The organism is Leifsonia sp. 115AMFTsu3.1 (genome assembly GCF_004362795.1).
In the GTDB taxonomy this organism is placed as follows: domain Bacteria; phylum Actinomycetota; class Actinomycetes; order Actinomycetales; family Microbacteriaceae; genus Leifsonia.
On sequence record NZ_SNYB01000001.1, the window covers coordinates 1,858,669 to 2,274,565 of the forward strand.

385 protein-coding genes, 9 tRNA genes, 3 pseudogenes and 1 riboswitch (1 of these 398 cut by a window edge) are annotated in these 415,897 nt (G+C 70.0%); of the genes and pseudogenes, 236 read left to right on the plus strand and 161 right to left on the minus strand.

From position 1 onward, the window contains the following. From pyrH to AXZ95_RS09030, 7 genes are all read left to right on the plus strand, one after another. Nucleotides 1-150, plus strand: partial view of a UMP kinase gene (gene pyrH, locus AXZ95_RS09000; RefSeq protein WP_018190705.1) — the 3' portion only. The gene continues 579 nt to the left of window position 1, outside the view; the window shows 150 of its 729 coding nt (coding positions 580-729); its start codon lies beyond the left edge, outside the window; it ends in the stop codon at nucleotides 148-150. A 101-nt stretch (nucleotides 151-251) separates the two neighbouring features. Beyond that, a complete protein-coding gene (gene frr, locus AXZ95_RS09005; protein ID WP_018190706.1) occupies nucleotides 252-806 on the plus strand; it encodes a ribosome recycling factor in 555 nt (184 codons plus the stop codon). A 3-nt stretch (nucleotides 807-809) separates the two neighbouring features. Then, nucleotides 810-1,850, plus strand: coding sequence for a phosphatidate cytidylyltransferase (locus AXZ95_RS09010; RefSeq protein WP_018190707.1), 1,041 nt, complete (start codon nucleotides 810-812; stop codon nucleotides 1,848-1,850). Between the two features lie 12 nt (nucleotides 1,851-1,862). Further along, nucleotides 1,863-2,408, plus strand: a complete 546-nt coding sequence (locus AXZ95_RS09015) for a DivIVA domain-containing protein (protein ID WP_018190708.1) — start codon at nucleotides 1,863-1,865, stop codon at nucleotides 2,406-2,408. Nucleotides 2,409-2,462: 54 nt separating this feature from the next. Beyond that, nucleotides 2,463-3,164, plus strand: a complete 702-nt coding sequence (locus AXZ95_RS09020; protein ID WP_231374394.1) for a lytic transglycosylase domain-containing protein — start codon at nucleotides 2,463-2,465, stop codon at nucleotides 3,162-3,164. A 34-nt stretch (nucleotides 3,165-3,198) separates the two neighbouring features. Next, nucleotides 3,199-3,498, plus strand: a complete 300-nt coding sequence (locus AXZ95_RS09025; protein WP_018190710.1) for a hypothetical protein — start codon at nucleotides 3,199-3,201, stop codon at nucleotides 3,496-3,498. Beyond that, complete coding sequence (locus tag AXZ95_RS09030) at nucleotides 3,495-4,259, plus strand: alpha/beta hydrolase (protein WP_018190711.1); 765 nt, start codon at nucleotides 3,495-3,497, stop codon at nucleotides 4,257-4,259. Before AXZ95_RS09025 ends, AXZ95_RS09030 begins: the two co-directional genes overlap by 4 nt. Before the next feature lie 13 nt (nucleotides 4,260-4,272). Here AXZ95_RS09030 and AXZ95_RS09035 read toward each other — a convergent pair whose 3' ends face one another. Both AXZ95_RS09035 and AXZ95_RS09040 read right to left on the minus strand, forming a co-directional pair. Then, the gene (locus tag AXZ95_RS09035) at nucleotides 4,273-5,310 is read right to left on the minus strand and encodes an AI-2E family transporter (RefSeq protein WP_018190712.1); all 1,038 of its coding nucleotides are present in this window, start codon (nucleotides 5,308-5,310) and stop codon (nucleotides 4,273-4,275) included. Between the two features lie 13 nt (nucleotides 5,311-5,323). Then, nucleotides 5,324-8,158 (minus strand): DivIVA domain-containing protein, encoded by a 2,835-nt coding sequence (locus AXZ95_RS09040; RefSeq protein WP_018190713.1) that lies wholly within the window; start codon nucleotides 8,156-8,158, stop codon nucleotides 5,324-5,326. A gap of 189 nt (nucleotides 8,159-8,347) precedes the next feature. On the opposite strand from AXZ95_RS09040, the gene AXZ95_RS09045 reads away from it, so the two are divergent. The 3 genes from AXZ95_RS09045 (at nucleotide 8,348) to AXZ95_RS09055 (ending at nucleotide 12,233) form a co-directional block, all read left to right on the plus strand. Beyond that, complete coding sequence (locus AXZ95_RS09045; RefSeq protein WP_018190714.1) at nucleotides 8,348-10,246, plus strand: hypothetical protein; 1,899 nt, start codon at nucleotides 8,348-8,350, stop codon at nucleotides 10,244-10,246. Nucleotides 10,247-10,402: 156 nt separating this feature from the next. After that, nucleotides 10,403-11,365 (plus strand): tetratricopeptide repeat protein, encoded by a 963-nt coding sequence (locus AXZ95_RS09050; protein ID WP_018190715.1) that lies wholly within the window; start codon nucleotides 10,403-10,405, stop codon nucleotides 11,363-11,365. Between the two features lie 82 nt (nucleotides 11,366-11,447). After that, nucleotides 11,448-12,233: an NAD(P)H-binding protein gene (locus AXZ95_RS09055; RefSeq protein ID WP_018190716.1), complete on the plus strand. Its 786-nt coding sequence runs from the start codon at nucleotides 11,448-11,450 to the stop codon at nucleotides 12,231-12,233. A gap of 22 nt (nucleotides 12,234-12,255) precedes the next feature. On the opposite strand, the gene glgB is transcribed toward AXZ95_RS09055, so the two are convergent. After that, nucleotides 12,256-14,463 (minus strand): 1,4-alpha-glucan branching protein GlgB, encoded by a 2,208-nt coding sequence (gene glgB, locus AXZ95_RS09060; protein WP_018190717.1) that lies wholly within the window; start codon nucleotides 14,461-14,463, stop codon nucleotides 12,256-12,258. Nucleotides 14,464-14,494: 31 nt separating this feature from the next. Next, entirely contained in the window at nucleotides 14,495-16,459 is a 1,965-nt protein-coding gene (locus tag AXZ95_RS09065; protein ID WP_081626607.1) for an alpha-1,4-glucan--maltose-1-phosphate maltosyltransferase, read from the minus strand. A gap of 160 nt (nucleotides 16,460-16,619) precedes the next feature. Here AXZ95_RS09065 and glgP point away from each other — a divergent pair, with 160 nt between their 5' ends. Further along, nucleotides 16,620-19,193, plus strand: coding sequence for an alpha-glucan family phosphorylase (gene glgP, locus AXZ95_RS09070; protein WP_018190719.1), 2,574 nt, complete (start codon nucleotides 16,620-16,622; stop codon nucleotides 19,191-19,193). A gap of 103 nt (nucleotides 19,194-19,296) precedes the next feature. Here the strand turns inward: glgP and AXZ95_RS09075 are convergent, their stop codons facing one another. The 3 genes from AXZ95_RS09075 to glgX are packed head-to-tail and all read right to left on the minus strand — an operon-like array spanning nucleotide 19,297 to nucleotide 22,345. Then, nucleotides 19,297-19,782 carry a GNAT family N-acetyltransferase gene (locus AXZ95_RS09075; protein WP_018190720.1) on the minus strand — a complete coding sequence of 162 codons (486 nt, stop codon included), beginning with the start codon at nucleotides 19,780-19,782 and terminating at the stop codon, nucleotides 19,297-19,299. Then, the gene (gene ybaK, locus AXZ95_RS09080; protein WP_018190721.1) at nucleotides 19,779-20,267 is read right to left on the minus strand and encodes a Cys-tRNA(Pro) deacylase; all 489 of its coding nucleotides are present in this window, start codon (nucleotides 20,265-20,267) and stop codon (nucleotides 19,779-19,781) included. Before ybaK ends, AXZ95_RS09075 begins: the two co-directional genes overlap by 4 nt. After that, nucleotides 20,267-22,345 carry a glycogen debranching protein GlgX gene (glgX, locus tag AXZ95_RS09085; protein WP_018190722.1) on the minus strand — a complete coding sequence of 693 codons (2,079 nt, stop codon included), beginning with the start codon at nucleotides 22,343-22,345 and terminating at the stop codon, nucleotides 20,267-20,269. The genes ybaK and glgX overlap by 1 nt, the downstream gene beginning before the upstream one ends. Nucleotides 22,346-22,390: 45 nt before the next feature. Between glgX and AXZ95_RS09090 the strand changes: the two genes are divergently transcribed. The 12 genes from AXZ95_RS09090 (at nucleotide 22,391) to AXZ95_RS09145 (ending at nucleotide 36,649) form a co-directional block, all read left to right on the plus strand. Beyond that, complete coding sequence (locus AXZ95_RS09090) at nucleotides 22,391-23,572, plus strand: cysteine desulfurase family protein (RefSeq protein WP_018190723.1); 1,182 nt, start codon at nucleotides 22,391-22,393, stop codon at nucleotides 23,570-23,572. A gap of 117 nt (nucleotides 23,573-23,689) precedes the next feature. After that, nucleotides 23,690-24,790: a tRNA 2-thiouridine(34) synthase MnmA gene (mnmA, locus tag AXZ95_RS09095; protein WP_026307143.1), complete on the plus strand. Its 1,101-nt coding sequence runs from the start codon at nucleotides 23,690-23,692 to the stop codon at nucleotides 24,788-24,790. A 147-nt stretch (nucleotides 24,791-24,937) separates the two neighbouring features. Next, nucleotides 24,938-27,196, plus strand: coding sequence for an NAD-dependent DNA ligase LigA (ligA, locus tag AXZ95_RS09100; RefSeq protein WP_018190725.1), 2,259 nt, complete (start codon nucleotides 24,938-24,940; stop codon nucleotides 27,194-27,196). Between the two features lie 235 nt (nucleotides 27,197-27,431). Next, on the plus strand, nucleotides 27,432-28,733 hold the full coding sequence (locus tag AXZ95_RS09105) for an alpha/beta hydrolase (protein ID WP_018190726.1): 1,302 nt from the start codon (nucleotides 27,432-27,434) through the stop codon (nucleotides 28,731-28,733). Nucleotides 28,734-28,786: 53 nt separating this feature from the next. Then, complete coding sequence (locus AXZ95_RS09110; RefSeq protein WP_018190727.1) at nucleotides 28,787-30,544, plus strand: alkaline phosphatase family protein; 1,758 nt, start codon at nucleotides 28,787-28,789, stop codon at nucleotides 30,542-30,544. An 89-nt stretch (nucleotides 30,545-30,633) separates the two neighbouring features. Beyond that, on the plus strand, nucleotides 30,634-30,921 hold the full coding sequence (gene gatC, locus AXZ95_RS09115; RefSeq protein WP_172823262.1) for an Asp-tRNA(Asn)/Glu-tRNA(Gln) amidotransferase subunit GatC: 288 nt from the start codon (nucleotides 30,634-30,636) through the stop codon (nucleotides 30,919-30,921). 6 nt (nucleotides 30,922-30,927) lie between these two features. Continuing rightward, on the plus strand, nucleotides 30,928-32,475 hold the full coding sequence (gatA, locus tag AXZ95_RS09120) for an Asp-tRNA(Asn)/Glu-tRNA(Gln) amidotransferase subunit GatA (RefSeq protein ID WP_018190729.1): 1,548 nt from the start codon (nucleotides 30,928-30,930) through the stop codon (nucleotides 32,473-32,475). After that, complete coding sequence (gene gatB, locus AXZ95_RS09125) at nucleotides 32,475-33,995, plus strand: Asp-tRNA(Asn)/Glu-tRNA(Gln) amidotransferase subunit GatB (protein WP_018190730.1); 1,521 nt, start codon at nucleotides 32,475-32,477, stop codon at nucleotides 33,993-33,995. Before gatA ends, gatB begins: the two co-directional genes overlap by 1 nt. A gap of 8 nt (nucleotides 33,996-34,003) precedes the next feature. After that, entirely contained in the window at nucleotides 34,004-34,576 is a 573-nt protein-coding gene (locus AXZ95_RS09130; RefSeq protein ID WP_018190731.1) for a GNAT family N-acetyltransferase, read from the plus strand. A gap of 4 nt (nucleotides 34,577-34,580) precedes the next feature. Next, nucleotides 34,581-35,135 (plus strand): YbaK/EbsC family protein, encoded by a 555-nt coding sequence (locus AXZ95_RS09135; RefSeq protein WP_018190732.1) that lies wholly within the window; start codon nucleotides 34,581-34,583, stop codon nucleotides 35,133-35,135. A 10-nt stretch (nucleotides 35,136-35,145) separates the two neighbouring features. Continuing rightward, nucleotides 35,146-36,066, plus strand: a complete 921-nt coding sequence (locus AXZ95_RS09140) for an oxygenase MpaB family protein (protein WP_018190733.1) — start codon at nucleotides 35,146-35,148, stop codon at nucleotides 36,064-36,066. A 46-nt stretch (nucleotides 36,067-36,112) separates the two neighbouring features. Continuing rightward, nucleotides 36,113-36,649: a PaaI family thioesterase gene (locus tag AXZ95_RS09145; protein ID WP_018190734.1), complete on the plus strand. Its 537-nt coding sequence runs from the start codon at nucleotides 36,113-36,115 to the stop codon at nucleotides 36,647-36,649. A 15-nt stretch (nucleotides 36,650-36,664) separates the two neighbouring features. Here AXZ95_RS09145 and AXZ95_RS09150 read toward each other — a convergent pair whose 3' ends face one another. Next, nucleotides 36,665-38,410 (minus strand): long-chain-fatty-acid--CoA ligase, encoded by a 1,746-nt coding sequence (locus tag AXZ95_RS09150; RefSeq protein ID WP_018190735.1) that lies wholly within the window; start codon nucleotides 38,408-38,410, stop codon nucleotides 36,665-36,667. A gap of 10 nt (nucleotides 38,411-38,420) precedes the next feature. Next, on the minus strand, nucleotides 38,421-39,083 hold the full coding sequence (locus tag AXZ95_RS09155; RefSeq protein ID WP_018190736.1) for an SDR family oxidoreductase: 663 nt from the start codon (nucleotides 39,081-39,083) through the stop codon (nucleotides 38,421-38,423). Nucleotides 39,084-39,181: 98 nt separating this feature from the next. Between AXZ95_RS09155 and AXZ95_RS09160 the strand changes: the two genes are divergently transcribed. The 4 genes from AXZ95_RS09160 to AXZ95_RS09175 all read left to right on the plus strand — a co-directional run bounded on the left by AXZ95_RS09160 (nucleotide 39,182) and on the right by AXZ95_RS09175 (nucleotide 41,534). Continuing rightward, nucleotides 39,182-39,484: a DUF6412 domain-containing protein gene (locus tag AXZ95_RS09160; protein ID WP_018190737.1), complete on the plus strand. Its 303-nt coding sequence runs from the start codon at nucleotides 39,182-39,184 to the stop codon at nucleotides 39,482-39,484. Between the two features lie 90 nt (nucleotides 39,485-39,574). Continuing rightward, on the plus strand, nucleotides 39,575-40,348 hold the full coding sequence (locus AXZ95_RS09165; protein ID WP_018190738.1) for a YidC/Oxa1 family membrane protein insertase: 774 nt from the start codon (nucleotides 39,575-39,577) through the stop codon (nucleotides 40,346-40,348). Between the two features lie 148 nt (nucleotides 40,349-40,496). Next, entirely contained in the window at nucleotides 40,497-40,727 is a 231-nt protein-coding gene (locus AXZ95_RS09170) for a hypothetical protein (RefSeq protein WP_231374395.1), read from the plus strand. Nucleotides 40,728-40,805: 78 nt separating this feature from the next. Continuing rightward, a complete protein-coding gene (locus tag AXZ95_RS09175; RefSeq protein WP_018190740.1) occupies nucleotides 40,806-41,534 on the plus strand; it encodes a hypothetical protein in 729 nt (242 codons plus the stop codon). A 15-nt stretch (nucleotides 41,535-41,549) separates the two neighbouring features. Here the strand turns inward: AXZ95_RS09175 and AXZ95_RS09180 are convergent, their stop codons facing one another. Then, nucleotides 41,550-42,554 carry an aldo/keto reductase family protein gene (locus AXZ95_RS09180; protein WP_018190741.1) on the minus strand — a complete coding sequence of 335 codons (1,005 nt, stop codon included), beginning with the start codon at nucleotides 42,552-42,554 and terminating at the stop codon, nucleotides 41,550-41,552. A 130-nt stretch (nucleotides 42,555-42,684) separates the two neighbouring features. On the opposite strand from AXZ95_RS09180, the gene AXZ95_RS09185 reads away from it, so the two are divergent. From AXZ95_RS09185 to AXZ95_RS09215, 7 genes are all read left to right on the plus strand, one after another. After that, nucleotides 42,685-43,959 (plus strand): DNA polymerase IV, encoded by a 1,275-nt coding sequence (locus AXZ95_RS09185; protein WP_231374396.1) that lies wholly within the window; start codon nucleotides 42,685-42,687, stop codon nucleotides 43,957-43,959. A 43-nt stretch (nucleotides 43,960-44,002) separates the two neighbouring features. Next, a complete protein-coding gene (locus AXZ95_RS09190) occupies nucleotides 44,003-44,335 on the plus strand; it encodes a spore germination protein GerW family protein (protein ID WP_018190743.1) in 333 nt (110 codons plus the stop codon). 26 nt (nucleotides 44,336-44,361) lie between these two features. Beyond that, nucleotides 44,362-44,472, plus strand: a riboswitch (TPP riboswitch). Between the two features lie 33 nt (nucleotides 44,473-44,505). Beyond that, nucleotides 44,506-45,135, plus strand: coding sequence for an ECF transporter S component (locus AXZ95_RS09195; RefSeq protein WP_018190744.1), 630 nt, complete (start codon nucleotides 44,506-44,508; stop codon nucleotides 45,133-45,135). Nucleotides 45,136-45,140: 5 nt separating this feature from the next. Next, on the plus strand, nucleotides 45,141-46,643 hold the full coding sequence (locus AXZ95_RS09200) for an ATP-binding cassette domain-containing protein (protein ID WP_196802424.1): 1,503 nt from the start codon (nucleotides 45,141-45,143) through the stop codon (nucleotides 46,641-46,643). Continuing rightward, nucleotides 46,640-47,419: an energy-coupling factor transporter transmembrane component T gene (locus AXZ95_RS09205; protein WP_018190746.1), complete on the plus strand. Its 780-nt coding sequence runs from the start codon at nucleotides 46,640-46,642 to the stop codon at nucleotides 47,417-47,419. The genes AXZ95_RS09200 and AXZ95_RS09205 overlap by 4 nt, the downstream gene beginning before the upstream one ends. Beyond that, on the plus strand, nucleotides 47,403-48,035 hold the full coding sequence (locus tag AXZ95_RS09210) for a hypothetical protein (RefSeq protein ID WP_018190747.1): 633 nt from the start codon (nucleotides 47,403-47,405) through the stop codon (nucleotides 48,033-48,035). The genes AXZ95_RS09205 and AXZ95_RS09210 overlap by 17 nt, the downstream gene beginning before the upstream one ends. Next, nucleotides 48,032-48,310 carry a hypothetical protein gene (locus AXZ95_RS09215; RefSeq protein ID WP_018190748.1) on the plus strand — a complete coding sequence of 93 codons (279 nt, stop codon included), beginning with the start codon at nucleotides 48,032-48,034 and terminating at the stop codon, nucleotides 48,308-48,310. Before AXZ95_RS09210 ends, AXZ95_RS09215 begins: the two co-directional genes overlap by 4 nt. A 56-nt stretch (nucleotides 48,311-48,366) precedes the next feature. Here AXZ95_RS09215 and AXZ95_RS09220 read toward each other — a convergent pair whose 3' ends face one another. From AXZ95_RS09220 to AXZ95_RS09235, 4 genes are all read right to left on the minus strand, one after another. Next, nucleotides 48,367-48,684 (minus strand): metallopeptidase family protein, encoded by a 318-nt coding sequence (locus AXZ95_RS09220; RefSeq protein ID WP_039731272.1) that lies wholly within the window; start codon nucleotides 48,682-48,684, stop codon nucleotides 48,367-48,369. A gap of 43 nt (nucleotides 48,685-48,727) precedes the next feature. Further along, nucleotides 48,728-49,795: a hypothetical protein gene (locus AXZ95_RS09225; protein ID WP_018190750.1), complete on the minus strand. Its 1,068-nt coding sequence runs from the start codon at nucleotides 49,793-49,795 to the stop codon at nucleotides 48,728-48,730. Between the two features lie 47 nt (nucleotides 49,796-49,842). Continuing rightward, nucleotides 49,843-50,622 (minus strand): hypothetical protein, encoded by a 780-nt coding sequence (locus AXZ95_RS09230; RefSeq protein ID WP_018190751.1) that lies wholly within the window; start codon nucleotides 50,620-50,622, stop codon nucleotides 49,843-49,845. A gap of 353 nt (nucleotides 50,623-50,975) precedes the next feature. Next, complete coding sequence (locus AXZ95_RS09235; protein ID WP_018190752.1) at nucleotides 50,976-52,244, minus strand: MFS transporter; 1,269 nt, start codon at nucleotides 52,242-52,244, stop codon at nucleotides 50,976-50,978. 73 nt (nucleotides 52,245-52,317) lie between these two features. On the opposite strand from AXZ95_RS09235, the gene AXZ95_RS09240 reads away from it, so the two are divergent. Further along, nucleotides 52,318-52,905, plus strand: coding sequence for a winged helix-turn-helix domain-containing protein (locus AXZ95_RS09240; protein ID WP_018190753.1), 588 nt, complete (start codon nucleotides 52,318-52,320; stop codon nucleotides 52,903-52,905). Here AXZ95_RS09240 and AXZ95_RS09245 read toward each other — a convergent pair. Continuing rightward, entirely contained in the window at nucleotides 52,902-53,204 is a 303-nt protein-coding gene (locus AXZ95_RS09245) for a thioredoxin family protein (protein WP_018190754.1), read from the minus strand. The genes AXZ95_RS09240 and AXZ95_RS09245 overlap by 4 nt on opposite strands. Before the next feature lie 95 nt (nucleotides 53,205-53,299). Between AXZ95_RS09245 and AXZ95_RS09250 the strand changes: the two genes are divergently transcribed. The 3 genes from AXZ95_RS09250 (at nucleotide 53,300) to AXZ95_RS09260 (ending at nucleotide 54,902) form a co-directional block, all read left to right on the plus strand. Beyond that, nucleotides 53,300-54,145: an SGNH/GDSL hydrolase family protein gene (locus tag AXZ95_RS09250; RefSeq protein ID WP_018190755.1), complete on the plus strand. Its 846-nt coding sequence runs from the start codon at nucleotides 53,300-53,302 to the stop codon at nucleotides 54,143-54,145. A 9-nt stretch (nucleotides 54,146-54,154) separates the two neighbouring features. Further along, nucleotides 54,155-54,778: an oligoribonuclease gene (gene orn, locus AXZ95_RS09255; RefSeq protein ID WP_026307148.1), complete on the plus strand. Its 624-nt coding sequence runs from the start codon at nucleotides 54,155-54,157 to the stop codon at nucleotides 54,776-54,778. 48 nt (nucleotides 54,779-54,826) lie between these two features. Then, nucleotides 54,827-54,902 (plus strand) — tRNA-His (locus AXZ95_RS09260). A gap of 143 nt (nucleotides 54,903-55,045) precedes the next feature. On the opposite strand, the gene AXZ95_RS09265 is transcribed toward AXZ95_RS09260, so the two are convergent. Further along, nucleotides 55,046-55,118 (minus strand) — tRNA-Arg (locus AXZ95_RS09265). A gap of 39 nt (nucleotides 55,119-55,157) precedes the next feature. Continuing rightward, on the minus strand, nucleotides 55,158-56,462 hold the full coding sequence (locus tag AXZ95_RS09270; RefSeq protein WP_018190757.1) for an MFS transporter: 1,305 nt from the start codon (nucleotides 56,460-56,462) through the stop codon (nucleotides 55,158-55,160). A gap of 162 nt (nucleotides 56,463-56,624) precedes the next feature. Between AXZ95_RS09270 and AXZ95_RS09275 the strand changes: the two genes are divergently transcribed. Continuing rightward, on the plus strand, nucleotides 56,625-57,479 hold the full coding sequence (locus AXZ95_RS09275) for a LysR substrate-binding domain-containing protein (protein ID WP_018190758.1): 855 nt from the start codon (nucleotides 56,625-56,627) through the stop codon (nucleotides 57,477-57,479). Between the two features lie 6 nt (nucleotides 57,480-57,485). Here AXZ95_RS09275 and AXZ95_RS09280 read toward each other — a convergent pair whose 3' ends face one another. Then, nucleotides 57,486-58,703, minus strand: a complete 1,218-nt coding sequence (locus tag AXZ95_RS09280; protein ID WP_018190759.1) for a cation:proton antiporter — start codon at nucleotides 58,701-58,703, stop codon at nucleotides 57,486-57,488. Nucleotides 58,704-58,802: 99 nt separating this feature from the next. On the opposite strand from AXZ95_RS09280, the gene nadE reads away from it, so the two are divergent. Then, nucleotides 58,803-59,642, plus strand: coding sequence for an ammonia-dependent NAD(+) synthetase (gene nadE, locus AXZ95_RS09285; protein ID WP_018190760.1), 840 nt, complete (start codon nucleotides 58,803-58,805; stop codon nucleotides 59,640-59,642). A gap of 86 nt (nucleotides 59,643-59,728) precedes the next feature. Here nadE and AXZ95_RS09290 read toward each other — a convergent pair whose 3' ends face one another. Continuing rightward, entirely contained in the window at nucleotides 59,729-60,439 is a 711-nt protein-coding gene (locus AXZ95_RS09290; protein WP_231374397.1) for a hypothetical protein, read from the minus strand. A gap of 133 nt (nucleotides 60,440-60,572) precedes the next feature. Between AXZ95_RS09290 and msrA the strand changes: the two genes are divergently transcribed. The 5 genes from msrA (at nucleotide 60,573) to AXZ95_RS09315 (ending at nucleotide 64,444) form a co-directional block, all read left to right on the plus strand. After that, nucleotides 60,573-61,097, plus strand: coding sequence for a peptide-methionine (S)-S-oxide reductase MsrA (msrA, locus tag AXZ95_RS09295; RefSeq protein WP_018190762.1), 525 nt, complete (start codon nucleotides 60,573-60,575; stop codon nucleotides 61,095-61,097). Between the two features lie 126 nt (nucleotides 61,098-61,223). After that, nucleotides 61,224-61,640: a single-stranded DNA-binding protein gene (locus tag AXZ95_RS09300; protein ID WP_018190763.1), complete on the plus strand. Its 417-nt coding sequence runs from the start codon at nucleotides 61,224-61,226 to the stop codon at nucleotides 61,638-61,640. 10 nt (nucleotides 61,641-61,650) lie between these two features. Further along, a complete protein-coding gene (locus AXZ95_RS09305) occupies nucleotides 61,651-62,157 on the plus strand; it encodes a hypothetical protein (RefSeq protein ID WP_331272602.1) in 507 nt (168 codons plus the stop codon). Nucleotides 62,158-62,240: 83 nt separating this feature from the next. Further along, nucleotides 62,241-63,923, plus strand: a complete 1,683-nt coding sequence (gene ettA, locus AXZ95_RS09310) for an energy-dependent translational throttle protein EttA (RefSeq protein ID WP_026307150.1) — start codon at nucleotides 62,241-62,243, stop codon at nucleotides 63,921-63,923. A gap of 11 nt (nucleotides 63,924-63,934) precedes the next feature. Next, nucleotides 63,935-64,444: a thioesterase family protein gene (locus AXZ95_RS09315; RefSeq protein WP_018190766.1), complete on the plus strand. Its 510-nt coding sequence runs from the start codon at nucleotides 63,935-63,937 to the stop codon at nucleotides 64,442-64,444. Between the two features lie 19 nt (nucleotides 64,445-64,463). On the opposite strand, the gene AXZ95_RS09320 is transcribed toward AXZ95_RS09315, so the two are convergent. Beyond that, nucleotides 64,464-64,985, minus strand: a complete 522-nt coding sequence (locus AXZ95_RS09320) for a hypothetical protein (RefSeq protein ID WP_018190767.1) — start codon at nucleotides 64,983-64,985, stop codon at nucleotides 64,464-64,466. Nucleotides 64,986-64,993: 8 nt separating this feature from the next. Further along, entirely contained in the window at nucleotides 64,994-65,446 is a 453-nt protein-coding gene (locus AXZ95_RS09325; RefSeq protein ID WP_018190768.1) for a Rieske (2Fe-2S) protein, read from the minus strand. Between the two features lie 77 nt (nucleotides 65,447-65,523). Between AXZ95_RS09325 and AXZ95_RS09330 the strand changes: the two genes are divergently transcribed. After that, complete coding sequence (locus AXZ95_RS09330) at nucleotides 65,524-66,081, plus strand: sigma-70 family RNA polymerase sigma factor (RefSeq protein ID WP_018190769.1); 558 nt, start codon at nucleotides 65,524-65,526, stop codon at nucleotides 66,079-66,081. Then, entirely contained in the window at nucleotides 66,078-66,797 is a 720-nt protein-coding gene (locus tag AXZ95_RS09335) for a zf-HC2 domain-containing protein (protein ID WP_018190770.1), read from the plus strand. Before AXZ95_RS09330 ends, AXZ95_RS09335 begins: the two co-directional genes overlap by 4 nt. Here AXZ95_RS09335 and AXZ95_RS09340 read toward each other — a convergent pair. Next, nucleotides 66,794-67,669: an acyl-CoA thioesterase II gene (locus AXZ95_RS09340; RefSeq protein ID WP_018190771.1), complete on the minus strand. Its 876-nt coding sequence runs from the start codon at nucleotides 67,667-67,669 to the stop codon at nucleotides 66,794-66,796. The two genes, AXZ95_RS09335 and AXZ95_RS09340, sit on opposite strands and share 4 nt — an antisense overlap. Nucleotides 67,670-67,711: 42 nt before the next feature. On the opposite strand from AXZ95_RS09340, the gene AXZ95_RS09345 reads away from it, so the two are divergent. Then, complete coding sequence (locus tag AXZ95_RS09345) at nucleotides 67,712-68,419, plus strand: hypothetical protein (RefSeq protein ID WP_018190772.1); 708 nt, start codon at nucleotides 67,712-67,714, stop codon at nucleotides 68,417-68,419. Between the two features lie 124 nt (nucleotides 68,420-68,543). Here the strand turns inward: AXZ95_RS09345 and AXZ95_RS09350 are convergent, their stop codons facing one another. From AXZ95_RS09350 to pepN, 8 genes are all read right to left on the minus strand, one after another. After that, on the minus strand, nucleotides 68,544-70,190 hold the full coding sequence (locus AXZ95_RS09350) for an FAD-binding dehydrogenase (RefSeq protein WP_018190773.1): 1,647 nt from the start codon (nucleotides 70,188-70,190) through the stop codon (nucleotides 68,544-68,546). 37 nt (nucleotides 70,191-70,227) lie between these two features. Beyond that, on the minus strand, nucleotides 70,228-70,626 hold the full coding sequence (locus AXZ95_RS09355; RefSeq protein ID WP_018190774.1) for a globin: 399 nt from the start codon (nucleotides 70,624-70,626) through the stop codon (nucleotides 70,228-70,230). Next, the gene (locus AXZ95_RS09360) at nucleotides 70,623-71,876 is read right to left on the minus strand and encodes a mechanosensitive ion channel domain-containing protein (RefSeq protein ID WP_018190775.1); all 1,254 of its coding nucleotides are present in this window, start codon (nucleotides 71,874-71,876) and stop codon (nucleotides 70,623-70,625) included. The genes AXZ95_RS09355 and AXZ95_RS09360 overlap by 4 nt, the downstream gene beginning before the upstream one ends. A 59-nt stretch (nucleotides 71,877-71,935) precedes the next feature. Next, the gene (locus AXZ95_RS09365) at nucleotides 71,936-72,610 is read right to left on the minus strand and encodes a response regulator transcription factor (protein WP_018190776.1); all 675 of its coding nucleotides are present in this window, start codon (nucleotides 72,608-72,610) and stop codon (nucleotides 71,936-71,938) included. Further along, nucleotides 72,607-73,974, minus strand: coding sequence for a histidine kinase (locus AXZ95_RS09370; RefSeq protein ID WP_018190777.1), 1,368 nt, complete (start codon nucleotides 73,972-73,974; stop codon nucleotides 72,607-72,609). The genes AXZ95_RS09365 and AXZ95_RS09370 overlap by 4 nt, the downstream gene beginning before the upstream one ends. Nucleotides 73,975-73,982: 8 nt before the next feature. Continuing rightward, a complete protein-coding gene (locus AXZ95_RS09375) occupies nucleotides 73,983-74,849 on the minus strand; it encodes an ABC transporter permease subunit (RefSeq protein ID WP_018190778.1) in 867 nt (288 codons plus the stop codon). Continuing rightward, nucleotides 74,846-75,757: an ATP-binding cassette domain-containing protein gene (locus AXZ95_RS09380; protein WP_018190779.1), complete on the minus strand. Its 912-nt coding sequence runs from the start codon at nucleotides 75,755-75,757 to the stop codon at nucleotides 74,846-74,848. Before AXZ95_RS09380 ends, AXZ95_RS09375 begins: the two co-directional genes overlap by 4 nt. A 132-nt stretch (nucleotides 75,758-75,889) precedes the next feature. Next, nucleotides 75,890-78,433: an aminopeptidase N gene (gene pepN, locus AXZ95_RS09385; RefSeq protein WP_018190780.1), complete on the minus strand. Its 2,544-nt coding sequence runs from the start codon at nucleotides 78,431-78,433 to the stop codon at nucleotides 75,890-75,892. A gap of 100 nt (nucleotides 78,434-78,533) precedes the next feature. Between pepN and AXZ95_RS09390 the strand changes: the two genes are divergently transcribed. The 4 genes from AXZ95_RS09390 to AXZ95_RS09405 are packed head-to-tail and all read left to right on the plus strand — an operon-like array spanning nucleotide 78,534 to nucleotide 82,134. After that, nucleotides 78,534-79,022 carry a ribose-5-phosphate isomerase gene (locus AXZ95_RS09390; protein WP_018190781.1) on the plus strand — a complete coding sequence of 163 codons (489 nt, stop codon included), beginning with the start codon at nucleotides 78,534-78,536 and terminating at the stop codon, nucleotides 79,020-79,022. After that, entirely contained in the window at nucleotides 79,022-80,008 is a 987-nt protein-coding gene (locus AXZ95_RS09395) for a DNA glycosylase (protein ID WP_018190782.1), read from the plus strand. The genes AXZ95_RS09390 and AXZ95_RS09395 overlap by 1 nt, the downstream gene beginning before the upstream one ends. A 9-nt stretch (nucleotides 80,009-80,017) precedes the next feature. Further along, nucleotides 80,018-80,656, plus strand: a complete 639-nt coding sequence (locus AXZ95_RS09400) for an FMN-binding negative transcriptional regulator (protein WP_018190783.1) — start codon at nucleotides 80,018-80,020, stop codon at nucleotides 80,654-80,656. Then, complete coding sequence (locus AXZ95_RS09405; protein ID WP_018190784.1) at nucleotides 80,653-82,134, plus strand: amidohydrolase family protein; 1,482 nt, start codon at nucleotides 80,653-80,655, stop codon at nucleotides 82,132-82,134. The genes AXZ95_RS09400 and AXZ95_RS09405 overlap by 4 nt, the downstream gene beginning before the upstream one ends. A 194-nt stretch (nucleotides 82,135-82,328) precedes the next feature. Here AXZ95_RS09405 and AXZ95_RS09410 read toward each other — a convergent pair whose 3' ends face one another. Further along, nucleotides 82,329-82,811 (minus strand): DNA starvation/stationary phase protection protein, encoded by a 483-nt coding sequence (locus AXZ95_RS09410; RefSeq protein WP_018190785.1) that lies wholly within the window; start codon nucleotides 82,809-82,811, stop codon nucleotides 82,329-82,331. Nucleotides 82,812-82,988: 177 nt separating this feature from the next. Between AXZ95_RS09410 and AXZ95_RS09415 the strand changes: the two genes are divergently transcribed. From AXZ95_RS09415 to AXZ95_RS09430, 4 genes are all read left to right on the plus strand, one after another. Next, nucleotides 82,989-84,557: a multicopper oxidase domain-containing protein gene (locus tag AXZ95_RS09415; protein ID WP_018190786.1), complete on the plus strand. Its 1,569-nt coding sequence runs from the start codon at nucleotides 82,989-82,991 to the stop codon at nucleotides 84,555-84,557. Then, a complete protein-coding gene (locus AXZ95_RS09420) occupies nucleotides 84,547-85,947 on the plus strand; it encodes a sensor domain-containing protein (RefSeq protein WP_231374398.1) in 1,401 nt (466 codons plus the stop codon). The genes AXZ95_RS09415 and AXZ95_RS09420 overlap by 11 nt, the downstream gene beginning before the upstream one ends. 112 nt (nucleotides 85,948-86,059) lie before the next feature. Continuing rightward, nucleotides 86,060-86,719 carry a response regulator transcription factor gene (locus AXZ95_RS09425; protein WP_018190788.1) on the plus strand — a complete coding sequence of 220 codons (660 nt, stop codon included), beginning with the start codon at nucleotides 86,060-86,062 and terminating at the stop codon, nucleotides 86,717-86,719. A 16-nt stretch (nucleotides 86,720-86,735) separates the two neighbouring features. Beyond that, the gene (locus tag AXZ95_RS09430) at nucleotides 86,736-86,948 is read left to right on the plus strand and encodes an Rv0909 family putative TA system antitoxin (protein ID WP_018190789.1); all 213 of its coding nucleotides are present in this window, start codon (nucleotides 86,736-86,738) and stop codon (nucleotides 86,946-86,948) included. Nucleotides 86,949-86,951: 3 nt separating this feature from the next. Here AXZ95_RS09430 and AXZ95_RS09435 read toward each other — a convergent pair whose 3' ends face one another. Beyond that, nucleotides 86,952-87,620, minus strand: a complete 669-nt coding sequence (locus AXZ95_RS09435) for a hypothetical protein (protein WP_043742280.1) — start codon at nucleotides 87,618-87,620, stop codon at nucleotides 86,952-86,954. Nucleotides 87,621-88,104: 484 nt separating this feature from the next. Then, nucleotides 88,105-88,178: transfer RNA gene (locus AXZ95_RS09440), tRNA-Gly, on the minus strand. A 122-nt stretch (nucleotides 88,179-88,300) separates the two neighbouring features. Between AXZ95_RS09440 and AXZ95_RS09445 the strand changes: the two genes are divergently transcribed. The 6 genes from AXZ95_RS09445 to clpX all read left to right on the plus strand — a co-directional run bounded on the left by AXZ95_RS09445 (nucleotide 88,301) and on the right by clpX (nucleotide 93,280). Next, nucleotides 88,301-88,375 (plus strand) — tRNA-Pro (locus tag AXZ95_RS09445). Nucleotides 88,376-88,435: 60 nt separating this feature from the next. Continuing rightward, nucleotides 88,436-89,851, plus strand: a complete 1,416-nt coding sequence (gene tig, locus AXZ95_RS09450) for a trigger factor (RefSeq protein WP_018190791.1) — start codon at nucleotides 88,436-88,438, stop codon at nucleotides 89,849-89,851. Nucleotides 89,852-89,935: 84 nt separating this feature from the next. After that, nucleotides 89,936-90,421 (plus strand): tetratricopeptide repeat protein, encoded by a 486-nt coding sequence (locus tag AXZ95_RS09455; protein WP_018190792.1) that lies wholly within the window; start codon nucleotides 89,936-89,938, stop codon nucleotides 90,419-90,421. Nucleotides 90,422-90,534: 113 nt separating this feature from the next. Next, nucleotides 90,535-91,128 (plus strand): ATP-dependent Clp protease proteolytic subunit, encoded by a 594-nt coding sequence (locus AXZ95_RS09460; RefSeq protein ID WP_026307152.1) that lies wholly within the window; start codon nucleotides 90,535-90,537, stop codon nucleotides 91,126-91,128. A 30-nt stretch (nucleotides 91,129-91,158) separates the two neighbouring features. Then, on the plus strand, nucleotides 91,159-91,827 hold the full coding sequence (locus tag AXZ95_RS09465) for an ATP-dependent Clp protease proteolytic subunit (RefSeq protein WP_018190794.1): 669 nt from the start codon (nucleotides 91,159-91,161) through the stop codon (nucleotides 91,825-91,827). Between the two features lie 178 nt (nucleotides 91,828-92,005). Continuing rightward, nucleotides 92,006-93,280, plus strand: a complete 1,275-nt coding sequence (gene clpX, locus AXZ95_RS09470; RefSeq protein ID WP_018190795.1) for an ATP-dependent Clp protease ATP-binding subunit ClpX — start codon at nucleotides 92,006-92,008, stop codon at nucleotides 93,278-93,280. Here clpX and AXZ95_RS09475 read toward each other — a convergent pair. Together AXZ95_RS09475 and AXZ95_RS09480 are read right to left on the minus strand one after the other, a co-directional pair. Then, nucleotides 93,237-94,538 carry an ion channel protein gene (locus AXZ95_RS09475; RefSeq protein WP_018190796.1) on the minus strand — a complete coding sequence of 434 codons (1,302 nt, stop codon included), beginning with the start codon at nucleotides 94,536-94,538 and terminating at the stop codon, nucleotides 93,237-93,239. The genes clpX and AXZ95_RS09475 overlap by 44 nt on opposite strands. 142 nt (nucleotides 94,539-94,680) lie before the next feature. Continuing rightward, a complete protein-coding gene (locus tag AXZ95_RS09480; RefSeq protein ID WP_018190797.1) occupies nucleotides 94,681-96,720 on the minus strand; it encodes a M3 family metallopeptidase in 2,040 nt (679 codons plus the stop codon). Nucleotides 96,721-96,839: 119 nt separating this feature from the next. Between AXZ95_RS09480 and AXZ95_RS09485 the strand changes: the two genes are divergently transcribed. From AXZ95_RS09485 to AXZ95_RS09495, 3 genes are read left to right on the plus strand one after another with little or no spacing between them, the layout of a single operon-like run. Continuing rightward, entirely contained in the window at nucleotides 96,840-97,505 is a 666-nt protein-coding gene (locus tag AXZ95_RS09485) for a helix-turn-helix domain-containing protein (RefSeq protein ID WP_018190798.1), read from the plus strand. After that, nucleotides 97,505-98,776 (plus strand): MFS transporter, encoded by a 1,272-nt coding sequence (locus AXZ95_RS09490; RefSeq protein ID WP_018190799.1) that lies wholly within the window; start codon nucleotides 97,505-97,507, stop codon nucleotides 98,774-98,776. The genes AXZ95_RS09485 and AXZ95_RS09490 overlap by 1 nt, the downstream gene beginning before the upstream one ends. Then, nucleotides 98,773-98,958 carry a hypothetical protein gene (locus AXZ95_RS09495; protein WP_018190800.1) on the plus strand — a complete coding sequence of 62 codons (186 nt, stop codon included), beginning with the start codon at nucleotides 98,773-98,775 and terminating at the stop codon, nucleotides 98,956-98,958. The genes AXZ95_RS09490 and AXZ95_RS09495 overlap by 4 nt, the downstream gene beginning before the upstream one ends. Nucleotides 98,959-98,979: 21 nt before the next feature. Here AXZ95_RS09495 and AXZ95_RS09500 read toward each other — a convergent pair whose 3' ends face one another. The 5 genes from AXZ95_RS09500 to AXZ95_RS09520 all read right to left on the minus strand — a co-directional run bounded on the left by AXZ95_RS09500 (nucleotide 98,980) and on the right by AXZ95_RS09520 (nucleotide 104,327). Next, nucleotides 98,980-99,246, minus strand: coding sequence for a hypothetical protein (locus AXZ95_RS09500; protein WP_018190801.1), 267 nt, complete (start codon nucleotides 99,244-99,246; stop codon nucleotides 98,980-98,982). Next, entirely contained in the window at nucleotides 99,246-99,776 is a 531-nt protein-coding gene (locus AXZ95_RS09505) for a GNAT family N-acetyltransferase (protein WP_018190802.1), read from the minus strand. The genes AXZ95_RS09500 and AXZ95_RS09505 overlap by 1 nt, the downstream gene beginning before the upstream one ends. A 13-nt stretch (nucleotides 99,777-99,789) precedes the next feature. Next, the gene (locus tag AXZ95_RS09510; protein ID WP_018190803.1) at nucleotides 99,790-100,236 is read right to left on the minus strand and encodes a GNAT family N-acetyltransferase; all 447 of its coding nucleotides are present in this window, start codon (nucleotides 100,234-100,236) and stop codon (nucleotides 99,790-99,792) included. Further along, nucleotides 100,233-102,851, minus strand: coding sequence for a valine--tRNA ligase (gene valS / locus AXZ95_RS09515; RefSeq protein ID WP_018190804.1), 2,619 nt, complete (start codon nucleotides 102,849-102,851; stop codon nucleotides 100,233-100,235). Before valS ends, AXZ95_RS09510 begins: the two co-directional genes overlap by 4 nt. Nucleotides 102,852-103,004: 153 nt before the next feature. After that, nucleotides 103,005-104,327, minus strand: a complete 1,323-nt coding sequence (locus AXZ95_RS09520; RefSeq protein ID WP_018190805.1) for an MFS transporter — start codon at nucleotides 104,325-104,327, stop codon at nucleotides 103,005-103,007. Between the two features lie 66 nt (nucleotides 104,328-104,393). On the opposite strand from AXZ95_RS09520, the gene AXZ95_RS09525 reads away from it, so the two are divergent. The 5 genes from AXZ95_RS09525 (at nucleotide 104,394) to ndk (ending at nucleotide 110,928) form a co-directional block, all read left to right on the plus strand. Further along, on the plus strand, nucleotides 104,394-105,011 hold the full coding sequence (locus AXZ95_RS09525) for a TetR/AcrR family transcriptional regulator (protein ID WP_018190806.1): 618 nt from the start codon (nucleotides 104,394-104,396) through the stop codon (nucleotides 105,009-105,011). A gap of 349 nt (nucleotides 105,012-105,360) precedes the next feature. Next, the gene (gene ileS, locus AXZ95_RS09530) at nucleotides 105,361-108,708 is read left to right on the plus strand and encodes an isoleucine--tRNA ligase (protein WP_018190807.1); all 3,348 of its coding nucleotides are present in this window, start codon (nucleotides 105,361-105,363) and stop codon (nucleotides 108,706-108,708) included. Beyond that, entirely contained in the window at nucleotides 108,705-110,072 is a 1,368-nt protein-coding gene (locus tag AXZ95_RS09535; protein ID WP_018190808.1) for a Mur ligase family protein, read from the plus strand. The genes ileS and AXZ95_RS09535 overlap by 4 nt, the downstream gene beginning before the upstream one ends. Continuing rightward, on the plus strand, nucleotides 110,069-110,509 hold the full coding sequence (locus AXZ95_RS09540) for a DUF4233 domain-containing protein (protein ID WP_018190809.1): 441 nt from the start codon (nucleotides 110,069-110,071) through the stop codon (nucleotides 110,507-110,509). Before AXZ95_RS09535 ends, AXZ95_RS09540 begins: the two co-directional genes overlap by 4 nt. Further along, nucleotides 110,506-110,928: a nucleoside-diphosphate kinase gene (gene ndk, locus AXZ95_RS09545; protein WP_018190810.1), complete on the plus strand. Its 423-nt coding sequence runs from the start codon at nucleotides 110,506-110,508 to the stop codon at nucleotides 110,926-110,928. Before AXZ95_RS09540 ends, ndk begins: the two co-directional genes overlap by 4 nt. Nucleotides 110,929-111,039: 111 nt before the next feature. On the opposite strand, the gene AXZ95_RS09550 is transcribed toward ndk, so the two are convergent. After that, complete coding sequence (locus AXZ95_RS09550; protein WP_018190811.1) at nucleotides 111,040-111,657, minus strand: vitamin K epoxide reductase family protein; 618 nt, start codon at nucleotides 111,655-111,657, stop codon at nucleotides 111,040-111,042. Nucleotides 111,658-111,966: 309 nt separating this feature from the next. On the opposite strand from AXZ95_RS09550, the gene AXZ95_RS09555 reads away from it, so the two are divergent. Next, complete coding sequence (locus AXZ95_RS09555; RefSeq protein WP_018190812.1) at nucleotides 111,967-114,570, plus strand: Rne/Rng family ribonuclease; 2,604 nt, start codon at nucleotides 111,967-111,969, stop codon at nucleotides 114,568-114,570. Nucleotides 114,571-114,604: 34 nt separating this feature from the next. Here AXZ95_RS09555 and AXZ95_RS09560 read toward each other — a convergent pair whose 3' ends face one another. Further along, nucleotides 114,605-114,883: a DUF4031 domain-containing protein gene (locus AXZ95_RS09560; protein ID WP_018190813.1), complete on the minus strand. Its 279-nt coding sequence runs from the start codon at nucleotides 114,881-114,883 to the stop codon at nucleotides 114,605-114,607. 288 nt (nucleotides 114,884-115,171) lie between these two features. Between AXZ95_RS09560 and rplU the strand changes: the two genes are divergently transcribed. The 11 genes from rplU (at nucleotide 115,172) to AXZ95_RS09615 (ending at nucleotide 122,947) form a co-directional block, all read left to right on the plus strand. Then, nucleotides 115,172-115,480 (plus strand): 50S ribosomal protein L21, encoded by a 309-nt coding sequence (gene rplU, locus AXZ95_RS09565; RefSeq protein WP_026307153.1) that lies wholly within the window; start codon nucleotides 115,172-115,174, stop codon nucleotides 115,478-115,480. A 26-nt stretch (nucleotides 115,481-115,506) separates the two neighbouring features. Next, nucleotides 115,507-115,764 (plus strand): 50S ribosomal protein L27, encoded by a 258-nt coding sequence (gene rpmA, locus AXZ95_RS09570; protein WP_018190815.1) that lies wholly within the window; start codon nucleotides 115,507-115,509, stop codon nucleotides 115,762-115,764. Nucleotides 115,765-115,852: 88 nt separating this feature from the next. Next, nucleotides 115,853-117,424, plus strand: coding sequence for a GTPase ObgE (gene obgE, locus AXZ95_RS09575; protein WP_018190816.1), 1,572 nt, complete (start codon nucleotides 115,853-115,855; stop codon nucleotides 117,422-117,424). Next, nucleotides 117,421-118,290 carry a glutamate 5-kinase gene (gene proB, locus AXZ95_RS09580; RefSeq protein ID WP_018190817.1) on the plus strand — a complete coding sequence of 290 codons (870 nt, stop codon included), beginning with the start codon at nucleotides 117,421-117,423 and terminating at the stop codon, nucleotides 118,288-118,290. The genes obgE and proB overlap by 4 nt, the downstream gene beginning before the upstream one ends. 9 nt (nucleotides 118,291-118,299) lie before the next feature. Beyond that, complete coding sequence (locus tag AXZ95_RS09585) at nucleotides 118,300-119,580, plus strand: glutamate-5-semialdehyde dehydrogenase (protein ID WP_018190818.1); 1,281 nt, start codon at nucleotides 118,300-118,302, stop codon at nucleotides 119,578-119,580. A 53-nt stretch (nucleotides 119,581-119,633) separates the two neighbouring features. Continuing rightward, nucleotides 119,634-119,870, plus strand: coding sequence for a hypothetical protein (locus AXZ95_RS09590; protein WP_018190819.1), 237 nt, complete (start codon nucleotides 119,634-119,636; stop codon nucleotides 119,868-119,870). Nucleotides 119,871-119,882: 12 nt separating this feature from the next. Beyond that, a complete protein-coding gene (nadD, locus tag AXZ95_RS09595) occupies nucleotides 119,883-120,485 on the plus strand; it encodes a nicotinate-nucleotide adenylyltransferase (protein ID WP_018190820.1) in 603 nt (200 codons plus the stop codon). Then, nucleotides 120,482-121,924: a hypothetical protein gene (locus tag AXZ95_RS09600; protein WP_231374399.1), complete on the plus strand. Its 1,443-nt coding sequence runs from the start codon at nucleotides 120,482-120,484 to the stop codon at nucleotides 121,922-121,924. Before nadD ends, AXZ95_RS09600 begins: the two co-directional genes overlap by 4 nt. Nucleotides 121,925-121,985: 61 nt before the next feature. Beyond that, the gene (rsfS, locus tag AXZ95_RS09605) at nucleotides 121,986-122,363 is read left to right on the plus strand and encodes a ribosome silencing factor (RefSeq protein WP_018190821.1); all 378 of its coding nucleotides are present in this window, start codon (nucleotides 121,986-121,988) and stop codon (nucleotides 122,361-122,363) included. A gap of 78 nt (nucleotides 122,364-122,441) precedes the next feature. Continuing rightward, the gene (locus tag AXZ95_RS09610) at nucleotides 122,442-122,777 is read left to right on the plus strand and encodes a zf-TFIIB domain-containing protein (RefSeq protein ID WP_018190822.1); all 336 of its coding nucleotides are present in this window, start codon (nucleotides 122,442-122,444) and stop codon (nucleotides 122,775-122,777) included. A 94-nt stretch (nucleotides 122,778-122,871) separates the two neighbouring features. Beyond that, a tRNA-Ala gene (locus AXZ95_RS09615) sits at nucleotides 122,872-122,947 on the plus strand. Nucleotides 122,948-123,018: 71 nt separating this feature from the next. On the opposite strand, the gene AXZ95_RS09620 is transcribed toward AXZ95_RS09615, so the two are convergent. Together AXZ95_RS09620 and AXZ95_RS19610 are read right to left on the minus strand one after the other, a co-directional pair. Continuing rightward, nucleotides 123,019-124,194 carry an RtcB family protein gene (locus AXZ95_RS09620; RefSeq protein WP_018190823.1) on the minus strand — a complete coding sequence of 392 codons (1,176 nt, stop codon included), beginning with the start codon at nucleotides 124,192-124,194 and terminating at the stop codon, nucleotides 123,019-123,021. A gap of 118 nt (nucleotides 124,195-124,312) precedes the next feature. Next, nucleotides 124,313-124,459, minus strand: coding sequence for a hypothetical protein (locus AXZ95_RS19610; RefSeq protein ID WP_018190824.1), 147 nt, complete (start codon nucleotides 124,457-124,459; stop codon nucleotides 124,313-124,315). Between the two features lie 34 nt (nucleotides 124,460-124,493). Between AXZ95_RS19610 and AXZ95_RS09625 the strand changes: the two genes are divergently transcribed. The 3 genes from AXZ95_RS09625 (at nucleotide 124,494) to AXZ95_RS09635 (ending at nucleotide 126,968) form a co-directional block, all read left to right on the plus strand. Further along, nucleotides 124,494-125,117 (plus strand): GNAT family N-acetyltransferase, encoded by a 624-nt coding sequence (locus AXZ95_RS09625; protein ID WP_018190825.1) that lies wholly within the window; start codon nucleotides 124,494-124,496, stop codon nucleotides 125,115-125,117. Nucleotides 125,118-125,326: 209 nt separating this feature from the next. Further along, on the plus strand, nucleotides 125,327-125,953 hold the full coding sequence (locus AXZ95_RS09630; RefSeq protein WP_018190827.1) for an MEDS domain-containing protein: 627 nt from the start codon (nucleotides 125,327-125,329) through the stop codon (nucleotides 125,951-125,953). Next, nucleotides 125,946-126,968, plus strand: a complete 1,023-nt coding sequence (locus AXZ95_RS09635; protein ID WP_018190828.1) for a response regulator transcription factor — start codon at nucleotides 125,946-125,948, stop codon at nucleotides 126,966-126,968. The genes AXZ95_RS09630 and AXZ95_RS09635 overlap by 8 nt, the downstream gene beginning before the upstream one ends. A 37-nt stretch (nucleotides 126,969-127,005) precedes the next feature. On the opposite strand, the gene AXZ95_RS09640 is transcribed toward AXZ95_RS09635, so the two are convergent. From AXZ95_RS09640 to AXZ95_RS09650, 3 genes are read right to left on the minus strand one after another with little or no spacing between them, the layout of a single operon-like run. Next, on the minus strand, nucleotides 127,006-128,049 hold the full coding sequence (locus AXZ95_RS09640) for a redoxin domain-containing protein (protein ID WP_018190829.1): 1,044 nt from the start codon (nucleotides 128,047-128,049) through the stop codon (nucleotides 127,006-127,008). Then, a complete protein-coding gene (locus AXZ95_RS09645; RefSeq protein WP_018190830.1) occupies nucleotides 128,039-129,010 on the minus strand; it encodes an alpha/beta hydrolase in 972 nt (323 codons plus the stop codon). The genes AXZ95_RS09640 and AXZ95_RS09645 overlap by 11 nt, the downstream gene beginning before the upstream one ends. A 44-nt stretch (nucleotides 129,011-129,054) precedes the next feature. Beyond that, the gene (locus AXZ95_RS09650) at nucleotides 129,055-130,272 is read right to left on the minus strand and encodes an epoxide hydrolase family protein (protein WP_018190831.1); all 1,218 of its coding nucleotides are present in this window, start codon (nucleotides 130,270-130,272) and stop codon (nucleotides 129,055-129,057) included. Between the two features lie 261 nt (nucleotides 130,273-130,533). Between AXZ95_RS09650 and AXZ95_RS09655 the strand changes: the two genes are divergently transcribed. Both AXZ95_RS09655 and AXZ95_RS09660 read left to right on the plus strand, forming a co-directional pair. After that, a complete protein-coding gene (locus AXZ95_RS09655) occupies nucleotides 130,534-131,850 on the plus strand; it encodes an LCP family protein (protein WP_231371039.1) in 1,317 nt (438 codons plus the stop codon). A 273-nt stretch (nucleotides 131,851-132,123) separates the two neighbouring features. Next, nucleotides 132,124-133,521, plus strand: coding sequence for an MFS transporter (locus AXZ95_RS09660; protein ID WP_018190833.1), 1,398 nt, complete (start codon nucleotides 132,124-132,126; stop codon nucleotides 133,519-133,521). Here the strand turns inward: AXZ95_RS09660 and AXZ95_RS09665 are convergent. Continuing rightward, the gene (locus tag AXZ95_RS09665) at nucleotides 133,503-134,336 is read right to left on the minus strand and encodes a UbiA family prenyltransferase (protein WP_018190834.1); all 834 of its coding nucleotides are present in this window, start codon (nucleotides 134,334-134,336) and stop codon (nucleotides 133,503-133,505) included. The two genes, AXZ95_RS09660 and AXZ95_RS09665, sit on opposite strands and share 19 nt — an antisense overlap. A gap of 73 nt (nucleotides 134,337-134,409) precedes the next feature. On the opposite strand from AXZ95_RS09665, the gene AXZ95_RS09670 reads away from it, so the two are divergent. From AXZ95_RS09670 to AXZ95_RS09700, 7 genes and pseudogenes are all read left to right on the plus strand, one after another. After that, complete coding sequence (locus AXZ95_RS09670) at nucleotides 134,410-135,423, plus strand: LacI family DNA-binding transcriptional regulator (RefSeq protein ID WP_018190835.1); 1,014 nt, start codon at nucleotides 134,410-134,412, stop codon at nucleotides 135,421-135,423. Between the two features lie 122 nt (nucleotides 135,424-135,545). Then, nucleotides 135,546-137,315 (plus strand): glycoside hydrolase family 13 protein, encoded by a 1,770-nt coding sequence (locus tag AXZ95_RS09675; RefSeq protein ID WP_018190836.1) that lies wholly within the window; start codon nucleotides 135,546-135,548, stop codon nucleotides 137,313-137,315. A gap of 61 nt (nucleotides 137,316-137,376) precedes the next feature. Continuing rightward, entirely contained in the window at nucleotides 137,377-138,753 is a 1,377-nt protein-coding gene (locus AXZ95_RS09680; protein WP_018190837.1) for an extracellular solute-binding protein, read from the plus strand. A gap of 30 nt (nucleotides 138,754-138,783) precedes the next feature. Beyond that, nucleotides 138,784-139,713, plus strand: a complete 930-nt coding sequence (locus AXZ95_RS09685; protein ID WP_231371038.1) for a sugar ABC transporter permease — start codon at nucleotides 138,784-138,786, stop codon at nucleotides 139,711-139,713. Further along, the gene (locus tag AXZ95_RS09690; RefSeq protein WP_018190839.1) at nucleotides 139,710-140,705 is read left to right on the plus strand and encodes a carbohydrate ABC transporter permease; all 996 of its coding nucleotides are present in this window, start codon (nucleotides 139,710-139,712) and stop codon (nucleotides 140,703-140,705) included. The genes AXZ95_RS09685 and AXZ95_RS09690 overlap by 4 nt, the downstream gene beginning before the upstream one ends. Nucleotides 140,706-140,965: 260 nt before the next feature. Beyond that, nucleotides 140,966-141,915: pseudogene (locus AXZ95_RS09695) on the plus strand (glycoside hydrolase family 3 N-terminal domain-containing protein). A 108-nt stretch (nucleotides 141,916-142,023) separates the two neighbouring features. Then, on the plus strand, nucleotides 142,024-142,572 hold the full coding sequence (locus AXZ95_RS09700) for a YceI family protein (RefSeq protein ID WP_018190841.1): 549 nt from the start codon (nucleotides 142,024-142,026) through the stop codon (nucleotides 142,570-142,572). Nucleotides 142,573-142,708: 136 nt separating this feature from the next. Here AXZ95_RS09700 and AXZ95_RS09705 read toward each other — a convergent pair whose 3' ends face one another. The 3 genes from AXZ95_RS09705 to AXZ95_RS09715 all read right to left on the minus strand — a co-directional run bounded on the left by AXZ95_RS09705 (nucleotide 142,709) and on the right by AXZ95_RS09715 (nucleotide 146,067). Continuing rightward, on the minus strand, nucleotides 142,709-144,097 hold the full coding sequence (locus tag AXZ95_RS09705) for an FAD-dependent oxidoreductase (protein WP_018190842.1): 1,389 nt from the start codon (nucleotides 144,095-144,097) through the stop codon (nucleotides 142,709-142,711). A gap of 69 nt (nucleotides 144,098-144,166) precedes the next feature. Continuing rightward, nucleotides 144,167-145,582 carry an aspartate aminotransferase family protein gene (locus tag AXZ95_RS09710; protein WP_018190843.1) on the minus strand — a complete coding sequence of 472 codons (1,416 nt, stop codon included), beginning with the start codon at nucleotides 145,580-145,582 and terminating at the stop codon, nucleotides 144,167-144,169. 2 nt (nucleotides 145,583-145,584) lie between these two features. Next, nucleotides 145,585-146,067: an Lrp/AsnC family transcriptional regulator gene (locus tag AXZ95_RS09715; RefSeq protein WP_018190844.1), complete on the minus strand. Its 483-nt coding sequence runs from the start codon at nucleotides 146,065-146,067 to the stop codon at nucleotides 145,585-145,587. Between the two features lie 89 nt (nucleotides 146,068-146,156). Here AXZ95_RS09715 and AXZ95_RS09720 point away from each other — a divergent pair, with 89 nt between their 5' ends. Next, nucleotides 146,157-147,623: a gamma-aminobutyraldehyde dehydrogenase gene (locus tag AXZ95_RS09720; RefSeq protein ID WP_018190845.1), complete on the plus strand. Its 1,467-nt coding sequence runs from the start codon at nucleotides 146,157-146,159 to the stop codon at nucleotides 147,621-147,623. Nucleotides 147,624-147,668: 45 nt separating this feature from the next. Then, on the plus strand, nucleotides 147,669-148,427 hold the full coding sequence (locus AXZ95_RS09725; protein WP_231374400.1) for a S1 family peptidase: 759 nt from the start codon (nucleotides 147,669-147,671) through the stop codon (nucleotides 148,425-148,427). A gap of 85 nt (nucleotides 148,428-148,512) precedes the next feature. Here the strand turns inward: AXZ95_RS09725 and AXZ95_RS09730 are convergent, their stop codons facing one another. The 3 genes from AXZ95_RS09730 to AXZ95_RS09740 form a co-directional block, all read right to left on the minus strand. Then, entirely contained in the window at nucleotides 148,513-149,925 is a 1,413-nt protein-coding gene (locus AXZ95_RS09730; protein ID WP_018190847.1) for an aldehyde dehydrogenase (NADP(+)), read from the minus strand. Continuing rightward, nucleotides 149,922-151,085 (minus strand): acyl-CoA dehydrogenase family protein, encoded by a 1,164-nt coding sequence (locus AXZ95_RS09735; protein ID WP_018190848.1) that lies wholly within the window; start codon nucleotides 151,083-151,085, stop codon nucleotides 149,922-149,924. Before AXZ95_RS09735 ends, AXZ95_RS09730 begins: the two co-directional genes overlap by 4 nt. A gap of 63 nt (nucleotides 151,086-151,148) precedes the next feature. Next, nucleotides 151,149-152,324 carry a CoA transferase gene (locus tag AXZ95_RS09740; protein ID WP_133638822.1) on the minus strand — a complete coding sequence of 392 codons (1,176 nt, stop codon included), beginning with the start codon at nucleotides 152,322-152,324 and terminating at the stop codon, nucleotides 151,149-151,151. Between the two features lie 66 nt (nucleotides 152,325-152,390). Here AXZ95_RS09740 and AXZ95_RS09745 point away from each other — a divergent pair, with 66 nt between their 5' ends. The 10 genes from AXZ95_RS09745 (at nucleotide 152,391) to AXZ95_RS09790 (ending at nucleotide 168,824) form a co-directional block, all read left to right on the plus strand. Next, the gene (locus tag AXZ95_RS09745) at nucleotides 152,391-153,176 is read left to right on the plus strand and encodes a GntR family transcriptional regulator (protein WP_018190850.1); all 786 of its coding nucleotides are present in this window, start codon (nucleotides 152,391-152,393) and stop codon (nucleotides 153,174-153,176) included. Beyond that, entirely contained in the window at nucleotides 153,169-153,885 is a 717-nt protein-coding gene (locus AXZ95_RS09750) for a cache domain-containing protein (protein WP_018190851.1), read from the plus strand. The genes AXZ95_RS09745 and AXZ95_RS09750 overlap by 8 nt, the downstream gene beginning before the upstream one ends. Before the next feature lie 91 nt (nucleotides 153,886-153,976). After that, a complete protein-coding gene (locus AXZ95_RS09755; protein WP_043742296.1) occupies nucleotides 153,977-155,185 on the plus strand; it encodes an FHA domain-containing protein in 1,209 nt (402 codons plus the stop codon). Then, the gene (locus AXZ95_RS09760) at nucleotides 155,182-156,018 is read left to right on the plus strand and encodes a protein phosphatase 2C domain-containing protein (protein ID WP_018190853.1); all 837 of its coding nucleotides are present in this window, start codon (nucleotides 155,182-155,184) and stop codon (nucleotides 156,016-156,018) included. Before AXZ95_RS09755 ends, AXZ95_RS09760 begins: the two co-directional genes overlap by 4 nt. A gap of 110 nt (nucleotides 156,019-156,128) precedes the next feature. Beyond that, nucleotides 156,129-157,580 carry a serine/threonine-protein kinase gene (locus AXZ95_RS09765; RefSeq protein ID WP_018190854.1) on the plus strand — a complete coding sequence of 484 codons (1,452 nt, stop codon included), beginning with the start codon at nucleotides 156,129-156,131 and terminating at the stop codon, nucleotides 157,578-157,580. Continuing rightward, on the plus strand, nucleotides 157,577-163,501 hold the full coding sequence (locus AXZ95_RS09770) for an Ig-like domain-containing protein (RefSeq protein WP_018190855.1): 5,925 nt from the start codon (nucleotides 157,577-157,579) through the stop codon (nucleotides 163,499-163,501). The genes AXZ95_RS09765 and AXZ95_RS09770 overlap by 4 nt, the downstream gene beginning before the upstream one ends. Before the next feature lie 100 nt (nucleotides 163,502-163,601). Next, nucleotides 163,602-164,573, plus strand: coding sequence for a MoxR family ATPase (locus AXZ95_RS09775; protein WP_018190856.1), 972 nt, complete (start codon nucleotides 163,602-163,604; stop codon nucleotides 164,571-164,573). Next, nucleotides 164,570-165,910: a DUF58 domain-containing protein gene (locus AXZ95_RS09780; protein ID WP_018190857.1), complete on the plus strand. Its 1,341-nt coding sequence runs from the start codon at nucleotides 164,570-164,572 to the stop codon at nucleotides 165,908-165,910. Before AXZ95_RS09775 ends, AXZ95_RS09780 begins: the two co-directional genes overlap by 4 nt. Continuing rightward, a complete protein-coding gene (locus tag AXZ95_RS09785; RefSeq protein ID WP_018190858.1) occupies nucleotides 165,910-168,219 on the plus strand; it encodes a transglutaminase-like domain-containing protein in 2,310 nt (769 codons plus the stop codon). Before AXZ95_RS09780 ends, AXZ95_RS09785 begins: the two co-directional genes overlap by 1 nt. Continuing rightward, nucleotides 168,216-168,824 carry a zinc-ribbon and FHA domain-containing protein gene (locus AXZ95_RS09790; RefSeq protein ID WP_026307157.1) on the plus strand — a complete coding sequence of 203 codons (609 nt, stop codon included), beginning with the start codon at nucleotides 168,216-168,218 and terminating at the stop codon, nucleotides 168,822-168,824. The genes AXZ95_RS09785 and AXZ95_RS09790 overlap by 4 nt, the downstream gene beginning before the upstream one ends. A 98-nt stretch (nucleotides 168,825-168,922) precedes the next feature. Here AXZ95_RS09790 and ald read toward each other — a convergent pair whose 3' ends face one another. Next, complete coding sequence (ald, locus tag AXZ95_RS09795; RefSeq protein WP_018190859.1) at nucleotides 168,923-170,038, minus strand: alanine dehydrogenase; 1,116 nt, start codon at nucleotides 170,036-170,038, stop codon at nucleotides 168,923-168,925. Between the two features lie 397 nt (nucleotides 170,039-170,435). Between ald and AXZ95_RS09800 the strand changes: the two genes are divergently transcribed. From AXZ95_RS09800 to AXZ95_RS09815, 4 genes are read left to right on the plus strand one after another with little or no spacing between them, the layout of a single operon-like run. Further along, entirely contained in the window at nucleotides 170,436-171,650 is a 1,215-nt protein-coding gene (locus AXZ95_RS09800) for a spermidine/putrescine ABC transporter substrate-binding protein (protein ID WP_018190860.1), read from the plus strand. Continuing rightward, the gene (locus AXZ95_RS09805; RefSeq protein WP_018190861.1) at nucleotides 171,650-172,849 is read left to right on the plus strand and encodes an ABC transporter ATP-binding protein; all 1,200 of its coding nucleotides are present in this window, start codon (nucleotides 171,650-171,652) and stop codon (nucleotides 172,847-172,849) included. Before AXZ95_RS09800 ends, AXZ95_RS09805 begins: the two co-directional genes overlap by 1 nt. After that, the gene (locus AXZ95_RS09810) at nucleotides 172,850-173,770 is read left to right on the plus strand and encodes an ABC transporter permease (RefSeq protein WP_018190862.1); all 921 of its coding nucleotides are present in this window, start codon (nucleotides 172,850-172,852) and stop codon (nucleotides 173,768-173,770) included. Continuing rightward, entirely contained in the window at nucleotides 173,767-174,618 is an 852-nt protein-coding gene (locus tag AXZ95_RS09815; RefSeq protein WP_018190863.1) for an ABC transporter permease, read from the plus strand. Before AXZ95_RS09810 ends, AXZ95_RS09815 begins: the two co-directional genes overlap by 4 nt. Before the next feature lie 82 nt (nucleotides 174,619-174,700). Here AXZ95_RS09815 and AXZ95_RS09820 read toward each other — a convergent pair whose 3' ends face one another. Then, complete coding sequence (locus tag AXZ95_RS09820) at nucleotides 174,701-175,720, minus strand: asparaginase (RefSeq protein WP_018190864.1); 1,020 nt, start codon at nucleotides 175,718-175,720, stop codon at nucleotides 174,701-174,703. Next, on the minus strand, nucleotides 175,717-177,084 hold the full coding sequence (gene gabT, locus AXZ95_RS09825) for a 4-aminobutyrate--2-oxoglutarate transaminase (RefSeq protein ID WP_081626601.1): 1,368 nt from the start codon (nucleotides 177,082-177,084) through the stop codon (nucleotides 175,717-175,719). Before gabT ends, AXZ95_RS09820 begins: the two co-directional genes overlap by 4 nt. 31 nt (nucleotides 177,085-177,115) lie before the next feature. On the opposite strand from gabT, the gene AXZ95_RS09830 reads away from it, so the two are divergent. Further along, nucleotides 177,116-177,589 carry an OsmC family protein gene (locus AXZ95_RS09830; RefSeq protein ID WP_018190866.1) on the plus strand — a complete coding sequence of 158 codons (474 nt, stop codon included), beginning with the start codon at nucleotides 177,116-177,118 and terminating at the stop codon, nucleotides 177,587-177,589. A gap of 138 nt (nucleotides 177,590-177,727) precedes the next feature. Here the strand turns inward: AXZ95_RS09830 and AXZ95_RS09835 are convergent, their stop codons facing one another. Further along, nucleotides 177,728-177,964 (minus strand): hypothetical protein, encoded by a 237-nt coding sequence (locus AXZ95_RS09835; RefSeq protein WP_018190867.1) that lies wholly within the window; start codon nucleotides 177,962-177,964, stop codon nucleotides 177,728-177,730. Between the two features lie 67 nt (nucleotides 177,965-178,031). Here AXZ95_RS09835 and AXZ95_RS09840 point away from each other — a divergent pair, with 67 nt between their 5' ends. Continuing rightward, nucleotides 178,032-178,511, plus strand: a complete 480-nt coding sequence (locus tag AXZ95_RS09840) for a CGNR zinc finger domain-containing protein (protein ID WP_026307158.1) — start codon at nucleotides 178,032-178,034, stop codon at nucleotides 178,509-178,511. 6 nt (nucleotides 178,512-178,517) lie between these two features. Here AXZ95_RS09840 and AXZ95_RS09845 read toward each other — a convergent pair whose 3' ends face one another. The 3 genes from AXZ95_RS09845 to AXZ95_RS09855 all read right to left on the minus strand — a co-directional run bounded on the left by AXZ95_RS09845 (nucleotide 178,518) and on the right by AXZ95_RS09855 (nucleotide 181,201). Further along, the gene (locus AXZ95_RS09845; protein WP_018190869.1) at nucleotides 178,518-179,276 is read right to left on the minus strand and encodes a lysophospholipid acyltransferase family protein; all 759 of its coding nucleotides are present in this window, start codon (nucleotides 179,274-179,276) and stop codon (nucleotides 178,518-178,520) included. A gap of 70 nt (nucleotides 179,277-179,346) precedes the next feature. Next, a complete protein-coding gene (locus tag AXZ95_RS09850) occupies nucleotides 179,347-180,204 on the minus strand; it encodes a hypothetical protein (RefSeq protein ID WP_018190870.1) in 858 nt (285 codons plus the stop codon). 7 nt (nucleotides 180,205-180,211) lie between these two features. Then, nucleotides 180,212-181,201 carry an FKBP-type peptidyl-prolyl cis-trans isomerase gene (locus tag AXZ95_RS09855; protein WP_018190871.1) on the minus strand — a complete coding sequence of 330 codons (990 nt, stop codon included), beginning with the start codon at nucleotides 181,199-181,201 and terminating at the stop codon, nucleotides 180,212-180,214. A gap of 75 nt (nucleotides 181,202-181,276) precedes the next feature. On the opposite strand from AXZ95_RS09855, the gene AXZ95_RS09860 reads away from it, so the two are divergent. The 4 genes from AXZ95_RS09860 (at nucleotide 181,277) to ispG (ending at nucleotide 186,682) form a co-directional block, all read left to right on the plus strand. Continuing rightward, nucleotides 181,277-182,623 (plus strand): aminotransferase class III-fold pyridoxal phosphate-dependent enzyme, encoded by a 1,347-nt coding sequence (locus AXZ95_RS09860; protein WP_018190872.1) that lies wholly within the window; start codon nucleotides 181,277-181,279, stop codon nucleotides 182,621-182,623. A gap of 348 nt (nucleotides 182,624-182,971) precedes the next feature. Then, on the plus strand, nucleotides 182,972-184,063 hold the full coding sequence (locus AXZ95_RS09865) for a 1-deoxy-D-xylulose-5-phosphate reductoisomerase (protein ID WP_018190873.1): 1,092 nt from the start codon (nucleotides 182,972-182,974) through the stop codon (nucleotides 184,061-184,063). A 101-nt stretch (nucleotides 184,064-184,164) separates the two neighbouring features. Next, entirely contained in the window at nucleotides 184,165-185,487 is a 1,323-nt protein-coding gene (locus tag AXZ95_RS09870) for a site-2 protease family protein (protein ID WP_018190874.1), read from the plus strand. A gap of 61 nt (nucleotides 185,488-185,548) precedes the next feature. Further along, nucleotides 185,549-186,682: a flavodoxin-dependent (E)-4-hydroxy-3-methylbut-2-enyl-diphosphate synthase gene (gene ispG, locus AXZ95_RS09875; RefSeq protein WP_018190875.1), complete on the plus strand. Its 1,134-nt coding sequence runs from the start codon at nucleotides 185,549-185,551 to the stop codon at nucleotides 186,680-186,682. 21 nt (nucleotides 186,683-186,703) lie between these two features. On the opposite strand, the gene AXZ95_RS09880 is transcribed toward ispG, so the two are convergent. Next, a complete protein-coding gene (locus tag AXZ95_RS09880; protein ID WP_018190876.1) occupies nucleotides 186,704-188,176 on the minus strand; it encodes an RNB domain-containing ribonuclease in 1,473 nt (490 codons plus the stop codon). Between the two features lie 58 nt (nucleotides 188,177-188,234). Here AXZ95_RS09880 and AXZ95_RS09885 point away from each other — a divergent pair, with 58 nt between their 5' ends. Continuing rightward, nucleotides 188,235-190,001 (plus strand): proline--tRNA ligase, encoded by a 1,767-nt coding sequence (locus AXZ95_RS09885; protein WP_026307162.1) that lies wholly within the window; start codon nucleotides 188,235-188,237, stop codon nucleotides 189,999-190,001. 21 nt (nucleotides 190,002-190,022) lie between these two features. Here the strand turns inward: AXZ95_RS09885 and AXZ95_RS09890 are convergent, their stop codons facing one another. From AXZ95_RS09890 to AXZ95_RS09900, 3 genes are all read right to left on the minus strand, one after another. Then, nucleotides 190,023-191,108, minus strand: a complete 1,086-nt coding sequence (locus AXZ95_RS09890) for an FUSC family protein (RefSeq protein ID WP_018190878.1) — start codon at nucleotides 191,106-191,108, stop codon at nucleotides 190,023-190,025. Nucleotides 191,109-191,117: 9 nt separating this feature from the next. After that, the gene (locus AXZ95_RS09895; protein WP_043742299.1) at nucleotides 191,118-192,209 is read right to left on the minus strand and encodes a winged helix DNA-binding domain-containing protein; all 1,092 of its coding nucleotides are present in this window, start codon (nucleotides 192,207-192,209) and stop codon (nucleotides 191,118-191,120) included. 73 nt (nucleotides 192,210-192,282) lie between these two features. Next, complete coding sequence (locus AXZ95_RS09900; RefSeq protein ID WP_018190880.1) at nucleotides 192,283-193,383, minus strand: phosphatase domain-containing protein; 1,101 nt, start codon at nucleotides 193,381-193,383, stop codon at nucleotides 192,283-192,285. A 201-nt stretch (nucleotides 193,384-193,584) separates the two neighbouring features. On the opposite strand from AXZ95_RS09900, the gene AXZ95_RS09905 reads away from it, so the two are divergent. The 5 genes from AXZ95_RS09905 to AXZ95_RS09925 all read left to right on the plus strand — a co-directional run bounded on the left by AXZ95_RS09905 (nucleotide 193,585) and on the right by AXZ95_RS09925 (nucleotide 197,833). Further along, complete coding sequence (locus tag AXZ95_RS09905) at nucleotides 193,585-194,241, plus strand: TetR/AcrR family transcriptional regulator (RefSeq protein WP_018190881.1); 657 nt, start codon at nucleotides 193,585-193,587, stop codon at nucleotides 194,239-194,241. Nucleotides 194,242-194,523: 282 nt separating this feature from the next. Then, complete coding sequence (locus AXZ95_RS09910) at nucleotides 194,524-195,423, plus strand: ATP-binding cassette domain-containing protein (RefSeq protein WP_018190882.1); 900 nt, start codon at nucleotides 194,524-194,526, stop codon at nucleotides 195,421-195,423. Next, on the plus strand, nucleotides 195,420-196,109 hold the full coding sequence (locus tag AXZ95_RS09915) for an ABC transporter permease (protein ID WP_018190883.1): 690 nt from the start codon (nucleotides 195,420-195,422) through the stop codon (nucleotides 196,107-196,109). Before AXZ95_RS09910 ends, AXZ95_RS09915 begins: the two co-directional genes overlap by 4 nt. Then, nucleotides 196,106-196,843 carry an ABC transporter permease gene (locus AXZ95_RS09920; protein WP_018190884.1) on the plus strand — a complete coding sequence of 246 codons (738 nt, stop codon included), beginning with the start codon at nucleotides 196,106-196,108 and terminating at the stop codon, nucleotides 196,841-196,843. The genes AXZ95_RS09915 and AXZ95_RS09920 overlap by 4 nt, the downstream gene beginning before the upstream one ends. A 63-nt stretch (nucleotides 196,844-196,906) precedes the next feature. Further along, nucleotides 196,907-197,833, plus strand: a complete 927-nt coding sequence (locus tag AXZ95_RS09925) for an ABC transporter substrate-binding protein (RefSeq protein WP_018190885.1) — start codon at nucleotides 196,907-196,909, stop codon at nucleotides 197,831-197,833. On the opposite strand, the gene AXZ95_RS09930 is transcribed toward AXZ95_RS09925, so the two are convergent. From AXZ95_RS09930 to AXZ95_RS09940, 3 genes are all read right to left on the minus strand, one after another. Then, the gene (locus AXZ95_RS09930) at nucleotides 197,826-198,515 is read right to left on the minus strand and encodes a DedA family protein (protein ID WP_018190886.1); all 690 of its coding nucleotides are present in this window, start codon (nucleotides 198,513-198,515) and stop codon (nucleotides 197,826-197,828) included. The genes AXZ95_RS09925 and AXZ95_RS09930 overlap by 8 nt on opposite strands. Before the next feature lie 86 nt (nucleotides 198,516-198,601). Next, entirely contained in the window at nucleotides 198,602-199,558 is a 957-nt protein-coding gene (locus tag AXZ95_RS09935; RefSeq protein WP_018190887.1) for a M56 family metallopeptidase, read from the minus strand. Then, complete coding sequence (locus AXZ95_RS09940) at nucleotides 199,555-199,923, minus strand: BlaI/MecI/CopY family transcriptional regulator (protein WP_018190888.1); 369 nt, start codon at nucleotides 199,921-199,923, stop codon at nucleotides 199,555-199,557. The genes AXZ95_RS09935 and AXZ95_RS09940 overlap by 4 nt, the downstream gene beginning before the upstream one ends. A 90-nt stretch (nucleotides 199,924-200,013) precedes the next feature. Between AXZ95_RS09940 and AXZ95_RS09945 the strand changes: the two genes are divergently transcribed. From AXZ95_RS09945 to cydC, 4 genes are read left to right on the plus strand one after another with little or no spacing between them, the layout of a single operon-like run. Beyond that, nucleotides 200,014-201,426, plus strand: a complete 1,413-nt coding sequence (locus AXZ95_RS09945; protein WP_018190889.1) for a cytochrome ubiquinol oxidase subunit I — start codon at nucleotides 200,014-200,016, stop codon at nucleotides 201,424-201,426. A gap of 13 nt (nucleotides 201,427-201,439) precedes the next feature. Next, nucleotides 201,440-202,486 carry a cytochrome d ubiquinol oxidase subunit II gene (gene cydB / locus AXZ95_RS09950; RefSeq protein ID WP_018190890.1) on the plus strand — a complete coding sequence of 349 codons (1,047 nt, stop codon included), beginning with the start codon at nucleotides 201,440-201,442 and terminating at the stop codon, nucleotides 202,484-202,486. Between the two features lies 1 nt (nucleotide 202,487). Then, a complete protein-coding gene (gene cydD / locus AXZ95_RS09955) occupies nucleotides 202,488-204,176 on the plus strand; it encodes a thiol reductant ABC exporter subunit CydD (RefSeq protein WP_018190891.1) in 1,689 nt (562 codons plus the stop codon). After that, complete coding sequence (cydC, locus tag AXZ95_RS09960; protein ID WP_018190892.1) at nucleotides 204,166-205,896, plus strand: thiol reductant ABC exporter subunit CydC; 1,731 nt, start codon at nucleotides 204,166-204,168, stop codon at nucleotides 205,894-205,896. Before cydD ends, cydC begins: the two co-directional genes overlap by 11 nt. 25 nt (nucleotides 205,897-205,921) lie before the next feature. Here the strand turns inward: cydC and AXZ95_RS09965 are convergent, their stop codons facing one another. Next, complete coding sequence (locus AXZ95_RS09965; RefSeq protein WP_018190893.1) at nucleotides 205,922-206,722, minus strand: aminotransferase class IV; 801 nt, start codon at nucleotides 206,720-206,722, stop codon at nucleotides 205,922-205,924. Between the two features lie 17 nt (nucleotides 206,723-206,739). Between AXZ95_RS09965 and pabB the strand changes: the two genes are divergently transcribed. The 3 genes from pabB to AXZ95_RS09980 all read left to right on the plus strand — a co-directional run bounded on the left by pabB (nucleotide 206,740) and on the right by AXZ95_RS09980 (nucleotide 211,792). Next, complete coding sequence (gene pabB, locus AXZ95_RS09970; protein ID WP_018190894.1) at nucleotides 206,740-208,140, plus strand: aminodeoxychorismate synthase component I; 1,401 nt, start codon at nucleotides 206,740-206,742, stop codon at nucleotides 208,138-208,140. Between the two features lie 129 nt (nucleotides 208,141-208,269). Next, nucleotides 208,270-210,894, plus strand: a complete 2,625-nt coding sequence (gene leuS, locus AXZ95_RS09975) for a leucine--tRNA ligase (protein WP_018190895.1) — start codon at nucleotides 208,270-208,272, stop codon at nucleotides 210,892-210,894. A gap of 130 nt (nucleotides 210,895-211,024) precedes the next feature. Beyond that, nucleotides 211,025-211,792, plus strand: coding sequence for a helix-hairpin-helix domain-containing protein (locus AXZ95_RS09980; protein WP_331272604.1), 768 nt, complete (start codon nucleotides 211,025-211,027; stop codon nucleotides 211,790-211,792). Between the two features lie 9 nt (nucleotides 211,793-211,801). Here AXZ95_RS09980 and AXZ95_RS09985 read toward each other — a convergent pair whose 3' ends face one another. Continuing rightward, nucleotides 211,802-212,695: a hypothetical protein gene (locus AXZ95_RS09985; RefSeq protein WP_243737914.1), complete on the minus strand. Its 894-nt coding sequence runs from the start codon at nucleotides 212,693-212,695 to the stop codon at nucleotides 211,802-211,804. 504 nt (nucleotides 212,696-213,199) lie between these two features. Here AXZ95_RS09985 and AXZ95_RS19865 point away from each other — a divergent pair. Both AXZ95_RS19865 and holA read left to right on the plus strand, forming a co-directional pair. Next, nucleotides 213,200-214,981 (plus strand): annotated as a pseudogene (locus tag AXZ95_RS19865) (ComEC/Rec2 family competence protein); the annotation flags it as partial. 614 nt (nucleotides 214,982-215,595) lie between these two features. After that, nucleotides 215,596-216,636 carry a DNA polymerase III subunit delta gene (holA, locus tag AXZ95_RS09995; RefSeq protein WP_026307166.1) on the plus strand — a complete coding sequence of 347 codons (1,041 nt, stop codon included), beginning with the start codon at nucleotides 215,596-215,598 and terminating at the stop codon, nucleotides 216,634-216,636. A 139-nt stretch (nucleotides 216,637-216,775) separates the two neighbouring features. On the opposite strand, the gene rpsT is transcribed toward holA, so the two are convergent. Beyond that, a complete protein-coding gene (gene rpsT, locus AXZ95_RS10000; protein WP_018190901.1) occupies nucleotides 216,776-217,036 on the minus strand; it encodes a 30S ribosomal protein S20 in 261 nt (86 codons plus the stop codon). 150 nt (nucleotides 217,037-217,186) lie between these two features. Continuing rightward, nucleotides 217,187-218,068, minus strand: a complete 882-nt coding sequence (locus AXZ95_RS10005; RefSeq protein WP_018190902.1) for an NAD-dependent epimerase/dehydratase family protein — start codon at nucleotides 218,066-218,068, stop codon at nucleotides 217,187-217,189. 87 nt (nucleotides 218,069-218,155) lie between these two features. On the opposite strand from AXZ95_RS10005, the gene AXZ95_RS10010 reads away from it, so the two are divergent. After that, a complete protein-coding gene (locus tag AXZ95_RS10010; RefSeq protein WP_018190903.1) occupies nucleotides 218,156-219,376 on the plus strand; it encodes an amidohydrolase in 1,221 nt (406 codons plus the stop codon). Between the two features lie 72 nt (nucleotides 219,377-219,448). Beyond that, complete coding sequence (lepA, locus tag AXZ95_RS10015) at nucleotides 219,449-221,299, plus strand: translation elongation factor 4 (RefSeq protein WP_018190904.1); 1,851 nt, start codon at nucleotides 219,449-219,451, stop codon at nucleotides 221,297-221,299. Nucleotides 221,300-221,433: 134 nt separating this feature from the next. Here the strand turns inward: lepA and AXZ95_RS10020 are convergent, their stop codons facing one another. Continuing rightward, nucleotides 221,434-223,815, minus strand: coding sequence for a P-loop NTPase fold protein (locus AXZ95_RS10020; RefSeq protein ID WP_166645318.1), 2,382 nt, complete (start codon nucleotides 223,813-223,815; stop codon nucleotides 221,434-221,436). Nucleotides 223,816-223,897: 82 nt separating this feature from the next. Between AXZ95_RS10020 and AXZ95_RS10025 the strand changes: the two genes are divergently transcribed. Then, entirely contained in the window at nucleotides 223,898-224,545 is a 648-nt protein-coding gene (locus AXZ95_RS10025; protein ID WP_018190905.1) for a DUF1990 domain-containing protein, read from the plus strand. Next, complete coding sequence (gene hemW, locus AXZ95_RS10030) at nucleotides 224,545-225,780, plus strand: radical SAM family heme chaperone HemW (protein WP_018190906.1); 1,236 nt, start codon at nucleotides 224,545-224,547, stop codon at nucleotides 225,778-225,780. The genes AXZ95_RS10025 and hemW overlap by 1 nt, the downstream gene beginning before the upstream one ends. 14 nt (nucleotides 225,781-225,794) lie before the next feature. Here the strand turns inward: hemW and AXZ95_RS10035 are convergent, their stop codons facing one another. Together AXZ95_RS10035 and AXZ95_RS10040 are read right to left on the minus strand one after the other, a co-directional pair. Next, on the minus strand, nucleotides 225,795-226,178 hold the full coding sequence (locus AXZ95_RS10035) for a DUF4870 domain-containing protein (protein ID WP_018190907.1): 384 nt from the start codon (nucleotides 226,176-226,178) through the stop codon (nucleotides 225,795-225,797). Nucleotides 226,179-226,305: 127 nt separating this feature from the next. Further along, nucleotides 226,306-226,818, minus strand: a complete 513-nt coding sequence (locus AXZ95_RS10040) for a DUF4870 domain-containing protein (protein WP_018190908.1) — start codon at nucleotides 226,816-226,818, stop codon at nucleotides 226,306-226,308. Between the two features lie 160 nt (nucleotides 226,819-226,978). Between AXZ95_RS10040 and hrcA the strand changes: the two genes are divergently transcribed. From hrcA to leuA, 15 genes are all read left to right on the plus strand, one after another. Then, nucleotides 226,979-228,001, plus strand: a complete 1,023-nt coding sequence (gene hrcA / locus AXZ95_RS10045) for a heat-inducible transcriptional repressor HrcA (RefSeq protein WP_018190909.1) — start codon at nucleotides 226,979-226,981, stop codon at nucleotides 227,999-228,001. A 57-nt stretch (nucleotides 228,002-228,058) separates the two neighbouring features. Further along, nucleotides 228,059-229,174 (plus strand): molecular chaperone DnaJ, encoded by a 1,116-nt coding sequence (gene dnaJ / locus AXZ95_RS10050; protein ID WP_018190910.1) that lies wholly within the window; start codon nucleotides 228,059-228,061, stop codon nucleotides 229,172-229,174. Nucleotides 229,175-229,180: 6 nt separating this feature from the next. Then, on the plus strand, nucleotides 229,181-229,909 hold the full coding sequence (locus tag AXZ95_RS10055) for a 16S rRNA (uracil(1498)-N(3))-methyltransferase (RefSeq protein ID WP_018190911.1): 729 nt from the start codon (nucleotides 229,181-229,183) through the stop codon (nucleotides 229,907-229,909). Between the two features lie 151 nt (nucleotides 229,910-230,060). Further along, complete coding sequence (locus AXZ95_RS10060) at nucleotides 230,061-230,429, plus strand: histidine triad nucleotide-binding protein (protein ID WP_018190912.1); 369 nt, start codon at nucleotides 230,061-230,063, stop codon at nucleotides 230,427-230,429. A gap of 70 nt (nucleotides 230,430-230,499) precedes the next feature. Continuing rightward, nucleotides 230,500-231,510, plus strand: a complete 1,011-nt coding sequence (locus AXZ95_RS10065; protein ID WP_231374423.1) for a PhoH family protein — start codon at nucleotides 230,500-230,502, stop codon at nucleotides 231,508-231,510. 7 nt (nucleotides 231,511-231,517) lie between these two features. Beyond that, entirely contained in the window at nucleotides 231,518-231,979 is a 462-nt protein-coding gene (gene ybeY, locus AXZ95_RS10070; RefSeq protein ID WP_018190914.1) for an rRNA maturation RNase YbeY, read from the plus strand. 8 nt (nucleotides 231,980-231,987) lie between these two features. Next, nucleotides 231,988-233,415 carry a hemolysin family protein gene (locus tag AXZ95_RS10075; RefSeq protein ID WP_018190915.1) on the plus strand — a complete coding sequence of 476 codons (1,428 nt, stop codon included), beginning with the start codon at nucleotides 231,988-231,990 and terminating at the stop codon, nucleotides 233,413-233,415. Beyond that, on the plus strand, nucleotides 233,412-234,305 hold the full coding sequence (gene era, locus AXZ95_RS10080) for a GTPase Era (protein WP_018190916.1): 894 nt from the start codon (nucleotides 233,412-233,414) through the stop codon (nucleotides 234,303-234,305). Before AXZ95_RS10075 ends, era begins: the two co-directional genes overlap by 4 nt. An 80-nt stretch (nucleotides 234,306-234,385) precedes the next feature. Next, a complete protein-coding gene (locus tag AXZ95_RS10085; protein ID WP_018190917.1) occupies nucleotides 234,386-236,254 on the plus strand; it encodes a histidine kinase in 1,869 nt (622 codons plus the stop codon). Beyond that, the gene (locus AXZ95_RS10090; protein WP_018190918.1) at nucleotides 236,251-236,943 is read left to right on the plus strand and encodes a response regulator transcription factor; all 693 of its coding nucleotides are present in this window, start codon (nucleotides 236,251-236,253) and stop codon (nucleotides 236,941-236,943) included. Before AXZ95_RS10085 ends, AXZ95_RS10090 begins: the two co-directional genes overlap by 4 nt. A 121-nt stretch (nucleotides 236,944-237,064) precedes the next feature. After that, a complete protein-coding gene (locus AXZ95_RS10095; protein ID WP_018190919.1) occupies nucleotides 237,065-237,820 on the plus strand; it encodes an ABC transporter ATP-binding protein in 756 nt (251 codons plus the stop codon). Beyond that, nucleotides 237,817-239,262 (plus strand): ABC transporter permease, encoded by a 1,446-nt coding sequence (locus AXZ95_RS10100; protein WP_018190920.1) that lies wholly within the window; start codon nucleotides 237,817-237,819, stop codon nucleotides 239,260-239,262. Before AXZ95_RS10095 ends, AXZ95_RS10100 begins: the two co-directional genes overlap by 4 nt. A 177-nt stretch (nucleotides 239,263-239,439) precedes the next feature. Then, nucleotides 239,440-240,681 carry an alpha/beta hydrolase-fold protein gene (locus tag AXZ95_RS10105; protein WP_018190921.1) on the plus strand — a complete coding sequence of 414 codons (1,242 nt, stop codon included), beginning with the start codon at nucleotides 239,440-239,442 and terminating at the stop codon, nucleotides 240,679-240,681. After that, entirely contained in the window at nucleotides 240,678-243,164 is a 2,487-nt protein-coding gene (locus AXZ95_RS10110; RefSeq protein ID WP_018190922.1) for a DUF2156 domain-containing protein, read from the plus strand. Before AXZ95_RS10105 ends, AXZ95_RS10110 begins: the two co-directional genes overlap by 4 nt. 138 nt (nucleotides 243,165-243,302) lie before the next feature. Then, nucleotides 243,303-245,075, plus strand: a complete 1,773-nt coding sequence (gene leuA / locus AXZ95_RS10115; protein WP_018190923.1) for a 2-isopropylmalate synthase — start codon at nucleotides 243,303-243,305, stop codon at nucleotides 245,073-245,075. A gap of 215 nt (nucleotides 245,076-245,290) precedes the next feature. Here leuA and AXZ95_RS10120 read toward each other — a convergent pair whose 3' ends face one another. After that, nucleotides 245,291-246,052 carry a TRIC cation channel family protein gene (locus AXZ95_RS10120; protein ID WP_018190924.1) on the minus strand — a complete coding sequence of 254 codons (762 nt, stop codon included), beginning with the start codon at nucleotides 246,050-246,052 and terminating at the stop codon, nucleotides 245,291-245,293. Between the two features lie 326 nt (nucleotides 246,053-246,378). Here AXZ95_RS10120 and recO point away from each other — a divergent pair, with 326 nt between their 5' ends. The 3 genes from recO to AXZ95_RS10135 are packed head-to-tail and all read left to right on the plus strand — an operon-like array spanning nucleotide 246,379 to nucleotide 248,641. Beyond that, nucleotides 246,379-247,119 (plus strand): DNA repair protein RecO, encoded by a 741-nt coding sequence (recO, locus tag AXZ95_RS10125; protein WP_020074824.1) that lies wholly within the window; start codon nucleotides 246,379-246,381, stop codon nucleotides 247,117-247,119. After that, a complete protein-coding gene (locus AXZ95_RS10130) occupies nucleotides 247,116-247,940 on the plus strand; it encodes an isoprenyl transferase (protein WP_018190926.1) in 825 nt (274 codons plus the stop codon). Before recO ends, AXZ95_RS10130 begins: the two co-directional genes overlap by 4 nt. Before the next feature lie 29 nt (nucleotides 247,941-247,969). Further along, a complete protein-coding gene (locus AXZ95_RS10135; RefSeq protein WP_018190927.1) occupies nucleotides 247,970-248,641 on the plus strand; it encodes a DsbA family oxidoreductase in 672 nt (223 codons plus the stop codon). Nucleotides 248,642-248,805: 164 nt separating this feature from the next. Here the strand turns inward: AXZ95_RS10135 and AXZ95_RS10140 are convergent, their stop codons facing one another. Further along, complete coding sequence (locus AXZ95_RS10140; RefSeq protein ID WP_018190929.1) at nucleotides 248,806-249,321, minus strand: hypothetical protein; 516 nt, start codon at nucleotides 249,319-249,321, stop codon at nucleotides 248,806-248,808. Nucleotides 249,322-249,824: 503 nt separating this feature from the next. Next, complete coding sequence (locus tag AXZ95_RS10145; protein WP_051087278.1) at nucleotides 249,825-250,343, minus strand: YbaK/EbsC family protein; 519 nt, start codon at nucleotides 250,341-250,343, stop codon at nucleotides 249,825-249,827. Between the two features lie 33 nt (nucleotides 250,344-250,376). Here AXZ95_RS10145 and dusB point away from each other — a divergent pair, with 33 nt between their 5' ends. The 11 genes from dusB (at nucleotide 250,377) to AXZ95_RS10205 (ending at nucleotide 264,193) form a co-directional block, all read left to right on the plus strand. Then, entirely contained in the window at nucleotides 250,377-251,567 is a 1,191-nt protein-coding gene (gene dusB, locus AXZ95_RS10150; protein WP_018190931.1) for a tRNA dihydrouridine synthase DusB, read from the plus strand. After that, nucleotides 251,557-252,867, plus strand: coding sequence for a deoxyguanosinetriphosphate triphosphohydrolase (locus AXZ95_RS10155; RefSeq protein ID WP_018190932.1), 1,311 nt, complete (start codon nucleotides 251,557-251,559; stop codon nucleotides 252,865-252,867). The genes dusB and AXZ95_RS10155 overlap by 11 nt, the downstream gene beginning before the upstream one ends. 121 nt (nucleotides 252,868-252,988) lie before the next feature. Continuing rightward, nucleotides 252,989-254,350, plus strand: coding sequence for a DUF4282 domain-containing protein (locus tag AXZ95_RS10165; RefSeq protein ID WP_155825390.1), 1,362 nt, complete (start codon nucleotides 252,989-252,991; stop codon nucleotides 254,348-254,350). Between the two features lie 72 nt (nucleotides 254,351-254,422). Beyond that, on the plus strand, nucleotides 254,423-256,306 hold the full coding sequence (gene dnaG, locus AXZ95_RS10170) for a DNA primase (protein ID WP_018190934.1): 1,884 nt from the start codon (nucleotides 254,423-254,425) through the stop codon (nucleotides 256,304-256,306). Between the two features lie 209 nt (nucleotides 256,307-256,515). After that, the gene (locus AXZ95_RS10175) at nucleotides 256,516-258,147 is read left to right on the plus strand and encodes an ABC transporter substrate-binding protein (protein ID WP_018190935.1); all 1,632 of its coding nucleotides are present in this window, start codon (nucleotides 256,516-256,518) and stop codon (nucleotides 258,145-258,147) included. 95 nt (nucleotides 258,148-258,242) lie between these two features. Next, the gene (locus AXZ95_RS10180) at nucleotides 258,243-259,340 is read left to right on the plus strand and encodes an ABC transporter permease (protein ID WP_018190936.1); all 1,098 of its coding nucleotides are present in this window, start codon (nucleotides 258,243-258,245) and stop codon (nucleotides 259,338-259,340) included. Nucleotide 259,341: 1 nt separating this feature from the next. Continuing rightward, nucleotides 259,342-260,412 carry an ABC transporter permease gene (locus tag AXZ95_RS10185; RefSeq protein WP_018190937.1) on the plus strand — a complete coding sequence of 357 codons (1,071 nt, stop codon included), beginning with the start codon at nucleotides 259,342-259,344 and terminating at the stop codon, nucleotides 260,410-260,412. Continuing rightward, a complete protein-coding gene (locus AXZ95_RS10190) occupies nucleotides 260,409-262,097 on the plus strand; it encodes an ABC transporter ATP-binding protein (protein WP_018190938.1) in 1,689 nt (562 codons plus the stop codon). The genes AXZ95_RS10185 and AXZ95_RS10190 overlap by 4 nt, the downstream gene beginning before the upstream one ends. 10 nt (nucleotides 262,098-262,107) lie before the next feature. Then, nucleotides 262,108-263,013: an ATP-binding cassette domain-containing protein gene (locus tag AXZ95_RS10195; protein WP_018190939.1), complete on the plus strand. Its 906-nt coding sequence runs from the start codon at nucleotides 262,108-262,110 to the stop codon at nucleotides 263,011-263,013. Further along, the gene (locus tag AXZ95_RS10200; RefSeq protein ID WP_231374402.1) at nucleotides 263,010-264,041 is read left to right on the plus strand and encodes a D-isomer specific 2-hydroxyacid dehydrogenase family protein; all 1,032 of its coding nucleotides are present in this window, start codon (nucleotides 263,010-263,012) and stop codon (nucleotides 264,039-264,041) included. Before AXZ95_RS10195 ends, AXZ95_RS10200 begins: the two co-directional genes overlap by 4 nt. A gap of 79 nt (nucleotides 264,042-264,120) precedes the next feature. After that, a tRNA-Asn gene (locus tag AXZ95_RS10205) sits at nucleotides 264,121-264,193 on the plus strand. Nucleotides 264,194-264,325: 132 nt separating this feature from the next. Here AXZ95_RS10205 and AXZ95_RS10210 read toward each other — a convergent pair. From AXZ95_RS10210 to AXZ95_RS10220, 3 genes are all read right to left on the minus strand, one after another. After that, complete coding sequence (locus tag AXZ95_RS10210) at nucleotides 264,326-264,988, minus strand: response regulator transcription factor (RefSeq protein ID WP_018190941.1); 663 nt, start codon at nucleotides 264,986-264,988, stop codon at nucleotides 264,326-264,328. Further along, entirely contained in the window at nucleotides 264,985-266,268 is a 1,284-nt protein-coding gene (locus AXZ95_RS10215; protein WP_018190942.1) for a histidine kinase, read from the minus strand. Before AXZ95_RS10215 ends, AXZ95_RS10210 begins: the two co-directional genes overlap by 4 nt. Before the next feature lie 93 nt (nucleotides 266,269-266,361). Beyond that, complete coding sequence (locus tag AXZ95_RS10220; protein WP_018190943.1) at nucleotides 266,362-266,562, minus strand: hypothetical protein; 201 nt, start codon at nucleotides 266,560-266,562, stop codon at nucleotides 266,362-266,364. Between the two features lie 238 nt (nucleotides 266,563-266,800). On the opposite strand from AXZ95_RS10220, the gene AXZ95_RS10225 reads away from it, so the two are divergent. Beyond that, the gene (locus tag AXZ95_RS10225; RefSeq protein WP_018190944.1) at nucleotides 266,801-267,112 is read left to right on the plus strand and encodes an SHOCT domain-containing protein; all 312 of its coding nucleotides are present in this window, start codon (nucleotides 266,801-266,803) and stop codon (nucleotides 267,110-267,112) included. A 125-nt stretch (nucleotides 267,113-267,237) separates the two neighbouring features. Then, the gene (locus AXZ95_RS10230) at nucleotides 267,238-268,113 is read left to right on the plus strand and encodes an ATP-binding protein (RefSeq protein ID WP_018190945.1); all 876 of its coding nucleotides are present in this window, start codon (nucleotides 267,238-267,240) and stop codon (nucleotides 268,111-268,113) included. 51 nt (nucleotides 268,114-268,164) lie between these two features. Here the strand turns inward: AXZ95_RS10230 and def are convergent, their stop codons facing one another. Further along, nucleotides 268,165-268,731 (minus strand): peptide deformylase, encoded by a 567-nt coding sequence (def, locus tag AXZ95_RS10235; protein WP_018190946.1) that lies wholly within the window; start codon nucleotides 268,729-268,731, stop codon nucleotides 268,165-268,167. Nucleotides 268,732-268,771: 40 nt separating this feature from the next. Between def and AXZ95_RS10240 the strand changes: the two genes are divergently transcribed. The 3 genes from AXZ95_RS10240 (at nucleotide 268,772) to AXZ95_RS10250 (ending at nucleotide 271,177) form a co-directional block, all read left to right on the plus strand. Continuing rightward, the gene (locus AXZ95_RS10240) at nucleotides 268,772-269,737 is read left to right on the plus strand and encodes an exporter DMT family membrane protein (RefSeq protein ID WP_018190947.1); all 966 of its coding nucleotides are present in this window, start codon (nucleotides 268,772-268,774) and stop codon (nucleotides 269,735-269,737) included. A gap of 93 nt (nucleotides 269,738-269,830) precedes the next feature. Continuing rightward, nucleotides 269,831-271,084 (plus strand): glycosyltransferase, encoded by a 1,254-nt coding sequence (locus tag AXZ95_RS10245; RefSeq protein ID WP_026307168.1) that lies wholly within the window; start codon nucleotides 269,831-269,833, stop codon nucleotides 271,082-271,084. A gap of 19 nt (nucleotides 271,085-271,103) precedes the next feature. After that, nucleotides 271,104-271,177, plus strand: a tRNA-Ile gene (locus AXZ95_RS10250). Between the two features lie 390 nt (nucleotides 271,178-271,567). Here AXZ95_RS10250 and AXZ95_RS10255 read toward each other — a convergent pair. Further along, on the minus strand, nucleotides 271,568-272,629 hold the full coding sequence (locus AXZ95_RS10255; protein WP_133638826.1) for a hypothetical protein: 1,062 nt from the start codon (nucleotides 272,627-272,629) through the stop codon (nucleotides 271,568-271,570). 210 nt (nucleotides 272,630-272,839) lie between these two features. Here AXZ95_RS10255 and AXZ95_RS10260 point away from each other — a divergent pair, with 210 nt between their 5' ends. Both AXZ95_RS10260 and AXZ95_RS10265 read left to right on the plus strand, forming a co-directional pair. After that, a complete protein-coding gene (locus AXZ95_RS10260; protein ID WP_018190950.1) occupies nucleotides 272,840-273,427 on the plus strand; it encodes a hypothetical protein in 588 nt (195 codons plus the stop codon). 112 nt (nucleotides 273,428-273,539) lie between these two features. Next, the gene (locus AXZ95_RS10265) at nucleotides 273,540-274,133 is read left to right on the plus strand and encodes a hypothetical protein (RefSeq protein ID WP_018190951.1); all 594 of its coding nucleotides are present in this window, start codon (nucleotides 273,540-273,542) and stop codon (nucleotides 274,131-274,133) included. Nucleotides 274,134-274,146: 13 nt separating this feature from the next. On the opposite strand, the gene AXZ95_RS10270 is transcribed toward AXZ95_RS10265, so the two are convergent. The 4 genes from AXZ95_RS10270 to AXZ95_RS10285 form a co-directional block, all read right to left on the minus strand. Then, entirely contained in the window at nucleotides 274,147-275,451 is a 1,305-nt protein-coding gene (locus AXZ95_RS10270) for a M1 family metallopeptidase (RefSeq protein ID WP_018190952.1), read from the minus strand. Then, on the minus strand, nucleotides 275,448-279,428 hold the full coding sequence (locus AXZ95_RS10275) for a Pls/PosA family non-ribosomal peptide synthetase (RefSeq protein ID WP_018190953.1): 3,981 nt from the start codon (nucleotides 279,426-279,428) through the stop codon (nucleotides 275,448-275,450). Before AXZ95_RS10275 ends, AXZ95_RS10270 begins: the two co-directional genes overlap by 4 nt. Nucleotides 279,429-279,478: 50 nt before the next feature. After that, nucleotides 279,479-279,841: a hypothetical protein gene (locus AXZ95_RS10280; RefSeq protein WP_018190954.1), complete on the minus strand. Its 363-nt coding sequence runs from the start codon at nucleotides 279,839-279,841 to the stop codon at nucleotides 279,479-279,481. Between the two features lie 62 nt (nucleotides 279,842-279,903). Next, entirely contained in the window at nucleotides 279,904-280,383 is a 480-nt protein-coding gene (locus AXZ95_RS10285; protein WP_018190955.1) for an NUDIX domain-containing protein, read from the minus strand. 76 nt (nucleotides 280,384-280,459) lie between these two features. Here AXZ95_RS10285 and AXZ95_RS10290 point away from each other — a divergent pair, with 76 nt between their 5' ends. Then, nucleotides 280,460-280,918: an NUDIX hydrolase gene (locus AXZ95_RS10290; RefSeq protein WP_018190956.1), complete on the plus strand. Its 459-nt coding sequence runs from the start codon at nucleotides 280,460-280,462 to the stop codon at nucleotides 280,916-280,918. A 120-nt stretch (nucleotides 280,919-281,038) separates the two neighbouring features. Here AXZ95_RS10290 and AXZ95_RS10295 read toward each other — a convergent pair whose 3' ends face one another. Then, nucleotides 281,039-281,374, minus strand: coding sequence for a hypothetical protein (locus AXZ95_RS10295; protein WP_018190957.1), 336 nt, complete (start codon nucleotides 281,372-281,374; stop codon nucleotides 281,039-281,041). A gap of 116 nt (nucleotides 281,375-281,490) precedes the next feature. Between AXZ95_RS10295 and AXZ95_RS10300 the strand changes: the two genes are divergently transcribed. Then, nucleotides 281,491-283,218: a bifunctional 3'-5' exonuclease/DNA polymerase gene (locus AXZ95_RS10300; RefSeq protein WP_018190958.1), complete on the plus strand. Its 1,728-nt coding sequence runs from the start codon at nucleotides 281,491-281,493 to the stop codon at nucleotides 283,216-283,218. A gap of 67 nt (nucleotides 283,219-283,285) precedes the next feature. Next, on the plus strand, nucleotides 283,286-284,134 hold the full coding sequence (locus AXZ95_RS10305) for a DUF1684 domain-containing protein (protein WP_018190959.1): 849 nt from the start codon (nucleotides 283,286-283,288) through the stop codon (nucleotides 284,132-284,134). On the opposite strand, the gene AXZ95_RS10310 is transcribed toward AXZ95_RS10305, so the two are convergent. Continuing rightward, nucleotides 284,131-284,742 carry a PadR family transcriptional regulator gene (locus AXZ95_RS10310; protein ID WP_018190960.1) on the minus strand — a complete coding sequence of 204 codons (612 nt, stop codon included), beginning with the start codon at nucleotides 284,740-284,742 and terminating at the stop codon, nucleotides 284,131-284,133. The genes AXZ95_RS10305 and AXZ95_RS10310 overlap by 4 nt on opposite strands. Before the next feature lie 187 nt (nucleotides 284,743-284,929). Between AXZ95_RS10310 and AXZ95_RS10315 the strand changes: the two genes are divergently transcribed. After that, entirely contained in the window at nucleotides 284,930-285,433 is a 504-nt protein-coding gene (locus AXZ95_RS10315) for a DUF3145 domain-containing protein (protein WP_026307170.1), read from the plus strand. A gap of 106 nt (nucleotides 285,434-285,539) precedes the next feature. On the opposite strand, the gene AXZ95_RS10320 is transcribed toward AXZ95_RS10315, so the two are convergent. From AXZ95_RS10320 to aceE, 6 genes are all read right to left on the minus strand, one after another. Then, complete coding sequence (locus AXZ95_RS10320; RefSeq protein ID WP_018190962.1) at nucleotides 285,540-286,775, minus strand: beta-ketoacyl-[acyl-carrier-protein] synthase family protein; 1,236 nt, start codon at nucleotides 286,773-286,775, stop codon at nucleotides 285,540-285,542. A 110-nt stretch (nucleotides 286,776-286,885) separates the two neighbouring features. Then, the gene (locus tag AXZ95_RS10325; RefSeq protein ID WP_018190963.1) at nucleotides 286,886-287,137 is read right to left on the minus strand and encodes an acyl carrier protein; all 252 of its coding nucleotides are present in this window, start codon (nucleotides 287,135-287,137) and stop codon (nucleotides 286,886-286,888) included. A 46-nt stretch (nucleotides 287,138-287,183) separates the two neighbouring features. Next, nucleotides 287,184-288,188: a beta-ketoacyl-ACP synthase III gene (locus AXZ95_RS10330; protein WP_018190964.1), complete on the minus strand. Its 1,005-nt coding sequence runs from the start codon at nucleotides 288,186-288,188 to the stop codon at nucleotides 287,184-287,186. Nucleotides 288,189-288,208: 20 nt separating this feature from the next. Next, nucleotides 288,209-289,129, minus strand: coding sequence for an ACP S-malonyltransferase (locus tag AXZ95_RS10335; RefSeq protein WP_018190965.1), 921 nt, complete (start codon nucleotides 289,127-289,129; stop codon nucleotides 288,209-288,211). Nucleotides 289,130-289,213: 84 nt separating this feature from the next. Further along, the gene (locus AXZ95_RS10340; protein WP_043742088.1) at nucleotides 289,214-290,428 is read right to left on the minus strand and encodes a helix-turn-helix domain-containing protein; all 1,215 of its coding nucleotides are present in this window, start codon (nucleotides 290,426-290,428) and stop codon (nucleotides 289,214-289,216) included. 8 nt (nucleotides 290,429-290,436) lie between these two features. Next, nucleotides 290,437-293,163 (minus strand): pyruvate dehydrogenase (acetyl-transferring), homodimeric type, encoded by a 2,727-nt coding sequence (gene aceE, locus AXZ95_RS10345; RefSeq protein ID WP_026307171.1) that lies wholly within the window; start codon nucleotides 293,161-293,163, stop codon nucleotides 290,437-290,439. Between the two features lie 156 nt (nucleotides 293,164-293,319). Between aceE and AXZ95_RS10350 the strand changes: the two genes are divergently transcribed. Further along, a complete protein-coding gene (locus AXZ95_RS10350; RefSeq protein WP_018190968.1) occupies nucleotides 293,320-293,790 on the plus strand; it encodes a peroxiredoxin in 471 nt (156 codons plus the stop codon). 118 nt (nucleotides 293,791-293,908) lie between these two features. Continuing rightward, nucleotides 293,909-293,981, plus strand: a tRNA-Val gene (locus AXZ95_RS10355). Here AXZ95_RS10355 and AXZ95_RS10360 read toward each other — a convergent pair. Continuing rightward, the gene (locus AXZ95_RS10360) at nucleotides 293,941-294,579 is read right to left on the minus strand and encodes a TetR/AcrR family transcriptional regulator (protein WP_166645322.1); all 639 of its coding nucleotides are present in this window, start codon (nucleotides 294,577-294,579) and stop codon (nucleotides 293,941-293,943) included. The two genes, AXZ95_RS10355 and AXZ95_RS10360, sit on opposite strands and share 41 nt — an antisense overlap. A 99-nt stretch (nucleotides 294,580-294,678) precedes the next feature. Between AXZ95_RS10360 and AXZ95_RS10365 the strand changes: the two genes are divergently transcribed. The 7 genes from AXZ95_RS10365 to AXZ95_RS10395 all read left to right on the plus strand — a co-directional run bounded on the left by AXZ95_RS10365 (nucleotide 294,679) and on the right by AXZ95_RS10395 (nucleotide 302,288). Then, a complete protein-coding gene (locus AXZ95_RS10365; protein ID WP_018190969.1) occupies nucleotides 294,679-295,995 on the plus strand; it encodes an MFS transporter in 1,317 nt (438 codons plus the stop codon). Nucleotides 295,996-296,056: 61 nt separating this feature from the next. Continuing rightward, nucleotides 296,057-298,345 carry a glycoside hydrolase family 3 C-terminal domain-containing protein gene (locus AXZ95_RS10370; protein WP_018190970.1) on the plus strand — a complete coding sequence of 763 codons (2,289 nt, stop codon included), beginning with the start codon at nucleotides 296,057-296,059 and terminating at the stop codon, nucleotides 298,343-298,345. 80 nt (nucleotides 298,346-298,425) lie between these two features. Beyond that, nucleotides 298,426-299,178, plus strand: coding sequence for a methyltransferase (locus AXZ95_RS10375; protein WP_018190971.1), 753 nt, complete (start codon nucleotides 298,426-298,428; stop codon nucleotides 299,176-299,178). A gap of 118 nt (nucleotides 299,179-299,296) precedes the next feature. Next, entirely contained in the window at nucleotides 299,297-300,364 is a 1,068-nt protein-coding gene (locus AXZ95_RS10380) for a zinc-ribbon domain-containing protein (protein WP_018190972.1), read from the plus strand. Nucleotides 300,365-300,480: 116 nt separating this feature from the next. Beyond that, nucleotides 300,481-300,909, plus strand: coding sequence for a VOC family protein (locus AXZ95_RS10385; protein WP_018190973.1), 429 nt, complete (start codon nucleotides 300,481-300,483; stop codon nucleotides 300,907-300,909). 27 nt (nucleotides 300,910-300,936) lie between these two features. Then, the gene (locus tag AXZ95_RS10390) at nucleotides 300,937-301,551 is read left to right on the plus strand and encodes a universal stress protein (protein WP_231374404.1); all 615 of its coding nucleotides are present in this window, start codon (nucleotides 300,937-300,939) and stop codon (nucleotides 301,549-301,551) included. 50 nt (nucleotides 301,552-301,601) lie between these two features. Then, nucleotides 301,602-302,288 carry a YrhK family protein gene (locus tag AXZ95_RS10395; protein WP_018190975.1) on the plus strand — a complete coding sequence of 229 codons (687 nt, stop codon included), beginning with the start codon at nucleotides 301,602-301,604 and terminating at the stop codon, nucleotides 302,286-302,288. Here AXZ95_RS10395 and AXZ95_RS10400 read toward each other — a convergent pair. Further along, a complete protein-coding gene (locus AXZ95_RS10400; protein WP_231374405.1) occupies nucleotides 302,253-302,477 on the minus strand; it encodes a hypothetical protein in 225 nt (74 codons plus the stop codon). The two genes, AXZ95_RS10395 and AXZ95_RS10400, sit on opposite strands and share 36 nt — an antisense overlap. 119 nt (nucleotides 302,478-302,596) lie before the next feature. On the opposite strand from AXZ95_RS10400, the gene AXZ95_RS10405 reads away from it, so the two are divergent. Beyond that, nucleotides 302,597-303,484: a class II glutamine amidotransferase gene (locus tag AXZ95_RS10405; protein ID WP_018190977.1), complete on the plus strand. Its 888-nt coding sequence runs from the start codon at nucleotides 302,597-302,599 to the stop codon at nucleotides 303,482-303,484. Between the two features lie 49 nt (nucleotides 303,485-303,533). Here the strand turns inward: AXZ95_RS10405 and AXZ95_RS10410 are convergent, their stop codons facing one another. Next, on the minus strand, nucleotides 303,534-304,019 hold the full coding sequence (locus AXZ95_RS10410) for an FBP domain-containing protein (RefSeq protein WP_018190978.1): 486 nt from the start codon (nucleotides 304,017-304,019) through the stop codon (nucleotides 303,534-303,536). Between the two features lie 270 nt (nucleotides 304,020-304,289). Further along, entirely contained in the window at nucleotides 304,290-304,685 is a 396-nt protein-coding gene (locus AXZ95_RS10415; protein ID WP_018190980.1) for a hypothetical protein, read from the minus strand. 189 nt (nucleotides 304,686-304,874) lie between these two features. Between AXZ95_RS10415 and AXZ95_RS10420 the strand changes: the two genes are divergently transcribed. Beyond that, nucleotides 304,875-305,264, plus strand: a complete 390-nt coding sequence (locus AXZ95_RS10420) for a RidA family protein (protein ID WP_018190981.1) — start codon at nucleotides 304,875-304,877, stop codon at nucleotides 305,262-305,264. An 18-nt stretch (nucleotides 305,265-305,282) separates the two neighbouring features. Here AXZ95_RS10420 and AXZ95_RS10425 read toward each other — a convergent pair whose 3' ends face one another. After that, on the minus strand, nucleotides 305,283-305,498 hold the full coding sequence (locus tag AXZ95_RS10425; protein ID WP_018190982.1) for a hypothetical protein: 216 nt from the start codon (nucleotides 305,496-305,498) through the stop codon (nucleotides 305,283-305,285). Nucleotides 305,499-305,819: 321 nt separating this feature from the next. On the opposite strand from AXZ95_RS10425, the gene AXZ95_RS10430 reads away from it, so the two are divergent. From AXZ95_RS10430 to AXZ95_RS10440, 3 genes are all read left to right on the plus strand, one after another. Continuing rightward, complete coding sequence (locus AXZ95_RS10430; protein ID WP_018190983.1) at nucleotides 305,820-307,685, plus strand: sensor domain-containing diguanylate cyclase; 1,866 nt, start codon at nucleotides 305,820-305,822, stop codon at nucleotides 307,683-307,685. A gap of 193 nt (nucleotides 307,686-307,878) precedes the next feature. Beyond that, entirely contained in the window at nucleotides 307,879-308,622 is a 744-nt protein-coding gene (locus tag AXZ95_RS10435; RefSeq protein WP_018190984.1) for a class I SAM-dependent methyltransferase, read from the plus strand. A 91-nt stretch (nucleotides 308,623-308,713) separates the two neighbouring features. Further along, the gene (locus AXZ95_RS10440) at nucleotides 308,714-309,076 is read left to right on the plus strand and encodes a YciI family protein (RefSeq protein ID WP_018190985.1); all 363 of its coding nucleotides are present in this window, start codon (nucleotides 308,714-308,716) and stop codon (nucleotides 309,074-309,076) included. A gap of 210 nt (nucleotides 309,077-309,286) precedes the next feature. On the opposite strand, the gene AXZ95_RS10445 is transcribed toward AXZ95_RS10440, so the two are convergent. The 3 genes from AXZ95_RS10445 to AXZ95_RS10455 form a co-directional block, all read right to left on the minus strand. Continuing rightward, nucleotides 309,287-309,994, minus strand: coding sequence for a hypothetical protein (locus AXZ95_RS10445; RefSeq protein ID WP_231374406.1), 708 nt, complete (start codon nucleotides 309,992-309,994; stop codon nucleotides 309,287-309,289). Nucleotides 309,995-310,140: 146 nt separating this feature from the next. After that, nucleotides 310,141-310,701 carry a hypothetical protein gene (locus tag AXZ95_RS10450; RefSeq protein ID WP_018190987.1) on the minus strand — a complete coding sequence of 187 codons (561 nt, stop codon included), beginning with the start codon at nucleotides 310,699-310,701 and terminating at the stop codon, nucleotides 310,141-310,143. Between the two features lie 149 nt (nucleotides 310,702-310,850). Next, nucleotides 310,851-312,779, minus strand: a complete 1,929-nt coding sequence (locus tag AXZ95_RS10455; RefSeq protein WP_231374407.1) for an alpha/beta hydrolase — start codon at nucleotides 312,777-312,779, stop codon at nucleotides 310,851-310,853. 523 nt (nucleotides 312,780-313,302) lie between these two features. On the opposite strand from AXZ95_RS10455, the gene AXZ95_RS10465 reads away from it, so the two are divergent. The 3 genes from AXZ95_RS10465 to AXZ95_RS10475 all read left to right on the plus strand — a co-directional run bounded on the left by AXZ95_RS10465 (nucleotide 313,303) and on the right by AXZ95_RS10475 (nucleotide 315,425). Beyond that, nucleotides 313,303-314,250, plus strand: a complete 948-nt coding sequence (locus tag AXZ95_RS10465; protein WP_018190990.1) for an RNA polymerase subunit sigma-70 — start codon at nucleotides 313,303-313,305, stop codon at nucleotides 314,248-314,250. Between the two features lie 175 nt (nucleotides 314,251-314,425). Further along, nucleotides 314,426-314,986 carry a dihydrofolate reductase family protein gene (locus AXZ95_RS10470; protein WP_018190991.1) on the plus strand — a complete coding sequence of 187 codons (561 nt, stop codon included), beginning with the start codon at nucleotides 314,426-314,428 and terminating at the stop codon, nucleotides 314,984-314,986. A gap of 67 nt (nucleotides 314,987-315,053) precedes the next feature. Beyond that, complete coding sequence (locus tag AXZ95_RS10475) at nucleotides 315,054-315,425, plus strand: VOC family protein (RefSeq protein WP_018190992.1); 372 nt, start codon at nucleotides 315,054-315,056, stop codon at nucleotides 315,423-315,425. 16 nt (nucleotides 315,426-315,441) lie between these two features. Here the strand turns inward: AXZ95_RS10475 and AXZ95_RS10480 are convergent, their stop codons facing one another. The 3 genes from AXZ95_RS10480 to AXZ95_RS10490 are packed head-to-tail and all read right to left on the minus strand — an operon-like array spanning nucleotide 315,442 to nucleotide 319,305. Next, complete coding sequence (locus AXZ95_RS10480; protein ID WP_018190993.1) at nucleotides 315,442-316,668, minus strand: acyl-CoA dehydrogenase family protein; 1,227 nt, start codon at nucleotides 316,666-316,668, stop codon at nucleotides 315,442-315,444. Nucleotides 316,669-316,678: 10 nt separating this feature from the next. Then, entirely contained in the window at nucleotides 316,679-317,887 is a 1,209-nt protein-coding gene (locus AXZ95_RS10485) for an acyl-CoA dehydrogenase family protein (RefSeq protein ID WP_018190994.1), read from the minus strand. Then, nucleotides 317,884-319,305, minus strand: a complete 1,422-nt coding sequence (locus tag AXZ95_RS10490; protein WP_018190995.1) for an LLM class flavin-dependent oxidoreductase — start codon at nucleotides 319,303-319,305, stop codon at nucleotides 317,884-317,886. Before AXZ95_RS10490 ends, AXZ95_RS10485 begins: the two co-directional genes overlap by 4 nt. Before the next feature lie 198 nt (nucleotides 319,306-319,503). Between AXZ95_RS10490 and AXZ95_RS10495 the strand changes: the two genes are divergently transcribed. From AXZ95_RS10495 to AXZ95_RS10505, 3 genes are read left to right on the plus strand one after another with little or no spacing between them, the layout of a single operon-like run. Further along, nucleotides 319,504-320,838, plus strand: coding sequence for a sugar ABC transporter substrate-binding protein (locus tag AXZ95_RS10495; protein WP_018190996.1), 1,335 nt, complete (start codon nucleotides 319,504-319,506; stop codon nucleotides 320,836-320,838). After that, a complete protein-coding gene (locus tag AXZ95_RS10500; RefSeq protein ID WP_018190997.1) occupies nucleotides 320,835-321,773 on the plus strand; it encodes a sugar ABC transporter permease in 939 nt (312 codons plus the stop codon). The genes AXZ95_RS10495 and AXZ95_RS10500 overlap by 4 nt, the downstream gene beginning before the upstream one ends. Continuing rightward, nucleotides 321,766-322,599, plus strand: a complete 834-nt coding sequence (locus AXZ95_RS10505) for a carbohydrate ABC transporter permease (RefSeq protein ID WP_018190998.1) — start codon at nucleotides 321,766-321,768, stop codon at nucleotides 322,597-322,599. Before AXZ95_RS10500 ends, AXZ95_RS10505 begins: the two co-directional genes overlap by 8 nt. A 1-nt stretch (nucleotide 322,600) precedes the next feature. On the opposite strand, the gene AXZ95_RS10510 is transcribed toward AXZ95_RS10505, so the two are convergent. Continuing rightward, nucleotides 322,601-323,407, minus strand: coding sequence for an SRPBCC domain-containing protein (locus AXZ95_RS10510; RefSeq protein ID WP_018190999.1), 807 nt, complete (start codon nucleotides 323,405-323,407; stop codon nucleotides 322,601-322,603). Nucleotides 323,408-323,483: 76 nt separating this feature from the next. Here AXZ95_RS10510 and AXZ95_RS10515 point away from each other — a divergent pair, with 76 nt between their 5' ends. Then, nucleotides 323,484-323,951 (plus strand): SRPBCC domain-containing protein, encoded by a 468-nt coding sequence (locus tag AXZ95_RS10515; protein WP_018191000.1) that lies wholly within the window; start codon nucleotides 323,484-323,486, stop codon nucleotides 323,949-323,951. A 27-nt stretch (nucleotides 323,952-323,978) separates the two neighbouring features. On the opposite strand, the gene AXZ95_RS10520 is transcribed toward AXZ95_RS10515, so the two are convergent. Continuing rightward, nucleotides 323,979-324,422: an ester cyclase gene (locus AXZ95_RS10520; protein ID WP_018191001.1), complete on the minus strand. Its 444-nt coding sequence runs from the start codon at nucleotides 324,420-324,422 to the stop codon at nucleotides 323,979-323,981. Between the two features lie 78 nt (nucleotides 324,423-324,500). Between AXZ95_RS10520 and AXZ95_RS10525 the strand changes: the two genes are divergently transcribed. Then, nucleotides 324,501-325,112, plus strand: a complete 612-nt coding sequence (locus AXZ95_RS10525) for a TetR/AcrR family transcriptional regulator (protein ID WP_018191002.1) — start codon at nucleotides 324,501-324,503, stop codon at nucleotides 325,110-325,112. A gap of 24 nt (nucleotides 325,113-325,136) precedes the next feature. On the opposite strand, the gene AXZ95_RS10530 is transcribed toward AXZ95_RS10525, so the two are convergent. The 10 genes from AXZ95_RS10530 to AXZ95_RS10575 all read right to left on the minus strand — a co-directional run bounded on the left by AXZ95_RS10530 (nucleotide 325,137) and on the right by AXZ95_RS10575 (nucleotide 333,521). Continuing rightward, entirely contained in the window at nucleotides 325,137-325,379 is a 243-nt protein-coding gene (locus AXZ95_RS10530) for a hypothetical protein (protein ID WP_018191003.1), read from the minus strand. Nucleotides 325,380-325,668: 289 nt separating this feature from the next. Continuing rightward, nucleotides 325,669-326,076, minus strand: a complete 408-nt coding sequence (locus AXZ95_RS10535; RefSeq protein ID WP_018191004.1) for an arsenate reductase ArsC — start codon at nucleotides 326,074-326,076, stop codon at nucleotides 325,669-325,671. A 29-nt stretch (nucleotides 326,077-326,105) separates the two neighbouring features. Beyond that, a complete protein-coding gene (locus AXZ95_RS10540; RefSeq protein WP_018191005.1) occupies nucleotides 326,106-326,915 on the minus strand; it encodes an NmrA family NAD(P)-binding protein in 810 nt (269 codons plus the stop codon). Between the two features lie 161 nt (nucleotides 326,916-327,076). After that, the gene (locus AXZ95_RS10545) at nucleotides 327,077-328,675 is read right to left on the minus strand and encodes an MFS transporter (RefSeq protein WP_018191006.1); all 1,599 of its coding nucleotides are present in this window, start codon (nucleotides 328,673-328,675) and stop codon (nucleotides 327,077-327,079) included. Beyond that, complete coding sequence (locus AXZ95_RS10550; RefSeq protein ID WP_231374408.1) at nucleotides 328,672-329,601, minus strand: DUF5996 family protein; 930 nt, start codon at nucleotides 329,599-329,601, stop codon at nucleotides 328,672-328,674. Before AXZ95_RS10550 ends, AXZ95_RS10545 begins: the two co-directional genes overlap by 4 nt. Before the next feature lie 23 nt (nucleotides 329,602-329,624). Then, nucleotides 329,625-330,119: a MaoC family dehydratase gene (locus AXZ95_RS10555; protein ID WP_018191008.1), complete on the minus strand. Its 495-nt coding sequence runs from the start codon at nucleotides 330,117-330,119 to the stop codon at nucleotides 329,625-329,627. Beyond that, the gene (locus AXZ95_RS10560; protein WP_018191009.1) at nucleotides 330,116-331,081 is read right to left on the minus strand and encodes an alpha/beta hydrolase; all 966 of its coding nucleotides are present in this window, start codon (nucleotides 331,079-331,081) and stop codon (nucleotides 330,116-330,118) included. The genes AXZ95_RS10555 and AXZ95_RS10560 overlap by 4 nt, the downstream gene beginning before the upstream one ends. 18 nt (nucleotides 331,082-331,099) lie before the next feature. Continuing rightward, nucleotides 331,100-331,813 (minus strand): alpha/beta hydrolase, encoded by a 714-nt coding sequence (locus tag AXZ95_RS10565; protein WP_018191010.1) that lies wholly within the window; start codon nucleotides 331,811-331,813, stop codon nucleotides 331,100-331,102. 75 nt (nucleotides 331,814-331,888) lie between these two features. Beyond that, a complete protein-coding gene (locus AXZ95_RS10570) occupies nucleotides 331,889-332,812 on the minus strand; it encodes a helix-turn-helix transcriptional regulator (protein ID WP_018191011.1) in 924 nt (307 codons plus the stop codon). Between the two features lie 124 nt (nucleotides 332,813-332,936). Then, the gene (locus AXZ95_RS10575; RefSeq protein ID WP_166645319.1) at nucleotides 332,937-333,521 is read right to left on the minus strand and encodes a TetR/AcrR family transcriptional regulator; all 585 of its coding nucleotides are present in this window, start codon (nucleotides 333,519-333,521) and stop codon (nucleotides 332,937-332,939) included. Between the two features lie 24 nt (nucleotides 333,522-333,545). Here AXZ95_RS10575 and AXZ95_RS10580 point away from each other — a divergent pair, with 24 nt between their 5' ends. Continuing rightward, on the plus strand, nucleotides 333,546-334,517 hold the full coding sequence (locus tag AXZ95_RS10580; RefSeq protein ID WP_231374409.1) for an AraC family transcriptional regulator: 972 nt from the start codon (nucleotides 333,546-333,548) through the stop codon (nucleotides 334,515-334,517). 12 nt (nucleotides 334,518-334,529) lie between these two features. On the opposite strand, the gene AXZ95_RS10585 is transcribed toward AXZ95_RS10580, so the two are convergent. Genes AXZ95_RS10585 through AXZ95_RS10595 form a run of 3 tightly spaced genes read right to left on the minus strand, consistent with a single transcriptional unit; the run spans nucleotide 334,530 to nucleotide 336,175 of the window. Further along, on the minus strand, nucleotides 334,530-335,525 hold the full coding sequence (locus tag AXZ95_RS10585; protein ID WP_018191014.1) for an NAD(P)-dependent alcohol dehydrogenase: 996 nt from the start codon (nucleotides 335,523-335,525) through the stop codon (nucleotides 334,530-334,532). Between the two features lie 27 nt (nucleotides 335,526-335,552). Next, the gene (locus AXZ95_RS10590) at nucleotides 335,553-335,771 is read right to left on the minus strand and encodes a helix-turn-helix transcriptional regulator (RefSeq protein WP_018191015.1); all 219 of its coding nucleotides are present in this window, start codon (nucleotides 335,769-335,771) and stop codon (nucleotides 335,553-335,555) included. Then, entirely contained in the window at nucleotides 335,765-336,175 is a 411-nt protein-coding gene (locus AXZ95_RS10595; RefSeq protein WP_018191016.1) for a hypothetical protein, read from the minus strand. Before AXZ95_RS10595 ends, AXZ95_RS10590 begins: the two co-directional genes overlap by 7 nt. 129 nt (nucleotides 336,176-336,304) lie before the next feature. Between AXZ95_RS10595 and panD the strand changes: the two genes are divergently transcribed. Continuing rightward, complete coding sequence (panD, locus tag AXZ95_RS10600; RefSeq protein WP_018191017.1) at nucleotides 336,305-336,715, plus strand: aspartate 1-decarboxylase; 411 nt, start codon at nucleotides 336,305-336,307, stop codon at nucleotides 336,713-336,715. Nucleotides 336,716-336,721: 6 nt separating this feature from the next. Here the strand turns inward: panD and AXZ95_RS10605 are convergent, their stop codons facing one another. Continuing rightward, the gene (locus tag AXZ95_RS10605; protein ID WP_018191018.1) at nucleotides 336,722-337,567 is read right to left on the minus strand and encodes an MBL fold metallo-hydrolase; all 846 of its coding nucleotides are present in this window, start codon (nucleotides 337,565-337,567) and stop codon (nucleotides 336,722-336,724) included. 44 nt (nucleotides 337,568-337,611) lie between these two features. Then, nucleotides 337,612-338,781, minus strand: a complete 1,170-nt coding sequence (locus AXZ95_RS10610) for an aldo/keto reductase (RefSeq protein WP_018191019.1) — start codon at nucleotides 338,779-338,781, stop codon at nucleotides 337,612-337,614. Between AXZ95_RS10610 and AXZ95_RS10615 the strand changes: the two genes are divergently transcribed. Beyond that, entirely contained in the window at nucleotides 338,780-339,709 is a 930-nt protein-coding gene (locus tag AXZ95_RS10615) for an AraC family transcriptional regulator (protein ID WP_018191020.1), read from the plus strand. The two genes, AXZ95_RS10610 and AXZ95_RS10615, sit on opposite strands and share 2 nt — an antisense overlap. On the opposite strand, the gene AXZ95_RS10620 is transcribed toward AXZ95_RS10615, so the two are convergent. The 4 genes from AXZ95_RS10620 to AXZ95_RS10635 are packed head-to-tail and all read right to left on the minus strand — an operon-like array spanning nucleotide 339,622 to nucleotide 342,923. After that, entirely contained in the window at nucleotides 339,622-340,131 is a 510-nt protein-coding gene (locus tag AXZ95_RS10620) for an ASCH domain-containing protein (protein WP_018191021.1), read from the minus strand. The genes AXZ95_RS10615 and AXZ95_RS10620 overlap by 88 nt on opposite strands. Beyond that, complete coding sequence (locus AXZ95_RS10625; protein ID WP_018191022.1) at nucleotides 340,131-340,373, minus strand: hypothetical protein; 243 nt, start codon at nucleotides 340,371-340,373, stop codon at nucleotides 340,131-340,133. Before AXZ95_RS10625 ends, AXZ95_RS10620 begins: the two co-directional genes overlap by 1 nt. Before the next feature lie 44 nt (nucleotides 340,374-340,417). After that, nucleotides 340,418-342,007, minus strand: a complete 1,590-nt coding sequence (locus AXZ95_RS10630; protein WP_231374410.1) for an alpha/beta hydrolase — start codon at nucleotides 342,005-342,007, stop codon at nucleotides 340,418-340,420. Nucleotides 342,008-342,023: 16 nt separating this feature from the next. Then, complete coding sequence (locus tag AXZ95_RS10635) at nucleotides 342,024-342,923, minus strand: LysR substrate-binding domain-containing protein (protein WP_018191024.1); 900 nt, start codon at nucleotides 342,921-342,923, stop codon at nucleotides 342,024-342,026. Between the two features lie 111 nt (nucleotides 342,924-343,034). Here AXZ95_RS10635 and AXZ95_RS10640 point away from each other — a divergent pair, with 111 nt between their 5' ends. Beyond that, nucleotides 343,035-343,751 (plus strand): SDR family oxidoreductase, encoded by a 717-nt coding sequence (locus AXZ95_RS10640; protein WP_018191025.1) that lies wholly within the window; start codon nucleotides 343,035-343,037, stop codon nucleotides 343,749-343,751. 19 nt (nucleotides 343,752-343,770) lie between these two features. On the opposite strand, the gene AXZ95_RS10645 is transcribed toward AXZ95_RS10640, so the two are convergent. Continuing rightward, nucleotides 343,771-345,030: a hypothetical protein gene (locus tag AXZ95_RS10645; protein ID WP_018191026.1), complete on the minus strand. Its 1,260-nt coding sequence runs from the start codon at nucleotides 345,028-345,030 to the stop codon at nucleotides 343,771-343,773. Nucleotides 345,031-345,253: 223 nt separating this feature from the next. Here AXZ95_RS10645 and AXZ95_RS10650 point away from each other — a divergent pair, with 223 nt between their 5' ends. Beyond that, a complete protein-coding gene (locus AXZ95_RS10650) occupies nucleotides 345,254-346,552 on the plus strand; it encodes an alpha/beta hydrolase-fold protein (protein WP_018191027.1) in 1,299 nt (432 codons plus the stop codon). A gap of 27 nt (nucleotides 346,553-346,579) precedes the next feature. Here the strand turns inward: AXZ95_RS10650 and AXZ95_RS10655 are convergent, their stop codons facing one another. Beyond that, entirely contained in the window at nucleotides 346,580-347,248 is a 669-nt protein-coding gene (locus AXZ95_RS10655; protein WP_018191028.1) for a GAP family protein, read from the minus strand. A gap of 119 nt (nucleotides 347,249-347,367) precedes the next feature. Here AXZ95_RS10655 and AXZ95_RS10660 point away from each other — a divergent pair, with 119 nt between their 5' ends. After that, nucleotides 347,368-348,000, plus strand: coding sequence for an MBL fold metallo-hydrolase (locus tag AXZ95_RS10660; RefSeq protein WP_018191029.1), 633 nt, complete (start codon nucleotides 347,368-347,370; stop codon nucleotides 347,998-348,000). Nucleotides 348,001-348,112: 112 nt separating this feature from the next. Here AXZ95_RS10660 and AXZ95_RS10665 read toward each other — a convergent pair whose 3' ends face one another. Continuing rightward, nucleotides 348,113-349,777 carry a SulP family inorganic anion transporter gene (locus AXZ95_RS10665; RefSeq protein ID WP_018191030.1) on the minus strand — a complete coding sequence of 555 codons (1,665 nt, stop codon included), beginning with the start codon at nucleotides 349,775-349,777 and terminating at the stop codon, nucleotides 348,113-348,115. Between the two features lie 69 nt (nucleotides 349,778-349,846). Here AXZ95_RS10665 and AXZ95_RS10670 point away from each other — a divergent pair, with 69 nt between their 5' ends. Together AXZ95_RS10670 and AXZ95_RS10675 are read left to right on the plus strand one after the other, a co-directional pair. Further along, nucleotides 349,847-350,410 carry a hypothetical protein gene (locus AXZ95_RS10670; protein WP_018191031.1) on the plus strand — a complete coding sequence of 188 codons (564 nt, stop codon included), beginning with the start codon at nucleotides 349,847-349,849 and terminating at the stop codon, nucleotides 350,408-350,410. Continuing rightward, complete coding sequence (locus AXZ95_RS10675; protein ID WP_018191032.1) at nucleotides 350,407-350,949, plus strand: ATP-binding protein; 543 nt, start codon at nucleotides 350,407-350,409, stop codon at nucleotides 350,947-350,949. Before AXZ95_RS10670 ends, AXZ95_RS10675 begins: the two co-directional genes overlap by 4 nt. 56 nt (nucleotides 350,950-351,005) lie before the next feature. On the opposite strand, the gene AXZ95_RS10680 is transcribed toward AXZ95_RS10675, so the two are convergent. Together AXZ95_RS10680 and AXZ95_RS10685 are read right to left on the minus strand one after the other, a co-directional pair. Next, nucleotides 351,006-351,677: a GAP family protein gene (locus AXZ95_RS10680; RefSeq protein ID WP_018191033.1), complete on the minus strand. Its 672-nt coding sequence runs from the start codon at nucleotides 351,675-351,677 to the stop codon at nucleotides 351,006-351,008. A 23-nt stretch (nucleotides 351,678-351,700) separates the two neighbouring features. Further along, nucleotides 351,701-353,347, minus strand: a complete 1,647-nt coding sequence (locus AXZ95_RS10685) for a SulP family inorganic anion transporter (RefSeq protein WP_018191034.1) — start codon at nucleotides 353,345-353,347, stop codon at nucleotides 351,701-351,703. Nucleotides 353,348-353,518: 171 nt separating this feature from the next. On the opposite strand from AXZ95_RS10685, the gene AXZ95_RS10690 reads away from it, so the two are divergent. From AXZ95_RS10690 to AXZ95_RS10750, 13 genes are all read left to right on the plus strand, one after another. Beyond that, the gene (locus AXZ95_RS10690) at nucleotides 353,519-354,910 is read left to right on the plus strand and encodes a DUF1254 domain-containing protein (protein WP_018191035.1); all 1,392 of its coding nucleotides are present in this window, start codon (nucleotides 353,519-353,521) and stop codon (nucleotides 354,908-354,910) included. A 96-nt stretch (nucleotides 354,911-355,006) separates the two neighbouring features. Next, a complete protein-coding gene (locus AXZ95_RS10695) occupies nucleotides 355,007-355,336 on the plus strand; it encodes a YciI family protein (RefSeq protein ID WP_018191036.1) in 330 nt (109 codons plus the stop codon). Next, entirely contained in the window at nucleotides 355,333-356,571 is a 1,239-nt protein-coding gene (locus AXZ95_RS10700; RefSeq protein ID WP_018191037.1) for a DUF6596 domain-containing protein, read from the plus strand. Before AXZ95_RS10695 ends, AXZ95_RS10700 begins: the two co-directional genes overlap by 4 nt. Before the next feature lie 53 nt (nucleotides 356,572-356,624). Then, complete coding sequence (locus tag AXZ95_RS10705) at nucleotides 356,625-357,068, plus strand: VOC family protein (protein ID WP_018191038.1); 444 nt, start codon at nucleotides 356,625-356,627, stop codon at nucleotides 357,066-357,068. 143 nt (nucleotides 357,069-357,211) lie between these two features. Further along, nucleotides 357,212-357,862, plus strand: coding sequence for a hypothetical protein (locus tag AXZ95_RS10710; RefSeq protein ID WP_018191039.1), 651 nt, complete (start codon nucleotides 357,212-357,214; stop codon nucleotides 357,860-357,862). A 29-nt stretch (nucleotides 357,863-357,891) separates the two neighbouring features. Then, nucleotides 357,892-358,080 carry a hypothetical protein gene (locus AXZ95_RS10715; protein ID WP_018191040.1) on the plus strand — a complete coding sequence of 63 codons (189 nt, stop codon included), beginning with the start codon at nucleotides 357,892-357,894 and terminating at the stop codon, nucleotides 358,078-358,080. Nucleotides 358,081-358,218: 138 nt separating this feature from the next. Then, nucleotides 358,219-358,815: an exosortase R gene (gene xrtR, locus AXZ95_RS10720; RefSeq protein WP_018191041.1), complete on the plus strand. Its 597-nt coding sequence runs from the start codon at nucleotides 358,219-358,221 to the stop codon at nucleotides 358,813-358,815. After that, nucleotides 358,815-360,185, plus strand: coding sequence for a glycosyltransferase family 2 protein (locus AXZ95_RS10725; RefSeq protein WP_018191042.1), 1,371 nt, complete (start codon nucleotides 358,815-358,817; stop codon nucleotides 360,183-360,185). The genes xrtR and AXZ95_RS10725 overlap by 1 nt, the downstream gene beginning before the upstream one ends. Before the next feature lie 14 nt (nucleotides 360,186-360,199). Further along, nucleotides 360,200-360,784: a hypothetical protein gene (locus AXZ95_RS10730; protein ID WP_018191043.1), complete on the plus strand. Its 585-nt coding sequence runs from the start codon at nucleotides 360,200-360,202 to the stop codon at nucleotides 360,782-360,784. Continuing rightward, nucleotides 360,781-362,682: an acyltransferase family protein gene (locus AXZ95_RS10735; RefSeq protein ID WP_018191044.1), complete on the plus strand. Its 1,902-nt coding sequence runs from the start codon at nucleotides 360,781-360,783 to the stop codon at nucleotides 362,680-362,682. The genes AXZ95_RS10730 and AXZ95_RS10735 overlap by 4 nt, the downstream gene beginning before the upstream one ends. Nucleotides 362,683-362,925: 243 nt before the next feature. Then, complete coding sequence (gene wecB, locus AXZ95_RS10740) at nucleotides 362,926-364,053, plus strand: UDP-N-acetylglucosamine 2-epimerase (non-hydrolyzing) (protein ID WP_018191045.1); 1,128 nt, start codon at nucleotides 362,926-362,928, stop codon at nucleotides 364,051-364,053. Between the two features lie 90 nt (nucleotides 364,054-364,143). After that, nucleotides 364,144-366,819 carry a LuxR C-terminal-related transcriptional regulator gene (locus AXZ95_RS10745; RefSeq protein ID WP_018191046.1) on the plus strand — a complete coding sequence of 892 codons (2,676 nt, stop codon included), beginning with the start codon at nucleotides 364,144-364,146 and terminating at the stop codon, nucleotides 366,817-366,819. 61 nt (nucleotides 366,820-366,880) lie between these two features. Next, on the plus strand, nucleotides 366,881-367,225 hold the full coding sequence (locus tag AXZ95_RS10750; protein WP_018191047.1) for a metalloregulator ArsR/SmtB family transcription factor: 345 nt from the start codon (nucleotides 366,881-366,883) through the stop codon (nucleotides 367,223-367,225). A gap of 6 nt (nucleotides 367,226-367,231) precedes the next feature. On the opposite strand, the gene AXZ95_RS10755 is transcribed toward AXZ95_RS10750, so the two are convergent. The 5 genes from AXZ95_RS10755 to AXZ95_RS10775 form a co-directional block, all read right to left on the minus strand. Then, nucleotides 367,232-367,873, minus strand: coding sequence for a GNAT family N-acetyltransferase (locus tag AXZ95_RS10755; protein WP_051087280.1), 642 nt, complete (start codon nucleotides 367,871-367,873; stop codon nucleotides 367,232-367,234). A gap of 191 nt (nucleotides 367,874-368,064) precedes the next feature. Then, complete coding sequence (locus AXZ95_RS10760) at nucleotides 368,065-368,838, minus strand: DUF4386 domain-containing protein (protein WP_018191048.1); 774 nt, start codon at nucleotides 368,836-368,838, stop codon at nucleotides 368,065-368,067. Between the two features lie 118 nt (nucleotides 368,839-368,956). Further along, a complete protein-coding gene (gene cls / locus AXZ95_RS10765) occupies nucleotides 368,957-370,429 on the minus strand; it encodes a cardiolipin synthase (protein ID WP_018191049.1) in 1,473 nt (490 codons plus the stop codon). A gap of 84 nt (nucleotides 370,430-370,513) precedes the next feature. After that, nucleotides 370,514-372,856 carry a hypothetical protein gene (locus tag AXZ95_RS10770; RefSeq protein WP_018191050.1) on the minus strand — a complete coding sequence of 781 codons (2,343 nt, stop codon included), beginning with the start codon at nucleotides 372,854-372,856 and terminating at the stop codon, nucleotides 370,514-370,516. 45 nt (nucleotides 372,857-372,901) lie between these two features. Further along, nucleotides 372,902-373,510 carry a dihydrofolate reductase family protein gene (locus AXZ95_RS10775; RefSeq protein ID WP_018191051.1) on the minus strand — a complete coding sequence of 203 codons (609 nt, stop codon included), beginning with the start codon at nucleotides 373,508-373,510 and terminating at the stop codon, nucleotides 372,902-372,904. A gap of 148 nt (nucleotides 373,511-373,658) precedes the next feature. Between AXZ95_RS10775 and AXZ95_RS10780 the strand changes: the two genes are divergently transcribed. Further along, the gene (locus tag AXZ95_RS10780) at nucleotides 373,659-374,273 is read left to right on the plus strand and encodes an N-acyl homoserine lactonase family protein (protein WP_018191052.1); all 615 of its coding nucleotides are present in this window, start codon (nucleotides 373,659-373,661) and stop codon (nucleotides 374,271-374,273) included. A gap of 59 nt (nucleotides 374,274-374,332) precedes the next feature. On the opposite strand, the gene AXZ95_RS10785 is transcribed toward AXZ95_RS10780, so the two are convergent. From AXZ95_RS10785 to AXZ95_RS10800, 4 genes are read right to left on the minus strand one after another with little or no spacing between them, the layout of a single operon-like run. Then, nucleotides 374,333-375,268 carry a trypsin-like peptidase domain-containing protein gene (locus AXZ95_RS10785; RefSeq protein WP_018191053.1) on the minus strand — a complete coding sequence of 312 codons (936 nt, stop codon included), beginning with the start codon at nucleotides 375,266-375,268 and terminating at the stop codon, nucleotides 374,333-374,335. 53 nt (nucleotides 375,269-375,321) lie between these two features. Further along, nucleotides 375,322-376,242 (minus strand): arginase family protein, encoded by a 921-nt coding sequence (locus tag AXZ95_RS10790; RefSeq protein WP_081626608.1) that lies wholly within the window; start codon nucleotides 376,240-376,242, stop codon nucleotides 375,322-375,324. A 35-nt stretch (nucleotides 376,243-376,277) separates the two neighbouring features. After that, on the minus strand, nucleotides 376,278-376,865 hold the full coding sequence (locus tag AXZ95_RS10795; RefSeq protein WP_081626603.1) for a TetR/AcrR family transcriptional regulator: 588 nt from the start codon (nucleotides 376,863-376,865) through the stop codon (nucleotides 376,278-376,280). A 17-nt stretch (nucleotides 376,866-376,882) separates the two neighbouring features. Continuing rightward, nucleotides 376,883-377,293: a VOC family protein gene (locus AXZ95_RS10800; protein WP_018191057.1), complete on the minus strand. Its 411-nt coding sequence runs from the start codon at nucleotides 377,291-377,293 to the stop codon at nucleotides 376,883-376,885. 209 nt (nucleotides 377,294-377,502) lie between these two features. Here AXZ95_RS10800 and AXZ95_RS10805 point away from each other — a divergent pair, with 209 nt between their 5' ends. Continuing rightward, nucleotides 377,503-377,844 carry an EthD family reductase gene (locus tag AXZ95_RS10805; RefSeq protein ID WP_018191058.1) on the plus strand — a complete coding sequence of 114 codons (342 nt, stop codon included), beginning with the start codon at nucleotides 377,503-377,505 and terminating at the stop codon, nucleotides 377,842-377,844. A 63-nt stretch (nucleotides 377,845-377,907) separates the two neighbouring features. Here AXZ95_RS10805 and AXZ95_RS10810 read toward each other — a convergent pair whose 3' ends face one another. Further along, a complete protein-coding gene (locus AXZ95_RS10810) occupies nucleotides 377,908-378,684 on the minus strand; it encodes an SDR family oxidoreductase (RefSeq protein ID WP_018191059.1) in 777 nt (258 codons plus the stop codon). 76 nt (nucleotides 378,685-378,760) lie between these two features. Between AXZ95_RS10810 and AXZ95_RS10815 the strand changes: the two genes are divergently transcribed. Further along, the gene (locus tag AXZ95_RS10815) at nucleotides 378,761-379,339 is read left to right on the plus strand and encodes a TetR/AcrR family transcriptional regulator (protein WP_018191060.1); all 579 of its coding nucleotides are present in this window, start codon (nucleotides 378,761-378,763) and stop codon (nucleotides 379,337-379,339) included. Nucleotides 379,340-379,368: 29 nt separating this feature from the next. On the opposite strand, the gene AXZ95_RS10820 is transcribed toward AXZ95_RS10815, so the two are convergent. After that, nucleotides 379,369-379,857 carry a nuclear transport factor 2 family protein gene (locus tag AXZ95_RS10820; protein WP_018191061.1) on the minus strand — a complete coding sequence of 163 codons (489 nt, stop codon included), beginning with the start codon at nucleotides 379,855-379,857 and terminating at the stop codon, nucleotides 379,369-379,371. Between the two features lie 13 nt (nucleotides 379,858-379,870). Beyond that, the gene (locus AXZ95_RS10825) at nucleotides 379,871-381,079 is read right to left on the minus strand and encodes an MFS transporter (RefSeq protein WP_018191062.1); all 1,209 of its coding nucleotides are present in this window, start codon (nucleotides 381,077-381,079) and stop codon (nucleotides 379,871-379,873) included. A gap of 87 nt (nucleotides 381,080-381,166) precedes the next feature. Between AXZ95_RS10825 and AXZ95_RS10830 the strand changes: the two genes are divergently transcribed. Next, entirely contained in the window at nucleotides 381,167-382,027 is an 861-nt protein-coding gene (locus tag AXZ95_RS10830; protein ID WP_081626604.1) for a helix-turn-helix transcriptional regulator, read from the plus strand. 28 nt (nucleotides 382,028-382,055) lie between these two features. Here the strand turns inward: AXZ95_RS10830 and AXZ95_RS10835 are convergent, their stop codons facing one another. After that, nucleotides 382,056-382,412 carry a VOC family protein gene (locus AXZ95_RS10835; RefSeq protein ID WP_018191064.1) on the minus strand — a complete coding sequence of 119 codons (357 nt, stop codon included), beginning with the start codon at nucleotides 382,410-382,412 and terminating at the stop codon, nucleotides 382,056-382,058. A 215-nt stretch (nucleotides 382,413-382,627) separates the two neighbouring features. On the opposite strand from AXZ95_RS10835, the gene AXZ95_RS10840 reads away from it, so the two are divergent. The 4 genes from AXZ95_RS10840 to AXZ95_RS10855 all read left to right on the plus strand — a co-directional run bounded on the left by AXZ95_RS10840 (nucleotide 382,628) and on the right by AXZ95_RS10855 (nucleotide 387,441). Beyond that, nucleotides 382,628-382,939 carry a hypothetical protein gene (locus AXZ95_RS10840; protein ID WP_018191065.1) on the plus strand — a complete coding sequence of 104 codons (312 nt, stop codon included), beginning with the start codon at nucleotides 382,628-382,630 and terminating at the stop codon, nucleotides 382,937-382,939. A 281-nt stretch (nucleotides 382,940-383,220) separates the two neighbouring features. Then, nucleotides 383,221-383,946, plus strand: a complete 726-nt coding sequence (locus AXZ95_RS10845; RefSeq protein ID WP_018191066.1) for an alpha/beta hydrolase — start codon at nucleotides 383,221-383,223, stop codon at nucleotides 383,944-383,946. A 163-nt stretch (nucleotides 383,947-384,109) separates the two neighbouring features. Continuing rightward, nucleotides 384,110-384,751: a DUF308 domain-containing protein gene (locus AXZ95_RS10850; RefSeq protein ID WP_018191067.1), complete on the plus strand. Its 642-nt coding sequence runs from the start codon at nucleotides 384,110-384,112 to the stop codon at nucleotides 384,749-384,751. 209 nt (nucleotides 384,752-384,960) lie between these two features. Further along, nucleotides 384,961-387,441 (plus strand): ricin-type beta-trefoil lectin domain protein, encoded by a 2,481-nt coding sequence (locus AXZ95_RS10855; protein WP_018191068.1) that lies wholly within the window; start codon nucleotides 384,961-384,963, stop codon nucleotides 387,439-387,441. A 50-nt stretch (nucleotides 387,442-387,491) separates the two neighbouring features. On the opposite strand, the gene AXZ95_RS10860 is transcribed toward AXZ95_RS10855, so the two are convergent. Continuing rightward, entirely contained in the window at nucleotides 387,492-389,486 is a 1,995-nt protein-coding gene (locus AXZ95_RS10860) for a S9 family peptidase (protein ID WP_018191069.1), read from the minus strand. Next, the gene (locus AXZ95_RS10865) at nucleotides 389,483-390,253 is read right to left on the minus strand and encodes an SDR family oxidoreductase (protein ID WP_018191070.1); all 771 of its coding nucleotides are present in this window, start codon (nucleotides 390,251-390,253) and stop codon (nucleotides 389,483-389,485) included. Before AXZ95_RS10865 ends, AXZ95_RS10860 begins: the two co-directional genes overlap by 4 nt. Nucleotides 390,254-390,359: 106 nt before the next feature. Between AXZ95_RS10865 and AXZ95_RS10870 the strand changes: the two genes are divergently transcribed. From AXZ95_RS10870 to AXZ95_RS10885, 4 genes are all read left to right on the plus strand, one after another. After that, nucleotides 390,360-390,869, plus strand: coding sequence for an NfeD family protein (locus AXZ95_RS10870; protein ID WP_018191071.1), 510 nt, complete (start codon nucleotides 390,360-390,362; stop codon nucleotides 390,867-390,869). After that, nucleotides 390,866-391,861 carry an SPFH domain-containing protein gene (locus AXZ95_RS10875; protein ID WP_018191072.1) on the plus strand — a complete coding sequence of 332 codons (996 nt, stop codon included), beginning with the start codon at nucleotides 390,866-390,868 and terminating at the stop codon, nucleotides 391,859-391,861. Before AXZ95_RS10870 ends, AXZ95_RS10875 begins: the two co-directional genes overlap by 4 nt. Next, on the plus strand, nucleotides 391,858-392,607 hold the full coding sequence (locus AXZ95_RS10880) for a glycerophosphodiester phosphodiesterase family protein (RefSeq protein ID WP_018191073.1): 750 nt from the start codon (nucleotides 391,858-391,860) through the stop codon (nucleotides 392,605-392,607). The genes AXZ95_RS10875 and AXZ95_RS10880 overlap by 4 nt, the downstream gene beginning before the upstream one ends. A 124-nt stretch (nucleotides 392,608-392,731) precedes the next feature. Further along, the gene (locus AXZ95_RS10885; protein ID WP_026307176.1) at nucleotides 392,732-393,103 is read left to right on the plus strand and encodes an RNA polymerase-binding protein RbpA; all 372 of its coding nucleotides are present in this window, start codon (nucleotides 392,732-392,734) and stop codon (nucleotides 393,101-393,103) included. A 24-nt stretch (nucleotides 393,104-393,127) separates the two neighbouring features. Here the strand turns inward: AXZ95_RS10885 and lnt are convergent, their stop codons facing one another. The 10 genes from lnt to AXZ95_RS10935 form a co-directional block, all read right to left on the minus strand. Further along, nucleotides 393,128-394,696: an apolipoprotein N-acyltransferase gene (gene lnt, locus AXZ95_RS10890; RefSeq protein ID WP_018191075.1), complete on the minus strand. Its 1,569-nt coding sequence runs from the start codon at nucleotides 394,694-394,696 to the stop codon at nucleotides 393,128-393,130. An 80-nt stretch (nucleotides 394,697-394,776) separates the two neighbouring features. Then, on the minus strand, nucleotides 394,777-397,209 hold the full coding sequence (locus tag AXZ95_RS10895) for a DEAD/DEAH box helicase (protein WP_018191076.1): 2,433 nt from the start codon (nucleotides 397,207-397,209) through the stop codon (nucleotides 394,777-394,779). Between the two features lie 23 nt (nucleotides 397,210-397,232). Next, nucleotides 397,233-397,985 carry a twin-arginine translocase subunit TatC gene (tatC, locus tag AXZ95_RS10900; protein ID WP_018191077.1) on the minus strand — a complete coding sequence of 251 codons (753 nt, stop codon included), beginning with the start codon at nucleotides 397,983-397,985 and terminating at the stop codon, nucleotides 397,233-397,235. A gap of 43 nt (nucleotides 397,986-398,028) precedes the next feature. Next, the gene (tatA, locus tag AXZ95_RS10905) at nucleotides 398,029-398,313 is read right to left on the minus strand and encodes a Sec-independent protein translocase subunit TatA (RefSeq protein ID WP_018191078.1); all 285 of its coding nucleotides are present in this window, start codon (nucleotides 398,311-398,313) and stop codon (nucleotides 398,029-398,031) included. Nucleotides 398,314-398,317: 4 nt separating this feature from the next. After that, nucleotides 398,318-398,677, minus strand: a complete 360-nt coding sequence (locus AXZ95_RS10910) for a hypothetical protein (protein WP_018191079.1) — start codon at nucleotides 398,675-398,677, stop codon at nucleotides 398,318-398,320. A gap of 29 nt (nucleotides 398,678-398,706) precedes the next feature. Further along, nucleotides 398,707-399,681 (minus strand): WYL domain-containing protein, encoded by a 975-nt coding sequence (locus AXZ95_RS10915; protein ID WP_018191080.1) that lies wholly within the window; start codon nucleotides 399,679-399,681, stop codon nucleotides 398,707-398,709. Beyond that, a complete protein-coding gene (locus tag AXZ95_RS10920) occupies nucleotides 399,674-400,750 on the minus strand; it encodes a WYL domain-containing protein (protein WP_018191081.1) in 1,077 nt (358 codons plus the stop codon). Before AXZ95_RS10920 ends, AXZ95_RS10915 begins: the two co-directional genes overlap by 8 nt. 21 nt (nucleotides 400,751-400,771) lie before the next feature. After that, on the minus strand, nucleotides 400,772-401,719 hold the full coding sequence (locus tag AXZ95_RS10925) for a hypothetical protein (protein ID WP_018191082.1): 948 nt from the start codon (nucleotides 401,717-401,719) through the stop codon (nucleotides 400,772-400,774). 70 nt (nucleotides 401,720-401,789) lie between these two features. Further along, complete coding sequence (locus AXZ95_RS10930) at nucleotides 401,790-402,800, minus strand: tRNA (adenine-N1)-methyltransferase (RefSeq protein ID WP_018191083.1); 1,011 nt, start codon at nucleotides 402,798-402,800, stop codon at nucleotides 401,790-401,792. Beyond that, nucleotides 402,797-403,522, minus strand: a complete 726-nt coding sequence (locus AXZ95_RS10935; protein WP_018191084.1) for an HAD family hydrolase — start codon at nucleotides 403,520-403,522, stop codon at nucleotides 402,797-402,799. Before AXZ95_RS10935 ends, AXZ95_RS10930 begins: the two co-directional genes overlap by 4 nt. A gap of 88 nt (nucleotides 403,523-403,610) precedes the next feature. Here AXZ95_RS10935 and AXZ95_RS10940 point away from each other — a divergent pair, with 88 nt between their 5' ends. Beyond that, nucleotides 403,611-404,546 carry a PAC2 family protein gene (locus AXZ95_RS10940; protein ID WP_018191085.1) on the plus strand — a complete coding sequence of 312 codons (936 nt, stop codon included), beginning with the start codon at nucleotides 403,611-403,613 and terminating at the stop codon, nucleotides 404,544-404,546. Between the two features lie 7 nt (nucleotides 404,547-404,553). Here the strand turns inward: AXZ95_RS10940 and mshC are convergent, their stop codons facing one another. Genes mshC through AXZ95_RS10955 form a run of 3 tightly spaced genes read right to left on the minus strand, consistent with a single transcriptional unit; the run spans nucleotide 404,554 to nucleotide 408,058 of the window. Next, nucleotides 404,554-405,822 (minus strand): cysteine--1-D-myo-inosityl 2-amino-2-deoxy-alpha-D-glucopyranoside ligase, encoded by a 1,269-nt coding sequence (gene mshC, locus AXZ95_RS10945; protein WP_018191086.1) that lies wholly within the window; start codon nucleotides 405,820-405,822, stop codon nucleotides 404,554-404,556. Nucleotides 405,823-405,853: 31 nt separating this feature from the next. Beyond that, nucleotides 405,854-406,717, minus strand: coding sequence for an undecaprenyl-diphosphate phosphatase (locus AXZ95_RS10950; RefSeq protein ID WP_018191087.1), 864 nt, complete (start codon nucleotides 406,715-406,717; stop codon nucleotides 405,854-405,856). A 21-nt stretch (nucleotides 406,718-406,738) separates the two neighbouring features. Continuing rightward, nucleotides 406,739-408,058: a M20/M25/M40 family metallo-hydrolase gene (locus tag AXZ95_RS10955; protein ID WP_018191088.1), complete on the minus strand. Its 1,320-nt coding sequence runs from the start codon at nucleotides 408,056-408,058 to the stop codon at nucleotides 406,739-406,741. A gap of 133 nt (nucleotides 408,059-408,191) precedes the next feature. Here AXZ95_RS10955 and AXZ95_RS10960 point away from each other — a divergent pair. The 4 genes from AXZ95_RS10960 (at nucleotide 408,192) to AXZ95_RS10975 (ending at nucleotide 411,481) form a co-directional block, all read left to right on the plus strand. Then, nucleotides 408,192-408,276 (plus strand) — tRNA-Leu (locus AXZ95_RS10960). An 87-nt stretch (nucleotides 408,277-408,363) separates the two neighbouring features. Beyond that, nucleotides 408,364-409,341, plus strand: coding sequence for a cation diffusion facilitator family transporter (locus AXZ95_RS10965; RefSeq protein ID WP_051087281.1), 978 nt, complete (start codon nucleotides 408,364-408,366; stop codon nucleotides 409,339-409,341). Between the two features lie 39 nt (nucleotides 409,342-409,380). After that, entirely contained in the window at nucleotides 409,381-410,382 is a 1,002-nt protein-coding gene (locus tag AXZ95_RS10970) for a YafY family protein (RefSeq protein WP_018191089.1), read from the plus strand. A 10-nt stretch (nucleotides 410,383-410,392) separates the two neighbouring features. After that, nucleotides 410,393-411,481 carry a VIT1/CCC1 transporter family protein gene (locus AXZ95_RS10975; RefSeq protein ID WP_026307177.1) on the plus strand — a complete coding sequence of 363 codons (1,089 nt, stop codon included), beginning with the start codon at nucleotides 410,393-410,395 and terminating at the stop codon, nucleotides 411,479-411,481. Nucleotides 411,482-411,504: 23 nt separating this feature from the next. Here the strand turns inward: AXZ95_RS10975 and AXZ95_RS10980 are convergent, their stop codons facing one another. Further along, nucleotides 411,505-411,942: a DUF1707 domain-containing protein gene (locus AXZ95_RS10980; RefSeq protein WP_018191091.1), complete on the minus strand. Its 438-nt coding sequence runs from the start codon at nucleotides 411,940-411,942 to the stop codon at nucleotides 411,505-411,507. Between the two features lie 215 nt (nucleotides 411,943-412,157). Here AXZ95_RS10980 and AXZ95_RS19870 point away from each other — a divergent pair. Continuing rightward, nucleotides 412,158-415,897, plus strand: a pseudogene (locus AXZ95_RS19870) (DUF11 domain-containing protein); the annotation flags it as partial.

Sequence of the window (415,897 nt, forward strand, 5' to 3'; positions counted from 1 at the left end):
GCCCTGCAGCAGAACCTGAAGGCGGTCGACTCGACGGCCCTCAGCCTCTGCATGGACAACGGGATGCCGATGCGCATCTTCGGGATCGAGCCGGCCGGCAATGTCACGGCTGCTCTGCTCGGCGCCGAGATCGGCACTCTCCTCGGCTGAACGGCCAGCGCTGGTCTTCAATGCCGCCGCCGGTCCGGCACCGGCGGCGGCGTGACCGCGCAATAGACTAGACAGCGACCCACCGATCTGAAGGAGAAACCGTGATCGCGGATGTGATTTCCGATGCCCGTCAGCGCATGAGCAAGACCGTGGACGCGGCGAGGGAGGACTTCGGCACCGTGAGCGCGGGCCGGGCCAACCCGGCACTGTTCCAGAAGGTGCTGGTCGACTACTACGGTTCGCCGACGCCGCTCGCCCAGCTGGCCGGGCTCCAGAACCCCGAGGCCCGCGTCCTGCTGGTCACGCCCTACGACAAGTCGGCGCTGAAGGACATCGAGAAGGCCATCGTCAACATGCCCAACCTCTCGGCCAACGTCGGCAACGACGGCGAGATCGTCCGGGTCACCCTGCCCGAGCTCACCGAGGACCGTCGCAAGGAGTTCGTCAAGATCGTCCGCGGCAAGGGCGAGGACGCCAAGGTCGCGCTGCGCAACATCCGCCGCCGGTCGAAGGACGACCTGGATGCGCTGAAGGGCGAGGTCGGCGACGACGAGCTTGCCCGCGCCGAGAAGGAGCTCGAGGCGATCACGCGCACTCACGTCGACGCGGTCGACGACGCCCTGAAGCGCAAGGAAGCCGAACTCCTCGAGGTCTAGCCGATGACCGACGAGAGCAGCCCCGGGGCGCCGACGCAGGGGGCGCCGACGCCGGGAGCACCGCTGCCTCCTGGCGGGCCCGAACTGCACGGTCGCAAGGGCAAGGCACGCTCGCGGGAGGAGTTCCGCGCCCAGGTGCAGGCCACCCGCGCCGACTTCGAGCGTCAGGTGCAAGCGCGGAAAGCGCAGCTCGATGCCACGAACGAGCGGATCGCCGAGCGCACGGGCCGCAACCTGATCCTCGCGATCGTGATCGGCCTCGCCGTGGGCGCGCTGGTCCTGGTGAGCCTGATCTTCATCAAGGAGCTTTTCCTGGTGTTCGGGATGGCGATGGCCGGATTCGCCAGTTTCGAGCTGGCGCAGGCGTTCCGCGGGTCCGGACGCCGTGTGCCCCGCATCCCGACCGTGATCGCCGCGGTCGGCATCGTCCCGGCCACGTTCTTCCTGCACGCGGGCGGCATGCTCGTCGCGCTCACAGCGGGCATCCTGCTCGTCGTCGTGTGGCGGCTGGTCGAGGAGCTGTTCGTGCCCGCTTCCCGGCGCGGCCCCGGCGCCCTCGGCCGGGACCTGCTGTGGTCGGTCTTCGCCCAGCTGTACGTGACCCTGCTGGCCAGCTTCGTCATCCTGCTCCTCGCGGAGCCGGGCGGCGAGTGGTGGGTGCTCGCGTTCCTCATCCTCGTCGTCTCGGTCGACACCGGCGCCTACGTGAGCGGCCTGTCGTGGGGCAAGCACCCGATGGCGCCGACCATCAGCCCGAAGAAGACGTGGGAGGGGTTCGCCGGCGCGGCCGCCGCGGCGATCATCGCGGGCGTCCTGCTGTCGGTGTTCATGCTGGGCGAGGTCTGGTGGTTCGGCATCGTCTTCGGCGTCGTCCTGCTGCTGACCGCGACGGCGGGCGACCTCGCCGAGTCGCTCATCAAGCGGGATCTGGGCATCAAGGACATGAGCTCGTGGCTGCCCGGTCACGGCGGTTTCCTCGACCGGCTCGACTCGATCCTGCCGTCAGCGGCGGCCACCTACGTCCTGTTCCTCATCTTCCGATGACAGAATGGGGGAGTGAGCACCTTCCCCCGCAGCCCCAAGTCCAAGCCGGGCTATGACGTCGAACAGGTGGATGAGTTCCTCAAGCTGGCGCGCCGGGCGTACGACGCCGACGAGGACGCTCCCTCGCTGACGGCCGCCGACATCCGCCACGCGGCGTTCTCGATGGCCAAGGGCGGATACTCCACGACGCACGTGGATGCCGCGCTGGAGCGTCTGGAGGACGCGTTCGCGGCCCGGGAGCGCGAGGCCATCCGCAGCCGCCAGGGCGATGCCTCGTGGTTCGAGGAGGCGCGCACGACCGCGCAGGTCGTCCTGAACCGCCTCGACCGTCCGCTCGGGCACCGGTTCGACAGGGTCAGCTTCCTCACGCTCGGCTACAACCGCAACGACGTCGACCGGTTCGCCAACCGGCTGGTCCGCTATTTCCAGGACGGCCGGCCGATGAGCGTCGAGGAGGTCCGGACGGTCACGTTCCGCGAGCAACGGGGCGGATACCGGGAGGTCCAGGTCGATCTGCTGCTCGACAGCGTCACCGATGTCATGCTGGCGGTTCGCTGAGTGCGGGCGTCGATTCTTGGTTCTGAGCCCGATGTCCGTTATCGTTCTGTGATCGTGGGTAGACGAGCAGCAGCAGCAGAGATCGTGCCGCTGACTCCGGCCAACCCGGTCGGCGTCGCGTTCAAGCGATCCCGGCGACCGCACATCCGGTCGCGAGCGACCCTTCTGGGCTTCGCGTTCACCGCCGCCGTGGGGTTCGCACTGGTCAATGTGGTCGATCCGTTCTCCGGCACGACCACGACGCCGGCGTACGCGGAGTCTCTGCAGGAGATCCCCACCACGCAGCGCTACGACGGCGCTCCCACCCAGAACCTGACGGCTCCGGATGCAGCCGGCCCGACCATCACGCGCGATGCGGTCACGGTCAAGGAGAAGCCGAAGCCCACTCCGACGCCGACACCCACCCCGAAGCCGTCCGCCAAGAAGTCGTCCGGCAGCAGTAACCCGACCGCTCCGATCCCCACGGCGGGCACGGCGCGTGACATGGGCTACCAAATGATGCAGGCCCGGGGCTGGGGCGACGACCAGTGGGGCTGCCTCGACTCGCTGTGGAGCCGGGAGTCCGGCTGGCGCGTGAACGCGGCCAATCCCAGCGGCGCGTACGGCATCCCGCAGGCGCTCCCCGGCAGCAAGATGGGTCCGGGCTGGGAGACGGACGCGTCGGTGCAGATCAACTGGGGTCTCGGCTACATCGCGGGCCGATACGGCACACCGTGCGGCGCGTGGGCGCACTCCGAGTCCTCCGGCTGGTACTGACCTGACGCTGAGGGCCGACGTTTAGACTGGACGTATGCCGCGCTCCAACCGTCCCCGCAGCCGCTCCGGCGGCCATCGGGAGGAGGAGCCGGACGGCCTCGACCGTCTGCTCGCCGGCTGGCGGCGAACGGAGATCCGTCGTGGCACCGAATGGAACGTGCAGCCGGTCTCGGCCGCCCAGGCGCAGAAGACGTACGTCTGCCCGGGATGCGGCCGCGACATCGTGCCGGGCACATCCCACCTCGTCGCGTGGCGCGCCGACGGCGTGCTGGGGGATGCGGCCGACCTGGCCGCACGACGGCACTGGCACGAGTCCTGCTGGAGGATCGCATGACGACCGAGAACGTGAGCACGCAGAACACTAGCGGCGAGCCCGTCGAGATCCGCGGAGGGGTCGAGCTTCCTGCCCGCCGCGAGGACATCGAGCTGCACACCGCCGACGGCCTCACGCTGGTCGGTGAGCTGGCGAGCCCGCTCGACCGCGAGCCGGTCGCGACCCTGGTCACGCTCCACCCGCTCCCGACCGGCGGCGGGTTCATGGACTCGCACATCCTGCGCAAGGCGGCCGGCCGGCTTCCTGCGCTGGCGGACATCGCCGTCTTGCGGTTCAACACCCGCGGCACCACCTCGCCGCGTGGACGCAGCCAGGGGTCCTTCGACCACGGTGTCGGCGAGCGGTTCGACCTGGAGGCGGCGATGGCGTTCGTCGCCCAGCGCGGCCTCCCGCATCCCTGGCTCCTCGGCTGGTCGTTCGGCACAGAGCTGGCTCTCATGTACGGACGCGAGTTCCCGGTCGACGGCGTCATCCTGCTGTCTCCGCCCCTGCACCGGGCGAAGCCGGAGCACCTGGCCGCCTGGGCCGGGGACCACCGCCCGATCGTCGCGCTGATCCCGGAACTGGACGACTATCTGCGTCCGGCGGAGGCGGCCGAGCGGTTCCGCCCGCTGCCGCAGATCGAGCTGGTCGATGTGGAGGGCGGGAAGCACCTGTGGGTGGGGGAGAACCAGACCCGCCGGGTGCTCAGTGAGATCGTTCAGCGGATCAACCCCGCCGCTCTGCCGCTGCCGACCGAGTGGCCGCCGCCCGCGTCCTAGAGCGTGAAGGTCGTCAGAGCTCGTTCTGACGCGGGATGACGACCTGCTTGACGATCAGCAGGATGGCGGCCGCGAACGGGATCGCCACGAGCGCTCCGAGAATGCCGAGCAGCGTGCCGCCGGCGAGAGCGGCGACGACGACGAGGGCGCCAGGAACGGAGACCGCGCGGTTCATGATGCGCGGGCTGAGCACGTACGCCTCCACCTGCATGTAGATCAGGTAGTAGATCGCCGCGGCGATTGCGGTCGGCGTTCCGGACAGGAAACAGACCGCGACGATGATCACGGAGCCGGTGATCGTTCCGACCAGCGGGATCAACGAGAAGAAGAACGCGATCGACGCGAGCAGGATGGGGAACTTCGCGCCGATCACCGTCAGGAAGATCGCGCTCAGGATGCCGTTGACGAGGGCCAGCAGGACCTGCCCCATGACGTACTTGCCGACGGAGTCCGTGATCTGGTCGCCCAGGTCGGCGAACCGCGCCCGGCGGGAAGCCGGCACGAGCTGGTAGGCGGAGCGCTTGATCGCCGGCAGCGAAGCCGTGAAGTAGATGGTCAGGATGACGACGATGATGACGCCGAACACGCCCTGGACGATGCCGACACCGGTCTGCAGCACCTTGGACGTGATGTCCGGCAGGTTCTTCTGCAGCCATTCGGTGACCGCGTCGATGTTCTGCTGGTTGACGATGCCGGGGAACTGATGCTGGAGACTGAGGAACCACTTCTCGGCGTCGCCGTTGTTCACCCAGGTGATGGTGTTCTGGACGAGCTGGGTTGCCTGGCTGATCGCGATCGGGACGATCGCCCAGATCAGGCCGATGAAGGCGCCGATGATCACCACGAGCGCGACGACGAGGGCCAGCCAGCGCGGGAACTTGCGGCGCTCGAGGAACGAGATCAGTGGCTCGATGCCGAGCGCCAGGAACAGCGCGGCACCGATGTACGTGATGATCGTCGCGAGACTCGTGATCGCGCTGAGGATGAGGATCCCGAGCCCGACTCCGAGGGCGCCGATGAGGCCGAGGCGGAACGGGTTCTGGATCTTCATGGTTCCCCCTGGGTCAGTCGCGGTCGGCAGTCACACTTTCGGCCTGCTGAAGGACGCCGCGCAGGTTCTCGAAGTACCCGGCCACAGCCTCGCGCTCAATCCTAATCTGGGCGAGGCGCTCTTCCGCGTCCGCCACGAGGCGTTGTGTACGCTCCTCCGTCTCCTCGAGCAGAGCCGCGGCCCGCTCCTCGGCGTCGTGGATGACCTGCGTGGCGGTCTCTTCGGCCTTCTTCCTCGCCTCGGTGACCGTGCGACGCGCCTCCGCCTCGAACGCCTCGGCTTCGGAACGCGCCTGGGCGGTGCGCTTGACGGCATCCGCCAGCTGCACGTTGGCCTCGTCGAGGTACTTCTGCGTCTGGGCGACCGCCTCCTGGTGCCGCGTGAGGTACTCCTTCTCGGCCTCGTCGCGGCGGGCCTTCAGCTCGACGTCCAGGTCGATGCGGGCCTGGGCGATCTCGCGCGTGCGCGCATCCAGTTCCTCCAGAGTGGAGGTGCGCAGCTGCGTGAGCTCGTTGTCGAGCGCGGCGCGGGCGTTCGCCGCCTCCTGCTCGAACTCGGCCGTGCGCTGAGCGATCTCCGCCTCGAGCGCCGTGCGGGCCTCGGCGGTCTCACGGGCGACCTCGGCGCGGGCCTCCGCGGTCTCCCTCTCGAGGGCGACCCTCGTCTGCTGGGCCTCGTCGGCGAGCGCGACGCGGGTGCGCTCCGCATCCCGTTCGAGCTCCAGCCGCTGCTGCTCACGCTGGTCGGCGAGCTCGTTCGCGGTCGCCTCGCGCTGGTCGGCGAGCTCGACCGTGGTCCGGCGCACGTCCTCCGCGAGCCGGCTGCGCGTCTCTTCGGACTCGGCGGCGAGCGCGGACTTCGTCTGCTCCACCTCGGCGGCGAGCGCATTCTTGGTCTGCTCGACCTCGGCGGCAAGCGCGGACTTCGTGGTGGTGACCTCGGTCTCCAGAGCGGACTTCGTCTGCTCCACCTCGGCGGCAAGCGCCTTCTTCGTCTGGTCGACCTCCGCGGCCAGCTCGGTCCGCGTCCGCTCCACCTCATCCGTCAGAGCGGACTTCGTGGTGGTGACCTCGGTTTCCAGAGCGGACGTGGTCTGCTCGACCTCCGCGGCGAGTGCGGCCTTGGTCGTGGTGACCTCGGTCTCGAGGGCGGACTTGGTCTGCTCGACCTCGGCGGCGAGAGCGGAGGTCGTCGACTCGACCTCCGCGGCCAGACGGGCGCGCTCGGCGGTGAGCTCGGCCTCGACGGCGCTCCGCTCGCGAGCGATCTCGTCGGCGAGCGAGGTGCGGGCGGCATCCACCTCGGAGGCGAGCTGTGCACGCAGTTCGGCGGCCTCGGCCTCCAGCTCGCGGCGCTGACGGTCGGCCTCCGCGGCCAGGCGGGCGCGCGTGCTGTCGACCTCGGCGGCCAGTTCGCTCGCCGTCTGCTCGCGGTCGGCGGCGAGCTGGGCCGCGGTCGCGGCGCGGTCGGCTTCCAGTCGTGCTCGCGTCTCCGTCGTCTCCTTCTCCAGGGTGGTGCGGGTCTGGAGGGTGTCGTCGGCGAGCTGCTTGCGAGTCCGCTCGACCTCTTCTGCGAGGGCGGATCGGGTCGTGGTGACCTCGTTCTCGAGCGCGGCGCGGGCGGAGGTCACCTCGTTCTCGAGCGCGGAGCGCGTCGTGGTGACCTCGGTCTCCAGCTCCGACTTGGTGCGCTCGACCTCCTCGGTGAGGGCGGAACGCGTGCGGGTGACCTCGTCGGCGAGCTCGGCCTTCGTGCGGTCGACTTCATCGGTCAGGGCGCTTCGGGCGCCGGTCACCTCGGCGTCGAGGGCCGAGCGGGTCTGCTCGACCTCGGCGGCCAGGGCGGCTTTGGTCTGCGCGACCTCGGCGGCGAGCGCCTTCTTCGTCTGCTCGACTTCGGTGGCCAGAGCGAGGCGGGTCGTCTTGTCCTCGTTCTCCAGGTCCGCGCGGGTCTGTGCGGCCTCGGCGGCGAGGGAGGAGCGCTGCTCCTCGACCTCTGCGGCGAGGTCTGCGCGCGCCTGGGCGGCCTCGGCGGCCAGCGCGTTGCGGGTCTCGGCCTCCTCGGCCGCGAGCCGGTCGGCGGTCTCGGCCACGCGCTTGTCGAGGTCGAGACGGATCTGCGCGGCCTCGCGCTCGAACGCGGCGCGGTCGTCGGCGAGGGCGTTCTCGAGCTCCGCCTTCCGGGCGGCGATCGTGCGGTCGAGCTCGGCCGCCTCGGCGCGGGCAGCCTCGGCCTCGCGCGACGCGACCGCTTTGAGCTCCGCCGCCTCGCGGTCGGCCTCGGCCCGGACGGCCGCCGCCTCGCGCTTGCTGGTGGCGCGCAGCTCGGCGGCCTCCGTCGCGACGGCGCCGCGGATGGCCGCGGCCTCGCGCATGGCGTCGTTGAGCAGGGTCTCCTTGTCCGAGCGCGTCTTGGCCAGCAGCTCGCCCGACTCGATCTGCGCATCCTCCAGCAGCGTGGTGGCGCGCGCCTGCGCGTCGGCCAGGATGCGCTCGGCCTGCGCGGCGGCCGCCTTCTTGACCTTCTCGATCTCGGCGGCGACGCCGGCGCGCAGCTTCTCGGCGTCGATGTCGGCCTGGGCGATCAGGCGGGTGGACTGCTCCTCCGCGACGCGCAGCGTGTTCTCGAGCTTGGTGCCGAGGCCCGAGTAGGTGGGGCTGCCGACCTCTTCGATCTCGGCGTTGAGGTCTTCGATGCGCGCCTGGAGCCGCTTGATCTCCTTCGCCGACTCCGCGGACTGCGTATTCGACTTGATGAGCTCGCGCCGCAACTCCTGCAGAGCCTTGTCGACCTCGTCCTTGTCGTAGCCGCGGAAGACCTGTGTGAAGTTGGATTCGTCGGTGGCCACTGTTGTTACTCCTGAGGGATTCGGGTCGACCCGCTGCGCGCGTGCCGGGTCGATCCTACAATTCGCGGGTCTACGCCCGCACGGGGGGCTGCGTGAGCGTCCAGACAAGGGTTAGCTGCCTTTCAGGCACGTCCGGTATCGTCGTGTGACTGTGCCCGCCCCCGAACTTCGGCACACGAGGAGTCCTGTTTGCGTTTCGTACTCGCCATCGTCGCGTTCGTCGTCGCCGCGGTCATGATCGTGGCCGGCATCGCGCAACGCACCGTCTTCGCTCCGCCGACCCACATCGAGGCCGGCACCTCCGTCTCCGGCGACCCTCGGTATGTGGTCGTCGACGGGTCGGTGCTGAACGCGCACCCGGGCCAGCAGACGCTGACCGTGACGGGCGCCCCCGACGGCGCGAAGCAGGTCGTGGCTTACGGCCGTACAGCGGACGTGAAGGCCTGGCTCGACGATCAGAAGTACGTCGAGGTCGGCTACCGCACCGCCACGGGCAAGCTGACGACCAAGAACGTGACGCCGAAGGCGGCCGACACGAAGGGCGACGGCACGAAGGATGACGAGGGCGCGGCATCCGGCTCGACCGCGACGCCGACTCCCGCTGCCACGCCGTCTCCGTCCGCCGGGGCCGCATCCGGGTCGACGAGCGGTGCCGCCGCGACGACCGCCGGACCCAACCCGGCCGGCTCCGACCTGTGGCTCGAGGAGTTCGACGGCCAGGCCGCCCAGGTCACCCGCATGAACATCCCCGACGACGTCAGCGTCATCGTCGCCTCCGACGGCACGAAGGCCGCACCGTCGCGCGTCACCGTCACCTGGCCCGTCGACTCCAGCACCCCGTGGGCGTTCCCGCTGATCATCGGCGGCATCGTCCTGCTCCTCATCGGCATCGCCCTCTACCTCTGGGGTCTCTACACGCACCGCCGCTCGCGCGGGCCCCGCCGCAAGAGCGGACCGAAGATGCCCAAGCTGCCCAAGGCCCCTAAGTACAAGCCCACCGCCATGATCGAGACCACCCCGCGCGGCCGCCGCTCGACCCGCCGTGCCCGCGTCATCATCCCCGTCGCCCTCGCCGGAGTCCTCGCGCTGACGGGCTGCACCACGGGTACCGACGCCGCGACGACGCCGACGAAGACCTCGACCCCTCTGGCCACGGAGGCGCCCGACGCCAAGGATCAGCTGCCTCCCGCCGTCACTGTGCCCCAGCTGGAGCGCATCGTGAAGCGCGTCTCCGAGTCCGCCGCGCAGGCCGACGCCAAGGCGAGCCCCGACCTCGCCAAGGAGCGCTTCACCGGTCCCGCCCTTCAGCTCCGCGAGGCGAACTACGCCATCCGCGCGAAGAAGGCCGACGAGCCGCCGCTGCCGGCCATCCCGGCGAGCCCGATCGTCCTGTCGCTCCCACAGGCCACCGACGCCTGGCCGCGCACGGTCGCCGCCGTCATCGAGACGCCGAAGGACGCGAAGGGCACCGCTCAGGCGCCGATCGCGATCACCATGGTGCAGGAGACGCCGCGTGACAACTATCAGGTCGAGTACGCCGTTTCGCTCGAGCCGAAGGCCAAGGTCCCGAACCTGGCGCCCGCGAGCATCGGCTCCGCGGTCGTGCCGCCCGACTCCAAGCTCCTCGCCCTGCCGCCGCAGAGGGTGGCCGCGGCCTACGGCGACATCCTGATGAACGGCGACAAGAGCCAGTACGCGAACCTGTTCAGCGCGGAGGGCGACACCCTGCGCACCCAGGTGGGAGCCGAGTGGAAGGCCAAGCAGAAGGCCGCCGTCCCCGCGACCGCATCGCTCGAGTTCACGAGCCAGCCCGGGGCAGGGACGGACGTGGCCATGGCCACCAACGACTCCGGTGCGATCGTCTGGACCGATCTGCAGGAATCGCAGGTGCTCAAGGTCGTCGAGGCCGGTGCCGAGGTGAGCGCGGGCGCGACCGCTGCGGCGCTGACCGGCGTCGCCTCGTCCAAGACCGGCATCGAGTCCACGTTCGGCTACCAGCTGGCGTTCTACGTGCCGCCCGCGGGCTCCGATGCGAAGATCACGCTGCTCGGTTTCTCCCAGGGCATGATCTCCGCCAAGCAGCTCTGATCCGTCCACCGTCGAGTACGCACAAACTGCACGCTTTCCCCCCGATGAGCGTGCAGTTTTTGCGTACTCGACGGGGGTGCGGAGGGTGCTGGGGCGCGCGCGGGCGGCAGGGACGCGAGTATCCTTGACTCTCGTGCGCACGCATCTGGAGGAACAATGAGCAACGTCCCGCCGCCGCCCACGAACCTGCGCGGAGCTGTCGATCTGAGCTCCCTCGTCAACCGTCCGCCCGCGGGCGAGGCGCCGGAGGGCCAGCCGCCAGCGGGGGCGCTGACCCTTCCGAGCCTCTACTTCGAGGGCACGGACGCGAACTTCAACGACTTCATCGACCTGTCCATGCGGGTGCCGGTGGTCGTCGACCTCGGCACCGAGCGGTCCGACCAGTGGAAGCAGTTCACCGCCCTCCTCGACCGCGTGGTCGCCGGCTTCGGCGGGCGTCTGGTGCTGGTGAAGGTGGATGTGGATGCCAACCCCCAGCTGGCACAGGCCTTCCAGGCGCAGTCCGTTCCTGCGGTCGCCGCGCTCGTGGCCGGGCGGCCCGTCCAGCTCTTCGTCGGCGCACTGCCGGAGTCGCAGATCACGGACGTGTTCGAGCAGCTCCTGCAGCTCGCCGCGCAGAACGGCGTGACCGACACTGTGACCGTCGAGGGCGGCGCGGCCCCCGATGCCGACGCAGCGGCGGCCGAGCCAGCGCCGGAGCCCCCGCTCCCTCCGCTTCACGCCGAGGCGTACGACGCCATCGAGCGCGGCGACTACGACGGAGCGATCCGCGCCTACAAGACCGCGATCGCACAGGATCCGCGCGACACCCTGGCGGTCGCCGGCCTCGCCCAGGTGAGCCTCCTGGCACGACTCAGCGGCCACACCGCCGACGAACTCCGCTCGGCCGCGGCGCAGGCGCCCGACGACGTGGATGCGCAGCTCGGCGTCGCCGACCTCGACATCTCGGGCGGCCACGTCGACGACGCCTTCGACCGCCTGCTCACGCTCTTCCCGAAGCTCGACGCGAGCGGCAAGGAGACCGTGCGCACGCGCATCCTCGACTATTTCGAGATCGTCGGCGTCGACGACCCGCGTGTGGGCAAGGCCAGGGCTAGGCTGGCTTCGCTGCTGTACTGAGCCCGTCCCCACCGGGCACCGGGCGGCGGCCCATCGTCGTGCCGGCGATCTCCGGCAGTCGAAGCTGAGGGAGTGACCCCGCATGTCCCGTGTGCTCGTCATCGGAGGCACCGGCCTGGCCGGACGCGCCGTGACCGCCGAAGCCGTCGAACGCGGCCACCAGGTGGTCGTCGCCGCCCGCCGCGTGCCGGACGACGACTCGGACCGGTTCGTTCTCGGCGCCACCTACGTCACGGCGGACATCGTGACCGGCGACGGGCTCGAGGAGGCGGTGGACGGCGTCGACGTCCTGATCGACGCCAGCAACGCGGTCGGCAAGCAGGCCGCCCACGTCTTCGCCACGGGAGCGCAGAACCTCCTGCACACCGCCGCCCGCTTCGGCGTGCAGCGTGCCGTGCTGCTCTCCGTGGTCGGCACCGACCGCTCGGCGTACGGCTACTACCGCGCGAAGGCGGCACAGGAGCGCGCCTATCTCGAGTCGCCGCTCGACACCCGGGTGGTGCGCGCGACGCAGTTCCATGACTTCGTCACCGCGATCTTCGACCGGGGGAGGCCGCTTGGCGCCATCCTGTCGCCGTCCGGTGTGCGGTTCCAGCCGATCGCGGTGACCGACGTCGCTCGCGTGCTCGTCGACGTCGCCGAGGGCGCAGGGGAGCCGGACAGCGTGATCAGCATCGGCGGACCCCGCGTGGAGTCGGCACGCGACCTGGCCGAGCAGCGCAAGCGGGCCAGCGGGAGCCGCCGCTACATCCTGCCCGTCCGGCTGGGCGGCGCCCTCGGGACGACATGGCGCGCCGGACGCAACCTGGCTCCGGAGCACGCCGTCGACGGCGTCGGCTACGGCACCTGGCTCGAGACCGGCACCTGATAGCCGCCGACCGGCGACCCGGCTAGCGGCGCGGCTTCAGCCAGAGGGCGCCGAGCGGCGGAAGCGTGAGCACCGCCGACGCGGGGCGACCCATCCACGGCTCGTCGAGCGCCGTCACAGAACCGAGGTTGCCGACCCCGGAGCCTCCGTAGGCCTCCGCATCGGTGTTGAGCAGCTCCTCCCACTCGCCGGCGAACGGCAGCCCGACGCGGTACCCACTGTGCGGCGCCCCGGAGAAGTTGAACAGCATCACGATCGGGTCGCCGTCGCGGTCCTTCCGGAGGAACGCGATGACGTTGCCCTGGGCGTCGGACCCGTCGATCCACTCGAAACCGGCCGGCTCGTTGTCCAGCGCCCACAGCTGCGGGTGCTCGCGGTAGAGGGCGTTCAGCTGCGAGACGAGGTTCCAGAGGCCCTGATGCGCCGGCTGGTCGAGGATCCACCAGTCCAGGCCGCGTTCCTCGCTCCACTCGGACGGCTGGCCGAACTCCTGACCCATGAACAGCAGCTGCTTGCCCGGGTGTCCCCACATGTACGCGAGGAATGCACGCACGTTCGCCAGCTGCTGCCAGTGGTCGCCGGGCATCTTGGTCAGCAGGGAGCCCTTGCCGTGCACGACCTCGTCGTGGCTGATCGGCAGCAGGAAGTTCTCGCTCCAGGCGTACACGAACGAGAAGGTGATCTCGCTGTGGTGGTAGCTGCGGTACATCGGGTCCTCGTGCATGTACTGCAGCGAGTCGTGCATCCAGCCCATGTTCCACTTCAGCCCGAAGCCGAGGCCGCCGGACGACGTCGGGGCGGTCACACCGGTGTAGCTGGTCGACTCCTCGGCGATCATCACGGTGCCCGGGTTGCGCTTGTAGGCGGTCGCGGTGACCTCCTGCAGGAAGCCGATCGCCTCCAGGTTCTCGCGGCCGCCGTGGATGTTGGGCACCCACTCGCCGTCGGCACGCGAGTAGTCGAGGTACAGCATGGAGGCGACGGCATCGACCCGCAGGCCGTCGATGTGGAACTCCTCCAGCCAGTACAGGGCGTTCGCGACCAGGAAGTTGCGCACCTGCGAGTTGCCGTAGTCGAAGATGTAGGTGCCCCAGTCCTTGTGCTCGCCGCGGCGCGGGTCGGCGTGCTCGTAGAGCGGCTGTCCGTCGAAGCGGGCGAGCGCCCAGTCGTCCTTGGGGAAGTGCCCGGGCACCCAGTCGAGGATGACGCCGATGCCCGCCTGGTGCAGCCGGTCGATGAGGTACTTGAGGTCGTCGGGGGAGCCGAACCGGCTCGTCGGCGCGTAGTAGCCGGTGACCTGGTAGCCCCACGACCCGCCGAAAGGATGCTCGGCGAGCGGAAGGAACTCCACGTGCGTGTAGCCGAGGGCTCCGACGTAGTCGATCAGCTGGTCGGCTGCGTCGCGGTAGCCGAGTCCCGGTCGCCACGACGCGAAGTGCAGCTCGTAGACGCTCATCGGGCCCGCATGCGGGTCCGTCTCGGCGCGGCCGCGCATCCACTCGTCGTCCGCCCATTCGTGGCGGCTGACGGTGATGCGGGAGGCGGTCGCGGGCGGTGTCTCGGCGAACTGGGCCATCGGGTCGACCTTGCGGACCCAGCGGCCGTCCTGCGCCAGCAGGTCGAACTTGTAGATCTCGCCCTCGCCGAGGCCCGGGACGAACAGCTCCCACACGCCGGAGGCGCCCATGTTGCGCATGGAGTGGAGCGTGCCGTCCCAGCCGTTGAAGTCGCCGACCACGCGGACGGCGCGGGCGTGCGGCGCCCAGACGGTGAACGCCGTCCCGACGACGCCGCCGAGGTCGCGCACGTGCGCTCCGAGCGCCGTCCACAGCGTCTCGTGCCGGCCCTCGCCGATCAGGTGCAGGTCGAGCTGGCCGATGGTCGGCAGGAAGCGGTACGGGTCGTCGGCGGTCCAGGTGCTCCCGTCGTCGTAGCGCGCCTCGATCAGGTACGCCCCGGGACCGACGATGTCGATTCCCTGCCAGATGCCGTGGCCGACATGCGCCAGTTCGATGTGGGCGCCGTTGGGCAGCACCGCGAAGACCTCGGTCGCAAGCGGGCGGAGCGCGCGGATGACCGTGATCGGGTCGGCCACCCCCGGCGCCGCGACCTGATGCTGGCCGAGGACCGTGTGCGGGTCGTGGTGGCTGCCCGTCGCGACGGCCGCGAGCAGCGCGTCGTCCAGGGTGGGCAGGTCGACGGCGGCGGCACCTTCGGGGATCGGGGACATGGCGGTACTCCTCAGGTTGTCTTCTGGTCGGTCAGAGCGGTCGGACGGCCAGGATGTGCACGGGCTCGGTGAATGCGTCCAGGCGCACGTAGTCGTCGGCGCCCCAGGTCCAGCGCTGGCCGGTCACCCGGTCCTTCACCTCGAACTGGGAGCCGAGCGGGAGGCCGAGCGCGGTCACGTCGAGGTGCACGATCGTCTCGCGCACCGAGTGCGGGTCGACGTTGGCGACCACGATCACCGCATCCGGCTTGCCCGTGCGGGTGAATTTCCCGTCGAGGTACTTCGAGTAGACGAGGATGCTGTCGTCCTCGCTGTAGTGGAGGTGCAGGTTGCGCAGCTGCCGCAGCGCCGGGTGCTCGCTGCGCGCCCGGTTCAGCATGGTCAGGTAGCCCGCGAGCGAGCGGCCCTGCGACTGCGCCCTGGCGTAGTCGCGCGGGCGGTACTCGTACTTCTCGTTGTCGATGTACTCCTCGGCGCCCGGGCGGGCGACGTTCTCGAACAGTTCGTAGCCGGAGTAGACGCCCCAGGTGGGCGCTGCGGTCGCGGCGATGGCGGCGCGCACCTTGAAGGCGGCCGGCCCGCCGAACTGCAGGTACTCGGTGAGGATGTCCGGCGTGTTCACGAACAGGTTCGGCCGCAGATAGTCAGCGGTCTCGTGCGCGAGCGAGTGGAGGAACTCCTCGAGCTCCTCCTTCGTGTTGCGCCACGTGAAATACGTGTACGACTGCTGGAATCCGGCCTTCGCCAGGGTGCGGAGGAGTGCAGGGCGGGTGAACGCCTCGGCGAGGAACACCACATCCGGGTCCGTCGCGTTGACCGTGTGGATGAGCCACTCCCAGAAGTGAAGCGGCTTGGTGTGCGGGTTGTCGACGCGGAAGATGCGGACGCCTAGCGACATCCAGTGCCGCACGATGCGCAGCACCTCCTGCCGGAGCCCCTCGTAGTCGTTGTCGAAGTTGATGGGGTAGATGTCCTGGTACTTCTTCGGCGGGTTCTCGGCGTAGGCGATGGTGCCGTCGGGGAGGGTCGTGAACCACTCGGGATGCTCGGTCACCCAGGGGTGGTCGGGGGAGGCCTGCAGGGCGAGGTCGAGGGCGACCTCGAGACCGGCCTGCTTGGCCTTGCCGAGGAAGAAGACGAAGTCCTTCTCGGTGCCGAGGTCCGGGTGGATGGCGTCGTGGCCGCCCTCGGCGCTGCCGATCGCCCAGGGCGAACCGGGGTCGTTCTCGCCGGCGTCGAGCGTGTTGTTGGGACCCTTGCGGAACGTGCGGCCGATGGGATGGATCGGCGGCAGGTACACGACGTCGAAGCCCATCGCGGCGACCTCGGGGAGGCGCTTCGCCGCGGTGCGGAAGGTGCCCGACTTCCAGGAGCCGTCGGGCAGCTGCTTCGCGCCCTCGGAGCGCGGGAAGAATTCGTACCAGCTGCCGACCCCCGCGCGGGTCCGCTCCACCTGGATGGCGCGCGTGGCCGAGAGGGTGGGCAGGCTGACGACCGGGCGCTCGGTGAGGACCTGCTGGATGCGCTCGTCGACGGCGGCGGCGAAGCGCTCATCCACCGGCCGCTTGGTGTCCGCGACGACCTTGGCCGCCTCGGAGAGGTGGCGACGCTCTGCGGTGCTGCGGCGCTTGTCCTTGGACGCGGTGACCAGGAGGTCGTGGCCCATCCGCAGCATCAGCTCGACGTCGATCCCGGCCGGGACCTTCACCTCGGCGTTGTGGTGCCAGGTGGCGTACTCGTCGGCGTATGCCTGAACGCGGTAGCGCCAGAGACCGGTCTGGTCGAGCTGCACCTCCACCTCCCACCGGTCGGTACCGGCGGTCAGCGGGTGCATGTGGTGCTCGGTCTGCTGCCCCGCGGGGTCGAGCAGGATGAGGTCCACCCCGATCTTGTCGTGCCCCTCGCGGAACGCGGTCGCGCGGAACGGGATGACCTCCCCGCTGAACGCGGTCGCCGCCCAGAGCCCCTCATCCACCTGGGGGGAGAGCTCGAGAATAGGGATGCGGCCGAGCAGGGGCTCGTACGGGCCCGGTTCCGGGGCGCTCGGGGCCGCCTCCGTCGCGGCGGCTGATGACCTGGTCGCTGCGTTCTTCACCACGCACCCGACCGTACACTCATTAACCCGCCCGTCATGAGGCTCGTTTACAGTGGACCGAGTGAAGGCCATCCGAAGATTCACCGTCCGCGCCGTCCTCCCCGAGAACCTCTCAGCATTGGAGGAGATTGCAGGCAACCTCCGCTGGTCCTGGCACGAGCCCACCAAGGAGCTGTTCGCCCGCATCTCACCCGAGCTGTGGCAGCAGGTGAGGCATGATCCCATCGCCCTCCTCGGCGCCGTCGAGCCGTCGCGGCTCGCCGAGCTCGCCGCCGATCAGGGCTACGTCGACTGGGCGAACCACATCCGCGACGACCTGCGCGCGTACATCCACGACCCGCGCTGGTACCAGTCGCTCGGGGATGCCGCGCCGCAGACCATCGCCTACTTCTCGCCCGAATTCGGCATCGCCGCGACCCTGCCGCAGTACTCCGGCGGCCTCGGCATCCTCGCCGGCGACCACCTGAAGGCGGCCAGCGACCTCGGCGTGCCGCTCGTCGCCGCCGGGCTGTTCTACCGCTCCGGGTACTTCTCGCAGGCGATCACGCCCGACGGCTGGCAGCTGGAGAGCTACCCCGTGCTCGACCCGGACGGGCTGCCGCTCAGCGTCCTCCGCAACCCCGACGGCACGCCCGTCCAGATCTCGCTGGCCCTGCCGGACGGCGTGCTGCACGCCCGGGTCTGGCAGGCGGCGGTCGGCCGGGTGAAGCTGCTCCTGCTCGACACCGACATCCCCGACAACGAGGAGCGCCTGCGCTCGGTCACCGACCGCCTGTACGGCGGCGGCGGTGAGCACCGGCTCCTGCAGGAGCTGCTGCTCGGCATCGGCGGCGTCCGCGCCGTGAAGGCGTGGACGGAGCTGACCGGCGCACCCGAGGCGGAGGTGTTCCACACCAACGAGGGGCACGCCGGCTTCCTCGGACTGGAGCGCATCTCCGACCTGATCGGCGAGGGGCTCACCTTCGACCAGGCGCTGCAGGTCGTGCGCGCCGGGACCGTGTTCACGACGCACACGCCCGTCCCGGCCGGCATCGACCGGTTCGACAGGGCGCTGGTCCAGCGGTACTTCTCCACGTCCCTCCTCCCGGGCGTGAGCGCCGACCAGGTGCTGCCGCTCGGCGCGGAGGACTACCCGGGCGGATCGCCCGACGTGTTCAACATGGCGGTCATGGGCCTGCGCCTCGGCCAGCACGCGAACGGCGTCTCGAAGCTCCACGGCGACGTCTCCCGCCACATGTTCAACGGCCTCTACCCGGGGTTCGACCCGCAGGAGGTGCCGATCGACTCGGTCACCAACGGCGTCCACGCGCCCACCTGGACCGACCCGATGCTGCGCGCCCTCGCGCTGGAGCGCCTGGGCACCGAGGACACGACGCACGCCGACTGGGGCAACGCGTCGGCCGTCGGCGACGCCGACCTGTGGGGCGTCCGGACCCGGATGCGCGAGCAGCTGGTGCAGGACGCGCGGCGCCGTCTCATGGCGGCGTGGGAGGACCAGAACCCGGGCGGCATCGCGCCGGCGTGGATGAGCGACCTGCTCGACCCGAACGTCCTCACCATCGGCTTCGCGCGGCGCGTCCCGACGTACAAGCGGCTCACCCTGATGCTGCACGACCCGGACCGGCTGCGCCGCATCCTCACCGACCCCGAGCGGCCCGTGCAGTTCGTGATCGCCGGCAAGTCGCATCCCGCCGACGACGAAGGCAAGCGCCTCATCCAGAAGCTCGTGCAGTTCGCGTCGGAGGCGGACATCCGCCAGCGCATGGTGTTCCTGCCCGACTACGACATCGGGATGGCGCAGCTGCTCTATCCCGGAACCGACGTCTGGCTGAACAACCCGCTGCGACCGCTGGAGGCGTGCGGGACGTCCGGCATGAAGGCGGCCCTCAACGGCGCGCTCAACCTGTCGATCCTCGACGGCTGGTGGAACGAGTTCTACGACGGCGAGAACGGCTGGGCCATCCCGTCCGCGGATGCGGCCGGAGACGGCGCCGAGCGCGACGCGCTCGAGGCCGAGGCGATGTACGACCTGATCGAGCACCAGATCGCGCCGCGCTTCTACGAGCGCGACGGCGACGGGGTCCCGACCGCGTGGGTCTCGCGCATCCGCCACACGCTCGCCACGCTGTCGTCGCCGCTCTCGGCCGAGCGCATGGTGCGCGAGTACGTCGAGCGGCTCTACCTCCCGGCCTCGAACTACGAGAACCGGCTGAGCGAGAACGACTACGCCGAGGCGCGGTCGCTCGCCGCCTGGAAGCAGCGGGTCGAGGGCGCGTGGCCCGGCGTCGCGGTGACGCACGTGGACGCGGGCGGAGTGGATGCGGTGCCGCAGGTGGGCGACGAGCTGCACGTGCGCGCCCTGGTCCAGCTGAACGGGCTCTCGCCGGACGACGTCGAGGTGCAGGTCGTCTACGGCCGCAGCCAGGAGGGCGACGAGCTCACCGACGTGCACCGGCAGGCGCTGACGGTCGACAACGGCGTGCCGGGTACGCACGACGCGTCGGTCGCGCACGAGTTCGTCGGCACGGTCCGCCTGGGCTGGGCGGGATCATTCGGCTACACGGTCCGCGTGGTGCCGGTGAACGACCTGCTGCTCACCCCCGCCGAGCTCGGTCTCGTGACCACCGCCTCCTGACCCTCCGCCTCGTCCCGTCCGCCCACCGTCGAGTACGCACAAATTGCACGCTCACGCCCCATCCGGCGTGCAAAGTTTGCGGACTCGACGGTGGGCGGACGGGTCAGCGGGTCATGCGGACGGCGAGGATGGTGGCGTCGCCGGCGGGATGCGTCATGGTCGCGCCGTCGCGGGTGAAGCCGTTGCGGCGGTAAAAGGACTCGGCGCGGCCGTTGCCGTCCATGACCCAGAGGTACGCGGGTGCGTCGCCGATCGCGGCGTCGAGCAGCCGCTGGCCGGCGCCGGAGCCGTAGGCGCTCGCGAGCAGGTAGATGCCCTCCAGCTCGCGGTCGCGCGGCGCGTCGTCGTCGCGTCCTGGGCCTGCGGTCGCCCAGCCCACGATCGTGCCGTCGCGCTCGGCGACGAAGGCGTCCGTCTCGCCGCGCTCCAGGATGCGGGACCAGCCGGCGGCGCGACGATCGACATCGAGGGAGGCGAGGAAGTCGGCGGGCATCCGTTCGGCATACGCCTCGCGCCACGCCGTGACGTGCACCTCCGCGATGCCGCGCGCGTCGTCGACGGTCGCCCGCCGCACCGTCACCCCGGTCATTTCGCGATCGCCCCGAAGGTCCCGTCGGTCGCCCGCAGCAGGTCGGCGGGGGAGAGCTCCACATCGAAGCCGCGCTTGCCGCCGGAGACGAAGACGGTGTCGAACAGCTGCGCCGTCTCATCCACCACCGTGGTGTGGCGCGTCTTCTGACCGATCGGGCTGATCCCGCCGACCACGTATCCGGTGCGGCGCTCGGCGACGGCCGGATCGGCCATGGTCGCCCGCTTGGCGCCGACCGCGGCCGCGAGCGCCTTGAGGTCGAGCATCCCGGTCACCGGGACGACGCCGACGACGAGCCCGAGGTCCGTGTCGGCCAACAGCGTCTTGAACACGCGGTCCGGCTCGACGCCCAGTGCTTCCGCCGCCTCCAGCCCGAACGACGGCGCGGCCGGGTCGTGCTCGTACGGATGCGCGGTGAAGGGGAGGCCCGCGGCGGTCAGCGCAACAGTCGCCGGAGTCCCCGCCGGCGCCTTCTGCCGGGCCATCAGACGCGCGGTCCGTTCGCCCGGTACAGCTGCATCGACGTGCCTCCGACGAGTCGCGTGTCGCCGGGGGCGAACTCGGTCGCGTCCTCGGGGATCGGGACCTCGGTCGCCGAGTCCCACAACAGTTGGTACGAGGTGACGCCGGGAGCCGGAGGGAGCGACACCTCCACGTCGTCCTCCACACCGTGCACGATGAGCAGGATGCGGTTGAACTCCTCCTTGTCGGGAGTCGACGCCGCGAGGTACTGCAGCGTGCGGTTCTCGGGGGAGTTCCAGTCCTCGTCGTCCATGCGCTGACCTGTCGCGTCATACCAGTCCATGTGGCTGGCGTTCGGCGTCGTCTGCCCGTCGACGGCGTACCGGCTCGGGCGGAGCGCCGGGTTCTCGCGCCGCAGCTGCAGCAGCCGTTTCGTGGTGTCGTACAGCTCTCGCTGCTCGCGTGTGCGCAGCCAGCTCAGCCAGGTGAGCTCGCTGTCCTGGCAGTACGCGTTGTTGTTGCCGCGCTGACTGCGTCCGTACTCGTCGCCCGCGGTGATCATCGGGACGCCGGCGGAGAGCAGCAGGGTGCCCAGCAGGTTCCTGATCGCCTTGCCGCGCATGAGCAGGATGGCCTCATCCGTCGTCGGGCCTTCCACGCCGTGGTTGAACGACCGGTTGTTGTCGGTTCCGTCCCGGTTGTTCTCGCCGTTGCCGAGGTTGTGCTTGACGTCGTAGGCGGTGAGGTCGGCCATGGTGAAGCCGTCGTGCGCGGTGACGAAGTTCACCGAGGCGAGCGGTCCGCGCTCGGGCGAGAAAGTGTTGGAGGAGCCGGCCAACCGGGTGGCGAACCCGCCGATGCCGACCGGCGCCTGCCCGTTGCGGCGGGCCTCGGCGATGTCGGCGAGCCAGAAGTTGCGAACGCGGTCGCGGTAGCGGTCGTTCCATTCGGACCAGCCGGCGTGTCCGTCGGACGGCCCGGGGAAGTTGCCGGTCTGCCATCCGCCGAGCCCCACATCCCACGGCTCGGCGATCAGCTTGACCCCCTGGAGCGCCGGATCGGCGGCCGCGGCGACGAGCAGTGGATGGTCGCGATGGAACGACGCGTCCGTGCCGCGCCCGAGCGTCGCTGCCAGGTCGAACCGGAAGCCGTCGATCTGCATCTCGTTCGCCCAGTAGCGGAGCGAGTCGAGAACGAGCCGCTGCGGGACGGGGTTGCCGAAGTCGACCGTGTTGCCGCATCCCGTCACATCGATGTACGCGCCTGTCTCGTCGTGCCGGTAGTAGGTCGCGTTGTCGATGCCGCGGAAGCTGGTGCGCGGACCGCCCATGCCCTCTTCGGCCGTGTGGTTGTAGACCACGTCGAGGATCACCTCGATGCCGGCCAGGTGCAGCAGCTTGACCATGCCCTTGAACTCGGCGAGGACGGCCTCCGGGCCGGCCGCCTGCGCCGCGCGCGACGCGTACGGGCCGTGCGGCGTGAAGAAGTTCAGGGTGTTGTAGCCCCAGTAGTTGGTGAGGCCCTCCTGCTGCAGGCGCTGCTCCGACACGAAGGCCTGAACGGGCAGGAGCTCGACCGCGGTGACGCCCAGATCCTTCAGGTAGGCGATGGTCGACTCGTGCGCGAGCCCGGCGTAGCTGCCGCGCAGTTCTTCCGGCACCGACGGATTCAGCCGGCTGATGCCCTTCACATGCGCCTCGTAGATCACCGTGTGGTCGAGCGGGGTGCCGGGCTTGCGTGCATCGCCCCAGTCGAAGCCGTCGGCCACGACGACGGAACGCCAGCCGTCCGAGCTCACGTGCAGGAGGCCGCGCGCGTACGGGTCGATGAGCAGGGCCTCCGGGTCGAACAGGTTGCCGGGCGCCTGTGGGCCGGAAACGCGGACGGCGTACCGGCTGCCGACGGTGAGCGAGCGCGAGCGGCCCACCCAGACGTTGTTCGCATCCCGGGTCATCGGCACGGTCTTGACCAGCCAATCCGGGTCGTGCTGGTCGAACAGGCACAGCTCCATGGCATCCGCGTTGGCCGAGAAGACCCTCAGCTCACCCCCGTGCGGCCCGACACGGACACCCAGGTTGCGCAGGGGATCGGTCGAGGTCATGCGATCTAGAGTAGTGACACACGCCTGGATACTTCGGAGGGCACCGTGCCGGTCTACCTCGACCACGCCGCCACCACGCCGATGCGCCCGGAGGCGATCGCCGCCTACACCGAGGCCATGGGCGTCGTCGGCAACCCGTCGAGCATCCACAGTCAGGGGCAGCAGGCCAGGCGGATGCTGGAGGAGGCCCGCGAGACAGTCGCAGCGAGCCTCGGCGCCGACCCGATCGAGGTGGTGTTCACCTCCGGCGGCACGGAGGCGATCAACCTCGCGATTAAGGGCATGTTCTGGGCACGCAACGACGGGGCGCGCCGGCCGCGCATCCTGGTCCCCGGAGGGGAGCACCACGCCACGGTCGACACCGTCGAGTGGCTGGAGCGCGCCGAGGGGGCTGAGATCTCGTGGCTGGCCCTCGACGGTGACGGACTCATCCTGGTGCCGGAGCGGATCGCCGGAGACGACGCGGCTCTACTGACGTTCTTGGCGGTCAACAACGAGGTCGGCACCATCCAGCCCGTCTCGGCGCTCGCCGCGGTCGCGCGGTCGGCGGGCGTCCCGGTGCATGTGGATGCGGTGGCCGCGTACGGGCACCTGCCCATCGACTTCGCCGAACTGGGTGTGGATGCGCTGAGCGTCTCGGCCCACAAGATCGGCGGACCGGTGGGGATCGGCGCGCTCGTGCTGAGCCGCGCATCCACCGTCGTCCCGCTGATCCACGGTGGCGGCCAGCAGCGGCAGGTTCGCAGCGGGACCCAGGACGTCGCCGCGGCCGTGTCGTTCGCAACCGCCGCCCGGCTGGCGGAGGCGGAGCGCGAAGCGGAGACGGCGCGGCTCTCCGCGCTGCGCGACCGTCTGATCACGGGCGTGCGCGCGGCGGTGCCGGAGGCGGTGCTCAGCGGGCCGGATCCGGTGTCTGGGGAGCGCGTCGCCTCGAATGCGCACTTCACCTTCCCCGGGGCGCAGGGCGACTCGCTGCTGTTCCTGCTCGATCTCGCGGGCGTGTCCGTGTCGACCGGTTCGGCGTGCCAGGCGGGCATCCCGGAGCCATCGCACGTGCTGCTCTCGATGGGACGCGGCGAGACGGAGGCGCGCAGCGCCTTGCGGTTCACGCTGGGGCGGGGGTCGACGGACGCCGACGTGGATGCGCTGCTCGCGGCCCTGCCGGGCGCGTACGCGCAGGCATCGCGCGCGGGGCTCGCGGAGCGGGCGCCGCGCCTCGGCCGCTAGCGTCCGCCGTTCTCGTCCGTGTGGACCGAGATTTGGCGCAAATCGTCGTTATGCGGCCGCGATAACCGAGATTTGGCGCAAATCTCTCGCGTGGTGGACGGCGGGTAGAATCGGCGGGTGAAAGTTCTGGCGGCGATGAGCGGTGGTGTCGACTCCGCAGTGGCGGCGGCGCGGGCCGTCGAAGCGGGGCACGACGTGGTCGGAGTGCACCTGGCGCTGAGCCGGATGCCCGGGACGCTGCGCACCGGAAGCCGCGGCTGCTGCACGATCGAGGACTCGATGGATGCGCAGCGCGCCGCGAACATCATCGGCATCCCGTACTACGTCTGGGACTTCTCCGAGCGCTTCAAGCTCGACGTGGTCGACGACTTCATAGCGGAGTACTCGGCGGGCCGGACGCCCAACCCCTGCATGCGCTGCAACGAGCGCATCAAATTCGCGGCGCTCCTCGAGAAGGCGCTCGACCTCGGCTTCGACGCGGTCTGCACTGGCCACTACGCGGCCATCGTCGCCGACGAGCACGGCAACCGCGAGCTTCACCGAGCGAGCGCGTGGGCGAAGGACCAGTCGTACGTGCTCGGCGTGCTGACCGCCGAGCAGCTGGCGCACGCGATGTTCCCCCTCGGCGCGACTCCGTCGAAGGCGGAGGTGCGGGCGGAGGCCGCCGCGCGCGGCCTGAGCGTCGCGAACAAGCCGGACTCGCACGACATCTGCTTCATCCCCGACGGCGACACCCGCGGCTGGCTGGCCGAGCGCGTCGGCACCGCGACGGGCGACATCGTCGACCGCGAGGGCAACCGGCTCGGCACGCACGAGGGTGCGCACGCCTACACGGTCGGTCAGCGGAAGGGCCTGAACGTCGGCTACCCGTCTCCGGACGGCCGCCCGCGGTTCGTCCTGGAGGTGCGGCCGAAGGAGAACACGGTCGTCGTCGGCCCGCGCGAGGCGCTCGACATCGCCGAGATCGCCGGCTCCCGCTTCACCTGGGCCGGGATGCCCCCAGCCGATCCGTCCACGCCGTTCGCCTGCGAGGTGCAGATCCGCGCGCACGCCGACCCGGTGCCCGCCGTCGCGTCCGTCACCGGCGGCGAGCTCCTCATCCGCCCGGATGTGCCCCTGAACGGCGTCGCCCCCGGCCAGACCGCCGTCGTCTACGTCGGCACCCGCGTCCTCGGCCAGACCACGATCGACCGCACCGTCTCCGCCGTCCCCGCCTGACCCTCCGCCCCGCCGTCGAGTCCGCGAACTTTGCACGCTGCGACGGCGTTTCGCGTGCAAAGTTCGCGGACTCGACCGTGGGCGGAGGCCGCTGGGGAGACGGAGGGCGGAGGCCGCGGCGTCGGAGGTCGCGAATAAGCTTGGGGGGTGGCGATCGAGACGACGACCGACGACCAGCTCGCGGAAGCGCGAGCCGAGGCGCAGCAGCTGACGACACGCATCCTGGAGCTCCGGGACGCGTACTACGAGCGCGACACGGTGCTCGTCAGCGACGAGGAGTACGACCGCATGATGCGGCGGCTCGAAGAGCTGGAGCGGCTGCATCCGGAGCTCCAGTCGCAGGACAGCCCGACGCAGACGGTCGGCGGCCGCGCCCAGACGACCCTGTTCGCGCCGGTGCAGCATGCCGAGCGGATGCTGAGCCTCGACAACGTCTTCTCGCTGGAGGAGTTCGAGGCGTGGGCTGCGAAGGTCGAGCGTGACGCCGGCCGGCGCGTCGACTACCTGTGCGAGCTCAAGATCGACGGCCTGGCGATCAACCTGCGTTACGAGAACGGCGTGCTCGTCACGGCGGCCACCCGCGGCGACGGCGTGGTCGGCGAAGACGTGACCGAGAACATCCGTTGGATCCCGGCGATCCCGGCTCGCCTCGCCACCGACGACCCGCCGGCGCTGGTGGAGGTGCGCGGCGAGGTGTTCTTCCCCGTCGCCGAGTTCGAGGAACTCAACGCGCATCAGCAGGAGGCCGGTGAACGTGTGTTCGCCAACGCCCGCAACGCGGCGAGCGGGTCGCTCCGGCAGAAGGCCGAGGGCAAGAACCCCGCGCAGCTGGAACTGATGCGCAACCGCCTGCGCCGCCTCCACATGCTCGTCCACGGCATCGGCGCCTGGCACAACCCGCCCGTCGATGCGCAGTCGAAGGTGTACGACCTGCTGAAGGGATGGGGCCTCCCGACCTCTACGCACTACCGGGTCGTCGACGAGGTGAAGAAGGTCGACGAGTTCATCGAGTACTACGGCCAGCACCGCGGCGCGGTCGAGCACGAGATCGACGGCATCGTCATCAAGGTGGATGAGCTGGCGCTGCACGACGAGCTGGGCGCCACCAGCCGTGCGCCTCGCTGGGCCATCGCGTACAAGTACCCGCCGGAGCAGGTGAATACCAAGCTGCTCGACATCGTCGTCAGCGTCGGTCGCACCGGCCGGGCGACGCCGTTCGCCGTCATGGAGAAGGTGCGCGTCGCCGGGTCCGAGGTGCGCCAGGCCACCCTGCACAACCAGGAGGTCGTCAAGGCGAAGGGCGTCCTCATCGGCGACACCGTCGTGCTGCGCAAGGCGGGGGATGTGATCCCCGAGGTCCTCGGCCCGGTGGTCGAGCTGCGCGACGGCACGGAGCGCGAGTTCGTCATGCCCGAGAACTGCCCCGAGTGCGGCACGCGTCTCGCGCCCGCCAAGGAGGGCGACATCGACCTCCGCTGCCCCAACGCCGAGTTCTGTCCGGCGCAGGTGCGCGGCCGTGTCGAGCACATCGGCTCGCGCGGCGCCCTCGACATCGAGGCGCTCGGGGAGGTCGCGGCCGCCGCACTGACCCAGCCGCGCTTCCCGGCGGAGCCGCCGCTCCCGACGGAGGCCGGGCTGTTCGGGCTGACCCTCGCCGACCTGTTCCCGATCGAGGTCGTGGTGCGGGATTCGGAGACCGGGCTGCCGAAATTGACCGACGCGGGGGAGGAGAAGGTAGACACTCCGTTCCGCCGTCGCCGCCAGAAGAAGGACGGCGAGTTCGACCCGGCCGCGGAGGAGTTCTTCGGCGACGAACTGTACGTCCCGTCCAAGAACGCGGTCGAGCTGCTCGCCAACCTCGCTGCGGCCCGCGAGAAGCCGCTCTGGCGCATCCTGGTCGCCCTGAACATCCGCCACGTCGGCCCGGTGGCGGCCCGCGCGCTCGCGAACCACTTCGGATCGCTCGACGCGATCCGGTCCGCCTCGCGCGATGAGCTGGCCGCGGTGGATGGCGTCGGCGGCATCATCGCGGACGCCGTCCTCGCCTGGTTCGAGGTCGACTGGCACCGCGAGATCGTGGAGAAATGGGCCGCGGACGGCGTGCAGTTCACCACGCCGGGGCACCCCGGTCCTGGCCGAGCGGATGACGCGGGCGGCGTGCTCGCCGGCCTCACGATCGTGGCGACCGGGTCGCTCGAGGGCTTCACCCGGGAGGGTGCCCAGGAGGCGATCATCGCCGCGGGAGGCAAGGCGGCATCCAGTGTCTCGAAGAAGACGGATTTCGTCGCTGCGGGGCCGGGCGCGGGGTCGAAACTCGCCAAGGCGGAGGAGCTCGGCGTGCGCATCATCGACGCCGCCCAATTCAAGACGCTGGTCGAAGAAGGGCCCGCAGCACTCGATTTGTGACGTATTCGGTCCTCCTTCTCGCGGACAGGAGAGAAATTCTCCCCCTGAATCGGGGGTAGAACGGCTCGCCGTCGGCCACCCGTTCATGGGTAGAGTCGATATGTGCGCTCCCCCCGGACGCACACGCAAAAGGGCTTAGCTCGCTCGCTCTCGGAGGGACCCGGACGGAGTGCTGGTCGGCTTTGCAGCTGTTCTCACTGTTACCTCGGCGGTCTCCGGACTGACTGGGGTTTCCGTGCTGCCCGCAGACACCCCGGCGGCACCCATCTCGGCGGTCTCGTACGCGTCCGTCCCGGCCCTGAACACCTCCGCTTCCGGCCCCGTCTCGGACGTTCCCGCCGGCCCTGCGGCCCGCTCCGCGTCGACCGCATTCCTCGGCGCCATCGCCAGCGTGGACGCCTCGGCTCTGCCGTCCTTCCTGGACGCCAACCGCGCGAAGCTCGACGCGCTCCTCCTCGACGCCCCGGCGGCGGTGGATGTGAGCCGCCTCTGGAACCTGATCGACCCCGACAAGCAGAAGGCACTGATCCAGGCCGCACCGCACGTCATCGGCAACCTGGAGGGCGTCCCGTACGACGTCCGGGGTCGCGCGAACACCGTCGACCTCAAGCAGACGATGGCGAGCATCACCAAGACCCTCAAGACGGAGCACGGGCGCGCCGAGCGGGTGGCCCTGCAGCGCCAGCTCGACACCCTGCACAACGTCTTGACCGCGCTCTCGAAGCACGACGGGGTCAAGCGGACGTTGGTGACCCTCGACCCGTCGGCCGACGCGAAGGCCGCGATCGTCGTCGGCGACATCCGCACGGCGAAGTACGTGAGCGTGCTGGTGCCCGGCATGTACATGTCCGTCGGCGAGCAGATCGAGTCGTGGGCGAAGGTCGCCCAGGAGCAGTACGACCTGCAGACCGGGTTCCTGCGGCGCGTCCTCGGTCCGCGCGGCAACGGGGGAGCGCCGGGCGTCGCCGTCGTCGCGTGGATCGGCTACCAGACGCCCGTGCTCACCAACATCGGCGGGACCGCCTTGGCGGAGCAGGGCGCCGACAGCCTGGAGCGCACGCTCGAGGGCATCCGGGCGCTCCGCGGCGCCGACCAGCCGTACCTGAGCGTCTTCGCCCACTCCTACGGCTCTACGGCCGCCCTCATGGCGCTCGAACGGCACACCGTCACGGTGGATGCGCTGGCGCTGATGGGATCGCCGGGGAGTGCCGCGCAGTCGGTCGCCGGACTCGCGGTGAGCAACGGGAACGTCTTCGTCGGCGAGGCCCCGATGGATCCGATCGTCAACAGCGCCTTCTTCGGCAGTGACCCCGGCTCGCCGGGGTACGGCGCGAAGCCGATGGGGGTGGGCGGCGCCGTCGACCCGCTGACGCATGCGTCGCTGGCCGGGTCGACCGGTCACAACGAGTACTTCACCGCGGGGACCGAGTGCATGCGCAACCTGTCCATGATCGGCATCGACCGCGGCGACCTGGTGATCAGCGGGACGACGTCGGGCGCCTCGGACCCGAAGGCCGTCGCGGCGTCCTCCCGCTGACCGCATCCCGAGCCTCCGCCCTGTTGTCGGCGGCGCAGCACATAATGGATGGGATGCGACCGGACGACGACCCTTCCCCCACCCAGCGGGGATCGAGCCGCCGCGCCTTCCTGAAGGGCGCCGGCCTGGTGGCCGCCGGTGCGGTCGCGGGCGGCGCGGCCGGCGGTGCAGCGGGCGCGAGTCTCGGCGCGGCAGCGGGCCGCACCTCTCCGACCGCGGACGAGTCCGGCGAGGAGTACCCGCCACTTCCTCCGCGCGGCGACGGGCCGGGGTTCGACCACCTGGTCGTGCTGATGTACGAGAACCGCTCCTTCGACAACCTGCTCGGCCATCTCTACGACGAGGAGACCCTGCCGAAGGGCAAGCGGTTCGAGGGGCTGGCGTTCGGCGACTACAGCAACCCGGACCCGGCGGGCGGGCCCGACATCCCCGCGCACATCTACCAGGGCACGACCGACTTCGTGATGCGCCAGCCGTCGCCCGACCCCGGCGAGGTCTACCCGCACGTCAACACGCAGCTGTACGACGTCATCGACCCGCCGTCGAACGCCGATGCGCGGGTGCGCGAGATGCAGCCGCCCTACAACGCACCGCCTCCAGGCGCGCGGCCGGGCATGCGCGGCTTCGTACGCGACTACATGGGCGTGCTCCGCAAGGACACCGGTCGCGAACCGGCGGTGGACGACTACCGTCGCGTGATGGGCGGATTCTCGCCCGACATGCTCCCGGTCTTCTCGACCCTGGCGCGCCAGTTCGCGGTCTACGACGACTGGCACTGCGCCGTTCCCTCGCAGACGTTCTGCAACCGGTCGTTCTTCAACGCGTCCACCTCGCACGGCTACGTCGACAACGGTGGCGTCGAGGGCCTGCGCAAGTGGTTCGACCCGAAGAACGATGCGCCGACGATCTTCAACCGGCTGGAGGAGGCGGGCCGCAGCTGGCGGGTCTACTTCGACGACCGTCAGCTGATCTCCCTGACCGGCTTCATCCACGCCCCTGCGCTGGAGCCCTACTGGAAGACGCACTTCCGGACGATGTCGCAGTTCTACGCGGATGTGGCCGAGGGAACCCTGCCGGACTACGCCTTCGTCGAGCCGCGGCTGCTCTACGACCACAACGACATGCATCCCCCGGGCGGCCCGATGACGGGGGAGGACGTGGCCGGCGAGGTCGTCGTCGGAGGCGCGATCTCGGACGTCCGTGCGGGCGACCTGCTGCTGCACAAGGTCTATTCGGCCATCCGCTCCGCGCGCAGCGCGAAGGGCTCCAACGCGCTCAACACCCTGCTGCTGGTGACGTTCGACGAGCACGGCGGCACCTACGACCACGTCCCGCCGGGTCCGGCTACGCCGCCGGACGACAGCGGCCCGGGCGAGAACGGCTTCGGCTTCGACCGCCTCGGTGTCCGGGTGCCCGCCATCGCGATCTCGGCGTACACGGCGCGCAACACGATCATCCACGACGAGATGCACCACTCGGCGGTCGTCGCGACACTGTGCAAGAAGTTCGGGATGAGGCACCTCACCGAGCGCGATCGCGGCGCCAGGACGATCGACAACGCGATCAACCGCACGACCCCGCGGCAGCCGGGCACCTGGCCGGACACGCATCCCCAGTACCTCCCGGCGAACCCGGAGTCCGACGCGCCGGCGCCGGAGGACGAGGACCGTCCGCTCAGCCCGCCGGGCATCGGCCTCGTCGGTCTGCTGATGGCACGCTACGGCGCGCCGGGCGCGGCGGTGCCGCGGACCTACAAAGAGGCGTACCAAGCGGTCAACGGGCTGGGGCGCGGGCTGTTCGGCGCGCCCTAGAATCGATAGGGCGGGCCGCGACGCGAGCTCCCGTCACCCCAACACCGAATCCACGGAGACGCACCTTGTCTGAAACCAGCGCAAGCGAGATCAGCGCAGAGCAGGTCGCGCACCTGGCGAACCTCGCCAGGATCGACCTCAGCCCGGAAGAGCTCGAGAGCCTCACGAAGGAGCTCGGCCAGATCGTCGAGTCCGTCGCGAAGGTCCAGGAGGTGGCCGGGCCCGACGTCCCGGCGACCAGCCACCCGCTCCCGCTCACCAATGTGTTCCGGAAGGACGAGGTCCGGCCGTCGCTGACCGTGGAGCAGGCGCTGTCCGGTGCTCCCGAGCGCGAGGGCGACCGCTTCAAGGTGCCCACCATCCTGGACGAGGAGTAGGACGACATGACCGACCTGATCAGGCTCTCCGCCTCCGCCCTCGCCGAGAAGCTCGCCGCGGGCGAGGTCTCCTCCGTCGAGGCCGTCCGCGCCCACCTCGACCGCATCGAGTCCGTCGACGCGGACGTGCACGCGTTCCTGCACGTCGCCGGCGAGAAGGCGATCCGCACGGCCGCCGAGATCGACGGCCGCCGCGCGGCGGGCGACCCGCTCGGCCCGCTCGCCGGTGTGCCGATCGCGATCAAGGACGTCCTGGCGACGGAGGACATGCCGTCGACCTCCGGCTCGAAGATCCTCGAGGGCTGGATCCCGCCCTACGACGCCACCGTCGTCCGGCGGCTGCGTGAGGCCGACCTCGTGCCGCTCGGCAAGACCAACATGGACGAGTTCGCCATGGGCTCCTCGACGGAGCACTCGGCGTACGGTCCGACCCGCAACCCGTGGGACCTGGAGCGCATCCCCGGTGGATCGGGTGGAGGCTCGGCCGCGGCCGTCTCCGCCTTCGAGGCCCCGCTCGCGCTCGGCTCCGACACCGGCGGCTCGATCCGCCAGCCCGCCGCCGTGACCGGCTCGGTCGGCGTGAAGCCGACGTACGGCGGCGTCAGCCGGTACGGCGCGATCGCCCTGGCGAGCTCGCTCGACCAGGTGGGCCCCGTGTCCCGCAGCGTGCTCGACGCCGGCCTGCTGCACGACGTGATCGCCGGTCACGACCCGCTCGACTCCACCTCGCTCGCCGACACCTGGCCGTCGATGGCCGACGCCGCCCGCGCCGGACACCGGGACGGGGCGCTGAAGGGCGTCCGTGTCGGCGTCATCCGCGAGATCGCCGGCGACGGCTTCCAGTCGGGCGTCAAGCAGCGCTTCGACGAGGCGCTCGCCCTGCTCGAGTCCGCCGGGGCCGAGATCGTCGAGGTCAGCGCTCCGAGCTTCGAATACGCGGTCTCGGCGTACTACCTGATCCTCCCGGCGGAGGCCTCGAGCAACCTGGCGCGCTTCGACTCGGTGCGCTTCGGTCTGCGCGTCAACCCGGCCGACCCGCCGGTGACCGTCGAGCGCGTGATGGCGGCGACCCGCGACGCCGGCTTCGGCCCGGAGGTCAAGCGGCGCATCATCCTGGGCACCTACGCCCTGAGCGCCGGCTACTACGACGCCTACTACGGCAGCGCGCAGAAGGTGCGCACGCTCATCCAGCGCGACTTCTCCGCCGCGTTCGAGAAGGTGGATGTGCTGGTCAGCCCGAGCGCGCCGACCACCGCCTTCAAGCTGGGCGAGAAGATCGACGACCCGATGGCGATGTACCTGAACGACATCACCACCATCCCGGCGAACCTCGCCGGCGTTCCGGGCATGGGCCTGCCGATCGGCCTCGCACCGGAGGACGGGCTGCCGGTCGGCATGCAGCTGATGGCGCCCGCCCGTGCGGATGCCCGCCTCTACACGTTCGGGGCGGCGCTCGAGCAGCTGCTCGAGCAGAAGTGGGGCGGCACGCTGCTCAGCCAGGCGCCGGATCTGAGCGCCACCGAGATGTTCGCGAGCGAAGAGGGAGCCGTCTGATGGCGAACGCCACTGCCCACACAGCGGAGCTGATGGACTACGAGAAGGCGCTCGAACTGTTCGAGCCCGTTCTCGGCTTCGAGGTCCACGTCGAGCTGAACACCAAGACCAAGATGTTCTGCGGCTGCGCCAACGAGTTCGGTTCTGGCGCCAACACGAACACCTGCCCGACCTGCCTCGGGCTCCCGGGCGGCATGCCGCAGGTGAACGAGAAGGCCATCGAGTCGAGCATCCGGCTCGGCCTCGCCCTCGGCTGCGACATCGCCGAGTCGAGCCGGTTCGCGCGGAAGAACTACTTCTACCCGGACCTGGCCAAGAACTTCCAGACCTCGCAGTACGACGAGCCGATCGCGCACGACGGGTCGATCACCATCGAGCTGGAGAACGGCCGCGAGCTGACGATCGAGATCGAGCGCGCGCACATGGAGGAGGACGCGGGCAAGCTGACCCACGTCGGCGGCGCCACCGGCCGCATCCAGGGCGCCGACTACTCGCTGGTCGACTTCAACCGCGGCGGTGTGCCGCTGGTCGAGATCGTCACCAAGATCATCGAGGGCGCCGAGGCGGACGCGCCGGAGGTCGGCCGCACGTATGTGCGCGCCATCCGCGACATCGTGAAGGCGCTCGGCGTCTCGAACGCCCGCATGGAGGAGGGGAACGTGCGCTGCGACGCCAACGTCTCCCTGCGCCGCCGTGGGTCGACGGAGCTCGGCACGCGCACCGAGACGAAGAACGTGAACTCGCTGCGCTCCATCGAGCGCGCGGTCCGCTACGAGATCCAGCGCCAGGCCGCGATCCTCGAGGCGGGCGGCACCATCGTGCAGGAGACGCGCCACTGGCACGAGGACTCCGGCACGACGAGCGCCGGCCGCCCCAAGTCGGACGCCGACGACTACCGCTACTTCCCGGAGCCCGACCTCGTGCCGGTCGCCCCGGCCCGCGAGTGGATCGAAGAGCTCCGTGGCACGCTCCCGGAGCAGCCGTCGCTGCGCCGCAAGCGCCTGACCGCCGAGTGGGGCTTCACGGCTCTCGAGTTCCAGGACGTCGCCAACGCCGACCTTCTGGACGAGGTCGAGGCCACGATCGCCGCCGGCGCCGACCCCGCCGCCGCCCGCAAGTGGTGGACCGGCGAGATCGCCCGCCTCGCGAACGCGCAGAACGTTCCGGCGGGAACGCTGGTCAGCCCGCAGAACGTCGCCGAACTTGCCGCACTGATCGAGGCGGGGACGCTCACCGACCGCCTGGCTCGCCAGGTGCTCGAGGGCGTCATCGCGGGGGAGGGACGGCCCCAGGAGGTCGTCGATGCCCGCGGCCTCGCGGTGGTCTCCGACGACGGCGCGCTGATCGCGGCCATCGACGAGGCGTTGGCGTCGCAGCCGGATGTGCTCGCGAAGATCCGCGACGGCAAGGTGCAGGCCGCCGGAGCCGTCATCGGCGCCGTCATGAAGGCCATGCGCGGCCAGGCGGATGCGGCACGCGTGCGCGAGCTGGTGCTCGAGCGCGCGAGCGCAACGGAGTAGCCAGGCCCGTGGGCGGCATCCTCGTCGAACGGGTGACGGCGGAGAGTGCGGAGGCCGACGCCTCCGCACTGTCCGCCGTGCTCGCCGAGACGGTGGAGGGCGGCGCGAGCGTCGGCTGGATCGTACCGCCGTCGCCCGAGGAGGCGACCGCCTGGTGGCGCGCGCTGTTCGCCGATGCGGGAGCCACGACCTGGGTCGCCCGCGAGCCGGACGGGCGCACCATCGGCACGATCACGCTGCTGCGTTCCCCGAAGCCGAACGGCCCTCACCGCGGGGAGGTCGTCAAGCTCATGGTGCATCCCGCCGCCCGCGGCCGCGGTGTCGCTCCGGCACTGATGGCGGCGCTCGAACGGCACGCGGAGCAGACCGGGCTGACCCTCCTCGTGCTCGACACGGAGACCGGCAGCCTGGCGGAGACGCTGTACCGCCGGTGGGGCTGGAGCGCGGTCGGCAGCATCCCGGACTTCGCCGTCAGCCCGTCCGGAGTGCTCGGCGGCACGACGATCATGTACAAGCGTCTGGGCCCGGCGGCCCCGGCACCGGAGCTGTTTGCGGACTCCCAGGCGGCGCGTGCAGAGTAGGCGCATGGGCGTCTTCACTCTCGGCGGTCTGACCTCCGCACCGGCCTCCTCCCGCACCGACCTCCTCGCTCCGGCCACCCTCGAGGCGCTCGAGGCGCTCGGCTGGCTGGATGAGGTGGGCATCGTCGAGATCGACCCCGACGTGTCCGACACGTCCGCGACGCGCGATCAGTTCGGTCTGGATGCCGCCGACCTCGCCAACTGCGTGGTGGTCGCGGGCAAGCGCGAGGGCGTGGAGCGGATCGCCGCGTGCGTCGTCCTGTCGACCACCCGGGCGGATGTCAACAACACCGTCAAGCGCTTCCTGGACGTGCGCAAGGCGTCCTTCCTGCCGATGGACCGCGCCGTGGAGCTGACCGGCATGGAGTACGGCGGGATCACCCCGATCGGCCTTCCCGCCGGCTGGCCGGTGCTCGTCGACGCGCGCGTGATCGACGACGGCGTGGTGATCATCGGGTCCGGCGTCCGCCGCTCCAAGATCCTTCTCCCCGGCCGCCTGCTCGGGCAGCTGCCCGACGCGCAGGTCATCGACGGTCTCGGCCTCGAGATCCCGGGATGAGCGTGGCCGCATGACCGGAGCCGCCGTCGAACGGGTGCTCGCACCCGTCCGCTCGCGTCTGATCGAGACCCTGGCCGGGCGATCGGATGAGGTGCCCGTCTGGATCCTGCGGCTGGAGGACGGCGAGGACGAGGGTTTCTTCGGTCCCGACAGCGCTGCCTGGGCGGTGCACGGCGGCATGCCGACGCTCGTCGCCGGGGTGCGCGCCCTGCTGCTTCAGGCCCTGCACCCGGGCGCGCTGGCCGGAGTGCGCGACTTTTCCCGCTACCGGGAGGACCCGCTCGGCCGGCTTGCGGGGACCATCCAATGGATCCACACCGTCACGTTCGGCAGCCGGGGACAGGCCGTCGCGGGGAGCGAGATGGTGCGGTCTCTGCACCGCCGGGTCACCGGCACGTACGTCGACGGGCACGGCGTCGAGCGGCCGTACTCGGCCAACGACCCCGACCTCGCCCGCTGGGTGCACCTCGCCTTCACCGACGCGTTCCTGACGGCGCACGAGCACTGGGGCGGTCCCATCCCGGGCGGAGCGGACGGTTACGTGGCCGAGTGGGCCAGGGCGGCGGAGCTCATGGGGGTGCCGGATGCTCCGCGATCCGCAGCGGCGTTGCGGGCCGAGATCGACGCGGTCACCGACGCGGGGGAGCTGCGCGGTGGTCCGGAGGTCGAGGAGATCGTGCGGTTCATCCGCCGGGCTCCGCTCCGCCGCACGCTGCGACCGTCGTACCGCATCGTGTTCCGTGCCGCCGTGTCCACGCTCGAACCACGGCACCGCGACCTCCTCGGGCTGCCGACCACGGCGGCCGAGCGGCTGCTCCCGCTCCACGGCGCGACCTCCGCGGTGCTCGCCGGGGCCCGCACCCTGCTCGGTCCGCAGCCGCAGGCGGAGCTGGCGGCACGGCGACGGCTCGCGCGGCTCGGCGCAGCCTGACCCGCGCAGCCTGACCTGCGGGCGCCGCGCGTGCGAGGATGACGGCATGAGCGACGCCGGCGCCGACCAGACCCAGACCCAGACCGAGACGCAGACCCGCACTCGCACCGTCCACTGGGAGGACCCGGCTCCGGGCGTCGCCCGGATGCCCAGCATGACCGGGCTGGAGTACCTCCGGTCGATGCTGCGCGGTGAGCTGCCGCCGCCTCCCATCACCGAGCTGATGCGCATGACGCTGGTGGCCGCCGACCCGGGGACGGCCACGTTCGTGTGCGAGCCGGACGAGTCGCACTACAACCCGATCGGGACGGTGCACGGCGGGTTCGTGTGCACCGTGCTCGATTCCGCGCTCGGGTGCGCGGTGCAGACGACGCTGCCGCAGGGTCAGGGGTACACATCCATCCAGATCACCGTCAACTACCTGCGCCCGGTGCACGCGGGGACCGGTCCACTGACCTGCACCGCGACCGTGACGAAGCCCGGCAACCGCGTCGCCTTCGCCGACGGAGTCATCACGGATGCTGCGGGCAAGACGGTCGCTACGGCGACCGGTTCGCTGCTGGTGTTCCCGATCGGCGGCTGACGCCCGACCGCGCGGCTATTTCGCCTGTGCGGCGAGCAGCTGGTCGCGCACTTTGCGGCGGATGACCTTGCCGACGATCGAGCGCGGCAGCTCGTCCACCTGCACGACGTGCTTCGGGACCTTGTACGGGGTGAGGCAGTCGCGGCCGAATGCGCGGATGGCCTCCTCGTCGAAGGATGCGCCGGGCTCCATCACGACGGCGGCGACCACGTCCTCGCCGCCGCGGCGGTGGGGGAGCCCGACCACGGCGATGTCGGCGACGCCCGGGAAGGAGCGCAGGGCGTCCTCCACCTCGGTCGGCGACACGTTGAAGCCACCGGTGACGATGAGCTCCTTGATGCGGTCGACGATGCGGACGAAGCCGTCCTCATCCATCGTGACGATGTCGCCGGTGCGGAACCAGCCGTCGTCGGAGAACACCTTGGCGGTCTCGTCGGGCTTCCGCCAGTAGCCCGAGAACACCTGCGGACCGCGCGCGAGCAGCTCGCCCTCTTCGCCGAACGGGCGGTCCACCGAGGGGTCGTCCGGGTCGGCCACGCGCAGCTCCGTGCTCGGCAGCGGGAGGCCGACCGTGCCCTCGCGGCGGGTGGCGCCGACCGGGTTCGCCATCAGCACCGGCGAGCACTCGGAGAGGCCGTAGCCCTCGACGAGGTAGCCTCCGGTCTCGTGCTCCCAGAGGTCGACGATACCCTGCGGCAAGCTCATGGCGCCCGAGATCGCGATCTGGATGCCCGACAGGGACACGTTCCGCTTCTCGGCCGCCTGCACCAGCCGTTCGTAGATCGGGGGGACCGCGGGCAGGAAGGTCGCCGGGTGCTTCTTCACCACATCCAGCACCAGGTCGGGGTCGAACTTCGGGAACAGCACCAGCCGCGCCCCCATGCTCATCGCGAAGGTGAGGCAGAGGGTGAGCCCGTACGCGTGGAACAGGGGGAGGACCGCGTAGACGACCGACGTGCCGCGCTCGATGGTCGGCACCCAGGCGCGGGACTGCGCGGCGTTCACGTTCAGGTTGCCGTGACTGAGCATGGCGCCCTTCGGCACGCCGGTGGTGCCGGAGGTGTACTGGATGAGGGCCAGGTCGTCACGCTCCGGCCGCGGGGAGGACTTCGCGATCCGGCGGGAGGCGACCAGCGAATCCCAGGAGATGGTTCCGGACACCTTCGCGGTCAGCTGCTCGCGGGCCTTGCGCGCCGCCGGGACGGGGAGCCGCAGCGCGAACCGCTTGGAGGCGGGCATCGCGCGGGTGAGGTCGACGGAGATGACCGTGGTGACGCCGAGGTCGGCGGGGAGGTCCTGCACGGTGGCGGCGACCTTGTCCCAGACGATGGCGACGGTCGCGCCGTGGTCCTCGAACTGGTGGCGGAGCTCGCGCGGCGTGTACAGCGGGTTGTGCTCGACGACCACGGCGCCGAGGCGCAGGACGGCGTAGAACGCCGCGACGTGCTGAGGACAGTTCGGCAGCACGAGCGCGACCCGGTCGCCCTTCGAGACGCCGAGTCTCCGCAGGCCCTCGGCGGCGCGCGCGATCTGGTCGCCCAGCTCGGCGTACGTCGTGGTCGCGCCGAAGAACTCCAGGGCGACGTGCTTGGGGTATGTCTTCACCGACTCGTCGATGAGGTGCGAGAGGGACCCGGCGGGCATCTCCACGTCGGCCGGGACGCCGGGCGCATAGCCGGCGATCCAGGGCTTCGTACTGTACGGGAGGTGCTCGGCGCCCGCGGTCGCGGCTCCGTCGCTCGTCGCGCTGTCGGTGGTCACGGCGGCAAGCCTACGCGGAGGCGACCTGCGCCCGCACGGCGTCCTCGATGGGGGTGTCGCCGCCGATGACCTCCCACTGCCGGCCGATCGCCGCGGGCTCGTCGAGCACGACGGCGATGAGGGTGGCGACATCCTCGCGGGCGATGCTGCCGCGCGGAACGCTGTCGCCGAGCGTGATCCTCCCGGTGCCCTCGTCGGTGGTGAGGCCGCCCGGGCGGAGGATGGTCCAGTCGAGCCCGGAGGCGCGGAGCGCCGTGTCGGCGTCGCGCTTGGCCTCGACGTACGCCTTCCAGACCGGGTCGGCGTCGTCGACCGGAGCGTCGACGCCCCAGGCCGAGACCTGCACGAACCGCCGGATGCCCGCCTTCGCGGCCGCCTCCTGCGACTTCACGGAGCCGCCGTAGTCGACGGTCCGTTTCCGTTCGATGCCCGAGCCGGCTCCGGCCCCGGCGGTGAACACGACCGCGTCGCAGCCGCGGATCGCCTCGGCGAGGGTGTCGGCATCCGCCTTCTCGATGTCGACGAGCGCGCCGAGGCCGCCGAGGCGGTATACATCCTCGGCGTGCTCGTCGCTGCGGACGACGCCGACGAAGTCGTCTCCGCGGTCGTAGAGCACCCGCATGAGCTGCTGGGCGACTTTTCCGTGGGCTCCGATGATCGCGACTCGAGTCATGACCCCATCCTTCCACCGAGCGTCGGCGGGAGGCGACACGCGTCCGCCTCGCGCGAACGCTCTCGGCGTTCCGGCCGGGCTCTGTTACCGTCGTCTGCATGACCGCCCTGCTCGAGCTCCTCGGACGCGCTTTCGCGTCCGCGCTCGGCATGCTCGGCGGCGGCAGCCCCGCCGGAGTCGTCGCGCTGGCCGGTGTGGCCGGCGCCCTCGGCCTGGTTGCGGTCGTCGCTGCGGCGGCACTCCGGTCGGTGGCGGCTCTCGCCGCCTCCCTGCGGGTGCGCTCCGCGTGGTCCCGGCCGATCCTCCCCGTCGCGGGATGGCTCGCCGAGAGCCAGTCGGCTCCGGACGCCGACGGGCGGCCGCGCCCCAGAGCGCCCGGCGTCTCCCTGCCGGCCGCGTAACCGCACCCCCTATCCCGCCACCGGGCGGACGGCGGCGCCTTCGCGACCAGACGCGTCCGCATCCGTCCGAATCGCAGGGATCACACACTTATGGACTTCTTCTCCTGGCCGCCCATCGCGGCCCTCCTCGACGGGGCATACAGCCTCGTCACCGCTCTCTCCACCGCCGTCGAACCGATCGCCGGAACCGCCGCCGGCCTCGTCGCCGTCGTCGTCCTGACGATGCTCGTCCGCGTCGTCCTCATCCCCGTCGGCGTCAGCCAGGTGCGCGCCGAGTACAGCCGCCGGCGGATCGCTCCCCGCCTCGCCGAGCTGCAGCGCCGGCACAAGGGCGACCGCGAGACGCTCGCCCAGAAGACGATGGAGCTGTACCGCGAGGAACAGGTGTCGCCGTTCGCCGGGATGCTGCCGCTGCTCGCGCAGATCCCCGTCGTGACGCTGCTGTACGCCGTGTTCACGCATCCCACCATCGCCGGGCACGCCAACACGCTGCTCGGGGAGCACGCCTTCGGGGCGCCCCTCGGAACCAGCTTCGTCGGGCTCACCGGCGCGGGGGCCGGGGTCTGGCCGGGGATCCTCGTCTACTTCGGCGTCCTCGCGTTGATCGCGATCGTGACCACGGTGTCCCGACGGGTGCTGACGCTGCCGCAGCCGGAAGGGTCGACGGCGCCGGTCGGGATGCTGCGTGCGCTGTCGTTCCTGCCCTATGTGACCGTGGTCTTCGCGGCGTTCGTCCCGCTGGCGGCCGCCGTCTACATCCTTACGTCGACGACGTGGACGGTGGCCGAGCGGTGGACGCTGCGCCGGCTTCTCGACCCGGCGCGCCGCGCAGGGGGTTCGACGCGGCCGACGACGTCGCACTGACCGCAAGCACTGAGCGGTCGCACAGCCCGGGGGTGGCACGATGGACGGCATGTGGAGACGCGCATCCGGTGATCGATCGGCGACGGGCGGGAGTCCGGAGACAACGGGCCGCCGCAGTCCCGGGCTCGGTGTCGGAGTGCAGGTCTACGTGCGTGAGCACGACCCGGCGTCGTCGGACGACTGGATCGGCGAGCCGACGGGCGTGATCATCGCGCCGGGCGACCGCGGGCTGCGCAACGTCTACGGGCCGCAGGACGGCCTGACGACGTGGACGGTGTCGTTCTTCGAGCCCCAGCACCGACGCGACGGACGCGGACCGTACGAGACGGCGATCATCCCGGCGTCGCTCCTCGTGGCCGAGGAACCGTACGACCGCTGAGGTCCCGCATCCTGCCGCTCCGCTGAACCGGTTCGGCACCCACTACCTCCCGGCGCGCCGCGAACCTACAATGTCGGCATGTTCGTCGAGGGCACCCTTCGATGGCAGGTCACGGAGGACTGCCCGTGGGACCTGCTCGTCGCCCTCGCCGTGCGCGAGCTCGCCGGTCTCCACGGCCGGGTGGAGCCCGCGCTTCCGCGACTCGAGCCGACGGTGCTCCCGGTGCTGCATTCCGGGCGGGCGGAGGCGGTGGACGGGCGTAGTGCATCCGCACCGGTGCCGCGCACCCGACCGGCTCCGTTCATCCATCCCGCTCGTCCCGCCGGACGACCGGCTGCGCCCGCCGCCGACCCGGATGCTGCGCGGGAGGAGGGCGCTGCCGCCCTCGCCCGGCAGTGGGAGGCGTGGTTCGAGGCGGCGGCCGACCGGCACCGCCGGCTCACGGCGCCACTGCTGCGGCCTCCGCATTTCGAGGCGTTCGACCGGGTGATCGAACTGCAGGATGCGGTGATCGCCCACTACGAGGCGGCCGCCGAGTGGGCGACAGCGCGGCACGCCGAGTATCTGGTGGACAGCGCCGAGCACCACGCCCGCCGCGCCGCCGACATCGTGGACGTGGTGCGCGAGCGCGAGCACGAGCTCCGCCGTCAGGCCGGGTACTTCCGGCTCGACATCGACGTGCTGCCGCTCGCCGAGAAAGGCACCTGGATCGTCGGCCCGCACACCGTCGTGGTCAGCGCGTCGCTGCGAAACGACTCCGTCGCCTTCCGCGACTGGCTGCGCCCGCTTGTCGCCGCCCTCGTCTGACGCCCGAGCGGCGGATCAGGCCGGGCGCTTGGCGGGGGAGACGGTGAGCGCCGGGTCGGTCTGGGCGACATCCCCGACGGCCTCGTCGATGCGCGCCATGACGTCGCCGGACAGACGCACACCGGCGGCCGCGGCGTTCGACCGCACCTGCTCCGGGCGCGACGCGCCGACGATCGCGCCCGACACGTTCTGGTTCTGCAGCACCCACGCCACGGCGAGCTGCGCCATGGTGATGCCGAGCTCGTCCGCGATCGGCTGGAGCCCCTGAACCGCGGTCAGCACCTCGTCGCGCATGAATCCGCGGATGGCGTCGGCGCCGCCCTTCTCGTCGGCCGCGCGGCTGCCCTCCGGCGCCTGCTGTCCCGGCTTGTACTTGCCGGTGAGCACGCCCTGGGCGACCGGCGACCAGACGATCTGCGAGATCCCGAGCTCGCCCGAGGTGGGCACCACCTGCTTCTCGATGACGCGCCACAGCATCGAGTACTGCGGCTGGTTCGAGATGAGTTGGATGTTGAGCTCCTTGGCGAGCGCGTGTCCCGCGCGCAGCTGGTCGGCCGTCCACTCGCTGACGCCGATGTAGAGGGCCTTGCCGGCGCGTACGACGTCGGCGAACGCCTGCATCGTCTCCTCGAGCGGGGTCTCGTGGTCATACCGGTGCGCCTGGTACAGGTCGACGTAGTCGGTGCCGAGGCGCTGCAGCGATCCGTCGATCGACTCGAGGATGTGCTTGCGCGAGAGCCCGACGTCGTTGTGGCCCTTGGGGCCTGTCGGCCAGTAGACCTTGGTGAAGATCTCGAGTGAGGCGCGGCGCTGGCTCTTCAGGGCGTCGCCGAGCACCTGCTCCGCGACCGTGTTGGCGTACGCGTCCGCGGTGTCGAAGGTCGTGATCCCCGCGTCGAGGGCGGCGTGCACGCACTCGGTCGCCGTGTCGTTCTCGACCTGGGAGCCGTGGGTGAGCCAGTTGCCGTAGATGATCTCCGAGATCTTGAGACCGCTGTTGCCGAGGTACCTGAATTCCATGCCCCCAAACGTACGTCGCCGAGTCCGCGAAGTGCACGTCGTGGTCGCTATTCGCCGGTTTTAGGCGCCACGACGTGCACTTCGGCGGAGGAGTGTCCCGCGTGTCGGCGGCGGGTGAGAAGCTGGAGTCGTGGGACGAGCGGATGGCAGCCAGCGGCAGGTGAGCGCGGCCGACGTCGACGACTCCGAGTCCGCCATCCTGCATGTCGACATGGATGCGTTCTTCGCGTCCGTCGAGCTGCTGGAGCGCCCGGACGCCCGCGGCAAGCCGGCGATCGTCGGGCATGCGGGCGGCCGCGGCGTCGTCACGAGCGCGACCTACGAGGCGCGGCGGTACGGCGTGCGCAGCGCGATGCCCATGTCGCAGGCACTCCGGCTGTGTCCGAACGCGATCATCCTCCCGCCCCACTACGACCGGTACACCGAGTACTCGGCGAAGGTGATGGACATCTTCCGCGAGGTCACGCCACTGGTGGAGCCGCTCAGCATCGACGAGGCGTTCCTCGATGTCTCGGGCGCCCGCCGCCTGCTCGGGTCGCCGCGCCGCATCGCCGAGCTGATCCGGTCGCGGGTGCAGGAGGAGACCGGGCTGACCTGCTCGGTCGGGGTCGCGGCGACGAAGTTCATGGCGAAGCTCGCCTCGGGCCGCGCCAAGCCGGACGGCCTGCTGGTCATCCCGCGCTCCGAGACCCTCGCCTTCCTCCGCCCGCTCCCGGTGGGCGCGCTGTGGGGCGTCGGTGCGAGCACGCAGGCGTCGCTGGAGCGGATGGGGCTGCTCACGGTCGGCGACCTCGCGGACGCCCCGCTGCACGTGCTTCAGAAAGCCGTCGGAGACGCGAGCGGCCGCAAGCTCCACGAGCTCGCGAACGGCCGGGACGACCGCGGTATCGTGACCGAGTCGCGCGAGAAGAGCATCGGCCACGAGAACACCTTCGACACGGATGTCGGCGACCTCGACGTCCTCCGCCGCGAGTTCCTGCGCTTGTCGGGCCGGGTCGGCGAGCGGCTCCGCAAGCACGCGATGATCGCCCGCACCGTGTCGATCAAGGTGCGGTTCTCCGACTTCCGCACGATCACGCGGTCGCGCACGCTGGCGGAGCCGACCAACGTCGGCAGGCGCCTGTTCGAGGAGGCGTGGGATGTGTTCGGCGCCCTCAACCTCGACGTGCGGCAGACGCCGCTGCGGCTCATCGGCGTCCGCGCGGAGCAGCTGCTCGATGCGGGCGGCGACGCGGTCGCCCTGTGGGACCCGGATGAGGAGTGGCGCGAGACCGAGCGCACCCTGGACGCGGTGAGCGCGCGGTTCGGCCGCGGGATGATCGGACCGGCCTCGCTGGTGCGCCGTGCGCGCGACGCCGACGAGGAGGAGCGCGACGGCCGCAACCCGAAGTACGTGAGCGACTGAACGGGCCTGGTCGCACGGGAAGCCGGGGGCTACGCTCAGGCGTATGACGAACATCTCGCTCAAGCTCGCGGAGACGCTCAGCGCCTCCGGCATCAAGTCGGTCTACGGCGAGCCCGTCGTCGTCGACGGGACCACCATCGTGCCGGTGGCGGCCGTCCAGTTCGGTTTCGGCGCGGGAGTCGTGGGCGAGGGCGGCGAGGACGCCCCCGGCGGCGGTGGGGGCGGCGGATGGGCCGTGCCCTTCGGCGCGTACGTCTCCGACGAGACCGGGGTCCGGTTCCGTCCGAACCTGATCACGCTGCTGGCGATCGGCATCCCGTTCGTCTGGGTGGCCGGTCACGCCTGGTCGCGCGTGATCCGCGCGCTCAAGAAGTAGCACCGTGCCCTCAGCGGACTAGTATTGGGGGCGAACACGGGAGTCCGGTGAGCCGGGCTGAGAGGAGACTTCTCCAAGTCTCGACCGTCGAACCTGATCTGGGTCATGCCAGCGCAGGGAGGCCATCTCACATCCCGTGCCCTGTTTCGCTGAATGAAAGGGCACGTCCAGTGCATGCAACCATCACCTCCACGTCCACCGGCGCGCGTTCGCGCGTCTTCCGCTGGCGCGTCGTCGACATCGTCGTCGCCAGCGTCGTCGCCGTCGCGTCCGGCGTCGTCTTCTGGGTCTGGGGCATCGTCCAGAACCCGATCTCAGAGCCCGTGGGGGCCCTCCTCCCAGGGTTCCAGGGCATCCTGAACGGCCCGTGGCTGTTCGCCGGCGTGCTCGTCGCCCTGATCGTGCGGAAGCCCGGCGCCGCGCTGTTCGGCGAGGTCGTCGCGGCGACCGTCTCGGCGCTGATCGGTACGCAGTGGGGATTCGCGACGCTGCTCTCCGGTGTGGTGCAGGGGCTTGGAGCCGAGATCGTCTTCGCGCTGTTCCTCTACGCGAACTGGCGCCTCGTGCCCGCCCTCTTGGCGGGCGCCGGCGCCGGGATCGCCGAGTCGATCCTCGACCTCCTGTACTGGTACCCCGGGTCGAAGCCCGAGTTCGCGATCACGTACGCGATCACCACGACGATCTCGGGCATCGTGGTCGCGGGCCTCGGCTCGTGGCTGCTCGTCCGCGCACTCGCGAAGACGGGGGCGCTCAGCCGCTTCGCCGCGGGCCGCGAGTCGCGGACGGCGTCGCGGGCCTGACGGCCGTGGAGTCGGGACTGACCGCCCCAGCCGGGGTCCGGGTCGACGGGTGGGGCTGGCGTTACGCCGGACGGGACGCCTGGGCGGCCCGCGGGGTCGATCTGCGGATCGAGCCGGGGGAGCGCGTGCTGCTGCTCGGCGCTTCCGGCGCGGGCAAGAGCACGCTCCTCGCGGGCCTGGCCGGTGTGCTCGGCGGGGATGACGACGGCGAGGCCGAAGGGTCGCTGACCGTCGGCGGCCGACCGCCTGCGTCGGCGCGGGGGACGGCGGGTCTGCTGCTGCAGGATCCGGACGCCCAGGTGATCCTCGCCCGGGTCGGCGACGATGTGGCCTTCGCGTGCGAGAACCTCGGGGTGTCGCGCGACGAGTTGTGGGTCCGCGTTCGGCGAGCACTGAGAGACGTCGGCCTCGACGTGCCGCTCGACCGCTCGACGAGCCAACTTTCAGGAGGTCAGAAGCAGCGCCTGGCGCTGGCCGGCCTGCTCGCCATGCGGCCCGGCCTGCTGCTGCTCGACGAGCCGACCGCGAACCTCGACCCCGACGGGGTGCTGGAGGTTCGGGATGCGGTTCGCTCGGCCCTCGACGCCACGGGCGCCACCCTGGTCGTCGTCGAGCACCGCGTTGCGGTGTGGCGCGACCTGGTGACGCGCGTCGTGGTGCTCGGGGCCGACGGCGGTGTGCTGGCCGACGGCGAACCCGGCAAGGTCCTCGCCGATACGGCCGGAGAGCTGCGGCGCGCCGGCGTGTGGCTGCCCGGTACGCCGGTGCCACGCTCGCCGTCCGTCGCCGAGGGCGCCCCGCTGCTGACCGCGCGGTCGCTGGTGTTCGGTCGCGGGCCGGCCGTGACGCGGGGCTGGAAGCGCGGGCGTCCGCCTGTCGGCGTCCCGGTCGGCCGTCCGGTCGGCGCCGACGTCCGCGAGGGTTCGGCCCTGGCGCTGACCGGAGCGAACGGAGCCGGCAAGTCGACCCTCGCGCTGACCCTCGGTGGTCTGCTGCCGCCGCTCGGCGGCGCGCTCGTCGCCGAGCCGGAGCTGGCGGCCGGAGCATCCACCGACCCGGCGATCTGGCGCTCGCGCGAGCTGCTCACCCGGATCGGCAGCGTCTTCCAGAACCCCGAGCACCAGTTCATCGCCTCCACGGTGCGGGACGAGCTCGCCGCGGGGCCCCGCGCCCTGCGGCTGGCGGCCGAGGACGTCGAGCGCCGAGTGGACGAGCTGCTCGACGGGCTCGCGCTGACCGACGTCGCCGACGCCAATCCGTTCACGCTGTCCGGAGGACAGAAGCGCCGGCTGTCGGTCGGCACCGCGCTTGCGACCCGTCCGCGCCTCCTGGTGCTGGACGAGCCCACCTTCGGTCAGGACGCGCGCACCTGGGACGGCCTCGTGCGGATGATCGCCGACCTGCGGCGGGACGGTCACGCCATCGTCGCGGCGACGCACGACGCCGAGTTCATCGAGGCCGTCGGTGCCGCCGCACTCCGCCTCGACGTCGCGGAGGTGCGCGCATGACCCTGCTGCAGCCCCTCCGCACCGGCCCGCTCGCGACGCTCAATCCTGTCGCGAAGCTGGGCGCGGCGCTCATCGTCACGGTCGCCCTGCTCCTGTCGATCGACCCGGTCTCGGCCGGCGTCGCCCTGGGGCTGGAGCTCGTCCTGCTGACGCTCGCGCGCATCCCGCTCCGCTCCGTCGTCGTGCGGACCGCCCCGGTGTGGATCGCGGCCCCGCTCGCCGGACTCACGACCGTGCTCTACGGGCAGACGTCCGGCACCGTCTACGTGCAGTGGTGGGCGGTCGAGATCAGCGACGGCTCGATCGCCCTCGGCGTGGCGACCGCCCTGCGCGTGCTCGCCATCGGCCTGCCCGCGGTGCTGCTGTTCGTCACGATCGACCCGACCGACCTGGCGGATGGATTGGCGCAGCTGGTGCGCCTGCCCGCGCGTTTCGTGATCGGCGGGCTCGCTGCTCTCCGTCTGGTCGGACTGTTCGCGGAGGACTGGCGCGCCCTGACCCTGGCGCGCCGTGCGCGCGGCGTCGCGGAGTCGGGCGCCTTCCGCCGGTTCCTCGGGCAGTCGTTCGCCCTGTTCGTGCTGTCGCTGCGCCGCGGCACGAAGCTGGCGACGGCGATGGAGGCGCGCGGCTTCGGCGCGCCCGGGACGCGCACGTGGGCGCGCCCCTCCGTCTTCCGCGGGCGCGATTGGGCCGCCCTTGTCGTCGCGGCGCTGGTCGCCGGGCTCGCGATCGCGGCGGCCGTCGCAGCGGGGAGCTGGAATGCGCCGCTCAGCTGACGACCCGATCGCCGTGCTCCGCTCAGCCGTCGCACGGGCCGTCGCCGACGCGACGAGCGCAGGCCGGACCCCGATCGTGCTGATCGACGGACCGAGCGGCGCCGGCAAGAGCACCCTCGCCGACCTCCTCATCGCGCGCTGGCCGGCGGAGGGGCGCCCGCGGCTCGTGCGCATGGACGACCTGTACCCGGGATGGGACGGCCTCGACGCCGGCAGCGAGGCGCTCGGCCGTGACCTCCTCGAGCCGCTCCGGGCGATCGGCGCGGGCAGCTGGCAGCGCTGGGACTGGGCGGGCCATCATCCGGCCGGGGTCGAGCTGGTGGCCGGCGGCGAGCCGCTCGTGGTCGAGGGATGCGGCACCCTCTCGCGCCGGAACGCCGCCTGCGCGGACCTGACCGTCTGGCTGGAAGCGGACGACGCCCTCCGCAAGGAGCGCGCACTCGCGCGTGACGGTGAGACGTTCGCGGCGGAGTGGGACCGCTGGCAGGCGCAGTTCGAGCGGTTCGTCGCCCGCGAGCATCCACGTGCCGCCGCGAACCTCGTCCTGGACGTGACGGGACTCGACCTGCCGGGTGGGATCACCGAGGTCCGATCGGGTACTACGGTGGAGTCATGACCGACGCACGACAGGACCCCGAATACATCGTCGAGTACGCCGACGGGCCGCTCGTCGGCCAGAGCGACCGCCGCTTCCTCGTGGACGGCAAGGTGGACGAGCGCATCGGCGTGATCGCCGCCGTCGAAGGCCTGGAGTCGACGTTCTGGTACGTCGCGGGCGAGGAGCGCGAGGTCGAGGGCCAGAAGCTGGTGTCGTACCACTTCGACGCTCCGGACTCCGACCCGGTGGAGGCCGACAAGGAAGACGAGTCGATCTTCGGGAACGGCGCCTGACCTCCCGCTGATGCCGGCCTCCCGCTGATTCCCGTGGGCTACGCCGGCCGTCCTGGCTAAGCCCAGCCCAGCTCGTGCAGACGCTCGTCGTCGATGCCGTAGTAGTGGGCGATCTCGTGCACGAGCGTGATGTGGATCTCGTCGCGCAGTTCGTCCTCATCGGCGCTGATCGCGAGGAGCGGCTCTCGGTAGAGCACGATGCGGTCCGGCATCTCGCCGAAGCCGTACGTGTCGCGCTCGGTGAGGGCGACACCCTCGTACAGGCCGAGCAGGTCGAGGGAGCCGTCCTCCGGGCGGTCCTCCACGACGAACACGACGTTGTCGAGGCCGTCGACCATCTCATCCGGGAGTTGATCGAGCTCGTCCGTGACCATCGCCTCGAAGGCGTCCTGGTCGAGGTCGAGCGTCACGCGCGGCTCACCACGCCTCGGCGACGGCGGCGTGGAGGTCGAGCAGCCCGGCCGTGCGCTCGCTCGGGCCGCGGCCGAACCCGCACTCGGTCGCGACGCCGAAGCGGGGCTGCGCGGTCGCGGCCGCCTGCGCCCGGCGACGCGCGCCCTCCACGCCGTCCTCGTGATGCAGCAGCCCGAGGTACAGCTCGGTCTCCACGGGGACCACGACGTCGGCGAGCGGGGCGAAGTACGCCGCGTCGTCCCGCTCGATCGGCACCGGGAGGTGCACCCAGGTGACCGGGCGCGGAGCGGCGTCGAGGATGCCGCGGAGCACCGCGGCGAGTCGCCCGGCGTCGGTGGGCTGCACGAAGTGCTGCTCCTCCACATCGCCGTAACAGAGGTGATAGCCGAGCTGCACGTCGGCGGGCACCGCCGCGGCCTGCCGGACGGCGCGCTCCACGACGCCGGCGAGCACGTCGTCGCCGAACCACGACGGCATCCGCCCTTCGAGCAGCGCGAACTCGACGGCGGTGTCCCACTGGATCGCGAGGTCGTCGTGCGGGATGCCGTCGAGGATGCGCTGCAGCTCGCCGAAGAGTGCCCGCTCGTAGGCGGGTTCGACAGCGGCGCGGTCCTCCGGCACGATGAACGGCCCGACCACGCCGGCCGGTGTCGGCAGGGACACCTGGAAGCGCACGCCCGCCGGGATCACGCCATCCTCGCGGAGGCTGCGGAACACGCCGTACGAGTCGAGAGCCGCCTCCGCATAGCCGAGGTCGGGGAAGACGAGGTCGTCGGCGGACACGCCCTCATCGAGATGGAACGGACGCGGGTCGAACACGCCGCGCAGCAGCGGCGCATCACCGGGGATGCGCGAAAGGCCGCTCATCGTGTCGAGGCGGCCCGTCTGGAACTGCACCCAGTAAAAGCGTTCGCCCACCTCGCCGTCCGGGATGCGGCGCATCCGGTCGCCGAGATGGGCGTTCACGGTGCGGAACACCGTCTCGGCGTCCGGCAGGTTGACGCTGCCGACGAGATGGGCTCCGCGGATGGAGGGGGTGGCCGGAGAGGCGGGGACGTGCTCGGTGCTCACTCGCGCGAGTCTACCGGCGGCCGCCGGCCGCCTCCCCGGCTCTCAGGTCAGTACCAGTTGACGGCCTCGGAGTGGCCCCACGCGGCGCACGGAGTTCCGTACCCGCGGGAGATGTAGTCGAGTCCCCACTTGATCTGGGTGGTGGCGTTGGTCGCCCAGTCGGTGCCGAACGACGCCATCTTGCTGCCCGGGAGGGCCTGCGGGATGCCGGTCGCACCGCTGCCGGGGTTGGACGCCTGGTAGTTCCACTGCGACTCGCGCTGCCACAGCTGCTCGAGGCACTGGAACTGGTCGGCGCCCCAGCCGTACTGGCTGGCGGCGAGGCTCGCGGCCGTCGCCTTCGCGCCCGCCGGAGTGTTGGCGTTGGCGAGAGCGGCGGCGGCAGCAGCGGCGGCCTCGGCGGCACGGCGGTCGGCCTCGGCGCCGGCGGCGGCCAAGGCGTCGGACGCGGCCTGGGTCGCCACGATGCTGTCGCGGAGGGTGTCCTCGTCGAGCTTGGTGTATCCGCTCAGGCCGGCGATCGCGGTCTTCGCCGCCGACGCGTCGGCCTTGGCCTGGTTCGCGTTGACGGTGGCCTCTGCTCCGGTCAGCGTCGTCTTCGCCTGGCGCTCGAGACGGTCGCGCACGATCGAGTCGTAGACGGAGAGCTGCTCGTGGCGCATCCCGGTGGCCTCCGAGAGCTCGCGGGTCTTCCGCTCGCTCTCCTGCTGCTGGGCCATCGCGGGGGCGAGGAGGCTGGCGCTGACCAGCACGGCGGCGGCACCGGAGACGATGCGGCCGAAGGGGATGGGACTGCTCTTGAGGGTGGTACGGAGAGAACTCAGCATGCTTTTCCTGGATCGGGCTTCCCCGCCTGACGCATGGCGACGCCGTGGGCGTCCATGCGACCGGACCGTGTGTTTTCGGGTGGTCCTGCGGGCTGACTGCCGCGCGGCACGCGCGGAAGCGCCTCGTGGACCCGTGGTCCGGAAGGCGCGGCATGCGGCGCGGGTGTGCCGGGCGTGGGAAGGGCTGCGTGTCCAGGGCGACGCCGGGGGACGTCTCAGGTTGGGGGCCTTACGGGTTCGGGGCCTGGATGCGCGCCTGCGCGGCACGGACGGCTTTCACTGCCGTCGGTAAATGACCCTAGGCGCTGTTTCTGGACGGTTCGGGCATGGATCCTGGCAAAGTCGTGTACGCGTCAACGACCTGTCGGCGAGTCGGTCGGAGCCTCCGCGCGCTCCTCGGCCTCCACCTCGGCTTCTGCCGCATCCATGCGCCGGTCGGTGACCCAGAGCATCGGGATGAGCTGCAGCACGACCAGGATGCCCATCACGAGGAAGACCCAGCGCACGCCGAAGACCTGACCGATGAGTCCGCCGGCGAGTGCGCCGAGCGGCATCGTGCCCCAGGCGAGCAGGCGGTACGCGCTGTTCACGCGCCCGAGAAGGCGCGTGGGGGTGACGCGCTGCCGCAACGAGACGGTGATCACGTTCCAGATCGAGACGGTGACGCCTCCGATCAGCATGCCCGCCGCGATGACGAAGGGGTTCGTGGTGAAGAACGGCGTCGCGACGGTGAAGAGGGAGCCGACGATGGTCAATGCGAGGCCGCGCGCCCGTCCGAGCAGGCGCTCGGCGGGCTCCGCGAGGAAGGTGCCGAGCACGCTTCCGACGGCCGACGCCGTCAGCAGCAGCCCGTATCCCGGGTCGGTCAGCTTCATGGCCGACTGCGGGCCGACGGCGTACAGCACGAACACGGTGAAAACGGCGGAGCTGGCGAAGTTGAAGACGCCCACCATGATCGCGAGCGTGCGCAGCAGCGTGCTGCGGCGGAGGAAGCGGAGGCCCTCGGCGATGTCGGCGCGGATCGTCGTGCGCTCTGGGCGATCGGCCCGGTAATGCCCGCGGACGAGCAGCAGCATCCCGATCGCCGCGAGCCACAGCATGACGGGCGCGCCGAACGCGAGTGCGACACCGGTTGCCACCAGGAAGCCTCCGAGCGGAGGGCCGACGAACTCGTTCGCGGTCAGCTCTGCCGCGTAGAGGCGCCCGTTCGCCCGGGAGAGGCGGTCGCGCGAGACGAGCTGCGGCAGGATCGACTGGGATGACGTGTCGTACACGGTCTCCGCGACGCCGATGCAGATCGCCGCCGCGTACAGCATCCAGATGGACCCGATCCCGGTCAGCGTGGCCACCGTCAGGAAGGCGAGGAAGAGCGCGCGGGCCGCGTTCGCGACGAGCATCAGGCGCCGGCGATCCAGCCGGTCGGCGAGCGCTCCGGCCGTCAGTGCGAACAGCAGCCAGGGGAGGGTGAAGGCGAACGTGAGGCCGGCGATGATCGCGGGGGAGTCGGTGTAGCGGATGGCGACGAGTGGCAGTGCGACCTTCATCACGCCGTCGGCGAGGTTCGAGAGGCCTGCCGACGTCCACAGCTTCCAGTAGCGTGCGCCGAGTCCGTTCGCGGTCATACGGCAAGGGTTGCACAGTGATTGAGAAAACTCAATCGATGGATGAAACCCCAATCCGCGCTAGAGTCGGAGCGTGACCGACGAAGCCAGCGTTGACGCAGGACCGGACGCCAAGCGCCGCCCGGCGACGCCGCAGGAGCTCAAGGCCCTGTCGCATCCGCTGCGCGTGCGTATTGTGCGCCTCTGCGGCGACCGCGAGCTCACCAACAAGCAGCTGGCGGACCGTTTGGGCGTCGACCCGGGCACCGCGTACTACCACGTGCGCCAGCTGGTCGACGCGGGGTTCCTGGAGCCGGCGGAGGTGCGGACGGGGGCGACGGGCGCTCTCGAGAAGCCCTACCGCTCCACCGGGCGGACCTGGTGGCTGTCGGTCCCTCTGGAGGACCTCGACCTGAGCGACGGCTTCGCGCCGGTGGATGCGTTCCAGCAGGAGCTCGCCGAGGCCGGTCCCGCATCCATCGCGACGTACGCCCGCTTCTCTCTGCATCTCTCGCCTGAGGATGTGGCCGAACTCGACCGGCGCATCGTCGCCGTCATCGACGAGTACGTGGAGACCGACGCCGAGCGGCGGCACCTGCCCGCGCACGGCGGGCTGTTCCTGCTGCACAGGACGGCCTCCCCGGCCGACGATGAGGGAGAGGACGCGGGAAAGGCGCCCTAGAGCGCCGTCGCGGCGGCCGCGAGCACCTGCGCCAGGGTCGGCACGCCCTCCGCGCGGAAGACCTCCGTGCCGTCCGGCGCTTCGACGATCACCGTCGGGGTGGAGCGGATGCGGTCGTGCTCGGCGCGCTCCAGGTTGCGTGCCACATCCAGCTCGGTCACCACGATCCGCGGCGCGAGTCGCGTCGCCTCGGCGAGCACGGCACGCGTCTGCATGCACGGCTCGCAGAAGGCGGACGTGTAGAGAGTGAGCTGCGCCTTCCCGGTGACCTCCGGGACAACGGCCGGTGTCGAATCCACACCGTCAGTGTACGTCCGGGGAAATCGCGGCGACGATCGCGCGGTGCGGGCCGTCGGCGCCACCGCCGAGGGAGCGGGACCAACAGAATCGTCCCGTGAGCCGAACGACCTTCACGCGCTACGTCGCCCTCGGAGACTCGCTCACCGAGGGCCTCTGCGACCGCGCCCCCGGGCACGCGGACGCCTTCCTCGGCTGGGCCGACCGCCTGGCCGGCATCCTCGACGGCGACGCCCGGCTCGCCGGCGCCTCGCTGGAGTTCGCCAACCTGGCCGTGCGCGGCCGCCGCATCGCGGACGTGGTGGATGCGCAGATCCCGCACGCGCTCGACCTGCGGCCCGACCTCGTCTCCGTGATGATCGGCGGGAACGACCTGATGAGCCCTGCGGCCGACCCGGACGCGCTCGCCACCCGGCTGGAAGCGGGCATCCGCGACCTCCGGGCCGCGGGGACGACCGTCCTGCTCGCCAACATCTTCGATCCGCAGTTCGCCTTCTTCCTCAAGCCGTTCCGCGGGCGCGCGGCCGTTTTCAACGCGAACATCTGGAGCATCGCGCGGGATCAGCGCGCGATCGTGCTCGACGTGTGGGGCGTCCGCGAGTTCCGCGACCCGGCGATGTGGGCATCCGACCGCGTGCACCTGAGCACGCGCGGCCATCGGCTGCTCGCCTCGCAGGCCGCCCACGCCCTGGGGGTGCCGTACGCCGAGGTGAGCGGGCCGGAGACGACGGTCGCGCCGGAGGCGACGGCGCCGGTGCCGCCCGACTCGGTGCCGTTCCGGACCTGGCTGCGGGTGTACGCCATCCCGTGGATCGCCCGGCGGGTGCGGCATGTGTCGACCGGCGACGGGATGGGGCCGAAGCTCCCAGTGCCGCAGCGGGTCGACTTCGGGGCACTGGCAGCGGGTTCGGGTCTGTCCGGGGGTGTCGGGGGCCAGCATTAGACTCCTGTTATGGCTACTTCCTCGGATCGACTGGTCTGGATCGACTGCGAGATGACCGGCCTCGACCTCGAGGTCGATGAGCTCGTCGAGATCGCGGTGGTCATCACCGACTTCGAGCTGAACGTGCTCGACCCCGGTCTCAGCATCGTCATCAGGCCCGACGACTCCGCGCTCGAGAACATGGGCGACTTCGTCCGGCAGATGCACACTACCTCGGGCCTGATCGAGGAGATCCCGAACGGCAAGAGCCTCGCCGAGGCCGAGTACGAGGTGCTCGAGTACGTGCTGAAGTTCGCACCGACCGCTCGGACGGCCCCCCTCGCCGGCAACACGATCGGCACCGACCGCATGTTCATCGCCAAGTACATGCCGCGGCTCGACAACCACCTGCACTACCGCAACGTGGATGTGTCCTCGATCAAGGAGCTCGCCCGCCGCTGGTTCCCGCGCATCTACTTCAACGCCCCGGAGAAGAACGGCGGCCACCGGGCGCTCGCCGACATCCTCGAGTCGATCCGCGAGCTCGACTACTACCGCTCGGCCGCGTTCGTCGCCCCGCCCGGGCCCACCACGGAAGACACCCAGGCGCTGGCCGCGGGCGTGGTGGAAAAATGGGCTCCCCGCATGTACTAGAATCGATGAGTTGCTTCGGTCGATCCGCGTGATCGGCGAGGCGCCGTGGTGGGTATAGCTCAGTTGGTAGAGCGCCTGGTTGTGGTCCAGGAGGTCGCGGGTTCAAGCCCCGTTACTCACCCCACACAGGGCCGGACTCCCAAGTCCGGCCCTTTTTTCGCATCCCCACGCCCCCACCGTCGAGTCCGCAAACTTTGCACGCTCGGGGCGCCGAAAACGTACAAAGTTCGTGTACTCGACGGTGGGGGATGCGCAGAGGAGTGAGGGTGCCCCCGGCAGGAATCGAACCTGCGACCAAGAGATTAGAAGGCTCCTGCTCTATCCGCTGAGCTACGGGGGCGTCGAGTCAACGATACCGGAGCGCTCCGCTGCCGCCGCGTCAGAGCGTCTGGCCGGTCTTCCCCGCGCGGGTGACGATCGCGATCACGGGGCGCCGTCCGCGGAGGCCGAAGCGGAGGCGGAGGCTCGCCTGCCGGGCGATGAGCACGGCGACGACGGCAGCAGCCGCGGCGGGCACGAGCCCAGAGATCGCCATGGCGACGTGCGGGCCGACCTGCTCCACGATCCACCCCATCAGCGGGCCGCCGAGGGCCTGGCCGCCGAGCAGCACGAGGATGTACAGCGAGATCACGCGCCCGCGGATCTGCACGTTCGACGACATCTGCACCAGCGAGTTGGCCGCGGTGATGAAGAGCAGGTTACCGACCCCGATGGCGACGAGCAGCAGCCCGAAGGCCAGCTCGCCCGGCGCGAATCCGGCGAGTGCCTGCACGATCCCGAGGGCTGCGGCGGTTCCGACGACCATGGACAGCCGGACGCTGGTCCGCCGCGTCGAGGCGAGTGCGCCGGTGAGCGCGCCGGCGGCGACGAGCGCGTTGAACATCCCGTAGCCCTGCGCGCCGACGTTGTAGACGTCGTTCGCGTAGGCGGCGAGGAACACGGGCATGTTGAAGGCGAACACGGCGACAACGGCGACCATGACGATCGTCCAGAAGATCACCGGCTTGCGGCGCACGTACCGCATCCCCTCGGCGAGCTGCCCCTTGCCGCGGGGAGCCGCGGGCGACGCGTGCAGCTCCGACCGCTTGAGCGTCGCCACGGCGAACACCACGGCCAGGCACGCGACGGCGTTGATGGCGAACGACCATCCGCCGCCCACCGCGGTGATGAGGATGCCGCCGACGGCCGGCCCGATGAGCCCGCCGAGCTGGAAGATCGACGAGTTGAGGCTGATCGCATTGCGCAGGTAGCGCGGACCGACGAGCTCGTTGACGAACACCTGACGTGCCGGGTTGTCCACGACCGTGACGAGACCGAGCGTGAACGAGATCGCGTAGACGTGCCAGACCTCGATGGCGCCGGTCAGCGTGAGCACGGCGAGTAGCGCCGCCAGCGCGGCCGCGCACGACTGCGTGATGACGAGCAGCCGCTGCTTGGAGTAGCGGTCGGTGATCACTCCGCCCCAGAGACCGAAGAGCAGCATCGGCGTGAACTGCATGAACACGGTGACGCCGACGGCGGCGACGCTTCCGGAGAGCTGCAGCACCAGCCAGTCCATCGCGATGCGCTGCATCCACACCGCCGTGTTGGCGACCAGGTTGCTCGCCGCGAACCGGCGGTAGTTCGGCACCCGCAGCGAGGCGAACGTCTCGCGCCACGGTGGCCGGGTGGAGAGGACCGGCATGGGTCCGGTGGGCGGGGCGGCTGCGGGGGAGTGCGCCACTGCGTGTTACCTCGATGTCGTCGCTGGTTCCGTATGAAGTCTCCCTTCGACATTACGCAATCCGGACTATTCTTGGTGCCGATCACGGCTATAAGTCCCATTGGCTTTTCGAATGGATGCGGAATGTTCGACCCGGTACTGCTGCAGACCTTCCTCGCCGTTGCGGACACGCGGAGCTTCACCAAGGCCGCCGGGCGGCTGGGCATCAGCCAGCCGACCGTGAGCCAGCACATCCGCAAACTCGAGCAGGCGGCGAAACGTCAGCTCATCGCCCGCGACACGCGTGAGGTGCGGCTGACGGACAACGGGGATGCGATGGCCGGCTTCGCCCGCACCATCCTGGCCGCGCACGCCGAGGCGGAGAGCTACTTCAGCGGGTCGGCCATGCGCGGGCGCCTGCGCTTCGGCGCGGCCGACGATCTCGCGATCACGACGCTCCCGCGCATCCTGCGACATTTCCGCCAGCAGAACCCGCAGATCAACCTCGAGCTGACCGTCGACCAGTCCGGCCCGCTGCACCGCAAGCTGAAGGCAGGCCAGCTCGACCTCATCTTCATCAAGCAGACGCCGGGCACGACGGAGGGTGCGGTCGTGGCGACCGACGAGCTGGTGTGGATGGGGCAGGAGAAGACCGTGCTCGATCCGGACGGGCCCGTGCCGCTCATCTCGTACCAGGGTCCGAGCCTCAGCCGTCAGGTCGCGATCGACGCGCTGGAGGCCGCAGGACGTACCTGGCGGATCACGTGCAACACCCGCGAGGTGAACGGCGTGCTCGCCGCGGTCCGGGCGGGAATCGGCGTCGCGGTCTTCCCACGGTCGCTCATCCCCACCGATCTGATCAAGGTGACGAACCGCTTCGGGCTGCCGGAGCTCGGCCACGTCGACTTCACGCTGCTGTCCAACCCGTCGGCCGCTCGGGAGCCGGTGGATGCGCTGACCACCGCGATCCTGGCCCGCGCCGTCAGCCGCGTGGCCTGAGCCGGCTCAGCCTTCGATCGGCACGGCGTCCGGATCGGACGGCCGCACGCCGCCGTCCGCCGACTTTCTGCGGAGGGTCAGCGCGATCAGCGGGAAGAGCAGCACCGACAGCATCCCCGCTCCGACCAGGGCCGTCGCGGTCCCGACCTGCAGGTCGTGCTCCCGCACGCCGATCGCGGTCACCGCGACGATGATCGGCAGCCCGGTCGCGCTGAACAGCGTCAGTGCCGCCCGGTCGCGGAACGTCGAACCCGGTGGCACGAGGAACGACGCAGGGACACCGCGCAGAAGGAGCAGCAGGACGAGGAAGATCGGCAGCAGGATCAGTGCCCGCGGGTCTCCGAGCAGGGCCTTCAGGTCGAAGCCGATACCCGTGTTGATGAAGAACACCGGCACCAGCACGCCGAAGGCGACCGCCTCCAGCTTGCTCTCGATGTGATGCGCGTCCTCCGGCTTCGCTCCGGAGAGCAGGATGCGGCAGAGCACCCCCGCGACGAACGCGCCGAGCAGCATGTCGAGTCCGAGGGCGATGCTCAGCCCGACGAGGGCCGCGATGACGCACACCACGAACCGTACGGCGAACTGTCCGCTGGTGTGCAGCGTCGCCCGGACGAGACGGTGGAAGCGCTCGTGACCGCCGCGGGAGGCGAACCAGATCGCAGCGCCGGCGATCACGGCGAACCCGATCAGCACGAGCGCGGCGGCGAGCGGTTTCCGGCCGCTGAGGAACAGCGAGATCGCGAGCAGCGGGCCGAACTCGCCGACGGCGCCGACCGCGGTGACGACGCGTCCGAACGGCGTGTGCATCTCCCCGGCGTCGCGCAGCACCGGCATCAGCGTCCCGAGGGCCGTCGAGGTGAGGGCGATGCCGACGTAGACCCCGGGGACGATCGATCCGGCGATGAGCGTGGCGAGCACGATCGCGAATACGAGCGAGAACAGCCATCCCAGGGATGCTCGCCGCAGCGGCCGGCCGGCGATGGCCGGAAAGTCGATCTCGTTGCCCGCCATGAAGAACAGGAAGGCCAGGCCGAAGTTGGCGATCGCATCCAGGCCGGCCGTCTCCGGCACCCAGCCGAGGACGCTGGGGCCGATGATCAGGCCGAGGACGATCTCGAACACCACGAGCGGGATCTTTACGAACCGCCCGACCGCCGTGGTGAGGAGCGCGGCCAGGACGCCGAGGAGGGGGACGAGCACGACGCTCGATACGGCGGGTTCCATGGGCGCATGGTAGCGACCGGCACGGCGTTCGCGGCAGACCGTTCGTGGGAGAACGGGCGCGTTCACATGGGCGAAACCGGACGGGGATAATCTGACGTCATGCGCGAACTTCAGGCACAGATCATCGAAGAGCTGCACGTCCGTCCGGAGATCGACCCGGCCGCCGAGATCGAGCGACGCGTCGGCTTCCTGGTCGACTACCTCCGGTCGACGGGTGCGGCCGGTTTCGTCCTCGGCATCAGCGGTGGCCAGGACTCCAGCCTCGCCGGGCGGCTCGCCCAGCTGGCGGTCGAGCGTCTCGCGGCGGAGGGGACGGACGCCGACTTCATCGCGGTCCGTCTGCCCTACGCAGTGCAGCGGGATGAGGAGGACGCGCAGCTGGCGCTGTCCTTCATCCAGCCGAAGAACTCGGTCGTCTTCAACATCCAGCGCGGCACCGACGGCGTCGAGGACGAGTACGCGGATGCGCTCGGGGAGCCGATGACCGACTTCGTGAAAGGCAACGTGAAGGCGCGCATCCGCATGGTCGCCCAGTACGCGATCGCCGGCCAGCGCACTCTGCTCGTGATCGGCACGGACCACGCGGCCGAGGCGGTGACCGGTTTCTTCACCAAGTACGGCGACGGCGGCACGGACATCCTCCCGCTGAGCGGCCTCACCAAGCGGCAGGGCAAGCAGCTGCTCGCGCACCTGGGTGCGCCCGCCCGGCTGTACGAGAAGGCGCCGACGGCCGACCTGCTCGACCTCAACCCGGGTCAGACCGACGAGGACAACCTCGGGCTGACGTACGTCGACATCGACGACTTCCTGGAGGGGAAGGATGTGTCGGACGAGGTCGCGGAGGCGCTGGAGGCGCGGTACCGGGCGACCGAGCACAAGCGGCAGCCTCCGGCGAGCATGTTCGACTCGTGGTGGGGCGAGACCGCCTACAGCCGCTGAGCTGTCCGAGGAACGACGAAGGGCGCCGGCGTGATGCCGGCGCCCTTCGTGTCGGGTGGAGTGCGTTGCCGCCGAAGCGGAGGCCGTCAGACGGGCTGGCCCAGGCGGCTGGTAGGCGACGTGTCCTGCTGCTGAGCGCCGGCCGCCGCGGTCTGGACGAACGGGTTCGTCTCGGCGGTGTCATCCCGCGTGGGCGCAGTCGCTGCGGGAGCCGCCGCGGTCGCCGGTGCGGCGTACTGCTCGTGGTGCTGCTGGGCGACCCAGGCATCCTGTTGGGCGATCAGCGAGCGCTCGGTGTCGGTGTTCTCGAACCGCCACCGCTCGAGGTCGCTCTGGAAGATGCGGCGGGCGCGGCGCGGGTTGTTCTGCCACTCGAGCAGGCGGTCGCGGAACTCCGCGATCGCGGGATCGAGCTGGTAGCCGAAGGTGGCCGACGCGCGCTTCATCTCGGCGAGCTGGTGGCCCGCCCAGGTGGCCGCGAGGCCTGCCGTCTTGATCGGGAGCAGCCGGACCATGATGTCGGCCTGGCCGACGGCGCGGTCGGAGAGCACCTGCTCGGCCGGGGTGAGGGAGTTCCAGACGGAGGCCTCGGTCGCGGCGTCGACGAGCGCGGCGATCGCGGACGCCTTCTGCTGGCGGTCGGTGCGGGAGAGGAGTCCCTTGAGGGCGCCTCGGGCGATCCATGCGGAGATCAGGCCGGAGACGATCACGGCGACCGCGAGGACCGCCGCGTAGAAGATCGCCGGGCGCGCGGCCGGCGACGTGAGCCAATCGACGAAGTCATTCCACCACTGCATGCCGTGATGGTAGCCGCGGTTGTCCACCTCGCCGCGGACCCTCCCCGTCGTGTCGTCAAACGGGCACGGCGTCCGCCGCGCACGACCTCCGCGCCGCGCGGCAGAATGGAGACGACGATCGAAAGGGGACCCCATGCAGACCTTCGTGCTGGCAGGCGGATGCTTCTGGTGTCTGGATGCCGTGTACCGCGTGCTCCGGGGCGTGCGGGATGTCGTGTCCGGCTACACCGGCGGGACGACCGTCGACCCGACCTACGAGGAGGTGTGCACCGGCCGCACCGGCCACGCGGAGGCGGTGGCGGTCACGTTCGACCCCGAGGTCATCCCGCCGAGCGTCATCCTCGACGTGTTCTTCACGCTCCATGATCCGCGCCAGCTGAACCGGCAGGGCAACGACATGGGCACCCAGTACCGCTCGGCGATGTTCTACGACAGTGAGCACCAGCGCGAGCTGTTCGAGGGTGCGCGCGACCGCGCTGCCGAGTACTGGGACGGCGGGATCGTGACCACGATCGACCCGCTCGGACCGTTCTACCGCGCCGAGGAGTACCACCAGGACTTCTTCGCGAAGAACCCGGGCCAGGGGTACTGCCTCGCCGTCGCCCTGCCGAAGGTGAACAAGATCCGCGCCTCCTACGCGGACTACGTGGCGGCCTGAATCCGTCCACCACTTCCGGGTTCCGCCCGTTCTCCACAGATCCGCCGATCCCCGGCCGCCGACGTACGCGACCGGCGAGGCTGGGGCTGTGCCCGCCGCAGGAGCGGGCGCAGAGAAGAGGAGAACATGTCCGACACCGTGGCCGTCCGCGGCTTCGTCGCCACCGAGCCCCGTCACCTCGTCACCGAGGGCGGCGTGCCGATCACGAGTTTCCGGCTCGTCACCACGCACCGCCGCTACAACCGCCAGGCGTCCTCCTGGGAGGACGGCGGCAGCAACTGGTACACCGTGAGCGCCTTCCGGCGTCTCGCTCTGGGCACCGCGGAATCCATCACGAAGGGCGATCCCGTGCTGGTCGCCGGGCGGCTGTGCCTGCGCGAGTGGACGGGCGAGAAGCAGGGCATGACGGTCGAGATCGAGGCGGAGTCGATCGGGCACGACCTCACCTGGGGGCGATCGCGGTTCACGCGGGCGGCCGGAGCGGATACCGACGGTGATCCTGTATCGCCACCTCCCGAGGGAATCCCAGCGGCGGCACCCTAAGATGCCGGATATGCCGTCTTCCGTGGTCCGCCGGGCTGGTTCGCCCGCCGCGTCAGCTCTCACCCTGGTGGCCGGACTGACCGTTGCGCTCGCCCTCGCCGGGTGCACGGGCTCCACGCCGAAGGCGTCTGCGACGCCCACCGCGACACCGGTGGCGACCAGCACGGCCACGCCCACCGCGACCGCAGGTCTGGTGCCGGGCGGGACGGCGCAGGAGAACCTCGCCTACTTCGACACGGTGAACCACGCGACGCTCGCTGCGAACCCGAACGCCCAGGGTCGTGACTTCATCGACGCGCTCGTCAAGGCCGGTTTCACCAAGGCCGACATGCAGGTGACCGTCGACACGACGACCATCGGGCTCAAGGCGAACTCGATCCAGTTCTCGGTGCGGATGGGCGACAGCTGCCTGATCGGCCAGAACGGCGCCGACGCGGGCGGATACTCCAGCATGGTGACGCCCGTGCTGTCCACCGGGAACTGCCTCATCGGGCAGACCCGTCCGATCGACTGGTAGGGCCGGAGCCGCCCGGGAGGCGGCGCAGGGCCGGTATCCTCGAATACGGCAGTAAGCCGACGACAGGGAGTTGAAGAAGAAGAGTGGCCGAATACATTTACTCGATGGTGCGCGCCCGCAAGGCGGTCGGCGACAAGGTGATCCTCGACGATGTCACGATGGCGTTCCTGCCGGGAGCGAAGATCGGCGTCGTGGGTCCCAACGGCGCCGGTAAGTCCACCATCCTGAAGATCATGGCCGGTCTGGACACGCCCTCCAACGGCGACGCCAAGCTCAGCCCCGGCTACACGGTCGGCATCCTCATGCAGGAGCCCGAGCTCGACGAGGACAAGACCGTGCTCGAGAACGTCCAGGAGGGCGTCGGAGAGATCAAGCAGAAGGTCGACCGCTTCAACGAGATCTCCGGCCTGCTCGCCGACCCGGACGCCGACTTCGACACGCTCCTCGCCGAGATGGGCACGCTGCAGGAGCAGATCGACGCAGCCGACGCCTGGGACCTCGACTCCCAGCTCGACCAGGCGATGGATGCGCTCCGCTGCCCGCCGGGGGACTGGCCGGTCCACACGCTCTCCGGTGGTGAGAAGCGCCGTGTCGCGCTCTGCAAGCTGCTGCTGCAGAAGCCGGATCTCCTGCTCCTCGACGAGCCCACCAACCACCTCGATGCCGAGAGCGTGCTCTGGCTCGAGCAGCACCTGGCCAAGTACCACGGCGCCGTTCTCGCCGTGACCCACGACCGGTACTTCCTCGACCACGTGGCCGAGTGGATCGCCGAGGTCGACCGCGGTCACCTGTACCCGTACGAGGGCAACTACTCGACCTACCTCGAGAAGAAGCGCGAGCGCCTCGAAGTCCAGGGCAAGAAGGATGCGAAGCTGGCGAAGCGCCTCTCCGAGGAGCTCGACTGGGTGCGCAGCAACGCCAAGGGTCGCCAGGCCAAGTCGAAGGCCCGTCTGGCCCGCTACGAGGAGATGGCAGCCGAGGCGGAGCGCACGAGGAAGCTCGACTTCGAGGAGATCCAGATCCCGCCGGGCCCGCGCCTCGGTCAGATCGTGATCGACGCGAAGAACCTCGAGAAGGGCTTCGGCGACCGCAAGCTCATCGACGGCCTCACGTTCACGCTGCCCCGCAACGGCATCGTCGGCGTCATCGGCCCGAACGGTGTCGGAAAGACGACGCTGTTCAAGACGATCGTCGGCCTCGAGCCGCTCGACGGCGGAGACCTGAAGGTCGGCGAGACCGTGCAGATCTCCTACGTCGACCAGACGCGTGGCGGCATCGATCCCAACAAGAACGTCTGGGAGGTCGTGTCCGACGGGCTCGACTACATCCAGGTCGGCAAGACCGAGGTGCCGTCGCGGGCCTACGTCTCCACCTTCGGCTTCAAGGGACCGGACCAGCAGAAGAAGGCGGGCGTGCTCTCCGGTGGTGAGCGCAACCGTCTGAACCTCGCCCTCACCCTGAAACAGGGCGGCAACCTGCTTCTCCTCGACGAGCCGACCAACGACCTCGACGTCGAGACGCTGTCCAGCCTGGAGAACGCGCTGCTCGAGTTCCCCGGCTGCGCGGTGGTCATCACCCACGACCGGTGGTTCCTCGACCGGATCGCGACCCACATCCTCGCCTACGAGGGCACCGAGGAGAACCCGGCCGACTGGTACTGGTTCGAGGGCAACTTCGAGGCGTACGAGGAGAACAAGGTCGACCGTCTGGGCCCCGACGCCGCGAAGCCCCACCGCTCCGCGTACCGCAAGCTCACGCGCGACTGAGTCGGCCGGCCATGCGACTGCACGTCCCGATCAAGCTCCGCTGGAGCGACCTCGACGCCTACGGCCACGTCAACAACGCCGAGATGCTGCGCCTCCTGGAGGAGGCGCGCATCGAGGCGTTCTGGGCGACGGACGATTCCGATGGCGACGCCAACGGCGCGGCGGCGGGGAGCGGCGAGGCCGTCGGCGGGTCGACCGCGGTCCTCGACGGCCGTCCGGGTGCGGACACGCTCACGCTGATCGCGCGGCAGGAGATCGAGTACCTGGCGCCCATCCCGTACCTCCGCCAGCCGCTCGACGTGCAGCTCTGGCTGGGCCGCCTCGGCGGCGCGAGCCTCGAGGTCTGCTACGAGGTCTGGTCGCCGGAGGGCACGGAGCCGAAGACGCTGTTCTCGCGCGCGGCCACCACGATCGTGCTCGTCGACGCGACCACACAGCGGCCGCGCCGGATCAACGAGCGCGAGCGGGACGCCTGGACGCCGTACGTCGACGAGCCGGTGGCGTTCGCCAAGCGCTCCTAGACGACGCCCCGCTCCTCGCTCACGGGGCCGGCGTCGGCGCCGGGTTGCTCTGCACCGGGTTCGGGCTGAAGGAGTTCTCCCACACCGCCCGAGACCCCGCCTCGCCGATCACGATCACCTCGACGACCGTTCCGACGGCCAGCACGACCGCGATCACCGTCAGCACGATGATCGCGATTCGGCGCACCGTCACGCTCGGGCGGCGCGGCGACTCCGGCCGGTCGAAGAAGAAGAACCACGCCCACTGCACGACGGTGAACGCGAACAGCGCGATCACCCACGGCAGCAGCATCCGCCCGAGGGCCGCGTGCTGCTGGATCAGCGGTGTAACGGGCAGACGCGCCTGCAGCCACTCGCCGGCCTCCATGACCACGGGGACCAGGATCAGGTCCGCCAGCGCGAGCAGTGGCACCACGATCCCGAGCCGACGGCGTGCTGCCGGCCAGATCGGCACCAGCAGGGCGGCGATCGCCGTCAGCGGTACCAGAACGATGACGAAGTGGACCAGGAGGACGTGCAGCGGCAGTCCGTTGACCTCCACGGCGCGCCCTACGCGGTGACGGTGACGGAGTCGCCCGACACGGTCGCCTTCAGCTTCGGCAGCGGATCGCGCGCCGGGCCGTTGAGGACATCACCCGTCGTCGCGTCGAACTTCGAGCCGTGGCACGGGCAGTCGAACTCCTTGCCCTGCGGCGCGACCGTGCACCCCTGATGCGTGCAGACGGCGCTGAACGCCACCACCTGACCGGCGGACGGCTGCGACACCACGATGGGCTTTCCCGCGAGCGTGGCCGACACGGCGCCGCCGACGGGGATGGACGCGAGCGAGACCTCGGCCGTACCGCCGCCGCCCGCGGACGAGCCGCCGTCCCCGGACCCGGATCCGGATCCGTTCGCGTCCTGTCCGCCACCGGGTGTGCAGGCGGCGAGCAGGACCGCGCCGGCGGAAGCCCCGCCGATCGTGACGAGGGTGCGGCGGGTGAGCGGTGCGTGGTCGTTCATGCGGATTCCTCCCGTTCGGCGGATACGTCTTCTACGGTTATCACGAGACGGTCGCGCGGTCGGTTCAACCGTTCCGCATGAACCTTTCCGTCGGCTGCATCGTGTACGAGGTGGAGGTGAACATGCCGGAGGAGGACGCCCGCCTGCTGCGCGAGTTGCACGACCAGCACGCGCAAGCCGTATGGCGGTACGTCGTGCACCTCACCGGCGACCGTGCGATGGCCGACGACGTGGTGCAGGAGACACTCCTGCGCGCCTGGCGGAAGCCCTCCGTGCTCGACCAGTCGCAGCAGTCCGCGCGCACCTGGCTCTTCACCGTGGCCCGCAACCTCGTCATCGACGGCCGCCGCAGCGCCGCCCACCGGCACGAGTTCGGCACGGACACGCTGCCGGAACATCCAGCACCGGACAGCGAGGCGGACGCCGTCCTCGACGCCTGGCTGGTGTCGGACGCGCTGACGGAGCTGTCCGTCGAGCATCGCGCGGTCATCGTGCACGCCTATTACGGCGGACGCTCGATCGCAGAGATCGCACGCCAGCTCGACATCCCCGAAGGCACGGTCAAGTCGCGCCTCCACTACGGCCTGCGAGCCCTGCGGCTCGCACTTCAGGAGAGAGGGGTGACGGAACGATGACCACACACGACGAGTTCGCCACCTGGGACGCCGCGTACGTGCTCGGCGCGCTCTCACCGACGGAACGCCGCGCCTTCGAGGCGCACCTGCGCGAATGCGACCGGTGCTCGGAGGCGGTCGCCGAGCTGGCGGGCATGCCCGGCATCCTCAGCCGCGTCCCGCGCGAGCAGGCCGCAGCGCTCCTGGAGGAGCCCCTGCCCGCGCCGAGCGCGACCGACCGGCCCGAGCCCGGGGGACCGGGGCCCGACGTGCTCCCGTCGCTGCTGCACCAGGCACGCCGGCGCCGCATCCGCTCCCGCTGGCTGGTCGCCGGGCTGTCGGCGGCCGCTGCCGCGATCGTGGTGGGATTCGCCGCCTTCGCCCTGCCCGCGATCCTGCAGCCCGCATCCACGCCCACCGCAGCCGTGGTCATGAAGCAGGTCGAACCGAGCCCGCTCACCGCCGACCTCCGGCTGACCGCCGAGCCGTGGGGCACCCGCATCGACTCCGACTGCCGCTACGCCCACCTCGGGGGCGACGACGGCGACCGCGCGTGGACCTACGCGATGGTCGTCACCGACCGCTCCGGCAAGCAGCACGAGATCTCGACGTGGACGGCGGAGGCGGGAACCGTCGCCACCCCGGTCGCGACCACCAGCATCCCGATCGCCGACATCGCTTCGGTCGACATCCGCGCAGCAGGAGGCACGGTGCTGCTGCGGAGCACGTTCGACTAGTCGTCGGCGCGCGGAAGGCGGATCGTCGCCTCCTGAGCGACGCTCGCCACCAGGACTCCGTCCCGGGTGAAGATGCGGCCCTGCGAGAGCCCGCGCCCGCCACCGGCGGTGGGGGACTCCTGCACGTAGAGCAGCCACTCGTCCACCCGAGCGGGTCGGTGCCACCACATCGCGTGGTCCAGGCTCGCGGCCTTGAGCCCCGGCGTCGCCCAGGCGATCCCATGCCGACGCATGACCGACTCCATGATCGTGTAGTCGCTCGCGTACGCCAGCGCGGCGCGGTGCAGCCCCGGGTCGTCGGGCATGTCGCCGATCGTGCGGAACCAGACCGCCTGGTGGGCGACGCGATCGCCCTCCACCGAGAGGTAGATCGGCGAGGTGACGTGCCGCATGTCGAACGGGCGCTGGCTGGCCCAATACTGCGCGACGGGATGGCGCACATCCTCGAGCGAGGTGGCGGTCGACGGCAGGCTCTCCGGCTCCGGGATTCCCTCGGGCATCGCATCCTGGTGCTCGATGCCCTCATCCTCCGTCTGGTACGACGCGATCATCGACAGGATGGGCAGCCCGTTCTGGTACGCCTGGGTGCGGCGTGTGGAGAACGAACGGCCGTCGTGGATGCGGTCGACCGAGAACGTGATCGGGAAGTTCACGTCGCCCGGACGCAGGAAGTAGCCGTGCATCGAGTGGATGCTGCGGTCGTCCTCGACCGTCCGAGTGGCCGCAATGATCGACTGGGCGAGCACCTGGCCGCCGAACACGCGGCCCAGCGGCATCCACTGTGACGGGCCCGTGAAGATGTCCTCACTGGTGCGGGCGCCGGTGTCGGTCAGATCGAGCGCGGTCAGTAGGGAAGCCAGGGGCTCGGTCACGGTGCCTCCAAGTCGGTGGTGTGTTGGTAGTTTAGACATCCGATGAGCCAGTCGTTTTCTCTAGTCGATCTCCTCGCCGTCGCCGATCTGCAGACCTATCTGTCGCGGGCCGCCCGCGTCGAGGAGGGTTCCGTGCGCCTGATCGCCGGATCGGGGGTGCTGGCCGTCTATACGGCGATCCTGTATCCGCGCGGGCTGATGGATGAGACGCCGACCGTGCTGGGCCTGCGGACCTTCGCGACGGGCGCGGACGTGGAGTTCGACGTCGTCGTGCCCATCCGCTCGCTGCTCGACCGGGTCGCGCGGCTGCGCGAGAGTGCAGAGGCCGCCGAGTCCGAGGGCGCGGGCGCGGAGGGGGCCGCCGAGCCCATCGAGATCCGCCTGCCGCTCGAGGTCTCGACCGTGACCTGGGCGGGCATCTCGCCGCCGCGGGGCGGCTGGCAGAAGGTCGGAGAGACGTCGTCGGCGCTGCTGCAGTCGACCGCCAAGGCGGGAGTCGCAGAGGTCGCCGAGGCCGTTCCGACCGGCACAGGCGAACAGCTGGTGCAGCGTGTACGCGCCGAGGTGTGGGGCCGTCCGATCGACGACCTCGAGTACATCCCGGCGGGCGCCGCATTCGCCGCGGACAGCCTCGGTTTCGTCGGCGACGACGACACCGTCACCATCTACGAGACGGGCCCCTGGACGCGCCTCACCACGCGCCGTGGCCACACCCTCGTCCGCCGCCAGGCCTGGACCCTCCGCCGCTGACCCACACCCCCCACCGTCGAGTCCGCAAACTTTGCACGCTCCGCGGGTTTTCAGCGTGCAAAGTTTGCGGACTCGACGGCGGGCGGAGGGGCGCGAGACGGGAGGGACGAGACGGGAGCGCGCGTCAGGCGCGAGCGGCGGCTCGGCCGGCCTGGCGGCCCGAGAAGAGGCAGCCGCCCAGGAACGTGCCCTCCAGGGCGCGGTAGCCGTGCATCCCGCCACCGCCGAAGCCGCTCGCCTCGCCGACCGCGTAGAGGCCCGGGACGACCGCGCCGTCGGCCGACAGCACCCGTCCGTCGAGGTCCGTCTCGATCCCGCCGAGGCTCTTCCGAGTCAGGATGTGCAGCTTGACCGCGATCAAGGGTCCCGCCGCCGGGTCGAGGAGCTTGTGCGGCGTTGCGACACGGATCAGCTTGTCGCCCCGGTACCGGCGCGCCGCCCGGATCGCGGCGAGCTGCAGGTCCTTGCCGAACTCGTTGTCCAGCTGGCGGTCGCGCTCGTGCACGTGCCGTGCGACCAGCTCGGTGTCGAGCGGGACGTCCGCGATGCGCTGCATTCCGGCGAGCAGTTCGTCGAGCGTGTCGGCGACCACGAAGTCCGCGCCCTTCTCCTTGAACGCCTCCACCGGCCCTGGCGCGCCGGGAGCGACCCGCTTGGCGAGCAGCCGCACGTCCTTGCCGGTCAGGTCGGGGTTCTGCTCGCTCCCGGAGAGCGCGAACTCCTTCTCGATGATCTTCTGGGTCAGCACGAACCAGCTGTAGTCCGAGCCCGTCCGTCGCAGGTGCTCCAGCGTCCCAAGCGTGTCGAATCCCGGATATAGCGGCGACGGCAGCCTGTCGCCGTGCGCATCCAGCCACAGGGATGACGGGCCAGGCAGGATGCGGATGCCGTGCCGCTCCCACACCGGGTCCCAGTTCTGGATGCCCTCGGTGTAGTGCCACATCCGGTCGCCGTTGATCAGGTGCGCGCCCGCCGTCTCTGCGATCCCCAGCATGCGGCCGTCGACGTGGGCCGGCACTCCGGAGAGCATGGATGCGGGCGGCTCGCCCAGCCGCGCAGGCCAGGCGGCTCGGACGAGGTCGTGGTTTCCGCCGATCCCGCCGGAGGCGACGATGACGACCGGCGCGCGGAGCTCGAAGTCGCCGACGACGTCCCGATTGCTGGGCGCACCACGGCCGGCGACGTCGGGTGCGAGCACCGCGCCGCGCACGCCGACGACCCGGCCGTCCTCGACGATCAGCTCGTCCACCCGGTGCCGGTTGCGGATCGCCGCGCGTCCGTTCGCCGCCGCCGACTGCACCCGGCGGGCGAACGGCTCGACGACGCCGGGTCCCGTTCCCCAGGTGATGTGGAAGCGGGGGACCGAGTTGCCGTGACCGCCGGCCCTGCCGTCGCCGCGCTCCGCCCATCCCACGACGGGGAAGAAGCGGACGCCCTTCTCGTGCAGCCACGCGCGCTTCTCGCCGGCCGCGAACTGCAGGTACGCCTCCGCCCACTGCCGTGGCCAGTGGTCCTCGTCGCGGTCGAAGCCGGCGGTGCCGAACCAGTCGTCTCGGGCGAGCGCGAGGGAGTCGTGCACGCCCATCCTGCGCTGCTCGGGGGAGTCGATGAGGAAGAGTCCGCCGAACGACCACCACGCCTGCCCGCCGAACGAGGCCGACGGTTCCTGCTCCACGATCGTGACCCGGCGCCCCGCGTCCAGCAGTTCGGATGCGGCGACCAGGCCCGCAAGGCCCGCGCCGACGACGATCGCGTCGGGTTCGTAGGTCATCCGTGTCTCCTTCGGCACCGGGATGGCGGGAGGAGCGCTACTCCTCGAATGTGTTGACCATAGCGAACGCGGCCCGCTCCAGGTAATTCCAGAGCGTCTCCTCCTGCAGCGGCGGGAGCTCGAGCTCGCCGACCGCGGTCCGCATGTGGGTCAGCCAGCGGTCGCGGGCGTCCGGGTTCACCTTGAACGGGTTGTGACGCATCCGCAGCCGCGGATGCCCGCGCTGCTCGCTGTACGTCGTCGGACCACCCCAGTACTGCTCCAGGAACAGCGTCAGTCGCTCCTTCGCCGGCCCCAGGTCCTCCTCCGGGTACATCGGTCGTAGCACCAGGTCGTCGGCGACGTCCCGGTAGAACGCGTCCACCAGCCGGACGAACGTCTCGTGTCCGCCGATCTGGTCGTAGAAGCTCGGCTGAGGGCCGACGGGGATGCTCATCGGGCGGGTCCGTCCGCGTCGGGGCGGGCGTCGGGCGCGGCTTCGGCGTCCGGCTTCGGCGTCGCGGGCTTGCGGGGCGCGGGCTTGTCCGCCACCTTGTCGCCTGCCTTCTCCGCCGCCGCCTTCTCCGCGGCCGCCTTCTCCGCAGCAGCCCGCACCGACGCACCGCCTTCGACCGCCGGCGTGATCCGGATCGCGCCGGGATCCGCCACGCGTCCGCCCGCCGCCTGCTGCCGCTTCGCCGCCGCGCGCGCCTTGCGTCCCTTCAGCGGCGGCTCCGGCGTCACCGCCTGGCTCGGCCGGGTCCGCGGCGGCTTCGCGCCCGTGACGCTCCCCGCGCTGTCGAATCCGCTCAGCACGACGGCCGAGAGCGACGGGAGCTTCACACCCATTTCGTCGAGCGCCTGCTTGAGGCGGAGGCGCAGTTCGCGCGAGACGTCGTCCTTCGCGGTCGTGCGGGTCTTCAGCACGATGCGGATGACGATCGCGTCGGCCGAGATCGACTCGATTCCCCACAGCTCCGGCTTCTCGAGGATGCGCGAGCGCCATTTGGTGCTCGTCGCGAGCGCCGTCGCGGTCTCCAGCATCTTCGCTTCGACCGCCTCGACGTCGGCCTCGTAGGGCACGGCCAGGTCGATGATGACGCGCGCCCAGCCCTGCGACATGTTGCCGACGCGGAGGATCTCGCCGTTGCGGACGAACCACAGTGTGCCGTTCACGTCGCGCACCTGGGTGACGCGGATGCCGACCGCCTCAACCACGCCCGTCGCGGAGCCGAGGTCGACGACGTCGCCGACGCCCAGCTGGTCTTCCATGACCATGAACAGGCCGTTGAGCACGTCCTTCACGATGTTCTGCGCGCCGAAACCGAGACCGGCGCCGATCGCGGCCGTGAGCAGGGCGAACGAACCGAGCACATCGGGAACGAAGACATTGAGGATGAGGATGATCGCGATGATGCCGATCGTCACGTTGACGATGTTGGTCAGCACCGAGCCGAGCGTCCGGGTGCGCTGCACGACGCGGACGGCCGCGAGCGGCGACGCGACGAGCGCCTGCGTGTCGCTGACATTCTGGCCCTTCTTGACGCCGCTGACGATCCGGCCGACCACCTTGCGGATGACGACGCGCAGGATCCAGCTGAGGAGGAAGGCGCCGGCGACGATGCAGACGGCGTTGACGATGTTCCAGCCGGCGTCGACCGCCCAGGATCCGAGATCGGTCCAGAAGTTCGCTTTGAGGATTTCCATACCCCGTCGAGCCTAGCGAGCCGCGCCTTGGCGGTCGCTGGAATCGGGGGCGCGGCGGTTCATCGCTCCAGCAGCCCGTGCTCGTACGCGAAGATCACGGCGTGGACGCGGTCGCGCAGCTGCAGCTTCGAGAGCACGCGCCCGACGTGCGTCTTCACCGTCGACTCGGTGAGGTAGAACCGCGCGCCGATCTCGCCGTTGCTCAGGCCTTCGCCGATGGCGAGCAGGATCTCGCGCTCGCGCGGGGTGAGGGCGGCCGCCGGGTCGTGCCCGGTCTGGTTCGGCGACGATCCCGATGGGAGCCGGTCGGCGAACATCTCAAGCATCGCCCTCGTCACCCGGCCGGAGACCGCCGCATCGCCCGCGGCCACCGCGCGCACGGCGCCGATCAGCTCGTCGGGGCGCGCATCCTTGAGGAGGAACCCGCTCGCGCCCGCGCGGAGCCCGCCGAACGCGTACTCGTCGAGGTCGAAGGTGGTGAGGATGATGATCCGCGCGCCCGGGTCGGTCTCGACGATCCGCCGGGTCGCCTCGATGCCGTCGAGTACCGGCATCCGCACGTCCATCAGCACCACATCCGGACGCACCTGTGCGGTGAGCCGGACGGCCTCGGCACCGTCGGCCGCCTCGCCGACCACGGCGAGGTCCGGTTCGGCCTCCAGCACCATCCGGAAGCCCATGCGGACCAGCTGCTGGTCGTCGACGAGCAGGATGCGGATGGGGGCGTCGGTCACGGGTTCTCCTTCGGGGTCGTCGCGGGGGCGGGCGTCGGAGTCATGTCTGCAGGCGGAGGCGGAGGTGGCGCCACCGAGGTGGGCGCTGCCGCACGGACGGCGTCGAACACCGCCCGCACCCGCCAGCCGCCGCCGGCTCGTGGGCCCGCCTCCAGCGTCCCGCCGTACAGTCCGACGCGTTCGCGCAGGCCGATCAGCCCGCGTCCGGAGCCCTGCCCGGCTGAGGGATGCAGCGCAGCGTCGTCGTCAATGGTCACGATGACCGTTCCCGGCTGGAAGACGATGACGACGCGCACGGCCGTCGCAGTCGGGGCGTAACGGAGGGCGTTGGTGAGGCCCTCCTGCACGACGCGGAAGATGGTGAGTTGCTGCCCGATGTCCTCCGGGGGCAGACCGGTGACGGTGATCCGCACGGGCAGACCCGCGGCACGGAACGTCTCGACCAGTTCCGCCAGCTCGCCGACGCCCGGTTGCGGTTCCCGGGCCGCGGCTCCGTCCTCGCCGTCGCGCAGCACCCCCAGCAGGCGGCGCATGTCGGCCAGGGCGCCGCGCCCCGTCTCAGCGACGAGGCGCATGGCCTGCGCCGACCGCTCGGCCTGTTCCATCCGCTCGGACTCCGGACGATCGGATGCCGTATCCGCCATCCGCGCGGAGCCGTCCGCCAGCGTGATCATCACCGTGAGGCTGTGCGAGACGATGTCGTGCATTTCGCGTGCGATACGGCTCCGCTCCGCCGCGGCGGCGATCTCCGCCTGCTGGTCCCGCTCGCGAGCGAGCTGACGGGCGCGGTCGATGAGGGCGTTGAGGTAGCGCCTGCGGTTTCCGACGTTGCTGCCGATCAGCACGGAGACGACGCTGAACGACAGCACCAGGATGCCCGACGGGATCGCCGCCGTCTCGAGCGGCGTGAACACCTTCGCCTGCGTGAGCAGCACCTGAACGATGATCGTGGAGACGGTGACGGCGGAGGTCACGGCGAAGGCCACCCACGCCGAGCGGATGGAGCGGTAGACCGCCAGCGCGTACAGCGCGAACAGGGTGGGCACCACATCCATGTCGCGGCCGAGGAAGACGCTGGTGCCGAGCAGCACGGTCGCGATCGCGAAGACGACCGCGGGCTGCTGCCGCCGTGCCAGCAGTGCAGCGCCGGCCACGGCCGACAGGACGAGGTGGATGAGTTCCTGCGGCGTCGGGTGGACGGCCGAGACGACGAGCGCCCCGACGACCGAGGGGATGAGGTAGAACGCCGCGACGAAGATGTCGACAGCGAGGGGATGCGCCCCGAAGAAACGACGCACGACCCCGGGCGGTCTCGGCAGTTCGAGTCCGTCCGGGGTCTGCGTGGTGGTCGCCTCCGAGGTCACGACGAGGGTCAGGCGTCCCTGCGTTGCAGCAGCACCGATCCGGCGATGAAGGCGACGACCGCCCAGACGAGCACGGTCACGACGTTCGCCCAGGGCTCGAGGTCGCCGTTGCCGACTCCGGCGAGGCCCTGTCCGGCGTTGCTGATGAGGTAATGCCCCGCGTCGGCCACCCACTGGGTGCGGGTGAGGCCGCTGACGAGGTTCGCGATGATCGGCAGCACGAGCAGCACGCCGAGGGCACCGGCGATGCCGCCGGCGGTCGACTTGAGGATGGCGCCGACTCCCAGCGCGAAGACGGCGACGAGACCGAGGTACGCACCGGCGCCGAGGATCGCCCACAGCGTGTCGGAGGACAGCAGGTCGCCCTCGTATCCCTTCCCGTTGAGGATCGGGACGGCGACCGCCCACGATGCGGCGGACGACACGAGGCCGACGAGGAACGCCACGACGAACAGCACGAGCGTCTTCGCCGCGAACACCGGGAAGCGGCGCGGGACGGCGGTGAACGACGAGCGGATCTGGCCCGTCGAGAACTCGCCGCTGATCACCAGCACACCCAGTACCGCGATCACGAGGGACGCGAAGGTCAGCCCGGCGGTCGCGGCGGTCGTTGCGAACGCCGCGCTCTGAGCCTCGATGGCGGCGCGCTGACCCTCAGGCACCCGGTCGACGAGCAACGATTTCTCGGGGATGGCCACCGCGACGAGGGCGGCGATGCCGACCACGAGCACGACGGCGCTGATCAGGGTCCAGAAGGTCGACCGGAGGGTGCGGAGCTTGATCCACTCCGACCGGATCACCCGCGGGAAGCTGAGCCGGCCAAGCGAGGTGTGCGGGTGCCCGACCGGGGTGGCGGGGGATGTGGCGGTGCTCATCGGCTGACCTCCGTGCGGTACTCGACGTCGTCCTGGGTGAGCTCGAGGTAGGCCTCCTCGAGCGATGCGCTGATCGGGGTCAGCTCGTGGAGCACGATCCCGTCGCGCGCCGCGGTCTCGCCGATCTGGGCGGCCGTGAGGCCGGTGATCTCGAGCAGCTGCGCCTCGACACCGGTGACGGCGACGTCCGCGCCGGCGACGGCCCGTGCGAGCTGCTCCGGCTGCGGGGTCCGTACGCGGACCGCGTGGCGGGTGGCGGCGGCGAGGATGCTGTCCACCGGGGCGTCCGCGAGCACGCGTCCGCGGCCCAGCACCACGATGTGGTCGGCGGTCTGCGCCATCTCGCTCATCAGGTGCGACGAGAGGAAGATCGTCCGGCCCTGCGAGGCGAGATGCCGGGCGAACTGACGAACCCAGAGCACGCCCTCGGGGTCGAGTCCGTTCACGGGCTCGTCGAGGATGAGCGTCGCCGGATCGCCGAGCATGGCCGCGGCGATACCGAGCCGCTGTCCCATCCCGAGAGAGAATCCGCCGACGCGCTTGCTCGCGACCGACTCGAGACCGGTCATGCCGATCACCTCGTGGACGCGGGACTTCGGGATGCCGTGGGTCGCCGCCAGCGACAGCAGGTGCGCGTAGGCGGTGCGGCCGGTGTGGATGGCCTTGGCGTCGAGCAGGGCGCCCACTTCGGTGAGCGGCGAGCGGAACTCGGCGTACCGCTTGCCGTTGATGAGCGCCTGGCCCCGGGTCGGGCGGTCGAGACCCATGATCATGCGCATGGTGGTCGACTTGCCGGCGCCGTTCGGGCCGAGGAAGCCCGTCACTTTGCCGGGCTGGATGGTCACGGTGATGTCGTCGACGGCGGTCTTCGCGCCGAAGCGTTTGGTGAGGTGATCGAGCTGGATCATGACTCCGAGACTAGGGGTGACGGGTCGGCTCGTCATCGTCCCGCGGTACGACGGCGGGTCGGCCCCGGGCACGGCACGAGGGGCCCCACCGCGGTGAGGCCCCTCGTTCCGTCCTTCGTCAGTGCGCGCCCGTTACTGCGCGTCCCGCTTCTGAGCGGCGAGCGCTCGCTCGACACCCGCGAGGTTCTCCACCACCATGCGGCGCAGCGCAGCCGGCTCCGGGTTGGCGTCGAGCCAGGCGCGGGTGGCGTCGCGCAGAGCCTCGTTCGCCAGCGGTGCCGGGTACATGCCCTCGACCAGGTACTCCGCGATCTTGTACGTGCGCGAGGTCCAGATCTGCTGCAGCGCGGCGAAGTACGGCTCGACGAACTGGGCGAGCACGCTCTTGTCCTTCGCCCGCTGGAAGCCGATGCCGGTGTACCGGACGATCGTGTTGGGCAGGCTGTCCGAGCCGAACACCGAGTCCCACGCCGCCTGCTTGCCCTCCAGCGTCGGGATGCTGGCCCGGGCCTGCGCCGCGAACTGGCCGCCGTTCGCGGTGTTGTCGGCGGCGAGGGCCGCGTCGATCTCGGCGTTGCCGGCCGCGCCGCCCGCCACGAGAGCGATGAGCAGCTCCCACGACAGGTCGGTGTCGATCGTCAGGCCCTCGAGCGTCACGGAGCCGTCGCGCAGCGCCGCGACCGTCTCCAGCTGCTCGTCGGTCGAGGCGAGCGCCGCGAAGAACTTCACGAACTGGAACTGCGCGTCACTGCCGGCCTCTGCGCCCTTCGCCAGCTCCCACAGCGCGGACGCCGCATCTTGAGCCGTCTGCTTCTGGCGCTCGGGCGCGACGTACGCAGACGCCGCGAGCACCAGCTGGTTGAGCGTGGTGCGGATGGTCGTCGACTCGGTCTCGGACGCGATGTTGCCGAGCACCAGGCGCACGTAGTCGCTCGCGCTCGTCTCGGCGTCGCGGGTCGCATCCCACACCGCACCCCAGACGAGCGAGCGGGCGAGCGGGCTCTCGATTTCGGAGAGGTGCTCGATGGCGACCTTGAGCGACTCCTCGTCGAGGCGGATCTTCGCGTAGGCGAGGTCGTCGTCGTTGATGAGCACGAGGTCGGGGCGGCGGGTGCCGACGAGGTCGGCGACCTCGGTGCGCTCTCCGTCGACGTCCAGCTCGAAGCGATCGTCGCGCACGAGCTTGCCGTTGTCGAGGTTGTACAGGCCGATCGCAAGGCGGTGCGGACGGATCGTCGGGTAATCGGCGGCCGCCGACTGCAGAACGGCGAAGGAGGTGATGGTGCCGTCCGCATCCACCGTCAGCTCCGGGCGGAGGGTGTTGACGCCGGCGGTCTCAAGCCACTTCTTCGACCAGTCGGTGAGGTCGCGGCCGCTCGTGGCCTCCAGCTCGACCAGGAGGTCCTTGAGCTCCGTGTTGCCGTGCGCGTGCTTCTTGAAGTACTGCGCGACACCGGCAAGGAAGTCGTCCTGGCCGACCCACGCCACCAGCTGCTTCAGGACGGAGGCGCCCTTCGCGTAGGTGATGCCGTCGAAGTTGACCTGCACGTCCTCCAGGTCGTTGATCGTCGCGACGATCGGGTGCGTCGAGGGAAGCTGGTCCTGGCGGTACGCCCAGCTCTTCTCCATGGCGGCGAAGGTCGTCCACGCCTCGGTCCACTCGGTGGCTTCGGCGGTCGCGAGGGTGGAGGCGTACTCGGCGAACGACTCGTTCAGCCAGAGGTCGTTCCACCACTTCATGGTCACCAGGTCGCCGAACCACATGTGCGCCAGCTCGTGGAGGATGGTGACGACCCGGCGCTCCTTGATGGCGTCGGTGACCTTCGAGCGGAAGACGTACGTCTCGGTGAAGGTGACGGCTCCGGCGTTCTCCATCGCGCCCGCGTTGAACTCGGGCACGAAGAGCTGGTCGTACTTCTCGAAGGGGTACGCGTAGTCGAAGCGCTCCTCGTAGAAGGCGAAGCCCTCGCGGGTCTTGTCGAAGATGTAGTCGGCGTCGAGGTACTCGGCGAGGCTCTTGCGCGTGTAGACGCCGAGAGGGATGGTGCGGCCGTCGCGGCTGGTCAGCTCGCTGTGCACCGACTCGTACGGGCCGGCGATCAGCGCGGTGATGTAGGAGGAGATGACCGGGGTGGGAGCGAACGACCAGACCTTCTTGCCGTCGCCCGCATCCTGCGGCTCGGGGGTGGGGGAGTTGCTCACGACGGCCCAATGCGCCGGGGCGGTGACCGTGAACGTGAACTGCGCCTTCAGATCCGGCTGCTCGAACACGGCGAACATGCGCCGCGAGTCCGGCACCTCGAACTGGCTGTAGAGGTAGACCTCGCCGTCGACCGGGTCGACGAAGCGGTGCAGGCCCTCACCGGTGTTGGTGTAGATCGCGTCGGCGACCACGGTCAGCTCGTTCTCCTCCTGGAGGCCGTCGAGCTGGATGCGCACCCCGTCGCTCACGGTCGCCGGGTCGAGCTCCGCACCGTTCAGCGTCACGCTGTGGACCGTCCGCGTGATCGCGTCGATGAAGGTCGACGCACCCGCGGTGGCCGAGAACCGCACCGTGGTGGTGCTGAGGAAGGTCTCCGGACCGGTCGTCAGGTCGAGGCTGACGTCGTAGCTGTGGGTGCGGACGAGCGACGCGCGCTCCTGTGCTTCGATGCGGGTGAGGTTTTCTCCGGGCAACGCTGACTCCTTCGAGGGGATCGGACGGGTGGATCGTGTCCACCCGTCCACCTTAGCCACCGGTTCCGACGCCGTCGGTGGCCGTCCCTAGACTGTGGATATGCGCATCCACATCGCCACCGATCACGCCGGACTCGACTTCAGCAGGCACCTGCAGGAGCATCTGACCGCTGCCGGTCACGAGGTGATCGACCACGGACCGGTCGAGTACGACCCCATCGACGACTACCCGGCGTTCTGCATCAACGCCGCCGCCGCCGTGGTGCGCGACCAGCAGGCCGGTGTCGAAGCGCTCGGCGTCGTCTTCGGCGGCTCCGGCAACGGCGAGCAGATCGCCGCCAACAAGGTCCGCGGCGCCCGGGCCGCCCTGGTCTGGAGCGAGTCCACCGCGCTGCTCGCCCGCCAGCACAACGACGCCAATGTCATCGCGATCGGCGCCCGTCAGCACACCGTCGAAGAGGCCACCGGCTTCATCGACGCCTTCATCGCCGAGCCCTTCTCGTTCGAGGAGCGCCACGTCCGCCGCATCGCCCAGCTGGCGGAGTACGAGGCGACCGGCGACATCGCGGGCAAGCACGTGGACCGCTGATGCCCGAGGGTCACTCCGTCCATCGCATCGCCCGGCAGTTCGCGGTCAACTTCGTCGGTCACCGGGTCTCCGTCTCGTCGCCGCAGGGGCGGTTCGCCGCGGATGCGACACGCATCGACGGCCACGTGATGACCGACGCCAAGGCGGTCGGCAAGCAGATGTTCCTCGAGTTCGACAACGGTCTCTGGCTGCGCGTCCACCTCGGCCTGTACGGCGCGTGGGACTTCGCGGGCGACATCAGCATCGACCCGACGATCGCGAGTGCGAACGGCCGGATGGGCCAGACGAACCAGCGCGGCACCGACCTGGAGCCCGTGCTGGACAGCGCGGGCGAGAACTCCCTCCACTCCATCGGCGCGCCCCGGCGCACGCGGCTGCGCATGGCCGAGTCCGAGAAGGTGGAGGCTGAGATCACGTCCTTCCCGCCCGAGCCGATCGGCCAGGTGCGTGTGCGGCTGCTGACCGACACCGCGGTCGCCGACCTGCGCGGGCCGACGGCCTGCGAGGTGCTCGATCCGGCGCAGGTGGATGCGGTGATCGCGAAGCTGGGGCCCGATCCCCAGGTCGACGACAGCCAGGAGGCGGAGGACCGTTTCGTCTCGATCGTTCGCCGCAAGCCGACCGCGATCGCGCTGTTGCTGATGGACCAGAGCGTCGTCAGCGGCATCGGCAACGTCTACCGCGCCGAGCTGCTGTTCCGCGCCAGGCAGAACCCGCACACGCCGGGCAAGCAGGTTCCGGAGGAGACGGTGCGGGCGCTGTGGCGCGACTGGGTGCATCTGCTCCGCATCGGCGTCGAGACCGGCCAGATGATGACGATGGACGACCTCGATGAGCAGTCCTACCGCAAGGCGATGGCGAACCGCGACGACCGTCACTGGGTCTACAAGCGCGAGGGACTGCCGTGCCGGGTCTGCGGCACGAACATCGTCATGGAGGAGCTGGGCGGCCGCAAGCTGTACTGGTGCCCGGTGGACCAGGCGTAGGAGGACCCCGTGCGACAGAATCCGAGCTTCACCCTGACCGACCCGGCCGAGCTGAAACGGCTCGTGCGCGAGAACCCGTGGGCCACGTTCGTGAGCAACACGTCCGCCGGGCTGGTCGCCTCCCACTATCCGGTGATCCTCGACGAGTCGCGGGAAGAGCTGACGCTGCTCAGCCATGTCGGCCGTCCGGACGAGCAGCTGCACGAACTGGGAGAGCATGAGCTGCTCGTGATCGTGCAGGGTCCGCACGGTTATATCTCGTCCGGCTGGTACGACGAGAAACCCGCGGTGCCGACCTGGAACTTCATCGCCGCTCACTTCTCGGGCGTTCCCGAGCTTCTCGGCGACGAGGAGAACCTCGACGTGCTGGCCCGGCTGGTGGATCACTTCGAGGACGAGCTGCCGGAGCCGCGCCGCATGCGCGGCACGCTGGAGGATGCGGCCTACGCCGAGCGCATCGTCTCGGGCACGGTCGGCCTTCGGCTGACGCCCACGCGCGTTGTCGCAAAGCAGAAGATGAGCCAGAACCGCCCGGACCACATCGTCGACGCGATCATGGACGAGCTCGGCGGCGACGGCCCGTACGCCAGCGCCGGCCTGCTGCGCGAGATGCGTCTCGTGCACGACCGGCGCCGCGCCGCACGATGACGCTGCTGCTCGCCGGCGCACGGCTTCCCGGGCGCGACGGACTGGTGGATGTGGTGCTCGACGGCGATCGGATCGCCTCGGTCGAGCCGACCGGGTCGACGGGCGGCCGTGCGGCGGGGGAGCGCATCCCACTCGACGGTCGCTGGCTCGTGCCGGGTCTATGGGATCAGCACGTGCACTTCACGCAGTGGGCGCAGACCGCCCGCCGCTTGGATGTGTCCCGGGCGGGGTCGGCCGCCGAGGCCGCCGGGCTGGTCCGGGAGCGCGCGTCGGCGGCGGGCGGAGCGTCGGCGACGGATGCGGCGGACGACGTGCTCGTCGGCTTCGGCTTCCACGACGCGCTCTGGCCGGACGTGCCGACGCGCGAGCTGCTCGATGCCGCCGCGGGCGACCGTCCGGTCGTGCTGATCGCCGGCGACCTGCACTGCTCCTGGCTGAACTCGGCCGCGGCCGCGCGGTTCGCGCCCGGCACATTGGATGCTGTGCTCCGGGAAGACGCGAGTTTCGCCGTGACCAGCCTCCTCACCGCCGCCGATGACGCGACGCTCGACCGCTGGGCGGCCGACGCAGCACGGGTCGCCGCGACGCGGGGCGTGGTCGGCATCGTCGACCTGGAGTACGGCTGGAACCTCGACGTCTGGCGGCGGCGCATCGCGGGCGGCGCATCCGGCTCCTCCGATCTTCGTGTCGAGTTCGGCATCTACGGGGAGCACCTGGAGCGCGCCGCCGAGCTCGGCCTGCGCACCGGCGACGTCGTGGACGACACGGCCGGCCTGCTCACGGTCGGCCCGTTCAAGGTGATCTCCGACGGCTCGCTGAACACTCGTACGGCGCTGTGCTCGCACGCCTATCCCGACGGCGGCCACGGCGTGGCGAACGTGAGTCCGGACGAACTGGTCGAGCGGATGCGGTTCGCGGTCGGACACGGCCTGGTGCCCGCCGTCCACGCCATCGGCGACGAGGCGAACCGTCGCGCGCTGGACGCCTTCGAGACCGTCGGCTCGGGCGGCAGGATCGAGCATGCCCAGCTGATCGATGCCACCGACATCCCGCGCTTCGCGCGCCTCGACGTGACCGCGAGTGTGCAGCCCGAGCACGCCATGGACGACCGGGACGTCGCCGACCACCTCTGGCCCGGGCGCACCGACCGTGCGTTCCCCCTCGCCGACCTGCACGCCGCCGGCGCCCGCCTCGCCTTCGGCTCCGACGCGCCGGTCGCGCCCCTCGACCCCTGGGCGGCGATCGCCTCGGCCGTCGGCCGCTCCCGTGACGGTCGCGCCCCGTGGCATCCCGAGCAGTCGATCCCGGCGGAGGTTGCGCTGCGCGCATCCACTCGTTCTACGATTACGCCGGGTCAGCCGGCCGACCTCGCGGTGCTCGACCGCGACCCCCTCACAGCGCCGCCCGACGGCCTCCGCACCATGCCGGTCGCCGCCACCTTCGTCGCCGGCCGCGTCACCCACGACACCCTCCGCTGACCGCCCCGCCCTCGCGCCTCTCGCGGCTCGGCAGGGGCACGATTTGCGCCAAATCTCGGTTTTGGCGCCGCCATTACGACGATTTGGTGCAAATCTCGCGCCGCGCGAGCCGACGCAGACCGCCGGCTACGCCTGAACGACGAAGGGACCGCCCGCATCCGCGGACGGCCCCTCGCGCCGAGAAACGGCAGTCGCTACTCGCTGACGTGCGCGAACAGGAACCAGCGGTCCTTGTCGAGCCCGCGGGCGATCTCGATCGCGACGTCCTGGCTGGTCTGGTCGAGCTCCGCGAGCTCGCGCACCGCGGTGTTCACCCCGGCGAGGGCCGCGTCGAGCTGCGCGATGACCTCGGCGATGGTCTCGTTGGAGGGGCGGAAGCCGGCGGTGAGCTCGCCGGTGGTGGTCTTGGCGGCGACGGTGCCGAGGCGGGCGTCGACCGGGAGGCCGAGGGCGACGATGCGCTCCGCGGCGAGGTCGGCCCACTCCTGGGCGTGGTCGACGATCGTGTCGAGCAGCTCGTGCACGCCGATGAAGTTGGCCCCGCGCACGTGCCAGTGCGCCTGCTTGCCGTTGACCACGATGGCGGTCAGGTCGATGACGACGGGGGTGAGGAACTGGGCGACCCCGGCGGCGACGTCCGGGTTCGAGACACTCTGGGTTGCGGCGATGTCCGTCATGATTGGCGTCCTTTCTTCTGCCTGCGATAACGCTACTCAGGCCCGCGAATTCCGCAACGAAGCGAAGGCTGCGCTTAGTTAGCCTGCCCTCTCATCCACGCGTCTCGGGTTAACCCCCGTACGGGTTCGGCGGCGCCCGGGATGGGGTGCTGAGCCGCGTGCGACGAGGCTCGAACCATGACATCCACACCGCCGCCGAGGCTCCGCCGCCCGCGAGCATCCCTCATCGCGCTCGGCCTGACGGTCGCCCTGGCGGTGACCTCGGCCGCGACGCTCGCCGCGTGCAGCGGGCTCGGCGCGGGAACCATCGACACCGCCGGAAAGGTCGACTTCGACACGCGACTGCCCGTCCCGGCCCTCGCCGTCCCGACCGTGGAGGCCGACGGCACCAAGACCTTCGAGCTCGACGCCCGCGCCGGTACGACCGAGTTCCTTCCCGGCACGAAGACGACCACGTGGGGCTTCGACGGCTCCTACCTCGGCCCCACCCTGGTCGCCGACCGCGGCGACGAGGTGCGCGTACGCGTCACCAACCACCTCACCGAGGAGACCAGCGTGCACTGGCACGGGATGCACCTCCCGGCCCGGATGGACGGCGGCCCGCACCAGATGGTGTCACCGGGCGAAGTGTGGGAGCCGCACTGGCGTATCGACCAGCCCGCCGCGACCCTCTGGTACCACCCGCACCTGCACGGGCGGACCGAACAGCACGTCCAGCTCGGGATGGCGGGGATGTTCCTCGTCCGCGACCCGCAGGAGGCGGCGCTCGCCCTCCCGCGCACGTACGGGGTCGACGACCTGCCGGTGATCGTGCAGGACAAGCGTTTCGGCTCCGACGGGCAGTTCACCGACTCCACCTCGGGGTTCATCGGCCCGATCGGCGACACCCTGGTCGTGAACGGGGCCATCGGGCCGTACGCCGAGGTGACCACCGATCGCGTCCGTCTGCGTCTGCTCAACGCCTCCGCCGCGCGCACCTACGATTTCGGCTTCTCCGACCGGCGGACCGTGCAGCTCATCGCGACCGACGGCGGACTCCTCCCGGCCCCGGTGGCTCTCGACCACATCCGGCTCCCTCCGGGCGAGCGGGCCGAGATCGTCGTCGCCGTGCAGCCGGGGGAGCGCGCCGTACTGCGGTCGTTCCCACCGGACCTGGGGCTGGACGGTCCGCTGCCGGGCATGAATGCGGGCACCGACACCCTCGACGTGCTGCAGCTCCGCGCCGCCGCGTCCCTCGAGCACCGCCCCGACGTGCCGGCCGCCCTGGCGCCTGCCGAGCCGCTGCCGAAACCGCAGGTCACACGGACCTTCCGTCTCGACGGCCACGAGATCAACGGCCGGAAGATGGAGTCCGGTCGCATCGACGAGACCGTCACCGTCGACACGGCGGAGGAGTGGGTCGTCACCAACACGATGGATCTGCCGCACAGCTTCCACGTCCACGACGTCCAGTTCCGCATCGCGTCGATCGGCGGCGCACCGCCGCCGCCCGAGCTCGCCGGCTGGAAGGACACCGTCTACCTGCCTCCGCAGACCGAGTTCCGGTTGCTGCTGCAGTTCGCCGACTACACCGACCCCGACGCGCCGTACATGTACCACTGCCACCTCCTCGCCCACGAGGACGCCGGGATGATGGGCCAGTTCGTCGTGGTCCGCCCCGGCGAGCACGCGGGCGTCGTTCCGGAAGACACCACCGCTCCGCATGGCGGAAGCGGCCCACGAAAGGACACCAGTCATGACCACTGAAACGGACACCGGGCAGCCCGGCGCCGCCCGACCTTCTGCCACGCTGGATGCTGTGACGCCATCCCAGCCCCACCCCGCCCGCGCGAACTACGGCTCGCTGTGGCGCGGTGTGCCGCGCGAGCTCGGCTTCCTGCTTTTGACGATGCCGATCGCGATCGTCGGCCTGTCGGTGCTGATGTCGTTGTTCTGGACCGGCGTCGGCACCATCGTGATCTACGTCGGCTTCTTCGTCATCGTCGCCGCCTTCTACACCGCTCGCGGGTTCGGCTTGGTCGAACTGACGCGACTGGACTGGGCGGGCCGGCCCTCCATCCCGCGTCCGGTCTGGGAGAAGCCGGGCACCCCGCGCACGTTCCTCCGCTCCGTGTTCGGGCCGTTCGCGAACGGCCACTACTGGCTGTACCTGCTGCACGGGATGCTCATCAACCCGATCGTCAGCATCGTCTCGTGGACGCTGACCATCGTCTGGGCCTCGGTCGCGCTGGGCGGGTTGACCGGGTGGATCTGGGAGCCGTTCATCCCGCAGGGCGACCGCGACTTCTTCCTCTCCCAGACGGTGGTGGATGCGGTGTTCCGCACCACGTCGACGTTCGACCCGACCGTGGGCGACCGCATCCTGTACCTGATCGCCGGCGTGCTGTTCGCCGCGACCCTGCCGTTCGTGACGCGCGGTCTGACGCTGCTGCACGAGGCGGTAGCGCGCGGCCTGCTCGGGCGGTGGCCGTCGGAGGAGTTGCAGCAGGAGGTGGCCGACCTGTCCGCCTCGCGCGGTGCGGCCGTCGCTGCGGAGGATCAGGCGCTGCGCCGGCTGGAGCGCGACCTGCACGACGGTCCGCAGCAGCGTCTCATCCGGCTGCAGATGGACATCGCCGCCGCCGAGCGCAAGCTCGCCGACGACCCGGAGGCCGCCGCGACGCTGCTCGCCGAGGCGCGGCAGCAGGCGGGCGACACCCTGGAGGAGCTGCGGGCCCTGTCGCGGGGTTTCGCCCCGCCGATCCTGCAGGACCGCGGCCTGGTCGCCGCCGCCGAGTCTCTCGCCGCGCGCAGCCCCATCCCGGTCACGGTGGAGTCGTCGCTGCAGCCGGGGGAGCGCTTCAGCCCCGAGATCGAGCGGAACGCCTACTACGTGCTCGCGGAGCTCGCCGCGAACCTGGCCAAGCACTCCGGCGCGCAGGCCGGCCGCCTCTTCCTGGAGCGGTCGGTGGATGCGTCGGGCGCCGCCTGGCTGACCGTCTGGCTGACCGACAACGGCCGCGGGGGAGCCTCCCTCGTCGAGGGTCACGGCCTGCGCGGACTAGAGGAGCGCGTGCGCGGTCTGCGCGGCGAGCTCGTGGTCGACAGCCCCGAGGGCGGCCCCACCCGCATCGGTGCGCGCATCCCGCTCGCCTGAGCCGCGGGCCGTGCCCGGCCCATCCAGTTGACGCAACACGCCGTCCGCCAGCCTGGCGCGACGGCGTGTCGCGTCAACCCGGTGCCTCGGGCCCGCGCTCTAGGCTGGGTGGGTGCCGAGCGAATCCGTCCCCCTGCGTGTCGTCGTCGCGGACGACTCCGTCCTGCTGCGCGAGGGCCTCATCCGGCTGTTCGACGAGGCGGGCTTCGACACCGTGGGCGCGTTCGGCGACGCGGACACGCTGCTGGAGGCGGTGCCCGACCTGATGCCGGATGTCGCGGTGCTCGACGTGCGCATGCCGCCGACTTTCCGCGACGAGGGCGTGCGGGCTGCGCTGCGCATCCGCCGCGAGCATCCGTCGATCGCCGTCCTGCTGCTGTCGCAATACGTCGAGGGCACGTACGCGCAGGAGCTGCTCGCCGGCGGCGAAGGCGGCACCGGCTACCTCCTGAAGGACCGCATCGCCTCCCTGGACGAGCTGCGGGATGCGGTCACCCGGGTCGCTGCGGGCGGCACGGTGCTCGACCCGCAGGTGGTCCGCGAGCTGCTGACCCGGCGGACCGACCCGCTGGAGCGCCTGACCCCGCGCGAGCGCGAAGTGCTGGAGTTGATGGCCGAGGGACGCACGAACGCGGCGATCGCCGCGCGCATGGTCGTCGGCGTCGGTGCGGTGGAGAAGAACGTCACCTCCATCTTCCAGAAGCTGGGCCTGGAGGACTCCGGCGACGACCACCGCCGGGTGCTGGCGGTACTGGCCTTCCTGCAGCGCTGAGGTGTTGGATGGCCGCATGGCTGGATTCGACGACATCACCAAGAAGGCGCAGGAGTTCCTGAACGACCCGAAGGTCAAGGACGCGCTCAACTCCGAACAGGCGGAAGACGTCAGCGACAAGCTCCTCGACGGCGTCGCCGGCGCCGCGAAGAAGGTCACGGGCGGCAAGTTCGACGACAAGATCGAGGGCGCGCGAGACGAGGCCGACAAGCACGTCGGCAACGAATAGCGGTCACGCGGTCGGTCGGATGGGCTGAAGCGACCTGATCGCGCGCCGGTAGATCGAGTAGCCCCACCGCATCGCCAGCGCCACCGAGGAGAGTGCGACGACGACGCCCACGACGATGGCGACTACCGGCGGCCCACCGAACGCCGCCGTCGCCCCGCCTGCCAGCAGGCCGAGCACGATCGACTCCACGACCGCGATGAGCATCATGGAGCTGCCGAATACCGAGCTCCCGCCGCGCTCGTAGAAGAAGTGGTAGGTCGTCCGGATGCCGGCCTCGTCGTCGTTCGCGGACGCGTACAGGTACCGGTCGAGTCCCGGATCGAGTTCCAGGTACGCCGCCCGCAGCCGGTTCATCGCGACCACGTACATCATGTCCTCGTCGGACGTGTTGAAGACGCGCACCATCGTGATCAGCCCCAACAGCGCGAGCACGAGCAGCACCCCGAGCGCCGCCAGCCCGAACCATCCCCGGAACCCGCTCGCCTGCCCGATGAACCCGAGCGTCACCAGCCCCGCCGACACGAGCGTCAAGAAAATCGCGATCCGCGTCAGCACCTCGCTCTGCGTCGTACTGCGCGACGCCAGCAGGCTCCAGTGCTCTGTCGCGAGCAGCTGCGCGCGCAGGCTGCGCTGCGCGTCCGTGAGCCCGTCAGGAGGGTCCGGTGCGGTCATGCCGACATTGTGCTGCGTCGGAGCGCTGGTTGGCACCAGCGACGAGGGCTGCAAGCGCAGCAGCTCGCGCACCGGCATCCACTTGCTTGGCCGCTTTCAGCGATGAAGGCGCGGGTTCACGCCCCGCGACTCAGGTCGCCGTCACACGCCTGCCAGAGCGGCGATCATGGAGGCGACGATGACGAGGAACCCGACTGCGAACATGATCCAACCGAGGACGAATAGGCGATGGAAGATCTTGCGATTGCGAGCTGCACGAGGGTGCGAAGGATCCGCAAAGAGCCTGAGAAGTATCGACTGGCTGATTCCAGCGTATGGCTCGCGGTGCGTCGTTGAGGAAGCGACCTCAGCCGCGGAGTCCGGCTTCGGACTGTTCGACGTAGCGTCAGCCTAAAGGGAGGCGTGTCCCGCTGTGCTGCGGAAGCTCCCGGCTACCGTCATCGCCGAGGCTCGGCTCGAACGAATCCGGTCAGGGGGCCATCTGTGGAGGGGATGACGGGAATCGAACCCGCGTAATCAGTTTGGAAGACTGAGGCTCTACCATTGAGCTACATCCCCGGCGCCGCAGGTGCGGCACGGTGGCCGCCCGATCTGTGCGGCGGCCGACGACCATCGTAGTACACGCGCGGGGGAGCACGCGTGCAGTAGACTTGCCCACGGTCTTTCGCACCGCTTCAAGCCGGGGCGTAGCTCAGCTTGGCTAGAGCGCCCGCTTTGGGAGCGGGAGGTCGCAGGTTCGAATCCTGTCGCCCCGACGAGGACCTCGTTCCTTGCGAGAAGACCATCGTTCGATCATTCAGGAGAACCCAGACATCGTGAAGACCACGGTCGAGAAGCTCAGCCCCACCCGGACCAAGCTCACCATCTCGGTGACGCCGGAGGAGCTGCAGCCTTCCATCAAGCACGCGTACGAGCACATCGCCGAGCAGGTGACCATCCCCGGTTTCCGCAAGGGCAAGGTGCCGCCGCCCATCATCGACCAGCGGGTCGGCAAGGCCGCCGTCCTGGAGCACGCGGTCAACGAGGGTCTCGACGGGTTCTACCGTCAGGCGATCGAGGAGAACGACGTGCGTCCCCTCGGCCGCCCGGAGGCCGACATCACCGAGTGGCCGAACGAGTCCGACTTCTCGGGCGACCTGCTCCTCACCATCGAGGTGGATGTGCGCCCCGAGGTGAAGCTGCCCGACTTCGACGACATCACCATCACGGTCGACGCGGCCGAAGTGGGCGTGGATGACGTGGAGGAGGAGCTGGACCGGCTCCGCAGCCGCTTCGGCACCCTCGTCACGGTCGACCGTCCCGCCAAGACCGGTGACTTCGCCCAGATCGACCTGGTCGCCGTGATCGGCGGCGAGGAGGTCGACACCGCCGCGAACATCTCGTACGAGATCGGCTCCGGCGAGCTCATCGACGGCATCGACGAGGCCCTCGACACGCTCACCGCCGGCGAGACCACCACGTTCGAGGCGCCGCTCATGGGCGGCGACCACGAGGGTGAGAACGCGCAGATCACCGTCACGCTGAACGCCGTCAAGGAGCGCGAGCTCCCCGAGGCCGACGACGACTTCGCCCAGATCGCCTCCGAGTTCGACACCATCGGCGAGCTGCGCCAGAGCCTGCGCACGCAGGTCGAGCGCGCCAAGGTGTTCGGCCAGGGCACGGCCGCCCGCGACCAGCTGGTCGACAAGCTCCTCGAGCTGGTCGAGATCCCGGTCCCGGAGCAGCTGGTCGAGGACGAGGTCCACCGCCACCTGGAGCAGGAGAACCGCCTCGAGGACGACGTTCACCGCGCCGAGGTGAAGGAGTCCAGCGAGAAGACCTTCAAGACGCAGATCCTCCTCGACGAGGTCGCGCAGGAGAACGACGTCAAGGTCAGCCAGGACGAGCTCACCCAGTACCTCGTGCAGGGTGCCGCCCAGTACGGCATGGACCCGAACGAGTTCGTGAAGATCCTCAGCGAGAACGGCCAGATCCCGTCGATGGTCGGCGAGGTCGCCCGCAACAAGGCGCTCGCGATCATCCTCGGCAAGGTGAAGGTCGTCGACACCGACGGCAAGCCGGTCGACCTGGCCGAGTTCACCGCCATCGCCGACGGCGACGACACCGACGCTGCGGACGAGGCTCCCGCCGCCGACGAGTCCGCCACAGAGGAGGCCGCTGCCGAGGAGGCCCCCGCCGCCGAGGAGAAGCCGAAGAAGCGCTCCACCAAGAAGAAGGCCGACGACAAGTAGGCCTCATTCATCTAGTTGACACGACACGCCGTCTCGTACTGTTGCGAGACGGCGTGTTGTGTCATGTGGACGAAGGAGAGCGGGATGGACGACTGGCGACAGCGAGTGGATGCGGTCTGGGCCGACGCGGACGACACGCGCGAGCAGGCCACCCTCGACGCGATCGACGCCCTCGTCGCCGAACGCCCCGCGAACGACCCGGAGGCGCTGTTCGAAGCGGCCAGCGGCCGTGACTTCGCCGGCCGCGAAGCCGACGCCGAGCCCTTCTACCGCGCAGCGCTGGCACACGGTCTGGCCGAGCCGTACCGCGGGCAGGCGATCGTGCAGCTGGCGAGCACCCTCCGCAACCTCGACCGTCCGGCCGAAGCACTCAGTCTGCTGCGCGACTTCCTCGGCGCGGAGCCCGAACATCCCCTCGCCGACGCGGCCCGCGCGTTCGCCGCGCTGTGCCTCTTCGACGACGGGATGCGTGCCGACGCGCTCCGCGAGGCGCTCGGTGCACTCGCCCCGCACCTGCCGCGGTACGGCCGCGCGGTGACCGCCTACGCGGCCGCCCTCGACGACGACTGACCCCCGCATCCACTCCGCGGCGCGCTGCTCTCTCTGCCGAGGGCGAACAGCGCCGAAATGCGCTCGGCGCTCCGATAGATTCGACACCAAGCGACAAAGGAAACGGAGCGAACATGGCCGATATGGGTATCCAGCCCAGTGTTTTCGACAGACTTCTCAAGGACCGGATCATCTGGCTCGGTTCGGAGGTCCGGGACGAGAACGCGAACGAGATCGCCGCGAAGCTGCTGCTCCTGGCCGCGGAGGACCCCAAGCGGGACATCTACCTCTACATCAACTCCCCGGGTGGCTCGATCACCGCGGGCATGGCCATCTACGACACGATGCAGTTCGTCCCGAACGACATCGTCACCGTCGGAATCGGAATGGCCGCGTCGATGGGGCAGCTGCTCCTCACCGCAGGCACCAAGGGCAAGCGCTACATCACCCCGAACGCCCGCGTTCTGCTGCACCAGCCGCACGGCGGCTTCGGCGGAACGGCGAGCGACATCCAGACCCAGGCTCAGCTCATCATCGACATGAAGAACCGCCTCGCGCAGATCACCGCGGAGGCCACGGGCAAGTCGGTCGAGCAGATCAACGCCGACGGCGACCGCGACCGCTGGTTCACCGCCCAGGAGGCGCTGGAGTACGGCTTCGTCGACCACATCCGGGAGTCGGCCCTCGACGTCTCGGGCGGCGGCGGGACCGAGCCGGAGTCCAAGTAGCAGGCCGCTGAAAAGGATAAGGACAACAGAATGAACACCCCCATGCTCGGCGGTCAGGCCTTCAGCGGCGTTCAGGCGCCCGGCGCCCGCTACATCCTCCCCAGCTTCGAGGAGCGAACGGCGTACGGCTACAAGCGTCAGGACCCGTACGCGAAGCTCTTCGAGGACCGCATCATCTTCCTCGGTGTGCAGGTGGACGACGCGTCCGCCGACGACATCATGGCCCAGCTCCTCGTGCTCGAGAGCCAGGACCCGGACCGTGACATCGTCATGTACATCAACTCGCCCGGTGGCTCGTTCACCGCGATGACGGCGATCTACGACACGATGCAGTACATCCGCCCGCAGATCCAGACCGTCGTGCTCGGCCAGGCCGCCTCGGCCGCCGCCGTGCTGACGGCCGCCGGCACCCCCGGCAAGCGCCTGGCGCTGCCGAACGCCCGCATCCTCATCCACCAGCCCGCCGTCGGCGAGGCCGGTCAGGGGCAGGCGTCCGACATCGAGATCCAGGCCAACGAGATCATGCGCATGCGCACCTGGCTGGAGGAGACGCTCTCGAAGCACTCCAACCGCTCGGTGGAGCAGGTCAACAAGGACATCGACCGCGACAAGATCCTGTCGGCGGCCGAGGCCCTCGAGTACGGCCTGATCGACCAGGTGCTCACCAGTCGCAAGTCGCTTCCGGCGCTGGTCAAGTAACCAGCCGCACCCGCAACGGGGTGGTCGTCCGCACGGACGGCCACCCCGTTCGTGTGTCCGGGGAGGCCATCTGCTGTGAGCAGAACCGCCGCGTGAACGAAAACGGCCGGGCTGCGCACCATTGTCGTCCGCACGGGTTAGGCTCGTCAGAACAGACCCGAAGAAGGAGGGGAGAGGGATGGCACGCATCGGGGAAAGCGCCGATCTGCTCAAGTGTTCCTTCTGTGGCAAGAGCCAGAAGCAGGTTCAGCAGCTCATCGCCGGTCCTGGCGTGTACATCTGCGACGAGTGCGTCGAGCTCTGCAACGAGATCATCGAGGAGCGGCTCGCCGAGGCGGGTGAGGAGGCGTCGAGTGAGTTCGACCTTCCGAAGCCCAAGGAGATCTTCGGGTTCCTGGAGGAGTACGTCATCGGCCAGGAGCAGGCCAAGCGCGCTCTGGCCGTCGCGGTGTACAACCACTACAAGCGCGTCCGTGCCCGGCAGAGCCTCACGGCCGCCGACACGATGGACGACGTCGAGATCGCGAAGTCGAACATCCTGCTGATCGGCCCCACCGGCTGTGGCAAGACGTACCTCGCTCAGACGCTGGCCCGGCGCCTCAACGTGCCGTTCGCCGTCGCCGACGCGACCGCCCTCACCGAGGCCGGCTACGTCGGAGAAGACGTCGAGAACATCCTCCTCAAGCTCATCCAGGCCGCCGACTACGACGTCAAGCGCGCCGAGACGGGCATCATCTACATCGACGAGGTCGACAAGATCGCCCGCAAGGCCGAGAACCCGTCGATCACACGCGACGTCTCCGGCGAGGGCGTGCAGCAGGCGCTGCTGAAGATCCTCGAGGGCACGGTCGCCTCGGTCCCGCCGCAGGGCGGCCGCAAGCACCCCCACCAGGAGTTCATCCAGATCGACACGACGAACGTGCTGTTCATCGTGGCCGGCGCCTTCGCCGGACTGGAGGAGATCATCTCCTCGCGTGCCGGCAAGAAGGGCATCGGCTTCGGCGCCCCGCTGCACTCCAAGGGCGACGACATCAACCTCTTCAGCGAGGTGCTGCCGGAAGACCTGCACAAGTTCGGGCTGATCCCGGAGTTCATCGGCCGTCTCCCGGTCGTGACGACGGTGACGCAGCTCGACCAGGAAGCGCTCATGCAGATCCTGACCGAGCCGAAGAACGCCCTGGTCCGCCAGTACCAGCGGATGTTCGAGCTCGACGGCGTTCAGCTGGAGTTCGACCACGCGGCGCTCGAGTCGATCGCCGATCTCGCGGTGCTCCGCAAGACGGGCGCCCGCGGCCTCCGCGCCATCATGGAGGAGGTGCTCGGCCCGATCATGTTCGAGGTGCCGTCCAGCTCCGAAGTGGCTCGTGTGGTCGTGACGAAGGAGGCGGTGCTCGAGAACGCGGCGCCGACTATCGTCCCGCACCGCCCGCGGCGCGAGGAGAAGTCGGCGTAAGCACCGGCTGCTTGATCAGCATCTCCGGCGCCTTCGTCACCAGCAGCCACGCGGGCAGCACGGCGAGGCACAGGATCGGCAAGATGAGCAGGTTCTGCGTGACCGCGACGCCGATGAAGATGGCGATCCAGCCGTCGCGCGCGATCGCCAGGGTCAGCCCGAGCACGCCGGCAGCGACAGCGATCTGAACCGGCACGGCCGGCACGAGCGCGTTCGCGAGCGTCCCGACAGCCGCGCCGATGAACACGGCAGGGAAGATGCGACCGCCGCGGAACCCGGCTCCGGCGGCCACCAGCAGTGCAGCCAGCTTGACCACGAGGATGAGCGCCAGCTGACCCGCCGTGTAGTCGCCCCGCGAGGTCACCAGCTGGTTCATCTGCGTCAGCCCTTTGAAGAGCGTGATGGGTCCGCCGAGCGCCCCCAGGCCTCCCAGCACCGCGCCGCCGATCAGCGTCATCAGCAGCGGGTGGCGGAGGGCGTGGAACCCGCGGTGGACCAGCGGGAACAGATACACCCCGACGAGCCCCACCGCGGTCGCGAGCACCGCGATGATCAGAGCCGCCAGCACATCCCACCCGGTGATCGTCGTATACGCGGGCATCGGGATGGCGAAATGCGGATGCGCCAGGAACGTCATCGTCAGCGAGCCGGCCGCCGCCGAGACCAGCGGCAGGAACAGCTTGTCCCAGAGCGCGCCTCCGCCCTTCACTGCCGCGACCATCCCGGTGAACACCAGGGCCGCGGCGACCGGCGTGCCGAACAGGGCGCCGATGGTGCCGGATGCGGCCATCGTCAGCACCAGCTGCACCGGCACGGCCTTCCACAGGCGACCGACCAGCGCGACCATCAAGCTGATGTTGATGGCGATGATGGGGTTCTCCGGGCCCAGGCTGACACCGCCGGCGAGGCCCAGGACCGCGGCCAGCGCCAGCGACGGCACCACCGCGGGGCGCAGGGGCGGGGCGACGAGCTCGGTCGTCGCAGAGTCGGGGCCCGCGTGGCCCGGTACCAGCCACACCGTCAGCCCGACCGCGGCGCCGGTCACGGTGAGGACGGCGAAGATCCACCACCCCGACGACGGGTCGATGCCGAGGGCTTTCGGGAGATTCGTCCACACGCCGTCCTCGATCAGGCCGGCCAGCGACTCGATCGCCCAGAGGGCGAGGGCGCTGACCACGCCGACGACGACGGCGGGGATGCTGAGGAGGACGAGTTGGCGAACGGACGGCGCTGCGAGTTCCGGCTGCGTGGCGGTCATGGCCACCCCCTCTCGGCAATGCTCAGCGTTCGAATGGGCTCAGCGCTGGACTGGGCTCAGCATTCGACTGGGCTCAGCGCTTGACTGGGCTCAGCGCTCGAATGGGCTCAGCGTAGAGGGTGGCCGGTGAGGCGGGCTAGGCTCAGTTGTCCAGCCCGCGGCGCTTCAGCAGCGGCTCGATCTCGGCGTCGCGGCCCCGGAAGTCGCGGTACGCCTCCAGGGGGTCCTTCGACCCGCCGACGCCCAGCAGCCGCGACCGGAACCGGTCGCCGTTCTCACGCGTGAGGCCGCCGTTCTCGCGGAACCACTCCACCGTGTCGGCGTCCAGCACCTCGCTCCAGATGTAGGAGTAGTACCCGGCGTCGTAGCCGCCCGAGAACGTGTGTGCGAAGTAGGTGCTCGCGTAGCGCGGCGGGACGGCCGGGTTGTCGAGCCCGACATCCGCGAGCGCACGAGCCTCGAACGCCGCGACGTCGTCGACCGTGTCGTCGGCGGTGATCCGGTGCCAGGCCTGGTCGAGCAACGCGGCCCCCAGGTACTCGCTGGTCGCGAAGCCCTGGTTGAAGCCCTCGGCGGCGTGCAGCTTGTCCACGAGCTCCTGCGGCATCCGCTCGCCCGTCTGGAAGTGCACGGCGTAGTTCTCGAGCACCTCCGGCCACAGCATCCACATCTCGTTGACCTGGCTCGGGAACTCGACGAAGTCGCGGAACACGTTCGTGCCGGCGAAGCGTGGATACGTCACCCGGGCGAAGAGGCCTTGCAGCGCGTGCCCGAACTCGTGGAAAAGGGTGTTCGTCTCGTCGTAGGTGAGCAGCGTCGGCTCCCCGGCGGCCGGCTTCGGCACGTTGAGGTTGTTCACGACGACCGTGGGGGTGTCCAGCAGGGCGGACTGCGAGATGAGGGGATTCATCCACGCGCCGCCGCGCTTCGAGTCACGCGTGTAGAGGTCGAGGATGTACAGGCCGAGCTCGGAGCCGTCCTCGTTGCGGGCCTCGAACACGCGGGCGTCGGGGTGGTAGGCGACGAGGTCGGGACGCTCGGTGAAGCTGATGCCGTAGAGCCGGTTCGCCGCGTAGAAGACGCCATCGCGCAGCACGCGCTCCGCCTCGAAGTACGGGCGCATGGCGGCGAAGTCGACGTCGAACTTCTCGGCGCGCACCTTGCCGGTGAGGTAGGCCCAGTCCCAGGCCTCCACGGTCTCGTCGTCGCCGAGCTGGCGTTGCAGGTCCGCCTGCTCGGTGCGGGCGTTGCGCGCCGCCGGCGGTGCCAGGCGGCCCAGCATGTCGGCGACGGCCTCGGGCGTGCGGGCGGTCTCGTCGGCGGTGACGTAGGCGGCGTGCGTGTCGAAGCCGAGGAGGCGTGCGCGTTCGGCACGCAGTCGGGTGATCTCCAGCACTAGATAGCGGTTGTCGTTGTCGCCGCCGCGGATGCCGCGGGCGCGGGATGCGGCCATGATCCGCTCCCGGCTCTCGCGCCGGGTGAGGTCGGCCAGCCACGGGTGGCCGGTGGGCAGGACGAGGGTGACGACGTACTTGCCGTCGAGCCCGCGTTCGGCGGCGGCCTGCGCTGCGGCGGACAGCTCGCCCTCGCCGAGGCCGTCGAGCTCCTCGGCGCTGTCGAAGACGACCGCGAGGTCGTTGGTGTCGGCGAGCAGGTTCTTCTCGAAGCGCGTGGTCAAGGTCGAGAGCCGCTGGTTGTACTCCCGCAGGCGCTCCTTGTCGGCGTCGTCGAGGCCGGCGCCCGCCAGGGTGAACTCGGTGTAGTAACGCTCGACGAGGTACTGCGACTCCGGGTCGAGGCCGAGCTCGTCGAGCTGCTCGTGCAGGGAGGCGATGCGCGCGTAGAGGGCGGGGTTCAGCCGGATGGCGTCCTGGTGGGCGGCCAGGCGCGGTGCCATCTCCTCCTCGAGGGCGTTCGTGAAGTCGGTGCTGTCGCTGGAGCTCTTGTTGAAGAAGACCTCGGCGACGCGCAGGAGCGTCTGACCGGAGCGCTCCAGCGGAAGCATCGTGTTCTCGAAGGTCGCGGCTTCGTCGCTGGCGACGATCGCGTCGATCTCGGCCAGCTGCTCCTCGAAACCGCGCTCGAATGCGGGCCGGTAGTGCTCATCCCGGATCTCGGCGAACGGAGGCAGCTGGTAGGGGAGGGTGCTGGGGGTGAAGAAGGGATTCGCGGTCTCGGCCATTGCTCCAGCCTAGACAACCCCTTGCGCTGAGCAAAGGAACGATTGCAAAGACGGTGTTGCAAAGACAGTATTGCAAAGAACTAGTTGCAAAGAAGTCTTTGCAGTCGTACTCTGGTCACATGACGAACGAGGAACAGCCCGAGCAGACCGCACCCGCTGCCGGCGTCGCGGGCGGCAGCTCCCGCTACGAAGACGCTCTGGGGATGGCGGCGCTGCGTGCGCTCGCCCATCCACTCCGCGTCGAGCTCATGAACGAGCTGTCCGACTTCGGGCCGGCCACCGCGAGCATGCTCGCCGAGCGCCTGGGGGAGTCGAGCGGGGCGACCAGCTACCACCTCCGTCAGCTCGCGAAGCACGACATCATCGTCGAGGACACCGAGCGCGGTTCCGGCCGCGAGCGCTGGTGGCGCATGGCGCCCGGCGGCGTGACCATCGGCTCCGCAGAGACACTGTCGACGCCGGCCGGGCGTGAGGCCAGCGAGCTGATCTCGCTCGGCTGGCAGCAGAACAACGAGCGCCGCCTCGCCTCCTTCCTCCGTCGCGGTCTCGACACGTTCGGGTTCGACTGGATGGAGTCGAGCACCCTGTCGACGTCGCACCAGGAGCTCACGCGCGAGCAGCTGGCCGAGTTCGGCCGCGAGTACTACGTGCTGCAGGAGCGCCTCCGCGAGAAGTGGAAGGCCGAGAACGCCGAGGTTGAGAAGGCCGGAGGCGAGGTCGCCGACCGCAAGCGGGTCCAGATCCAGTTCAACGCGTTCCCGCTGGTGGAGCAGGAGGACCGCTGATGTCCGCATCCACCTCCACGGTTGCCGCGGCGCGCACGCCGCTCGGCGCCGGCTTCGGCCGCTTGTGGACCGCCGCGATCGCCAGCAACCTGGCCGACGGTCTCGGTCGCACGGCCGTCCCGCTGATCGCCACGACCCTGACCCGCGACCCGGCGCTGATCGCGGGCGTCAGCGCCGTGACCTTCCTGCCGTGGCTGCTGTTCGGCATCCCGGCGGGCATGCTGCTCGACCGTGTCGACCGGCGCGTCGCCATGGCCGTGGCCAACTCGCTGCGGTTCGCGGTCGCCGCCGTGCTCGCCATCCTGGTCACCACCGACGCTCTGACGATCTGGCTGCTGTACGCCTGCGTGCTGGCGTTCGGGCTGGGGGAGACCGTCTTCGACAACGCGACCTCGACCGTCGTCCCCGCGCTCGTATCGCGGGATCAGCTGGATCGGGCGAACGGGCGGATGCAGTCGGCCGAGATCACCATCCAGAACTTCATCGCCACCCCGGTCGCGGGCTTCCTGTTCGCCGTGGCCATCGTGCTGCCCGTCTGGCTGACGGGCGCAGGCTTCCTCGTCGCGGGGATGCTGGCGCTGACCATCCCGGCCGCCGCGGCCCATGCGGCTCATCACGGGGAGGGGGGAGCGGCCGAGCCGCGGCCGACGCTCTCCGCGGTCGTCGGCTTCCTCTGGCAGCAGCGGTTCCTGCGGTGGATGATCCTGCTCACGTCGACCACGGCGTCCGCTCTGGCCTTCGCGCAGGGGAGCGTCGTGCTCCTGCTGCTGCAGACGTTCTCGGTGCCGGCCGCCCTGGTCGGCGTTGTGACTGCCGCCGTCGGGGTGGGTGCGCTCGTCGGCGCTCTCGTCTCCAGCCGCTTCGTCGAGCGCTTCGGCCGCGGCCGCGTGATGTTCTGGGCGATCCTCATCAGCGGCGTCGGCATCCTCGGCGTCGGCATCACCGCCAACGTCGTCATCGCGATCGCCGCCTACGCCATCGGCGCGTTCGGCGTCGCCGTCTGGAACGTGCCGTGGGGCGCGCTCCGCCATGCGATCATCCCGAACGCCATGCTCGGGCGCGCACTCGGCATCGTCCGCACGCTCGGCTGGGGGCTGACGCCCATCGCCACCGTCCTGGGCGGCTTCGTCGCCCGCATCGACCTCCGGCTGCCGTTCGTCATCGGCGGCGGGCTGGTGGTCGTCCTGACGCTCGTCGCGTCGCGCCTGATCCTGTCGGCGTCCGTGCAGACGCCGGCCCACGAACCCGTCCCGGAAGGACAACCCTCATGACCGCCGTCCTGGTCACGCCGTACCGCCCGTTCACCCACCGCGTCGCCCTGCGGGTCGGCACCGCCCTCACCGCGTGGGGCGCCCGTCCACTGCCGCGCGGCGTCCGGCACGCCGACCGCGTGGAGCTCATCGAGCGCACGCGCGACGCGGCCGCACACACCCTGCCGCAGCTGCCGCGCTGAGCGGCACGTGCTGACGGCGGGTCAGGCCTCGTCGTAGTCGGACGCATCGGCCTCGATCGTCTGCGTGATCGTGGCCGAGTCCTCCTGGGCGTTGTAACGGATCTCGGTGCCGTCGTCGAGCGTGACGACCGGCTTGCCCTCCAGCCAGGTGAGCGTCCAGCTCCAGCCGGTCGTCTCCACATCGGTGGCGACGAGCTCCTCCTCGACGGTCTGAACGGCGTACGCCACGACCTCCGGCAGGGAGGCGGGAGGCTGCTCGCCGACCGCCCAGCGCGTCCCGAGCTGCATCAGGCGCGTCCCGCCTCGACGCGGGCGGACGCCAGGTCGATCTCGTACGTCACCCAGGACGTCCGGCTCGCGACCTGGTCGTAAAGCTTCTGCGCGGTCGAGTTGTCCTGTGCGGTGATCCACTGCACGACACCGAGCCCGCGCTCCTCGGCGAGGGAACGGGCCTTCTGGATGAGTGCGCCGCCGACCCCCTTGCCGCGCTCCTCCTCGACGACGAACAGGTCGTCCAGGAACAGGCCGCGGTCTCCTTCGAGCGGGCGGGCGAACTCGCGCATGTGGGCGAGCCCGACGATGCGGTCGCCGTCGACGGCGACGTAGCCGTCCTCCTCGTGGTCGTCGGCGGTGAGCCACGACCACAGGACCAGGGCCTTCTGGTCCGTCAGCTGGGTGTCGTAGAACTCGGCGTACTTGGCGTACACATCGAGCCAGGCGAAGAAATCGCCGTCCTTGACCGGTCGAACCTCGATCGACATGGATTCCTCCGTTCGCGTTTCGCGCCCGGTCGCGAGACCGGTGCGTCCTCCGACCATATAACGGTCACGTTCAGGGGACGAGATCGTAGGTGACCCACTTGGTCTTCTCAGCGAACCTGTCGTAGAGGCGCCGAGCGGTCTCGTTGTCCTTCGCCGTGATCCAGCGGACGACCGACAGGCCGCGCTCCTTGGCGCTCTCGCGCAGGGCCTCCAGCAGGGCGGAGCCGGCTCCGGCACCGCGCGCGTCGGGGCTCACGAACAGGTCGTCGAGGTACAGGCCCTTGCTGCCGTCGAGGGGGCGGACGAACTCGCGCACATGCGCCAGGCCGATCGGCGTGTCCTCCTCGTCGACGGCGAAGTACGCCTCCAGCTCGTTGTCCGGGTCCGAGATCCAGCTCCACACGAGCAGAGCCTTCTCGTCGGTGACCGGTCGCTCGTAGAAGTCGCCGTAGCCTGCGTACAGGTCGAGCCAGGTGAAGAACTCGTTGTCTCCTACGCGCCGGACCGTCGCCGTCATCGTTCCTCCTCGCTCGGGGCTGCGGCGAGCAGGATATCGGTCACCTGCAGCTCGTCGGCGGAGGCGAACCGCAGGTCGGCGATTCTGCCCACAGAGCGGAGGTCGCCCGCGCCGGACTCGACAGCCGCGATCTCGTCGGCCGGGCCGGCGATGACGGCCGAGTCCACCGGCGTGCGCTGAGACGCCTTCGCGGCCGTCTTGGCGCCGCGGATGCCCGTCAGGGCGCGTCCGACGATGGCGAGGACCTCGCGGTCCGCGCTCCAGTCGAGCGCCACCTCCCGGGCCTCGGGCCACGGCGCCACGTGCACCGAGCCCTCCTCGGACCAGCTCCACGCCTCCTCGGCCGCGAACGGCAGCACGGGGGCGAACAGCCGGAGGAACGTGGAGAGCGCGACCCGGAGGGCGACGACGGCGGAGGCCTGCTCTGCGCCGGCCTCGCCGTACGCGCGCTCCTTCACGAGCTCCAGGTAGTCGTCGCAGAACGTCCAGAAGAACGGCTCGACGATCTCCAGCGCCCGCGAGTGCTCGTAGTTGTCGAGCGCGGCCGTCGCGTCCGCCACGACCCCGGCGAGGTTCTGCAGCATGCTGCGGTCGAGCGGGCTGGTCACCCGGTCGAGGTCGAGCGACTCGGGCGCGTCGAAGCCGAGGATGAACTTCGCCGCGTTGAGCAGCTTGATCGCCAGGCGACGGCCGATCTTGATCTGCGTCGGGTTCTGCGGATCGAACGCCGCGTCGGTGCCGAGCTTGCTGGAGGCCGCCCAGTACCGCACCGCGTCGGAGCCGTGCCGCTCGAGGATGTCGGCGGGCGTCACCACGTTGCCCTTCGACTTCGACATCTTCTTGCGGTCGGGGTCGACGATGAAGCCGGAGAGGGCGGCGTTGCGCCACGGAGCCACGTCCGCCTCCAGCTTCGCCCGCAGCAGGGTCGAGAACAGCCAGGTGCGGATGATGTCCTGCCCCTGGGGCCGCAGGTCGTACGGGAAGACGGCGTCGAACAGTTCCGGGTCGCGCTGCCACCCGCCCGCCAGCTGCGGGGTGAGGGAGGACGTCATCCACGTGTCCATCACGTCGTGCTCGCCGACGAAGCCGCCGGCCTGGCCGCGCTGCGCCTCGTCGAAGCCGGGCGCGGTGTCCGAGGACGGGTCGACCGGCAGCATCTCCTCCGTCGGGAGGATCGGCTCGTCGAACAGGGGGTTGCCGACCGCGTCGAGCGGGTACCAGACCGGGATCGGCACACCGAAGAAGCGCTGGCGCGAGATCAGCCAGTCGCCGGTGAGGCCGTTGACCCAGTTCTCGTAGCGAATGCGCATGAAGTCGGGGTGCCAGTCGATCTCGCGGCCCAGCTCGATGAGGCGGGCGCGCAGCACCTCGTCGCGGGCACCGTTCTTCACGTACCACTGGCGGGTGGAGACGATCTCGAGCGGCTTGTCGCCCTTCTCGAAGAACTTCACCGGGTGCTGGATGGGCTTGGGCTCGCCCTCGAGGTCGCCGGAGGCGCGCAGCAGCTCCACGACCGCCTGCTTCGCCGAGAACACGGTCTTGCCGGCCAGCTGGGCGTAGGCCTCCCTGCCGGCCTCCGACGTGATCGCCGCGGGCGGCTCGGGGAGGATGCGGCCGTCGAAGCCGATGATCGCCCGGTTCGGGAGGTCGAGCTCGCGCCACCAGGTGACGTCGGTGACATCGCCGAAGGTGCAGATCATGGCGATGCCCGATCCCTTGTCCGGCTGGGCCAGGTGGTGGGCGACGACCGGCACCTCGACATCGAACAGCGGGGTGCGGACGGTCGTGCCGAACAGCGGCTTGTATCGCTCGTCGTCGGGATGCGCCACCAGCGCCACACAGGCGGGAAGCAGCTCGGGGCGGGTGGTCTCGATGTGGACAGGGCCATCGGTGCCGTGGAAGGCGACGCGGTGGTAGGCGCTCGGCTGCTCGCGGTCCTCCAGCTCGGCCTGGGCGACGGCGGTGCGGAAGGTGATGTCCCACAGGGTCGGCGCCTGCGCCTGGTACGCCTCACCGCGCGCGATGTTGCGGAGGAAGGCCAGCTGGGAGGTGCGGATCGAGTCGCGCCCGATGGTGCGGTAGGTCTGCGACCAGTCGACGGAGAGGCCGAGGGTGCGCCAGAGCGCCTCGAACTGCTTCTCGTCCTCCTCGGTCAGCCGCTCGCACAGCTCGATGAAGTTGCGGCGCGAGATCGGCTTCTGGTCGGCGGCCTTCGTGCTCTTGTTGTCGCCGCCCTCGAACGGCGGCTGGAAGTCCGGCTCGTAGGGGAGCGACGGGTCGCAGCGCACGCCGTAGTAGTTCTGCACCCGGCGCTCGGTGGGCAGGCCGTTGTCGTCCCATCCCATCGGATAGAACACCTTCTTGCCGCGCATGCGGTGGAAGCGTGCGATCACGTCGGTGTGGGTGTAGCTGAAGACGTGGCCGATGTGCAGCGACCCGGAGGCCGTCGGCGGCGGGGTGTCGATCGAGTACACGCTGTCGCGGCCGGCCGCGAGGGCGGCGTCACGGTCGAACAGGAAGGTGCCGTCGTGCTGCCAGCGGTCACCCCACTTCGACTCGAGACCCTCCAGTGCGGGCTTGTCCGGTACGCGAGCGGCGGGCGTGTTCTCGCTCATAGGGGTCCTCCGAGTCGATATGTGCGGCACCGTGTCCACGGGGTGCCTGAGTGTGGGATCCCCTCCAGAGTACCGAACCTCGGGTACAAACGCGTCAGCACGGCACCCGGCCGGGTGTCCGGCCGGGTGTCAGACCTCGCGTCAGACCGTGCGTCAGACCTCGTCGATAATCGGCTTCCGGCGCGCGGCGAGCAGGGCCGCGACCAGGGTGATCGCCGACATGACCGCGAGCACGATGCCCGGGTGCCACCAGGCGTTGCCGGTGGCCTTGCCGAAGATGAGCGTGAGCGCCGGGACGAACGACGTGAGCAGCGCCGCGAGGCTGTAGGCGACCGACAGGCCGCTGTAGCGCACCTCGCTTGGGAAGAGGTCCGACATCAGCCCGCCGAGCCCCGCCCACGACAGGGTGGGCAGGATGCCGCCGATGATCATGCTGCCCACGAGGATCGCGAACGACGCGGACTGCAGCAGGAAGTACATCGGGAAGGCGACGATCAGCGTTCCGACCGCACCGATGGCGACGACCTTCGCCGAACCGATCCGCGTCGCCCAGAGGCCGAAGAGCGGGATGGTGACCAGCTGCAGCAGACCGCCGATGGTCGTGGCGACCAGCAGATCCTGGTACTTGAAGCCCAGCACCGACGTGCCGTAGTCGACCATGTAGGTGTTCATCAGCGAGTACGAGCCGATACCGAGGACGGCGGCGCCGATCCCGATGAAGAAGCCCGAAGGCGCCTTGCGGAACACGTCGATCACCGGGAAGCGGTCGCGCGTTCCCGTCTCGAGCAGCTTGCGGAACACCGGCGTCTCGTCGATCGACCACCGTAGGTAGAGCGAGACGAGCAGCAGCGGGAACGCCGTCAGGAAGGGGATGCGCCATCCCCAGGCCGCGATGTCCGCGGTCGACATGGTGAGGGTGAGGACGATGAATACCACCGCGCTCAGGATGGAGCCGACCGGCGAGCCCAGCTGGGGGAGAGCCGCGTAGAAGCCGCGCCGCTTCGGGTTGGCGTACTCGGTGGCCAGCAGGATGGAGCCGCCCCACTCGCCGCCGACCGAGAAGCCCTGCAGCAGACGCAGCAGCACGATCGCGATCGCTCCGAACCATCCGGCCGCCGCGTAGGTCGGGAGCAGTCCGACCAGGCCGGTGCTCAATCCCATGATGAGGATGGTGATGAGCAGCGTCGGGCGGCGTCCGATCCGGTCGCCCAGGTTGCCGAACACGACAGCGCCGATCGGGCGGATGACGAAACCGGCAGCGATGGCGAGGAACCCGGCCAGCGCTCCACCGAAGGCACCGAGCGGCGCGAAGAACAGAGGGCCGACGAAAAAGGCCGCGAAGTACGCGTAGAGGTAGAAGTCGTACGACTCGAGCGCCGTGCCGACGAACGAGGCGATGGTGACGCGGCGTGCGGTGCCGGGGGTGATGCCCGGGCGGTCGGTCTCGCTGCGGACGGGGCTGGTGGTGGTTGTCACGGGTGTCCTTCAGAACGGATTAATATGTGGACCGGGTCCAATAATGGCACGAGAGAGGAACGCACGATGGCGCTGCCGCATTCCCCGCGCTCGTCCGGCTCCGGTCGGCCGCGCTCCTCGTCCCGCGAAATGCTGGCCGAGGCGGCCGCCGAGCTCTTCCTCGAGCAGACGTACACCGGCACCACGGTCGACGACATCGCGCGCCGCGCCGGCGTCAGCCGGGCCACCTTCTTCAACTACTTCGGCTCCAAGAGCGCCCTGCTGTGGCTGGAGGTGGATGAGGCGCTCGCCGCATTCGACACGACACTCGCGTCCGTCCCGACCGAGCTGGAGCCGATGGATGCGGTGCTCGACGCGGTCACGCGCCTCGCCGACACCTTCGGCCCCGGGCGGCTGCCGCTCGCGGTGACCCAGGTGGAGCTGATGGGAACCGACGCGGAACTGCAGGCCTCCGCACTCCCGCGGTTCCTCGCGCTCGTCCGCAGCCTCCAGGCGTTCATCGCTTCCCGCGCGGCGCTCGGCGCCGACGCGCTCCTCCCGCGCGCCGCCGCCACCGCGGTCGTCGGAGCGGCCGTCTCGGCCGCAACCGCGTGGGCGCGCGCCGGCGTCCGCCGAGGGGCCCTAACCCCGCTCGTCCGGACGGCCGTCGCGCCGGTCTGCCGCGGCTACGCCTCCGCCCTCTGAGGTGCTCGGCCCCTCGCGATGCACTTCGTCGCGAAGTGCAGGTAGTTGCGGTCTCGGACGGCGTGTCGACCGCAACAAGGTGCACTTCACGGAAAGCCGGACGCGGAGGGGCGTGGAGCGGATAAGATGGAGGGCACAGACATGGATCCGGGTATCGCCGGGGAGTCTTCGGAAGAACGGCGGACGCGCGAGCGGCGCTCAGTAGAACCGAACGGGGCCGGCCCGTCACAGCCGAAGAATGAGAGGCCCTTTCCGCCACCGGCGGCGGGTGGGGCAAGCGGGGTGGTACCGCGACGGGCGTGCGAGCGTCCGGCGTCCTCGTCCAGCACGAGAACCTGCCAGGAGTGAGATGCCGTACCCCAAGTCCGCGCCGGACTCGCCGCACGACGGCGAGCAGCGCCCCGACGTCACGCCGAGTCCCGTCTTCCCGGAGATCGAGACCGACGTCCTGAAGTTCTGGGACAAGGACGGGACCTTCCGCGCCTCCATCGACAACCGCGCCGACGCCGAGGAGTGGGTCTTCTACGACGGCCCGCCGTTCGCCAACGGCCTCCCGCACTACGGCCACCTGCTCACCGGGTACGCGAAGGACGTCTTCCCGCGCTTCCAGACGATGCGCGGCAAGAAGGTGGAGCGCCGCTTCGGCTGGGACACCCACGGTCTGCCCGCGGAGCTCGAGGCGGAGCGGCAGCTGGGCATCACCGACAAGAGCCAGATCGAGGATATGGGTCTCGCCGCGTTCAACCAGGCGGCGAAGGACTCGGTGCTGCGGTACACCCGCGAATGGCGCGAGTACGTCACCCGCCAGGCGCGCTGGGTCGACTTCGACAACGACTACAAGACACTCGACACCACGTACATGGAGTCGGTGATCTGGGCGTTCAAGCAACTCCACGAGATGGGCCTCGCCTACGAGGGCTACCGTGTGCTGCCGTACTGCTGGCGCGACCAGACCCCGCTGTCGAACCATGAGCTGCGGATGGACGACGACGTCTACAAGATGCGTCAGGACCAGACCGTGACGGTCACCTTCCCCCTCGTCGGCGAGAAGGCAGAGGTGCTCGGGCTCACCGGCGTGCGCGCCCTCGCGTGGACGACGACGCCGTGGACGCTGCCCACCAACTTCGCGCTCGCGGTCGGCCCCGACATCGAGTACGCCGTGCTGCCCTCAGGCCCGAACGGCGCCGCCGATTCCAACGGCGGACCGGACCAGGAAGTCCTGAGCGGCCGTTACCTGCTGGCGAAGGATCTCGTCGGCAACTACGCCAAGGACCTCGGCTACGAGTCGCCGGCCGATGCGGTGGCGGCGATCACCGGGACGCTGCGCGGTTCCGAGCTCGCGGACGTCGAGTACGACCGGCTCTGGGACTACTACGCCGACACCGAGAAGTGGGGCACGCAGAACGCGTGGCGCATCCTCGTCGACGACTACGTCACGGTCGAGGACGGCACCGGCATCGTGCACCAGGCGCCCGCCTACGGCGAGGACGACCAGCGCGTGACCGAGAAGGCCGGCATCCCGGTCATCATCTCGGTGGACGACGGCGGACGCTTCCTCCCGGACGTGCCCGACGTCGTCGGCCTGCAGGTGTTCGACGCGAACAAGCCGCTGACCCGCCTGCTCAAGGAGCGGGGCCGGCTGCTGCGCCAGGCGAGCTACGAGCACTCGTACCCGCACTGCTGGCGCTGCCGCAATCCCCTCATCTATAAGGCGGTGTCGAGCTGGTTCGTCCGCGTCACCGACTTCCGCGACCGGATGGGCGAGCTCAACCAGCAGATCACCTGGGTGCCCGAGAACGTCAAGGACGGCCAGTTCGGCAAGTGGCTCGCCGGCGCCCGCGACTGGTCGGTGTCGCGCAACCGCTACTTCGGATCGCCCATCCCGGTCTGGAAGAGCGACGACCCGGCCTACCCGCGGGTCGACGTCTACGGGTCGCTCGAAGAGCTGGAGCGCGACTTCGGCCGCCTTCCCCTGAACGCCGCGGGCGAGCCGGATCTGCACCGCCCGTTCATCGACGAGCTCACGCGCCCGAACCCGGACGACCCGACCGGCCGGTCCACGATGCGCCGCATCCCGGACGTGCTGGACGTGTGGTTCGACTCCGGGTCGATGCCGTTCGCGCAGGTGCACTACCCGTTCGAGAACCGCGACTGGTTCGACAGCCACAACCCGGCCGACTTCATCGTCGAGTACATCGGGCAGACGCGCGGCTGGTTCTACCTGCTGCACACGCTCGCGACGGCACTGTTCGACCGCCCGGCCTTCAAGAACGTCATCAGCCACGGCATCGTGCTCGGCAGCGACGGCCAGAAGATGTCGAAGTCGCTCCGCAACTACCCGGACGTCAACGAGGTCTTCGACCGCGACGGCTCCGACGCGATGCGCTGGTTCCTGATGTCGAGCCCCGTGTTGCGCGGAGGCAACCTGGTGGTCACCGAGGAGGGCATCCGCGAGGGCGTCCGCCAGGTGCTGCTGCCGCTGTGGAACACCTGGTACTTCTTCTCGCTGTACGCCAACGCGTCCGGATACGAGGCGAAGCGCTCCACCGCGTCCACCGACGTGCTCGACCGCTACCTGCTCGCCAAGACGCGCGACCTGGTGGAGGCGGTGACCGCCGACCTGGATGCCCTGGACTCGACCCTCGCCGCCGCCAAGCTGCGCGACTTCGCCGACGTGCTCACCAACTGGTACGTGCGCCGCTCGCGCGACCGGTTCTGGGAGGGCGTCAGCGAGGACGGCAGCGGTACCGAGGCCTTCGACACGCTTTACACCGTGCTCGAGACCGTGACCCGCGTCGCCGCGCCCCTCCTGCCGCTCGTCAGCGAGCGCATCTGGAAGGACCTCACCGGCGGCCGCAGCGTCCACCTCACCGACTGGCCGGAGGCCGCCGAGTTCCCGGCGGACGACGCCCTGGTGGATGCGATGGACCGCATCCGCGCCATCAGCTCCACCGCGCTGTCGCTGCGCAAGCAGGCAGGCAAGCGTGTCCGGCTGCCGCTCGCCTCGCTCACCGTCGTGGCGCACGACGCCGCCGCGCTCGCCCGGTTCGAGGGCATCCTGCGCGACGAGCTCAACGTGAAAGCGGTCGAGCTGGTCGAGCTGCAGGACGACAGCGCTGCGCACTACGGCATCACGAGCAAGCTGACCGTGAACGCCCGCGCGGCCGGTCCGCGACTCGGCAAGCAGGTGCAGCAGGTCATCCAGGCCGCCCGGGCAGGCGACTGGTCGGAGACCGACGGTGTCGTCACCGTCGGCGGGGTTGAACTGGTCGAGGGGGAGTACGACCTGGTGCTCGAGACCGCGTCGGACGGCGACGGGACCTCGGCCCTGGCGCTGCTCGCCGGCGGCGGGTTCGTCCTGCTCGACACCGCGACGACCCCGGAGCTCGAGGCGGAGGGGCTTGCGCGCGACATCATCCGTGCCGTGCAGGACACCCGGAAGGCGGCCGGACTCGACGTCAGCGACCGTATCCGGCTCGCCCTGACGTTCGAGCACGAGGACGACGCGCGCGCGCTCGACCTCGCCGGAGACGTCGACATCGCTACCGAGACGCTGGCTCTGGCGGTGCAGGTGTCGGCCGCGGGAGCATCGACACCGGAGCAGCCCGCGTACGAGCAGCAGTTCGGCGCCGGACAGTTCGCCAACGCCGGGGCGTTCACCGTCGGCGTCACCAAGCTGAACGAGGAGGAGTCGTGACCGACGAGGACGACTACCGCGACCGCGCTGAGGCCGTCTACCAGGCGCTGCTCGCCCGCGTCGGCGAGGGAGCGCCAGAACGGCGGCTCGACGCCACCCGCCGTGCGGTGGAGCTGCTGGGCGACCCGCAGCGCGCGTACCCGATCATCCACGTCACCGGCACCAACGGGAAGACGTCCACCAGCCGCATCGCCGAGAGCCTGCTGCGTGCCTACGGGCTCCGCACCGGACTGCTCACGAGCCCCCACCTGGTGCGCTTCAACGAGCGCATCGTGATCGACGGCGAGCCGATCGAGGACGAGGCGCTCGTGCGCAACTGGGAGGACATCAGCCCGTACCTGGAGATCGTGGATGCGGAGCTGACGGAGGCGGGCAAGGCACCGCTGACGTTCTTCGAGGCGTTGACGGCCCTGGCCTTCGCCGCGTTCGCCGACGCCCCCGTCGACGTCGCGGTGATCGAGGTCGGCATGGGCGGCGAGTGGGACTCCACCAACGTCGGGGACGGCCAGGTGGCCGTATTCACCCCGATCGCCCTCGACCACACCAAGGCGCTCGGCGACACCGTCGAGGAGATCGCGCGCACCAAGTCCGGCATCGTGAAGCCGTCGGCCGACGTCGTGTCGTCGGCGCAGACTCCCGAGGCCGACCGGGTGCTGCGGGATGCCGCGCTGCTCACCGAGTCGACCTTCGCCGAGCAGCCGGGCGACTTCGATGTCGCATCGACCCGGGTCGCCGTCGGCGGACAGCTGGTGACGGTGCGTGGACGCGCGGCGACCTACGAGGACGTCTTCCTCCCGCTGTACGGAGACCACCAGGCGCAGAACGCCGCCGTCGCCGTTGCAGCGGTGGAGACGTTCCTCGGGCGCGGGACCCAGCCGCTCAATCCCGCCCTCGTCGAAGAGGGGTTCGCCACGGCCACGTCGCCCGGCCGCCTGCAGCTGATCGGCATCGAGCCGAGCATCCTCGTCGACGCCGCGCACAATCCCGCCGGCGCCGCGGTGCTGGCCGAGGCGCTCCGCAGCTACTTCGACTTCGACGAGATCACCTTCGTCGTCGGCATCCTGGGCGACAAGGATGCGCGCGGCGTCATCCGAGCGCTCGCGCCGGTCGCCACGCAGTTCTTCGTCACGCGTCCCGACTCGGACCGGGCGCGGGAGGCGGAGGACCTCGGCGAGCTGGTGCGCGAGGAGGTGGGCGACGAGGCGACCATCGTCTACTCGGATCCGATCGACGCGCTCGAGTCCGCCCGAGACTGGGCGGGCGAGGAGGGCCGCCGCGCGGTCGTCGTGGCCGGCAGCATCGTGCTGGTCGGCCAGGCCATGGCCTACGCCGCGGAGCAGGAGTGGAAGAAGGCGGCGACGTGACCGACGCCGGATCCGCGGGCGACGCGCCCGAGCAGCCCGCGAGCCAGGAGCGCGCCGGCCGCCCACGTCGTCAGCGATCGCTCCGCGAGCTCCTCGGGTCGATCGTCCTCGGCTTCGAGCTGCTCGTCGTCTTCCTCGGCGCGCTCGTGCTGTTCGGCCTGGGCTCGCTGCCCGCCGGCGTCGCACTGGGCGGGGGAGCGGCGCTCATCGTGCTGATGATCGTCGCGATCGGGCTGCTGCGGAACACCGTCGGCGTCGTCCTCGGCTGGATCGTCCAGGTCGTCATCGTCGCGGCCGGCCTCCTCGTCCCCGCCTTCTTCATCGTCGGCGCGATCTTCACCGCCATGTGGGCGTACTGCATGATCGCCGCCGCACGCATCGACCGAAACAACCGGGCCGCGGCTGCCGCGGCCGACAATGGAACGGAGAACCCATGACCAGTGCCGTCGAAGAGACCCTCGTCCTCATCAAGCCGGATGGAGTGGCCCGCGGGCTGACCGGCGAGATCCTGCGCCGGATCGAGGCGAAGGGCTACTCGCTCGTCGACCTGCGGATGCTGCAGGCCGACCGCGACCTGCTCGCGCAGCACTACGCCGAGCACGAGGGCAAGCCGTTCTACGAGCCGCTGGTCGAGTTCATGGAGTCGGGCCCGATCGTGGCCATCCGCCTGGCGGGCAACCGCGTGATCGAGGGCTTCCGCTCCCTCGCCGGCGCCACCGACCCGACGACCGCGCTCCCGGGCACCATCCGCGGCGACCTCGCCCGCGACTGGGGCCTCAAGGTGCAGCAGAACCTCGTGCACGGCTCCGACTCGCCCGAGTCGGCACAGCGCGAGCTCGGTCTCTGGTTCGGCTGAGCCGACAGCTACACGAAAGGGAGGCGCCCCCGGCCGCTACGGCCCCGGGCGCCTCCTTTTCGCGCATTCACCGGCGTGCCGGGTCGGATGCTCCTCCGTTTCAGGCGCCGATCAGACGAAGGCGCGGTGGATCCAGTCGAGCTGGATCTGAGCAAGGATCGCGACGATCGCGTAGCAGACGATGGTGATCAGCGGCACCCAGCCGTACAGGGTGCGGAACACGCGACGAGCGCGCTCCGGCACCGGGATGTTGCCCTCCTTGAGGTTGTAGAGGGTCACCGCCCAGAAGGTGGGGATGGTCACGAGCCAGGTCACCATGCACCACGGGCACAGCACGTTGAGCACGGTGATGGACTGGGTGATCAGGAAGATCACGAGCACCAGCGCGAGCAGCACGCCCACGTTGAACGCGATCCAGTACCAGCGGGCGAAGCGCGCACGATTCGCCAACAGGCCCGCGCCGACGGCGATCGTGGCCGTCCAGCCGCCGAGACCGAGGATCGGGTTCGGGAAGCCGAGCAGCGATCCCTGCCAGGAGTTGAGGTTCTTGGCGCACCCGACGAGAACGGAGAAGTTGCAGGAGAGCTGCGCGTTCGGATCTTCCAGGAGGTGGAACTTGTCCACGGTGAGCATGAACGCCGCCCAGACTCCGATGAGTCCGGCGACGATCAGGAAGACGGCGAGAGCGGTCGGGCGGCGGTAGGAAACCTCGGCGGGGCTGTCTGGCACCCTCGGATTATGGCATGACGTCTGCGTGTCGTCCTGGGAGGAGACTCGGGTGGGCCCGCGCCCGTGCGATAATCGTTGCAGCAGTCGTCCCGGCCGAGGCCGGGAGCACCGACAGAAGGCTTGAGGGCGCCCAGAGCGTCCGTGAAAAATGCCGGCCGTGATGGCCGGTGGAGAACATGAGCCGGATGCAGGCCGCGCCACGAGCCCGGCGGTATCCGAACAGGATTGAGGGAGGCGCCGCTCGCGCCGCCTCCCGACGGAGAGACCCGGTGAGCGGGCAACCGCCACCGGTCGAGGAGTGCACCAGCGATGGTGGATAACGAAAATATCGACAACACGGACAACAACGAGACGGAGACGGGAGGACGGAAGCGCAAAGGGCTCTTCGGCGCACGACGCGTCGTGAAGAAGCCCTTCCAGGCCGCACAGGCCGACGCGTTCCCGCCTTCCTCCGGACAGATAGCGGCCGAGCAGGCCGCCGGCGAGCCCACCGCCGAGCAGACGGTCGCCGAGCCCGAAGCGTCACAGGCTGCCACCGTCGAGGAGACGGCGCCCGCCGCCGGTGAGGCCGCGGCACAGCCCGCCCTCGCCGCCGACGGCGTGCAGCCCGCGGCGGGCCTCGAGCCGCCGGCGCTCCCGGACAAGCACGGCGAGGCGGAGGCGCCGGTCGTCGGCGCCGCCGCGCCCGGCCTGCCCCCGACGACCCTGCTCTTCCAGGCGCCGGACGTCCTGCCGCTTCCGCCGCTCCCCGAGGGCGACGAGGAGCCGGCCGGCGGTGTCCGCCGTCGGTCCCGCCGCCGCGCGGGCGAGTCGCGCGACAACGCCAACGACCCGGCCAACACCGTCGTCAAGGTGCGCACGCCGCGCGAGCCCGAGCTCATCACCGAGCCGCAGAAGGTCAAGGGGTCCACGCGTCTCGAGGCGAAGAAGCAGCGCCGCCGCGACGGTCGCGACGCCGGCCGTCGCCGTCCGGTCATCACCGAGGCCGAGTTCCTGGCCCGGCGCGAGTCGGTCGACCGGCAGATGGTCGTCCGCTCGAAGGGTGGCCGCATCCAGATCGGCGTGCTCGAGGACAAGGTGCTCGTCGAGCACTACGTCGCCCGCTCGCAGGAGGCGTCGCTCATCGGCAACGTCTACCTCGGCCGCGTGCAGAACGTGCTCCCCAGCATGGAGGCCGCGTTCGTCGACATCGGCCGTGGCCGCAACGCCGTCCTGTACTCGGGCGAGGTGGACTGGGATGCGGTCGAGACCGGCAACCAGCCGCGCCGCATCGAACTGGCCCTGAAGCCGGGCGACCGCGTGCTCGTCCAGGTCACGAAGGACCCGGTCGGCCACAAGGGCGCCCGTCTCACCAGCCAGATCTCGCTCCCGGGCCGCTACCTCGTGTACGTGCCGGGCGGATCCATGAACGGCATCAGCCGCAAGCTCCCGGACACCGAGCGCTCGCGCCTCAAGAAGATCCTCAAGGAGGTGCTGCCCGAGAACGCGGGCGTGATCGTGCGCACCGCCGCCGAGGGCGCGACCGAGGAGCAGCTGACGCTCGACGTCACCCGCCTGACCTCGCAGTGGGCCGACATCAGCACGCGTGTCGAGACCCAGCAGGCTCCTGCTCTCCTGCACAGCGAGCCGGACCTCCTGATCAAGATCATCCGCGACGTCTTCAACGAGGACTTCCAGAAGCTCGTCATCGCCGGCGACGACGCGCGCCAGACGATCGAGAACTACCTCCGCCAGGTCGCCCCCGACCTGCTCGACCGCGTCGAGCCGTACACGGGGGAGCGCGACGCGTTCGACGAGTTCCGCATCACGGAGCAGATCGAGAAGGCGCTGGAGCGCAAGGTGTGGCTGCCGTCGGGCGGTTCGCTCGTCATCGACCGCACCGAGGCCATGACCGTCGTCGACGTGAACACCGGCAAGTTCGTCGGCTCGGGCGGCAACCTTGAGGAGACCGTCACCAAGAACAACCTGGAGGCGGCCGAGGAGATCGTCCGTCAGCTCCGGCTGCGCGACATCGGCGGCATCATCGTCGTCGACTTCATCGACATGGTGCTGGAGTCGAACCGCGACCTGGTGCTCCGCCGTCTGGTGGAGTGCCTGAGCCGCGACCGGACGAAGCACCAGGTCGCCGAGGTCACCTCGCTCGGTCTCGTGCAGATGACCCGCAAGAAGCTCGGCCTCGGCCTGTTGGAGACCTTCAGCGAGGCGTGCGAGGTCTGCGCCGGCCGCGGTGTCATCGTCCACCACGACCCGGTCGTCAAGCACCGCCAGCCGCAGCAGCCGCAGAACGAGCGTCGCCGCGGCCGCGGTGGAAGCACCGGCGGCAGCAGCAACGGCGGCTCGAACGGGAACGGCAACGGAAACGGCGGAAACGGCGCAGGCGGCCACAACGGCACGCACGCCATTACCGACGACGCCAAGAACGCGCTGGCCAAGATCGCCGCGTCGACCATCCACCACGACGAGGAGGCGAAGGCGCAGGAGAGCGCCGCGTCGGCCGACGTCGAGCAGATCAGCGTGACCGAGGTGACGCTGACCGAGGTCACCGCCACGAAGAAGCGCCGCCGCAAGGGCAAGGGCGGTGCCGACCGGCAGCAGGCCGAGACCACGCCGTCCGAGGACACGGTCAGCGAGCCCGCGTCGGAGCAGCCGACCGAGGTCTCGGCGGAGGCTGCGCCCGAGGCTGGGGCTTCGGAGCCGTCGGCCGAGCCGATCCTCCCGCTCCTCGACCTCCCGGAGCCGGCGGAGGTGCGGCCGCCCGCGGCGCGTCCGTCGCCGGAGGAGGCCGAGCTCCTGCTCGACTCCGTCCTCGAGGCGCTGCCCGCGCCGAAGGAGCCGGGTCAGGGCCGCAACCGGAGCCGACGCGCGAGCACGGCGGTCATCGCCGGCGGTGAGCTGGCGCCGAAGGGCGAGTAGCCTCCACCACCGGGTTGGAGCGACCGGGACGCCGTCAGTGTCGGCGGCGGACCCGGTCGCGCGCCCGCACCCGCAACCCGCTGGCGATGAGCCGCGACACGAGCTCCTTGCCGGAGACGGGATGCGCTCCGGCCGCCACGAGCTCGTCGTAGCGCCGGTCGGGCACGTCGTAATGGTCGATGTCGAAGGCGCGGCGCTGGATGTCGTTCGCCTCGGCGAAGGCGTGCAGCTCGTCGAGCGACGCGTCGCTGACCAGATGCGACCACAACATGCCGTGGGCCGGCCATGCCGGGGGATCGATCAGGACCGTCATAGAATGATTCTAGGAACCGGTTCCGCAGTCGGAGCCGGACGGTCCCGAAGCCGGAACGGTGTCGCCACCGTGACGACGGCCGCTGAATTGACGGCCTGTCGGGCGTCGGGTAAAGTTGACCGTTGGTGTGTGCCGGGTGTGACCCGCGCAGCCATCATGGTTTTCTGAGAGCAGCCGGGAGCATGTCGCTACCGGCGGGACTCGCCAGTGACTTCCAAACAGTTGAAGAAGCAGGACCAGGTCCGCGGCAGCGCCGGGAACTGTTCCCCGACGAAAAGGTACGTGAAAGTGGTTTACGCAGTTGTGCGCGCCGGTGGCCGGCAGGAGAAGGTCGAGGTCGGCACCATCGTGACGATGGACCGCGTCAAGGCCGACAAGGACGGCAAGATCGAGCTCCTGCCGGTGCTGCTGGTCGACGGTGACAAGATCACCTCCGACGCCAAGTCCCTCGCGAAGGTCACCGTGACCGCCGAGGTCCTCGGCGACCTCCGCGGCCCGAAGATCGTCATCCAGAAGTTCAAGAACAAGACCGGCTACAAGAAGCGCCAGGGCCACCGTCAGGAGCTCACGCGCGTCAAGATCACCGGCATCAAGTAGCCGACGGCTCTCGAGGAGAAGACACCATGGCACACAAAAAGGGAGCGAGCTCCACTCGCAACGGCCGCGACTCCAACGCGCAGCGCCTCGGCGTGAAGCGCTTCGGCGGCCAGACCGTCAACGCGGGCGAGATCCTGGTCCGCCAGCGCGGCACCCACTTCCACCCCGGCGTGAACGTCGGTCGCGGCGGTGACGACACGCTGTTCGCCCTCGCCGCCGGCGCGGTCGAGTTCGGCACCAAGGGCGGCCGCAAGGTCGTCAACATCGTGGCGGCCGAGGCCTGAGCCTCGACCACGAGCACCACTCTTCCGGATGGGCGGGCTTCGGCCCGCCCATCCGCCGTTTCAGCACCACAAGCAGTAGGAGAGCACCATGGCGACGTTCGTTGATCGCGTGACGTTGCACTTGCGCGCCGGCAACGGCGGCAACGGGTGCGTCTCGGTCCGGCGCGAGAAGTTCAAGCCGCTGGCCGGTCCCGACGGCGGGAACGGCGGCAACGGCGGGGACATCGTCCTCGTCGCCGACCCGCAGGTCACCACGCTGCTCGGCTACCACCGCCACCCGCACCGTTCGAGTGACAACGGCGGCTTCGGCATGGGCGACCACCGCAGCGGCCACACCGGCGAGACCCTCGAACTGCCCGTCCCGGTGGGCACGGTGGTCAAGAGCGCCGACGGCGACGAGCTCGTCGATCTGTCGGAGCCCGGCATGCGCTACGTCGTCGCTCCCGGTGGCGTCGGCGGCCTCGGCAATGCCGCGCTGGCGAACCCGAAGCGCAAGGCGCCGGGCTTCGCGCTGCTGGGCACCCCCGGGTGGGAGGGCGACGTCCAGCTCGAGCTGAAGACGGTCGCCGACATCGCTCTGGTCGGATACCCCTCGGCGGGCAAGTCGAGCCTCATCGCTGCCATGTCGGCCGCGAAGCCGAAGATCGCCGACTACCCCTTCACCACGCTCCACCCGAACCTCGGCGTCGTGCAGGCGGGCGACGTCCGCTACACCGTCGCCGACGTCCCCGGTCTCATCGAGGGCGCGAGCGAAGGACGCGGGCTGGGCCTGGAGTTCCTCCGTCACGTCGAGCGCTGCTCGGCCCTCCTGCACGTGCTCGACTGCGCGACGCTGGAGCCCGGTCGCGACCCGCTGAGCGACCTTGACGTCATCCTCGGCGAGCTGGCCGCCTACCCGGTCCCCGAGGGGCAGACGCCGCTCCTCGAGCGTCCGCAGCTGATCGCTCTGAACAAGATCGACGTCCCGGACGCCCGCGAGCTGGCCGACTTCGTCCGCCCGGAGCTCGAGCAGCGCGGCTACCGCGTCTTCGAGATCTCGACGGTCAGCCATGAAGGCCTTCGCCCGCTGTCGTTCGCCCTGGCCGAGATCGTGGAGCAGGCGCGCGCCGAGCAGGCCGCGCTGGAGCAGGCACGACCCCGCATCGTCATCCGCCCGAAGGCCGTCGACGACTCCGGATTCGTCGTCAAGGTCGAAGGCGGCACGGACGGCCCGGTGTACCGCATCCTGGGCGCGAAGCCGGAGCGCTGGGTCGCCCAGACCGACTTCGCGAACGACGAGGCCGTCGGCTTCCTGGCGGACCGCCTCGCGAAGCTCGGCGTCGAGGACCAGCTGGTCCGCGCGGGCGCCGTCGCCGGCTCCACCGTCGTCATCGGCCGTGACAACGGTGTGGTGTTCGACTGGGAGCCCACGCTCACCTCTACCGCGGAGCTCATCACCTCGCCCCGCGGAAGCGACGTGCGTCTGGACACCAACGCGCGTCCGACCCGCGCTCAGCGCCGCGACGACTACTTCGAGCGGATGGATGCGAAGGCCGAGGCCCGCGAAGAGCTCCTGCGTGAGCGCGAGGCCGGGCTGTGGCAGGACGACAGCTACGACGACAACGTGGTGCGCAGCGCGGCCGACGGCAGCCGTGGAGACGAGGAGACCGCAGAGGAATGACCATCGACGACCGCAGCCAGATCCCCTCCGCCCGACGCATCGTCGTCAAGGTGGGCTCGTCGTCCATCAGCGGCGAGAACGCGGGGCAGATCGTGCCGCTGGTCGACGCCCTCGCCGAGGCCCACGGCCGCGGTACGCAGGTCATCCTCGTCTCGTCCGGCGCCATCGCGACCGGCACGCCTTTCCTGTCGCTCTCGGAGCGCCCCACCGACCTCGCGACGCAGCAGGCGGCGGCCGCGGTCGGTCAGACCGTGCTCATCTACCGCTACCAGGACAGCTTCGATCGCTACGACATCGTCGCTGGGCAGGTGCTCCTGACCGCGGGCGATATGGAGAACCCGACCCACCGCAGCAACGCCAAGCGTGCGATGGAGCGGCTGCTCGACCTCCGCATCCTGCCCATCGTGAACGAGAACGACACCGTCGCGACGCACGAGATCCGGTTCGGCGACAACGACCGCCTGGCTGCGCTGGTCGCGCTGCTCGTCGACGCCGACCTCCTGGTGCTGCTGTCCGACGTGGATGCGCTCTACACGCGTCCGCCGCACGAGCCCGGTGCCGAGCGCATCGAGGTCGTCGGCTGGGACGACGAGCTGGAGGGCGTCGAGATCGGGTCGACCGGTCTCTCCGGCGTCGGCAGCGGGGGAGCGGTCACCAAGGTCTCGGCCGCCCGTCAGGCCGCCGAGCGCGGCACCGCCGTGGTGCTCACCGCGACGTCGCTGGTATCGCAGGCATTGCGCGGCGAGCAGGTGGGGACCTGGTTCGCCCCGGCGCCCGACAGCCACGCATCCGAGACTTCCGTCCCCAGGTCCGGGCTCTCCACCGGTTCGACCGCAGCCGTCACGTCCGACGCCTCGGCGTCCTAGAATCGACGCATGTCCTCGTTGACCGGTGCGCTGCCCACGGCCGCGCTCTCCCTGCACGAACGGCTCGCCGCCGCCAGGACCGCGTCGCGCGACCTCGCGATCGCCGACACGGATCGTAAGAACCGCGCGCTGCGCGCCATCGCCGACGGTGTGCTCGCCGCGTCGGCCGACATCCTCTCCGCCAACGAGCTCGACCTGGCCAACGGCCGTGAGAACGGCCTCTCCACCGGCCTGCTCGACCGGCTGACGCTGAGCCCGGCGCGCCTGCAGGGTCTCGCCGACGCCGTCCTCGAGATCGTCGGCCTGACCGACCCGGTCGGCGAGGCCGTGCGCGGCAGCTCGTTGCCGAACGGTGTGAAGATCACGCAGGTGCGCGTCCCCTTCGGCGTCGTCGGCGCGATCTACGAGGCCCGGCCCAACGTCACGATCGACATCGCCGCGCTCGCGATCAAGAGCGGCAACGCCGCGGTGCTGCGCGGCGGCAGCGCGGCCATCGAGACCAACCGCGTGCTCGTGCACGTCATCCAGCAGGCGCTGGCGAGCGCCGGCCTTCCGTCGGATGCCGTGCAGACGATCGACGACTTCGGCCGCGAGGGCGCCGCCGAGCTGATGACGGCGCGCGGCTTCGTCGACGTGCTCATCCCGCGGGGGAGCGCCGACCTGATCCAGGCCGTGGTGACCCAGTCGACGGTGCCGGTGATCGAGACCGGCGCCGGTGTCGTTCACGTGGTGCTCGACGAGTCTGCCCGTGAGGACTGGGCCGTCGACATCGTCCGGAACGCCAAGGTCCAGCGGCCGAGCGTGTGCAACGCCGTCGAGACGCTGCTCGTGCACCGCGCCGCCGCCGAGCGGCTGCTGCCGCCCGTGCTCTCCGCGCTGCGCGCCGAGGGCGTCACCATCCACGCCGACGACCGCGCTCTGCCCTTCGCTCCGGATGCGGTGCCGGTGACGGACGAGGACTACGCCACCGAGCACATGAGCCTCGATATCTCCGTGAAGGTGGTCGACGACCTCGACGAGGCGATCGAGCACATCCGCCGGTACTCCACCCAGCACACGGAGTCGATCATCACGAACGACCTGCAGAACGCCGAGCGCTTCCTGGCCGAGGTCGACTCCGCGGTCGTGATGGTGAACGCTTCGACGCGCTTCACCGACGGTGGAGAGTTCGGGTTCGGCGCCGAGGTCGGCATCTCGACGCAGAAGCTGCACGCGCGCGGGCCGATGGGACTCCCGGAGCTCACCAGCACCAAGTGGATCGTCCGCGGGTCCGGCCAGGTCCGGGCGTGACCGACCGCTAGACTTGACGGCGGGCCGAAGGCCCCGAGAAAGGATCACGCACGATGTCATTCCTGACGACCGTCCTCGCCGAGGCGGAGACCCACGTCGAACTGCCGATGCCCACCTGGGCGTTCGGCGCTATCGCCATCGTCCTCTTCATCGCCCTCGCCTTCGTCGCCTGGAGCTTCAAGGATGTCGCCAACCGGCACAGCCACCGCTCCGCCCCCGACGCCGCCGCCCACGCGGGCGCTCCGGGTGCCACGCACCACGGCACCGGCCACCCGACCCAGGGGCACTGAGCCGATCCGGGCATGGAGCTGAAGGAGACGGGCCGGCCGCGGATCGGTGTGATGGGCGGCACTTTCGACCCCATCCACCACGGCCACCTGGTGGCCGCCAGCGAAGTGGCCCAGTCGTTCGACCTCGACGAGGTCATCTTCGTCCCGACCGGTCAGCCCTGGCAGAAGGGCGCCGTCACCCCGCCCGAGCACCGTTACCTGATGACGGTCATCGCGACCGCATCCAATCCGCGGTTCACGGTGAGCCGGGTCGACATCGACCGGGTCGGTCCGACCTACACCATCGACACCCTGCGCGACCTGCACCGCGAGCGTCCGGACGCCGAGCTGTTCTTCATCACCGGCGCGGACGCCATCGCCCAGATCCTCAGCTGGCGCGACGTCAGGGAGCTCTGGGAGCTCGCGCACTTCGTGGCTGTGAGTCGCCCGGGACATGACTTGAGTATTTCTGGATTGCCGGAGCAAGACGTAAGCTTGTTGGAAGTTCCGGCCCTGGCGATCTCGTCGACCGATTGCCGGAGCCGGGTGAGCAGGGGATTCCCGGTGTGGTACCTGGTACCGGACGGGGTTGTTCAATACATCTCCAAACACCATCTGTATCGGAGCGTGGCATGACATCGTGGCCTGAACAGCCGCCGACGGGCCAGCCGCAGACGCGGCGACAGGCGAGGGAGTTCGAGCGCTCCGCCTCCCGACGTGCCGGAACCGCTGAGCCGACCCCCGGCGGGCAGATCCCCGAGATGACCACCACCGTGCCCCCGCGCGCGCCCGAAGAGGATGTTGCCGCGGCCGACACGGCGCAGCAGAGCGAGAAGCCGCAGGCTGAGGCGCAGGGCGCCGAGAAGCCGCAGGCCGAGTCGAAGCAGGCCGAGCCCGCCGCCCCGAAGGCCGAGCAGGCGCCGGCCCAGCCGGAGCGTCCGGCCATTCCGGCCAGCGCGTTCGCCGAGCCCGGCGTCTCGTCGCCGTCGCGTGACGCCTTCGACCTGTTCCGTCAGGGTCCGGACACCTCGCAGCCCGAGCCCGTCACGCAGCCGATGGCCATCCTCCAGCCGACCACGCCACCCGCGGCACCCGCGTCCACCCCGCCGGCTCCAGCGAACGCCGGGTCGGAGCGCACTCTGACGCGCCGCGAGCTCCGCGCGATGCTGCAGGCGCAGGAGGCCAACGCCCAAGCCAATCACGCGCCGGCCGCCGGGGAGCAGGTCTTCCCCGTGTCCTTCACGTCCGGTCCCGAAGAGTCCGGCGCCAAGGAAGGGGCAGCGGAGTCCAGCTCGTCGGCTCCGCAGGCCGCTGCTGCTGCTCCCGCCGCCGATCCGCTCGCAGCCGATCCCGCGACGCCCGCCCCGACCAGCGAGAAGTCGGCCTGGCCGTTCGCCCCGCTGACTCCGTCGTCAGCGCCGACCGCATCCCGTTCCGGCCAGTCGGAGACCACGGTCACCCAGAGCTCCACCTCTCCCTTCGCCGCCTTCGGCACCGCGGAGCCGAAGGCCGACGCCCCCGCTGTCGAGGCGCCGTCCGCGCCCGCCCCGGTGAAGAACGAGGAGCCCGGCGAGACCGCCGCACAGGAGCGCCGCCCGTTCACCCCGCCGACCGGGCACTGGTCGACGGCCGCCGAACTGGACGACCAGAACCAGCCGATCATCTCGCGCAACGTCGCCCAGTCGACCGCCGCGACGACGACCAACGCACTCATCCTGCCCGTCATCCCGCAGCCGGATACCCGCGCGCCGCTGACGAGCACGGGGGAGATCCTGGTCACCGGCTCGATCGACCTGCCGCGCGGGATGGGAGCCACCGGCGCCCACCCCGACCGCATCGACTCCTCGGACCTCGACCGTCTGCTCGACGGCGAGGAGAACGAGTTCAACACCTCGGAGGTGCAGCCGGTCCGCGCGTCGCGCGCCATCAGCACCCACACCTCCACCCGGGGCGTCATCGCCCCGCCGAAGAAGCGCGGCAACACGCTGCCGGTGATCCTCATGGTCACGGCCGGCGTCTTGGCGGTGAGCGTCACCGCGCTGCTCGTGGCCGCCTACGTGCTGAAGGTGTTCTGATCATCCGCACCTGCGCCACTCTTCTCGCACCGACCGCGACCCCACGACCGGAGGACCTTCCGTGACCGCATCCCAGCACGCCCGGGAGATTCTGCAGGTGGCTGCCGCCGCCGCCGACTCGAAGGGCGGACAGGACCTCGTGGCCCTCGACGTGTCGGGCCCGCTGCCGCTGACGGATGCGTTCCTGCTGGTCAGCGGGCGCGTCGAGCGCAACGTCGTCGCCATCGCCTCCGAGGTGGAGGACCGCCTCAATGAGGCCGGAGTGAAGACGCTGCGCCGTGAAGGCAAGGGGGAGGGCCGCTGGGTGCTCCTCGACTTCGGCGACCTCGTCGTGCACGTCTTCCACGAAGAGGACCGCATGTACTACGCGCTCGAGCGCCTCTGGAAGGACTGCCCGACGATCCCGATCGAGCTGCCCGTCCATGAGAACGCCGAGTAGGGCGCCGCGCACCCGGCTCCCAGCGTTCTGTCGGGTTCACCTGAGAGGCCTCTCATGAAGGGCCGCTTGGATGGGCAAATGAAGTGTCCCAATGACAACGCGACCCTGGTCATGAGCGAACGCCACGGCATCGAGATCGACTACTGCCCCGAGTGCCGGGGAGTCTGGCTCGATCGCGGTGAGCTCGACAAGATCATCGACCGCGCCGGGACCTCGGCTCCGGCCGCGCCCGGCCCCCAGGCCGCCCCGCAGCCGGTGCCGCCGCAGTACGCCGCGCCGCAGCCGTACGCGGAGCCGCAGTACCGTGAGCCCCGGTATGGCGACCAGCGCTACAGCGACCCCCGCTACGACCAGCAGGGCCAGCGCCCCTACAAGAAGAAGAAGGAGAACTGGCTCAGCGAGCTGTTCGACTGACACGAGCGGCGCTCAGTTTTTTCTGGCGGGCGCGATGTAGTAGTCTGAATGAGTTGTTCCGGGAGGTCCGAAAGGCCCGAACGGCGCACACTCTGGGTCTGTGGCGCAGCTGGTAGCGCACCTGCATGGCATGCAGGGGGTCAGGGGTTCGAGTCCCCTCAGATCCACCAAAGATGACAGAAGGCCGGCCCGAAAGGGCCGGCCTTCTGTGCTGTTACGGTCGGTGTCTGGCCGCCGGCGGTCAGTCGCCCTTCACGTTGACCAGCTGGTGAAGCGTGTGGCGGATCTCGACGAGGTCGGCCGCGTCGGCCATCACTTGGTCGATCGGCTTGTACGCCTGCGGGATCTCGTCCAGGAACGCCTCCGTGTCACGGAACTCGATCCCGGTCATCGCCTCACGCAGCTCCTCGATGGTGAACCGCTTGCGCGCGGCCGTCCGCGAGAACTGGCGTCCAGCGCCGTGCGGCGAGGAATGCAGCGCGAGCGGGTTGCCGAGCCCGGAGACCACGTACGACGCCGTCCCCATCGAACCGGGGATCAGGCCCGCCTGGCCGACGCGCGCCGAGATGGCGCCCTTCCGCGACACCCAGACGTCCTTGCCGAAGTGGTTCTCCTTCTGCGTGAAGTTGTGGTGGCAGTTGATGCGCTCCGACTCGATCACGTCAACGCCGAACCACTCCGACGTCTGACGCACCACGCGGTCCATCATCTCCTCACGGTTCAGCAGCGCGAAGTGCTGAGCCCACCGCAGCTGCGCGATGTACTCGTCGAACTCCGACGTGCCCTCGACCAGGTAGGCGAGGTCCTTGTCGGGCAGTTCGATCCACCACTTCTCCATCAGCGCCTGCGCGACCTTGATGTGGTGACCGGCGATCCGGTTGCCGACGCCACGGGAGCCGGAGTGCAGGAACAGCCACACCACGTCCTCTTCGTCGAGGCTGACTTCGATGAAGTGGTTGCCGGAGCCGAGCGACCCCAGCTGGCGCTCCCAGTCGCGCAGGTGCGTCGACGGGTCGAACCCGGCCTGCTCGGCCAGCTCTGTCAGCTCCTGGATGCGCGGCTCCGCGGTCGCGACGATCTTCCGGTTGCGGGCGCCGGCGGACAGGGGGATGGCGCGCTCGATCTGGGTGCGCAGCTCCGAGAGCGGAGCGGAGGAGGCCCCCACGTCGTCGCGCGTGAACTGCGTCCGCACGGCGATCATCCCGCATCCGATGTCCACGCCGACGGCCGCGGGCATGACGGCGCCGAGGGTCGGGATGACCGACCCGACCGTGGCGCCGAGGCCCAGGTGGGCGTCCGGCATGAGGGCGAGGTGCGGGTGGATGAACGACATCCGCGAGGTGGTGACCGCCTGCTCGCGCGTGGAGTCCTCCAGCAGGGAGGCCCAGCTCAGCAGGCGGTTCGAGATTCTTTCCATGATCCTTTCGTTTCTCATCGGGGTGCGGCCGGGACGGCCGTTCCCCGCGGAGATGCGAAGGAGGAGGTCAGCCCCGGACCTCGAACGGCGGGGCTGCGACACACCGGAAGGTGCGGTGCTACAGATCCCGCGAGCGCTCGAGCGCGCGGAAGGTGCGCTGTTCGCGCTTCGGGTACTGCAGGCTGAGCATCCCGGTGTCCTTCCGTTCGGCGTTCTTCAGCGTGGGCTGCCTACGCCGATCGGCGCAGGATTCACGACTATACATGCCAGCAGTGATTCTGGGAAGTACAGTCTCATCCATGGACACTCGGATCGCCGGCCCGGCCGACGCGGACGCCATCACGACGACGATCGCCCTGGCTTTCCGTGTCGACCCGGTGTGGGGGCCCGCTCTTGCGGCACCGGACGGCGGAACCGCGCACCTGGAGCGGTTCTGGCGGTACTTCGTCGAGGGCGCCATCGGCCATCGAACGGTGTCCATGCAGCAGGGCCCGTCGGGCGAGGCAGCGACCGTCGCCGTCTGGCTACCGCCCGGGGTCGACGAACTCACCGAGCAGCAGGAGGCGGAGGTGGACGCCCTGATGGCGCGCACGCTCACGCCCGAGCGCTTCGAGGCGTACCGGCGGCTGTGGCAGCGGTTCGACGAGACGCACCCGCACGGCGAACCGCACATGTACCTGAGCCTGCTGGCCACGCATCCCGCTCATCGCGGGCGCGGGATCGGTCAGCGGCTTCTCGCCGCGGACCTCGCCCGATTCGATGCGGACGGGCTGCCGGCGTACCTCGAGTCGACGAATCCGGCCAACGACCACCGGTATGAGCGCGCGGGCTTCCGGGCGGTCGGCGGCTTCACGTCCGTCATCGACGGGGCTGCCGTCACCACGATGTGGCGGGATGCGCGCAACCCTGCAGAAGGAGGCTGAGCCTCAGCGCAGGCGGCGCTCCTCCTCCTGCTCCAGACGCTCCTTCTCGGCGTCCTTCGCCTCCTGCTCCTTCTGGATCTCTTCTTCGCGCGGGGTCTTGTTCGTCATGAGGCGAGCGTAGCCGCTAGCCGGGGTGCGCGGAACGGTCGGTGCCCGTTGTGCGTCGCGTCATCGCTGGGCTATCCTCCCGCACGGAACGGGAGTCGTGGATGGCAGCCGAGATCCCAGGCGCAACGGGCCCTGTCACCTTCGCCGGCGGGGTGCTCGACCGCTACCGCCATGTCTGCGCCTTCGTGAACGGGCAGGCGGAGGCCGACGCCGTGCTCGATCCGTTCCTCCGGGACGGGGTGGATGCGGGCGACCGCCTTCTGTACCTGGTTGATACCGCGACGCCCGGTGCTCCGCTCCGCCGTCTCCGTCGCCTGGGGTTCGACACGGGCGCGCTGCTCGAGGAGCGGCGTTGCGAGGTGCGGACCTGGGCCGAGACGTACCTGCGCAGCGGGGACTTCGACCAGGCCGACATGCTGGACCAGCTGGATGCGATGCTCGGCACGTCGGCCCGCCCGCGCATCCGGCTGCTCGCCGACATGGGGTGGGCGGTCGACCGGGACGGGGTCGCGGACGATCTGATCGAGTTCGAGGCCCGGGCGAACTTCCTGCACGCCCGCCACCAGCACGTGGTCATCTGCGCCTACGACACGTCCCGCTTCGACGGCGCCTTCATCATCGACATCCTGCGCACGCATCCGATGGTCCTCATCGGCGGGTTGCTGCAGGAGAACCCGTTCTTCGTACCGCCGGAGGAGTTCTTGCAGGAACGGAGCGCCCGTGGCTGACGACCCCGCCCCCGAGCCCGCTTTCGCGCCCGCCCTCGCACCCGACGACCGGGGGTGGATGCGCGACCTCGGGGCGATGCTCGCGCTGCCGTCGCTGTGGGTGGATCACAGTCCCGCCGAGATCGCGGACGGCCTGCTGAGCGTCCTGGTCGGCGTCCTGCGGTTGGAGGCGGGCTTTGCTCGGTTCGAGGTGCCCGGCAGTCAGGAGCGGCTCGAGGCCTGGCGTCCGTCCGGGCCGCCTGCGCCGGACTCCCTGGTGGAGGCGCTGCGGTCCGGTCGTGCGTTCCCGGACTCCGGCGGCACGGAGCAGGGTCCGACCGGTTTCGCGACAGCCGCCGTGCGGACGGCCGAGGTGGGCGGTGCGACGACCGGGCGGATCACCCGGGTCGCCGGGCTCAGCCTGGCGCTGCCGTGGGAGTCGGCGCGCGTGCTGGTGGCGGCATCCCGGGCCGACTTCCCGACCGACCGGGAGACGCACCTGCTGCGGGTCGCGGTCGGGCAGGCGGCGATCGCCCTCCACACGGCACGGCGCCTGGCGGCCGAGCAGGATGCCCGCCGGGCGGCCGAGCGGGAGCGCGATCGTCAGACGCACGCCCTGCACGCCCTCCTCGACGACCTCGCCCCGGCACTGACGGAGGCGACGCGCCGGGTCCGTCAGGCGGCGAAGGAGGCGGACGACCCGAACGTGTCGCTCGGTGCCGCTGGGACGCATCCTCTCTCGGCACCGGATGCGGGGGAGCGGGCGGTCGTAGCGTTGCGCGGCTCACCTCTGGATCCGGCTCCTGTGCGCGGCTCGGCGGCCGACGACACGGCACCGCTCGACGAGACGCTGACCCGGCGCGAGCTCGAGGTGCTCGGCCTCCTCGCGCAGGGGTTGAGCAACAAGGAGATCGCCGGTGTGATGTGGCTGAGCGACCGGACGGTCGAGCGCCACATCACGAGTCTGTACCGCAAGATCGGGGTCGGTCGGCGCAGCGAGGCGACGGCGTTCGCGCTCCGGCACGGCGTCATCTGACCGGGAGTCAGCCGAGCGTGGATCACCCGAGCGCGGATCACCCGAAGGTGAAGCAGTACGCTTCGAGCCCCGGGCGGTCGAACTCCAGCTGGAGCACTGCATCCTGTACGCGGCCCTGCTGCCGGATCAGCTGGAAGGTGTCCTGGCGGTCGACCACGCCGCGACCGTCGGCGTCGACATCCGTGCCGTGCGCGTCGCCGGGCGGCCGGCCGTCGAGAAGCACACGGAACGGGATGTGGGTGCCGGCCGGGGTCGGTCCCATCACGAGATTCGCGTCACGTGCGTGGAAGGCGAACGCGACGCTGCCGCCGGCCTCGTCGAGCACGGCCGCGTGCCGGGCGTGCGTCCAGCGGCCCGTCAGGTCCCAGCCGTTCAGTGGCAGAGCGCGGGTGCCGTCGTAGGACTCGCTCCGGTCGTAGCGGTCGGCCGACTCGGAGACGAAGCCACTACTCTGGCCGTAGCCGAGGTAGGTCTCGGGCGAGCGGAGGTCGCGCCAGTCCGCCGCCACCTCCAGTCCGTGCGGCTCGACCATCACGAGGTTCAGATCCAGATCGCTGGCGCCCGCCGCCGTCAGAAGCCGCTGGATCATCATCTCGGTGCGCTCGTACTCGCCCTCGCCGAAGTGGTGGAACCGCAGCCGCCCGTCGGCGTCGGCCAGGTAGACGGCCGGCCAGTAGTGGTTGGCGAAATCGTCCCAGACGCCGTAGTCGTCATCCACCGCAACCGGATACTCGACGCCGAGGGCACGGGTGCGTTCGATCACGTTGGCGCGGTCGTGTTCGAACCCGAACTCGGGCGTGTGGACTCCGATGACGGTGAGCCCGTCGGCGGCGTACTTCTCGTGCCAGGCGCGCAGGTACGGGAGGGTGCGGAGCCAGTTGACGCAGGTGTAGGTCCAGAAGCCGACGAGGACGACGCGGCCGCGCAGGCCTTCTGGCGTCAGCGGCTCGGAGTTGAGCCAGCCCGTGGCGCGGGCGAACGGTGGGAGCCGGCCCTCGTCGGGGAGCGGCTCCTCGTCGCCCGCGAGCCGGTGCGCGATGGTGCGGAACAGGCCGCGCTCGCGGTCGTCGTCAGCCGACACGGTCGTTCTCCGCTCGGGTGGCGGCCTCGTCGGCCATCCGCGCGACGTCGAGGACGGCGTCGGCGAACGCGCGCGGCGCCTCCTGCGCCAGGTTGTGCCCGACACCGCCGGTGATGAGCCGATGCTCGTACCGTCCGGTGAAGCGGTCGCGATAGGCGGCCGGATCGAGGTGGAAGGCGCCGTTCGCGTCGCCCTCCAGGGTGATCGCCGGGACCGGGATCGCCGGACGGGCCGCGATGCGGGCCTCCACCTCGTCGAGGCGGGGGTCGCCGTCGGCCAGCCCCAGCCTCCACCGGTAGTTGTGGATGACGATGTCGACGTGATCGGGGTTGTCGAACGCCGGCCTGCTGCGCTCGAAGGTGGCGTCGTCGAAGTCCCAGCGCGGGGACGCCGTGCGCCAGATCAGGCGCGCGAACTCGTCGCGGTACCGGTCGTAGCCGGCCCGGCCGCGCTCGGTCGCGAAGTAGAACTGGTACCACCAGGTCAGCTCGTCCACCGGGTGCAGCGGGTTCGCATTGGCGGCCTGGCCGGCGACGAGGTACCCGCTCGCGGTCACCTGCCCGCGCACACGCTCCGGCCACAGGGCGGCGAGGATGTTCGTCGTCCGGGCTCCCCAGTCGCAGCCGCCGACCAGCGCCTGTTCGATGCCCAGCGCATCCAGCAAGGCGATCGCATCGGCGGCGAGCGCGGCCGGCTGACCGGTCCTCAGGGCGCCGGGGTGGCGGAACGTCGTCGTGCCGTAGCCGCGGAGGAACGGCACGACGACGCGGAAGCCGGCGCCCGCGAGCGCAGGCACGACCCCCTCGAAGCTGTGGATGTCGTACGGCCAGCCGTGCAGCAGCAGCACCGGTGGTCCGTCGGCCGGCCCGCGGTCGGTGTAACCGATGTTCAGCTCGCCGGCGTCCACCTGCCGCACCGCGTCCATCCCGTCGGTTTCGGATGTCCCGTCGATTCCCGCCATCGTCGCGCTCCCTTCGTCTGATCCGATCCTGCCCCCGACGGTGCTCAGCGCAGAGACCGGAATGTGGCGCGCAGCTCCTGCGAGAACAGCTCCGGCTGCTCCCATGCGGCGAAGTGCCCGCCGCGGTCGAGGCGGTTGAAGTGGATGAGGTTCGGGTAGGCGGCGGTCGCCCAGCTCCGTGGTGCGGCGTAGATCTCATCCGGGAACACGCTCACGCCGACCGGGAGGGTGACCCCCTTCGGCGCGAAGAACGCGAGCTTGCTCTCCCAGTAGAGCCGGGCCGAGGACACCGCCGTGTTCGTCAGCCAGTACAGCGTGACGTTGTCGAGGATGTCGTCGCGGGTCAGCCCCTCCGAGCCGCCGGCGAAGACCCGGGCGATGAGGTCGTAGCTGCGGGCGTCGTGGTCGAGCATCCACGCGGCCAGCCCGACGGGGGAGTCGGCGATCCCGTAGAGGGTCTGCGGCCGGTTGCCCATCTCCTGCGCGTAGGCGAGACCGTGCGCGTAGAAGAACGCGAGCTGGTCCCACGCCCCGCGCTCCTCGGGGTCGAGGTCGGCCGGCGGCTGCTCGTGCGCGTCCAACGCCTCCTGGATGGCGGGCGGGATGGTCGCGGCCATGTTGGTGTGGATGCCGATGAGCCCGGTAGGGGCGAGCAGAGCCAGCTGCTCGGTGACGGCGTTTCCCCAGTCGCCGCCCTGGGCGACGTAGCGGTCGTAGCCGAGCCGCCGCATCAGCTCTGCCCACGCCCGGGCGATGCGGATCGGGTCCCACCCGGTCGCATCCGGCTTGCCCGAGAAGCCGTGGCCGGGAAGCGACGGGATGACGAGATCGAAGGCGTCGGAGGCTTCGGCCCCGTAGGCGGTCGGGTCGGTGAGCGGGCCGATGATCTTCAGCTGCTCGATGACCGAACCCGGCCAGCCGTGCGTGACGATCATCGGGAGGGCATCCGGGTGCGGCGAGCGGATGTGCAGGAAGTGGATGTCGAGGCCGTCGATCTCCGTCACGAACTGCGGGATCTCGGCCAGCCGTGCCTCGACCGTGCGCCAGTCGTGCTGGTCGGCCCAGTAATCGGCGAGGGCGCGCATGACCTCGAGCTGAACGCCCTGCGAGCTGTCGTCGACGGTCTCGCGCTCCGGCCAGCGGGTCGCGCGAATCCGCCGTCGGAGGTCGTCGAGCTCCTCGTCGGTGGCGGTGTAGGTGAACGGGCGGATCTCCTCCGCACGGGCGCTGTCGGCGTCGTGGCGGTGTTCGGCGATGGTCATGGGTGCTCCTGGGGTGGTCTCCGTGGTTTCCGGGCGGTACTCGGCGGTCGAGCGGCCGTCGCGAGTCGATGGTGACGCCGCCCGGTCGGCCCTGGCATCGGGGAGAACACTCAACGGAACGCCTGCGCCGCCGCGGGGTGGCGGGAACCCCCCACCGCCTGCGGGCATGTGAACGTCCTCATCCCGTATGCGCGCCTCGCAGCACGCGGAAAGGGAGGGTCGCTAGGATTTCAGCAACGTCCGCCGAACCGAGGGATGCCGATGACCGATCTGCCGCGACGGCATCAGCGCGCCCGGGGGCCGGAGGGTGTCCGTCACGGTCGGCTGCCGCGGCGGCGTGCGGCGATCGCAGCGCTCAAGCTCCTCGCGGGTGCGCTCGTCGTCGCGTTCGTCAGCATCGGCTCCGTGGCCGCGTACGCGGTGTGGGATGTGGCCCACTCCATCAAGACCGGCGTCCACCTGCAGGCGTTGCCCGGGCAGACCCCCATCCCGCAGGACATCCCGAACGTCGGAGCACTCCCCGGCGGGGTCAACCTGCTCCTCGCCGGCACGGACAGCCGCAGCGATCTGGGCGGCATCTACAACAGCGAGGACGAGCAGGACGCCAGCAGCGGCGCGGGCAACAACGACGTCACGATGCTGCTGCACATCGCCCAGGACCACAAGAGCATGATGGTCGTCAGCTTCCCGCGCGACCTGATGGTGCCCATCCCGGACTGCCCGGACCCGAACGGCGGGACGATCGACGGCAGCTCGTACGCACAGTTCAACACGGCGCTGTCCCGCGGTGGTCTCAACTGCGTGGTGGCGACGGTGTCGAAGATGACCGGGCTGAGCATCCCCTTCGCGGCGGTGATCAACTTCAACGGCGTCAGCGCCATGTCGGACGCGGTCGGCGGCGTCACCGTCTGCCTCGCCTCGCCCGTCACCGACGACTACACGAACCCGCCGCTCGACCTCCCCGCCGGCGAGAACACGATCGTCGGGGATGTGGCGCTCTCGTTCCTGCGCAGCCGCCACGGTGTCGGCGACGGCAGCGACCTCGGCCGCATCTCCAACCAGCAGGTGTTCCTGTCGGCCCTCGCCCGCAAGGTCGTCGACGGCGGGGTGCTCTCGAACCCGGTACAGCTGTACGCGCTGGCAAAGGCGGCCGTGAACAACATCACCCCGTCGGACACGTTGACGAACCCGACGACGCTGGTGCAGATCGCGCTGGCGCTCAAGGACACGGGACTCCAGAACATGGTGTTCGTGCAGTACCCGGCGGTGACCGACCCGGACAACCCCAACCGCGTGGTTCCGCAGGAGTCGGCGGCGGATGCGCTCAACGAGGCCCTCGTGAACGACCAGCCGGTGAAGCTGACCGGCTCGACCGGCCGAGCAGCCGAGGACCCGACGGCGACCGCGTCGCCCGCGCCGGACCCGGGCGGCGAACCGTCGCCCGCGACCCCCACCGCGCCCGCGACGCCGGCCGCGCCCGCGACGACGGATCCGTCCGCCGGGGGAGCGGTCGAACTGCCGTCGACCATCACCGGCCAGACGGCCGCGCAGCAGACCTGCACCAAGGGCAACAACTAGCCGCGTCTCGGTGCGCGGAACGGAGGAGCTGCGCACTCCGCGGCCGCGCATCCACCTCCGTTCGTGGCGAAACGCCGGGGATCCGGTCGGTATCTCCTCCGTTCGTCGCGCGCGCCGTTTCGTGAAGAATAGGGAGGAATTCGGCGGGCTGCGACGGCGTGTCGACGGGAAACGGAGGGGATGAGGCGGTGAGCGGCCGCATCCACCTCCGGTTCCGACACGGGGCGATCGGGGCATGTTGCCGAGATCGCGGCGACCACGTTGAATGAGTCCATGACCAACGTGCGGATCGAGCGGATGTCGTCGCTCCAGCTGAGAGTGCTCGTCATCGCGATCCTCGCGAGCTTCGTCGCCTTCCTCGACGGCGCCGTCATCAACGTCGCCCTTCCGGCGATCTCGAAGGAGCTCGGTGGAGGGCTCCCGTTGCAGCAGTGGGTGGTCGATGGGTATCTCGTCACGCTCGGCTCGCTCATCCTCATCGCCGGGTCGCTGTCCGACGTGTTCGGGCGCAAACGCGTGCTCTACGCGGGGCTGATCGGCTTCGGCATCACGTCACTGATGTGCGCGTTCGCGCCGACCGGGGTGTTCCTCGTGATCGCCCGCGCGCTGCAGGGCGTCGCCGGGGCGCTGCTGGTGCCCAGCTCGCTCGCGATCATCATCTCCCGCTTCGACGGCCCGGCCCAGGCCAAGGCGATCGGCCGCTGGACCGCGTGGACCGGTGTCGCCATGATCGCCGGCCCGGTGGTCGGGGGCATCTTCGTCGACACGCTGTCGTGGCGGTGGGTGTTCGTCATCAACGTGATCCCGATCGCGATCACGCTGATCCTCATGATGACCCTGAAGGGCGAGGACAAGGGGATGGGCGGCCGCGTCGACTACGCCGGTGCGATCCTCGGATCGGTCGGTCTCGCCGGGACCGTGTTCGCCCTGATCGAGCAGGGGACGTATGGATGGGGCAATCCGCGCGTCTGGATCCCGCTCGTGGTCGGCATCCTCAGCCTGGTGGCGTTCTTCATCGTGGAGACGCGCGTGAAGCAGCCGATGCTGCCGCTCGGGCTGTTCAGCGTCCACAACTTCTGGGTCGGCAACGTCTCGACGTTCTTCGTCTATGGGGCGCTCTCGTTCGGCCCCCTGATCGTCACGCTCTACCTGCAGCAGGTGGCCGGGTTCTCGGCGATCGCCGCCGGGTTCGTGTTCATCCCGTCCACGCTGTGCATGCTGCTGCTCTCCGGCCTGTTCGGCGGGCTCGCCGGACGCTACGGGCCCCGGTTGTTCATGGCGGTCGGGCCGATGATCGCCTCCGCGGGCTTCCTCTGGCTGCTGATGATGGGGACGGACGTCGACTACTGGACGACCCTGCTGCCAGCCGTCCTACTGTTCGGCGTCGGCCTGTCGATCACCGTCGCGCCGCTGACGAGCGCGATCCTGGGCGCCATCCACCCGGAACAGGCGGGCATCGCGTCGGCCGTGAACAACGCCGTGTCGCGCATCGCCGGACTGCTCGCGGTCGCCGCCGCCGGGATGATCATCGGCGGCACGCTCGACACCGAGGGACTCCATCGCGCGATGATCGCCGCGGCCGCGCTGCTGCTCGTCGGCGGCGTGGTGTCGGCGATCGGCATCCGCAACAAGGCGCCGGTCGCCGACAAGATTCAGACCGTGACCGACTGACCCGTCAGGGCGAGCATGGCGACGTCCACGATGGCGCACGTCATGATCAGCTGCATGAGGAGGCGCGTCGGACTCCGCCGGAACAGCAGGACCACGCCGGTCACTGTCGCCGCGAGGCCGATCACCAGGCCGACGATGAGGAGCGGGCGGACAGGGAGACCCGGGCCGAACGTGATGAGCAGAGTCGCGATCGCGAGCGCCGCGAAAGCGAGCAGGCCGCTGAGCCGCGCGCCCAGCCGGTGCGGGAGCCCGCTGATGCCGGTGCGCGCGTCATCCTCCAGATCCGGGAGCACATTGGTGACGTGAGCGGCGACGCCGAGCAGAGCGCCGGCGGCGAACACCCACCACTGCGGCAGTGCGGGCTGCTCCTGACCGAGGGTGGCGATGGCGGGCAGCACACCGAACGACACCGCGAACGGGACGAACGAGAAGACGGTCGCCTTCAGCCCCAGGTTGTACGCCCAACCGCCGGCGATGGCGACCACGTGGGCGATCAGCGCCCCGGGCCCGAGAGGGATCGTCAGCAGGATCGCCGCCGCCAGCGCCACGAAGGCGGCGACGCGGACGGTCGGGACCGAGACGTCTCCGCGCGCCGCAGGCTTGTCGCTGCGCTCCACCGCGCGGTCGCGGGCCGCATCCAACCAGTCGTTGCACCAGCCGATGGACAGCTGGCCGAAGAGCACGGCCAGCGCGAGGATCACCAGCCGGCCGGGTGGATAGCCGAGGCCGACGCCGAGCAGCGTCGCGATCACCGTGACCACGACGGTGGGCCCTGGGTGACTGGCGAGCAGGAGGGAGAGCACCTTCTTCGCCATGCCGTCATCGTATCCCGGGGCCGGACTGCAAACTACTTGCGTTGATCTGCAAGGATTTGCGTACACTGTGGTCATGTCGAAACGACTCGCCGAAGTGGCGCGCAAGGTCGGTGTCAGTGAGGCCACCGTCAGCCGCGTCCTCAACGACAAGCCGGGAGTGTCGGACGCCACCCGTCAGGCGGTGCTGACCGCCCTGGATGTGCTGGGCTACGAGCGGCCGACCAAGCTGCGCGGAGAGCGCGCTCGGCTCGTGGGGCTCGTGCTCCCCGAACTGCAGAACCCGATCTTCCCCGCCTTCGCGGAGATCATCGGGGGAGCGCTCGCGCAGAACGGCTACACCCCGGTGCTCTGCACGCAGACCGCCGGCGGCATCTCGGAGGCCGACTATGTCGAGCTCCTGCTGCAGCAGCAGGTCTCCGGCGTGGTCTTCGTCGGCGGCGCCTATGCCCAGCAGGATGCGGATCACAGTCACTACGGCCGGCTGACCGACCTGCACCTCCCGACCGTCCTCGTGAACGCCCCCGTCGACTCGCTCGGGTTCGCCACGGTCTCGTGCGACGACACGGTGGCCACGACCCAGGCGCTGACGCACCTCCGGTCGCTCGGCCATGAGCGGATCGGGCTGCTGCTGGGGCCGCGCGACCATATCCCGTCGCAGCGCAAACTCGCGGCGGCCCGCCAGGTAACGGCGGAGTGGGGCGACGAACTGGATGAGTCCCTCGTCGTGCACTCGCTGTACTCCCTCGAGGCGGGCCAGGCGGCGGCGACCCGGCTGCTCGGCGCCGGCGTCACGGCGATCGTGTGCGCGAGCGATCCGATGGCGCTCGGGGCGATCCGTGCCGTGCGGCGCGCCGGGCTGTCGGTGCCGCGCGACGTCTCCGTCGTCGGCTACGACGACTCCGCGCTGATGAACTGCACCGAGCCTCCGCTGACCACGATCCGGCAGCCGATCGAGCCGATGGGACGCACGATCATCGAGCTCCTGCTCCGCCAGATCTCGAGCGATTCGGCCATCCGCGACGAGTTGTTCTTCGAGCCGGAACTGGTGGTGCGCGGTTCCACCGGGCCCGCTCCGCACGCGAGCTGAGCCGCAAGCGCACGCAAAAGTGCGCAAATGAATTACGTATTGTTGAGTTCTTGCGTCATTCTGTTGAACTAGCTACATTTCGGTGAACGACGACGGCGCCGCGGTGTCCGTCGCGACGACAGATGACCGAAGGGCTCAGCGTGGATCTCACCGTGATGGACGGCGGCACCGCCGCACCCGTCGCCGCTCCGCAGCCGGCGAGCGCCGGTGCGACGGCGCGTGCCGCATCCACACCGCCGTCCGACGACCCGCAGTGGTGGCGCAGCGCGGTGATCTACCAGATCTACCCGCGCAGCTTCGCGGACGGGAACGGCGACGGAGTCGGAGACCTCGCAGGCGTGCGGCAGCACCTGCCGTACCTCGCCGACCTCGGCGTCGACGCGCTCTGGTTCACGCCCTGGTACGACTCGCCGCTCGCCGACGGCGGCTACGACGTCGCGGACTACCGCCGGATCCACCCGGCATTCGGCGACCTGGCCGAGGCCGAGGCGCTGATCGGCGAAGCGCTCGCCCTCGGCATCCGCACCATCATCGACGTCGTGCCGAACCACGTCTCCGACCGGCACCGCTGGTTCCAGGAGGCCCTCGCCGCCGGCCCGGGATCGCCCGAGCGCGAACGCTTCTGGTTCCGGCCCGGCCGCGGCGACGACGGCTCGCAGATGCCGACATCGTGGCCGTCGAACTTCTCCGGAGACACCTGGACGCGCACGACGAACCCCGACGGGACGCCCGGCGAGTGGTACCTGCACCTGTTCAGCCCGCAGCAGCCGGACCTCAACTGGGACCACCCGGATGTGCGGCGCGAGCACGAGGACATCCTGCGGTTCTGGTTCGACCGCGGCGTCGCCGGAGTGCGCATCGACTCGGCCGCCCTGCTCGTGAAGGACCCGGCGCTGCCCGAGGTGCCCGAGCATCCCGGGGCGGGGGAGCATCCCAACCAGGACCGCGACGAGCTCCACGACATCTATCGCGGCTGGCGCGCCCTCGCCGACGGCTATCCGGGAACCCGGGTGCTGGTGGGCGAGATCTGGCTGCCCGACATCGAGCGGTTCGCACTGTACCTCCGACCGGACGAGCTGCACACCGCGTTCAACTTCGACTTCCTGGCCCGGCCCTGGGATGCGGTGGAGCTGCGCGCATCCATCGACGAGACCCTCGCGGCGCACGCGCCGGTCGGCGCTCCCAGCACGTGGGTCCTCTCGAACCACGACGTCACCCGAGCGGTGACCCGGTACGGTCGCGAGGACTCCTCGTTCGCCTTCGCCACCAAGCGCAAAGGCACCCCGACCGACCTCGCCCTCGGGACGCGCCGGGCACGCGCCGCGGCGCTTCTCACGGCCGCGCTGCCCGGTTCGCTGTACATCTACCAGGGCGACGAGCTGGGGCTGCCGGAGGTCGAAGACCTTCCCGACGAGCTCCGCGAGGACCCGATGCACGAGCGCTCCGGCGGCGTCGACCCCGGCCGCGACGGCTGCCGGGTCCCACTCCCGTGGCGGGGGACGCAGCCGCCGTTCGGCTTCAGCCCCGAGGGCGCCGAGGCCGAGCCGTGGCTGCCGCAGCCGGCCGGCTGGGCCGCGCTCACCGTGCAGGCGCAGCAGAGCGACCCCGCCTCCATGCTGTGGCTCTACCGGCAGGCGCTCCGGATCCGCCGCGCAGAGCCCGGCCTCGGCGACGGACCGCTGACCTGGCTGGATGCGCCGGACGGTGTGCTGGCCTTCGCCCGCGGCGCCGCGTTCGCGAACGTCACCAATCTCTCCGCCGCTCCGGTCGACCTCCCGGAGCACCAGGCGATCCTCCTCAGCAGCCGTCCGCTCGTCGACGGGAAGCTGCCACCCGACTCGACGGTCTGGCTGCGGACGCAGCACCGGCCGACGGGGCACCTCACCACCTGAACGCACCATCCACGCACTGCACCATCCACGCACTGCACCATCACTCGAAAGGGTCCAGACAATGAAGTCATCACTCAGGATCACGGCGGTCGCCGCGGTCACCCTCGCCGGAGCGGGGCTCCTTGCCGGATGCTCGTCATCCGGCGGCGACTCCGGCGACGGGAAGGTCCACATCACCGTCGCCAGCCTCATCCCGGGCAGCGACAAGGCTGCGTTCACGGCCTTCGACGACCGGGTCAAGGAGTTCGAGAAGGCCAACCCGAACATCGACATCAAGTCCGAGGAGTACCAGTGGACGGGGCCGACGTTCGCGACGCAGCTCGCCGGCGGAACCCTCCCGGACGTCTTCAACGTTCCGTTCACCGACTCCCAGTCGCTGCTCCAGGCGGGTCAGCTCGCCGACATCACCGCTGAGGTGAAAAAGCTGCCGTACGCGGACAAGTTCAACGAGAAGGTGCTCGCGGTGGCGAAGTCCGGCGACAAGATCTACGGCATCCCGTACGGCCCGTACGCCATGGGACTGTCGTACAACCGCGAGATCTTCCAGAAGGCCGGGCTCGACCCGGACAAGCCGCCGACGACCTGGGACGAGGTCCGTTCGGCCGCCAAGACCATCTCCGAGAAGGTTCCGGGTGTCGCCGGCTACATGCAGATGACGCAGGGCAACACCGGCGGCTGGCAGCTGATCACGACCGTGTACGCCCGCGGCGGCCGGATGGAGACCACCGACGGCGGCAAGACGAAGGTCACCAGCGACAACCCGGTCACCAAGGAGGCGCTGCAGTGGCTGCACGACCTCCGCTGGGAGGACGACTCGGTCGGCAGCAACTTCCTGCTCGACTGGAGCGGCATCAATCAGGCGTTCGGCGCCGGGCAGATCGCCATGTACCCGTCGGGATCCGATGTGCTCACCTCGCTGGTGCAGCAGAACAACGTCGACCCGGCCAACTACGGACTGACGATGCTGCCGATCGACTCGTCGAACAGTGATGCCGGCGTCCTCGGCGGCGGCAACGTCGCGGCCGTCAGCCCGAAGTCATCGCAGGCGCAGAAGGAAGCCGCGGTCAAGTGGATCGACTTCTACTACATGCAGAAGCTGCTCGACAAGGATCAGGCGATCGCCGACGCGAAGGTGCTCGTCAAGTCCAACCAGCCGGTCGGCGTTCCCACCCTGCCGCTCTTCGACAAGGCCACGTACGACCAGAACATGGAGTGGATCGCGGGCGAGATCAACGTGCCGCAGGAGAACGTGGCGCCGTTCACCGACAAGATCTTCGACGCCAACCTGGTTCCCGAGCCGAACAAGCACACGCAGGAGCTGTACGGCGCGCTCGACTCCGTCGTCCAGGCCGTGCTGACGGACAAGAACGCGAACATCGACCAGCTGCTGAAGAAGGTCGACAGCGACATCCAGAAGCTCGTCGACGCAGACAAGTGACGAACACGAACAAGTGACGAACACAGACAAGTGACAACACACGATCGACAGCTGAGCCGTCCCCGCCGCACACCCCTGACCTGGGTGCGCGGCGGGGGCCTCAGCTCCCTGCTGTTCCTGCTGCCGATGCTCCTGATCTTCGGCATCTTCTCCTGGTGGCCCATCGTGCGGAGCGTCGTCATGAGCTTCCAGCACACCAATCTGGTGAGCGCGCCCACCTGGGTCGGCTGGGACAACTTCGTGCAGGTGGTGAACGATCCGCTGTTCTGGACGGCGGTCGGCAACACCGCCTGGTTCGCCTTCCTCGCGCTGCTGCTCGGGTACCCCATCCCGCTGATCGCGGCGGTGCTGATGAGCGAGGTGAAGCGCGCGAAGGGCCTGTACAGCGCGCTCGCGTACCTGCCCGTGGTGGTACCGCCGGTGGTGGCGGTGCTGCTGTGGAAGTTCTTCTACGACGCCCGCCCGGACGGCGTGTTCAACACGATCCTCGGCTGGGTCGGGATCCCTCCGCAGCCGTGGATCCAGTCGGCGACGCAGGCGATGCCGTCTCTCGTCGTCGAGGCGACCTGGGCCGCGGCGGGCGGAACGATCATCATCTACCTGGCCGCGATCACCGGAGTGGCGCCGGAGCTGTACGACGCGGCCGAGGTCGACGGTGCGGGCATCTGGCGCAAGATCTGGCACGTCACGCTGCCGCAGCTGCGCAGCGTCCTGCTGATCACGCTCATCCTGCAGATCATCGGCACGGCGCAGGTGTTCCTCGAACCGTTCCTCTTCACCGGCGGCGGCCCGGTCGACTCGACCGTCACCATCCTGCTGCTCATCTACCGGTACGCGTTCCAGAACTCGCTCGGCGGCGACTACGGCGCCGCCACCGCGCTCAGTCTGATGCTGGCGGCGTTCCTCGCCGTGCTGTCCCTCGTGTACTTCCGCCTCACCAAGTCCTGGAGCCAGAATTGACGACCTCGACCGAGCTGCCGCGCGAGGCGGCGGCCAACGCGCAGGAGCTCCTCGCGCCGGCTCCTCACGAGCCGGAGAGTAGGCAGCGGACCCGGCGACGTGGGCGGGAGGACGCGGGCGACCGCGGCATCCTCTCGATCTCCGACCGCCGGAAACCCGGTGTGCGGTGGAGCGCGCGCGTCGTCCACGGGGCCCTGCTCGTCGTCCTCGTGATCGTCGGACTCGGGCCGCTGCTCTGGCTCGCGAAGTCGGCGATCACGCCGACGGAGGACACCCTCCGCACGCCGATGGCGCTGTTCCCGAACGGGGTGGACTGGGCGAACCTGTCGACCGCGTGGTCGACGGTCCACATCGACGTGCAGTTCATGAACACGATCTGGGTCGCGGCCGGTTCGTGGGCGGCGCAGATCCTGGTGGCGACGACGGCCGGGTATGCGCTGAGCGTGCTCCGGCCCACGTACGGGAAGGTGCTGTACGGCCTCATCCTGACCACGCTGTTCGTGCCCTCGGTGGTGCTGCTCGTTCCGTTGTACCTGACCATCCTGAACCCGCCGCTGCTCGGCCAGTCGCTCATCAACACGTTCTGGGCGGTGTGGCTGCCGGCCGGTGCCAGCGCCTTCAACGTCGTGCTGGTGAAGCGGTTCTTCGACAACCTGCCGCGGGAGATCTTCGAAGCGGCGCGGACCGACGGGGCGGGGCCCTTCCGGCTGTTCTGGTCGATCGTGCTGCCGATGTCGAAGCCGATCCTGGGTGTGGTGTCCGTGTTCGCGATCATCGCGGCGTGGAAGGACTACCTCTGGCCGCTGCTCGTGCTGCGCGACCCGGCCATCCAACCGCTGTCGGTGCGGCTGCCCACGCTGCAGGCGGCGATCCAGCTGGACGTGTACCTGGCCGCCCTGGCCATCTCGACGCTCATCCCGATCGTGCTGTTCCTGGTGTTCCAGGGCCTGTTCCTGCGGAGCGCGGGGCTCGGCGGCGCCGTGAAGGGATGAGACGGCTGGGTTAGCATCGAGGGATGCGCGCAGCCCGACGCCGGACGGCCGCGGTGGTCGCCGTGTCGCTCTCGGCGACCCTGCTGATGGCGGGGCTGACCGGATGCGTGGGCGCCGCTCCTGCCCACACGATAGGCGCCACCCACACCGCGGGCGCGGCTCCGCCCCCGTCGCCGACGCCGACCGTCGACCCGGTCGAAGCGTATGCCCGGCAGCGCCTCGCCAACCTGACCCTGCGGCAGAAGGTGGCGAGCCTGTTCATGCTGCACACACCCGGTACCGACCCGGCGGCGCTGCGCGGATACGTCGACCGGTACGGCGTCGGCGGCATGATCCTGATGGGCGACAACATCCCGTCGACCCCCGCCGAGCTCGCCGCGCAGACGGCGGCCATGGCGGCCTCCGACCCGGGCCTCCCTCCGCTGATCGGTGTGGACGAGGAGGGCGGCGACGTCACGCGCCTCGGCTGGGATGATCAGCCCGGCGCCGACACCCTGCGGGACCAGGACCCGGCGGCGACGCGCGACGCCTTCGCCCGGCGCGCGACGCTCCTGAAACAGGCCGGCATCTCCGTTAACTTCGGGACCGTCGCGGACGTCACCGCCGACCCGGCCTCCTTCATCGCCGACCGCGTGTTCGGGACGGAGCCTGGCGCGGCGGCCGCCCGTGTCGCCGCCTCGGTGACGGGGGAGCGCGGGACGGTGCTGAGCACGCTCAAGCACTTCCCCGGCCACGGCGAGAGCGAGGCCGACTCGCACCATGCCGTGCCGTCGACCGCCTCAGCAAGCAGGACTGGTCGACGCGTGACGCCCCGCCGTTCCAGGCGGGCATCTCCGCCGGCGCCGAACTGGTCATGTTCGGGCACCTCGCTTACACCCAGGTGGATGCGGCGCCCGCGTCGCTCTCGGCGGCCTGGCACCGCATCCTGACCGACGAGCTCGGGTTCCGCGGCGCGAGCATCACCGACGATCTGCGGATGCTGCAGGACACGGGGCTGCCGCAGTACCAGGACCCGGGGGAGAACGCGGCGCAGGCGATCGCGGCGGGGAACACCATGGTGCTCGACGTGCTGCCGGCCGGAGGTGATCCGGATGCACTCATCGATGCCGTCGTCACGGCTGTGCAGCAGGGACGCATCCCGGTCGCGCAGATCGACGCGGACGCGCTGAAGCTGCTGGAGCTGCGCCGGTCGCTCGCTGTAGAAGAGTGACGCGTCAACTTTTTTCGCGAATCGCGGAATAGTCCGGGAGTCCATACGCTTGCATGTATTCGACGCGGGGCGGATGGGCCGCCCGGCGCGCGACTTCTAGGAGACACCGTGACTATCGAGATCCCCGGCTACAAGGCTGGCACCTGGACCATCGACCCCGCCCACAGCGAGGTCGGCTTCAGCATCCGTCACCTGATGATCAGCAAGGTGAAGGGCGTCTTCGAGAACTTCGACGCCACCTTCGTGACCGCCGAGAACCCGCTCGAGTCGAAGGTCACCGCGAAGGCCGACGTCGCCTCCATCAACACCAAGGACAAGAACCGCGACGCGCACCTCCGCACGGGCGACTTCTTCCTCGCCGAGGAGCACCCGACGATCGACTTCGTCTCGACCGGCGTGCGCCACGAGAACGGCGAGTTCCTCGTCGACGGCGACCTCACCATCAAGGGCATCACCAAGCCCGTCACCTTCGAGTTCGACTTCGGCGGCTTCGGCCAGGACCCCTACGGCAACTACAAGGCCGGCGCGACCGCGAAGACCAAGATCAACCGTGAGGACTTCGGCCTCACCTACAACGCCGCGCTCGAGACCGGCGGCATGCTGCTCGGCGACGAGGTCACCATCACCCTCGAGCTCCAGGCCGTCCTCGCCTCCTGACCCCTGCGCCTCGCGCCCCCGCCCCCAGCGCCCCTCCGCCCACCGTCGAGTACGCACTTTTTGCACACGACGCGCCACGCGTGCGTGCAAAGTTTGCGGACTCGACGGTGGGCGGAGGCGTTTGAGAGGGGGCGGGTCAGTGGCCGATGAGGGGGGAGAGGGTGCGCGCGATGACGGAGGCGCGACGGGTGACCGACTCCTCCAGGTCGGCGGACTCCATCGCGACGAGGCCCGCGTTGGCCCCGGCGAATCGGAGCGGCTCGGGCTCCCACCGCGGTGAGCGGTGCCCGACCCACGGCAGCATGGTCAGGTCGGTGCGGGATCCGGTGAGCAGGTCCGCCAGTGTACGCCCGGCCAGGTTCGTGGTGCTCAGCCCGTCTCCGACGTAACCGCCCGCCCAGGCCTCGCGCGCATCCCGGTCGTATCCGACGCTCGCGTGCCAGTCGCGTGGAACGCCGAGCGGTCCGCCCCAGTGGTGCGTGATCCTGGCCCCCGCGGCGTCCGGGAAGAGGTCGTAGAGCGTGTGGATGAGGTGGTCGCGCACGCGCGGCGACCGGTCGTGTCCCGGCCGGATGGCGCTCCCCAGGTGGTACCGCGCGCCGCGGCCCCCGAACGCGAACCGGTTGTCGGCGGTCCGCTGCCCGTAGACGATGAGGTTCCGGAAGTCGGTGAACGTCTGCCCGTGTTCGATGCCGATGCGCTCCCACGTGGCGTCGGGCAGCGGCTCGGTGGCGATCATCAGCGAGTAGAGCGGGAGGATGCGGCGGCCCACCTGCGGAAGCTGCGAGCCGTATCCCTCGGTCGCGTTCACCACGGTGCCCGCTCGGACCGTGCGCGCGGAACCGCCGGAGCGCACCTGCACCGTCCCGGCGTCCCACGACAGCACCTCGGTGCCCTCCGCGATGGTCGCTCCGCGGCGTTCGACGACCCGGGCGAGACCGCGCACGAGCTTGGCCGGGTGGATGCGCGCGCACGCCGGCGTGTACGTCGCGGCCAGCGCATCCCGCACCCCGAACCGCGACCGGACCGTCTCCGTGCCCCACAGCGCCACGCGGTCGACGCCGTAGCGCTCCGACTCCTCGAACTCGGCGCGCGCGGCCGCGACCTGCGGCTTCGATCGGGCGAACGTCACCGTGCCGCCGCGAGCGAAGTCGATGTCGACGCCTTCGGTCTCGGCGACCCGCCCGACCTCGTCGACGGTGTCGACCATCGCCTGGCGCATGCCCACGGCCGCATCCCGGCCGTACCGCGCGTCGAGCTTCGAGGCGGACCACGGGAAAAGGGAGGAGCACCAGCCGCCGTTGCGGCCGGACGCACCGAAACCGGCGACCTCCTTCTCCAGCAGCAGGATGCGCAGAGACGGGTCGCGCTCCTGCAGGTAGTAGGCGGTCCAGAGGCCGGTGAGACCGGCGCCGACAATGGTGACATCCACATCGGCATCGGCGTCGAGGCCGGGCCGGGGGCGGAAGCCGTCCTCGTCGGCGGCGATGGAGTCGAACCAGAAGCCGACCGTGCGGTAGTCCATTGCGCTCCTTCTCGTTAAGGCGCGAATCCGGGACCGCGTGAGCAGTCCCGGATTCGTCCTTTGGGGGTCTTACAGGTGGTTCGAGGCCTCCGTCAGCACCGATTCCAGGATCTGGCGGATCTCGACGAACTCGCTCGGGCCGATGGTGAGCGGCGGGGCGAGCTGCACCACGGGGTCTCCACGGTCGTCGGCGCGGCAGTACAGGCCGGCGTCGAACAGGGCCTTCGACAGGAACCCGCGGAGCAGACGCTCCGACTCGTCGTCGTTGAAGGTCTCCTTGGTGTTCTTGTCCTTCACCAGCTCGATGCCGAAGAAGTAGCCGGCGCCCCGGACGTCGCCGACGATCGGCAGGTCGAGGAGCTTCTCGAGCTCGGCGCGGAACAGCGGGGAGTTCTCGCGGACGCGCTCGTTGAGCTGCTCCTCCTCGAAGATGTCGAGGTTCTCCAGCGCCACCGCGGCCGAGACCGGGTGACCGCCGAACGTGTAGCCGTGGTAGAACGACGTGTTGCCGTGCTTGAAGGGCTCGTAGATGCGGTCGCTGATGATCGTGGCGCCGATGGGGGAGTACCCGCTGGTCATGCCCTTCGCGCAGGTGATCATGTCCGGGACGTAGCCGTACTCATCGCAGGCAAACATGTGGCCGATACGGCCGAACGCGCAGATGACCTCGTCGCTGACCATGAGGACGTCGTACTTGTCGCAGATCTCACGGACGCGCTGGAAGTACCCGGGAGGCGGCGGGAAGCATCCACCCGAGTTCTGCACCGGCTCGAGGAAGATCGCCGCGACGGTGTCGGGACCCTCGAACTGGATCATCTCCTCGATGCGGTTCGCCGCCCAGACGCCGAAGGCCTCGATGTCGTCGGTCGGCGCGCCCATCTCGCCCGCACGGTAGAAGTTGGTGTTCGGGACGCGGAACCCGCCGGGGGTGAGCGGCTCGAACATCTCCTTCATGGCCGGGATGCCGGTGATCGCGAGGGCGCCCTGCGGGGTGCCGTGGTACGCCACGGCGCGCGACAGCACCTTGTGCTTGGTCGGCTTGCCCTGCAGCTTCCAGTAGTACTTGGCCAGCTTGAACGCGGTCTCGACCGCCTCACCGCCGCCGGTGGAGAAGAAGACGCGGTTGAGGTCGCCGGGCGCGTACGAGGCCAGCCGGTCGGCCAGCTCGATCGCGTTCGGGTGGGCGTACGACCAGATCGGGAAGAACGCCAGCTGCTCGGCCTGCTTCGCCGCCGTCTCGGCGAGACGCTTGCGGCCGTGGCCCGCGTTCACCACGAACAGTCCGGAGAGCCCGTCGATGTACTGCTTGCCGTGCGAGTCCCAGATGTGGTGGCCTTCGCCGCGCGTGATGATGGGGACGCCGTGGCCCTCTTCCATCACCGACTGGCGGGCGAAGTGCATCCAGAGGTGGTCGCGCGCCTTCGCCTGCAGCGCCGCCTCCTCGGCCGCGATCGGCTCGCCGAACGTTTCTACGGTTGTCGTCATGGTTATCGCGTTCCCCAGTTGTAGAACTGTTTGTGGAGTTTCAGATACACGAACGTCTCGGTGGAGAGCACGCCCTCCAGCGTCCGGATCTCGGAGTTGAGCATCGTGATGAGGTCGAGGTCGTTCTCGCACACCACTTCGGCGAGGATGTCGAAGGTGCCGGCAGTCAGCACCACGTAATCCACCGCCGGCATGGCCGCCAGCTTGTCGGCCACCGCACGCGTGTCGCCCGTGCAGCGCACGCCGATCATCGCCTGACGGTAGAAGCCGAGCTGCATGGGGTCGGTCACGGCCACGATCTGCATCACGCCCGACTCGGTCAGCTTCTGCACACGCTGGCGCACCGCCGCCTCGCTGAGACCGACGGCCTTGCCGATCTCCGCGTACGACTTGCGGCCGTCCGCCTGCAGTTGCTCGATGATCGCCTTGGAGACGTCGTCGATGACCGCAGCCTTCTGGCCGTTCGCTGCCCGAGGGGTACTCATGGAGCGATTCTGTCAGTGGATTGGATGTCTGGCAAGCGATTCCGCACGAATTTGACCGTTTCGCTGACGAAATCAGTAGGCTAACCGCCATGACTGCTCGTGAAGGCTCAGCTCCCGACTCCTCAGCACGCGAACTCCGGAACTTCGTCGACGGCCGCTCCGTTGAAGCGCGCGGCACGGGCAGCATCCCGCTGATCGACCCGGCGACGGAGGAGGTCTACGCCACCGCGCCGGTCTCCACCGAGGCGGATGTCGCCGACGCGTACACCGCCGCCGAGCGCGCCTTCCAGACGTGGGGGCAGACCACGCCGGCCGAACGTCAGCTCGCGCTGTTCCGGATCGCCGACGCGATGGAGGCGCGGGCCGAGGAGTTCGCGGACGCCGAGTCGCAGGACACCGGCAAGCCGCGTGCCACCCTGGTGGAGGACGAGATCCTGCTGTCGGTGGACCAGATCCGCTTCTTCGCCGGGGCCGCCCGCAATCTCGAGGGGCGGTCGGCGGGGGAGTACATGCCCGAGCACACCTCGTTCATCCGGCGCGAGCCGATCGGCGTCGTCGGTCAGGTGACGCCCTGGAACTACCCGCTGAACATGGCGGTGTGGAAGTTCGCCCCGGCTCTGGCCGCGGGCAACACGACCGTGCTGAAGCCGTCGGACACGACCCCGCTGTCGACGCTGCTGCTCGCGGAGGTCGCCGCCGAGTTCCTGCCGGCGGGCGTGCTCAACGTCGTGCTCGGCGATCGGACGACCGGCGCGGCGATGACCGCGCACCCCATCCCGCAGCTGATCTCGATCACCGGATCGGTGCGGGCCGGCATGGAGGTGGCGCGTGCGGCCTCCTTCGACCTCAAGCGGGTGCACCTCGAGCTCGGCGGCAAGGCGCCCGTGATCGTGTTCGACGACGCCGACATCGAGAAGGCGGTCGCCGGAATCGTCGCGGCCGGATACTTCAACGCCGGTCAGGACTGCACGGCGGCGACCCGCCTGCTCGTGCAGGACGGCATCCACGACGAGTTCGTCGCGGCCCTCGCGCAGTACGCTCGCGAGAACGCGCGCACCGGCGCTCCGCGGGAGGACGGCATCCTCTACGGTCCGCTGAACAACGCCAACCAGCTGGCGCAGGTGTCGGGATTCGTCGACCGGCTGCCCGACCACGCCCGCGTCGAGCTGGGCGGCAACCGCCAGGGCGACCGCGGCTACTTCTGGGAGGCGACGATCGTGTCCGGGCTCCGGCAGGACGACGAGGCCGTCCAGAACGAAATCTTCGGACCGGTGCAGACGGTGCAGCGGTTCACCGACGAGGCGGAGGCGCTGGCGAACGCGAACGGCGTGAAGTACGGGCTGGCGTCGTCGGTCTGGACGAAGGACCACGGCCGGGCGATGCGGTTCGCCAAGGGGCTCGACTTCGGCTGCGTGTGGATCAACACGCACATCCCGATCGTCGCGGAGATGCCGCACGGCGGGTTCAAGCACTCCGGCTACGGGAAGGACCTGTCGGTGTACGGCTTCGAGGACTACACGCGCATCAAGCACGTCATGTCGTACATCGGAATTTAGGTCAGAGCGCGTTATCACAACGCGTGTGCTCTCTAGACTCCCCGGGTGATTCTCTCTCGTAACTCCAGCACCCTGTCCTCTCGCTCCCGTGTGCGCCGGTGCGTGCGTGCGGCTGCCGTGGCGGCGGCTGTCGCCGGCGCCCTCGTCGTGGCTCTCGCGCCGTCCGCGCCCGCGGGCGCCCTGATCGGCGGGACGCCGGTTGCGGTCGGCGAGCGTCCCTACTTCGCGACCGTGTCCGGGCCTGCCGGCGTGTGCGGCGGCGCGATGATCGGCACGGAGTGGGCGATCACGGCCGGCCACTGCGTCGCACAGGGGGACGCTCGCGACGTCGTCGTGACGGCGGGATGGACCAGGGCCGGCGAGGGTCGTCCGGTCACCCTCCACGGTATCCAGGCGTACCGGCATCCGACCGTCGACATGGCGCTGATCCGCGTGCCGGCGACGCCGGGTATCGCGACCGTTCCGCTGGCCGACGCACCGCTCGTGGCGGGCGACACCTATATCAGCGTGGGCGCAGGTGAGGGGAGCGGCGAGCGCCTCACGGAGGGCCGCTTCAGAATCGACTGGGCGAGCCCGTATTGGGAGTTCACGGCGAAGGGAGCCACGGGCACGGAAGGGAACTGCTACGGGGACTCCGGGAGCCCCGACATCATCGAGACGCCGGCCGGAGACCGCCTGGTCGGCGTCGCCTGGGGGATCACCCCGCAGACCTGCGGACCGACCACGCGATCGCGCAGCTACAACGTCTGGTACCCCGCGACCCGCCAGTGGATCGCGTCGGTCACCGGGGGCGCATCCTCCTGACCCCCGTCAACAGCTCCGGACTTTTTCGCCCCCGCCGCGGCGTGTCGGGCGGAAAAAGTCCGGAGCTGTTGGCGTGGGCGGCGGGTCAGGAGTCTCGGCGCGGGATGCGGAGGGGGTTGCCGTCGCGCAGTTCGGGCGGGAGCACGGCCTGCGGGGCGTCCTGGTAGGCGATCGGGGTCAGCCAGCGGCGGAGGGCCGTCGCGCCCACCGAGGTGTGGATGCTCGCGGTGGTCGACGGCCAGCCACCGCCATGGTGCTGCGCCCAGCCGATGGCGACACCGGTCGGCCAGTCGTCGAAGAGGAGGCGGCCGGCGACGGCGGAGAGAGCGGCTGCCAGTGCGGTGACGTCCTCCTCCGTTCCGCGGTGGATGGTCGCGGTGAGGGACGGCTCCAGCGCTGCGACCAGCGCCGGCTGCTGGGGGTCGTCGTAGCGGACCAGCACGGTGACCGGTCCGAAGCACTCCGCGAGGAAGGGTGCGGGTTCGGCCAGGAAGGTGTCGGCGTCCACAAGCACGACGGTCGGTGCGGACGCGCCGTCGGCAGCATTCCCGCGCAGCACCTCGACCGAGGGGCGCGCCGAGAATGCGGCGACGCCGTCGGCGAAGGCGGCCGTCATCCCGGCGGTCAGCTGACGGCTCGACGACGCGTCTCCGAGCGCGTTCCGGACCGCCTCCTCCACGCCGCCGCCGGACGGCACGAGGACGAGTCCCGGCTTGGTGCAGTACTGACCCGCGTCGCGGGTGAAGGAGGCGACCAGGCCCGTCCCGATCGCGTCTGCGCGCTCCGCGGCGGCGGTCCGGGTCACGACGACCGGGTTAATGCTGCCGAGCTCCCCGTAAAAGGGAATGGGGTCGGGGCGCGAGACGGCCAGGTCGTACAGGGCCCGGCCGCCGCGGGTCGAGCCCGTGAACCCGGCCGCGCGCACGAGCGGGTGGCGGACCAGTTCGGTGCCCGCGTCCATCCCCTCGACGAGCGCGAACCAGCCGGGCGGGAGGATGCGCGTGGCGAGAGCGGCCGTCCGGCGGGAGAGCAGGGGGTGGCCGGGGTGCGCCTTGACGATCACCGGGCAGCCGGCCGCCAGCGCTGACGCGGTGTCATTGCCCAGCACCGAGAACGCGAACGGGAAGTTCGACGCCGCGTACACCGCGACCGGGCCGAGCGGGCGCAGCATGCGGCGGAGGTCCGGCCGCGGCGGGATGAGTGACGCGTCGGGCGATTCGACCACCGCCTCGAGGTACCCGCCCTCACGGATCACCCCCGCGAAGAACCGCAGCTGCGCGGCGGTGCGCGTGACCTCTCCGTCGAGCCGGGCTGCGGAGAGGTGCGTCTCCTCCTGGGCGATGCGGACGAGTTCCGCCCGGTCGTCGTCGAGGGCGTCGGCCAGCGCCTCCAGCCATCCGGCGCGCTCCTCCCGGGTCGTGGGGCTCGATGCGGCACGGGTGGCCGCGACCGCCGCATCGGCCACGGCGGTCGCGGACACGCCCGCGATCCCGGTCATGCGAACGCCGCCAGCCCGGTCAGCGCCCGGCCGAGCACGAGCGTGTGGATCTCGTCCGTGCCCTCATAGGTGCGCACCGACTCCAGGTTGGCCATGTGACGCATGACCGGGAAGGCGTTCGTGATGCCGTCGCCGCCCAGGATGGTGCGCGCTTCGCGGGCGATCGCCAGCGCCTCGCGCACGCTGTTCAGCTTGCCGACGCTGATCTGCGTCCGGGTGAGCCGCCCCGACTCCTTCAGGCGGCCCAGATGCAGCGCCAGCAGCATCCCCTTCTCGTACTCCACCAGCATGTTCGCCAGCTTCTCCTGGATGAGCTGGGTCGCGCCGATCGGGCGGCCGAACACCTCGCGCGTCGTCGCGCGCTCGATCGAGACCTCCAGGCAGTCGCGGGCGGCGCCCATCGCACCCCACACGATGCCGTAGCGCGCCTCGTTGAGGCACGAGAAGGGACCCGAGAGGCCGCGCGCTCTGGGGAGGAGAGCCGAAGCGGGGAGGCGGACCTCCTCCAGCACCACATCGCACTGCACCGAGGCGCGCATCGAGAGCTTTCCGTCGATCGCGGTCGCGGAGAACCCGGGCGTGGTCGTCGGCACCAGGAAGCCGCGGACACCCTCGTCGGTGGCTGCCCAGACGACGGCGACATCGGCGAGGGCGGCCAGCCCGATCCAGCGCTTGACGCCGGTGAGCACCCAGTCGTCGCCGTCGCGGCGGGCCGTCGTGCGCATGGCGGCCGGGTCGCTCCCGCCCTCCGGCTCGGTCAGCGCGAAGCAGCCGATCCGTTCGCCCCGGGCCATCGGCGGCAGCCATTCCGCCTTCTGCTCATCGGAGCCGAACTTCGAGATCGCACTCATCGCCAGGGAGCCCTGCACGGAGACGAACGTGCGCCAGCCGCTGTCGGCGGCCTCCAACTCATGGCAGACCAGACCGTAGCTGACGGCGCCGGCGCCCGCGCATCCCTCGTCCTTCAGGTGCATGCCGAGCACGCCGAGTGCGCCGAGCTCCGCCACCAGCTCGCGGCGGAAGTGCTTGTCCTCGAAGTCCTGCTCGATGACCGGGCGGATGCGCTCGGTCGCGAACGCGCGCGCACGGTCACGCCAGCCGCGCTCCTCGTCGGTGAGCAGGTGGTCGATGCTGAACGCGTCGTCGAGGGTCGTCGTCACGGTCGGTCCTTTCGGGGGTGATTCAGGTGGGGGTGGTCGTGCGGCCGCTCAGCGCTCGGCCGCTCAGCGCGCATCCGTCCAGCGCGCCTCGTGCGCGCCGAGCAGCGGGGGCGGGGTGCGGTGGAGAGCCGGGGCCGTGTCCAGCCGGATGGGCGTCGCCGGCTGGCGCGAGGTGCGCCCGGTCTCGGGGTCGACGCTCGTCACGACCGGCTCCAGCCCGAGCGACTCGGCGAACGCGAACGCCTCGCCGATGTCGTTCACGAGTCCAGCCGGGACGCGGGCACGGGTGAGCGCATCCACCCAGTCGGCGGCAGCCCGCGAGGCCAGCAGCGGTTCGAGGATGCCGCGCAGCGCGTGGCGGTCGCGCACGCGCGCCTCATTGGTGGCGAAGCGCTCGTCGTCGGCGAGTCCGGGATGGCCGAGGACGCCGGCGAACGCGGCGAACTGGCGGTCGTTGCCCACGGCGACGACGAGCTCGCGGTCCGCCGCCCGGAACAGCTCGTACGGCGCGATGCTCGGGTGCGCGTTGCCGAGGCGGGCGGGGGAGCGTCCGGTCGCGAGCGTGCCGGACGCCTGGTTGGTGAGGGCGGCCAGAAGCGACCCGAGCAGGTCCACATCCACCCGGGAGCCGCGCCCGGTCGCGTCGCGCTGGCGGAGGGCGAGCAGGATGCCGGAGAACGCGTTGAGGCCGGTCAGCACATCCACCACGGCGACGCCGACCTTGCTCGGTTCGCCGTCGGGCGCGCCGGTGATGCTCATCAGCCCGCCGACCGCCTGCACGAGCAGGTCGTAGCCGGGGAGTGCGGCACCTGCCTCCCGCCCGAAGCCGGTGATCGAGCAGAACACCAGCCGCGGGTTCGTCTCTCGAAGGGTCTGCTCGTCGAGGCCGAAGCGCTCCATGACGCCCGGCCGGAAGTTCTCGATCACGACGTCGGCCGTGCTCGCCAGGCGACGCGCTGTCGCGAGCCCGTCGGAGGTGGAGAGGTCGCAGACGACCGAGCGCTTGTTGCGGTTGACGGAACCGAAGTACGTGGACTCGCCCGCGTCGTCCACCGGAGGACGCCACGCACGGGTGTCGTCGCCGGTGGGGCTCTCGATCTTGATCACGTCGGCGCCGAAGTCGGCCAGCATCATGGTGGCGTACGGCCCGGCGAGCACGCGCGAGAAGTCGGCCACGCGGACTCCGCTCAGCACACCCGCCTCCGGCTTCTCGGGGGTGGGGCCGCGGTCGTCGGCCATGCTCGCTCCTTCGCTCGACACGAATTCATCCTATAGCGAATGATTCGATCGCGTTATCGTGGACGGGTGACCACCTCCACGCGCGAAGCAGCACGGACCGGCCGCGCGGCGCCGGGCGCGCGCGACGCCGTGTTCGCCCAGCTCGACGACGCGGGACGGGCGGAGCAGGTAGCCCGGCGGCTGACGGATGCGATCGTGCTCGGGGTGCTGGGGGCCGGCGAGCGCCTCCCCAGCGAGGCCGAGCTCGCCCGCCGCTTCGGTGTTGCGCTGGTGACGGCGCGGGAGGGGCTCGGGATGCTCCGGCAAGCCGGGCTCGTCGAGACGCGGCGCGGGCGCGACGGCGGCAGCTTCATCGTGCATCCCGGTGAAGCCGATGACACCTTTCTGTCCGCGCGGCTGCGCGGGCTCTCGCAGGTCGAGCTCAGCGACCTCGCGGTCTACGTGACGACGATCGCCGCTGGGTGCGCCGACCGCGCCGCCGAGCGTTCAACACCCGCCGACGACGACCGGCTGCGCTCCTGGCTAGCGGCCGCGGACTTCTCCGCGCCCGCCGAGGCGCGGCGCAATGCCGGCGGGTTCCTGCTCGAGCTCGCCGTGCTCAGCCAGTCCGCACGACTGGTGCGGGAGCAGCTGCGGCTGCAGGCGGAGTTCGGTCCCCTGCTGTGGCTCGGGATGCGCGACCCGGCGCTGCGTGCCGCGACCGCATCCGCCGCTCGGGAGGTCACCGAGGCGATCGCCGCGCGCGACGCCGCGACCGCTCGTGCCCGGGTGAGCGGGCTGCTGGATGAGGTGGCCCGATGGTTGCTCGCCGCGAAGGCGCGGATCGAGCGGGGAAGGACGATCGATGGCTGAGACGACGACGGCGGCCGTGTCGACGGTCCCGACTGCGGCAGTCCGGGTCTCGGAGCTCTTTGCGCGCATCCACGACACCCTCGGCGGATGGCGCGAGGCGATTCTCGCCGACGAGCCGGCCGGGGCGACCTCGCTCGACGACCGGGTCGCCGCACTGGTGCTTCCGGCCCTCGCGGCCGACGACCCGCTGCTCATCGGCGCGGGCTTCGTCGCCGCGCCCGAACTGACCGGCGGCACCGACGTCCGGTTCTGCTGGTGGCTCGGTCCGCTCGACGACAACCCGGTGTTCGGCGCGACACGGGCGCCCTCGAAGCTCGACCTCGCCGCGCGCTCGTACTCCGACTACCTGCGCGACTTCCGGTCGCTGGAGTGGTACAGCGTCCCCCAGTCGACGCACCGGACGCACATCACCGGCCCGTACGTTGACCACCTGTGCGCGTGCGACTACATCGTCACGGTGACGTCGCCGGTCGAGTACGACGGGCGGATGCTCGGCGTCGTGGGTGTGGATGTGTACGTCAAGCGCCTCGAGCGGGAGCTGCTCCCGGCCATGCTCGCGAGCGACCGGCCGCTGGCGCTCGTCAACGAGCACGGCCGCGTGACGGTGTCCACAGATCCGGCCGTGCCGGCCGGGACGGTCATCCCCGTCGGCCCCGACGCGGAAGAGTGCGCGGGGACGACGTTCCGGCTGGTGGCGACCGGAGTCTGAACGGCGGGCTACACTCGCATCGACCAGCGCAATGCGCGACCGGCGGCCGACGGCCGCCGGGGAGCACACGGACGACCAGGAGGAGCCGACGATGACTGGCGGCTTCATCCGGTATGCGCCGACGGCCGGCCCGTCCCGGTGGCTGCTCATCGCGGGTCGCCGGTTCGTGGCCGCGGTCGAGAGCACGGCCTCCGACGAGATCGTGGATGCCGTGTACTGGCTGGCGGACTCCGAGCTCGCGACCATCGAATCCGTCGTTGGAGCCTTCCCGCTCGCCGGGCCGGACAGCGTCCGCTCCTTCGCCGTCGCGGAGATCGCCGAGCCCAACGCCGCGGGCGAAGTCACCGTGACGGCGGTGGTGCGCGGCTCGGCCGCCGTCGACGTGTTCTCGGTCGGCGGTGCACGCCGGTTCTCGGCGGGAGGCGTCCAGCCGTGGGTGCTGGCCGAGTTCCGCACCGTGACGGGCCTGGTTCTGCAGGGCGACGACGCGCCGACGGGACCGGTCGCCCGGCTCTCCATCGGGTCGCTACCGCTGCGGGTCGGGGTGACCGACGGCGAGCTCCTGACCTGGACGCTGCAGCCGATCGAGCGCGCCGAGCGCAGCCGGGAGGCTCCGGTCGCGGCCGCAGCCGTGACGGGACCGGCCGCGGAAGAGACGATCATCCGTGACCGCAATCAGAGCTCCAGCTTGTTCGGGGGAGCCGGAGGCGCGGGCGATGCCGGCGACGCGGGCGCCGGGGATGCCGGAGCTGACTCGGAGATCGTGCCGCCCGCCGCGCATCCCGCCCCGCACGAGCTCCCCGGCGCTGTCGACATCGACGAACCCGCGATTCCGGCCATCATCGCCCCGGCTCGCGACACGCCGGTCGCGCCCGCTGGGCCGCTGACGATCCGCACGGATGAGGTCTCTCCGCCGACGGAGCCGGTGGTGCTGCCGCCGCCCCGCGCGACGTTCGCTGCCCGCCTGCCGTCGGGGGACACGATCGCGCTCGACGTGCCCGTCCTGATCGGTCGACGGCCGGCCCCGCAGCGTGTCGACTCCGGCGTGGAGCCGCGCCTCGTCACCGTCCCGTCGCCCAGCCAGGAGGTGTCGTCGACGCACGTCCGCATCGAGCAGTCGGGGGACGCGGTCGTCGTCACCGACCTCCGCTCGACGAACGGGACCGTGGTGACCGGTCCCACCGGCGCGCAGCGGCTGCGGCCGGGGGAGTCGTCCGTCGTGCTCGCCGGAGCGAGGGTGGAGATCGGCGACGGTAATATCATCGAGATCACCGCCCGCAGAGACGAAGGACGCGAGTGACCCAGATCGGTCGCAGCAGCAGACGCCACACCGTGGCTGTCCCCGGCGATCCCGACGCCCGCATCAGCCTCTCCTGGGCCGCCCTCAGCGACACCGGATATCGCCGCAGCGTGAACGAGGACAGCCTCCTCGCGCGGTCCCCGATCTTCGCCGTCGCCGACGGGATGGGCGGCCACACCGCAGGAGACTTCGCGAGTACTGCGGTGGTCACGCGTCTCGCCGAGAAGGTGAAGGCCGACTTCGTCGGAGAGCTCGCCCTCACCGAGGCGCTCCGCTCGGCGGTCGACGACATGACCCGCGGCGTGGGCCAGACCGACCTCGGAACGGGCACGACGGTCACCGGCATCGCCCTCACGCTGGTCGACGGCAACCCGTACTGGCTGGTGTTCAACATCGGAGACTCCCGCGTCTACAGCTACCGCGACGGGACGCTGGAGCAGCTCACCGTCGACCACTCGATCGTCCAGGAGCTGCTGGATGCCGGTGCCATCACCCCGGCGGAGGCCGAGGTGCACCCGCACAGCAACGTCATCACGCGCGCGGTCGGATTCAACGAGGACCCGGTCCCCGACTACTTCCTGCTGCCGATCGTCGCCGGCTCCCGGCTGCTGGTGTGCTCGGACGGCCTGACGAAGGAGCTCACCGAGCACGGCATCCGCTACTTCCTCGGCGAAGGCTCCTCTCCGCTCGATGCGGCGCAGCAGCTGATGGATGCGGCACTCGGCAACGGCGGGCGCGACAACGTGACCGTCGTGGTCGTCGACGTGCTGGCGACCCCGGAGTCCGGAGCGCACCGCGAAGGCGTCTCCCGCAGGGCCGCTCGCCGCCACTGATTCTGCCCCCCGACTTGGGGGTAATCGAGTTGTCCCCAGTGCGGGTCCGGGCCGGTCGGCGGCGGTATCCGGCTGCCTACAATTGTCAGACGCCTCGCAGCGGCGAAGGCGTGATCGACGAACGGGAGGAGCCGATGGCCCGGCGTTTGCCGTCCCAGCCGCCGAACCTCCCCGGTTTCTCCTACGTCCGGGTGCTGGGTTCCGGCGGCTTCGCCGACGTCTTCCTGTACGAGCAGAACATGCCGCGACGTCAGGTGGCGGTCAAAGTGATGCTCGCCGAGGTGGTCACGAGCCAGGTCAAGCAGATGTTCCAGGCCGAGGCCAACCTGATGGCGCAGCTGAGCACGCATCCCTCGATCCTCACCGTCTATCAGGCCAGCGTCTCCTCCGACGGGCGGCCGTACCTGGTCATGGAGCTCTGCTCGGCGGCGATCGGCCAGCGGTACCGCACCGAGCCGCTGTCGGTGCCGGAGGCGCTGAGCACCGGCGTGCGCATCGCCAGCGCGGTCGAGACCGCCCACCGGGCGGGAGTGCTGCATCGCGACATCAAGCCGTCCAACATCCTGAGCACGGCCTACGGTCACCCGGTGCTGAGCGACTTCGGCATCGCGGCCACCCTGAGTGAGGCCGACGTCACCGAGGCGATCGGCCTCTCCATCCCGTGGTCGGCTCCCGAGGTGCTGCTCGACGAGACGAGCGGGACGATCGCGAGCGAGGTCTGGTCGCTCGGCGCCACCCTGTACTCGCTGCTCGCCGGGCGTTCGCCGTTCGAGGTGCCGGGCAAGGAGAACACGTCCGCCGAGCTCATCCAGCGCATCACCAAGAGCCGGCCCCTCCCGATCGGGCGGGCCGACGTCCCGCCGCGGCTGGAGCAGGTGCTGATGCGCGCGATGTCGCGCCGCCCCTCCCAACGACAGAGGAGCGCGCTGGAGTTCATCCGCGAGCTGCAGGCGGTGGAGAGCGAGCTCGGGCTGCCGCAGACGCCCATCGAGGTCGCCATGGACGATTGGGCCCTGGCGACGGCCGGCGACCCGGAGGACCGCACCCGCGTGAAGGGCGTGGTGGCCGTCGACCCCGGAGCGCGTCGCCGTCGCCGCCGAGCGGCCCCTGCCTCGGCGACGGTCACCCGCGCACCGACCCGGACCGTCGTCCGCGAGAGCGGAAGCGCGCAGACGCCGCAACAGGCCGCCCCGTCGAAGACCTCGCGCGCTCTCGTGCTCTCGCTCGTCGCCTGCGCCGTGCTCGTCGTCGTGCTCGCCGTGACGGCTTCCATCGTGCTCGTCCGGGCCGGGGCCAGCGACGACATCCCGACCGTCCGCGACCTCAGCGGCCGCGTGACCGGCAGCACCATCGTGTTCACCTGGACCGACCCAGGGCTGCAGGAGGGCGACACGTACCAGGTCACGGTCGATGACCAGCCGCCCAGCAGCCAGCATGCGACCGAGTTCCGCGTGGATGCGAAGTCGGGTCAGACCGTCTGCGTCACGGTTACGGTGAACCGCGACGGCAAGACCGGCACTCCGAGCGGGCAGAAATGCGTCGAAGGGACGGGCGGGACGTGACCCGCCTCGGCGCCATCGGCTCCTGGCTCGCCGCGCACAAGTCCATCGCGGCAACAGCCGTGAGCGGGACGGCGGTGGCCGCTCTGGTGACGACGCTCGCCGTCGTCTCGGGCGGCTACAGCGCGCAGCACCTGCGGCTCGATGACGCCTCGGTCTGGGTCGCGAGCGACGCCAAGAAGTCGCTCGGCCGGGCGAACACCGAGATCGACAAGCTGAACTCGGTGGTGGCCGGCACCGGCGAGGCGCTCGACGTCGTCCAGGATGGCACCGACGTGCTCCTGCTCGACCGGGAGGCGAACACGGTCGCGGTGGTGGACCCGGCCACCGCGGAGGCCGGCAAGTCGGTCGCGCTCCCGCCGCGTGCACCGCAGGTGTCGCTGGCCGACGGCCACGTCGCGCTGCTGTCCCAGACGACGGGCCAGCTGTGGCTGACCGGCGTCGACCAGCTGGAGGACTTCAACTCCGGCTCGGCGGCCACGATCGACCTCGGCGGCCGCGCGGTGTCGGCGATGGACCCGTCCGGCGTGCTGTTCGCGTACCAGCCGTCGACCCGTGCGCTGGTGCGTGTCGCCCTCGACGGCGCCGAGCCGTCCACGACGACCGAGACTCTGCGCACGCGGGGCGATGGAGCGGATGTCTCGCTCACCTCGGTGGGCGGCCACTGGGCCCTGCTCGACCCGTCGGCGCGCACGCTGTCGATGGAGGGCCGGACGGTCAGCCTCGCCGCCTTCCTGCCCGAGGGCGACGATCCGGTGCTGCAGCAGCCGTCGGCGGATGGGGACGCCGTGTTCATCGCCTCCACCGCCGGGCTGATCCGGGTGCCGCTCGACGGCGGGTCGGCGACGCGTGCGTTGGCCCGGCAGTCCGGTGCGCCGGCCGCGCCGGTGACGGTCGACGGCTGCACCTACGCCGCCTGGAACGACGGGACGGCCTGGCGGTCGTGCTCGGCGTCGGGGTCGGCGTCGGGTTCGGGCGAGCGGTCGACCCTGAAGGATGTGCCGTCCGGCGCCGTGCTCGGCTTCCGTGTGAACGGCGACCGCGTCGTGCTGAACGACGCCCGCTCCGGCGTCTCCTGGGCGGTGCAGAGCGGAAACGCCCGCATCGACAACTGGGACGAGCTGGTGTCGAAGAAGACCACGCAGGAGCTCGTCAACCAGACCAAACAGGATGACGCTCCGCAGTACGAGAAGCAGGAGCAGCCTCCCGTCGCCGTCGCCGACTCCTTCGGTGCCCGGCCCGGACGCGTGACGCCGTTGCCGGTGCTCCTGAACGACTACGACCCCAACGGCGACGTGCTGACGATCGACTCGTTCACCGCGGTGCCGTCGAACCAGGGCACGATCGAGCTCACCAACGCCGACCAGCAGCTCCAGCTCTCCCTCCCCGACACGGCCACCGGGACGATCGCCTTCGACTACACGATCTCGGACGGCCGCGGCGGGACCGCGACAGCCCACGTGACCGTCGCGGTGCGGACCTCGGCCGAGAACAGCCCACCGGTGTGCGTGCGCAACGCGAAGGCCGTCGTGCAGTCCGGAGGCCGCGTGTCGGCTCCCGTGCTGGGCGACTGCTACGACCCCGACGGCGACTCCTTCTACCTCGCCGGGGCATCCGTCCCCGCTCCGGACACCGTGACGTTCACGCCGCAGGGCCAGGTCGCCTACTCCGACCACGGCGATGGCGAGGGGGTGAAGGATGTCGCTCTCACGCTCTCGGACGGGCGCGCAGAGGCCGCCGGCCTGCTCGCCGTCACCGTGCGCGCCCCCGGCCAGGTGCCGATCATCGCCGATCCCTTCGCCGTGGTGGCCTATCAGGGGCAGGAGGTGACGGTCGCGCCGCTCGACCACGTGCGCGGCGGCAACGGCACCGTTCGCCTGAGCACCGTCCCGACCAAGGCGGACGCGACGATCACGCCGGACTATCAGGGCGGAACCTTCCGCTTCGAGTCCGACCAGGCCGGGACGCACAACATCGAGTACTCGGTCACCGACGGCATCGTGACGGCGACGGGCGTCGTCCGGGTCGAGGTGAAGGCGCCGCCCGGAGCCAAGACCGCACCGATCGCGGTGCCGCACACCGCGTTCATCCGCGAGCAGTCGACACAGGACGTCGACGTCCTGGCGACCGACATCGACCCGTCCGGCGGCGTGCTGCTCGTCACCGGGGTGACGGAGCCGGACGCCGCGACCGGCGTCCGCGTCCAGGTGCTGCAGCAGCGCACCCTCCGCGTCACTCTGAGCCGACCGCTCGAGGGCCCCGTCGACTTCCACTACCGGCTCAGCAACGGCCTGGCCGACACGACCGGCACGGTCACCGTCGTCCAGCTCCCGCCGCTGACGGTGCACCAACCGCCGATCGCCGCTCCCGACAGCGTCTCGGTCCGGGTGAACGACGTGGTCGACATCCCCGTGCTCGCCAACGACGTGCAGCCGGACGGCGACAAGCTCACCCTCGACCCGACGCTGGCCACGCCGCTGCCGAGCGGCGCCGGGCTGCTGTTCGCCAGCGGCGACCATCTCCGGTACCTCGCGCCTGGGAAGCCCGGCAACTACACCGCCGCGTACAAGGTCTACGGCGCCGACGGCCAGTGGGCGACGGCCGAGGCGACCATCGCGGTGCGCGAGCGCGACGCCGCCACCAACAACCCGCCCGTGCCCAAGACCGTCACCGCCCGCGTGCTCGCCGGCGACACGGTCCGCATCACCGTCCCGCTGTCCGGGATCGACCCCGACGGCGACTCCGTCCAGTTCATCGGCCAGGAGACGAACCCGCAGAAGGGCGCCGTGATCGCGTCCGGGCCCGATTGGATGGATTTCCAGGCCGGTGACTACGCGGCAGGCACCGACACCTTCACGTACGCCGTGGTCGACGCGCTCGGAGCCCGTGCCACCGGGACGGTCCGCGTGGGTATCGCCGCCCGGGTCGAGGGCGCGCGCAACCCCATCGCGGTCGAGGACGACGTGACGGCCCGGCCGGGCCGGACCCTGTCGGTGCAGGTGCTCGCCAACGACAGCGACCCCGACGGCAGCCCGCTCAGCGTCACGGCGGTGACGTCGCTCGACGGCAAGGCGAAGGCGAAGATCAGCGGCGAGGTCGTCACCGTCACCGCGCCGCAGGCCGAGGGCGCCTACGGCTTCCTCTACACGATCCAGAACGAGCGAGGCGGCACGAGCCAGGCCTTCCTGCGGCTCACGGTCGACAAGAACGCGCCTCCCGCCCGTCCCGTCGTCTCGGACACGACGCTCGGCCTCTCCGACATCCTCGGCAAGGACCGGGTCGACGTGAACGTGCTGGCCAACGTGTTCTTCGCCGACGGACCGGTCTCGAGCCTGAAGCTGTCGCTGGTGCCCGGCTACACCAGCGATGCGCAGGTCACCTCGTCGAAGCGCATCCGGATCGCGATCGGCGCGAAGAGCCAGATCGTGCCGTTCCGGGTCGCCAACCCGGAGGACGAGACCGTCGTCGCCTACGGGTTCGTGCGAGTGCCCGGCTACAACGACGCCCTGCCCCAGCTGAAGCGGGGTGCGCCCAAACTGACGGTGGTCAGCGAGAAGACCCTGACCATCCACCTGAACGACTACATCGTGGCCGTCGGCGACCGGAAGGTACGGCTGACCGACGCCGCGACCGTGCGTGCCACCCACGCCAACGGGGACGACCTGGTCGCCGGGAGCGACACCCTCCAGTTCACGTCGTCGCCACGGTACTTCGGGCCGGCCTCCATCTCGTTCCAGGTGACGGACGGCACCAGCGCGACCGACCCGGACGGCAACGTCGCGACGATCGTGCTCCCGATCGAGGTGACGCCGCGCGAGAACCAGCCGCCGGTGTTCACCGGGGCGCTCATCGACTTCGAGCCGGGCCAGACGAAGACGATCGACCTGACCAAGGTGACCAAGTACCCGTACGCCAAGGACGTCGGCGAGCTGGTGTACTCCATCCAGGATCCGCGACCCGCCGGTGTCTCCGCGTCGTTGAACGGGCAGAAGCTGACCGTGACCGTGGCCGCCGACGCCGAGAAGGGCACGCGGCCGTCGCTCTCCATCGGCGTGAAGGATGCCGTGAACGCCGGGCAGGCCGGGCGCATCGACATCTCGGTCGTGCCCTCGACGCGTCCGCTCGCGAGTCCGCAGCCCGACCGGGTGATCGCGCCGCGCGGGCAGACGTCGACGGTGGATGTGCTGGCCAATGACGGCGCGACCAACCCGTTCCCGGGCAAGCCGCTGCGCGTCGTCGCCGTGCGCGGCCTCGGCGCCGGGCTGCCGGACGGCGTCAGCATCACGCCGAGTGCCGACAACTCGGAGCTCCAGATCACCGTCTCGCAGACCGCGGCCGCCGCCGACACCACGCTGCAGTACGAAGTCGCCGACGCGACCGGCGACCCGGACCGGTACGTCTGGGGAACGGTGACGGTCTCGGTTCAGGACCGCCCCGCTCCGGTGTCGAACGTGCAGATCAGCGCGATCGCCGACCGCAGCCTGACGCTCACCTGGATCCCCGGTGCCTTCAACAACTCGCCGATCACCGGCTTCGAGGTGACTATGGCGTCGGCGTCGACCGGTGCGGTGCTGTCCACCACGCCGTGCGCGACGACGACCTGCGCGATCACCACACCGGGCAACGGGCCGTCCAATTCCGTCACCTTCAGCGTGCGCGCGAAGAACGCACTCGGACTCTCGGACCCGACGACGTATGCCGAACCGGTGTGGTCGGATGTGGTGCCGAACGCTCCTGCCGCCCTCTCGTCGACGCCGCTCGACCAGGGCCTCCGGGTCACCTGGGCGAAGCCGGCCGACGCCGCGGGGGCCAGCCCGATCACCTCGTACGTTGTGTCGGTGGGCGGCGTGACGAAGGCCATCCAGGTGCCGGGCACCGATCCGGTCGGCACCCGGTACGCGCTCAACGTGACCGACCCGGGGATCGCGAACGGCGCGGCGATCGGCTTCACGGTCGCCTCGCGCAACGACTTCTACCAGGGCAGGACCACCTGGAACCAGAGCCAGGGGAGCGGCGTGCCTGCGGGGGCGCCGACCACGACGGGCATCGCCCCCGTCGCCACCCCGAGCACGACGGACGGCACCAGCGCCACGCTCAGCTGGTCGAACGTCTTCGGCGACAACGGCACGGCGATCACGGCGTACTACGTCGCCGTGTTCCAGGGCGGCAATCCCACCTTCTGCCGGGTGGACGGCGTCGAGGACGGCCAGCCGACGCTCAGCACCGGCGGCCTCACCCGCGTGCAGGGCGGCAGCACGACCTTCGACGGGCTCAACCCGAACCGCACCTACAACTTCATCGTCTACGCCTACAACGGTCAGGGCTGCACACCCGCCGCCGTCGTGAGTGCGACTCCGCGCCAGGCGCCCGGCGACGTGAACCAGATCGCGGTCACCGGACGCACGCAGAACGGCGACACCGTCGACTTCGGCGTCTCCATCTCCTACCGTGCGGGCGGCGGCTCAAACCCGGTCTTCGACTATCAGCTGCTCAGCGGGAACACCGTCGTGGACTCGGGTCAGCTCGCGGGGACGTCCGGCGTCCTCACCGGCTCCGGCGGCAACCACTACGGGATGCCGCTCACCGTCAGGATCACCCGGGTCTGCGAGAGCTACACGGACAGCGCGCCGCTCTGCTCCGACCAATCGGCGACGCAGGACCTCGGCGTCGCGGTGAGCCTCGCCATCGGCGGTGGCCGCTACGACCCCGCCAGCCACGTGTTCACCTGGACCAGCTGGCCGACCGGACAGTACGACGCCGTCACCTACAGCTGCGACGGGACGACCCAGCTGCCCATGCCGCCGGTCGGGCAGACCGCGTCCTGCACGGCGCCGGCGAACGACCCGTCGCCGACGCTGGTCGTGCGCGTGGTCAGCGGGTCCGACACGTACAGCCAGCCGTACCCGGGATCGAGTCTGCAATGAGTGCAGGACGCCATACTGATGAGATGTGCCGCTCCGTGCGGCCCGCATCCCCTTCCCAGCGGCCCGACCGGCCGCGCCCCGAACCGAAAGAGGCCGGAGCATGACGATGACCCCCGAGCAGGCGACGTGGTTCTCCGGAGTCTTCGATCGGCTCGTCGCCAACATCGACCGGGTGCTGCTGGGCAAGACCCACGTGATCCGGCTGGCCCTGACCGCGCTGTTCAGCGAGGGGCACCTGCTGCTCGAGGACTTCCCGGGCACCGGCAAGACCTCGCTCGCCCGCGCCATCGCCGAGAGCGTGCGCGGGACGACCAACCGCGTCCAGTTCACCCCCGACCTCCTTCCCGGCGACATCACCGGCGTCAACATCTACGACCAGCGGAGCGGCGCATTCGAGTTCCACCGCGGTCCCGTCTTCGCCAACATCGTGCTCGCCGACGAGATCAACCGGGCGAGCCCGAAGACGCAGTCCGCCCTCCTCGAGGTGATGGAGGAGCAGCAGGTCACGGTCGACGGCGTACGGCACTCCGTCGGCGCTCCGTTCATGGTGATCGCCACCCAGAACCCGATCGAGCAGGCGGGCACCTACCGGCTGCCGGAGGCCCAGCTCGACCGCTTCCTGATGAAGGCGTCCATCGGCTATCCCGACCACGAAGCGACTCTGCGCATCCTCGAGGGGTCCGAGCGCCGAGCGCACGAGGTCGTCGTTCCGGAGGTCATCTCCGCCTCCACGGTCGTCGAGATGGCCACCATGGCCCGCGGTGTCCATGTCGACGCGACGATCAACGACTACGTCTCGCGGCTCGTGGAGGCCAGCCGGACGGCCGACGAGATCCGGCTCGGCGTCAGCGTGCGCGGCGCCCTCGCCCTCCTGCGCGCGGCCAAGACCATGGCCGCGGCATCCGGCCGGTACTACGTCACCCCGGACGACGTGAAGGCCCTCGCGGAGCCCGTGCTCGCCCACCGCCTCGTGCTCGACCCGGAGGCCGAGTTCGAGGGCGTCAGCTCGTCCAGCCTCATCGGCCAGCTGCTGATCGAGACCCCGCCGCCGAGCGATCGGGCCGCCGTGTGACCACCGTCACCCGTTCGCAGACCGAGCTCACCAACGCGCGCGCCCGCATCGTCGGGGAGCGCGATGGCTTCCTGGCCGACGCGATCGTGTGGGTCGTCCGCACGTCGGCGACGGCCGGGCGCGCGGTCGCGACACTCGCCCGGCGGATCAGCGCGGTGGTCACCGCGCTCGGCTGGTCGATGCTGCTGCTCGCGCTCGTCGCGCTGACCGCGGGTTACGTCTTCGGCTGGGTGGAGGCGGTGGTGGCCGGATGGACGGCGCTGGTGCTGCTCGTCGTCGCCTCGGGCTACCTCATCGGCCGCACCGCGTACGACGTCGGGCTCTCGCTTCCGGCGAACCGCGTCGTGGTGGGGGATCGGGCGCCCGGCGAGGTGGCCGTGCGCAACACCCTGCGCCGCGGTCTCCCCGGCGTCCGTGTCGAGGTGCCCGTCGGGCAGGGACTCGCCGAGTTCGCCGCCCCGCCGCTCGCGGCGGGCGAAGAGCACTCCGACGTCTTCGTGGTGCCGACCACCCGGCGCGGGATCGTGCCGATCGGTCCGGTGCGGACCGTCCGCGCCGACCCGATCGGACTGCTCCGCCGCGAGGTGGTCTGGGCCGACTCGCTCGACCTGTTCGTGCATCCCCGCACCATCGCCATCCCGAGCATGAGCACCGGCTTCGTGCGCGACCTCGAGGGGTCGCCGACCCGCGACCTCACGGCCAGCGACATCGCGTTCCACGCGCTCCGCGAGTACGTCCCCGGCGACGAGCGCCGCTACATCCACTGGAAGTCGACCGCGAAGACCGGCAGCTACATGGTGCGCCAGTTCGAGGAGACCCGGCGCAGCCATCTCCTCGTCGCGCTCAGCCTGTCCGCCGCCGACTACGCCACCGAGGACGAGTTCGAGCTGGCCGTGAGCGTCACCGGGTCGCTCGGCGTGCGCGCGATGCAGGACTCGCGGACCGTCTCGGTCGTCGCCAGCGCGGAGACCCCGGACTTCGCCAAGCGGATGGTGTTCAGCGCCCGGCGGCTGAGCACGGTCAACCGCGGGCGGCTGCTCGACGATCTGTCGGGAGTGGAGACCGCCGAATCCGCCCTCCGGCTCCCGGAGCTGGCGCAGGTCGCCTCCGACGGCTCGGCAGGCATCTCGATCGCCTTCCTGATCTGCGGTTCCACGCCGTCGGCCGCGCAGTTGCGCGCCGCCGCCGGGCACTTCCCGCTCGGCGTGGACGTCGTCGCGATCGTCTGCGACGAGGGCGCGGTGCCGTCGATGCGACGGGTCGCCGACCTCAGCGTGCTCACCATCGGCTACCTGGAGGACCTCCAGCGCAGCCTCGCGAAAAGGCTGGCCCTCTGATGCCCGCCCGCCGCTCCGCCGCCGTCCTGATCGACGTGCTCTTCGCGCTCGTCGCCGTCACGCTCGGCGCGTGGTCGTTCTGGCCGGTCTACCAGTCGCCCGAGTTCGTCCTGATGCTGGCCGTGACGCTGCTGGCTGGGGCCGCCGTGGCAGCGGTGGGATGGGCGTTCCGCCTCCCGAGCATCGCGGTCGCCGGGCTGATCGCGGCCGTCTACCTGGGGCTCGGCGTCCAGCTCGCCGTGCCGTCCGAGGCGACCGCCGGCGGTCTGCTGCCGACCGGAGCGGGGTTCGTCGACCTGGTGCAGGGCACCTGGCTCAGCTGGAAGCAGCTGGTTACCATCAGCATCCCGGTCGGGTCGTATCAGGCGCTGCTCGTCCCGGCGTTCCTGCTGACGTTGGTGGCCACGGTCCTGACCGTCACCATCGCCCTCCGGTCGTCGCGGCCGGAGCTCGCGACGCTCCCACCGGCGCTGCTCTTCGTCGCCGGGATCGTGCTCGGATCGTCGGTCTCGTCGCTGCCCCTTCCGCTGCTGTTCGCACTGTTCGTCGTGCTGCTGTCGTGGCTGATCCGGTTCCGGCTGCAACGGCGTGCCGCATCCATCCGGTCGCTGCGGGAGCAGAGTGGACTGCTGGTGGAGTCACGGCGGGAGCGGCGCTCGACGGCCCTGCTGACCACGGCGGGCGCCACGGTGATGCTCATCACCGCGGCCGCTGCCGGGATCGCGGCGGCGGCGTTCATCCCGCCGGCCGGCGCGCGACAGGTCGCGCGGACCGCGGTGGAGCAGCCCTTCGACCCGCGCGAGTACCCGAGCCCATTGAGCGGTTTCCGCTCCTACTTCGAGCCGGAGCACGCCGACCAGGCGATGCTGACCGTCACCGGCCTCCCCGCCGACCGGCGGCTGCGGATCGCGACACTCGACACGTACGACGGCGTCACCTACGCGGTCGGGAGCGGCGACGAGACCAGCGCATCCGGATCGTTCACCCGTGTCCCGTACCGCATCGACCAGGGCGCGACGAAAGGCAAGCGCACGACGACGAGCGTGGTCGTGCGCGACTACCGCGGCCCGTGGCTTCCCGGGAGCGGTCAGCTGGAACAGGTGCGATTCAGCGGCGAGGACGCCCAGCGACTCGCGGGAGCGTTCTTCTACAACAACGTGACCGGAACCGGCGCGGTGACCACCGCGCTCCGGAGCGGCGACACCTACACCGAGGAGACGGTCGTCAAGCCGCAGCTGACGGCGGACCAGCTCGAGAAGGTCGAGCCGGGGACCGACTCCGTGCCGCGCCCGCGCGTCATCCCCGACGAGCTCGCGTCTGCACTGCAGAACTACACCGTGGGAGTCGACGGCGCCGGCGCCAAGCTCGCGGCGGCCCTCCGCGGGCTCGCCCAGGACGGCTATATCAGCCACGGCGTCGGCCCGAAGGAGCCCGCCAGCCGGTCGGGGCACGGCGCCGACAGGATCACCGAGCTGCTGACCGACGTCCCCATGCTCGGCGATCAGGAGCAGTACGCGGTCACCGCCGCGCTCATGGCCCGGCAGCTCGGGTTCCCGGCGCGGGTCGTCGTCGGGTTCGTGGCGCCGAAGGACGCGACCGGGTCCAACCTGACGTTCGTCGGATCGGACATCTCCGCCTGGATCGAAGTGCAGACGACGTCCGGCTGGGTGACCGTCGATCCCACTCCGCCCGTGCGCCCGGTTCCGCCGAAGCAGCCCGATCAGCCCACGCAGATCTCCCGGCCGCAGACCAACGTGCAGCCGCCGGTCGACGAGAACCCGCAGCGCAACGACGAACCGCCGCAGGCCCAGGTCGACCCGTCCAACCAGCCGCAGCCGAACCCGGTGCTGGAGACGCTCCTGGCCGTGCTGATCGTCGTCGGCTGGACGCTGCTCATCCTGGCGCTCGTCGCATCGCCGTTCCTCGCCGTGCTCGCCGCCAAGTGGCGGCGGCGCGCGATCCGCCGATCGGCGCCGACGGCGCGCGAACGCATCGTCGGCGGGTGGCGCGAGTTCGCCGACGCGGCCGTCGACCACGGCTACGATCCGCCGCCGGCCGCCACGCGCGTGGAGTTCGCCGACACCATCGGCGGATCGCGTGCGAACGCGCTCGCCAAGGTCGCCGACCGGGCGACGTTCAGCGGCATCGCTCCGACGCCCGCGGAGGCCGAGACGGTCTGGAAGGCGGTCGACGAGCTCCGCTCGCAACTCGCGAAGCGCGACACGCGCTGGAAGCGGCTGCTCGCGGCCGTCTCGCTGCGATCGCTCGGCTACCGTGGAAGACGGAACGGGAAGGGACGGGAACGATGAACTGTCGGGTGTGCGGAGCGGAGCTGGCCGAGGGCACGCTGTTCTGCCCGCTGTGCGGCAGCTCGGTCACGTCCTCCCGCGTGCGCGCTCCCGAGATCGCCGACCCGCGTCCGTCCGACACGTCGATCATCTCCGACCGCCTCGCCGAGTCGCGGCCCGCCCCTGCGGTCGCCGGACGCTTTCCGGAGGATGTCCTCCTGGATGAGGACGGCCTCCCGCCGACGCAGGCGATGACCATCGTGCCCGTGGAGGAGGCCCCGCCCGCGCACAAGCCGGCGCAGCGGGCGTACACGCTGAGCTTCTCGACCGGCGATGTCGTGGAGGTGTCGGGTTCCGGGCTCATCGGCCGCCGCCCGATCACGCAGCCGGGGGAGCACATCGACCAGCTCGTGGTGGTCTCGGACCCCGGGCGCAGCGTCTCGAAGACCCACCTCGAGTTCGGCCTCGAGGGCGACGAACTGTGGATCTGCGACCGCTACTCCGGCAACGGCACGATCGCGCATCCCCTCGGCGGCGTGGCCCGCCAGTGCGAGGCCGGTCGCCGCTACCGCGTCACCCGCGGCACCCGCGTAGAAATCGGCGACCACTGGTTCGACGTCTCCTGACCCCGCCCAAAGCGAACAGCTCCTGAGTTTTTCGGTGCGACACGCGGGGTGTCGTGCGAAAAACTCAGGAGCTGTTGGCTAGAGAGACAGGGCCGGGCTCAGGCGAGGGCGTCGGCCACCGGGAGGGAGTCGAGGCCGTGCGCCGAGGCGACGCCCTCGTTCGTGACGCGACCGTCGTGGACGTTGAGGCCGAGCGCGAGGGATGCGTCCGCCCGCAGCGCCTCCTGCCAGCCGCGGTTCGCGATCGCCCGGGCGTAGGGGAGCGTCGCGTTGGTCAGCGCGTACGTGGAGGTGTGGGGGACCGCACCCGGCATGTTGGCGACGCAGTAGAACAGCGACTGGTGCACCGTGAACGTCGGGTCGGCGTGCGTGGTCGGGTGCGAGTCCTCGAAGCAGCCGCCCTGGTCCACGGCGATGTCGACGAGGACGCTGCCCGCCTTCATCCGCGACACCATCTCGTTGGTGACGAGCTTCGGCGCCTTCGCACCGGGCACGAGCACCGAGCCGATGACGAGGTCGGAGGCGACGACCGCCTTGTCGATCTCGAAGCTGTTCGACGCGATCGTCTTGATCCGGCCTGCGTAGAGGGCGTCGAGCTCGCGGAGGCGCTGGATGTTGGTGTCGAGCACCGTGACCTCCGCACCCAGGCCGACGGCGACCGAGATGGCGTTCGTGCCCGCGACGCCGCCGCCGAGCACGGTCACGACCGCCGGGTGGGTGCCCGGGACGCCGGGGACGAGCAGGCCGGGGCCGCCGTTCGGCTTCAACATGGTGTTGGCGCCGACGATGGGCGCGAGGCGTCCGGCGACCTCGCTCATCGGGGCGAGCAGGGGGAGCGCGCGGGTCGGCAGCTGCACCGTCTCGTAGGCGATGGCGGTCACGCCGCCGTCGATCAGTGCACGGGTGAGGGCTTCGTCGGCCGCGAGGTGCAGGTAGGTGAAGAGCACGAGTCCCGGCCGGAAGTAGCCGTATTCGCTCTCGATCGGCTCCTTGACCTTGAGGATCAGGTCGCCGGCGGCCCAGGCGGCGGCGGCGTCCGGCAGGATGGTCGCGCCGGCTCCGGCGTACAGCTCGTCCGGGATCGACGACCCGACGCCCGCGCCGGACTCGACGAAGACCTCGTGACCGGCGCCGACCAGGTCGTGCACACCGGCCGGCGTGATCGCCACCCGGAACTCGTTGTTCTTGATCTCGCGGGGGATCGCGACCTTCATGGGGCTCCTTCGACACTTCGACGTGGTGGTTCGCTCTCACCATAGCGGGGTTCACGGAGGATTTCGACTGAATTCTGGATGAAGCGGTGCTGATTTCGCGGACGGACGGCCCTCTCGCAGACGGTTTCCGCAGCGACGGCATCGCGCGGCCGCTCGACAGCATCCCCCCGTCATCCACTCGTCGCGGCAGAACACCCGGTCTGCGGTTTCCCGGGCGATTCGACCGATCCGGCACGGATTTCGTAAAGATTGTGTTTCCGAATGGACGATCCGGCCACTTTCTGATGCGGATCGCGACGGTTGTGTGTCAGGATCGGGTCCACCGCGACGGCACATCGGTGTGCCGCCCAAGCGCCGTCGCCCGTGGTCCGAGTTCGATCCCCCAAGGAGCACTCCAGTGAAACCGAGCAACCTTCCGCAAGACCCGATGATCCGTCAGCTCGTGCAGTCGGCGCGTGCGTCGCAGCTCACGCGGCGCGGCCTCCTCGCCGGTGCGGGAGCCGGTGCTGCGGCCCTCGCCCTCGCCGCCTGCTCCACGGGCGGAGCGAGCGGCAAGCCCACTCCGGCCAAGGACGAGTCGGCCACCGACAAGTCCCTCACCTGGGCCAACTGGCAGGCGTACCTCGACCAGGACGACGCGGGCAAGTATCCGACGCTCGAGGCGTTCGAGAAGCAGAGCGGCCTCAAGGTCAAGTACGACGTCGCCGTCGACGACAACAACACCTACTACGCCAAGGTGAAGGACCAGCTCGCCCTCGGCAAGGACATCGGCGCCGACACCGTCTGTCTGACGGACTGGATGATCGCCCGGTGGATCCGCCTCGGCTACGTGCAGGCGTTCGACGAGTCCGCCATCCCGAACAAGAAGAACCTGGTGGCGAACCTCCAGGACGTCGACTTCGACCCCGGACGCAAGAAGTCCCTCCCGTGGCAGAGCGGCTTCGCCGGCATCTGCTGGAACAAGGAGAAGCTCCCGGGCGGCCTCAAGTCGGTCGACGACCTCTGGAAGTCCGACCTCAAGGGCAAGGTCGGTGTGCTCAGCGAGATGCGCGACACGATGGGCCTCATCCTGATGCAGCAGGGCGTCGACATCTCGAAGGACTTCAGCGACGCGGAGTTCGAGAAGGGGATCGACACCATCACCAAGCAGGTGAGCAACGGGCAGATCCGCAACATCAAGGGCAACTCGTACCTCAACGACCTCAAGTCGGGCGACACGCTCGCCGCGATCTGCTGGTCGGGCGACATCACCCAGCTCAACGCCGAGGCCGGGGACAACTGGCAGTTCGCCATCCCGGAGGCCGGCGGCACCCTGTGGAGCGACAACTTCGTCATCCCGATCGGCTCGTCGCAGAAGGCGAACGCCGAGAAGCTGATCGACTACTACTACCAGCCGGAGGTGGCGGCCGAGGTCGCCGCCTGGGTGAACTACATCACCCCGGTCGAGGGCGCCAAGGAGGCGGCTACGAAGATCGACCCGGAGCTCGCGGACAACCAGCTGATCTTCCCCGACGAGGAGACGCTGTCGAAGGTGAAGATCTTCCGGTCGCTCACCCCGGCCGAGGAGCAGAAGTACCAGGCGGCGTTCCAGAAAGTGATCCTGGGGGCCTGATGGCCAAGGGAGTTTTCGCCGAGTCCGGCGCCGACCTGCGCCTGGAAGGCATCAAGAAGAGGTTCCCCGGCTTCACCGCCATCGAGGAGCTCGACCTCACCATCCCGGCCGGCTCGTTCTTCGCGCTGCTCGGGCCGAGTGGATGCGGCAAGACGACGACCCTGCGGCTGGTCGCCGGACTGGAGGAGCCGACGGAGGGGCGCATCCTCATCGGCGGTCAGGATGTGACACGCACCAAGCCGTTCCAGCGCCCGGTGAACACGGTGTTCCAGAGCTACGCGCTGTTCCCGCACATGACGATCCTCGAGAACGTCGCATTCGGCCTCCGCCGCCGCCGCATCGGCGACCCGGTCGCGAAGGCGCACGAAGCGCTGCGGCTGGTCGAGCTCGACCACCTCGCGGCCCGACGCCCGGCGCAGCTCTCGGGCGGTCAGCAGCAGCGCGTCGCGCTGGCCCGAGCGGTCGTGAACCGGCCGGCGCTGCTCCTGCTCGACGAACCCCTCGGCGCGCTCGACCTGAAGCTCCGCCGGCAGATGCAACTGGAGCTCAAGTCCATCCAGACCGAGGTCGGTCTGACCTTCGTGCACGTCACGCACGACCAGGAGGAGGCCATGACCATGGCCGACACGGTCGCCGTGATGAACAAGGGCCGCATCGAGCAGATGGGTTCGCCCGAGATCCTGTACGAGCTCCCGGCGACCGTGTTCGTCGCGAACTTCCTCGGCCAGTCGAACCTGTTCGCGGGTCCTGTGCAGGAGTCCGGCGGCGAGACGATCGGCGTCGACGTCGGCGGGGAGCGCATCCAGGTTCCCCGGTCGCGCGCGCAGCGCACCAGCGGCTACGTCACGGTCGGCGTCCGCCCGGAGAAGCTGACGCTGCACGAGACGCCGGAGACCATCCCGTCCGGCGCCAACCGCCTCGGCCCCGGCCGCGTCACCGACGTGTCGTTCAGCGGCGTGAGCACGCAGTACCTCGTCGACGTTCCCGGTCTCGGGACGATCGTGGTCTTCGCGCAGAACACCACCAGCGGACCCGTCGCCGCCCTCGGCGCCGAGGTCTGGGTCGCCTGGGACCCCGGGCACACGTTCGTGCTCGCCGACGAGCCGCCGGCCGACGGCCGCTTCTCCGACGACGCCGACACGCAGGCGATCGCCGCGCAGGCGCGCGAGCGGATGCTGACGGAGCTGGAGGAGGCGTAGATGGCCCTCGCCGCATTCACGGGGGCGCCGCCGACGCAGGATCAGGAGCCCGCGGTCCGCCGCAAGAGCGGCATCGCGCTCGTCCTGCTCCTCCCCGGTGTCCTCTACCTCGTCCTGTTCTTCCTCACCCCGCTGATCTCGCTGATCATCACGTCGTTCCAGGCGCCGGTGGTCGACGGCGACATCGGGCAGTACCAGACGGCGTTCCAGTGGAGCAACTACACCGACTCGCTCGCCGAGTACTGGCCGCAGGTGCTGCGCTCGTTCGTCTACGCCCTGATCGCGACCGCGGCCGCGCTGCTCATCAGCTACCCGCTGGCGTACTTCATCGGCGTCAAGATGCGCGGACGTCCCGTGCTGCAGAACCTGCTGATGACCCTCGTCATTGCGCCGTTCTTCATCAGCTTCCTGCTGCGGACCCTCGCCTGGAAGGCCATCCTCAGCGATGACGGCTGGATCGCCAGCTCGCTCAAAGCGGTGTCGATCCTGCCCCCGGACGCGCACATCACCGGCACGCCGTTCTCGGTGATCTTCGGACTGACGTACAACTTCATCCCGTTCATGTGCCTCCCGCTCTACTCCACGCTCGAGCGGCTGGACATCCGGCTGCTGGAGGCGGGACAGGACCTGTACGCGAGCCCGTGGACGACGTTCCGCAAGGTCACCGTGCCGTTGTCGATGCCGGGCATCGTCTCCGGGACGCTGCTCACGTTCATTCCGGCGGCCGGCGACTACATCAACGCATCGCAGGACTTCCTCGGCGCCGCCGACACCTCGATGATCGGAAACGTCATCGAGAGCAACTTCCTCGTGCTGCAGAACTATCCGACGGCGGCGGCGATGTCGGTCGTGCTGATGGCGGTCATCCTCGTGATCGTCGGCGTGTACGTGCGACGGAGTGGGACGGAGGAGCTGCTGTGACCACGATGGCGACACCCACCGACACGAGCACCCCGCCCAGTGCCACCAAGGGCCGGCGGCGGTACAAGGGGATCGGGCTCGGCGTCTACGCGTTCCTCGCGCTCGCCTTCCTGCTCATCCCGATCATCTACACGTTCGTGTTCTCGTTCAACGACGCGATCAAGAACAACATCGCCTGGCGCGGGTTCACCCTGCGCAACTGGACGAACGTGTGCGACGCGGCCGGGATCTGCGACGCGTTCATGGCGAGCATCATCATCGGCATCATCTCGACCGTGGTCGCGACGGTGCTCGGCACGATGATCGCGATCGCCCTGATGCGCTACCGCTTCCGTTTCCGGTCGCAGACCAGCCTCCTGCTGTTCCTCCCGATGGCGAGCCCGGAGGTCGTGCTCGGTGCCGGACTCGCGGCGCAGTTCCTCAGCCTCGGGGTCAACAAGGGCTTCATGACGATCATCATCGCGCACGTGATGTTCTGCATCAGCTTCGTCGTGGTGACGGTGAAGGCGCGCGTCGCGTCGCTCGACCCGGCCCTGGAGGAGGCGGGGCGCGACCTGTACGGGTCGCCGAACGCCGTGTTCTGGCGGATCACGTTCCCGCTGCTGCTTCCCGGCATCGCGTCGGCGGCGCTGCTGTCGTTCTCGCTCAGCTTCGACGACTTCATCATCACGAACTTCAACGCCGGTGCGGTGACCACGTTCCCGATGTACATCTACATCGCGGCTTCTCGTGGCATCCCGGCCCAGGCGAACGTGATCGCGAGCGCCGTCTTCATCCTGACGATCCTCGTGGTGCTGATCTCGCAGCTGACCGCCGCCGCCCGAGCCAAGCGCCTGGCCCGCCAATAGCCCCCACCCACCGTCGAGTACACAAAAACTGCACGCTTCTTCCCTCCGGAGCGTGCAGTTTTTGTGTACTCGGCGGCGGGGGTCAGGCGTAGGAGGGGCGGATGGCGCCGACGGGCTCGCCGCGGCCGAGCACGGCGAGGTCGAGCTTCGGGGCGACGCGGTCTACGTCGTCGTGCGAGAGCGCGCCGGCGTCGGCGAGCAGACGCAGGGCGACGATGGATGCAGCCCGCAGGCTGCCGTCGAGCACCTTCAGCGTCACGGTCGTGCCGTCGGGCGCGGCCATGACCATCACGCCCTCCGCCCCGCCCTTCGCGAAGACGCCGAGCTCATCGATGACGACGGTGTTCGCCCGCCCTGGTCCGTCGATCGCCCAGCCGTCGGCGAGCACCGCGTTCTTCAGCAGCGCCGCGTTCCGGAACAGGGCGAACGGGGAGCCTTCCGACGCGGTCGCAATGCGCTGGATGCCGCGAGCAAGCGACAGCAGCGACATGGCGTGCACGGGCGCGCCGCATCCATCGACCCCGGTCGCGACGACCTTCTCGCCGGTGAATCGCTCGACCGTGTCGCGGATGTGCTGCTGGATGGGATGCTGCGGATCGAGGTAGCTCTCGGTCGGCCAGCCGTTCACCCGGCAGGCGAGCAGCATCGCGGCATGCTTGCCGGAGCAGTTCATGTACAGCGGATGCTTGTGCTCCCCGGTGCGGACCAGCTCATCGCGGGCGGCCGTGTCGAGCGGCCAGTCGGCGGGGCAGCGGAGTGCGTCCTCGGTGAGCTGCGCCTGCGCGAGCAGTTTGCGCACCACGGACAGGTGCGCCGGGGTGCCCGCGTGGCTGGCGGTGGCGAGCACGGCGCTCGCACCCTCCAGCGGAACACCCGCGCCCATGACGGCGACCGCCTGGAACGGCTTCATACTCGAGCGCGGGAAGACCGGCTTGTCGGGAGCGCCGAGGGTGCGGACGATGTCGCCCTCAGGCCCGAGCACGACCGCCGATCCGGCGTGCCGCGACTCGACGAACCCGCTGCGCTCGACGACGGCGAGCTCGACGGACTCAGCGGTGCTGAAGACCGCCGGTGACGCTCCTGCGTGCGGCTCGGCGCTCACAGTGCGGCGATGGCGTCGTCGATCACCGACACGGCGTCGGCGATGAGCTCGTCGGAGACGGCCAGGCTGGGCAGGAAGCGGAGGACGTTGCCCCAGGTGCCGGCGTTGAGGAACAGGATGCCCTGCTGCGCTGCCGCCTGGATGATCGCATTGACGGCCTCGGGGTTGGGCTCCTTGGTCGTCTGCGCGGTGCCCGGCTTGACGAGCTCCACGGCGATCATCGCGCCGATGCCGCGGACGTCGCCGATGATGTCGTACTTCTGCTGCAGCTTCTCGAGTGCCGGCTTGAGTGCGCTCTCGATGCGGCGGCCCTCGGCGAGGAGGTCGTTGCGCTCGATGGTCTCGAAGACGGCGACGGCGGCGGCCGCGGCGACGGGGTTGCCGCCGAAGGTTCCGCCGAGTCCGCCCGGCTGGGCGGAGTCCATGATCTCGGCGCGGCCGGTGACGGCGGCGAGCGGCAGACCGCCGGCGATGCCCTTCGCGCTGAGGACCAGGTCAGGGACGACGCCGAAGTGCTCGCTGGCGTAGAAGGCTCCGGTGCGCGCCATCCCGCTCTGGATCTCATCCGCGATGAAGACGACGCCTTTGGCCGTGCACCAGTCCTGCAGGGCCGAGAGGTAGCCCTCGGCCGGGACGATGAAGCCGCCCTCGCCCTGGATCGGTTCGGCGACGAGGCAGGCCAGGTCGGAGGCGCCGACGACCTTCTCGAGGTACGCGATGGTCCGCGCTGCCGCCTCGGCGCCGCTGAGACCGTCGCGGTAGGGGTACGAGTTCGGCGCGTGGTAGACGTCGCCGGCGAACGGGCCGAAGCCGGTGGCGTACGGCATGGCCTTGTAGTTCATGGCCATCGTGAGGTTGGTGCGTCCGTGGTAGGCGTGGTCCAGCACAGCCACGGCCCGGCGGCCGGTGAACTTGCGCGCGATCTTCACGCCGTTCTCGACGGCCTCGGCGCCCGAGTTGACCAGCACGGTCTTCTTCGCGTGGTCGCCGGGGGTGTGCTCGGCGAGGAGCTCGGCAACGCGCACGTACTCCTCGTACGGCGTGATGGTGAAGAGCGTGTGGATGACGTCCTGCAGCTGGCCTGCCGCGGCCTCCACGACCGCTGTCTCGGTGTGGCCCACGGTGGTGACCCCGATTCCGGCGCCGAAGTCGACGAACTGGTTGCCGTCCACGTCGACGAGGATGGCGCCGTTGGCGCGCGCGATGTACACGGGCAGCGCCGAGGAGACGCCGGTTGGTACGACGGCCAGGCGTCGCTGGTGCAGCTCCTGCGATTTGGGGCCGGGTACGGCCGTGACGATGCGACGTTCTTGTGGAACGGAGAAGACGGGCGCGGGGGTGCTCACGGTGTCAGTCATGGTCATCCGAGTCTAGCGGCGGTGCGAGAATCGGAGCATGAAGCTCGAGCACGCGTACGCGATCGACCTGCAGTGGACCGGCAACCGCGGGACGGGCACCAGCGGCTATAAGGACTACGGGCGCGACCATGTCGTGAGCGCCGAGGGCAAGCTCCCCATCGAGGGGTCGGCGGACCGCGTGTTCTTCGGCGACCGCGACCGCTGGAACCCGGAGGAGCTGCTGCTCTCCGCTCTCGCGCAGTGCCACATGCTGAGCTACCTCGCCGAAGCGGCGGGCGCCGGAGTCGTCGTCGTGGGCTACACCGACGCCGCGACCGGGACGATGGAGCAGACGGGCAACGGCGGCGGCCACTTCACCGAGGTGACGCTGCACCCGCGCGTGACGATCGCCGATCCGGCTCAGGCGGACCTCGCGGCGTCTCTGCACCGTCCGGCCTCCGAGAAGTGCTTCATCGCCGCGAGCGTGAACTTCCCCGTTCACCACGTCCCCGAAACCCTCACCCTCGCCTAGCCCCTCTCCTGCTCTCTACCCCCACCGTCGAGTCCGCGAACTTTGCACACGGCACGCCGACCGAGCGTGCAAAGTTTGCGGACTCGACGGTGGGGGATGAGCGGAGCGACGGGAGCGACGGAGAGGGACGGGGAGGGGTCAGGCGCAGCCGAGGCGCGGAGCGGCGGTCGGCGCGGGGGCCGACGGCGTCGGGGCGGCGGACTGCTGCGGCTCGGCTGCCGCCCAGCGCTGGATCGCGGCGCGCCAACGCTCGTCGCGCGTGAGGGGCGGCGGCTGGACGACGCCCGAGTCGCGCTGCGCCTGCAGCAGCGCCTCCTCGCGCTGGCGCTCGGCGAGGTCGGCGAGGGAGATGGACCAGAAGAACAGCGGATGCATGATAACCACCTATCTGCGTTGACGGGTTATACACTACCGTAACCCGCTATTGAGTTACAATGGTTACATGCGTATGAATGCTCCCGAGCTCGGAGCCGACCTGCTGGTCGACTTCCTCAACACGCTCGACGTGGAGGACGACGTCGACCAGCTGGCCGACGATGAGGGTCACCGCCGTTGGGCGTCCGAGCACGGCCTCGAGCCGGGGGACCGCGCGACCACCCAGCAGGCTCGGGATGCGCTCCGCGCGATCGTCGACGGCGCCGATTCCGGCACCACGCTTCCGGCTCTCACGCTCCCCGTCGACGCCGCACCGGGTGCGGTCGGACTGAGCCCCCGCACCGCGGCGGACGCGGCCGTCGCCAGCGCGCTGGTCCTCAGCATCCAGGGCAAGCTCAGCCGTGTGAAGCTCTGCGGAGGAGAGGACTGCCGCTGGGCGTTCTACGACGCGTCCAGGAACGGCTCCCGGCAGTGGTGCAGCATGGAGGTGTGCGGCAACCGCCAGAAGGCGCGCACGTACCGCTCGAAAGAACGCGACGGCGCCTGACCGTCGCTACAGCCGCTCGGGCCGCAACGCCCGCTTGACCCGCTCGACCGTGTTCGCGGGCGGCGCCTCGTTGTAGGCGTTGGCGAGTTCCTGCCCGGTCAGCTCGTGGATGGCCGCCATGATCGCATCCGTCGCCTGACGTCGTGCCCGCCCGGACTCCGCCGGGCCGAAGTGCGACACATCGATGGGCGTGCCGAAGGTGACCGTGATGCGGTGCGGCTTCGGGAAGCGCGCCCCCACCGGCTGCATCTGGTCGGTGCCGATCAGCCCGACCGGGACGACGACGGCGCCCGTGGTCAACGCCAGCCAGCCGATCCCGGTGCGGCCGCGGTACAGCCGGCCGTCGAGCGACCGGGTGCCCTCGGGGTAGAGCGCGAACGCCGCACCCGTGTCGATGATCTTGCGGGACTGGTCCAGCGCCTCCTGAGCGGCCGCACCGGCGCCGCGCTTCACGCCGACGGCGCCGATCGCGGTGAAGAAGGCGCGGGAGACCCGTCCCTTCAACCCGGTGCCCTCGAAGTAGCTGGACTTCGCCAAGAACTGCACGCGACGCGGAGCCGTCATCGGGATGACGACCGAGTCGATGAACGAGAGGTGGTTGCTGGCGAGGATCACCGGTCCCTGCTTGGGGACGTTGCGCTTGCCGATCACGCGCGGCCGGTAGACCAGCTTCAGCAGCGGCGCCATCAGGACGCGGCCGAGGAAGTACAGTGCGCCGGGCCTCTTCACCTCGGCGGCACCATCGTCGGGCTCGTCGATGCTCACCTATCGAGGTTAAGCGCGGTCGTATGCCGATGACGGCATGCTGCTCTGCGAGCGTGTCGAACTCCCGCGCTCACGGCTTCAGGGGGTTCTTCTCGGGGCAGCCGAAGCCGGCGGTGTACACCAGGCACGCCTCGACGATGCCGGTGTACCGCACAGCCAGCGGGCTCCCGAACCACGCCGTGTAGATCCGCGAGAAGTTGAGGTTTCCGTAGGCCGCGCATGCCCCGCCGTCGCCGCCGAACGACGTCTTCAGCGTCTGCGCGTTCGGCTGGTACGGCGTGTAGTTGTACAGGTTCGCGGTGGCCTGGTTGAGGATGTTGACGCTGCCGGCGCCGCACGTCGCATCCGGGTGGTATTGGATGCGGTTGCCGCCGACCTTGTACCGCCAGTCGCCGGGGTGCACCGTGTACTCCCGGAACTGCCACGCCGCCCGGTAGACCTGGTTGAAGAATCCGAAGTAGCGGGCGTCGCACTCGGCGGTGTCGGGGCAGGCGTACCCGGTTGCCTTCTGGTAACCGGATGCGCTCGGCGCGGTGAGCAGCGACTGCTCCTTCTGTAGAAGCACGAGGAGCACGCGAGGGCTGATCGTGCAGGCCTTCGCGACCCGCGCGATGATGCTGCTGGCCCGCTCGTTCGAGCGTGCGGGCATCGCCGTGCACCGGTCCTTCGAGGCCTTCTGCGCGGGCGCATCCATCCGGAAGTCCGCAAGGCACGGCGAGTCGTCCTTCGGGCGGCAGGTGCGGTCGTCGAGGAACGACTGGATCTGCCCGGCCGTCATGGCGTCCGGGTTGTAGAAGCTGTCGTCGCTGATGATGTAGCCCGGATAGAACGGCGTCGGCGGCTCGGCGACCGCGGCGGCCGGCACGAGCGCGAGCGCCGCCGCGGCGGCGGACGCCGCGGCGATCACGCGCAGGCGGGGGAGCCGCATGACGGGCCTAGCGGGAGGTCTGCAGGATGTCGATGACGAACACCATGGTGTCCGTCGCCGTGATCTCGCCCGATCCCTTGGCGCCGTAGCCGTCGGCCGGCGGGACGATCGCGATGACCTGCGAGCCGACCTTCTGGCCTTCGAGCGCCTTCTGGAAGCCCGCGACGACGCCGGTCGTCGGGAAGGAGGCGGGGGTGCCGCGGCTCCAGCTGGAGTCGAACATCTTGCCGTTCTTCCAGAGGACGCCCTTGTACTGCAGGGTGACGGTGTCGCCCGGCTGCACCGTCTCGCCGTCGCCCTGCTTCAGCACGGCGATCTTCGTCTCCGTGGGCGGGTCGGCCTTGGGGACGGTGATGTCCGGCTCGCCGGTCTTGGCGTTGAGCTTCACTGTCGGGAAACCGGCCTGCGGTGCTACCGGGGCGCCGGTCGCGCGCGTCGGAGGTGTCGGCGGGATGTCGATGACATCGGCCACGAAGACCACGCTGTCCTTGTCGGTGAGGCTGAGCTTGGAGATGTCCTGGGTGCCGAAGGCCGCCTTGGCCGGAGAAGTCAGTACGACACGCGATCCGACGTGCAGGCACTCGACCGCACGGACGAGGCCCGGGACGTAGGCCTTGTCGTCGACCTGGATGGTGGCCGGTTCGGTGCCGTCGAAGCCCTGCGCCGCGGTGAGCTCCTTGCCGGTGGTGCCGTTGTAGGCGGCCAGCGCGATGGCGACGTTCGACCCGCCCTTCGCCTCGGGGCCCTTACCGGTGATCACGACGGTGCGCTCCATGTCCGTCGCCTTGAGCGGCGCAGGGATGGTCACCTTCGGCGTCGCACGGTAGTCGCCGGTCACCTTCACCGACTTCGACGTGTCGCCGGACTTCAGGTTCTGGCAGGCGTTCGCCGCGGGGGTCGACGACGGCGCCGGCGAGTCGGAGCTGCAGGCGGCGAGCCCGGAGACGAGCAGAGCGGCCGTGGCGGTGGCGGTCAGGGCCTTGAGAGAGGTACGCACGGTCGTCCATCCTGCCCTATCCGCCTCCGCCGTACCTGACAGCAGGTCATGGGTCCGCTGGATGCGCCACCTACGATGGAGGACATGACCCGCGAATTCTCCGTGCCCCAGTCCCGCCATCTCGTCACCGAGCTGCCCGGCCCCCGCTCGGTCGAACTTCAGCAGCGCCGGGTCGCCGCGGTGAGCCGCGGCGCGGGCACCCTCGCCAACATCTACATGGAGTCCGGGTCCGGTGCGATCCTCGTGGACGTCGACGGCAACCGGCTCATCGACCTGGGCTGCGGCATCGGTGTTACCACGATCGGCCACGCGCATCCCGCTGTCGCCGCTGCCGCCGCCGAGCAGGCCGCGAAGCTGACCCACACGCTCTTCACTGTGACGCCGTACGAGAACTACGTCGCCGTCGCCGAGAAGCTGGCCGAGATCACCCCCGGAGACTTCGAGAAGCACAGCATCCTCGTGAACTCGGGCGCGGAGGCGGTCGAGAACGCCGTGAAGATCGCCCGCAAGTACACCGGCCGTCGCGCCATCGCGACCCTCGACCACGCCTTCCACGGCCGCACCAACCTCACGATGGCGATGACGTACCGCCCCTGGCCGGAGCGTGCGGGAATGGGGCCGTTCCCCGGCGAGATCTACAGCCTCCCGATCAGCTACCCGTTCCGCGACCCCGAGGGGATGACGGGCGAGGAGGCTGCGGAGCGCACGATCGACTACATCCGCACCCACATCGGTGCGACCGAGCTGGCCGCCCTTTTCGTGGAGCCCATCCAGGGCGACGGCGGCATCATCATCCCGGCGCCGGGTTACTTCGCGCGCCTGGCCGAGTTCTGCGCCGAGAACGGGATCGTCTTCGTCGCGGACGAGATCCAGGCCGGCATCGGCCGCACCGGAACGTGGTACTCGATCGAGCACCACGGCGTCGTTCCCGACCTCGTCACCAGCGCCAAGGGCATCGCGGGCGGCTTCCCGCTGGCAGCCGTCACCGGCCGCGCCGAGATCATGGATGCGGTCCAGCCCGGCGGCATCGGCGGCACCTTCGGCGGCAACCCGGTGTCGACCGCCGCGGCCCTCGCGGTGTTCCAGGCGTTCGAGGACGAGGACCTCCTCGGCGAGGCCCGCCGCGTCGAGAAGGCGCTGTGGGCGCGGATCGGCGACTGGGCCGAGCGCTTCCCCGTCGTCGGCGAGGTGCGCGGCAAGGGTGCGATGTTCGGCATCGAGCTCGTCGTGCCCGGAACGAAGAAGCCCAACCCGGAGGCCCTCACTTCGGTGCTCGGCCACGCGACCCGCAATGGCGTGATCCCGCTGGACGCGGGCAGCTGGGACAGCGTGCTCCGTCTGCTCCCGTCGGTCGTCATCAGCGAGGAGCTCATCGACGACGCCGCGACCGTGCTCGAGGAGGCGCTCGGCCGCCTCGGCTGAGTCCGCGTCCCGGCCGGACGTGCCGCGAGACGGGGCGGCCGGCGAGGGTCGCTGAGGGAGGTGTTCCTCGGGCAATCCGGTCGCCGCTCCTCCGTTTCTCGCGTTCTCTCGGCGTCTCCCGCGTGCCTTCCTCCCTTTCGCACGCCTTCGCCGGGCTCGGCGCGCTGCATGATCCAGGAGCGCCGCTCTCGGGCGGCGGGCGGAAAGGGAGGCGGATCCGGTCGACACGCCGGTCTCGGGCGGCGAACGGAGGAGGCCGGGGCACGACCTGTCCACGTATCCTCCGTTTGTCACGGCACAGGCCGACGGCGGAATGCCCACACGCCGCCGCCCCACCGCGTGCGTACCATGTCCCTCGTGCGCAGAGTCATCATCCTCGGGTCCACCGGTTCGATCGGAACGCAGGCGCTCGACGTCGTCGCGGCCAATCCGGACCGGTTCCGTGTCGTCGGGCTGAGTGCCGGGCGCAACGCCGACGAGCTGGCGGCTCAGGCGGAGCGGTTCGGCGTGGTCGACACGGCCCTGGGCGCAGACGACTCCGAGCTGCTGGTGCGCTCGGTGGAGGCGGATGTGGTGCTCAACGGCATCACCGGATCCGTCGGGCTTGGGCCGACCCTCGCGGCGCTGGAGGTCGGCGCGATGCTGGCGCTCGCCAACAAGGAGTCGTTGATCGTCGGCGGGGGACTGGTCAAGCGCGCGGCCGCGCCCGGCCAGATCGTGCCGGTCGACTCCGAGCACTCCGCCATCGCGCAGGCGCTGCGGTCCGGCACACGCGAGGAGGTACGGCGGCTCGTGCTCACGGCGTCCGGCGGCCCGTTCCGGGGTCGGTCGCGGGACTCGCTGAGGGATGTCACTCCGCAGCAGGCGCTCGCGCATCCCACGTGGGACATGGGGCTCGTCGTCACGACGAACTCGTCGACCCTGGTCAACAAGGGCCTCGAAGTGATCGAGGCGCATCTGCTCTTCGACGTGCCGTACGACCGCATCGACGTGACGGTGCACCCGCAGTCCGTCATCCATTCGATGGTGGAGTTCGTCGACGGGTCGACGATCGCGCAGGCGTCGCCGCCCGACATGCGCCTCCCTATCTCGCTCGGCCTCGGCTGGCCCGACCGGGTGGCCGACGTCGGAGCGCCGCTCGACTGGACCACGTCGCACAGCTGGACGTTCGAGCCGCTCGACGACGACGCCTTCCCGGCCGTGTCGCTGGCGAAGCGCGTCGGCCTGCAGGGCGGGACGTATCCCGCCGTGTTCAACGCCGCGAACGAGCAGGCGGTCGCCGCGTTCCACGCCGGCGCGATCGGCTACCTCGACATCCTCGGAACGGTGGAGCGGGTCGTGGATGCGCACGTGCCGTCAGGCGAGCTGACGCGCGAGTCCCTCGCCGAGGCGGAGCGGTGGGCGCGCGCGAAGGCGGATGCGTTGATCGCCGCACACTGACGACGGGTGTGGACGACGGGCGCTGAGCGGTCATAGCCGTCACCGAGGCGGCTCGCGGCCACTTCCAAGGCGCACGCCGCTAGCCTGAACCCGTGGATTCCGTGCTCCTGTTCGTGCTGGGCGTCGTCATCATCCTGATCGGCGTCGCTCTGTCGATCGCTCTGCACGAGATCGGCCACCTCGTTCCGGCCAAGCTGTTCGGCGTCAAGGTGACGCAGTACATGATCGGCTTCGGCAAGACGCTGTTCTCGTTCCGCCGAGGCGAGACGGAGTACGGCGTGAAGGCCATCCCGCTGGGCGGCTACATCTCGATGATCGGGATGTTCCCTCCGGGCAAGGAGGGCGGCCGTGGCCGCAATGCGACCACCGGGTTCATGCAGCAGATGGTGCAGGATGCGCGCGTCGCGAGCTCCGAGACCGTCGCCGTCGGCGAGGAGGAGCGCACCTTCTACCGCCTGCCGGTCTGGAAGCGCATCGTCATCATGTTCGGCGGTCCGTTCATGAACCTCGTGATCGGCGTCGTGCTGTTCGGCGTGCTGCTGATGGGGTTCGGCGCACCGCAGAGTTCGACGACGCTCGCGACCGTGAGCCAGTGCGTGCTGCCTGCCGGAAGCACCGCCAAGACGTGCCCGGATGACGCACCGCAGGGTCCGGCGGCCGCGGCCGGACTGAAGCCCGGCGACACGATTGTCAGCATCGACGGGCAGAAGATCAGCAGCTGGGACCAGTCCACGGCGATCATCAGGGAGTCGGCGGGCCGCACTCTCACCGTCGTGCTCAGCCGCGACGGGGAGGAGCGGACGGTCCAGCTGACGCCGGTCGTCAACAAGGTGGCCAAGACGGATGCGAACGGCGCCGTTGTGAAGGACGCCGCCGGCGGCATCGAGACCCTGACAGTCGGGTTCGTCGGCATCGGGCCGGTGGCGAAGCTCGTGCCGCAGCCGATCACGGCCGTGCTCCCGGCGGTCGGAGCGCAGACCGGCGCCGTCTTCAACGTCTTCCTCCACCTGCCGCAGCGCATGGTCGACGTCTGGAACGCCGCCTTCGGCTCCGCCGAGCGCGACCCGAACGGCCCCATCAGCGTGGTGGGCATCGGCCGGGCGGCCGGCGAGCTGACGGCCCTGGACGGCGTCCCGGTGGTCGACAAGGTCTACACGATGATCGGGATGCTGGCGTCGCTGAACATCGCGCTGTTCGTCTTCAACCTGGTTCCGCTTCTTCCGCTCGACGGCGGCCACATCGCGGGGGCGCTGTGGGAGGGTCTGCGACGCACGTTCGCGAAGATCTTCCGCCGCCGCGATCCGGGACCGGTGGACATGGCGAAGCTCATGCCGCTCACCTTCGCGGTCGTCATCGTGCTGGGCGGGATGAGCGTCCTGCTGATGTACGCGGACATCGTGAAGCCGGTCAACCTCTTCGGCTGACATCCAGCCGCCTCCCACCGTGCCGCGTAGGATTGAGCCCGTGGCAGCAATCAATCTGGGGATGCCCAAGGTCCCCGAAACCCTCGCACCCCGTCGCAAGTCCCGTCAGATCCGCGTCGGCAAAGTCCTGGTCGGCGGTGACGCCCCGATCAGCGTCCAGTCGATGACCACGACGCCGACCACGAACATCAACGCCACGCTGCAGCAGATCGCCGAACTGACGGCATCCGGCTGCGACATCGTCCGCGTCGCGGTGCCCAGCCGCGACGACGCCGAGGCGCTGCCGATCATCGCCAAGAAGAGCCAGATCCCGGTCATCGCCGACATCCACTTCCAGCCGAACTACGTCTACGCGGCCATCGATGCCGGGTGCGCGGCCGTCCGCGTCAACCCGGGCAACATCCGCAAGTTCGACGACCAGGTGGGCGAGATCGCCCGCCGCGCGAAGGCCGCGGACGTGTCGCTTCGTATCGGCGTGAATGCCGGATCCCTCGACCGCCGTCTGCTCGAGAAGTACGGCAAGGCCACCCCCGAGGCGCTCGTCGAGTCGGCCGTCTGGGAGGCGAGCCTGTTCGAGGAGCACGACTTCCACGACTTCAAGATCTCGGTCAAGCACAACGATCCCATCGTCATGGTGAAGGCGTACCGGATGCTCGCCGAGCGGGGCGACTGGCCCCTCCACCTCGGCGTGACCGAGGCCGGCCCGGCGTTCCAGGGCACGATCAAGTCGGCGACCGCGTTCGGCATCCTGCTCGGTGAGGGCATCGGCGACACGATCCGCGTCTCGCTGTCCGCGCCTCCCGCCGAAGAGGTCAAGGTGGGCCTGCAGATCCTGCAGTCGCTCAACCTCCGCGAGCGGAAGCTCGAGATCGTGTCGTGCCCCAGCTGCGGTCGCGCCCAGGTCGACGTCTACTCGCTCGCCGACAGCGTCACCGAGGGTCTGCAGGGCATGAGCGTTCCGCTCCGCGTCGCGGTCATGGGCTGCGTCGTGAACGGTCCGGGCGAGGCCCGCGAGGCCGACCTCGGCGTCGCCAGCGGCAACGGCAAAGGCCAGATCTTCGTCAAGGGCGAGGTCATCAAGACCGTCCCCGAGTCGGAGATCGTCGCGACGCTCATCGCCGAGGCCAACCGTCTCGCCGACGAGATGGAGGACCGCCCGTCGGGCGAGCCCACCGTCAGCGTCGGCGCGCACTGACCTCAACCGGTCGGCTACCCGTCACCCGGCGGACGTCGCATCCGGCTGTGCACCCGGCTGCGCCGCATCCACCGGCTCGAAGTGGATGCGTCCACTCGGGATGTCGGCGGCCGTCACCCGCAGACGCACGCGGTCGCCGGGCTGCACGCCGTCCCACCGCGGGACGGACGCCGTGACGGCCGGGTCGTCCAGCTGCACTAGCACGGTGCCGTTGCGGACGGCGAGCACCGTGGTGTCCAGCACCGCTCCGATGCGTGAGCTAAGGAGCGCCGCCTCCACCCGGTCCACGGCACCGGCGTCCAGCTGCGCGGCCAGCCGGTTCGATGCACCCATGATCGACGGCAGCTCACCGAGCGACGCCCGCGCCCAGTCGGGCACCGGTCGCCCGGCGCAGAGCGCCTCGCAGACGACGAGCCCCCAGCGGTCGACGAGCCGGCGGAGCGGTGCAGTGACGTGGGCGTACGGCGCGGCGATGGCCGACTGCTGCGGGTCGGCGGGCGGCTCGCCGTCGAGGACGACGTAGCCCGCCCCGCGGAACAGCGCCGTCGCGGCCTGGAGCACGGCGGCCGCGTGCGGCTGCGCGCGGTCGAGCGAGCGCAGGTACTCGCCGTACGGAAGGCCCTCCGCCCAGGGAAGCCCGAGGGCGATCGTCTGGGCACGGAACGCGGCGAACGCCTCGGGTGACGGCGCGGGCATCGTGCGCAGGATGCCGACCCGGCCCTCCAGCATCAGCGCGGCCGCCGCCATCCCCGTCAGGAGCGAGACCTGGGCGTTCCACTCCTCGACAGGCAGCGTGGCGCGCCGCTGGAGGGTGTAGGCGCCGTCGCGGAAGACGATCTCCTCGTCCGGCGTGTTCAGGCTCGCGCCGCCGCGCTCACGCTCGCAGGCGATCCGGAGCGGCCCGACCACGCTCAGGAGTGCCAGCTCCTCCGGTGCCGAGCCGTCGTCGATCGCGGACTGCGCCTCCTGGTAGCTCCACTGGCGACGGGATCGGATGCGGGCGCGAGAGACGTGCGCCGAGGTCTGATGGCCGGTCGCGTCGAGCGCGATGTCCCAGACGTAGGCGCCGCGGACGACATCGGGAAGCAACGAGCCGGCATCCTCGCCGATCGCCGCCGGGTGCAGCGGCACCCGGCCGTCCGGCGCGTACAGGGTCTGCCCGCGGCGGCGGGCCTCCGCATCCACGGCGCCTTCCGGACGCACGAGGGTCGGCACGTCCGCGATCGCATAGAGCACGCGGAAGCCGTCGGCGGTGCGGGCGAGGTGGAGCGCCTGATCGAGGTCGGTGGATCCGGCGGGGTCGATGGTGAGGAACGGCACGTCGGTCAGATCCGCGTCCGGGAGGGGAGGCGCGGCGGCGACCGCGCGCGCCTCCGCCTCGACCGGCTCCGGGAAACCGTCCGGGAGCCCGAGCTCGTGGCGGAAAGCCGCGAGCGAGGCGGCGAGGGGAGCGGCGGAGGCGGAATCGACGACGCGGGTCCGGCGGTCGGGCATGCCCCCACCGTAGTCTCCACGCGCGTGCGGGCTGTCGCGTGCCCTCTAACATGGAACGGTGCCTACACGCTTGAGCAACTACTTCCTCCGCACCCTCCGTGAAGACCCCTCCGACGCCGAGGTCACCAGTCACCGCCTGCTGGTCCGCGCCGGGTACATCCGCCGCCAGGCGCCGGGGATCTTCGCGTGGCTGCCGCTGGGGTTGCGCGTGAAGGAGAAGATCGAGCGGATCATCCGCGAGGAGATGGCGGCCGCCGGAGCGCACGAGGTGCACTTCCCCGCGCTGCTGCCTCGCGAGCCCTACGAGGCCACCGGTCGCTGGGAGGAGTACGGCGACGGCATCTTCCGCCTCAAAGACCGGAAGGGCGCCGACTACCTGCTGGCTCCGACCCACGAGGAGGTCTTCACCCTGCTGGTGAAGGACCTCTACTCGTCGTACAAGGACCTCCCGCTCACGATCTTCCAGATCCAGGACAAGTACCGCGACGAGGCACGTCCGCGGGCCGGCCTCCTGCGCGGGCGCGAGTTCACGATGAAGGACGCCTACTCGTTCGACTACACCGACGCGGGCCTCGACACGAGCTACATGGCGCAGCGCGACGCCTACGAGCGCATCTTCACGCGTCTCGGCCTCTCGTACGTGATCGTCCAGGCGGATGCCGGGGCGATGGGAGGCTCGCGGTCGGAGGAGTTCCTCCACCCGACCGTCGTCGGAGAAGACACGTTCGTTCGGTCGCCCGGGGGCTATGCGGCGAACGTCGAGGCGTTCACGACACTCGCGCCGCCCACGCGCTCCTACGAGAAGCTGACGCCCCAGGAGGTGCTGGACACCCCCGGAACGCCGACCATCCAGTCGCTGGTCGAGCTCGCCAACGAGAAGCACCCGCGGCCCGACGGCCGCTCGTGGACGGCCGCGGACACCCTGAAGAACGTCGTGCTCGCGCTGACGCACCTCGACGGCACGCGCGACCTGGTGATCGTCGGGCTGCCCGGCGACCGCGAGGTCGACATGAAGCGCGCAGAGGTGGCCTTCGCGCCCGCCGAGGTCGAGGCCGCGACGGACGAGGACTTCGCGAAGCATCCCGGCCTCGTGAAGGGGTACATCGGACCCTGGTCTGCCGAAGGCCCCGTCCTGGGTGAGGAGTCAGCGACCGGCATCCGCTACGTCGTCGACCCGCGCGTCGTCGACGGCTCCGGCTGGATCACGGGCGCGAACATCGAGGGCAAGCACGTCTTCGGACTCGTCGCCGGCCGCGACTTCGGCTGGGACGGCGTGGTCGAGGCCGCCGAGGTCAAGGCGGGCGATCCCGCACCCGACGGCTCCGGACCCGTCGAGCTGGCTCGCGGCATGGAGATCGGCCACGTCTTCCAGCTCGGCCGCAAGTACGCGGAAGCCCTCGGGCTCAAGGTGCTCGACGAGAACGGCAAGCTGGTCACCGTGACCATGGGGTCCTACGGCATCGGCGTGACGCGCATCCTCGCGATCATCGCGGAGGAGAACAACGACGACCGCGGCCTGGTGTGGCCCGAGTCGGTCTCGCCGTTCGACGTGCACGTCGTGGCGGCCGGACGTGAGCAGGTCGCCTACGACGTGGCGGAGGAGGTCGTCGCCCAGCTGGAGGACGCCCGCCTCGACGTGCTCTACGACGACCGGCCGAAGGTCTCGCCCGGTGTGAAGTTCGGCGACGCCGAGCTGATCGGCATCCCGCGCGTTCTCGTCGTCGGCCGCGGCGCCGCCGAGGGCGAGGTCGAGTTGTGGGACCGCCGCTCGGGCGACCGCCGGACGCTGTCCATCGCGGAAGCCGTGGCGGAGCTCACGGCGTAGCGGACGAGGGAGCTCAGCCGGTCACGCGTCGTCGCCGGCGATCTCCACGTGGATGCGGCGGAGATCCTCCACCAGGGAGCCGATCAGCACCCAGTGGCGCGGGTCGGGCGTCGCGACCGTGAGAGGCGCGGTGAGCACCGGGATGCCGGCCGTCTCGGTCCCGGGCTCGACGATCGGTTCGTCGGGGTCGCGCGCCAGCAGCCGGAGGTCGTGGGCAGCGCGATCGAGCTCGTCGGCGATCGCGTGGATGGTCGGCTCGCCCGCGAGGCTGTCGTCGTAGTGGTCGTGGTAGGCCCGCGTCATCCCGAGTGTGCGGTTGATCAACGGCCGCAACCGGTCGAAGAGCTCCTGGTCGTGCTGCAGGAAGACCCGGTGCTTGCGTTGCCGCGGATTCAGCGACAGGCTCTCGTCTGCTGCGGTCAACGCCGACTGCGCCTTGGTCTCCATCGGGCGGAGCAGCCGCGCCTCGATGAGGAGCGCATCCAGCTCGCCACGGGTGTGCGTCGTGGTCAGGGCGTCCGCCAGGCGCTCGAGAGTCGAGGCGGTCTCGCGCCCGAGCGCGATCACGGCCTGACGTGCGGGCGCCGTCAGCACCGGCGGCACGATGGCCACGTTGACGACGACGCCGATGACCGCGCCGATCACCGTCTCCACGATCCGGGCGAGCGCGTACTCCGGGTCGGATGCGCCGATCGCAAGCACCAGCATCGCCGTGATCGGCACCTGGTTCGCGGTCCCGGGCGTCAGCCGTAGCGCCCAGGCGAGGAGGACCGACACGACGACCGCGAGCAGCACGATCCAGCTGTTCGTCCCGAAGGCGAGACCGATCAGGTAAGCGATCACGACGCCGACGATCACGCCGATCGAGCGCTCGATCGCGCGCCCGACGGACTGGTTGACGCTCGGCTGCACGACCAGCAGCGCCGCGATCGTCGCGAAGATCGGCAGTTCGCCGTGCACGAAGATGCTCGCCACGGCCCAGGCGAGGATCATGGCGACGGCGGTCTTCACCACCTGCAGGAACGGCGCGCGGGTCGAGGTGCGGATGGTGGCGGGGAGGGCGATCCCCGCCGGGAGCCGGCTTCCGGACGATCTGGTGCGTGCCACCCCTCAACGCTACCCGGCGGCGTACGACGTGTACGCGCGCACCGACCGCTGCAGCTGCGCCTCCCGAGCGGCGCTCAGCGGGGCGAACGGCAGGGGCGTGACGCGCCCGCCGTCGCGGCGCCAGGTTCCGACGACCCGGCCTCCGGCCACGATGATCGGCTGGAAGATGCCGTTGTTGCCCGGGACGATCAGCTCCCAGTGCCCTTCGTCGAGGATCGGAGAGCGATCCTGGTACCCGAGCAGGTACTCGTCGAACCCGGGCAGCAGGTGCACCGCATCCTTCTCGCCGCGTGTCGGGGGAGTGGATGCCGCACGGTCGGCCAGCTCGGCGGTCAGCACGTACTCCACACCGTCGACCTCGAGGGTCGTCAGCGCATCCCCGAGCACCGCACGCGCCGTCCTCGCGCCCGCGACCGTGCCCTTCGTCCACCACACGAAGTCCTTCACCGTCGCCGGACCGTGCCCCTGCAGGTAGCGGAAGAGGAACTGCGCGACCGCGTCGTCCGGTTCGAGGGCCGGTGGTGCGGGCGCCCACTCGTCGAGGAGCACCAGCGCCTGCGTCGGGTTGCCGTTGCCCGCGCGGACCACGGGACCCCAGCACAGCAGCCCGGTCTGGGCGAGGTAGTAGATCAGGTGATAGCCGCGCTGGCCCGTGGTGGCTATGCCTGCGTCCTCCCACAGCTGCATCACCTCGGCGCGGCCGATGCTCCGGCCGCCGGCGAGCGCCGCCGTGACGATGTCGGCGGCGCGCGCGAAGTCGGCTGCGGTCAGTTCGAGCTGCTGCTGACGCCGCGCAAGACCGGCGACGATGCGGTCGGCGGTGACCGACAGCATCCAACGCAGGTCCTCCGGCGGGACGAAGTGCAGTGTTCCGCGCATGGGCCACGATCGGATGATGCGGCCGGCATCGAGCGCCGTCAGCACGTCGCTCTGCTGAGCGCCCGTGGTGCGCAGTGCGAGCGCCCAGCAGCCCGCGGCGAAGTCCTGACCCTGCAGGGCCAGCATGCGCCGCGCGACCGAGGTCACGTCGGGCTCCCGCGGACCGTCGATCGCCTGGGCGAGCCGGCGGAGGCGGAGCAGATCGGAGCGGCGGGCGGGCATGGGAGTCAGCTTGCCAGGGACCGCCGACACGCGCATCCCGCGCGAGGCGAGGCGCGGTGGGCGCTCCGGACGGCTAGCGGAGCAGGCCGAGCTCGGTCAGCTGTTCGCTGAGACCGGCGCCGTCCGGCGAGTACACCCATGGGGTCCCGGACAGCTCCGCGTGCTTGTCGGCCTTCGACCGGCCACCCGCGAGCACCGCCTCGCCGCTGGACAGCTGGCGGATGGCCACGGCGGCGACGTTCTCCGGATGCTCCGTGGTGAATTCGCCGTAGAGGTCCTCGTCGTGCTGGCCGTCGTCGCCGATGAGCAGCCACTTGAGCCCGGGGAACTCTTCGGCCAGGCGGGCGAGGCTCGTGCGCTTGTGCTCGCGCCCGCTGCGGAACCATCGGTCGTGCGTCGGGCCCCAATCCGTCAGCAGCAGCGGACCGGCGGGGAAGAGGTTGCGGTTCAGGAACCGGGTGAGCGTCGGCGCGACGTTCCAGGCGCCCGTCGAGAGGTAGATCACGGGTGCGCCCGGATGAGATGCGGCCAGCCGCTCGAGGAGGACCGCCATGCCCGGCGTGGGCACGCGCGCGTGCTCATCCAGCACGAAGGTGTTCCAGGCCGCGAGCAGCGGGCGGGGGAGCGCCGTGACCATCACCGTGTCGTCGACGTCGGAGATGATGCCGAAGGTCGCCTTCGGATCGACGATGAACACCGGAGCCTCGAACACCCGCGCCGATTCCGAGGTGGAGAGCTTGATCGTGTGCCACCCGGGGGCGAGCTGCACCGGGACGACCGTGTCGATGACGCCGCCACGGTCGGTGACGACCTCGTGCCGGTCGCCCTCGATCTCGACCGTCACCGTCGTCTCCGCCAGCGGGACGCTGATGAAGGAGCGCCAGCCGCGCACCGACTCCTCGCGCTTGCGGTGCAGACGCTCGGCGCGACTGCCCGGCCGCGGGTCCTTCGCGAGCACGACGCGGCCCAGGATGCGCACCCAGCTCGGCGAGCCGTATCCGGTGTACGGGACGATCGTCGCGAGGAATCCGCGCTTGCGGGCCCGGCGCGCACGGAACTCGTGGAACGCGTCCTCGATGCGCGCGGCGCGGTGCATGATGGGCTCGACCGCTGCGCTACGACGGACGACGGAGTCGCCGGAGACGTGCTCGGGGCGCGATTCGGGGGAGGGCATCTGAGTCATTTTCTCATGGAGTGAACGTGCACACGAATGCATCCCCCAGATCTGGGGGACATTTCTGCGGCGCGTCGAAGGGTATTCCCCAGCGGAAGTGAGGTTTCCCCGAATATGATCCCGTTAGTGCGACGGTGATCCCGTCGCCGGGCTGGGGACCCGCACCACCACCTTGTTCGAGAGAAAGAAGGAGCCGCCCTCGTGCCCATCAACGATCTGGTCGCCGGTCAGAACACCGTCGGAGCGCCGCTCGTGCGCACGGAACCGATCCAGGAGCGCAGCGCAGCGCGCATCGACGCCCTCCTGGACGCCGCCGCCGAAGTGGTCGACGAGATCGGCTTCGATCGGCTCACCACCGCGATGGTGGCCGAACGAGCCGGTGCCTCCATCGGGACCGTGTACCGGTATTTCCCGGACCGCATCGTGCTGTTGCAGGCACTGCGCGACCGCGCGCTGCTGCGGTACCGCCGCTCGGTCGTCGAGGCGATCGACGCCCAGTCGCCCGAGCACTGGTGGAACGCCGTGGAGTGCGCGATCGACGCGTTCGTCGACATGTTCCGCACCGAGAGCGGCTTCCGCATCATCCGCTTCTCGGGCGCCGAGCGCGCGGGTGCCGGCGAGGAGGACGTCGCTCAGGATACCGGCTTCGCAAATCAGTTCGCGCAGATCCTCGCGGACGAGTACGGGCTCCCGGCCGGAGGGGATCTGGCCTTCCGCCTCCAGGTCGTCGTCGAGATCATGGACTCCCTGATCACGCGCGCTTTCGTGGAGGACCCGAACGGCGACGAGCGCTACATCGCCGAGGCGAGGACGGTCGCCCGCGAGTACCTGGAGCGCCGGTTCGGCCCCGAGTCCTGACTCGGTGACCTGTTCGCCGGATTCTCTTCCGGCGGGAATGTCGGTGGTCGGTGGCAAGTTGCCATCCACACGGGCGCGCGTTCCGAACAAGGAGCGCACGTGCCGAACGGCCGTGACACCGACAGAAGGGGGGCCGGCAGTGCGACCGACCCTGAATGCCACAATTCGACGCATTCCATTGCGCAAACGGCCGGACGCTGTTTGGCTGGGTGAGATGGCCGCACCAGCTTCCGCATCCCGCGACACCGATATCGCAGCGACCCCGGCGACGGGAGCGCGCTCGTGATCGAGTTCCGCGATGTCACGAAGCGCTTCCCGGACGGGACGCTGGCCGTCGACGACTTCTCCCTGGTGATCCCGTCGCGCAAGATCACGGTGCTCGTCGGGTCGTCCGGCAGCGGCAAGACGACGATCCTCCGCATGATCAACCGGATGGTCGATCCGACCTCCGGGCAGATCGAGATCGACGGCGAGGATGTGCTGTCGCTCAAGCCCGTCGCCCTGCGCCGCTCGATCGGCTACGTGATGCAGAACTCGGGGCTGCTGCCGCACCGCAAGGTCGTCGACAACATCGCCACCGTCCCGCTGCTCAAAGGCGTAAAGAAGAAGGATGCGCGGGAGCGTGCACTCGAACTGATGGACACCGTGGGGCTCGAGCGCTCGCTCGCCGATCGGTACCCGAGCCAGTTGTCGGGCGGCCAGCAGCAGCGTGTGGGCGTCGCCCGCGGGCTCGCGGTCGACCCGAACATCCTGCTGATGGACGAGCCGTTCGGCGCCGTCGACCCGATCGTCCGCGACGATCTGCAGAACGAGCTGCTCCGCTTGCAGCGCGATCTCGACAAGACGGTCGTGTTCGTCACGCACGACATCGACGAGGCCTTCAAACTCGGCGACCAGGTCGTCATCTTCCGGAAGGGCGGCATCGTCGCGCAGAAGGGCACGCCCGCCGAGATCCTGGCCGACCCGGCCGACGAGTTCGTCGCATCCTTCGTCGGCGCCGACCGCGGACGACGGGCACTCCACGTCGAGGAGACGCCGACCGGTTCGGTGCTCGTCGACAGCGACGGCCGCGCCGCGGGCGTCCTCTCCGGCTCGCCGCGTGGCGCAGCCGCTCCCTCCGAGGCAAAGGCCGCGACCGTCTCGGTCGCGGGTGCTCCGGCGCAGGGTGAGGACGCGTCGTGAGCTTCTTGTGGTCGAATCTCGGCCAGGTCTGGAATCTCACGGTCACCCACGTGTGGCTCGCCGCTCTCCCGATCATCATCGGGTTCGTGGTGTCGCTGCCCATCGGGTGGGTGGCGAACCGCTATCGCTGGAGCCGCGGCGTGCTGCTGACGATCGGCGGCATCCTCTACACGATCCCGTCCCTGCCCCTGTTCTTCGCGATGCCCGCCCTGATCGGCACCCAGATCCTGTCGCCGCTCAACGTCGTGGTGGCGCTGAGCATCTACGCGCTCGCGCTGATGGTTCGCACGACAGCGGACGCACTGGGCTCCGTTCCCGGTGACGTGCTGCAGTCGGCGACCGCCGTCGGGTTCTCGGCCTGGCGCCGCTTCTGGTCCGTCGAGCTCCCGCTGGCCGGACCGGTGCTGCTCGCGGGCCTCCGGGTGGTGTCGGTCAGCACGGTCAGCCTCGTGAGCGTCGGAGCGCTTCTCGGCGTCCCGAACCTCGGCTACCTGTTCACGGACGGCCTCAACCGGTCGTACACCGAGGAGGTCCTGGTCGGCATCATCCTCATCATGGTGGTGGCGCTCGTCTTCGACCTGATCCTCGTGGGTCTCGGGCGCGTGCTGCTGCCCTGGACGCGATCCAACCGGCGAGCCGGCCGCCTCAGCAGGCGCGCAGCGATGAGGGCGGTGACCGGCGCATGACCGACATCCTGGCCGCCTTCGGGTGGATCGGCGACCCGACCAACTGGTCCGGGCCGAGCGGTATCCCCGCGCGTCTGGGCGAGCACATCGTCTATTCGCTGCTGACGCTGCTGCTCGCTGCGATCATCGCCCTGCCGATCGGTTTCGCCATCGGTCACTCCGGCCGCTTCCGCGGGCTCGCGGTCGGCGTGTCCGGGGCGCTGCGTGCGCTGCCGACACTGGGCCTCGTCATCTACCTGGCGCTGCTCACGACCAACCTGACCATCGTCCCGCCGCTGATCGCGCTCACGATCCTCGCGATCCCGCCGATCCTGGCCGGCGCGTACTCCGGCCTCGAGTCGGTGGACCGCGCTCCGATCGACGCCGCTCGCGCGATCGGGATGACCGGGTGGCAGGTGTTCACGAAGGTCGAGCTGCCGCTGTCGCTGCCGCTCGTGATCGGCGGCATCCGTTCGGGCGGCCTGCAGGTGATCGCCACCTGGACCGTCGCGGCCATCCTGCCGGTCGGCGGCCTCGGCCGATTCCTGTTCGACGGCATCGCCGTCCAGAACTACCCGGAGATCCTGGGCGGCTCCATCATCGTGGTCGCCCTCGCCCTCGTCGCGGACGGGCTGTTCGCCATCGTCCAGCGCCTCGTCGTGCCCCGCGGTGTCACCGCCGGACGCGTCCGCGACAGCGCGGAAGGCGGCCGCTCGGCCGCCCGCCCGGTGCCGGAAGGCGCCCCCCCGACCTGACCCGTCCTGTCCAACCCAGCACACCAGCCTCCCGACCGGGAGCACCCAAGAGAAGAGAAGATCATGTTCGCATCGAAGAAGAGCCGCCTCGCGGCCGGCGTGCTCGCCGCCGGGGCGCTGCTCGCCCTCAGCGCCTGCTCGTCCGGTGGCGGCGCGTTCAGCAGCGACTCCGCCTCGTCCTCAAGCGACACCGTCACGGTCGGTTCGGCCGCGTTCGGCGAGTCCGAGATCCTCATGCAGATCTACGGCCAGGCGCTCGAGGCCAACGGCGTCAAGGTCGCGTACAAGCCGAGCATCGGCCAGCGCGACGTCTACCTGAAGGCGCTGCAGGACGGCTCCATCGACCTCATCCCCGAGTACAGCGGCAACCTGCTCCAGTTCTACGACAAGAACAGCACCGCCACCTCCAGCGACGACGTCTACGCCGGACTCAACGACGCCCTGCCGAAGGGCTTCGAGGTGCTCGACCAGTCGGAGGCGCAGGACGCCGACTCGTACAACGTCACCAAGGAGTTCTCGGAGAAGTGGGACGTGAAGAGCCTCGATGACCTCAAGAAGGTCACCGACCCGCTGACCGTCGGCGCCAACCCGGAGTTCCAGACCCGCCCGTACGGCATCCCCGGGCTGAAGTCGGCGTACGGCGTCACCGCGACGCTCAAGCCGATCAGCGACTCCGGCGGACCGCTGACCGTCGCCGCCCTCAAGAACGGCGACGTCCAGCTGGCCGACATCTACACGACGACCCCGGCCATCAAGGACAACGGATTCGTCACCCTGAAGGACCCGAAGAACCTGATCGCCGCGCAGAACATCGTGCCGCTGATCAACAGCAAGAAGGCGTCCGACAAGGTCAAGGACGTGCTGAACAAGGTGTCGAAGGAACTCACCACCGAGGACCTCATCGACATGAACGGCGAGAACCAGGGGTCGAGCAAGACCCAGCCGGACGCCGTCGCCAAGAAGTGGCTCCAGGACCACCCGATCAAGTAACGGTTCGGTCGGCTCCATCAAGCGGCGGCTCGGGTTCCCGGGCCGCCGCTTCCATGTGCCGGCTCTCGCGCTTGCCGAGCACCTTCTTGACCACGAACACCGCGATGATGAACAGCGCGATGACGGCGACGAAGGCGTATCCCGCCCAGTGCAGGTCACGCGACAGCTCGCGATAGCCGCCGGCCGCGGCCGAGCCGACGCTCACGTAGGCGAACGCCCAGAGCACGCAGGCGGGAGCCGTCCAGGCCATGAAGGTGCGGTACCGCATCGGGCTCATGCCCACGGTGAGCGGGATGAGCGAGTGCAGGACCGGGAGGAACCGCGACAGGAACACGGCGATCCCGCCGCGTCGCGCCAGGTACGCTTCGGCGCGGTCGAAGTTGCGGGTGCCGACGCGGCGACCGAACCGGCTGGTGCGGATGCGCGGGCCGAACCAGCGACCGAGCGCGAACCCGAGCGATTCGCCGCAGAGTGCTCCGACGATGACGACGGCGACCAGTGCGACGTACTCGACCGGGTTGGCCACGCCGGTGCTCGCGACCAGCACGATCGTGTCGCCCGGGACGATGAGCCCGATCAGGATGGACGTCTCGAGCAGGATGCCGAGCCCGGCCAGCAGTGTCCGGAGGACCGGGTCCACGCTCTGCACGAGGTCGAGCACCCAGGTCAGCGCGTCGTTCATGTCGTCCCTCCGGGCTGCGGCATAGCGGAAGCGTAGCGGCGCGGCCTGGCTCGTTGCTGCGAAGCCGGATGCGACCAGCGGCCGGATCAGCTGACGAGCACGACCACCGGCGGCACGACGACAAGCAGCACCGTCGTCACCACCACGGTCGCGCGCAGCACGGGCCCGACCGTCCGGCGGCCGTCGGCCAGGCGCTCCTCGCGTGCGACGAGGGCGGCGCGCCGCTGCTCCGGCGTCCGGCGATCCTTGGGAGCGCCGAGGACGGCGCCCGCCTGCCCTGTCTCGTCGACGAGTCGGATCGCCCCCGCGAGCACGCGGTCTCCCGCCTCGTGGCGCGCGGTGTCGTCGGCGAGCATCTCCAGGAGCAGCGCGACGGCGTCCTGCGCGCGGGTGGCGATGGGGAACCAGGGGAGGGCGCGCTTCCAGGAGCGGAACGCATCCAGCAGCAGGTGGTGCTTCTGCCGCAGATGGGCGCGCTCGTGGGCGACCACCGCATCCAGCTGGTCGGGGGAGAGCAGCGCGATCATGCCCTCGGAGAGCACAGTGACGCTGCGCGCGCCCGGCAGGCAGTATGCGGCCGGCGCGGGATGGTCGATCACCCGGGTGGTCGGAGCGTCCGGCAGGGGAGAGGACAGCAGCCGTAGCAGCTCCATATGCCGGTGGCGCTGGTTGCGGCTGCGAACGGAGGTGAGCGCGAGGTTCAGGAGGAGGTGGGCCGTCAGCAGCACGGCCGCGCTCAGGAGGAAGGCGTTGAGGAGGCTGGCGTCCGGCGGCAGGGGTCCGTGGAACAGCGACGCGGCCGCTCCGCCGATGCGCGACCACAGGTCGTCGCCGAACGGCTGCAGTCCCGCCAGCAGCAGTGAGCCGATCATCGAGATGCCTCCCGCGAGGGCGATCGACTGCCAGAGGGCGACGGCCAGCACGGGGGCGGCGGAGGGCCACTTGGCGCGCGCGAGCAGCAGCGGCACAGGCCAGGCGAGCGCGATGGCGAGCGCGCCCAGGAAGATCGCGCCGGCGAGCCCGGCGGCGGGGTCGCTGCTCACACGCTGCGGGCGTCGAGCAGGCGGCGCAGCACCTCGGCTTCGGACTCGTCGACCGAGCCGACGAAGTAGGCGAGCGCCTCGGTGCGGTCGGAGGACGACTCCAGGACTTCGCGCATCAGATCGGCGACGTGACCGGCGCGGGTCAGGGCGGCGTAGTACAGGTGCGGCCGGGCGTCGCGGTCGCGGGCGACGAAGCCCTTGGCCTCGAGCCGGGAGAGGACGGTGAGGATCGTCGTGAGCGCCGGTGCCTTGCCGGTCTCGCGGGCCGCCGCTAGCTTGTCGCGTAGCTCACCCGCGGTGATGGGGGCGTCGCCGTCCCACAGGGCGTCCATGACGGCCCGTTCGAGTTCTCCGAGATTGGCCACGAATCCAGAGTAGCGCGAACAGGCTGAGAATGTTCTACACTTCGTAGAAGTTCAGTTCTACAATGTGTAGAAGAGGCGAAGGGAACTCACGTGAACGAACTGCTGGACCCGCTCCTACTCTCGCGTTGGCAGTTCGGGCTCACCACGATCTACCACTTCCTGTTCGTGCCGCTGACGATCGGCCTGGTCACCTGCACCGCGATCTTCCAGACGGCCTGGTACCGCACGGGGAAGGCGCACTACCTGCAGCTGACCCACTTCTTCGGCAAGATCTTCCTGATCAACTTCGCGATGGGCGTGGTGACCGGCATCGTGCAGGAGTTCCAGTTCGGCATGAACTGGTCCGACTACTCGCGCTTCGTCGGCGACATCTTCGGCGCTCCGCTCGCCCTGGAGGGGCTGCTCGCGTTCTTCCTGGAGGCGACGTTCATCGGGCTGTGGATCTTCGGGTGGGACCGCCTCCCGAAGGGGCTGCACCTGGCGACCATCTGGATCGTGTCGGTGGGCAGCATCCTCTCGGCCTACTTCATCCTCGCGGCGAACGCCTTCATGCAGAACCCGGTCGGCTATCACCTGAACGCCGCCAAGGGCCGGGCGGAGCTCACGGATCTCTGGGCCGTGCTCACGAACAAGGTCGCCCTCGCCGCCTTCCCGCACACGATCTTCGGCTGCTTCATGGTCTCGGCCGGCCTCATCATCGCCGTCGCCGCCTGGCACCTCTCGCGCAACAACCACCTCGAGACGATGCGACCAGCGCTCACGTTCGGCCTCTGGCTGATGGTCGGCGCCGGGATCGGCACGGTCCTGAGCGGCGACCAGCTCGGTCTCGCCATGGTCGAGACGCAGCCGATGAAGATGGCCGCCGCGGAAGCGCTCTACAAGACCTCGACCGGAGCCGACGCCTCCTTCTCGATCTTCACCCTCGGCACGCCGGACGGCGTGCACGAACTGTTCTCGATCCGCGTGCCGTACCTGCTGTCGTTCCTGTCGACGCACAGCCTGAACGGCACCGTCGAGGGCATCAACGACCTGCAGGCGCAGTACACGCAGCTCTACGGCCCCGGCGACTACACGCCGACCATCTGGATCACCTACTGGGCGTTCCGCTGGATGATCGGCCTCGGGATGCTCCACGTCGCCATCGCCGTCGTCGGCCTCTGGCTGACCCGCAAGGGCCGCACTCCCACCCGCGCCTGGCAGTGGAAGATCGCGATCTGGGCCATGCCGCTCTCGCTGCTGGCGATGATCGTCGGCTGGATCTTCACCGAGATGGGGCGGCAGCCGTGGATCGTGTTCAGCCTCATGAAGACGGCCGACGGCGTCTCGCCCGGCACGACCGGACTCGAGGTGCTGATCTCGCTCGTCGCCTTCACCGCCATCTACGGCACCCTCGCGGTCGTCGAGTTCAAGCTCATCAAGCGCGCCGCCCAGAAGGGCCCCGAGCCGATCGAGAAGCACCTCGACGACGCCGGCGAGCCCATCCCCGTCGCCACGGTCTACTAGGAGGAGCACGACAATGGATCTCGCAGTTCTCTGGTTCGGCATCGTCGCGTTCTTCTTCGTGGGCTACTTCGTGCTCGACGGCTTCGACTTCGGGGTGGGGATGGCGCTGCCGTTCCTCGGCCGCGACGACGTCGACCGCCGCGTGATGATCAACACCATCGGCCCGGTCTGGGACCTCAATGAGACGTGGGTCATCGTCGGAGGCGCTGCGTTGTTCGCGGCCTTCCCCGAGTGGTACGCCACGCTGTTCAGCGGCTTCTACCTGGCGCTGCTGCTCATCCTGCTCGCGCTGATCGTGCGCGGCGTGTCGTTCGAGTACCGGCACCAGCGCGCCGGCGCCCGGTGGAAGAAGTGGTTCGACGGGATGATCATCGTCGGCTCCGCGGTCCCCGCGTTCCTCTGGGGCGTCGCGTTCGCGAACATCGTGCAGGGCGTCGCGCTCAACGCCAACCACGACTACACGGGGACGCTGTTCGACCTCCTGAACGGCTACGCGATCGTCGGCGGCCTGACGACCCTCCTGCTGTTCTTCACTCACGGCGTCGTCTTCATCTCGCTGAAGACGGATGGCGACCTCCGCGTCCGGGCACGGCGGCTCGCCGCGCGCTCGGGGGCTGTGGCCATCGTGGTCGCTGCGGTGTTCCTCGGCTGGACCGCGATCTCGCACTTCTCGCCGGTGTTCCTCGCGCTTGCGATCTTCGCCGCGGTGGCGCTGGTCGCCTCCTGGATCGCCAACCTGCGCGGGGCGGAGGGATGGTCGTTCGGGTTCATGGCGGCGACCATCGCCCTCGCCGTCGTGTCCCTGTTCGCAGCGCTGTTCCCCGATGTGATGCCCTCCTCGCCGAACCCGGAGAACAGCCTCACCATTGCGAACGCGTCCAGTTCGCAGACCACGCTGACGATCATGACGTGGGTCGCGGCGATCTTCCTTCCACTGATCCTCGTCTACCAGGGCTTCACCTACTGGATCTTCCGCAAGCGGGTGACGCGGGACCACATCCCACAGGAGGCGCCGGAGGCCGGTGGCACCGACGACACGCAGCAACCCGTGACGGCCTGACGTGCGCCCGCTCGACCCCCGGCTCCTGCGGTACGCCTCGGCGACCCGCGGCACGCTCGCCGCGGGCGCCGGGCTCGCGGTGCTGCAGACCGCATCCATCATCGCCTTCGCCTGGCTGCTGACGGATGTCGTGGTGCGCGCGATCGCCGGGGAGCCGCTCGCGAGCCTCAGCCCGACCATCGGCCTGCTGGGTCTCGTCGTGGTCGTGCGCGCGGGGCTGCTGTGGGCGGTCGAGTCGGTGTCGTCCCGCGGCGGAGCGCGCGTCGTCGGGCAGCTGCGGGAGCGCCTGGTCGCGGCGGTCGGACGGCTCGGCCCGGGGTGGGTCTCCCGCAGGAGCACCGCCGACGTCACGCTCGTCGCCGGCCACGGCATGGACGCGCTCGACGGCTATTTCGCGAAGTACCTGCCGCAGCTGATCGGCACCGCCATCGCGACGCCGCTCCTGGTGCTGACGATCGGCTGGCGCGACCTCACCAGCGGGATCATCCTCGTGATCACGCTCCCGCTCATCCCGGTGTTCATGGTGCTGGTCGGCTGGGCGACCCAGGCGGCGCAGAAGCGGCAGTGGCGGGCGCTCTCCACCCTCTCGAGCGGCTTCCTGGATGTGGTCGCCGGGCTCTCGACGCTGAAGCTGTTCGGGCGGCAGCACCGCCAGGAGGCGCGGATCCGCCAGGTGAGCGAGCAGTATCGCGTTCACACCATGCGGGTGCTGCGCATGTCGTTCCTCTCGGGGTTCGTGCTGGAACTGGCCGCGAGCCTGTCGGTGGCGGTGATCGCTGTCACGATCGGTCTGCGACTGCTGGGAGGCTCGCTCGACCTCTCGATCGGACTGTTCGTGCTGCTGCTCGCGCCCGAGGCGTTCCTGCCGCTGCGCAACGTGGGCGCGAGCTACCACGCAGCCGCGGAGGGCATCGAGGCGGCGTCGAACGCGTTCGAGGTGATCGAGGCGGCGGAAGCCGTGGACGCTGTGACGCCGGATGCGGATGTCGCCGCCGGGACCGGACTGGTGTTCGAGGACGTGCGGATCGCGTACGACGGACGGGCGGTCGTCGAAGGCTTCAGTGCTGCGGTGCCGCCGGGGACGTTCGCGGTGCTCCGGGCGCCGAGCGGGGCCGGCAAGTCGAGCCTGGTGAGCGCGGTGCTGGGCTTCACCGCGTACGAGGGCCGCATCCACGCGGGCGGCCGGACCGACGCGGTGGGGCGACGCGAGGCGATCGCGTGGGCCGGGCAGCGGCCCGGACTGCTCGCCGGGAGCATCGCGTCGAACGTCGCGCTTGGCGACGCGTCGGACGCTTCCGGCACGGATGCATGGGTCGCCGACGCGCTGCGGGATGCCGCCGCCACCGAGCTCGACCCGACTCTGGAGCTCGGCCCCGGCGGGTCGGGGCTGTCCGGCGGCCAGGCCCAGCGGGTCGCGGTCGCCCGGGCGCTGTACCGCCTGCGGTCGCGTCGGTGCCCTGTGCTGATCCTGGACGAGCCGACCTCGGCGCTCGACGCGGAGACGGAGGCCCGCCTGCTTCGTGCGGTGCGGCGTGCGGCGGACGACGGCGCGGCGGTGCTGGTCGTGAGTCACCGGCCGGCGGTGGCGGAGGCGGCGGATGTCGTGCTCTCTCTCCCCGCGCGCGATGCGGGGGACGAGGCCGCCGCCCGCACGCAGTCCGAGGAGAGCGAGGTGTCCGGTGTCCGCTGAATCGACGCTCCGAGAGACGCAGGCGCAGGGTGCCGCGGACCCCGCGGAGGTGCGCCGCATCCTCCGGTTGGCCATCCCTTCCCCGGGCCGGCTGTGGGCCGCCATCGGGTTCGGGTTCCTGAGCGGCGGAAGCGCGGTCGCGCTGCTGGGCGTCTCGGCGTGGTTGATCACGCGGGCCTCGGAGCAGCCCGCGCTGATGTACCTGTCGGCCGCTGTCGTCGGCGTCCGGGCGTTCGCCCTCGGGCGCGCGTTCTTCCGCTATCTGGAGCGGCTGGCCGGGCACGACGCGGCCTTCCGGCAGCTCGGGACGGTGCGATCGCGCCTCTACGCACGACTGGAGCCGCTCGCGCCGGACGGACTGCGCGGTGTGCGCTCGGGCGATCTGCTGGCACGGCTGGCGGACGATGTGGACGAGCTTCAGAACCTCGCGCTGCGCGTGATCCAGCCGCTGGTGAGCGCGGGTCTGGTCGCCGTCGGCAGCATCGTCGCCGCCTTCCTGATCCTCCCGGCGGCAGGTGTCGCTCTGCTGGTCACGCTGGCGGTGGCCCTGGTCGCGGGGATGCTGGTGAACCGGTGGGTCGCGGGGGCCGCCGAGCGTCGCATCGCGCCGCTCCGGGCCGAGCTCAACGACGCCCTGCACGACCTGGTCGCGAACCTCGATGTCCTGACCGCCTACGGGGCGCTTCCCGCGGCGCAGGAGCGCGTGCGCGCGGCCGGTGAGCGGCTGACGGCGGCGTCGCGCACGCGGGCGGTGGGTCTCGGCCTGACCGCAGGCGTGGTGTCGCTCCTCGCGGGCGCGGCGACCGTCCTCGGGCTCTCGGGAGGCATCCCCGCGGTGAACGACGGCTCGCTCGACGCCCCGGGACTCGCCGTCGTGGCCCTGCTCCCGCTCGCGGTCTTCGAGGTCTTCGGCACCGTCCCGCTGGCGTTCGGCGCCTGGCGACGGGTGCGCGCGAGCGCGGAGCGGATCGCGTCGGCGGCGCCGATCGAGGTACCGGACGGCGTCCCGGTGGATGCGCCGGACGCCCGGGCGCTGATCGTGAGCGGTGCCGCCGGCGGCGTCCCAGAGGTGCGGCTCGACGGTGTGTCGGCGCACTGGCCCGACGACGATCACGACGTGCTGCGCGAGCTCGACCTGCGGCTGCGGCCGGGGGAGCGCGTCCTGCTCACCGGCCCGACCGGTGCAGGCAAGACAGCACTCGCCCACATCCTCACGCGCCTGATCGATCACACCGGCGACTACTCGATCGACGGTGTTCCGGCCCGCGACCTGCGCCAGGACGACGTGCGACGCGTGATCGGGCTGGTCGAGCAGCGTCCCTACCTGTTCGACTCCGACCTGCGCCAGAACCTGCTGTTCGCACGCGAAACGGCGACCGATGACGAACTGCTGGATGCGCTCGACCGGGTGGGACTGCGCGACTGGGCTCTCGCCCGCGGCGGACTGTCTGAGCCGGTCGGCGAGCGCGGCGCCCTGGTGTCGGGCGGTCAGGCCCAGCGGATCGCGCTCGCCCGCGCGCTCCTCGCCGACTTCCCCGTGCTCGTCGTCGACGAGCCCACCGCGAACGTCGACAGCGCGGTCGCGGATGCGATCGTGCGGGATGTGCTGCGGACCGCGGCGGAGGACGGCCGGACGGTGCTCCTGATCTCGCACACGGACGTTCCGACCGAGCTGGTGGATCGGGTGGTGCGGCTCGAGGACGGCGCGCTGGTCGCGTAGCGGGGTCGTTGCCGGGCCGAGCGGATCAGGGCAGCGGTCGCGCCAGCGCGGCGAACCGCGCGCGCCACGCGTCGGTCCGCGCGGGATCCTGCGCGAGAGCCGGCCCGCCCACCCACGCGCTGACGGCGCGGATGCCGTGTAGCGCGTTCACGGCCCACAGCACCGCGCCCTCCAACTCCGACGGCCGGACGGCCACATCCTCGACCGGGACGCCGAGTGCAGCGGCCACGCCCCGTACCGTGCGCGCGGCGACGCTGTCGACCCGAGGGAGCGAGAAGGGCGGCGCGAACAGTGCATCTCCGCGCCACCAGAGCAGTGCGGTCGTCGTGCCGTCCGACACGCGGCCGCGGTCGAGGATGATCGCCTCCTGCGCCCCGCGGCGCTGCACCCGCTGACGGAGCGCGCTGAGCCGATCGAGGTCCGGCCCCTTCAGGTGCGGGACGACGCGGGGGTCGGCGTCGGCGGTCGCGACCACCAGTTCGGAGGTCAGTTCTGGTGCCGTCCGAAGCCGGAACTGCAGGCGCAGGGCGTCGCGAGCACGCACGAGCTCCAACCGTGGAAACCAGTCGCCCTCACGCGGCAGCGAGCCGATCGCGGCATCCCAGAATGCGTCCACCTCGGCGCGGTCGGCGAAGCCCTGCTCGCGCACGGTCTCGGCGAACCGGCTGCGGTGCAGCCCGAGCGCCAGCACGCGGCCGTCGCGGACAAGGAACGAGTCGGCGGCGAGCAGCTCGGTCTCCGTGACCTCGCAGTCGTCGCGCACGCGGAGCTCACCGCCCGCCCAGTCGGCGAGAGAGCTGACCGGTCCGGTGCTGCGCGTGTCCACTCGCCTAGGCTAGTCCGGTGCTCACCCCGCTCCGCGTGCAGCCGCTCGACACCTGGGTCGACCCGGCCGACGCGTTCGCGACGCTGTTCGGCGGTGCGGACGGTGTGGATGCGGTCTGGCTCGACAGCGGGCCGGAGGCCCTCAGCGGGCGGTCGTACATCGGGACGGGCCGTGTGCGGATGACCGCGTCGGTCGCCGACGGCACGGTCACCGTCGACGGCGTGACGCAGCCCGGGGACGCGTTGGATGCCCTGGGCGCCGACCTGGCGGTGTGGCGCGGCGAGCAGGCCGAGCGCCTCGCCGCTCCGATCGGCTGGTGGGGGCGTCTTGGCTACGAGGCCGGTGCGTCGGCAGCCGGTGCGCCGGTCACGGTGCCGGAGCACGGCCGCACGACCGACGCATCCCTGCTCTTCGTCGACCGTGTTGTCGTCTTCGACCACGCCGACCGGACGATCGAGATCGTCGCCCCGGACGACGCCGACGGAACGGCCTGGATCGACGCGACCGTGCGCGCGCTGACGACCGCCGAAGGAGCCACTGACGCCTACCTGGCCGCGCATCCCATCCCGCAGTCCGTCGCTCACTGGCGCCACGACGACGATGCCTACCTCGCCGCGATCGAAGCATGTCAGGAGGCGATCAGGGCGGGCGATGCCTACCAGCTCTGCCTCACCAACCGCGTCACCGCGCGCAGCGCCGCCGACCCGCTCGCCGTGCACCTGCGGCTGCGGCGGGCGAGCCCGGCACCGTTCGCCGGCTTCGTGCGGATCGCCGGGGAGACGCTCGTGAGCTCGTCGCCGGAGGAGTTCCTGCGCGTCGACGGAGGTCGCGTCCGCACCCGCCCGATCAAGGGCACGCGCCCGCGTGGAGCGACCGTCGCCGCCGATGTCGAACTGCGCGCAGAGCTGGAGGCGAGCGAGAAGGAACGCGCCGAGAACGTGATGATCGTCGACCTGATGCGCAACGACCTCGGGCGGGTGTGCGAGGTCGGCTCCGTCGAGGTCACCCACCTGCTCGCGGTGGAGAGCTACGCGCAGGTCCACCAGCTGGTCTCGACGGTCGAGGGCCGGCTCCGCCCCGGACTCGGCGCGGTGGATGCGGTGGCCGCGTGTTTCCCGGCCGGCTCGATGACCGGGGCGCCCAAGCTGAGTGCCATGCGCATCCTGAACCGGCTGGAGGGCGGCCCGCGTGGGGCCTTCGCCGGGTGCTTCGGCTACCTGGGAGTAGACGGCACCGCACATCTCGCGATGGTGATCCGCAGCATCCACTTCAGCGGCGACGGCGTCGTGATCGGCGCGGGAGGCGGCATCACCGCGCTGTCCGTCCCCGCGGAGGAGCTGGCGGAGGTGCGCGTGAAGGCGGCCGCGCTGCTGGCGGCGGCCGGACTCAGCGGCGGGAGCACGCCCACGGCGAACTGAGGGCGCGCTGGGAACGGACTGGACGTCGCCGACGTTTAGTAGTCTGGAGTACCGGGCGCGCGCCGCCCGTCCTCTTCCGTGCCGCCAGAAATCCCGACGCGGCACGACGGAACCGAGATTGAGAGTCACGTGGCACACGAGCACGACGCAGCCGGCACCACGGCAGCGAGCACCCCCCAGCCGACCGGTCGCGCCCACGACGAGCGCGCCGCCTACGATTTCGCCGCCATCCAGGACAAGTGGCTCCCCGTCTGGGAAGAGCTGCGGCCGTTCGCGACCGACGACCCCGCCGACAGCCGCCCGCGCAAGTACATCCTCGACATGTTCCCGTACCCGTCCGGCGACCTGCACATGGGTCACGCCGAGGCGTACGCCCTGGGCGACGTGATCGCACGCTACTGGCGCCAGCAGGGCTTCAACGTGCTGCATCCCATCGGCTGGGACTCGTTCGGCCTGCCCGCCGAGAACGCCGCCATCAAGCGCGGCCTCGACCCGGCCGGCTGGACCAACGACAACATCGCCCAGCAGAAGGCGAGCATGCGCCGCTACGCGCCCAGCTTCGACTGGGACCGCGTGCTGCAGACCTCCGACCCGGCGTACTACCGCTGGAACCAGTGGCTGTTCCTGAAGCTGTACGAGAAGGGCCTGGCGTACCGCAAGGCGAGCCAGGTCAACTGGTGCCCGTTCGACCAGACGGTTCTGGCGAACGAGCAGGTCGTCGGCGGCCGCTGTGAGCGATGCGACAACCTGGTAACCAAGAAGAAGCTGACCCAGTGGTACTTCCGGATCACGGACTACGCCGACCGCCTGCTGGACGACCTGAACCAGCTGGAGGGCGCCTGGCCGTCGAAGGTGATCTCGATGCAGCGCAACTGGATCGGGCGGTCCACGGGTGCGGACGTCACGTTCCGCATCGAGGGCCGTGACGAGCCGGTGACCGTCTACACGACGCGTCCGGACACGCTGTACGGCGTGACGTTCATGGTGGTCGCGCCCGACTCCGACCTGGCCACCGAGCTGGTCGAGGGCGCGCGCCCCGAGGTTCGCAAGCGCTTCGACGACTACCTGGATGTGGTGCGCGGCACCACCGAGATGGACCGCCTGAGCACGGAGCGCGAGAAGACCGGCGTGTTCCTGGAGCGTCACGCGATCAACCCGCTGACCGGGGAGCGCATCCCCATCTGGGCCGCGGACTACGTGCTGAGCGACTACGGTCACGGCGCGATCATGGCCGTGCCCGCGCACGACCAGCGCGACCTCGACTTCGCGCGCGCCTTCGACCTGCCGGTGCGGGTCGTCGTCGATACGACGCAGCCGGTCACCGGTGCGATCCCGGTCATCCACACGGATCCGGAGACCGGCGAGCCGATCATGCCGGAGGAGGCAGCGCTCGAGAACCCGTCCGAGACGGGCGTCGCGCTGACCGGAGAGGGTCGCCTGATCAACTCGGGGCCGTTCGACGGCCTGAGCAAGTCCAACGCGATCCGTCGCGTGACGGAAGCGCTGCAGGCGTCGAACCTGGGCGCACCGGCGAAGAACTTCCGCCTGCGCGACTGGCTGATCTCGCGACAGCGCTACTGGGGCACGCCCATCCCGATCATCCACTGCGAGCAGTGCGGCGAGGTGCCGGTGCCCGAGTCGGAGCTGCCCGTGCTGCTGCCGCCGGCAGACGGCCTCGACCTGCAGCCGAAGGGCACCAGCCCGCTGGGCGGAGCGACCGACTGGGTCAACGTCTCGTGCCCGAACTGCGGCGGACCGGCCAAGCGCGACACGGACACGATGGACACGTTCGTGGACAGCTCCTGGTACTTCCTGCGGTTCCTGTCGGCGAACGACGACACCCAGGCGTTCGACCCGCGCGAGGCGGAGAAGTGGGCGCCGGTCGACCAGTACGTCGGAGGTGTGACCCACGCCATCCTGCACCTGCTGTACGCGCGCTTCATCACGAAGGTGCTGTTCGACCTGGGCTACATCAGCTTCACGGAGCCGTTCACGGCGCTGCTGAACCAGGGCCTGGTGCTGATGGACGGCTCGGCGATGTCGAAGTCGCGCGGCAACCTGGTGAAGCTGTCCGAGCAGCTGGACGAGCACGGTGTGGATGCGGTGCGCCTGACAATGGCGTTCGCCGGCCCGCCGGAGGACGACATCGACTGGGCGGACGTCTCGCCGTCGGGAAGCGCGAAGTTCCTGGCGCGTGCCTGGCGGATCGCGGACGACGTGACCAGCGCGCCCGACGTCGTCTGGAAGACGGGCGACCCGGCCCTGCGCCGCGTCACCCACCGCTTCCTGGCCGACGCGCCCGGACTGGTCGAGTCGTTCAAGTTCAACGTGGTCGTCGCCCGGCTGATGGAGCTGGTCAACGCCACGCGTAAGACGATCGACTCCGGGCCCGGTGCGGGCGACGCCGCCGTCCGCGAGGCCGCCGAGGTCATCGCGATGGCGCTGAACCTGTTCGCCCCGTACACCGCGGAGGACATGTGGGCGAAGCTCGGCTACGAGCCCTCGGTGGCACTGGCGCAGTGGCGCAAGCCCGACCCGACCCTGCTCATCGAGGAGTCGGTGACCGCGGTGGTGCAGGTGGACGGCAAGGTGCGCGACCGCCTGGAGGTCTCGCCGAAGATCGCGTCGGACGAGCTCGAGGCCCTGGCGCGCGGTTCCGAGGCCGTTGTGCGCTCGGTCGGCGACCGCGAGATCGTCAACGTGATCGTGCGCGCACCGCGACTGGTCAACATCGCGACGAAGCCGCGCGGCTGAGCGCAGCCCCCGTCTGAGCGGGCACGTCGTCGGAAGCGCCGGGTTGTTCACAGCCCGGCGCTTCCGTCGTCTCTCCACGGATGCGGTGGTGGTGGGGCTCTGTGGCGACGGTGCTTCGTAGCGTGAGGGGATGCGACACCGTGCCGACCCCTCAGCCGTCGGTTCCGGCGTACCCGAGCGGTCCGGTTCGGAGCGGGGGCCGGAGCCGGACGTCGGTGTCGAGAGCCTCGAGCCGATGGAGGAGGCCGACGGCCGGGGTTCGCGGCGGGTTCGTATCGGTGTTGGCGCGGCGATCGTGCTGGCGATCGTCGCAGCCGTGGTCGCCGTGCTGGTGTCGGCGACCGCGCAGCAAGGGGCGTCCATCGACCTCGGAGCGACGCTGCCGCCGTCCGCCGGCGCGAGCGGCCTGCCGACGTCGGGGCCGTCCGCGGCTGGCGGGCGGCTGCTCCTGCACGTCACGGGCGCGGTGCGGGAGCCCGGGCTCGTCGACCTCCCGGCGGGGTCCCGGGTGGTGGATGCGGTCGCCGCCGCCGGGGGAGCAGCCGACGGCGCCGACATCGCCGCGGTGAACCTCGCCCGGCCCGTCGCCGACGGAGAGCAGCTGGTGGTGCCGCGGATCGGCGAGCCGCCCCCGGTGGGCGGAGCTGCATCCGGTGGGCCGGCCGCAGGGACGGGCGGCGCGGGCGGTGCGACGGGTGCGCCTGGCGTGCCGGTGAATCTCAACACGGCGACACCGTCGGAGTTGGAGACGCTGCCGCGGATCGGACCGACGCTCGCTCAGCGGATCGTCGACTGGCGGGCAGCGAACGGCCGGTTCGGCGCCGTCACGGACCTCCTGAAGGTCTCCGGCATCGGGCAGAAGTTGTTCGACGGCCTCAAGGATCGGGTTGTCGTCTGATGCGTGTGGTCAGCCGAGGGCTTCCTCCAGCGCTTCCTGAAGGCGGTCGTCGACCATGATCGACACTTTGCCGTTCTCATCCATCGATGAGACTCGGGTGACCTGCTGATTGCGTGAGAACAGCACGTCGGCGGATATGACGCCGCCAGGGGGAAGGCCACCGCTGAGGACATGCTGGGTGAGACTCACCAGGTGCTCGACGGCGGCCATCGTCTCCGGCCCGGTGATGGGGACAGCGATGATCATGTGACGGTGTGGCAGGGTGAAAAGCGTCCCCAGGGGAGCGGCGCCGAGCACGGCGGGCAGGTTCGCGGCCTTCGACGCTGTGAACAGCGAGTCGCCGGCGATGACGTGGATCCCCTCGACAGGCTCGATGCGCTCGTCGACGGGTTCCCGGTCGGTGTTGAGCTGCCCGTACGCGTACAGCTCGTCCACGCTCAGAGCGAGGTCGTCGACGTCGGAGTCGTCGATGAACTTCACCGTGGTTGGAAAATCGACGCAGAGGGCGAGAATCAGATCATCGGTGAACGGTCGCGCATAGTGGAACGTCGGTTCGTTCGGGCCGCCCACGCCGCCGGGGAGGATCCGCGTTCGCACCTGCCGTCGCAACTGGTCGGCGGACAGCTGCGTGGCGGCCGGGGTGTTTCGTGCGTCGAGCAGATTGACGATGTGCTGGGTGACCACCGTCACAGCCTGATCTGCGGTCGCACCGTGGGTCTTGGCGAAGGCGTTGAAGAGCGGATACAGCTGGCCGTCGGCGGCGATCAGCCTGACGTCCTCCGGCTCGGCACCGTATTCGATAGTCGTCTCGACGCCTCGCTCAGCGAGAATCCGTCTGGCTGTTGAAGTCACCCATTCGATGCGATCCGCAGGCTGCGGCTCGTCCTTGCGGCGTCGAAACAATCCCAATGGTCCTCCCCGTGTCGTCGTCAGCGTAGCAAGCGCATGCGGTCCGGGCGTCGCATCGACGACCCGAATATGCTCACTCCCGAGCACAGCGTCCGAGGTGTCAGGTCTCTGGGTCGACATCGGAGCGGGGCATCAACGTGCAACGCTTCGCCTAGTGGCTGACGGCGCCTTCACCGCGCGCAACCGACGCTGGGAACGGCAGAGATGCTCATCGACGGGTCGGGCTCCCGGATGACGATCGAGACACCGGCGGGGCCGATCGATGACGGTGTGATGTTCTCGTTCACGCACACTTAGCGGCTGTATCGTCCACACTCCCATGGCTCTGGCAGTTATCCACTGATCAGTGGTCGTCGGGATGGGGCACCTCGGTCGGTTCCTAGCGTGAAGGGATGCGACACCCACCTGACTCCCTTTCCCGACCCCGCGGCGCTTCCGCATCAGACGTCGCCCCAACCGGGCTGGTTCGGTTGATCGTGGGCGGCGAGAAGTCGTCCGATGCCTGATCTGCGGCTCGCCCTGCCCGCGTGTGCGCTCTGGATCGCGGTAGCGGTGCTCATCGGCGTACAGGAGCTCGCCCCGGTCGTCGCTCTCGCGTCCAGCGCGATCGCCATCGGTGCTCTCGTATGGCGTGTCTGGTTGGCGGTCGGTCCTCCACGTCGGTCGTCGGCACGCTCCTCGCGTGGTGGGCTCCCGCTCGTCGCGTTGGCGCTCGTCGGGGTGGCCGTCGGTGCCGTCGCGGTTACCGCGCAGACGCCGTCACGGCAGTCCCCGGGACTCGAATCCGCGGTGTCGGAGTCGGAGGTGGTCTCGATCCTGGTGCGGGTAGAGCGGGCCCCGCAGCGGGTCGCCGCAGGATTCGACGGCGGCGCACGCTGGAGTCTGCGCGGCCGGACGGAGGGCGGAGGGGCGTCTATCCCGGTGTCGGTGTTGTTCGGCGCGAGCGAGCACGACGCCCGTGCTTGCGCGTTCGGAGCTGTCGTCCGCGTCCACGGCACCGTCCGGCGTGAGGAGCCGGGAGAGCCGACGACATACACGGTCAGCGCGCGCGACGACGTGGCCGTGGCCGCTGCTCCGCCGCCGTGGCTCGGCTGGGCGGCGTCCGCGCGCGAGACCTTCGCGCGAGCCGCGGCGTCGACACCGGGTGACGGCGGCGCGCTGCTCCCCGGACTCGCGATCGGTGACGAGACCGCTGTGTCGGTCGACCTCGACGAGGCGATGAAGGCGGCATCGCTCAGCCACCTCACGGCCGTCTCGGGTGCCAACTGCGCTCTCGTCATCGCCCTGGTCTTCGGCCTCGCACGTCTGGCGGGGTTCGGACGCCGCTCGCGCATCCTGGCAGCCGCCGCAGCCTTGGCGGCCTTCGTGACGCTAGTCGGACCGGGAGCGAGCGTCATCCGGGCGGCTGTCATGGCGGCGGTGCTGCTGATCGGATTGGCGCGCGGCCGGCCCGCGGACGGCATTCCTGCCCTCGCTCTCGCGATGGTCGTTCTGTTGGTCCACGATCCCTGGCTGGCGCGCGACTACGGCTTCGTGCTGTCGGTCCTCGCCACGGCTGGGCTGCTGGTCCTCGCGGGACCGTTGAGCCGACTCTTCACCCGCTGGATGCCGCAGTCGCTGGCCATCGCCGTGGCGGTCCCCACGGCCGCCCAGCTCGCCTGCCAGCCGGTGCTGCTCCTGCTCGCGCCGACGCTGCCGCTGTACGGGGTGCCGGCGAACCTGCTCGCCGAGCCGGCGGCACCCGTGGCCACGATGCTCGGCTGCATCGCGTACGCGTTGCTTCCGCTGGCGCCAGGACTCGGTCAGGCGGTCATCTGGTTAGCGTGGCTGCCGTCTGCCTGGATCGCCCAGGTCGCGGTGTTCACGAGCCGGCTTCCCGGTGTCGCGGCGCCGTGGGCGCCGGGGCTGGTCGGAGTGCTGTTGAGTGCGGCGGTCCTCGTCGCGGTCGCCGTGATCGTCCTCGGGCGGAACTCCTCCCGGGTGGCCTCGATCGTCGCCGTCGTCGTCCTGTGCGGGGGAGCGGTGGTCTACCTCGCGACGCTGGGCGGGGGGCTCGTCGGGCGCGCGCTCGCACTTCCGCCCGATTGGCAGCTCGCCGCCTGCGACGTCGGCCAAGGAGACTCCCTACTGATCCGCGACGGCGACGCCGTCGCCATGATCGATGTCGGGCGGGAGCCGGAGCCCGCGGCGGCATGTCTCGACCGCCTGGGCATCTCCCGCATCGACCTCCTCGTGCTGAGCCACTTCGATGCCGACCACGTCGGCGGGCTGTCCGCTGTGGCCGGTCGCGTCGAGCACGCGATCGTTCAGCGCCCGATGCGCGATTCCGACGAGCGCACGCTCGCGATCCTCCGGGCGGCGGGAGTGCCGACCGAGCACGGCTACGCAGGATTGTCGGGACGGCTAGGAGGCGTGAGCTGGCGCGTGCTCTGGCCGCCGGCGCAGCCCACAGGCGGCCAGGAGGACACAGGCAACGCGGGAAGCATCACGCTGGAGACCGACGGCCGCGGCCTCCGTACGGTCTTCCTGGGCGACCTCGGCGAGGAAGCGCAGGATGCGCTCATCGCGGCCGGCGCGGTGCACTCGGTGGATGTCGTGAAGGTCGCGCACCACGGATCCGCGGACCAGAGTCTGGACCTCTACCGTCGGCTTCACGCCAGGCTGGGGCTGGTGTCGGTCGGCGTCCGCAACGGCTACGGGCATCCGACGGCGTCCGCGCTCCGGATGCTGGCGGACAGCGGAACGGCCGTCGCTCGCACCGACGAGCAGGGGATGCTCCTGGTGTCGGCGACGTCCCCGGCCCGCACGGGTCCGGCGGTGCGGGTCTGGAGTGAGCGCACGCCGGACAGCACTGACAGTGGCCGCCCCTATCCTGGATACGGACGAGGAGGAATGTGGCCACCCGAAGCAGCAGCAGAACCGGTGCGGGCAAGACGCGTGCCGCCGCGAGCGCGATCCCGCAGCTTCCCTGGAACCAAGTGCGTGCCGCGCCGATCGTCCTCGTCACCGGGGCCGAGGCCTTCCTCGCCGACCGGGCCGTCCGCACGCTCCGGGACGCGCTCAAGGCCGAAGATCCCAGCCTCGAGATCAGCGACCTCCACGCGGGCGACTACGCCCCCGGCGAGCTGCTCACGCTCGCGAGCCCCTCCCTGTTCGGTGAGCCGCGCCTGATCCGTGTGGAGGCCGTCGAGAAGCTCAACGACGCGTTCCTCTCGGACATGCTCGCCTACCTCGAGTCTCCGGCCGACGGCACCGTCGTCACCCTCCGCCACGGGGGAGGCGTCAGGGGCAAGAAGCTGCTCGATGCGATCCGCTCCGGTACCGGCGGCGGAATCGAGATCGTCTGCGCCGAGCTCAAGAAGGACGCCGAGAAGTACGAATTCGCTCAAGCCGAGTTCGCGGCGGCCGGTCGCAAGGTGACCCCGGGCGCATTGCGGGCGATCACATCGGCGTTCTCCGACGACCTCGCCGAGCTGGCTGCCGCCTGCCAGCAGCTGCTCTCCGACTCGTCGGAGCAGATCACCGAGGCCACCGTCGACAAGTACTACGGAGGTCGCGTCGAGACGAACGCCTTCCAGGTCGCCGACGCCGCGATCGCCGGCCGGCACGGCGAGGCTCTCGTCACCATGCGGCACGCCCTGGCGTCAGGTGCCGACCCCGTCCCGATGGTGGCCGCTTTCGCCAGCAAGATCCGCACCATGGCCAAGATCTCCGGCGCACGCGGCGGCTCTGGTCAACTGGCGCAGCAGTTCGGCCTGGCGCCGTGGCAGGTCGACCGCGCCCGCCGCGACCTGGCGGGCTGGACGGAGGACGGGCTCGGTCGCTGCATCGAACTGCTCGCCGAGACCGATGCCAACGTCAAGGGCGGCGGCCGCGATCCGGTGTTCGCGCTCGAGCGCATGATCCGCATCATCAGCGCGCGCGGCCGCGGCTGACGCTGACCACGCGCCCCCGTCGGACTCCAGCACGCCAGTTTGTTGCGCATGCCCGCACATGCAGAGAGCCCCCGCCCGGACCGAAGTCCAGGAGGGGGCTCTCTCGCGGCGCGGGACAGGTCCCGCTGGCGGTCGTCGCTTAGAGCGCGGCGACCTGCTTGGCGATGGCCGACTTGCGGTTCGCCGCCTGGTTCTTGTGGATGACGCCCTTGCTGGCCGCCTTGTCGATCTTCTTGGCGGCGACGCGCAGCGCCGCGGTCGCCTTGTCCTTGTCGCCCGACGTGACGGCCTCACGGGTGGCGCGGATGGCGGTCTTGAGCTCGCTCTTGACGGCCTTGTTGCGCTCCTGGGCCTTCTTGTTGGTGCGGTTGCGCTTGATCTGCGACTTGATGTTTGCCACGAATGGTCACTTTCGTTCTGGATGAGTTAGGGATGTGCCGCTCAGCGGAGAGGGCGCCTTGCGGCGTTTCGTGCGGACACATCCACACGCAAGCCAACAAACAACATTACCAGCGCAGACCGCCCAGCGGCAAAACGGTGCGGATCGCGGTCAGACGCGAGCCGGCGCGTAGGACCCGACGAGCAGCTCCTCAAGCAGGCTCGGGCCGTTCGGCTCCCAGCCCAGGTCGATGCGCGGGCGGGTTCCGCGCGCCTGCTGGTCGAGCAGCAGCGCGTCCGTGAGCGCCTCGCCCAGGCGGCCGCGCGACTCGTCGACCGACTCGGCGGCGACCCCTCCGGCGATCCCGGCCGCCTGTGCGGCGGCCTCCCCGAGCTCCCGAACGGTCGGGTTCTGCCCGCCCGCCCCGATGTAGGTCGCGCCGGCCGCGCCCTGTTCCAGTGCGAGCACGTATAGGGCGGCGAGGTCGTCCACGTGCACCGTCGCCCAGTGCTGCGATCCGTCGCCGATCAGGCGGAGGGCGGGTACCGTGCCGGAGCCGCGGGGCGCATCCACGATCACGTTTGCGAGGCCCTTGCCGTGTCCGTAGACGATCGACGGGACGACCACGGTGCCCCGCACACCCTCCGCGTCGCGGACGAGCTGCTCGGCCGTTGCGCGCCATGCCGTGAGCGCCGGCGGCTGCGCGGGCGACTCCTCGGTGATGTCGTCGTTGTCGCCGTACGTCCAGATTCCTCCGGTGTGCACGAACGGCTTGCCGGTGCCGGCGAGTCCGGCGAGGACCGCCGGCACGAGCACCGCATCGACATCCTTCGACGACGCCAGGTGGATCACGCCGTCGCTCTCGCGTGCCGCGCGCTCCACCAGGGCGGCGTCGGCCGCGTCACCCACGAGTGCTGTCGCGCCGGCAGCCCGCACGACGTCCGCCTTCTGGTCGTCGCGCACGAGCGCTGTGACGCTGTGGCCCTCGTCGAGGAGCCGGGGGAGGACAGAGGATCCGATGAAGCCGGTCGCGCCGGTGAGCAGGATGTTCATATCGTCCACAACACGACCGTCCTTCGAACATTCCCCAGGGCCGCTGTTCGGCGCGGCCCGGCGGAAGGGCGCGCGTAGGCTCGTTCCATGACCACCTCCAGCATCGCCATCGTCAACGGTTACGTCGTCCCCGTCTCCCAGGAGCCGATCGAGAACGGCGTGGTCCTCGTCACGGACGGGGTCATCGAAGCGGTCGGAACCGCGTCAGACGTCACCGTGCCGGACGGCGCGACGGTGGTGGATGCGGCAGGCAAGTGGGTTCTGCCCGGGTTCATCGAGTCGCACGGGCACGTGGGCATCCATGAGGAGGCGAACGGTCCCGCGGGCGACGACACCAACGAGATGACAACGCCGAACACGGCCGCGGTGCGCGCCATCGACGCCATCAACATCGACGACGAGGGCTTCCGCGACGCCCTGTCCGGCGGAGTGACCTCGGTGGTCGTGAAGCCCGGGTCGGGCAACCCCATCGGCGGTCAGACCGTCGCGATCAAGACCTGGGGCGGCCGGATCATCGACGAGCAGGTGATCCACGAGGCGGTGAGCGTCAAGTCCGCTCTGGGAGAGAACCCGAAACGGGTCTACGGGGCGAAGAACGCCACGCCGAGCACGCGGCTCGGGGTCGCGATGATCATCCGCGAGGCGTTCGTCGCCGCCCAGAACTACCGGGTGCAGCGCGAGAACGCCGAGCTCGAGGGCAAGCCGTTCGAGCGCGACCTGGCGAAGGAGACCCTGGCGCGCGTGCTCGACGGCGAGCTCGCCTGGGACCAGCACACCCACCGCCACGACGACATCGCCACGGCGCTGCGCCTCGCCGACGAGTTCGGCTATCGCCTGGTGGTCAACCACGGCACCGAGGCGCACAAGATCGCCGACGTGCTGGCCGAGCGCGACATCCCGGTCATCTTCGGCCCGATGTTCACCTCGCGGTCCAAGGTCGAGCTGCGCGACCGGGCGATCGCCAATCTGGCGACCCTGGCCAAGGCGGGAGTCCGTGTCGCTATCACCACGGACCACCCGGTCGTCCCGATCAACTTCCTCGTGTACCAGGCGGCCCTCGCGGTGAAGGACGGCCTGCCGCGGCAGACCGCGCTCGAGGCGCTGACGGTCAACCCGGCCGCCTTCCTCCGCCTCGACGACCGGGTCGGCTCGCTCACGCCGGGTCTCGACGGCGACGTCGTCGTCTGGTCGGGCGATCCGCTGGACGTGAACTCGCGCGCCGAGCGCGTCTACATCAACGGCGCGGAGGTCTACCGGTTCGAAGACGGTCGCGGGCAGGTGGTTGAGCGCTCCGAGCGCTTCGCCTGAGCACGCGGCCCGCAGTGCGTCCGGTCACCGGTGCGTCCGGTGGCCGGACGTTCATGGGAGAATGGCCGGACGATGTCACCACGAGCTCTTCAGGCCCTCGAGCCCGCCGCGACCGACCCGGCCTCCATCCGCAATTTCTGCATCATCGCGCACATCGACCACGGCAAGTCGACCCTGGCCGACCGGATGCTGCAGATCACCGGCGTGGTGTCCGACCGGGACATGCGCGCCCAGTACCTCGACCGCATGGACATCGAGCGTGAGCGCGGCATCACGATCAAGAGCCAGGCCGTCCGCATGCCGTGGCAGGTCGACGGCGACACCTTCGCGCTCAACATGATCGACACCCCGGGGCACGTCGACTTCACCTACGAGGTCTCCCGGTCCCTCGCCGCGTGCGAGGGCGCCATCCTGCTCGTCGACGCCGCCCAGGGCATCGAGGCGCAGACGCTCGCCAACCTGTACCTGGCGCTGGAGAACGACCTCACCATCGTCCCCGTGCTCAACAAGATCGACCTGCCGGCGGCCGACCCGGACAAGTACGCGCAAGAGCTGGCGAGCCTCATCGGCGGGAAGCCCGAGGACGTGCTCCGCGTCTCCGGCAAGACAGGGATGGGCGTCGAGGCCCTCCTCGACCGCGTCGTCGCCGAGATCCCGGCCCCGGTGGGCAACGCAGACGCCCCGGCCCGAGCGATGATCTTCGACTCCGTCTACGACAGCTACCGCGGCGTCGTGACCTACGTCCGTATGGTGGACGGCAAGCTCCAGCCGCGCGAGCGCATCCAGATGATGTCCACCCGCGCCACGCACGAGATCCTCGAGATCGGCGTGTCCGCTCCAGAGCCGACCCCGTCGAAGGGTCTCGGAGTCGGCGAGGTCGGCTACCTGATCACCGGCGTGAAGGACGTCCGCCAGTCGAAGGTCGGCGACACGATCACGACCGCCGCGAAGCCCGCCACCGATGCGCTCCCCGGCTACACCGAGCCGAAGCCCATGGTGTTCTCGGGCCTTTACCCGATCGACGGCAGCGACTACCCGGAGCTGCGCGAGGCCCTCGACAAGCTGAAGCTGTCGGACGCCGCGCTCGTCTACGAGCCGGAGACCTCGGTCGCTCTCGGTTTCGGCTTCCGCTGCGGCTTCCTCGGCCTCCTGCACCTGGAGATCATCACCGAGCGGCTGTCCCGCGAGTTCGGCCTCGACCTCATCACCACCGCCCCGAGCGTGATCTACGAGGTCACGACCGAGGACAAGAAGACCGTCACCGTGACCAACCCGAGCGAGTTCCCGGGCGGCAAGATCGAGAAGGTGGAGGAGCCGGTCGTCAAGGCCGCCATCCTCGCGCCGAAGGACTACGTCGGCGTCATCATGGAGCTCTGCCAGAGCCGCCGAGGCTCCCTGCTCGGCATGGAGTACCTCGGCGAGGACCGCGTCGAGATCCGCTACACGATGCCGCTCGGCGAGATCGTCTTCGACTTCTTCGACCAGCTGAAGTCGAAGACCGCCGGCTACGCCTCCCTCGACTACGAGCCGTTCGGCGAGCAGGAGTCCGACCTCGTCAAGGTCGACATCCTGCTGCAGGGAGAGACGGTGGATGCGTTCAGCGCGATCGTCCACCGCGACAAGGCCTACGCCTACGGCACGATGATGGCGTCCCGCCTGCGCGAGCTGATCCCGCGCCAGCAGTTCGAGGTCCCCATCCAGGCCGCCATCGGCGCCCGCATCATCGCGCGCGAGAACATCCGCGCGATGCGCAAGGACGTTCTTGCCAAGTGCTACGGCGGTGACATCACCCGCAAGCGCAAGCTCCTCGAGAAGCAGAAGGAGGGCAAGAAGCGCATGAAGATGGTGGGCCGCGTCGAGGTCCCCCAGGAGGCCTTCATCGCGGCGCTCTCCGGCGACACGGAGAAGAAGGACAAGAAGTAACTAGAGCGGAATCGTTTTTGAAGAAGAGGCGTTGATATCAGGACCATACGCGCCCACCGCGGCGAATGGTCGAGTCCCCTACTTCAGGACAGCACCCGCGTTGAGACGTATATCGAAATAGCCTGCCTGTGTACTCATCCGCGCGACTCGTCCTCCGTCGCTCCCCGCAGCTTGTCTAGTGCTGCGAGAGCCACAGCCCGGCGGTTCGGCCAGGTGTCCTCTGGGCCATCGAAGTCGTTGGCGATCATTCTCGGTCCGATAAATTCGTGAGTATTTTGCTTAAGTCGTGTCGCTAGCCAGTCGAGCCCTAGGAATGCCTCAATAGTCGCATCTGACAGACCCGTGAGAGTGGGGACTGGATCCCGCACGCCAATCGGATGAGCGGAGCCGACCAGGGCTGCCAGCGCGTCCACTACTTCTGAGGCCCCGGACGTGATCTGCCGGCGGTACCACTCACGTGACGATTGCGGGTCGATATCCAGCCAAAGCCACAGCAATCTTCGGGTGCCGCGAGTTCTTAGTGGCTCGGGACGACTGTCTGCAGACAGGCGATCGCTGATTCGAGTGCTCGCGAAACTCCTGAGGTCTTCTATCTGCCGTTGATTTATCCTGGCTTCAGAAAGCAGATCCGCGGCTAGCTGCGCTGCGACGACAGGGTCTCCCGGGGAATCCCACAGTTCGTTCGCGAGTGCGACGGTTTGATCATCCGCGAGAGCCAAACGGAACAAGAGTCCACGGAGTATCCGCCTGCTCGAAAGCAAATCCTCGTCGTCAGCGAGCCGCGACTTGTCTGCCACCCACTGCATGATTCGTTTCGTCCCTGACTTGTTCTCTTGTACCCAACGCTCGACTCGAGGAGCGATCTGAGAAGACTGTTCGAGCAGCGCGGCCTCAACTTTGGCCCTCGCTTCAATAGCTTGACGCGCCGCGGTTTGGAACACTACTTCTTCTAGACCAGCCGCTAGCACTCGTTCGGTGAGCTCTTCCACGGGTACGTCCAATGCGAAGTATCGCTCGAAGAAATCTGGGTGACCAATCCCGCGCCGGTTGCGCACGGCGTCCGGGTTAGAGCTCACCGCCCGAGCGTGCCGGGCACCCTCGATCGTAGGAAACATTCGGGCCAGTACCCCGAAAAGGAGTTCGCCGCTTTCGCGGGAACCCGCGACGGTGTCGAGGTGCTCCCTCCACCATTTGGTCGCTTCCGCGGGGTCATCGTTACTATGTTCCGCGAACCATATGGCATCTGGAAATAGTCGGGTTCTGTGGCTGACTAGGAATTCGGCAAGACGAGGCCATTCCAGGCAAGCCCAGCGGATAATTGCAAAATCGAAGAAGTCAACGTCCTCCTCGAGAGGCGGGTAGAGCAATCGAATGTGTGTTAACCACCTTTCGACCTTGCGGGGGGTAGTCAGCGCGGGCGCGATGTATATCTGAAAAGTGAACGCGAACTCTGCGCCCCGTTCCGCGGTGCGACCGGTCAGGTCGCTTTCGACTATCGGATCGAGTACGGCGTCAACCGCCATGTTCAGCTGTCGCGGTCTCAGGGGCGGGATGTCGACGCGAATTTGAATCATTTTTTCGAGATACTCGCGTGCACGCTGAGCTGACTTTCCAGCAATCCCGGATTCGGCGATGAGATCGAGAAGGGACGTTTCGTCGTAGGCGAGTAGGTAGTGAACGTTTGGGAGCCGCCCGACTTGACGGATCAGCCGCATGAGTTCCAAGACTTCCGCGGGAGTGAGTCGGTCAATATCGTCGATGACCATCAAGATCGGTGTGTCTAGCCTGCGGAGCGCTGTCTCCGCCTCGCTCTGAGTCCGCCACCAGTCGCCGACTCCCATCTGGCGAGCCAGCGACTCCAGTCCCTTGGATGAGTCAAACCCGGCGGCTGCGGTTAGCGAACCAAACGGTGCCAGGGAGGCAAGCAGCCTCCCGAGGGCCGCACGCGAGTCATCCCAGCGTTGACCGGTCGGGATTGCCGCGCGGAGCTGGACGAAGAACGCCGCCGTCAAGGAATCGAGAGACGAATAACGCCACGGGTTCAGCTGGCCGATTGCCCAGGCCCCACTTGACGTCTCTGAACGTGCCAACTCGTTCATAAGAGTAATGAGTACCGAAGTCTTTCCGGCGCCCCAAGGGCCGGCCAGACCAATCACACTCGAATCTCGGCTAACGCGGACTGCGCTCAGGACGCGCACCAGCGAGCTCACAAAGGCAAGCCGGTCGTAATCGTCAGTGGCTTCCAGGTCGACAGGGTGATCAGCCCAAGCTTGTGGTCTCTCAGGACTTGGTTCCACGACGTCCACAGGGAGCTTCGGCGCGATTCTGTAACCAACGGCGATAACCAACACGGATATGAGAGCCAGCGCGAACGGGCTGCCCACATACAGGACGCTAACGATCCATTGGTGCACGGCGCCGTTCGACTGACGATCCCCCTCGGAAAGCGTGAGGACCGCGACACCACATAAGTACAACACCGAGATAGCAACTGCTAAGCGGACTACCAGGCGCATGTCCCAACGATACTTTGTGACACCCCCTCGGCCCGCGAACCCCCGTTTCGCGAACCCGCTCGACATGGCGGATGATGAATATATGCGCCGCTCGACGTTCACCGACCAACCCGTCACGTACGGGGCGGTCGGCGGCACCCAGGCGGCCGATCTGCTGTACTACCCGCCGAAGGGTTACAAGCCGCTGGAGCGCAGCATCCGGCTGGGCAGCGGGGACGAGCGGTTCGAGACCGCGGCGACCGCGCTCATGGCGTGGGGCGTGCAGAAGGGCAGCGGGATCCAGGTGACGGATGTGCGCGAGGGAACCGGCGTCCAGTACGAGGGCGTCGAGTTCGGTCCGGACGGCACGCCCGTCCGCATGCGCGAGAACCGTCCGGAGGAGGACGTGTTCGCCGACGACGGCACTCCGTTCGTCCGCAACGGCATGACCGCTGTGCTCAAGATCCCGTTCGGCCCGTTCCGGGTGTCCGCACCCATCCGCGTCGTCTACGTCGTCGACGAGCCGCACCGGCGCGGGTTCGCCTACGGGACGCTGCACGGGCACCCCGAGAGCGGCGAGGAGCTGTTCCTGGTCGAGCAGCGCGACGATGGCACGGTCTGGTTCGTGCTCCGCGCGCTGTCGCGGCCCTCCAACGCGTTCTACCGCCTGGTCGCGCCGGTGCTGGCGATGGTCCAGCGCCGCTACACGGCGAAGTACCTGCGCGCGCTCCACCCCGTCCGGTCCGCCTGATGCCGAGCGTCCTCCCGATCGGCGACCCCGCGCCGGCCGACGGCCTGCTGCCCGCGACCGCCGCCGACGGCGCTCACGAACGCGACTTCGGCGTCTACCTTCACGTGCCGTTCTGCCGGGTGCGCTGCGGCTACTGCGATTTCAACACGTACACGGCGACCGAGCTCCGCGGCGTCTCGCAGTCGGACTACGCGGGTCATGCAGTGGGCGAGGTGGCGTTCGCCGCCGATGCCCTGCGCGCGAGCGGCGTGCCCGACCGCACGGTGTCGACGGTGTTCTTCGGCGGCGGGACGCCGACGCTGCTTCCGCCCGGCGATCTCGCCGCGATGCTCGGCGCCGTGCGAGACGCGTGGGGTCTCGCCGACGGCGCCGAGGTCACCACCGAGGCGAATCCGGACTCCGTGGATGCGGACGACCTGCAGCGACTCGCCGACGCCGGGTTCACCCGGGTGTCGTTCGGGATGCAGTCCGCCGTCCCGCACGTGCTGGAGACGCTGGAGCGCACGCACGACCCTGCTCGCATCCCGCTGGTGGTCGGCTGGGCGCGTGAAGCCGGCCTTCAGGTCAGTCTCGACCTGATCTACGGGACGCCGGGGGAGTCGCTCGACGACTGGTCGCGCAGCCTCGACACCGCCCTCGCCTGCGAGCCGGACCACCTGTCGGCCTACGCGCTGATCGTCGAGCAGGGCACCAAGCTGGCACGACAGATCCGCTCCGGGCAGGTGCCGGAGCCCGACGACGACCTCGAGGCCGACATGTACGAGCTGGCGGACACGCGCCTCTCCGACGCCGGCTACGAGTGGTACGAGGTCAGCAACTGGGCGACCGACGCATCCCACCGGTCCCGCCACAATCTCGCCTACTGGCTCGGCCACGACTGGTGGGGCATCGGACCCGGGGCGCACAGCCACGTCGGCGGCGTCCGCTGGTGGAACGTGAAGCATCCCGCGGCCTACGCACAGCGCGTGCTGGCGGGGGAGTCGCCCGCCGCGGGCCGGGAGACACTCGACGCCGAGACTCGGCGGGTGGAGCGCGTGCTGCTGCTCTCGCGCATCCGCGACGGGCTGCGCACGGCCGAACTGGGAGAGGCGGGCCGGCACGAGGTGCCCGGTCTGATCGCCGACGGTCTGGTGGACGGACGAGCCGCCCTCCGCGGATCGATCGTTCTGACCCTGCGGGGGCGGCTCCTGGCCGACGCGGTGGTGCGGCGGCTGCTGGCGGACGAGGCCGCCTGAGAGGTGCGTCGCGTCTAGCTGACGAACCGGATGGCGATCGGGTACGTGTAGTACTCGCCCTGGTTGGCCTTCACAGCTGCGATGATGCTGAACACGATGTTGAGCACCCACGCGGCGAGGATGACGAAGATCCCGATGAAGACGATCGAGAGCAGGCCGCCGACGACGTACGCGATGAAGATGGTGATCTGGAAGTTCAGCGCGGTCGCGGTGTGGGCGCGGACGAACGGCCCGCGGTCCTTCAGCACCAGGTAGCCGATGAGCGCCGGGATCCAGTTGAACAGGATGCCGCCGATCTGGACGAGCGTGGCCCAGAGCTTCTCGTCGGCGGGGCTGAGCTGCTGCGCGCCGCCTCCGTAAGGCTGCTGGGGTGGCGGCGGCGGGGGTGTCGCGGACATGGCGCGGTTCTCCTCAAGAACTGGGGATGGACGTGTTCGGCCCCCAGCCTAGGGCGCGGGGGCGCAGGCTGAAAAGAGCCTGAACGCGCCGACGCCCGGCTGGGGGCCGAATGCCGCCCGGCTGGAGCTACTTGATGAAGCGGAAGTTCACCGGGTAGCGGTACGTGCCTCCGCTGTTCACGCGGACGAAGCCGAGGATCGAAAACACCAGGTTGATGATGTACAGCGCCCACGGGATGAGCAGGCCGAACAGCAGGTAGCCGATCCCGTAGGTGAAGCTGCCGATGATCACGCCGATGATCTGCGAGGCCACCCAGGCGATGATCCACGTGATCTGCCAGTTGAGGGCCTCCTTGGCCTCCTGGTTGGTGAGGCGGCCGCGGTCCTTGAACACGAGCCAGATGATCAGCGACGGGAGGATCCAGAGGATGCCACCGAGGTGAGCGAAGGCGGCCCACTGCTTGTCCTGCGCGGCGTCGAGCGGGGCGGCGGGTGCGGCGGCGTACGGCTGCTGCCCGGCGGGCTGGCCGTACGGCTGCTGGGGAGGGACGTTGGAGTAGGGCTGCTGGGGCGGAACTCCGCCGGGCTGCTGCGGGGGGACCCCACCCGCAGGGTCGGTCGGCTGGTTCGGGTCGGTCATTCGGCGGAACCCTTTCGTGATCGGCTGCGACGGTGCGTCGAACCGGTGAGCATACGGTACTGCGGCCGTGTCACAGGCAGCAATCATCCGCGCCGCGTTTCGACGCGGTAGGATTGGCACTCAGGAAGAGCGAGTGCTAAACGGTCGACGGGAGGCGGAGATGGTCTCGGAACGCAGCCTCGAAGTGTTGCGCGTCATCGTCCAGGACTACGTGGCGTCGCGCGAGCCGGTCGGTTCGAAGAGCATCGTCGAGCGCCACTCCTTCGGTGTGTCCGCCGCGACGATCCGCAACGACATGGCGCTGCTGGAGGAAGAGGAGCTGATCGCGGCCCCGCACACGTCCTCCGGGCGCGTCCCCACCGACAAGGGCTACCGGCTGTTCGTCGATCACCTGGCGGAGATGCGTCCGCTCACCTCGGCCCAGCGCACCGCGATCGAGACGTTCCTCGGCCAGTCGGTCGACCTCGACGATGTGCTTTCGCGCACCGTCCGGCTGCTCTCCCAGCTGACCAACCAGGTCGCGCTGGTGCAGTATCCGTCGGTCGCGCGCTCCCGCATCCGGCACATCGAGCTGGTCGCTCTCGCGTCGCACCGCCTGCTGAGCGTGCTCATCACCGATTCCGGCGCCGTCGAGCAGCGCGTGATCGAGCTTCCGGCCGATCTGAGCGATGAAGATGTGGCCGAGATCCGCGGCGCGATCAACGGCGCGGCGGCGGGCCTGACTCTGGCGGAAGCCGCCACCCGGCTGCGCGAACTGCCCGACGCCCTCACTGAGCGCACGCGCGCCCTGGTGGAGCCCGTGGCGAGCGCGCTCCTCGACCAGATCGCGGCCAACCGGCAGGAGAAGCTGGTCATGGCAGGCGCGGCGAACCTGGTGCGCACCGAGCTCGACTTCCCCGGAACCATCACCCCGGTCCTCGAGGCGATCGAGGAGCAGGTCGTCCTGCTCCGGCTGTTCGACGAGATGGCCACCGACCAGCACGGCGTCGCCGTCAGCATCGGCCGCGAGAACGCCGGTTTCGGGCTGACGGAAGCATCCGTGCTCTCCAGCGGTTACAGTGCGGCGGGATCGGATGTGGCCCGCGTCGGGCTCCTCGGGCCGCTCCGCATGGACTACTCGGGCAACATGGCCGCCGTCCGCGCGGTCGCCCGCTACCTCTCCCGGCTGCTCGGCGACCAGTAGGCCGCACCAGCATCCGACGATCACCACTCGCGACGAAAGAAGAAGGAACAGCCCCACGTGGCCGACCACTACGAAGTCCTCGGCGTCGAGCGCGACGCCAGCCCCGACGAGATCAAGAAGGCGTACCGCCGGCTGGCGCGCGAGCTCCACCCGGACGTGAATCCCAGCGCCGAGGCGCAGGAGCGCTTCAAGCTCGTCACGCACGCGTACGACGTACTCAGCGACCCGCAGCAGCGGCAGCAGTACGACCTGGGCGGCTCCGGCGGCTTCGGCGGTGGCGCGGGCGGAGCCGACTTCGCCGGCTTCAGCGACATCTTCGAGACGTTCTTCGGCGGAGGTGGCGGTGCGAGCCGCGGTCCGCGGTCCCGCCGGGAGAGAGGACAGGACGCCCTGCTGCGCGTCGAGGTCGACCTCGACGAGGTCATCTTCGGCACCCACCGCGACCTGGAGGTCGACACGGCCGTGGTCTGCGAGACCTGCAACGGCTCGTGCTGCCAGCCGGGCACGCAGCCGGTGACGTGCGACATCTGTCACGGCACCGGCAGCATCCAGCGCTCCGTCCGGTCGCTGCTCGGCAACGTGATGACGTCGAGCCCCTGCGGCACCTGCCGCGGCTACGGCACCGTCATCGCGACGCCGTGCGTCACCTGCCAGGGGCAGGGTCGCGTGCGCGCCCGTCGGACCGTCCCGGTCGACATCCCTGCGGGCGTCGACACAGGGCTGCGCCTGCAGATGCCGGGCAGCGGCGAGGCCGGCCCGGCCGGCGGCCCCAACGGCGACCTCTACCTCGAGATCAAGGTCAAGCACCACGACGTCTTCAGCCGCGACGGCGACGACCTGCTCTGCACGCTGGAGCTGTCGATGACGGATGCGATCCTCGGAACGACCGCGACGGTGAAGGCGCTCGACGGCGACATCCGGCTCGAGCTCAAGCCCGGCACGCAGTCCGCCGACATCATCACGGTGAAGGACCGCGGGATCACGCACCTCCGCGGCACCGGCCGCGGCGACCTCCGGGTCGGCATCCAGGTGGTCACTCCGACGAAGCTCGACCACAAGGAGAAGGACCTGATCAAGAAGTTCGCCGCGGCCCACAAGGGTCCGGAGCCGTCGCTGGCCCGGTTCCAGCAGGGGCTGTTCGCGAAGCTGCGCGACCGGTTCCTGAACCTCTAGCGGGTCATGGCGTCCCTCTACCTGCGTGAGGACCTCGACGACGTCGAGGTCGGCTCCCGGCTGTCGCTGACCGGCGCCGAAGCGAAGCACGCCGCGACCGTGAACCGCACGCGACCGGGGGAGTCGGTGCTCATCGGCAACGGACGCGGGCTCGTCGCGTCGGGCGAGGTGCTCGTCTCGACGAACACCGAGCTGACGATCGACGTCGAGTCGGTCTCGCGCGTCGAGCGCGAGACCCCGACGATCACGCTGGTGCAGGCGCTCGCCAAGGGCGACAGGGATGAGCTCGCGATCCAGGCCGCTACCGAGCTCGGTGTGGATGCGGTGGTGCCGTGGGCCGCATCCCGTTCGGTCTCGCGCTGGGAGGGCACCAAAGTCGCGAAGGGCCGGGAGCGCTGGGCGACGATCGTGCGGGAGGCAGCCAAACAGTCCATCCGGGCCTGGACGCCCGAGGTCGGCGAGCTGGCGACGACGAAGCAGATCGCTGCGCTGGCGGCGTCGGCGCGGGTGCTCGTCCTCGAGCCGGACGCGACGGAGCCCCTGACCGCCGTCGAGCCGGACGGCCGCGATCTGGTGCTCGTCGTCGGTCCGGAGGGCGGGATCGCGCCGCAGGAGCTCGCCGCCTTCCGCGACGCGGGCGCCGAGCTCGTGCGCCTGGGCGACACGGTGCTCCGCACCTCCACGGCCGGCCCCGCCGCCCTCGCCGTCCTCAACGCGTCCCTCCACCGCTGGTGACCCGCCCCTCCCACTCACCCCCCCCGTCGAGTCCGCAAACTTTGCACACGAAAAACCCGCAGAGCGTGCAAAGTTTGCGGACTCGACGGCGGGCGGACGGCCAAGGGGACGGACTCGGCCGAGCGTCGGAGGGGGCGAATAGGATAGGGGTATGGCAGAGACGGAGCGTTCGATCTTCTCCCGCATCATCGCGGGCGAGATCCCGGCCGACGTGGTGTACGACTCGGAGCGCCTGATCGCGTTCCGCGACATCGCGCCGAAGGCCCCCGTGCACCTCCTCGTCGTGCCCAAGACGGAGCAGTACCGAGACGTCGCCGAGCTGGCGGCCGGCGACCCCGAGCTGCTGGCCGAACTGGTCGCGACGTCGAAGCGGCTCGCCGACGAGTTCGGCGACGGCGACTTCCGTCTTGTCTTCAACACGGGCGAGCGCGCGGGTCAGACCGTGTTCCACGTCCACGCACACGTACTGAGCGCGCCGGGCGACGGCCCGGGCCTCGAGGAAGGAAGCCTTGCCCTCTAGCGAATCCACCGCCTCCGGAGCGACTCCGGGCGACGGCGCCGAGGTGCGCCTGAGCGTCGACGGCGTGCAGATGGTCCGTCTTCTCGGACCCCAGGATCGCCTGCTCACCACGCTGGAACGGCAGTATCCGCTCGTCAGCGTCCACGTGCGCGGCAACGAGATCGCCCTGAGCGGCGACGCCGGCCAGGTGGCCGAGGCGCAACGGCTCGTGGAGGAGCTGCTCCAGATGGTGCGGAACGGGCAAGACCTGTCGCCTGCCGAGGTGACGAGCTCCGCCCGGATGCTCGGCACCGACCTCAACCTGAGCCCGTCCGACGTGCTCGGCCAGGCCATCCTGACGGCGCGCGGCAAGAGCATCCGCCCGAAGACGCTCGGTCAGAGCCAGTACGTCGACGCGATCGACCGCAACACGATCGTCTTCGGCATTGGCCCCGCCGGAACCGGTAAGACGTACCTCGCGATGGCGAAGGCCGTCCAGGCGCTGCAGCGCAAGGAGGTCAACCGAATCATCCTGACGCGTCCGGCCGTCGAGGCGGGCGAGCGGCTCGGCTACCTGCCCGGCACGCTGACCGACAAGATCGACCCGTACCTGCGCCCGCTGTACGACGCGCTCAACGAGATGATGGATCCGGAGCTCGTCCCGAAGCTGCTGGCCGCAGGCACCATCGAGGTCGCCCCGCTCGCCTACATGCGCGGTCGCACCCTCAACGACTCCTTCATCGTGCTCGACGAGGCGCAGAACACCACGCCCGAGCAGATGAAGATGTTCCTGACCCGTCTCGGCTTCAACTCGAAGATGGTCGTCACCGGCGACATCACGCAGATCGACCTGCCGAACTCGGCCAGCGGGCTGCGGCTCGTGACACGGGTGCTCAACGACATCGACGACATCCACTTCGCGCGGCTGACGAGCGAAGACGTGGTGCGCCACAGCCTCGTCGGGCGGATCGTCGACGCGTACACCGAATACGACGCGCGTCAGCAGGCGCGGCACTACGAGCGCGAGCAGGCGGCGGAGTTCGCCAACCGCGCCGAGCGCCGCTCCGGCGGGCCCCGCGACCACCTCCCGAAGCGACGATAGGGCCGCAGTGAGCATCGAGATCAACAACGAGTCGACCATCGAGGTCGATGAGGCCGCCCTGCAGCGCCTCGCCGGCTACGCCTTCGACATCCTCCACGTCCACCCCGACGCGGAGCTCGCGATCGTTCTGGTCGACGAGGCCGCCATGGAGCAGCTGCACGTGCAGTGGATGGACGAGCCCGGCCCGACCGATGTCCTCAGCTTCCCGATGGACGAGCTGCGGCCGGGAACCGAGGAGGAGCCGTCGCCCGCGGGTCTCCTCGGCGACGTCGTGCTGTGCCCGCAGGTCGCCCAAGTGCAAGCCGAGACGGCCGGCCACTCGCTGATGGACGAGCTGCTCCTGCTCACCACGCACGGCATCCTCCACCTGCTCGGCTTCGATCACGCGGAGCCGGCCGAGGAGCGCGAGATGTTCGCCATCCAGCGCGACATCCTCGTCGGCTTCTCGCGCTACGACCGACAGCGGTAGGGGGCGGGATGCTGCAGGCGCTGTTCTTCATCGTCGCGTTCCTGCTGGTGGCTTTCGGCGGTCTGATGGCCGCCGTCGACTCGGCTCTCGCGGTGCAGTCGCGCGCCGACATCGCCGACCTCGCCGAGACCTCCCGGGCCAAGAAGTCGCTCCGGGCGATCGCGGAGGACCCGGGCGCCTACTTCAACGCCATCAGCTTCACCCGCATCATCGCGGAGACGACGGCGGCGGTCCTGGTCACCCTCGCCTTCGAGCAGATCTTCGAGCAGTGGTGGATCTCGCTCATCCTGGCCGCGCTCATCATGACGGCGGTGTCGTTCGTGCTCGTCGGCGTCAGCCCGCGCAGTGTCGGCCGGGCCAACTCCACGCTGCTGCTCCGCCTCACGGCGCCGATCGTGCGCTTCGTGCGGGTGGTGCTCGGCCCCATCCCCGGCGGACTGGTCGCCCTCGGCAACCGCGTCACGCCGTCGCGCGCCCGTTCGGCGCCGGTGACGAGCGAGGAGCAGCTGCTGTCGATCGTCGACGAGGCGACCGAGTTCGACGTGCTCGAGGAGGACGACCGCGAGCTCATCCACTCGATCTTCGAGTTCAACGCGACCGTGGTGCGCGAGGTGATGATCCCGCGCACGGACATGATCACCGTCGACTCCACCGCCGGTCTCGGCACGGCGATGGGGCTGTTCTTCAGCACCGGCGTCTCGCGCATGCCCGTCATCGACGGCGGCGACCCGGACGAGGTGGTGGGCATCCTTTACCTGAGGGATGCGGCGAAGCTGAGCTTCGAGCGCCCCCTCGGCGCCGACGAGCTCACCGTGCGCGACCTGGCCCGCCCCGCCCTGTTCGTGCCGGAGTCGCAGAAGGCCGACGCCCTGCTCGCCCAGATGCAGCGCGAGTCCAACCACCTGGCGATGGTCGTGGACGAGTACGGCGGCATCGCCGGACTGGTCACCCTCGAAGACCTCATCGAGGAGCTGGTCGGCGACATCTCGGACGAGTACGATCACGAGGTCGCGCTCATCCAGGCGATCGGGGAGGGCCGCTACCGCATCGCGACCCGGCTCCCGATCGACGACCTGGCGGAGCTGTTCGACACCGAGATCGAGGAGGAGGACGTCGACAGTGTCGGCGGTCTCGTCACCAAGGCGCTCGGGCGCCTGCCTGAGGTCGGCTCGGCGGTCACCGTGCACGGGCTGCGCTTCACGGTCGACCGCATCGAGGGCAGGCACAAGCACGTCGCGACGGTCATCGTCGAGCGGGATGCCGCCCTGCTCCCCGCGGCGGACGCCGAGACCGCCGGCTCGCGCGACTCCCGCGACGACGACCGACGCGGCGCGCGGCACGACCGCCACGGCGACACGCGGCACGGCGACAACCGCCACGGTGACGTCGGCGATTCCCGCCGCGACACCCGACACACCCAGGAGAGCAGATCGTGACCGAGTACCACGCCGGATTCGTCTCGTTCGTCGGCCGCCCCAACGTGGGCAAGTCGACGCTGACCAACGCCCTCGTCGGCGAGAAGGTCGCCATCACGAGCTCGAAGCCGCAGACCACCCGGCGCGCGATCCGCGGGATCGTCCACCAGAAGGACGGCCAGCTGATCCTGGTCGACACGCCGGGCATCCACCGGCCGCGAACGCTGCTCGGAGAGCGCCTCAACACGCTCGTCCAGTCCACCCTCGGCGATGTCGACGTGATCGGCTTCTGCGTCCCCGCCGACGAGAAGATCGGACCGGGCGACCGCTTCATCAACGAGCAGCTGGACGAGTACCCGCGCGCCAAGAAGGTCGCGATCGTGACCAAGGTGGATGCGGCGGGCAAGACGCAGGTCGCCGAGCAGCTGCTCGCGGTGTCCGCGCTGCGCGAGTGGGAGGCGATCATCCCGGTGTCGGCGGTGAGCCACATCCAGCTGGAGACCCTGACCTCGGAGCTGATGAAGCTGCTGCCGGAGTCGTCGGCACCGCTCTACCCGGACGAGGCCATCACCGACGAGGGACTCGAAGACCGCATCTCCGAGTACATCCGTGAGGCCGTCCTGGAGGGTGTCGAGGACGAGCTGCCGCACTCGCTGGCGGTGACGATCGACGACATCATCGAGCGCGACGACAAGGACCTCGTCGAGGTCTACGCCAACCTCTTCGTCGAGCGCGACAGCCAGAAGGCGATCGTGATCGGAAAGGGCGGCAGCCGCATCCGCGACGTGGGCGCCGCGGCGCGCGTGCCGATCGAGAAGCTGCTCGGCCGCCAGGTGTTCCTGTCGATCCGGGTGAAGGTCGCGAAGGACTGGCAGCGTGACCCGAAGCAGCTGGGGCGGCTCGGGTTCTAGGTGGAGGAGGCCGTACATCCCGAGGATGATTCCGGCCGCTGGATGCCCGGCCGCGCACACCCGGACCGTACGGTAGAAGCATGCCCGACCGCCGCAGACTGCTGAGCGCGCTCGCTCCGCACCGCTGGGTGCTGGAGCCTGCGCTGGCCGTCGTGCTGTTCGCGGCGTGGCTGGTGACCGGCCTGCCGTACGACCTGGCAGCGGGGCTCGCGCTGGTCTTCTACTGCGCCGCCGTCGCGCTGTCGCGGATCCTCCCCGGTGTCGCGCTGGGGCTCGTCTGGGTCGCCGTGCTGTTGGAGATGACCGAGCAGGAGTCGCTGGATGGCGCCTTCCGGGTGATCTCGGCGGTCGCCGTCGTCGCGTCGCTGGTCGGCGTCGCCGCGCACGGCGGGCGGGTGCTCCGCTGGCTGGACTTCTCGTCGGCGATCCTGCTCGCCCCGGCCGTCGCCTACCTGTTCACGGTGCGCGGCGACCTGAAGTTCCCGCAGTTCGGCCCGGTCATCGGCGGGTATTACACCAGCCAGGGCATCGGGTTCCTGCTGATGAGCCTGCTGGTCGCGGTCATCTTCGTCGCCGCCTGGCTCCTCGGGTTCCTGGTCGCGAGGCAGCGTGCGGCCAACGTGACCGTCTCGGGCTCCCGCGGGCCGTCCGTCCTGGTCTGGCTGGCGTCCAACGGCGGGATCGAGTCCGGCGAGGACGACCCGTCGCGCCCGGAGCTCGTCAGACGGCTGACCCGGACGCAGCTGACCACCGATGTCGCCGGCGCCATCGCGCTGGCCGTGTTCTCCCTGATCATCGCCGGAGCCGACCGCTCGGCGTTCCTGGTGACGATCGCGTTCGCGGTGGCCGTGGCGCTGCGCCGGATGTCGCCGGCGGTCGCGCTCTCGGTCGCCTGGCTGGCGGCCGTGCTGCAGATGACCACCGGGCACAGCATCCTGGTCAGCAATCTCGCCGTGCTCATCGTGCTGTACGCGACCGCGGCCTACGGCGACCGGATCGTCCGTGCCGCCGGTCTCATCTCGGCCGGGATCGGCGCGCTGGTCGCCGCCCTGTACCTGACGGTGACGGCCGCCGTCGCGCAGGGCTACTACGACCTCCTGTCGAGCGCGATCGCGAGCGTCGCGCTGCAGTTCGCGTTCCTGTTCGTCGTGAGCGTCACTGTGCTCGGCCTGTCGTGGGTGCTCGGTCTGCTCATGCGCACCTGGCGCAACGCCCGCGTCGCCCGCCGCGCCCGGGTGGAGGCGGAACTCGACCGCAACCGGGCGGTCGAGGACGTCGTGGTCGAGCAGGAGCGCACCCGCATCGCGCGCGACATGCACGACGTGGTCGCCCACTCGCTCGCGGTCGTCATCGCCCAGGCGGACGGAGCGCGGTACGCCCGGCGCACCGACCCGGACGCCGTGGATGAGGCGCTCGCGACCATCGCATCCACCGCCCGGTCCGCGCTCGGCGACGTGCGTGTGCTGCTCGCCGAGCTGCGCCAGTCGCATCCCGCCGACGCCAACCGCGAACCGGGTGCCCACGACGGACCGCAGCCATCGCTGGCCGACCTCGATCAGACGGTCGAGCACATCCGCTCGGCCGGTCTCCCCGTCGACCTGGAACGGCGCGGGGATGTCGCCGCCTTGGGCTCCGCGCAGCAGCTCGCCGCCTTCCGCATCGTGCAGGAGGCTCTGACCAACGCCCTGCGCCACGGCGACACCAGCCGCCCGGCGAGCGTCGTGCTCGCGGAGGCGCCGACCCACCGCGGACCAGGAATCGTCATCACCGTGAGGAACACCATGAGAGACACCACCCTCGAACCCACCATGACCGGCTCGCTGCCCCGGATCGGCCACGGGCTGCCCGGGATGCGCGAGCGCGCGTCCCTCGCCGGGGGATCGCTCACGGCCGGGCCGCAGGACGGGGAGTTCGTGGTCACGGCCTTCCTCCCGGGGGCGGTCGCGTGAGCGGCGCGACGGTCGAGGCGGCGCCGATCCGGGTGCTGCTCGTCGACGACCAGCCGCTGTTCCGCGCGGGCGTGCGGATGCTGCTCAGCTCGCAGGACGACCTCGAGTTCGCGGGGGAGGCCGGCAACGGGCAGGAGGGTGTGCGCCTGGCGGCGGAGACGCGTCCGGACGTCGTGCTGATGGACATCCGGATGCCCGTGATGGACGGCATCGCCGCCACCAGTGCGATCATCGCCGACGCCGAGCGCGCGGGACGCACGGCGCCCCGGATCGTGGTGCTGACGACGTTCGACCTCGACGAGGCGGCCGCCCGCGCGATCCGTGGCGGGGCGAGCGGGTTCGTGCTGAAGGACGCGGAGCCCGAGTTCCTGCTCGCCGCGATCCGGACAGTGCACGCGGGCAGTGCGGTCATCGCGGCAGGAGCCACGCGCGAGCTGTTCGAGTACTTCTCGTCCGCACAGCCGGTGCGGCCGGAGCCGCCGGAGTTCGCCTCCCTCACCTCCCGCGAGCGCGAGATCTTCGTTCTCGCCGCGCGCGGGCTGAGCAACGCGGAGATCGCGGGCTCCGAGTTCCTCAGCGAGGCGACCGTGAAGACGCACATCTCGCGCATCCTCGCGAAGCTGGGGCTGCGCGACCGCGTGCAGATGGTGGTCTACGCCTTCGAGCACGGCCTGACCGCCGCCGAGTAGCGGGGCCGACGGGCCGACGGGGCCGACCGGTCGGTGCCATCCCGCGTCATCCTCAGGGAGGACACAGGATAGCCCCACCGCCCGATTCGGCCGCAGGGGGCGTCTCCCTAGCGTTGAGGGTATGGAGCTGACTCTCACAGAAACGGTGGCGCGCGTCGAAGCGGCCACGAAGACCTATGGCACCGGCGCGGGCCGGGTGAACGCGCTCGACGGTGTCACCCTGGGCATCCCGGCGGGCCGGTTCACGGCCGTGATGGGCCCGAGCGGATCGGGCAAGTCGACCCTCATGCACGTCATGGCCGGGCTCGACTCGGTGACCGGCGGTCGCGTGTTCCTCGGCGACACCGAGATCACCAGCATGGGGGATGCGGAGCTCACGCTGCTGCGCCGCCGTCGCATCGGCTTCGTGTTCCAGTCGTTCAACCTGGTGCCGACGCTCGACGTGCGCGGCAACATCCTGCTGCCGTTCGAGCTGGACGGCCGCCGGCCGACCCGCGAGCAGAACGAGTGGATCGACCACCTCGTCGACACGCTCGGCCTCGGCGGCCGCCTGACCCACCGCCCGCACGAGCTGTCCGGGGGACAGCAGCAGCGCGCCGCGATCGTGCGTGCGCTCGCCACCCGCCCCGACCTCGTCTTCGCGGACGAGCCGACCGGCAACCTCGACTCCCGCACCGGCCGCGAGGTGCTCGGCGTGCTGCAGGAGGCGGCGCGCACGTTCGGCCAGAGCATCGCCATGGTCACCCACGACCCCGTGGCGGCGAGCTACGCCGACCACATCGTCTTCCTCGCCGACGGGCGCGTCGCCGCCGAGCGGCCGCAGTCGTCGGCCGAGGAGATCTCGTCCTTCATGCTCGGGATGGAGGCGCGCGCGTGAGCCGCCCGTTCTCGGCCTTCCGCGCGAACGCGCGCGACCACCGCGCCGGCATCCTCGTCGCGGCCCTCAGCTCGGCCTTCGGCGTCGCCCTGGTCGGAGGGGTGGATGTGATGGCCGCCTTCATCGGCGGATCGTCGATGGGGGAGCGCGCCAGCGTCCAGCTCGCGCTGGGGATCGTCGCCGGCATCTTCTTCGTCGTCGCGGTCTACGTCGGCGCGATCGTCACGACGAACACCTTCGCCACCGTCATCGCGGGGCGCACCCGCACGATCGCCCTGCTGCGGCTGATCGGATCCAGCGCGCGGACACAGCGTCGATCGGTCGCCGGCGAAGGCCTTGCCGTCGGTCTGATCGGGGCCGCGGTCGGGGGAGCCGCTGCCGCCGCGCTCTCGCTCCTCGCGGTGCGGCTCCTCATGATGACGGGCGTCCTCCCGGAGGCGCAGTATCCCGTCCTCAGCCTGCTGATGGTGCCCCCGGCGATCATCGTCGTCCTCACTACCTGGCTCGCCTCGTGGGTGGGCAGCCGACGTGTGCTCACGGTGACGCCCGTGCAGGCGCTCGGTGCTGCGCAGGAGCGCCCAGCCGCCGCGGTGCGCAGCCGCGGCAGGCTGGCGGTCTCGCTCGTCCTCATCCTGTCGGGCGCCGCGCTGCTGGTCGTCGGGCTCCTCCTCGGCACGGGCGCGTTCGTGCGCGTCAGCGCGACTCTCGCCCAGTTGTCGTCCTACGGGGTGCTCGTCGCACTGCCGGGCGGCATCCTCTCCTTCACGGGGATCGTCCTGGCCGCGCCGTTCTTCCTCCCCGCCGTGCTGCGGGCGGTCGGCCTGCTGTTCGGGCGGGGCGCCGCGAGCCGGCTGGCCGCGGCCAACGCCGTGCGCAACCCGGAGCGCAGCTCCCGCACCGCGATCGGCCTGGTGATCGGGGTCACGCTGATCACGATGTTCGTGGTGGCCGCATCCACCTGGCAGGCGCTGATCCGGGATGCCGAGGCGCGCGAGCCCGGGATGTACGAGGGCGCCGACGGCATCATCGGCGGCACGATGGCCGTGTTCACGGTGCTCGTCGGATTCTCGGCGATGATCGCGGCGTGCGGCGTCGTCAACACGCTCTCGCTCAGCGTGCTGCAGCGCGGCCGTGAGCTCGGACTCCTGCGCGCACTGGGCTTCACGGCCGGTCAGGTGCGGAGGATGGTGCTCGCCGAGAGCGCGCAGCTGACCGTCGCCTCTGTGCTGACTGGGCTCGTGCTGGGAACGCTGTACGGCTGGATCGGCGCGCAGTCACTGCTCGGGATGATCCCCGGCGGAGGCGTCCTCGCCCCGGTCCTTCCCTGGCCGTTCCTGGCCGCGATCGTCCTGGGTGCCGCCCTTCTCGCCGTCGTCGCCGCACTCGCGCCGACCCGCCGGGCCACGCGCGTCTCACCTGTCGCCGCCCTCGCCGTGGAGTGACGGACTCTGGATGTTGGCTGAACTCTCACGGAGCTTCAGCTATCGATGAACTGAGCCCGGAATAATGAGGCGTCCGTCGCGTCCCGTCCACCGGGCCGCCCCCGAGAGGATCCATCCCTGAACTGGCTGAACACGCTGAGGATCGACAAGCCGCCGTTCCTCATCACGCTGGATGTCGTGGCCGCGATCCTCGCGCTCTACCTGCTCGTGCGTCCCACCTGGCGCCGTACGCTCGCCGGGCTGATCGCTGCGCTCGTCGGCGGTCTGGTCGGCTGGTTCGTGGTGTGGCTGGTCACCGACGTCTTCGACGTGTTCGGCGTCGCCCTGACGCCGGTGACCACCCTGTGGACCGCCCTCGGGTTCGGCGGGGTCAGCCTCGCGGTGGCGAACCTGTTCCGTTCCCGCTGGTGGCGGAAGGTCGTGGCGATCGTGAGCATCCCGGTGTTCCTCGCGGCGGCGTTCTGCGGCATCAACGCCGACTTCGGCGCCTACCGCAACCTGAACGATGTGCTCGGCGTCGTGCCGTACGGGGCACTCCAGCTGCACTCGGAGCGCGGCGAGGTCGTGGCCGGCACCGACTGGAAGGCAACGACGACGCCGGTGGTCGCGGGGGAGCTCCCGGCGAAGGGCGAGGTCGGCACCGTCCGCATCCCGGCCACGCAGTCCCGGTTCCCGGCGCGCGAGGCTGTCGTCTACCTCCCGCCGGTCGCGCTGACGGCGAACCCTCCCGCCCTTCCGGTGATGTACGCCCTCTCCGGTCAGCCGGGGGCGCCGGCCGACATGTTCACCGCCGGGGGAGTCGCCACGGCGATGGATGCGTTCGCCGCTCAGCACGACGGCTACGCTCCCATCGTGGTCGCCGCCGACCAGCTGGGCGGCCCCGGGCGCAACCCGATGTGCGTCGACTCGCGCGATTACGGCAAGTCGGCGACCTATCTGCTGACGGATGTGCGGAATTGGGTGCGTTCTCACCTGCGAGTGAGCAGCGACCCGGCAGGATGGAGCGTGTTCGGCTACTCGCAGGGGGCGACCTGCGCTGTGCAGTTCGCGAGCGGGCGGCCGGACCTGTTCGGCTCCGCGCTCGCGTCGTCGAGCGAACTCGGGCCGACGTTGGGGGATGAGGAGCTGACCATCAGCACGGGATTCGGCGGGTCCAAGCAGGCGTACGAGAAGGCGCAGCCGGCCGCGATGATGAAGGCGAACGCGCCGTACCGCGATTCGGTGATGGTTCTCGGGGCGGGCGCCGACGACGCGAAGTACTCCGGTTTCGCCCGCACCCTGTACGCCGACGCCGAGCGCGCCGGCATCCACGCCGAGCTGCTCAGCTCGCCCGGCACCGCGCACGACTGGAAGACCGTGCGCTACGTGCTCGCGCATGGCTTCCCGACGATCGCGCGGCAGCTGGGGCTCGGGTCGTGAAACCGGCCGCTCTCGCGCAGCGGACCGGGCGGCTCATCGCGAGCCATCCGTTCACGACCGGGGTGACGCTGCTCATCCTGGTGCTCGCGCTCATCACCGGGCCGATCCGCGGGCCGCACCGGCCGCTCCGCGGATGGCTGGGCGCGGGCGCCGTCCAGCTGCTGGACGGGCACTGGTGGTCGCCGTTCACGGCCGTGCTCTTCACCGACGACCTGCTCGAACTGATCGTCGTGCTGGTCCTCACCGTCGTGCTGGTGGGCGCCTCGGAGCGCCTGATGGGCACCTGGCGCACGGCGCTGGCGTTCTTCGGCACGGCCGTCGTCGGCATCGTCGTGGGTGCTGTCATCCAGGTGGCGGCGAACGACATCGGCGAGCTGTGGGCGCGCAACGTCCATGGGCTGCTCGTGCTCGACGCGTTCACGGCGATCGGCGGCACGATCATGACGGCGAGCGCCTTCGCCGGAACGCTCTGGCGGCGCCGCATCCGCGTGATCACGCTGCTCGTCGCGATCATGTACCTGCTGTACTCGGGTCTGCCGTCCGACTTCTACCGGCTGCTCGCCGTGCTGACCGGGCTGGCGCTCGGCCCGCTGCTGCGGCAGGCGAAGGTGTCGGGCGGATGGCTGCGCAGCTCGCATCACGAGGTCCGGGTGCTGCTCGCCTCGGCGCTGACCATCACCGCCGTCGGCCCGGTCATCGGACTCCTCGGCTCGACGCGGTACGGCCTGCTCTCTCCGGTCGGCCTGCTGTTCAGCAACGAGGCGCCCAGCGCGACCTCGGTCATCCAGCGCTGCCAGGCGTTCGCCGTGACGCGGAACTGTTTCCGCGAGCTGACACTGGAACGCATCAACGGGCTCGGGCCGGTGCTGCTGTCGGTCCTCCCGCTTCTCCTGCTGCTCGTCGCGGCGTATGGCCTCCTGCGCGGGCGGCGGTTCGCGGTGTGGCTGGCGGTGGCCGTGAACGGACTGCTTGCGCTGCTGTCGGCGCTCTACTACGGCATCCTGCCGATCGCGTCGGCCCGCCCATCCGTCTCCCCGCGGTACTGGGAGGTCACCTTCATCCTCGCGCTGTCGACGCTCGTGCCGCTCGCGATGGCCATCCTGCTCGTCGTGTTCCGCCGCCACTTCACCGTGATGCCGTCCGCCAAGGCGGTTCGGAGGTATGTCTTCCTAGTGCTCGGGACCGGCGTCGGGCTCGTCGCGGTCTACGTGCTCGTCGGCTGGCTGCAGCGCGACACGGGCTTCACGCGCCCGATCGACATCAGCGACCTGTTCGCGGATGTGCTCGAGCGGTTCGTGCCGGTCAGCTTCCTGCGGCGCGAGCCCCTGCAGTACCTGCCGACGACGCCGCTGGCGACGATCGTCTACCACAACATCGGAACGGTGTTCTGGCTCGTCGCGATCATCGGGGCCATCCCGCCGATGCTCGGTCGCGGACTCCGGCGGCGCGGTACCTCGGAGGATGCACACGTGCGCGAGCTGCTGCACCGCGGCGGCGGCGACGCGATCTCCTTCATGGCGACCTGGCCCGGCAACTCGTACTGGTTCGACCCGATCGGCGGCGGTGCGATCGCGTATCGCGTCGAGGGGCGGGTCGCGCTGACCACCGGCGGTCCGTTCGGTGCGCTCGGTCCGCACGACGGCGCCATCCAGGGATTCGCCCGATTCTGCGACGACAACGGCTGGATCCCGGTGTTCTACAGCGTGGAGGCTCGCTACACGTCGCTGTTCGAGCGTCTCGGCTGGTCGACCATGACCGTCGCGGAGGAGACGGTCATCCGTCCACAGCTGTGGGCGACGACGGGCAAGAAGTGGCAGGACGTCCGCTCATCCATCAACCGTGCTCAGCGTGCCGGCATCCGCTCGGAGTGGACGACGTACGCCGCGCTCCCGCTCACCTCGGCCGTGCAGCTGTCCGACATCTCCGAGCAGTGGGTCGCCGAGAAGGACCTGCCCGAGATGGGGTTCACGCTCGGCGGACTCGACGAGCTCCGCGACCCGGAGGTGCGCCTGATGCTGGCCGTAGACGAGGACGGCCGGATCGAGGCCGTCACGAGCTGGCTGCCCACCTACCGCGCCGGGATCGTCGTCGGCTGGACGCTCGACTTCATGCGTCGACGGCCTGACAGCATCAACGGTGTGATGGAGTTCCTCATCGCCGAGGCCGCGACGCGGATGAAGGACGACGGGATCGAGTTCATGTCGCTCTCCGCCGCGCCGCTCGCCCACACGGCGGCGGCCCAGGAGGGCGGCAAGGACACCATGGACCGGCTGCTCGGCTACCTCAGTTCGTCGCTCGAGCCGGTGTACGGCTTCCGCTCGCTGCTGAAGTTCAAGCAGAAGTTCCAGCCGGAGCTGCACCCGCTGATCATGGCCTACCCGGACCCCGTCGCCCTGCCCGCGATCGGCATCGCGCTGGTCCGCGCGTACCTGCCGGGGCTGTCCATGCGGCAGGCGGCGACGTTCGTGCGGGGGCGCGGCTGACGCCGAGGTGGTACTCTCGGTGCTGTGTACGGTCTGCTCCTCCTTAGCTGCCGCGACGAGTCCTAGTTCCGGGCCTCACTCGTCGCGGAGTTCGTCGTCGGCTCTCCACACCACACGAGCAGAGGATTCCTGAAGACCATGAAGAACACACAGGCGCCGAGCGCCATGCCGATCCACCGATACCGGCCGTTCCACGAGCAGATCCGCGTCGACCTGCCGGACCGCACCTGGCCGTCGAAGCACATCACCCAGGCGCCCCGCTGGTGCGCCGTCGACCTGCGTGACGGCAACCAGGCGCTCATCGACCCGATGAGCCCCGAGCGCAAGCGCATTATGTTCGACCTGCTGGTGCGGCTCGGCTACAAGGAGATCGAGGTCGGCTTCCCGTCCGCGAGCCAGACCGACTTCGACTTCGTGCGCAGCCTGATCGAAGAGGGCGCCATCCCGGACGACGTCACCATCCAGGTGCTGACGCAGTCGCGCGAGCACCTGATCAAGCGCACGTACGAGTCGCTGGTCGGCGCCAAGCAGGCGATCGTGCACCTCTACAACTCGACCAGCATCCTGCAGCGGGACGTCGTGTTCCGCACCGACCAGCAGGGCATCGTCGACATCGCGCTGAACGGCGCGCGGCTGTGCCGGAAGTTCGAAGAGCTCGTGCCCGGCACCACGATCTACTACGAGTACTCGCCCGAGAGCTACACCGGCACCGAGCTGGAGTTCGCCGCCGACATCTGCAACCAGGTGCTCGAGGTGTTCGAGCCGACGCCGGAGCGGAAGGTCATCATCAACCTGCCCGCGACGGTCGAGATGGCGACGCCCAACGTCTACGCCGACTCCATCGAGTGGATGTCGCGGCACCTGAACCACCGCGAGAACGTCATCCTGTCGCTGCACCCGCACAACGACCGCGGGACCGCGGTCGCCGCCGCCGAGCTCGGGTACATGGCCGGAGCGGACCGCATCGAGGGCTGCCTGTTCGGCAACGGCGAGCGCACCGGCAACGTTGACCTGGTCACGTTGGGCGTCAACCTGTTCACGCAGGGCATCGACCCCCAGATCGACTTCAGCGACATCGACCAGATCAAGCGCACCGTCGAGCACTGCAACCAGCTGCCCGTCGGCGAGCGCAGCCCGTGGGGCGGCGACCTGGTGTTCACGGCCTTCAGCGGCTCGCACCAGGACGCCATCAAGAAGGGCTTCGAGGCCATGGAAGCCGAGGCCGAGCGCACCGGCGTCCCGGTCGACGATCTGGTCTGGGCGGTCCCGTACCTGCCCGTCGACCCGAAGGACCTGGGCCGCAGCTACGAGGCGGTCATCCGCGTCAACTCGCAGTCGGGCAAGGGCGGCGTCGCGTACCTGCTGAAGACCGACCACTCGCTCGACCTGCCGCGCAAGCTGCAGATCGAGTTCTCGGGGGTCGTTCAGGCCAAGACCGACGCCGAGGGCGGCGAGGTCACCAGCGACCAGATCTGGTCCGTGTTCCAGGACGAGTACCTGCCGGCTCCCGCCTCCGACCCGGACGCCAAGTGGGGCCGCTTCGAACTGGGGAGCACCACCACGTCCAACGAGACGGGCGAGCATGTCGTGCTCACGGTGACGCTGCGCGACGGGGACACCGTCTCGAAGGCCACCGGTGAGGGCAACGGTCCGATCGCGGCGTTCTTCGACATCCTGCACCAGCACGGGGTGGACGCACACCTCTACGACTACTCGCAGCACACGCTGTCGGCGAGCGAGTCGGCTCTCGCTGCCGCCTACGTCGAGGTGGATGTGGACGGCCAGCGCCGCTGGGGCGTCGGCATCGACGCGGACACCACCACGGCGTCGTTCAAGGCGGTCGTGTCGGCGGTGAACCGGGCCGTGCGCTCGGCTGCCGGCCAGTCGGCGCAGGAGCTCGTCTCGGCCTGACGCACGCTCACGCGGAGCCCGACATTCGTGCCGAATGTCGGGCTCCGCTGCGTGTGGGGGGCGCGAGATTTGCGCCAAATCTCGCGAAAGCGGCCGCCATTCCCGAGATTTGCGCCAAATGTGCGGCTCCGCTGCGTCGCGGGGGCGGCGTGATTCGTGCCGAATGTGCGGTATCGCCGCGGCTTTCCGCACATTCGGCACGAATGTGCGCGGGGTTACTCGGGCTTGTCGATGCGGTAGCGCGGGATCGCGCCGGTGTCTGTGCGCTCGGCCGTGCGGGCGGCGCTGGGCGCGCGCGTGAAGCGGGGCCAGCGCGGACGGGGGATGCGGCCCAGCTCCCGCTGCTCCGGCAGGCTCCACCCGAAGCGCACGGCGAGGAGACGGATGACGAGGGTCACGACGACGCAGACGACCGCCGCGACCGTCAACGGCACGCCGAAGTCGAGCATGACGACGAGGACGATCGTGCCCGCGCCGGCCGCGACCGCGTAGAGCGAGCCGACGTGCATGAGCGCGATGGGCAGGTTCAGCAGCACGTCCCGCAGGATCGACCCGCCGACTGCGGCCACCACGCCGACAAACACCGCGGGAACCTCCGGCAGCCCGAGCGCGAGCGCCTTGCTCGCTCCGATCGCGCCGAACAGCCCGATCGTCAGCGCGTCGAGGAAGGTGATGACCGGGTCGAGACGGCGGAACAGCCGGATCAGCAGCATCCCGAGCAGTGCGGCGACGACGGTGATCGGCAGGTACCAGTTCGACTGCAGGGCGACCGGCGTGACGTTGAGCAGCAGGTCGCGGAGGAGTCCGCCGCCGACGCCGGTGGCGACGCCGATGATCGCGACGCCGAGCAGGTCGAGCCGCCGGTCGCGGAATCCGGACGCGAACATGGCGCCCTGGAGGCTGCCGACGCCGACAGCGATGAGGTCGCCCCACAGCGGGATCGACAGGGCGCCGATGTCGACGGGGGTCGTGCTCACCCCCCATGTGTATCACGCGCGCGCGGTGGAGCTAGGAAGCAGCGCGAAGCGATGCCGCGACCCCAGCGCCGCGCGGTGGAGCTCAGGGGCAGCGCGAAGCGATGCCGCGACCCCAGCGCCGTGCGGTGGAGCTCAGGGCAGCGCGGAGCGATGCCGCGACCCCCGCGCCGAGGAAGCCTGCGACCGAGGTCACAGCCTGCGACCGAGGTCAGAGCCTGCGACCGAGGTCAGAGCCTGCGACCGAGGTCACAGCCTGCGACCGAGGTAACAGCAAGTGACGCACCCCGCATCCGCCGCACTGTCAGCCGGGCGCGCGATACTGGAGTGTGCCTGTCTACCGTGATGAAGCCGTCGTGCTCCGAACCCACAAGCTGGGCGAGGCCGACCGCATCGTCACCATGCTGAGCAGGCAGCACGGAAAGATCCGTGCGGTGGCGAAGGGCGTGCGGCGGACGGCCTCCCGGTTCGGGTCGCGGCTCGAGCCGTTCATGGTCGCCGACGTCCAGCTCTACGAGGGGCGCAGCCTCGACGTGATCACGCAGGCCGAGACGCTCGGCGCGTACGGCGCCCTCATCGCCGATGACTACGCCAGCTACACCGCGGCCAACGCGATGGTCGAGGCGGCCGACCGGTTGACGGATGCCGAACCGTCCATCCAGCAGTACCTCCTGCTCGTCGGGGCGCTGCGCTCCCTGTCGCGGCGCGAGCACGGGGCCGGCCTGACGCTCGACTCGTACCTGCTGCGCGCGCTGTCGTTGGCGGGATGGGCGCCCAGCTTCCAGGACTGCTCACGCTGCGGGGCTCCCGGCCCGCACACCTCCGTCGTCGTCCAGCTCGGCGGCGTCGTCTGCGCGGACTGCGCACCGCAGGGCGCCCCGAAGGTCGACGCCGACACGATCGCCCTGCTCGGGGCGCTGCTGTCCGGCGACTGGGAGGCGGCCGAGGCCGCACCCGACGGCACGCGGAACCGCGCGAACGGCGTGGTGGCGGCGTATACGCAGTGGCATCTCGAGCGCGGGCTGCGCTCGCTCCAGCACGTTCAGCACGACCAGAAGGCGAGTGGATGAGTCCGAAGCCCTACACGCACAAGGATGCGGTCGAGTACCGCCCGCTCGACTGGACCGGCGTGTATCCGCCCGCGTTCCCGGCGGGGAGCGTTCCGTCGCACGTGGCGATCGTCATGGACGGCAACGGCCGGTGGGCGAATCGCCGGGGCCTGACCCGTATCGAGGGGCATCGGGCGGGGGAGGCGGCCCTGCTCGACGTGGTGGCGGGCGCCATCCAAGCCGGGGTCAAGCACCTCAGCGTATACGCGTTCTCGACCGAGAACTGGAAGCGGTCGCCCGACGAGGTGCGGTTTCTGATGGGATTCAACCGAGACGTCCTGCACCGGCGCCGCGACCAGCTCAACGAGTGGGGCGTGCGGGTGCGCTGGGCGGGCCGGAAGCCGCGCCTGTGGTCGTCGGTCATCAAGGAGCTGCAGTACGCCGAGCAGCTCACGGCCGGGAACGACGTGCTGACGCTGACGATGTGCGTCAACTACGGGGGACGGACGGAGATCGCCGACGCCGTGCGGTCGATCGCCGACGACGTCGCTGCGGGCCGGCTGCGGCCGTCCGCGGTGAGCGAGAAGACCATCCAGCGCCACCTCTATCTGCCGGACATGCCGGACGTCGACCTGTTCGTGCGCAGCTCGGGGGAGCAGCGCACCAGCAACTTCCTGCTGTGGCAGAGCGCGTACGCCGAGATGGTGTTCCTCGACACGCTGTGGCCGGACTTCAGCCGCACCGACCTGTGGGATGCGGTGGAGCTGTACCTGCGCCGCAACCGCCGGTTCGGCGGTGCGGTGGACGCGCCGACGGCCGAGACGCCATCCACCTCGGAATAGACCGCGGCGTGCCGCGCGTTGCCTCTGAGGTGAGCGAACCCATCAAGATCGACATCTGGTCCGACATCGCGTGCCCGTGGTGCTACATCGGGAAGAGGAAGTTCGAGGCCGGCAGCGGACTGTTCGCCGGCGCGGGCGACGGGCGCGGGGTCGAGGTCGAGTACCACTCCTTCGAACTGTCCCCGGACACCCCCGTCGACTTCGACGGCAGCGAGATCGACTTCCTGGCTGGCCACAAGGGTCTCCCGGCCGAGCAGGTGCAGCAGATGCTGGAGCGCGTGACCGGGATCGCCTCGTCCGTCGGGCTCGACTACGACTTCGACAACCTCAAGCACACCAACACCGTCAAGGCGCACGAGCTCCTGCACTTCGCGAAGGCGAACGGCAAGCAGCTGGAGCTGGCCGAGCGCCTGTTCCGCGCCTACTTCATCGAGGGCCGTCACGTCGGCCGGGTCGAGGACCTCGCGGATCTCGCGGCCGAGGTGGGCCTTGACCGCGATGCGGCGCTCCAGGCGCTCGAATCGGAGCAGTACCTCCAGGATGTGCGCGCCGACCAGGCGACCGCCGGAGAGTACGGCATCAACGGCGTCCCGTTCTTCGTCATCGATGGCAAGTACGGCGTGTCCGGGGCGCAGGACGCGCAGACGTTCGCCCAGGTGCTTGAGCAGGTCTGGTCGGAGCGCGCGGCGGTGACCGCGTGACCGGCGCGGAGCCGGCCGTCGCGGCCGACGCGACTCCCGCGCCCGTCGTGCCGCTCGTCCAGCTCGGCGCCGCCGGCGCCGTCTGCGACGGCGACACCTGCACCTTCTAGCGAGCGAGTTGACGCAACACGCCGTCGCGCTCCGTTGCATGGCGGCGTGTTGCGTCAACTCAACGCGAGCGCAAGACGGACACGGCGGACGGCCTCGCGGGCGTCGTTGGCCATGTGGGTGCGATTGACTCGCACGACCTCCCAGCCCATGGTCCGGATGCGCCACAAGCGATCGACGTCGATGTAGTACTGGTGAGTGTCGGTTCTGTGTTGATCGCCGTCGTACTCGACCACGACGTGCGCCGCGGGGTAGGCCAGGTCGCCATGCGCGACCAGATCGCCATCGGGACCGACGATCCGATAGTTCACCGCCGGTTCCGGGAGTCCGGCCCGTACAAGGGCTAGGCGAAGCACAGTCTCCATCGGGGAGTCGGTGCGGGCCCGGACGCGCGCGAGCGCGCACCGTAAGAGACGCACACCGGGCCGTCGCGGGCTGGACGCGACGGCGGCAGCCAGTTGCTCCATTGTTGCGATTGGCTCCTTGCGACGGACGAGGGCGTCCCCGCAGACGACCAGGTCATCTTCGGCAAGCATGCTGGCGAGCTGGCACCAGGTCTCGACCGCGGACACGACCGGTAGTCCATGGAGTGTTGTGGTCGCGTCGTCGGCGATCCTCGTCTGATGGCCGTGGATTCCACGGTGGCGCGCTGCCCGTCCCGGCGCCCGTGTAGAGACGTGGAGCGGTTCGTCGAGATCCGCCTCCCGTCCTAAGGGAAGCCCATGGAGACGCGCGGCGGTGATGTGACTGAACAGCATCCCCTCAGTCATCGCCGGTAGGAATGCCCGGCAACGCTCGACGAGATCATGCGCGGGACCGATGGCACGGACGCCGTGGTGGGGGCGCGTCAAGTCTCCTCGTCGCAGCCGAGAGCGCGAGACACCGTGCAGCAGGGCCTCGCCCGTCGTGAAATGGGGTCCCATCCTGAGCGGTTCCATCGCCACAGGTTGCCAGTCATGACTATTGCCTGCCGCCGTTATCCACAGCTCGCACGCGAGTTGACGCAACACGCCGTCGCTCGACCGGGTGCGACGGCGTGTTGCGTCAACTCGATGGCGGGCCTGGGAGCGGCGCGCTATTCGGGGTCGGTGATGTCAGCGACGGTCGCGCCGAAGGCCGTGATGAGGGCGTCCGCGTCGACGAAGAGGGAGTAGCCGTGCTCGCCGGCGCCCATCGACACGCGACGGCCCGGGATAGTGGCGTCGGCGACGACCGGCCACGCGGTGGTGCTGCCGAACGGCGTGATCGTGCCGCGCTCGTAGCCGGTGGCGGCGAACGCGACCGACGCATCCGGGAGCTGCAGCTTATTCACCTGCAGCACCGAGCGCAGCTTCGGCCAGGCGATCTTGCGGCCGCCGGGCACGAGGGCGAACACGAACGTGTCATCGCTCCGCTTCACCACCAGCGTCTTGACGATGTCGCCGGGCTGGATGCCGAGCAGCTCGGCGGCCTCCTCGAGGCTCCGCGCGGCGGGACGCTCCACGATGTCGACCTCGATGCCGCGGGCCTGCGCGTCGGCGGCGACGCGCTCCCGACCGGTGCTCACAGGTGCGCCAACAGGGGAGTTGTCCACGGATTCCGGGCTCTCGGCCATAGCTCAGCACGCTTTCTGGGAGAATCGAGTGAGATGTCTACCACTGCCACCCTAAGCCACGCGCCTCAGCTGACCATCGGTCCGCTGGGGCTCGACGTGCCGGTCGTCCTCGCACCGATGGCCGGGATCACCAACACGGCGTTCCGTCGGCTCTGCCGTGAGTTCGGCGCCGGTCTCTACGTCAGCGAGATGATCACGTCCCGCGCTCTCGTCGAACGCACTCCGGAGTCGCTGCGCCTCATCACGCACCACGAGTCGGAGACGCCGCGTTCCATCCAGCTCTACGGTGTCGACCCCGTCACCGTGCGCGAGGCCGTGACGATGCTCGTCGCCGAAGACCGCGCCGACCACATCGACCTCAACTTCGGATGTCCGGTGCCGAAGGTCACCCGCAAGGGCGGGGGAGCGGCGCTTCCCTGGAAGCTCGGGCTGTTCCGCGAGATCGTCGAAGGCGCCGTGCAGGCGGCCGGCGACATCCCGCTCACGATCAAGATGCGCAAGGGCATCGACGGCGACCACCTGACCTACCTCGAGGCCGGTCGCATCGCCGAGGGCGCCGGCGTCGCCTCGTTGGCCCTGCACGCGCGCACGGCGGCGGAGTTCTACTCAGGTCACGCCGACTGGTCCGCCATCGCCAAGCTGAAGGAGACGGTGACTTCGACGCCCGTGCTCGGCAACGGCGACATCTGGTCGGCGGCCGACGCGATCCGGATGGTGGAGGAGACCGGGTGCGACGGCGTCGTGGTCGGCCGCGGCTGCCTCGGGCGTCCCTGGCTGTTCGGCGACCTGGCCGCCGCCTTCCGCGCGCGGGCGGGCGAGATCTCGGCAGCAGAGGCGGAGGCCGCCCAGGCTCATCCGACGCTCGGGCAGGTGGCGCAGACGTTCCGCCGCCACGCGGAGCTGCTGGTCGAGTTCTTCGACAGCGAGGAGCGTGGCTGCCGCGACATCCGGAAGCACGTCGCCTGGTACTTCAAGGGCTACCCGGTCGGCGGCGACCTGCGGGCGAGTCTCGCGACCGTCGACACGCTCGAGCACCTCGACGAGCTGCTCGCCACGCTCGACCCCGACCAGGAGTACCCGGGCGAGGCGGCAGAGGGTCAGCGCGGTCGTGCAGGCTCCCCGAAGCGGCCGGCGCTGCCGGACGGCTGGCTCGAGAGCCGGGACCTCGACGGCGTGCAGCGCGCCGAGGTCGCCGATGCGGAGGTGCACAACAGTGGTGGATGACATCGCGGCGACCACGAGCACAGGGGCCGGTGCGGTGCAGACGGCCGAGGCGTCCGCCGAGCGCGGGTACTCCGAGCACGACCGGGAGCGCTGGCTTCCCGAGCAGCACTCGAACCGGCGCAGCGACTTCGCCCGCGACCGGGCGCGGCTGCTGCACTCCAGTGCGCTCCGCCGTCTCGCGGCGAAGACGCAGGTGCTCAGCCCCACTGCGGGGCTCGACTTCGCACGCAACCGGCTGACGCACTCGTTGGAGGTCGCCCAGGTCGGCCGCGAGCTGGCCAACAGCCTCGGACTCGACCCGGACATCGTCGACACCGCCTGCCTCGCACACGACATCGGGCATCCACCGTTCGGCCACAACGGCGAGCGGGCCCTCAACACCTGGGCCGACGACATCGGCGGCTTCGAGGGCAACGCGCAGACACTGCGGCTGCTGAGCCGGCTCGAACCGAAGGTGTTCGGCCGCGACGGCCGGCCGTACGGGCTCAACCTCACCCGCGCCAGCCTCGACGCGAGCTGCAAGTACCCGTGGCCTGCGGCCTCGTCGGTGGCCGACCCGAGCGGGCGGGCGAAGTTCGGCTTCTACGCCGACGACCGCGCCGTGTTCGAGTGGATGCGCCAGGGCGCCCCGGAGCGCCAGCGCTGCATCGAGGCGCAGGTCATGGACCTCTCCGACGACATCGCGTACTCCGTCCACGACTTCGAGGACGCCGTGGTGAACGGCTACATCGACGTCGCGGCCCTCGGAAGCCGGGTCGACCACGAAGACCTCGTCGAGTCCATGCACGAGTGGATCGGCGGCGAAGTCAGCCACCAAGAGCTCATCGAGGCGTTCGACCGGCTCGACAGCATGGACATCTGGCTCGACGGGTGGGACGGCTCGCGCCGGTCCCAGGCGCGCCTGAAGAACCTCACGAGCCAGCTGATCGGGCGCTTCGCACACGCGGCCGTCCACGCCACGAAGGAGGCCGCGGGACGGGTGGACCTCATCCGCTTCGGCGCCGACGTGGTCGTGCCGGCCGGGATCCAGGCCGAGATCGCTGTGCTGAAGGGCATCGTCGCCACGTTCGTCATGTCACGGAACACACGGCAGCCGATCTACGCCCAGCAGCGGCAGATCCTGACGACGCTGGCCGACCTGCTCTACCAGCGCGGTCCGGCCGAGCTCGACCCGGGATTCGCGGAAGACTGGCGCGCGGCCGCGACGGACGATGCGCGGAGACGCGTCGTCGTCGATCAGGTCGCCAGCCTCACCGATCAGTCCGCGCTCAGCTGGTACGAGCGTCTCGTGCAGCACTGAGCACGGAAAGGTCGGAGGCTTCGGCGCAGAACCGCTGTGAAGCACCGCATGCTCCGCGCGCCGGGGTTGTATACCGCGGCGCAGTGCAGAATGCTGGGAGTCAGGCTTCGGGAGGAGACGAATGAGCACCGCACTACCACCGTCCGACGGCGACCGCCCCGCAGAGGGGGAGTCGACGGAGACGGCCGGCGCCCCACCGGAGGGGACCGGAGCCGTCACGCCGGCGGCGGGCGGCGGTGCGACAGCGGGCTCAGGCACGACCCGGACCCCGCGAACGACCGGCTCCTCGACGAGCCGAACGGCCAAGACGACTGCGGCCAAGACGACAGGCGCCAGGACGACCTCGTCGTCCACCGCGGGCACGCCCGCAGCGCGGTCGACGAAGCCGCGGGCGACGAAGAGCACCACCGCGCAGACCCCTGAGACGGATGAGGCGACCGAAGCCGCCGTCCCGACCGGCGAGACGTCTGCGTCTGCGTCTACGTCTGGGGCTGCGCGAAAGCCCGCCGCCAAGAAGACGACGACGCCTCGGACTCGCCGGACGACCGCGAAGACCACCCCGATCGCACCGGAGGGGGAAGCGCCCGACATTATGGATGCGACCCTCGGCGCCCGCGAACCGCTCGCGCCCAGCGGCGGATCGAGCCGGAGCCGCAGTGCGTCGGCCCGCGACACGTCCACCTCGCCCGCCGAGCCCCTGATCGCCGAGCCCCCGATCGAGGAAAGCACGGGCACCGCCGAGACATCCGACGACACCGGCGCCGCAGCGACCAAGCGTCTCCCGACGGCCGAGGAGCTCTACGCCGCACCCGCATCCACCGACGCCGGTGCGGCCGCCGTAGCGGCTGCCGTCGCATCCACAGACACGACACGTCCTGTCGGCGCAGCTGCCGCCGCGCCCGCAGACACTCCGACCGAGCGGCTCGCTGCCGACACGACCGACACCGACCAGGAGGCCGCTGTGGACTCGACGACGGCGCGCGAGACGGGCGAACAGCCCACCGACGCCACCGAACCGCCCGCCGCCGCTGCGCCCGACGCAACCGCTCCGGATGCGACCCGGGGCGCACCCGCCGCCACCGGCGCGACCGCCGCCGCCGGCGCCGCCGCCGGCCCGGGCGCGCAGTCCGCGCACGGCCGCACGGTCGGCGACCTCGCCGACCGCCTGGACGACTCGCGGTTCTTCTCCTCCCTGTTCGACTTCACGTTCACGAACTACGTCACGCGAAAGCTCGCCGGTCCCGTGTATGTCGTCGGGCTTGTCCTGATCGCGCTCGGCATCATCGTCGGCTTCGCGAACTCGCTCACCTCGGCGATCGCGACGCACGCGCCGATCGGTGCGTTCGTGTTCCTGTTCGGCGTCCTCATCACGCTCGTCGGGGCGATGCTGAGCGTGCTTCTGCTGCGCGTCGGCATCGAGGTGTTCTGCGCCATTATCGAGATCGCCCAGAACACGCGCCGCCGCCGTCCGCCGGGGGAGTGACCGCGACGGCCGGGACCTCCGGGTTTCGCAGTTCGGGCCGGAGCATCGGTCCGGCTCACTAGAATCGAGAGCATGGCAGGCCGGATTCGACAGAGCGACATCGAAGAGGTCAAAGCCCGCACCAACATCGGCGACATCGTCGGCGACTACGTCAGTCTCAAGACCGGCGGCGTCGGCGCGCTCAAGGGCCTCTGCCCGTTCCACGATGAGAAGAGCCCCAGCTTCTACGTGCGCCCGGGCGTCGGCCGCTACCACTGCTTCGGCTGCGGCGAGGGCGGCGACGTCTACGAGTTCCTGCTCAAGATGGACCACGTCTCCTTCACCGACGCGGTCGAGCGGCTCGCCGCGCGCATCGGCTACCAGCTTCACTACGAGGAGGGCGGCGGCGGTCCCTCCGAGAGTTCCGGCAACCGCGCCCGCCTGCTCGCGGCCAACGCCGCGGCGGAGGAGTTCTTCCGCGACCGCCTGTCCGCTCCCGATGCCGACCCCGGGCGCCGGTTCCTGGGCGAACGCGGCTTCGACGCCGCGGCCGCAGCGCACTTCGGCGTCGGGTTCGCCCCGAAGAGCTGGGACGAACTGACCAAGCACCTGCGCGGCAAGGGCTTCAGTCAGGAGGAGCTACTCACGGCCGGACTCGTCTCCCAGGGCGACCGCGGCGTCTACGACCGGTTCCGAGGCCGCCTGATCTGGCCCATCCGCGACGTCACCGGCCAGACCATCGGCTTCGGCGCGCGCCGCCTGCTCGACGACGACAAGGGCCCGAAGTACCTCAACACCCCCGAGACGCCCGTCTACAAGAAGGCGCAGGTGCTCTACGGGCTGGATCTGGCCAAGCGCGACATCTCGCGGCAGGACCAGGTCGTCGTGGTCGAGGGCTACACAGACGTCATGGCGTGCCACCTCGCCGGGATCACGACCGCCGTCGCCACCTGCGGCACGTCGTTCGGCGTCGACCACATCAAGGTGATCCGCCGGGTGATGGGCGACGACAACAGCCAGGGTTCGGTGATCTTCACATTCGACCCGGATGCGGCCGGCCAGAAGGCGGCATCCCGCGCGTTCGGCGAGGAGCAGCGGTTCTCCGCGCAGACCTACGTAGCGGTCGGACCAGACGGCCTCGACCCGTGCGATCTGCGGCTGGCCCAGGGGGATGTGGCGGTGCGCCGCATGATCGACGCACGCAAGCCAATGTTCGAGTTCATGATCCGCCGGACCGTCGAACGGTTCGACCTCGACTCGGTCGAGGGGCGGGCGGCGGCCCTGCGTGCGGGAGCACCGATCGTCGCCACGATCCGCGACCCGGCGTCGCAGAACGGCTACACCCGCGAGCTCGCGCGGCTCTCCGGCGCCGACCTGCAGGATGCGATCCGCGCCGTCCGCGCCGCACAGCGGGGTTCCGGCTCACGGGAGGGCTCGCGCGACGGATCCCGCGACGACGGCCGCAGCCGCTCGTACCCGGGCGGCGACGGCCAATCCGGCTCCGCCGAGCAGCCGCGTCCCCTCGCGCAGGCCGACCTCGCCGACCCGACGCAGCGCACCGAGCGCGAGAGCCTCATGGTCCTGCTGCAGCTCCCCGGCGAGGTGGGTCAGGAGCGGGCGGCGCGCGCCGTGCAGGTCCCGTTCGTCAACCCGACCCACGCCGTGGTCCGCGACGCGATCGCCAGTCAACTGGCGACGCTGCAACAGCCCGGCTGGGTGGATCGCGTGCTCGCCGAGGTCCCGCAGGCGTACGCGCCGACGGTCAACGCTCTGGCGGTGGCGGAACTCCCGCAGGGCGGCGATCCCGGGCGGTACGCGCGGTCGATCGTCGACGGCCTGATCGACCGCGACCTGCTCCGCGAGAAGGCGGAACTCACCTCACGCCTCGGCCGCACGGAGGACCCGGAGCTGCGTCGCCAGATCTCGCTCGCCATGGTCGCGATCGAGAGCGAACGGCGCCGTCTGCGCGGCGAATAGCACGCCGGAAGCTCCGCCTGCGGAATCCGCAGACGAATGCCTGCAGATGCGCTCTTTTGTTGCGTCCGTGTAAAGATCGCGCCCGGATCCGCATCCGAATGCAGGAACAACGAGCATTCCGTGCTAGGAAAGTTCTCACGCGAACGGCGATCCCGCACGCCCGTGACGACGCCGCTTGCGCATCCCACACCAGGAAGAGGTAATCGGATATGACATCCGCACACAACGGCGGACGGCGCCTGCTCGCCGTATCCGCCGCGTTCGCGGCCGCGGCACTGGTGCTCGCCGGCTGCTCCGGGAACAACAACGGCTCGGGCGGCGGCGGCGGTGGCGCCATCACCGTCGGCACCACCGACAAGATCACGTCGATCGACCCCGCCGGCTCGTACGACAACGGCTCGTTCGCCGTCATGAACCAGGTCTACCCGTTCCTTCTGAACACCCCGTACGGCAGCCCGGACGTCAAGCCGGACATCGCCGAGAGCGCCGACTTCACCTCGCCGACCGAGTACACGGTCAAGCTGAAGCCGGGACTGAAGTTCGCCAACGGACACGACCTCACCTCGTCGGACGTCAAGTTCACGTTCGACCGCCAGATCAAGATCAACGACCCCAACGGCCCGGCATCGCTGCTGGCCAACCTGGACAGCGTCTCCGCGCCGGACAAGACCACGGTCGTCTTCAAGCTCAAGGTGCCGAACGACCAGACCTTCCCGCAGGTGCTCTCCAGCCCCGCCGGTCCGATCGTGGATGAGCAGGTCTTCTCGGCCGACAAGGTCACGCCCGACAACACCATCGTCAAGGGCCACCCGTTCGCCGGTCAGTACGACATCACGAGCTACGACTTCAACAACCTGATCGCCTACAAGGCGTACCCGGGATACAAGGGTCTGCTCGGAAAGCCCGCGACCGACAAGGTCAACGTCAAGTACTACGCCGAGTCGTCGAACCTGAAGCTCGACATCCAGAAGGCAGCGATCGACGTCGCCTTCCGCAGCCTCTCGGCCACCGACGTGGCGAGCCTCGAGAACAACGACAAGGTCAAGGTCGTCAAGGGCCCGGGTGGCGAGACCCGCTACATCGTGTTCAACTTCAACACCCAGCCGTACGGCGCGACCACGCCGGAGGCCGACGCGAAGAAGGCCCTCGCCGTGCGTCAGGCCGCGGCCGACCTCGTCGACCGCTCGGCGATCGCCGACCAGGTCTACAAGGGCACCTACACCCCGCTGTACTCGTTCGTCCCGGACGGCCTGACCGGCGCCACCACGGTGCTGAAGGAGCTGTACGGCGACGGCAACGGCGGCCCCAGCCTCGACAAGGCCAAGCAGGCCCTCCAAGCGGCCGGCGTCTCCACCCCGGTTTCGCTGAACCTCCAGTACAACCCGGACCACTACGGCCCGTCCTCCGGTGACGAGTACGCGCTCGTCAAGGAGCAGCTGGAGAACGGCGGCCTGTTCAAGGTCAACCTGCAGTCGACCGAGTGGGTGCAGTACTCGAAGGACCGCACGAAGGACGTCTACCCGGCGTACCAGCTCGGCTGGTTCCCGGACTACTCGGACGCCGACAACTACCTGTCGCCGTTCTTCATCAAGGACAACTTCCTCGCGAACCACTACGACAACCCGGAGGTCCAGGACCTCATCGCGAAGCAGGCGGGCACGACCGACAAGGCCGAGCGCACCAAGCTGATCGAGGAGATCCAGGCCAAGGTCGGGGCGGACCTCAGCACGCTTCCGCTGCTGCAAGGCTCGCAGATCGCGGTCGTCGCGAAGGGTGTCTCGGGCGCCGACAAGACGCTCGACCCGTCCTTCAAGTTCCGCTACGCGGCACTCTCGAAGTAATCCGGCCCTGAGCCACCAGCTCTGAGCCGAACCGGGGGGTGGCTCGCTCACGCAGCGAGCCACCCCCTTTCCACGAACCACCACGATTGGCTTCCATGACAGCGACTGTCAGCGCCCCGGCGGCCGGGACCGCCCCCGGGCCGGACCGAACGAAGGCGAAGCGACGATCCGGAGGCGGCCTCGGCCGCTACATCCTCGTCCGCGCGCTTCTCATCATCCCGACCATCTTCATCCTGGTCACCGTCGTCTTCTTCCTGATGCGGTCGACCGGAGACCCGATCACCGCGGCCCTCGGCGGGAAGCTGCCTCCGGCGCAGCTCGCCCAGCGCGTGCACGAGGCCGGATACGACCGGCCGATCATCGTCCAGTACCTCGAGTACCTGGGCCAGCTGCTGCGCGGCGACTTCGGGACGACGTTCACCGATAACCAGCCGGTCACGCAGGTGCTGCTGACGTACGGCGCCGCGACGCTGGAGCTGGCGTTCTACGCGCTCATCGTCGCGTTCATCGTCGGCATCCCGCTCGGCCTGATCGCCGCCTACTTCCGTGACAAGGCCCCGGATGCGGGCTTGCGGATCATGGCGATCCTCTTCTACGCCACCCCGGTCTTCTTCGTCGGCCTCGTTCTGAAGCTCATCTTCTCCATCTGGCTGGGCTGGCTCCCGGTCGCCGGACGCGCGTCGACGAGCTCCGAACTGGAGATGCAGACGCTCGACAACAAGACAGGCATCTACCTGATCGACGCGTTCCAGACCGGCGACCCGGCCGTGGTCGGTGACGTGCTGATGCACGCCATCCTGCCGGGGCTCGCCCTCGGTCTGCTGACCGCCGGCATCTTCCTCCGGCTGGTTCGCACCAACGTGATCGGGACGCTGTCCACCGACTACGTCGACGCGGCGCGATCGCGTGGTGTCGGCGAATCGCGGCTGCTGCGCAAGCACGCCTACCGTCCGGCGCTCATCCCGATCATCACGGTCATCGGCCTGCAGATCGCCCTGCTCCTCGGCGGTGCCGTGCTGACGGAGTCCACGTTCGAATGGAAGGGGCTCGGCTTCCAGCTCGTCCACTACCTGCAGGCGCGCGACTTCGTGGCCGTGCAGGGCATGGTCGTCCTGCTCGCCGTCATCGTGACCCTCACCAACTTCGTGGTCGACGTCATCGCGGCCCTCATCGACCCGAGAGTGAGGTACTGAGATGTCGACCGCATCGCTGACCTCCCGCAAGCGTTCCCTCTGGGACCGCCTGCCCGTCGTCCACCAGCTCCGCCAGAGCGTCGGCCTGCAGCGCGGGATGCTCGTGGTGGGCCTCGTGCTCACCGCCCTGTTCATCCTGACCGCGATCTTCGCGGCGGTCATCGCGCCGTACGGCTTCGCACAGTCGAAGGCCGACGGGAAGTCGTTCGGCGCGCAGCAGCCGCCGAGCGCCGCGCACATCTGGGGCACCACGTCCGGTGGATACGACGTGTTCTCGCGGGTGATCTGGGGAGCGCAGACCGCGATCCTCGTCATCATCATCGCCGTCCTCCTGTCGATCTTCCTCGGTGTGCTGCTCGGACTCATCTCCGGCTACTTCGGCGGCTGGCTCGACCGCGTGCTCGTCGTCATCTGCGACGCGATCTACGCCTTCCCCTCCCTGCTGCTCGCCATCGTCATGGCCATCGCCATCAGCGGCGGCCAGTCGAGCCTGTGGGGCGGCATCCTGGCGGCGGCGATCTCGATCACCGTCGTCTACATCCCGCAGTACTTCCGCGTGATCCGTTCGGAGGTCGTCCGGATCAAGGCGGAGGCGTACGTCGAGTCGGCGCGGGTCGTCGGCGCGAGCAACAGCCGGATCATGTTCCGGCACGTGCTGCGCAACTCGACCAGGACGCTCCCGCTGATCTTCACCCTGAACTCGTCGGAGGCCATCCTCACGCTCGCCGGTCTCGGCTTCCTCGGCTTCGGCATCGAGCCGACCGCCGCCGCTGAGTGGGGCTACGACCTGAACAAGGCCGTGGACGACGTCACCAGCGGGATCTGGTGGACCTCCATCTACCCGGGTCTCGCCATCGTGCTGGTCGTGCTGGGCATCACCCTGGTAGGCGAGAGCCTCAACGACCTGGCCGACCCGCGTCTGCGCGGCCGCCGCCGTGCGGCTGCGGCGTCGGGAGAGGTCGCCGAGACCTCGGTGGTCCCCGGCGGCACTCTCACCGCCGGCCCCGGCGGGGTCGACGGCCTCGAGGGCGGCGAATCGTTCGACGAGCACGGAATCGAGGTGCGTCCATGAGCGACGTCGTACAGATCAAGGACCTCTCGGTCTCCTTCTCCACCGACGCCGGCGCCGTGAAGGCGGTCGACGGGGTGAGCCTCAGCGTCGCCCCCGGCGAGGTGCTCGCCATCGTCGGAGAGTCCGGGTCGGGCAAGACGGTCACCGCCAAGACGATCCTCGGGCTGCTGCCCGAGACGGCGACCGCTTCCGGTGCCGTCATCCTGCGCAGCCGCGACGGCAAGACGGAGGCGGACATCGTCTCCATCGGCAAGAGCAAGCTGCGCGAGGTGCGCGGCACCGACGTCGCCATGGTGTTCCAGGAGCCGTCGACGGCGCTGAACCCGGTCTATCCCGTCGGCTGGCAGATCGCGGAAGGTCTGCGGGCGCACGCGAAGCTGTCGAAGAAGGAGGCGCGCGAGCGCGCCATCGAGATCCTCGGCCGGGTCGGCATCCCGGAGCCCGAGAAGCGGGTCAAGTACTACCCGCACCAGTTCTCCGGCGGCCAGAAGCAGCGCATCGTCATCGCGATGGCGCTCGTGCTGAACCCCGGGCTGATCGTGGCGGACGAACCGACGACCGCTCTGGATGTGACGGTCCAGGCCGAGATCCTCGACCTGCTGCGGCGCTGCCGCGACGAGTTCGGGGCCGCCATCGTGCTCATCACGCACAACATGGGCGTCGTCGCCGACCTGGCGGACCGCGTCGCGGTCATGTACCAGGGCAAGCTGGTCGAGCAGGCGGATGTGCGGACGCTGTTCTCCTCCCCGCAGGCCGACTACACGCGCAAGCTGCTCGCCGCGGTGCCGAAGATCGGCCAGGGCCTGATCGCCACGCAGGATCGTGCCATCGCCCGGGCCGAGCGCCCGATCGAGGCGCCGGTGGTCCAGGCGCGCGACCTGCGCATCCAGTACCCCGGCCGGCTCGGCCGCCCCGGGTTCGTGGCCGTCGACGGGGTCTCCTTCGAGATCCGTCCGGGCGAGGTGCTCGGCCTGGTCGGTGAGTCAGGCTCGGGCAAGACGACCATCGGGCGGGCCATCGCGGGCCTCAACAAGGTCACCGGCGGGTCGCTCGAAGTGCTCGGGATCGAGATGAACGGCGTCCGCGAGCGGCGATTCCGCAAGGTGCGGAGCGACATCGGGTTCGTGTTCCAGGATCCGGCGTCGAGCTTCAATCCGCTGCTCACGATCGCCGAGTGCGTTGCCGAACCTCTCGTGGTGCACGGGCGCGCGAGCTCGGCCGCCGAGGCCCGTCGCCGCGTCGACGAGCTGCTCGAGGCGGTTCAGCTGCCGCGCGCCTACGGCGATCGGTACCCGCACGAGCTGTCCGGCGGTCAGCGGCAGCGCGCCAGCCTGGCGCGTGCGCTCGCGCTGGAGCCCAGCCTCCTGATCGCCGACGAGCCGACCTCGGCACTCGACGTGTCGGTGCAGGCGCGCGTGCTGGAGCTGTTCGCCGACCTGCAGAGGGAGTTCGGCTTCGCGTCGCTGTTCATCAGCCACGACCTCGCCGTGGTCGACCTGCTCGCCGACCGGATCGCGGTGCTCCACCGCGGAAAGCTCGTCGAGGAGGGGACAGGAGCCGAGGTGCTCGGCAACCCTCGGGAGGCGTATACCCAGCGGCTTCTCGCCTCACTGCCCGTCCCGGACCCGGTCGAACAGGCCGACCGGCGCGAGGCGCTGCGGGAGTTGCAGGCGGAGAGCGCCTAGGGTCGAAGATGTGAGTTCCGTCCCCGCCATCGTCGTCAGCGACCTGTCCGTCGAATACCCTGCGCGGGGCCCGAGCGCGTCATGCGTGGCCCTGCGCGGGGTGAGTTTCCGCCTCGAGCAGGGCCAGGTGCTCGGCGTGCTGGGCGAGACCGGCTCCGGCAAGAGCACGCTCGCGCAGGTGCTCTCCGGGCGGGTCCTCCCTCCGCGTGCGTCCGATCCGGGCCCGCGGATCAGTGGGGGAGAAGCGTCCGTCCTCGGCCACCCGCTGCGGAAGGCGCGCAAGCGCGACCTGGCCGAGGTGACCTTCCACGTCGGCTACCTGCCGCAGGAGGCCGCCGCGACACTGGAGCCGTCGCTGAGCGTGCAGGACAACGTCACGCTGCCGATCTTCGAGCGCGACGAGCACTACCCGCGGCGGACGGCGGGAGCCCGGGCCGCGACCATGCTCGACACCGTGCACCTGCCGCTGAGCGTGCTCAACAAGTACCCGTACGAGCTGAGCTCGGGACAGCGCCAGCGTGTCGCACTGGCACGGGCGCTCGTGCTCGGCCCCACCATCCTCGTCGCCGATGAGCCGACCGCCGGGATCGACGCGACCGTGCGCGACGCGGTGATCGACCTGCTCGGGCAGCTGCGCGGGCATCCCGACTTCTCGGCGGTCGTCGTGAGCCACGACCTGGCCGTGCTGCGCCGGGCGACGGACGTCTCGCTCGTGCTGCAGGGCGGCCGGCCGGTGGGCTACGGGCCGATCGAGGAGGTGCTCGCCGATCCGACGCATCCCTTCGTCGCGGGCCTCGCGCGAGCGCTGAAGCCGCCGGCGCAGCGCACGGAGCGGCGACCCCAGCGCGGGGCGACCCGGCGCGCGGCGACGGAGAGCACGGGAACGGTGGACCAGCACGGAGTGGAGACGCGATGAGCGCAGAGGGAATGGACGAGACCGAGCAGACCGGGGCGCCGTCGCATCACCGGGCCGTGCTGGCCGTCGAGGTGACCGCGCTTCCCGAGGACCAGCGGCCGGAGCCCGGACCGATCGCCGTGCTGCCGCAGCCGTCGCAGCGTTTCGTGGATGCCGTCGAGTCGGCCGGCGGGACGGTCGAGCCGCTCTCCGAGCGCACCCGGGGTGTGGTCTGGCTGTCGAACACGCCGGCGGCGGACTTCCCGGCGGTGCTGCACGCGCATCCCGGCATCGGCTGGGTGCAGCTGCCCTGGGCCGGAGTGGATGCGTTCGCCGACGTCCTCGCGACCGAGGACCGCCCGGGGCTGATCTGGACCAGCGCGAAGGGCGCCTACGCGCAGCCCGTGGCCGAGCATGCCCTGGTGCTGAGCCTCGCGCTGCTGCGGGTGATCCCGAAGCGCGTTCGTGCCCGGTCGTGGGCGACGGAGCAGGAGGGACGGTCGCTGTACGGCCTCGACGTCGTCATCGTCGGCGCCGGCGGCATCGCGCTGGAGCTGATGCGGCTGCTGGAGCCGTTCGGTGTGCGCGTCACGATCGTCCGGCGCACCGCATCCCCGGTCGAGGGCGCCGTCCGCACGGTGACCGCCGACCGGCTCAGCGAGGTTCTGCCATCGGCCGACCTCGTGGTCGTCGCCGCCGCGCTCACCGGTGGAACGCGGCACCTGTTCGGCGCGGACGAGTTCGCGGCGATGAAGGACACTGCGTACCTGGTCAACATCGCGCGCGGCGGACTCGTCGACACGGATGCCCTGCTGGAGGCGCTGCGCTCCGGCACGATCGCGGGCGCGGGCGTCGATGTGACGGACCCGGAACCGCTGCCGGACGGCCATCCCCTCTGGGACGAGCCGAACGTGATCATCACGCCGCACCAGGCCGACACCCCCGAGATGACGGCCCCGCTGCTCGCCGAGCGCATCCGTCTGAACGTCCACGCCTTCCTCGACGACGGCCGGTTCGTGGGGGTGGTCGACCCGTCGGCAGGGTACTGAGGCTGGACGCGCGCGGGATGCACGCCCGATTTCTCCCGTGGCCGCGAACCTTGCTAGAGTAGCTTCGCTGATCAAGCATTCCTCGATAGCTCAATTGGCAGAGCAGCCGGCTGTTAACCGGCAGGTTCTTGGTTCGAGTCCAAGTCGGGGAGCGTTGTGAAACCCCCGGTCTTCTTCGGAAGGCCGGGGGTTTTCGTTGTGCGCCCTTCGGGCCTGCGATTTGCGCCAAATCTCGGTTATGGCGCGCGCAGAACGACGATTTGGCGCAAATCTGCGGCCCGCAGCTACTGCCAGCCGGGCTGCACGAGGCCGGTCTCGTAAGCCAGGACGACGAGGTGGACGCGGTCGCGCGCATCCAGCTTCGTCATGATCCGCGACACGTGGGTCTTCGCGGTGAGCGGGCTGAGGAAGAGCCGTTCGCCGATCTCCGTGTTCGTCAGGCCGTGTGCGACCAGGGTCAGCACCTCGCGTTCGCGGTCGGTGAGATGTTGCAGCGCTGCCGCATCCGGAGCCGGTCGGAGGCCGCCCGACACGCGCTCGATGAGCCGCCGCGTCACGCCGGGGGAGAGCAGCGCGTCGCCGTCCGCCACGACGTGGACAGCGCGGATGAGCTCCACCGGTTCGGTGTCCTTCACCAGGAAGCCGCTGGCGCCGGCGATGATCGCCTGGGCGACGTACTCGTCCAGCTCGAACGTCGTCACGATGACGATGCGGGTGCCCGCGAGGGCCGGGTCTCCGACGATCTCGCCGGTCGCCCACAACCCGTCGCCGTCGGGCATCCGGATGTCCATCAGCACGACGTCGGGGTGCGTCTCGCGCACGAGGTCGACCGCCGCGCGGCCGGTCCCGGCCTCGCCGACGATCTCGACGTCGTCCTCCGCCTCCAGGAGAGCACGGAAGCCGGCGCGGACCAGGAGCTGGTCGTCCGCGAGAAGGACGCGGATCACGATGCGGCCCTGCTCGGCGCCGTCCGCGGTGCCGAGGACGGGATGCGGGCCTCGACGAGGAGCCCTCCGCCATCGGCCGGGCGGACGTCGAAGCGGCCACCGAGCAGCTCGGCGCGCTCGCGCATCCCGACCATGCCCCGGCCGCCCCGCCCGATGCCCGCGGCGGCGGATTGGGCCGAGGTGCGGCCGTCTCCGCTCGCGGTGGTGGGCAGACCGCGGCCGTCGTCGCGCACGGTCAGCACGTACCAGCCGTCGATCTCGGTGAGGCGGATCGCAACGCTCGACGCCTGTGCGTGCCGGCCGACGTTGGTCAGGGACTCCTGGACGATCCGGTACAGCGCCAGCTGCGCCGCGGCCGACGGGGTCGAGGTCAGGTCGGTGTCGTAGCTGACGCGCAGGCCGGCCTTCTGGTAGGTCTCCACGAGGACCGGGATGCGCGTGAGATCGGGCTCGGGGGAGCGGGCAGCCTGTTCCTCGGTGCCGCGGAGGAAGCCGAGCACGCCGCGCACCTCTTCCAGTGCCTGGCTGCTGGTGGTCTTGATCGCCTCCAGACTCTCGCGGGCCTTCTCCGGACGGGAGTCGAACAGGTGGAGGCCGACCCCGGCCTGGACGCTGATCTGCGAGAGCGAGTGCGCGAGCACGTCGTGGAGTTCGCGGGCGATGCGGAGGCGCTCGGCCTCCGCCGCCGCCTCCCGCCGTGCCGCGACCTGCCGGGCGACCTCCCGGAACCGCTCCCGGCGGTTGCGCAGGGCCTCGCCGACGCCCAGCAGGAGGCAGAGGATGAGCGCGACGATCAGGGGCCGCAGCATGGCGGCCGGCTGCCCGCGCAGCAGGTAGGCGGCGACCGGCGCGGCGATGGCGAATCCCGCGAGCGTCCACCACGCCCACACGCGCGCGCCTCGGACCACCGCGGTGACGACGGCGAAGGCCAGCGGGACGGCGGAGAACGGCGGTCCGCTGGTCACAGCGATGGCCGGGGCGCAGAGCACGGCGACGGCGACGACCGTGGGGCCGGGATGCCGGGGAGATGCGAGAAGGACGAACGAGGAGGCGAAGGCGAGCAGCGAGAAGGCGAGGGTCAGCGGGTCGTGCGACGCATCCCGTGCCGCAATGACGATGAAGGGCAGCTGGATGAGAGTGGCGACGATGACGGCGAACCAGCGGGCGCCGCGCGGGCGTCCGCGCTCGGTCCAGGGCGTTCGCTCCCAGCCGGGCGGCTCGGTGGGGGTGTCTCCGAAGCGCGCGTTCGCTCCCTGATCGAGGGGCGCGTTCCAGGGCATCTCCTCATGCTAGCCAGGGCACCTGGGCGTCACGTCCCCCGGCGGGTGTCTCGGGGCTACTCCCGAGGGAGTATGAGGCGGCGTGCGGCGAGCTCACGGGTTGTGCTCGGCGTCGAACCCGCCGTCGTCCGGCTGCTGGTCGAACAGGTGGCCGAAGGTCGGGCCGCCGAACGCCGTCAGTCCGGCCTCCCGCTCCAGGGACTCCCGGTTCTCCGCCTGGTCGTTCTCGTACTCGGTGACCGCGTCATCCGGCTGTTCGTCGTCGGCCTCGTGGCGGCCGTCCTCGTGCTCCATGCGGGCATCGTACGGCCGCACACCGCCCGTGCGACAGTGCGCGCTTCTCGTGCTGGGGTCGCGAGATTCGTGCCGAATGTGCGCTTTGAGCTCCGCTGAGCGCACATTCGGCACGAATGTGCTCCCGGGGGAGTAGGGCGGAACGCACCCGGGGGCGGATTCGGTGGAGGGGCGAGGTGGCGAGGCTGAGGGTGTCGGTCCGCGAGAGGCGCGGACCACTCACGATTGGACACGCATCATGCTCAGCTCACTGGCCACCGTCGTCGCCGCCGCGCCCTGCGCCGTCGCGTACGGCCCGCCGTTCGTCGGCTGGTGGTGGATCTTCATCCCGATCTTCTGGATCCTCGTCTTCGTCGCAATCTTCGGATTCGCCGGTCGACGTTGGCGCCGCGCCGCCGCAGCACGCGGTGGATACGACGGCTGGGGCCCGAACGGTGGCGTCCGCTCCGCCGAGAAGACGCTCGCGCAGCGGTACGCCAACGGAGACATCGACGAGCAGGAGTACCGGGCGCGCCTGGAGGTGCTGCGCGCGAACCGCGACAGCGCCTGATCGGTTTCTCCACAGGGCGGCCGGACGCGGAGTCATCCACAGCCGCGTCCGGTCCCGTCCGCCCCGCTGTGCGGCCCGGTAGTGTTGACCGGGCCGCACAGCCGTGCGGCTGAAGGAGACGGAAGATGAACGTCATGGTGATCGCGGCCGCCGCGCTCGGCATCGTCGCGCTCGTCTTCCTGGGCCTCTGGCTGTGGGAGCGCAGCCGCCGCATCCGCCTCCGCGACACTCGTCAGGAATCGGAGTGGGATCGCATCGACCGCGAGCTCGATCTCGCCGAGCAGGCCGGACGGTTCCGCATCATCGGCGACCTGGGCGATGTGGCCATCCAGTCGGTCTCGCGGCTCGTCACGCAGGCCGAGGGCGTGCGGTACTCCGCTGCCGCCGACCCCGCAGCGGCCGCGCGATCGGCCGGCGTGCTCGAAACCTCCGCCCGCGATGCTCTGGCCGACCTCCGCCGGCTGCAGGCAGTCGCCCGAGAGGCGCAGGACGCCTCGTCACCGCAGCCCAGTCTCCACTCGGCACGCGACCTGTTCCGCGTCATGCGCGACGCCGGGCTCGCGGTCACGTTCACCGAGAGCGGGGAGCGCTTCGAGCTCCGGCCCGGTGCCGAGCTCGCCGTCTTCCGCATCCTGCAGACGAGCCTGGAGAACGCGCTGAAGCACGGGGGTCCCGGCACGAACGCGGCGGTCGCCTTCGCCTGGACGCCCGAGGGCCTGGCCGTCAGCGTCGAGGACGACGGCATCCGCGCAGCCGCGCGTCGGCTCGGTCTCGACCGCGAGGGCGTCGACCAGGCCACCGCGTACTCGATCGCCGACGACGTCCGGGCGCTCACCGAGCACTACGAGGGAGCGGGCATCATCGAGATGCGCGATCGTGCCGCCCTGTTCGGCGGCACCCTGAATGCGCAGACCGTCGCCGGGGTCGGCTTCACCCTGTCTGCGGTGTTCCCCGCACTGCGCCATCACAACGGCATCCACGGGGTCGACCTGCGGCGTTGACCGCAATCCGCCGAAGCAGCAGCGGTCCCAGGGCCGTCGATCGCGGCCGGATCAGTCCTCGAGGTGGTCGCGTCCCGGCAGCCAGCTCAGCCCGGGCACGCCCCAGCTGTTCTTCTTCTGCGTCTTGAGGGCCGCCTTCCCGAAGGGATGCGTCAGCCGGTCCACGTAGAGCACCCCGTCGAGGTGGTCGTACTCGTGCTGGAAGATCCGTGCGAGCCAGCCCGTGGCCTGCACCTCGTACTCGGCGCCGTCGAGGTCGGTTGCCTGCAGGATGGCGCGCTCGGCCCGCCGCAGAGGGAAGCGCTCGCCCGGAAACGACAGACATCCCTCCGACTCGGTGTCCTCGTCCAGCTCGCCGACGCGCAGCGGGCTCAGCCACAGCGTCGGGTTGATCGCGACACCGCGGTGCGAGACGCCGTCGTCGTCGGTCCAGCCGTAGACGAACAGGCGGAGCGGCACACCCACCTGGGGTGCGGCGAGCCCGACGCCCGGGGCCTCATCCATCGTCTCGAACATGTCGGCGACCAGGGTGCGCACGTCGTCATCGATCTCGGCGACGGGGAGGGCGGGGGAGTGGAGGACGGGGTCACCGGTGATTCGGATGGGGATGACGGCCATTCAGCAAGACTATCCGGATCATTCCCGGTAGGGTCGTGGGGTGGGCACGGAACTGATGGACGCGTTCGACCTGTCGTATCAGCCCAGCCAGCTCCTGGGCATCCCGGTCGCGCTCGTCGGTGCCTGCTTCCTGTCCGTCGGCGCTCAGCTGCAGCATCACGGCGTGGCCAAGGTCGAGGCGACAGCGGGCCACGCGGACGGCGGACTCAGCGGCCGCCAGATGGGTCGTCTGCTCGCGCGCCCGTCCTGGGTGATCGGGACGCTGCTGCTCGGCCTCGCCATCGTCTTCCAGCTGGTCAGCCTGAAGCTGTCTCCGATCATCCTGGTGCAGCCGCTCGGCGTGGTCGGTCTCGTGATCACGAGCATCCTCAACGCCCGGGTCAGCGGGGTGAAGCTGAACCATCAATCCGTGATCGCGGTCACCCTCTGCGTCAGCGGCGTCGGCGCGTTCGTGCTGCTTGCTGCCGTGTTCGCGCGGGATCTGCCGGTCACCAGTCGCGCGCTGATCGTCATCCTGATCATCCTCGCCGTCGTGCTGATCGCGTTCGGCACCCTGTTCTGGTTCCTGCGCCACAAGTTCAAGGCGATCATCTACATCGTCGGCGCCGGCGTGCTCTACGGCTTCGTCGCAACGCTCGCCAAGGTCGCCATCGACCGCATCTCGAATCAGGAGTGGGACTGGCTACTGGTCGCCTGCATCGTCGCGCTGCTGCTCGCCGCAGTGCTCGGCGCCTACTTCGTGCAGAACGCCTACTCGTCCGGCCCGCCGGACCTGGTCATCGCCGGTCTCACGGTCATCGATCCGCTGGTCGCCGTCACGATCGGCATCCTGGTGCTGAACGAGGCGGCCGGGGCTCCGTGGTGGGCCATGGTCGGGTTCGCGCTGACGGGCGCGGTCGCCATCCTCGGCGTGTTCCAGCTGGCGAAGTACCATCCGCAGAGCGCATCGGACGCGCCGGTAGCCGACCGCATTGCCGACGCCGCGGAGCAAACCCGCTTAGACTAGGCCGTTGAACGACCGGGCGCGACCATCCGCCCGGGCCGCGAACGCCGTCGCCGGATTCGCCATCCGAAGCCCACGACCGAGGGAACGAACCACGTGCCTGACTCGAGCGGACCGCATCCCACCCCTGCCGCCCCGGCTGAGAAGAAGCCGCTGACCATCGTGATGGGGTGCGATACCTTCGCCCCCGACGTCAACGGCGCTGCACGTTTCGCCGAGCGCCTCGCCGCCGGCCTGGTCGAGCACGGCCACGACGTGCACATCGTCGCACCGGCCGCGAGCCGCAAGCACGGCACGTGGATCGAGGAGCACGAAGGCCAGAAGATGACGGCGCACCGGCTCCGCAGCTGGCGCTGGTACCCGCACGACTGGCTGCGGTTCGCCCTTCCGTGGATGAGCAAGGCGAACGCGCGCCGGGTGCTCGACGAGGTGAAGCCGGATGTCGTGCACTTCCAGTCGCACATCGTGGTTGGCCGCGGTCTCGCCGCGGAGGCCGAGAAGCGCGGGATCCGCATCGTCGCGACGAACCACGTCATGGCGGACAACATCGTCGAGTTCACGCTGCTGCCGAAGTTCCTGCGCAAGACGTTCGTCAGGCTGGCCTGGGCGGACGCCCGCAAGAGCTTCGACCGCGCAGAGTCGGTCACGACGCCCACCCGCAAGGCGGCCGAGTTCCTCGAGGCGTCCACCGGGCTCCGCGGCGTTCACGCCGTGTCGTGCGGCATCGACGCCCACAACTACACCCCCGACTTCACCCCGCGCAGCGGTAACCGCATCCTGTTCGTCGGCCGGGTCACCGGCGAGAAGCACATCGACGTGCTGCTCAACGCGGTCAAGCTGCTGCCCGAGGACCTGGACGCGCGCCTGCAGATCGTCGGCGGCGGCGACCAGCTCAAGAACCTGCAGTCGATGGCCGAGACGCTCGGTATCGCCGACCGCGTCGAGTTCCTCGGCTACGTGAGCGACGAGGAGCTGCGCCAGGCGTACACGCGCGCAACGGTCTTCGCGATGCCGTCGATCGCCGAGCTCCAGTCGATCGCGACGATGGAGGCCATGGCCTCCGCCCTGCCGGTGGTCGCCGCCGACGCGATGGCGCTGCCGCACCTGGTGCACGAGGGCGAGAACGGCCACCTGTTCCGCCCGGGCGACGCGCAGGACCTCGCGGACAAGCTGGAGAGCGTGCTCCGGCTGCCCCAGGAGGAGCTGGATGTGCTCAAGCGCGCGTCCCTCCGCATCGTCGCCGCGCACGACATCCAGACCACGATCAGCACCTTCGAAAGCCTGTATCGTGGGGAGCCGGTGGCCGAGCCGGTGACGGACGCGGCCCCCAGCGTGCCCGCTCCCGAGTGACCGGAGCCGGCGCACGATCGGGGCGGTAGCTCAGCTGGTCAGAGCAGGGAACTCATAATTCCTCGGTCACGGGTTCAAGTCCCGTCCGCCCTACTTTGCACCCGTGCGGAGGTCGATGCGAGAAGATCCATCGACGCCCCGTGGAACGGTGTGCGATGCACAGAAGCCCTCGATCCCGTTGGCCACGGGTCGGGGGCTCTCCATGCTTCATGGGCCTCTATCTCCGCGCGTACCGCCCCCTATTTCGACGGCGATCTTTTGCGGCGACGACCAACATGAAAACACCGAACAACTCGGACATGGCTGTCATGATGAACGGCCCGTAGTTCGGTGAGGATCGGTCGAGGGACGCCAACCCGTAGACGAGAAGAACGCAGCCCATGCCGCACCACACGAACCCATTCCACAGCGCCGGCTTGCCAACGAACAAGCGCACCCACCGAGGGAAGTCACCTTCATCATTTTGCGCGAGCATCGATTCCCTCACCCGCGGCAAGCCTTGATGTCCGGCAGCCCAGCCGTCGCGACATATCCAATTGCGCCCGAAAGCGCTCGAACGATCAAGCCGGGGCCGTAGATCGATACAACCGCGGTGCCAATCGCGATGTAGCACTCGATCGTGCCGAAAGCCTTCGGGTTCGCAGGGTACCCATACCCGGTGAGCGCAATCGACTGCACCTTTCGTCCGTCGAGATACTTCTGCAGGTATGAGCCCTTGCACGTGCTGAGGGCCGTCCCGCTGGCGATGTAATAGCTGCTGCCGTTCTGAAGAACGCAGTTATATGAGTACATGCCGGTGGAAGGATCAGCGACCACGGGGAACACGGTGTGCTGGTTGAATTCGATCACCTGTGTGAGCGTGCGCCCGTGGACCTCGTAGTGCGTAGGTACGGGGTTCCCGTTGGCATCTTTGGCCCACGCCTTTCCGAAGACCCGCAGCGGGGAACCATCAGCCGCGACGACGGCGACGACGCCTTCCGGGTCCTGCACCAGGGAGGCGCCGCTGGGAACGTCGACCGGGTAGTCGTACCGCTTCGGCGCCTGTGCATTCTCGATCACCGTGGTTATCTGCACGATGCCGTCGGTCTGGATGAGCGGGACTGTGGTGGACCCGTTGTTGTTGTCGTATGCGACGACGCCTGCGAGAGGGGACTGGGCTGCATCGTCGGCGCGCTGGGCGAACGGTAGACCGATCTTCACTGTGCCGCCGAGCGATATACCGTCGGCAGCGGCTACGGGCACGGATACGGCCGGGCCGTCGGGAAGTACAGTTGCCGCCGCAGAGCGCTCGGTTGTTCCTGTTGCCGCAAGCTGGGACAGAGACACCGGGGCGACCGCCTGAATCGCCGCAACCGCATCGGTTGCGTTGACTTCACCGGCGTCCGCAGGTGCGAATCCGGTTAGGCCGGCGGTGAGAATCCCGCCGCACGTGAGAAAGGCGGCCGACGTCAATACACGAGAATTCCGCATGAGATCTACTTCGTTCGTCATCGAACGCGTGGACCAGTTGCTCCTCACCCGCAGAGCGGAAGGTGCGTCGTCCACGACCGGACGGGATATCCCGTCAATCAGGTAGACGAGGAGAGGCGCGGATCATGACGTGTAGGGGACATCGTGTCTTCAGATCGTGCTCCCGTTCATTTCCGCCCCGCTGTTGCGACCGCTGGTCCTGGGCGATCAGACTTCGGGAGCACTCCTGCAGTGGATGGTTCAATCCCCTAGCTATTCCGGGAGCCGGGGGTATCGTGACACGGCATGAACACAACCGGATGGATCGTCCTCATCGTCGTCGTGGTGGTCGTCATCATCGTGATCGCCATCATCGCCGCCACGGTGGGCCGCAACCGCAAGCGCGAGGCGGATCGTCGTAAGGCGGAGGAGATGCGGCAGTCTGCCGCGCAGACCGAACTCGAGGCGCGCGAGCGCGAGGCGAAGGCCGCCCGGGCCGCCGCCGATGCGAAGCAGGCCGAGGTCGACGCCGAACGTCTGCGCCGGGAGGCGGAGGAGCGTCAGAGCGCCGCCGCCGACGCCCGCACCGAGTCGGAGGAGGCCCTGCGCCGCGCCGACCACGTCGACCCCGACGTGCGCACCGACCGTCACGGCAACCGTGTCGACGACGGCGCGCGTGCCGACACCGCTGCACCGGCGGCCGCACCCGGAACGACGGCGGCTCCGGCCCCCGCGCCCGGGACGACCGCGGCACCGGCCGCTCCTGCTCCCGATGCGGCACCTGTCGCCGACCGGCCGCAGGACCCGAACGCGACGGTGGACGACTCGCCGCGCCGTGCCGCACGTCACGAGGCGCCCCGTTTCGACGACGGCACGGGCGGCACCGCCCGCTGAGTCCCGCCCCCAGCTGCGGGCCGTCGGAAGCGAGACCGGCGGCCCGCACTTCTCTGCCGTCGACGCGCACCGCGCTAGCATCGTCACGACCGGCACACGGGACGGAGGTGCGATGCCCGCCCTCGTCATCGTCCCGCATCGCTCAGTGGATGCCGCCCTCGTCGCCCGCGTCGCATCCCGCCTCTCCGAGGGCGACCTCGCGCGGCTGTCGTCGCTGCACCACGACCTCGACGGTCTCGCCGCCTTCGTCGCGGGGCGGGCGGCCCTCCAGCGCGCGCTGAGCGATGCGGGAGCCCCGGAGGCGCGCGTCGACGCGACCTGCCCGGACTGCGGACGCTCGCACGGCCGGCCGGTCGTCGTGGACGGCTCCGGGCGCCTCTCCGTCTCGGTCTCGCACGCGGGCGGACAGGCGTTCGCCGTCGCTGCCCGGCATCCCGTCGGCATCGACGCGGAGACGATGGACGCCCTGCACGGGCGCGCGCAGGCGATCGACGAGCTCGCTCCCGGCCACGGCGACCCCGGACGACGGTGGACGGCCGTCGAGGCCGTGCTCAAAGCCGACGGGAGGGGGCTGCGGCGGGATCCCGCCGCTGTGAGGGTCGGGCGGCTCTCCGCGCGCCTCGACGGCCGCCTCTACGCGCTGCGCACCACGCGCGCGGGCGACTGCCTGGTCACCGTGGCGACCGGCCTACGTCGGAAGGCGTGACCGCGCCGCGAGTTCAGCGCCCGAGCGATGGCAGCCGCGTCTCCCGCAGCCAGGCATCGAAGAAGCCGCCGAGCGGCTCCTCCGAGAAACGTTCCGCGAGCGCCTCGAAATCGGCGCTCGTGACCGTCCCGAACCGGTTCTCCCGCGTCCAGGTCCGCAACAGCTCGAAGAACACGTCGTCGCCCAGCCGCAGCCTGAGTGCGTGCAGCAGGCACGCGCCCCGCTTGTACACGCGGTCGTCGAACATCGAGTCCGGCCCCGGGTCGCCGAGCAGCAGGTCGCCGGGCGTGACGCGCAGAGCGGCGTGATGGATGCGCGCGTGCGCCGCCGCGGACATCCCGCCGGAGACCTCCGACCACAGCCACTCGGCGTAGCAGGCGAACCCCTCGTTCAGCCAGATGTCGTGCCAGGAGGCGAGCCCGACGCTGTTGCCGAACCACTGGTGCGCCAGCTCGTGCGCGACAAGGCGCTCCGAACCGTTGCGTCCGTCGGCGTGCGACGACCCGAAGGTCGCCATCGCCTGGGATTCGAGCGGGATCTCCAGCGGATCCTCGGTGACGACGACCGTGTACGACGGGAACGGGTACGGCCCGAACAGCATCTGGAAGCGCTCCAGCATCCGCCCGACGGGTTCGAAGTCGTGCAGCACGCGGCGTGCGAGAGCGGGCGGATAGGCGACCACCCACTCCACACCGGCCGTCCGCCGCGGTTCGAGCGTGTAGCGGCCGATCTGCACCGAGGCGAGGTAGGTCGCCGTCGGCTCCTCGCGCTCGAACGTCCACGTCCCGCGGCCTCCGCTGACGCTGTGCCCGGTCGGCTCGCCGGTCGCGAGCACCGTGTACGCCTGCTCGGTCGTCACGCGGATGCCGTAGGCGGCGCGGTCGGAGGGCCGGTCGTTGCACGGGAACCAGGTGGGCGCTCCCGAGGGCTGCGAGGCCACGATGACCCCGTCGGTCAGCTCTTCCCAGCCGAGCGTGCCCCAGCGGGTCCTGCGCGGCACGGGCGAGCCGTCGTAGGCGATCTCGACGACGAACTCCTCGCCGGCCGGGATGGGCGACGCCGGAAGGATGCGGAGGTGCGTCGCGCTCTGGCTGAACCGGGCGCGCTTCTGCCCGTCCACCCGCACCTTCTTGGCCTTGAGGTGCACCAGGTCGAGCATGATCGCCGTCAGCGGGACCTCGGCCCGCGCGCGGATCAGCGCCGTCGCATCCAACCGGTTCGTCGTCACCCGGTAGTCGAGGTCGAGGTCGTACCGGAGGACCGAGAAGTCGTGGGTGCCGGAGCGCGGCAGGTAGGTGTGCGGTGCTCCGTCGCTCATCCGCCGGCCCGCGCCCGGTACTCGCGCACGACGACTTCGCGCCACGGACCGATCGGGTTGCCGCTCCAGCGACTGCCCGCGGGGACCGTCTCGCCGCGCATCACGAGGGAGGCGGGCCCGACGGTCGCGTCGGCGCCGATATCGGCGGCGGGGAGGATGACGCTGTGCGGCCCGAGCGTTCCGCCGCGTTCGATGGTGACCTGGTCCATGCTCATGATTCGATCATGGAACAGGTGCGTCTGCACGACGCAGCCCCGATTGACGGTGGATGCGTCGCCCAGCGTGACCAGATCGGCCTCCGGGAGCCAGTAACTGTCGATCCAGACGCCGGAGCCGATCCGCGCGCCGAGGCTGCGCAGCCACCACACCAGCGCGGGGGTTCCGGAGGCCGCCCAGGCGAACCAGGGCGCCGCGACCATCTCGGTGAACGTGTCGGACACCTCGCTGCGCCACACGAACGACGACCAGAGGGGATGCTCGCCCGGCTTCAGCCTCCCGATCAGCGCCCACTTGGCGGCGGTGCTGAGCGCTGCGGCGACGGCGCCCGCGAGCAGGAGGACGGGCCCGCTCAGGATGATCGCCCAGATCGGCCCCCAGGCCACGTCCACGGCGCCCAGCGCGATGACGACGGCCAGGCCGATGGCGCACGTGACGATCACGGGCACGATCCGCAGCAGCTCCCACGCGGTGCGGGCGACCCGCAGGCGCGTCGGCGGCTCGAAAGTGCGCGAGAGGTCGGCGTCCTGCGTCTGGCGGCGGAGCTTCACGGGCGGAGAACCCAGCCACGACGTGCCGGCCTTCGCCTTGCGCGGCGCGAACGACAGCACGGCGACCAGCCCGTCGCGCGGGACGCGGTTGCCCGCTCCGGCCATCCCCGAGTTTCCGAGGAAGGCGCGCGCCCCGATGTCGACCGCGGCGATGCGGACGTATCCGCCCCCGAGCTCGTACGACGCCACGAGCGTGTCGTCGGCGAGGAATGCGCCGTCGCGGATTCGGGTCATCCGGGGGAGGAGCAGCACGGTCGACGCCTCGACATCGGAGCCCACCCGGGCACCGAGCATCCGCAGCCAGACCGGCGTGAACAGGCTCGAGTACAGCGGGAAGAGCATCGTGCGGGCCTGGTCGAGCAGACGCTCCGTCGACCATGCCTGCCAGCCCGTCCTGCTGCGGACCGGGTAGACGCCCTCGCGCATCCCGATGCCGAGCAGCCTGACCAGCACGACGACCAGCGCGGCGAGCACGACGCCGGCGACGAGCGTGCCGGGAACCAGGCCGGCCGCAGCGCGGGCGATCACGTCGCCCCAGCCGGCCGCACCACGGAGGAAGGCGGCGACCACCGCGGCACCCGCCGCGAGGGCGACGACCGGGACGAGCGAGACGACGATCGACGACAGCGCGTACGCGGCGAGCCAGCGGGTCCGGCGTTGCGGCCGCTCCTGCGGCCACCAGTCGTGCGCCCGACCGACGCGGACCGCGGGGGAGCCTGACCAGTTCTGACCCGCGGGCACCCGGCCGAACACGGCCGAGCCCGGGGCGACGGTCGCGTTGCGGCCGATCTTGGTGCCGGGCATGAGCGAGCTGCGTGCGCCGACCGAGCTGCCGGCGCCGATGCGGATCTCGCCGATCCGCACGACGTCGCCGTCGATCCAGTAGCCGGCCAGGTCGACCTCCGGTTCGATGGATGCGCCGGCGCCGATGCGCAGCATGCCGGTCACCGGCGGCAGGGTGTGGAGGTCGACGCCGCGGTCGATCGTCGCACCGAGCGCGCGGGCGTAGTACAGGATCCACGGGGCTCCCGCGAGGCTGGCGGCGCCGATCTGGTGGGCGACCTGCTCGGCCAGCCACAGCCGGAGGTGCACGCCGCCGCCACGGGGATGATCGCCCGCCCGCACCCCGAGCAGGAGCAGCCGGGCGGCGACCACCGCGATCGCCATACGACCCCAGGGCGTGACGAACACGACGAGCCCGAGGATGAGCCAGACCGGGTCGGCCGCGGGCAGCACGTCGAACCCGCCGAAGGGCCGCAGCAGCGCGGACGCGGTCAGCAGGTAGAGCAGCCAGCGGATGCCGCCGAGAATGAACAGCGGGATGCCGAGGACGGTCTGCAGCGCGCGCATCCGGAGCGGGGTCGGCGGGACCACGTGCGTGGACGCGGCCGACGACGACGGCGAGCTCTCCGCCAGCGCCTGCGCCATCGCCCCGAAACGCGGCGTCGCGTACACGTCGGCGACGGTGATGTCGGGATGCCGCCGGCGGATCAGCGACACCAGCTGGGCCGCCGCCAACGAACCTCCGCCCAGGTCGAAGAAGTTGTCGTCGGGGCCGGTGACCGGCAGCCCGAGAACACTGCGCCAGTCGTCCGCCAGCGCGGCTGCCACCGGGTCGTCCGTGGTCGCGCCGTCGGACCCGGTGTCCTCCAGCGGCCACGGCAGCGCGGCCTTGTCCACCTTGCCGGAGGTGCGCACCGGAAGCTCGTCGACCACGGCGAGCAGCGGAACGAGCGCGGCGGGAAGCGTCTCGCGCAGCTGGGCGAGCGAGGCCGCGCGGTCGAAGGATGCGGTATCCGGCACGGCCAGGTAGCCGACCAGGATGTCGTTGCCCGCGGCGGAACGGCGAACCGCGGCCGCGGCGCCGGAGACGCCGGGAAGCTGCTGCAGCGCCGACTCCACTTCGCCCAGCTCGATCCTCCTGCCGCCGACCTTCACCTGGTCGTCGGCACGGCCCTGGTAGAACAGCCCGGCCGGGTCGAACCGCACCAGGTCGCCGCTGCGGTACGCGCGCTCCCAGCCGAGCGTGGGCATCGGCGCGTACTTCTCCGCATCCTTCGCCGGATCGAGGTAGCGGGCGAGGCCGACGCCTCCGATGACGAGCTCGCCGCTCTCGCCGTCCGCGACCGGGCGGCCCTCCGCATCCACCACCGCCAGATCCCAGCCGTCGAGCGGCAACCCGATGCGCACGGGCTCGCCCGCGACCAGCGGCGCCGCGCATGCGACGACGGTCGCCTCCGTCGGCCCGTACGTGTTCCACACCTCGCGCCCCGGTACGGCGAGCCGGCTCACCAGCTCCGGCGGGCACGCCTCCCCGCCGAAGATGAGCAGCCGGACGTTGTCCAGCGCATCCACCGGCCACAGCGCCGCGAGGGTCGGGACGGTGGAGACCACGGTGATGCGGCGGGCGGAGAGCCAGGGGCCGAGATCCATCCCGGTACGGACGAGCGCGCGCGGTGCGGGCACGAGGCAGGCGCCGTGCGCCCAGGCCAGCCACATCTCCTCACAGGATGCGTCGAACGCGACCGAGAGCCCGGCGAGCACGCGATCCTGCGGGCCCATCGGCTCCTCCTGCAGGAACAGCCGGGATTCGGCGTCGACGAACGCGGCCGCGGACCGGTGGCGCACGGCGACGCCCTTCGGCGTTCCCGTCGAGCCGGACGTGAAGATGATCCAGGCGTCGTCCTCCGGCTCCGGAGGGGCGACGACGGGGAGCGCAGCCGTTGAGGGATGCGGCGCGTCGCGGAGCACCTGCTGCGGCGCGTCCTCGCCCGCCACCACCAGTCCGGCATCGGTCAGGATCGCCCGGACGCCGGCCTCGCCGAAGACGAGGTCGGCGCGTTCCTGCGGGTCGTCAGCGTCCACCGGCACGTACGCCGCGCCGGCCGCGAGCACGCTGAGGATCGCCAGGTACAGCTTCCGGCTGCCTGAGCTCATCCGCACGCCGACCCGGTCGCCCCGGCTCACGCCGTGCTCGCGCAGACGGCCTGCGCCGGCCGCGACCCGCGCCAGGAGTTCGCGATAGCTCAGCGCTCCCGCGGCGTCCTCCAGCGCGGAGGCATCGGGGAAACGGCGCGCCGTCTCCGTCAGGATGTCGATCAGCGTTCGCGCGGGAGGCGCATCCTCCGACCGCAGCAGCAGACCGGCGCGCGGGCTGCCGGCTGTCGGCACGTCGCCGTCGGACACATCGGTCAGGGGAGCATCGGCCACGGCCGCACGCTACGGGTGCCCGGTAAAGCGCCGGTGAACGGACGCCCCGATCACCCCTCGCCCAGCGCGTGCAGCAGCTGGGCCTTGTTCATGCGCGAGTACCCCTGGATGCCACGCGCCTTCGCCCGGTCGCGCAGTTCGCGGAACGTCGGGATGCCGGTGCTCGACGCGGGCGCCGCCACGTGCTCGACGATCTGCTTCGCCGAGGTCCGTGCGTCGTCCGCGGTCTTCTTGGCCCGGCGGACCGCCTTCTTCGCATCCTTCGCGGCCTGCTGGAGGCGGTCGGCCAGATCCTCCGCCTCGCGCCGTGTCTTCTTGTCGAGCTTCTTGACCGCCTGCTCCGCTTCGCCGACGGCGACCCGCGCCGCGTCGAGTGCCTTCTCGGCGGCCTTCTCGGCCTTGCTCTTCGCCACAGCCCCTCCTTCGGGTTCCGCCCTGCTGGGGCTTACCCTACGGCGCGGGGAAGCTGTGGGGACTAGTGGATTTCCGCGTCCTCTTCCAGGCGGCCGAGCAGCGCGTCCAGAATGGGCCGCTGGGCTTTCGTCAGCTTCAGGCGCGCATCTTCCACCGAGAACCACCGGGCGTCGTCGATCTCGGGGAACTCCTGCATCCGCCCGGATTGCGGGGGCCACTCCAGCTCGAACGTGTTGCTGTCGATCGCGTCCGGCTCGAACTCCGACTCGGCGGCGAACACGACGATCGTCTTGCCCGAACCGCGGAACTCGCCGAGCGGGACGTAGTCGGCATCCGGCGCGGGGGAGCCCATCTCCTCGGCGAACTCGCGGCGCGCGGCGGCCAGCTCGTCGCCCAGGTCGTCGGACTCCACGATGCCTTTCGGCAGCGACCATGCCCCCTCGTCCTTGCGCGCCCAGAACGGGCCGCCCATGTGGGCGATCCACACCTCGACGGCGGCGCGACGGCGGTAGAGCAGGAGGGCGGCGCTGCGGACGGGCATGCGTCCAGCCTCCCACGCCGCGTCTCCGTATGACAGCGCGGCGAGAGCGGCGGCCGGCGGCGACTAACGTGGAGCTGTGGACTCGGGAGACGCGTGGGTGGAAGGGCCGGACGGCCAGCGGTTCTGGGGTCGGTTCGGCGCCGCCGGGCTGCTCGTGCACGACCTGCGGCGCGGCATCCTGCTGCAGCACCGGGCCGACTGGAGTCACTTCGGCGGCACCTGGGGGCTCCCGGGCGGAGCGCGCCACGCCGGTGAGAGTGCCGTCGACGGGGCGTTGCGGGAGGCCGCGGAGGAAGCGGCTGTGCCGCCCGACGCGGTGCACGTGCTGTTCGAGAGCGTGCTCGACCTCGGCTTCTGGTCGTACACCACCGTCGTCGGTCAGGCCGTGCGTCCGTTCGAGCCGCACATGGCGGACGTGGAGAGCATCGAGCTGCGCTGGGTCCCGGTCGACGAGGTGAGCGCGCTCCCACTGCATCCCGGCTTCGCGGCGTCGTGGCCCCAGCTCCGCGCGCGCCTCACCGCCCTCTCGGACTGACCGCCCAGCCAACCTGACACCCCAGCCAACCTGACGCCCCAGCCAACAGTTCCTGAGTTTTTCGGGTCGACACGCCGGCCTGGGCCGGAAAACTCAGGAGCTGTTGGCTGGGGGCGTGGGTCAGGAGGCGACGCGCGGCCAGAGCAGGGCGCCGGGGACGTCCTCGCAGCCGTCGGGCAGACCCGTGTACGACGCGGCACCGGGATACGGCACCGTGCCCGGGTACGCCGGTGCCCCGGGATAGCCGGGCCGGCCGCGGTACGGGGCGTCGGCGCGGGCGAACAGCCGGTCGCCGCGGACGGTTCCCAGATAGTCGCCCTCGGGCGTGACGGCGTCGTCGTCGCCCCAGGGGAACCATCCGATCCAGTCGCCATCGGGGTTGAAGAGGTCGCGGGAGGTCAGGTCGCTTCGGAACGCGATCCAGACCCCCTGGCTGTCGTGCAGGTAGACGGTCATCGTCGATCATGCCTTTCGGGTCGGCATCGTCGTTCCGTGAATTATCCTCAGCTGCGGGCCCGCACGCAAGCATTCGGGCGTCGGTCCGTGTCGGCGGTCGCGGCGAGAATGGGAGGGTGCACATCCTCCTCGAGCGCGTCGGGCGCGGCGACGTCCGCGCGACGCGGCTCGATCCGTCGCACGGCGGCGGGGCCGAGCGGAGCGCGACCCTTGCGCTCGACGCCCTGCCGGAGCTCGTGCGTACGGAGGAGACGGGCGCGGCAGGCGGCGGCGATCGGCCGCGCTGGGTGTGGGATGACACGCGGGCCTGGTATCCCACGCTCCTCTCCGCCGGGGTGCGGGTGGAGCGCTGCGTCGACCTGCGGCTCTGCCACGTGATCCTCCGCAACTCCACGCTGACCGCATCCACACCTCTGGCGCGTGCCGAGCCGGGTGCCTGGGATGTGGCGGTCGAGCCCGAGGCCGAGTCGCCGGCCTCGCACACGGCCCTCTTCGACTTCGACGAGGCCCTCTTTGATTCTGAGGAGCCGGCCGAGACGGCGAACGCGACCACGCCATCCATTCGCGATGAGTTCGCAGCGCAGGAGGAGGCCGTCGCCGCGAGCGCCGACCCGCGCCGCCTGCGGCTCCTGCTCGCGGCCGAGTCCGCAGGCGCGCTCATCGGAGTGGAGCTGCAGCACGCCGGCCTGCCCTACAGCGCCGAGCGGCACGACGAACTGCTGACCGGCCTGCTGGGCCCCCGTCCCGCGTACGGTCGTCCCGCCGTACTGGAGACCCTCGCGCGGGAACTCCGCGACCAGCTGGATGCGCCCGATCTGAACCCCGACAGCCCGCCGGACCTGCTCAAGGCCCTGCAGCGCGCCGGCATCATGGCGACCTCGACGCGGTCATGGGAGCTCCGGCGCATCGAACACCCCGTCATCGACCCGCTGCTGCGCTACAAGAAGCTGTCGCGGCTGCTGACCGCGAACGGATGGACGTGGCTGGACGCCTGGGTGCACGACGGCCGCTTCCGGCCGGACTACGTTCCCGGCGGCGTCGTCACCGGCCGCTGGGCGACCCGCGGCGGCGGCGCGTTGCAGCTGCCGCGGCAGGTCCGCGGGGCCGTCGTGGCCGACCCGGGCTGGAAGCTGGTCGTGGCGGACGCCGCCCAGCTCGAGCCGCGCGTCCTCACCGGACTCTCCGGCGACCAGGCGATGGCCGCCGCCGGCCGGGGCAAAGACCTCTACGAGGGCATCGTCGCGTCCGGCGCCGTCGAAGCCCGCGCGCAGGCGAAGGTCGCCATGCTCGGCGCGATGTACGGGGCGACGACGGGGGAGAGTGGCCGGCTGATGCCGCGACTCACGCGCGCCTTCCCGCGGGCCGTCCGGCTCGTGGAGGAGGCGGCGCGGGCGGGGGAGCGCGGCGAGAAGGTCACATCCCGGCTCGGCCGCAGTTCGCCGGTTCCGGGCGGCCGATGGGCTGCGGCTCAATCGGCGGCGTCGGCGTCCGATGCGACCGAGGCCGACGAACGGCGCGCCCGCAGCCTGTCCCGTGACTGGGGCCGGTTCACCCGCAACTTCGTCGTACAGGCCAGCGCCGCCGAGTGGGCGCTGTGCTGGATGGCGGAGCTCCGCAACCGCCTGACCGCCCTCGCGCCGGATGCACCCCTCACCGCATCCCCTCATCTCGTCTACTTCCTGCACGACGAGGTCATCGTCCACACCCCGGAGGCGCTGGCGGACGAGGTCGCTGCCGCCGTGCACGCCGCGGCGGAGCAGGCGGGCAGGCTGCTGTTCGGCGGATTCCCGGTGGAGTTCCCGGTGACGGCCGCGATCGTCGACAGCTACGCTGAGGCGAAATGACGTCGCCCGCGGAATGCCCGAGTGTCGGAGTTGGTTGTCACCTCCGACCTGACCGAGGATGGAGACCATGACCGACACTGCCGCTGCCGCTCCCACCGACCCGGACGCCGTCCTGGCCCGCTACCGCGCCCGCCGCGAACAGGCCGTGACCGCGCCGCAGGGCAACCTGGCGCTGGTGAACACCCAGTGGATCACGGGAGAGCCGGACTCGGAGCAGCCGATCTGGGGCGTCCCCGGTCTCTGGTCTCCGCTGCCGAAGGGCCAGTCGGGCCTCAAGGTCACCGCCGCGGCGACCGACAACATCTTCGTCGACGACGTCCTGGTCGACGGCTCGGCGATCGTCCGCGGCAAGGATGACCCCAACCCCGGCACGATCCGTTTCAGCGACACGGTCAGCGGATTCGTCATCGCCAGCGAGGACGGCGACTACGCGCTCCGCGTGTGGGACGCGAACTCCGAGGCGATCCAGGAGTTCGGCTCGATCGACGCCTTCCCGTTCAACCCGGAGTGGATCATCCAGGCCGCGTTCACCCCGATCGAGGGCGGCAAGACCGTCGGCTTCGAGCACCTCAAGGACGACGGCGCAACCCGCGACATGGTCATCCCGGGCGAGATCACCTTCACCAAGGACGGCGTCGACTACAACCTCGCCGCGTTCAAGGCGGGCCGCGCCCTCCAGCTCGTCTTCGCGGACACGACGAACGGCGACAGCACCTACTCGGTCGGCCGGTTCCTCTTCGTGGTGCCGAACGAGGACGGCACGGTCACGCTGGACTTCAACCTCGCGGTCCTGCCGCCGTGCGCGTTCAGCTACAACTTCAACTGCCCGCTGCCGCCGGCGCAGAACCGCTTCGCCGTGCCGATCGAGGCCGGCGAGAAGAACGTCCTCAACACGCGGGGCGAGCTGCTGCACTAGGTCGAGCTGCGGCTCTCCGCCTGCGCTGCGGCTCCCGGCGGAGCAGCCGCATCTGAGGCCGGTCGACGGCCGCGCCGCGGACGCTCGGGGGAGCGTGGTTGCACCAGCGCGCCGGGATGTGACCGCAGGGTGGCCGCGACCTCGTCCAGCCACTCGATGGCTGCTTTCGCGCCCAGTTCGGCCGCGCGGTTCGCCGCGAGCAGGGCGCGCGAGTCCGCTTCGTGGGTGAGGTAGCGGATCTTCTCGGCGTAGGCGGCGCGATAGCCGTCGATGACGACCAGCGCATCCACCCCCTCCAGGGAGGCGGCGATCAGCACCTGGTCCTGCATCTCGTCCCAGTCCGGGCGGCCGTCGGCGGGTGCACCGCCGAGCCAGGCTGCTGCCGCCTCCCGTCCCGCCGCGGTCAGCTCGTAGAGCGGAAGGCCGTCGTCGGTGGCGCCTGCGGAAGCGACGAGACCCTGATCCGTCATCCGGTCGAGCGTCGAATACACCTGGCCGGGATTGAGCTGCCGTCGGTGTGCGGCACGGCAGAGGAACTCGCTCTGGAGCTGCGAGCCGTAAGCAGCGCCCTGGGTGAGGAGCGCGAGGAATCCGTTCTGGACCGACATACTCGGTATGCTATTCCGTTCGGTGTTCGCCCGGCGAGCGAATCGCCGAATCACAATCTTGTAACTCCCCGCGGTTCTCGGGCATAATCGTGGCAACGCGCGCGAGCGCTACCGCAACTTCACACGCCGAAGATTTCCATCCGTTCCTGGTCGTAGGGGAAGACGCACCAACGAACGGAGGAGAACCATGTCGGCACACGTCGCTCGAGGGGTGCTCTACGTGCACTCCTCTCCCAGCGCGCTCTGCCCCCACATCGAGTGGGCGGCGGGTCGCGCTCTCGGGCGTGCAGTGAACTTCACCTGGGAGTCGCAGCCCGTGCTCAAGGGCTCCCAGCGCACGGAGTTCTTCTGGGACGGCCCGCCCGGCACCGGGGCGCGCCTCGCGTCCGCCCTGCGCGGTTGGGAGCACCTGCGCTACGAGGTGACGGAGGACGCCGGTCACGGCACCGACGGCGGCCGGTGGATGCACACGCCCGATCTCGGCATCTTCTTCGCCCAGGTCGACACGGCCGGCAACATGGTCGTGCCGGAGGATCGCATCCGCTACGCCATGGAGATCGCCGGCGCGAACGCGCTCGAGCTGCACCGCGAGCTCCGGCTGGCCCTCGGTCAGGCGTGGGACGACGAGCTGGAGCCGTTCCGGCACGCCCACGACGACACGTCGGTCATCTGGCTGCACAACGTCGGCTGACCCGCGCTCGACTCCCGCGGCGGGCCTGGCACGGCCGCCCGCCTGCGGTGAAACAGAGAAGGCCCCGCTCGTGACGAGCGGGGCCTTCCTGTGTCCGTGCGTACGCTCAGTAGCTGCGGAACGCGGCGACGGCGTTGTGGCCGCCGAAGCCGAAGGAGTTGCTGATGACGAGCTGTGCGCTGTCGCCGAGCGGCTGCGGCTCGCCTTTCACCTGCAGCGGGATGGCCGGATCCATCTCGGTGATGTTGATCGTCGGCGGGGCCTGACGGTCGCGGATCGCAAGGATGCTGAACACGGCCTCCAGCGCACCCGTGCCGCCGAGCAGGTGTCCGGTGGACGCCTTGGTGGCCGAAACCGGGATGCCGTGGACGCGCTCACCGAACACCTCGCGCAGCGCCACGTACTCGGACGGGTCGCCGACCGGCGTGCTGGTCGCGTGCGCGTTGATGTGGGTGACGTCGTCCGGCACCGCACCGGCCCGGTCGAGGGCGATGCGCAGAGCACGGCTGGCGCCGCGGCCCTCCGGGTCGTTCGCGGTGATGTGGTACGAGTCGGCGGTCACTCCGCCGCCCGCGAGCTCGGCGTAGATCCGGGCGCCGCGCGCGAGGGCGTGCTCCTCGGTCTCGAGCACCAGGCTGGCCGCGCCCTCACCCATCACGAAGCCGTCGCGGTCGACGCTGTACGGGCGGGAGGCGTGCGCCGGGTCGTCGTTGCGGCGCGAGAGCGCCTGCATCGACGAGAACGACGCGACGGTGATCGGGTGGATGGCGGACTCCGTGCCACCGGCGATGACCACGTCCGCGAGACCCAGCTGCAGGTGCTCGTACGCGTTGACGATCGACTCGGTGCTGGAGGCGCAGGCGGAGGCGACCGTGCGGGCGTAGGCACGCGCCTCGAAGTGCATGGAGACCGCGGCCGATGCTGCGTTCGGCATGAGCATCGGGACGGTCATGGGGAGGACACGGCGCGGGCCGCGCTCGCGCAGCGTGTCCCAGGCGTCGAGCAGGGTCCACACGCCGCCGATGCCGGTGGCGTAGTCGACACCGAGACGCTCGGGTGCGACATCCGGACGGCCGGCGTCCTCCCACGCCTCCATGGCGGAGATGAGGGCGAACTGGCTGGACGGGTCGAGACGCTTGGCGACGGGACGCTCCAGCACCTCCTCCGGGCGCACCTTGGCCTCGGCGGCGAAGGTGACCGGCAGCTCGTACTGAGCGACCCAGTCGTGCTCGAGGGTGCGGGCGCCGGAGACGCCGGCGAGCAGGGCGCTCCAGCTCTCGGGGGCGGTGCCACCGAGGGGCGAGGACGCGCCCATACCGGTGACGACGATCTTCTTGGTCATAACGGCAACTCTCCTGAATGAGGATGGCGGCGCCCGGTCAGAGCGCTGCCGCACGCGCGGGCGGCGACACGGTCGCGCGCCGCCCGCGCGGAAGAATCCTGGCTCTGCGCCTAGGCGTTCTGCGCCTTGACGATGAACTCGACCGCATCTCCGACGGTCTTGAGGTTCTTGACCTCCTCGTCGGGGATCTTCACGTCGAACTTGTCCTCGGCGTTGACCACGATGGTCATCATCGAGATCGAGTCGATGTCGAGGTCGTCGGTGAACGACTTGTCCAGCTCAACCGTGTCGGTCGCGATGCCGGTCTCGTCGTTGATGAGCTCGGCCAGGCCGGCAAGAACTTCTTCGGTGGACAATGCCATGGTTTTTCTCTCCTTGAGGGGGGTGTCGTTGTGACCGGGAAACAGTCTAGGGCAGCACGACGACCTGCGCGCCGAACACCAGACCGGCCCCGAAGCCGATCTGGAGGGCCAGGCCGCCGCTCAACTCCGGGTGTTCCTGGAGCAGTCGGTGGGTCGCGAGGGGGATGGATGCGGCGGACGTGTTGCCCGTCGTCTCGATGTCGCGGGCGATGGCGACGGTCTCCGGAAGCTTCAGCTGCTTGGCGAACTCGTCGACGATGCGCATGTTGGCCTGGTGCGGGATGAACGCGGCCAGCTGGTCGGGGGAGACCCCGGCCTCGTCGAGCGCCTGCTTGGCGACCTTGGCCATCTCCCAGACCGCCCAGCGGAAGACCGTCTGGCCCTCCTGGCGGAGGGTCGGCCACGGCTTCTCGCCGTCGCGGAACTCGAGGAGCGTGTTGCCCATCCCCACCGCGTCGGCCTTGGAGCCGTCGGAGCCCCACACCGTCTTGGCGATGCCGGGGTAGTCGCTCGGGCCGATGACCACGGCGCCTGCGCCGTCGCCGAGCAGGAACGAGATGGTGCGGTCGGTCGGGTCGACGACGTCGGAGAGCTTCTCGGCGCCGACGACGAGCGCGTAGTGCGCCGCGCCGGTGCGGATGAGCGCATCTGCCTGGGCCACCGCGTAGGCGTACCCGGCGCAGGCGGCGTTCATGTCGTATGCGGCTGCCGGGTTGGCGCCGACGCGGTCGGCGAGCACGGCGGCGATGGATGGCGTCTGCTGCACGTTCGAAACGGTCGCGACGATGACGGCGTCGATCAGCTTCGGGTCGACGCCCGACTTCGCGATGGCCTCCTTCGACGCCTCGGTGGCGAGGTCGACAGCGAGCACGTCACGCCCGGCGCGGGTGCGGGTGATGATGCCGGTGCGCTGCCGGATCCACTCGTCGGAGGAGTTGATCGGGCCGACCAGGTCGTCGTTCGGCACGACGTTCTCGCCGCGGGCGGCGCCGATCGAGAGGATGCGGGTGTACTGCGGGCCGTGCGACTGCTGCAGGGTGGGGTGGGTCATCGGGGGAGCTCCTTGCGGCCTTACGCGGCCTGGTCGATGAGGTCGAAGGCGGCCGGCAGGTCGTCGGGGGTCTTGATGGCGACGGTCGGCACGCCCTTCAGGCCGCGCTTGGCGAGGCCGACGAGCGCGCCGGCGGGAGCGACCTCGATCAGGCCGGTGACGCCGGCCTCCTCGAAGGCCTTCATGTCGAGGTCCCAGCGCACCGGCGACGAGACCTGGCCGACGAGGAGTCGCAGGAACTCGGCGCCGTCGGTCACCTCGGAGCCGTCCTTGTTGGTCCAGAGGCGCAGCGTCGGGTCGTTCGTCGTCAGAGTGGAGGCGAACTGCTCGAGCGCCGGGACGGCGGACGCCATGTACCGGGTGTGGAATGCACCGGCGACCTGCAGCGGAATGACACGCGCGCGGGCCGGCGGGTTCTCGGCAAGCTGGGCCAGCGCATCCAGGGCGCCGGCGACGACGATCTGGCCGCCGCCGTTGTAGTTGGCGGGGGAGAGGCCCAGCTCGTCGAGTCGGGCGAGCAGTTCGGTCTCGTCGGCGCCGATCACGGCGCTCATGCCGGTCTGCGCCTCGGCGGCCGCACGGGCCATGGCGGCGCCGCGCTCGCGCACGAAGGCGACGGCGTCGGTCTCGCTGAGGACACCGGCTCCGGCGGCCGCGGTGAGCTCGCCGACCGAGTGACCGGCGATGCCGCCGACCCGGTCGCGGCGGCCGTCGGCGAACAGCGCGGACAGAGTCAGCAGTCCGGCCGAGACGATGAGCGGCTGAGCGATTGCGGTGTCGCGGATGGTGTCGGCGTCGCTCACGGTGCCGTGCGCCACCAGGTCGATGCCGACCGCGTCGGAAATGCCGGTGAGCTGGTCGCGGAACGAGGACTCGCTGAGCCAGGGGTCCAGGAAGCCGGGGGTCTGGGATCCCTGACCCGGGCACACGATGACGATCACGGTTTCCAGTCTGCCAATCTTCCGCCAGGCGGATGTGTCGGATGGATACGAACTATTCGAAGATGCTTTGTGGTTGTCTACAACTCAACCGCCGCGGCGGGGCGAGTCGGGCTCGTTAATGGAGCCGACGATCAGCGCCGCCTGCAGGATGAGGGCCTCGCGCGCGCCGGTCGCGTCCCAGCCGATGACCTCGGAGACGCGCTTCAGGCGGTAGCGGACGGTGTTCGGGTGCACGAACAGCTCGCGTGCCGTCGCCTCCAGCGACCGGCCGTTGTCGAGGTAGCACCACAGGGTGGTGAGCAGCTCGGTGGAGTAGCCCTGCAGCGGGCGGTAGATGCGGCTGATCAGCGTCGCGCGGGCGAGGCCGTCGCCCGCGAGGGCGCGCTCCGGGAGCAGGTCGTCCGCGTGCACCGGGCGAGGGCAGTTGCGCCAGGCCCGGGCGACCGCGAAACCGGCGAGGGCCGCCTTCGCGCTCTTGGACGCATCCACCAGGCTGGGGACCTCGTGGCCGAGTACCAGATGGCCGGGGCCGAAGCCGGGCTCCAGCTGCTGTGCGATCTCCATGAACGAGACCACAGGGGCGGCGCCGATCGCCTCCTCCGGCGTGCTGTTGCTCGGCCAGGCGCGGCCGATCACCAGCACCAGCCGGCTGCCCTGCACGCCGATCAGCACGTCCGCCGACATGTGGCGGGCGGTGCGGCGCAGCTGGTCGACGTCGAGCATCTTCGGCGCGGTGCCGACGAGGACACTGACCTCGCCGTGCCCGTGCCAGCCGAGCGCGGCGATGCGGCTGGGGAGCTCGTCGTCGTACTCGCCGGTCAGGATGCTGTCGACGACCAGGGCTTCGAGGCGTGCATCCCACAGGCCGCGGGCCTCGGCGGCGCGCGCGTAGACGTCGGCCGCCGCGAACGCGATCTCGCGGGAGTACAGCAGGATGGCCTCCCGCAGATCCTCGCTCCCGGCCGTCTTCACGCGCTCCTCGACCACCTCGACCGTGATCTTGATGAGTTGCAGCGTCTGCTGCAGGCTCACGCTGCGGAGCAGCTCGCGGGGGGCCGCGCCGAACACGTCGGCGGCGATCCACGGCGTCGAGCGCGGGTCGTCGTACCAGGAGATGAACGACGAGATGCCCGCCTGGGCCACCAGGCCGACGGCGCTGCGCCGGCCCGGTGGCATGTCGCGGTACCAGGGGAGGGTGTCCTCGAGCCGCTTGAGCGTGGTCGTCGCCAGCTCACCCGAGATCTTGCGCAGCCACGCGAGCGTCTCGGGCTTCGTCCTCTCCACCTGGCCGCCAGCCACGGGAGCCGTTACGCCTCGCCGCCCGCGCTGCCCGTGGTGCCGGCGTTGACGTCGTGCAGGAGGTACTTCTCGATCGCCCAGGCGGGGGCGTTCGGGTCGACCTTGCCCTGCACGGCGAGGAGCTCCAGCGTCCGCACCACCATCGACGGTCCGTCGATCTTGAAGAACCGGCGAGCCGCGGGGCGGGTGTCCGAGAAGCCGAAGCTGTCGGCGCCGAGGGTCGCGTACTCGCCCGGGACGAACTGACGGATCATGTCCGGCACGGCGTGCGAATAGTCGGTGACGGCGACGAACGGGCCCTCTGCCTCCTGCAGCTTGCGGGTGACGTAGGGTACCTGCTTCTCCTGCTGCGGGTAGAGGAAGTTGTGCTCCTCGGCGGCGAGACCGTCGCGGCGCAGCTCGCCCCACGAGGTGACGCTCCACACGTCGGCGGAGACGCCCCAGTCCTGCGCGAGCAGGTGCTGGGCTTCCAGGGCCCACGGCACCGAGACGCCCGACGCGAGCAGCTGGGCCTTCGGCCCGTCGCCCTGGCCGGCGCGCAGCTTGTAGACGCCGCGGACGATGCCGTCCACATCCACGCCCTCCGGCTCGGCCGGCTGGACGATCGGCTCGTTATACACCGTGAGGTAGTACATGACGTTCGGGTCCGGGTGGTTGCCGCCGTACATCCGCTCGAGGCCGGCGCGCACGATGTGGCCGATCTCGTAGCCGTACGCCGGGTCGTACTGGACAACGGCCGGGTTGGTGGATGCGAGCAGCGGCGAGTGGCCGTCCGCGTGCTGCAGGCCCTCACCGGTCAGCGTGGTGCGACCGGCGGTGGCGCCGACGAGGAAGCCGCGCGCCATCTGGTCGCCCGCCGCCCAGAGGGCGTCACCGGTGCGCTGGAAGCCGAACATCGAGTAGAAGACGTAGACCGGGATGAGCGGCTCGCCCTGCGTCGAGTACGACGTGCCCACGTTGGTGAACGCGGCCAGCGCGCCGGCCTCGTTGATGCCGACGTGGATGATCTGGCCCTGCGGGCTCTCCTTGTAAGCGAGGAGCAGCTCGCGGTCGACCGACGTGTAGTGCTGGCCGTTCGGGTTGTAGATCTTCGCGTTGGGGAAGAAGGCGTCCATACCGAAGGTGCGCGCCTCGTCCGGGATGATCGGGACGATGCGGTGGCCGAAGTCCTTCGAACGCAGCAGGTCCTTCAGGAGGCGGACGAACGCCATGGTCGTGGCGACCTCCTGCGTTCCGGATCCCTTCTTCGAGATCGCGTACGCGGAGTCGTCCGGCAGGTTGAGCTGCGTGTACTTCGCGCGGCGCTCCGGCACGTAGCCGCCGAGTGCGCGGCGGCGGTCGTGCAGGTACTGGATCGCCTCGTCGTCCGCGCCGGGGTTGTAGTACGGCGGCAGGTACGGGTTCTCCTCGAGCTGGGCGTCCGTGATCGGGATGCGCATGGCATCCCGGAACGTCTTCAGGTTGTCCAGCGTCATCTTCTTCATCTGGTGGGTCGCGTTGCGGCCCTCGAACGACGGGCCGAGCCCGTAGCCCTTGATGGTCTTGGCGATGATGACGGTCGGCTGGCCCTTGTGCTCGGCGGCCGCCTTGAAGGCCGCGTACACCTTGCGGTAGTCGTGGCCGCCGCGCTTGAGGTTCCAGATCTGGTCGTCGCTGTAGTCCTTGACGAGCTCCAGCGTCCGCGGGTCGCGGCCGAAGAAGTTCTCGCGGACGTAGGCGCCGCTCTCGGTCTTGTACGTCTGGTAGTCGCCGTCGGGCGTCTCGTTCATGAGGTTGACGAGCGCGCCGTCGGCGTCGCGGGCGAGCAGGTCGTCCCACTCGCGGCCCCAGATGACCTTGATGACGTTCCAGCCGGCGCCTCGGAAGAAGCTCTCGAGCTCCTGGATGATCTTGCCGTTGCCGCGGACCGGGCCGTCGAGGCGCTGCAGGTTCGCGTTGATGACGAACGTGAGGTTGTCGAGCTTCTCGTTCGCCGCGACCTGGAGCTGACCGCGCGACTCGACCTCATCCATCTCGCCGTCGCCGAGGAACGCCCAGACGTGCTGGTCGGAGGCGTCCTTGATGCCGCGGTTGGTGAGGTACTTGTTGAGCTGTGCCTGGTAGATCGCGTTGATCGGCCCGAGGCCCATCGACACGGTCGGGAACTGCCAGAACTCCGGCATGAGGCGCGGGTGCGGGTAGCTGGAGAGGCCGCCGCCGGCGTGCGACTTCTCCTGGCGGAAGCCGTCGAGCTGGTCGGCGCTCAGGCGCCCCTCGAGGAACGCGCGGGCGTAGGTGCCGGGGGAGGCGTGGCCCTGGACGAAGATCTGGTCGCCGCCGCCCGGGTGGTCCTGGCCGCGGAAGAAGTGGTTGAAGCCGACCTCGTAGAGGGCGGCGCTCGACGCGTAGGTCGAGATGTGGCCGCCGACGGCGATGCCGGGGCGCTGCGCACGGTGGACGAGCACGGCGGCGTTCCAGCGGATCCACGCGCGGTAGCGGCGCTCGATCTCCTCGTCACCGGGGAACTCGGGCTCGTTCTCCGGGGAGATCGTGTTGATGTAGTCCGTCGTCGGAACCATCGGCACGCCGACGTGCAGTTCCTTCGAGCGCTTGAGCAGGCTGAGCATGATCTCGCGAGCACGCTCATGGCCATGGGCCGCAACCAGTTGGTCGAGGGATTCGCGCCACTCGGCGGTCTCCTCCGGGTCCGAATCGATGTTATTCATCGAGTACGGGTCCTGGTCGTTTACAGTCACCCTCGACCTCTTTCTTGTGTCGGATGGATCGTGGACAAGCCGGAGCACTGTCGGGTTTCGACAAGCGCGGGCACCATCGTCCAGCCTAGCCTCACTCCGACGCCGTCGTTGACCGTCACTTGGTGCTGCGAGAACCGAGGTCTAGGCTGTGTCATCGTGGCTCTAGAGAACGACACGCTCGCACCCGATTTCGAACTGCTCAACCAGTACGGGGAGACGGTTCGACTGAGCGACTTCCGTGGCCGGAAGGCCGTCGCGATCGTCTTCTTCCCGCTCGCGTTCTCGGGCACCTGCACCGGCGAGCTGTGCGCTCTGCGCGACAACATCTCCCTGTTCGAGGACCACCGGGTCGAATTGCTGGGCGTCTCGGTCGACTCCAAGTTCACGCTGCGGGCGTGGGCGGAGCAGGAGGGCTACGGCTTCTCGCTGCTCGCGGACTTCTGGCCGCACGGCGACATCGCCAAGGAGTATGGCGTCTTCCTGCCCGAGAAGGGCTTCGCGAACCGCGCGACCTTCCTGGTGGACGAGCGCGGCATCATCCGTGCGTCGTTCATCACGGCGCCGGGCGAGGCCCGCTCGATCGAGTCGTACCGCGCAGCGCTCGACCGCCTCCCGGCCCACGTCTGACCCGCATTACGCCCTCCGCGTGGCGAAGATTTGGCGCAAATCTCGGTTATGAGACACGCATAACAGAGATTTGGCGCAAATCTCTCGCGAGGGGTTCGGTAGGGTGGAGGGGCGTTAGGGGCCTTTAGCTCAGCTGGTAGAGCGCCACGTTTACACCGTGGATGTCGTCGGTTCGAACCCGGCAGGGCCCACACCTTTCTCGCCGGGCGCGAGCAGCTCGAAGAGCGCGTCTACCGTCGCGGCCATGTCGACCGACGGGTCCTGCAGCCACTGCAGCTGCATGCCGTCGGAGACCGCCTGCAGGATGCGCGCGAGCGTGTCCGGGTCCACCCTGCTCCCGACGCCCTCGCCAGCCTGCCGTTCCTCCAGCGCCGCGGCGAAGGTCTGCCGGAGGGCCGCACTGCGCTCGACGAAGTAGTCGTGGGCGGGATGCTGCGGGTCGCCCGCGTCGACCGCCAGGCGCGAGAACAGCTGCACCAGGCCCGGAACCTCGGCGTTGTGACGCACGATTCCGACGTAGCCATCGCGGATGCGGTCGAGCGAGGGCTCCTCGTCCACGTCGCCGAAGCGGCGGCTGTCGACCTCGTCGCGCTTGCGGAGGATCGCCGTGAACAGCTCCTCCTTGCTGTCGAAGTAGTGGAGGAGGCCGGCCTGGCTGAGGCCCACCGCATCCGCCAGCTCCTTCACCGACGCTCCGCGGATGCCCTCGCGGGCGATCACCTCGAGCGCGCGCTCCAGGATCTCGTCCCGCTTCGCCACGCCTTTCGCGTAGGAACCTCGTCGTGCCATGCCTCCACCATAAACCGAACAGCGCTTGCTTTCTGAAAACCGAGTGACGTATGGTTTTCCCACCGTCCACGGTGGATGGTGAGAGGAACCCCTTCGACAATGACGTCAGACACCTCCGTCCCGCTCGGCGAACCCGCCGCCGAACCGACACCGATCACGACCAACACCTTCGTCGGCACCGCCTCCGGCAACGACGACCCGCCTGCGCCCATCAAGGGCCTCCGCCGGCTGATGGTGTGGATCATCCCCGCCAACCTCGGCATCTATCTGATCTGGGGCGCGCTGCCCGGCATCCTCCTCCCGCAGCAGATCACGCAGCTGTTCGGCGAGCAGGACAAGGTCGCCAACCTCACGATCGTGGCCACCATCGGCGCGTTCGCGGCCATGATCGCCCAGCCGATCGCCGGTCAGATCTCCGACCGCACGCGCTCGCGCTTCGGGCGCAGAGCGCCGTGGATCCTCCTCGGGTCGCTCGCCGGCGGCCTGTCGCTGATCGGCCTCGCGTTCGCGAACTCGCTCGTCGGCGTGATCATCGCCTGGACCCTCGTCCAGATCTGCTACAACTTCGCCCAGGGCCCGCTCACGGCGGTCATGCCCGACCGGGTGCCACTGAAGCGCCGCGGCACGTTCGCCGCGCTCTCCGGGATCGGCCTGATGGTCGGCGCGCTCGGCGGCCAGATCGTCGGTTCGCTGTTCTTCAACAGCATCGCGGTCGGGTATGTCTTCTTCGCCGTGTCCTCGCTCGTCGTCCTGACGCTCTTCGTGGTGGCGAACCCCGACTACTCGAGCCGGGCACTCGAACGGGAGCCGTTCACCCTGGGCGAGTTCCTCCGGACGTTCTGGGTCAACCCGATCGCGCATCCCGACTTCTTCTGGGCGTTCACGGGACGGCTGCTGCTCTACACCGGGTACTTCGCCGTCACGGGGTACCAGCTCTTCCTGCTCACCGACTACTTCCATGTCGCACACCCGGAGCAGGTCATCCCGCTGCTCGGGCTGATCAGCCTCGCCGGCATCATCATCTCGACCGTGATCTCCGGCCCGCTCTCCGACCGCTTCGGCCGCCGCAAGCCGTTCGTCTTCGCCTCGGCGGCCGTCGTCAGCGTCGCCTTCCTGCTGCCGTGGCTCTGGCCCGACCTGACCGCCTGGTTCATCATGACGGCCATCTCGGGATTCGGCTTCGGGATGTTCCAGGCAGTGGATACGGCGCTGATGAGCGAGGTGCTGCCGTCGGCGAAGTCCTTCGCCAAGGACCTCGGGGTCGTCAACATCGCAGCGACGCTGCCGCAGACCCTCGCCCCCGGTGTCGCGGGCGCGATCGTGCTCGCCTTCGGATACGCCGGGCTCTTCCCCATCGGGATCGTCCTCGGCATCCTGGGGGCATTGGCCGTCTGGCCCATCAAGGCGACCCGCTGACCCCGACCGACCTCACCGCTTCTCAGTCTCACTGCTCCACGCACCACACGGAAGGAAACACATGACAGACACGACCACGGCGGCCACCGCCGCCGACATCTCCGGGCTCAGCGTCGAGGAGAAGGCCTCGCTCACCAGCGGGGAGAGCTTCTGGCGCACGAAGGCGGTCGGCGACATCCCGTCCGTCATGCTCACTGACGGCCCGCACGGCCTCCGCAAGCAGCGGGAGGGCGGCGATCACCTGGGGATCGGCGACAGCGTTCCGGCGACCTGCTTCCCGCCCGCGGTGGCCCTCGGCTCCTCGTGGGATGTCGAGCTGGTCGAGCGTGTCGGCACCGCGCTGGGCGTCGAGTCGTCCATCGAGGATGTCGCCGTCCTCCTGGGCCCGGGCATCAACATCAAGCGGTCGCCCCTGTGCGGCCGCAACTTCGAGTACCTGAGCGAGGATCCCATCGTCTCCGGCGTTCTCGGCGCTGCGCTCGTGCGCGGCATCCAGTCGCAGGGGGTCGGTGCGTCGCTGAAGCACTTCGCCGCGAACAACCAGGAGGACGACCGGATGCGTTCCTCCTCCGACGTCGACCCGCGCCCGCTGCGCGAGATCTACCTCCGCGGCTTTCAGCGCGTCGTCGAGGACGCCCAGCCGCACACCGTGATGTGCTCGTACAACCGCATCAACGGCGTGTTCGCGTCAGAGAACCGGTGGCTGCTCACCGACGTGCTGCGCGACGAGTGGGGCTTCCAGGGTCTGGTCGTCTCCGACTGGGGCGCGGTCAGCGACCGGGTCGCCGCCCTGCGCGCCGGGCTCGACCTCGAGATGCCGGGCAACGCCGGGCTGAGCGATGCCGCGGTCGTCGCGTCGGTGGCCGACGGATCGCTCGACGAGTCCGTGCTGGATGCGTCGGCGGCCCGGGTGGCCGAGCTCGCGACCCGGTGGGCCGACACGGAGCGCGTGGAGGGTCCGCTCGACGTGGACGCCCACCACGCGCTGGCCCGGGAGGCGGCCGGCCGATCCATCGTGCTGCTGAAGAACGACGTCCCGGCGTCCGATGACCGCCCGCTTCTCCCGCTCGCCGCCGACCGGTCGATCGCGGTCATCGGCGCGTTCGCCGAGAAGCCGCGGTACCAGGGCGCCGGCTCGTCGATGATCCGCCCCACCCGGCTCGACGACGCCCTCACCGCGATCCGCGCGGTCGCCCGGGATGTCGCCTACGCTCCCGGGTTCTCGCTCGCGGCCGAGGTGGATGCGGACGAGTCGTCGCGACTGCGCGACGAAGCGGTCGCGGCCGCATCCACCGCTGACGTGGCGGTCATCTTCGCCGGGCTGCCCGCACGGCTGGAGTCCGAGGGCTACGACCGCGACGACATCGACCTGCCGGCGGATCAGCTGGCCGTCATCGATGCTGTGGTCGCGGCCAACCCGCGCACGGTCGTCGTGCTGTCCAACGGCGGCGTGGTGACGCTCCCGTTCTCGAGGACCGTCCCGGCGATCGTAGAGGGCTGGCTGCTCGGCCAAGCAGGCGGCTCCGCCACCGCGGACGTGCTGTTCGGCGCGGTCAACCCGTCGGGCAAGCTCACCGAGACGGTGCCGCTGCGGCTGGAGGACACGCCGGCGTTCCTCAACTTCCCGGGGGAGGAGGGACACGTCCGGTACGGCGAGGGCCTGTTCGTCGGCTACCGCTGGTACGACGCGCGCCGGATGGAGGTCGAGTACCCGTTCGGACACGGCCTCTCGTACACGACCTTCTCGTACGGCGACGCCAGCGCATCCGTGACCGCATCCGGCGACATCGAGGTTCGCGTCACCGTGACGAACACGGGGGAGCGCTCCGGTCGCGAGGTCGTGCAGGTGTACACGTCGCTCGCCGGGTCGCACGTGCAGCGTCCGCCGCGGGAACTCAAGGGCTTCGGGGTGATCGAGCTCGAGCCGGGCGCCTCCGGTGAGGTCGCGGTGACGGTCCGACGGGAGGACCTGGCGTACTGGGATGTTCGCGCCGATCGCTGGGTGGTCGAGGGCGGCGAGTACACGATCGAGGTGGGCGCCTCCAGTCGTGACCTGCGGGCCACGGTGGCTGCGGCGATCGACGGAGACGAGGTGCGGCTGCCGCTCACGCGTGAGTCGTCACTCGGCGAGGTGCTCGCGCATCCCGTCGCCGGCCCGATGGTGCAGGGAGCGCTGGCGGGGATGTCGGAGCTGCTCGACGGCGCGTCGTCGATCATGCCGGAAGGCGTGTCGATGGAGCGGATGATGTCGTCGTTCCCGATCGGCCGCGTCGGCATGATGTCCGGTGGCCAGGTGACGCCCGACATGATCGACGCGCTGCTCGCCGCCGCGAACGCGCAACAGCAGTGACGCCGGCCCCGGTCCGTCGAGTCCAGCTCGGCGGACCGGGGCATCGTCCTGCCGGGCTGCCGCGTGGATAGGCTGGCGGCATGCCCGAGGGACCTTACCGCTGGTTCGTCTACGCCGAGATCGCGCTGGCCGTCGTGACGTTCGTCGCGCTGCTGTTCATCGTCGCGCCGTACGGCGGGCGGCACGGCCGCGGTGGATGGGGCCCCACGGTGCCCGCGCGGGTCGGCTGGGTCGTCATGGAGGCGCCCGCGTCCATCCTCTTCGTGGTGTTCTACCTGCTCGGATCGCACCGCTTCGACCCGGTGCCGCTGCTGTTCCTGGCGCTCTGGCTCGTGCACTACGTCTACCGGGCGTTCGTCTACCCGTTCCTGATGCGCTCCGGGTCGCGCATGCCCGTGCTCGTGATGCTGCTGGCGATCGGCTTCAACCTGCTGAACGCGTGGGTCAACGCGCGGTGGATCTCGGAGTACGGGAGCTATCCCGTGTCGTGGCTGGGGGACTGGCGGTTCTGGGCCGGCGTCGTCCTGTTCGCGGGCGGGTTGACCCTGAATGCGCGCTCCGACAGCACGCTGCGGCTGCTGCGACGGTCGGGAGGCGGGTACCGCATCCCTCAGGGCGGCGGCTTCCGGTACGTCTCCAGCCCCAACTACCTCGGCGAGATGATCGAGTGGACGGGATGGGCGATCGCCACCTGGTCTCTCGCGGGCACCGCATTCGCGCTGTACACGTTCGCGAACCTGGCGCCCCGGGCGTTCGCGAACCACCGCTGGTACCGCGAGACGTTCCCGGACTACCCCTCTGAGCGGCGCGCTCTCCTCCCGTTCGTGCTCTGAGCCGCCCGCAGATTCGTGCCGAATGTGCGCTCTGGCGCCGCGAAAGCGCACATTCGGCACGAATCGCGGGGGTGCAGTGACGGTGGTGCGTTCTAGCCTCGGGATGAGGAGGGATGCCGTGCCGGAGAGCGTCGAGCAGTGGTGGGCGCGCCGCCAGTGGTCGAAGGGCGTCGCCGTGCCCTACGAGGTCGGGCGGTACCGCACCGACTGGGAGCGGTATCCCGTGCTCGTCCGCCAGTACCACCCCGACCTCAACCATGGGATCACGCTGACGCAGGTGCCGCCCGCGGCCGACGTCTACCTGGTGTGGGAGTGCGACTCCGGTCACCGGTTCGTCGCGACCCCGGAGGAGCAGCGGGCTCGGCCCCGTGGAACGCGGCGTCGCTCGGCGTGGTGCCCGCGGTGCGCCGAGGCCGCGGCGCCGAAGCCGGTGCGGGCAGTGGAGCCGGACGCCGGACTGCACGTGTGCGGCCACGCCCGCGACCTGCGGAGGATCGAGAACGACCCGGCCGATGATCGCTGCTACCTGTGTCGTCGACTCGATCGCGAACCGCTGACGCGCGAGCAACTGGTCAGCATGGCCGCCCCCGGGTCGCGCGTCGCCGTGTCCGACGCGAACAGCACCGCGGGGACGTTCTCGTGGCAGTGCGAGAAGGGGCATCCGTCGTACCAGACGAGCATCGAGCGCATCCTCGGCGGCAGGAGGTGCCCGATCTGCCGGCATGCCCGCGCCGGGGCGGACGCGGTGCCGGTCGGTGAGGCGTTCGTCAGCCCCTGGGCGCCGACGCCCGCCTCCGCGGCCGAACCGGAACTGAAGCGGCGTCTCGCCGAGCGGTTGGACATCGACTTGTCGAAGAACGCCGTCCGGGTCGCCAAGCCCTTCCACTCTCATCTGGAGGTGTGGCCCGACATCCTGCTGCCCGAACTCCGCGTCGCGATCGAGTACGACACCACCGGGCGGCATGGACTCGAGCACGTCGGTCCGCGCGAGACCTCGGACCGTCGCAAGGACCGTCTGCTGCGCGCATCGGGATGGGAAGTAGTGCGCGTCCGCTGCGGCAAGCTGCAGCCGATCGGCCCCTACGACGTGCACGCCGGCGGAGTCACCGACGCGTTGGTGGACCGGATCGTCGCGCGGCTGGGGGAGATCCGCGGCGACCTGTTCGTCGCGGCGTACCTGCGCTGAGCGCATCGCATGCCTTCTCGTGCCTGAAGGCTCTGGTCCCGGGCGGCGGGTGCTCGCTACGCTGGGCGGCGAACCGGCACCTACCGGCTCTCCGGAGCTCTCACGAGGAGGACACCATGCCGTCGACACTCAACCCGTACCTGAACTTCCGTTCGTCCGCGCGCGAGGCGATGGACTTCTACCAGTCGGTCTTCGGTGGAGAGGTGCAACGCAGCACCTTCGCCGAGTTCCAGATGGCTCAAGACCCGGCCGACAACGACCTGATCATGCACTCGCAGCTGACGACACCGGGCGGCTTCACGCTCATGGCTGCGGACGTCCCGGCACACATGGACTTCACCGAGGGCAGCGCGATCAGCATCTCGTTGAGCGGCGACGACGAGGCCGAGCTGACCGGCTACTGGGAGAAGCTCATCGACGGCGGCACCGTGGTCGAGCCGCTCAACAAGGCTCCCTGGGGCGACAGCTTCGGCATGGCGGTCGATCGCTTCGGCGTGCAGTGGCTGGTGAACATCGCCGGGACGCCGCAGGCGGCGGAGGCCTAGGCCGGCACCGGATCGGTGGTGGTCGAGATGGACGAGCCTCCCGCGGATGCTGCTCCGGACCGGAGCGACCCGGACCCGAGCGTCCCGGACCCGAGCGACCCGGACCCGAGCGACCCGGACCCGAGCGACCCGGACCCGAGCGATCCGGACCTCAGCGGCGCGATCATCGTCGGGGTGCACCGCGGCCAGGCCCGGGCGGTGCTCGACGAAGCGGCGCGCCTGGCGGTCGAGTTCGAGCGTCCGCTGCTGTGCGCGTACGTCTCGGAGGACAGCTACCTGACCGAATGGGATCCATCCGACGTCGCGGGGGAGTCACTGCACCCCACGGAGGTCGGATCCGGCGAGGGCGAAGCGGTCCTCGCATTGTCGGCCGCCATCGGATCAGCGCTCGACGAAAGGCCGGACAAGCCCTCGAACTGGGCGCTCCGCCTGCTCGCCGGCGATCCGGCCAAGGCGCTCGCACGGCTGGCCGTCGAGGTCGACGCGCGGATCATCGTGGTCGGCACGCACCGCCGCGGGTTCTCGCACACCCTGGAGAACTGGCTGGCCGGATCGGTCGGAGCGCACCTGACGCACGACCAGACCGTCCCGGTCGTGGTCGTGCCGGTGACGAAAGACCGGAACGGTCCGACGCTCGCGTGAGCCGAACGACCCACTGCCGCCGAACGCATCCCGCGCCCTAGTCTTCGACCATGCCGGCAGAACGCGCCATCCGACTCAGGCGGGAGGCCTGGGGGTTCGCGATCGGGTCGCTGTTCTTCCTGATCGGCGCAGTGCCGTACTACCAGGAGGCGGTCGGCCCGGTCATCGCCGCCGTCACGTTCTTCGTCGGCGCGTTGTTCTTCACGGCCGCCGCCTTCGTACAGCTGGCGCTGAGCGGCCGAAAGCCGCCACGACGCGGAGGCGAGCGCCCCGACCTGTTCGACTGGTGGGCGGCCGCCATCCAGTTCGCGGGCACCCTGTTCTTCAACGTCAGCACCACCGAGGCGCTCCTCACCGCGGTCAACGATGCGGCCCGGGTGGGAAGCGGCTGGCGGCCGGACGCTTTCGGCTCGATCTGCTTCCTGGTCGCCAGCGCCCTCGCCGTCGTCGCGACCGTCGACCGGGACCGCCTGTGGGATCCCCGCGCACGCACCTGGCACGGCACCTGGCTGAACATGCTCGGCTCCGTGCTGTTCGCGTTCTCCGCCGTCGGCGCCTACGTCATCCCGTCGACGGGGTCGCTGGTGAGCCTGTTCTGGGCGAACGTCGGCACGTTCCTCGGCGCGGCGTGCTTCCTCGTGGCCGCCGTGCTCAGCCGTCGCGCGATCCCCGTGCGGGCACGCCGCCGGGACCGGAGGCGATCAGGACCGCAGAGCGTCCAGAGCGGCGTCGAATGAACGGAAATAGGTGCGCTGGCCGGGCCGGCCGATCTGCGTCACCTCGAACATCCCCTCCAGCTGGAGGATGAAGCCGACCACGTCCGGAGCACCGATCTCGGCGAACCGGGTGTCACTCACCCGCCATTCGTGGTTCGAGATCTCCGTCACCTCCAGCCCCTGACGGAGGAACCGTGCGTGCGTCTTCATGTGTCCAGCCAAGTAGACCGAGCGTTCCGCGGCCATCCCTTGACAGCTCCAGGACGGCGTGGTCGCCCGCCGCGCCGTCGGCGGAAGTGGTGTATTCCCGCGGCTGCCGGACCGGGGTTATGGTCAAGCCGTCCGCAGGGCCCACCACGTTCGAGGAGGTCGTCATGTGCCGCTGGCTTGCATACTCGGGGGAGCCCCTGAAACCCGCCGTCCTCATCCTGGACGCGCAGCACTCCCTGGTCGCCCAGTCGCTCAACTCGCCGCTCGGCGCGGAGACCGTGAACGGCGACGGCTTCGGTTTCGGCTGGTACCCGGAGGATACGAGCGAGGGCAACATCCCCGCGCTGTTCCACAGCATCGAGCCGGCGTGGCACGACGAGAACCTGCACGAGCTCACCAACGCCATCGCCAGCCCGCTGTTCTTCGGGCACGTGCGGGCCGCGGCGCATCCGCCCATCCAGCAGTCGAACTGCCATCCGTTCCGCTATCAGAATTGGCTGTTCATGCACAACGGATTCCTCGACGGCTTCACGAAGATGAAGCGCGACCTGGCATTCTCGGTCGACTCGGAGCTGTTCCCGCTCATCCAGGGGACGACCGACACGGAGACCCTGTTCTACGTTGCCCTCACGATGGGGCTGATGGACGACCCGGTCGCCGGCCTCGGGCGGGCGCTGCGATTCGTCGAGGAGACCGGGCACACGCACGGCATCCAGTTCCCGGTGCAGGGGACGTTCGCGGTGTCCGACGGGACCAGGATGTGGGCGTTCCGCTACTCGTCCGCCCAGCGCAGCCGCTCGCTCTTCCACTCGGTGGCCGTGCCGGAGCTGCGGGAGATGTTCCCGGACGCAGCCCGGCTGGACGTGTTCGGCGACCACGCCAAGGTCGTCGTCTCCGAGCCGCTCAACGACATGCCCGGCGCCTTCGTGGAGGTGCCGGAGAACACGGTCGCCGTGCTGGACGACGATGGATACCGGCACGAGCCGTTCCTGAGTGAGGCGGCCTGACGGGGCCGCCTCACCCAGGTCCTCCTCGCCGGCTCTCACCGGACGGCTCTCACTCGGCCATCACCCTGCGGACGAACGCGTCGACGTGCTCCCGCAGAGCCTCGATGCGGGCGAGGCGGGCCGCCTCGACGTCGAAGCCGACGTAAGCGGTCGGCGGTCGCTTCCGGACGTTGGCCGAGCACTGGAACTCGGCGCAGACCAGCGTGCCCAGGGTGTTGCCGTTGCGGCCGGCCTTCCCGGCGCGCTTCGCGATGAAGAAGAGCACCTCGTTGGGCAGGTGCACATCTTCGCACCAGGAGCACTGCGGACGCGATCGGACGCGGCCCTCCGCCTGGCGCAGGAGGACGCCGACGGGCTCGCCGTCGATCTCGGCCACAACGTACCCGAGGGCGGGCAGCTTGCGGTCGCGCCAGCCGAGGTAGTCGATGTCGTCCCAGCGCACCAGCGCCAGGTCGGGGATGGTGAGCTCCTTGCGCTCGCGCTGGGACGCGTTGACGAAGGAGGAACGGAGCTGCTGCTCGGTCAATGAATGCATGAATGAACGCCTGACATGTCTGAAACCGTCATCGGTCGAGCCGATGGGGGAAATGGTCCGCGCGCGGGCATGCCGCGGCAACGGATCGCGCGCTGTGCACGCGAGAGATCACCGAAACGGGGTCAGAACGCTCTGACGCCGGCGCTGAGCGCGCCGACGACCTCCAGACGCCCGGCGGCCGCGAGGGCGGCGTCAGGCTGCGAGATGAGCGGGTTCACACATCCACTCTACCGGGGGCTGTCAACAGCGAGGCGCGACAGCCGCCCGGGCTCAGGCCCGGCGGAAGTGCGGGCGCGCCGCGGGCAGCCACATGAGCACGGCGGCGACGACGACGATGAGTACGACGAGCAGCCCGAGCAGGTCGCCGGTCAGGAGCGACGGGATGCCCGTGAGCAGAACCACCACGCCGATGACGGTGAGCACGATGCGCGCCCAGTTCGCTCCGCGCAGCAGGTAGATCGCGAGGAACACGCGGAGCGCGGAGCCGATGATCGCTCCGGCGACGGAGCCGGCGGCGATCCCGCCCGCGTCCGGCGCGGCGCCGAACAGGCCGGGGAGAAGGAGTGCGAACGCGATCAGGCTCACCACCGTGCTGGCGATCCACAGCCAGAAGGAGGCGGTGATGACGGTCGGTGCGGTGCGGGCGGCGGAGAGCGGCTGAGACACGGGATTCCTCGGGGTCGGAGACAGTACGGCGGAGCGAGGCGTCCGCCCTTCCTCAGTCATAGTCGGCAGGCGCGCCGGATCCGTCAGTCGCGGGGGAGGAACCGTACCCCGCCTGCGATTCGGCAGCCGCGGTGTCAGGGGTCGGCGGGACACTGGAGACTCACCAGACGTCACCAGGGAGGACGCGCCATGTCCGAGACACCGACCCCCGTCGACCCGCCCCAGCTGTACCGCAGCCCGGCCTTCGCGCAGGGGATGATCGTCCCATCGGGTCCGCTGCTCTTCGTCGGCGGCCAGAACGGGGTGGATGCGGAGGGCGCCCTGCTGGACGGACTCGCCGCTCAGACGGAGCAGGCGCTCCGCAACCTCCTCGCCGTGCTCGAAGAGGCAGGCAGCGGGCCCGAGCAGGTCGCCAAGCTCACCATCCACCTGGCGCCCGGGATCGACCCGACCGACGCGTACGGGGCGACGCGGGCGGTGTGGGGCGACCAGCGGACCGCGGTGACGGTGCTCACCGTCGCACCGGCGCGGCCCGGTGCGCTGGTGGAGATCGACGCGGTGGCGGCGGTTCCGCGCTAGGCGGCCACTGGCCGCTCGCTACTCGTCCCGCTCATCCGGCCCGTCGAACTCGGACAGCTCCTCGACGACCTCCTCGCCCTCGAGTCCCGTGTCGTCACGGCCGCCGTCGTCGGCCGCTTCGTCGCCGGTCGGGCCGCGGAAGGCGCCGGTCCCTTCGTCGAGGGTGCCCTGGCCGTCGGGGTAGCCGGCGTCGTCGGGGTATTCGGAGCGATCGGTGTTCGCAGTCTCGTCCATGTGCGTCCTTCCGTGTCTGTAGGCATCATCCACCGCCCGGCACCCGCAGCACACCCCCGGCTCGTCCACTGCTCCGCTCCGCGGCGGAAACGGAGGTGCTGGGCGGCGGGGCGGGTCGCATCCCCTCCCTTTGTCGCGACACACTGGGAAGCCGACCAGGATCCCCTCCCTTTCGCACCGTGCCGAAAAGGGAGGCGACCTCAGGCGGCGCGACGGATGTCCGCCCCGGTCACGCGGCGCGCAGGTCTGGGCTAGGGTCGAGAGGTGGTGGATGGTGGTGCGGTTCCCGACGCGTCGGAGCTTCGGAGACTCGAAGAGTGTGTGAAGGAGCCGATCCGCACCCCGGGCCGGATCCAGTCGTTCGGGATGCTGCTGGTCGTCAGCGCGGCGACCTACGAGATCGTGACCGCGAGCGAGAACGCGGCGCAGTGGCTCGGCCGTTCCGTGTCCGAGCTCGGAAGTCCCACCCTGGAGTGGAGCATCGCGGCCGAGACGCACGGCGACCCGGTCCGCGTCGACCTGCAGGGCGAGCCGTACGACGCCATCACGCACCGCCTGGGCGAGCAGGTCGTCATCGAGCTGGAGCCGGCTGCGACCACACGGGATCTGCCGACCGCGTCCGTGGTCGGCGCGATCCGGTCGCTGGGGCTCGTCGCGAGTGCGGCGGAGCTTCGCCAGGCGGCGGCCGAGGAGGTCAAGCGGATCAGCGGGTTCGACCGCGTCATGGTCTACCGCTTCTTCGAGGACGGCCATGGCGAGGTCGCGGGGGAGGCGTCCGAGCCCGACATGGAGTCGTACCGCGGCCTCCACTTTCCCGCATCCGACATCCCGCAACAGGCGCGTTCGCTGTACCTGACGAAGCTGTCTCGCCAGATCGTGAGCACCGAGGACGCCGGCACCCCGCTCGTGTCCGTCGACGAGAACGTGCCGCCGCTCGACCTCAGCAGCGGCGAGCTCCGGGCGGTCTCGCCCCACCACCTGCAGTTCATGCGCAACATGGGGCAGGCGTCCACGGTGTCGTTCTCGCTGATCGAGGACGACCGGCTGACCGGCATGATCACCTGCGCGCACAGGACCGAGCGGCGCATGCCCATCCTGCTCCGCCGCGCGCTGGAGGTACTCGCCACCCAGTTGACCCTGCAGCTCACCGCCCTCGAGTCGATCGCGCGGCTGCGCCGTGACCTCACCATCCGCGAGCAGCGCGCGGCGGTGCTCGCGGGCATCCCGTCGTCCGCTGAACCGCTGCTGACGCTGGTCGACAGCGGAGACGAGCTGTGCCGGCTGGTCGGCGCCGATGGAGCGGTGCTGGCTCTTGATGGGGTGAGCCGCAGCGTGGGCGACGTCCCGACGATCGACCGCAGCCTGCTGCTCTCCGCCGTCGGGATCGAACCGTTCCACACGAGCGAGCTGCAGCGCACCCATCCCGCACTGGCAGCGCTGATGCCCGGTTTCGCGGGACTGCTCGTGGTCCCGGTCGGCGCTCACGGTGTCCTGCTGTTCTTCCGGCATGAGGTCACGCAGGTGATCCGCTGGCTCGGCGACCAGAGCCCGGAGAACCGCGACACCCCGCTGTCACCGCGCCGGTCGTTCTCGGAGTGGCGGCAGAGCGTGGAGGGCACGGCGCTGGCGTGGGGAACCATCCCCGAGGAGGCGCGGGAGCTGGGCCGCGATCTCGCCCGTGCACTCGATCGCCGACAGGAGGCGCGACTCGCCCAGCTCGCGCTGATCGACCATCTGACGGGCCTGCACAACCGGCGCTCCCTGGAGCACCGCCTCGAGTCCGCGGTCGTGCAGGGTGACGGGGGCGTGCTGCTGTTCCTCGACCTGGATGGCTTCAAGGCCATCAACGACCGGCACGGGCACGAGACCGGGGATGCCGTACTGCGGACGGTCGCCGAGCGCCTCACCGGGGGCAGCCGCGCCACCGACGTGATCTCCCGCCTGGCGGGCGACGAGTTCGTGGTGCTCAGCGTCGGTGTGACGCCGGAGGACGGCGAGCGGTTCGCCGCGCGGCTGGTCCAGGAGATCGCACTGCCGATCGACACCGCGCGCGGCCCGATGACCGTGACGGCGTCGTGCGGCGTGCTGCCCATCGAGTCGGGGCTCACGGCGAAGCAGCTGCTCGACGCGGCGGATGCCGCCATGTATCGGGCGAAGAAGCAGGGCCGCAACCGCGTGTCGCTCTGACCGCGGCCACCGCGCCCCGGGTCGCCGGCGGACCACCGCGTCCACCGTCTTTCGCGGTCGTGCGCGAGTCCGCCACGATGACGATTGCGCATGGTGGGGGATACGGGATCCGTGCGCAGAGGTGCCCGATGCTTCCGTCGCAACGGGCACCTCGCCATGTCCGCCCGGCGGCGGTGCGCGGTATCGTCGGCGCATGCCCGACCCGATGCATTTCGATCGGCACGCCGACCTGTACGACCGCGCTCGGCCGCCGTATCCGGCTGCGCTGTGGGAGCGGCTCGCAGAGCTCGGGCTGCTGGTTGCCGGCGCACGGGCGCTCGATCTGGGCGCCGGGAGCGGGCAGGCGACCCGAGGGTTGGTGGAGGCGGGGATGGAGGTGACCGCCGTCGAGCCGGGCGCGGCGCTGGCGGCACGGCTCGCCGAACGGCTTCCGGATGTGCGGGTGATCGCGGCGACCGCGGAGGAGGCGGACCTGCCCACCGCATCCTTCACCCTCGCGACGATCGCGACCGCGGTGCACTGGTTCGACCTCGGCGTGGTGCTGCCGAAGCTGCACTCCGCACTGGTGACCGGAGGGCACCTGGCGGTCTGGCGGAACGCCTACGGGGACGCATCCGTGGCGCCGACGCCGTTCCGTGAGCGGGTGCAGGCGATCGTCGACCGGCGGGATGCGCCGCCCCGGCCCGGACCGGACGAGTCGCAGACGGCGGAGTGGGCCCGGCTGCTGGAGTCCGGCGGGCACTTCCGTGCGTCGCATGTGGCCGAGTTCGCCTGGTCCATCGATCTCGACGAGGACGGGGTGCGCGGGCTGTTCACGACGTTCAGCGATTGGTCTGAGGCGGAGGCCGAGGAGGCCGCTCGCGCGGTCCGCGACCTCGGCGGGACGGTGACCGAGCACTACCGGACCCCCCTCATCGTCCTCGAGCGCGCCGGGTGAGGACGCTCGCATCCCGGCGGCCGTGTCGATTTCCGGCGTATTCGTTCGACGTCTGGTCAGAAGATGTTCCGACAACAGGAAGGCATGACCGATGAGCCAGTTCATCATTCTCATCCAGGGCGACGCGGACCGCTGGAAGGCGATGTCCGCCGACGAGCGCGCGGAGATCGACTCGGCCCACCGCGAGTTCTGGCAGAAGGCGGGGGATGCCGTGGTCGCGTCCGGCGAGCTGCAGGGGCCGGAGACCGCGGTGACCGTCCGGCGCGGTGACGACGGGGAGCCGATCGCGGTTGACGGCCCGTTCACCGAGGCAAAGGAGGTCGTCGGCGGCTTCTACGTCATCGACGTGCCCGACCGGGACGCGGCCGTCGCGCTGGCGTCGGGCCTCGCCGAGGCCCGGCACGACCACAGCGGGGTGCAGGTGCAGCCGCTGGTCGACCACAGCGCGGGCTGACGCCGCGCGCGCTGCGCAACACAGGGGAGAGGGTTTCCCGGGATGCCGTTCCGTTTCGCGTCGGGTTGAGACGTTTTCGCTGAGAATTCGTATCCGCGTCGGTCCGGCATCCCCGGGCCTCGACAACGCTAACCCGCGGGCCGTCGAGTCCTCAATTCGGAGGACAGAAACCGTCAAGAGTTGACGGGGGGCCGTTCCTGCCGTCACAGGTCAGAATCCCCAGAACCGGTCGTCGGTATCCGCTACGGTGTCCGTTACGCCGGTTTCGGCAGCCGATGATGGGGTTGGGGTCGAGTAGAGAGAATCGAGCCTCTGTTGCACGCGTTCCTCCGCCCACTCATGGATTGAGGGGTCAGCTGAGCACTCCGTCAGTACGTCGATTCCTACCTGTTGCGTCGTGGCGGTGAGACCGTAATAGACCCCGTCGGAGCGCTCCGCGCGGATCGCGATGTCCATCCAACCCTCTCCGTCAGCCCAGTCGACGGTTCTGGTCACGGTGAAGCCTTGGGCCTCCCAGTAGGCGGTGAGCTTATCCGCGATGGGATGCGGATCATGCTCGAATGCGACGTGGGTAACGATGGCTGAAACCTGGGAGGCGTCGTCCGATGTGGTTGTGGCGCACGGTGCCAGGCCTACCTCTTCGGCCGCCGGGTCCCATGGCTTCTTGTCCTGCATGGGTCCGCGGAACCAGCCCTCGGTGTGCCCGGTGGCCGCGATCGCGGCGTTGGTGAGGTCCTCCCACTGGGTCAGCAACTGCGTGATGGTCTTCTCCGAACCATCCAGGGTGTGCGGGACAGGGTCACGCAGATCGGGAACAGACATACATCCTCCTAACGACGACACCACTACGATCATCACGACCGCGACACAGTACTTCTTCACGGCCCGACCTACGATCGCACGCACCGGGTGGTTCATCAGGAGTGCCTCATGTCGCCTTCGACTCTCCCGGGCTGGCCGCTCCCGATGAAGGCGACGTGGTCGGTATCCGTAGACACCCGGGTCTCGATTCGGTGGACGGAAACCGTCAAGAGTTGGCGGGGACCTGTTTGCGCTGTCACGCGTCAGAATCCCCAGAACCGGTCGTCGATATCCGCTACGGTGTCCGCGATGCCGGTTTCCGCAGCCGACGACGGGGTCGGGGTCGGGGTCGAGTGGAGAGAATCGAGTCTTCGTTGCACCCGTTCCTCCGCCCACGCATCGATCGACGGGTCCGTTGAGCATTCTGTGTACACGTCGATGGCCACAAGCTCGGTCGTCGCGGTGAGACCGTAGTAGACGCCGTCGGCCCGCTCAGCCCGGATCGCGATGTCCATCCAGCCTTTCCCGTCCGCCCAGTCGACGGTTCTGGTCACGGTGAAGCCTTGGCTCTCCCAGTACGCGGTGAGCGTGTCCGCGATCGGATGCGGATCGTCCTCGAACGCTGCGTGGAAGATGATGGAGGCGACTTGACTCGCCTCCTTCGACCCAACACTCCCGCAGGGAGCCAGGCTCACGTTCTCCGAGGCGGGGTCCCACTGCTTGCTCGTCGCTAAGGGCGTGTCCTCCTTCCATCCTTCGGTGTCTCCCGTCGCTTCGATTGCGGCATTGGTGAGGTCTACCCACTGCGCCAGCAACTCGGTCATGGTCTTCTCCGGGCCCTCCGGGGTACGCGGGACAGGATCACGCAGAGCAGGAACAGACATACATCCTCCTAACAACGACACGGCTAGTACTGCGGCGGCGACTACGGCTGACAGTCTTGCGACAGAGCCCAGATGTCCTGGGACGCCGCTCATTTGGTGGGCCTCAATCCGCCCACGACCTTCCCGGGCAAACCGATCGTCGTATAACTCGCGTTTCGCAACGCTTCTGTACCCGGGTCGAGATACCCATGGCCCACGGGTGCGATCCCGTTCATCAGGTTCGGGTCGTTCTCGCCTGGAGTCCCGCCAAGCGCACTATGACCCTTCGTCGGTTCCAGCACGTCACCGCCGGGGAGGACAGCGCCTTCGGAGGAGAACGATTGCGCGCCGCCCATGACCTTGGGCGGCATCACCAATACCGCGTTCGCTGCGGCTGCTGCCGGAGAGAAAGCCGCTTCCGGGTTGGGTTCGGCGCGACCTCCGACCGTCGACCCGAAGGGGGCGAGATAGTCCAACTCGGCCGCCGTCGTGAAGATGGCAGCAGAACCACTTGCTTGTTTCACGTGCAGGTCCGACAACGACTTCACCACCTGGGTGTCGATTCCGGCGGAGCCGAGCATGGTGAACGAATCGACCGGATGCTTGGTGTGGGTCAGCGCATCCGCCGCCATCGTCGTGCCATACGAATGTGCCAGGACGGATACGTACGCGGGCTTGGCGGCGCGGGTGGCGTGGGTGCCGTCCAGCTCGGTCGCGAACCGCCATGAACCGTTCTGCGCTGCCGCAGGGTTGTTCACCGTCACCAGGTCCGGGGTGTCATACCCCAACCAGCCCACCACCCCATGCGAACGACCGGGGTCGAGTCTGCGCTGCTCGTTGTAGAGGTTCTTCGCCGCCTGGGACCACCCCTTGGTCGCGTCGGCGGCATCGGAAAGCATGCCGGGTGCCGCCCATGTCACCGTGTCGGCCGTGTCCAGATCGCCGTACCCGACCGCGACCATCGGCACCGACGCGTCCAGGTTGAGGCACACCAATGACGCCGTCGGATCGGCAAGCACCTTCTTGAGTGCGGCCAGCACCTTCTTCTGCTCGGGCGTCAGGCTGCCCGGGTGCAGCTGCGCCTCTTTAGCGAAGTCTTTGTAGATCTCGAGGTTGCAGCGACCGCGTACCGCGTACGGCAGTCCCGCCAGGTTGCCCAGCACCCCGGGTACGGCCGCCTCGAACGCCCGCTGCGCCTCGGGCCCGAGGCCCGTCCACCACGTCGCGACCTGGTCCGGGGACGGTGGGTGCTGCCAGAACTGCTGCAGGATCTGCGGGTCGTCGGCGACCAGGCTGGCCAATTCCTGGGGTGTCAGGCTCTTCAGCGTGTCCAGCAGGGTGGCGTTCACGCTCGCCGTCGGTGAGATCTTCGACAGCTTTCCCACCATCGACGCGAACGCCTGCAGTTCCGGCTTCGCAACGGTCGTCAACGCACCGTGCAACGCCGCATCCAACGCGTCCGCGAACACCTTCTCGCCCGCGTCGTACTCCCATTTGGCGTCCCGGGCCCTCCGCTTCGCATCCTCCAGACGTTCCTGCGCGTCCTCCACCGCGAACCGCGCCGTCGTCAGGTTTGCGCTGGCCTCCTGCTCGCGCCGGCGGGCGGCCGAGACATCCCCGGCCGAGGGTGCGCTCTTGCCTGGCGGCGGCTTCTCGGTGGAGGCGTACGCCTTCTGCACCGCACGAAGCGCCGACAGCAGAGCGGCATGCTCGACCCCCAATGCCGCGACCGACTCCTGCGCCAGCTCCAGATCCGCCAGTGCGTCCTCCGCGTCCCGCAACGCCCGATCGGCATCGCTCTGCGCCAGCCCCATCGACCCCGACCACCGGGTCACCGCCGCAACCCCCTCGGCATGTCGCGCAGCGGCATCCGAGGCCGACGACATGAGCGAACGCAACCTGTCCGAGAACACATCCGCAGCCAAACCCGACCACGACGCCGCACCCAGACGGGTATCCAGCACGTTCCTCGACACCTCCGCCTGTCGATCCAACCGCTCCGACCACGTCCGAAGATGGGTGCCCAGCGCCTCCACCATCTCCCGATCACCCGGCGTCGGGTCCGCCTCGTACCCGACCGGCGACCAATCCTCCGCCCTAGAACCCAACGAACTGACCCCCGCGACTCGTCAGGCTCTGAGCGTCTTCGGTATCGCGCCGCTCATACGACGCGGCCGCCTGCTCCAGAGCTCCGGCCAACGTCTCGATCAGGTCATCGACGGCCATCTGACCGGAAACCCAATACGCCTCGAACCGTCCAACGGCTCCCTCCGACACCGCCGATCCGAAACCGTGACCCTCCGTCGCCGACGGGCGACGGCCCATCACGGCCCCCTCCAAGGACTTCGCACCCGCCCTCAACGCGGTCGTATCGACCCCGACAGCCCTGACCATCTGCGCTCCAACATTTCAATCGGTATTTCTCGCAGACCGTATCATTCCTCCGCAACACGGCGCGGCGGCATGACCGCAATTGCGGCCGCGTCCGGAGGCCTCGCCGAGCTGCGGGTCCTCGATCAGCGGGCCGCGGCGTGGGCGGCCTGGCGTCACTAGGATCAGCCCATGGCGGCGTTCTCGGAGGCGGACCTGGCGGGCGTCCGCCGGGGTCTGCTCGCGTTCTCGTACCAGCTGCTCGGGTCGCCGTTCGAGGCCGAGGATGCGGTACAGGATGCGCTGGAGCGGATGTGGCGCGCCCGCGACAGCTTCGACCCGGCCCGCGCATCCTTCGTCACCTGGGCCTACCGCGTCGCACGCAACGTCTGCGTCGATCGGCTGCGGCAGACCCCTCGGCGGCCGCTTCCCCGTGACCTGACGGATCCGGGCATCGAAGTGGGCGCGCCGCTCGTGCCGGCCTTCGACGTTCCGTGGCTGCTGCCCGCGCCGGCGGGCTGGGCCGGCCGTGCGGCATCCGACTCGGAGCCTGCCTCGGCGGCGGAGGAGGCGGAGGACGTGCGGTTCGCCGTGACGGCCATGCTGCAGACGCTGTCGCCGCTCCAGCGCGGTGCGTTCGTGCTGCGCGAGGTGATCGGGCTCACCGCGGGGGAGACCGCGGCCGTGCTCGACGTCTCCGTCGCGTCGGCGAACTCGGCCCTGCAGCGAGCTCGCGCGGCGATCCGCGAGGGGACGCGGCGCGCGCATCCCCTCCGCCCGGGCGTCGTCGAGCATTACGCGGCCGCGATCCGGGCCGCCGATGTGAGGGCTCTGGCAGCCCTGGTCGCCGACGACGTCGTGTTCGAGATGCCGCCGGTGCCGCAGTGGTCGATCGGACGCGCACCGTTCGCCGCCTTCATGGAGCACCTGTTCACCTGGCGCGGCACCTCTTGGGCGACCGAACCGATCGCCGCGAACGGCCAGCGCGGCTTCCTGCTGTACCGGGTCACCGAGCAGGGCCGCGAGCCGCACACCGTCCAGCTCTTCGACGGCTCCGAGACCTCCCGCGGCGACGCCATCGCCAGCGTGCTCGTCTACCAGGACCCCCGCCTCTTCGCCCTCTTCGCCCCCACCCGCTGACCCCCACCCACAGACCTCCACCGTCGAGTACGCACAAACTGCACGCTCCGGGGCCCGCAAGCGTGCAGTTTTTGCGGACTCGACGGTGGGCGGAGAGGGCGGAGATGAGTTCGGGAGCGCTCGTTCGTATGCCCGTGTGAACGCAACGAGAACGCCAACAGAAGGAGACGAGCGAATGGGACGAGTGATCGTGGTGCAGTTCATCACGCTGGACGGCGTGGTGGAGGATCCGGACGGCAGCGACGGCACGCCGTTCGGCGGCTGGGCGATGCGGTTCGGGCCACAGGGGGTCGCGGGGGACAAGTTCCGGCTGGGCAGCATCCTCGAGACCGGGACGCTGCTGTTCGGCCGCCGCACCTGGCAGCACTTCAGCACCCTCTGGCCGAACCGCGACGACCCGTTCTCGCGGGCGATGAATCAGGCGAGCAAGGCCGTGCTGGCGAGCAGGCCGGTGGCGCTGGACGCGTGGTCCGGTTCGACGAGGGTGGACGGCGGCTTGGACGGCTGGCTCGCACGAACGCTACAGCAGCGGGATGTGGTCGTCATCGGCAGCGGATCGGTCGTCGCCGAACTGGCGCGGAAGGACGCCATCGACGAGTACCGGTTGCTGACGTTCCCGACCGCGGTCGGGGCGGGCAGACGGCTGTTCGACGTCGCCAGCCCGACCGAACTGCGGCTCGTGTCGGCGGAGCAGGTCGGCCCGGCCGTGCTGTCCGTGTTCGATCCGCGGGGGTGATCGCCCGCAACGATCGCCCGGAGCGACCGCCGGTTGCTAGCCTGAGCGCCGAGGCGAGGAGGTCGCAGTGGGCGTTGAGGGCATCGGCGGACTGTTCATCCGGAGCCGCGATCCGGAGGCGCGCGCGGCCTGGTACCGCGAGCATCTCGGGATCGCGGCGGGCTCGGACAGCGTGTGGGAGCAGCAGGGCGGCATGACCGTGTTCGCGCCGTTCCCGGCCGACTCCGACTACTTCGCGGCCGACCAGCCGTTCATGCTGAACCTGCGGGTCAGCGGACTGGATGAGCTGGTCGGCTCGCTGGAGTCGGCCGGGATCGCGGTCGAGCGGAGGGCGGAGTGGGATGGCGATTACGGCCGGTTCGCACGGCTTCACGACCCGGAGGGGCTGCCCATCGAGCTGTGGGAGGCGCCGGTCACCGACGACGAAGCCGGCGCCTGAACGAGCCCGTCGCGAGTCAGCTCGCGGTGCCGATCTGCCAGATGTAGGGCGGAACCGTGCCGTTGACGCTCCAGTCGCCGACGATGCGCGCCTTGTAGACCCAGGGGTTGTGGGATGCGACCGTGCGCGCGTTCCGCCAGTGCCGGTCGAGGCCGGCAGCGCGGCTCACGGCCGAGGCGCCCAGCGTGTCGAACAGCCTGGTCGCGGCGAGCGGAACCGACTGGCTGAGTACGATCTGCGCCTGCGCCGAGGCGATCTCCGCCCGGACGTTGGCCTCGTCGTCCTCCGCGCTGCCGCGGCGCGTTGCGGTGGCGGCAGCCGCATCGAGGGCTTCGCCCACCGAACGGACCAGTGCTCGCGCGGTGAACGCGACCGCCGAGATCTCGCCGATCACGGCCTGCAGCTGCCCATCGTCCTTCGCCAGCGGAGCGAGGCCATGGCTGTACACACGCGTGCGTGCGCGCAGCGCCTCACCCGCCTCCCGTTCGGTCGCCTGGGCAATGCCCGCCAGCACGCTGACGAGCACCCACTGGTAGAGGGCGGTCTGGTACCGGAAGCGGTCGGAGAACCGGAAGACGTCGGCCGGAGATGCGGCTGCGTCGTCGAACACCGCGGTGCCGGTGCCGGTCAGCTGCTGGCCGAAACCGTCCCAGTCGTCGCGCACCGACACTCCCGGCTGGTCGACACGCAGGAGGACGGTCGCGTCGGTGCCGTCCGCGTCCTTCGCGGTCGCGTCGATCCAGTCCGCGTAGAGGCTGCCGGTGGTGTAGAACTTGCGGCCGTCGACGCGCGGGCCGTCCGGGGTGCGACGGATGTGCGTCCCGGAGTCGCCGATGCCCACCGATCCGGTCTCGCTCCAGGCGTTGCCGACGATCTCGCCCGCCGCGAAGCGCTCCAGCCAGGCGTCGCGTTCGGCGGCGGCGGGAGCGGTGAGCCGGTCCTCCACGAAGGCGAAGTGACCGCGGAAGATCTGCGGGAGGTTGGAGTCGGCAGCCGCCAGCTCCACCAGCACCTCGCCCAGCTGGACGAAGCTCAGGCCGGCGCCGCCGTTCTCACGCGGGACGCGCAGAGCACCGAGCCCCGCATCGGCGAGTTCGCGCACCACGCCGGTCGGCAGCTCGTGCTCGCGCTCCCGGCGCGACGCCGAGCTCCGCAGACGCTCCAGGATCGGCTCCAGCCGTTCGAGCGCTTCGGCGGCGCTCGCGGGCGCGGAAGGACGGGCGGCGGTCGTCGTGTCGGTCATGTCGCTCCGATCAGGTGTACAGGGAGATGGGCTGCAGGTCGCCGTTGACGTAGTACGCGCCGACCTCGAGCTTCTTGTAGTCGACCGGGTCGTGGAGGGTGTGCGTGCGCACATTCCGCCACCACAGGTCGAGCCCGACGGAGGCGCGAGCCGAGCTGGATCCGGTGACCTCGAACACGCGCGTGGTCACTTCGATCGACACCTCGGTGGAGACGACCTTCAGTCGGGCGATCCGCTGGGCGAGCCGGCCGCGGTCCTCCGCGGTGACGTCCTCGCCCTTGTCGACGACGGCGTCGAACTCGCGGCCGACCGCGTCGGCGAGGGCCTCGACGGCCTCGACCCGCGACAGCAGCTCGCCGAAGACGCGCAGCACGAAGGGGTCCTCGGCATACCGGTCGACGCCGGAGAGGAACCACGAGTTCGTGCGGGCGAGGGTGAGTTCGCGCGCCTTGGCGAGCGCACCCTCGGCGATGCCGAGGTACAGGTTGCCGAAGGCGAGCTGGATGCCCGGGGTGATCAGGGTAGAGAACGGCTCGTCGCTCAGTTCGCCCAGGATGTCGGACTCGTCCACGGCGACACCGTCGAAGGTGACGGAACCGCTCGCCGACAGCCGCTGGCCGAGCGCATCCCAGTCGCCGTGATAGCGGATGCCCGCCCGGTCGTGGTCGAGGAGCACGAACACCGGGGTCCCGCCCCGCGCGCCGCCCGCGACGGTCGCGGCCGCCAGCACGATATCGCCGGCGGAGGCGCCGGTCGAGAAGCGCTTGGTGCCGTCGAGGCGGTACCGTCCGTCGCCCAGGTCGGTGAGCGTGAGGTCCGGATCGACCGGGTTGACCGAGTCGCCCCAGACCCAGCGTCCGTCGATCGTGCGGCGGTACAGGTCCGGCTGGCGCTCCGGGGCGACGGCGAAGCCGATGTTGCCGGAGTTGATGTAGTGATAGGCGAGCACCTGCGCGACCGAGGCGTCGGCACGCGACAGGACGCGGATCACCCGGAAGGCCGTCTCCCAGTGCGCACCGCCTCCGCCGAACTCCGCAGGGTCGAGCAGGTTCACGAGCCCGGCGTCGCGCAGCAGCTCCAGCTCGGCGGTCGGATCCTGGTTCGCCCGGTCACGTTCCAGGGCGTCGACGGCCAGCCGGTCGGCGGCCTCGGTGGCGACGGCCTCCCAGTGCGCGAGCTCGGCGGCGTCGGCCTGTCCGGTCCAATAGCTGCGGGTCATGCTGCTCCTTCGGTCACGGGCTCGCGGCGGTCCGCGGCGCTGGGGCGTCCGCGGTAGGCACCGCGGTAGGCGTGCGCGGGGTGCCAGGCGGGCACGACGGCGTCGCCTGTGCCGTTCAGGCGTCCCCGCAGGGTCGTCCCGGGCTGCTCGTCGAGGCGGCCGCGGGCGCGCAGTTCGGGCACCACCAGCTCGACGAACTCCTCGAAGCTCCCCGGGGTGACCACGTACGCGAGGTTGAATCCGTCGATGCCGCCCACCTCGATCCAGCGCTCCAGCTCGTCGGCGACGGTGGTCGGACTTCCGACGACCACCGGGCCGATCCCGCCGATGCCGACGTACTCGGCGATGTCCCGGGCCGTCCACTGGCGGTTCGGGTCGGCCGTGGTGAAGATCGACAGGGCCGACCGTGCGGCGTCGGTGTCGATGTACTGCAGCGGCTCGTCGAGCGGCAGCTGCGACAGGTCGAGCCCGGACCAGCCGCCGTAGAGCGCGAACGCCCCCTCGGTCGAGACGTACGTGCGGTACTCGTCGAGCTTGGCCTGCGCCTCCTCGTCGGTCGGCGCGACGATCACCGTCGCGAGAGTCAGGATCTTGACCGTCTCAGCCGGTCGGCCGATCGCGGCGGCACGGGCACGGATGTCGTCCGTCGCCTTGCGTGTGAGCTCGGGCGTGAGGCCGTTGATGAAGATGGCCTCGCCGTGCTTCGCCGCGAACTCCCGGCCCTTCGGCGACGCGCCGGCCTGGAAGACGACGGGCGTACGCTGCGGGCTCGGCTCGCTCAGGTGGATGCCGGGCACCCGGTAGTGCTCGCCGTCGTGCTCGATCGGGTGCACCAGTGCCGGGTCGGTGAAGACGCCGGTCTCGCGGTCGCGCAGGACCGCGCCGTCCTCCCACGACCCCTCCCACAGCTTGTACGTGACGTCGAGGAACTCTTCGGCGATCCCGTACCGGTCGTCGTGGGCGATCTGCTTGCGCAGCCCCAGGTTGCGGGCGGCCGAGTCGAGGTACGAGGTGACGACGTTCCAGCCGATCCGGCCCTTGGTCAGGTGGTCGAGCGTCGAGAACCGGCGCGCGAGCAGGTAGGGCTGCTCGTACGTGGTCGCGACGGTCACTCCGAAGCCGAGACGCTCGGTCACCGCGGCCATCGCGCTGATCTGCACGACCGGGTCGCCCAGCGGGATCTGCGCCGCATCGAGCAGCGCCGGGGCGGCGGAGTCGCGGTAGACGTCGTACACCCCGAGCACGTCGGCGAGGAAGAGGGCGTCGAACCCGCCGCGCTCGAGCGTCCGAGCCAGAGAGGTCCAGTAGTCGAGGTCGGTGTAGCGGTGCGCCTGGTTGTCGGGATGACGCCAGAGTCCGGGTGCCTGGTGGGTGACGCAGCTCATGTCGAACGCGTTGAGGATGATTCGGTCGGCCATAGGTGCGGAACGCTAGCGGCTCCCGCGCCGGTGGGCCAGCGCATGTGACGCCAGATTGCGTCGGCGTAGCACAGCGTCACACTCGCTTGCGGCAGAGCCGGGGGAGTCCCTACCGTGACGGCACTCACCATCCGGCTTTCCGTGCGTCCGGCCTTCCGCGCCCGGCACCCACCTCCGATCCCTTCCCGAGGAGCACCCATGACATCCCGACGACGTTCCGCCGCTGCGGTCGCCGCCCTCGCCGCCACCGCACTCGTGCTCGCGGGCTGCGCCGGCGCCTCGAACGGCTCCAGCGCATCCACCGCCTCCGGCGGCAAGAAGTTCGCCGGTCAGACCCTGACCGTCGAGATGATCTCGTCGCACGAGGGCGCCGCCAAGTGGCTCGCCGCCGAGTTCAAGAAGGAGACCGGCGCCACCGTCAAGACCGTCATCGTTCCCTATGACGAGATCGGCTCCAAGATCGCGCTCGACCAGCAGTCCGGTGCGAACACGATCGATGCGGCGGCGCCCTGGTACGTCTCGCTCGGCGATCTCGCCGCCGACGGAGCCATCCAGGACCTGTCCACCTGGATCAAGGACGACAAAGCGCTCGACACGTCCGACTTCATCCCGTCGATCTACGACGCTTACAGCAAGGTCGGCGATAAGCGCTACGGCCTGCCGTTCGACGGCGACACGCACGTGCTGTTCTACAACAAGGAGATCCTTGCGAGGAACGGCATCCAGGCGCCGCCGAAGACCTGGGACGAGTACCTGCAGGACGTGAAGACCATCACCGCGAACGAGTCGGCGCAGGGCGTGTACGGCGCCGCGGTCTTCGGCCAGAAGTCGCCGCTCATCCTCGGCGCCAGCTACGCCAACCGCCTCGCCGGCTTCGGCGGCGAGTTCCTCGACGCGAAGGGCAAGCCCGCGCTCGACTCCGAGGCGGCCGTGCAGGCGGCGCAGGCCCTCGTGGATGTGAACAAGTACGCGCTGCCCACGCCGGCCGAGACGGACTTCGGCGCGGGGAACAGCGCCTGGTTCGCCGGCAAAGTCGGGTTCATCGAGAACTGGACCGACCTCGGCGTCCGCTCGGAGGACGCATCCAGCGACTCGAAGGTCGCCGGCAAGTGGGGCGTCGTGACGCTGCCGACCGGTGGATCCAACACGACCTCCCGCGCATCGCTGGTCGCCGGCTTCACCTGGGTGATCACCGCCAACACCAAGAAGACGGACCTGGCCAAGGCGTTCATCCAGTTCGCGACCTCGTCGAAGGTCAACGCCCAGCTGCTCGTCGCGTCGCCGCCCACCGGGATCGACCCGAACCGGAAGAGCTCGCTGAACGACGCGACCTACGGCAAGGACTTCCCGACCATCCAGAACGTCAACAAGGCCACCCTGACCGGATCGCTCGCCTGGCCCACCGGGAAGCACGCGACGGAGCTCGCCCAGGTGCTGACGGACGGCCTCGCCAAGCTGCTCGCCGGCCAGGGCGGGAGCGCCAAGCAGACGATGGACGACATCCAGAAGAAGTGGGAGAGCATCCTCAAGTGACGGAGGCCGCCCTCGTCACCGACGCCGCCCCCCGGGCCGCCGCGCGCACACCCGCGCGGCGAGCCCGGGCGGGCGGCGCCGGCGTGCGCCGTGCCATGGTTGCGCCGACCGTGCTCGCGACGCTCGTGCTCGGCGCGTACCCGCTCGTCTTCATCGTGCTGACCGCGCTGTCGGAGTCGTCGCTCGGCCGGCCGCTGCAGAGCTGGGTCGGTACGGCCAACCTCACCGACGCGCTCACGGACGGGGATGTGACCGCCTCGCTCGCGCGCAACGTGGTCTACGCCCTGGTGGTGTCGGCGGCGAGCACGGTGCTCGGCGTCGTCACCGCACTGGCGTTGCGCAGCGCGACCTCTCGCGGCTCGCTCAGCCGCACCCTCTTGCTGCTGCCGCTGATCACTCCGCCGGTGATCGTCGGTGTGCTCTGGAAGCTGATCTTCAACCCGTCGGGCGGCCTGCTCAACACGCTGCTGAGCCTGGTCGGGTACCACGGCGCGCCCGTCGCCGTGCTGTCGTCGGGCTGGGCGCTGGTCGGGATCGGTGTCGCCGACGTGTGGGAGTGGACGCCGCTGATCGCGCTCCTCGTCTTCGCAGCACTCCTCGGACAGGACCGCGAGGTCGCCGAGGCCGCGGCGCTCGACGGTGCGCACGGGTTCCGCTTCTTCCGCAGCATCACGCTGCCCGCCATCGCAGGCACGATTGCGGCGGCCTTCCTCATCCGGCTGGTGCTCGCCTTCAAGGTGTTCGACCTGGTCTTCGTGCTGACCTCGGGAGGGCCCGGCACCTCCACGAGTATGCCCGCGTACCTGATCTACCAGGCAGCGCTGCAGCAGTTCGACCTCGGCCGGTCGTCGGCCATCACGCTGCTGCTCGCCGTCGTGGTGACCGTCGTGACGCTGCCGGTCATCCTCATCGCCAGGAGGCTCCACCGTGACTGACCGCCTGCTCGCCGGATCCCGCGACCGCCGGCCCATCGCCGCGGTCGTCGTGCTCGCGCTGGTGCTCGCCGGCACGCTGGTCCCGATCGCGTACCTCGTGTCGGTGTCGCTGATGTCGCGCGCCGACGTCGGCGCCGGCCTCCTCGTCCCCGCACACCCGCAGCCGCAGAACTGGGTGAACGCCCTCTCCGGCGGCCTGCTGCAGAGTGTGTTCAACTCCCTCGTCGCCGCCCTGGCCGGTGCTGCGCTGACGCTCGTCATCGCCGTGCCTGCGGCCTGGGCGATCACCCGGTACCGCGCGGGAGGGCGCACGCTGGCGGCGACCGTGCTGAGCCCGTGGCTGCTGCCGCCGATCGTCGCGGTCATCCCGCTGTTCACGCTGCTGCGTTCCCTGTCGCTCAACAACACGCTCCCCGGACTGACCCTGGTCTACGCCCTCTCGAACGTCGCGGTCGCCGTCTGGCTGCTCGAAGGCTTCACCCGGCGCATCCCCGCCGAGCTCGACGAGGCCGCCCAGCTGGACGGCGCGGGAGGCTTCCGCGTGCTGGTCAGCATCGTCACCCCGCTGCTCGCCCCGGCGCTCGTCGCGGTCGGCATCATCGTCGCGGTGCTCAACTACAACGAGTTCCTCCTCGCCGCCTTCCTCACGCAGTCGCCGGACGCGCAGACCCTCCCGGTCGTGCTGACGCTGATGCTGGGGGAGCGGATCACCGACTACGGCAAGCTCGCGGCGGCATCGGTGATCGGGCTCATCCCCGTGTTCGCCGCGGCCGCGTTCTTCCAGCGCAGGCTGGTGTCGGGGCTGACGGCGGGGTCGACGCGCTGAGTCACGCCGGGCGTGCCGCGACCTCCGCCAGGGCGTCCAGCAGCTGCGTCCACCCCGGTTCGAGGCCGGCGATCATGGGTGCGGTTGCAGCATCCGCGTCTGCCACCCGGATCGTGAGCTCCATGCGGCAACGCGTCCTGCCCGACAGGGTCAACTCGTGCACGGCGTCGAACAGCGGCTTCCCGTCAGGCCCGAGGGGTGCGAGCGTGAACTCCAGGCGGCGTCCCGGCTCCGCGGCACTGACCGTACCGGCCGAGGCGTAACGCGCGCCGTCGGCCTCACGCAGGCGGAGCTCGACGCGACCGCCGGGAGTCGCATCCAACTGGCTGCGCTCGACTTCGAAATGCCGGGGAGCCCACCACTGCGCGAGGAGGCGGGGATCGGTCCAGGCCTCCCACACCTGTGCCGGAGGAGCGGGGATGGTCCGACGGAAGTGCAGGATGGTCGCGTGACCGGCCGCGTCGTCGGAGAGCCGCTCCTCGGTTGCCGCTACCGCGTCTGCGTATCGCGCGAGGGCGACGTCGTCCGGAGTCGCCGCCGACAGACCGCCGAGCCAGTCGGCGACCTCGTCGAGGACCGCTCGGTTCAGGGAGGCGAGTTTGCGCCGGCCCAGCCGGTGGATACGCACCACGCCGGCAGCCTCGAGTGCCTGGAGGTGCTTGGTCGTCTGAGGCTGCAAGGCCCCGAGGACGGCGGCGACCTCGCCGACCGTGTGCGGGCGGATGGCCAGCGTCTCGATGATCCGGAACCGCGTCGGTTCTGCGAGTACCGCGAGGATCGCGTGCACCCGGTCGCTTTCGACCGCCATCCGTCCCTCCGATCGATCATTGCTTGACACATTCGTTGCAACGAATATATCGTGCGGTCAAACAAGGGAGCAAATTATGGAAACGATCGAACGGATCATCGCAGCCCCTGCCGAGACCATCTGGGAACTCTGGACGACCCCGGCGGGCATCGGGCAATGGTGGGCGCCGGACGGGTTCCGCACCGACGTGTCCGCACTCGACCTGCGGCCCGGAGGTGAGCTCGTCTACACGATGACGGCGACGGCGCCCGAGCACGTGGCGTTCATGGAGCAGAACGGGATGCCGCTGAGCACGGAATCTCGCAAGATCTTTACGACGGTCGAGCGGCCGACACGGCTCGGGTACCGCTCCCTGATCGACTTCGTGCCCGGCCGCGAGCCCTACGAGCAGCTGACCGAGGTCGAGCTCGAGCCGGTCGACGGTGGGACGCGTGTGATCATGAAGGTCGAGCCGCTGCACGACGATGTGTGGACCGAGCGGCTCCTGGCCGGCCGGGCGAACGAGCTGGACAACCTCGCACGCCTGGTTGACGCAGGGGAGTAGCTCGCCAGGCGAAGGCCGTGGCGCCGTTCACTGAGGCTGAGGGACCTCGATACGGCCGAGCTGAAGCAGGATCGCGAAGCGGTCGGGCACACCCCAGTGCTCGACGATCCGCCCCTCGGCGACACGCGCGACGTCGATGACGGTGAAGTGCACCGGCCGCCCGGTCGGCGCCCCGAGGAAGGGCCCCGTGTTGGTTCCGGAACCCTCGGCGCGCACCCAGACGATGTCGTCACGTTGGGCCCAGTCCCCGATGGTGAATCGGAGGTCCGGGAAGGCGGTGTGCACGTCGGCCATGCCCTTCTTGACCTTGGCGATGGCGTCGGCGCCCGTCCCGGCGAGCCCGAGCTGGTGTTCGACGAGGTCGGGGGAGCAGAGCTCGTCGACGATGTCGGTGCGGCCGCCGGCGAATCCCTCGTGGAGCATCCGCTCCAGAAGGACGACCGCGGCCGGTTCTGCGTCTGTGGTGATCATGGGAGGACTCCTTCGTCTGCACCTTCACTGCGGTCAGTGCAGTAACACTGCATTGACTGCACCATTAGTATCGATCTCGTGAACGCCGACGTCAAGACCGCATCCTCCTACCGGCAGGAGCAGGCGCTGCAGACGCGCCTCCGCATCGCGACGGCCGCTCAGGCACTGTTCGCACGCGACGGGTATGCGGTGACCAGCATCGAGGCGATCGCCCGGGAGGCCGGCGTCGGCACCCGGACCGTCTACGCCGCCTACGGGGCCAAGCGCGAGATCCTCAACGTGATCTGCGAGCGCTGGCTGGAGCGGGCGCGCGCCCGCGAACTCGCCCGCGAGATCCTCGAACTGCCGGAGCCGGGGGAGCGGATGGCGGGAGCGGCCCGCTGGTTGACGGTGCTGTACTCGACCGATTTCGACGTCGTGCGCATCCTCGATTCCGCTCTGGACGAGGATGCGGAGACGCAGGCCCTGCTGCGCTCGAAGCTCCGCGCGCGCAACCGCGTGATGGACAGCCTGATCGCCTCCGTGGAGGACGCGCTGGTCGTCCCTCTGGCCGAGGCCCAGGCGGTGTACCGGGCGTTCGCCGCGAGCGGCGTCTACCTCGAGCTCGTCATCAACGCCGGATGGACGCCGAAGCACTTCGAGCAGTGGCTGGCGGCCACGCTGGAGGGTCAGCTGCTCGGGATGCGGTAGCCGGGCTGCGGGTCGCCCGCGCGGTCAGTGGTTGCGCGGGTCGCTCGGACCGCCTCGCGTGCCCTTGTGAGCCTCCTCGATGATCCGGACGTCGTGCACGGTGACGCTCTCGGTCATCAGCAGGTCGAGCGACGTGACGAACAACCGCCCGATCTCCTCGGGCGTCACCTCGGGTCCGGGAACGTCGACGCGGAACCCCTGCGCCTGCAATCCGCCCTCGTTCGAGAACGTCACCTCGGCGTCGAACACCGCGCGGTACTGCGTCATCGTCCCCTCACCCCTCTCGTCGGGCCGAGCCTAGCCTCCGCCCACGCGCTGAAAACGGAGGACATCCCGCGGCCCGGCCCGGCGGACGTCCTCCGTTCCGGCACGGCGGCGGGGTGTCGCCGCAGCATCCCCTCCCTTTCCGACCGCGCCGCGAGCGAAGGTTCGAGTGCGGGAAACGGAGGCGATTCGGCAGCCTGACCCCGTGAAACGCCGGAAACGGAGGGGATGTGGGCGAGCGTGCCCGGCGTCCCCTCCGTTTCCGGCCGCGCCGCGAGCGGCACGGCCAGGGTCAGCCGGCGGGCAGCAGCTCCGCGATGAGGGCCTCTACGCGCCGCTTGATGTCGTCGCGCACCGGGCGCACCTGCTCCACCGGGAGACCGGCGGGGTCGGTGAGGTCCCAGTCCTCGTAGCGCTTGCCCGGGAAGATCGGGCAGGTGTCACCGCATCCCATCGTGATCACCACGTCGGACTCGCGCACGGCATCCGTCGTCAGGATCTGCGGGGTGTTCCCGGCGATGTCGATGCCCTCCTCGGCCATCACGGAGACGGCCGCGGGATTGAGCCGGTCGGCGGGCTCGGAGCCGGCGGACAGCACCTCGACGCGACCCCCGGACAGTTCGCGGAGGTATCCGGCGGCCATCTGGGAGCGTCCGGCATTGTGAACGCAGACGAACAGGACGGTGGGGCGGTCGGACACGGCGGCCTCGCATTCTCTCGGTACCCGAATCATAGATGACCGTCGATGTCTTCGACCACGCTCGCGGCGACCGCCCCGACCCCCCGCGGCTCGCGTCCGAGCAGCCGACGGAGATCGTCCGTCTCGTGCGCGAGCACCCCCGCGGCTGCCGCGGCGTGCAATGGCCCGAACGGACCCGCATCGGCCACGGACACATCCCGGTGTGCGACGGGCCGCCCGAGCAGACCGCTCAGGATGCGGGCGAGCTCTTCGTAGGTCCACGCCGGCCCACGCAGCTCCCACAGCTCCTCGCCGGGCGGATCGGCGACCACGCGGGCGGCGGCTTCTGCGAGGTCGGCGATGGATGCGGTGGCCAGCGGACGGGATGCGGTGGCCGACCCTATCCATCCGCTCGCCGCCTGTTCGACCGCGGCCGTGACGAACGGCTCCGTGTAGAACCCGTTGCGCAGGATCGTCGCCGCGCCGCGTTCGCGCAGGGCCGCCTCCGTCGCCGCATGCGCAGGGTCATGGTCGCCGCCGTGGACGCTGGTGTAGACGACGTGCTCGAGCGAGGCCGCAGCGGCGAGCACCGCGCGGTGCTGCCGGAGTCGCTCGTCCGGATCGAGCACGGGACTCGAGACGAACAGCAGGCGGTCGATCCCGCGGAAGGCCGTGGCGAGGCCCGCGGGATCGGCGTAGTCGGCGTGTCGCGCATCCACTCCGATCCGCCGCAGCCGGCCGGCCGCCTCGTCGGACCGGACGAGCGCATGCACCTCCTCGGCGGGGTGGAGGGTGAGCAGGGATCGGACGGCCGCGCCGCCGAGACGACCGGACGCGCCGGTGATGAGGATGTGGGTCATTGCGTGCTCCTGAAGAGTCGACGATAAAGGGTTCCGGGGCGGGGGAGTCGAGGACTCCCGGCCGTCACGAGACCGTCGTCGCGCGCACGCGAGGGAAGGCTGCCGTCAGGCGCCTGTGGGGATCACGGTGTGAGAAATCATCCGCCGCCGAGGCTACCGCATCACGGAGCGTGGAAGTAGTGCCGTTCCACCGGCTCGGTGCTGCTCAATGCGCGCGCCGCCTCCCAGAGCTCCCGGTCGCGTCCGGTGAAGCGCTGCGTCCGTTGCCGGGTGAACTCGCCCCAGGAGGGGACGAGGAACGTCTCCAGCATGGTGTCCGGGTGGTCGCCACTGCGGTACAGCCGCCAGCGGTAGCCGCCGGTGCGTCTACGGGAGTCGGCCACCAGCCGGATGGCCCGCTCGAACGCGGCGCGGTCGGCGTCGCTCACGCGGTACGACATCTCGATCAGCACCGGTCCATCGGTCGGGTCGGGTTCGAAGACCAGCATCGGCTCGGGCCACGAGTTCGCGATGGTCCGGTCGATGGTCGCCGTGCCCGGAAGCAGGGGGAGCGGACGCACGCTGAGCGCCACGACGACCAGCAGGACGGCCGAGATGACGAGCGCGGTCGTCGTGCCGGCCGCCTGGGCCAGCACGCCGAACAGGAACGACCCGATCGCCATCGCGCCCATGAAGAACAGGATGTAGACGGCGACCGCCCGCGACCGCACCCACTGCGGGAGCGTCAGCTGCAGGGCGGCGTTGAGGACGGTGAGGGTGCCGATCCAGGCAAGCCCGGCCACGACGAGCACGACGAGCGCGACGACGAAGGGCGCGAACGCGGCGGCGACCGTGCCCAACGCGAAGAGGAAGGCACTCGCCGAGATCACGACGTTGTCGCTGAACCGCTTCCGGGCGACGGGCAGCAGGAAGACGCCCGCGACGGCACCGACGCCCAGCGCGCCGAGCAGCAGGCCGTATCCGCTCGAGTCGAGCCCGAGGCGGGTCGCCGTGAGCGGCAGCAGTGCCCAGAGCGCGCTGGCCGGGAAGGCGAACAGCACCGAGCGGAGAAGGATGCGCCGCACGAGGTGCGCCGACAATGTGTACCGGACGCCGGCGCGCAGAGCCGGGCCGAACCGCTCGCGGTCGTCGAGGCCGGGCTGCGGCGGCCGGCGCCACCACAGCAGCGCGGCGACGGCTCCGAGGAAGCTGACGGCGTTGATCCCGAAGACCACGGGCGTCCCGAACAGCGACAGCACGACGCCCGCGAGAGCCGGACCGATCGCCCGGGCGCCGTTGACCGTCACGCCACCGAGCGCAGCGGCCGCGACCACCTGCTCGCGCGGGACGAGCTCCGGCTGGATCGCCTGCCAGGCCGGCGACGTCAGCGTGGATGTGACCCCGAGCAGCAGCGTGAACCCGAGCAGCGTCGGAGCGGTGAGGGCACCGGCTGCGGCGACCACGGTCAGCCCCACGGCGAGGACAGCACTGGCCGCCGACCCCCAGATCAGCAGTTTGCGGCGGTCGAACGAGTCGGCGAGCACGCCCGCCGGGAGCGAGAACACCACCGCCGGGAGCAGGCTCGCCGTCTGCACCAGCGCGATCACCACGCTGTCCGCGTGCGATTCGACCAGGAACCACTGGGCGCCGACGGTCTGCATCCACGTCCCGATGTTGCTGCCGAGCTGCGCGAACCACAGCACGCGGAACACCGAGATCGCCAGGGGCGCCCAAGGGGAGAGGGATGCGGCCGGCGCCGTCTTGCTCGCGGGCGCGGTCATAGCGCGGTCACGGGATGCGCCGCCTCACCATGCGTCACCTCGCCATGCGCTAGCTCGCCACCGGGCACCGGCCACCGCCCGAGCTCAGCGGCGGCTCGATACGTCGCCTCGAGAAAGTCGCGGACCAACCCCTCCGGGTCCTCCGCACGCCGGACGTTCTCGTACGGCAGCAGGAACTCGCCCAGCTCGTCGCTGGAGAACGCCCCCTCGGGCATCGGCGTCCGCTCGAACCCGTCCGGCGCAGGGTACGCGTACGAGTAGAAAGCGCCCTCGGTGCCTCCGCCGGGCCAGAAGCCGGCGCTGCTCAGCTCGCGGGAGTAGCCCTCCCGCATGACGCTGTCCGGGCAGTTCGGCGCGCCCCCAGGATGCGGCGGTGCGGTCCGACCCGAGAACCGGGTGACCGCCAGATCCATCGCACCCCAGAAGTAGTGCACGGGGCTCACCTTGCCGGTGAAGCCCGAGCGGAATTCGAGCAGCATCCGCTGGGCGTCGATCAGTTGCCGCCAGAACGCCCGCGCCTGCTCCGACTCGTACGTGCAGTGCTGGGTGTCCTCGGCGAACGGGATGGCCACGGCCACCTCGTTGGGGACCGCGTGGATGTCGACGGTCACACCGAGGTCGGCGAGCGCCTCCAGCGTCGCGGCGTAGAACGTGGCGACCGAGTGCCCGGCCAGCGGGAAGCGGCGCAGGCCGCCGTCGCTGGTGCGCACCACGAGCTCGTGGTCGACGAAGTCGAACTCGATGTCGAGGATCCGCGACGGGAGGGGGATGGGGCCGGTGCCGAGCCCGCGGGCGCTCGGATACAGCGTGACGTGCCACCAGTGGTTGATGGGCGGGGTCAGCGCCATCCGGATCTTCCCGACGACCTGCGTCCACATGTGGAGCGTGTCGCGCGTGGCGACCCAGCTGTCGACGGGGAGCTGCACCCGTGGCTCGGCGACCGGCGCCATCATCCCTCCGCCGGCTGCGGAGTCCGCCGCAACAGGTAGGTGTGTTCGCCGGAGAGGACGACCTCCGACCGCTGATTGTGCACGGTCACCGCTGCGGTGACGATTCCGTTGGGGCCATCCGGTGTCAAGGCGGTGATCTCCAGTTGCGAGTAGAGGGTGTCGCCGGCGTGGACCTCCTGGAGGAAGCGCGCCGAGAGCCCGGTGAACGCGATGAATACCTCTCCGATGATATGCGGGAACAGGGTCGCCCCCGGAGCGGTGAAGGCGAGCACCTGCAGGCCGTGCACGACGGGAGCGCTGTGGCCGTGCGCCTTCGCCCACACCTCGTCGTAGTGCACCGGGTGGTTGTCGGCCGACACGGCCTGGAACGCCGATGCGTGCGCGTCGGTGACCGTGCGGCTCGGCGCCCGGAAGACCTCGCCCACGGTCAGCTGTTCGAAGGTGCGCGGCTCGACGATGGCGAAGTCGAGCGGATCGAACGTCGCGCCGCTCATGAAGCCAGCCAGTCGCTCAGGAAGGCGACCGCCTGCGCGACGGCCGCACGCGCCTGCGGGGTGTCGTGCATGCTGTTGACCATCACGAAGTCGTGGATGATGCCCTCGTACCGCACACCCGTGACCGTCACACCGGCCCGGCGGAGCTTGGCCGCGTACGCCTCGCCCTCGTCGCGGAGCACGTCGCACTCCGCGTTGATGACGAGAGCGGGCGGAAGCCCGGCGAGCTGCTCCTCGGTCGCCCGCAGCGGTGAGACGGTGATGCTCGCGCGCTCGTCGGCGCTCGTCGTGTACTGGTCCCAGTACCAGCGCATCGCATCCCGGGTGAGCCAGTAGCCGTCCGCGAACTCCCGGTACGAGCCGTCGTCGAACGCCGCATCCGTCACCGGATAGAACAGCACCTGGCCGCGGAATACGACGTCGCCGCGCTCCTTCGCCATCAGCGTGAGGGCGATGGCCATGTTGCCGCCGACGGAGTCGCCGGCGATCGCCATGCGGGTGCCGTCGAGCTGTTCGTCGGCACCGTGCTCGACGACCCACTTCGCCACGGTGTACGACTGCTCGTTCGCGACCGGGTAGCGGACGTCGGGGGAGCGCGTGTACTCCGGGAACACGACCGCGGCCCCCGTGCCGACCGCGAGGTCGCGGACCAGGCGGTCGTGGGTGTGGGCGTCGCCGAACACCCAGCCGGCGCCGTGCGTGTACAGCACGACCGGAAGGGGACCGGATGCGCCTTGCGGCCGGACGATCCGGACAGGAACGGAGCCGGTCGGACCGCCGTCGACGGTGATCCACTTCTCATCGACGGCGGGCTTCGCGATCTCGGAGTCCTGGACCTGGTCGACCGCCTTCCTGCCCTCCTCCGGCGGGAGCTGGTAGAGGAAGGGCGGGTTCGCGGTTGCCTCGCAGAACGCCTGCGCGGCGGCCTCGAGTGCGTAGCCGTGCGGGTTGGCTGTCGCCATGCTGGTCGCTCCCGTCGCTCAGGCCAGCTCGGCGGCGGCGTCGGCGATGACCTTCGCCACCTCGGCGGGGTGGGAGCGCATCACCAGGTGCGGCGCGTCGATCTCGATCACCGAGCGCAGCCCGGCCCGCTTGTAGCCGAAGCGCTCGACATCCGGGTTGATGGTGTGGTCGGCCGACGAGACGATGCCCCATCCCGGCTTCGTCTTCCAGGCCGCGACCGGGGCGGTCTCGCTGAACGCCAGTGCGGCGAGCGGACGCTGCGACGCGGCGAGCACCTCGCTGACCTCGCGGTCGATGCCGGCGGCGAACACGTCCGGGAACGCATCCACCTTCACCGACACGTCGGTCCCGGGCTCGGAGCCCTCGATGGGGAACGGCGTGTAGACCAGGTTGGCGGCGAGGTCGGAGTCGGGGAAGCCGCCCTGCAGCTGCCCGAGGCTCTCGCCCTCGTCGAGTGCGTATCCCGAGATGTAGACGAGACCGACGACGTTGTCCGCCGCACCGGCGACGGTGATCACCGCACCTCCGTAGGAGTGGCCCGCCAGGAGCACCGGGCCGTCGATCTGCTCGACGACCGAGCGGATGTACGCCGAGTCGCCGAGGAGGCTGCGGTTCGGGACCGCGGGAACGCGCACCGTGTGGCCCTGGTCGAGCAGGATGCGGGTGACAGGAGCGAAGCTCGCCGCGTCGGCGAAGGCTCCGTGGATGAGGACGATGGTGGGTGTGGCCATGACGCCGATCCTTTCGTTGGGGTTCGATCGCCACGCTAAGAGGGGCACGGAAGCCGTGTCGTGGCCCTCTCGGGGTCACCGTCCGAGGCCTGGCTCGTCTTCGATCAGCTCGTCCGGCGTCGGAACGGTGACGTCGGCGGAGTCGAGGGCGCGATCGACCCGCAGTCTCGCCTGGAGGTACTCGATCGCCGCGGCCGCCGGGGAGCCGGGGTGGCCGAAGAACGTCGTCAGGTGCTGGCCGCCTCCCGGAACCTCGAACGTCTGCCAGCGGAACGGGATGTAGTCGAACGGCTCGATGTGCACGAGCGCGACGCCGCGCCGCTGCGGGCGCGCTTCGTGGCTCGCCCAGACGTCGCGGAAGTCCTTGGAGCGCGAGGACAGTGCGGCGACGAGCAGCTGCAGCCGCGGGTCGTCGGGTTCGGCGTGGTAGCGGAGGCTGGCGACGGCCCCGCGCACCGCCCGCTGCCAATAGGGCCGTCGGTCGTCGCCCGCCGACAGGGCTGCGTCGACGATCGCCTCGACCATGTTCGCGCCGGGCGGCAGGGACAGCGGGATGAACGCGCGGCCCAGGTGGTTCACGGCCAGCACGTCCTGGTTGCGGTCGACCACGTACGCGGGCGCCATCGTCCACTGGTCGAGGAGGACGTTCACGTTGTCCAGCACGTCTGCCGGGGTCCCGCTGAGGGCCGGCGGGCAGTCCGCGGTGTGCCGGGCGGGGACCGTCTGCCCGGCGAGCCGGAACAGGTACACCGTCGCGTCGGCGTCGAGCTGCAGCGCACGGCCGAGCGCCAGCAGGACCTGCGGCGACGGCTGGTGGTCGCGTCCCTGCTCCAGCCGCAGGTAGTACTCGGGGCTGATGCCGGCCATCCCGGCCACCTCCTGGCGGCGGAGGCCACGCACGCGACGGCGCGGTTCGGAGCGGAGTCCGACGTCCTCCGGAAGCAGGGCGTCGCGGCGGGCGCGGAGGTAGGCGCCGAGGGCGGCGTTGGAGTCGCTCATGTGCGGAGGGTCCTGTCGTGGAGGCGCCGTACTGGATTCACCACTCCAGATTGTCTCAGATGCGCGCGAAGCTTCGCCAGGTCTGCACGATGAGCCGATTTACGCCCGCTATAGCGGCGACGGCTCAGGCAGCCTGCAGAGCCGGCGCCAGATGGGCGAGCGACGAATCCGCGATGCTCGCCAGCCGTTCCGGGTCGTCCTCGACACGGCTGAACTGAATGAGTCCCTGCGAGACGAGCACGATCTCGGCCGCGAGTGTCGCACGGCCGTCCTCCGGGATGCCGTCGCGAGCGAGTCGCTCGTCGACGAGCTGCTCCATGGCGGCGATGGCGCGAGCGCAGACCGCCGCCACCTCGGGCCAGTCGCGGCCGAGTTCAGCGAGGCTGTTCAGCATCAGGCACCCCCAGCTGGGCTGATGCGCGGCGCAATCCGCGACCACAGCGCGGAAGAAGAGCCGTACGGCCTCCTCCGCGGTGGCGCCCTCGGCCATCGCATGCCGCACGATGTCCACCCGGCTCTCGCAGTAGCGCTCGAACAGCAGAAGGAACAGCTCGGGCTTCGAGCCGTACGCGGCGTAGATGCTGCCGTTGCCCACACCGGCCGCCTCGGCCAGGTCGGACATCGCGGTCGCGGTGTACCCCTTCTGCCAGAACACGGCAGTGCTGCGCGCGAGAAACGCATCCTCGTCAAACTCTCGACGGCGAGCCATTGGTCGAGCCTAGCAATCGGGGTCGTGGAGGCGGAAGCGCGGCCGGCGTGCGATCCTGACTACGACGACCCCGGAGGGATGATGCGACTGCCGACCGACCCGACGTGCGTCCTCGTGCAGATGCGCGCGACGACGCACGCGGAGAGCGCGGTCTATCGACGCATGCACCGGCACTCGTTCGGTCACGTCGGGTTGTCGCAGATCGCGTCCGTCGCGCAGAGCGTCGAGGCGCGCCTGGACGAAGTGCCCGCTGAGGCGATGGAGAGCACCCAGCTGCAGTTGGTGCACAGCGGCAGCCTCATCCTCGAACAGGACGGAACGCAGAGGCGTTTCGGCGCGGGGGAGCTGGCGATGTACGACGCGAGCCGGCCCTTCTCCTTCGTCTATCCGGACGAGTTCCGGACGACGATCGTTCAGGTCCCGACCGTTCTGCTCTCCGCACGCGGGGTGCTCCCGGCCTCGCTCGGTGTGCGGTCGGTGGACGTCGCGTCCACCGGTCGCCGGGAGCTCGAGGGGCTGCTGCGCGGTTCCGTCGGCCGCGGTGTCCGGCCGGCCGACGATCCGGTGTCGCTGTCCTCGCGGATCGTGCGGGCGGCGCGGCTGATGGTCGACGAGGAGCTGGGCGCCGCACGCGAACGAAGCGCTCCGGCGGCCCAGCTGGTACGGGACGCGACGGACCTGCTCCACCGCGAGTACGCCGACCCTGGACTGACCGCTGCTGCCGTCGCTGCGCGTCTTCACGTATCGCTCCGGACGCTCTTCGCCGCGTTCGAGGACGCGGACGTCTCACTCTCGGCGACCCTGCGCCGGGTACGGCTCGGGGCCGCCGAACGCCTTCTGCTCACGACCCGGCTGCCGATCTCCGAGGTCGCGTACGCCGTCGGCTACGCGGACGTCACCGCGTTCATCCGCGCCTGGAAGACCGCGACAGGATGGACGCCCGCTCGGTGGCGACGGCTCAGGGCCGGCTGGGCCGCCGCGGACGAGCGCAGTTGACCGCACCGCCGGTTACGGCACGACGACGACCTTGCCCCGCGCGCGTCCCTCGCCGATGTGCGCCACCGCGGCGCCCGTCTCCTCGAGCGGATACACCGCGTCGATGACGGGCCGGAAGGATCCGTCTCCGAGCAGCCGGGCCAGCTCGCGCAGGTCCTCCGGTCGCTCTCGCGAGATGAGGCCGACCAGCCGCTGCCGGCTGAAGCGGTTGAGCATCCCGGCCGCCGCCGTCCGCTGGATGCCGCCGAGCAGCGGGCCGCCGGATTCGCCGCCCACGAGCACGACCGAACCGGCGGGGCTCAGGATGCTGCGCAACGCGGTGAGCGGACGGTTGCCGGCGGTGTCGATGATGGCGTCGTAGACCCGGCCGAGCGTCAGGATGTCGGTCGTCGTGTAGTCGACGACCTCCTGCGCGCCGAGCGAGCGGACGAGCTCCGCCTTCGGTCCGCTGCAGACCCCGGACACCTGGGCTCCGCGGGCTGCCGCGAGCTGGACCGCGATGTGACCGACGCCGCCGGCCGCACCGATGACGAGCACGCGGTCGCCCGCGCCTGCGCCGCTCGCGGTGACCGCCTGGAGGGCCGTCACCGCCGAGATCGGCACGGCAGCGGCCTCCTCGAAACCGACGCCGGGCGGCACGGCCACGAGGTCGTCCGCTGGCGCGACGACGAACTCCGCCAGGGCGCCGTCCGCCGACCCGAACACGGCGTCCCCGACCCGCCAGGCAGTCTGCGAGCCGGCGCCGATCTCCTCGACCACTCCGGCGAACCCGAGACCGCGCACGCGTGCCTTCGGGCCGCGCCAGCCGAATCCGATCGCCCGCATCAGGTACGGTCGGCCGGTCGTGAGATGCCAGGTGCCTGCATCCACCCCGGCCGCCCGCACGCGCACCAGCACCTGGTTCTCGCCGGGCACCGGCACCGGGATGCGCTCGACGCGCAACGCGCTCGGCGGTCCGTAGGCGTCCTGGGTGACGGCCCGCATCGTGCGGCCCTCGTTCGTGTCCATCGGGGTCTCCTGTCTCAGTACTGCTTCTCAGTTCTCCGGGTACTGGAAGACGTCGTCGAGGGGGACCCCGAACACCCGCGCCAGCTGGAAGGCCATCTCGAGGGAGGGGGAGTAGCGCCCCTGCTCTATGGCGATGATCGTCTGCCGTGTGACCCCGACCCGATCCGCGAGCTCGGCCTGCGTCATCTCGCCGGCGGCGAAGCGCAGCGCGCGAAGCGAGTTGGTCACGCGCGTGGGCTTCACCATTCCGGCATCCCCCGGAGGTAGGCGGTCAGCCGGGCGGAGGCGCCGACGATCGCGGAGAGCACGAACGCCAGGTAGACGGCGTTGGCGATCCAGAACCACGGCGCCTCGACGAGCGAGAGGATCAGCGCTGCGACGGCGCCGATGACGACGAACGCGCCCCCCACGCGCTCTCCGAACGCGAACACCTCGCGATCGCGCTGGTCCCGCTTTCCCGCATCCCGGCGGTTGCCGACCGCCAGCACGATCCGCGCCAGGATGTTGACCACGATCGCCCCGCCGACCGTCCACAGCAGGAGCGCGGCGTACACGTCGGTGCCCAGGGCGGCCAGCAGGATCAGATAGGTCGCATACCCGGCGACCGCGGTCACCAGGTAGACCCACGAGTTCTTCTCGTCGAACGACATCCGCCGCCTCCACCTCACTCGGTCATGTCAAAGTTTCTGTACATGGCGAGTGTAAGCGTGAGCAGACACGATGTCAAAGGTCTTTTACATGGGGGAATGGCAGCGACGACAACCTGGTTGGATGGAAGCGTGCTCCGAACGATGTTCAAGTCGAAGATCCACCGCGCGACGGTGACGCACGCCGACCTCCACTACGTCGGCTCGCTGACCGTCGACAGCGACCTGATGGCGGCGGCCGACCTGCTGCCGGGGGAGCAGGTCGCCGTGGTGGATGTGACCAACGGCGCGCGCTTCGAGACCTATCTGATCGCCGGGGAGCCGGGCAGCGGCGTCATCGGCGTGAACGGTGCGGCCGCCCACCTTGCGGAGGTCGGCGACACGGTCATCGTCATCTCCTACGCGCAGCTGGACGACGCAGAGGCCCGCACGTTCGTTCCGACCGTTGTGCACGTCGACGCGGCCAACCGGATCCTCGCGATCGGCGACGACCCCGCGGACGCCGTGACGCCGGGAGTCGAACGGCCGCCGCTCGCGCTCTGAGCAGTATCAGCCGCGCTCGGCGGTGATCGCCTTCGCCGCACCCCACAGCGAGCCGACGTTCGCGCGCCCGGGCTGCTTCAGCAGCATCCTCTCGTAGAAGCCCAGCGGGTCGCCCGGCGTCGTCTCGGTCTCCTCGATGTCGCGGAAGTACTGGATGGTCGCCTCGATGTCCGCGGGCGAGTCCGGGCGGTCCGGTTGCTTGTGCCCGCTGACCACCCACCGCGGCTCCAGGGCACGGAGACGCTCCAGGGCGGCCACCCAGGTGCGGCGCGTCTCCGCCGTCGTCTCGGCGAGGTACGGGTAGGTCGCGTTGTAGACCACGTCGCCGGCGACGACGAGTCCGGCGTCGGGCACCCACAGCGAGGTCGTCCCCTCCGTGTCCGTGTGGCCGGCCTCCACCACGATCAGGTCGTGTCCTTCCAGGCTGAAGCCACCCTCCACGACCTCGGGGAACTCCACCTCGGGGATCTGGCCCGGGAAGAGCCGGCCCCAGAAGTCGTCCCGCCATTCGGGCCGCGCCTGCACCTCCAGTTCGGCGACGGTGCCCGCGGTGGCCAGCGCCCGCACGCCGGGGAACGCGGCACGCAGCTGTCTCACCCCGTACGCGTGGTCACCGTGACCGTGGGTCAGATAGACGGCGGCGAGCGGGATGTCGCGCGACCGGATCCACTCGATCAGCCGCTCGTTCTGCGCGATGGTCGCGAACGTGTCCACCAGCACGGCCTCATGTTCGCCGACGATGAGGGTCGCCGTGTTGGTGACCCATCGCCATTCCTCGTTGCCGGGCGGGAGGTCGCGGGTGAGTCCTTCGCGTCGCTCCGTGTAGACCTCGAACGTCAGCGGGGTGGTCATGGTGCGTCCTCTCGTCGTCGCGTCGTCTCGTCGTCGCCGATCCGTCACCGCCGGCGCAGTGCGCGCTCGGCGAGTGCCGGGGGCGTGGCGTTGTAGCTATCGTCGTTGACCTCGGCGCCCGGCGCGACGACCGCGTCGATGCGGTCGAGCACGTCATCGCCCAGCACGATGTCGGCAGCCGTGAGCAGGCCGTCGAGCTGCTCCTGCGTCCGCGGCCCGATGAGGGCGGCGGTGACAGCGGGATGTGAGGTCACGAACGCGATCGCCAACTGCGGCATCGTGAGGCCGGCGTCGGCCGCGATCGTCTGCAGCTCGTCGACCGCCCGCACGCGCAGGCGGCCGGCTTCCGTCTCCGGGTCGTACAGTGCTGCCCGGCTCCTGGCGCGATGCGCCGTCTCGGTCCGCGGGCGGCCGGACAACCACCCGCCGTGCAGCGGGCTGTAGGTCATCACGCCCATCCCGAACTGCTGTGCGACGGGGAAGACCGAGCGCTCCGGCGTCCGCCCGAGGATGGAGTACATCGGCTGTTCGCTCACGAAACGATGGGTACCGTTCCGTTCGGCGACCCACTGCGCCTCGACGATCTTCTCGGCGGCGAAGGTCGACGCGCCGACGGCGAGCACCTTGCCGGCACGGATGAGGTCGTCGAGCGCCGACAGGGTCTCGCTCAGATCGGTCCTCCAGTCGTACCGATGGAGCTGGTAGAGGTCGATGCGATCCGTCTTCAGCCGGCGGAGGCTTCCCTCCACCGCCTGCACGATCCAGCGGCGTGAGGCGCCGGACTGGTTGGCGTCCTCGCCCATCGGGAGTCCGAACTTCGTCGCGAGCACCACCTCGTCGCGTCGCGAGGAGATGGCCGCGCCGACGATCTCCTCCGACTCGCCCTGCGAATACACGTCTGCGGTATCCACCAGGTTGATGCCCGCATCGAGTGCCCGGTTGATGATCCTGGCGCTGTCGTCATGGTCGGTGTTCCCCATCGCGCCGAACATCATCGTGCCCAGCGCCAGCTCGCTCACCGACCATCCGGTCGCTCCGAACGTCCGTCGTCTCATCGTGTCCTCCTCCAGAAGCGGATGTCTCCATGCCACCAGCCGGACGACGTGCGCGACGACCACGATCCTGCCGAAGGGCTGCCCGATCCTGCCGACTTCGACCGGATCGGGCACCCTCGCGTTGCCGCCACCGAGCCGCTGTGCTTCGCTACGAGCCATGGAACGACTGGAGGAGCTGCGCGCGCTCATCCTGCGGAGCGCCGCGGCAGCGGTCCGCCGCGACGTGGTCGATGGCGTGAGCATCGGCGTCGTGGAGTACGGAACGCGCCCGAGGGCGACGATGACGCATCCCTCCGTGACCGTGCTCGCGGGCGGCCGCAAGCGCACGAGCGTCGGCGACGTCGACTTCGTCTACGGGCCTGGGCAGTTCCTTGTCGCATCCCTCGACCTCCCGGTCACGGGTCACGTCGCCGAGGCGAGCCCCGACGACCCGTTCGTAGTCTTCAGCATGGCGTTGCGTCCGGCGGTCATCGCCGGTCTGCTCCTCGACACGGTGGACGTGGCCGACCCTCCGCGCTTCACCGGGATGGCGGTGGGGGAGGCCTCGGACGACCTCGTCGACGCAGTGATCCGGATGATGCGGCTGCTCGACTCCCCGGCGGATGCCGCAGCTCTCCGCGGGCCGACCGAACGGGAGATCGTGTGGCGCCTCCTCACCGGGCCGCAGGGCGGTCTGGTGCGGCAGATCGGCTCGGCGGACAGCGGCATCGCCCACATCTCGCGCGCGACGACGTGGCTGCGTGAGAATCTCGCCGAGCCGGTGTCCGTCGCGGCGCTGGCGCGGCTCAGCGGCATGAGCGTGTCCGCCTTCCATCGGCACTTCCGCGCGGCGACCTCGCTGACGCCGATCCAGTGGCAGAAGGCGTTGCGGTTGCGGCGGGCGCGCATCCTGTTCGCCGAGGGCGACACGACCGTCGCGGAGGTCGCCTCCGCGGTCGGCTACGGCAGCGTCTCGCAGTTCAGCCGCGAGTACCGCCGCACGTTCGGGCAGTCGCCGGGTCAGGATGCGGCACGGCTGCGTGCGGGCGCCTCGGAGGCCGACGACGGCATGGCCGGTGACGTTGCGGCCGGTGAACCGGCCCGGTGACGGCTGGGCAGCTCGACGACCTCGAACTCCGCCACCACGATCTCCGTATCGCCGTCGATGCCGGGCCAGGCCGCACGGTGGGCGGTCTGCCAACGGGCCGCCGCATCGTCGGTCCCACCCGCGACGGCGGGGCGCGCGGGCGCCAGGTCGACGTCGTCGACGCGGCAGGTGGTCACGGCCGCCAGCTCGACGATCGCGACCGGCTCGTCGGTCGAGTCGACCAGTTGGTAGCGGGTGCCGGGCACAGGAAGCGGCTCCCCGTCGCGGAGGTAGTCGGCGAGGGGAGTGGTGGTCGCCATCCGCGCTCCATCCAGGATGTGACGCGTGACGTCCTCGCGCTCCGGCCCCGGTCGGCCGAAGGCGACCACCGGCAGCTGCGCCGCGCGAGCCCGGAAGCGCGAGATGCGCTCGGCCGTCCGCATCAGGCCTCCTCCGGGAGCGGGTCGCCGTCGTCGTCCATCCGGTCCACCAGCCGGTACACCGCGCGGCGGGGCCAGTCGGTGCTGTCGTCGAGGACGAACACCTCCCACACCTCGTCGTCCCGGTACCGCGCCCGGCCCCGCAGAGCCGCGGGAGGCTGTCCGGGGCCCGCGGTCAGTCGGATCACCGCATCGACCAGACCCGGTCGCTGCATCACCGCTTCGAACGTGACATCGCCATCCATGTCTGCACCCTAGGGATGCGGACGGGCGCCGGAAAGCCAGCAGCTCAGCAGGTGGGCTGCGACGTCGGCACCGTCCCTCGGACGAAGTAGTCGTCGACGATGCCGTCGATGCAGCCGACCTTGCGCCCGTAAGCTCCGTGGCCCTCGCCCTTGAGCGTCACCAGGACCCCGCTCGACAGCAGCTTCGACAACGCGACGGCCTGCGAGTACGGCGTCGCCGGGTCGCCGGTGGTGCCGAGGACGAGGATGGGAGCGGCACCCGGCGCCGTGAAGTCCAGGGTCTCCGTCGGCTTGGGGTAGGGCCAGTGCGCACACGCCTTCTCGCTCGCCGCGAAATTGTCGTACACGCCGATGGAGCCGAGCACCGGCGCGGCCTTGCTGATCCGGTCGATGCCCTCCTGGAAGCCCGGGCTGTCGTCACGGGTGGGCTCCGCGCACCCCACGGCGACGAGCACATCCATCAGACGTCCGAAGTACTCGCCGTCCGGCAGACGTTCGTTGGAGCTGTCCGCCTGCTCGAAGACCGGTCCCGCGTCGCCCTTCTTCACTGCCCGCAGAACCTCGGTGACGGTGTCCCAGGCGAACTCGGCGTAGAGGTTATAGGCGATCGCGTCCACGACCGTGGACGAGTCGAGGAGCCGGCCGTCGGACGCCTTCAGCTTCGTGCGGTCGACGCTGAGGATGAGCTCGTGCGCCTGCTTCTTGGCCTTCGCCAGAGGGCCTTGTACGGGACAGTCGGCCGATTTCAGACATTTCGTGAGGTACGCGGCGAACGCTCGGTCGAAGCCGGCGGCCTGCCGGACACTGCTCTCGAACGAGCCGTACGGCGGCTCCACGGCGCCGTCGAGCACCATCCGTCCGACCTTGGCGGGGAAGAGTGCCGCATAGACGCTGCCGATGTACGTTCCGAACGAGATCCCCAGATAGTTCAGCTTTTCGTCGCCGAGCACGGCTCGCATCATGTCGAGGTCGCGGCTCACGCTGGCGGTGTCGATGTGCGCCAGCAGCGGGCCGGTGTTCTTCACGCACGCGTCGACCCACGCCTTCTGGCGCGTGTCGAGCTCCTTCTCCCAGCCGGCAGAGCCGTACGGGTCGCGGAACGTGCCGGACAGCATGCGGTCGCGGTCCCGATCGTCCGTGAAGCACACGATCGGGGTCGACTCACCGACCCCTCGCGGGTCGAACCCGACCACGTCGTAGTCGGACATGACGCCCTTCGAGCCCTGGAAACCGCGCAGGAACTCGATGCCGGAGCCACCCGGGCCGCCCGGGTTGATCAGCATCGAACCGCGCGCCTTTCCGCTCTCCGCCGGCCGCTTCGCGATCGCCAGCGTGATGCGCTCTCCGCCCGGGTTCGCCCAGTCGACGGGCGCGATGAGGTCGGCGCACTGCATCCCCGGGTCGAGGCACGGGGCCCACGACACATCCTGCTTGTAGTACGGCTCGAGTTCGGGGGCGACCTGCTCGTCCGTGTGCGAGCTGAGGGTGGTCGGGGGGACGATCTTCGGCTTCGCCGCCGACACGCACCCCGTCAGCAGCAGCGCTCCGACGACGGCCCCGGCGAGGAGGCGGAGACCGCCGAGACGATGGACGGATGTTCGGCGCGGGGGAGTCACTGACCTGCGGATGCTCATGCATCCACTATTTCAATCAGACGTGCGAGCGCGCATCCTCCGATCGGATGACGTCGGCGGTGGACGCGACCGCCACGAAGTCCTCCACGAGCGCCGAGCGCCGAGAGGCCTCCCAGCCCAGGTGGACCGCGGTCTCCGCCAGGTCCGCAACCGGCACAGCCCGCACATCCGGGCGCGTGTAGAACGTGGCGGTCGAGAGGGGGAGGACGGCGATTCCCGCTCCCATCGCGACCAGCTCGAGCTTCTCCTCGACCGTGCGGCTGGGCCTGCGCCCTGGCGCCCGTCCGCGGCGCGAGCCCCCTTCGGTCGCCGTCCATTCGGGCACCGCGGCGGGGTCCTGCAGGAGCTGCTCGCTGCTGAGGTCGGCGAGTCGCACCTCGGCGGATGCCGCGAGCGGATGCGTCGACGGGAGCATCGCGACCCGTGGTTCGGTGAACAGACGAACCGAGGCGATGCCGCCGGCGTCGAAGGGTTCGCGCAGGTAGCTGACATCGGCGCGGCCGTCCAGGAGGACACGCGACTGCTCTTCCCACGTCGTCCGCATGACCTCGACCGTCACCTCCGGATGCGTCTCGCGGAACGCGCGCACGGCACCGGTGACCGTGAGTCCCGGCATGAATCCGACGGTGAACACCGTCTCGCCGCGAGCCGCGACGGCGACACGGCGACGGACGGCGGCCGCAGTGGCGAGCAGGGTCTCGGCCTCGTCGCGCAGCATCCGCCCGTGCTCCGTCAGCTGCGTGCCCCGGGTGTCGCGCACGAACAGCTGAACGCCCAGCTCCGCCTCGAGCACCCGGATCTGCCGCGAGAGCACCGGCTGCGCGATCATCAGCGCCTCCGCAGCACGGCCGAAGTTGAGCGTGTCGGCGACCGCGACGAAATAGCGCAGTCGCCGCAGATCGAGGTCGGTGTTCATCTGTCGATGATGCCACTGATACCCATCGGGTGTCACCGGAGGCGGAAGAGGTCTTGGACGCTCGCGTCGGCTCGGCGGAACACTGGATCCGTCCCACCGAAAGGAACCCCCATGTCTCTGAAGAACTCGCACGTCGTCGTCATCGGCGGAAGCTCCGGCATCGGCCTGGCGACGGCCCGCGCGGCGCTCGACGCCGGCGCACGGGTGACCATCGCATCCAGCCGCACATCGAGTGTGGATGCGGCGCTCGCCCAGCTGCCCACGGCATCCGGTCGGGCGGTGAACGTCCTCGACTCCGCCGACCTGCGGGCGTTCTTCGCAGAGACGGGAGAACTCGATCACCTGGTCTACACGGCGGGGGAGCCGTTGAGCCTGATGCCGATCGACGAACTCGACCTCGACCGGGCAAGCGGCTTCTTCCAGGTGCGCTACTTCGGTGCGCTCAACGCGGTCGGCTCGGCGCTCGGTCATCTGGCGCCCGGCGCATCCATCACCCTCACGTCCGGCTCCGCCCGCACGCGGCCCGGAGCAGGATGGGCGGTCGCCTCCAGCCTGTGCGGCGCGATGACGAGCCTGGCCGGCGCACTCGCGGTCGAGCTCGCGCCTGTGCGGGTGAACGTGGTCGAGCCGGGCATCGTGCGCAGCCCGCTGTGGTCCGGGATGAGCGCCGACGACCAGCAGGCGATGTACGACCAGCAGGCTGCCGTCCTGCCCGTCGGTCGCGTCGGCGAGGTCGACGACATCGCCCGGGCGTTCGTCTACGCGATGACCCAGGAGTTCATGACGGGGACGTCCATCCCCGTCGACGGCGGCGCGCTGCTCGTCTGAAGCGCCTGCGGCCGGGCCCTCAGCGGCACTGCCCGGCGACCGCGATCTGCTGGTCGCTCGGGCGGCCGTAGGCCTCGATGCCGGAGCCCGGCACGTCGAAGCCCATCGCGATCGCCCACGCCGTCGCCCACATCTCGTCGTCGCCCTGGAAGGTGGGACCGTCGAACAGCGGCTTGCACTCCGGACGGACGACCTGCGCGTGGCCGACCTCGTGGGTGATCAGGGCCTTCGCGTTGATGTCCCCGTAGGTCCAGCCCTCCTGCAGGCTGAAGTTGAGGTCGATCGTCGCCCAGCCGCCGTCGCCCTCGTGGTACATCGTCGTCCCGGAGTACCAGCCCTCGCCCAGGCCGCTGACCTTCTCGTGCCACTGGAAGTCGAGGGTGACGCCGTGGGCGATGGAGCGGGCGTAGGCCTCCATTTGCGCGCGTACCGGATACGCCGGGTCCTGCTTGGCCGCCTCGCCGGCGGCCTGCGCCGTGTTGACGCCGTCGATCGCGGAGATCACGGCGAGCAGGCGCGAACCGTCGATGGTCGAGGCCGCCGAGACGTCCGCCTTCGCGTCGTCGATGGCGTGCCGCAGAGTGACCTTGCTCTCGTAGGTCGCGGAGGTGTCGGCCGTGAGCACCTGCTCGCCGTGCGCGGTGAGCTCGGCGGAGACCGCGGCCGCGCTGGTCGACACGGCCTTCTGCGCGGCGGTCAGGGCCTTCAGCTCCGCCGCCCGCGTGCGGCGGGTGGTCTCCTCCTGCTTCGCGAGCTGGAGAGTGCGCTGCACGTCGGCGGAGACGCTCCACGGCATCAGGTCGGGGCTGCCGGCGGCCACCTGCGGCGGGTCGAACGGAGTGAACTTCAGACCCTTCGACGCCTTCGTCAGTGACGCCTGAGCATCGGACAGCGCCTTCGCCGTCGACTCCTGCAGGTAGTCCGGACGCTGCTTCACACCCCATGCAGACAGCGACAACAGCGCCGCTCGCGCCTTGTCGATCGCCATTCCGCGGCGGTCGGTGACGTCGTCCAGGGCGGTGGATGCGGCCACCAGTTCACGGTGCGCCTGCGACTCGGCCTCCGCGGCGAGAGCGCGCCAACCCCATCCCGCAGCCAGCGTCCCACCGGTGATCAGCAGGAGGGCTGCGGTCGCGACGATCCAGAACCGGCCGCGGCGCCGCGGAGCCGAGGGCGTTGCAGGCGCCGGGGGCGCCGGGGGCGTCGACGTGTCGATCGGCGGAGCGGCCTGCGGGGCCACATCCTCGGGCTCGGGGCGGCTCTGTCGTTCGTCGCTCACGGGTTCCTCTCGCCGCCGATCTGCATGCATGCAAAAATCCGTCCCGGTCACTCTACGGTAATATTTCTCTCTCGCAAGACCCGTGCTCGGGGGGCGCGCACTGTCGATCTGCGAGCCTCCGCAGACTCTCCCGATGACCCCGGGCTGTTCGTTCGGCGAACACTTGTATAGTCGAGCTGCTTGAGGGGCCCGTCCTGCGGTCCGGGGGGAACGAGGGGGCCGCGTGTTCGACGGACTGCTGGCGCTGGACGTCGTCGATGGACCGGTGCCCGTGGTGGTGTTCGCGCTGGCGGCCGCGCTGCTGGTCGGGCTGCTGCTCCGCCGCCCGTCGATGCGCTGGCTGCTGCGGATCGCGCTCGCGGTCGTGGGAGGAATCCTGGCCGCCGTCGCGACCTGGCTGATCTGCATCCGCTGGCTGAACCTGTTCGGCGAGTCGCTGGGCTTCGGCAACTACGCCTGGATGGCGGTGGCCTTCGTCGGCGTGGCCATCGCCGTGGTCAGCATCCGGAGGCGCCCCGCCTGGCGCACGGCGGTCGCGATCGCCGCCGTCCCGGTGTTCCTCCTGGCGGCCGGCGTCGGCATCAACGCCAACTACGGGCTCAACCGCACCCTCGGCAGCGTTCTCGCCATCGCCGTCCAGAAGCCGCTGAAACTCGCCCCGCCCGCGCTCGCCTCCACGGGATACGACTCGTCGCTCTGGAAGCACTGGACGCCGCCGGCGGACATGCCCGCGCACGGGCTGGTCGGCACCGCGAAGATCCCGGCGACCACGAGCGGATTCCACGCGCGGGATGCCGGCCTGTACCTGCCGCCGGCGGCACGCGTCGCGCATCCACCCGCCCTTCCGCTGATCGTCATGATGATGGGGCAGCCCGGCAATCCCGACCCGGAGCCCATCGCCGAGGTGCTCGACCAGTACGCCGCCACCCACCACGGCCTCGCGCCGGTCGTCGTCGTCGCCGACCAGCTGGGCAGCCCGTACGACGACACGCTGTGCCTCGACACCGCGCGGTTCGGGAAGGCCGAGACCTACGTGACGACGGATGTGACGGCGTGGGCCGAGGGCCACCTCCCGGTCACGCGCGACCACCGGTTCTGGACGGTGGCCGGGTACTCCAACGGCGGGCTGTGCGCGCTGTCGTTCGCGATCGACCATCCGGAGCTGTACGGCGGCATCCTCGACATCTCGGGGGAGGAGTTCCCCGGTGCCGAGCATCCCGACGCGACCCTCCGCGACCAGTTCGGCGGCGACCGTCAGGCGTACGAGGCGGCTAGGCCGTTCGTCAAGCTGCGGCAGTTCCGGCATCCGGGCATGACGGCGATCTTCACCGCCTGCCGCGACGACCCCGCGTACCACCACGTCGCCCTTCGAGCGGCTGCCGCTGCCCGCGCGGCCGGGATCGACTCCGCGTTCGCCGATCTGCCGACCGGCGGGCACGGACGGGGCGCGCTGATGGGCGGACTGACCGAGGGGGTGCGGCTGCTGTATCCGCTGCTCGGGTTGGAGAAGCCGCCGGCCTGATGCGCGCGGCCCCGATCGCGGCCGCCCTCAGAAGCGCGAGAGCCCGTTGCCGATGATGACCGTCCCGATCACGGTCGCGACGATGATCGCCACCGTCGTGTCGTTACGCAGGAGCCAGCGTTCGGTCGCGGCGAGCGCCGGTCGCGCCTTGTCGGGACGGATGAGGGCGAACAGTGCCGGGCCGCCGACCGAGCTGCCCCCGATGAGCACGTAGATGGCGATGACGATGACATCCTCGGACACCGGGAGTTTCGCCGGCCCGATCACCAGACCGGCGGCGATGGCGAGCAGGATGGACTTCGGCCGGATGTTCAGCGCGAATCCCAGCCCGAGGGCGGGGAGGGAGCGCATCCTGCCGAGGGCCACCATCCACCGGGGGAGCGTCTCGCGTTCCGCCGCCTGCGGGTGCCGTCGCAGCTCGATGACCGCGTAGACGAGCAGGGCGACGCCGACGAGGATCTCCAGGACGCCGACGAAGGGCTCCGGCCCGACCGAGGTGTTCGCCGGGATGGCGTGCAGGAAGATCGCGAAGAGCGACGTGATCGTGACGAGGCCCGCGACGTATCCGACGACGAACAGGGTCGGCACGCGGGGCCGGGCGGCGCCGAGCAGAAGGACGAGCACGGCGAGGATCGGCACGGAGCTGAGCGCGACCGCGACGGCCAGCGGCAGGAGCTGCCCGATGACGCTCAGCATGCGACTCCTTTCGCCGGAGAGCCCGCGGCGAGTCGGCTGTCCGTGCGCCGTCCGCTCAGCCGAGAGTACGACAGCGGGCACCTGTGCGGACAGGCACGGCACCGTGCGAAGCTGAGCACATGCAGCTTCTCACCGACGGCGTCTACCGCTTGCGGAGGGTCACGGGCGCCAACGCGTATCTCGTCGACACGGGCGACGCCTCCGTCGTCATCGACACCGGGACGCCCGGTGGCGCATCCGCCCTGATCGCCGAGCTGCGGGACGAGCACGGTCTGGGCCCGGTCACCGACATCGTGCTCACCCACTACGACCCCGATCACGCGGGGTCGGCTGCGGCGCTGCAGCGGGAGACCGGAGCCCGGGTGTGGATCGGCGCTCGGGATGCCGACATCCTCCGCAGCGAGACACCGCCGCCGACGCGGTTCCGCCGCTTCCTGGCGCGGGTCTGGCGTGCCAGCGAGGTTCCGGCGAGCCTGCACGAGCTGCCGGACGCGGGGGAGACGGAGATCGTTCCCGGCGTGCGTGCGATCGCCGCGCCGGGCCATACGCCGGGCCACGTCATCGTCGAGTACCGCGGCGTGGTCTTCGCGGGCGACGCGGTGATGGTCTCGAAGGGCCGCCTCCGCCAGATGCCGTCCGTCCTCACGAGCGACAAGCCCCAGGCGCTCGAAACCGAGCACCTCATCGCGTCCCTCCGCCCGCGCCTCGTGTGCCCCGGCCACGGGGCCCCCGGCCGTCTCACCGCCCCCTGACCCTCCGCATCTCACCCCTCCGCCCACCGTCGAGTCCGCAAACTTTGCACGCTCCGGGGGCTCACAGCGTGCAGTTTGTGCGGACTCGACGGTGGGCGATACGAGGGACGGGTCACTCGCGGGCGACGGAGCGCTGGGCGTCGGCCCAGGCGAGCTGCACTGCTTTGCCGATCCACTCGGTGCCCTGGTACACGTTCTCCTCGCCGAGCTCCGCGAGGAGCCCGCTCGCGGCGAGCTGCTGGCGCACCGCCGCCTCACTGATGACCAGCTTCACCCGGGATGAGGCGGCGGCCAGGCTGCGCGCGTAACGGCGGAGGGAGTCGATGAGCGCCAGGTCCAGTTCGTCGGTCCCGCGCAGCCGGATGATCACCACCGAGCCCTCCGTCTCCTCATCGACCTTCGGCAGCTGCCGCTCGAAGGAGGGCGCGCTCGCGAAGAACAGGCTCCCGTACGGCTGCAGCACGATCACCTCGCGCCTGCCCACGGTTGCCGGCGGATCCGATTCGCGCATCCCCCCGCTCTCATCGAGGTGCACCTGCCGCACCCGCAGCCGGTTCGACTGCCGGGCGACGAAGAGGATGATGCCGAGCCCGACACCGGCGAGCACGGCGAACTGCAACGGGATGACAAGGGTCAGCACGAAGGTGACAGCCATGACCGCTGTGGGCAGGATCCCGCTCTTCACCACCGAGTAGACACGGCTCGGCTTGATGGCCGCGTAGCCGATCGTCATGAGCAGCCCTGCGAGCGCCGGCATCGCCGTGAGCGCCACGATGCCCGACGCGAACACGATGACCAACGCCATCGTCACCCCGGCGACGAACAGCGCCAGCTTCGACCGCGCTCCCGCAGTGACCAACAGAGAGGACCCCGACATCGACCCGCCGACGGGCATTCCGCGGAACAGCCCCGACACGATGTTGCCGACGCCCTGCCCGATGAAGTCGCGGGATGCGTTCGCCGGCCGCCCGCTCGCCGTCGGGATGCCCGCGGACACCCCGGCGCCCTGGATGAGTCCGACGAGCGCCAGGGACACGGCGGGGATCAGCAGATACGGGACATCGCCGATCGACGGCAGGGTGGGCAACGGCAGCCCGGCCGGAACCACGACGATGTCGCCGAGCAGCGGCACCCGCGCATCCACCCACAGATTCAGAGCGGCAGCCGTTAGCGACCCGACGACGACCGCGATCACGAGCCCGAACCCGCCCACCGGTGTGCGCTGCAGCACGACGATGGCGAGGATCGTGACGGCACCGACGATCACGGTCGGGATGCTCCATTGCGGGATGTGCCGGAGCAGGTCGATCGACCGCGTCACCCGGTTGCTGCCTTCCCCCGAGTAGCCGGTGAACGCCGATAGCTGGCCGAGGATGATGTTGACGCCCACCGCGGTGATGAACCCGGTCATGACGTCGGCGGGGACGAAGCGGATCAGCCGTCCGCCCTTCAGCAACCCGGCGATGCACATGACCAGCCCGGTCATGAGGGCGAGCGTGAAGAGCGCACGGTCCGGGTCGGGTCGCGTCTCCAGGTTCGCGTCCTGGATGACGAGGGCCATCGCCCCGGTCGCCTGCACCGCCATGAACGTGCTGCTCGTGAGCACGGCCGCGCCGACCATCCCGTACAGGTACGCGTAGAGACCGGCGAGCGGATTGACGCCGGCGAGCAGCCCGGACGCCAGGCCGTCCGGCACGCTCTCGATGCCGAGGACGATCCCGGCGATGGCGTCCTTGACGATGTCACGGCGACGCAGCCGTCGCTTCTTGGCGCGCACAGGCCACAGGGTAGCGACGGCCGCCGCTCCCGGCTGGACAGCAGTTGAGCCCTCGGATAGATTCCCACCGTGCCGACCACCACTGCGACGAAGGCGCTGCTGATCGGCGGCCGCTCGGGAGTCGGCAAGTCGACGGTCGCGCTGGCGATCCACGACATCCTCTCGGCCGGCGACGTCGCGCACGCCATCATCGAGGGCGACAACCTCGACCTGGCGCACCCAGCCCCGTGGGGCGCGTATCCGGAAGCGCTGCTCGCGGAGCGAAACCTCGCCGCGATGTGGACCAACTACCGCGACCTGGGATACGGCCGCCTCGTCTACACGAACACGGCGGCCGTGGTCACGATCCCGCAGCTGCGGCAGGCACTCGGCGAGGATGCGGAGATCGCGGCCGTCCTCCTGCAGGGCAGCGACGAAGCGGTCCGGGGACGGCTGGCCCAGCGCGAGCGCGGCGCATCCTTCGACGCCCACCTGGCGCGCAGTGCGGCAGCTGCGGTACGGCTGGAAGCCCACGCCCCCGAGTCCGTGATGCGCATCGACACGACGGGCAGGACGCCGGAGGAGGTCGCGGTCGACATCCTCCGCACGGTCGGCTGGCTTCCGTCCAGCCCGTCGACGCGGGCGACTCGGTGACCACCCGCAACGCACCTCTGCTGGTTGTCATGTGCGGGCGCTCGTTCTCCGGAAAGTCGACGCTCGCGCTCGCGCTGGCTGACCGGCTCGGGGCGCACCGGGTGAGCCTCGACGCCATCAACGAAGAGCGTGGACTGCGCGGCGGCGACGGCATCCCGGTGTCCGAATGGATGCGCACCAACGACGAAGCGTCGGCTCGTGTCGAAGAAGCGCTCAGCGCAGGACGCGCCGTCGTCGTCGACGACACGAGTTCGCCGCGGTTCCTCCGCGACCGCTGGCGTGAGCTCGCCGCCCGCGCTCACGCCGAGACGGCCCTCGTCTTCGTCGACGCCCCGGAGGAGCTGATCCGCGCGCGTCTCGCGGCGAACCGCAGCGACCTCGCCCGCCACGACGTCACCGACGACGTGATGGGTGCGCATCTGGGCGACTTCGAGGCTCCGGGCGCGGACGAGCGCGCGATAACGGTGGATGCGCGCACACCTGTCGACGCCTCCGTCGCCCAGGTGCTCGCCGCCTTGGCAGAGCGCTACCCGTCCTGAAGGGCGCGGAGCAGCAGCCGTGGCCTTCTCCACCACGCCGAGACTCTCGAGGGCCGTCAGAACTCCCCGAGTCCCTTGCCGATCAGCACGACGCCGATCACCAGGAGCAGCACGGCCATGATGGTGGCGTTGTTGTAGACCAGCCAGGCGCGCAGGGATTCGAGCGGCCGGGCCATCCGGGCGGAGGCGGCCAGGTAGGCGATGACGGGGATGGCGACGGTGGATGCGGCGATGACCGTGTAGACGATCACCGCGACGACCGTCTCCGCCGTCGTCTGCGCGTCGGAGCCGATGGCGACGCCGGCGGCGACACCCATGAGCAGGTTCTTCGGGTTGAGGGCGGAGAGGAGGAAGCCGAGCACGAGCGCTCGGGCGCCCGTCATCGTGTCGATCGCCGACATCCACTTCGGCAGCGCCGGTTCGGTACCGACCTTCGGGCGCCCGCGCCACTGCTGCACCGCGAGCACGAGCAGCAGCAGGCCCAGCACGATCTCGACGGTGCCGAGGATCGGCTTCGACTCGGAAGGGTCGCCCTGCGGGAGGACCGACGAGAGGAGGGTGAACACCACGACGGCGACGACGATGCCGAGCAGCCAACCGAGGAGGAAGCCCAGGCTGGTCCCGCGCGCCTTCGGCGACAGCAGCATGAGGATCGCCGCGATGATCGGGATGGGACTGATCGCCACGCCGAGCGCGAGCGGGATGACGTCTCCGATGACCGGTCCCATAGTGTCCTGCTTTCTCGTGGCCGTCAGCCGACGGAGGGGGCGCCGAGGTCCGCGAGCGCGGCCCGGTTGGTCGGGTAGAGGCGCTCGTCGTCGAGCACGCCGAGGTCGCGCATCCAGTCGACGAGCTCGGTGCGCGGCCGGCTGAACGACAGGGCGACGCCGTTGTCGTGCAGCCAGGCCTTCAGGCCGGCGAAGGCCTCGGCGCCGGTTACGTCGATGTCGGTCACCGCTTCGAGGTCGAGTACGACGTTGCGGACGCCGCTCGCTGAGGTGACCGCGCGCTTGACGGCGTCGGCGAAGACCGACCCGTTCGCGAAGAAGAGGGGAGCGGCGAGCCGGATGATCACGATGCCCGGGGCCGTCGTCGCCCCGCGCGGCGCCGGGTCGAGCAGCGACGAGTGCGGGTCGCCGTCCGCCTCCAGAACGTCGATCGCGGGGGAGGAGGCCCGCTGGGCGAGGTTGATCAGCGCGAGGACGAAGGCAACGAAGATGCCCGGGATCGCGCCGATCAGCACGGTCACGACGAAGCAGACGGCGCCGATCGCGAACTCGAACCGGTCCTGCCGCCACAGCTCCCCGAATTCGCGGATGCCGAGCAGCGGGATGATCGCGACCCCCACGATCGCGCCGATGGCAGGCGAGGGGATGTGCTCCAGCAGTCCCGTGCCGAACACGAGCAGCAGCAGAGTGCCGACCGCCGCGACCAGCGACGGCAGCTGGGTGCGCGATCCCGCCTGGTCCATCGCGGCGGTGCGGGAGGTCGACGACCCGACCGCGAATCCGCCCGTCGCGCCGGCGGCGACGTTCGCCGCCCCGAACGCGAGCAGGTCGCGGTTGGGGCTCGTGCCGTAGCGGTGCTTCTCGCCGTAACTGCGCGCGACGAGCAGCCCTTCGGCCATGGTCACCAGCGTCAGCGCGATGGCCGAGGGGATGAGGGCGAGCCAGCGACCCCAGTCGAGCACCGGCCAGGTGAGGGTCGGCGGACCCGCATCCACCGGGCCGAGCACGGAGACGCCCTGCGCCTCCAGCCCGCTGGCGACGACGGCCACGGTCGCGACCACGAGCACGATCAACGCCCACGGGACCGCCCGGGCGACGCGCTTGCCGACCACGAGCACGACGACGGACAGGGCGGCGATCAGCACCGACCATCCGTTCAGCGTGGGCAGCCCGGTGACGAGCGCGCCCACTTTGTCGGTGAACTCGGCACCCGAGTCGATCTTCACCCCGAGCATCTTCGCGATCTGGCTGACCAGGATGTCGAGCGCCAGCCCGCCGACGAACCCGACCAGGATGGGCTTGGAGAGGAAGTTCGCCAGGAACCCGAGCTTGAGCACCGCCGCGAACGCGAACAGCACCCCGCAGATGATCGCCTGCGCGAACGCCAGGGTGAGGTAGTCGGCGGATCCCGCGACGGCCAGTCCGCCGATGGAGGAGGCGACGAGCGCGGCCGCCGCCGCATCCGGCGACGCCACCAGCTGCCGGGACGACACGATCAAGACGTACACGATCGCGGGGAGCACAAGCGCGTACAGCCCGGCCGTGGGCGGCAGCCCGGCGATCTGCGCGTAGCCGATGTTGAGCGGCACGGCGATGGCCAGCAGCGTGACGCCCGCGACCGCCTCACCGCCGGCATTGCGCCAGGTGAGACCCGCGAGCGGTCGCTGCATGCGCTCAGTCTGAGGGGAGACGGATGGGCCGCGCTAGAGCCTGATTTTCGCCGGACACCGCCCCTAGACGCTGGCCCGCTCGATCAATATCCTGGCGCCACGTGCCGCGACGACGCGAGCGCATCGTACGGTCGGGGGACGTCGACCCGACCTCGTGGGAGGGACGAAACCATGACCGTCGAGTTGCCCGGACGCCTGGCCGGCCTCCCCAGCGACGGCGACCTGCCGTCGCGCGAGGCGATCCCGACGATCTTCGACGAACTGGACTACCAGCTCGCCTGCCAGGCGTACCTCTGGGCTCTGCCGCTCGTCTCCTACGCGCAATGGAAGACCCAGCACTACGACGTGTTCGGCGCCACCGGTAGCGACCTGGTGCGGTACCTCAGTTACCGGGATCGGCTGGGACTCATCACGGCGAACGCGACGACCCCGTACATCCTGAACTTCTTCGACCTGTCCGCGAGCGGCCCCCTGGTGATCGAACTGCCCGCCGGACCGACCGCGGGAGGCGTCTCGGACTTCTGGCAGCGCGAGGTCGGCGCGATGGGCGAGATGGGCCCGGACCGCGGTCAGGGCGGAAAGTACGTCATCCTCGGCCCCGGCATGGACGAGCCGGATGGTCTGGGCGACGACTATCGCACGCTGCGGTCCTCCGGCGTCAACATCATGTTCGGGTTCCGCACCCTCGACCCCGACCCGGAGCGCGCCGACGCCCTGGTGCGTGCCGTGCGGATCTACCCATACGCCGATCGCGAGAACCCGGCACCGACGCGCATCGTGTCGCCCGACGGCCGCCCCTGGACCGGCGACCAGCCGCGCGGGCTCGATTACTGGAGGCGGCTGCACGACATCTATCAGAGCGAGGTGGTGGACGAGCGCGACCGCTTCTACCTCGCCATGCTCAAGCAGCTCGGCATCGAGAAGGGGAAGCCGTTCGAGCCGTCCGAGCGGCTGGTCAGGATCCTCGAGCAGGGAGCGGCGGCGGGGGAGTTGATGGCGCAGGCGAACACGTTCGCCAAGCGGTTCGCGCAGGGCGCCTACTGGCCGGACCGGCGCTGGGAGCAGGCGATCGTCCTCGACGACTCCGCACAGCGCGGCGATGGATATGACGAGCTGCTCGAACGCGCCTCCTGGTTCTACGAGGCGGTCAGCTTCTCGGAGGCGATGAAGAGCCAGACGCCCGGCGTCGGCCAGGCGTATCTCGGCGCGTACACCGACGGCGACGGCGCGTGGCTCGACGGCGGCCGCAGCTACACCCTCCACGTGCCCGCGGATGTCCCGGCGAAGCTGTTCTGGTCGGCCACCGTCTACGACGTGGCCACACGCTGCCTGATCGACACCGAGCAGCAGCGCGGCGACCGCGGCTCGCGCGACCCCGAGCTGGTCACCAACGCCGACGGCTCCGTCGACCTGTTCTTCGGCCCGACACCGCCCGCGACCGGCGACACGAACTGGGTGCAGACCATCCCGGGCAAGCACTGGTTCTCGTACTTCCGCCTCTACGGCCCGCTCGAGCCGTACTTCGATCGCAGCTGGAAGCTCGGGGACATCGTCCCGGTCTGAGGTGGATCCGCCCGAACTGTCGAAACGCGACGCCCGCGTTCGTAGCAGGGGTGGAGGCTGCCGCGAGGAGGCGGCCCGAAGGGAGAGGATGTGCGCATGCAGTATCTCGTGAACGTCATCGACAGCCGCAGCAACTCGGGCACCGAGGAGGAGGCCGTCGCCATCGACGCCTTCAACGACAAGCTGCGGGCCGGTGGCCACTGGGTGTTCGCCGGCGGACTGGCCGACCCGTCCGTGTCCACCGTCATCGACGGGCGCGGCGACGAGCCCGTCTTCACCGACGGCCCGTTCGTCGAGGCGAAGGAGTGGGCGGCCGGCTTCTGGCTGATCGAAGCACCCGACCTCGACGTCGCCCTGGAGCTGATGGCCGAGGGCTCCAAGGCCTGCAACCGCCGGCTCGAGGTGCGACCCCTCCTCGTCGTGTGACCACTCTTCGACGGGTCACCGCCGCGGACGACGCCCTCACCCGGGCCCACCGCGAGGAGTGGGCGCGGGTCGTCGCCACGCTCGCCAAGCGGTTCGGCAGCCTCGATCTGGCGGAGGAGTCGGCCGCCGAGGCCTTCGCGACCGCCGCCGAGCGCTGGCCCGTCGACGGTATCCCGCCGAGTCCCGGCGCGTGGCTCACCACCACCGCCACCCGTAAAGCTATCGACCGCATCCGCCGCGAGAGCACCCGCGACGCCCGGCACAGGGAGGCGCACCTCGTGTACGACACGCAGCCCGAGCCGGTCGGCGCGGTCGACGACGACCGGCTGCGACTCATCTTCACGTGCTGTCATCCGGCTCTCGCCATGGAGGCGCGGATCGCGCTGACCCTGCGGATGGTGGGCGGCCTCGGCGTGCCCGAGATCGCCCGCGCGTTCCTCGTCCAGGACACCACGATGGGCGCCCGCATCACCCGGGCGAAGGCGAAGATCGCGGCGGCGAACATCCCGTACCGGCTGCCGACCGCTGACGACCTGCCGCAGCGGGTCTCCGGTGTGCTGACCGTGCTGTTCCTGATCTTCAACGAGGGATACCTCGCCTCCGGCCCCGACACTGCGCCGGTGCGGCGCGATCTCACCCGGGAGGCGATCCGCCTCACACGGCTCCTCCACGAACTCCTGCCGGACGACGGCGAGGTCACCGGGATGCTCGCGCTCATGCTCCTGAGCGAAGCGCGGAGCGACGCCCGCGTCTCGTCCACCGGCGAACTGGTGCCGCTGGGGCAGCAGGACCGCGGGATGTGGGATGCGTCCCTCATCGCCGAGGGCCACGCCCTCGTGCGCGAACGGCTGGCGTCGGGCCAGCCGCCCGGCCGCTACCAGCTGCTGGCGGCGATCAACGCCGTGCACACGGACGGAGACGCGCCGGACTGGGCGCAGATCGTCGCACTGTACGACCAGCTGGCGGTGCTCGATCCGTCGCCCATCGTCCGGCTGAACCGCGCGGTCGCGGTGGGGGAGCAGGACGGCCCGGCGGCCGGCCTCGCGCTGCTGGACGCGCTCGCCCCTCAGCTGTCCGGCTACCACCCCTTCCACGCGGCGCGCGCGCTGCTGCTGATGCGGTTGGGACGGGAGGTGGATGCACGCGCCGCGTACGAGGCCGCGCTCGCCCTGACGGACAACGCGGCCGAGACCGCCTACCTGACCCGCCAGCGGGACCGCCTCGCCGCGCGCTGAGACGGCCCGATAGCATGGCGCCACCGCCGTCCGACCGCTCAAGGAGACGCCCCATGCCCATCGCCCTGGACAACGTCGGCATCGCCGTCGACGACATCGAAGCCGCGATCGCGTTCTTCACCGACCTGGGCCTGACCGTGCTCGGGCGCGACACGGTCAGCGGGGAGTGGGCGGACACCGCGGTCGGGTTGGACGGCAACCACGCGAAGATCGCGGTGCTGCAGACGCCGGACGGCCACGGTCGCCTCGAATTCTTCGAGTACCTGCACCCGGACGCGATCCCGACGCCACCGACGCTCCCGAACGAGATCGGCATGCACCGCGTCGCGTTCTCCGTCGACGACATCGACGCGTCGCTGGCGATCGCGGCCCGACACGGCTACTACCCGCTGCGCGGCGTCGCGACCTACGAGGACATCTATAAGCTGACGTACCTGCGCGGGCCGAGCGGAATCCTGCTGATGCTGGCGCAGAAGCTGACGCCCTCGGGGGAGTGAGTGGTCCTGCGGACTACTCAATAGCGCCGCGCGGGGCACGCAGCGCACTACTCTATAGGCCCGATTCCGCCTGAGTAGAAGTAAGGGGCCGGTGATCCTGGGTGAGCTTCCCTTCGTGGAAGCGAACACCCGAAAGGAACACTATGACGAAACTTCGTAACGCCGTACTAGCCGGCGTTCTGATCACCGGCATCGGGGGTGTCGGAGTCCTCACAGCGACGCCTGCCTTCGCGGAGATCGTGGCGACCCCCGCTGGCACTCTGATCAGTGCCACCGGACCCATCGGTCAAGACTTGGACGTCGCCATGACAGGCACAGCTTGGACACTGAGTGAGCCAACCGGCATCATCAGCGTCGAACTGGGTCTGCCCGCGGGCACCGTCTGGCGGAACAGCTTCAACGGCGTGCCCGGCACGGAGAACAGCCCGGGAAATCCCGATAAGGGCTTCGCCACAACAATCGACGGAGTCAACTACAACCTCTTCCCCCACAGTCTCACCGGTATTTGGACTCTCCAGATCAACACGACTGGGCTCGTGCCCACCATCACGGAGGTGAAGATTCCGACGCTCAAGCTCGGCCAGACCACCCCCGCGCCGCTCCAAACACAGTTGACGTTCAACATCAAGCAGCTAACCGGCGAACCCGAGATTTCGGGCACGTTCACGTGGACGGACGACCAGCCGGCGATCCCCGTGATCGCCCCGGCGATCGGCGGCGCAGCCGCTATCGCGGGCATCGGTCTCGCGGGCATCGTCCTCGTCCGACGCCGCCGCACCGCCGAGCAGGCGTAACACTCCCACCAGATTGGACAGGTGACGTCATGTACGGAACCGCAACCCCGATCGTCGGCGGGATCGCCGGCGCCACAGCCCTCGCCACGACCGGATTCGACGCCTTCGCCTACACGTTCGTAGCGGCCGCGTTCGTCCTGGTCGGGCTGGCGCTCGTGCGCGCCAACTACATCCGTCGGCGTCGCGCCACCCGCGCGGCGACGGCCGCCTCGGCCTGACCGGCCGAGCAGCAGAACCTCCGGGGTCGCGTCCCTAGCGCGACCCCGGGGCTCCGCCGGCCTCTCCGCGCCGCCTCACACCCGTTCATCCGCCCACCGACGTGGGCTGCTTTCCCGAGCCCACGAAGGAACCCGACGATGTCCACCATCGCTCCCGCTACCCCCGCGCCCTCCCGGCGCGCCGCCCGACGGCTGCTGACCGCGGCCCGCATCCTCCTCGGCCTCGCCGTCGTCGCGCTCGGCATCCTCTTCCTGGTCAAGGAGTACTCCGCCCGCCTTCTCGAGGCGCAGGTCGGTGCCTGGCTGGTCGACACGCTCTTCGCGACCAACGCCCTCCCGTCGCTCAGCGCAGGAACCCCGGCCGTCGTCTTCGGCGTCCACGACACGTTCCTGGCGCTGCGCATCACGATCGAGTGTTCGATCGCCCTCTACGCCGGCAGCATCGTCATCTTCGGCGGACTGCTCATGATGCTCCCGCGCCTGCGGACCGTGCGTGTCGTCGTCGCCACCGCCCTCGGCGCGGGTCTGATGATCCTGCTGAACCAGGTGCGGATCGTCGGCCTCGCGTGGGTGCTCTCCGAGTACGGACGCGACGGCTTCGAGTGGGCGCACAGCCTCGGCGGCAGCTTCCTGATGACCGCCGGACTCGTCGTCAGCCTGGGCGTGTTCCTCGGGATCGTCCCGCGACGCCGTCCGCGCCGCCGCTTCCGCTCGACAAGAACGGCGGTGCGCTGATGGACCTGCTCTTCCCCGTCCTGAACACCATCGCCGGTGTCGTCATCTCGCTGTCGCTGGTGTACTTCCTCGCCGCGATGGGCGCCGGGATGCACGAGCTCCGCAAGAACAAGACCAAGCTCGGCGTGCAGGGAGACGCCCGCTACGAGCAGCCGTTCCTCGACGAGCCGGAGACGTTCGACGTCTACTTCCTGGTGCCGTGCCTGAACGAGGAGGCCGTCATCGGCGCAACCGTCGGTGCCCTCGCGCCGGGCCGCCGCAGCACGACCATCGTCATCGACGACGCCTCCGACGACCGCACGGCCGAGGTCGCCCGCGAGCAGGGCGGACCGAACACGATCGTCCTCAGCCGGCAGCTCCCGAACGCGCGCACCGGCAAGGGGGAGGCGCTCAACGACGCCTACCTGCTCGTCCGTCGGCTCGTCGAAGAGCGCGGCCAGGATCCGGCCCGCGTGCTCATCTGCGTCATGGATGCCGACGGCCGCCTCTCCGACGGCGCACTGTCGCACGTCCTCCCGATCTTCGAGGACCCGAAGGTCGGCGGCCTTCAGCTCGCTGTGCGCATCCGCAACCGCAACACCAACTTCCTCACCCGCTTCCAGGACTTCCAGTTCTGGTCGATGTCGGCCATCACGCAGTTCGGCCGCCGGAAGACCGGCACGGTCAGCCTCGGGGGCAACGGCCAGTTCACCCGCATGTCGGCCCTCGAAGGACTCGACGGGATGCCGTGGTCGGCTTCCCTCACCGAGGATCTCGACCTGGCCATCTCGCTGCTCATCAAGGGCTGGACGCTGGAGACGACTCCCGCGGCGTCGGTCGACCAGCAGGGCGTCGAGTCCCTCCGCCGGCTCATCGTGCAGCGCCGCCGCTGGTACCAGGGCCACATGACGGCCGGCAAGCGCATCGTCGACATCTGGAAGAACCCCGACCTCTCCAACGCGCGCATGTTCGAGATGTCCGCCTACCTCTCCGTGCCGTGGCTGTTCGACCTGCCCTGGTCGATCCTCTGGCATTGGCTGCTGTTCACGTTCATCGTCCGTGCCGACTCGGTGTTCTCCTACGTCGACGGCCCGCTGTCGCTCGTCGTCGGCCTGCTCGCGTGGTACGTGCTCACGTTCGCGCCGTCGATCCTCACCACGGTCGTCTACCTGCGACGCGACCGTCGGGTCGGGCTCGGCTGGGCGATCCTCATGGGTCACGCCTTCCTCGTCATGAACTACCTCTCGTTCGCCTGCGCCTGGGGAGCGCTGCTGCGGATGATCCAGGGCCGCACCGGGTGGGACAAGACCGCACGGTCGGCCGAACCCGGGGGAGCGACCGCATCCCCGTCCACCACCTCCGCGGCCGCCTCCGCGCCCGCGTCACACTAAGGAATCAACGAACAATGAAGAGCATCCGCATCGGACTCGCCGCCGCCGGGATCGGGGTCGTCCTCGCCACCTCCGGCGCCGGCCTCGCCTCCGCCGAGGAAGCCGCCCCGAAGAGCGAGCACGCGGTCGTCGCGATCACCGCTCCCGTCGACTTCACCCGGGCCGACTCGAAGAACCCCGAGTTCCGCGGGACGGGCGCGCCCGGCGCTTCCGTCGTCGTCGGCGACCCTGCCGGAACCGTGCTGTGCGCGGCCAAGGTCACCGCCTCCGGCTGGTCGTGCACCTCGGTCGTCGACATGGGCGACGGCTCCACCTCCGTCACCGCGACGCAGAACGCGTGGGGCGAGATCACCAGCGACGTCGCGACGTTCGAGGTCGCCCACCAGGAGAAGCCGCTGTTCGAGAACTGGATGATCCTCGGGGCCGCCAGCGTGCTCCTCGTCATCGTCAGCGGCATCAGCCTGACCGTCGCGCGAGCGCGCAAGCGTCGTCGCGAAGCCACGGAGGGGGTAGCACAGAAGACCGCGGCCGGCACCGCCGCGCCGACCCGCGACCCGAAGGGCGCCGAGGCCTCCGCCGACCGCGTCCTGAGCCGGTGAGGGGCCGTAGCACCCTCGCGTCCGCCCTCCTCGCTCCCCGAGGGGGCGACGCGGGGCGATCCGGATTCCGCCACTACGCGGCGATCGACGGGCTGCGCGCGGTCGCCGTCCTGTCGATCGTCGTCTACCACACCGGCTTCTACACGAACGGGCTGTTCGGCGTCGACGTGTTCTTCGTCCTCTCGGGCGTCTTCGTCACCCTGATGCTGACGCGGGAGTACTTCCGCGGCGAGGTGCGCGTCGGCCGCTTCTACGCCCGGCGGGTGAAGCGGCTGCTGCCGGGGCTCGTCGTCACGCTCGCCATCACGGCCGTCCTGGTGTGGATGCTCGGCTCACCCGCCGAGCGTGCCGACTTCCTCCCGCACGCGCTCGCGTCCCTGGCGAACATCGCCAACTGGGAGCAGATCCTCAACGGCGACGCCTACTGGGAAGCGGTCGCGCCCGGGCCGCTCAGCCACATGTGGTCGCTCTCGGTCACAGAGCAGTTCTACCTGATCTGGCCGCCGATCCTGCTGCTCATCCTGTTCGTCCACCGGCGCGGCCGTCCGCTGACGGTCGCCACCCGGCCCACGCGGGTCGCCATCGCGGCCTGGGTGAGCACGGGGCTGTTCCTGCAGCTGTCGATCTGGACCGCGTACGTTTTCTCCACCTCCGGTGCGGATCGCGCGTACCTCGGCACGGACACGCACGCCCTCAGCCTGGCCGCCGGGGTGACCACTGGCCTGATCATCGCGGTCCGCGAGCGGCGGCCGTTCGCCCGGACCGAGCGCGGGCGCCGCGTCCTGGTGCGCTCGATCGTCGGTGTCGTCGCAGCCTTCCTCATCGTCCAGCTGAGCATCGCGGCCGAGACCTACCACGCGTCGTGGCTGTACTACGGCGGCCTCGCGGCCGTCGCGGTGCTCGCCGGGGTGCTGGTGTGGAGCCTGACCGGCCCGAGCGTCCTCACCGCGTTCCTCAGCTGGACCGTCCTCGTCACGCTCGGGCGTGCGTCCTACTCGATCTTCCTCGTCCACCTGCCGCTGATCTGGCTGGTCAGCACGCTGAGCCCGGGCACCCCGCCGCTCGGGCTGCTCACCAGCGTGCTGCCGCTCAGCGTGCTGTGCGGACTGGCGCTCCACTTCGCGGTCGCCGAGCCGCTGCGCCGCTCTCGGTGGCGCAAGCCCGGCAGCCTGCTCGCCGCGACGGCGGTGACGCTGTGCGCCACCCTGATCGCGGTCGCGGGGACGCCGCCCGCACAGACGACAGCGGGCGGGGGAGTGCGCGTGCTCACCCTCGGCGACTCGCTCGGCGCCGACTTCGCCTCCGCGCTCGCGCTGGAGGAGGCGGGCGTCCGCACCTCGATCGTCGACCGGAGTGTCGGCGGATGCGGGATCTTCTCGCCCGAGCAGACCCGCACCCCGGAGGAGCCGGAGCTCGCGGTTCCGCGCGACTGCCTGCCCTGGGAGCAGCGCTACCGCGACGCGCTCGCGGAGGCCCATCCTGATGTCGTGCTGATCACGCTCGGCTGGGACGCGGTCGGCCAGAAGCTCGACGGAAAGTGGACCGACCTGGCCCAGCCGGCGGCGCGCTCCCACTACCGGGCGCAGCTCGAGACCCTGCGCACGATCGTCGCCGCAGCGGGCGTTCCCGTGCTGCTCACCAACTCCCGGCCCGACTCGCCCGTCACCGAGCCGGACGCGGCCGCCGCACACGACGCCCTGATCGCCGAGTTCGTCGCCGCCACCCCCGAGGTCACCCTGCTCGACCTGAAGGGCAAGGTCTGCCCGAACGGACGCTGCACCACTTCCACGGCCGCCGGCGACCCGCTGTATGTGGACGGCGTCCACTTCAGCGACGCGGGCCTGCGCGACATCGCGCCGTGGCTCGGCTCGGCGGTGGCGTACGCCGACCGCCGCTGACCGGCATCAAGCGGCAGCCCCTGCCACTCACGACTGCTCACCGCATCCACCACTCAGCGCCGCCCCACTCACCGCCGCCCCACTCACCGCCGCACCACTCACCGCCGCCGCACTCACCACCCCGGCCGACTACTCAGCCGCGCCGCCTGGGCCGCGCACCCACTACCCAATGCCCGCCGATCCCGCTCTCAGCGCCCGGATCGCGGGCAACGCTGAACCCGCCCCTGTTGAAAGGAACCCTCCATGAGAACACCCGCCCGGACCGGAATCGCGGTCGTGCTCGGCACGCGACCGGAGATGGTGAAGCTGGCCGGCATCATCGCCGAGCTGGGGGAGCAGGCCCGCGTCTTCCACACCGGACAGCACTACGACCCGGCGCTCTCCGGCGACGTGTGGTCATCGCTCGGCCTGCCCGAGCCCGAGGCCGTGCTGGATGTCGGCGGCGCCACCCGTGCCGTCCAGGTCGCGTCGGCCCTGCACCAGCTGGATGTGCACTTCGCCGAGCGGCCGCCGCGCGCGGTCGTCGTCCAGGGCGACACCAATGCGACCCTCGCCGGTGCCCTCGCGGCGAACGCGCACGACATCCCGCTCATCCACGTGGAGGCCGGCCTCCGCAGCTTCGACCGGGCCATGCCCGAGGAGCACAACCGCGTGATGGTCGACCACCTCTCCGACCTGCTCTGCGCACCGACCTCCACCAACGTGGCGAACCTCCGCGCCGAGAACGTCGCGGCGGGCCGCGTGCTGCTCACCGGCAACACCGTGGTCGAGGCGGTGGATGCGCAGCGCCTCGACGACCGCGCCGCCTCCGCTGTGCTCGACGCGCACGGGCTGACGCCGAACCGGTATGTGCTCGCCACCTTCCACCGGCCGGAGAACACCGACCCGCTGGAGGTGCTCACCACGATCCTGGAGGAGCTCGCGAAGATCGACGCCGAGGTCGTCGCGCCGCTGCATCCCCGCACCCGCTCCCGGATCGAGAAGGCGGGGCTGTCGCACCTGCTCGGACCGCTGACGGTCATCGACCCGGTTCCGCCCGCGGAGTTCCTGGCGCTCGCGGGCAACGCGGCCGTGCTGGTGTCCGACTCCGGCGGAGTGCAGGAGGAGTGCAGCGTACTGAAGCGGCCGCTCCTCGTCGTGCGGGCCTCCACCGAGCGCCCCGAGGTCATCGGCACGTTCGCCGAGCGGACCAACCCCGGACCGGAGATCTCGCTCATCGTCAACGAATGGCTGGACGGGCTGGCCGCGAAGCACGCCGAGCTGGCCCGCACGCCGAGCCCATACGGCGACGGTTCGGCGTCGGCCCGGATCGCCACGGCCATCCACTCGCTGCTCGCCCGTCAGGCTGAACAAACTCTGAGCGTTCGCTGAGTCGCCGTAATGCCAGCATTTTGACCTCGTCCTCCTGAGTAGGCGGACTGATCCCAGCTCCGCCGTCCGGGGAGATTAGGGGAGCGACAGATGCGGGTGGCAACGCAGCAGGAACGTGAGTGGGCCGACGTGGTGGGCGCGGGGCAGAGCGCCTCGAGCAACCCCGCGATCATCGCGACGCGGGATTGGGTCTCGCACGGTCAGGACGTGCTCATCCTCGGCGACGACGGAGCGGGCAAGACGCACCTCGCGCAGCAGCTGCGCGAGCTCTTCCTCGACCGTGGGACCAACGTCCTCATGCTGTCGGGTTCGCGTTCGAGCCGCGACACCGCTCTCGCGCCGTTCCTGTTCCACGACCTCGTCGCGCTCGACCAGCCGAAGCATCGCTGGGTGCCCGCGGAGATCGTGCGCCTCCTGACGCCCGAACTGCAGGGCCGCAGCAACGTCATCCTCATCGACGGCATCGACCTCCTCGACCAGGAGTCCGTGCTCGTCGTCGAACGCCTGCTGGAGACCACGGGCAGCCGACTGGTCGGCACCGCCGGGCTCGACCTGCCGCTCGACCAGAGTGGCAGGGGGAGCGCGGACGACGACGCCGCTCGACCCGTGCGGCACCTGATCGGCCAGCGGTCTCCCGCGCAGGTCCGCATCGCCCCGCTCGGGTACTGGGGGATCTCGTCGCTGCTCACCTGGCGCCTGTCCGGCACCCCGGACTCCGCGCTGATCACCGCGATCACGACCCACTCGGGAGGCAACCCGCGCGTCGCGACCGCGCTCGTCGACGGCGGACGCTGGGCGGGCGCGATCGACCTGGTCGACGGAGTGTGGACGCAGACCGGTCCGCTGGACGGCATCCCGCTCGACGCGGTCGCCAACGCATTGACCTCCCGGCTCGGATCCGACGAGGTGGATGCGCTCGAAGCGCTCGCCTGGGCCGGATCGATCGCGTCCGACGACGCCGAGCGCCTGGTCGGCACGGCGCCGCTCCACCGGCTCTCCGAACGCGGACGGCTCGCCCTCCACCGCGGAACGGACGGACAGCTGGTGAGCGTTTCGCCCCCGGCCCTCGGCCGCGCGCTCCGGGCACGGACATCCGACTTCCGCCGCGCCGAGCTGACCGACCGGCAGCGTTCGGTGCTGGGCGCCGCATCCACACCGCCGTTGCCGGCTCCCGACAGCGCGACCGACCGCCTGTACGTGAGCGACCGGGCGCAGGTCGACGACTACTGGCGCTGGGCGACCGACCTCGCCTCGCACGTCGAGCAGCGGGTCGCAGGCGAGCAGGCGGAGGCACGGACGCGATGGATGGCCGACCCCGGCATGGGGAACGCGATCGTCTACCTGCACACCCTGCTCAGCCGGCCCGACACGGACGCCTTCGCGGAGGTGTTCGCGGACACGGTGCTGCGCGACGACGACGCGGAAGCGGCACGCGCCGAGTTCTGTCTGCTCCAGCTCCAGTGGCTGATCTGGTCGGGCGCGACGGACCGCGATATCGCCGCCTTCCTCGCGCGGTGCGAGGCGCTGGTGGGCGCCCACCACATCCTGCTGTGCACGTACTGGTCGGTCGTGCGCGCGCCGGCGGAGGGCGCGACGCTCTCCGCCGACCTGCTCGACGCCTGCCTGACGGACCAGCCGAGTGGATTCGCGCGTGCCTGGGCCGCGAACCTGCACTGCTGGCTGCTGCTCGAGCTCGGGCGCCCCGCCCGCGTGCTCGAACTCCTCGACGGCCTGCCCGATTCGCGCCACCTCCGGCACGCGAACCGCTACCTGGACGCCCAGCGGGCGGACGCACTGCTCATGCTGAACCGCGTCGACGAGGCCGAGCAGCTCTCGCGGCAGCGGCTGGAACAGGCGTACGCCGAATTGGATGCGGTGGGCATCCGCATCCACTCGGTCGGCCTCGCCGAAGCGCTGTACCTGAAGGGCGACCTCGCGGCGACGTGGCGGACGATCTCCCTGGTGCTGCGCCAGGGGACGCCGGGGCCGGACAACCGGACCTACCCACGGCTGGTCGCGCTGGGCGCGGTCGTGCAGGCGCAGAGCGGCAACACCGAGCTGGCCGAGGTGCTCCAGAGGGAGCTGGATGCGCTCGACGACGGCCACCGCCCGCTGTTCGGTGTGCAGGCCGAATGGGGTCGGGCGCACCTCGCGTCGGCGGAGGGCGACCCAGACGAGGCGGATGAACTGCTGTGGCGGGCGGGGGAGGCCGACCTCGAGAAGGGCTACGTGGCCGCCGCACTCCGCCGGTTCAACGCGATCAGTGCGCCGCTCAGCGACCAGCGCGCACAGCGGTTCGCCCACGTCGCGAGCTCCAGCGAGGCCGCGCTCTTCGACAGTCGGGCGCGCCTCCACACCGCCCTCGCCGCCGGCGACCCGGACGCGGTCGCCGCCGCGCTGCGGACCGCGCCGCCCGGGAACGACCTCCGACTGACCGCCACTGCTCTGCACCTCATCGATCGGACGCGGGATGCGGTCGGCAAGGCGCCGCTGAGCGCCTCGGACCGGAGCATCCTGGTGGGGGAGCGGGTCGCCGCGTCGCTGACCGCCAACCCGAGTGGGCGCCTCGACGGCGAGGGCGGGCTGAGCGACCGGGAGCGCGAAGTCGCCCTGCTGGCCCGGTCGGGACTGACGAACCGGGAGATCTCCACCCGCCTCTACCTGAGCGTGCGAACGGTCGAGAACCACGTCTACCGCGCCCTGCGGAAGCTGGGCCTCGGCAGCCGAAGCGACCTGCGCGACCAGTGGAACCCGGAGGCGGTCTGAGACCACCGGCAGTGGCAGTTCAGGATTTCTTTAATTCAGCAGCCGCTGTATTGTCTTTCGCATGACCACCGCCACTGCGACCGCCAGCATCACCCACACCGCGGCGCTCGCGCGTTTCGGGCACGCCCTGTCGGATCCGACCCGCGTCGGGGTGCTGCTCGCACTGCGCGAGGCGCCCGCGTATCCGTCGGACCTTGCCGATGCGCTGGGCGTCTCCCGGCAGGTCATGTCGAACCAGCTGGCGTGCCTGCGCGGTTGCGGCCTCGTCGAGGCGGTGCCGGACGGGCGGCGCACCTGGTACCGCCTGGCGGACGGTCACCTGGCGCCGGCGCTGGACGAACTCCTCCGCGTCGTGCTGTATGTCGAGCCGGGATGCTGCGGGGGAGAGGCCTGCGACTGCGCCTGACCCGCTCTATCGTTCTTCGCAGCGCTGAGCGTTCTGCACCAGGGTCAGCCCAGCGCTGACCGCCGTCAGCACGAACGTCCTCCGCCGTCCGGTGTCCTGCGCGGCGAGGAACCCGAGTCGCACGGCGAGCGCTGCGGATGTCGCGTTCGTGCTGTCGATCACCGCCGTCACGAGCGCGGCCTCCAGGTCGCGGAAGGCGAACTCCAGCATCGCCCTCGCCGCCTCCGTCGCATACCCGTGCCCGCAGGCGCTGGTCAGCTGCAGCCAGCCGATCTCGGCGGTCCGGGTCTCCGCCGCGGTCGTGCGCAGGTGCAGGGACACGTCCCCGATCACGTGGCCGTCCCGCTCGACGGCGAGCACGAGGAGGTCGCCGGGAGCGGAGAGCGCCCTGTGGCGCGTGCGATCCCGCAGGTGCCGGAGGGTCTCCCTCTCGGTGCGGGGCGGCCAGCCGAGTCCGCACCGGATCCTCTCGTCCCCTTCGATGCGCATCCAGTCGGCGTCGTCCGTCAGCCGATAAGGGCGGAGCAGGAGGCGCCGGGTGCGCAGCTCGCGCGCGACGACCGGCGTGCGGAGGGCGGGAGGCTCGCGCAGCGCGCGGAGGGACGCCAGCAGCCGTCCACCCGACGGATCGTGCGACAGGGCGATCATCGGCCGCCTCCTCTCGGATGCGACGCTACGGCGCGAGTCGATGACGCGGCTGCAAGACCCCGGCCGCAGTCTGAGAGCGCCGCAAGCGGCTCATAGCGTGGTCGCAGGCGGGCGCATCCTCAAGGATCCGAGGGTGTCCGATCCGACGGCCTGCTGATGCCAGCGGGAGCGCCGGGCCGCCGACTGACCGCTCAGACCGCCGCGACCTGCCTGCTCGTGTCGAACTCGGCGGTCACCGGCCGCGGTGTGAAGCCCTTCACGATCAGCCAGACGCCCAGCGACAGCTCGAACACGGCGACGGGCAGCGCCGCGAGGACGGCGAGCGGAGCCACCGAGGAGTAGGCGCCGAAGAACACCGCGATGTCGGACACGAGGAGCAGCGGTGCACCGACGAAAGCGACGATCGGGAAGAAGCGGGGGACGATCGCGGACCGGAAGAGCAGGTAGCCGATGAACAGGTCGCACGCGACGGGCATCAGGCTCTGCGAGAGCAGGAACGTCCAGGTGTAGTTCGCGAGCAGGCCGTGGCCCATCGTCGTCAGCGCGGGAGTCATCCCGGGGGTGCCGGCCAGGTCTGCGCGCAATGTCATCATCGTGAGCAGGTTGACGACGCTGACGAAGATCAGGCAGGTCTCCACGAGCCGGGCGGCGACGAAGCCCAGGGCGGCGGTCGGGCTGATCCGACGGGCGAGGGGGTACAGCACGATGGCGGTTCCGATGCCAGCCACTCCGACGATGACCTCGGAGAACGCACCCCACTGCGCGGCGGTCGTGCTGCCTGCACCCAGGATGAACCCGCCGACGTTGTTCTTGATGGGCGCATACAGCCCCAGCGTGGGGATGGACACGAACGTGATCACGTACAGGATCCCGACGGTCAGGGAGATCCGTCTCGACGATGACATGCGGTGCCGCAAGGGCGGAGCCCCCGTCGTCGGAGGCGTGATGTCGGTGTGTGCGGCCATGGTGTGCTCCTTCGAAAGCCGATGGAGCGCGGCGGATGCCGAGGGCCATGTGCGCAGGCTACGCCGGGCGCACGGTTGTCAAGCGACTCGTTTCTCCCTGCGCCGGGACATCACCCACTTACTGCAGCGCGGAGGTGAGCCGGGCGACCCCGTCGAGGAAGGTGGCCGACTTCGGCTCCCGCTTCCACTCCTCGAGCGTCAGCTGCCTGCCCGCATCGCGATAGCCCTGCTCGACCGCGCGCATCTGATCGACGAACGAGCGGCCGTGCACGAGCAGGGTCACCTCCGAGTTCAGCGCGAACGAACGGATGTCCATGTTGCTCGACCCGATCACGGCGACGTCGTCGTCGATCGAGAGGTGTTTCGAGTGCAGGATGTACGGCGCCGGGTACAGCCAGATCTGCACGCCCGCGCGCAGCAGCGGCTCGTAGTACGACCGTTGTGCGTGCCAGACAGCGCCCTGGTCGCCGACCTCGGAGACGAAGAGCTGCACCTCCAGACCCCGCTGACAGGCCGTCGTGATGGCGTACATCATCGCCTCGTCCGGCACGAAGTACGGGCTCGTGATGATGACCTTCCGCTGCGCCGACGTGACCAGGGTCAGGAACTGGCGCAGGTTGTTCTCCTCGCCGTATCCCGGTCCGCTCGGAACCACCTGGCAGACGAGCGCGTCGGGGGACGGGTCGGCGGGCACATCCACGGCCCTCACCTGTGCGTCGGCGCCCAGCAGTTCGCCCGTCTCGAGGTACCAGTCGGAGAGGAACACGGCGTTGGTCTCGGCGACGACCGGGCCGGTGATCCGCGTCATCAGCTCCTGCCATTGCAGCCCGCGCTTCAGGTTCTTTGGGGTGTTGTAGCTGCGGTCGATGAGGTTCTGCGACCCCATGTGGGCCACGAGGCCGTCGACGACGACGAGCTTGCGATGATTGCGCAGATCCGGACGCTGGTACTCGCCGGAGAACGGGCGGACCGGGAGCATCCAGCTCCACTTCACGCCGATCCGGTCGAGTTCGGCGAACGTCTTGTCGCTGTCGACCGCGCGGCGGGAGGCGACGTAGTCGGCGAGGAGACGGACTGTCACGCCCCGCTGCACCGCGCGCTCCATCGCCGCGAAGAACGGCTTCGTGGTCGCATCCCACGACACGATGAAGAACTCGACGTGCACGAAACGGGTTGCGGTCTCGATGTCCGCTGTCATCGCGTCGATCGACGCGCGGTAGTCCCCGATCAGCGTGGCTGCGTTACCGCCCACCGCGGGGAGGGCGCCGAGCTCATGGTTCTGCCGCACGAGCGACGCGAACCAGTCCGGCCAGGAGCCGCGCCCGTCGACGAGTTCGATGCCCTGCGCTCGGTCCGTGATGATGCGGTTCAGCTCATCCTGCTTTTCCCGTCGCTTCTTCGGCAGACGCGGATTGCCGATGAGCAGGAACAGCAGGATGCCGATGAACGGGATGAGGAAGATCGCCAGAAGCCACGCCATGGCAGCAGTCGGCTTGCGGTCGCGCGGCACGATGATGAGGGCCGCGATACGGATGGCGAGGTCGGCGAGGATCAGGATGCCGCCGAGCAACGAGAGCTGATCACCGTTCATGCGGCCGCCTTCCTGATCCGTGCCGGCGCAGCGGCCGGGCGGATGGTCGTCCGAAGTATCGCAGCGGGGGAGCGGGGCGGGAAGTCAGTAGTCGGACGGGTCGAGGATGACGAGTTCGCCGGTCGTCCGGGTCATGGCCACGTAGCGGTCGACCGCCGACTCGATGTCGCCCGCGCGATCGAGCGCGGCACCGTCCTGACGTGTGCCGGGCGCCGCGAGGAGCACGAGGTCGAACTCGAGTCCCTTGGCCTCGACGGCGCTGAGCGAGCGGACGCGCGGCATGCCCGTGAAAGCATCGTCGCCGATGACGCAGGCGGTGCCCTCGGCATGGGCGTCGAGCCAGTCGCGGAGGATGCGGTCGCGGTCGGAAGCCTGAGCATGCCGCACCGGGATGCCGTTGTCCCGGATCGACGTCGGCACGTTGGCGTCGGGCAGGACGGCGCGGATCACGGGCGCGGCCTGCTCCATGACGGCGACCGGTGTCCGGTAGTTGACGGACAGCGTCGCCACCGTCGCACCCGGCAGCCCGACGTCGGCGAGCCGCTCGATCCAACTCTCCGGGAAACCGTGCCGGGCTTGCGCGCGATCGCCGACGACCGTCAGACTGTGCGACGGAACGCGGCGGATGACCATCGCCCACTCGGCCGGCGTCAGCTCCTGCGCCTCGTCCACGATGATGTGGGCGAACGGGCCGGCGGGCTGCTCGGTGAAGGACGCGGCCGGGCCGGTGTACGTGTCAAGCGCTGCACGGAGGTCCTGCCCTCGCAGCATCGACATCGTCTTGAGGTCGGAGTCGTCTGTCGCGATGAGGTCGTGGATGACATCGTCCATCACGGCCTTATCGGCGGCCGCTCGCGCCGCTTCCGCGCGGCGGCGGCGATCCCGCTCGGGGTCTCCCGCGCGCTGCAGAGCCGCATCGAGCAACGGGAGGTCGGACAGCGTCCACGGGTCGGACGGCGCTCTCTGGAGCAGCGCGGCTTGATCGGTGGTCAGCCACGGCGCGCAGCGAAGCAGCAAAGCGGGGGAGCTCCACAGCCTGCGGACGATCGCGGCCGGGTCGAGGAGCGGCCAGACCGTGTCGAACACCGCCGGCAGGTCAGTATCGTCGGTCAGCGTGCGCCGGATCGCGTCGGCGTCCGTCCTTCCACCGGCCAGCCCATAGGCGTCGAACTCCTCCTCGTCGTCGAACCCCCAGCGTGGGGCGTCGTCGTCACGAGAGGACGCTGCGTCATCCCAGTCCCCGTCATCCCATCCCGCGTCGCCCCACCCTTCGCCGCTCCACCGGCCGTGACGCACTGCGTCGGTCTCGCCGTTCCGCGTCGAGACGATATCGACCAGGATGTCGAGCAGCGCCTCCCGGATCTCCGCCCGAGCGTCGTTGTGCGGTGTGGCCGGGTCTGCCGCGGCGAGCGCCTCGGCCCACTCCCTCTGGCCGATGCGGAGCTCGCCCCAGGGGGTGTCGAGCACGGTCGGACGCGACGGCGGGCGCTCGGAGAGCCGGACCGCGGCTTCGACGGCCCCGGGCATCCGGCCGTCGCCCTTGAGCAGCGCGACACGGCGGTCCGGCTCGGGCACGGCTTCTCCACCCTGCGGCACGAGGTCGGTGAGGGTGCAGGTGCGCACGCCCTCCTCGCCGAGGCCCGGCAGGATGTCGGCGACGTAGTCGGTGTAGGCGTGGGACGGTCCGACGAAGAGCACGCCGCCGTGCCCGGTCTGCAGCCGCGGGTCGGAGTACAGGAGGTAGGCGGCGCGGTGCAGCGCCACCACCGTCTTCCCCGTGCCCGGTCCGCCGTCGACCACGAGGGCGCCCTGGCCGTCGGCGCGGATGATCGCATCCTGGTCCGCTTGGATGGTGCCCAGCACATCCCGCATCCGCGGAGTCCGGCTCGCGCCGAGGCTGGCGATGAACGCGGACTGGTCGTCGAGCGCGGCCGGGGAGGAGGCGGCCGCCTCGGTGAAGGCCTCGTCCCAGTAGTCCGTCACGCGGCGGTCGGTCCAGCGATAGCGGCGCCGGGAGGTGAGCCCCATCGGATGCGCGAGCGTGGCGCCGAAGAACGGCTCGGCCGCCGGGGTGCGCCAGTCGACCAGCAACCGGTCGCCGTCGGCGTCCGCCAACCCGGCGCGACCGATGTAGACCGTTCCCGCGCCGGTGACCACCCGCCCGATGCAGAGGTCGGCCCCGAACCGGCCCAGCAACCGTGCGCGCCGGTTCAGCCGGACGATCTCCACCTCCCGCTCGTACGCCTCCTGCCCGTTCCCGCCGGGTGTCGCCAGCAGCACCGCGAGGCGACCATCGACCTCCTCGCGCTCGGCCGCCAGGCGCGCCTCGATCCGGGCGAAGTGGCGCACGTCGTCGTCGATCAGCTCGGGCGCGGCCTTGGCGGGATGGGCGTCGAGGGCGAACGGGGTCGGGAGGGCAAGGGTCATCGCGGTCCAATCAGTGGAGAAACGGGGGAGGGAAGCGTCAGGGGATCAGCGCAGTACCCGGTAGGTGACGTGGATGACCGTGCTCGCCGCTCGCACGGAGACCTGTTCCAGGTTCAGCGGAGGCACCCCGTCGAACAGGCGGGCGCCGGCACCGAGAGTGAACGGGACGATGTGCAGCCGCAGCTCGTCGACCAGCCCAGCCGCGAGATACTGATTGATCGTGTCCGCGCCGCCCTGGATGGAGATCTCGCCGTCACCCGCGGCCTCCCGCGCCTGCGCCAATGCCGACTCGATGCCGTCGGTGACGAAGTGATAAGTGGTGCCACCCTCCATCCGCTGCGGCTCGCGCGCGTGGTGGGTGAGCACGAAGACGGGACCGTGGAAGGGTGGATCGTCGCCCCACCACCCGTTCCAGTCGCGATCCCATTCGCCGCGAACCGGCCCGAACATGTTCCGGCCCATGATGTGCGCGCGGGCGCCGGCCATCTGCTCGACCTCCGCCCGGTTCTCGTCGCCCTGGTCGAACATCCACGCGTGGAGCCGGTCACCCCATCCGTCTCCGCCGTCCTCACCGAAGGGGCGCTCCTCGGTCTGGTTGATGCCGGCGGCGTACCCGTCGGCGGTGATGGTCTGACTGGCGACGACGATGCTCACGGTGCTGTGCCCTTCTGCTGGAATCGGCCGAGAGAGCAGTCTGCCGGGGGAGGGGACTCTTGTGGCAAGCCCCCTGGCCTGATATATTCTGGAAATGCGAGGTGATATTCCTCGCATTTTTTGTGCCCATTGCCGGTACTGTGACCGCATGACAACGTCCGTCACCGTCACTCCTGTCCGCGTCGCGAGCCTTCTCGTGGGGGAGGACGAGCGGCTTCCGGTATTCGTCCACCTCATCGATCACCCCGACGGCCGCATCCTGGTCGACACCGGGCTCACCGCGCTGCATCCTGCTGTCGCCGACATGGACCCGCAGCTGGAGCCTCTGAGCGAGCACGCGGACGTCGACCTCGACAGCATCACCGCGGTCGTCAACACGCACCTGCACTTCGACCACTGCGGCGGCAACCACCTCTTCACGGGCCGCCCGATCTATGTGCAGCGGGCCGAACTCGACGACGCGCGCACCCAGGACGATTACACGATCCGGGAATGGGTGGATGCGCCCGGCGTCGAGTACACGCCGGTCGACGGAGAACTCGAGCTGCTGCCCGGCATCCGGTTGGTCCCGGCGCCCGGGCACACCCGCGGCTCGCAGATCGTGGTGGTGGAGACGGAGGAGCGGCCCATCGTCATCGCCGGCGACACCGCCGTGTGGTTCGGCGAACTCGACGCGCCGGAGACTGAGGGCCAGCGTCTCATCCGCTCGCTCGAGCCGCAGCAGGTGTGGCTCGCGCACGCTGCGGAGCCCTGGTCCGCGTAGCGTGCGAGTGAGCTCCTAGCCTCGGCAGCCCGGTGCCGCCAGACGCGACGAATCGACGATCACGCGTCGGCGAGCTCAGTGGGCTCGACGACCGCGTCGACGAGGGCGCCGTTGCGCCAGACGGTCAGCTCGAGGCGACGCCCGATGGTGCTCGCGATCATCAGGCGCTGCAGGTCTGCCACCGAGTGGATCGGCGTCCGGTCGAGGGAGATCAGCACGTCGCCGGGTCGGATACCCGCGAGGTCGGCCGGGCTGCTCGGCACGACGGTCATGACCTGGATGCCGGTCCGTGCGCCGGCCTTCCGCGCGACCGCATCCTGCAACGCGATCTCCGCACCGGCGATGCCCAGCCAGCCGCGGCGCACGCGTCCCTCGCGCATGAGGGTCTCCATGATGTGTCTGCTCGTGGCGTTCACGGGCACGGCGAGCCCCAGGCCGGTGCCCGCGACGGCGGTGTTCACACCGATCATGCGGGCAGAACTGTCGGCGAGCGCTCCGCCGCTGTTGCCGGGGTTGAGGGCGGCATCGGTCTGGATGACCTCGTCGACCACCCGGCCGGCCCGGGTCGGCAGTGAGCGACCGAGCGCCGACACGATCCCGGCTGTCACGCTTCCCGCCAGACCGAACGGGTTGCCGACAGCGACGACGAGCTGGCCCACCTGAAGCGCGGCGGCGTCGCCCAACTCCACCGGTGGCGGCGTGGGTTCGTCGGCCTTCAGGATCGCGAGGTCCGAGAGTGGGTCCCTGCCCACGACCCGCGCCCGCACGCGGGTTCCGTCCCCGAACGCCAGATCGACGCTCGTCGCGCTCTCCACGACGTGCGCGCTGGTCAGGAGGTGCCCATCGGCAGAGACGACCGTGGCACTTCCGAGGCCCACACCTCGGGCGGTGCGCGCGGTCACGGCGGCGACCGCCGGGCTCACGGCGGCGGCGACGCGCACGACCACAGTGGAGTACGCGTCCAGTGCATCGGCATCGGCATCGGCATTCGACATGCAACGAGTGTGCGCGCCCAGAACCTGCGCCCGGGGGAGCGTTCGCCAGCGGCTTACCGATCCCCGTTCCCGGGGCGCCTGCTGCGAGCGCCGAGCGATGAGAAGCCGGGCACCAGGACATCGACGAGGAGGCGGGCATAGTCTCCGTGCGGGTCGAGATCCGGGTCGAACACGGTCACAGAGGCGCCGACGGCATCCGGCGCGAGAGCTCGCAGAAGGTCGGTGAGCTGGGATGCGGTGATCCCGCCCTCGTCCGGGCTGTCGACCGCCGGCATGATCGACGGGTCGAACACATCCACGTCGACCTGCAGCCAGTAGTCCGGGCCCGCCGCGCGCCGCAACCGCTCGCTCACCGCCCCGACCCCTGAATCGGTGAGCGCCGCCGCGGGCACGACCTCGCCCAGCCGCTCGCGCGCTTCCGCAGCGTGCTCATCGTTCGCACGGTGACCGAAGTGAGCGGCGCGGCGGGGTTCGACGTAGGGGGAGAGGCCCCCGAGGTCGGCGAGTTCGCTGTAGTGCAGGCCGACGACTGCTGCGAGGTCTTCTCCCGCCAAGCTGGCGCACGCGTCGCTGTTGCCGGGGTGACGGAAGTCGGTGTGACCATCGATGTGGATCAGTCCCGCGCGTCCGCGCCGAGCGGTCGCCACCCCGGCGGCCAGGAGCACACTGCAGTCGCCGCCGAGCACGAGCGGAGTGCGCCCGGCGTCCCAGACGTCCTCGATCCGCTCCGCGAGACGCCCGGTGTGATCGACGAGCTGATCGTGATTCCGGATGCGGCCCGGTGCGCGCGTCGCGTCGTCGTCCACGTATCGGCCGGGCAGCACCACACCGCCGTCCCGCGCACCCGTCGAGGAGAGCCGGTCGTACATCCCGGCCTCGCGCAAGGCTTCCGGCGCCTTCGCCGCTCCGGGAACGCTTCCAGGCTGCGGGGGACGGAGTCCCAGGTTGGTGGGAGCAGAGACGATCGTGATCACCGCCACCACTTTACGAGTGCCCGACGGCAGCGGCGTCAGGACACATCGCTCGCTAAGTGCCGGGCGGCGACCTCCGCCACATCGAGTGCGGAGGAAAGGTCCGGGATCACGCCCTCGAGGTGGAACACGGCGAACCCGTGGGAGCTGGCCGCGACGTTACGGACGAGGTCCAGTGAGCGTTCGGCCTCAAGGCCGAGGGCCCGGGGCCTCTCCGTGAGTGTGTGGAGCAGTCTGTCGCCTGCCTCTTGGACATCCGGGTGGTCGTGTTTTCGGATCGACCCGCCGAAGGTGAGTTGAAACAGTGCGCTCTCGTCCGCAGCGAATTGGACGTACGCCCTGGCGAAGGCTGCGAGGGCGTCTGCGGGATCGGAGGCGGACTCCATCGCGGCGCCGAACCGTTGTTCCTGCATTCGGTAGCAGCGCAGAACGAGCGATGCCAGCAGATCCTCTCGATCGGCGTAATGACGGTAGGGCGCGGCCTTCGTGACACCGGCGCGACGACTGGCCTCGCTGAGGCTGAAACCGTTCGCTCCGCGCTCGGCAACCAGTTCGAGGGCGGCTTCCTCGAGCGCGTTGCGGAGGTCGCCGTGGTGGTGCCCGACGGGGCGAGGCGTGGCGGTCATGTCAGTGACCGTATCGCTTAGGGCCGAGCGGGTTGAATGAGTTCGAGCAGGTTGCCCTCGGGGTCGCGCACGTATGCGAAGCGCTGGCCCGGTCGGACAGCGTCGGCCGGAGGGCTGACGATGTCAGCGCCGGCAGAAAGCACCGCGTCGAATGTGGTCTGGAGATCGTCCACAGCGATGGCCCAGTGGAAATATCCCTGAGTTCCGGCTCCGTCGTACGGGTCGGCGAATCGCTGGGGGCTTGAGTCGACTCGCTCGATGAGCTCGAGCTTGAGCCCTTGCGGGGAGCGGATGATCGTCGACCGGACTCCGGCCTCGGGCATGGAGAATTCTTCCTCGACCTCGCTGAGGCCGAGGGCCGCCGCGTAGAAGGCTCTCTGCGCATCGAGGTCCGCTACGGAAAGACCGACGTGGTCGTGCTGGGTCATGAGACTCCTTGGTAAACGCAGTTGATCAGGTAAACCTCGTTAACCTAACTCGTGGACCCGGCCCGGTCAACGTGCGATACGCCGTCAGCGTGGTGCAACCGGCACCAGGATGACGTGTCGGAACGCTGCGAACATCAGTCAGGTGACCACAGCACCCCATGACAACTCATCCATCGCCGACGACCTCACCTCCCGGAAGGCGGACGCTCATGTCTGAGCCGCTGCGCTTGATCACCCTGATCCGAAAGCTGCCTACTGTCAGCACCGGGGAGTTCCGTCACTTCATGGAGCTCGAGTACGGACCCACGTACACGCGGATGCCGCAGGTGCAGTCGTATCGCCAGCATTACGTCGTCGATCAGTTCAACGACGGATCCGAGGACCCGATCGATGCGGTCGTCGAGATCACCTTCGATTCCGCCGAGGCGATGGCACAGGCCCTCGACACCGAGGCGTATCGACGCGCGCATCGGGCGCGGGAGAACTTCATGCGCCCGACCACGGTAGGGATCCACTCGGTCCGGGTGGAACGCACCGTGACGCCGTCATGACACCGACCCATCGGTGACAGGGCGGACTGCCCGGCAACGCTGCCGGGCGGGCCGCCCAACCCGTCAGGCCGCGGGGGCGGCTCCGCGGACGGCGACGCCGGTCCGCCCACCGTCGATGTCCAGGACCGATCCGTGGACGAAATCCGACTCGTCGCTTGCCAGGTACACGGCAGCAGCCGCGATCACGTCCGGACGGCCGCTCGCACCGACAGGCGTGCCCCACATGAGCGTCTCACCGCGCTCTCCGGGCTCGGGTTCCGTCTCCCGGATCACCCCGGGGGAGATGGCGTTCACGTTGACACCGGCGGGCCCGAACTCCGCGGCCCACGCGCGGGTCAGCGACTCGATCGCCCCCTTGGAGGAGGTGTAGAGCGCCGAGCCGGCGATACCCAGCCGCGCACCCCAGGAACCCATGTTGATGATTTTCCCCGTTCCGCGCTCGACCATCGCCGGGGCCAAGGCGGCAACGAGAAAGAACGGTGCCTTGACGTTGACGGCGTAGACCAGGTCGGCCGTCTCCTCGGTGATGGCGGGAGTGGGGCCGCCGGGGAAGACGCCCGCGTTGTTCACGAGGATGTCGACGCGGCCGCCGAGCGCCTCCCGCGCCTGGTCGGCGAGGAGCTCCGATGCACGCTTGGTCCCGTCGAGGTCGGCAGCGACGAAGCTGCCGCGCCCGCCCGCTGCGATGATGCGGTCGACCACCGCTTGGCCACGCTCGGCGGAACGCCCCGAAACGACGACGGTGGCTCCCTCCGCGGCGAATCGTTCGGCGATCGCGGCGCCGATGTTGCTTGTCGCACCCGTGACGAGGGCGGTCTTTCCCGTGAGGCGGTCTGTCATGTTCTCCCCTATGCGTAAACTGGACGCTACGTCCGATTAACAATATGGACGGCGCGTCCGTTTTGCAAGGAGGGTCATGACGACGACGGAGAGACCGCGACGAGCCGACGCCGAACGGAACGTCAAACGCCTTCTGGAGGCTGGTGCGCAGGTGTTCGCGTCGACCGGCACGGCGCTGCCTCTCGAAGAAGTGGCCCGCGTCGCCGGGGTCGGCAAGGGCACGTTGTACCGGCACTTTCCCACGCGGGAGCATCTGCTCGCCGCTCTGCTCGCCGCGACATTCGCAGACCTGGCCGACCGAGCTGCGCATCTCCGTGCCGAGCTGGAACCGATGCAGGCCTACGAAGCATGGTTGGCCGAGTTCGATCGCATGCCCGCGGGCTACCGCGGCCTGAGGAGCGTGCTCGTCGAGGCCCTCGGCGACGACGCGTCGGTGATCGCCACCGCATGCGGCCCCATGAAGGAAGAGACGGCCAGGATCCTCGAGGATGCCCAAGGGGCCGGCATGGTTCGCGAGGACATCACGGCGAACGATCTCCTGGCCGTCGTCGCCGGCCTTCCCGAAGGGCTGCGCCGCGGGGCTGAGGCGCATCCGTGGCTGGGTGTGCTGATCGACGGGACCCGCACGCCCGCCTCGGCGCGATCAACGCGCTGAGGACGGGCGTGCGAGCCGGCGTCGGTCGGCTAGAGAGCGGGAAAGGTCTGCATCCACAGGATCTCGAGGGTCCGGTGGACGATGCGCCATCCTTCAGGGCGGCGCTCGAGGCGGTCGACGAAGAATCCCGTCTGCATGAGGTTCCATCCCGCGCCGTCCGTCATTCCGGAGTGGGTGTGCAGGTGCTGGGTGCGTGCGGTGGCGGTGTCGCCGTCGATGTCGACGGCGGCGAAGCCCTGGAAGTGCTGCCAGTTCTCGAGCCCCGACATCGTGCCTCCCGGCCCGCGCATCGTGGCGATCAGTGTGCGGTAGTCGATGTCTGCGGCTGCGCCGCCCGCGCGGTAGTCGAGGACAGCGTCGGGGGAGAAGACGACATCCCACTGCTGCTGGACCTCGTTATCCCCGTTTTCGTGAAGGTCCTGGCCGAAGGCGTATCGGACGATCAGATCCTGAATCGCGAGACGGTCGAGGACGTATTGAAGGGCGGCGGGGTCTGCCGCGTCCGTGATGCGTGCCATATCGTCCACCCCCTCAGCCGCGTACCCGGGTAGCGCGCCACGCTGCAAGCGCGAGGATGGCGGCGACGACCAGTCCGGCGACCGCGATGAGCACGGTGGGCGTGGCGCCGAGGCCGCTCACGAGCAGAACGCCGCCCACCGCAGCACCAGCAGCTTGACCGACGTACGTGCCCGTCGAGTTGAAGGAGATCACGACGCTCGCCATGGTCGGGTGGAGGCCGGTGAGCATGTGGTTGTTCGGGGCCACGAACGCCCAGCTGCCCACTCCACCGAAGAACATCGCGATCAGCACCACGACAGGTGAGCCGGCGAACGCGATGACGGCCAGCGCCGCCGCGAGCACGGCGATCCCGAGGGCGGAGGTCGGCCCCGCGCCGATCCGGTCGGTGAACCATCCGCATCCGAAGGCGCCGACGGCGCCTCCGACGCCCCAGATCAGCAAGGCGATCGCGAGTGTTCCACCGGAGATCCCGGCGATGGTGTGCACGATCGGAGCGATGTAGGTGTACACGAGGATGCCGGATCCGGTGGCGACCGCCGTCACCAGGACGACCAGGATGACCCGCGGGTCTCCCATCACGCCGAAACGCCGGCGGAGGGGAACGACCGCCTCGCCGGCGAGGTGGGGGAGGACGACGGACAGGGCGATGAGCGCTACCAGGCCGACTGCGGCGACGAACAGCAGGCTGGCCTGCCAGCCGAGCTGCTGTCCGATGGCTGTTCCCACAGGCACACCGAACACCGTGCCCAGAGCGATACCGCCGAGAGTGATCGAGAGGGCGCGACCGCGGGCCGCCGGTCCGGCGAGAACCGTCGAGACCGCGTTCGCAGTGGGCGTGAAGCTGGCAGCCCCCAGTGCGCACAGAACGCGCGTGACGAGAAGAACCGCGAAGGTGGGGGCGAACGCGCCGGCGGCGTTCATCACGACGAACACGGCGAGGCCAATCGCTATCAAGGCTTTCCGTGGCACCCGGTGAGTGAGCACCGAAAGGAACGGCGCGGCGATGGCGTAGGTGATCGCGAAAGAGGTGACGACCTGGCCGGCCGCGCCTTCGGAGATGTGAAGCCCGCTGGCCAGCTGGGGCAGGATCCCGGCCAAGACGAAGGAGTCGGTTCCGATAGCGAAGGTGCCGACGGCCAACAGGGCGACGGGAAAGACCCAGTGATCCGGCCGCAGGCTCTGCTCGGGGGAGCTGATCTGAGAGGTGGTGTGAATGGTCATGCCATCATGGTGCTGCGGCTATTTATCCTGGTACAGATGGTGATTATGCTGGTATGAATGCCACCAGGCTTCCCGCCGTCAGGAGTGATGACATTGTCCGATGTGATCCAACGCCATGAACTCGCATCCTTTCTCCGCGCCCGCAGGGAAGCCACAGACCCCGTCTCGGTGGGCCTTCCTCGAGGCCCTCGACGGCGGACGCCCGGATTGCGGCGGGAGGAGCTCGCGCAGCTCTCCGGCGTGAGCGTGACCTGGTACACCTGGTTGGAGCAGGCGCGGGAGATCGGGGTGAGCCGGCAGGTCATCGAAGCGCTCGCCCGCGCGCTCCGCCTCGGCCGAGACGACCGGGACATGCTGTTCACTCTCGCCGGCCTGGCATTGCCGACGGCGGCGCCGGAGCCTCCCCAGGTGAATGACGCACTGCGACGGCTCGTGCAGACCATGCAACCGAACCCGGCCTACGTCACGAACGTGTGGTGGGACGTCCTGGCCTGCAACGACATGTACGCGGAGCTCCTCGGCGGGTACGACGAACGTCCTGTCGCAGAGCGCAACATCCTCTGGCTCACCTTCACCCAGAAGCGGTCGTGGAATTTGTTCGTGGACTGGGAGGCCGAGGCGCGCCAACTGGTGGGTCAGTTCCGGATCAACCTCGCCCAGCACCCCCAGGACCCACGCGGGGGAGAACTGCGTGATGTCCTGATCGGGGCGAGCCCCCGCTTCGCGGAACTCTGGCGCGAACAGCAGGCGCGGCGGTTCGAGCCCGCCCGCAAACAGCTGCGCCACGATCGCCTCGGAGTCCTGCACCTCGACTACGTCAAGCTCGACGTCGCCGAGCAGAACGATCTCGCCATGCTGGTGTTCCTTCCGGCCGACGAGGAGACGGCCGAGAAGCTCGGGAGCCGCTTCGTTCCGTATGGTGGCGTCCACGAACTCGACGCCGGCTGAACCTGATGCCGTTGCGACTGGCGCGTGCTCAGGATGACGCGGGCGTGAACACCTCGAACGGGTTCCCATCGCGGTCTGCAACGATGGTGCGCATTCCGCCGGCAGACGGCGTCGGGCCATCCAGAACGCGACCGCCTGCGTCCGTGAATGCGGCGACGGCCGCCTCGTGGTCAGAGGCCATGATCGTCGCAGCTCGGCGGTAGGGAGCGAGCTGCTCCGGCGTCCCCTCGATGAGCATGAAGGGGCCGACGATCGCCATGCGGAACTGAGGAAACTCCAGTCGGCGAACGTCGCCGGGGCCGGCGAGCGTCTCGTAGGCGGGCAGCGCCGCATCGAGGTCGGTGACCTCCATGCGGGACATCACGGTGTCGATGATTGCGGTCATGGCAACGAGGCTAGGAGGGGCCTCACCCGCAGGGAAGATCAGAGTCCAGTGCCGCTGATACCAGTGTGAGCAGCACCACCACCAGGAATGGCGGGGGAGTGGTGCGTTGCGTCGCGACGAGCGAGCAATGGCCGCCGCGGCCGCCGAGGGGTACCGTCCGGCGTGACGCCTCCGATGTCGGATGTCGGGACGTCCCGACCCGATAGGAGAATCTCATGGAACTCACGCTCGGTGTACTGGCGCTGCTCGAAGCGAAGCCCGACAAGGCGGCGGAAGTGAAGGAGTTCCTGATCGGGGGCAAAGCCGTGGTGGACCAGGAGCCGGGAACCCGCACCTGGTACGCCTTCCAGATCGACGACACCCATTTCGGCATCTTCGATACCTTCAGCGATGAGGATGCGCGGCAAGCGCACCTGAGCGGCGCGATCCCACAGGCACTCGGCGAGGTGGGTCCGAATCTGCTGGCGAAGGACCCTGAGCTGAACACCGTCGACCTCCTCGCCGTCAAGCACGAGAGAGGCGACTGAGTCGTAAGGGGGAGTGAGGGTGCGCGTTGTCCGGAGTGGCTTCGGCAGCTCGTGTTCTCCGATATTCGCATCGAGGACGCACCGGCTACGCGCCCTTGACCACGGCGAACCCTTCTGGGACGGCAAGTTCTCTCCCTCTCTTTTATCTCGCTCCAGCTCGCCGATCCCCGAGATGGACGGTTCAGCAAGAATTCGCTTGCCGCCCAGGATTGGCCGAGGCTAGCCTGCCGACCAATCGCAGGCCAACCTGCTGACCAACCACAGAGCGATAGGAGAATGTCATGCCGTCACCAACGATCGTCCTCGTCCACGGAGCGTTCGCCGACGCCGCCAGCTGGGCGCCCGTCACCCGTATTCTGCTCGATCGAGGCCACACCGTGATCGCACCACCTTTGTACATGCGGAGCCTCGCTGCCGACGCCGCATCCCTGCGGGCTCTCGTCGAGCACATCGACGGACCTGTCCTGCTCGCCGGACATTCGTACGGGGGAGCGGTCATCACGATCGCGGGTGAGGCGGCCAACGTCGTCGGGCTCGTCTACGTCTCCGGCTACGCTCTCGATACCGGAGAGACGATCTCGAAGCTGCAGGGAGGATTCCCCGATTCGGAGCTCATCGCAAACCTCGTCTTCACGCCGTTCCCCATTCCGGGCCAAGAGGACGGCTCCGACGTCTCCGTGAAGATCGACGCGTTCCCGCACATCTTCGCCGCGGGCCTCGACCCGCGTGTCAGCGAGGTCCTCGCTGTCTCGCAGCGACCGCTGGCTGCATCCGTGTTCGCCGAAGAGGCGTCCGCGGCCGCGTGGAAGACCAAGCCGGCGTGGGGGATCGTCTCGGCTGATGACCACACCATCAACCCCGACGTCGAACGGTTCGGCTACACCCGGGCCGGCATCGCCGACGTCATTGAACTGAAGGCGCCGCACCTGGTCATGCAGACCAACCCGCAGGACGTCGTGGATGTCATCGAACGTGCCGTGGCCGGTAGTGGCGGTGCGCAGGGCTGACCAGGCGCTGCGCCGTCCTCTATCTGACATAATGTGCATTATCAGCGTAACGATATCCCACGACGACACGGCACATCCCGACTCCTGACAGCACGCATGCGGCGCGCTAGTGTCAGCAACGAACCGCCTGTGAAGCGGCCGCCGCTCTCGAAGGGATGACGTCATGAGCGCTACAGATCCGACCGACCCGATGCTGCACGAGTTCTCGCTGGATGCCCGGAACATGACCCGTGGGGCCATCAACGCCATCCGCACGGCGCTGGGCATCAGCGGCGCCGTCGCGCTGATCCTGGGCATCGTCCTGCTGTTCTGGCCCGAGAAGACGCTGTCGGTGCTGGCGATCTTCCTCGGGATCTACTTCCTGGTCGCCGGGATCATGCGCCTCGGGATCGGCATCTTCAGCCGCGGGATGCGCGGCGGCTCCCGAGCGCTCAACATCGTTCTCGGAGTCCTGCTCATTTTCGCCGGCATCGTCGCACTGAAGAACGTCTCGGCCGCAGCGGTCACGCTGGTGATCTTCGCCATCGCCTTCATCGGCGTCGGCTGGATCATCGACGGCGTCATGGCGCTGGCCGAAGCCGGACGCGCCGCATCGTCCGGCTGGGCCATCGCGTTCGGCATCCTGAGCATCATCGCCGGAATCGTCGTGCTGGTGCTGCCCGCGTCGTCCGCGGTGTTCCTGCTGTTCTTCGCGGCGTTCTCGCTGATCGTCCTGGGCGTGATCGGGATCGTCCGAGCGTTCACCTTCGGACGCGAGGTGCTGAAGGCGACCGACTCCCCTGCCGCTACGCCGCGCGTCGCCTGATCGTATACGATCTAGCGGCCAGATTCGTGCCGAATGTGCGGAAAGGCAGAGCCAAAACGCACATTCGGCACGAATGTGGCGCCAGCGGGGTCCCCCAGGCGCGAGCACGCAACAAATGACGGCGTTGCACTGGTATATATACTGCTGTCCCGTTATTCCTATCCCCGTTATCGTCGAGAACGACTCGTCCACTCGATCTCAGGGGAGCAATGCACTCTCGCACCCGTCGGCACAGCTCGGATTCTCGTTCTCGGCGTAAACGCCGAATCATCCTCGCCCTCGCGACGGCGGCGGCCGTCGTCGGGTCGTTCCTCGTCTCAACGGGCACCACGGCGGCCCCGGCCGACGCCTGGGAAGGCAAGGCACACGACTGCTCCCCGTACCCGTCCACCGCGACGATCGCCGTGGAGATGGACGACGTGCCGGCCGCGTACGGACCGTCTCTGCGCGCCTCGATCGCTGCCTGGAACGCGTGGGCGGGAGTGACGGGCATCAGCTTCCGCGCCGTCAATCGTCCGGTGCCGGCGGGAACGATTCCCGTCAACGTCATCGCCGTTCAGGATGAGCCTGAGACACCGGATGTGCTCGCCGCTATGTCGACAGTGTGCTCATCGGACCGGGGCCCGACCAACGGAACCCTCACGATCGTGAGAGGAAAGCTCGCCGGCTCCACCGAGCGCCTTCGTCAGAACGTGTTCACGCACGAGTTCGGTCATCTTCTCGGTCTCGCGCACAACTCCTACCAGTTCGCCTGCTCGACGGTCATGACGGCGGATATCTCGGAGTTCTGGCAATGCTCGAATCAGTTCGGACCGTATCCGGATGACATCGCCGGCGTGCTCGCCCGGTGGAAGCCGAACGCCACACCGGGGTTTCCGGCACAATCCCGCATCGGACGCTTCGGTTACGACTCCAACACAAGCCTCGTCTCGTCCACCGCCTACGGCTCGGGGTGGGCGAGCCCCGTGGACTTCGGGACCACCGACACGCAGGGCTATTCCGACTGGACCTTCGTACCGGATCGAGACAACTGGGGCTGGGTCGTGAACAGCGGATCCGGCCTGTGTCTGAAGCGGCGGGGCACTAAGGTCCACATGGCCTACTGCACCGGCGACGAGACGAAGTGGGCAATCGGCTCTATGGACTTCCCCGGCTGGGAGGGCAGGCAGCTGATTAACAAGGTGAGCGGGACCTGCCTCGGCGGCATCTCACAACTCTCGCTGGACTGGCCCTGGGCCGCACGCATGATGACCTGCGGCACCTGGGGGCACGACACGACGAGCCTCACCATCGCGCCGTCCACGGCGACCAGGACGAAGCGTTCCCTACCGGACGCGACCGCGCCGGGCGATCGCATCGTGGGGTGGGGGTCGCAGCGGTGCGTGACGGTGACCGGCGGATCGAGGGCCATCGGAGCGGGACTGTCACTGCGCGGTTGCGACGCCTCCGCTGAGCAGAAGTGGGATCTGCGTCCGGTGAACGGCGGCTACGCCCTCGGCGTGTACCGATCCACCATCGATCAGACCGTCGATGACAAGCAACTCGAATCGCATGAACTCTGCGCCCAGGGCTCCGGCGGCACGGTATCAATCGCGACCTGCTCGGCTTCTGCGGCGCAGACCTGGACGCTGCCGGCCAACGGCACCATTCGCAACACGGCCACCGGCACGTGCCTGAACGTCGCGGGAGGGGCGACTGGCGACGGTTCACCCCTCATCCTGTACTCGTGCGGGACGTCCTCCAACGAGGCCTGGGCCGTACCGGACCAGCTCCGGAAGGGTGTGATGTCGCTCCTGTCGGTCGCCGACACGAAGGGCGCTGGAATCGGAACAGCCGCTGCACCAGCGGGCGATAGCGACCCCCGCGTGCGAAGCGCCATCACCAGGGACTTTTCAGCCACGAAGGCGAGATGGGCGTTCGCGGACGTCCCGGGCACCGGTGGCGGCCTGCTGCGGAACCTCGACACCGGGACCTGCCTTCGGTGGAAGGCCAAGACGCAGCAGGCGGTTCTGGACGAAGCTTGCAACGGAGCCGACTCCAGTTACCGCTGGGGGCCGACCGTCACGCCGACGGGCGCCTGGACGATACAGAGTCAGTACACCGGCGAGTGTCTGGATGCGGCGAACGTCTCCGCCGGAGAAGGCACGGCCGTGATCACGTACCCCTGCAACGGCGGCACCAATCAGCAGTGGCGTGCGGTACCCAACCCGCCGGCGCCCGAGCCCGACGTGACGGTGACCCGGGTCCCGGCCAACGCGGCGATGTTCGGGATCGCGTCCCAGTCATCGACCTTCGACACTGCGGTTGCCGCGAAGGCGATCGATGGAAATCCGGACGGCGTCTACGGCAACGGCTCGGTAACGCACACGCAGTCGCAGCAGGGCGCCTGGTGGCAGGTCGACCTCGGGACGGCAGTCCCGGTGGATACGGTCACCCTGCATAACCGCACCGACTGCTGCGGCGACCGGTTGGCCGACTTCTGGATCATGGCCTCCGCTACGCCGTTTCCGACCACGGGGACTCCGGCCGAGATCGCAGCTTCGCCCGGTGTCGTCTCTACCCGCGTCACCGCCACCAACGGGCAGAATGTCGCGTGGGCGCCGGGCGGCACGCACCGGTACGTCCGCGTCCAACTGAACGGCATCAACCCCCTCTCACTGAGTGAGGTGAGTGTCACCACGCGTCGATGACACGCTGATGGCCCCGACCGAAATCTCGGTCGGGGCCATCAGCGTGATGCTCAGCGGTGGTTGCTGCGGCTCGGGAGGTGCTGCGCCCACCAGTCGAGGATGATGTCGAAGCGTTCCTGGCGGTGGCGCGGGCGCCCGCTCCGGCTCAGCTCATGGTCTTCGCCCGGGAAGATGACGAGCTCCGTCTCCACTCCCCTGCGCTTGAGCGCCGTGTAGTAGCGCTCGGCCTGCCCGAGCGGGCAGCGCAGGTCATGGGATGAGTGCAGCACGAGCGTCGGCGTGCGCACCTGATCGACCACGGCCTGCGGACTCTGCGACCGCATCAGCTCCGGGTCCGTCCCGGTGTACTCGTCGCCGAAGAAGCTGCCGATGTCGCTGGTCCCGACGAACGCGTCCGGGTCGAGGAATCCGCGCTCCACGATCGACGCAGCGAAACGGTGATCGTGCGCGATCGTCCAGGCCGTGAGGTAGCCGCCGTAAGACCCGCCCATGATCCCGACGCGCTGCGCGTCGAGGCCCGGGACCTCGGCGATCGCGCCGTCGAGAAAGTCGAGCACGTCCGTGAGGTCTACCGTGCCCATCCGCTGACGGATGACCCGGCCGTGCTCCTGGCCGTACCCCGCGGAACCGCGCGGGTTCGACATGACGACCGCGTAGCCGGCCGCGGCATACACCTGCGCCTCGTCGAACAGCGCGTGCGTGTACGAGGCGAACGGCCCGCCGTGGATGTTGAGCAGCACGGGATGCGGCCCTTCGCCCTCGGGGACCAGCACCCAGCCGTGCACGGGATAGCCGTCGCGGCCGGTGACCGTGAGCTCGCGCGGCTCGATGATGCCCGTCGAGCGCAGCGGAGCCGAGAAGTCGGTCAGGCGGCGCAGACCGGTACCCTCGACGACGGCGACGTCTCCGGTCGTCCGCGCGTCGGCGAAGGAGACGACGATCGTCTCGCCCGCCGCATCCGCACCGCCCACGACCGTGTGGTCGTCGGTGAGACGCCGGCTCTCCCCCGCCGCGTTCACCTCGGTCAGGACGAGCGCTCCGCGGCTGCGGTCGACGAGGAGCACCGAGTCGTCGGCTCGCGGCGCGATCTCGGACTCGGTGAAGTCGACCGACTCCGGGTCGGTGAGCCGGCGCGGCTCCGAGCCCGCGGCGTCGATCACGTAGAGCGCGGCGTTCTTGGCGACGAAGTCGCGCCCGGTCTGGCCGACGTCCTGCGCGGTGAAGAACAGGGCGCCACCGCCGGCGTAGTGCGCGGCGATCACGCTGTACGACCCGTGCGCGCCGGTCAGGTCGCGCGCCTCTCCCCCGTCGACCGGAACGAGGAACACGTTCGACCGGAGGTCGAGGTCGCGGCTGGCGTGCCGTTCGGAGATGAAGGCGATGCTCCGGCCGTCCGGCGAGAACGAGATCGCGCCGTCGTCCCACGGACCGTCGGTCAGCTGGCGCGGCTCGGTGACCGACGGCGCCGGGTCGGTCGACCCGTCTGGTTTCGGCGCGGGGTCCGGGATGGGCGCAGCCCACACGTCCGGCACCGGCACGGTGAAGACGTGGGCACGCCGATCGGTGACGTAGCCGAGGCCGTTCGCCTGATATTTCAGGGTGTCGATCCGGCGGGCGGGCTCCCCGTTCGGGTCGATGCCCTCGACCGTGCCGTAGCGGCCCTGCTCGGGCACACGGCTGACGAAGGCGAGCGTCCGCGCGTCGGGCGACCAGACGAACTCGGACACGCCGAGGGTGCGGTCGGTGACGGCGACCGGCTCGCCGCCGGCGGCGTCGACGACGAACAGCTGCGGCGCCTTCTTCGGCTCGGCACGGAGGAACGCCAGCAGGCGTCCGTCGGGCGAGAATCGCGGCGCCGTGTCGCGGAACCCGCGCGTCAGCAGGCGCGGAGCGGCGTGACCGGTGAGCGGGATGCTCCACAGCTGCCCGACCGTGGCGTCCGCCTCCAGGGATGGGCGGGTCACCGACACGACGGCCTTCGCGCCGCCGGGGTGGACGGTGGGCGTCGAGACGCCGGTCAGCAGACCGAGGTCGGCGGGCTTCACTCGACGACCGGCGTGAAGCTGGACACGTCGCCGACGAGGCGCGTGTGGTCGGCGGGAATGGGGTCGACGACGGCCGCGGCGACCTCGGCCGCGAACTCGCTGACGTTGTAGAGGCGGCCGGCCGCCTCCTTGCGCGCGTCGATGGCGCCCGGGTTGAGACGGTTGAGCAGGGTCGCCGTGATGGTGCCCTCGATCATGTCGCCGGAGACGACGACGAACTCGACGCCCTTCTCGGTGAGCGACGGGAGCAGCGCGCGCAGCGCATCCTCCCCCGCCCGCTTGCTCAGCGCAACGGCCTCGTACTCGGGCATGGTCGGCGTCGTCCGGATGAAGTGCGCCTGGTGGCTGGTGACGAAGACGACGCGCGAACCCTCGCCCAGAAGCGGGAGGGCCGCGGTGAGCGTGTTCACCTGCGCGTCGCGGTTGAGCTGCATGGCGTAATCCTCGGCCATGCCGGACTCCATGCCGCCGGAGGCATTGAGCACGAGGATGTCGAGGCCGCCCCACGCCTCGGCGACCGTCCGGAACATGGCCTCGACGGAGTCCGGGTCGGTCAGGTCGGCACCGACCGCGATGGCCGTCCCGCCCTGCTCGACGATGGAGTCGACGAGCTTCTGGGCCCGCGCCTCCTTGTTGCGGTAGTTGATGACGACACGCGCCCCCGCCTCGGCGAGGTACTGCGCGGTGTCGGCGCCGATCCCGCGCGACGAGCCGGTGACGAGGGCGCGCTTGCCCGTCAGCGAACCAGGTGAAAGGGGGTTTGCCACGAAAACTCCTCGGCGTCGATGTCTGCATCCTGAGACTACCAAGTGGGGTGGAATCGGCGTGGGCCGCACCTGATACGGTCGGAGAAAGCAGTGAAAGGGGGACGTCATGGACATCACGTCCTTCGCCTGGATCGTCTGGCTCGTCCTCATCCTGATCTTCGTGATCATCGAGATGCTGACGCTCGACTTCGTCTTCCTGATGATCGCCATCGGCAGCCTCGGCGGCCTCGTCTCCGGCCTGTTCGGAGCACCCTGGTGGCTCCAGCTGATCATCGCTGCGATCCTCTCCGTCGTCCTCATCTTCTTCATCCGGCCTCCGCTGCTCCGCGCGCTGAAGCGCGGGGGCGACCCGGCGAAGAGCAACATCGACCGGCTGATCGGGATGGGCGGCGTCGTCGTCTCGACCGTCACCCGCACGACGGGGCTCGTGAAGCTGCAGGTCGGCGAGACCTGGACCTCGCGCCTCGCGGACAGCGCCTTTACCGGCGGCGACCGTGGGGAGCTCGTGCCCGGGGAGCATGTGATCGTGGTCTCGATCGAGGGTGCGACCGCCGTCGTCGCTCCCGCACCGGTCTCCGCAGGTACCGACGGCCTCACCGAGAGGATCACTCCGTGAACGATCCGAGCCAGCTGATCCTGACCATCGTGGTCAGCATCATCGTCCTGATCATCGCGATCTTCGTGCTGGTCACGCTGTTCCGCGCGATCCGCATCATCCCCCAGGCGCGCGCCGGTGTCGTGGAGAGGCTCGGCCGGTACCACAAGACGTTGATGCCCGGGCTCAACGTGGTCGTGCCCTTCATCGACAAGGTGCGGCCGCTGATCGACATGCGCGAGCAGGTCGTCTCGTTCCCGCCGCAGCCGGTCATCACCGAAGACAACCTGGTCGTCTCGATCGACACGGTCGTGTACTTCCAGGTGACGGATGCGCGCGCCGCGACGTACGAGATCGCCAACTATCTGGGCGCGGTCGAGCAGCTGACCACGACGACGCTCCGTAACGTCGTCGGCGGTCTGAACCTCGAAGAGGCACTGACCAGCCGCGACAACATCAACGGCCAGCTGCGCCTCGTTCTCGACGAGGCCACCGGCAAGTGGGGCATCCGCGTCTCCCGCGTCGAGCTCAAGGCGATCGATCCCCCCACGTCCATCCAGGACTCGATGGAGAAGCAGATGCGCGCGGAACGTGACCGGCGCGCTGTGATCCTGACGGCGGAGGGCACGAAGCAGTCCGAGATCCTCAACGCCGAGGGACTGCGGCAGGCCGCGATCCTCAAAGCGGAGGGCGACGCGAAGGCGGCGGTCCTCCGCGCCGAGGGCGAGGCGCAGGCGATCACGACGGTCTTCGGTGCGATCCACCAGGGCAACCCGGACAACCTCCTGCTCGCCTACCAGTACCTCCAGACGCTCCCGAAGCTCGCCGAGGGTCCCGCCAACAAGCTCTGGATCATCCCGAGCGAGCTGACCGAGGCGCTCAAGGGCATCGGGCAGGCCTTCGGGCCGACGACCGGCGCGCCACGGCCCCCGGCGACGGGAGCCGCGGCCGGGTCGGTGCCGCCGGTCGCTCCGGCAGCCGAGACCGGGCCGGCGGCACCGACCGCGCCGTGACGTTCCTCGACGGAGCCGGGACGCGCATCATCGCGCATCGCGGCCTCGCCCTCGACGCGCCGGAGAACACGCTCCTGGCGTTCCTCCGCGCCCTCTCGGCGGGTGCGACGCACCTCGAGACCGACATCCACGCATCGGCGGACGGCGTCGCCGTGATCGCCCACGACCCGGACCTCGCCCGGGTCGCCGGGCGCAACGTGAAGGTCGGGCAGCTGACGATGACCGAGCTGCGCCGCATCGAGCTGGGTCACGGGCAGGGCTTCTGCTCTCTCGCCGAGGCCCTTGATGCGTTCCCGCAGGCGCGCTTCAACATCGACGTGAAGGATGCGCGCGCAGCTGCACCGGCGGTGGCGGCCATCCGCGATGCCCGGGCGACCGGGCGGGTGCTCATCACCAGCTTCTCGAGCGAGCGGAGACGCGCCGTCGCCGACGCGCTCCCGGGGGTCGCCTCCTCCCCCGCCGTGTCCGAGTTCTTCCCCGCCCTGATCGGCGCCCGGTTCGGGATCGTCCCTCTGGTCCGCCGGGCTCTGCGCGGTTTCGTCGCCGTCCAGGTTCCCGAGCGGCGTGGTCCGTTGCGGATCGTCACACGGCGGGCCGTCGAGCGCATCCACGCGGCCGGGGCCGAAGTGCACGTGTGGACGGTCAACGATCCCGCCGACATGGTCCGGCTGCTCGACCTCGGGGCCGACGGCATCGTCACGGACCGCTGCGACATCCTGAAGTCCGTGGTGGCGTCAAGAACCTGACGACCGGCGGCCTCGCGCTGCCGACTCTGAGAGGGCACTGGGAGAAACGCTCTCCTGGAAAGAGAATCCCCAGCTTGACCGTTTATAACTGTGAGGATTCGCGCGCACTAGAGGAGACCACACAATGGCAGATCGAAGCTTGCGCGGCATGAGAATCGGCGCCCAAAGCCTACAGAGTGAAGAAGGCGTCGTCTACTCTCCGCGTTCCCGTTACAACTATCTTTGCCTCACCTGCGGCAAGGAGACCGACGTCGTGTTCTCGGCCGAGGCCGAGGCCCCCGAGACCTGGGAGTGCAAGCACTGCGGCCAGGAGGCGCGCCTGCTGATCGGCGACACCCCCGTCGAGGTCGACCACTCCGACGTCAAGACCCCCCGCAGCCACTGGGACATGCTGCTGGAGCGCCGCACCCGCGCCGAGCTCGAGGAACTCCTCGAGGAGCGCCTGCAGTACCTGCGGTCGCGTCGCGGAACGAGCGAGCACAAGCACACCGCCTGACCACGTCAGGCCACCGGGCCGTTCTCACCCTCGCGGTGGGAGCGGCCTTTTCGCCGTCGGCAGGGGCCCGCGCCGGGCGGTGAACGCCACGATCAAGCCGAACAGCCCGAGGCCGGCGACCAGGAACTCGATCCCGCGGCTGAGCAGCGTCGCAGGCGTCGTCGTGGTCCCGAGCGGGACGTCCGCGACCATGTGCCCGGGCTTGAACGGCGGGATGGAGCTGATCGTGCGACCGTCGGGCCCGATGATCTGGCTGCTGCCCACCGTCGAGATGTTCACAAGCGACCGTCCCGCCTCGATCGCGCGCAGTCGGGCGATCGCGAGCTGCTGCTGGTTCTCGTCCGTCTCGCCGAAGTCCGCGTTGTTGGTCTGGGCGAGGATCACCTGCGCTCCCCCGCGCATCATGTCCGTCAGCAGCTGGTCGTCGACGATGTCGAAGCAGATGGAGATGCCGGCGCGCACGCCGCCGACGTCGAAGACGTTGTCCCGCGTCCCTGGCGTGTAGTCGCGACCGATCAGGTCGATGAGCTGCGGAGCGAACGGACGCCAGAACGCGCGGTCGGGAACGTACTCCCCGAACGGCACGGGGTGCTTCTTGTCGTAGTAATCGACGGCGCCTTTCCCCGCCTCCCACTGCAGCGAGGTGTTGTAGAGACGGTCGTCACGCGAGGTGATCGTCCCGACGACGAACGGGGCTCCGAACTTGCGGCTCAGCGCATCCAGGATCGCCGCATTGTCGGGGTCCCGTGTCGGGTCCGGCAGGGCGGACCCCTCCGGCCAGACCACCATGTCGACCTTCTTCGCGCCGGACACCTGCGACGACGGGATGCGCAACGTCTCCGCCACCTGCGAGTTGAACACCGCGCCGACGGGGGCGTTGTCGAAGTACCCGGCCGGTCCGTTGCCCTGCACGGCGGCGATCCGCGTCGATCCGCTGGTCGTCGCGGGCCAGGCGGGGATCGCGAACACGAGGGCGACCGCCGCTCCGGCCAGAAGCCATCGCTGCACCGTTCGCACATCCAGCGCGCCGGGTAGCTCCAGCAGGAACGCCACCAGCAACACCATCACGAAGCTCACACCCGAGATCCCGATCCACGCGACCATCGGGGCGAGCGGGCTGAGGGACTGCGACTCGGCGACGCGCCCCCAGGAGAAGCCGCCGTACGGCCAGGTGCCGGTCACGAACTCCCGCAGCACCCAGAGGCCGCTCACGATCACCGGCAGCAGTCCGAGCCGCCCGAGTAGAGTCGGGAAAGCCCGCGGCACCCACCGGTACGCGAGCGTGATCAGGATGCCGCCGACACCCCAGAACAGGGCCTCCAATGTCGAGAGGGCCACCCAGGGCACCGGGCCCAGGTACAACGCCGTCCACGACACGTGGACGAGGTAGAACGCCTCCCCCGCGACCCAGCCGACCAGGAACGCCGAGCCTGCGCGGCGGCCGCGCTGCGCGAGCAGCACCATCGCGATGCCGACGAACGTCAGCGGCCACCAGTCCTTGTCCGGGAACCCCGCATCGAGCACCGGGCCGGCGGCCGCGGCGACCAGCACCGCGAGCCAGAGCGGAAGGGGGGCTCGCGGGACGGTCTGCACGAAGGGAGAGCCTAAAGCATCCGCGTGTGGGGGCCGTTCAGGATGCGCGACACGGTCGCGCGGGCCGCTCTCAAGCCGCGTCAAGCGACCGAGGAGTAGGCGACGATCCCGCGCCGGATGGACTCCAGCGCCTGCCGGGCGACCCGCCCGACGTTGCCCTGGGCGACGAGCGACAGCTGATCGAGGAGGTCGATCGTCTGCTTGGCCCAGCGGACGAAGTCGCCCGCCGCCATGTCGGCCTCCCTCAGCACCGCATCGAGCCCGGAGCCGCGTGACCACATCCACATCGCGAGGGACAACGCCGTGGACGGCGGCTCGCTGCCCGGGAGCCGATTGTCCTGCTCCAGGTCGTCGAGGGTGCTCCACAACGTCGTCGTCTTCTCGAGCGCCGGGCGGAACGCACCGCGCGGTAACGTGCGGTCGTTGGCCAGGCCGTCGTCGCGTCGCGGCTCGAAGACGAGGGCGCACGCCATGGCGGCGAGGCCCGGCGCATCCAGATCCTTCCAGGCGTTGCGACGCAGGCATTCGGCGACCAGGAGGTCCCGCTCGCCGTAGATGCGCTTGAGAGTGCGGCCGTGGACGGTCAGCACGGTCTCGCCCTCCTCCTTCGCCAGGTAGCCGAGCTCGAGGAGCACCTCGGACACGCGGTCGAAGACCTTCGCGACCGCGCCAGTGCGCGACTGGATCTGCGACCGCAGCCGGTCGGTGTCGCGCTTCAGCTTCCACCAGCGCTCCGCCCACCGGGCGTGCTGCTCACGCTCGGGGCAGCGGTGGCAGGGGTGGTCCTTCATCCGCTTGCGCAGCGCGGCCAGCTGGCGCTGCCGCTTCTCACGGTCGCTGTTCGATGCCGACTCGATGCGGGAACCGGACCGCTCCAGGTCCGTGAGCTCTCGGCGGATGGCGAAGTACTCGCGGAAGTCGCCGAGGTGGCACGTCATCGCCTCCTCGTAGCCGGCGAGCGATTGCTCCTGCTGCATCGCCTTGCGGGCGAGGTCGACGACGGCGCGGTCGGCCTGGAACTGGGCGAACGACGACTCGAGGATCTCACGCGTGCGCGGTCGGCCGAACTGGTCGATCAGGTTCACGGCCATGTTGTACGTCGGCCGGAAGCTGGAGTTCAGCGGATAGCTGCGGCGGGAGGCGAGAGAGGCGACCGACTGCGGGTCCAGTCCGTCCTCCCATTGGATGACGGAGTGCCCCTCCACGTCGATGCCGCGGCGACCGGCTCGACCGGTCAGCTGGGTGTACTCCCCCGGTGTGATCGGGACGCGGGCCTCGCCGTTGAACTTCTCCAGCTTCTCCAGGACCACGGTCCGGGCGGGCATGTTGATCCCGAGTGCGAGCGTCTCTGTCGCGAAGACGACCTTGACGAGCTTCCGGCGGAACAGCTCCTCGACGACCTCCTTGAAGGCGGGCAGCAGGCCGGCGTGGTGCGCGGCCACACCGCGCTCCAGCCCCTCCAGCCACTCCCAGTAGCCGAGAACCGCCAGATCCTCGTCGAGCAGTGTGCGGCACCGCTCCTCCACGATCGCGCGGATCTCATCGCGCTCGTGCTTCTCGGTCAGGCGCACGCCGGCCCGGAGCACCTGGCGCACCGCCTGGTCGCAGCCGTTGCGGCTGAAGATGAAGAAGATCGCAGGCAGCAGATTGCGGTCGTCGAGCAGCGCGACAAGATCCGACCGGCTCATCCGGAACGTGTCCGGACGACCGCCCTTGGAGTGGTAGCGGCCCACATCCCGCATCTGCCGGCTGCTCAGCACCCGGCCGCCGTAGCGTGCCATCTGCACGAGCTCCGGGTTGACCCGGTTGGTGGCAGCGAGCCCCGACGAGTCGAACAGGTCGATGAGCTTGGAGCGCATCAGGATGTGCTGCTCCAGCGGCACCGGGCGCTCCTCCGACACGACGACATCGGTGTCGCCGCGGACGGCCTGAAGCCAGTCGCCAAACTCCTCGGCGTTCGACACGGTCGCGCTGAGCGACACCATCCGCACCTCCGACGGCAGGTGGATGATGACCTCCTCCCACACGGCGCCCCGGAACCGGTCGGCCAGGTAGTGCACCTCGTCCATGACCACGTAGGCGAGGTCGGTGAGCAGGTCGGAGTCCGCATAGAGCATGTTGCGGAGCACTTCGGTCGTCATGACGACGATGCGGGCGTGCGAGTTGATGTTCGTGTCGCCGGTGAGGAGCCCGACGGATTCGGGGCCGTACGCCTCCACGAACTCCTGGAACTTCTGGTTACTGAGCGCCTTCATCGGCGTCGTGTAGAAGACCTTCGCGTTGGCCTCGCGCATCGCGAGGAAGACGGCGAACTCGGCCACGATCGTCTTGCCGGCGCCGGTGGGGGCGGCGACGAGGACGCTGCGCCCGCGCTCCAAAGCCCCGCATGCCTCCCGCTGGAACGGGTCGAGGTCGAACCGGAGACTCGCGCGGAAGGTCTCGAGCAGCGGCTGGCGGGCCCGGTCGCGCGAGGCGGCGAACCGCTCCGCCGGTGAGAGCGTCTGGTCGGTCACCCCACCAGCCTATGCCCGCGCGGTCAGGCGGCGAGCTCGGCCTCGAGCCGCAGCTCGCGCTTGGCCGCTCGGCGGTCGTGCAGCCAGGCGACGCCGTACGCGGCGAAGTAGAGGGCGACCATCGGGATGGCCAGGAGGAACATCGACAGCACGTCGGCGGCCGGCGTGGCGATGGCGGTGAACAGAGCGATCAGGATGAGCGCCCAGCGCCACGACGCGATGATCGACTTCGCGCTCAGCACGCCGACGAAGTTCAGCAGCACCAGGAAGACCGGGAGGACGAACGCGATGCCGACGGCGATGACCAGTTTGAGGATGAAATCGAAGTAGGTCTTCGCCTGGATGATCGCCGAGTCGGGCTCCGGGGCGAAGCTCGTCAGCAGGCTCACGATGTGCGGGACGAGCAGCCACCCGGTCACACCGCCCGCGATGAACAGCGGGACGGCGGTGAAGAAGAAGCCGAAGCCGTAGCGGAGCTCCTTGCGCGTCATCGCCGGGACGAAGAACGCCCAGATCTGGTAGAGCCAGACCGGGCTGGAGATGATCGCGCCGATGGTGATCGCGACCTGCATCTTCAGGTCGAACGCGCCCGTGATGCTGTCGTAGTTGAGCATCGCCTCGCGGCCCTGCTGCTTCGCGATGTCGGTGATCGGACCGCGCAGCGCATCCATAACGTAGCCGCTGAGAAACCAGCCGATGACGGCGCCACCCACCAGAGCGAGGGCGGAACGGAAGAGGCGTTTGCGAAGCTCGATGAAGTGCTCGGCGAGCGTCATCCGTCCTTCGCGGCTCTTGCCTCGCTTCGTGGAGGCCACCGGACTACGGCTTCGGGTTCGACTCGGTCGAGGGGTCGACGGGAGCCGGGGCGGGCGTCACCGTCGGCGCTGCGGTGCTCTGCGCGGTGGGGGTGGTGGCGGTGCCGTCGGAAGCCTGGTCGGACTTGCCGTCCTTGCCGTCCTTCTTCAGCTCGTCGACCTCACCCTTGAAGATCCGCATCGACTGGCCGATGCTCTTGGCGAGCGCCGGGAGCTTGGGCGCACCGAAGAGCAGCAGGATCACGGCGAGGATGATGAGCAGATGCCATCCGGTCAGTCCTGCGAACATGAGATCAGGTCCTTCTCAAAAGGTGGGCGAAGCGAGCGGGCACCGTTGCGGGGTCCACATCGACCAGTAGTCTACCGCGCCGGACGCGGGCGTCCCTGCGAGCTTGCCGGGCGAACGCCCGCTCGGTGAGGTGATCCTGCCGCTGCGCACGGAGCTCGTCGGCATCCGCCAGCACGGCCGGCTCGAAAGTGTCGTGGAGCTCCTCGGCTCGGCGCGACAGCACCTCGGCCTTCTCCATCAGCGCCGCGGCCTCACGACCGGCGGCGACGACCTTGCGGAACAGCCACCAGGCGAAGAACGCGAGCATGCCGAGGAGACCGAGCACGAGCACGATCCAGATCACCAGCCACGACCACCAGGGCATGGGCTCAGCCTACCCGGCCCGCCGCCGGGTCAGAGGTAGCGTTCGACGCCCGCGCGGGCCCAGCCGGCGACCACCTGGCGCGCCTCGGGCGGGTCGAGCACCGTCAGCACGCCCGACAGCCCGGCGACCAGCCGCTTGAGACCGTGGAAGTGCGCGACCCGGACGCTCGTGCGGATGACGCCGTCCCGCTCCTCGCGCTCTGCACCCTCGGGGATGTAGTCCTCGATCAGCGGGATCGCCGACGCCGACACCTCCACCGTCACCAGCTGGTCCTCCGGCGTGCCGGTGAACAGCGTCTCCGGCAGCTTCACGTCGCCCGGCCGATAGGTGATCGCCTCCTGCGTCGCGACCAGGTCGTCGATCCGGTCGAGACGGAAGGTGCGGATGGCCGTGCGGAGGTGATCCCAGCCGCGCAGATACCAGTCCTGGTCGACGGATTCGATGCGCAGCGGGTCGACGCGGCGCCGTTCGCGCTCCCCACGGGAGCTGAGGTAGTCGAACTCGACCTGCACGCCCGCGATGACCGCATCCCGGATCGTCGCCAGGGCCTCGTCGGTCTCCGACCGCGCGACCGCGAGCTGGCTCGGCGCCGCCGATGCGCCGCGGGCGAGCTTGGCCATGAGCGAGCCGATCGCATCCCGGTCGGCGTTCTCCGGCAGAGCGGTGAGGTACTGCAGCCCGGCGATGAGGGCTGCCGCCTCCCGTGCCGAGAAGCGGGGAGAATCGTCGATGGCGACCTGGTGGGTGAGGACGATCTGGTCGTTCTCCTCGAAGTCGTCCCAGGCGATGTCGAAGAGGTCGCCCGGCTGGTACGCATTGGTCTCGCCGGGGATGCCGGAGACGGCGATGAGCCGCACGGCGTCACGCAACTGGTCCTGGTCGACACCGAAGTGCTCAGCGGCCTCCGCGACGCTCACGCGGTCGCGATCCATGAGGTAGGGCACGAGGGCGAGCAGGAAGGCGAGCTTGTCCTGCGCCTGCATCGGCTTGCGGCGCTCAGCCATCGCGGGCCTCCCCCGTCTCCGCGCCTGCCGAGCCGCCGGGCGCGGTGTGCGCGGCGACCGTCGCCTGGAGGCGCTGGAGCACCTGGTCGCGCAGTTCCGGCGGCGCGAGGACCAGGACCTCGGGCCCGAAGGAGGCCAGCTGGTCGGCGAGGATGTTGATGTCCGAGAAGTTGACGGTGAGCCGGACGGGCTCGCCCTCGGCGCCGACCGGCACAGCATCGCCGTACCGCTTGCCCAGGCGCGTCGCCGCATCCGTGCCGGCGGTCACCTCGATCTCGGCGACGTTCGACTCCCAGATGCGCTCGAGTTCGAGCAGTGCCCTTTCGGCGAAGGCCTCGCCGTCGACGCGATACTGCTCCGGGTCGAAGACGCGGGACGTCAGCTTGACCGGCCCGACGATGCGGGAGAGCAGGAAGGTCCGCGAGCCGCGGGCGTCCTGGTCGATCCCCTGCAGGTGCCACCGGCCCTGGTGCTGCACGAGCGAGAGAGGTGCGACGGTGCGCTGGCGGGACGCGCTCTCGCCGGGCTTGAGGTACGGGAACTGCACCATGGCGTGACGCTCCAGCGCCTGACTGAGCGGCTCGAAGGCGCTCTCGCGGACGCGGAGCCGCGGCGCATACCCGACGACCGGATCATCCGCCTCGACGCCGAGCGATCGCAGCTTCATCAGAGCACGCCGGGACTCCCCCGACAGGGAACCCTCGCGCCACACGGCGGCCGCGAGGCCGAGCAGGGTCAGCTCCTCGGGCGAGAAGCGGACATCGGCCGGGAGGTCGTATGCCCCTTTGGGAATGCGGTACCGCAGCAGCTGATTGTTGCCGGACGCCTCGGGCGCCTCCACCGTCTCCAGCGGGACGCCGAGCTCGCGGATGTCGTCCTTGTCGCGCTCGAACTGCCGCTCCAGGCTGCTGTTGTCGCCGTGCGGCTCATACCGCTGGCGGTACCCCTGGACGGTCGACAGGATCTCGCTCTTGGTCAGGCCGTTCTCGGTCGCGAGCAGTGCCAGCACGAGGCTGAACAGGCGCTCCTCGACCGGGACGCGCGCGGGCGAAGAGGGGGAACGGGACACCCGTCCATCCTAGTCCGCGCGCTAGTGGATACCGAGGATGTCAACCACCCAGGCGGAGGCCGGGAACTGCCCCTGGGACGGCGTCTCGATCACCAGCTGCGAGCCGACCTTCTGCCCCACGAGCTCCTTGAGCATCGCCTGCGGAAGGACGGAGCCGTTCGAATTCTGGATCTGGCTCTGGCCGCTGGCCATGTCGACCCGATCGGGCCCTCCGCTGGTCCAGCTGCTGGTCACGACCTGCTTGCCGTCCCATCCGACCGCGGTGTACTGCAGAACCGCGGTGCTGTCCTTCTTCACGACCGGGCCGTCACCCTGCTTGAGGACCTCGCTGCGGACCTTCGTCGGTGCCGAGCCCGACGACGGGATGGTGATGCCCGGCTGGCCCGTGGGCGCGAGCACGACAGTCGGGAACCCCGCGGCCGCAGGACGGACCGCACCGTTGGCGGCGTTCAAGGAGGTCTTGAGCACGTCGAGGACATAGATCTGCGTGCCGGGGGCGGAATCCGCCTGCTGGGGCGCATCCTTAGGCGCCACCACGATCGCCACCCGCGACCCGACGGGTGCGCAGATCAATCCGCGGCTGATCACATCCGATCCGACCGGGACGACCGCACCCTGATCGCCGTAACCGCTGCCGAGGACGCTTCCGGTCGCTGCGTCGATGACCGTGAAACCGACCTCGACCTGTTGCCCCTTGTGCACGACAGTGCTGTCACTACCCTCGCTGAGCACAGAACGCTGCGACTTCGTCGCATCGACGGGCGTCGGCACCGTCACCTTCGGTCGAGACCCGATCTTGCCCGTCGCCTCGACCAGCTGCGACGCCTTGCCCGAAGACAATGCCGAGCTGCAGTCGTTGTTCGGGTTCGTCGAGCATGCCGACAGAGCCACTGCCACGAGGCCGGCGGCTCCGATGACGGCGGCGGTTCGTCCGAGTGCAGACGCGCGGCGAGCAGTTGCGTTGGGCACGGGTCCTCTTTCGATCCGATCAGTGGGGTTCGGGACAGCAGCGGGCGAGCCCGGCGTTCCCGCATTCATGCTAGCCGACGCCCGGAGCGTCCTCGTCCGCCTCGCGGCCCTTCGCGAGCTCAGCGCTGGCGGCCGCCTCGCGCATCCGCTTGCGGAGGCTCTTCGGGCTGGACTGCCGCTCGCCGAGAGCGCCGGGGGTCCAGGCCTCGACATCCTCGTCGGAGTAGTCGGACTTCGACGGACGGCGCTTCAGCTCGGGCAGCACGGTCCCCGGGGCGAGCCGGCGGGCGGTGATCAGGAAGCCGGTGTGCGCGATCATCCGGTGGTCGGGCCGGACGGCCAGCCCCTCCACGTGCCAGCCGCGGACCATCGTCTCGTTCGACTGCGGGTGCGTGTAGTCGCCGGAGGCGCGGATGGCCTCGGCGACGCGGGACAGCTGGGTCACGGTGGCGACGTAGCAGATCACGACGCCGCCGGGCTTGAGCGCGCTGGTGACCGCGTCGAGCGTCTCCCACGGCGCCAGCATGTCCAGCACCACGCGGTCGACGGTTCCCGGTTCGACAGCGGCGGGCAGGGCATCCTGCAGATCGCCGACGGTCAGCGTCCAGTTGGCGGGCTCGCTGCCGAGGAACGTCGCAGCGTTGTCGCGCGCGACGTCGGCGAACTCCTCGCGGCGCTCGAACGACAGCAGCCGGCCCTCCGGACCGATCGCACGCAGCAGCCAGAGCGAGAGCGCACCGGAGCCGACCCCCGCCTCGACGACGGTCGCGCCGGGGAAGATGTCCGCGAGCGCGAGGATCTGCGCAGCGTCCTTCGGGTAGACGATGGCCGCGCCTCGCGGCATCGACATGACGAAGTCGGTGAGCAGCGGACGCAGCGCGAGGTGCTCGACGCCCGCGTTGTTGGTGACGACCGAACCATCCGGCAAGCCGATGATGGCGTCGTGCTGCAGGACACCGCGGTGGCTGTGGAACTCTTTTCCCGGCTGCAGCGTGATGGTGTTCATCCGGCCCTTCGGACCGGTGAGCTGCACGCGGTCGCCCGCACGGAACGGGCCGGAGCTGCGCGGAGTCTCGTTCATCGGTTCGCCGCCTCACGGTGTGCGCGGGCGACGGCGAAGACGTCCTCCGCGGTGCGGCCGTCCAGCGACGACCACAGCGTGTGCTCCTCCGACTCCGGCAGCGGCACGATGTGCGGAACGCCGATCGTCGTCGCGCCGGACGCCACGGCAGAAGCGAGTCCCACCAGGGAGTCCTCCAGGGCGACGGTGTGGCGGATGTCCACACCGAGCAGCCCGGCGGCGCGCAGGTACGGCTCCGGCGCGGGCTTCGGCTCGTCGACCTCGTCACCGCTCACGATCACATCGAACGCGTCGAACGGGATGTGCGCGACGATCTGCTCCGCCATCCTCCGCACCGACATGGTCACCAGCGCCGTGGGGATGCCACGCTCGCGCAGCGACTCGAGCAGCTCGCGGGCGCCCGGACGCCACGGCACGCCGTCCGCATCCAGCTTCTGCTGCACCCGGTCGGTCAGCCAGTGCACGATCTCGTCCGGCTCCATCGCCACACCGCGCGAGCGGAGGATCTCCGCCGAGTTCCAGAGGCCGAGACCGACGAGAAGAAGACCGTCGTCGTGCGTCCAGGTACCGCCGAACGAGTGGACGAGCTCCACCTCCGACGCCATCCAGTACGGCTCGGTGTCGACGAGGGTGCCGTCCATGTCCCACAGCACGGCGGCGGGCAGGTCGGCAGAGCCGGTGTCGCTACGGGTATGTTCGCTGCGGGGGGAAGACGCGGTCACAACGGGCAAGTCTATCGGGAGAGCCGCGGGCCTATCCTGGATGGATGGCGTCCCGACCGGACGCCGGGAAGGGACGAGGGACAGCTTCGTGACAGACGGACAGAACATCCTCGGCGGGCGCATCCTCGTGGTGGCCTTCGAGGGATGGAACGACGCGGGCGAGGCGGCCAGCGGCGCGGTCAAGACGCTCAAGGAGCAGCTCGACGTGGTTCCCATCGCCGAGGTCGACCCCGAGCTCTATTTCGACTTCCAGTTCAACCGGCCGGTGGTGACGGACGACGACGGCCGCAGACGGCTGATCTGGCCCTCGGCCGTCATGTACGGACCGTCACTTCCCGGGCGCGTCGGGGAGGACCTGGCCGGCGACGCCGAACTCACGGTCACCGGCGACAACGCCGGCAACATCTTCCTGCTGCTCGGCACCGAGCCGTCGCGCAGCTGGCGCAGTTTCACCGCCGAGATCATGGATGTGGCGCTCGCCGCCGACATCGGAGCCGTCGTCTTCCTCGGCGCGATGCTCGCGGACGTTCCGCACACGCGGCCGATCTCGGTGTTCGCCTCCAGTGACAACGCGGCCGTCCGGGCCGAGCTCGGCCTCGAGCGCTCCACGTACGAGGGGCCGGTCGGCATCCTCAGCGCGCTCGCCGAAGGCGCAGAGGACGTCGGCATCCCGACCCTGATGATCTGGGCGTCGGTACCGCACTACGTGCACAACGCGCCCAGCCCCAAGGCCGTTCTCGCGCTCATCGACAAGCTCGAAGAGCTCGTCGACGTGACGATCCCCCGCGGCACCCTCGTCGACGAGGCGGCTGCCTGGGAATCCGGGATCGACGCTCTCGCGGCCGACGACGAGGAGATGGCCTCCTACATCCAGCAGCTCGAGCAGGCCCGCGACACCGTCGACTCGCCCGAGGCGAGCGGCGAAGCGATCGCGCAGGAGTTCGAGCGCTACCTGCGCCGCCGCGGTGACGGCCGCGACGGCGGAACCGCCGGGCGCGCGCCGGACGACCCGCGCCGCGGCTGACCGCGGCTCACTCCGGGGCGGTCGCCAGCGGGATGCCGAGCAGCGCGTCGATCGCGCGCGGCACCAGGTCGGTGGTCACGGCGGGGCGGGTGGCCGCCCACTGATCGACGGCTCGGAGGGCAGACGGTGTGTCGAGGTCGTTCCGCAATGCCGCCCGGATGCGGGCGACGAGGGTCGCCTCCTCGAGCGCTGCCTCGGCATCCACCTCGTCTGCGCGCCGGCTGATCGCCGACTGCCAGGCCGTCAGCCGTAGTCGGGCTTCGTCGAGCGCGGAGTCGAACCACTCCCAGTCGCTGCGGTAGTGGTGCGCAAGGAGCGCCAAGCGGATCGTGCGCGGGTCCGCGCCCTGCTCCCGGAGGCCGGACACGAGCACCAGGTTGCCCAGGGACTTGCTCATCTTCTCGCCGTCGTAGGCCACCATCCCCGCGTGGCTGTAGACCCGGGCCAGCGGATGGCCGCTCAGCGCCGCGGCGTGGCCCGCGCTCAGCTCGTGGTGCGGGAAGACGAGATCGGAGCCGCCGCCCTGCGCGGTGAAGTCGCGGCCGAGGTGCATGAGCGCGATGACCGAGCACTCGATGTGCCACCCGGGTCGGCCCTCCCCCGCCTCCGACGGCCAGCTCGGCTCCCCCGGTCGCGGACCGCGCCAGAGCAGCGGGTCGAGCGGGTCGCGTTTCCCGGCGCGGTCGGGGTCACCGCCGCGCTCGGCGGAGAGGGCGAGCATGGTGGCGCGGTCGAGCCCGCTCTCCTCGCCGAGCACCCACGGCGCCGCGTCCTGGGCGGCCTGGATGTCGAAGTAGACGTCATCGTCGAGCCGGTACGCCATCCCGCGGTCGAGCAGGATGCTCGTTGCCCGTCCGATCTGCTCGATCACCTCGGTGACCGCGACGTAGTCGTCCGGCGGAAGGATGCGGAGAGCCTCCATGTCGCGGCGGAAGAGGTCGATCTGCTCGTCCGCCAGCGCGCGCCAGTCGACGCCGGTCTGGGCGGCACGCTCCAGCAACGGATCGTCGACGTCGGTGATGTTCTGGGCGTAGTGCACGCGGTAGCCGGCGTCGCGCCACACCCGCTGGAGCGTGTCGAACGCCAGGTAGGTGGCTGCGTGGCCGAGGTGGGTGGCGTCGTAGGGTGTGATGCCGCAGACGTAGAGGCGGGCGACGTCGTCGGGACGGGCCTCCACGAGCTGCCCGGAGGCGGTGTCGTACAGCAAGGGGACGTCGACGGCCGTGCCCTCCGGTCGTGGCACCGCCGGAACCTCCGGGGCGTTCCAGGCGCGCACGGTCAGCAGTTCGTCGTCGCGGGCATGCGCGTCACGCCTGGAGGACGCCGGTGGCGAGCAGGATCATCAGCAGCACGCCGAGCGCGATCCGGTAGATCACGAACGGCAGGAAGCTGCGGCGCGAGATGTAGCCCATGAAGAACGCGATCACCAGCAGACCGACGACGAACGCGACGACGGTCGCAGCCGCCGTTTCCACCGGTCCGAACACCTCGGGCGTGCACGTTCCTGCCTTCGCGAGCGCCTCGGTGCACGGCTCCTTGACCGCTTTGTACAGCTGGTAGAAACCGCTGCCGAAGACAGCGGGCAGCGCGAGGAGGAACGAGTAGCGGGCGGCCGCGCGGCGCTGGTACCCCATGAACAGCCCGGCGGTGATCGTGCCGCCGGAGCGGGAGACGCCGGGGATGAGCGCGAGCGCCTGCGCGAGCCCGAAGATGATGCCGTCGCCCCAGGTCAGCTCGCGCAGCCGCTTGCGCTTCGACCCCACCCAGTCGGCGATGCCCAGCAGGATGCCGAACACGATGAGCGTCGTCGCGACGATCCACAGCGAGCGGAACGTCGTCTCGATCTGGTCCTGGAAGAACAGCCCGAGGACCACGATCGGGATGCTGCCCAGGATGACGAGCCACCCCATCCGTGCGTCGGGGTCGTTGCGCGGGATGCGCCCGAACAGCGCGCGGAACCACTGCGCGATGATCCGTGTGATGTCGCGCCAGAAGTAGAGCAGCACCGCTGCTTCGGTGCCCAGCTGGATGATCGCGGTGAAGCGCGCCCCCGGGTCGGCACCGGTGCCGAGCAGTTCGCCGACGATGCGGATGTGCGCGGACGACGAGATGGGGAGGAACTCGGTGAGCCCCTGGACGAGGCCGAGGATCAGGGCGTTGATGAAGTCCATACGAAGCGTCGAATCCCGGGGTCAGTAGGCGCGGAGGAGGTCGCGGAGCACGGTCCTACCGAACACTAGCGCGTCGAGCGGGACCCGCTCGTCCACCCCGTGGAACATGCCGGGGAAGTCGAGATCGGCGGGCAGCCGGAGCGGCGCGAAGCCGTATCCCGTGATACCGAGTCTGCTGAGCGCCTTGTTGTCGGTGCCACCCGAGAGGAGGTACGGCAGAACGGGCGCGCCGGGGTCGTGCTGCTGCAGCGTGCCGGTGATCGCCTCCACCAGGCCGCCGCCGAACTCGGCTTCGAGGCCGATGTCGCGGTGCATGACCTGGATCTCGACGTCGTCGCCGATCAGCTCGCGGACGCGCGCGAGCACGGCGTCCTCCTCGCCCGGCAGCGTGCGGATGTCGATCAGAGCCTCCGCGGTGTCCGGGATGACGTTGTGCTTGTAGCCGGCCTCGAGCAGCGTCGGGTTCGTCGTAGTCCGCAGGGTCGCCAGGATGAAGCCGGCGGCCGTGCCGGTGCGGATCACCACCTCGTCCGGTCCGATCCGCTGCGGGTCGACGTCGAGCAGCCGGCCGAGCTCGCCGATCAGCCGGGTCGTCGTGGCGGTCAGCTGGATCGGCCAGTCCTCCCGACCCAGGGCGACGACGGCCTCCGCCAGCCGCGTGATCGCGTTCTCGCGGATGAGCCGCGAACCGTGCGCGGCCCGGCCACGTGCGATGAGCTTGATCCAAACAAGAGACTTCTCCCCCGTCTGCAGCAGGTACGCACGGCGGCCCGCGAGGTCGACCGAGTAGCCGCCGACCTCGCTGATCGCCTCCGTCGCGCCCGCGAACAGCTCCGGATGCGTGTCGACCAGATGGTGGGATCCGCGACGGCCGCCGTCCTCCTCGTCGGCGAAGAACGCCACGACGAGGTCGCGTGCCGGACGCTCCCCCGCGCGCAGGATGTCGCCGACCGCGGTCAGGATCATCGCATCCATATTCTTCATGTCGACGGCGCCGCGGCCCCAGAGCAGGCCGTCCTTGATCTCGCCGCCGAACGGGTCGACGGACCAGTTGCGCGGGTCGGCCGGAACGACATCGAGGTGACCGTGGACGACGAGGGCCGGCTTGCTCGAGTCGGCGCCCTCGACACGGGCCACCACGCTCGCGCGGCCCGGATCGGACTCGAACACCCGCGGCCGGAGGCCCAGCTCGGACAGCTTCGCCTCGACATAGGCTGCGGCCTCCGCCTCACCGTTCGAGCGGCCCTCGCCGTAGTTCGTCGTGTCGAACCGGATGAGGTCCCGGGCGATGATCGCGGTCTCGTCGAGGTCGGGCTCGGTCGCGCGGAGTTCGTCGGTCATCCCTCCACGCTACCTGCCGTATCCGACGACCGCCCCGCCACGCCCGAGGTGTGTGGACGAGTGATCCTCTCTGGAGAATCCGTGCTATCGTCTTTCTTCGGCAGCCGGAGCAGTTCGGCGGCCATCTCACCTCGTCCGGGTGGCGGAAATGGCAGACGCGCTAGCTTGAGGTGCTAGTGCCCGTATAGGGCGTGGGGGTTCAAGTCCCCCCTCGGACACAGAACCGCGAAAGCGGACGGAAGGCCTCGGTCACAACGACCGGGGCCTTCTGCATTCCCGCTCTGCCGCAGGACTATGGTGTCGCCATGCCCCGCAGCAAACGATCCTCGAGCCTGTTCACCGTGCTGCTCGCCTTCGCAGCGAACATCCTCGTGGCGATCGCCAAGACCTTCGCCGCCATCCTCACCGGATCCGCCTCCCTGGTCGCCGAGGCCGCGCACTCGTGGGCCGACGCCGGCAACGAGATCTTCCTCATCCAGGCCGAGCGTTCCGCCGTGCGGCCGCGCGACGCGTCGCATCCCGGCGGCTACGGGCGCGACGCCTACGTCTGGAGCCTCTTCGCGGCCGTCGGGCTCTTCACCGCTGGGGCGGTGGTGTCGATCATGCACGGCGTCCAGGCGCTCGGCTCAGAAGAGGCGGACTCGGACTACCTCGTCGGCTACCTCGTCCTGGCGGCGGCCTTCGTCTTCGAGGGCATCTCGTTCATCCAGTCGTACCGGCAGGCGCACGCGAAGGCCGAGTCCTCGGGCACCGGCACGTTCGAGCACGTGTTCAGCACCTCGAATCCGACGCTGCGGGCCGTGTTCGCCGAGGACTCCGCGGCCCTCGTCGGCCTGGTGATCGCCTTCCTCGGCCTGCTGCTGCACGAGCTCACCGGCAACCCGTTCTGGGATGCGCTCGGCTCCATCCTGGTCGGGGTGCTCCTGGCGATCGTCGCGGTCGTGCTCATCGAGCGCAACCGGCGGTTCCTGGTCGGACAGCCCGGCTCGGACCGCGCCTCGGAGGCCGCCCTCGGCGCACTGCTCGCACATCCCGAGGTCGAGACGGTCACCTATCTGCACCTCGAGTACGTCGGCCCCGAGCGGTTCTACCTCGTGGCGGCGGTCGACCTCGTCGGCAACGACCGGGAGTCGGACGTCGCCGCCGACCTGCAGGCGGTCGAGGCCTCGCTCGAGGAGTCGGAGTGGATCACGGAGGCCGTGATCACGCTCTCGCGGCCCGGCGCCGCGCCCCTGCGTCCCGCCGCGAGCGGCTCGGGTCCGGAGGCTGCCGTACGCAGCTAGCGGTCAGTTTCCGACCGCAAGGATGTGCACAATGGATGCATGGCAAGTACCGGCTCCCGCTCGCTCCAGCTCCTCTCCCTCCTCCAGACGCACCGCTACTGGCCAGGACAGGAACTCGCCGACCGCCTCGGAGTCTCGCCGCGCACCCTCCGCCGTGACGTCGAACGACTGCGCGACCTCGGGTACCCGGTCGACGCCACCCGCGGGGTCTCGGGCGGCTACCAGCTCGCTGCCGGCGCCTCCCTCCCTCCCCTGGTCGTCGACGACGACGAGGCCGTCGCGCTCGCCGTCGGCCTCCGGACCGCGGCGCAGAGCGGCATCGCGGGCGTCGACGAGGCGTCCGTCCGGGCGCTCGCCAAGGTCGTCCAGGTGATGCCGCCCCGGCTCCGACGCCGGGTCGACGCACTGCGGATGACGACGCTGTCCACCACCCTCGGGCCGACCCCGTTGACCGATCCCGGCATCCTCACCGCTTTCGCCCAGGCGTGCCGCGACGAGGAGCGGATCGAGTTCGCCTACGTGGCCCGCGACGGCCAGGCTTCCAACCGGACGGTCGAGCCGCACCGGCTGGTCTCCATCGAGCGCCGCTGGTACCTCGTCGCCTACGACCTCACCCGGTTCGATTGGCGCAGCTTCCGCCTCGACCGCATCGCCGAGCCGCACCCCACCGGCGTGCGGTTCCGGCCGCGTGCGCTGCCCGCGGAGGACGCGGCGGAGTACGTGCGCGCGTCGCTGCACAGCGCGGTGGAGCCGATGGTCGTCGAGGCCGTCATCGAGGCGCCCAACGACCGGGTCGTCGAGGTGCTCGGACGCTGGGCGACGGTCGACGACCGCGGCGACGGCACGTGCGCCGTCCGGATCACGGCCGACAGCGCCGAGTGGGCGCTGTTCGGGCTCGCCGCTGTCGATGCTCCCTTCCGCATCCTCGGTCCGGAAGAGGCCATCGTCGCCGCCACCGAGTGGGGCGAGCGGTTCACCCGGTCGACGCTGGCGCTCAGCCTTGAGGCCACCGCCCAGAGAGAGCCGGCGGCGACCTCGTAGACTTGAGGGGATGACGACAACAGCCCGAACCCCGAGCCCCGCCGACATCAGGCGGTGGCGTCGCTACCTCGCCGACGAACGCGCGGAAGCCTCCGTGTACCGCGACCTCGCCGGCCGGCGTGAGGGCGAGGAACGCGAGATCCTGCTCGCACTGGCCGAAGCCGAACGACGCCACGAACAGCACTGGGTCGATCTGCTCGGCGACCAGGCCGGCCGCCCGCTGAAGGGCGACGTCCGCACGCGCTTGCTCGGCTGGCTCGCACGGCGGTTCGGCTCGGTGTTCGTGCTCGCTCTCGCACAGCGGGCCGAGGCCCGGTCCCCGTACGCGTCCGACTCCGACGCGACGCCGCAGATGGCGGCGGACGAACAGGTGCACGAAGAGGTCGTCCGAGCCCTTGCAGCCCGCGGAAGGCAGCGGCTCTCCGGCACCTTCCGCGCCGCGGTCTTCGGGGCGAACGACGGCCTCGTCAGCAACCTGGCGCTCGTCCTCGGCGTCAGCGCCAGCGGCGTCCCGACCCACGTGGTGCTGCTCACCGGCATCTCCGGACTCCTCGCCGGAGCCCTCAGCATGGGCGCGGGAGAGTACGTGTCGGTGCGGTCGCAGCGCGAACTGCTGGAGGCATCCACCCCCAACCCGGCCACCGGATCGGCGTTGCCGCACCTCGACGTCGACGCGAACGAGCTCACCCTGGTCTACCGCGCACGCGGAATGACGGCGGAGGAGGCGGCCGAGCACGCACGCGAGGTGCTCTCCGGCCTGCAGGCGGTGACCTCGCCCATCCCGATCACTCCCGCGGTCGCGGAGGACGAGCACGAGGCGATCGGGACCGGATGGAACGCCGCGATCTCCAGCTTCTGCTTCTTCGCCTCCGGTGCGCTCATCCCGATCCTGCCCTTCCTCTTCGGGCTGACCGGGACGGCCGCGATCATCGTCTCCGCCCTGTTGGTCGGGATCGTCCTGCTCGGCACGGGAGCCGTCGTCGGGCTGCTCTCCGGAGCATCACCGCTGAAGCGCGCCATCCGACAGCTGCTCATCGGATACGGAGCGGCGGCCGCCACGTACCTCCTCGGACTGCTGTTCGGCGCCACCGTCGGCTGAGGCTCGGCTCGGCGGCTCCGCGGCTACCGCCGACGCCCGCCTTCCGTGCCGTATGCGATCGCGCCGACCAGCGGGATCAGCAGGAACCACAGCCACGAATACTGGTATCCCCACGCCATCCCGGTCAGGAAGAACAGGATGACCGAGACGAACGGGATGATCGAGACCGCCAGGAGGCCCCAACGGGACGACGGCTCGCGACCTGTCGCGCCCGCGCCGGCGGGAACGGAGGGCGCCGCCTGGGGATGACCCGCGAGCTGCAGTCCGCCGGGGAGGTCCGTGAAGAGCGGTGCGAGATCTCCGCGTGTCACGGCGGATCGGGCCGCAGCCGACCGCGTCTGCAGCTCGACGTCGGTGAGCCGCCCCTCTGCGGCGTGCGACTGCAGAGCCGCGACCGCGCGTTCGCGCTCGTCGTTGCTGAGGCGCAAGGAGGCGCCGGAAGGGTCTGTGATGTCCGACATAGACGCCAGTATGGCAGCGGCCCGCGCGGGACCGCACTGGTTCGGATGCGCCTGGAGCGCACGCCTCGCATGGAAAGACCACCTTGCTTGCATTGGATCGCGCATCCCGTAACGAACGTCACCTCCCCGTGTCCTCATAAATGAGGGCAACCGTGCTCTCGACCACGTGACCGGGGCTGACTCCTCCCGGCATGTCCTGAGAGGAAGTGCTGCACATGGCGCGTCGTTCCGGATTCGCTGCTCGCCGGGCCCGCCGCTGGCGGGTCGCGCTGTCATTCGGGGCGTGCGTGACCGTCGGCGCGCTCGTCGGCGTGCTCCTGCTGCCGCAGCACTACTCGGACGCCGCGACAACCGCCGTGTCGACGGTGTTCACCACCGGGAAGAACGCGGCCAACGGGTCCACTGCGGCCTCGGACGATGCCCCGGGCGGCCCCTCCACCGGCACCGCGCGACCGGGCGACGTGATCGACTGGGTGGTCGAGTCGCAGAACAACACCAGCGCCAACGCGGTCGTGGATCTCAAAGACGACATCAGCACGGCGGGCAACTACGTCCCCGGCTCGCTCCGGCTGCCCCCGAACCAGAACCCTGTCGGCTCGGTGATTCCCCAGTACCGCGCCGCCGGGTCGAGCTGGATCACCGGCACGCCCCCCGCCGACGCCACGGGAATCGGGTTCGTGGCGACGCCCGTCCCGCAGGGCACACAGCAGCTCTCGCCGCCGTTCGTCGTGCCCCCGTCGAAGGTCATCGCGATGAGCGGCGGAGATGCGTACAACGTCGTCGCGCGGAAGGACCTCCTCTACGCGATCTATCACCACGCCAAGGGGGCGGTCGTCTTCTGCGCACAGCACGACGGGACGACCTGCCCGGGCTGGCCGACCGGCAGCAACGTCCAGACGTGGTCGTCGGTCCCGGGTACACCGATCGGAACGGGCACATCCTTCGCCGGGATCACCCCGCAGCAGGGCGGCACGTGGCTTGCGGGCGACAGGCTGTACTGGTACGCCGGCCTCACCGACGGCAGCAGCAACGGCATCGCCTGCCTCGACCTGTCGACCAAGACGCCGAGCAGCTGCGGCTACACCGCCCGATCGGGAGCGGCCGTCAGCAACACCGCGTTCGCCGCACAGATCAACGGGACCGGGCTCCCGGCCGCCGACGGCAACACCTACAGCGTCGTCGTCAGCCGCAATGAGGCCGCCTTGGTGTGCACGACACCAAACATGGGCTCGTGCCCGGGCGCGACCCTGATCGCAAGCGGCGTCACGACCACGTCGATCTACACGTCGTCCAGTTACGGCCCTTACGTCTTCGCGAGCATCCAGCAGACGTCGACGAGTGGGTGGAAGAACTACTGCTACAACACGAACACCAAGGCGCTCTGCGCCGGCAGCTGGCCCGTGAACGGATCGGCGGCGAACACCAAGGCCGGATCGCCGATGGCACCCGTCCTGTCCCGCACGGGTGGGATCTCTGGCGTCTGCACCATCACGAACGGCGCCGGATCTGCTTCCAACTGCGTCACCGTCGCGGGCGCCGCCGCCGCCAACCCCTACGCAGGAACTGGCGCGAACTACGCCGCCGGCGGCAACGGCGCCGGCGAGGCCTACGTCATAGGCACCCGCGTGTACCTGTCGAACGGCAACCAGGTGATGTGTCGCGACTTCGGACAGTGGTCCGGAACCGGCACGGTCCCGCCGTGCGCCGGATTCAGCAACGTCAACAACGGCCTCAACTACACCATCCGGCCCGCGACGGATGTCGCGACGAACTGCCTGGTGGCCACGGGAGACGCCGCCCAGTTCGTGCTCTTCGACGCGACGACGGGCAAGGAATGCGCCGGTCCGACGGAGCCGCGAGAGGTCACCGTCACGCCGAGCGGGTACTACTGCGGCACGGGAGCGACGTCCTTCCGCGGCTGGCGTGCGCTGACGCTTCCGGGACTCACGGACGGCTCGTACGCGAACGCCACGGTGTCGCTGCGCGACCAGAACGACGCGGTCATCTCCGGGTTCGAAGCGGTCACGGTCAATCCCGGGGCGTCCGTCGACCTGTCGGGGATCCCGACGACGGTGACCTCCATCACCGCGACCGTCACGGTCAACGCCGTCACCAACCCCGCCGGTGTCGAAAGCGGGCAGGTGGCCATCACCTGGTCCGGCGACGCCCCCCAGCTCTGCTTCCAGACCACGGCTCCCCCGGTCTCCTGCGACGCCCCGACGCCCCTGATCCTGACCAACACGGCGAACGCCGTCACGACCTCCCCCGGCGGGACCGACGCACCGAACGGCAACACGTCCGGCGGGGCGCGCTTCACCGTGGAGGCGGATCCCGCATCCTGTTCCCTCGCGATCACCAAGGACTCGTCGGTGCAATCGGCCCGACCAGGAGACACGGTGACCTACACGGTCGCCGTCAAGAACACGGGCACGCAGGCGTACGACACCGCCTCCTTCACGGATGACCTGACCGATGTCCTGAAGGACGCCAGCTACACAGGCGAGGCGAGGGCATCGCAGGGTGCCGTGGCGTACACCGCCCCCACCCTGGCGTGGTCGGGCCCTCTCGCGCCTGGTGACACCGCGACGATCACCTACTCGGTGACGGTGAAGAATCCGACTCCCGGGGACCACTCCCTCCGCAACACGGTGGTGTCTCCGACCGTCGGGAGCAACTGTGCAGCCGGTTCGGGCGACGCGAAGTGCACGTCGACGGTGCCGGTATCCGATCTGACGGTCACCAAGGTGGCGGACGACTCAGCCGTGACGAAGCCGGCGAAGGTCGGCGACACGATCACGTACCGCTTCTCGGCGAAGAACACCGGCCAGACCACGTTGACGGGTGTCACCATCAGTGACCCCCACGTCGGGCTGTCCCCGTTGACGTACAGCTGGCCCGGCACCGCGGGAACTCTGCAGGTGGATGAGACGGTCACCGCGACAGCCACCTACAAGCTGACGCAGGCCGACATCGACAACGGGCTCGTGCCGAACACCGCGACCGCATCCGGCAATCCGCCCACAGGCCCGTCGGTGAGTACTCCTCCGGCCGCTGCCGATGTTCCGTTGACGCAGGGTCCGGATCTGACGTTCACGAAGGATGCGGTGAGTTCGGGGGTGTCGTCGCCGGCGAAGGTGGGTGATGTGATCACCTACGTGTTGAAGGCGAAGAACACCGGGAACACCACGTTAACCGGGGTGACGATCACGGATCCGAAGCCGGGTCTGTCGAACCTGGTGTACACCTGGCCGGGCGTGGCGGGGGTGTTGCAGCCGTCGCAGGAAGTCATCGCGCAGGCGCAGTATGTGCTGACGCAGGCGGACCTGAATGTGGGCATGGTGTCCAACACGGCCACCAGTTCCGGGAACCCGCCGACCGGTCCTCCGGTGACCCCGCCGCCGGCGACCACGGACACCCCGCTGACCCAGGGTCCGGGCCTGTCGCTGACCAAGGGCGTCAACAACTCCCAGGTGAAGATCCCGGCCGCGGTCGGGGATGTGATCACCTACACGTTCATCACCGAGAACACCGGCAATGTCACGATGACCGGGGTCACCATCACCGACCCCAAGCCGGGCCTGTCCGCCCTGACCTACACCTGGCCGGGCACGCCGGGCACCCTGCAGCCGAAGGAGAAGGTCACCGCGACCGCGACCTACCGGCTCACCCAGGCCGACCTGGACGCCGGTGAGGTGAACAACCAGGCCACCACCTCCGGGAAGACCCCGGACGGGACCACGGTCACCCCGCCCCCGGCCGCGACCGACACCCCGCTGGTGGCGAACCCGACCCTGAACCTGATCAAGGCCGCGAACGCGTCCGCGGTGAAGAACCCGGCGACGGTCGGGGACACGATCACCTACACCTTCACCTCCACCAATACCGGCAACGTCACCCTCACCGGGGTGAGCATCACCGACCAGCTCCCGGGCCTGTCCGCGATCAGCTACACCTG

Bases quoted from the DNA above. Each gene is read 5' to 3' on its own strand.
- AXZ95_RS09010 (WP_018190707.1), top strand. From the start codon at position 810: ATGACCGACGAGAGCAGCCCCGGGGCGCCGACGCAGGGGGCGCCGACG.
- AXZ95_RS09025 (WP_018190710.1), top strand. From the start codon at position 3,199: ATGCCGCGCTCCAACCGTCCCCGCAGCCGCTCCGGCGGCCATCGGGAG.
- AXZ95_RS09030 (WP_018190711.1), top strand. From the start codon at position 3,495: ATGACGACCGAGAACGTGAGCACGCAGAACACTAGCGGCGAGCCCGTC.
- AXZ95_RS09035 (WP_018190712.1), bottom strand. From the start codon at position 5,310: ATGAAGATCCAGAACCCGTTCCGCCTCGGCCTCATCGGCGCCCTCGGA.
- AXZ95_RS09050 (WP_018190715.1), top strand. From the start codon at position 10,403: ATGAGCAACGTCCCGCCGCCGCCCACGAACCTGCGCGGAGCTGTCGAT.
- AXZ95_RS09055 (WP_018190716.1), top strand. From the start codon at position 11,448: ATGTCCCGTGTGCTCGTCATCGGAGGCACCGGCCTGGCCGGACGCGCC.
- glgB (WP_018190717.1), bottom strand. From the start codon at position 14,463: ATGTCCCCGATCCCCGAAGGTGCCGCCGCCGTCGACCTGCCCACCCTG.
- AXZ95_RS09075 (WP_018190720.1), bottom strand. From the start codon at position 19,782: ATGACCGGGGTGACGGTGCGGCGGGCGACCGTCGACGACGCGCGCGGC.
- ybaK (WP_018190721.1), bottom strand. From the start codon at position 20,267: ATGGCCCGGCAGAAGGCGCCGGCGGGGACTCCGGCGACTGTTGCGCTG.
- glgX (WP_018190722.1), bottom strand. From the start codon at position 22,345: ATGACCTCGACCGATCCCCTGCGCAACCTGGGTGTCCGTGTCGGGCCG.
- AXZ95_RS09110 (WP_018190727.1), top strand. From the start codon at position 28,787: ATGCGACCGGACGACGACCCTTCCCCCACCCAGCGGGGATCGAGCCGC.
- gatA (WP_018190729.1), top strand. From the start codon at position 30,928: ATGACCGACCTGATCAGGCTCTCCGCCTCCGCCCTCGCCGAGAAGCTC.
- gatB (WP_018190730.1), top strand. From the start codon at position 32,475: ATGGCGAACGCCACTGCCCACACAGCGGAGCTGATGGACTACGAGAAG.
- AXZ95_RS09135 (WP_018190732.1), top strand. From the start codon at position 34,581: ATGGGCGTCTTCACTCTCGGCGGTCTGACCTCCGCACCGGCCTCCTCC.
- AXZ95_RS09140 (WP_018190733.1), top strand. From the start codon at position 35,146: ATGACCGGAGCCGCCGTCGAACGGGTGCTCGCACCCGTCCGCTCGCGT.
- AXZ95_RS09145 (WP_018190734.1), top strand. From the start codon at position 36,113: ATGAGCGACGCCGGCGCCGACCAGACCCAGACCCAGACCGAGACGCAG.
- AXZ95_RS09155 (WP_018190736.1), bottom strand. From the start codon at position 39,083: ATGACTCGAGTCGCGATCATCGGAGCCCACGGAAAAGTCGCCCAGCAG.
- AXZ95_RS09160 (WP_018190737.1), top strand. From the start codon at position 39,182: ATGACCGCCCTGCTCGAGCTCCTCGGACGCGCTTTCGCGTCCGCGCTC.
- AXZ95_RS09165 (WP_018190738.1), top strand. From the start codon at position 39,575: ATGGACTTCTTCTCCTGGCCGCCCATCGCGGCCCTCCTCGACGGGGCA.
- AXZ95_RS09175 (WP_018190740.1), top strand. From the start codon at position 40,806: ATGTTCGTCGAGGGCACCCTTCGATGGCAGGTCACGGAGGACTGCCCG.
- AXZ95_RS09180 (WP_018190741.1), bottom strand. From the start codon at position 42,554: ATGGAATTCAGGTACCTCGGCAACAGCGGTCTCAAGATCTCGGAGATC.
- AXZ95_RS09190 (WP_018190743.1), top strand. From the start codon at position 44,003: ATGACGAACATCTCGCTCAAGCTCGCGGAGACGCTCAGCGCCTCCGGC.
- AXZ95_RS09205 (WP_018190746.1), top strand. From the start codon at position 46,640: ATGACCCTGCTGCAGCCCCTCCGCACCGGCCCGCTCGCGACGCTCAAT.
- AXZ95_RS09210 (WP_018190747.1), top strand. From the start codon at position 47,403: ATGCGCCGCTCAGCTGACGACCCGATCGCCGTGCTCCGCTCAGCCGTC.
- AXZ95_RS09215 (WP_018190748.1), top strand. From the start codon at position 48,032: ATGACCGACGCACGACAGGACCCCGAATACATCGTCGAGTACGCCGAC.
- AXZ95_RS09220 (WP_039731272.1), bottom strand. From the start codon at position 48,684: ATGGTCACGGACGAGCTCGATCAACTCCCGGATGAGATGGTCGACGGC.
- AXZ95_RS09230 (WP_018190751.1), bottom strand. From the start codon at position 50,622: ATGCTGAGTTCTCTCCGTACCACCCTCAAGAGCAGTCCCATCCCCTTC.
- AXZ95_RS09235 (WP_018190752.1), bottom strand. From the start codon at position 52,244: ATGACCGCGAACGGACTCGGCGCACGCTACTGGAAGCTGTGGACGTCG.
- orn (WP_026307148.1), top strand. From the start codon at position 54,155: ATGGCTACTTCCTCGGATCGACTGGTCTGGATCGACTGCGAGATGACC.
- AXZ95_RS09270 (WP_018190757.1), bottom strand. From the start codon at position 56,462: ATGCCGGTCCTCTCCACCCGGCCACCGTGGCGCGAGACGTTCGCCTCG.
- AXZ95_RS09275 (WP_018190758.1), top strand. From the start codon at position 56,625: ATGTTCGACCCGGTACTGCTGCAGACCTTCCTCGCCGTTGCGGACACG.
- AXZ95_RS09280 (WP_018190759.1), bottom strand. From the start codon at position 58,703: ATGGAACCCGCCGTATCGAGCGTCGTGCTCGTCCCCCTCCTCGGCGTC.
- nadE (WP_018190760.1), top strand. From the start codon at position 58,803: ATGCGCGAACTTCAGGCACAGATCATCGAAGAGCTGCACGTCCGTCCG.
- AXZ95_RS09290 (WP_231374397.1), bottom strand. From the start codon at position 60,439: ATGCAGTGGTGGAATGACTTCGTCGATTGGCTCACGTCGCCGGCCGCG.
- msrA (WP_018190762.1), top strand. From the start codon at position 60,573: ATGCAGACCTTCGTGCTGGCAGGCGGATGCTTCTGGTGTCTGGATGCC.
- AXZ95_RS09300 (WP_018190763.1), top strand. From the start codon at position 61,224: ATGTCCGACACCGTGGCCGTCCGCGGCTTCGTCGCCACCGAGCCCCGT.
- AXZ95_RS09305 (WP_331272602.1), top strand. From the start codon at position 61,651: ATGCCGTCTTCCGTGGTCCGCCGGGCTGGTTCGCCCGCCGCGTCAGCT.
- AXZ95_RS09315 (WP_018190766.1), top strand. From the start codon at position 63,935: ATGCGACTGCACGTCCCGATCAAGCTCCGCTGGAGCGACCTCGACGCC.
- AXZ95_RS09325 (WP_018190768.1), bottom strand. From the start codon at position 65,446: ATGAACGACCACGCACCGCTCACCCGCCGCACCCTCGTCACGATCGGC.
- AXZ95_RS09330 (WP_018190769.1), top strand. From the start codon at position 65,524: ATGAACCTTTCCGTCGGCTGCATCGTGTACGAGGTGGAGGTGAACATG.
- AXZ95_RS09335 (WP_018190770.1), top strand. From the start codon at position 66,078: ATGACCACACACGACGAGTTCGCCACCTGGGACGCCGCGTACGTGCTC.
- AXZ95_RS09345 (WP_018190772.1), top strand. From the start codon at position 67,712: ATGAGCCAGTCGTTTTCTCTAGTCGATCTCCTCGCCGTCGCCGATCTG.
- AXZ95_RS09350 (WP_018190773.1), bottom strand. From the start codon at position 70,190: ATGACCTACGAACCCGACGCGATCGTCGTCGGCGCGGGCCTTGCGGGC.
- AXZ95_RS09355 (WP_018190774.1), bottom strand. From the start codon at position 70,626: ATGAGCATCCCCGTCGGCCCTCAGCCGAGCTTCTACGACCAGATCGGC.
- AXZ95_RS09360 (WP_018190775.1), bottom strand. From the start codon at position 71,876: ATGGAAATCCTCAAAGCGAACTTCTGGACCGATCTCGGATCCTGGGCG.
- AXZ95_RS09375 (WP_018190778.1), bottom strand. From the start codon at position 74,849: ATGAGCACCGCCACATCCCCCGCCACCCCGGTCGGGCACCCGCACACC.
- AXZ95_RS09380 (WP_018190779.1), bottom strand. From the start codon at position 75,757: ATGATCCAGCTCGATCACCTCACCAAACGCTTCGGCGCGAAGACCGCC.
- AXZ95_RS09390 (WP_018190781.1), top strand. From the start codon at position 78,534: ATGCGCATCCACATCGCCACCGATCACGCCGGACTCGACTTCAGCAGG.
- AXZ95_RS09395 (WP_018190782.1), top strand. From the start codon at position 79,022: ATGCCCGAGGGTCACTCCGTCCATCGCATCGCCCGGCAGTTCGCGGTC.
- AXZ95_RS09405 (WP_018190784.1), top strand. From the start codon at position 80,653: ATGACGCTGCTGCTCGCCGGCGCACGGCTTCCCGGGCGCGACGGACTG.
- AXZ95_RS09410 (WP_018190785.1), bottom strand. From the start codon at position 82,811: ATGACGGACATCGCCGCAACCCAGAGTGTCTCGAACCCGGACGTCGCC.
- AXZ95_RS09415 (WP_018190786.1), top strand. From the start codon at position 82,989: ATGACATCCACACCGCCGCCGAGGCTCCGCCGCCCGCGAGCATCCCTC.
- AXZ95_RS09420 (WP_231374398.1), top strand. From the start codon at position 84,547: ATGACCACTGAAACGGACACCGGGCAGCCCGGCGCCGCCCGACCTTCT.
- AXZ95_RS09430 (WP_018190789.1), top strand. From the start codon at position 86,736: ATGGCTGGATTCGACGACATCACCAAGAAGGCGCAGGAGTTCCTGAAC.
- AXZ95_RS09435 (WP_043742280.1), bottom strand. From the start codon at position 87,620: ATGACCGCACCGGACCCTCCTGACGGGCTCACGGACGCGCAGCGCAGC.
- AXZ95_RS09455 (WP_018190792.1), top strand. From the start codon at position 89,936: ATGGACGACTGGCGACAGCGAGTGGATGCGGTCTGGGCCGACGCGGAC.
- AXZ95_RS09460 (WP_026307152.1), top strand. From the start codon at position 90,535: ATGGCCGATATGGGTATCCAGCCCAGTGTTTTCGACAGACTTCTCAAG.
- AXZ95_RS09465 (WP_018190794.1), top strand. From the start codon at position 91,159: ATGAACACCCCCATGCTCGGCGGTCAGGCCTTCAGCGGCGTTCAGGCG.
- clpX (WP_018190795.1), top strand. From the start codon at position 92,006: ATGGCACGCATCGGGGAAAGCGCCGATCTGCTCAAGTGTTCCTTCTGT.
- AXZ95_RS09475 (WP_018190796.1), bottom strand. From the start codon at position 94,538: ATGACCGCCACGCAGCCGGAACTCGCAGCGCCGTCCGTTCGCCAACTC.
- AXZ95_RS09480 (WP_018190797.1), bottom strand. From the start codon at position 96,720: ATGGCCGAGACCGCGAATCCCTTCTTCACCCCCAGCACCCTCCCCTAC.
- AXZ95_RS09485 (WP_018190798.1), top strand. From the start codon at position 96,840: ATGACGAACGAGGAACAGCCCGAGCAGACCGCACCCGCTGCCGGCGTC.
- AXZ95_RS09490 (WP_018190799.1), top strand. From the start codon at position 97,505: ATGTCCGCATCCACCTCCACGGTTGCCGCGGCGCGCACGCCGCTCGGC.
- AXZ95_RS09495 (WP_018190800.1), top strand. From the start codon at position 98,773: ATGACCGCCGTCCTGGTCACGCCGTACCGCCCGTTCACCCACCGCGTC.
- AXZ95_RS09500 (WP_018190801.1), bottom strand. From the start codon at position 99,246: ATGCAGCTCGGGACGCGCTGGGCGGTCGGCGAGCAGCCTCCCGCCTCC.
- AXZ95_RS09505 (WP_018190802.1), bottom strand. From the start codon at position 99,776: ATGGTCGGAGGACGCACCGGTCTCGCGACCGGGCGCGAAACGCGAACG.
- AXZ95_RS09510 (WP_018190803.1), bottom strand. From the start codon at position 100,236: ATGACGGCGACGGTCCGGCGCGTAGGAGACAACGAGTTCTTCACCTGG.
- valS (WP_018190804.1), bottom strand. From the start codon at position 102,851: ATGAGCGAGAACACGCCCGCCGCTCGCGTACCGGACAAGCCCGCACTG.
- AXZ95_RS09525 (WP_018190806.1), top strand. From the start codon at position 104,394: ATGGCGCTGCCGCATTCCCCGCGCTCGTCCGGCTCCGGTCGGCCGCGC.
- ileS (WP_018190807.1), top strand. From the start codon at position 105,361: ATGCCGTACCCCAAGTCCGCGCCGGACTCGCCGCACGACGGCGAGCAG.
- ndk (WP_018190810.1), top strand. From the start codon at position 110,506: ATGACCAGTGCCGTCGAAGAGACCCTCGTCCTCATCAAGCCGGATGGA.
- AXZ95_RS09555 (WP_018190812.1), top strand. From the start codon at position 111,967: ATGGTGGATAACGAAAATATCGACAACACGGACAACAACGAGACGGAG.
- AXZ95_RS09560 (WP_018190813.1), bottom strand. From the start codon at position 114,883: ATGACGGTCCTGATCGATCCCCCGGCATGGCCGGCCCACGGCATGTTG.
- rpmA (WP_018190815.1), top strand. From the start codon at position 115,507: ATGGCACACAAAAAGGGAGCGAGCTCCACTCGCAACGGCCGCGACTCC.
- obgE (WP_018190816.1), top strand. From the start codon at position 115,853: ATGGCGACGTTCGTTGATCGCGTGACGTTGCACTTGCGCGCCGGCAAC.
- proB (WP_018190817.1), top strand. From the start codon at position 117,421: ATGACCATCGACGACCGCAGCCAGATCCCCTCCGCCCGACGCATCGTC.
- AXZ95_RS09585 (WP_018190818.1), top strand. From the start codon at position 118,300: ATGTCCTCGTTGACCGGTGCGCTGCCCACGGCCGCGCTCTCCCTGCAC.
- AXZ95_RS09590 (WP_018190819.1), top strand. From the start codon at position 119,634: ATGTCATTCCTGACGACCGTCCTCGCCGAGGCGGAGACCCACGTCGAA.
- nadD (WP_018190820.1), top strand. From the start codon at position 119,883: ATGGAGCTGAAGGAGACGGGCCGGCCGCGGATCGGTGTGATGGGCGGC.
- AXZ95_RS09600 (WP_231374399.1), top strand. From the start codon at position 120,482: ATGACATCGTGGCCTGAACAGCCGCCGACGGGCCAGCCGCAGACGCGG.
- AXZ95_RS09610 (WP_018190822.1), top strand. From the start codon at position 122,442: ATGAAGTGTCCCAATGACAACGCGACCCTGGTCATGAGCGAACGCCAC.
- AXZ95_RS09620 (WP_018190823.1), bottom strand. From the start codon at position 124,194: ATGGAAAGAATCTCGAACCGCCTGCTGAGCTGGGCCTCCCTGCTGGAG.
- AXZ95_RS19610 (WP_018190824.1), bottom strand. From the start codon at position 124,459: ATGTATAGTCGTGAATCCTGCGCCGATCGGCGTAGGCAGCCCACGCTG.
- AXZ95_RS09625 (WP_018190825.1), top strand. From the start codon at position 124,494: ATGGACACTCGGATCGCCGGCCCGGCCGACGCGGACGCCATCACGACG.
- AXZ95_RS09630 (WP_018190827.1), top strand. From the start codon at position 125,327: ATGGCAGCCGAGATCCCAGGCGCAACGGGCCCTGTCACCTTCGCCGGC.
- AXZ95_RS09645 (WP_018190830.1), bottom strand. From the start codon at position 129,010: ATGGCGGGAATCGACGGGACATCCGAAACCGACGGGATGGACGCGGTG.
- AXZ95_RS09650 (WP_018190831.1), bottom strand. From the start codon at position 130,272: ATGACCATCGCCGAACACCGCCACGACGCCGACAGCGCCCGTGCGGAG.
- AXZ95_RS09655 (WP_231371039.1), top strand. From the start codon at position 130,534: ATGACCGATCTGCCGCGACGGCATCAGCGCGCCCGGGGGCCGGAGGGT.
- AXZ95_RS09660 (WP_018190833.1), top strand. From the start codon at position 132,124: ATGACCAACGTGCGGATCGAGCGGATGTCGTCGCTCCAGCTGAGAGTG.
- AXZ95_RS09665 (WP_018190834.1), bottom strand. From the start codon at position 134,336: ATGGCGAAGAAGGTGCTCTCCCTCCTGCTCGCCAGTCACCCAGGGCCC.
- AXZ95_RS09670 (WP_018190835.1), top strand. From the start codon at position 134,410: ATGTCGAAACGACTCGCCGAAGTGGCGCGCAAGGTCGGTGTCAGTGAG.
- AXZ95_RS09675 (WP_018190836.1), top strand. From the start codon at position 135,546: ATGACCGAAGGGCTCAGCGTGGATCTCACCGTGATGGACGGCGGCACC.
- AXZ95_RS09680 (WP_018190837.1), top strand. From the start codon at position 137,377: ATGAAGTCATCACTCAGGATCACGGCGGTCGCCGCGGTCACCCTCGCC.
- AXZ95_RS09705 (WP_018190842.1), bottom strand. From the start codon at position 144,097: ATGGACTACCGCACGGTCGGCTTCTGGTTCGACTCCATCGCCGCCGAC.
- AXZ95_RS09710 (WP_018190843.1), bottom strand. From the start codon at position 145,582: ATGACGACAACCGTAGAAACGTTCGGCGAGCCGATCGCGGCCGAGGAG.
- AXZ95_RS09715 (WP_018190844.1), bottom strand. From the start codon at position 146,067: ATGAGTACCCCTCGGGCAGCGAACGGCCAGAAGGCTGCGGTCATCGAC.
- AXZ95_RS09720 (WP_018190845.1), top strand. From the start codon at position 146,157: ATGACTGCTCGTGAAGGCTCAGCTCCCGACTCCTCAGCACGCGAACTC.
- AXZ95_RS09730 (WP_018190847.1), bottom strand. From the start codon at position 149,925: ATGACCGGGATCGCGGGCGTGTCCGCGACCGCCGTGGCCGATGCGGCG.
- AXZ95_RS09740 (WP_133638822.1), bottom strand. From the start codon at position 152,324: ATGGCCGACGACCGCGGCCCCACCCCCGAGAAGCCGGAGGCGGGTGTG.
- AXZ95_RS09750 (WP_018190851.1), top strand. From the start codon at position 153,169: ATGGCTGAGACGACGACGGCGGCCGTGTCGACGGTCCCGACTGCGGCA.
- AXZ95_RS09755 (WP_043742296.1), top strand. From the start codon at position 153,977: ATGACTGGCGGCTTCATCCGGTATGCGCCGACGGCCGGCCCGTCCCGG.
- AXZ95_RS09775 (WP_018190856.1), top strand. From the start codon at position 163,602: ATGACGATGACCCCCGAGCAGGCGACGTGGTTCTCCGGAGTCTTCGAT.
- AXZ95_RS09785 (WP_018190858.1), top strand. From the start codon at position 165,910: ATGCCCGCCCGCCGCTCCGCCGCCGTCCTGATCGACGTGCTCTTCGCG.
- AXZ95_RS09790 (WP_026307157.1), top strand. From the start codon at position 168,216: ATGAACTGTCGGGTGTGCGGAGCGGAGCTGGCCGAGGGCACGCTGTTC.
- ald (WP_018190859.1), bottom strand. From the start codon at position 170,038: ATGAAGGTCGCGATCCCCCGCGAGATCAAGAACAACGAGTTCCGGGTG.
- AXZ95_RS09805 (WP_018190861.1), top strand. From the start codon at position 171,650: ATGGCCAAGGGAGTTTTCGCCGAGTCCGGCGCCGACCTGCGCCTGGAA.
- AXZ95_RS09810 (WP_018190862.1), top strand. From the start codon at position 172,850: ATGGCCCTCGCCGCATTCACGGGGGCGCCGCCGACGCAGGATCAGGAG.
- gabT (WP_081626601.1), bottom strand. From the start codon at position 177,084: ATGACCATGACTGACACCGTGAGCACCCCCGCGCCCGTCTTCTCCGTT.
- AXZ95_RS09830 (WP_018190866.1), top strand. From the start codon at position 177,116: ATGAAGCTCGAGCACGCGTACGCGATCGACCTGCAGTGGACCGGCAAC.
- AXZ95_RS09835 (WP_018190867.1), bottom strand. From the start codon at position 177,964: ATGCATCCGCTGTTCTTCTGGTCCATCTCCCTCGCCGACCTCGCCGAG.
- AXZ95_RS09840 (WP_026307158.1), top strand. From the start codon at position 178,032: ATGCGTATGAATGCTCCCGAGCTCGGAGCCGACCTGCTGGTCGACTTC.
- AXZ95_RS09850 (WP_018190870.1), bottom strand. From the start codon at position 180,204: ATGCGGCTCCCCCGCCTGCGCGTGATCGCCGCGGCGTCCGCCGCCGCG.
- AXZ95_RS09860 (WP_018190872.1), top strand. From the start codon at position 181,277: ATGGAGGACATGACCCGCGAATTCTCCGTGCCCCAGTCCCGCCATCTC.
- AXZ95_RS09865 (WP_018190873.1), top strand. From the start codon at position 182,972: ATGTCCCTCGTGCGCAGAGTCATCATCCTCGGGTCCACCGGTTCGATC.
- ispG (WP_018190875.1), top strand. From the start codon at position 185,549: ATGCCCAAGGTCCCCGAAACCCTCGCACCCCGTCGCAAGTCCCGTCAG.
- AXZ95_RS09880 (WP_018190876.1), bottom strand. From the start codon at position 188,176: ATGCCCGACCGCCGGACCCGCGTCGTCGATTCCGCCTCCGCCGCTCCC.
- AXZ95_RS09895 (WP_043742299.1), bottom strand. From the start codon at position 192,209: ATGCCCGCCCGCCGCTCCGATCTGCTCCGCCTCCGCCGGCTCGCCCAG.
- AXZ95_RS09900 (WP_018190880.1), bottom strand. From the start codon at position 193,383: ATGCCCTCCCCCGAATCGCGCCCCGAGCACGTCTCCGGCGACTCCGTC.
- AXZ95_RS09920 (WP_018190884.1), top strand. From the start codon at position 196,106: ATGACCGACATCCTGGCCGCCTTCGGGTGGATCGGCGACCCGACCAAC.
- AXZ95_RS09925 (WP_018190885.1), top strand. From the start codon at position 196,907: ATGTTCGCATCGAAGAAGAGCCGCCTCGCGGCCGGCGTGCTCGCCGCC.
- AXZ95_RS09930 (WP_018190886.1), bottom strand. From the start codon at position 198,515: ATGAACGACGCGCTGACCTGGGTGCTCGACCTCGTGCAGAGCGTGGAC.
- cydB (WP_018190890.1), top strand. From the start codon at position 201,440: ATGGATCTCGCAGTTCTCTGGTTCGGCATCGTCGCGTTCTTCTTCGTG.
- AXZ95_RS09980 (WP_331272604.1), top strand. From the start codon at position 211,025: ATGCGACACCGTGCCGACCCCTCAGCCGTCGGTTCCGGCGTACCCGAG.
- AXZ95_RS10005 (WP_018190902.1), bottom strand. From the start codon at position 218,068: ATGAACATCCTGCTCACCGGCGCGACCGGCTTCATCGGATCCTCTGTC.
- AXZ95_RS10010 (WP_018190903.1), top strand. From the start codon at position 218,156: ATGACCACCTCCAGCATCGCCATCGTCAACGGTTACGTCGTCCCCGTC.
- lepA (WP_018190904.1), top strand. From the start codon at position 219,449: ATGTCACCACGAGCTCTTCAGGCCCTCGAGCCCGCCGCGACCGACCCG.
- AXZ95_RS10020 (WP_166645318.1), bottom strand. From the start codon at position 223,815: ATGCGCCTGGTAGTCCGCTTAGCAGTTGCTATCTCGGTGTTGTACTTA.
- AXZ95_RS10025 (WP_018190905.1), top strand. From the start codon at position 223,898: ATGCGCCGCTCGACGTTCACCGACCAACCCGTCACGTACGGGGCGGTC.
- hemW (WP_018190906.1), top strand. From the start codon at position 224,545: ATGCCGAGCGTCCTCCCGATCGGCGACCCCGCGCCGGCCGACGGCCTG.
- AXZ95_RS10035 (WP_018190907.1), bottom strand. From the start codon at position 226,178: ATGTCCGCGACACCCCCGCCGCCGCCACCCCAGCAGCCTTACGGAGGC.
- AXZ95_RS10040 (WP_018190908.1), bottom strand. From the start codon at position 226,818: ATGACCGACCCGAACCAGCCGACCGACCCTGCGGGTGGGGTCCCCCCG.
- hrcA (WP_018190909.1), top strand. From the start codon at position 226,979: ATGGTCTCGGAACGCAGCCTCGAAGTGTTGCGCGTCATCGTCCAGGAC.
- AXZ95_RS10055 (WP_018190911.1), top strand. From the start codon at position 229,181: ATGGCGTCCCTCTACCTGCGTGAGGACCTCGACGACGTCGAGGTCGGC.
- AXZ95_RS10060 (WP_018190912.1), top strand. From the start codon at position 230,061: ATGGCAGAGACGGAGCGTTCGATCTTCTCCCGCATCATCGCGGGCGAG.
- AXZ95_RS10065 (WP_231374423.1), top strand. From the start codon at position 230,500: ATGGTCCGTCTTCTCGGACCCCAGGATCGCCTGCTCACCACGCTGGAA.
- AXZ95_RS10075 (WP_018190915.1), top strand. From the start codon at position 231,988: ATGCTGCAGGCGCTGTTCTTCATCGTCGCGTTCCTGCTGGTGGCTTTC.
- AXZ95_RS10085 (WP_018190917.1), top strand. From the start codon at position 234,386: ATGCCCGACCGCCGCAGACTGCTGAGCGCGCTCGCTCCGCACCGCTGG.
- AXZ95_RS10095 (WP_018190919.1), top strand. From the start codon at position 237,065: ATGGAGCTGACTCTCACAGAAACGGTGGCGCGCGTCGAAGCGGCCACG.
- leuA (WP_018190923.1), top strand. From the start codon at position 243,303: ATGAAGAACACACAGGCGCCGAGCGCCATGCCGATCCACCGATACCGG.
- AXZ95_RS10130 (WP_018190926.1), top strand. From the start codon at position 247,116: ATGAGTCCGAAGCCCTACACGCACAAGGATGCGGTCGAGTACCGCCCG.
- AXZ95_RS10145 (WP_051087278.1), bottom strand. From the start codon at position 250,343: ATGGCCGAGAGCCCGGAATCCGTGGACAACTCCCCTGTTGGCGCACCT.
- dusB (WP_018190931.1), top strand. From the start codon at position 250,377: ATGTCTACCACTGCCACCCTAAGCCACGCGCCTCAGCTGACCATCGGT.
- AXZ95_RS10165 (WP_155825390.1), top strand. From the start codon at position 252,989: ATGAGCACCGCACTACCACCGTCCGACGGCGACCGCCCCGCAGAGGGG.
- dnaG (WP_018190934.1), top strand. From the start codon at position 254,423: ATGGCAGGCCGGATTCGACAGAGCGACATCGAAGAGGTCAAAGCCCGC.
- AXZ95_RS10175 (WP_018190935.1), top strand. From the start codon at position 256,516: ATGACATCCGCACACAACGGCGGACGGCGCCTGCTCGCCGTATCCGCC.
- AXZ95_RS10180 (WP_018190936.1), top strand. From the start codon at position 258,243: ATGACAGCGACTGTCAGCGCCCCGGCGGCCGGGACCGCCCCCGGGCCG.
- AXZ95_RS10185 (WP_018190937.1), top strand. From the start codon at position 259,342: ATGTCGACCGCATCGCTGACCTCCCGCAAGCGTTCCCTCTGGGACCGC.
- AXZ95_RS10190 (WP_018190938.1), top strand. From the start codon at position 260,409: ATGAGCGACGTCGTACAGATCAAGGACCTCTCGGTCTCCTTCTCCACC.
- AXZ95_RS10200 (WP_231374402.1), top strand. From the start codon at position 263,010: ATGAGCGCAGAGGGAATGGACGAGACCGAGCAGACCGGGGCGCCGTCG.
- AXZ95_RS10215 (WP_018190942.1), bottom strand. From the start codon at position 266,268: ATGCCCTGGAACGCGCCCCTCGATCAGGGAGCGAACGCGCGCTTCGGA.
- AXZ95_RS10220 (WP_018190943.1), bottom strand. From the start codon at position 266,562: ATGGAGCACGAGGACGGCCGCCACGAGGCCGACGACGAACAGCCGGAT.
- AXZ95_RS10225 (WP_018190944.1), top strand. From the start codon at position 266,801: ATGCTCAGCTCACTGGCCACCGTCGTCGCCGCCGCGCCCTGCGCCGTC.
- AXZ95_RS10230 (WP_018190945.1), top strand. From the start codon at position 267,238: ATGAACGTCATGGTGATCGCGGCCGCCGCGCTCGGCATCGTCGCGCTC.
- def (WP_018190946.1), bottom strand. From the start codon at position 268,731: ATGGCCGTCATCCCCATCCGAATCACCGGTGACCCCGTCCTCCACTCC.
- AXZ95_RS10260 (WP_018190950.1), top strand. From the start codon at position 272,840: ATGAACACAACCGGATGGATCGTCCTCATCGTCGTCGTGGTGGTCGTC.
- AXZ95_RS10265 (WP_018190951.1), top strand. From the start codon at position 273,540: ATGCCCGCCCTCGTCATCGTCCCGCATCGCTCAGTGGATGCCGCCCTC.
- AXZ95_RS10270 (WP_018190952.1), bottom strand. From the start codon at position 275,451: ATGAGCGACGGAGCACCGCACACCTACCTGCCGCGCTCCGGCACCCAC.
- AXZ95_RS10285 (WP_018190955.1), bottom strand. From the start codon at position 280,383: ATGCCCGTCCGCAGCGCCGCCCTCCTGCTCTACCGCCGTCGCGCCGCC.
- AXZ95_RS10295 (WP_018190957.1), bottom strand. From the start codon at position 281,374: ATGACCGTCTACCTGCACGACAGCCAGGGGGTCTGGATCGCGTTCCGA.
- AXZ95_RS10305 (WP_018190959.1), top strand. From the start codon at position 283,286: ATGACCGACACTGCCGCTGCCGCTCCCACCGACCCGGACGCCGTCCTG.
- AXZ95_RS10310 (WP_018190960.1), bottom strand. From the start codon at position 284,742: ATGTCGGTCCAGAACGGATTCCTCGCGCTCCTCACCCAGGGCGCTGCT.
- AXZ95_RS10315 (WP_026307170.1), top strand. From the start codon at position 284,930: ATGTCGGCACACGTCGCTCGAGGGGTGCTCTACGTGCACTCCTCTCCC.
- AXZ95_RS10320 (WP_018190962.1), bottom strand. From the start codon at position 286,775: ATGACCAAGAAGATCGTCGTCACCGGTATGGGCGCGTCCTCGCCCCTC.
- AXZ95_RS10325 (WP_018190963.1), bottom strand. From the start codon at position 287,137: ATGGCATTGTCCACCGAAGAAGTTCTTGCCGGCCTGGCCGAGCTCATC.
- AXZ95_RS10330 (WP_018190964.1), bottom strand. From the start codon at position 288,188: ATGACCCACCCCACCCTGCAGCAGTCGCACGGCCCGCAGTACACCCGC.
- AXZ95_RS10360 (WP_166645322.1), bottom strand. From the start codon at position 294,579: ATGGCACGACGAGGTTCCTACGCGAAAGGCGTGGCGAAGCGGGACGAG.
- AXZ95_RS10365 (WP_018190969.1), top strand. From the start codon at position 294,679: ATGACGTCAGACACCTCCGTCCCGCTCGGCGAACCCGCCGCCGAACCG.
- AXZ95_RS10370 (WP_018190970.1), top strand. From the start codon at position 296,057: ATGACAGACACGACCACGGCGGCCACCGCCGCCGACATCTCCGGGCTC.
- AXZ95_RS10375 (WP_018190971.1), top strand. From the start codon at position 298,426: ATGCCCGAGGGACCTTACCGCTGGTTCGTCTACGCCGAGATCGCGCTG.
- AXZ95_RS10385 (WP_018190973.1), top strand. From the start codon at position 300,481: ATGCCGTCGACACTCAACCCGTACCTGAACTTCCGTTCGTCCGCGCGC.
- AXZ95_RS10390 (WP_231374404.1), top strand. From the start codon at position 300,937: ATGGACGAGCCTCCCGCGGATGCTGCTCCGGACCGGAGCGACCCGGAC.
- AXZ95_RS10395 (WP_018190975.1), top strand. From the start codon at position 301,602: ATGCCGGCAGAACGCGCCATCCGACTCAGGCGGGAGGCCTGGGGGTTC.
- AXZ95_RS10400 (WP_231374405.1), bottom strand. From the start codon at position 302,477: ATGAAGACGCACGCACGGTTCCTCCGTCAGGGGCTGGAGGTGACGGAG.
- AXZ95_RS10405 (WP_018190977.1), top strand. From the start codon at position 302,597: ATGGTCAAGCCGTCCGCAGGGCCCACCACGTTCGAGGAGGTCGTCATG.
- AXZ95_RS10410 (WP_018190978.1), bottom strand. From the start codon at position 304,019: ATGCATTCATTGACCGAGCAGCAGCTCCGTTCCTCCTTCGTCAACGCG.
- AXZ95_RS10420 (WP_018190981.1), top strand. From the start codon at position 304,875: ATGTCCGAGACACCGACCCCCGTCGACCCGCCCCAGCTGTACCGCAGC.
- AXZ95_RS10425 (WP_018190982.1), bottom strand. From the start codon at position 305,498: ATGGACGAGACTGCGAACACCGATCGCTCCGAATACCCCGACGACGCC.
- AXZ95_RS10435 (WP_018190984.1), top strand. From the start codon at position 307,879: ATGCCCGACCCGATGCATTTCGATCGGCACGCCGACCTGTACGACCGC.
- AXZ95_RS10440 (WP_018190985.1), top strand. From the start codon at position 308,714: ATGAGCCAGTTCATCATTCTCATCCAGGGCGACGCGGACCGCTGGAAG.
- AXZ95_RS10445 (WP_231374406.1), bottom strand. From the start codon at position 309,994: ATGAACCACCCGGTGCGTGCGATCGTAGGTCGGGCCGTGAAGAAGTAC.
- AXZ95_RS10450 (WP_018190987.1), bottom strand. From the start codon at position 310,701: ATGACCGAGTTGCTGGCGCAGTGGGTAGACCTCACCAATGCCGCAATC.
- AXZ95_RS10455 (WP_231374407.1), bottom strand. From the start codon at position 312,779: ATGGTGGAGGCGCTGGGCACCCATCTTCGGACGTGGTCGGAGCGGTTG.
- AXZ95_RS10465 (WP_018190990.1), top strand. From the start codon at position 313,303: ATGGCGGCGTTCTCGGAGGCGGACCTGGCGGGCGTCCGCCGGGGTCTG.
- AXZ95_RS10470 (WP_018190991.1), top strand. From the start codon at position 314,426: ATGGGACGAGTGATCGTGGTGCAGTTCATCACGCTGGACGGCGTGGTG.
- AXZ95_RS10480 (WP_018190993.1), bottom strand. From the start codon at position 316,668: ATGACCGACACGACGACCGCCGCCCGTCCTTCCGCGCCCGCGAGCGCC.
- AXZ95_RS10485 (WP_018190994.1), bottom strand. From the start codon at position 317,887: ATGACCCGCAGCTATTGGACCGGACAGGCCGACGCCGCCGAGCTCGCG.
- AXZ95_RS10490 (WP_018190995.1), bottom strand. From the start codon at position 319,305: ATGGCCGACCGAATCATCCTCAACGCGTTCGACATGAGCTGCGTCACC.
- AXZ95_RS10495 (WP_018190996.1), top strand. From the start codon at position 319,504: ATGACATCCCGACGACGTTCCGCCGCTGCGGTCGCCGCCCTCGCCGCC.
- AXZ95_RS10510 (WP_018190999.1), bottom strand. From the start codon at position 323,407: ATGGCGGTCGAAAGCGACCGGGTGCACGCGATCCTCGCGGTACTCGCA.
- AXZ95_RS10515 (WP_018191000.1), top strand. From the start codon at position 323,484: ATGGAAACGATCGAACGGATCATCGCAGCCCCTGCCGAGACCATCTGG.
- AXZ95_RS10520 (WP_018191001.1), bottom strand. From the start codon at position 324,422: ATGATCACCACAGACGCAGAACCGGCCGCGGTCGTCCTTCTGGAGCGG.
- AXZ95_RS10530 (WP_018191003.1), bottom strand. From the start codon at position 325,379: ATGACGCAGTACCGCGCGGTGTTCGACGCCGAGGTGACGTTCTCGAAC.
- AXZ95_RS10540 (WP_018191005.1), bottom strand. From the start codon at position 326,915: ATGACCCACATCCTCATCACCGGCGCGTCCGGTCGTCTCGGCGGCGCG.
- AXZ95_RS10545 (WP_018191006.1), bottom strand. From the start codon at position 328,675: ATGACCGCGCCCGCGAGCAAGACGGCGCCGGCCGCATCCCTCTCCCCT.
- AXZ95_RS10555 (WP_018191008.1), bottom strand. From the start codon at position 330,119: ATGAGCGGCGCGACGTTCGATCCGCTCGACTTCGCCATCGTCGAGCCG.
- AXZ95_RS10560 (WP_018191009.1), bottom strand. From the start codon at position 331,081: ATGGCGACAGCCAACCCGCACGGCTACGCACTCGAGGCCGCCGCGCAG.
- AXZ95_RS10565 (WP_018191010.1), bottom strand. From the start codon at position 331,813: ATGGCCACACCCACCATCGTCCTCATCCACGGAGCCTTCGCCGACGCG.
- AXZ95_RS10570 (WP_018191011.1), bottom strand. From the start codon at position 332,812: ATGAGCGACTCCAACGCCGCCCTCGGCGCCTACCTCCGCGCCCGCCGC.
- AXZ95_RS10575 (WP_166645319.1), bottom strand. From the start codon at position 333,521: ATGGCTCGCCGTCGAGAGTTTGACGAGGATGCGTTTCTCGCGCGCAGC.
- AXZ95_RS10585 (WP_018191014.1), bottom strand. From the start codon at position 335,525: ATGGACACGAACGAGGGCCGCACGATGCGGGCCGTCACCCAGGACGCC.
- AXZ95_RS10590 (WP_018191015.1), bottom strand. From the start codon at position 335,771: ATGGTGAAGCCCACGCGCGTGACCAACTCGCTTCGCGCGCTGCGCTTC.
- AXZ95_RS10595 (WP_018191016.1), bottom strand. From the start codon at position 336,175: ATGTCGTTCGACGAGAAGAACTCGTGGGTCTACCTGGTGACCGCGGTC.
- AXZ95_RS10605 (WP_018191018.1), bottom strand. From the start codon at position 337,567: ATGACCACCCCGCTGACGTTCGAGGTCTACACGGAGCGACGCGAAGGA.
- AXZ95_RS10615 (WP_018191020.1), top strand. From the start codon at position 338,780: ATGGAACGACTGGAGGAGCTGCGCGCGCTCATCCTGCGGAGCGCCGCG.
- AXZ95_RS10610 (WP_018191019.1), bottom strand. From the start codon at position 338,781: ATGGCTCGTAGCGAAGCACAGCGGCTCGGTGGCGGCAACGCGAGGGTG.
- AXZ95_RS10620 (WP_018191021.1), bottom strand. From the start codon at position 340,131: ATGCGGACGGCCGAGCGCATCTCGCGCTTCCGGGCTCGCGCGGCGCAG.
- AXZ95_RS10625 (WP_018191022.1), bottom strand. From the start codon at position 340,373: ATGGATGGCGATGTCACGTTCGAAGCGGTGATGCAGCGACCGGGTCTG.
- AXZ95_RS10630 (WP_231374410.1), bottom strand. From the start codon at position 342,007: ATGAGCATCCGCAGGTCAGTGACTCCCCCGCGCCGAACATCCGTCCAT.
- AXZ95_RS10635 (WP_018191024.1), bottom strand. From the start codon at position 342,923: ATGAACACCGACCTCGATCTGCGGCGACTGCGCTATTTCGTCGCGGTC.
- AXZ95_RS10640 (WP_018191025.1), top strand. From the start codon at position 343,035: ATGTCTCTGAAGAACTCGCACGTCGTCGTCATCGGCGGAAGCTCCGGC.
- AXZ95_RS10655 (WP_018191028.1), bottom strand. From the start codon at position 347,248: ATGCTGAGCGTCATCGGGCAGCTCCTGCCGCTGGCCGTCGCGGTCGCG.
- AXZ95_RS10660 (WP_018191029.1), top strand. From the start codon at position 347,368: ATGCAGCTTCTCACCGACGGCGTCTACCGCTTGCGGAGGGTCACGGGC.
- AXZ95_RS10680 (WP_018191033.1), bottom strand. From the start codon at position 351,677: ATGGGACCGGTCATCGGAGACGTCATCCCGCTCGCGCTCGGCGTGGCG.
- AXZ95_RS10685 (WP_018191034.1), bottom strand. From the start codon at position 353,347: ATGCAGCGACCGCTCGCGGGTCTCACCTGGCGCAATGCCGGCGGTGAG.
- AXZ95_RS10690 (WP_018191035.1), top strand. From the start codon at position 353,519: ATGACCGTCGAGTTGCCCGGACGCCTGGCCGGCCTCCCCAGCGACGGC.
- AXZ95_RS10695 (WP_018191036.1), top strand. From the start codon at position 355,007: ATGCAGTATCTCGTGAACGTCATCGACAGCCGCAGCAACTCGGGCACC.
- AXZ95_RS10705 (WP_018191038.1), top strand. From the start codon at position 356,625: ATGCCCATCGCCCTGGACAACGTCGGCATCGCCGTCGACGACATCGAA.
- AXZ95_RS10710 (WP_018191039.1), top strand. From the start codon at position 357,212: ATGACGAAACTTCGTAACGCCGTACTAGCCGGCGTTCTGATCACCGGC.
- AXZ95_RS10715 (WP_018191040.1), top strand. From the start codon at position 357,892: ATGTACGGAACCGCAACCCCGATCGTCGGCGGGATCGCCGGCGCCACA.
- xrtR (WP_018191041.1), top strand. From the start codon at position 358,219: ATGTCCACCATCGCTCCCGCTACCCCCGCGCCCTCCCGGCGCGCCGCC.
- AXZ95_RS10725 (WP_018191042.1), top strand. From the start codon at position 358,815: ATGGACCTGCTCTTCCCCGTCCTGAACACCATCGCCGGTGTCGTCATC.
- AXZ95_RS10730 (WP_018191043.1), top strand. From the start codon at position 360,200: ATGAAGAGCATCCGCATCGGACTCGCCGCCGCCGGGATCGGGGTCGTC.
- wecB (WP_018191045.1), top strand. From the start codon at position 362,926: ATGAGAACACCCGCCCGGACCGGAATCGCGGTCGTGCTCGGCACGCGA.
- AXZ95_RS10745 (WP_018191046.1), top strand. From the start codon at position 364,144: ATGCGGGTGGCAACGCAGCAGGAACGTGAGTGGGCCGACGTGGTGGGC.
- AXZ95_RS10750 (WP_018191047.1), top strand. From the start codon at position 366,881: ATGACCACCGCCACTGCGACCGCCAGCATCACCCACACCGCGGCGCTC.
- AXZ95_RS10755 (WP_051087280.1), bottom strand. From the start codon at position 367,873: ATGATCGCCCTGTCGCACGATCCGTCGGGTGGACGGCTGCTGGCGTCC.
- AXZ95_RS10760 (WP_018191048.1), bottom strand. From the start codon at position 368,838: ATGGCCGCACACACCGACATCACGCCTCCGACGACGGGGGCTCCGCCC.
- cls (WP_018191049.1), bottom strand. From the start codon at position 370,429: ATGAACGGTGATCAGCTCTCGTTGCTCGGCGGCATCCTGATCCTCGCC.
- AXZ95_RS10770 (WP_018191050.1), bottom strand. From the start codon at position 372,856: ATGACCCTTGCCCTCCCGACCCCGTTCGCCCTCGACGCCCATCCCGCC.
- AXZ95_RS10780 (WP_018191052.1), top strand. From the start codon at position 373,659: ATGACAACGTCCGTCACCGTCACTCCTGTCCGCGTCGCGAGCCTTCTC.
- AXZ95_RS10785 (WP_018191053.1), bottom strand. From the start codon at position 375,268: ATGTCGAATGCCGATGCCGATGCCGATGCACTGGACGCGTACTCCACT.
- AXZ95_RS10795 (WP_081626603.1), bottom strand. From the start codon at position 376,865: ATGACCGCCACGCCTCGCCCCGTCGGGCACCACCACGGCGACCTCCGC.
- AXZ95_RS10800 (WP_018191057.1), bottom strand. From the start codon at position 377,293: ATGACCCAGCACGACCACGTCGGTCTTTCCGTAGCGGACCTCGATGCG.
- AXZ95_RS10805 (WP_018191058.1), top strand. From the start codon at position 377,503: ATGTCTGAGCCGCTGCGCTTGATCACCCTGATCCGAAAGCTGCCTACT.
- AXZ95_RS10810 (WP_018191059.1), bottom strand. From the start codon at position 378,684: ATGACAGACCGCCTCACGGGAAAGACCGCCCTCGTCACGGGTGCGACA.
- AXZ95_RS10815 (WP_018191060.1), top strand. From the start codon at position 378,761: ATGACGACGACGGAGAGACCGCGACGAGCCGACGCCGAACGGAACGTC.
- AXZ95_RS10820 (WP_018191061.1), bottom strand. From the start codon at position 379,857: ATGGCACGCATCACGGACGCGGCAGACCCCGCCGCCCTTCAATACGTC.
- AXZ95_RS10825 (WP_018191062.1), bottom strand. From the start codon at position 381,079: ATGACCATTCACACCACCTCTCAGATCAGCTCCCCCGAGCAGAGCCTG.
- AXZ95_RS10830 (WP_081626604.1), top strand. From the start codon at position 381,167: ATGACATTGTCCGATGTGATCCAACGCCATGAACTCGCATCCTTTCTC.
- AXZ95_RS10835 (WP_018191064.1), bottom strand. From the start codon at position 382,412: ATGACCGCAATCATCGACACCGTGATGTCCCGCATGGAGGTCACCGAC.
- AXZ95_RS10840 (WP_018191065.1), top strand. From the start codon at position 382,628: ATGGAACTCACGCTCGGTGTACTGGCGCTGCTCGAAGCGAAGCCCGAC.
- AXZ95_RS10845 (WP_018191066.1), top strand. From the start codon at position 383,221: ATGCCGTCACCAACGATCGTCCTCGTCCACGGAGCGTTCGCCGACGCC.
- AXZ95_RS10850 (WP_018191067.1), top strand. From the start codon at position 384,110: ATGAGCGCTACAGATCCGACCGACCCGATGCTGCACGAGTTCTCGCTG.
- AXZ95_RS10855 (WP_018191068.1), top strand. From the start codon at position 384,961: ATGCACTCTCGCACCCGTCGGCACAGCTCGGATTCTCGTTCTCGGCGT.
- AXZ95_RS10870 (WP_018191071.1), top strand. From the start codon at position 390,360: ATGGACATCACGTCCTTCGCCTGGATCGTCTGGCTCGTCCTCATCCTG.
- AXZ95_RS10885 (WP_026307176.1), top strand. From the start codon at position 392,732: ATGGCAGATCGAAGCTTGCGCGGCATGAGAATCGGCGCCCAAAGCCTA.
- tatC (WP_018191077.1), bottom strand. From the start codon at position 397,985: ATGACGCTCGCCGAGCACTTCATCGAGCTTCGCAAACGCCTCTTCCGT.
- tatA (WP_018191078.1), bottom strand. From the start codon at position 398,313: ATGTTCGCAGGACTGACCGGATGGCATCTGCTCATCATCCTCGCCGTG.
- AXZ95_RS10910 (WP_018191079.1), bottom strand. From the start codon at position 398,677: ATGCCCTGGTGGTCGTGGCTGGTGATCTGGATCGTGCTCGTGCTCGGT.
- AXZ95_RS10915 (WP_018191080.1), bottom strand. From the start codon at position 399,681: ATGGCTGAGCGCCGCAAGCCGATGCAGGCGCAGGACAAGCTCGCCTTC.
- AXZ95_RS10930 (WP_018191083.1), bottom strand. From the start codon at position 402,800: ATGAACGAGACTCCGCGCAGCTCCGGCCCGTTCCGTGCGGGCGACCGC.
- AXZ95_RS10950 (WP_018191087.1), bottom strand. From the start codon at position 406,717: ATGGACTTCATCAACGCCCTGATCCTCGGCCTCGTCCAGGGGCTCACC.
- AXZ95_RS10955 (WP_018191088.1), bottom strand. From the start codon at position 408,058: ATGACCGACGAACTCCGCGCGACCGAGCCCGACCTCGACGAGACCGCG.
- AXZ95_RS10965 (WP_051087281.1), top strand. From the start codon at position 408,364: ATGCCCCGCAGCAAACGATCCTCGAGCCTGTTCACCGTGCTGCTCGCC.
- AXZ95_RS10970 (WP_018191089.1), top strand. From the start codon at position 409,381: ATGGCAAGTACCGGCTCCCGCTCGCTCCAGCTCCTCTCCCTCCTCCAG.
- AXZ95_RS10975 (WP_026307177.1), top strand. From the start codon at position 410,393: ATGACGACAACAGCCCGAACCCCGAGCCCCGCCGACATCAGGCGGTGG.
- AXZ95_RS10980 (WP_018191091.1), bottom strand. From the start codon at position 411,942: ATGTCGGACATCACAGACCCTTCCGGCGCCTCCTTGCGCCTCAGCAAC.